Source organism: Dysgonomonas mossii, from assembly GCF_004569505.1.
In the GTDB taxonomy this organism is placed as follows: Bacteria; Bacteroidota; Bacteroidia; order Bacteroidales; family Dysgonomonadaceae; genus Dysgonomonas.
In genome coordinates this window covers 114,674-576,046 of sequence record NZ_SPPK01000001.1, presented here as the reverse complement: position 1 = coordinate 576,046, position 461,373 = coordinate 114,674, and the positions used below count along the sequence as shown (strand labels likewise).

At 37.9% G+C, this 461,373-nt stretch carries 404 protein-coding genes, 5 tRNA genes, 1 other RNA gene and 1 pseudogene (2 of these 411 only partly in view); 191 read left to right on the top strand and 220 right to left on the bottom strand.

Annotated elements, in window-relative coordinates:
- Positions 1-543 carry the 5' portion of a glycoside hydrolase family 25 protein gene (locus E4T88_RS02625; protein ID WP_135103919.1) on the bottom strand. It extends 195 nt beyond the left edge of the window, so the window shows 543 of its 738 coding nt (coding positions 1-543); the start codon lies at positions 541-543; the stop codon falls past the left edge of the window.
- Positions 544-667: 124 nt separating this feature from the next.
- Here E4T88_RS02625 and E4T88_RS02620 point away from each other — a divergent pair, with 124 nt between their 5' ends.
- Together E4T88_RS02620 and E4T88_RS02615 are read left to right on the top strand one after the other, a co-directional pair.
- Complete coding sequence (locus E4T88_RS02620; RefSeq protein ID WP_135103918.1) at positions 668-1,051, top strand: CD225/dispanin family protein; 384 nt, start codon at positions 668-670, stop codon at positions 1,049-1,051.
- Positions 1,052-1,114: 63 nt separating this feature from the next.
- Positions 1,115-1,528 (top strand): DUF2752 domain-containing protein, encoded by a 414-nt coding sequence (locus tag E4T88_RS02615; RefSeq protein WP_135103917.1) that lies wholly within the window; start codon positions 1,115-1,117, stop codon positions 1,526-1,528.
- Positions 1,529-1,558: 30 nt separating this feature from the next.
- On the opposite strand, the gene E4T88_RS02610 is transcribed toward E4T88_RS02615, so the two are convergent.
- The 13 genes from E4T88_RS02610 to kdsA form a co-directional block, all read right to left on the bottom strand.
- Positions 1,559-2,680 (bottom strand): aspartate aminotransferase family protein, encoded by a 1,122-nt coding sequence (locus tag E4T88_RS02610; protein WP_135103916.1) that lies wholly within the window; start codon positions 2,678-2,680, stop codon positions 1,559-1,561.
- Between the two features lie 10 nt (positions 2,681-2,690).
- Positions 2,691-4,043 carry a MutS-related protein gene (locus tag E4T88_RS02605; protein ID WP_135103915.1) on the bottom strand — a complete coding sequence of 451 codons (1,353 nt, stop codon included), beginning with the start codon at positions 4,041-4,043 and terminating at the stop codon, positions 2,691-2,693.
- A gap of 238 nt (positions 4,044-4,281) precedes the next feature.
- Entirely contained in the window at positions 4,282-5,412 is a 1,131-nt protein-coding gene (locus E4T88_RS02600) for a glycosyltransferase family 4 protein (protein WP_135103914.1), read from the bottom strand.
- A gap of 109 nt (positions 5,413-5,521) precedes the next feature.
- A complete protein-coding gene (argC, locus tag E4T88_RS02595; RefSeq protein WP_135103913.1) occupies positions 5,522-6,490 on the bottom strand; it encodes an N-acetyl-gamma-glutamyl-phosphate reductase in 969 nt (322 codons plus the stop codon).
- Between the two features lie 48 nt (positions 6,491-6,538).
- Positions 6,539-7,738 carry an argininosuccinate synthase gene (locus tag E4T88_RS02590; protein ID WP_135103912.1) on the bottom strand — a complete coding sequence of 400 codons (1,200 nt, stop codon included), beginning with the start codon at positions 7,736-7,738 and terminating at the stop codon, positions 6,539-6,541.
- Positions 7,735-8,337 carry a GNAT family N-acetyltransferase gene (locus E4T88_RS02585; protein ID WP_221411791.1) on the bottom strand — a complete coding sequence of 201 codons (603 nt, stop codon included), beginning with the start codon at positions 8,335-8,337 and terminating at the stop codon, positions 7,735-7,737. Before E4T88_RS02585 ends, E4T88_RS02590 begins: the two co-directional genes overlap by 4 nt.
- Positions 8,338-8,383: 46 nt before the next feature.
- Positions 8,384-8,839 (bottom strand): arginine repressor, encoded by a 456-nt coding sequence (locus E4T88_RS02580; protein WP_228093684.1) that lies wholly within the window; start codon positions 8,837-8,839, stop codon positions 8,384-8,386.
- 157 nt (positions 8,840-8,996) lie between these two features.
- A complete protein-coding gene (locus E4T88_RS02575; RefSeq protein ID WP_135103909.1) occupies positions 8,997-11,333 on the bottom strand; it encodes a glycoside hydrolase family 3 N-terminal domain-containing protein in 2,337 nt (778 codons plus the stop codon).
- A gap of 14 nt (positions 11,334-11,347) precedes the next feature.
- On the bottom strand, positions 11,348-12,088 hold the full coding sequence (locus tag E4T88_RS02570) for a biotin--[acetyl-CoA-carboxylase] ligase (RefSeq protein ID WP_135103908.1): 741 nt from the start codon (positions 12,086-12,088) through the stop codon (positions 11,348-11,350).
- Entirely contained in the window at positions 12,085-12,456 is a 372-nt protein-coding gene (locus E4T88_RS02565) for an MmcQ/YjbR family DNA-binding protein (protein ID WP_135103907.1), read from the bottom strand. The genes E4T88_RS02570 and E4T88_RS02565 overlap by 4 nt, the downstream gene beginning before the upstream one ends.
- A 75-nt stretch (positions 12,457-12,531) precedes the next feature.
- Positions 12,532-12,897 carry a YraN family protein gene (locus tag E4T88_RS02560; protein WP_135103906.1) on the bottom strand — a complete coding sequence of 122 codons (366 nt, stop codon included), beginning with the start codon at positions 12,895-12,897 and terminating at the stop codon, positions 12,532-12,534.
- 7 nt (positions 12,898-12,904) lie between these two features.
- Positions 12,905-13,615: a 2-phosphosulfolactate phosphatase gene (locus E4T88_RS02555; RefSeq protein ID WP_135103905.1), complete on the bottom strand. Its 711-nt coding sequence runs from the start codon at positions 13,613-13,615 to the stop codon at positions 12,905-12,907.
- Complete coding sequence (kdsA, locus tag E4T88_RS02550) at positions 13,616-14,410, bottom strand: 3-deoxy-8-phosphooctulonate synthase (RefSeq protein ID WP_135103904.1); 795 nt, start codon at positions 14,408-14,410, stop codon at positions 13,616-13,618.
- Positions 14,411-14,562: 152 nt separating this feature from the next.
- Here kdsA and E4T88_RS02545 point away from each other — a divergent pair, with 152 nt between their 5' ends.
- The 7 genes from E4T88_RS02545 (at position 14,563) to E4T88_RS02515 (ending at position 21,914) form a co-directional block, all read left to right on the top strand.
- The gene (locus E4T88_RS02545; RefSeq protein WP_135103903.1) at positions 14,563-15,894 is read left to right on the top strand and encodes a PhoH family protein; all 1,332 of its coding nucleotides are present in this window, start codon (positions 14,563-14,565) and stop codon (positions 15,892-15,894) included.
- 37 nt (positions 15,895-15,931) lie between these two features.
- The gene (locus tag E4T88_RS02540; protein WP_135103902.1) at positions 15,932-17,029 is read left to right on the top strand and encodes a sialidase family protein; all 1,098 of its coding nucleotides are present in this window, start codon (positions 15,932-15,934) and stop codon (positions 17,027-17,029) included.
- A gap of 267 nt (positions 17,030-17,296) precedes the next feature.
- Positions 17,297-18,139 (top strand): prephenate dehydratase, encoded by an 843-nt coding sequence (locus E4T88_RS02535; protein ID WP_135103901.1) that lies wholly within the window; start codon positions 17,297-17,299, stop codon positions 18,137-18,139.
- Between the two features lie 39 nt (positions 18,140-18,178).
- Positions 18,179-19,348 carry a pyridoxal phosphate-dependent aminotransferase gene (locus E4T88_RS02530; protein ID WP_135103900.1) on the top strand — a complete coding sequence of 390 codons (1,170 nt, stop codon included), beginning with the start codon at positions 18,179-18,181 and terminating at the stop codon, positions 19,346-19,348.
- A gap of 3 nt (positions 19,349-19,351) precedes the next feature.
- Entirely contained in the window at positions 19,352-19,888 is a 537-nt protein-coding gene (locus E4T88_RS02525) for a transposase (protein ID WP_135103899.1), read from the top strand.
- Between the two features lie 178 nt (positions 19,889-20,066).
- Entirely contained in the window at positions 20,067-21,128 is a 1,062-nt protein-coding gene (locus E4T88_RS02520) for a bifunctional 3-deoxy-7-phosphoheptulonate synthase/chorismate mutase type II (RefSeq protein WP_006842522.1), read from the top strand.
- Positions 21,129-21,134: 6 nt separating this feature from the next.
- Complete coding sequence (locus tag E4T88_RS02515; protein ID WP_006842521.1) at positions 21,135-21,914, top strand: prephenate dehydrogenase/arogenate dehydrogenase family protein; 780 nt, start codon at positions 21,135-21,137, stop codon at positions 21,912-21,914.
- A gap of 112 nt (positions 21,915-22,026) precedes the next feature.
- Here the strand turns inward: E4T88_RS02515 and E4T88_RS02510 are convergent, their stop codons facing one another.
- The 6 genes from E4T88_RS02510 to E4T88_RS02485 form a co-directional block, all read right to left on the bottom strand.
- The gene (locus E4T88_RS02510; protein ID WP_135103898.1) at positions 22,027-22,791 is read right to left on the bottom strand and encodes a carboxylesterase family protein; all 765 of its coding nucleotides are present in this window, start codon (positions 22,789-22,791) and stop codon (positions 22,027-22,029) included.
- A 95-nt stretch (positions 22,792-22,886) separates the two neighbouring features.
- A complete protein-coding gene (locus E4T88_RS02505; protein WP_135103897.1) occupies positions 22,887-24,248 on the bottom strand; it encodes a glucoamylase family protein in 1,362 nt (453 codons plus the stop codon).
- Positions 24,249-24,320: 72 nt separating this feature from the next.
- A complete protein-coding gene (gene bglX / locus E4T88_RS02500; protein ID WP_135103896.1) occupies positions 24,321-26,618 on the bottom strand; it encodes a beta-glucosidase BglX in 2,298 nt (765 codons plus the stop codon).
- Positions 26,619-26,726: 108 nt separating this feature from the next.
- Complete coding sequence (locus E4T88_RS02495; RefSeq protein WP_135103895.1) at positions 26,727-28,247, bottom strand: RagB/SusD family nutrient uptake outer membrane protein; 1,521 nt, start codon at positions 28,245-28,247, stop codon at positions 26,727-26,729.
- 19 nt (positions 28,248-28,266) lie between these two features.
- Positions 28,267-31,335 (bottom strand): SusC/RagA family TonB-linked outer membrane protein, encoded by a 3,069-nt coding sequence (locus E4T88_RS02490; RefSeq protein ID WP_135103894.1) that lies wholly within the window; start codon positions 31,333-31,335, stop codon positions 28,267-28,269.
- A 281-nt stretch (positions 31,336-31,616) separates the two neighbouring features.
- Entirely contained in the window at positions 31,617-34,433 is a 2,817-nt protein-coding gene (locus E4T88_RS02485; RefSeq protein ID WP_135103893.1) for a triple tyrosine motif-containing protein, read from the bottom strand.
- A gap of 176 nt (positions 34,434-34,609) precedes the next feature.
- On the opposite strand from E4T88_RS02485, the gene E4T88_RS02480 reads away from it, so the two are divergent.
- Positions 34,610-35,437, top strand: coding sequence for an ROK family protein (locus tag E4T88_RS02480; protein ID WP_135103892.1), 828 nt, complete (start codon positions 34,610-34,612; stop codon positions 35,435-35,437).
- Between the two features lie 82 nt (positions 35,438-35,519).
- Here the strand turns inward: E4T88_RS02480 and E4T88_RS02475 are convergent, their stop codons facing one another.
- The 4 genes from E4T88_RS02475 to E4T88_RS02460 all read right to left on the bottom strand — a co-directional run bounded on the left by E4T88_RS02475 (position 35,520) and on the right by E4T88_RS02460 (position 41,608).
- Complete coding sequence (locus E4T88_RS02475) at positions 35,520-36,692, bottom strand: TolC family protein (RefSeq protein ID WP_135103891.1); 1,173 nt, start codon at positions 36,690-36,692, stop codon at positions 35,520-35,522.
- A 17-nt stretch (positions 36,693-36,709) separates the two neighbouring features.
- Positions 36,710-39,808, bottom strand: a complete 3,099-nt coding sequence (locus E4T88_RS02470; RefSeq protein WP_135103890.1) for an efflux RND transporter permease subunit — start codon at positions 39,806-39,808, stop codon at positions 36,710-36,712.
- 17 nt (positions 39,809-39,825) lie between these two features.
- Positions 39,826-41,061 (bottom strand): efflux RND transporter periplasmic adaptor subunit, encoded by a 1,236-nt coding sequence (locus E4T88_RS02465; RefSeq protein WP_135103889.1) that lies wholly within the window; start codon positions 41,059-41,061, stop codon positions 39,826-39,828.
- A 91-nt stretch (positions 41,062-41,152) separates the two neighbouring features.
- Positions 41,153-41,608, bottom strand: coding sequence for a DUF6769 family protein (locus E4T88_RS02460; RefSeq protein WP_135103888.1), 456 nt, complete (start codon positions 41,606-41,608; stop codon positions 41,153-41,155).
- A gap of 186 nt (positions 41,609-41,794) precedes the next feature.
- On the opposite strand from E4T88_RS02460, the gene E4T88_RS02455 reads away from it, so the two are divergent.
- Positions 41,795-43,183 carry an aspartate ammonia-lyase gene (locus tag E4T88_RS02455; RefSeq protein WP_135103887.1) on the top strand — a complete coding sequence of 463 codons (1,389 nt, stop codon included), beginning with the start codon at positions 41,795-41,797 and terminating at the stop codon, positions 43,181-43,183.
- An 80-nt stretch (positions 43,184-43,263) separates the two neighbouring features.
- On the opposite strand, the gene fusA2 is transcribed toward E4T88_RS02455, so the two are convergent.
- Complete coding sequence (fusA2, locus tag E4T88_RS02450; RefSeq protein ID WP_135103886.1) at positions 43,264-45,423, bottom strand: elongation factor G2; 2,160 nt, start codon at positions 45,421-45,423, stop codon at positions 43,264-43,266.
- 182 nt (positions 45,424-45,605) lie between these two features.
- Here fusA2 and E4T88_RS02445 point away from each other — a divergent pair, with 182 nt between their 5' ends.
- The 3 genes from E4T88_RS02445 to E4T88_RS02435 all read left to right on the top strand — a co-directional run bounded on the left by E4T88_RS02445 (position 45,606) and on the right by E4T88_RS02435 (position 50,568).
- A complete protein-coding gene (locus E4T88_RS02445) occupies positions 45,606-46,226 on the top strand; it encodes a Crp/Fnr family transcriptional regulator (RefSeq protein WP_228093680.1) in 621 nt (206 codons plus the stop codon).
- A 73-nt stretch (positions 46,227-46,299) separates the two neighbouring features.
- Positions 46,300-46,884, top strand: a complete 585-nt coding sequence (locus tag E4T88_RS02440; protein WP_135103884.1) for a hypothetical protein — start codon at positions 46,300-46,302, stop codon at positions 46,882-46,884.
- Between the two features lie 174 nt (positions 46,885-47,058).
- A complete protein-coding gene (locus E4T88_RS02435) occupies positions 47,059-50,568 on the top strand; it encodes a bifunctional proline dehydrogenase/L-glutamate gamma-semialdehyde dehydrogenase (protein WP_135103883.1) in 3,510 nt (1,169 codons plus the stop codon).
- Between the two features lie 93 nt (positions 50,569-50,661).
- On the opposite strand, the gene E4T88_RS02430 is transcribed toward E4T88_RS02435, so the two are convergent.
- From E4T88_RS02430 to E4T88_RS02415, 4 genes are read right to left on the bottom strand one after another with little or no spacing between them, the layout of a single operon-like run.
- On the bottom strand, positions 50,662-51,501 hold the full coding sequence (locus E4T88_RS02430; RefSeq protein ID WP_135103882.1) for a hypothetical protein: 840 nt from the start codon (positions 51,499-51,501) through the stop codon (positions 50,662-50,664).
- Positions 51,502-51,505: 4 nt separating this feature from the next.
- Positions 51,506-51,991, bottom strand: coding sequence for a DUF6108 family protein (locus tag E4T88_RS02425; RefSeq protein WP_135103881.1), 486 nt, complete (start codon positions 51,989-51,991; stop codon positions 51,506-51,508).
- Between the two features lie 11 nt (positions 51,992-52,002).
- Entirely contained in the window at positions 52,003-52,431 is a 429-nt protein-coding gene (locus E4T88_RS02420) for a PG0215 family putative anti-sigma factor (RefSeq protein ID WP_135103880.1), read from the bottom strand.
- 1 nt (position 52,432) lies between these two features.
- Complete coding sequence (locus tag E4T88_RS02415; protein WP_135103879.1) at positions 52,433-52,939, bottom strand: GFO_1088 family ECF-type sigma factor; 507 nt, start codon at positions 52,937-52,939, stop codon at positions 52,433-52,435.
- 375 nt (positions 52,940-53,314) lie between these two features.
- Here E4T88_RS02415 and E4T88_RS02410 point away from each other — a divergent pair, with 375 nt between their 5' ends.
- From E4T88_RS02410 to E4T88_RS02375, 8 genes and pseudogenes are all read left to right on the top strand, one after another.
- Positions 53,315-53,935 carry a TetR/AcrR family transcriptional regulator gene (locus tag E4T88_RS02410; protein ID WP_135103878.1) on the top strand — a complete coding sequence of 207 codons (621 nt, stop codon included), beginning with the start codon at positions 53,315-53,317 and terminating at the stop codon, positions 53,933-53,935.
- A gap of 10 nt (positions 53,936-53,945) precedes the next feature.
- Positions 53,946-55,211: a TolC family protein gene (locus tag E4T88_RS02405; protein ID WP_228093678.1), complete on the top strand. Its 1,266-nt coding sequence runs from the start codon at positions 53,946-53,948 to the stop codon at positions 55,209-55,211.
- 57 nt (positions 55,212-55,268) lie between these two features.
- A complete protein-coding gene (locus E4T88_RS02400; RefSeq protein WP_135103876.1) occupies positions 55,269-56,168 on the top strand; it encodes an HlyD family secretion protein in 900 nt (299 codons plus the stop codon).
- 11 nt (positions 56,169-56,179) lie between these two features.
- A complete protein-coding gene (locus E4T88_RS02395) occupies positions 56,180-56,383 on the top strand; it encodes a winged helix-turn-helix domain-containing protein (RefSeq protein ID WP_006842497.1) in 204 nt (67 codons plus the stop codon).
- A 3-nt stretch (positions 56,384-56,386) separates the two neighbouring features.
- Positions 56,387-57,301, top strand: coding sequence for an ABC transporter ATP-binding protein (locus E4T88_RS02390; protein WP_135103875.1), 915 nt, complete (start codon positions 56,387-56,389; stop codon positions 57,299-57,301).
- 8 nt (positions 57,302-57,309) lie between these two features.
- A pseudogene (locus tag E4T88_RS02385) lies at positions 57,310-58,041 on the top strand (ABC transporter ATP-binding protein); the annotation flags it as partial.
- A gap of 4 nt (positions 58,042-58,045) precedes the next feature.
- Positions 58,046-59,152 carry an ABC transporter permease gene (locus tag E4T88_RS02380; RefSeq protein WP_167755429.1) on the top strand — a complete coding sequence of 369 codons (1,107 nt, stop codon included), beginning with the start codon at positions 58,046-58,048 and terminating at the stop codon, positions 59,150-59,152.
- Positions 59,153-59,157: 5 nt separating this feature from the next.
- Positions 59,158-60,270: an ABC transporter permease gene (locus E4T88_RS02375; RefSeq protein WP_135103872.1), complete on the top strand. Its 1,113-nt coding sequence runs from the start codon at positions 59,158-59,160 to the stop codon at positions 60,268-60,270.
- 74 nt (positions 60,271-60,344) lie between these two features.
- On the opposite strand, the gene xylE is transcribed toward E4T88_RS02375, so the two are convergent.
- From xylE to E4T88_RS02325, 10 genes are all read right to left on the bottom strand, one after another.
- Positions 60,345-61,901 carry a D-xylose transporter XylE gene (gene xylE / locus E4T88_RS02370; protein WP_135103871.1) on the bottom strand — a complete coding sequence of 519 codons (1,557 nt, stop codon included), beginning with the start codon at positions 61,899-61,901 and terminating at the stop codon, positions 60,345-60,347.
- Between the two features lie 172 nt (positions 61,902-62,073).
- On the bottom strand, positions 62,074-63,402 hold the full coding sequence (gene xylA / locus E4T88_RS02365; protein WP_135103870.1) for a xylose isomerase: 1,329 nt from the start codon (positions 63,400-63,402) through the stop codon (positions 62,074-62,076).
- A gap of 33 nt (positions 63,403-63,435) precedes the next feature.
- Entirely contained in the window at positions 63,436-64,917 is a 1,482-nt protein-coding gene (locus E4T88_RS02360; RefSeq protein ID WP_135103869.1) for a xylulokinase, read from the bottom strand.
- A 33-nt stretch (positions 64,918-64,950) separates the two neighbouring features.
- Positions 64,951-65,667: an NUDIX hydrolase gene (locus tag E4T88_RS02355; RefSeq protein ID WP_135103868.1), complete on the bottom strand. Its 717-nt coding sequence runs from the start codon at positions 65,665-65,667 to the stop codon at positions 64,951-64,953.
- Positions 65,668-65,937: 270 nt separating this feature from the next.
- Positions 65,938-68,436, bottom strand: coding sequence for a glycoside hydrolase family 2 TIM barrel-domain containing protein (locus E4T88_RS02350; RefSeq protein WP_135103867.1), 2,499 nt, complete (start codon positions 68,434-68,436; stop codon positions 65,938-65,940).
- A 123-nt stretch (positions 68,437-68,559) separates the two neighbouring features.
- Entirely contained in the window at positions 68,560-70,260 is a 1,701-nt protein-coding gene (locus tag E4T88_RS02345) for a cellulase family glycosylhydrolase (protein ID WP_135103866.1), read from the bottom strand.
- Between the two features lie 109 nt (positions 70,261-70,369).
- Positions 70,370-72,244 carry a hypothetical protein gene (locus tag E4T88_RS02340; RefSeq protein WP_228093671.1) on the bottom strand — a complete coding sequence of 625 codons (1,875 nt, stop codon included), beginning with the start codon at positions 72,242-72,244 and terminating at the stop codon, positions 70,370-70,372.
- Positions 72,245-72,263: 19 nt separating this feature from the next.
- Positions 72,264-73,880, bottom strand: a complete 1,617-nt coding sequence (locus tag E4T88_RS02335) for a RagB/SusD family nutrient uptake outer membrane protein (protein WP_135103865.1) — start codon at positions 73,878-73,880, stop codon at positions 72,264-72,266.
- Between the two features lie 21 nt (positions 73,881-73,901).
- Positions 73,902-77,069, bottom strand: a complete 3,168-nt coding sequence (locus E4T88_RS02330; RefSeq protein ID WP_135103864.1) for a SusC/RagA family TonB-linked outer membrane protein — start codon at positions 77,067-77,069, stop codon at positions 73,902-73,904.
- Positions 77,070-77,145: 76 nt separating this feature from the next.
- A complete protein-coding gene (locus tag E4T88_RS02325) occupies positions 77,146-79,980 on the bottom strand; it encodes a TIM-barrel domain-containing protein (RefSeq protein WP_135103863.1) in 2,835 nt (944 codons plus the stop codon).
- A 199-nt stretch (positions 79,981-80,179) separates the two neighbouring features.
- On the opposite strand from E4T88_RS02325, the gene E4T88_RS02320 reads away from it, so the two are divergent.
- The 6 genes from E4T88_RS02320 to E4T88_RS02295 all read left to right on the top strand — a co-directional run bounded on the left by E4T88_RS02320 (position 80,180) and on the right by E4T88_RS02295 (position 95,258).
- Positions 80,180-84,301, top strand: coding sequence for a hybrid sensor histidine kinase/response regulator transcription factor (locus E4T88_RS02320; RefSeq protein WP_228093669.1), 4,122 nt, complete (start codon positions 80,180-80,182; stop codon positions 84,299-84,301).
- A 95-nt stretch (positions 84,302-84,396) separates the two neighbouring features.
- Positions 84,397-86,580: a glycoside hydrolase family 3 C-terminal domain-containing protein gene (locus tag E4T88_RS02315; protein ID WP_135103862.1), complete on the top strand. Its 2,184-nt coding sequence runs from the start codon at positions 84,397-84,399 to the stop codon at positions 86,578-86,580.
- 14 nt (positions 86,581-86,594) lie between these two features.
- Positions 86,595-88,949, top strand: a complete 2,355-nt coding sequence (locus E4T88_RS02310; RefSeq protein ID WP_438503319.1) for a glycoside hydrolase family 31 protein — start codon at positions 86,595-86,597, stop codon at positions 88,947-88,949.
- Positions 88,950-88,952: 3 nt separating this feature from the next.
- Entirely contained in the window at positions 88,953-91,319 is a 2,367-nt protein-coding gene (locus tag E4T88_RS02305; RefSeq protein WP_135103861.1) for a glycoside hydrolase family 95 protein, read from the top strand.
- Positions 91,320-91,341: 22 nt separating this feature from the next.
- The gene (locus E4T88_RS02300) at positions 91,342-93,543 is read left to right on the top strand and encodes a beta-glucosidase (RefSeq protein ID WP_135103860.1); all 2,202 of its coding nucleotides are present in this window, start codon (positions 91,342-91,344) and stop codon (positions 93,541-93,543) included.
- Between the two features lie 122 nt (positions 93,544-93,665).
- Positions 93,666-95,258: a glycoside hydrolase family 43 protein gene (locus tag E4T88_RS02295; protein WP_135103859.1), complete on the top strand. Its 1,593-nt coding sequence runs from the start codon at positions 93,666-93,668 to the stop codon at positions 95,256-95,258.
- 147 nt (positions 95,259-95,405) lie between these two features.
- Here E4T88_RS02295 and E4T88_RS02290 read toward each other — a convergent pair whose 3' ends face one another.
- The gene (locus tag E4T88_RS02290) at positions 95,406-96,161 is read right to left on the bottom strand and encodes a creatininase family protein (RefSeq protein ID WP_135103858.1); all 756 of its coding nucleotides are present in this window, start codon (positions 96,159-96,161) and stop codon (positions 95,406-95,408) included.
- 69 nt (positions 96,162-96,230) lie between these two features.
- Between E4T88_RS02290 and E4T88_RS02285 the strand changes: the two genes are divergently transcribed.
- A complete protein-coding gene (locus E4T88_RS02285; RefSeq protein ID WP_135103857.1) occupies positions 96,231-96,830 on the top strand; it encodes a hypothetical protein in 600 nt (199 codons plus the stop codon).
- Between the two features lie 4 nt (positions 96,831-96,834).
- Here the strand turns inward: E4T88_RS02285 and E4T88_RS02280 are convergent, their stop codons facing one another.
- Entirely contained in the window at positions 96,835-97,269 is a 435-nt protein-coding gene (locus tag E4T88_RS02280) for a VOC family protein (protein ID WP_135103856.1), read from the bottom strand.
- Between the two features lie 100 nt (positions 97,270-97,369).
- Positions 97,370-99,886 carry an ATP-dependent Clp protease ATP-binding subunit gene (locus tag E4T88_RS02275; RefSeq protein WP_135103855.1) on the bottom strand — a complete coding sequence of 839 codons (2,517 nt, stop codon included), beginning with the start codon at positions 99,884-99,886 and terminating at the stop codon, positions 97,370-97,372.
- Positions 99,887-100,713: 827 nt separating this feature from the next.
- On the opposite strand from E4T88_RS02275, the gene E4T88_RS02270 reads away from it, so the two are divergent.
- Positions 100,714-101,316 (top strand): IMPACT family protein, encoded by a 603-nt coding sequence (locus tag E4T88_RS02270; protein ID WP_135103854.1) that lies wholly within the window; start codon positions 100,714-100,716, stop codon positions 101,314-101,316.
- Positions 101,317-101,349: 33 nt separating this feature from the next.
- On the opposite strand, the gene E4T88_RS02265 is transcribed toward E4T88_RS02270, so the two are convergent.
- From E4T88_RS02265 to asnB, 10 genes are all read right to left on the bottom strand, one after another.
- On the bottom strand, positions 101,350-101,829 hold the full coding sequence (locus E4T88_RS02265; protein WP_006842469.1) for a methylglyoxal synthase: 480 nt from the start codon (positions 101,827-101,829) through the stop codon (positions 101,350-101,352).
- Positions 101,830-101,971: 142 nt separating this feature from the next.
- Positions 101,972-102,733 carry a C40 family peptidase gene (locus E4T88_RS02260; protein ID WP_135103853.1) on the bottom strand — a complete coding sequence of 254 codons (762 nt, stop codon included), beginning with the start codon at positions 102,731-102,733 and terminating at the stop codon, positions 101,972-101,974.
- A gap of 94 nt (positions 102,734-102,827) precedes the next feature.
- Complete coding sequence (locus E4T88_RS02255; protein ID WP_135103852.1) at positions 102,828-103,373, bottom strand: C40 family peptidase; 546 nt, start codon at positions 103,371-103,373, stop codon at positions 102,828-102,830.
- A gap of 114 nt (positions 103,374-103,487) precedes the next feature.
- Entirely contained in the window at positions 103,488-103,982 is a 495-nt protein-coding gene (locus E4T88_RS02250; RefSeq protein ID WP_135103851.1) for a calycin-like domain-containing protein, read from the bottom strand.
- Positions 103,983-104,128: 146 nt separating this feature from the next.
- On the bottom strand, positions 104,129-105,556 hold the full coding sequence (locus tag E4T88_RS02245; protein ID WP_135103850.1) for a glutamate synthase subunit beta: 1,428 nt from the start codon (positions 105,554-105,556) through the stop codon (positions 104,129-104,131).
- Positions 105,557-105,573: 17 nt separating this feature from the next.
- A complete protein-coding gene (gltB, locus tag E4T88_RS02240; RefSeq protein WP_135103849.1) occupies positions 105,574-110,091 on the bottom strand; it encodes a glutamate synthase large subunit in 4,518 nt (1,505 codons plus the stop codon).
- A gap of 307 nt (positions 110,092-110,398) precedes the next feature.
- Positions 110,399-112,576 (bottom strand): glutamine synthetase III family protein, encoded by a 2,178-nt coding sequence (locus E4T88_RS02235; protein ID WP_135103848.1) that lies wholly within the window; start codon positions 112,574-112,576, stop codon positions 110,399-110,401.
- Between the two features lie 33 nt (positions 112,577-112,609).
- A complete protein-coding gene (locus E4T88_RS02230; RefSeq protein ID WP_135103847.1) occupies positions 112,610-113,842 on the bottom strand; it encodes an LL-diaminopimelate aminotransferase in 1,233 nt (410 codons plus the stop codon).
- A 47-nt stretch (positions 113,843-113,889) separates the two neighbouring features.
- Entirely contained in the window at positions 113,890-114,729 is an 840-nt protein-coding gene (dapF, locus tag E4T88_RS02225; RefSeq protein WP_135103846.1) for a diaminopimelate epimerase, read from the bottom strand.
- A 406-nt stretch (positions 114,730-115,135) separates the two neighbouring features.
- Positions 115,136-116,806 (bottom strand): asparagine synthase B, encoded by a 1,671-nt coding sequence (gene asnB / locus E4T88_RS02220; protein ID WP_135103845.1) that lies wholly within the window; start codon positions 116,804-116,806, stop codon positions 115,136-115,138.
- Positions 116,807-117,068: 262 nt separating this feature from the next.
- Between asnB and E4T88_RS02215 the strand changes: the two genes are divergently transcribed.
- The 16 genes from E4T88_RS02215 to E4T88_RS02140 all read left to right on the top strand — a co-directional run bounded on the left by E4T88_RS02215 (position 117,069) and on the right by E4T88_RS02140 (position 134,658).
- A complete protein-coding gene (locus E4T88_RS02215) occupies positions 117,069-117,569 on the top strand; it encodes a hypothetical protein (protein WP_135103844.1) in 501 nt (166 codons plus the stop codon).
- A 129-nt stretch (positions 117,570-117,698) separates the two neighbouring features.
- The gene (rplU, locus tag E4T88_RS02210) at positions 117,699-118,010 is read left to right on the top strand and encodes a 50S ribosomal protein L21 (protein WP_135103843.1); all 312 of its coding nucleotides are present in this window, start codon (positions 117,699-117,701) and stop codon (positions 118,008-118,010) included.
- Positions 118,011-118,030: 20 nt separating this feature from the next.
- Entirely contained in the window at positions 118,031-118,294 is a 264-nt protein-coding gene (gene rpmA / locus E4T88_RS02205; RefSeq protein WP_006842455.1) for a 50S ribosomal protein L27, read from the top strand.
- 213 nt (positions 118,295-118,507) lie between these two features.
- A complete protein-coding gene (gene fldA / locus E4T88_RS02200) occupies positions 118,508-119,008 on the top strand; it encodes a flavodoxin FldA (protein WP_135103842.1) in 501 nt (166 codons plus the stop codon).
- 14 nt (positions 119,009-119,022) lie between these two features.
- Positions 119,023-119,367 (top strand): DUF2023 family protein, encoded by a 345-nt coding sequence (locus E4T88_RS02195; protein WP_006842452.1) that lies wholly within the window; start codon positions 119,023-119,025, stop codon positions 119,365-119,367.
- Positions 119,368-119,717: 350 nt separating this feature from the next.
- The gene (pdxH, locus tag E4T88_RS02190; RefSeq protein ID WP_135103841.1) at positions 119,718-120,356 is read left to right on the top strand and encodes a pyridoxamine 5'-phosphate oxidase; all 639 of its coding nucleotides are present in this window, start codon (positions 119,718-119,720) and stop codon (positions 120,354-120,356) included.
- Positions 120,357-120,685: 329 nt separating this feature from the next.
- Positions 120,686-121,195: an ECF transporter S component gene (locus E4T88_RS02185; protein ID WP_135103840.1), complete on the top strand. Its 510-nt coding sequence runs from the start codon at positions 120,686-120,688 to the stop codon at positions 121,193-121,195.
- 9 nt (positions 121,196-121,204) lie between these two features.
- Positions 121,205-121,606 carry a phosphoribosyltransferase gene (locus tag E4T88_RS02180; protein WP_135103839.1) on the top strand — a complete coding sequence of 134 codons (402 nt, stop codon included), beginning with the start codon at positions 121,205-121,207 and terminating at the stop codon, positions 121,604-121,606.
- Between the two features lie 6 nt (positions 121,607-121,612).
- A complete protein-coding gene (locus tag E4T88_RS02175) occupies positions 121,613-123,514 on the top strand; it encodes a TonB-dependent receptor plug domain-containing protein (RefSeq protein ID WP_135103838.1) in 1,902 nt (633 codons plus the stop codon).
- A 29-nt stretch (positions 123,515-123,543) separates the two neighbouring features.
- Complete coding sequence (locus tag E4T88_RS02170; protein ID WP_135103837.1) at positions 123,544-124,482, top strand: DUF362 domain-containing protein; 939 nt, start codon at positions 123,544-123,546, stop codon at positions 124,480-124,482.
- 21 nt (positions 124,483-124,503) lie between these two features.
- Complete coding sequence (locus E4T88_RS02165; RefSeq protein WP_135103836.1) at positions 124,504-126,048, top strand: 4Fe-4S binding protein; 1,545 nt, start codon at positions 124,504-124,506, stop codon at positions 126,046-126,048.
- Positions 126,049-126,283: 235 nt separating this feature from the next.
- On the top strand, positions 126,284-128,950 hold the full coding sequence (locus E4T88_RS02160) for a 4-alpha-glucanotransferase (protein ID WP_135103835.1): 2,667 nt from the start codon (positions 126,284-126,286) through the stop codon (positions 128,948-128,950).
- A 22-nt stretch (positions 128,951-128,972) separates the two neighbouring features.
- Entirely contained in the window at positions 128,973-130,817 is a 1,845-nt protein-coding gene (locus E4T88_RS02155; RefSeq protein WP_135103834.1) for a glycoside hydrolase family 13 protein, read from the top strand.
- Between the two features lie 36 nt (positions 130,818-130,853).
- On the top strand, positions 130,854-131,879 hold the full coding sequence (locus E4T88_RS02150; RefSeq protein WP_135103833.1) for a LacI family DNA-binding transcriptional regulator: 1,026 nt from the start codon (positions 130,854-130,856) through the stop codon (positions 131,877-131,879).
- 34 nt (positions 131,880-131,913) lie between these two features.
- Positions 131,914-133,248 carry an SLC45 family MFS transporter gene (locus tag E4T88_RS02145; RefSeq protein WP_135103832.1) on the top strand — a complete coding sequence of 445 codons (1,335 nt, stop codon included), beginning with the start codon at positions 131,914-131,916 and terminating at the stop codon, positions 133,246-133,248.
- A gap of 39 nt (positions 133,249-133,287) precedes the next feature.
- Complete coding sequence (locus tag E4T88_RS02140) at positions 133,288-134,658, top strand: alpha-amylase family glycosyl hydrolase (RefSeq protein WP_135103831.1); 1,371 nt, start codon at positions 133,288-133,290, stop codon at positions 134,656-134,658.
- 244 nt (positions 134,659-134,902) lie between these two features.
- Here E4T88_RS02140 and porN read toward each other — a convergent pair whose 3' ends face one another.
- The 21 genes from porN to E4T88_RS02035 form a co-directional block, all read right to left on the bottom strand.
- Positions 134,903-135,775 (bottom strand): type IX secretion system ring subunit PorN/GldN, encoded by an 873-nt coding sequence (porN, locus tag E4T88_RS02135; protein WP_135103830.1) that lies wholly within the window; start codon positions 135,773-135,775, stop codon positions 134,903-134,905.
- 21 nt (positions 135,776-135,796) lie between these two features.
- A complete protein-coding gene (gene porM, locus E4T88_RS02130; protein WP_135103829.1) occupies positions 135,797-137,365 on the bottom strand; it encodes a type IX secretion system motor protein PorM/GldM in 1,569 nt (522 codons plus the stop codon).
- Positions 137,366-137,419: 54 nt separating this feature from the next.
- A complete protein-coding gene (gene porL / locus E4T88_RS02125) occupies positions 137,420-138,298 on the bottom strand; it encodes a type IX secretion system motor protein PorL/GldL (RefSeq protein ID WP_135103828.1) in 879 nt (292 codons plus the stop codon).
- A gap of 27 nt (positions 138,299-138,325) precedes the next feature.
- Positions 138,326-140,488, bottom strand: coding sequence for a T9SS ring complex lipoprotein PorK/GldK (gene porK / locus E4T88_RS02120; protein WP_135103827.1), 2,163 nt, complete (start codon positions 140,486-140,488; stop codon positions 138,326-138,328).
- Between the two features lie 185 nt (positions 140,489-140,673).
- On the bottom strand, positions 140,674-144,237 hold the full coding sequence (gene nifJ / locus E4T88_RS02115) for a pyruvate:ferredoxin (flavodoxin) oxidoreductase (protein ID WP_135103826.1): 3,564 nt from the start codon (positions 144,235-144,237) through the stop codon (positions 140,674-140,676).
- An 89-nt stretch (positions 144,238-144,326) separates the two neighbouring features.
- Positions 144,327-145,520, bottom strand: a complete 1,194-nt coding sequence (locus E4T88_RS02110; RefSeq protein ID WP_185146718.1) for an AAA family ATPase — start codon at positions 145,518-145,520, stop codon at positions 144,327-144,329.
- Between the two features lie 186 nt (positions 145,521-145,706).
- Entirely contained in the window at positions 145,707-146,519 is an 813-nt protein-coding gene (locus E4T88_RS02105; protein WP_135103824.1) for a transporter substrate-binding domain-containing protein, read from the bottom strand.
- Positions 146,520-146,526: 7 nt separating this feature from the next.
- Complete coding sequence (locus tag E4T88_RS02100; RefSeq protein WP_135103823.1) at positions 146,527-148,632, bottom strand: putative porin; 2,106 nt, start codon at positions 148,630-148,632, stop codon at positions 146,527-146,529.
- 97 nt (positions 148,633-148,729) lie between these two features.
- Positions 148,730-149,845 carry a bifunctional histidinol-phosphatase/imidazoleglycerol-phosphate dehydratase HisB gene (hisB, locus tag E4T88_RS02095; protein ID WP_135103822.1) on the bottom strand — a complete coding sequence of 372 codons (1,116 nt, stop codon included), beginning with the start codon at positions 149,843-149,845 and terminating at the stop codon, positions 148,730-148,732.
- A gap of 52 nt (positions 149,846-149,897) precedes the next feature.
- Positions 149,898-150,926 (bottom strand): histidinol-phosphate transaminase, encoded by a 1,029-nt coding sequence (gene hisC, locus E4T88_RS02090; RefSeq protein ID WP_135103821.1) that lies wholly within the window; start codon positions 150,924-150,926, stop codon positions 149,898-149,900.
- Positions 150,927-151,074: 148 nt separating this feature from the next.
- Complete coding sequence (locus tag E4T88_RS02085) at positions 151,075-151,653, bottom strand: DJ-1/PfpI family protein (RefSeq protein WP_135103820.1); 579 nt, start codon at positions 151,651-151,653, stop codon at positions 151,075-151,077.
- Positions 151,654-151,741: 88 nt separating this feature from the next.
- On the bottom strand, positions 151,742-152,197 hold the full coding sequence (locus tag E4T88_RS02080) for a cupin domain-containing protein (RefSeq protein WP_135103819.1): 456 nt from the start codon (positions 152,195-152,197) through the stop codon (positions 151,742-151,744).
- Positions 152,198-152,243: 46 nt separating this feature from the next.
- Complete coding sequence (locus tag E4T88_RS02075) at positions 152,244-152,675, bottom strand: GNAT family N-acetyltransferase (RefSeq protein ID WP_135103818.1); 432 nt, start codon at positions 152,673-152,675, stop codon at positions 152,244-152,246.
- Positions 152,672-153,022: a hypothetical protein gene (locus tag E4T88_RS02070; RefSeq protein ID WP_135103817.1), complete on the bottom strand. Its 351-nt coding sequence runs from the start codon at positions 153,020-153,022 to the stop codon at positions 152,672-152,674. Before E4T88_RS02070 ends, E4T88_RS02075 begins: the two co-directional genes overlap by 4 nt.
- Complete coding sequence (hisD, locus tag E4T88_RS02065; RefSeq protein ID WP_135103816.1) at positions 153,019-154,305, bottom strand: histidinol dehydrogenase; 1,287 nt, start codon at positions 154,303-154,305, stop codon at positions 153,019-153,021. The genes E4T88_RS02070 and hisD overlap by 4 nt, the downstream gene beginning before the upstream one ends.
- Before the next feature lie 3 nt (positions 154,306-154,308).
- The gene (locus tag E4T88_RS02060) at positions 154,309-154,836 is read right to left on the bottom strand and encodes a GNAT family N-acetyltransferase (protein ID WP_135103815.1); all 528 of its coding nucleotides are present in this window, start codon (positions 154,834-154,836) and stop codon (positions 154,309-154,311) included.
- Positions 154,833-155,687, bottom strand: coding sequence for an ATP phosphoribosyltransferase (gene hisG, locus E4T88_RS02055; RefSeq protein WP_135103814.1), 855 nt, complete (start codon positions 155,685-155,687; stop codon positions 154,833-154,835). The genes E4T88_RS02060 and hisG overlap by 4 nt, the downstream gene beginning before the upstream one ends.
- A gap of 227 nt (positions 155,688-155,914) precedes the next feature.
- The gene (locus tag E4T88_RS02050) at positions 155,915-156,403 is read right to left on the bottom strand and encodes a hypothetical protein (protein ID WP_135103813.1); all 489 of its coding nucleotides are present in this window, start codon (positions 156,401-156,403) and stop codon (positions 155,915-155,917) included.
- Between the two features lie 2 nt (positions 156,404-156,405).
- A complete protein-coding gene (locus E4T88_RS02045) occupies positions 156,406-156,771 on the bottom strand; it encodes a hypothetical protein (RefSeq protein ID WP_135103812.1) in 366 nt (121 codons plus the stop codon).
- A gap of 58 nt (positions 156,772-156,829) precedes the next feature.
- Positions 156,830-157,381, bottom strand: coding sequence for an RNA polymerase sigma factor (locus tag E4T88_RS02040; protein WP_135103811.1), 552 nt, complete (start codon positions 157,379-157,381; stop codon positions 156,830-156,832).
- Between the two features lie 33 nt (positions 157,382-157,414).
- Positions 157,415-158,449 (bottom strand): tetratricopeptide repeat protein, encoded by a 1,035-nt coding sequence (locus E4T88_RS02035; RefSeq protein ID WP_006842420.1) that lies wholly within the window; start codon positions 158,447-158,449, stop codon positions 157,415-157,417.
- 288 nt (positions 158,450-158,737) lie between these two features.
- On the opposite strand from E4T88_RS02035, the gene E4T88_RS02030 reads away from it, so the two are divergent.
- From E4T88_RS02030 to E4T88_RS02005, 6 genes are all read left to right on the top strand, one after another.
- Positions 158,738-161,005, top strand: a complete 2,268-nt coding sequence (locus E4T88_RS02030) for an aconitate hydratase (RefSeq protein ID WP_135103810.1) — start codon at positions 158,738-158,740, stop codon at positions 161,003-161,005.
- Between the two features lie 116 nt (positions 161,006-161,121).
- Positions 161,122-161,706: a DJ-1/PfpI family protein gene (locus E4T88_RS02025; protein WP_135103809.1), complete on the top strand. Its 585-nt coding sequence runs from the start codon at positions 161,122-161,124 to the stop codon at positions 161,704-161,706.
- 10 nt (positions 161,707-161,716) lie between these two features.
- Positions 161,717-162,154 (top strand): GNAT family N-acetyltransferase, encoded by a 438-nt coding sequence (locus tag E4T88_RS02020; RefSeq protein ID WP_135103808.1) that lies wholly within the window; start codon positions 161,717-161,719, stop codon positions 162,152-162,154.
- 84 nt (positions 162,155-162,238) lie between these two features.
- A complete protein-coding gene (locus E4T88_RS02015) occupies positions 162,239-163,597 on the top strand; it encodes a citrate synthase (protein WP_135103807.1) in 1,359 nt (452 codons plus the stop codon).
- A complete protein-coding gene (locus tag E4T88_RS02010) occupies positions 163,597-163,986 on the top strand; it encodes a DUF423 domain-containing protein (RefSeq protein WP_135103806.1) in 390 nt (129 codons plus the stop codon). The genes E4T88_RS02015 and E4T88_RS02010 overlap by 1 nt, the downstream gene beginning before the upstream one ends.
- A gap of 80 nt (positions 163,987-164,066) precedes the next feature.
- Complete coding sequence (locus tag E4T88_RS02005; protein WP_135103805.1) at positions 164,067-164,783, top strand: head GIN domain-containing protein; 717 nt, start codon at positions 164,067-164,069, stop codon at positions 164,781-164,783.
- Positions 164,784-164,875: 92 nt separating this feature from the next.
- Here E4T88_RS02005 and E4T88_RS02000 read toward each other — a convergent pair whose 3' ends face one another.
- Complete coding sequence (locus tag E4T88_RS02000) at positions 164,876-165,139, bottom strand: hypothetical protein (RefSeq protein ID WP_135103804.1); 264 nt, start codon at positions 165,137-165,139, stop codon at positions 164,876-164,878.
- Between the two features lie 342 nt (positions 165,140-165,481).
- Here E4T88_RS02000 and mce point away from each other — a divergent pair, with 342 nt between their 5' ends.
- The 7 genes from mce (at position 165,482) to E4T88_RS01970 (ending at position 170,603) form a co-directional block, all read left to right on the top strand.
- Complete coding sequence (gene mce, locus E4T88_RS01995; RefSeq protein WP_006842412.1) at positions 165,482-165,895, top strand: methylmalonyl-CoA epimerase; 414 nt, start codon at positions 165,482-165,484, stop codon at positions 165,893-165,895.
- A gap of 92 nt (positions 165,896-165,987) precedes the next feature.
- Positions 165,988-167,538, top strand: coding sequence for an acyl-CoA carboxylase subunit beta (locus E4T88_RS01990; protein WP_135103803.1), 1,551 nt, complete (start codon positions 165,988-165,990; stop codon positions 167,536-167,538).
- 20 nt (positions 167,539-167,558) lie between these two features.
- The gene (locus E4T88_RS17940; RefSeq protein WP_167755417.1) at positions 167,559-167,735 is read left to right on the top strand and encodes a hypothetical protein; all 177 of its coding nucleotides are present in this window, start codon (positions 167,559-167,561) and stop codon (positions 167,733-167,735) included.
- Positions 167,736-167,751: 16 nt separating this feature from the next.
- Positions 167,752-168,201 (top strand): biotin/lipoyl-containing protein, encoded by a 450-nt coding sequence (locus E4T88_RS01985; RefSeq protein ID WP_135103802.1) that lies wholly within the window; start codon positions 167,752-167,754, stop codon positions 168,199-168,201.
- Between the two features lie 517 nt (positions 168,202-168,718).
- On the top strand, positions 168,719-169,297 hold the full coding sequence (locus tag E4T88_RS01980; protein ID WP_135103801.1) for a YceD family protein: 579 nt from the start codon (positions 168,719-168,721) through the stop codon (positions 169,295-169,297).
- 62 nt (positions 169,298-169,359) lie between these two features.
- Complete coding sequence (rpmF, locus tag E4T88_RS01975; RefSeq protein WP_006842407.1) at positions 169,360-169,545, top strand: 50S ribosomal protein L32; 186 nt, start codon at positions 169,360-169,362, stop codon at positions 169,543-169,545.
- Positions 169,546-169,619: 74 nt separating this feature from the next.
- Entirely contained in the window at positions 169,620-170,603 is a 984-nt protein-coding gene (locus tag E4T88_RS01970) for a beta-ketoacyl-ACP synthase III (protein WP_135103800.1), read from the top strand.
- A gap of 72 nt (positions 170,604-170,675) precedes the next feature.
- Here E4T88_RS01970 and rbp read toward each other — a convergent pair whose 3' ends face one another.
- From rbp to E4T88_RS01955, 3 genes are all read right to left on the bottom strand, one after another.
- Positions 170,676-170,996, bottom strand: a complete 321-nt coding sequence (rbp, locus tag E4T88_RS01965) for an RNA-binding regulator (protein WP_006842405.1) — start codon at positions 170,994-170,996, stop codon at positions 170,676-170,678.
- Positions 170,997-171,247: 251 nt separating this feature from the next.
- Positions 171,248-172,189, bottom strand: a complete 942-nt coding sequence (gene ribF, locus E4T88_RS01960; protein WP_135103799.1) for a riboflavin biosynthesis protein RibF — start codon at positions 172,187-172,189, stop codon at positions 171,248-171,250.
- Between the two features lie 15 nt (positions 172,190-172,204).
- Positions 172,205-172,837 (bottom strand): HAD family hydrolase, encoded by a 633-nt coding sequence (locus tag E4T88_RS01955; protein WP_135103798.1) that lies wholly within the window; start codon positions 172,835-172,837, stop codon positions 172,205-172,207.
- A 322-nt stretch (positions 172,838-173,159) separates the two neighbouring features.
- On the opposite strand from E4T88_RS01955, the gene recO reads away from it, so the two are divergent.
- From recO to E4T88_RS01910, 9 genes are all read left to right on the top strand, one after another.
- Entirely contained in the window at positions 173,160-173,882 is a 723-nt protein-coding gene (gene recO, locus E4T88_RS01950) for a DNA repair protein RecO (RefSeq protein WP_135103797.1), read from the top strand.
- Positions 173,883-173,920: 38 nt separating this feature from the next.
- Complete coding sequence (locus E4T88_RS01945) at positions 173,921-175,714, top strand: MutS-related protein (protein ID WP_135103796.1); 1,794 nt, start codon at positions 173,921-173,923, stop codon at positions 175,712-175,714.
- A gap of 22 nt (positions 175,715-175,736) precedes the next feature.
- Entirely contained in the window at positions 175,737-177,002 is a 1,266-nt protein-coding gene (locus E4T88_RS01940) for a DUF2851 family protein (protein ID WP_135103795.1), read from the top strand.
- 7 nt (positions 177,003-177,009) lie between these two features.
- Positions 177,010-178,224 (top strand): DUF6051 family protein, encoded by a 1,215-nt coding sequence (locus tag E4T88_RS01935; RefSeq protein ID WP_135103794.1) that lies wholly within the window; start codon positions 177,010-177,012, stop codon positions 178,222-178,224.
- A 126-nt stretch (positions 178,225-178,350) separates the two neighbouring features.
- Positions 178,351-178,827, top strand: a complete 477-nt coding sequence (gene ybaK / locus E4T88_RS01930) for a Cys-tRNA(Pro) deacylase (RefSeq protein WP_135103793.1) — start codon at positions 178,351-178,353, stop codon at positions 178,825-178,827.
- Positions 178,828-179,029: 202 nt separating this feature from the next.
- Positions 179,030-179,260: a 4Fe-4S dicluster domain-containing protein gene (locus E4T88_RS01925; protein ID WP_006842397.1), complete on the top strand. Its 231-nt coding sequence runs from the start codon at positions 179,030-179,032 to the stop codon at positions 179,258-179,260.
- A 63-nt stretch (positions 179,261-179,323) separates the two neighbouring features.
- Positions 179,324-180,406, top strand: coding sequence for a 3-methyl-2-oxobutanoate dehydrogenase subunit VorB (locus E4T88_RS01920; RefSeq protein WP_006842396.1), 1,083 nt, complete (start codon positions 179,324-179,326; stop codon positions 180,404-180,406).
- 88 nt (positions 180,407-180,494) lie between these two features.
- Positions 180,495-181,253 carry a thiamine pyrophosphate-dependent enzyme gene (locus tag E4T88_RS01915; protein WP_006842395.1) on the top strand — a complete coding sequence of 253 codons (759 nt, stop codon included), beginning with the start codon at positions 180,495-180,497 and terminating at the stop codon, positions 181,251-181,253.
- A gap of 10 nt (positions 181,254-181,263) precedes the next feature.
- Positions 181,264-181,818 carry a 2-oxoacid:ferredoxin oxidoreductase subunit gamma family protein gene (locus E4T88_RS01910; protein ID WP_006842394.1) on the top strand — a complete coding sequence of 185 codons (555 nt, stop codon included), beginning with the start codon at positions 181,264-181,266 and terminating at the stop codon, positions 181,816-181,818.
- A gap of 98 nt (positions 181,819-181,916) precedes the next feature.
- On the opposite strand, the gene E4T88_RS01905 is transcribed toward E4T88_RS01910, so the two are convergent.
- Positions 181,917-182,501: an NAD(P)H-dependent oxidoreductase gene (locus E4T88_RS01905; protein WP_135103792.1), complete on the bottom strand. Its 585-nt coding sequence runs from the start codon at positions 182,499-182,501 to the stop codon at positions 181,917-181,919.
- 109 nt (positions 182,502-182,610) lie between these two features.
- Between E4T88_RS01905 and E4T88_RS01900 the strand changes: the two genes are divergently transcribed.
- Positions 182,611-183,507: a LysR family transcriptional regulator gene (locus E4T88_RS01900; protein ID WP_135103791.1), complete on the top strand. Its 897-nt coding sequence runs from the start codon at positions 182,611-182,613 to the stop codon at positions 183,505-183,507.
- Positions 183,508-183,556: 49 nt separating this feature from the next.
- Here E4T88_RS01900 and E4T88_RS01895 read toward each other — a convergent pair whose 3' ends face one another.
- Positions 183,557-185,449 carry a glycoside hydrolase family 35 protein gene (locus E4T88_RS01895; RefSeq protein ID WP_135103790.1) on the bottom strand — a complete coding sequence of 631 codons (1,893 nt, stop codon included), beginning with the start codon at positions 185,447-185,449 and terminating at the stop codon, positions 183,557-183,559.
- A gap of 130 nt (positions 185,450-185,579) precedes the next feature.
- Between E4T88_RS01895 and E4T88_RS01890 the strand changes: the two genes are divergently transcribed.
- Entirely contained in the window at positions 185,580-186,380 is an 801-nt protein-coding gene (locus E4T88_RS01890) for a threonine/serine exporter family protein (RefSeq protein ID WP_135103789.1), read from the top strand.
- A gap of 6 nt (positions 186,381-186,386) precedes the next feature.
- On the top strand, positions 186,387-186,896 hold the full coding sequence (locus E4T88_RS01885) for a threonine/serine exporter family protein (protein ID WP_006842391.1): 510 nt from the start codon (positions 186,387-186,389) through the stop codon (positions 186,894-186,896).
- A gap of 35 nt (positions 186,897-186,931) precedes the next feature.
- Here the strand turns inward: E4T88_RS01885 and E4T88_RS01880 are convergent, their stop codons facing one another.
- The 12 genes from E4T88_RS01880 to E4T88_RS01825 form a co-directional block, all read right to left on the bottom strand.
- On the bottom strand, positions 186,932-187,765 hold the full coding sequence (locus E4T88_RS01880; RefSeq protein ID WP_135103788.1) for a metal ABC transporter permease: 834 nt from the start codon (positions 187,763-187,765) through the stop codon (positions 186,932-186,934).
- Between the two features lie 137 nt (positions 187,766-187,902).
- Positions 187,903-191,595: a methionine synthase gene (metH, locus tag E4T88_RS01875; protein WP_135103787.1), complete on the bottom strand. Its 3,693-nt coding sequence runs from the start codon at positions 191,593-191,595 to the stop codon at positions 187,903-187,905.
- 4 nt (positions 191,596-191,599) lie between these two features.
- Positions 191,600-192,973: a DUF3329 domain-containing protein gene (locus tag E4T88_RS01870; RefSeq protein WP_135103786.1), complete on the bottom strand. Its 1,374-nt coding sequence runs from the start codon at positions 192,971-192,973 to the stop codon at positions 191,600-191,602.
- 11 nt (positions 192,974-192,984) lie between these two features.
- Complete coding sequence (gene smpB / locus E4T88_RS01865) at positions 192,985-193,437, bottom strand: SsrA-binding protein (RefSeq protein WP_006842387.1); 453 nt, start codon at positions 193,435-193,437, stop codon at positions 192,985-192,987.
- Positions 193,438-193,654: 217 nt separating this feature from the next.
- Positions 193,655-195,058 carry a chromosomal replication initiator protein DnaA gene (gene dnaA / locus E4T88_RS01860; RefSeq protein ID WP_135103785.1) on the bottom strand — a complete coding sequence of 468 codons (1,404 nt, stop codon included), beginning with the start codon at positions 195,056-195,058 and terminating at the stop codon, positions 193,655-193,657.
- A 322-nt stretch (positions 195,059-195,380) separates the two neighbouring features.
- Positions 195,381-196,268, bottom strand: coding sequence for an MlaD family protein (locus E4T88_RS01855; protein ID WP_135103784.1), 888 nt, complete (start codon positions 196,266-196,268; stop codon positions 195,381-195,383).
- A 38-nt stretch (positions 196,269-196,306) separates the two neighbouring features.
- Positions 196,307-197,476, bottom strand: a complete 1,170-nt coding sequence (locus E4T88_RS01850) for an N-acetylmuramoyl-L-alanine amidase family protein (RefSeq protein WP_135103783.1) — start codon at positions 197,474-197,476, stop codon at positions 196,307-196,309.
- A 24-nt stretch (positions 197,477-197,500) separates the two neighbouring features.
- Positions 197,501-198,508 (bottom strand): 2-hydroxyacid dehydrogenase, encoded by a 1,008-nt coding sequence (locus E4T88_RS01845; RefSeq protein ID WP_135103782.1) that lies wholly within the window; start codon positions 198,506-198,508, stop codon positions 197,501-197,503.
- A gap of 252 nt (positions 198,509-198,760) precedes the next feature.
- Complete coding sequence (gene rny / locus E4T88_RS01840; RefSeq protein ID WP_006842382.1) at positions 198,761-200,290, bottom strand: ribonuclease Y; 1,530 nt, start codon at positions 200,288-200,290, stop codon at positions 198,761-198,763.
- Between the two features lie 114 nt (positions 200,291-200,404).
- Positions 200,405-200,710 carry a cell division protein ZapA gene (locus E4T88_RS01835; protein ID WP_006842381.1) on the bottom strand — a complete coding sequence of 102 codons (306 nt, stop codon included), beginning with the start codon at positions 200,708-200,710 and terminating at the stop codon, positions 200,405-200,407.
- Between the two features lie 15 nt (positions 200,711-200,725).
- Positions 200,726-201,022 carry a coiled-coil domain-containing protein gene (locus E4T88_RS01830; protein ID WP_135103781.1) on the bottom strand — a complete coding sequence of 99 codons (297 nt, stop codon included), beginning with the start codon at positions 201,020-201,022 and terminating at the stop codon, positions 200,726-200,728.
- Between the two features lie 160 nt (positions 201,023-201,182).
- The gene (locus E4T88_RS01825) at positions 201,183-201,380 is read right to left on the bottom strand and encodes a winged helix-turn-helix domain-containing protein (protein ID WP_006842379.1); all 198 of its coding nucleotides are present in this window, start codon (positions 201,378-201,380) and stop codon (positions 201,183-201,185) included.
- A 170-nt stretch (positions 201,381-201,550) separates the two neighbouring features.
- Here E4T88_RS01825 and E4T88_RS01820 point away from each other — a divergent pair, with 170 nt between their 5' ends.
- A complete protein-coding gene (locus E4T88_RS01820) occupies positions 201,551-202,144 on the top strand; it encodes an RNA polymerase sigma factor (protein WP_260393649.1) in 594 nt (197 codons plus the stop codon).
- Positions 202,141-202,959, top strand: coding sequence for a hypothetical protein (locus E4T88_RS01815; protein ID WP_135103780.1), 819 nt, complete (start codon positions 202,141-202,143; stop codon positions 202,957-202,959). The genes E4T88_RS01820 and E4T88_RS01815 overlap by 4 nt, the downstream gene beginning before the upstream one ends.
- On the opposite strand, the gene trmD is transcribed toward E4T88_RS01815, so the two are convergent.
- The 5 genes from trmD to E4T88_RS01790 all read right to left on the bottom strand — a co-directional run bounded on the left by trmD (position 202,956) and on the right by E4T88_RS01790 (position 208,373).
- On the bottom strand, positions 202,956-203,639 hold the full coding sequence (gene trmD / locus E4T88_RS01810) for a tRNA (guanosine(37)-N1)-methyltransferase TrmD (RefSeq protein ID WP_135103779.1): 684 nt from the start codon (positions 203,637-203,639) through the stop codon (positions 202,956-202,958). The genes E4T88_RS01815 and trmD overlap by 4 nt on opposite strands.
- A 447-nt stretch (positions 203,640-204,086) precedes the next feature.
- Positions 204,087-204,998 (bottom strand): EamA family transporter, encoded by a 912-nt coding sequence (locus tag E4T88_RS01805; protein ID WP_135103778.1) that lies wholly within the window; start codon positions 204,996-204,998, stop codon positions 204,087-204,089.
- A 233-nt stretch (positions 204,999-205,231) separates the two neighbouring features.
- Positions 205,232-205,996 (bottom strand): SDR family oxidoreductase, encoded by a 765-nt coding sequence (locus E4T88_RS01800; RefSeq protein WP_135103777.1) that lies wholly within the window; start codon positions 205,994-205,996, stop codon positions 205,232-205,234.
- A gap of 6 nt (positions 205,997-206,002) precedes the next feature.
- Positions 206,003-207,283, bottom strand: a complete 1,281-nt coding sequence (locus tag E4T88_RS01795) for a DUF4468 domain-containing protein (RefSeq protein WP_135103776.1) — start codon at positions 207,281-207,283, stop codon at positions 206,003-206,005.
- 151 nt (positions 207,284-207,434) lie between these two features.
- On the bottom strand, positions 207,435-208,373 hold the full coding sequence (locus tag E4T88_RS01790; protein WP_135103775.1) for a glucosaminidase domain-containing protein: 939 nt from the start codon (positions 208,371-208,373) through the stop codon (positions 207,435-207,437).
- Positions 208,374-208,408: 35 nt separating this feature from the next.
- Between E4T88_RS01790 and cdd the strand changes: the two genes are divergently transcribed.
- Complete coding sequence (gene cdd, locus E4T88_RS01785) at positions 208,409-208,891, top strand: cytidine deaminase (protein WP_135103774.1); 483 nt, start codon at positions 208,409-208,411, stop codon at positions 208,889-208,891.
- Between the two features lies 1 nt (position 208,892).
- Here cdd and E4T88_RS01780 read toward each other — a convergent pair whose 3' ends face one another.
- The 12 genes from E4T88_RS01780 to E4T88_RS01725 all read right to left on the bottom strand — a co-directional run bounded on the left by E4T88_RS01780 (position 208,893) and on the right by E4T88_RS01725 (position 220,711).
- Entirely contained in the window at positions 208,893-209,591 is a 699-nt protein-coding gene (locus E4T88_RS01780; protein ID WP_135103773.1) for a M48 family metallopeptidase, read from the bottom strand.
- A 62-nt stretch (positions 209,592-209,653) separates the two neighbouring features.
- Complete coding sequence (locus E4T88_RS01775) at positions 209,654-210,412, bottom strand: uroporphyrinogen-III synthase (protein WP_135103772.1); 759 nt, start codon at positions 210,410-210,412, stop codon at positions 209,654-209,656.
- Positions 210,409-211,248: a DUF4271 domain-containing protein gene (locus E4T88_RS01770; RefSeq protein ID WP_135103771.1), complete on the bottom strand. Its 840-nt coding sequence runs from the start codon at positions 211,246-211,248 to the stop codon at positions 210,409-210,411. Before E4T88_RS01770 ends, E4T88_RS01775 begins: the two co-directional genes overlap by 4 nt.
- 99 nt (positions 211,249-211,347) lie before the next feature.
- Positions 211,348-212,616, bottom strand: a complete 1,269-nt coding sequence (gene metK, locus E4T88_RS01765) for a methionine adenosyltransferase (RefSeq protein ID WP_135103770.1) — start codon at positions 212,614-212,616, stop codon at positions 211,348-211,350.
- A 218-nt stretch (positions 212,617-212,834) separates the two neighbouring features.
- Entirely contained in the window at positions 212,835-214,487 is a 1,653-nt protein-coding gene (locus E4T88_RS01760; protein ID WP_135103769.1) for a tetratricopeptide repeat protein, read from the bottom strand.
- 55 nt (positions 214,488-214,542) lie between these two features.
- Complete coding sequence (locus tag E4T88_RS01755) at positions 214,543-215,526, bottom strand: PstS family phosphate ABC transporter substrate-binding protein (RefSeq protein WP_135103768.1); 984 nt, start codon at positions 215,524-215,526, stop codon at positions 214,543-214,545.
- Positions 215,527-215,547: 21 nt separating this feature from the next.
- Complete coding sequence (locus E4T88_RS01750) at positions 215,548-215,742, bottom strand: hypothetical protein (protein ID WP_228093666.1); 195 nt, start codon at positions 215,740-215,742, stop codon at positions 215,548-215,550.
- Positions 215,743-215,853: 111 nt separating this feature from the next.
- On the bottom strand, positions 215,854-216,690 hold the full coding sequence (locus E4T88_RS01745) for an energy transducer TonB (protein ID WP_135103766.1): 837 nt from the start codon (positions 216,688-216,690) through the stop codon (positions 215,854-215,856).
- Between the two features lie 24 nt (positions 216,691-216,714).
- Complete coding sequence (locus E4T88_RS01740) at positions 216,715-217,377, bottom strand: ExbD/TolR family protein (RefSeq protein WP_135103765.1); 663 nt, start codon at positions 217,375-217,377, stop codon at positions 216,715-216,717.
- 33 nt (positions 217,378-217,410) lie between these two features.
- On the bottom strand, positions 217,411-218,022 hold the full coding sequence (locus tag E4T88_RS01735) for an ExbD/TolR family protein (protein WP_135103764.1): 612 nt from the start codon (positions 218,020-218,022) through the stop codon (positions 217,411-217,413).
- A 71-nt stretch (positions 218,023-218,093) separates the two neighbouring features.
- Positions 218,094-218,915 (bottom strand): MotA/TolQ/ExbB proton channel family protein, encoded by an 822-nt coding sequence (locus E4T88_RS01730; RefSeq protein ID WP_135103763.1) that lies wholly within the window; start codon positions 218,913-218,915, stop codon positions 218,094-218,096.
- 410 nt (positions 218,916-219,325) lie between these two features.
- Entirely contained in the window at positions 219,326-220,711 is a 1,386-nt protein-coding gene (locus E4T88_RS01725; protein WP_135103762.1) for an aspartate kinase, read from the bottom strand.
- 195 nt (positions 220,712-220,906) lie between these two features.
- Here E4T88_RS01725 and E4T88_RS01720 point away from each other — a divergent pair, with 195 nt between their 5' ends.
- From E4T88_RS01720 to secG, 8 genes are all read left to right on the top strand, one after another.
- Entirely contained in the window at positions 220,907-223,354 is a 2,448-nt protein-coding gene (locus E4T88_RS01720; RefSeq protein ID WP_135103761.1) for a DUF5686 and carboxypeptidase regulatory-like domain-containing protein, read from the top strand.
- 107 nt (positions 223,355-223,461) lie between these two features.
- Positions 223,462-224,367 (top strand): 1,4-dihydroxy-2-naphthoate octaprenyltransferase, encoded by a 906-nt coding sequence (menA, locus tag E4T88_RS01715; RefSeq protein ID WP_135103760.1) that lies wholly within the window; start codon positions 223,462-223,464, stop codon positions 224,365-224,367.
- A complete protein-coding gene (locus tag E4T88_RS01710) occupies positions 224,367-224,867 on the top strand; it encodes a metallophosphoesterase family protein (RefSeq protein WP_135103759.1) in 501 nt (166 codons plus the stop codon). The genes menA and E4T88_RS01710 overlap by 1 nt, the downstream gene beginning before the upstream one ends.
- A 59-nt stretch (positions 224,868-224,926) precedes the next feature.
- Entirely contained in the window at positions 224,927-225,763 is an 837-nt protein-coding gene (locus E4T88_RS01705) for a 1-acyl-sn-glycerol-3-phosphate acyltransferase (protein WP_135103758.1), read from the top strand.
- A 127-nt stretch (positions 225,764-225,890) separates the two neighbouring features.
- Positions 225,891-227,177 (top strand): sigma 54-interacting transcriptional regulator, encoded by a 1,287-nt coding sequence (locus E4T88_RS01700; protein ID WP_135103757.1) that lies wholly within the window; start codon positions 225,891-225,893, stop codon positions 227,175-227,177.
- Positions 227,174-227,677 (top strand): LPS assembly lipoprotein LptE, encoded by a 504-nt coding sequence (gene lptE / locus E4T88_RS01695; RefSeq protein ID WP_135103756.1) that lies wholly within the window; start codon positions 227,174-227,176, stop codon positions 227,675-227,677. The genes E4T88_RS01700 and lptE overlap by 4 nt, the downstream gene beginning before the upstream one ends.
- Before the next feature lie 38 nt (positions 227,678-227,715).
- The gene (locus E4T88_RS01690; protein ID WP_135103755.1) at positions 227,716-228,495 is read left to right on the top strand and encodes a DUF8458 domain-containing protein; all 780 of its coding nucleotides are present in this window, start codon (positions 227,716-227,718) and stop codon (positions 228,493-228,495) included.
- Positions 228,492-228,875 (top strand): preprotein translocase subunit SecG, encoded by a 384-nt coding sequence (secG, locus tag E4T88_RS01685; RefSeq protein ID WP_135103754.1) that lies wholly within the window; start codon positions 228,492-228,494, stop codon positions 228,873-228,875. The genes E4T88_RS01690 and secG overlap by 4 nt, the downstream gene beginning before the upstream one ends.
- Before the next feature lie 281 nt (positions 228,876-229,156).
- On the opposite strand, the gene E4T88_RS01680 is transcribed toward secG, so the two are convergent.
- From E4T88_RS01680 to E4T88_RS01670, 3 genes are all read right to left on the bottom strand, one after another.
- Positions 229,157-229,582, bottom strand: a complete 426-nt coding sequence (locus E4T88_RS01680; RefSeq protein WP_006842350.1) for a DUF5606 family protein — start codon at positions 229,580-229,582, stop codon at positions 229,157-229,159.
- Positions 229,583-229,719: 137 nt separating this feature from the next.
- Positions 229,720-230,664, bottom strand: coding sequence for a bifunctional methionine sulfoxide reductase B/A protein (locus E4T88_RS01675; protein WP_135103753.1), 945 nt, complete (start codon positions 230,662-230,664; stop codon positions 229,720-229,722).
- Positions 230,661-230,999, bottom strand: a complete 339-nt coding sequence (locus E4T88_RS01670) for a hypothetical protein (RefSeq protein WP_135103752.1) — start codon at positions 230,997-230,999, stop codon at positions 230,661-230,663. Before E4T88_RS01670 ends, E4T88_RS01675 begins: the two co-directional genes overlap by 4 nt.
- Before the next feature lie 117 nt (positions 231,000-231,116).
- Between E4T88_RS01670 and E4T88_RS01665 the strand changes: the two genes are divergently transcribed.
- Positions 231,117-232,376, top strand: a complete 1,260-nt coding sequence (locus E4T88_RS01665) for a DNA recombination protein RmuC (protein WP_135103751.1) — start codon at positions 231,117-231,119, stop codon at positions 232,374-232,376.
- A 589-nt stretch (positions 232,377-232,965) separates the two neighbouring features.
- Here E4T88_RS01665 and E4T88_RS01660 read toward each other — a convergent pair.
- Both E4T88_RS01660 and E4T88_RS01655 read right to left on the bottom strand, forming a co-directional pair.
- Positions 232,966-233,511 (bottom strand): RsmD family RNA methyltransferase, encoded by a 546-nt coding sequence (locus E4T88_RS01660; protein WP_135103750.1) that lies wholly within the window; start codon positions 233,509-233,511, stop codon positions 232,966-232,968.
- Positions 233,508-234,317, bottom strand: a complete 810-nt coding sequence (locus E4T88_RS01655; RefSeq protein WP_135103749.1) for a DUF3822 family protein — start codon at positions 234,315-234,317, stop codon at positions 233,508-233,510. The genes E4T88_RS01660 and E4T88_RS01655 overlap by 4 nt, the downstream gene beginning before the upstream one ends.
- 83 nt (positions 234,318-234,400) lie before the next feature.
- Here E4T88_RS01655 and E4T88_RS01650 point away from each other — a divergent pair, with 83 nt between their 5' ends.
- Entirely contained in the window at positions 234,401-235,813 is a 1,413-nt protein-coding gene (locus tag E4T88_RS01650; RefSeq protein ID WP_135103748.1) for an ATP-dependent DNA helicase, read from the top strand.
- 20 nt (positions 235,814-235,833) lie between these two features.
- Here the strand turns inward: E4T88_RS01650 and E4T88_RS01645 are convergent, their stop codons facing one another.
- From E4T88_RS01645 to E4T88_RS01635, 3 genes are read right to left on the bottom strand one after another with little or no spacing between them, the layout of a single operon-like run.
- Positions 235,834-236,799 carry an alpha/beta hydrolase gene (locus tag E4T88_RS01645; RefSeq protein ID WP_135103747.1) on the bottom strand — a complete coding sequence of 322 codons (966 nt, stop codon included), beginning with the start codon at positions 236,797-236,799 and terminating at the stop codon, positions 235,834-235,836.
- An 11-nt stretch (positions 236,800-236,810) separates the two neighbouring features.
- Positions 236,811-237,818 (bottom strand): DNA polymerase III subunit delta, encoded by a 1,008-nt coding sequence (gene holA, locus E4T88_RS01640; RefSeq protein WP_135103746.1) that lies wholly within the window; start codon positions 237,816-237,818, stop codon positions 236,811-236,813.
- Entirely contained in the window at positions 237,812-238,591 is a 780-nt protein-coding gene (locus E4T88_RS01635; protein ID WP_135103745.1) for an AMP nucleosidase, read from the bottom strand. Before E4T88_RS01635 ends, holA begins: the two co-directional genes overlap by 7 nt.
- A gap of 78 nt (positions 238,592-238,669) precedes the next feature.
- Between E4T88_RS01635 and E4T88_RS01630 the strand changes: the two genes are divergently transcribed.
- Both E4T88_RS01630 and E4T88_RS01625 read left to right on the top strand, forming a co-directional pair.
- Positions 238,670-239,119 (top strand): type I restriction enzyme HsdR N-terminal domain-containing protein, encoded by a 450-nt coding sequence (locus tag E4T88_RS01630; protein ID WP_135103744.1) that lies wholly within the window; start codon positions 238,670-238,672, stop codon positions 239,117-239,119.
- 190 nt (positions 239,120-239,309) lie between these two features.
- Entirely contained in the window at positions 239,310-241,682 is a 2,373-nt protein-coding gene (locus E4T88_RS01625; RefSeq protein WP_135103743.1) for a DUF5686 family protein, read from the top strand.
- Positions 241,683-241,743: 61 nt separating this feature from the next.
- On the opposite strand, the gene E4T88_RS01620 is transcribed toward E4T88_RS01625, so the two are convergent.
- A tRNA-Asn gene (locus tag E4T88_RS01620) sits at positions 241,744-241,817 on the bottom strand.
- Between the two features lie 32 nt (positions 241,818-241,849).
- Positions 241,850-241,923, bottom strand: a tRNA-Asn gene (locus tag E4T88_RS01615).
- A gap of 83 nt (positions 241,924-242,006) precedes the next feature.
- Between E4T88_RS01615 and E4T88_RS01610 the strand changes: the two genes are divergently transcribed.
- Positions 242,007-242,993, top strand: a complete 987-nt coding sequence (locus E4T88_RS01610) for an adenosine kinase (RefSeq protein ID WP_135103742.1) — start codon at positions 242,007-242,009, stop codon at positions 242,991-242,993.
- A 68-nt stretch (positions 242,994-243,061) separates the two neighbouring features.
- On the opposite strand, the gene E4T88_RS01605 is transcribed toward E4T88_RS01610, so the two are convergent.
- Positions 243,062-244,171 (bottom strand): TlpA disulfide reductase family protein, encoded by a 1,110-nt coding sequence (locus E4T88_RS01605; RefSeq protein WP_135103741.1) that lies wholly within the window; start codon positions 244,169-244,171, stop codon positions 243,062-243,064.
- Positions 244,172-244,268: 97 nt separating this feature from the next.
- On the bottom strand, positions 244,269-245,354 hold the full coding sequence (locus E4T88_RS01600; protein WP_135103740.1) for a TlpA disulfide reductase family protein: 1,086 nt from the start codon (positions 245,352-245,354) through the stop codon (positions 244,269-244,271).
- A gap of 348 nt (positions 245,355-245,702) precedes the next feature.
- On the opposite strand from E4T88_RS01600, the gene E4T88_RS01595 reads away from it, so the two are divergent.
- The 3 genes from E4T88_RS01595 to groL all read left to right on the top strand — a co-directional run bounded on the left by E4T88_RS01595 (position 245,703) and on the right by groL (position 248,809).
- The gene (locus E4T88_RS01595) at positions 245,703-246,716 is read left to right on the top strand and encodes a L,D-transpeptidase (protein ID WP_135103739.1); all 1,014 of its coding nucleotides are present in this window, start codon (positions 245,703-245,705) and stop codon (positions 246,714-246,716) included.
- A gap of 163 nt (positions 246,717-246,879) precedes the next feature.
- Entirely contained in the window at positions 246,880-247,149 is a 270-nt protein-coding gene (locus tag E4T88_RS01590) for a co-chaperone GroES (RefSeq protein WP_006842334.1), read from the top strand.
- A gap of 28 nt (positions 247,150-247,177) precedes the next feature.
- Positions 247,178-248,809 carry a chaperonin GroEL gene (groL, locus tag E4T88_RS01585; RefSeq protein WP_135103738.1) on the top strand — a complete coding sequence of 544 codons (1,632 nt, stop codon included), beginning with the start codon at positions 247,178-247,180 and terminating at the stop codon, positions 248,807-248,809.
- A gap of 105 nt (positions 248,810-248,914) precedes the next feature.
- Here groL and E4T88_RS01580 read toward each other — a convergent pair whose 3' ends face one another.
- The 13 genes from E4T88_RS01580 to E4T88_RS01525 form a co-directional block, all read right to left on the bottom strand.
- On the bottom strand, positions 248,915-249,436 hold the full coding sequence (locus E4T88_RS01580) for a lipocalin family protein (protein ID WP_135103737.1): 522 nt from the start codon (positions 249,434-249,436) through the stop codon (positions 248,915-248,917).
- A gap of 66 nt (positions 249,437-249,502) precedes the next feature.
- On the bottom strand, positions 249,503-249,796 hold the full coding sequence (locus E4T88_RS01575; RefSeq protein WP_135103736.1) for a hypothetical protein: 294 nt from the start codon (positions 249,794-249,796) through the stop codon (positions 249,503-249,505).
- A 246-nt stretch (positions 249,797-250,042) separates the two neighbouring features.
- A complete protein-coding gene (locus E4T88_RS18215) occupies positions 250,043-250,465 on the bottom strand; it encodes a restriction endonuclease (RefSeq protein ID WP_260393672.1) in 423 nt (140 codons plus the stop codon).
- Positions 250,466-250,689: 224 nt separating this feature from the next.
- Positions 250,690-250,911, bottom strand: a complete 222-nt coding sequence (locus E4T88_RS18210; protein ID WP_228093665.1) for a winged helix-turn-helix domain-containing protein — start codon at positions 250,909-250,911, stop codon at positions 250,690-250,692.
- 329 nt (positions 250,912-251,240) lie between these two features.
- Positions 251,241-251,324 (bottom strand) — tRNA-Leu (locus E4T88_RS01565).
- 8 nt (positions 251,325-251,332) lie between these two features.
- A tRNA-Gly gene (locus tag E4T88_RS01560) sits at positions 251,333-251,405 on the bottom strand.
- Between the two features lie 105 nt (positions 251,406-251,510).
- Positions 251,511-251,996: a Rieske (2Fe-2S) protein gene (locus E4T88_RS01555; RefSeq protein WP_135103735.1), complete on the bottom strand. Its 486-nt coding sequence runs from the start codon at positions 251,994-251,996 to the stop codon at positions 251,511-251,513.
- A gap of 31 nt (positions 251,997-252,027) precedes the next feature.
- Entirely contained in the window at positions 252,028-252,963 is a 936-nt protein-coding gene (queG, locus tag E4T88_RS01550) for a tRNA epoxyqueuosine(34) reductase QueG (protein ID WP_135103734.1), read from the bottom strand.
- Between the two features lies 1 nt (position 252,964).
- The gene (locus tag E4T88_RS01545) at positions 252,965-253,555 is read right to left on the bottom strand and encodes a hypothetical protein (RefSeq protein WP_135103733.1); all 591 of its coding nucleotides are present in this window, start codon (positions 253,553-253,555) and stop codon (positions 252,965-252,967) included.
- A gap of 191 nt (positions 253,556-253,746) precedes the next feature.
- Entirely contained in the window at positions 253,747-254,652 is a 906-nt protein-coding gene (locus E4T88_RS01540) for a glycosyltransferase (protein WP_135103732.1), read from the bottom strand.
- A 1-nt stretch (position 254,653) separates the two neighbouring features.
- Entirely contained in the window at positions 254,654-257,179 is a 2,526-nt protein-coding gene (locus E4T88_RS01535) for a YfhO family protein (protein WP_135103731.1), read from the bottom strand.
- 1 nt (position 257,180) lies between these two features.
- The gene (locus E4T88_RS01530; RefSeq protein ID WP_135103730.1) at positions 257,181-258,104 is read right to left on the bottom strand and encodes a class I SAM-dependent methyltransferase; all 924 of its coding nucleotides are present in this window, start codon (positions 258,102-258,104) and stop codon (positions 257,181-257,183) included.
- Positions 258,105-258,109: 5 nt separating this feature from the next.
- A complete protein-coding gene (locus E4T88_RS01525; protein WP_135103729.1) occupies positions 258,110-258,769 on the bottom strand; it encodes an HAD family hydrolase in 660 nt (219 codons plus the stop codon).
- Between the two features lie 174 nt (positions 258,770-258,943).
- Between E4T88_RS01525 and E4T88_RS01520 the strand changes: the two genes are divergently transcribed.
- Complete coding sequence (locus E4T88_RS01520; RefSeq protein ID WP_135103728.1) at positions 258,944-259,546, top strand: nitroreductase family protein; 603 nt, start codon at positions 258,944-258,946, stop codon at positions 259,544-259,546.
- A gap of 85 nt (positions 259,547-259,631) precedes the next feature.
- On the opposite strand, the gene E4T88_RS01515 is transcribed toward E4T88_RS01520, so the two are convergent.
- The 6 genes from E4T88_RS01515 to E4T88_RS01490 all read right to left on the bottom strand — a co-directional run bounded on the left by E4T88_RS01515 (position 259,632) and on the right by E4T88_RS01490 (position 266,314).
- Positions 259,632-261,014: a tyrosine phenol-lyase gene (locus E4T88_RS01515; protein WP_135103727.1), complete on the bottom strand. Its 1,383-nt coding sequence runs from the start codon at positions 261,012-261,014 to the stop codon at positions 259,632-259,634.
- A 159-nt stretch (positions 261,015-261,173) separates the two neighbouring features.
- A complete protein-coding gene (locus E4T88_RS01510; RefSeq protein ID WP_135103726.1) occupies positions 261,174-261,785 on the bottom strand; it encodes a hypothetical protein in 612 nt (203 codons plus the stop codon).
- Positions 261,772-262,275 carry an RNA polymerase sigma factor gene (locus E4T88_RS01505; RefSeq protein ID WP_135103725.1) on the bottom strand — a complete coding sequence of 168 codons (504 nt, stop codon included), beginning with the start codon at positions 262,273-262,275 and terminating at the stop codon, positions 261,772-261,774. The genes E4T88_RS01510 and E4T88_RS01505 overlap by 14 nt, the downstream gene beginning before the upstream one ends.
- A gap of 129 nt (positions 262,276-262,404) precedes the next feature.
- A complete protein-coding gene (gene metG, locus E4T88_RS01500; RefSeq protein WP_135103724.1) occupies positions 262,405-264,447 on the bottom strand; it encodes a methionine--tRNA ligase in 2,043 nt (680 codons plus the stop codon).
- Positions 264,448-264,648: 201 nt separating this feature from the next.
- Positions 264,649-265,452, bottom strand: a complete 804-nt coding sequence (locus E4T88_RS01495; protein WP_228093663.1) for a LytR/AlgR family response regulator transcription factor — start codon at positions 265,450-265,452, stop codon at positions 264,649-264,651.
- Between the two features lie 40 nt (positions 265,453-265,492).
- Positions 265,493-266,314 carry a LiaF transmembrane domain-containing protein gene (locus E4T88_RS01490; RefSeq protein WP_135103722.1) on the bottom strand — a complete coding sequence of 274 codons (822 nt, stop codon included), beginning with the start codon at positions 266,312-266,314 and terminating at the stop codon, positions 265,493-265,495.
- Positions 266,315-266,594: 280 nt separating this feature from the next.
- Here E4T88_RS01490 and eco point away from each other — a divergent pair, with 280 nt between their 5' ends.
- The 11 genes from eco (at position 266,595) to E4T88_RS01435 (ending at position 286,859) form a co-directional block, all read left to right on the top strand.
- Positions 266,595-267,089, top strand: coding sequence for a serine protease inhibitor ecotin (gene eco, locus E4T88_RS01485; RefSeq protein ID WP_228093661.1), 495 nt, complete (start codon positions 266,595-266,597; stop codon positions 267,087-267,089).
- A gap of 173 nt (positions 267,090-267,262) precedes the next feature.
- The gene (gene serS, locus E4T88_RS01480) at positions 267,263-268,534 is read left to right on the top strand and encodes a serine--tRNA ligase (RefSeq protein ID WP_135103721.1); all 1,272 of its coding nucleotides are present in this window, start codon (positions 267,263-267,265) and stop codon (positions 268,532-268,534) included.
- A 99-nt stretch (positions 268,535-268,633) separates the two neighbouring features.
- Positions 268,634-269,152, top strand: a complete 519-nt coding sequence (locus E4T88_RS01475; protein ID WP_135103720.1) for an SPOR domain-containing protein — start codon at positions 268,634-268,636, stop codon at positions 269,150-269,152.
- A 167-nt stretch (positions 269,153-269,319) separates the two neighbouring features.
- A complete protein-coding gene (locus E4T88_RS17935; RefSeq protein ID WP_228093659.1) occupies positions 269,320-270,120 on the top strand; it encodes a hypothetical protein in 801 nt (266 codons plus the stop codon).
- A gap of 24 nt (positions 270,121-270,144) precedes the next feature.
- Complete coding sequence (locus E4T88_RS01465) at positions 270,145-270,903, top strand: MBL fold metallo-hydrolase (RefSeq protein WP_135103719.1); 759 nt, start codon at positions 270,145-270,147, stop codon at positions 270,901-270,903.
- Between the two features lie 542 nt (positions 270,904-271,445).
- On the top strand, positions 271,446-275,459 hold the full coding sequence (locus E4T88_RS01460; protein WP_135103718.1) for a hybrid sensor histidine kinase/response regulator transcription factor: 4,014 nt from the start codon (positions 271,446-271,448) through the stop codon (positions 275,457-275,459).
- A gap of 448 nt (positions 275,460-275,907) precedes the next feature.
- Positions 275,908-279,132 (top strand): SusC/RagA family TonB-linked outer membrane protein, encoded by a 3,225-nt coding sequence (locus E4T88_RS01455; protein ID WP_135103717.1) that lies wholly within the window; start codon positions 275,908-275,910, stop codon positions 279,130-279,132.
- 34 nt (positions 279,133-279,166) lie between these two features.
- Complete coding sequence (locus E4T88_RS01450) at positions 279,167-280,792, top strand: RagB/SusD family nutrient uptake outer membrane protein (RefSeq protein WP_135103716.1); 1,626 nt, start codon at positions 279,167-279,169, stop codon at positions 280,790-280,792.
- Positions 280,793-280,945: 153 nt separating this feature from the next.
- The gene (locus tag E4T88_RS01445) at positions 280,946-282,067 is read left to right on the top strand and encodes a basic secretory protein-like protein (RefSeq protein ID WP_135103715.1); all 1,122 of its coding nucleotides are present in this window, start codon (positions 280,946-280,948) and stop codon (positions 282,065-282,067) included.
- 1 nt (position 282,068) lies between these two features.
- Positions 282,069-284,396, top strand: a complete 2,328-nt coding sequence (locus E4T88_RS01440) for a GH92 family glycosyl hydrolase (protein WP_135103714.1) — start codon at positions 282,069-282,071, stop codon at positions 284,394-284,396.
- Positions 284,397-284,510: 114 nt separating this feature from the next.
- Positions 284,511-286,859, top strand: coding sequence for a GH92 family glycosyl hydrolase (locus tag E4T88_RS01435; RefSeq protein ID WP_135103713.1), 2,349 nt, complete (start codon positions 284,511-284,513; stop codon positions 286,857-286,859).
- Positions 286,860-286,931: 72 nt separating this feature from the next.
- Here E4T88_RS01435 and E4T88_RS01430 read toward each other — a convergent pair whose 3' ends face one another.
- From E4T88_RS01430 to E4T88_RS01410, 5 genes are all read right to left on the bottom strand, one after another.
- Positions 286,932-287,477, bottom strand: coding sequence for a DUF2179 domain-containing protein (locus tag E4T88_RS01430; protein ID WP_135103712.1), 546 nt, complete (start codon positions 287,475-287,477; stop codon positions 286,932-286,934).
- 129 nt (positions 287,478-287,606) lie between these two features.
- Positions 287,607-288,728 carry a lipid II:glycine glycyltransferase FemX gene (locus tag E4T88_RS01425; protein WP_135103711.1) on the bottom strand — a complete coding sequence of 374 codons (1,122 nt, stop codon included), beginning with the start codon at positions 288,726-288,728 and terminating at the stop codon, positions 287,607-287,609.
- Between the two features lie 296 nt (positions 288,729-289,024).
- On the bottom strand, positions 289,025-292,450 hold the full coding sequence (locus E4T88_RS01420; protein WP_135103710.1) for a DUF1080 domain-containing protein: 3,426 nt from the start codon (positions 292,448-292,450) through the stop codon (positions 289,025-289,027).
- Between the two features lie 38 nt (positions 292,451-292,488).
- Complete coding sequence (locus tag E4T88_RS01415; RefSeq protein ID WP_135103709.1) at positions 292,489-293,745, bottom strand: Gfo/Idh/MocA family oxidoreductase; 1,257 nt, start codon at positions 293,743-293,745, stop codon at positions 292,489-292,491.
- A 350-nt stretch (positions 293,746-294,095) separates the two neighbouring features.
- On the bottom strand, positions 294,096-295,109 hold the full coding sequence (locus tag E4T88_RS01410; protein ID WP_135103708.1) for a GlxA family transcriptional regulator: 1,014 nt from the start codon (positions 295,107-295,109) through the stop codon (positions 294,096-294,098).
- Positions 295,110-295,270: 161 nt separating this feature from the next.
- On the opposite strand from E4T88_RS01410, the gene gap (E4T88_RS01405) reads away from it, so the two are divergent.
- The 6 genes from gap (E4T88_RS01405) (at position 295,271) to E4T88_RS01380 (ending at position 302,740) form a co-directional block, all read left to right on the top strand.
- Positions 295,271-296,281: a type I glyceraldehyde-3-phosphate dehydrogenase gene (gene gap, locus E4T88_RS01405; RefSeq protein ID WP_135103707.1), complete on the top strand. Its 1,011-nt coding sequence runs from the start codon at positions 295,271-295,273 to the stop codon at positions 296,279-296,281.
- Positions 296,282-296,659: 378 nt separating this feature from the next.
- Complete coding sequence (gene lpdA / locus E4T88_RS01400) at positions 296,660-298,009, top strand: dihydrolipoyl dehydrogenase (protein ID WP_135103706.1); 1,350 nt, start codon at positions 296,660-296,662, stop codon at positions 298,007-298,009.
- Between the two features lie 4 nt (positions 298,010-298,013).
- Positions 298,014-298,784, top strand: coding sequence for a lipoate--protein ligase family protein (locus E4T88_RS01395; RefSeq protein ID WP_135103705.1), 771 nt, complete (start codon positions 298,014-298,016; stop codon positions 298,782-298,784).
- Positions 298,785-298,819: 35 nt separating this feature from the next.
- The gene (locus E4T88_RS01390) at positions 298,820-300,151 is read left to right on the top strand and encodes a dihydrolipoamide acetyltransferase family protein (protein WP_135103704.1); all 1,332 of its coding nucleotides are present in this window, start codon (positions 298,820-298,822) and stop codon (positions 300,149-300,151) included.
- Between the two features lie 25 nt (positions 300,152-300,176).
- Positions 300,177-302,207 carry an alpha-ketoacid dehydrogenase subunit alpha/beta gene (locus tag E4T88_RS01385; protein ID WP_135103703.1) on the top strand — a complete coding sequence of 677 codons (2,031 nt, stop codon included), beginning with the start codon at positions 300,177-300,179 and terminating at the stop codon, positions 302,205-302,207.
- 26 nt (positions 302,208-302,233) lie between these two features.
- Complete coding sequence (locus tag E4T88_RS01380) at positions 302,234-302,740, top strand: flavodoxin (RefSeq protein WP_135103702.1); 507 nt, start codon at positions 302,234-302,236, stop codon at positions 302,738-302,740.
- A 204-nt stretch (positions 302,741-302,944) separates the two neighbouring features.
- Here the strand turns inward: E4T88_RS01380 and E4T88_RS01375 are convergent, their stop codons facing one another.
- Positions 302,945-304,456: a P-loop ATPase, Sll1717 family gene (locus E4T88_RS01375; protein WP_135103701.1), complete on the bottom strand. Its 1,512-nt coding sequence runs from the start codon at positions 304,454-304,456 to the stop codon at positions 302,945-302,947.
- 437 nt (positions 304,457-304,893) lie between these two features.
- Positions 304,894-305,291: a transfer-messenger RNA gene (gene ssrA, locus E4T88_RS01370) on the bottom strand.
- Between the two features lie 306 nt (positions 305,292-305,597).
- Between ssrA and E4T88_RS01365 the strand changes: the two genes are divergently transcribed.
- A tRNA-Ser gene (locus tag E4T88_RS01365) sits at positions 305,598-305,685 on the top strand.
- A gap of 77 nt (positions 305,686-305,762) precedes the next feature.
- Here E4T88_RS01365 and E4T88_RS01360 read toward each other — a convergent pair.
- Complete coding sequence (locus E4T88_RS01360) at positions 305,763-306,155, bottom strand: hypothetical protein (RefSeq protein ID WP_135103700.1); 393 nt, start codon at positions 306,153-306,155, stop codon at positions 305,763-305,765.
- Positions 306,156-306,427: 272 nt separating this feature from the next.
- Here E4T88_RS01360 and E4T88_RS01355 point away from each other — a divergent pair, with 272 nt between their 5' ends.
- Positions 306,428-306,934, top strand: coding sequence for a thermonuclease family protein (locus E4T88_RS01355; RefSeq protein ID WP_135103699.1), 507 nt, complete (start codon positions 306,428-306,430; stop codon positions 306,932-306,934).
- A 2-nt stretch (positions 306,935-306,936) separates the two neighbouring features.
- On the opposite strand, the gene E4T88_RS01350 is transcribed toward E4T88_RS01355, so the two are convergent.
- From E4T88_RS01350 to atpD, 12 genes are all read right to left on the bottom strand, one after another.
- Positions 306,937-307,512 (bottom strand): flavin reductase family protein, encoded by a 576-nt coding sequence (locus E4T88_RS01350; protein WP_135103698.1) that lies wholly within the window; start codon positions 307,510-307,512, stop codon positions 306,937-306,939.
- Positions 307,509-307,970, bottom strand: coding sequence for an aspartate carbamoyltransferase regulatory subunit (locus tag E4T88_RS01345; RefSeq protein ID WP_006842286.1), 462 nt, complete (start codon positions 307,968-307,970; stop codon positions 307,509-307,511). Before E4T88_RS01345 ends, E4T88_RS01350 begins: the two co-directional genes overlap by 4 nt.
- A gap of 15 nt (positions 307,971-307,985) precedes the next feature.
- The gene (gene pyrB, locus E4T88_RS01340; protein WP_006842285.1) at positions 307,986-308,903 is read right to left on the bottom strand and encodes an aspartate carbamoyltransferase; all 918 of its coding nucleotides are present in this window, start codon (positions 308,901-308,903) and stop codon (positions 307,986-307,988) included.
- Between the two features lie 467 nt (positions 308,904-309,370).
- Positions 309,371-310,255 carry a F0F1 ATP synthase subunit gamma gene (locus tag E4T88_RS01335; RefSeq protein ID WP_135103697.1) on the bottom strand — a complete coding sequence of 295 codons (885 nt, stop codon included), beginning with the start codon at positions 310,253-310,255 and terminating at the stop codon, positions 309,371-309,373.
- 6 nt (positions 310,256-310,261) lie between these two features.
- On the bottom strand, positions 310,262-311,848 hold the full coding sequence (gene atpA / locus E4T88_RS01330) for a F0F1 ATP synthase subunit alpha (RefSeq protein ID WP_135103696.1): 1,587 nt from the start codon (positions 311,846-311,848) through the stop codon (positions 310,262-310,264).
- A 70-nt stretch (positions 311,849-311,918) separates the two neighbouring features.
- Positions 311,919-312,473 carry a F0F1 ATP synthase subunit delta gene (locus E4T88_RS01325; protein WP_006842282.1) on the bottom strand — a complete coding sequence of 185 codons (555 nt, stop codon included), beginning with the start codon at positions 312,471-312,473 and terminating at the stop codon, positions 311,919-311,921.
- Between the two features lie 9 nt (positions 312,474-312,482).
- Positions 312,483-312,983 carry a F0F1 ATP synthase subunit B gene (atpF, locus tag E4T88_RS01320; protein WP_006842281.1) on the bottom strand — a complete coding sequence of 167 codons (501 nt, stop codon included), beginning with the start codon at positions 312,981-312,983 and terminating at the stop codon, positions 312,483-312,485.
- Between the two features lie 14 nt (positions 312,984-312,997).
- Positions 312,998-313,249, bottom strand: a complete 252-nt coding sequence (atpE, locus tag E4T88_RS01315) for an ATP synthase F0 subunit C (RefSeq protein WP_006842280.1) — start codon at positions 313,247-313,249, stop codon at positions 312,998-313,000.
- Positions 313,250-313,294: 45 nt separating this feature from the next.
- On the bottom strand, positions 313,295-314,395 hold the full coding sequence (gene atpB, locus E4T88_RS01310) for a F0F1 ATP synthase subunit A (protein ID WP_135103695.1): 1,101 nt from the start codon (positions 314,393-314,395) through the stop codon (positions 313,295-313,297).
- 1 nt (position 314,396) lies between these two features.
- Positions 314,397-314,795: a hypothetical protein gene (locus E4T88_RS01305; RefSeq protein WP_135103694.1), complete on the bottom strand. Its 399-nt coding sequence runs from the start codon at positions 314,793-314,795 to the stop codon at positions 314,397-314,399.
- 4 nt (positions 314,796-314,799) lie between these two features.
- The gene (gene atpC / locus E4T88_RS01300) at positions 314,800-315,048 is read right to left on the bottom strand and encodes an ATP synthase F1 subunit epsilon (RefSeq protein WP_006842277.1); all 249 of its coding nucleotides are present in this window, start codon (positions 315,046-315,048) and stop codon (positions 314,800-314,802) included.
- 11 nt (positions 315,049-315,059) lie between these two features.
- Complete coding sequence (atpD, locus tag E4T88_RS01295; RefSeq protein ID WP_135103693.1) at positions 315,060-316,574, bottom strand: F0F1 ATP synthase subunit beta; 1,515 nt, start codon at positions 316,572-316,574, stop codon at positions 315,060-315,062.
- Between the two features lie 336 nt (positions 316,575-316,910).
- On the opposite strand from atpD, the gene E4T88_RS01290 reads away from it, so the two are divergent.
- Positions 316,911-317,069, top strand: a complete 159-nt coding sequence (locus tag E4T88_RS01290) for a hypothetical protein (RefSeq protein WP_228093657.1) — start codon at positions 316,911-316,913, stop codon at positions 317,067-317,069.
- 72 nt (positions 317,070-317,141) lie between these two features.
- Positions 317,142-318,335 carry a saccharopine dehydrogenase family protein gene (locus tag E4T88_RS01285; RefSeq protein WP_135103691.1) on the top strand — a complete coding sequence of 398 codons (1,194 nt, stop codon included), beginning with the start codon at positions 317,142-317,144 and terminating at the stop codon, positions 318,333-318,335.
- A 95-nt stretch (positions 318,336-318,430) separates the two neighbouring features.
- Here E4T88_RS01285 and E4T88_RS01280 read toward each other — a convergent pair whose 3' ends face one another.
- From E4T88_RS01280 to E4T88_RS01270, 3 genes are read right to left on the bottom strand one after another with little or no spacing between them, the layout of a single operon-like run.
- Positions 318,431-319,204 carry a TatD family hydrolase gene (locus E4T88_RS01280; RefSeq protein ID WP_135103690.1) on the bottom strand — a complete coding sequence of 258 codons (774 nt, stop codon included), beginning with the start codon at positions 319,202-319,204 and terminating at the stop codon, positions 318,431-318,433.
- Position 319,205: 1 nt separating this feature from the next.
- A complete protein-coding gene (locus tag E4T88_RS01275; RefSeq protein WP_135103689.1) occupies positions 319,206-319,913 on the bottom strand; it encodes a hypothetical protein in 708 nt (235 codons plus the stop codon).
- A gap of 17 nt (positions 319,914-319,930) precedes the next feature.
- Entirely contained in the window at positions 319,931-320,908 is a 978-nt protein-coding gene (locus E4T88_RS01270; protein WP_135103688.1) for a polyprenyl synthetase family protein, read from the bottom strand.
- A gap of 178 nt (positions 320,909-321,086) precedes the next feature.
- Between E4T88_RS01270 and E4T88_RS01265 the strand changes: the two genes are divergently transcribed.
- A complete protein-coding gene (locus E4T88_RS01265; RefSeq protein WP_135103687.1) occupies positions 321,087-322,079 on the top strand; it encodes a glycoside hydrolase family 43 protein in 993 nt (330 codons plus the stop codon).
- Positions 322,080-322,095: 16 nt separating this feature from the next.
- Positions 322,096-323,241 (top strand): aldose epimerase family protein, encoded by a 1,146-nt coding sequence (locus E4T88_RS01260; protein WP_135103686.1) that lies wholly within the window; start codon positions 322,096-322,098, stop codon positions 323,239-323,241.
- A 97-nt stretch (positions 323,242-323,338) separates the two neighbouring features.
- Here E4T88_RS01260 and E4T88_RS01255 read toward each other — a convergent pair whose 3' ends face one another.
- The 3 genes from E4T88_RS01255 to gdhA all read right to left on the bottom strand — a co-directional run bounded on the left by E4T88_RS01255 (position 323,339) and on the right by gdhA (position 326,223).
- Positions 323,339-323,881: a hypothetical protein gene (locus E4T88_RS01255; RefSeq protein WP_135103685.1), complete on the bottom strand. Its 543-nt coding sequence runs from the start codon at positions 323,879-323,881 to the stop codon at positions 323,339-323,341.
- Positions 323,882-323,893: 12 nt separating this feature from the next.
- On the bottom strand, positions 323,894-324,625 hold the full coding sequence (mtgA, locus tag E4T88_RS01250) for a monofunctional biosynthetic peptidoglycan transglycosylase (RefSeq protein WP_135103684.1): 732 nt from the start codon (positions 324,623-324,625) through the stop codon (positions 323,894-323,896).
- Positions 324,626-324,885: 260 nt separating this feature from the next.
- Positions 324,886-326,223 (bottom strand): NADP-specific glutamate dehydrogenase, encoded by a 1,338-nt coding sequence (gene gdhA, locus E4T88_RS01245; RefSeq protein ID WP_135103683.1) that lies wholly within the window; start codon positions 326,221-326,223, stop codon positions 324,886-324,888.
- 186 nt (positions 326,224-326,409) lie between these two features.
- Here gdhA and epsC point away from each other — a divergent pair, with 186 nt between their 5' ends.
- Both epsC and E4T88_RS01235 read left to right on the top strand, forming a co-directional pair.
- Positions 326,410-327,228: a serine O-acetyltransferase EpsC gene (gene epsC / locus E4T88_RS01240; protein ID WP_135103682.1), complete on the top strand. Its 819-nt coding sequence runs from the start codon at positions 326,410-326,412 to the stop codon at positions 327,226-327,228.
- 73 nt (positions 327,229-327,301) lie between these two features.
- The gene (locus tag E4T88_RS01235) at positions 327,302-327,754 is read left to right on the top strand and encodes a hypothetical protein (RefSeq protein ID WP_135103681.1); all 453 of its coding nucleotides are present in this window, start codon (positions 327,302-327,304) and stop codon (positions 327,752-327,754) included.
- A 5-nt stretch (positions 327,755-327,759) separates the two neighbouring features.
- Here the strand turns inward: E4T88_RS01235 and E4T88_RS01230 are convergent, their stop codons facing one another.
- From E4T88_RS01230 to purL, 5 genes are all read right to left on the bottom strand, one after another.
- Positions 327,760-328,473, bottom strand: coding sequence for a histidine phosphatase family protein (locus E4T88_RS01230; RefSeq protein ID WP_135103680.1), 714 nt, complete (start codon positions 328,471-328,473; stop codon positions 327,760-327,762).
- A 6-nt stretch (positions 328,474-328,479) separates the two neighbouring features.
- The gene (locus tag E4T88_RS01225) at positions 328,480-328,887 is read right to left on the bottom strand and encodes an acyl-CoA thioesterase (protein ID WP_135103679.1); all 408 of its coding nucleotides are present in this window, start codon (positions 328,885-328,887) and stop codon (positions 328,480-328,482) included.
- A 26-nt stretch (positions 328,888-328,913) separates the two neighbouring features.
- Positions 328,914-329,333 carry an acyl-CoA thioesterase gene (locus E4T88_RS01220; protein ID WP_135103678.1) on the bottom strand — a complete coding sequence of 140 codons (420 nt, stop codon included), beginning with the start codon at positions 329,331-329,333 and terminating at the stop codon, positions 328,914-328,916.
- A 66-nt stretch (positions 329,334-329,399) separates the two neighbouring features.
- Positions 329,400-330,437 carry a ChaN family lipoprotein gene (locus E4T88_RS01215; RefSeq protein ID WP_167755416.1) on the bottom strand — a complete coding sequence of 346 codons (1,038 nt, stop codon included), beginning with the start codon at positions 330,435-330,437 and terminating at the stop codon, positions 329,400-329,402.
- 258 nt (positions 330,438-330,695) lie between these two features.
- The gene (purL, locus tag E4T88_RS01210; RefSeq protein WP_135103676.1) at positions 330,696-334,385 is read right to left on the bottom strand and encodes a phosphoribosylformylglycinamidine synthase; all 3,690 of its coding nucleotides are present in this window, start codon (positions 334,383-334,385) and stop codon (positions 330,696-330,698) included.
- 553 nt (positions 334,386-334,938) lie between these two features.
- On the opposite strand from purL, the gene E4T88_RS01200 reads away from it, so the two are divergent.
- The 3 genes from E4T88_RS01200 to dprA are packed head-to-tail and all read left to right on the top strand — an operon-like array spanning position 334,939 to position 338,061.
- Entirely contained in the window at positions 334,939-336,258 is a 1,320-nt protein-coding gene (locus E4T88_RS01200; RefSeq protein WP_135103675.1) for a UDP-glucose dehydrogenase family protein, read from the top strand.
- Between the two features lie 5 nt (positions 336,259-336,263).
- Positions 336,264-336,935: an ABC transporter ATP-binding protein gene (locus E4T88_RS01195; RefSeq protein WP_135103674.1), complete on the top strand. Its 672-nt coding sequence runs from the start codon at positions 336,264-336,266 to the stop codon at positions 336,933-336,935.
- 4 nt (positions 336,936-336,939) lie between these two features.
- Positions 336,940-338,061 carry a DNA-processing protein DprA gene (gene dprA / locus E4T88_RS01190; protein ID WP_135103673.1) on the top strand — a complete coding sequence of 374 codons (1,122 nt, stop codon included), beginning with the start codon at positions 336,940-336,942 and terminating at the stop codon, positions 338,059-338,061.
- Here the strand turns inward: dprA and E4T88_RS01185 are convergent, their stop codons facing one another.
- From E4T88_RS01185 to E4T88_RS01170, 4 genes are read right to left on the bottom strand one after another with little or no spacing between them, the layout of a single operon-like run.
- Positions 338,062-339,015: a M28 family peptidase gene (locus E4T88_RS01185; protein WP_135103672.1), complete on the bottom strand. Its 954-nt coding sequence runs from the start codon at positions 339,013-339,015 to the stop codon at positions 338,062-338,064. It abuts the gene before it with no gap.
- Between the two features lie 3 nt (positions 339,016-339,018).
- Positions 339,019-340,020 (bottom strand): M28 family metallopeptidase, encoded by a 1,002-nt coding sequence (locus E4T88_RS01180; RefSeq protein WP_135103671.1) that lies wholly within the window; start codon positions 340,018-340,020, stop codon positions 339,019-339,021.
- A gap of 1 nt (position 340,021) precedes the next feature.
- Positions 340,022-340,438 carry a DUF1634 domain-containing protein gene (locus E4T88_RS01175; protein ID WP_006842252.1) on the bottom strand — a complete coding sequence of 139 codons (417 nt, stop codon included), beginning with the start codon at positions 340,436-340,438 and terminating at the stop codon, positions 340,022-340,024.
- A gap of 4 nt (positions 340,439-340,442) precedes the next feature.
- Complete coding sequence (locus E4T88_RS01170; protein WP_135103670.1) at positions 340,443-341,291, bottom strand: sulfite exporter TauE/SafE family protein; 849 nt, start codon at positions 341,289-341,291, stop codon at positions 340,443-340,445.
- Between the two features lie 172 nt (positions 341,292-341,463).
- Between E4T88_RS01170 and E4T88_RS01165 the strand changes: the two genes are divergently transcribed.
- Entirely contained in the window at positions 341,464-342,000 is a 537-nt protein-coding gene (locus E4T88_RS01165; protein ID WP_135103669.1) for a glutathione peroxidase, read from the top strand.
- 122 nt (positions 342,001-342,122) lie between these two features.
- On the opposite strand, the gene E4T88_RS01160 is transcribed toward E4T88_RS01165, so the two are convergent.
- From E4T88_RS01160 to folB, 5 genes are all read right to left on the bottom strand, one after another.
- Complete coding sequence (locus E4T88_RS01160) at positions 342,123-342,530, bottom strand: hypothetical protein (RefSeq protein WP_135103668.1); 408 nt, start codon at positions 342,528-342,530, stop codon at positions 342,123-342,125.
- Between the two features lie 35 nt (positions 342,531-342,565).
- A complete protein-coding gene (locus tag E4T88_RS01155) occupies positions 342,566-345,088 on the bottom strand; it encodes a T9SS type A sorting domain-containing protein (protein WP_135103667.1) in 2,523 nt (840 codons plus the stop codon).
- 228 nt (positions 345,089-345,316) lie between these two features.
- Positions 345,317-346,837 (bottom strand): DUF4301 family protein, encoded by a 1,521-nt coding sequence (locus E4T88_RS01150; protein WP_135103666.1) that lies wholly within the window; start codon positions 346,835-346,837, stop codon positions 345,317-345,319.
- Between the two features lie 54 nt (positions 346,838-346,891).
- Positions 346,892-347,419, bottom strand: coding sequence for an RNA methyltransferase (locus E4T88_RS01145; protein ID WP_135103665.1), 528 nt, complete (start codon positions 347,417-347,419; stop codon positions 346,892-346,894).
- Positions 347,420-347,423: 4 nt separating this feature from the next.
- Positions 347,424-347,777 carry a dihydroneopterin aldolase gene (gene folB / locus E4T88_RS01140; RefSeq protein WP_135103664.1) on the bottom strand — a complete coding sequence of 118 codons (354 nt, stop codon included), beginning with the start codon at positions 347,775-347,777 and terminating at the stop codon, positions 347,424-347,426.
- Between the two features lie 104 nt (positions 347,778-347,881).
- Between folB and E4T88_RS01135 the strand changes: the two genes are divergently transcribed.
- From E4T88_RS01135 to E4T88_RS01105, 7 genes are all read left to right on the top strand, one after another.
- Positions 347,882-348,262 (top strand): bactofilin family protein, encoded by a 381-nt coding sequence (locus E4T88_RS01135; RefSeq protein ID WP_228093655.1) that lies wholly within the window; start codon positions 347,882-347,884, stop codon positions 348,260-348,262.
- Positions 348,263-348,285: 23 nt separating this feature from the next.
- Positions 348,286-350,058, top strand: coding sequence for an aminopeptidase P family protein (locus E4T88_RS01130; protein ID WP_135103662.1), 1,773 nt, complete (start codon positions 348,286-348,288; stop codon positions 350,056-350,058).
- Positions 350,048-351,463, top strand: coding sequence for a TlpA disulfide reductase family protein (locus tag E4T88_RS01125; protein WP_135103661.1), 1,416 nt, complete (start codon positions 350,048-350,050; stop codon positions 351,461-351,463). Before E4T88_RS01130 ends, E4T88_RS01125 begins: the two co-directional genes overlap by 11 nt.
- A 6-nt stretch (positions 351,464-351,469) precedes the next feature.
- Positions 351,470-351,988 (top strand): gamma carbonic anhydrase family protein, encoded by a 519-nt coding sequence (locus E4T88_RS01120; RefSeq protein ID WP_135103660.1) that lies wholly within the window; start codon positions 351,470-351,472, stop codon positions 351,986-351,988.
- Between the two features lie 235 nt (positions 351,989-352,223).
- Positions 352,224-352,853, top strand: coding sequence for a nitroreductase family protein (locus E4T88_RS01115; RefSeq protein WP_135103659.1), 630 nt, complete (start codon positions 352,224-352,226; stop codon positions 352,851-352,853).
- A gap of 119 nt (positions 352,854-352,972) precedes the next feature.
- Positions 352,973-353,269 (top strand): hypothetical protein, encoded by a 297-nt coding sequence (locus tag E4T88_RS01110; RefSeq protein ID WP_135103658.1) that lies wholly within the window; start codon positions 352,973-352,975, stop codon positions 353,267-353,269.
- Between the two features lie 22 nt (positions 353,270-353,291).
- A complete protein-coding gene (locus E4T88_RS01105) occupies positions 353,292-354,221 on the top strand; it encodes a polyphosphate kinase 2 family protein (protein WP_135103657.1) in 930 nt (309 codons plus the stop codon).
- A 66-nt stretch (positions 354,222-354,287) separates the two neighbouring features.
- On the opposite strand, the gene corA is transcribed toward E4T88_RS01105, so the two are convergent.
- Together corA and rsmA are read right to left on the bottom strand one after the other, a co-directional pair.
- Positions 354,288-355,232 carry a magnesium/cobalt transporter CorA gene (gene corA, locus E4T88_RS01100; RefSeq protein WP_135103656.1) on the bottom strand — a complete coding sequence of 315 codons (945 nt, stop codon included), beginning with the start codon at positions 355,230-355,232 and terminating at the stop codon, positions 354,288-354,290.
- Between the two features lie 32 nt (positions 355,233-355,264).
- Positions 355,265-356,062 carry a 16S rRNA (adenine(1518)-N(6)/adenine(1519)-N(6))-dimethyltransferase RsmA gene (rsmA, locus tag E4T88_RS01095; RefSeq protein ID WP_135104453.1) on the bottom strand — a complete coding sequence of 266 codons (798 nt, stop codon included), beginning with the start codon at positions 356,060-356,062 and terminating at the stop codon, positions 355,265-355,267.
- 107 nt (positions 356,063-356,169) lie between these two features.
- On the opposite strand from rsmA, the gene E4T88_RS01090 reads away from it, so the two are divergent.
- Both E4T88_RS01090 and E4T88_RS01085 read left to right on the top strand, forming a co-directional pair.
- A complete protein-coding gene (locus tag E4T88_RS01090) occupies positions 356,170-357,183 on the top strand; it encodes a lysylphosphatidylglycerol synthase transmembrane domain-containing protein (RefSeq protein WP_135103655.1) in 1,014 nt (337 codons plus the stop codon).
- A gap of 310 nt (positions 357,184-357,493) precedes the next feature.
- Positions 357,494-358,948: an aminoacyl-histidine dipeptidase gene (locus E4T88_RS01085; RefSeq protein WP_135103654.1), complete on the top strand. Its 1,455-nt coding sequence runs from the start codon at positions 357,494-357,496 to the stop codon at positions 358,946-358,948.
- Positions 358,949-359,013: 65 nt separating this feature from the next.
- Here E4T88_RS01085 and E4T88_RS01080 read toward each other — a convergent pair whose 3' ends face one another.
- From E4T88_RS01080 to E4T88_RS01065, 4 genes are all read right to left on the bottom strand, one after another.
- Entirely contained in the window at positions 359,014-359,937 is a 924-nt protein-coding gene (locus E4T88_RS01080) for a hypothetical protein (RefSeq protein WP_135103653.1), read from the bottom strand.
- 169 nt (positions 359,938-360,106) lie between these two features.
- The gene (locus E4T88_RS01075; RefSeq protein ID WP_135103652.1) at positions 360,107-361,186 is read right to left on the bottom strand and encodes a family 10 glycosylhydrolase; all 1,080 of its coding nucleotides are present in this window, start codon (positions 361,184-361,186) and stop codon (positions 360,107-360,109) included.
- A 13-nt stretch (positions 361,187-361,199) separates the two neighbouring features.
- Positions 361,200-362,297, bottom strand: a complete 1,098-nt coding sequence (locus tag E4T88_RS01070) for a carbohydrate-binding family 9-like protein (protein ID WP_135103651.1) — start codon at positions 362,295-362,297, stop codon at positions 361,200-361,202.
- Between the two features lies 1 nt (position 362,298).
- On the bottom strand, positions 362,299-362,994 hold the full coding sequence (locus E4T88_RS01065; protein ID WP_135103650.1) for an SIR2 family NAD-dependent protein deacylase: 696 nt from the start codon (positions 362,992-362,994) through the stop codon (positions 362,299-362,301).
- A 171-nt stretch (positions 362,995-363,165) separates the two neighbouring features.
- Between E4T88_RS01065 and bamJ (E4T88_RS01060) the strand changes: the two genes are divergently transcribed.
- The 8 genes from bamJ (E4T88_RS01060) to E4T88_RS01025 all read left to right on the top strand — a co-directional run bounded on the left by bamJ (E4T88_RS01060) (position 363,166) and on the right by E4T88_RS01025 (position 370,058).
- Positions 363,166-363,753, top strand: a complete 588-nt coding sequence (gene bamJ, locus E4T88_RS01060) for a BamJ family beta-barrel-assembly machinery protein (protein WP_006842230.1) — start codon at positions 363,166-363,168, stop codon at positions 363,751-363,753.
- Positions 363,754-363,769: 16 nt separating this feature from the next.
- The gene (gene bamJ / locus E4T88_RS01055) at positions 363,770-364,789 is read left to right on the top strand and encodes a BamJ family beta-barrel-assembly machinery protein (protein ID WP_135103649.1); all 1,020 of its coding nucleotides are present in this window, start codon (positions 363,770-363,772) and stop codon (positions 364,787-364,789) included.
- A 142-nt stretch (positions 364,790-364,931) separates the two neighbouring features.
- Positions 364,932-365,396 (top strand): Lrp/AsnC family transcriptional regulator, encoded by a 465-nt coding sequence (locus tag E4T88_RS01050; RefSeq protein ID WP_006842228.1) that lies wholly within the window; start codon positions 364,932-364,934, stop codon positions 365,394-365,396.
- 161 nt (positions 365,397-365,557) lie between these two features.
- A complete protein-coding gene (locus tag E4T88_RS01045; RefSeq protein ID WP_135103648.1) occupies positions 365,558-366,181 on the top strand; it encodes a PASTA domain-containing protein in 624 nt (207 codons plus the stop codon).
- On the top strand, positions 366,181-367,248 hold the full coding sequence (locus E4T88_RS01040; RefSeq protein ID WP_135103647.1) for an RluA family pseudouridine synthase: 1,068 nt from the start codon (positions 366,181-366,183) through the stop codon (positions 367,246-367,248). The genes E4T88_RS01045 and E4T88_RS01040 overlap by 1 nt, the downstream gene beginning before the upstream one ends.
- A 24-nt stretch (positions 367,249-367,272) precedes the next feature.
- Positions 367,273-368,253, top strand: coding sequence for a D-alanine--D-alanine ligase (locus tag E4T88_RS01035; RefSeq protein WP_135103646.1), 981 nt, complete (start codon positions 367,273-367,275; stop codon positions 368,251-368,253).
- Between the two features lie 4 nt (positions 368,254-368,257).
- Positions 368,258-369,406: a hypothetical protein gene (locus E4T88_RS01030; RefSeq protein ID WP_135103645.1), complete on the top strand. Its 1,149-nt coding sequence runs from the start codon at positions 368,258-368,260 to the stop codon at positions 369,404-369,406.
- 76 nt (positions 369,407-369,482) lie between these two features.
- Entirely contained in the window at positions 369,483-370,058 is a 576-nt protein-coding gene (locus E4T88_RS01025; RefSeq protein WP_228093653.1) for a DUF4468 domain-containing protein, read from the top strand.
- Between the two features lie 72 nt (positions 370,059-370,130).
- On the opposite strand, the gene E4T88_RS01020 is transcribed toward E4T88_RS01025, so the two are convergent.
- From E4T88_RS01020 to E4T88_RS01005, 4 genes are all read right to left on the bottom strand, one after another.
- Positions 370,131-370,658 (bottom strand): hypothetical protein, encoded by a 528-nt coding sequence (locus tag E4T88_RS01020; RefSeq protein ID WP_135103643.1) that lies wholly within the window; start codon positions 370,656-370,658, stop codon positions 370,131-370,133.
- A gap of 250 nt (positions 370,659-370,908) precedes the next feature.
- Positions 370,909-371,670, bottom strand: coding sequence for a GNAT family N-acetyltransferase (locus tag E4T88_RS01015; protein ID WP_135103642.1), 762 nt, complete (start codon positions 371,668-371,670; stop codon positions 370,909-370,911).
- A gap of 547 nt (positions 371,671-372,217) precedes the next feature.
- Positions 372,218-373,108 carry an AraC family transcriptional regulator gene (locus tag E4T88_RS01010; RefSeq protein ID WP_135103641.1) on the bottom strand — a complete coding sequence of 297 codons (891 nt, stop codon included), beginning with the start codon at positions 373,106-373,108 and terminating at the stop codon, positions 372,218-372,220.
- Positions 373,109-373,117: 9 nt separating this feature from the next.
- Positions 373,118-373,393 (bottom strand): zinc ribbon domain-containing protein, encoded by a 276-nt coding sequence (locus E4T88_RS01005; RefSeq protein ID WP_135103640.1) that lies wholly within the window; start codon positions 373,391-373,393, stop codon positions 373,118-373,120.
- A 291-nt stretch (positions 373,394-373,684) separates the two neighbouring features.
- Here E4T88_RS01005 and E4T88_RS01000 point away from each other — a divergent pair, with 291 nt between their 5' ends.
- Positions 373,685-374,464, top strand: a complete 780-nt coding sequence (locus E4T88_RS01000) for a hypothetical protein (protein ID WP_135103639.1) — start codon at positions 373,685-373,687, stop codon at positions 374,462-374,464.
- Between the two features lie 123 nt (positions 374,465-374,587).
- On the opposite strand, the gene E4T88_RS00995 is transcribed toward E4T88_RS01000, so the two are convergent.
- The 6 genes from E4T88_RS00995 to E4T88_RS00970 all read right to left on the bottom strand — a co-directional run bounded on the left by E4T88_RS00995 (position 374,588) and on the right by E4T88_RS00970 (position 380,431).
- Complete coding sequence (locus E4T88_RS00995; RefSeq protein ID WP_135103638.1) at positions 374,588-375,682, bottom strand: glycosyltransferase family protein; 1,095 nt, start codon at positions 375,680-375,682, stop codon at positions 374,588-374,590.
- A 148-nt stretch (positions 375,683-375,830) separates the two neighbouring features.
- Entirely contained in the window at positions 375,831-376,418 is a 588-nt protein-coding gene (locus E4T88_RS00990; RefSeq protein ID WP_135103637.1) for an acyl carrier protein phosphodiesterase, read from the bottom strand.
- 150 nt (positions 376,419-376,568) lie between these two features.
- Entirely contained in the window at positions 376,569-377,837 is a 1,269-nt protein-coding gene (locus tag E4T88_RS00985; RefSeq protein WP_135103636.1) for an LVIVD repeat-containing protein, read from the bottom strand.
- Positions 377,838-377,868: 31 nt separating this feature from the next.
- Positions 377,869-379,191, bottom strand: coding sequence for a porin family protein (locus E4T88_RS00980; RefSeq protein WP_228093651.1), 1,323 nt, complete (start codon positions 379,189-379,191; stop codon positions 377,869-377,871).
- Positions 379,166-379,729 (bottom strand): RNA polymerase sigma factor, encoded by a 564-nt coding sequence (locus E4T88_RS00975; RefSeq protein WP_135103634.1) that lies wholly within the window; start codon positions 379,727-379,729, stop codon positions 379,166-379,168. Before E4T88_RS00975 ends, E4T88_RS00980 begins: the two co-directional genes overlap by 26 nt.
- A 144-nt stretch (positions 379,730-379,873) precedes the next feature.
- Positions 379,874-380,431 (bottom strand): hypothetical protein, encoded by a 558-nt coding sequence (locus tag E4T88_RS00970; protein WP_228093649.1) that lies wholly within the window; start codon positions 380,429-380,431, stop codon positions 379,874-379,876.
- A 280-nt stretch (positions 380,432-380,711) separates the two neighbouring features.
- On the opposite strand from E4T88_RS00970, the gene E4T88_RS00965 reads away from it, so the two are divergent.
- From E4T88_RS00965 to E4T88_RS00935, 7 genes are all read left to right on the top strand, one after another.
- Entirely contained in the window at positions 380,712-384,179 is a 3,468-nt protein-coding gene (locus E4T88_RS00965; RefSeq protein ID WP_135103632.1) for a protein O-mannosyl-transferase family, read from the top strand.
- 63 nt (positions 384,180-384,242) lie between these two features.
- Positions 384,243-384,854: a polysaccharide deacetylase family protein gene (locus E4T88_RS00960; protein WP_135103631.1), complete on the top strand. Its 612-nt coding sequence runs from the start codon at positions 384,243-384,245 to the stop codon at positions 384,852-384,854.
- A 192-nt stretch (positions 384,855-385,046) separates the two neighbouring features.
- A complete protein-coding gene (locus E4T88_RS00955; RefSeq protein ID WP_135103630.1) occupies positions 385,047-385,784 on the top strand; it encodes a NigD1/NigD2 family lipoprotein in 738 nt (245 codons plus the stop codon).
- Between the two features lie 247 nt (positions 385,785-386,031).
- Complete coding sequence (locus E4T88_RS00950) at positions 386,032-386,748, top strand: hypothetical protein (RefSeq protein ID WP_135103629.1); 717 nt, start codon at positions 386,032-386,034, stop codon at positions 386,746-386,748.
- 164 nt (positions 386,749-386,912) lie between these two features.
- Positions 386,913-388,022 (top strand): DNA replication/repair protein RecF, encoded by a 1,110-nt coding sequence (gene recF / locus E4T88_RS00945; RefSeq protein WP_135103628.1) that lies wholly within the window; start codon positions 386,913-386,915, stop codon positions 388,020-388,022.
- Complete coding sequence (locus E4T88_RS00940) at positions 388,019-388,312, top strand: DciA family protein (RefSeq protein WP_135103627.1); 294 nt, start codon at positions 388,019-388,021, stop codon at positions 388,310-388,312. The genes recF and E4T88_RS00940 overlap by 4 nt, the downstream gene beginning before the upstream one ends.
- Before the next feature lie 5 nt (positions 388,313-388,317).
- Complete coding sequence (locus E4T88_RS00935; protein ID WP_135103626.1) at positions 388,318-388,749, top strand: acyl-CoA thioesterase; 432 nt, start codon at positions 388,318-388,320, stop codon at positions 388,747-388,749.
- Between the two features lie 37 nt (positions 388,750-388,786).
- On the opposite strand, the gene E4T88_RS00930 is transcribed toward E4T88_RS00935, so the two are convergent.
- On the bottom strand, positions 388,787-389,791 hold the full coding sequence (locus E4T88_RS00930; protein ID WP_135103625.1) for a metallophosphoesterase family protein: 1,005 nt from the start codon (positions 389,789-389,791) through the stop codon (positions 388,787-388,789).
- 362 nt (positions 389,792-390,153) lie between these two features.
- On the opposite strand from E4T88_RS00930, the gene trpB reads away from it, so the two are divergent.
- The 11 genes from trpB to trpA all read left to right on the top strand — a co-directional run bounded on the left by trpB (position 390,154) and on the right by trpA (position 400,304).
- The gene (gene trpB / locus E4T88_RS00925) at positions 390,154-391,338 is read left to right on the top strand and encodes a tryptophan synthase subunit beta (protein ID WP_135103624.1); all 1,185 of its coding nucleotides are present in this window, start codon (positions 390,154-390,156) and stop codon (positions 391,336-391,338) included.
- 34 nt (positions 391,339-391,372) lie between these two features.
- The gene (locus tag E4T88_RS00920) at positions 391,373-392,779 is read left to right on the top strand and encodes an anthranilate synthase component I family protein (protein ID WP_135103623.1); all 1,407 of its coding nucleotides are present in this window, start codon (positions 391,373-391,375) and stop codon (positions 392,777-392,779) included.
- A 4-nt stretch (positions 392,780-392,783) separates the two neighbouring features.
- Positions 392,784-393,347 (top strand): cysteine hydrolase family protein, encoded by a 564-nt coding sequence (locus E4T88_RS00915; RefSeq protein WP_135103622.1) that lies wholly within the window; start codon positions 392,784-392,786, stop codon positions 393,345-393,347.
- Positions 393,344-393,910 carry an anthranilate synthase component II gene (locus E4T88_RS00910; RefSeq protein ID WP_135103621.1) on the top strand — a complete coding sequence of 189 codons (567 nt, stop codon included), beginning with the start codon at positions 393,344-393,346 and terminating at the stop codon, positions 393,908-393,910. Before E4T88_RS00915 ends, E4T88_RS00910 begins: the two co-directional genes overlap by 4 nt.
- Before the next feature lie 11 nt (positions 393,911-393,921).
- Complete coding sequence (locus E4T88_RS00905; RefSeq protein WP_185146724.1) at positions 393,922-395,286, top strand: TrpB-like pyridoxal phosphate-dependent enzyme; 1,365 nt, start codon at positions 393,922-393,924, stop codon at positions 395,284-395,286.
- 71 nt (positions 395,287-395,357) lie between these two features.
- The gene (trpD, locus tag E4T88_RS00900) at positions 395,358-396,356 is read left to right on the top strand and encodes an anthranilate phosphoribosyltransferase (protein ID WP_135103619.1); all 999 of its coding nucleotides are present in this window, start codon (positions 395,358-395,360) and stop codon (positions 396,354-396,356) included.
- Positions 396,357-396,376: 20 nt separating this feature from the next.
- Positions 396,377-396,949 (top strand): NAD(P)H-dependent oxidoreductase, encoded by a 573-nt coding sequence (locus E4T88_RS00895; protein ID WP_135103618.1) that lies wholly within the window; start codon positions 396,377-396,379, stop codon positions 396,947-396,949.
- Positions 396,949-398,127 carry an MFS transporter gene (locus tag E4T88_RS00890; protein WP_135103617.1) on the top strand — a complete coding sequence of 393 codons (1,179 nt, stop codon included), beginning with the start codon at positions 396,949-396,951 and terminating at the stop codon, positions 398,125-398,127. The genes E4T88_RS00895 and E4T88_RS00890 overlap by 1 nt, the downstream gene beginning before the upstream one ends.
- Positions 398,128-398,135: 8 nt before the next feature.
- Positions 398,136-398,918, top strand: coding sequence for an indole-3-glycerol phosphate synthase TrpC (gene trpC, locus E4T88_RS00885; protein WP_135103616.1), 783 nt, complete (start codon positions 398,136-398,138; stop codon positions 398,916-398,918).
- Positions 398,915-399,538, top strand: a complete 624-nt coding sequence (locus E4T88_RS00880) for a phosphoribosylanthranilate isomerase (RefSeq protein WP_135103615.1) — start codon at positions 398,915-398,917, stop codon at positions 399,536-399,538. Before trpC ends, E4T88_RS00880 begins: the two co-directional genes overlap by 4 nt.
- Positions 399,531-400,304, top strand: coding sequence for a tryptophan synthase subunit alpha (gene trpA / locus E4T88_RS00875; RefSeq protein WP_135103614.1), 774 nt, complete (start codon positions 399,531-399,533; stop codon positions 400,302-400,304). Before E4T88_RS00880 ends, trpA begins: the two co-directional genes overlap by 8 nt.
- 61 nt (positions 400,305-400,365) lie before the next feature.
- Here the strand turns inward: trpA and E4T88_RS00870 are convergent, their stop codons facing one another.
- Positions 400,366-401,559, bottom strand: coding sequence for an outer membrane beta-barrel protein (locus E4T88_RS00870; protein ID WP_135103613.1), 1,194 nt, complete (start codon positions 401,557-401,559; stop codon positions 400,366-400,368).
- A gap of 147 nt (positions 401,560-401,706) precedes the next feature.
- On the opposite strand from E4T88_RS00870, the gene E4T88_RS00865 reads away from it, so the two are divergent.
- From E4T88_RS00865 to mazG, 3 genes are all read left to right on the top strand, one after another.
- Positions 401,707-403,353 (top strand): phosphoethanolamine transferase family protein, encoded by a 1,647-nt coding sequence (locus E4T88_RS00865; RefSeq protein ID WP_135103612.1) that lies wholly within the window; start codon positions 401,707-401,709, stop codon positions 403,351-403,353.
- A 152-nt stretch (positions 403,354-403,505) separates the two neighbouring features.
- Positions 403,506-405,542 carry a protein-disulfide reductase DsbD family protein gene (locus E4T88_RS00860; RefSeq protein ID WP_135103611.1) on the top strand — a complete coding sequence of 679 codons (2,037 nt, stop codon included), beginning with the start codon at positions 403,506-403,508 and terminating at the stop codon, positions 405,540-405,542.
- 46 nt (positions 405,543-405,588) lie between these two features.
- Entirely contained in the window at positions 405,589-406,371 is a 783-nt protein-coding gene (gene mazG, locus E4T88_RS00855; RefSeq protein WP_135104452.1) for a nucleoside triphosphate pyrophosphohydrolase, read from the top strand.
- A gap of 88 nt (positions 406,372-406,459) precedes the next feature.
- Here mazG and E4T88_RS00850 read toward each other — a convergent pair whose 3' ends face one another.
- The 8 genes from E4T88_RS00850 to E4T88_RS00815 form a co-directional block, all read right to left on the bottom strand.
- The gene (locus E4T88_RS00850; RefSeq protein ID WP_135103610.1) at positions 406,460-406,921 is read right to left on the bottom strand and encodes a DUF4252 domain-containing protein; all 462 of its coding nucleotides are present in this window, start codon (positions 406,919-406,921) and stop codon (positions 406,460-406,462) included.
- Positions 406,918-407,478 carry a PG0215 family putative anti-sigma factor gene (locus tag E4T88_RS00845; protein WP_135103609.1) on the bottom strand — a complete coding sequence of 187 codons (561 nt, stop codon included), beginning with the start codon at positions 407,476-407,478 and terminating at the stop codon, positions 406,918-406,920. The genes E4T88_RS00850 and E4T88_RS00845 overlap by 4 nt, the downstream gene beginning before the upstream one ends.
- Entirely contained in the window at positions 407,475-407,972 is a 498-nt protein-coding gene (locus E4T88_RS00840; RefSeq protein WP_135103608.1) for a GFO_1088 family ECF-type sigma factor, read from the bottom strand. Before E4T88_RS00840 ends, E4T88_RS00845 begins: the two co-directional genes overlap by 4 nt.
- Before the next feature lies 1 nt (position 407,973).
- Positions 407,974-408,477 (bottom strand): DUF4252 domain-containing protein, encoded by a 504-nt coding sequence (locus tag E4T88_RS00835; protein WP_135103607.1) that lies wholly within the window; start codon positions 408,475-408,477, stop codon positions 407,974-407,976.
- Positions 408,478-408,527: 50 nt separating this feature from the next.
- On the bottom strand, positions 408,528-408,998 hold the full coding sequence (locus E4T88_RS00830; protein WP_135103606.1) for a DUF4252 domain-containing protein: 471 nt from the start codon (positions 408,996-408,998) through the stop codon (positions 408,528-408,530).
- 180 nt (positions 408,999-409,178) lie between these two features.
- Complete coding sequence (locus E4T88_RS00825; protein ID WP_135103605.1) at positions 409,179-410,000, bottom strand: META domain-containing protein; 822 nt, start codon at positions 409,998-410,000, stop codon at positions 409,179-409,181.
- Between the two features lie 412 nt (positions 410,001-410,412).
- The gene (locus tag E4T88_RS00820) at positions 410,413-410,952 is read right to left on the bottom strand and encodes a 1-acyl-sn-glycerol-3-phosphate acyltransferase (RefSeq protein WP_006842186.1); all 540 of its coding nucleotides are present in this window, start codon (positions 410,950-410,952) and stop codon (positions 410,413-410,415) included.
- Positions 410,952-411,233 (bottom strand): hypothetical protein, encoded by a 282-nt coding sequence (locus E4T88_RS00815; protein ID WP_135103604.1) that lies wholly within the window; start codon positions 411,231-411,233, stop codon positions 410,952-410,954. The genes E4T88_RS00820 and E4T88_RS00815 overlap by 1 nt, the downstream gene beginning before the upstream one ends.
- Before the next feature lie 152 nt (positions 411,234-411,385).
- Between E4T88_RS00815 and E4T88_RS00810 the strand changes: the two genes are divergently transcribed.
- Together E4T88_RS00810 and glgP are read left to right on the top strand one after the other, a co-directional pair.
- Positions 411,386-413,038, top strand: a complete 1,653-nt coding sequence (locus E4T88_RS00810) for a glycogen/starch synthase (RefSeq protein ID WP_135103603.1) — start codon at positions 411,386-411,388, stop codon at positions 413,036-413,038.
- Positions 413,039-413,182: 144 nt separating this feature from the next.
- Positions 413,183-415,768: an alpha-glucan family phosphorylase gene (gene glgP / locus E4T88_RS00805; RefSeq protein WP_135103602.1), complete on the top strand. Its 2,586-nt coding sequence runs from the start codon at positions 413,183-413,185 to the stop codon at positions 415,766-415,768.
- 83 nt (positions 415,769-415,851) lie between these two features.
- On the opposite strand, the gene E4T88_RS00800 is transcribed toward glgP, so the two are convergent.
- The 4 genes from E4T88_RS00800 to E4T88_RS00785 all read right to left on the bottom strand — a co-directional run bounded on the left by E4T88_RS00800 (position 415,852) and on the right by E4T88_RS00785 (position 419,880).
- The gene (locus tag E4T88_RS00800; protein WP_135103601.1) at positions 415,852-416,346 is read right to left on the bottom strand and encodes a hypothetical protein; all 495 of its coding nucleotides are present in this window, start codon (positions 416,344-416,346) and stop codon (positions 415,852-415,854) included.
- Between the two features lie 133 nt (positions 416,347-416,479).
- Entirely contained in the window at positions 416,480-417,484 is a 1,005-nt protein-coding gene (gap, locus tag E4T88_RS00795) for a type I glyceraldehyde-3-phosphate dehydrogenase (protein ID WP_006842178.1), read from the bottom strand.
- 267 nt (positions 417,485-417,751) lie between these two features.
- On the bottom strand, positions 417,752-418,624 hold the full coding sequence (gene rluF, locus E4T88_RS00790) for a 23S rRNA pseudouridine(2604) synthase RluF (RefSeq protein WP_135103600.1): 873 nt from the start codon (positions 418,622-418,624) through the stop codon (positions 417,752-417,754).
- Positions 418,625-418,866: 242 nt separating this feature from the next.
- Positions 418,867-419,880: an NAD-dependent epimerase/dehydratase family protein gene (locus E4T88_RS00785; protein ID WP_135103599.1), complete on the bottom strand. Its 1,014-nt coding sequence runs from the start codon at positions 419,878-419,880 to the stop codon at positions 418,867-418,869.
- A gap of 183 nt (positions 419,881-420,063) precedes the next feature.
- On the opposite strand from E4T88_RS00785, the gene rpmB reads away from it, so the two are divergent.
- The 7 genes from rpmB to E4T88_RS00750 all read left to right on the top strand — a co-directional run bounded on the left by rpmB (position 420,064) and on the right by E4T88_RS00750 (position 424,722).
- Complete coding sequence (gene rpmB / locus E4T88_RS00780; RefSeq protein WP_006842175.1) at positions 420,064-420,303, top strand: 50S ribosomal protein L28; 240 nt, start codon at positions 420,064-420,066, stop codon at positions 420,301-420,303.
- Positions 420,304-420,320: 17 nt separating this feature from the next.
- The gene (gene rpmG, locus E4T88_RS00775) at positions 420,321-420,509 is read left to right on the top strand and encodes a 50S ribosomal protein L33 (RefSeq protein ID WP_006842174.1); all 189 of its coding nucleotides are present in this window, start codon (positions 420,321-420,323) and stop codon (positions 420,507-420,509) included.
- 14 nt (positions 420,510-420,523) lie between these two features.
- Complete coding sequence (locus E4T88_RS00770; protein WP_135103598.1) at positions 420,524-420,685, top strand: DUF4295 domain-containing protein; 162 nt, start codon at positions 420,524-420,526, stop codon at positions 420,683-420,685.
- A 146-nt stretch (positions 420,686-420,831) separates the two neighbouring features.
- Positions 420,832-421,785, top strand: coding sequence for a signal recognition particle-docking protein FtsY (gene ftsY, locus E4T88_RS00765; protein WP_135103597.1), 954 nt, complete (start codon positions 420,832-420,834; stop codon positions 421,783-421,785).
- 3 nt (positions 421,786-421,788) lie between these two features.
- Positions 421,789-423,084, top strand: a complete 1,296-nt coding sequence (rimO, locus tag E4T88_RS00760; RefSeq protein ID WP_135103596.1) for a 30S ribosomal protein S12 methylthiotransferase RimO — start codon at positions 421,789-421,791, stop codon at positions 423,082-423,084.
- A 17-nt stretch (positions 423,085-423,101) separates the two neighbouring features.
- Positions 423,102-423,392 carry an HU family DNA-binding protein gene (locus E4T88_RS00755; protein ID WP_006842170.1) on the top strand — a complete coding sequence of 97 codons (291 nt, stop codon included), beginning with the start codon at positions 423,102-423,104 and terminating at the stop codon, positions 423,390-423,392.
- Positions 423,385-424,722, top strand: a complete 1,338-nt coding sequence (locus E4T88_RS00750; protein ID WP_135103595.1) for an HU family DNA-binding protein — start codon at positions 423,385-423,387, stop codon at positions 424,720-424,722. The genes E4T88_RS00755 and E4T88_RS00750 overlap by 8 nt, the downstream gene beginning before the upstream one ends.
- Here the strand turns inward: E4T88_RS00750 and E4T88_RS00745 are convergent.
- The 8 genes from E4T88_RS00745 to fucI form a co-directional block, all read right to left on the bottom strand.
- Positions 424,717-425,523: a LicD family protein gene (locus tag E4T88_RS00745; RefSeq protein WP_135103594.1), complete on the bottom strand. Its 807-nt coding sequence runs from the start codon at positions 425,521-425,523 to the stop codon at positions 424,717-424,719. The genes E4T88_RS00750 and E4T88_RS00745 overlap by 6 nt on opposite strands.
- Positions 425,523-426,524 carry a glycosyltransferase family 2 protein gene (locus E4T88_RS00740; protein WP_135103593.1) on the bottom strand — a complete coding sequence of 334 codons (1,002 nt, stop codon included), beginning with the start codon at positions 426,522-426,524 and terminating at the stop codon, positions 425,523-425,525. The genes E4T88_RS00745 and E4T88_RS00740 overlap by 1 nt, the downstream gene beginning before the upstream one ends.
- A gap of 184 nt (positions 426,525-426,708) precedes the next feature.
- On the bottom strand, positions 426,709-427,584 hold the full coding sequence (locus E4T88_RS00735; RefSeq protein ID WP_135103592.1) for an alpha-1,2-fucosyltransferase: 876 nt from the start codon (positions 427,582-427,584) through the stop codon (positions 426,709-426,711).
- 81 nt (positions 427,585-427,665) lie between these two features.
- Positions 427,666-428,454 carry a class I SAM-dependent methyltransferase gene (locus E4T88_RS00730; RefSeq protein WP_135103591.1) on the bottom strand — a complete coding sequence of 263 codons (789 nt, stop codon included), beginning with the start codon at positions 428,452-428,454 and terminating at the stop codon, positions 427,666-427,668.
- Between the two features lie 374 nt (positions 428,455-428,828).
- Complete coding sequence (gene fucP, locus E4T88_RS00725; RefSeq protein WP_135103590.1) at positions 428,829-430,169, bottom strand: L-fucose:H+ symporter permease; 1,341 nt, start codon at positions 430,167-430,169, stop codon at positions 428,829-428,831.
- A 22-nt stretch (positions 430,170-430,191) separates the two neighbouring features.
- Entirely contained in the window at positions 430,192-431,652 is a 1,461-nt protein-coding gene (locus tag E4T88_RS00720; RefSeq protein ID WP_135103589.1) for a rhamnulokinase, read from the bottom strand.
- A gap of 4 nt (positions 431,653-431,656) precedes the next feature.
- Positions 431,657-432,301, bottom strand: coding sequence for a class II aldolase/adducin family protein (locus tag E4T88_RS00715; RefSeq protein WP_135103588.1), 645 nt, complete (start codon positions 432,299-432,301; stop codon positions 431,657-431,659).
- A 29-nt stretch (positions 432,302-432,330) separates the two neighbouring features.
- The gene (gene fucI / locus E4T88_RS00710) at positions 432,331-434,118 is read right to left on the bottom strand and encodes an L-fucose isomerase (RefSeq protein ID WP_135103587.1); all 1,788 of its coding nucleotides are present in this window, start codon (positions 434,116-434,118) and stop codon (positions 432,331-432,333) included.
- Positions 434,119-434,763: 645 nt separating this feature from the next.
- Here fucI and E4T88_RS00705 point away from each other — a divergent pair.
- The 4 genes from E4T88_RS00705 (at position 434,764) to E4T88_RS00690 (ending at position 438,363) form a co-directional block, all read left to right on the top strand.
- Positions 434,764-435,135, top strand: coding sequence for a bactofilin family protein (locus tag E4T88_RS00705; protein ID WP_135103586.1), 372 nt, complete (start codon positions 434,764-434,766; stop codon positions 435,133-435,135).
- 52 nt (positions 435,136-435,187) lie between these two features.
- Entirely contained in the window at positions 435,188-436,210 is a 1,023-nt protein-coding gene (locus tag E4T88_RS00700; protein ID WP_135103585.1) for a ParM/StbA family protein, read from the top strand.
- A 36-nt stretch (positions 436,211-436,246) separates the two neighbouring features.
- Entirely contained in the window at positions 436,247-436,813 is a 567-nt protein-coding gene (locus E4T88_RS00695; protein WP_135103584.1) for a bactofilin family protein, read from the top strand.
- A 260-nt stretch (positions 436,814-437,073) separates the two neighbouring features.
- Positions 437,074-438,363, top strand: coding sequence for a site-specific integrase (locus tag E4T88_RS00690; protein WP_135103583.1), 1,290 nt, complete (start codon positions 437,074-437,076; stop codon positions 438,361-438,363).
- Between the two features lie 295 nt (positions 438,364-438,658).
- Here E4T88_RS00690 and E4T88_RS18205 read toward each other — a convergent pair whose 3' ends face one another.
- On the bottom strand, positions 438,659-439,384 hold the full coding sequence (locus E4T88_RS18205; protein WP_228093645.1) for a hypothetical protein: 726 nt from the start codon (positions 439,382-439,384) through the stop codon (positions 438,659-438,661).
- 66 nt (positions 439,385-439,450) lie between these two features.
- Positions 439,451-439,786 carry a hypothetical protein gene (locus tag E4T88_RS00680; RefSeq protein WP_135103582.1) on the bottom strand — a complete coding sequence of 112 codons (336 nt, stop codon included), beginning with the start codon at positions 439,784-439,786 and terminating at the stop codon, positions 439,451-439,453.
- A gap of 362 nt (positions 439,787-440,148) precedes the next feature.
- On the opposite strand from E4T88_RS00680, the gene E4T88_RS00675 reads away from it, so the two are divergent.
- The 17 genes from E4T88_RS00675 (at position 440,149) to E4T88_RS00595 (ending at position 459,575) form a co-directional block, all read left to right on the top strand.
- Positions 440,149-440,505 (top strand): hypothetical protein, encoded by a 357-nt coding sequence (locus E4T88_RS00675; RefSeq protein WP_135103581.1) that lies wholly within the window; start codon positions 440,149-440,151, stop codon positions 440,503-440,505.
- Positions 440,489-440,785 carry an HNH endonuclease signature motif containing protein gene (locus E4T88_RS00670; protein ID WP_135103580.1) on the top strand — a complete coding sequence of 99 codons (297 nt, stop codon included), beginning with the start codon at positions 440,489-440,491 and terminating at the stop codon, positions 440,783-440,785. Before E4T88_RS00675 ends, E4T88_RS00670 begins: the two co-directional genes overlap by 17 nt.
- 322 nt (positions 440,786-441,107) lie before the next feature.
- Positions 441,108-441,485 carry a phage terminase small subunit P27 family gene (locus E4T88_RS00665; RefSeq protein ID WP_135103579.1) on the top strand — a complete coding sequence of 126 codons (378 nt, stop codon included), beginning with the start codon at positions 441,108-441,110 and terminating at the stop codon, positions 441,483-441,485.
- Positions 441,482-443,095 carry a terminase large subunit gene (locus tag E4T88_RS00660; RefSeq protein WP_135103578.1) on the top strand — a complete coding sequence of 538 codons (1,614 nt, stop codon included), beginning with the start codon at positions 441,482-441,484 and terminating at the stop codon, positions 443,093-443,095. The genes E4T88_RS00665 and E4T88_RS00660 overlap by 4 nt, the downstream gene beginning before the upstream one ends.
- A 38-nt stretch (positions 443,096-443,133) precedes the next feature.
- On the top strand, positions 443,134-444,363 hold the full coding sequence (locus E4T88_RS00655) for a phage portal protein (protein ID WP_135103577.1): 1,230 nt from the start codon (positions 443,134-443,136) through the stop codon (positions 444,361-444,363).
- 47 nt (positions 444,364-444,410) lie between these two features.
- Positions 444,411-444,617 carry a hypothetical protein gene (locus E4T88_RS00650; protein WP_135103576.1) on the top strand — a complete coding sequence of 69 codons (207 nt, stop codon included), beginning with the start codon at positions 444,411-444,413 and terminating at the stop codon, positions 444,615-444,617.
- Between the two features lies 1 nt (position 444,618).
- The gene (locus E4T88_RS00645; protein WP_135103575.1) at positions 444,619-445,206 is read left to right on the top strand and encodes an HK97 family phage prohead protease; all 588 of its coding nucleotides are present in this window, start codon (positions 444,619-444,621) and stop codon (positions 445,204-445,206) included.
- A 4-nt stretch (positions 445,207-445,210) separates the two neighbouring features.
- Complete coding sequence (locus E4T88_RS00640; RefSeq protein WP_135103574.1) at positions 445,211-446,443, top strand: phage major capsid protein; 1,233 nt, start codon at positions 445,211-445,213, stop codon at positions 446,441-446,443.
- Between the two features lie 20 nt (positions 446,444-446,463).
- Positions 446,464-446,769, top strand: a complete 306-nt coding sequence (locus tag E4T88_RS00635; protein WP_135103573.1) for a head-tail connector protein — start codon at positions 446,464-446,466, stop codon at positions 446,767-446,769.
- Positions 446,766-447,098 (top strand): phage head closure protein, encoded by a 333-nt coding sequence (locus E4T88_RS00630; protein ID WP_135103572.1) that lies wholly within the window; start codon positions 446,766-446,768, stop codon positions 447,096-447,098. The genes E4T88_RS00635 and E4T88_RS00630 overlap by 4 nt, the downstream gene beginning before the upstream one ends.
- Positions 447,091-447,555: an HK97 gp10 family phage protein gene (locus tag E4T88_RS00625; protein ID WP_135103571.1), complete on the top strand. Its 465-nt coding sequence runs from the start codon at positions 447,091-447,093 to the stop codon at positions 447,553-447,555. Before E4T88_RS00630 ends, E4T88_RS00625 begins: the two co-directional genes overlap by 8 nt.
- Positions 447,555-447,935 carry a DUF3168 domain-containing protein gene (locus tag E4T88_RS00620; protein WP_135103570.1) on the top strand — a complete coding sequence of 127 codons (381 nt, stop codon included), beginning with the start codon at positions 447,555-447,557 and terminating at the stop codon, positions 447,933-447,935. The genes E4T88_RS00625 and E4T88_RS00620 overlap by 1 nt, the downstream gene beginning before the upstream one ends.
- Positions 447,936-447,947: 12 nt before the next feature.
- Positions 447,948-448,436 (top strand): hypothetical protein, encoded by a 489-nt coding sequence (locus tag E4T88_RS00615; RefSeq protein WP_135103569.1) that lies wholly within the window; start codon positions 447,948-447,950, stop codon positions 448,434-448,436.
- Positions 448,437-448,516: 80 nt separating this feature from the next.
- Positions 448,517-449,200: a hypothetical protein gene (locus E4T88_RS00610; RefSeq protein ID WP_135103567.1), complete on the top strand. Its 684-nt coding sequence runs from the start codon at positions 448,517-448,519 to the stop codon at positions 449,198-449,200.
- Between the two features lie 6 nt (positions 449,201-449,206).
- Positions 449,207-453,361, top strand: coding sequence for a tape measure protein (locus E4T88_RS00605; protein WP_135103565.1), 4,155 nt, complete (start codon positions 449,207-449,209; stop codon positions 453,359-453,361).
- A gap of 11 nt (positions 453,362-453,372) precedes the next feature.
- Positions 453,373-453,792 carry a hypothetical protein gene (locus tag E4T88_RS00600; protein ID WP_135103563.1) on the top strand — a complete coding sequence of 140 codons (420 nt, stop codon included), beginning with the start codon at positions 453,373-453,375 and terminating at the stop codon, positions 453,790-453,792.
- Entirely contained in the window at positions 453,789-459,575 is a 5,787-nt protein-coding gene (locus tag E4T88_RS00595) for a phage head spike fiber domain-containing protein (RefSeq protein ID WP_135103562.1), read from the top strand. Before E4T88_RS00600 ends, E4T88_RS00595 begins: the two co-directional genes overlap by 4 nt.
- A gap of 36 nt (positions 459,576-459,611) precedes the next feature.
- Here the strand turns inward: E4T88_RS00595 and E4T88_RS00590 are convergent, their stop codons facing one another.
- Entirely contained in the window at positions 459,612-460,568 is a 957-nt protein-coding gene (locus E4T88_RS00590; protein ID WP_135103560.1) for a hypothetical protein, read from the bottom strand.
- A 213-nt stretch (positions 460,569-460,781) separates the two neighbouring features.
- Between E4T88_RS00590 and E4T88_RS00585 the strand changes: the two genes are divergently transcribed.
- Together E4T88_RS00585 and E4T88_RS00580 are read left to right on the top strand one after the other, a co-directional pair.
- A complete protein-coding gene (locus E4T88_RS00585) occupies positions 460,782-461,066 on the top strand; it encodes a hypothetical protein (protein ID WP_135103558.1) in 285 nt (94 codons plus the stop codon).
- A gap of 4 nt (positions 461,067-461,070) precedes the next feature.
- Positions 461,071-461,373: the 5' portion of a phage holin family protein gene (locus E4T88_RS00580; protein ID WP_135103556.1), read on the top strand. Its footprint extends 123 nt past the window's final position; the window shows 303 of its 426 coding nt (coding positions 1-303); the start codon lies at positions 461,071-461,073; the stop codon falls past the right edge of the window.

Here is a 461,373-nt window from a genome sequence, read left to right as displayed (position 1 = left end):
GTAGTTCTTATAGAACTCATTTGTAGTGTAGATAAGCACCTTCCGTTGATAATGATTTTCCAGAATCTCTATAAACTTCGCAATTTCTGCGATAATATCTTCTTTACGATTTTCCTGCTGACAATTTCCGCCATACTCCAAGTCGATAATGGGCGGAAGGTCTATACTATCTTTAGGTACATAATGAATATAATTTCTGGCCTGTGCATCCCCATCTTTACAAAATGTAAAAAAATGATAAGCACCTACCGGTACATTATGATGAATGGCTAGTCTCCAGTTTTCCTGAAAAAGAGAATCTTTATGATTACCTCCTTCTGTAGCTTTTATAAAAGCAAATTGAACGGATTGCTTGTCTAATTTTCCCCAATCAATTGTTTGTTGATGATGAGAAACATCTATGCCTTGTACCGGATACTCTTCAAAAGAAGGGTAGTTCATTCGTATATATCCTTTGGTATAAGCAAAGTATAAGCCGGTTATAACAAGAGCTATAATCAATATCGCACCAAGGGAAGAATATATGATGAGTTTCTTTTTCATACAGATATTAAAGTTAACACGATAATATTATTTTTAGTGAAGATAATAATTACTATTTTCTTTTAATATGTAGAAATTATATTTATTTTTGATAAAAATTATTAATCTTAAAAATCAGATAGTTATGTCAGAATTTAATACAGAAAATCAAGATTACCAATCTTCTCCCTATCAGGCTAATAATTTAGATGATTTTGCTAAACCCGTTAAACCGGATAATAACTTGGTATTATCAATTGTAGGTACAGTACTAGGACTATGCTCTCCATGCTGTATAGGACTGATATTAGGTGTTATTGCAATCGTATTTTCTACACAAGTAGATTCAAAATATAATGCCGGAGAATATGAGGCAGCACAGGGAAATGCACAAAAGGCTAAGATTTTTGCTTTGATTGCCATCGGATTATTCGCTCTCAATTTAATCTATGGTATTATTATGTTTATCACAGGCGGAATGGATGCTGTACTTGAACAATACAAAGAGGTTCTAAAATATGCTGAATAAATAAATACTAAATAATTAATATATTTGGAAAGGTAATCGTAGCAATTACCTTTCTTTTTTTATATGAGAAAATATATAGGATATATCATTATTATAACTATTCCTTTAATCATAGCATTTGTCTATTACAATTATTATGCAACAACCGGGAATATATGGAGTAAACAGTGTAGTTTTCACGAGCTAACAGGACTTCAGTGCCCCGGATGTGGCGGTCAACGATCTTTTTACCATCTGCTACACGGAAATATATTGCAAGCATTACGGTATAATGCTCTATTAATAATTATACTCCCCTTCTTGCTATATATATATTTCCTCTTAGCTCAGGTTTACATATTAAAGAACAAGAACTATCTGAAATACTTTAACTTTTCGGGCAAGCTGGGATATATCTTTATCACCGTATTAGTCATATTCTTTATCCTACGGAATATACCCATATCTCCTTTTATTTACTTATCTCCTCCTCAATAAAAGAAAGAAAGTGGCTTTCGCCACTTTTCATTATATTACTTTCTTAAATCTTTCGAGGAATATATTTGCCTGATCAATAGTCAAACAAAGAGGAGGCAATAAGCGGAACACATGAGTTCCTGTAGCTCCTGTAAAGACTTTCTCTTCGAAAAGAAGCTTCGATCGTTTCTCTTTAATAGGTTCGTTAAATTCCATCCCAATCATCAATCCTCGTCCACGAACTTCTTTTATCTGAGGGATCTTTTTCAACTCTTGCATCAGGTATTCACCAACATTGTAAGCATTCTCGACCAGCTTCTCTTCTTTCATAATATCCAATACTGCAATAGCAGCAGCACAAGCCAAATGATTTCCACCAAAAGTAGTACCAAGCTGACCATATACAGCCTTAAACATCGGATTGATGAGCACGCCTGCCATAGGGAAACCATTACCGATACCTTTAGCTACAGTTATAATATCAGCTTGTATATCTGCATACTGGTGAGCGAAAAACTTACCACTACGCCCATATCCCGATTGTATTTCGTCCAAGATAAGGATAGTTCCTGTCTCGGTACAAATATCACGAAGCTGCTTTAAAAAGCTGTCCTCAGGCACTTGTATTCCTGCCACACCCTGAATACCTTCAATCAAAACAGATGAATACTCTTTAGTTGCAAGCTCTTTCTTTATAAATTCAATATCATTGAATGGAGCAAACACATAGTTCGGATTCATATTCACAGGAGCTGAATATGCCGGAATATCCGTAGCCGCAACTGTAGCTGATGTACGCCCATGAAACGCTTTGGCAAAGGCTAACACCTTTTTTCGTCCATTATGGAAGGAAGCCAACTTTATCGCATTTTCATTTGCTTCTGCACCCGAATTTATCAGAAATAAAAAATAATCGGGATAGCCACATTGTTCTCCAAGTTTTTGAGCAACCTCCTGTTGTAATTTGTTTATAACAGAGTTTGAATAAAACCCAAGCTTATTCAATTGATCTGTTAGCTTTTCTACATAGTACGGATGAGTATGTCCTACGGATATCACAGCATGCCCGCCATACAAATCCAAGTATTCATTTCCCTTGTCATCATATACATAGCATCCATTACCTTTCACTATGTTAATATCAAACAGTGGGAACACATCAAATAATTTCATTTTGTATATATTAATTAGTTATATTATTTATCAAATCTATCACACCCTCTTTATTTATTATATACATCCCAAGTCTTACATCCGAGACCCCCTCTTTCAATTTATAGGTATAAACCGGATGCCCGTCTTCTTCCTTTATATCAAAGTAACTGAACTGAATATTAGGTTTTGATTCCAACTCTCTCGCCGCTTCTACAATATGGGTTGATATAACAAAAAACGAGGTTCTAATTTTAGCAAAGGCAGAAACAACCGCTACTGTTCCATCGTAAGCATCTTTCACATTTGTTCCTCTGAACAGCTCGTCGAATAGAACCAATATTCTGTTATTTGCTTCCAGCCTATGAGCAACATCCTTGATCCTCATTACCTCTGCATAGAAATGGCTATAACCTGTACTCAGATTATCCGAAATATTTATAGTTGTACTCAATCCAGACAAAATACCTATTTTCATTTTACCGGCAGGAACAGGAAAACCTGCGTGTGCCAAGTATACAGCCACACCCAGCGCTTTTAGGAATGTTGACTTACCCGCCATATTAGGTCCCGATATGAATAATAGATTCGACTGGTTGTCAAAATGCACATCATTCGAGATAGCATTTTCTACAAAAGGATGGAATAATCCTTCCAAATCAAGTACAGTCTCTGTTTGAGGTAATATATCTGGGTATTGTAAATGATATTTAGCAGCCGCTTTTGCCACCGCAAACAAGGCATCATATTCATGTACAAGGTCTAGAAAGAAATGTATATGTTTCTTATCCGTATAGCGAAACATATAATCGAGCCTCATTATATCATAAGACTTGTATTTTTTCATATCCTTTATCTCTTTGTATGCCTCTTTTTGGAAAAGCTCCAGAACAATATCGTTATTCTTCACTAAGAATACAGGAGCATCATCCTCTTTAAGTTTGTCAGCCAAGATAATGGAAAATTCATATATATTCTTTAGGAGGTCTACAGTCGAAGTAACACCTTTTTCAGCAAGATAATATTCATTACTGCTTGTACTTATCTTGTCCGCAATCATTTTCTCTATAGCCGTAAACCAAGAAGGCATCCGTGTAGGATAATCGGGCTGCCGTAGATAGTATTCAGTAAAATCCAAAGCATCCTTATCAAGATTCAGACCATTCGGGAAATGTTTATGAAAAAAGGAAATCGTCTCCTTTCTTTCCGTGATCTGCTTATAGTCAGCCAAAGGATTTGCAAGATACTCGTATAACTTTTTCTTACCTCCAATGCACTGTGTATGATTAAATAAACCAACAACAGACAATCCTTCTTTGACTGTTTCAAAGATTTCAAGGTCCTTCTTCGTCTGACTATCTACTTCAAATTTCATATATTTCATGATTATAAGGTTTTATCGGTTCTATACAAAATAGATATACTGTAGAACCTTTTTCCATAAACCTTATAGTTTTTTAGTTTAAGAACTCTGACTTTCTATTAAAAGGTGGCAACCAACGGTCACAGGAGCGAAACGTACGTAAAAGTAACACTTATCAGTATGCTCTTTATTGTTACTTTATCCTTAAAAAACGTCTATAATAGATAATCTTATAAGCGGAATATAATCCTTATAATCCTTACAATTCTTTCATATAACCTACAATGGTCTTCATTGCCGTATCCCAATTCAATCGGGATTCGAAGTCATGGTAAGCCGACAGGGCCAACTCATTATAATAGCTTTTATCCTCGAATGTTTTATATATCTGTTGCGCATACTCTTTAGGTTCTACTTGGGGGCTTAGAATTATCCCATTCGTATCATTCACGATAGAAGGAATTCCTCCTGTTGCAGTCGATACACACGGAACAGCATACGACATAGCTTCAGAAAAAACAATCGGTGTACAGTCTGCCCGTGAGGGAATAAAAAGAAAATGGCTTTGCAAAATCAAATCTTCTACCTTTTTCATACCTTCGGGAGTGGCTTTACTTATACGCCCATGATTGATTATATAAGGTGGTAAGTTCTCTACCGGCAAATCATCGATACCTACAATATGTAATTCGGCTGGTTGACGTAGTTCTTCATTCAAATACCGAACAGCATCGATGGCAATATCACCACCTTTACGAAACCAGTCAACACCTAGGAAAAGAATCTTACAAACATCTGTACTTCTTTTTTTAAGTATATCTTTTATCTCCTCTAAAGATATTTTCTGAGTAGTAATATTTGCACCAAAAGGTACAATCCTTACTTTATCCCTATCCGCATTATAATCTTTGATTGCACTATCTGCAGCCCACTGAGAACTATAAATAGCCAAACTACTTGAGTCTAATGATAATTGCTCCATCTGATTTCCTTCTTTAATATACTGCTGACTAAGATTTGAAAAATAGTCATAGTAATTTATCATCGAAGCAAATGTAGCATCAGTATATATAACCTTATGCTTATTTGTTTTCAGATAAGACATAAGAGTTGAACTGTGAGAAAATAATATATCTGTAGCCGGATTCAGATGTGCTGATATCTGTTTTGCATAACTTTTTCCGAATTCGGGTGACCGGTCTGCACGATATATTTTGTTTCGCCCATATAACTTATTCTTTACCTTCAGCGAGAATGTCCAATCTTCTCGCAAACCTGTTATATAATCCACGTTGGAGTGTTTAGCCAGATTTGTTGCCATAAAATGCACAGTGCCCGACCAATGCTTTATGTCTATGGATGGAAAGTTTGTTATATAGGTTATGTTCATAACTCTTTCTTTTAAGTAAAGATAAAGATATTATTCAAAAGAATCTCTTTTTAGTTATAATAGGATATGCTTCGTTAAAAACTAAGCTTGACAAGAAAAATAATCTTAACTAAAAAGCAGATGCTTTCAAATTCAACCCTATAGTTTCTTCCAAACCAAAAATCAGATTCATATTATGCACTGCCTGACCCGAAGCTCCTTTTACTAAATTGTCGATACATGAAAGAATAAGCAGTTTATTACCATGTTTCTCAAGATGTAAAACACACTTGTTTGTGTTTACAACCTGTTTTAAATCGATATTCTTATCCGATATAATCGTAAACGGGCTATCCTTGTAATAATCTTTATACAATTTCTCCGCATCCTCTATTGTACCGTCGTAATTGAGATAGGTAGAGACAAAAATACCTCTTGTGAAGTTTCCACGCATAGGGATAAAATTAATATCTCCATTAAAATTTACCTGTAATTGATTTAGCGACTGTTTGATTTCCGTCAGATGCTGATGTTCGAAAGCTTTATAAACTGATATATTGTTTTCACGCCAACTGAAATGAGATGTAGCAGAAGGCTTTACCCCTGCCCCGGTAGATCCTGTGATAGCATTCACATGAATCTCAGAAGTCAGCTGATTTGCTTTTGCTAAAGGTAACAATCCTAGCTGTATAGCTGTTGCAAAACATCCCGGATTAGCCACATAGGAAGACCGCTTGATTTCTTCTTTATTCAACTCAGGAAGACCATAAATAAAATTATTTCCTACTGCTTTATGTCGATAATCTGTAGAAAGGTCAATTATTTTCAGGTGATCGGGGATATCATTCGCATCCAAGAACTTCTTAGTATCACCATGTGCTGTACAGAAGAATAAAACATCAATCTTGTCATAGGGTAATTGATCGGTGAAACTCATATCTGTTTCTCCCAAGAGGCCTCCATGTACATCTGTCAGCTTATTCCCTGCATTACTTGTACTATTTACGAATACAAGTTCTACCTGTGGATGATTGAGTAATATCCTTATCAGTTCTCCGGCAGTATAGCCTGCTCCACCTATTATTCCTGCTTTTATCATTTATTTTTATATTTACCACAGAGTGAACGGTGTGGTTGATCTTAAATATTATTTTCCGTTTTTCTTCTGCACACTATGATATATCTTATTTGTCATAGCATATATCTTGGTAAATCCTTTGGCATCGTCGGAAGTCCAAGCTTTGTTCATTTCGCCATATTCACCAAAGTCTGCTTTCATCAAGTCGAAATCACTTTCTACTCCTACAAGCGTATAATGATAAGGTTTCAGTTCTATGATAACACGACCTGAGACATTGCGCTGCGAACTTTCGAGCATAGCTTCTATATCACGCATCACAGGCTCTAGGTATTGCGCTTCATGTAAAAACATTCCATACCAATTACCTACCTGATCTTTCCAATATTGTTGCCACTTGGTTAGCGTATGTTTTTCCAGCATTTTATGAGCATTGATTATAACAATAGGTGCAGCGGCTTCAAAACCCACACGTCCCTTAATACCTATAATAGTATCACCTATATGCATATCGCGACCTATAGCATAAGCGGAAGCAATTTCTTCAATTTTCTGTATCGCCTTTACTTTATCAGTATATTTTTCACCGTTAACAGCAGCTATTTCACCTTCTTCAAAGTCAATAGTCAGCATTTCCGAGTCTTGTTTTTTCAATTGAGAAGGGTATGCTTCCTCTGGAAGAGTTTGATTCGATTTCAATGTTTCTTTTCCACCGATACTTGTACCCCAAAGTCCTTTGTTGATAGAATACTCCATTTTTGTGAAGTCTGCTTCATACCCATGCTCTTTCAAATAATTGATTTCATATTCACGAGTGAGCAGCAAGTCGCGTGTTGGAGTAATTATTTCGATACCGGGTGCAAGCACATCAAAAGTCAAGTCGAAACGAACCTGATCATTACCGGCACCAGTACTTCCATGAGCGACAGCGTCAGCACCTATTTCTTTTGCATAGTTAATAATAGCAATTGCCTGAAAAATACGCTCCGAACTAACAGATATAGGGTATGTACCATTACGCAACACATTGCCAAAGATCATATATTTGATGCTCTTCTCATAATACTCTTGTGTTATATCAAGACTAACATGTTTTGCAGCACCTAGTTTATAAGCCTTTTGCTCTATAACCTTAAGTTCGTCAGCAGTAAATCCACCCGTGTTTGCAATTGCTGTATATACCTCATATCCAAGATCAGCAGATAAATATTTAGCGCAAAACGATGTATCTAATCCCCCACTGAATGCTAAAACGACTTTCTTTTTCATTTCTTCAATTGCTTTTTTAGGTCTTTTATGATTGTTTTTATTTCTTTCTTGTCTTTCTGCTTCTCCGGATCGAAAAGCATCGCTGTACAAATACAGTATTTACGCTCGGTACGAGTAAGCACATCGTAATTTACACAACCTTGACAACCACGCCAGAAAGCATCATCATCCGTCAGCTGAGCAAATGACACAGGCACATAACCAAGTTCGGTATTTATTTTCATTACTGCTGCTCCCGAGGTCAAACCAAATACCTTTGCATCAGGAAACATCGCTCTGGCCAGCGAAAAAGCATGTTGCTTGATTTTTTTCGCTAAGCCATGTTGTCTGAATTTCTCAACAACAATAAGTCCCGAGTTAGCAACATATTGCTTGTTTCCCCACGATTCGATATAGCAAAAACCAGCAAACTCTTCCCCGATAAGGGCTATAATTGCTTTGCCTTCTTTTATTTTAAGTTCCAAATATTCAGGTGAACGTTTTGCAATCCCTGTACCACGAACTTTTGCAGCAGCTTCTATAGTATCTAATATTGTTTGCACATAGCCAAGATGCTCTTCTCCGGCTATTTGTATGGTGAGTTGTTGTTGCGCCTCCATTTTTTTGTCTAACACAAGTTCTTCTATATTGTTCATTTTAGTTGATCTATTCAATGTTTGGAATAAAGGTAGATAGTGAAGCTATCACTTCCTCTCTGCTCACATTTTCTTTTGGTATAATCAGTATTGTATCATCACCGGCCACTGTACCCAAAATGTACTTTGAAGCCTTATTGTCTATTTCACCTGCTATCGCCATTGCATATCCGGGGCGGGTTTTGATTATAGCCAGTTGTCCTGAGAATTCTATCCCGACAAAACCAAAGGATGAAAGCGGAGATTCTTCCGGAGTCGTAACCTTCGCTTCTGACAACTGATATGTATATGTCCCTTTCGATGTCGGCGCTTTAACGATTTTCAATTCTTTGATATCGCGCGACAGCGTAGCCTGAGTAAGCTCAAAGCCTTTTTCTGTAAGTATCTTAAGAAGCATATCCTGACTATTTATATCATTAGTCTGAAGCACTTCTTTTATTATTTTGTGTCTGAATCTTTTAGTCATACATGTATAAATATACAAACAAGATGCAAAAATATACATTATATTGCATATTTGAAATTTTTAATGTATAAAATATATAAATAAAAAAGACTGTAGCAATATACTACAGTCTTCATCAAATTTGATTTGCTATGCTTTATCTCTTACAAACTTATCTTTATAATGATATTTTCTCTTGTAATTTAATATTATCAGAAGAACTACCTACCATAAAAGTAAAGTCTCCGTTCGGCTCAACAACTCTATTCATTTTCTTATCTATAATAGAAAAGTCGTCCTTTGTCAGTAGAAGCTTAATCGTTTTGGTCTCACCTTTCTTCAAATTGACTCTTTCAAAGGTTTTCAACTGCATAATAGGCTGCACAACAGAAGCCCTATTATTTCTCAGGTATAACTGAACAACTTCGTCTCCATCAAGATTTCCGGAATTTCGAAGTTCTACAGTAACCTCAACTCCTGAATTGCTCTTATTAATCTTCAAATTACTGTATTCGAAGCTGGTAAAGCTAAGTCCATAGCCGAAACTATACAATGGCTTACTAGTCATCTCCACATAATCGTGACTTGCCGGGTTCCTGTGATTATAATATACAGGTAATTGTCCTACCGATTTAGCTACAGACATTGGTAGACGTCCCGCAGGGTTATATTCACCAAACAGAACATCAGCTATCGCATTGCCGCCTTCTTGCCCCGGATACCAAGCTGACAGTAGTGCATCTGCATTCTCTGCTGCCCAGTTCATATTCAGCGGACGACCTTGAATATACACCACGACAAAAGGTTTGCCGGTGGCTTTTATAGCCTTCAATAGCTCTAATTGTTTTCCCATAAGATCTAAACTAACTCTATCAAAGCCTTCGCCGCTCTCCATATCGCTTATGCTATGCTCATCAGCAACAGCAGCACCTGTTTCTATATATTTTGTTTTAAAATCACGTGCACTGGAACCTCCAACCACAACGACAGCCACATCTGATCTCAGGGCGGCTTGTACAGCCTTATCGATATCAGTGTTTAGGGTATCTCTGATAGCACAGCCTTTTACATATTCTATTTGCGACTGTTTAAGCTTAGATCTGATACCATCCAAAACAGTCTTAACATTGCTATCATCCTGTGGTGCAGTATAATCGCCTAACTGATTGTATACATTATCAGCATTAGGACCTATCACAGCAATTTTCTTTATTCTACTCTTATTAAGAGGTAAGACATTATTTTTGTTTTCGAGTAATACAATCGACTCTCTTGCTACTTGTCTTGCCAATGCCTTGTTTTCTTGTGTTCTAACAACCTGTTGTGCATTGTTTTCATCGACATATGGATTTTCGAAAAGTCCCATATCGAATTTCAATTTAAGTATTTTATATACAGCCGAGTCAATCTGAGTTTCACTAACCATGCCTTTTTTTACAGCGTCAGACAATGTAAAGAAAGCATTACCACCCAAGTCGCAATCAAGTCCTGACGTTAAGGATAATATAGCAGCTTCCTGTATTGTTGATACAACATAGTGACTTCCTCTCAATCCTTCGATACTACCCAAATCAGACACAGTAAAGCCTTTAAAACCCCAATCTTTGCATAGTACATCCTTTAGCAAATATTCGTTCGATGTACAAGGAATACCATCTACAGAGTTGTAAGCAGTCATCACAGACAAAGCCCCTGCTTTAACAGCTTTTTCGAATGGAGGTAAATAGTTTTCCTTCAAGTCGCGCATTCCCACACTATTGCTATTACCATTATGTCCACCATCGGGGATTCCATAAGCAACAAAATGCTTTAAAGTAGAAATCAAACTGTATGGTTTACTCAAATCTCCACTACCAAAACCTGTCACAAAGGCTTCTCCCATTTTAGAGATCAGTACAGGATCTTCTCCATACGTTTCTTCCACACGAGACCATCTGGCTTCCCTTGCCAAATCTAAGACGGGACCATATCCGATATGCGAACCCTGAGAACGTGCTTCTTTGGATATTACCGCACTCATTTGTTGGATAAGACTAGGGTTCCATGTTGCCGCTTGTCCTATTGCAGTGGGGAAAACAGTAGTACCAATCGCCATATGCCCATGAGGACACTCTTCAGCAAGGAAAATAGGAATACCCAAGCGTGTATTCTCCATTATATAGCGCTGTAAAGCATTACCCGCTTTAGCAGCCAACTTCGGACTCAATCCGTTTTCTAATGTTTTTTTAGTCCATGGGTCTGCCCTAAAAGTAGCCCAGAGCATACCTATATGACGCTGTTGAACATACTCTTCAAACTTTTTAGAGTGTGTCACCTGATCTCCGTTGCGTTCATACATCTCCCAACCAAGAGGACAAAGCAACTGACCTACTTTTTCCTCCAAAGTCATGTGACTGATAAGATCGACAGTACGCTCTTCGCTTGACAGCTTTGGATTTTTGTACTTATAGGCTTGTTGAGCACTTATTGTTTGAAATAGAAAGAGAGCAATAATGCTTAATTTAAAATAATTCATAAGTATATGTGTTCTTATATGATATATTTAACTTCTTTAAAGGCAAAATGTCTTTCTTCACCTTCTTTCGTTTTTAAAATAAGGAGTCCCGAAGAATCGACATCTTGTATTCGGGCAAGGAAATCCGATATTCCATCATTGTATAGATGATAACCATCTTTCCTGAAAAGAGACTCTTTATATTGTTTTATCAGAAAATCGGTCTTGCCAATCTTTATTTGCTGGTAGTACGCATTGATATTATCAACAACAGTCTTTAGTATTTCCTCAAGATTATAGTCTCTGTTAGTTATCTGTTTCAGAGATACAGGATTCGGAGCTTCGCTTCTGAAATTTTCCTGATTGATATTAATGCCAATACCCGCAACAGAATGACCTATATTATCTTCGAGAATAGTGTTTTCTAATAGGATACCACATATTTTCTTTTCATTCCAATAGATATCGTTAGGCCATTTTATAGATATACCCTCTGTATATTCTTGCAGACAATTTGCTACGGCTAGAGATACAATCTGTGATAGTATAAATTGCTCTCCCGCTTTTATAAAGCCAGGGAACAAGACAATACTAAAAAGAATATTTTTTCCCGCTTCCGACTCCCAGCCATTCCCTCGCTGACCTTTCCCTGCCGACTGAAAATCTGCCCAAACGACAGTACCTTCATCAACATTCTGTGTCTGGAGTAGTTCTTTTAAATAATTATTAGTCGAGTTAGTCTCGCTAATGTAAATTATCTCAGGCACAGTCGTCAACTATTTGGTAAGTTATTATATTCTGTTTGTTTTACTTTGGGTAGTTTCTTTATGACTTCTTCTACTGAGTGAAGAATCAATTCTTTAATAAGTTTATCAGGCACATCGCTATCAAGAACAACTGTATTCCAATATTTTTTATTAGAATGAAATCCGGGTTTTATTCCCGTATACTGTTCACGCAGCTCGATAGCTTTCTCCGGATCACACTTGAGGTTAAGCCAAAATTCTCCATCTTTACTATCCAACGCCATATAAGCATACATCTTATCCATGATCTTGTAAACTAAGACATCCTCCCCAAAAGGAAATGTCTCTGTCCCTCCTTTTATAGCAATACAGGCTTCGCGCGCTTCTTCTATATTCATTTTCTGATTTATTAGATCTTGTCCTTCAAATAAGATTTTCTTAAATTTATACAGATGATCGCAAATAATGAGGTATCAGTTTATAGGCGCAAAAAATGCATCATCTATATGGTCTATTTCGAACTTTTGTCCTGTCCAAATTGCTGCAATAACATCAAAGCGGGCCGGTAAATCTATATTAAATTCCTTCAAATAGAAATCGGCTGCCTCTACAATCCTTTTTATTTTCCGTTTCGATACTGCGTCTTCCGGATGTCCCCAATAATTACTACTTCTTGTCTTTACTTCTACAAAAATAATAAACTCTTCGTTTCGAGCAATAATATCTATTTCGTATTTCTCATAAGTCCAATTTTGCTCAATGATCTTGTACCCCTTTTGTTTAAGAAGATTAACTGCTGCCTCCTCACCTTTTTTTCCAAGATCATTATGCTCAGCCATAGACTACTTAAAGCTTTAAAACGTTATTTACATTATCATACAACGGAACGAGATTTACTGTATCCACAGTTAAGCAGTATTCAACAGAATCTTGCAAGTTATTTGCTTCAAGCCGCTTGATATGTTCGGTACGATTAATATAGCCTCTCAAATCAGACTTAGCCTCTTGCCACATCGATAAAGCAACCTGAGTGGCATCTGAAGCAGACGCATATCCTTTTGCCATCAACCTATCGGCTAAAGCTCCACCAAATAATGTATCTTCAATATTAAAACGATTATTCCACCCCGCACAGAGTATCATTACGTCTTTTTGCTTTTGTATGCAAAAATCAGTCAATGCACTTATATTCGAAAAAGCTCCGATAGTCAAAACATCTGCATTTGCAGCGGCTTCGATTGCCTGAGTTCCGTTTGTCGTTGTAAACACAATTTCTTTACCCTCTACTTTGTCCTCTGTATAGTCAAACGGTGAGTTTCCAAAGTCAGCAAAATCACAACGTTTCACATTCCGCTCTGCACCAACCAAGTATCCTTTAGCTTTATATTGTTGGGCTTCTTCGATAGAAGCTACCGGAATAATACACTTAGCTCCATTTTTCAGGGCAGCAAACATGGTTGTAGTAGCCCTGAATATATCAACCACTACTACAATATAGTTATTGCTATCGGCATAGTAAGGATACAAAGCAGGAGAAAAACAAACATCAACTTTCATCTATAGCGCAGCTTTTATTCTTACTAATTTCTCCATCAGTCCTTCAAGCTGGTCTAGCGGAAGCATATTAGCTCCGTCCGACAAAGCATTTGCTGTATCGAAGTGTGTTTCTATAAACAATCCATCCACACCTGTAGCTATACCTGCTTTACACATCGTTTCTATCAATTTTGGCTGCCCGCCTGTTACACCTGAAGCCTGATTCGGCTTTTGCAGGCAGTGTGTTGCATCCAATACGACAGGAAAACCAAATTCTTTCATTTCAGGTATTCCTCGAAAGTCTACCACAAGATCAGAATAGCCAAAAGATGTACCACGATCGGTAAGGATTACATTCTTATTTCCCGAATCCAATACTTTCTGCGCTGCAAACTGCATTCCATTCGGAGCCAGAAACTGACCTTTCTTTATGTTTACTATTTTACCTGTCTTGGCAGCTGCGATGAGCAAGTCAGTCTGACGGCAAAGAAATGCCGGAATCTGCAAAACATCAACATATTCTGCGGCCATTGCAGCCTCATGAGTCTCGTGAATATCCGTTACGGTAGGAATACCAAAGGTCTCACCTACCTTACGAAGTATCTTTAAAGCTTTCTCATCACCAATCCCGGTGAAAGAATCTACACGAGATCGATTTGCTTTCTTATAGGAACCCTTAAATACATAGGGAATATTTAGTCTATCTGTTATAGTTTTAACTTTTTCTGCAATACGAAGTGCCATTTCTTCTCCTTCGATAACACATGGTCCTGCTAGCAAGAAAAAATTATCATTTTTTAAGTTCTCTATATTCATTTTTTATTTGTTTGATTACTAGATAAAATAGTCTTCAAAGGTACAAACATTCTGCCATTTTCAGAAATTTTAGGTTTGTCATTGATATTATTTATTAGCAATATTAAAGGAATTAAGCTATTTTTATTGTTATATAAAAAAACATAATAATTATGGGAAAAGCCAAAAAGAAAAACTTTGTATTGGATACAAATGTAATACTACATGATTTCAGGTGCTTAGATAATTTTGAAGAAAATGACATATATATTCCCATTGTAGTTTTGGAAGAACTGGACAAGTTCAAAAAAGGGAATGATCAGATTAACTATAATGCCCGCGAATTTCTCCGCCAGCTCGATGCAATAACAGACGACAACTTATTTACGAAAGGAATATCTCTAGGCAACGGTTTAGGCAATCTCTTTATTGATACAAGTATAAAATCTCAAGAAAGGATAACTGAAATCTTTCCGGAGAGAATACCCGATCATCGTATATTATCATCTGTTCTTGACATCTCGGAGCGTGACAGCAAAACAAAAACCATACTGGTAACCAAAGATATAAACCTGCGAATGAAGGCTCGTGCAATCGGGCTTCTGGCAGAAGATTATATAAATGACAAAGTTCCTGATATCTTTTTATTTGAAAGACAGCACAAAACATTCAAGGATATGGAGTCTTCGGTTATCGATGAGCTGTATGCAAATCCAAACGGTGTTGATCTCGATCAGTTCAATCTGGAAACTTCGGTTAATGCCAATGAATGTTTCGTGATGAAGAATGGTAAAAAAAGTGTGCTTTCCAGATACAATCCGTTTACTAAAAAGATAAAGAAAATAGACAAGCAGATTTGTTACGGCATACAACCTCGAAATGCGGAACAAACATTTGCAATGGAGGTGCTGACCGATCCCGAAATAAAATTAGTAGCACTTACAGGAAAAGCTGGAACAGGAAAAACGTTACTCGCCTTAGCTTCAGCATTGAAACAAAGTGAAAACTTTGACCAGATACTCCTCGCCCGCCCGATCGTTGCATTAGGAAACAAAGAATTGGGATTCTTACCCGGTGACGAAAAACAAAAAATAGCGCCTTATATGCAGCCTCTTTTCGACAATTTATCTGTAATAAAAAATCACATTCCTTACGGTGGTGCTGAGTACAAGAATATAGAAGCGATGCAGGCAAGTAAGAAGCTGGAAATAGAAGCATTAGCTTATATCCGTGGACGAAGTTTATCAGAGATGATCTGTATTATCGATGAAGCTCAAAACCTGACACCTCACGAAATAAAAACCATTATAACCCGTGCAGGTGAAGGAACGAAAATGATTTTTGCTGGAGATTTACAACAGATCGACTCTCCTTATCTTGATGCTCAGTCAAATGGGTTGGCTTACATGATAGATAAAATGACAGGACAAGATATTTTCGCACATGTCAATCTGATAAAAGGAGAAAGAAGTAAACTATCGGAGATAGCTAGTATATTATTGTAATAACAATCTAAAAAAAATAACATTTCAAGAAATATAAATGGACAAATTCTATCTCAGAGCTTATAGTATACTCATCGTAACAATGAGTATACTCACCATCCCTTGTTTAGCCCAAAGTTCAGATAATCAGAAGTGGAAAGAAGGCATCCTAGTGGATGAATTCATTTATGATTATGCTGAATTCCCCTCGGTTCATGCAGCTACAATTGCTGAAACCCCGTCGGGTTTGATTACGGCATTTTTTGGCGGAAAATACGAGGGACACCCCGAAGTCAATATATATACTTCTCGTCATACTGCAACAGGATGGACTCCGCCTGTGAAGGTAGCGGATGGCATCGTGAGCGATACTTTGAGAAAGGCCTGCTATAACCCAGTCTTATTTCAATATCCCGATGGCGAATTGCTATTGTTTTATAAAATAGGAAAGAATGTGCAAGATTGGACAGGTTACTTAATCCGCTCATACGATGACGGACAAACATGGACAAAACCCGAAGCGCTACCGGAAGGATTTCTGGGCCCAATAAAGAATAAACCGATTCTGATTGGCAACAAACTAATTTGCGCATCGAGTACCGAGAATGACGGTTGGCAGGTTCACATGGAATTTACCGAAGACAGAGGAAAAACTTGGAGAAAAACATCTCCGATCAACAGCAAACCTTGGAATACTATTCAACCAAGTATATTAACATTAAACAATAATGTATTGCAAATCGTATGTCGCTCTCAGAACGAACATATCATATCCGCTTTTTCGAAAGATGAAGGAGAAACATGGAGCGATCCTATAGCTCTCTACTTACCCAATAACAACTCGGGGACGGATGCCGTAACACTCAAAGACGGACGCCAACTAATGGTCTACAATCATGTAGCAGCATCAGAGAGTGCATATAAGGATAAAGCTCGTACTCCGCTGAATGTCGCTCTATCTGGCGATGGGATTACCTGGAAAGCATCACTCATTCTCGAAGACTCGCCAATAAAGGAATATTCCTACCCATCGGTTATACAAGGGGAAGACGGTATGATACACATAGTATACACGTGGCGCAGAGAAAAAATTAAATATGTAAAAGTTGATCCGTCACTACTTAAAAGTGAAACAATCGTAAACGGAAAGTGGTAATAACAACTATAAATCCTCATTTTTACAATTTTCTGAATAAAAAAAGAATGAAATGCTTGCAATATTCAAAAAAATATTACTTTTGTAATCACATTTAAAACAACAAGCGTTAGAATGAATATTTTTTCTTATACATACTTTTTCTTTTTTTACTTTTACTTTAGAAAGTAGAACAGGATTTTGTATGAGAAATTTGGAGTGAATTAAAACAACAAGAATATATGGAATCCTGTCAAATATGACGGGATTTTTTTTTGATAACATTTTATGAAAAGAGTTGCGATACAAGGAGGATTAGGTGCATATCATGGGATAGCCGCAGAGAATTTTTTCGGAGAAGAAGTCGAAATTGTTCCATGCATTACTTTTCGTGATATTTTCACAACAATCAAAAAAGAACCGAATACGATCGGGATTATAGCCATAGAGAACACTATAGCTGGTAGCCTTCTGGGCAACTACGATCTGCTAAAAGAAAATAAACTCCCTATAGCAGGAGAATACAAACAACGCATCTCTCATTGTCTGGCGGCATTGCCCGGCCAAACAATTCATGATATAAAAGAAGTGGAATCGCATCCGATTGCACTCATGCAATGTACAGAATTCCTGGATACACTACCGGGTGTTAGGATTATAGAGCATGAAGATACGGCTTTGGCTGCAAAAGATGTAGCAGAGAAACATCTATCGACCACTGCTGCGATATGCAGCACCAAAGCGGCCGAAATTTATGGACTAAACATCTTAGCGAGGGGAATTGAGACAAATAAGCACAATTTTACTCGCTTTCTTATTATAGCCAATCCGTGGGTGGTAGACGAACTTCAAAAAGGAGAAGTATTGAATAAATCTTCAATTGTATTTACAACTCCACATAGCGAAGGCAGCTTATCGAAAGTTTTATCCGTATTTTCTTTCTACGGCATCAACTTGACTAAGATACAATCTCTACCAATAATAGGCAGAGAATGGGAATATCAGTTCTATGTAGACCTCACATTTTCTGATCTTACCCGATACAAGCAATCGCTACAGGCAATTCGCCCTTTAACGAGTGAACTAAAGCTTTTGGGAGAATATCCAAACGGAAAACAAAGCGAATTATAAAAAAACACGATTTAACAATAGCAAACTGCTAATAACAATATGAGAACAATAGTACCGGCAGACCGCCTTAATACAGTAAGTGAATACTACTTTTCGAAAAAACTAAGAGAAGTAGCCGAAATGAACGCAATGGGAAAAAATGTGATTAGTCTCGGAGTGGGAAGCCCGGATCTCCCTCCTTCCGAAGAAACCACAAAAGCCCTGTGTGAATCTGTAATAAAAAAAGATGTACATGGCTATCAACCACATGTGGGTATTGCCGAGTTGCGTAAGGCTTTTGCTGATTGGTATAAAAGAACTTATAATGTAAATCTGGACTTTGCAAATGAGATACAACCTTTGATAGGCTCGAAAGAAGGGATCTTACATATCTCTCTGGCTTTTCTCAATCCGGGAGACGGAGTATTAGTACCTAATCCGGGGTATCCGACATATAGCTCTGTGAGCAAGCTTGTTGGGGCAAATATTGTCTCTTACGACTTGGATGAGAATAACAATTGGCAACCGGATTTCGATGCTTTGGAAAAGCTAGACTTATCGAATGTAAAGCTAATGTGGATTAATTATCCTAACATGCCTACAGGAGCAAATGCTACGGTCGAATTATTTGAAAAAATAGTTGCTTTTGGAAAGAAACATGGCATAATCATAGCTCATGATAATCCTTACAGTCTTATTCTTAACGAAAAGCCGTTAAGCATACTACAAGTAGAAGGAGCGAAAGATATATGTATCGAACTCAATTCGATGAGTAAATCGCACAATATGCCCGGATGGAGAATTGGGACATTGGCTTCAAATGCACAATTTATACAATGGGTGCTAAAGGTTCTGACCAACATCGAGAGTGGAATACTAAAACCTATACAGTTGGCAGCCATTGCCGCTCTTAACAATTCGGACGAATGGCACAAAGAAAACAATATCAAATTATACGCTAATCGCCGTCAATATGCAGAAGCTATTATGAAAGAGTTAGGTTGCACTTTTGATAAAAAACAATCGGGAATGTTTCTTTGGGGAAAGATTCCGGCAGAATACAAAAGCAGCGAAGAATTGGCTGACAAAATTTTATACGAAGCGAATGTTTTCTTAACCCCGGGATTCATTTTCGGGAACAAAGGAGAAGGATATATACGTATCTCTTTGTGCTGCAATGAAGAGATGCTGAAAGAGGCCTTGGAAAGAATAAAGAAGGTAACAAATTAATATATGTCTTCTAAACTTCCTCAACGGAGGAGTATCCGATTGGCAAATTATGATTACAGTCAGATAGGATTATATTTCGTGACGATATGTTGCGAGAATAGAATTTGTCGCTTTGGTAAAATACAAAACACTGATATCGTATTGAATGAGGCCGGTAGGATGATAAATACAGAGTGGAACAATTTAAAGAAACGTTTCTCGAATATAGAATTACATAATTATATTATTATGCCAAATCATTTTCATGGAATAATAGAAATTACAGATGTAGGGATACCCCTTGTGGGTATCCGAAAGACGAATGGGCAACCACAAGGGATTGCCCCTACTCTGGGCAAAATATTGGGAGCTTTTAAATCAATAACGACCGTCAAATATACCCATGGGGTCACTCAATTAGGTTGGGAACCCTACGATCAAAGAATATGGCAGCGTAATTATTATGAACATATCATCAGAGATGAAAAATCACACCAGAATATATCTGATTATATAACAAACAATCCATATAACTGGGAAAATGACGAGTATTATATTTAATGTTTCAGATTGGAGAACAGATAATCAGGATCGCTTAAATTTATCTATTATAGAGTATTAAATTATAGACAATAAATAAAAGGTAACAGATAAAAACAGAATAAAAGTTGTCACCTTTGTCACTTTTGTCACTTTTTAGCTAAAATATAAAATAATCAAAAAACAAATTAAAATAAATATGAAACTAGACTCAATTTTACTTCCGGGAGTTGACCCGAAACGTCCTCTTGTAATAGCCGGTCCATGCAGTGCCGAGACCGAAGAACAAGTAATGAATACTGCAAAGCAACTAGCAGCAGACGGTATAAAAATCCTTCGTGCCGGAATATGGAAACCCCGCACTAAACCGGGTGGATTTGAAGGAGTTGGCAGCGAAGGACTTGCATGGCTCAAAAAAGTGAAACAAGAAACTGGAATGTACGTTTCTACTGAGGTTGCAACACAGAAACACGTTTATGAAGCTCTTAAATATGGTATCGACATGTTATGGATCGGTGCCCGTACAACAGCAAATCCATTCGCAGTTCAGGAAATAGCAGAAGCACTACAGGGTGTTGATATCCCGGTATTGGTAAAGAACCCTGTTAATCCCGATTTAGAGTTATGGATCGGTGCTCTTGAACGCCTCAGCAATGTAGGTCTGACCAAGATAGGAGCAATACACCGTGGATTTAGTTCATACGACAAGAAAATATACAGAAACCTGCCTCAATGGCATATACCGATCGAACTGAAACGTCGTTTTCCTGATCTGCCTGTTATTTGTGACCCAAGTCATATCGGAGGAAAACGTGACCTTATACAGCCGCTATGCCAGCAAGCAATGGACTTAAACTATGACGGATTGATTATAGAAACTCATTGCGACCCTGAAAATGCTTGGAGTGATGCTTCTCAACAGGTAACACCGGTGAGACTAAAAGAAATACTGACAGCACTTATTATTCGTGATGGTAAGCAATCGACAGAAGACCTTTCTGACCTTCGCAGACAAATAGACGAACTAGATGATCAGTTGCTGGAATTACTTGCAAAACGTATGCGCATATCATGCGAAATAGGTACATTCAAGAAAGAGCACAACCTAACTGTTGTTCAAACAGACCGTTATGACGAAATTCTACAGAAACGAATTGCTCAGGCTACATCTATGAGTATGAATCCTGACTTTATGCGTGTGGTTCTGGAAGCAATACACGAAGAATCTGTAAGACAACAGGTTGAGATATTAAACAAGTAACCGTATATGAAGATATTAATATTAGGAGCCGGAAAAATGGGCTCCTTCTTTACTGATGTATTAAGTTTCGATCACGAAGTTGCTATATTTGACATTGATCCCAAACGTCTACGATTTGTTTATAATGTAGTCAGAATGAGCAATCCGGAAGAGATAAGGGACTTCAAACCTGAAATTGTTATTAATGCAGCAACAGTGAAATATACGATTCAGGCATTTGAAATGGTACTGCCATATCTGGATGAAGATTGTATATTGTCGGATATTGCATCTGTAAAGACGGGACTAAAAGAGTTTTATAAAAAAACAGGCAGACCGTTTGCATCTACCCATCCTATGTTTGGCCCTACATTTGCCAACCTAACAGATCTTAGTACACAGAGTGCAATTGTAATTTCGGAATCGAACCATTGGGGAAAAATATTTTTCAAAGACTTGTATAACAGTCTTAAGTTGAACGTTTTCGAGTATACATTCGAAGAGCATGACGAAACGATTGCATATTCTCTTTCTATTCCGTTTGCGTCTACACTTGTATTTGCTTCGGTAATGAAGCATCAAGATGCTCCGGGAACAACCTTCAAGCGTCACATGAATATTGCAAAAGGGCTTCTGTCGGAAGATGATTATTTGTTGACCGAGATTCTCTTCAACCCTTATACTCCCGCTCAGGTGGAGAGTATACGAGGTGAATTAAAGCATCTTTTAGAAATAATCGAGAAAAAAGACAGTGCAGCGATGCTAAGTTTCCTCACAAAAGTAAGAGCGAATATAGCTGACAAATAAAATATAAAAAGAGACTGCAAAAGTCATACAATACTAATGCAGTCTCTACTCCTTATAACACCAATTACCAACCATAGTTAGCCTAACACCAAACAAACCTTGAATTCAGCTTTTATTTTTTATGTTTAAACAGCCATGAGGCAAGTCCTTCTTCTTTAAAGGCATTGTCCCAGCTATTATGATTAACTCCCTCATATTCGGCATATTCCGCATCACACCCCAATTCTTTGAGACGCTTATATATATTTCTCGAATTTTCTACAGGAACGACAGAGTCGGCACTCCCATGAAAAGCCCAAACAGCTGTATTGTGGGCATACAAAGGCAGCTTACTCAAATCTGCACCTCCACAAATCGGGAACGCCGCGGAGAAGGTATCAGGCAATCGCCACAACAATTCCAATGTACCCATACCCCCCATTGACAAACCTCCTACATATACTTGATTGGAGTCTACTTTCCCTGAGGTCAGCCAATTTTGCACCAAAGCAATCAGTGTACTCATTGGCTCTGTAATTCCCTCTGAAAGACCGAATTTCAATGTCATTTTATCATCAATCTGGTGACGAACGACATTGGCCCAATAACTATCGGCTGGACATTGAGGTGCTATGACGATAGCTGGATAAGCAGACTGAAAATTATCAATAAGGAACTGCTTACCATGAGTCAATTGCTTCTGATTATCATTACCTCGCTCTCCTGCTCCATGAAGAAATACGACCAATGGATATTGCTTCGACTCATCGTAGTTTTCAGGATACATTATCTGATATGGCAATGTATGCCCGTCAAACATGAATGAAGCATTCTTGAACTGAGCGAAACTAAATAAAGAACAAATTAGAAAAATGAAATATAAAACGCCTTTTTTCATAACCTTAATTTTAAAATAACTGACATTAAAGATAACGATAATACATCTTACTTCATGTGAGTTATGATGCTATTTCCTTTTGATTCTATTATTCTTTAATTCAATGAAGGAGATTCAAAACCTAGTTTCTTAAGCCCCTTTTGAACATCAGGGTGACTCATAAATAAATTCCAAAGCAACTGCGAACGATAGTTCTCGATCATCACGGCTATTGTACCTTGGTCTATTGCTAAATAACGCTGTGGATACCAGTTATCTGTTTCACTAAATGCGTCATAAAAACCATATTGCCCCCAAACCTTATCGCCCATGCTATATAGCTTGCGCATTACTTTCATTGATTCTTCGGGAGTATATACAATAGAAGATAAGGCTGCCGTAGGAGTTATTACACCGAGGTCTCCTTCTTCTGTTGGCTCGTGAGCACTATATCCTTTTACAGAATAACTAGCTGTCAAGCCCCAGGAATCTTCTCCATAACCTTTAAATCCTTTTGGGTTACGCAAGCAATACGCTCTATTTATCAGTGTATAATTTTTCATTTCCTGATAATAATCAGCATACTTATCTTTTAGCCCGGTAGGATTTAATCCTAAGAATGAATAATGAGCCCAGAATAAAGGGCCTGCTCCGCTATTGCTTTGATAACGCATATTTAGGTTATATCCTTCCAATTGATGAGGGGCAATAATCTTTCCATTTTCTGCCCAACCTTCATGATAGACCTCAGCCGGAGTACCATGAGTAGGAGAACATGCAGCCAGAACATAAGTAATGAGACATTCATTATATCCGCGGATAGGAAAATTCATTTCCCATGAATGGTTAGGGCTCCAATGCCAATACAATACATTTTGACCGTTACGATGCCAGTTCCAGTCGACATTTTTCCAAAGGTTGTCAATACGGACAGCTAAAGCTTTTTCTGCATCAGACCCATTTATATAATACTGATGAAGGGTCAACAAACCTTGTAAAAGGAATGAAGTCTCAACTAAGTCTCCTCCATTATCCTTATCACTAAATCCTTTTACTTCACCTGTCTCACCATTCCACCAATGTGGAAATACACCATGAAAAGAATCTGCATTTTCGAGGAAGTTTACAATCTTTGTAAACCGTTCTAAACCTTGTTCACGAGTTATATACCCTCTGTCTATTCCGGCAACAATAGCCATTATTCCAAAGCCACTACCTCCGGAAGTCACTACATTTTTATCATTTTGAGGATATACTCCATCTACATGAAAGCGTTCGCGAGCCATTCCACTCGTAGGTTCGGCTCCATCCCAAAAATAATTAAATGTCCTGCGCTGAACACTATCCAATAGAGCTTCATCTGTAATAGCAATTGGCTCTGTGGAGCTATCATCAGTATCTTTATTGGATTTATCCTTACAACTAATAGCCACTAGGACAAGCATTATAGAAATGAATGGTATATATATTTTTTTCATATTATCTGTTTTAATAATAAACAAGAAAAAGAGACTAAGATTACATAGTCTCTTTTTCAAGACTCAGAGCATTTAATTCAATGTAAATCTCGCAGATTTAACATCACTACTATTACCTCCTATCATCACATCAAAATCACCTTTTTCAAATACATATTCGAGGTTATAATTGTAGAATTTCAATAACTCAGGAGTTATCTTAAAACTAACATTTTTACTTTCCCCTGCTTTTATAAATGTTTTTTCAAAGCCCTTCAATTCTTTAACCGGACGTGTCACACTACCGACCAAGTCACGAATATAAAGTTGAACAACCTCAGCTCCATCATATTTTCCTGTATTTGTAACAGTAACTGAAGCGGTTAATTCTCCTTTTGCATCAAGTGTTGTAGAACTCAATTTAATGTGGCTATAACTAAATGTTGTATAGCTTAATCCGTATCCAAACGGATATAGCGGATCGTTACTTACATCTAAATAGTTGCTGCGGAATTTCTCAAACCACCGTCCTTCGTGCAATGGACGACCTGTATTTTTATGATTGTAGAATAACGGAATCTGCCCTACATTCTGTGGGAAAGTAGCTACAAGTTTTCCGCTTGGATTAACGTCTCCAAACAAAACATCTCCAATAGCGTGTGCAGCCTCTGAACCACCAAACCAAACATTAAGAATGGCAGGTACGTTTTCATTTTCCCAAGTCAAAGTCAATGGACGACCTGTAAACAATACCAAGACAACTGGTTTTCCAGTTTTCAATAATTCTCTTAACAATTCTTTCTGTACATCAGGTATACCAATTTCGGTACGAGAACTAGATTCTCCACTCATCTCAGACGATTCACCCAATGCTGCAACGATCACATCTGCATCCTTTGATATTTGCAATGCTTCTTGTAGCATTTCTTCATTACTGCGAGTTTCCTGATCTCTATGTAATGTACGACCAAACATAGTTGCATTTTGTTCATATTTTGCATCATTTATCAGATGGCTACCCTTTGCATACACAACCTTAGCATTGCTTCCGGCTACCTCCTGGATACCTTCAACTACAGTTGCGGGTTTAGTCAGGTCTACAGCAACACTCCATGTTCCGGGCATATTAGAGCGTGTGTTTGCCAGAGGACCAACCACTGCTATAGTTCCACCTTTTTTCAAAGGCAATGTATTATTTGCATTTTTAAGCAAAACAAAACTTTCTGAAGCTATCTTACGAGCAACAGCACGATTTTCAGCTGTGTATATTTCTTTTTTTGCACGATTTACATCGCAATATTTATATGGATCTGCAAATAATCCCAATTTATATTTAGCTTCCAACACACGGCGACAAGCCTGATCTATTTCGGCTTGCGTAACTTTTCCTTCTTTAAGAGACTTACCAACTGTAGCCAAGCCTTCACTTACCATATCCATATCGATTCCGGCCTTTAAGGCACGAGCCGAAACGGTTTGCAAATCACCAATTCCGTGATCTATCATTTCACTTATTCCGGTATAGTCTGTAACTACAAACCCGTTAAAGCCCCATTGCTTGCGTAACACATCTGTCATCAACCATTTGTTAGCTGTAGCCGGAACTCCGTCCACTTCATTAAACGAAGCCATTACGCTCCCCACACCTGCCTCTACGGCAGCCTGATAAGGGTACATATATTCATTAAACATACGTATACGACTCATATCTACCGTATTATAGTCGCGACCTGCTTCACCTGCACCATACAGCGCATAGTGTTTAACACAAGCCATAATATTGGAGTTAGACTTATACATGTTCTCTCCTACTCCCTGATATCCGCGAACCATCGCTTTTGCGATTTGTCCTCCAAGAAAAGGATCTTCTCCATTTCCTTCCGAGAAACGTCCCCAGCGAGGATCTCTCGAAATATCAACCATTGGGCTGAATGTCCAGCAAATACCATCGGCACTTGCTTCTATTGCAGCGATACGAGCAGATTGCTCTACAGCAGCCATATCCCATGTAGCAGCCATTCCTAAAGGAATTGGAAATACAGTTTCGTATCCATGAATTACGTCCATTCCAAATATTAAAGGAATTTTCAGACGACTCTGTTCTACTGCAATGCGTTGAACTTCTTTTATTTTTTCAACACCTTTTATATTGAATAACCCTCCAACTTGTCCTTTCTTAATTTTTTCAGCTATATTACTGCTTTTAGCCTGTCCGGTAGTTATATCTCCGGAACTAGGCAGATTAAGCTGTCCGATTTTCTCTTCCAGCGTCATCTTACTCATTAAATCATTGATAAACTTATCCATCTTTGGATCTTTCCCTTGTGCCAATATATTGCCCGAGATAGCAAAGAAGGCCAAGAAGACCAATAATAATTGTCTTACAGTCATTTTACCTTAAATTTCAGTTATACCTTAACTCTAATTATTTCTTGCCTAAAACTAGTAAGGGCTAATTGTCTAGCCCTTACCATTAAAAATGTGATAACCTAATAAACCTTATTGATAGTTGGGGTTTTGTTTCAAAACGCCATTTGATTTATCGATTTCCGATTGAGGAACCGGAAGTAATGCATGCTTATCTTGATAATTTGTTTTACCTGCTGCATGTAACACTTCTTTAGCAGTACCCCAACGTACTAAGTCATAAAAACGGTCTGGTTCTAAAGCTAATTCTACTCTTCTTTCACGCTGAATAGCTTTTCTCAATTCCACTTTATCTTCTGTAGTAACCTTTGGCAATATACTGGTGCTAGCTCCTCTCGCATGAGATCTTACCATTTCCAAATATTTCAAAGCATCTTCAGTCTGATCTAATTCATTTGCGGCTTCTGCAGCCATAAGAATAACATCCGGATAACGGATAATACGTATATTAACCCAGAATCCTTCTCTCGTATATTTAGCTCTCATCGCAGGATTTGTGTATGCTTTTTTATTAAAGTATGCACCCATTGCAGATGATTCAGGAGACTCGCCATATGGCTTGTTTGTATTTTCAGGAGTAATAGCTGCACCCGGTTTTCTGAAATACAGAAGAGTAGCATCTTTACGTGGATCTCCAGGCTCGAAAGCTGTACCTAACTCTTTTGTTGCCATATGCCAACCCCAGCCAAGATTCCATTGTCCTGCACCTCTCACGCCTTGCACCTGACAAAACTGGCTACCGATAGCCGTACTTGCAGGCATTGCCGCAGTAGCAGTACATTGCAGTTCAAAAATTGATTCGCCACAGTTCTCACCGGCATCAGTAAACACCTGATCAACAGATGTATTCAGATTATAGATTCCTGAATTGATAACTTCTTTAGATGCAGCAAGCATATTTCCCCAGTCGTTACGCATCATATACGTTCTGGCATGTAACGATTTGGCAGCACCCCATGTTAAACGTCCTGTATATTTAGCTTGCCAAGATTGAGGTAAATTTGCTTCAGCAAAAGTAAGGTCCGCATCAATTAATGCATAAATCTCAGCAGCAGAGCTTTTCGGGATATTAGCTTGTGATGCATCTTTTATTTTAAAGTCTATTTTAGGAACTTCACCCCATGCTCTCACCAAGTTGAAATAACAATAAGCTCTAAAGAATTTAGCTTCTGCTTCCAAGCTTCTAAGGTCACTATTATTCAATTTCTGTATAGTATCTATAGTAGAGTTACAGTCATGAATTATCGAATAATTATGATTCCAGTAAGTTCCTAATATACCATTAGATGCTGTGTATTCAAAATCATCCCAAAATCTGGCGTTATCCGGTCCATCATTCTCAGTACTTCCTTTTTCAGAATCTTCGGAACGGAACATGTGCACTGCAAATGCAGGAATTCCGGCAGTTATATTATAACTTCTCATTTTTGAGTAAACACCAAAGATTTTTGCTTCTACACCACCACTAGTATCGTCATCCTCAGTAAAACTTCCTTGAGGACTTTTGTCAAGAAAATCATTACAGCTGATAACCGATAATGCTAAAGCAGCAATTATAGCGGCATATATATATTTATTAAATATTCGTTTCATAATATATTGTTTTTATCTATTAAAATGTAAGATTTAAACCAAATGTATAAACCGCAGGCATTGGATACGGATTAGCATCGATACCGAATGCTGTTGCCGAACCTCCTATTTCTGGAGAATAGCCTGTATTATTTTTCCATGTTTTAGGATTTTGAGCATTTATATATACTCTCAAAGATCTCATTCTTAACTTCTTCAACATATCTGCTCCGAATGTATAACCCAATTGAATATTTCTGATACGGAAGAAACTACCGTCTTCGACGAAATAATCAGATGGATAATCTTTACCATTTATCGCACGCTTTCTATTCAAAATAGGTTCTGTGTTAGATGTGCCTTCTCCATGCCATCTACCCATCTTCGATTCCAAATAGTTAAACTGAGACCATTCAAAAATATTCCATGTGCGATAAATTTCATTACCATATACACCCATCATGTCAACAGACAAGTCAAAATTCTTGTATCCTACATTTACAGAAAGTCCGTAAGTGAAATCAGGAGTAGGATTACCAATCATTGTTCTGTCTGCAGTAGTAATTTCACCATCTCCATTTACATCTTTAAACTTAAGGTCTCCCGGTAATACTTTTGTTAATTTATTTGTAGGAGAGTTATCTATTTCTGTCTGATTTTGATATACACCGTCTACTTTATATCCATAGAAATAACCAATTGGATAACCGGCTTGTGTATAAGACATCATTGGAAGACCTGATGTTCCATCAGTAATAGTATATCCGTTCTGCACCAATGACAATACTTTATTCTTTATTGTTGTCAAGTTTCCACTTACACTATATCTCCAATCAGAACCAATTTTATCATTCCATGAAAGTGATAATTCAACACCTTTATTTTCCAAAGCTCCAAGGTTTCCTAAACCGGGTCTGGTACCTGTTATTCCTGGTACTTCAGCCAAAAGATCTTTAGTTTTCTTCTTGTAGTAAACACCTTCGAAATTTAGTCTATTCTTCAAGAAATAAGCTTCAAATCCAGCTTCCCAAGCTTCAATTTTTTCCCATCTCAAGTTTGGATTTGGAAGATATGCGATTTCATATCCCGGTATTATATTATCACCAAAAATAGCGTTAGAAGTGTTTAGAAGTACTGGTTCTGCAGGATAAACTCTATCCATATTTTGGTTTCCTAGAGTACCCCATGATCCTTTAAGCTTCAAGTAATCAAGAAAAGTGAAATCTTTCATAAAATCCTCTTCTGTTATTACCCAACCAGCACCTAAAGAGTAGAAATTTTGCCATTCGTTGCCAGTATAGAAGAATCCTGAAGATCCATCACGACGGAACGATCCGTTGAACAGGTATTTATTTTTATAATTATACAATCCCCTTGCCAAGAATGAAACAGTTGAGCGTTCCCATTGTGTACTTTCGGCAGATGCTGCATTTGCATCACCGATGCTTACAAACCATTTGTCAGGGTCATTCGCGATAGGAAGTCCGTTTCCTTCACCACGTTTTCCAGTAAGGCTGGATAAGTTGTTATAGTATGTTGTAAAACCAGCTGTAGCTGTGATATTATGATTGTTAAAGCTATTTGTATAAGTCAACAAATAATCACTTTGAACTTTTGTTTCATTTGTTTTTTGTTGCTGCACAGCAGTTTTCCCATCTCCCATAACCACAGGTTGTTGAGTATCAACATCGAATATAGTTCTCTTAGGTGTGTATAATCTGCTATCATAAGATTTGTAATCTAATGAATACATTACACGGAAATTGAAGTTCTTCAAGAAAGTAAGATCTCCATATACATTACCGGATGCTCTGTAATCAATTACTTTGTTCATATCCTTTTGTAACTCAACAATAGTCATCGGATTTGACACTTCATTTTTTTGGAAACTAGGCAATGTATTATACAAACCTTCTTTTTCATTATAAGGAGATCCGATAGGTGCTGCATATAAAGCTCTTTTCACAGCATCTGTATATAAGCTGGTAGAAGTATTAAGAGGGGTTGAACGAGCACCATTAAATTGGAATCCAACTTTAAATGCTTTAGTGATAGTGTAATCACTGCTCAGATTGATAGTAACCTTACTGAATTGTTCGTGTTTCAAAGTTCCTTCTTCTGAAGTATATCCAACACCCATATAAAACTTATTCCTTTCGCTAGAAGATGTTATACTAATATTGTTATTGGTAATAAATCCTGTTTGGAATATTTCATCTTGCCAATCTGTATCAGCAGTCCAGTTTGTATAATCGAAAGGACTTGCACCTTGGTTTGCTAACTGCTCTGAATAAAGTTCTTTAAACTGTGCAGCATTCGCCATTTTGATTTTATCTACTACCGATTTAAAACCAAAAGAAGTATTGATATTTACCAATGTCTGACCTTCTTTCGCTTTTTTAGTAGTAACAATAATAACACCATTTGCACCACGTACACCAAAGATAGCCAATGATGAAGGGTCTTTTAAGATTTCCATCGATTCAATGTCGGCAGCATTTAAGAAGCTAATGTTATCGTTAAATAATCCATCAACTACATATAGCGGCTTATATCCGTTAATTGAATTTGTTCCACGAATACGAATTTCGGGATCTTGTCCGGCAATACCTGTATTTACGACCTGTACCCCCGCTACTTTTCCTTGCAAAGAAGCTAATGGGTTTGCAGACGGACGGTTTGCTATATCCTCAGCTTTAATACTAGCTATGGACCCGGTCAAGTCTCTTTTCTTTGCTGTACCATAACCAATTACGACTGTTTCCGTTAGCATTTTGGCGTCATCTTCCAATACTACGTTTATCGCATTCTGGGCACCTACAGTAACTGATTGAGATTTCATTCCCAAATAAGAAAACACAAGAACATCTCCTTGTTTTGCAGAAAGAGAATACATACCATCTATATCTGTTATTGTTCCGTTTGTTGTACCTTGTACCAGAACACTAACTCCGATTAGAGGCTCATTCGCTTGATCCACAACCTTACCCGAGATTGTTTTGGTCTGCGCATAAATAGTCGTCACGCTTGCCAAAAGAAAACAAGTGAAGAAAAAAATTCTCCGCATGAGAGCAGCTGAACTTTTCATTTTTTTAGGTTTAATTTTCATAGTCTTACTTTTTATTTAAACACATATTTTCAAATAAAATCTACTATGAACGACAGAAAAGAAGAACTAAAAAGTGATCGTATTTTCCAGTAACGGCTAAGTTATGATTGTTCTTTCTGTGCGTATGATATTAGATTTGTGTCAAAATTAGAGTTTATAGACAGAGTGTTTCTAAAAGTTAATACACCGTGAATACACCCTCTCCTCTTTTAACAATACCACCACCTCACTTTTACCTCTCAAACAATCATAATAATATAACAAACAATAAATTACAATAGTTAATCTATATTGAGAAAAAACTCATTCAAGTTTTGGGAAGGAAGAATATTTAACTTTTTTCTTAGTCTATAACGACTATTTTCAACGGCTCTAATAGATAAATTCATTAAAGAAGCAATCTCCTTTGTTTCCAAATTTAGTTTCAAACAAGCACAAAGCCTAAGATCATTATTGGTTAACTGAGGGTATAGAGTTTTCATCTTTCTGAAAAAGCCTGTATGTTTTTCTTCAAATTTTAATAAAAATGTTTTCCAATCATCTTCCGTATTCATATTGCTATTGAGCAAGGCATTTATTTTTTGAGATAACGGAATCAATGCATTGTTTCTATTCTTTGAATAAAAATCATCTATGATATCTTTTACTTTCAAAATGAGTTCATTTTTCTGAATAATAAAAGATGTTTGAGTAAGAAGTTCGGCACTCTTTTGTTCCACTTCTTGCTGCAACTCCCCGGCCAACATTTTCAAGCGTCGGGTTTCTCTATGTCTGATCTTTTGAAGATGCAAGTTTCTATATCGTCTTAATATAAGCATCCAGATGATATACATAACAAAGAAAAAAGCAAGAATATAAAACATATACGCCCAAATAGTCTGATACCAAGGCGGCAATATTTCAAACTCATAAGATATAGATTCGGAATAATGTCCGAGATTATCTACCGTACGTACCATAAAGACATACTTACCCTCAGGTAGACGAGCATATTGAGCACCATTCACCTTTTGAGGTAGAGACCAGTCATTATCTACCCCCTGCAACATATACTGAAATGAAAAATTAGATGAAAATGCATTTTCTGCCGAAAAGCCAAAGGTTACAGTATTATAGTTATATGATATCTTAGCTAATTGAGCAAGATTCTTATATTCGTAATCACCATAACCATTTGTTGTTCCCAACATCCTTAAATATGGAAGAGGTAATTTATTTTGAAGGTCTTTTTTTACAACATGTTCTTTATTGTATATCATAAACCCATTATCCAAACAGACAAGGCTCAATGAATCATTCAGGATAGACACATTTTCGTATGCGTTTACCAATGATAAGTTCATTCCTAGGTTGTAGCTTTCGAGAATAGATGCCTCATAGCCATCATACGAGAATTTATAAATCGAAGCATCCGTAAGTGCCCAAAATAGATTTCCTCGAATATGTACAATTTGCTTTAGGTTCTTTACATTTTTAAAGCAATCATTCAGTATTGTATTCGGCACTATTTTATTTGAAATATCATCGTAGGTATAAAACTCATTATTTCCAAGCAAAACAATACGTCCCCCCACCTTAAACATTTTCATTTTGTATGGGAATCCATCTTTATTACTTCCTCCGTAATATGAGAATGTTTCAAAGCCCGAGAGATCGTCTCCGAGTTTACATCTATAAATCCCTCTATTAGCATGTTCTAACCAAATATTACCGATATGATCAATATCAGCATTAATTATCGGCTCTGATATCTGTTTCGGCACATAGACCTTATTTGTAGCGGGATCTACAATTTTTAGAGACTGATAGGTAGAAAGAAAAAGCAAGTCTTTCTCTTTATATTTTGCTTCCATGATGTTGTAGACACCCGTATGTATATCAAACACATCTGAAACCGAAAGGTTACTGTTTATCATTTTTAGACCTTTGTTGTGGCAACAGTATAGCTTTCCATTCACAACTTTTAATGTCCAGACTTGTCCTTGTGTTCCATTTATCAGTTTCATGTTAGACAGAGCTTCCGGCTTTTTAAGGTCTTCAGCAGCTATGTAGAACACACCCTGATTGGTAGCAACAAACAATTTATCATTCCACAGAGCACCACCATATACAGCACCAGTTTTCCCTCCTTTATCTATATAGCAGTCCATATTCTCTATATGCTGTATATAAGAGATACCTTTATCCAGAGCAGCCCAGACATTGCCTATATTATCTTCATAGAGGGATAGCACCGTATTATTCTGGAGGGTATTTATAGTAGATAGATGATCTAATATATTACCAGCTTCGTCAACCTGATAAATACCATCTAATATAGTTCCGAAAAAATAAACACCCTTCGAAGACAATATACCGCAATTAAGCTCTGCAGAACTTAATACAGACGATATGGCAGAGTTCCATTGTTTAAACGTGCTCCCATCATAAATATACATTCCTTTTGTGGATGTACCTATAAGATATTTATCTGTTGAATATGGCAATATAACCCTAACATCTGTATTCGTAAAGATTTCACTCCCTTCTATCTTTGTTAATGTAGCACCTTTCAGGCGATACAATGCTCCAAACATTTGCTGCACCAAGAATTCATTTCTCACCTTAGATAATAATAAGAAGCCTCCATCGAAAGGTACATGTTTCACTGTTTTATAGTCGTACATATAGATGGACGAAAAAGATTGGAAATAAACGCAATCTTCCGCAATCCATATCTTCCAGAAATCATCATTTTTAAAAAGAGCTTTATCCAGTTGATCACTTAAAGAAGTGTAGACTAATTTCCCTGAGATATCCCTATCCCATCGACCAAACTCCTCATAGCTTCCCGTAAAAATCGTTTGATGCGAAAGAACTGCCACCGAACGTGCTATTAGAGAATTAGGTATACGGTTTAGCTTCCATTCGACACCGTCGAACTCCAACAAGCCTATGTCGTTACCAAAATACATTATTCCTTTTTCGTCTTGCGCTATCGACCAGTTTTTATTATCGGCTCTATACATGTTCTTGGAGAGGTTGATAACATGTGGTTTATTTGCCGAAATTGAAATGAAAGCAAGGAAGGTTAGGAATAATAAAAAGATATATTTCATTAAATTATTCATTCAGGTTGAATTTACAAAGAGCTTTCTTATTTAAGACATCAAAAATACTACTTTTTTATGGATTTTGTTTTCAGATGGATGTCAATATAATGTCTTCAATCGTTTTGCCTTTAGAAGTTCATAAGTTATATTTGTATGCAATAAAAAATTAATATCAGAAAATCATGAAAATCGGGATAGACCTAGGAGGAACCAATGTTAGAATGGGTGTTGTTAACAATGGTGTCATTGTAAAGAAAATATCGGAACGATGCAAAGCAGACCAGCCTGAAGACGTCGTTATAAAGCAATTGACAGACATGCTTCATCAAATCATATCGCCCGAAATAGAAAGTATAGGCATAGGCGTACCGTCTGTAGTTGATGCACAAAAAGGCATCGTATATAATGTAATGAATATCCCCTCTTGGAAAGAAGTACATCTGAAAGAAATACTAGAAAAAGAATTTAATATCCCGGTCTTCGTAAATAATGACTGCAATTGTTTTGCTCTGGGTGAATATCATTTTGGAGAAGGAGCCGGATCGAAAGATTTAGTAGCTGTTGCTTTAGGAACAGGTGTTGGCTCAGGGATTATTATCAATGGCAAATTATACAATGGTGGAAATACAGGAGCCGGCGAGGTCGGATGTATTCCTTATCTGGAATATGACTATGAATCTTATTGCAGTAGTTCTTATTTCACACGCGTACATGGTATCAGCGGTAAGGACGCTTTTGAAAAGGCTAAAGCCAATGAAGACGTTGACTCCATCATTCTATGGAACCAGTTTGGACACCATGTAGGCGACCTGATGAAAGTAATTCTTTTTGCTTACGACCCTCGAGTGATTATTTTAGGCGGAAGTATAGCCAACGCTTACGAATATTTTGCTCCTGCCATGATGGATAGCCTTGATAGCTTTCCTTATCCCGAAACAGTAAAGAACCTGAAGATATATACATCTAAAGTAGACGATGTTGCTATACTGGGAGCATCAACCCTAAGCTAAATTAATAGCCATTATACAGAACGGAGTGAAGAATCTATAATTTATGATTCTTCACTCCGTCAAAAATAAAAAGAATGATATCTTATCTCTCCCACTGCTGTAACTCAGCTACAGCAAGCTGATAATCTCGTTCTGTTTCCAGATACTTATCCACTGTTTCATAATACACTGACAACTCTAATAGATAATTAATAAGGGATAATTGCCCCTTATCCAATGCCATTTTAAGCAAATCCTGACTACTGGTAACACTCAAAGCATCTTCATACTCTTTTAACAACAGAGATAATTTCTTTGCTTTATCATACTGATTCTTCAAGGTATTCCTGAACTGTAACTCAGAATCCTCATGCTGCATCTGCAATGCTACCGTTTGGGCTTTCTGATGCTTCACTGTATTTTTACCTTCCCACAAAGGAATGGATACTCCAACCGAAACTCCCTGAAATGTTGTACCCGATACTCTTTCGCTAGCATATCCGGCTGTTATCTTGGGCAGATTCAAAGCTCTTGTAAGCTGTTCCTGCTTTCTGCTCAACGCAACTTCTTGTTCCGCGACACGCAAAGAAGGATTATTAGCCTTTACTATTGCAAACCATTCTATAAAATTGAGAGGAAAAGTAAAATCTGAATAACGATTAAATTCTGTGATATCCAACCCTCCGTTCAATCGCTGCAACTCAGATTTGGATAAATTCAATTCAACTTCATTGATCTGCAACGCTTTCTCAGCATTTAGCAAGTTCAACTTTGTTTTATTACGCTCCAAAACATCGATATTTCCCTGATCAAAACTCTTCTGATACGCATCAGAAAGTTCTCTGGCTTGTTTCAGTCGATTCGATAATATCTTGTTCATCTTCGTTTGATAAACGAGTTCTACACAGATTAAGCGAGCCTGTTGCAAGATCTCCACTTTCTGTTGATCATAGATCATATCTACCTGTTGGTTTTTTCCATCAGACAATTGTGTCTTATAGCAATATGCTGTAGGAAAATCAAACGACTGGGTTACATTAAGGTCTACACGGTTACCTTCTCCGGAGGGACTTCCCCACAGATAACCGAATTCCACTTCGGGATTAGCTATGTTTATGCCTGTTTTATTCCCTATCTTATCTGCATTAGCTTTCTCGCGATACGCTTTCAGCGTTGTATTATTCATTTCTATCTCTTTCAATACATTATCGAACGAGACTTGAGCCTGTGCACTGAGAGCTAGCACCGACAAAAGAATATATATTATTGGTTTCATAAATTATATCTCTTTTATTAAACAATCTCTTCTTTTACAGCCTTTCTATTTTTCAGCATTCTGTATATAATCGGCACAATGTACATATTCAACATGGTTGAAGTTAGCAGTCCGCCCAAAATAACCTTAGCCATAGGGCTCTGAATTTCATTACCAGGCAAACTTCCTTGTACAGCCAGAGGTATCAAAGCCAGTCCCGAAGACAAAGCTGTCATCAAAATAGGATTCAAACGATCAAGCGATCCTTGCAATATACTCTTATTCACAGAATATCCTTTGTTTCCCAAATCGTTATAATGAGCCATCAGCAAAATTCCGTTTCGCGTAGCAATACCAAACAAGGATATAAATCCGATAATGGCCGGAATGCTGATCTCTCCGGATGTAAACAGAATAGCATACACTCCACCAATAAGAGCCAGAGGAAGATTAAGAAGAATTACAGCCGATTGTGTAACACTTCTAAACTGATTGAAAAGCAATAGAAAGATAATAAGAATCGCAAAAACAGAAGCGATCAGCAATATCTGCGATGCTGCCTGTTCACTTTCAAACTGTCCTCCATATTCAATATGATATCCTTCAGGCAACTGAATATTGTTATCCAAGTTATCCTGAATTTCATTTACAACACTTCGCAAATCTCGTCCGGCAACGTTTGCCGACACGACAATCTTACGTTGAGCATTCTCCCTATTGATTGTATTAGGACCCGTAGAGGAGGATATATCTGCAATATAAGCAAATGGTACTTTAAGCCCGTTAGCATCTATCATCAGATTTCTGATCTTCTCGGCTTGATCTTTATAGTTCTCGTCAACTTTTAGTGTCAAGTCAAAACTTTTACCTGCATCATAAACCTGAGAAACAACTTCACCTGAAAGCATTGTAGTTACAAACTCAGTAAATTCGGGTAAAGTGATACCATATTTTGCCAACAGTTCGCGCTTAGGGACAATCTTTAATTGGGGACGTTCTACCTGCTGCTCTACATTCAAGTCGGCAACACCGTCTATGCCCTCTATCTTCGACTTGATCTCATTTCCGAGAGAGAATAATTTATTCAGGTCTGTTCCAAAAATCTTTATGGCAATATTGGCTTTGGTGCCCGAAAGCATATGATCGATACGATGCGATATCGGTTGACCTATTTCCACACTAATTCCCGGTATGGCATTCAGCTTATTCCTGAGATCGGCTAACACCTCTTTTTGAGAACGATCTTTCAATACAAAAGGTGCTTCAATCTCAGATGTATTCACACCAAAAGAATGCTCATCCAATTCGGCTCGCCCGGTTTTACGTCCTACCGTTTGTATTTCAGGAACGCTAAGAATGGCCTGTTCTGCCATTGCTCCTACCTTATCTGATTCCTCTAATGATATTCCCGGCAAGGTATTTACAGTTACTGTAAAAGACCCTTCATTAAATGGCGGTAAAAAATTGCGCCCAAACGTGAAAGAAATAGCTATAGCCGAAATCAACAACAAACCTGTTATTCCCAATACTATCTTCTGTTTTGCTAATGCCCAATGCAAGCTTTTTTCATAGATAGCTTTAAGCCTTACTACAAATACAGATTCTTTTTCTCCCTTATCTTTCTTATTATTTGCAAGCAAATAGCTACACAAAACAGGAGTTACTGTAAGAGCTATAATTGTAGATGCAAAAAGAGCAACGATAAAAGCTATCCCCAGAGGAACAAGCATACGCCCTTCCATACCGCTAAGGAAAAATAAAGGAGTAAAACTTGCGACAATAATTAATGTTGAATTCAAAATCGGCATACGGACTTCTTTCGATGCTTCGAATACAATAGTAAGCACGCTTTGTTGTTCCTCCTTTGGCTTTTTACGATTCTCTCTCAAGTGCTTAAATACATTTTCAACATCTATGATAGCATCGTCTACCAACGAACCGATAGCAATAGCCATCCCCCCTAAACTCATCGTATTGATAGTTAGACCCATCAGATTTAGAGCAAGAATAGAAGTCAATAACGAAAGTGGTAAAGCCATTAAAGAAATGAAAGTCGTACGACCATTCATCAAAAACAAGAACAGCACAATGACCACAAAAATAGAGCCTTCATAAAGGGATTTCTGCACATTATTAATAGAGTTATTAATAAAACGTTCCTGCCGGAAAATATCTGTTGATATTTTCACATCCGTAGGAAGTCCCTTTTGCAGATCGGCTATAGAAGCATCCAGCTTTTCACTCAGCTCGATGGTATTCGTATTGGGTTGTTTAGTTATAGTAAGCAACACAGCAGACTTTGTTTTTTCGGAAGCGACACCTAATTTAGGTGTTTTTGCTCCTATCTTTACATCTGCTACATCGCTGATCAGAATAGGGCTTTCTCCAACTTTCTTTATAACAGCTTTGCCTATTTCTTTTACATCCGCACTTTGCAGAACACCTCTTACTATATATTCATTACCGTACTCATACAATACACCTCCCGATGCATTCTGATTCATATTACGCGTCACTTGTAGCACTTCATCTAGCGTAACACCGTAATGTTTCATACGCCCCGGATCGAGTAATATCTGATATTCTTTGATATCTCCACCTATAACTGTCACCTGTGCCACTCCTCCTGTAGATAGTAAGCGTGGACGAATCGTCCAATCGGCAATAGTACGAAGGTCTAATAAAGATGTAGAGTCAGCAGTAAGGCCGATAATCATCACCTCTCCCAGTATCGAAGATTGTGGTCCCAATGTGGGTTGCCCGATATTCTCGGGTAAAGCATCACCCAGAGTAGCTAGTTTTTCGGTTACTATCTGCCGAGCTTTATAAATATCTGTACCCCAATCGAACTCGACCCATACAACAGAGAAACCTGTAGTAGATGACGAACGTACCCGCCGGACATCTGTAGCACCATTCACTGCTGTTTCGATAGGAAAAGAGACCAAGCGTTCCACCTCTTCCGAAGCCATCCCATTCGCCTCTGTCATTATCACTACAGTAGGGGCATTGAGATCTGGAAATACATCTATCTCCATATTCTTAGCAGTATAAAGTCCGCCAACCAATAAGAGAACAGCACCGATAAGAACAATCAGACGATTGTTCAACGAAAATTGTATTATTTTATTCAGCATATCTATTCCTCCTCAATTTAATGTTCATGAGCATGAGGGATTGCTGATGATGTAGAAGCTAACTTGACGTGATATGCTCCTTTACTTACTACTTTGTCTCCCTTCTTCAGACCTGACAAGATTTCCACTTGATTACCGTCATTTGCTCCCAAAGTAACTTCTTGTTTGCTATAAGCATCATCGTGAGATTGCAAATAAACGAAATACAGGCCTTGTTCTTCGATTAAAGAAGATACAGGTATAGAAATAACATTGCTACGCGGTTGTCCTAAGAGATAGACTTCAACATAAGAACCGGAAATTATTTGACCGATATTATCAAATTCAAAATTGACCGGTACATAGTATTCTTGGCTAGACGAAGACTTTCCGTACGATACCAGCCTTCCGTTTAGGGCGGAAAGGGTATAAACCGTCTTATCGTAAGGCGTTTTGAAATTTGCGGATATTACAGACCCTAAATCTTTAAAATAACGTTCCGAAACATCAGCTCTTAGTTGCAGTCGTCTATTTTGCGTAACGGTCATTAAGGCTTGCCCTACTTCCACGTATTGACCTTCATTAACCAATTTAGTCTTTATAAATCCACTTATAGGAGTGGAGATTCCCACGCCCTTAGCTGTAGTTTTCTGCCCGATAGCATGATAAGCAACCTTAGCATTTTCGTAGTTCAGCTTGATCTCGTTATATTCTTTTTCGGCAATAAGCTTATTTCCGATCAAAGATTCAGCTCTCTGATATTCCTTCTGAGCAATCTCGTATGCAGACTTCGCTTTTGCTATAGGGTCTCCATCTACGATATTTTTAGAAGAAATACTTAGAAGCGATTCTCCACCACGTACGGCTAGTCCTTCATTCAACGAAGCCTTATTAAATGACACTATCCCATTGGCAGTTGCTGAGATTGTAACCTCGTCTCCCTGTGCAGATAAAATTTGTCCACTCGTTTTTATTACCTGATGAAATGCAGAAGGTTGAACATTCACGATTTCCAATCCTGCCTTTTTAGCTTGCTCAGGAGAAAATACGATTTCTTCTCCATGGGCTTCTTTATCATGAGAACCTTCGCCTTCGGCATGATCGAGGTCACACTCCTCTCCCTCTTCGTGAGAGTGAGCTCCTTCTTCTTCAGAATGATTATGTCCTGCGTGAGATTCTTTATTTTGTTCTGTATGAGTGTCTGCTTTTTGTTTAGAGTTGCACCCCCAAAGCGTCGCAAGTAAACAAGCGATATATATTATATATTTTTTCATTTTCTTATTTCTTAAACTTGAATAAACAAAACAATTATAGGCAGTTTTGGAAACTGTCACTATAAAAATCCAAACTTCTCTATTAGAGAAATTATGCTAAGAAATAAGATACAGGAGGTGCACGCAGGCTTTTTATGGAGCCTACAAAAGGTGGCGTATAGTTTACTAAATAAGGCTTTTGCCTGAAGCGTTCCCCAAATTGTGGAGCTTCTAAATAAAACTCATTCAGTGAGTATAATATATAGGCAAGAGAAAGACAGTTTGCACATGGCAATATGTCATCATGCGTATTATCTTGTTGACGAAGTATTAATTCCTGAAGATTACAATCTTCTGTATGCGCCTGATGATGACATCCTTTTTTGTGTTGTTCACAACAGTTATGGGTATCGTCTTGCTGATCGGAGCAATGATGTCGATGCATAATTTCCTCAAGAGAAAAACAGATAACACCATCATGATGCGAATGAGGCATAATAGCATGAGCTAACATAAACATGCTAGCCATCAGAGTTAGAGTCAAAGCGATCAATCTCATATGTCTCATACGACAAAGATACAAAACTTAGGTAAAGAAGCTCTCGTTTCTTTACACAAAAAAATAACGAATAACTTTAGAACTAATAAAATATGACATTTTAATAGAATAAATATTTTAATTAAGAATAAATATATAACTTAGTGAGCGATTGTTAACCGAATACCCATTTAATAACTTTCAAAATATCACATCATGAGTAGAATAGAAAATGACCTTATTAGCAGTCTGCCTGTTCCTGATAATGCTTATTATGGAATACACACTCAAAGGGCAATCAACAATTTTAACATTTCAGGAATAAAGTTATCACATTATCCTCAGTTCATTAAAGCTTTAGCCTATGTAAAATGGGCAGCAGCCGAAGCGAATTATGAACTTGGAGTCTTGGATAAAGACATTCACGATGCAATAATAGAAGCCTGTAAAAAAGTTATAGAAGGAGATTACAACAGCCAGTTTCCGAGTGATATGCTACAAGGAGGTGCAGGGACCTCAACCAATATGAATATCAACGAGGTAGTAGCAAATATTGCCTTAGAGATTATGGGGCGCAAAAAAGGTGAATATCAATACTGTTCTCCTTACGACCACGTAAATCTTTCTCAGTCGACAAACGATGCTTATCCGACAGGCGTAAAGCTAGGAATTCTCTTTTACAATGAAATGATAGAAGACACCTTGATTGAGCTAATAACAGCCCTCAAGCAAAAAGGACAGGAATTGAAGCATGTGATAACAATGGGGCGTACTCATCTGCAAGATGCCATACCAATGACATTGGGACAACAATTCGATGCATACGCTGCGACTCTAGAGAAAGAGAAGACTTCTCTGAGACAAAGCGTAAATTTGTGCCTCGAAATAAATATGGGAGCAACAGCTGTAGGTACAGGACTGAATGCTATTCCAGGTTATGACGCATTATGTGCTAAAAACCTGACGCGCCTCACTCGATTCAATTTTACTTCTGCAAAAAATCTGGTAGAAGCCACATCAAATACAGGTAGTTTCGTAGCCTATTCTTCTGCATTGAAAAAGCTAGCGACAAAGCTCTCCAAAATATGTAACGATCTTAGAATATTGGCATCAGGGCCACGCTGCGGAGTACACGAAATAAATCTACCACCGATGCAAGCAGGTTCTTCTATTATGCCCGGGAAAGTAAATCCGGTTATTCCTGAAGTTGTTTCTCAAACATGCTTCAGGGTACTGGCAAATGATTTTGCGGTTACAATGGCTGCTGAAGCAGGTCAGCTACAACTGAATGTTATGGAACCTATTATAACATATACTTTACTCGAATCGCAAAACTTGCTTAACAATGCAATGGTTTGCCTCAGGAAAAACTGTATCGAGGGTATTACTGCTAATGAAGAACATTGCAAAAATCTTGTTATGAACAGCATCGGACTCGTCACTGCATTGAATCCGTATATAGGCTATGAGAATAGCACGGCTATAGCAAAAGAAGCTTTGGAAACAGGAGCGAATGTGTATAATCTCGTACTGAAGAAGAATATATTATCTAAAGATGATTTGGATAGAATATTAAATCCAGAAAATATGACGGGTGTGAAATAACCCCTCCCTTTTGAAAATGGAAAAGGAGTGAAAATATTTTTTCCACTCCTTTTCTTATTTCGACAAAAAACTTATTTCTATTAATCTTCGTCTTTCTGGCTTTCTGCATATTCTTTCAGCAGCTTATCCTGAACATCTGAAGGTACGAGTTCATAGCTGGCAAACTTCATCGTAAATGAAGCACGGCCTCCTGTTAAGGAACTGAGTGAAATAGAATAATTAGACATTTCTTTCAAAGGAACTTTTGCCTTCAAGACTTCTATTCCTCGTTCGCTTTCCATTCCCATGATCATAGCTCGACGCCCTTGCAAGTCACTCATCACATCCCCCATTTTGTCCGAAGGGACAAATACAGATATATCATATATAGGCTCAAGAATTTTAGGTCCTGCATTTTTAAATGCTTCACTAAAGGCATTGCGACCAGCAAGCATAAATGATATTTCATTCGAATCTACCGGGTGCATTTTACCATCATATACAACTACACGAACGTCACGCGCATAAGAACCTGTTAGCGGTCCTTGTTCTAAGCGAGACATGATACCTTTGAGGATGGCAGGAAGGAAGCGAGCATCAATTGCACCCCCTACAATACTATTCACAAATACGAGTTTACCCCCCCAATCCAAATTATACGTTTGGGTATCACGTGCCTGCACTTTAAATTCCTGACCATTAAATCTATATACATCAGGTGCAGGCATACCTTCTGTATATGGCTCTACAACGAGATGCACCTCTCCAAATTGTCCGGCTCCTCCCGATTGTTTTTTATGACGGTAGTCTGCACGAGCTGCTTTGGTAATTGTTTCACGATAAGGAATCCTAGGTTCTGAGAAAACAATTGGAATCTTATCATTGTTTTCAATTCTCCATTTCAACGTTTTAAGATGAAACTCTCCTTGTCCTGATACGATCAACTGTTTTAGCTCTTTCGAATTTTCTATTAACCATGTAGGATCTTCTTCGCGCATACGCTGCAATACTTCATTCATTTTTTCAGTATCTTTTTCGTTTTCAGCTTTTATTGCACGACGATATTTAGGATCAGGATATTTTATAAAGTCGAATTTATTATCAACGCCTTTTGCATTCAATGTATTCCCCGTCCGAACATCTTTGAGCTTCACTGCCGCACCGATGTCGCCCGCTACAAGCTCTTCTATTTTTGTACGTTGTTGTCCTGCAGGAGCGAATATTTGCCCTATACGTTCTTTAGAGCCCCTATTTGTATTGATAAGATCATCACCTTCATGTACCTTTCCGCTCATTACTTTAAAGTATGACACTTCACCTACATGAGGTTCAACGGTTGTTTTAAAGAAAAACAAGCTGGTTGGAGCTTCCGAATCCGGTTTTATTTCTTCTCCTTCTGTATTTACCGGAGCGGGTAAATCGCGTACGTAAGGAACTACATTTCCTAAAAACTCCATTGTACGACGCACACACATATCTTTTTCGGCCGACACACAGAAAATCGGATATAAATCACGATGCACTAATCCCCAACGGATTCCCATACGCATTTCATCTTCGGTGAGTGTTCCCTGATCAAAGAATTTTTCCATCAGAGACTCTTCATTTTCTGCTGCGGCTTCTACTAACTTCTGCTTTAATTCTCTTGCTTTTTCCAGTTCTTCATCCGGAATATCAAGCACCTCAGGAGCTCCACCTTCCGGTTTCCATCTGAGCATTTTATATTTTAATATATCAATCACAGCATTAAAACCTTCGCCACAATTGATAGGGTATTGTATTTGTACTGCCTTTTCGCCATACTCAGCTTTGAGTTGAGCGACAACGTTATCAAAGTCAGCCTTAGGATGATCAAGTTGATTAACGATGAAAATAACAGGCTTTTGAAGTTTTTGAGTATATCTCAATTGATTTATAGTACCCACTTCCATGCCATACTGTGCATTAAGTACCATAAGTGCAGTGTCTGTTACATTGAGTGATGTAACAACATTTCCGACAAAATCATCAGATCCCGGACAATCAATAAAATTCAATTTTCGGTTCATCCATTCCACAGAGAAAATGCTGGAAAAAACGGAATATCCATATTCTTTTTCCACAGGGAAATAGTCCGAGACAGTATTTCCATCTTTAACACTTCCTCTGCGTTTAATGACGCCGGCTTCAAAGAGCATGGCTTCGGCGAGAGTGGTTTTGCCCGCTCCCGAACTACCAAGAATTGCGATGTTCTTGATTTCTTGTGTTTGGTAAGTTCTCATGGCTAAATGTTTTTTACATGGTTAATATTATTCCTTTTACCAAATTGCCTCCATTTTGAGGCGATGTTTTCCAAAATTAATGAAATGTTCTGATGAAATAGCAAAAAAACGTATGTTATTTAGTTATAAAAGTTAGCATATAATGAATTTCAACCAAAAGATTCAAAATAAATTATCTACGATTGCTTACCTTTGCTCATATTGAGATAGATGAATCGATGGATACCGAAGAAATAAAAAGCTATATCGAAACTATCATTTCCCTCTCAGGCGAAGAATGGGAAATATTGAGTACCCATATTGAATATAAAATTCTGAAAAAGAATGAATATCTCTTGCATGAGGGTGTGATCTGCAATTTTATAGCCTTCATTAATAAAGGCGTATTGATATACTGCAAAGAACTGGAGAATGGAAATGGGATGACCACAGATATGGCTTTTGAAGAAGAGTGGGTAACTGATAATTATAGCCGCCTCAAAAGACTCCCTTCTAATCTTAATATAAAAGCTATTGAGGATTGTGAACTCTGGATAATAAAAGAAAAAGATCTGCCTTATCTTTATCAAAAAATACCTTCTCTCGAACGTTTTGGGAGAATACTTACAGAACAAGCTTTTATAAAAATGACTCAAATGAGTATCGATCTACAAACTCTATCTGCAAAAGAAAGATATTTAAAGCTATTCCGTAATTATCCTGAAATATTTCAAAGAATTCCCCTGCATTATATTGCTAATTACCTTGGAATTGCACCTAAATCATTAAGCCGTATAAGAAATACGATTTTCAAGAAAGAGTAATTTGGTAACAAATGTGGAGTAATCAATTGCTTTTCTATCCGGATATTTGTCATAATTATTAAAATATCAGAATATGAAAAAGCAATTAATAGTATTCATTCTTTTTGGATTGGCAGTTAGTATATCTGCACAAGAAACAATACCCCTGAAAAACAAGCAAAGCCATGAAGTGAAGCAAGCTTTTGAAGCAGAAAGTTTATTTCCCATGTTTCTTACGGGAGGTTATCATTTTGCCTTAGGGTATAGATATGAAAGATGGAGAGTAAGAGTTAGCGTTATTAATGGTGGATCGTACAATGCTGAGAGAGCGGGGATAAACAATTCAGCTGACGACTTTAAAAGATATTACAAAACCGCTCCGGGTTTATTCTTAGGATATAATATATGGAAGAACCTCGATATATATACATTTATAGAGGCTCATAAGTTTGAAATTGAGCAAAAAGGTACAGGTGTTAAAAAGGATATGAGAAGCCTTGATTTTGGAGGCGGAATCGGTTACCAATTTTTTATATGGCGCAATCTTTATATACAACCGGCTGTACATATATATTTGAGAAAAGATAAAAGTCTTGATTTTGATCAGGTACAATACAATATTCCAAATATGGATATCTCACCTGTGCTCAGGATAGGATACAGAATATGGAGTAAATAATTTATCTATACAACCGTGCAGAAGGCTCTTAATTAAATAATTAAGAACCTTCTATTGTTTTAAAGTCTTCACTCTTAAAATTGTGATATTTTTTCACTTATCAGAGTCATTTTATCAAGCTTTTGATATAACTTTAGGTTTCTAAATAAAACCTTGTTAACAGCATATACACCTATGGAAAAAATCACGACTAAAGAAGTCCTTGAATGGGCAAAAGACTTTCTCGTAAGAGCAGAAAAAGAGTTAACCCCCGAGGAAGTCAAAGAACAAAAAAAGTTTGCTTCACTCATTCAAACCCCTTCTAATAAAACTGTCTTATCTAAAATGCTCGACGAATCGTCACAGATAAGAGATAAAAAACTTGTTGTTAAGCGAATGAAAGAGCTTATCAACGAATATGGCGTTCCTGATTTCTTTAGCTCATTCGATCGGCTCCAGCTAAAACTTTTTATGAACTTTGGCTCTCTGGCTCCGGGAATAGCAGTTCCTTTATTCAATAGAAGATTGCGTGAAGAGACTAATAAAATAATCATAGCGGAAGAACGCCCTACACTTACAGGACATTTATCAGGCAGATGGAATTCCAAAATAGGGCAGAATGTTAATTTATTAGGTGAAGTTGTTCTTGGCGATGGCGAAGCAAGGAACAGATACGAACATTACCTGGAAGCGTTGAAAGAACCGGATATAAATTACATTTCAATCAAGCTATCGGGTATATATGCTCAAATACATTCGCTGAGCTACGAGCAAAACAAAAAAGAGCTTTGCGAATTAGTCGCAACAATTTACCAGCAAGCAATAGATTATCCATATACAGATCAGGACGGAGTAACCCGACCTAAATTTGTGAATCTGGATATGGAAGAATATAAAGATACACACCTTACGCTCGATGTATTCGAAGAAGTATTGAGTATGCCTCAATTCAAGAATTACATGGCAGGTATTGTAATACAAGCCTATCTACCCGATGCGGGATTATTTCAGGAACGCTTATTGAAGTTTACGAAAAAGCGTGTGACCGAAGGAGGCTCTCCATTAAAAATGCGCTTGGTAAAAGGAGCAAACCTTCAGATGGAAAGTATTGTATCTTCACTAAAAGGCTGGCCTAACCCAATACTACCCACAAAGTTAGAAGTAGATGCCAACTATATGCACATTCTCGACATAGCCTTAGAGCCTGAAAATGCAAAAGCATTACATGTAGGTGTGGCATCGCACAATTTCTTTAGTATTGCTTATGCCTATCTGCTTAGTGAAAAGAACGGCGTTGGCGATTGTGTCACTTTCGAAATGCTAGAGGGAATGGCAAACAATCTTCCGCGAGTAATAAGAGGGCTCAATAAACAAATCATTCTGTACACCCCGGTAGTTAAAAAGGCTCACTTCCTTAATGCTATTTCCTATCTTGTTCGACGTCTGGATGAAAATACAGGAAAAGACAACTTCCTTAGCTATTCATTCAACTTGAAGCTTGATAGTCCTCAATGGAACTTCCTAACAAATCAGTTCCTCGAAGCATATAAGTTGAAAGATAGTATAGTTCCAAAATCATTCAGGACACAAAACAGGAAAGAAAAACCTATCCCTGTAGATATAAATGTATTCCATAACGAACCCGACACCGATCTTGACTTAGGTGCAAATAGAGAATGGGCATTAGAAGCACTGCGCAAATGGGGTACGCTTGTAGACGACAAAAACTTTGTTGTACCTGTTCAGATAGGAGATAAAGAAGTTATTACCGAACACAAAAAGAAGTACTATGATCGCAGCCGAAATGATCAGGTTTGTTTCTGCGAAGCAAATCTATCGTCACTCGATCAGATAAAAGAAATAATAAGTATTGCCGAAGAAGACAAATCGGGCTGGAGAAAAACGGATGTAAACAAACGAAATGAGATACTCCACCAAGTAGCCGAAAATTTAAGTGCGAAGCGAGGAGATCTTATCGGATGTATGGCAGCTATCACCGGAAAGACATTCGGAGAGGGAGACGTAGAAGTATCTGAAGCTATCGACTTCTGCCGCTTTTATCCGATTACGATGAAGCAGTTTGCAGGACTAAGTACTGTTGAGTACAAACCAAAGGGTATCATCTTGGTGATTCCACCTTGGAACTTCCCCCTTGCAATCCCTGTAGGTGGCGTTGCGGCTGCTTTAGCCGGAGGAAATACAGTCATCCTAAAGCCTGCTACAGTAGCACTACCAATAGCATGGGAGTTTGCAAAATGCTTCTGGAATGCGGGTGTACCTAAAGATGCGCTACAAGTTGTATGCAGTGCAGATCGCTCTTCGTTAGACTATCTTACTGCTCATCAATCCGTGAAACATATAATACTTACCGGAGGTACTGATACAGCATTCCGTCTATTGGAAAACAGCCCTAAGACTCCATTATCGGCAGAAACAGGCGGTAAGAATGCAATCATACTCACGGCGAATGGCGATCAGGATCATGCCATACAAAATGTGGTATCATCGGCATTTGGCAATGCAGGACAAAAATGCTCGGCATGTTCTCTATTCCTAGTAGACAAAACAATATACAACGACGAAAACTTCAAATCGAAACTTCGAGATGCTGTAACAAGCCTGCGTACAGGTAGTGTATGGGATACTATGAATATGGTAGGCCCAATGATAACTAACGACAACGATAAGTTGATGCATGCCATCAACAATCTCGAACCGGGCGAATCGTGGCTCGTAGCTCCGGAGTTTTTGGATGATAAGAAATATATACTCAAGCCTACTGTAAAATGGGGTGTTAAACCGGGTAGCTTTACTTTTAAGAATGAATTGTTTGCACCTCTATTATCTGTTGTATGCATAGACGGACTGAAAGAAGGAATAGAGTATGCTAATTCATCAGAGTATGGTCTTACTGCCGGATTGCAAAGTCTGGATGAAGCAGAGCACGATCTCTGGAAAAATAGCATTGAAGCCGGAAATCTATACATCAATAGAGGTATAACCGGAGCCATCGTAAACCGTCAACCATTTGGAGGAATGAAACGCTCTGCCTTTGGCGGAGGTATCAAAGCCGGAGGTCCTAATTATGTATCATGCTTTGTCGAATTCACAGAAAAAGATGTAACGGGAGGATCTGAATATAAATACAATATAGGTGATCTTCTGGCAGACATAAAAGAAAAGGCTCGCCTAAACTTTGCTTACGACAGTTATTCAAAAGCGTGGCTAAACGAATTCTCAAAAGCTAGAGATGTTAATCATCTTTATGGTGAAGAAAACATCTTCCGCTATTTACCTCTCAAGAGTATAGGTTTGCGCATACAAGAATCTGACTCTTTGTGCGATATCCTGTTAATCTTGTTAGCTTCCAACAGGTCGGGAACTCCTGTTGTAGTTAGCATTTCGGGTAGCGACGAAAAATTAGAGGCTATAGAAAAAGCGTCAAGTATGCTGTCAGGTGTCCACATCAAGATACAAAACGAAGAAAAGTTTGTAGAAGAAATAGATTCATACGAACGTGTCCGCACTTGTACTCCAGACCTTTCTGATGCAATCTATCGGAAAGCGGCAAAATTAGGAAAGCATATTGCATCCGACAAGCCTTTAATTGAAGGACGTATCGAACTGTTACACTATTTGAAAGAACAAAGTATTGCTTACGAATACCATCGTTACGGCAGCATCTTTGGTGAAGATAATAAATAAGTCCAATTTTTTTGAATGAAGAGAAGAGCCCCCGACCTAGGTTATTAGGTTAAAGGGCTCTTTTTTCATTGGGAATGACTAAACAATCAATCTCTATATACCTAGCATAACGCCGATGGTGTAAGTATTCAGATCAGGCCCTTTATCTTTCTCAAACATCGAGAATGGAGCATAGTAACCATATACACTAACATCCCTTATCCCAACTTGCAACCTCAATCTCATATCTATAGGACGTATATTCAGATCGCGCCCCATATTCACGACTTGCTTTTTATCGTTTTCATAATATTTAACTTGCGATTTGGAATAGTATTTGAAGAAGCCCACTACCCCGCCGGATATATGAAAATCTGATACCTGATATTCCAACAAGAGAGGAATAGTTATGTAATATGCCAATAGCTTTGTCGATTTATAATTAACACCCTCCGGAGCAGGAACAAAAGACGTAACGCCATTCACTTGAGTCAATGCTGCATTATCATCAAAATGATAACGAGACCATTCTGTTCCTATTCCACTGACAAATAACCAATTTGTTTTCCCTATCTGCTTATGAAAGTCGAAAAGGTTGACTGTGAAATTATGAGAGCTACTCATTTTCAATTTTCCAAAAGGAATATCTTTGTCACTATAGTTCATAAATCCCATACCGAATCCTGTCCAGTGAGAACTCAAGCTTTTTCGTTTATTCCACGAAAAGATAAAATTGTAGGTCGATCCATTGTAAAGAACACTGCTCTCGTTATCATCTTTGGGTATTAACTCCTGAGTTTCTGTCGTAGAAACAATAACGGTATCCCCTGTATTTCTATTTATCTCCTTGATGATCTGTACTGTTTTTACTATCGTATCCTGCAATACAATTTCATCGGCATTTGCGGATATTACAACAAAACAAAAAGCTAAGAACGCAACTATTTTTTTCATATTACTATTGTATTTTTAAACGTTTATCATTCACATAAATAAAAAGATCTTTCAGTTTTTTCAGCTCCGAATCGAGCCTTGCAGGTGGGAAGTTCCCTTTCAGATAAACGATTGTTATCTTATCAGGTTTATTCTTATACAAAATATATTCACCTGTTTTGCCCGATTTGTCTTTGCCTACATAATATGTCCCCGACTCCACTTTTCCATTTTTCTTAACTTCCGATACTATCACATTTTTGTCTATATCAAGTTTCAGGAGATTGAGAACATCTCTTTCTTTGGCTACATCATTATTCATTATAAGACTTTTATAAAAAGTAATATTACTGCCCTGTGAAAGTATGTCGGACGATAGTTGTACGAGCACTGATCCCTCTTGTTTGCCATATTTGTCAAATATGCTTTTTATATTCAGGTGATCTTGTGCTAAAGCAGACATAGATACAATCTGCAATAAACAATATAACATCAACACTTTATATTTCATAATTTTCTAATTTATTCAGTAAAAGAATCCAAAATCCCGATTTGGCTACTCACTACATCATTATCGACTTCTGATACAACGCGAATAGAATTGAGTGCAGCAACACTAACCTCTGCCTGATCCGTAACTTTCTTTCCATCAACATATACAAATGTTCCGCCCATATCATTACCAACCGATACTGAATTGAATGATCTGATGCCGATTATAAATAATATACTTGCGGCAACACTTATCCATACATAAAAAGGTATTTTCTTCTTTTTCTTTTCTACGGCAACCACTTTTCTTTCTTCTGAAAAATAATTGAACATAGGTGCATATACCTTATGCCGATCTTCGATCTCGGACTGACGAAAATAATTTCGTAAGATACTTTCCTCTTCCAGGGTAGTTTGCCCCTCAAAGTATTTTTCTAAAAGCAAATCTATATCACTCATCCTATTTTCGCATTACATTATTCATACTCAAAAATTTGTCTCTAACAGCCTTACGTGCCCTCGAAAGGTTTACCCTTACTGTACTTTCCTCAGAGCCTATAATTGCTGCGATTTCGCCCAATTCATATCCATCTACATCTCGCAATGTTATAATATGGCGTTGAGTTTCGGGCAAAGAATCGATAATATTCCTGATGATCAACACACTGTCTTGTTGTTCAGTAAATGTATATGGAGTTATCGAATTTCCGGCAATGGATATACCATCGAGCGAAATATTATGCCTCTCCGCCCTCAACTTATCAATACATATATTTTTCAACGTCTGCATTGCAAATCCACCAACATTAGGATGATTGCCCAACTGAGATCGCTGATTCCATAACCTCAAAAAGGTTTCCTGAACAGCATCCTCAGCATCTACCTCATTAGCCAGCATATTCTTTGCAACATTCTGCAGCTTGTTGCGTAGAGGTACAACATCCGATTTGAACTTTTCTAACTCCATGTATCTAGATAACGAACCACACTGAAATTTGTAACATAAAAAGTAACATTTTAATTATATCACCAAAAACGTCTCAATTATCATCTTGCCGAAAAACCAACATAAAAAACTTATATACAACAACGTACAACTAATTTAAAAATAAAAAGGTGACAAAAGTGACACTTATTTCACTCTTTTTACTTGTCACTTTTCTGTTACTTTTTTATAAGCTACTTACTTATATAAGACAAATTTATTTATAAAAACATTACAACAGACAAATTAAAAGAATTTGATTATAGTATTTAAAAATAATATTTAATCATTTGATTAAATCAATATTTTAATTTATGTTTGTAGCTCGATTAAGAAGTAAACAGAATACATCACAAAATGGAAAAAGATATTTCGACAGAAGAAAAAATAAAAAATGCAGCCCGAAAAGTATTTCATGAAAAAGGATATGGGCAAGCCCGAACTCGCGACATAGCAGAAGAAGCGGGAATAAACCTTGCCTTGCTCAATTATTATTTCAGGAGTAAGGAAAAGCTTTTTGATATAATTATGAAAGAAAGCTTACAAGAAATGTTTGGACTAATAGTAAATCTTGTAAACGCAGAAGATATTAATCTTTCAGATAAGATAGACATGATTGTCGCACGCTATATAGACTCTATCTCAAAGAATCCGAATTTACCCCTATTTGTACTAAGTGAAATACAAGCCAATCCTCACAAAATAATAGAAAATGTGGGGCTTAAAGGAAAATCTATCGCAAATAATTTCCTATTTAAACAGATACAAGAACAAATAGACAAAAAAGAGATAAAAGGAGTAACCCCGCTTCAGATTTTTATAAATATAGTATCCATGTCTATTTTCCCTATCGTAGGAAAGCCTTTATTAATGAACCTGCATGCTCCTTTCGGAGAAAAAGAGTATGAAATATTTATAGAAGAACGAAAAGCATTAATTCCACAATGGATAAAAATGATACTTCAAATAGATGAATAATAGAATCAATATGAAAAAATCATTAATCATCATCATATATTCGCTTTTCTTTTCTGCTATGGCTTTTGCTCAAAGCACACTTACCATAGAGCAATGTCAGCAAATGGCAAAAGAAAATTATCCGCTTATAAAACGGTACGGGTTGATTGAGCGGTCGAAAGAGTATAATCTCTCAAATGCCGGAAAAGGCTATTTACCTCAATTCTCATTATCGGCTAAAGCCTCTTATCAATCGGAAGTGACAAAAATTCCTATTGATATTCAGGGCATAGATATCAAAGGGCTGAGCAAAGATCAGTATTCTGCTACAATAGATGTTACCCAAACGATATGGGACGGAGGTGTAATAAGCAGCAAAAAAGATATCACAAAAGCATCATCCTATGCTGAGCAAAAACAGCTGGACGTTGATATGTATAAGATAGTCTATCAGGTAAACCAAATGTATTTTGGCATCTTGCTCCTCGATGCAAGATTGAAGCAGAACGCTCTTTTGCAAGAAGAGTTGCAACGAAATTTTGACCTGATATCAAGCTATATAACCAATGGAATAGCGAATCAATCAGACTTGGATGCGATAAAAGTGGAGCAACTGAAAACTGTACAAAATAAGGCGCAGATCGTTTCCAATAAAAAAGCATACTTGGACATGCTAGGTATTCTTATCGGGCAAAAGCTAAACGAAAACATCATCTTGCCAAAACCGAATGCGGACAATTTGACCATATCATCACAAGTAAAACGACCTGAGCTGGAGTTGTTCGACGCGCAATTAGTAAATCTAGAAACGCAGAAGAAAGTAATAAAAGCCGGTTACATGCCCAAATTGGTACTATTTCTCACAGGTGGGTATGGAAAACCTGCACTGAATATGCTCAATAATGATTTCTCGGCATATTACATCGGAGGAATACGCTTGTCTTGGAATTTTGGAAGCTTGTACACACAAAAAAACGACAGAAAGTTAATAGAAACCAATCAGGATAATATTGCAACTTCACGAGAAACATTTCTTTTCAATACAAGTTTGGAAACCTCTCAAGAACAAAACGAAATAAACAAGAATAAAGACTTGCTAAAATATGATGACGATATAGTTATCCTTCGCAACAATGTAAAGCGAGCAACTGAAGCAAAGGTTGCAAACGGAACATCAACCGTCATTGACCTCATGCGTGATGTAAATGCAGAAGATCTTGCAAAGCAAGACAGAATACAACATGAGATAGAATTGCTCCAAGCTATTTACAACTTAAAATATACAACAAACAATTGAACAAGAAGTAAGAAACAACGATATACTTTTCTCTCTACATCAAATGAAAAATAATATATGAAAACAACAAAAAATATAGTTTATGCAAGCATCATACTCTTGCTTACAGCTTGTGGAAAAGGAAATGGAGACTATGATGCATCCGGCGTTTTTGAGACTACTGAGGTAATTGTATCAGCCGAAGCAAACGGAAAGATTATGCAGCTCAATTTCATTGAAGGGCAACAAGTAGAACAAGGAAAGCCTCTCGGGTATATAGACACCGTACAATTATATCTAAAAAAGATGCAATTACTGACTAATACTAGTGCAGTAAAGAGCGGGCGTGTAGATATACCAAGACAGATAGCAGCTATAAAGCAACAAATTGCAACCCAGAAAAACGAGCAGAAACGATTCGAGAACTTGGTAAAGGCAAACGCTGCAAACCAAAAACAATTAGATGATATAAATGCACAGATACTTGTTCTTGAAAGGCAGTTAACTGCACAAACGGAATTATTAGAAAATTCGAACAAAAACATATCGGAACAAAGCTCGGGACTGGAAGTGCAGATAGCTCAAATAAATGATCAGATACAGAAATCTATTATCTGTAGCCCTATCAATGGGACTATCCTGTCTAAATATGCAGAACAAGGAGAACTTGCAACACAGGGAAGAGCTTTATTTAAAGTAGCAGACATCGAACACATGTTCCTTCGGGCATACATTACAGCAAGCCAATTGACACAAGTGAAAATAGGACAAGCCGTAAAAGTATATGCAGACTTTGGAGAGAAAGAAATGAAAGAATATTCAGGGACTATAACCTGGATATCGGACAATTCAGAGTTTACGCCTAAAACAATACAGACTCGTGACGAACGAGCCAACTTGGTATATGCCGTAAAAGTAGCTGTAAAGAACGATGGATACCTAAAGTATGGAATGTACGGAGAATTAAAATTGAATTAAAACACAAAGCTATGTTGAAAGAGCTGATAAATAGTGACACCAAACTTATTTGTGATACGCTTGCCGAAAAAGGGATGCTTACGATACATGATCTCGAGGTAATAACAGGCTATAGAGAAATGTATATTTATTTGGCTCTTGGATGGTTATCTAAAGAAAATAAGATTAACTATGTGGAGAAAGATGATGACTTGTACATTGAATTGAATGCATAAAATATGAAAGCTGTTTCAGTTCAAAATATAAAAAAAAGCTATAAATCTGTACAGGCTCTCAACGACATAAGCTTCGATGTAGAGCAAGGAGAGATATATGGCATTATAGGACCCGATGGTGCCGGCAAAACAAGCCTTTTCAGGATACTTACTACCTTGCTGCTTGCAGATAGTGGCAATGCCAGGGTAGATGGTTTGGACATTGTGAAAGACTATAAAGAAATACGGAACAGAATAGGCTATATGCCGGGAAGATTCTCGCTCTACCAGGATTTAAGCGTGGAAGAGAATTTAGAGTTTTTTGCTACGGTATTTAATACAACCATACAGGAAAATTATCACCTGATAAAAGATATATATCAACAAATAGAGCCTTTTAAAGATAGAAAAGCAGGAAAACTATCCGGCGGTATGAAACAAAAGCTGGCACTATGCTGTGCATTGATACATAAGCCTGCCGTGCTATTTCTGGACGAGCCTACTACAGGAGTAGACCCTGTGTCGCGAAAAGAATTTTGGGATATGCTTAAGAAGTTAAAGGAGCAAAATATTACCATACTTGTATCCACTCCATATATGGACGAGGCTAAGCTCTGTGATCGTATAGCTCTGATTCAAAACGGGTCTTTCCTCGATGTGGAAACACCACAGAATATAATAAACCGATATCCGGAAATATTATGGTCTGTAAAGTCTGATGATATGTATAAACTACTAAAAAACCTCAGAAGCCATAGTATGATAAAAACATGTTTTGCATTTGGGGAAGTACACCACATCACAGTAAATAAAGATTTTTCTATAAATAAACTGAATGAATATCTCGCAAACAGCGGACATACAGGCATTGACATACACGAGATAAAACCAAGCATAGAAGATTGTTACATGCTATTGGCTCAAAACGAAAAACAATGAACGAAACGGTTATACATACAGAAAAACTGACAAAGAAATTCGGAAATTTCACAGCTGTAGATAATATATCTTTTAGTGTAGAAAAAGGTGAAATATTTGGATTCTTAGGAGCTAATGGTGCAGGCAAAACCACAGCCATGCGTATGCTTTGCGGATTAAGCTATCCAAGTTCGGGGCAAGGCTTCGTTGCCGGATACGACATATCTAAGGAACAAGAAGCTGTAAAGAAGAGCATCGGCTATATGAGTCAAAAATTTTCCTTGTACGAAGACATGAAAGTATGGGAAAATATCAGGCTATTTGGAGGAATATACGGAATGAAAGAAAAAGCTATTGAAACTAAAACCGCCCAAACGCTCGACGAACTGGGCTTTGCCAAAGAACGGAATACATTGGTAAAGGAATTACCGTTGGGATGGAAACAAAAGCTTGCTTTCTCTGTGTCTATATTCCATGAACCCAAAATTGTATTTTTGGACGAACCCACAGGTGGAGTAGATCCCGCTACCCGCAGGCAATTTTGGGAACTGATATATCAGGCTGCCGACAGAGGAATTACCGTATTTGTTACAACCCACTATATGGACGAAGCGGAGTATTGCAATCGGATTTCAATTATGGTAGATGGCAAAATAGAAGCGTTGGATACGCCAAAGAATCTGCGCCACCGATTCAATGCAAAAAATATGGATGAAGTTTTCCAACAACTGGCACGAAAAGCAAAACGCTCTGATAATTGATATTATGAAACAATTTCTCTCTTTTGTAAAAAAAGAATTCTATCATATATTCCGCGATAAGCGCACTATGTTGATCTTGCTGGGAATGCCCATTGTGCAGATCATTATATTTGGCTTTGCTATAACCACAGAGCTCAAAAATACAGAGATTGCAGTATTCGACCTCTCGAAGGATATTTCAACACAGCGCATCATCGAACAGCTTGAAGCAAGCGAATACTTTACAGTCTCGCAAGTTTTGAACAGCCCCGATGATATTGAACAGGTTTTCAGGCAAGGAAAAGTAAATATGGTAGTTGTATTCGGAGAAAATTTCAACAACAACTTGTTACATACAGGAGAAGCTTCTATACAACTTATAGCCGATGCTACAGACCCCAATCAATCGCTTATGCAAACAGGGTATGCTACAAATATAATATCGTCATATCAACAAGAATTGATGCGTGAGTATAACGTTCCTTTCCGCATAATACCCGAAGTAAAAATGCTGTATAATCCTCAGTTAAAAGGCGCATACAATTTCGTACCGGGGGTTATGGGACTTATTCTCATGTTGATATGTGCCATGATGACATCTATAGCCATTGTACGCGAAAAAGAAATGGGCACAATGGAAGTATTGCTCGCTTCGCCGATAAAGCCTATTTATATCATTCTGGCTAAAGCAGTACCATATTTTACGCTATCGGTAGTGAATCTCACTTCAATATTGTTATTATCATATTTCGTCCTCAAAGTACCTGTAGCCGGAAGCTTGTTTTGGCTTGCTGCAATATCGTTCATATTTATTGCGGTAGCACTTTCGCTGGGGCTGTTTGTATCTACTATTGCAAATACGCAAGTAACAGCGATGCTGATTTCGGGAATGGGTTTTATGATGCCCGTCATGTTGTTATCAGGCATGATATATCCGATAGAAAGTATGCCTGAAGTACTACAATGGATATCAAATATTATTCCTGCTAAATGGTATATCGATGCCATAAAAAAACTAATGATACAGGGCGTAGGTGTTGATTTTATATTGAAAGATATGGCTATTCTCGTATCTATGTTCATATTACTGATTACAATAAGTTTGAAAAAGTTTAAAGTTAGATTAGGCTGATTATCATGATAAAATTTTTGATCGAAAAAGAGTTTAAACAGATTATGCGGAACTCATTTCTTCCGAGATTAATCATAGGCATGCCAATTATGATGATGCTCATTATGCCTTGGGCTGCCAATCAGGAGATAAAAAACATTAAGCTAAGTATTGTTGATAATGATCATAGCACTTATTCCGAAAGATTAGTCCGCAAGGCGACCTCATCCGGATATTTTCATCTTACGGATGTCTCTTTATCGGGTGATAAAGCTTTGCATAGTATCGAGTCGGGTAAAGCAGATGTTATACTCGAAATACAACCCGATTTTGAGAAAAACCTCGTGAAAACAGGAGTGGCTAATGTTATGATATCAGCAAACACGGTCAATGGAGTGAAAGGCTCACTAAGCTCTTCATATATGGGTGCTATACTATCCGATTTTTCATCGGATATCAGAGAAGAATGGTCTCCCAAAAGAGAGGGTGCAGCATTACCCCTTATCAACGTCGTCCCTCAGTACAAATTCAATCCTAATTTGGATTATAAAGTATTTATGGTTCCGGCATTGATGGTAATACTACTTACACTGCTAACCGGCTTCCTGCCGGCACTGAACATTGTAAGCGAAAAGGAAATGGGTACAATAGAGCAGATGAACGTAACTCCCGTAAATAAATTTACATTCATTTTAGCAAAGCTTATTCCGTACTGGGTTATCGGATTCACGGTGCTTACTATCTGTTTTGGGTTCGCAGCATTTGTCTATAATATATTACCCGTTGGCAGTCTGTTGACAATCTATCTTTTTTCGGGAATTTATATTCTGGTGGTATCCGGATTCGGACTGGTTATCTCCAACTATTCAAATACCATGCAGCAAGCTATGTTCGTGATGTTCTTCTTTATAATGATTCTGATATTGATGAGTGGTCTGTTTACTCCAATAAGCAGTATGCCCGAATGGGCTAAGATTGTTACGATCTTCAATCCTTTGAAGTATTTCATACAAGTGATGCGAATGGTTTATCTCAAGGGTAGTGTATTTATGGACTTAACCACACAGATGTTTGCATTACTGGGATTTGTAGTTTTTTTCAATACTTGGGCTATTATCAGTTATAAAAAGACAAACTAAAAAAGTAGTAGGAGGCTTATTATCTCAACAAACCTCCTACTTTATCAACCTATTTTAACATTCAAAATGTTATTCTATTTTTTCCATAATTTTTCCATATCTTCTAACGTCTTACCTTTTGTTTCAGGTAAACGTTTCCATACAAATAATGCAGCAATAACGGCAAGTGAGCCATATACCCAGTATGCAAATCCGTGATTGAACATAGTTACTAATGTATCGTTCTTGTCCATGATAGGGAATGTCCAAGAGATTAAGAAGTTTGATACCCATTGTGCAGCTACAGCAATAGACATCACACTCGAACGTACCGAGTTAGGGAATATCTCTGCGAGCATAACCCAACAAACAGGTCCCCATGACATAGCAAAACCGGCTGTATATGTAAGCATAAACACAAGTTTCAATGTACCGGGTAATCCTTGAGAAAAAGATGTTCCCAAGCCAAGCATAGATACTGCCATCACTAAAGCTCCTGTAATCAACAACGGCTTACGTCCGAATTTATCAACAGTCATAATAGCCAATACTGTAAACGACAGATTGATAATACCTACTATGATAGTTTGTAACAGAGCCGAGTCTGTACCCGATCCCATACTCTTAAATATTTCGGGAGCGTAATATAACACAACATTGATACCCACAAATTGCTGAAATGCAGATAACAATACACCTGTCATTATTATCAGGAATCCGTAAGATTTAACAGGAACATACAATGCTATTACAAAGCTGGCTATCATAGAGATTTCCAATGCACTTGAAACTCCGACCAACGATAGCGAAATAAGACCCACAACAAATAAGATGAGCCATGTCATCATAAAACGATAATATGGTTTTAAAGATGCTGTTTCTTCATTATCAAAACTTTGTCTTATCTCTACCATTTCCTGCTTAGCCATTGCGCTACCTACAAGCTTGGTAAGAATACCCTCTGCCTTTGCGGTGTGACCTTTCATCACAAGCCATCTTGGTGTTTCGGGTGCAATAAACAATAATAGGAAGAATATGACTGATGGAATAGCTAGCGAAGCAAACATCCATCTCCATCCTGTTGTATGAAGCCACTCTGTATCTCCTTGTTTTGCTATAAAATAATTTACAAAATATACTACCAGCATACCAAATATAATGGCAAACTGATTGAGTCCTACAAGGCTACCTCTCTTGCTGGGAGGTGCTATTTCTGCGATGTACATAGGAGAGACCATCGAAGCTATACCAACTCCTACACCACCGATTATACGATAAAAAACAAAATGATATACAAAAGAGTGATCTCCTGCACTAGGCATCTGGAAACCTATTTCGGGCCATGCAGACCCTATTGCTGCTAATAGAAATAAAATAGCCGCAGCAAACAATGCTTTTTTACGTCCAAAAGTCTGACTTACCCAACCTGCCATAGCCGCACCAAAGATACAGCCAATCAGAGCACTACTTATCACGAAGCCTTCCATTGCATTGGCCTCGTTCAATGATAATCCCATCGGCTCTATAAAAAAGTGACGGAGCGACTCTACCGTACCTGAGATAACTGCCGTGTCGTAACCGAACAGCAATCCACCCAGTGTGGCAATCAGTGTCAGTTTTAGCGTATATGATTTACTCGCTTCATTTTTCATTGGTCAATAATTATTTAAGGAACAAAGGGATTGTTTTAAAAGCAATTTATATTTTCTAGTTGTCATATCGAACGAAGTGAATTGAAAAATCTTCGTTACACTCAGAATGACAAAAGTGAGGAACTTTTGATAAGAATGCTATTACTTTTAAAAACAATCCCTAGTTATATGTTTAGATATACATATTTACAATAGCCTCATAAAGCTCTTGCTTACCGCTTATTTGCTTAGGTTCGCCAACTTTATGTGCAATTGTGCGTAGATCTTCAAGAGTTAACTTGCCATCTTCAAAAGCTTTACCTTCTCCACCATCGAATGAAGCATAACGCTCTTTACGTAATTTGTTGTAATCTGAGCTTTGAAGAATATCAGCAGCAACCAATAAGCCACGAGCAAACACATCCATACCTGAGATATGAGCAATAAACAAATCGTCCATATCTGTAGAATTACGACGTATTTTAGCATCGAAGTTCACACCACCATTTCCTAATCCGCCATAAGGTAACAATACCAACCATGCATGAGCAAAATCATAGATATCGAGAGGGAACTGGTCTGTATCCCAACCATTCTGATAATCTCCGCGGTTAGCATCGATACTACCCAATAGACCCGCATCAGCAGCAGCCTGCAATTCGTGTTCGAATGTGTGACCTGCAAGAGTAGCGTGGTTAACCTCAATATTCACTTTGAAATCTTTGTCTAAACCATAGTGACGAAGGAAGCCGATAACAGTTTCTGTATCGAAGTCATATTGATGTTTAGTAGGTTCCATTGGTTTAGGTTCGATAAGGAATGTACCTTTGAATCCTTGTTTGCGAGCATAGTCACGAGCCATTGTCAACATTTGAGCCAAGTGATCTTTTTCACGTTTCATGTCGGTATTCAACAAGCTCATATAACCTTCACGACCTCCCCAGAACACATAGTTAGATCCACCAAGAGCGATAGTAGCATCAATAGCATTCTTTATTTGAGTTCCCGCACTTGCAACTACATTAAAATCAGGGTTTGTTGCAGCACCATTCATATAACGTTCGTGGCTGAAAACATTTGCGGTACCCCAAAGAAGTTTTACTCCCGAAGCTGCTTGTTTTTCTTTTGCATAGTCTACTATTGTGTGCAAGTTCTTTTCATATTCTGTCCAAGAATTACCTGCATCTACCAAGTCTACATCATGGAAGCAATAATAGTTGATTCCCATTTTGGTCATGAATTCGAAAGCTGCATCCATTTTATATTTTGCACGGCTGATAGCATCGTCTCCGATATTCCATGGGTGATGAATAGTTGCTCCACCAAATGGATCGCCACCATTAGCACATAGTGTATGCCAATATGCCATTGCAAAACGAGTCCAATCTTTCATTGTCTTTCCCATTACCACTTTGTTTTCGTCATAAAAACGGAATGCTAACGGATTTTTACTTTCTTTTCCTTCAAATTTGATTTTTCCAATACCCGGAAAAAATTCTTTTGTTCCTTTTAAAATTTCCATGATTATAGTTTTTATTTTAAATGATTAATAATTTTATTTTTTAGTTACAAGATTACGCCATTGTTGATATGCCTCTCTATATTGATCTCTCTTATCTTTCTCAGGTTCTATGACTGCTAATTTTTCGAGAGAAGCAAAAGCTTCCTGAGGTGTGGCATAAAGCCCTATACCAATACCAGCTCCTTTAGCTGCTCCGGCAGCACCATCTGTATTATACAACTCGATAGTCACATCACTTACACTGGCTAACGTTTGCGAAAAAATCGGGCTTAGAAACATGTTCGCATATCCGGCTTTCACTGTAGAAATATTCATACCCATCTCGCGCATAATTTCCATACCATATTCGTAAGAGAACACAATACCTTCTTGTGCTGCACGAAGAATATCCTTCTTGTCATGGATGTTAAAATTGATTCCATGTATCGAGCAATTAACATCTTTATTTTCCAATACACGCTCAGCTCCATTTCCAAAAGGAATAATACTAATACCTTTCGCTCCAATAGGAGATTGAGCAGCCAGAGCGTTCATATCGCTGTACGATAAGCCTTCAAGAGCCAAATTTCGTTTCAGCCATGAGTTAAGAATACCTGTTCCGTTGATACAAAGCAGCACTCCAAGTCTGATTTGCTCGGGCGTATAATTAACATGCGCAAAAGTATTTACACGCGATAGTTTATCATAGTTCAGCTGATCCAACACTCCATATACAACACCCGATGTTCCAGCGGTAGAAGCTATTTCTCCCGGCTCAAACACATTGAGAGAAAGAGCATTGTTAGGCTGATCGCCTGCCCGATAAGAAACCGGGATACCTTCTTTTAATCCAAGTTCTTTGGCTGCTGAAGATGAAACATAGCCTTGTATACCAAAAATAGGTTTTATCTCAGGGAAAAAGCTATTCGGTATTCCATAGTGATTCAGTACATCTTCGGATAATGTATTTGTCTTAAAATCCCAGAAGATGCCTTCTGACATTCCCTCGATAGTAACAACGATATCATTTGTTAATTTCATCCCGATATAATCACCGGGTAGCATCAGTTTATCTATTTTTTCATAGATATGAGGTTCATTTTCTTTTACCCACGCTAGTTTAGATGCAGTAAAATTACCCGGAGAGTTGAGCAAATGACTCAGACATTTTTCCTCACCGATGGCTTTAAATGCCTTTTCGCCATAAGGTACAGCACGGCTGTCGCACCATATTATAGAGGGACGGAGTACATTTTTATCTTTATCTACGAGCACCAACCCATGCATTTGCCAGGTAATACCGATAGCTTGTATATCGTCTCCTTTGGCCCCCGACTTTTGCATCACAGATTGATGTGCTAGTTTCAGGTTTGCCCACCAGTCGGCAGGTTCTTGTTCTGCCCATCCCGATTTTACAGCTGTAATTTTCATTTCCTCTTTCGGAAAAAAGTCTGAAGCAACAATTTTACCTGTGCTGGCATTTACCAGACAAGCTTTTACCGAAGAGCTACCAATATCATATCCTAATAAATACATGATAGATGAGTGTTTTTATGTTTTTTAAATCGATTATATACTTGTTTTCAACTTATTATAAGCCTTTTTGTCAAATTTATAATAACGGGCTGCACGATGAGATACATCTTTTTGTTTCTCCTCCAAAGGAATAACATAACTCATAGCTGCTACCTTCTTATGGAAATTGCGTATATCAATTTTCTTATTATATATTGCTTCATACAGTTTATGCAACTGACTTATCGTAAACTTCTGAGGTAAGAGCTCAAAAACTATAACAGGATTGTATTCTATCCATCGGCAGATCTCTACGAGTGATTCTTTCACAATCTGATTATGGTCAAATGGCATTTGTGGTATTTTATCAATCGGACACCATTCTGTTTGCTTATATTTCGAAACATTATTCAATTTCCGATCCACCTTACAAAGAGATAAATACGCAACAGTAATCAGGCGATTGATATTTGGCTGATAAGCTGTGTCGAGCCACTTTCTATCATCCGGGTTATTGGATCTGCCCGGTGAAGCAAAACAACGAAATTGCTTTAACGACATCCTCTTTATCCCTGTAAGCTCAAATAAAACACGATTTGCAGCGTCATCAACATCTTCTTGGTCATATATAAGGCTTCCGGGAAGTTTCAGGTCTTTTTTCCTTCTTTTATCAGTATTACGCTGTACCAATAATATATTCAACTTGTCGTTCTCGAATCCGAACACAACGCAATCGACAGAGACATAAGTGTGAATGAAGTTTATTTTCATGGTAATCCGGCTATAAAACTTATTGTACTAAGTACAAATATATAACTTCATTTTAAAACACAGCAACAACACCACACTAATTTTTAGTTAAATATTTGTATTACAACCAATTACATATCATACACAATACAATAAGAATAAGGTAGATATTGTAATTTACACATTAATAAACACCTATTAATAAATACGTTACACGAAAATAAATTAACATATAAGCCCGAAAGCCTATATGTTAATTCCCACAATAAGATGTTTAAATAAAAAAGTATATTATTTGCTATTTATTTCTATAGAAGCTTGCTTCAAATTAGAAGAGGTCGCTTTTAATATTATCTTCCCTGCCTTTTTATGAGACTGCACAACAGCCAAAGCTTTTCCACTAAACAGTTTTCTTGAAGGCTTTTTCAAAGAATTCGGATCAGTAGGATCTCCATTATCAGTTCCGGCTATAAAACCATCTCCTTCTATCGTAAAGTTTATAAGATTATCAGCTACAGGAACAGGATTACCTTCTGCATCCAAAGCCTCAACCGTAATAAAAGATAAATCTTTCCCATCAGCTTTGATTGTCTGCCTATCTGCTGTAAGCTTTATGGAAATAGGATCACCTGTTGTTTTAACTTCCCTTGTCAGCACCTCTTTTCCATCTTTATAAGAAACAGCTTTCAGAGTACCTTTTTGGAAAGGAACACGCCAAAAGACATGATATACATCTTTTTCTTTGGCTTTCTTGCCTAGAGACAAACCGTTCAAAAACAATTCTACCTCATCAGCATTATTGAAATATGCCCATATATCTACAATTTGCCCCTCTTTCCAATTCCAATGCGGAAAGATGTGAAGAACATCCTTATTTGTCCATTCACTCTGATACATATAATATATGTCTTTAGGAAATCCAGCAAGGTCAATTACTCCGAAATAGGAACTGCGAGACGGCCACCAGAATGGAGTAGGCTCACCCAAATAGTCGAAACCAGTCCACAGATAGACACCCGAAATATGATCATAGTTTTTCACAAGTCTCCATGTATCTTCGTGAGTGCTCCCCCAAGGTACATGACAATTATCATATGATGAACAATGATGCACAGGACGTTCGAAAGGCTTATCCCATCTCTCGGGCCAAATGTTCATACTATCGGAAGGCATTTCGTAATATCCACGAGACATTAGACCTGATGTAGACTCTGTAATAATCAGCTTTTGATTCGGAAATTTCTCATGAAAATTCACCCAATTATTTTCATGATAATTGAAACCGATAATATCCATCGCACCCGATCGGAAGATATGATTAGATGGTTCTGTCTCATTATTTCCTGTTGTAATCGGTCGTGTAGGATCAAGCTTTTTGGCAATATCAGCCAACTTTATAGTCAAAAGGGAATTTACGTGAAGCTCTTTTGCGTCAATATCTTTTTTGTTTAATGTATTGGCAAAATTTAAGACCATGTTAGCCTGTTGCAAATCTAATGTATCGGCATTTATATGAGACCATTGTTCGAGAATTTCATTTCCTATACTCCACATGAAGATAGAAGGATGATTGCGATCACGAAGAATTAGATCGGTCAAATCCCGTTCGTGCCATTCGGGGAAATATTGAGAATAATCGTACGGTGATTTCTTTTTTCGCCACATATCGAAAGCTTCATCCATAACGATGAACCCCATTTTGTCGCACAAGTCAAGCAATTCTGGGGCAGGTGGATTATGAGAGGTACGGATACCATTACATCCCATCTCTTTCAGAATTTCGAGCTGACGTTCAATAGCCCTGGTATTAACAGCTGCTCCTAAGAATCCTAAATCGTGGTGATTACACACCCCTTTTATCTTTACAGATTCGCCATTCAGAAAGAATCCTTTATTCGGATCGAAAGAAAAATAGCGAATACCTAACGGAGTTTCATACTCATCTACAAGTTTCCCATTTTGCTCTATACGGGTTACTATTTTATAGAGATATGGATTGTCTATCGACCATAAGATTGGATTTGAGACTTTCAAACTTTGGTTCATAGAAATATTTTCTCCAACACCAACACTTTCTGAATTATTTATTCCAGCAATCTCTTTTCCATCTTTATCTATCAGGATAGAATATAGTTCAAATGTTTGACTAAGATCTGATGAATTTTTTATATTCGTTTCTATCTTAATCTCGGCATTATCTTTTGTTACTGTAGGTGTAGTTACATAAGTACCCCAAAGATCAACATGTAAAGCATTTGTAGTTACTAACATCACATTACGATAAATGCCCGATCCCGAATACCACCGTGAATTGGGCTGTTTCGAGTTGTCTACACGAACAGCAATAACATTCCTTTCTCCGACTTTAATATATGGAGTCAAGTCGTAACGAAACGAAATATATCCATTGGGACGCTCTCCCAAAAGATGTCCGTTTATCCACACTTTACTGTTCCAATAGATACCATCAAAATCGATATATACATTCTTTCCTTCATCGGATTTATCTACTACAAAGTCTTTACGATACCAACCTATACCACCCGGTAATGCTCCACCTCCGGGAGTAGCCGGATTCTTTAGTGAGAAATCTGCTTCTATACTCCAGTCGTGAGGAAGATCAAGAATTCGCCACTTTGCATCGTCATATTGAGCATTATATGCTATAGAATCATCTCCCAGATAGAATTTCCAACCTTCGGTAAAGTCTACATTTTCTCTTACTTTCTTTGACGAAGAACACGAAAAGAGAACTGTACAAATAAAAAGAAATAGATAATGTTTTTTCATGTCTGATATTATAATCCTTAAATTTAGAAATAAAGGTCGGAAGATACATATCCGACCTCTATCAATTTCAACCTTAAAAAACCCATAAAAACCAATAAAGATTTCACAATCTTTTTCTATACTTTATTTTCCTGCGCTAATAATAGCATTAATAGCATCTGTATGTACTTGCTCTCCGGTAGTTCTATTGAACAGACCAGATGCTTTATCACCCGTAGGACCATTATCCCAATAAACAGGAATCAGTCCATTCTGAACTGCCACTTTAGTTATATAATTCAGATAGTAATTACGAGCCTTTACATGCTTTGCATAATCGGCAGTACTCAACGATGCTCTTAATGTTGCAGCATATTCACCTAAGATTACAGGAATCCCCTTATCTACAAAACTTGTTTTAATTTTCCCAAATTGCGTATCAGCCCAATCTTCTTGTCCCCATGTGGAAACTCCGGCTCCTGAAAAATCTTTACCCCAGAGGAAAATTGTATTTTCTTCAGCTAGTGTAAAATCATAAGGGTCATAGTAATGAACTTCCGCCATGATACGATTGGCTGTAGGATCTGTAGGCATTTTCATATAGTTTACTGCATAGTCTATATTCGTATTGTATGACTGAACGATAAGGTTACGCCAAGTATTTTTTCCTCCGGTAGAACGCACTGCATTAATAAATGTCTGGTTGTATGACTGCTGCACTTCTATATTTTCTGCCGATGGTGTATTATAATTGGCATGAACTTCGTTTGTCCCTGCAAAAAGGAGGTGTTCGTCATAATCACGGAAATAAACAGCAATTTGTTCCCACAATGCCTTTTGCTTTTTATTTACTTCGACCTGTTTGTCGTAGGTTGGATTTTCTTCAAGCCAGCCACCATCCCAATGGATATTAATTATTGCATACATATTGTTATCAATACAATAGTCTACAACTTCTTTCACTCGAGCAAGTCTTGCATCCGATATTTTATATGTAGCCTGATCTTCGATATATGCATTCCACGCACATGGTATACGCACGGTATTAAATCCGGCTGCTTTTACTCCATCTATCAAAGCTTTAGACGCCTTTGGGTTGCCCCATGTTGTTTCTCCGGCAGTAGTTCCATCTGTAGCTTCGAGCGTATTGCCTAAATTCCACCCGAGTCCCATTTTTGCAGCAAGAGCCGGAGCGTCATTATTCATTCCTGTCTTATCAGCCGGAATATTCAGGCTTGTCGCTGCTTGAACAATTGTAACTGTTTCTGATAAATTACCGACTTTGAATACAATAGTACCTTCTCTTTCAAAAATATTCTTGTTAGGAGCAATAACAAAAACTTCGGAAACGTCCGAAACGGATTTTGTTGAGGATTTTGTAATCCAATCTCCATTTATTACTATTTCGTGAGAGCCTGATGTTTGTAGCTCGACAGTTATATTTTCTCCTTCTGATTTTACATCATATATATTCTTCTTTACAACAAGTAGATTTGTCAGAGCCTGTGTAACGGCTACTTCTTTTTTTATATTCCCGGCAGTTATTGTCAAGGTCGCATTACGAATATCTGTTGTGGTATTCGCCTGAGCTGACACAGTGAGTTTTATAGTCCCTGTTCCTTCTCCGGATGCAGGCAAAACAGTACACCAAGACTCAGAACTAGAAACAGTCCATTTTTGGTTTGTCTTTATATGTATGGTATTATCTCCACCATCTTTTGTGAAAGTCAGATTATCTGTTGAAACAATTAACTCCGGATCGGGTTTATCTTCGTCGCCGGAACAACTCCAGTTAGCTATACTCACACCTAGACATAACAATAATAAAATAATATACTTTTTCATACCTTTTTTATAATAGAAAATAAGCTATCAATAATGATCAGCCTAATTCCCTGTTTTAATAATAATAAGAATCTGGACAATATTTTTTATTATCCAGATCCTTAGATATTTATTTTATTGTTATTTTATCGACTTTAACAGTAACAGCACTTAAGTCGACAATATCGTTAGCCAAATCTTTCACATCAACAGTGAAAACCATCAGTCCATCAGATACTCCGGGAGCACACCATACAGTATACGTCCCATTTCCAGAAACATTCGTATCACCTGATCCCCCACCCCAGTATTGAGCAGACCAATCACCATCGGCAAAAGACAAAGCAGCTTTGTAACTTCCAATTGCTCCTGCTTTTAAGGTAACCCCACCAAGCGTGAAAGTAACAGAAATACTCTTATCAAAAATAAAATCCGAAGGCTTCACAGGAGGACTGGCTGCAGTACTTCCGTATGCATTATAAATTTCAATCCTTAGATTCCCGTTAGACTCAAGATCCCCATGAACTATCTTAGATTGATCAATAGTCATACTAGTACCCTCATCTTCTGATGCTGCTTTCATTAGTTCAAAATGATATACCATGTATTTAGCATCGGTATTGTCACGTCTACCTAACCATAAGCCTGATAATTCTCCTGATTCATCTTTTTCTGAACGAATAATTCTTAAAGCTTTATCCCCTGTTGTAGATAACATCTGTGACCCAGAAATAGCAAAACTTATGTCTGTATCAAAAATGATATTGTTATTAGCATCAGTCTTATATGTACCTTTTATTTCTTTAGCTGTGCCATCGGTAAGTATGTAGCTTCCGGTTTTCTCTCCTGTTTTTGTCATCGACAAAGAAATATTATCAATCATACTCTTATTGTATGGATAGCCTGCAACAGAATAGTCAGCCGAAGAACTCCAATTATTAAGGAATGTACCATCCAGACCAGTCCAGTTATATGGAGTATTAACAGACAACTTCCATTTCTTTGTAAATGTCGATGTTAAATCATCATTTGCATTTCCATTATACGGAGGTTCCGGATCTCCTGCAACCCAATTATCTTTATATTCCTTAGAAATATAGTTGAAACATGTGCCCGACGGAACAAGCATGATCTGCATAAAGTCTTCCGACAAATATAATATCCTGAATTCGGTAGCTGCCAATACTTCTCCATTTCTGCTAGTTACATTTACAGGATAAGCATCGGTAAAGGCAATAGTATGTTCATCTACATTAACCATATATGAACCATTGTAAGACCCTAAGCCATAAGCCTGTTGATCTACTTTAACATTTGCACCGCCAATCAGGTCGAATGTCATTGTTCCAAAGTCAGCTGCATCACACATCCATTTATTACCCGGCCAGTCTGCAAGCCAATACCATAAAGCATTACCATCGTCTCCGGCAAGAGGTGTGATAGCTTTTTTCCAATCCCATGCATCTGCATCAAGATAATTATCTCCTGAAGCTGTGTGAAGGGCATCCCAGTTATATGTACCTGTGAAGAAATACATCGGAGCTAAGAAATGACGACTAACACCTTCGGCATCAAGGTCTAGGTACCATGTTTTGGATTTACCTACTCCTCCCGAGATCATAGTCCACACATCGTCATTTACAAAGTCTGCATAAAAATCATCAACCGTAAAAGTAACAGGTTCTCCATATACAATTCCTCCGGGTGTTTCTACCCCGAATCTTACATTGTAAGTACCTGGGAAAGGCATTTTCAACGTCACTTTTTGTTTCTGGCTACGTCCCTGAGGATGATTCCATAGTGGAGTATAACCATTTCCCATCAAACTTGTCAGATAGATAATATTTGGGTTTGAAGCATCGTGTTCAATCTTGAAAGCTATACCTTCAACCAAATCTTCTGCTTTTACATTCTTACTTCCTAAACTATAATCATCAGGAGAGCAAGAAACAAACATCATCGCAAAAAGAGCGAATAATGTAAATATATTAATCAGTTTCTTCATAATTATTAGTTTTTGTTTGTTACCAACCTGCATTTTGAGTAAGAACATTCTTAGATAATGTAATCTGAGTATTCGGTATCTGCATGAAACCTCTTGTTTTCTTAATATTCTCAGCAGTGATTACAACTTCATCTTCTGCATTGCCACTCAATACTTTTTGTGACTGGGCGATAGTAGAAGCAGCAACATCAAGCCCCTGACGAAGTAAGTCCCAATAACGAAGGCCTTCGAATGCAAATTCGAAACGACGCTCTTCCAGAATGTTAGCCTGAGAGACTGTCTTAGTTGTAAGTCCTGCACGCTTACGCACTTGGTCATAATAATTTTGTGCATTATTTGACCCCAATTCGGCAGCCATTAATAGCACATCCGCATAGCGTATAATAATATAATCCTGATCTTGAGAAATCTGAAAGTCATTATCACCTCCGGTATCAGAAGTACCATCAGGCAAAGCTGTTGGCGTATATTTCTTATTTGAATATCCGGTATACTCGCGTTGGTCTTTCTTATCATACTTAGCTTCAATTCCTTCTTTAGCTATGTCAATTATTGATGCTGTCTTTCTTTGGTCGTTAGCAGCAAACGCATTCACTAATTTAGGATTTACAGTACACGCTCCCCAGCCCTTGCCATAAGGCGACCAGTTTGTATTACGCATTCCCAACATAACCAACCAACGGTTTCCATCTACCATACCGTTATAGTCGGATGTATTATTGAATTTTTCTGCAAAAATTACCTCTACATTTCCTGCTCCTGCATACCCCGATTTATCTAATTTATTATCGTCAGCATTCGGTATATAGCTTGCTGCAGGCCACATTTCTTTATATGTGGGCAATAGATCAAACTCTCCACTATCAACAATATCTTCCAATCCGGCTAATACCTCAGCCTTGGTTACACCCAAATCATCTTTAGCATAATAACCTGTATAGAATAAATATACACGAGCCAATAAAGCTTTTGCAGCAAAACTGGTTACACGACCGTCATTCTCACTAGCTTTAGCTTTAGGATAAGCATCGGCAGGAATATTAGCTGCAGCAAACTTCAAATCTTCAACGATCAGCTTGTATGTATCGGTAGGATCAGCCTGAGGTACATTATCGGTTGTTGGTGCAGTCAGAAGAGGAACACGCTCAAACAAACGAACAAGATCGAAATACAAAAGAGCTCTAATGAAGCGAGCTTCGCCTGCGATGCGGTTTACTGTTGCTGCCTGATCGCTCCAATCTGAAGCCTCCATCTTAGTCAATAACGTATTGCAACGAAAGATACCTGCATAATAGCTTATCCAAGTCTGGTTGAATATATTATTATCAGAAGGCGATTGTGTAATATCGAAGCGGTCTAAAGCCTGATAAGCACGTCCGTCAGTATTACCGGTTCCGCCAAAACAATTATCAGATAGAAGTTCTGAGGTAACATAATGCGCAACCCCTCCATCAGAAGTAGTACGCTGGTATCCGTCATAGCAACCGATCAATGCCATTTCCATATCTGCGACAGTCTTATAAAAACTGCCATCAGTCAGATTTGTTTTAGATTCTGTATCAAGATAACTATCAGAACAGGAGAATAGTCCCATACTTACAGCTACTGCTACTAATATATGTTTAAACTTATTCATAGTTTATATCTCGTTTAATGGTTAAAATTTAAGGTTCACACCGAATAAATAAGTCCTCGGGCGAGGATAATAACCTAAGTCTATTCCTGACACCCAGTCTGATGTACCATAACCGATCTCCGGATCCATTCCATCATATTTAGTAAATGTGAATGCATTTTGTACTGATGCATACAGACGACACTGGCTGATGCATTTCAGGTTGATTAGTTTCGCAAAATCATAACCAATACTTATATTGCTTATACGTAAGAAATCACCATCTTGCAGATACAGGTCAGAGAATTGCCAGTTTATATTTGTCTCTGTTACACGAGGAATTTTGTTTGAAGTACCTTCACCTGTCCAACGATTAAGGATTGCAGTTGTATAGTTGGCCTGTTTGTTGGTATGGTTACGATAGGATTGAACAATCTTATTGCCCATTACTCCATTCGCATTCAGATTGAAATCAAATCCTTTATATTCGAATCCGATATTAAATCCAAAAGAGAAATCAGGCATACCATTTCCCAAATCGGTTTTGTCTGTAGCGTCTATTTTTCCATTTTTATCGAGATCAACATACTTAACATCTCCCGGTTTTACGTCAGCCTGTAGAATACCATTACCGGCAGCTTTCCAAGCCTCGATATCTTCCTCACTTTGGAATACCCCAGCGGTTTTATAACCCCAGAAATAACCAATTGCATAACCATTTTGAGCTCTGTAAAACTCCTCTGAGTTATCATAAAGCATTCCTGTGAGACCATGAATTATGCCATCATCTGTTGGGATATTACCTACTTTATTCTTATTATAAGATCCGTTTACGCCTATATTATAGTTTACTTGACCGATATTATCTCTCCATGTTAAGCCAAGTTCAATGCCTGTGTTTTTTACATCACCACCATTTATATATGGAGCTCCGGCTCCCGCAGTAGCCAATATAGGAGCTACAACCAGCCAATCTTTTGTTTTCTTTGTGTAAAAATCAGCATTGATTCCTAATCTATTTTTTAACATATAGGCATCAAACCCAATATTGAGCTGTTCTGAAGTCTCCCACTTAACGTTTTGGTTAGACAAACGGCTTGGATAAGCACCGGCAACGTTTGTTTTGTTTGTTCCGAAATTGTAATATGCAGCGGGATCGCTACTTGTATAAGCTGTAGAAGTATTTATTGGTGCAAGATATTGATCATCACTAATATTTTGGTTACCAACCTGTCCCCAACTTAAACGAAGTTTCAGAAAATCTAAAGTTCGGCTCTCTACCATACTTTGCATAAAGTCTTCATTTGTAATCACCCATCCTGCAGAGAACGAAGGGAAGTATCCCCATCTGTTACCTTTTGCAAACTTGGATGAACCATCAGCTCGCAAAGTTGCATTGAACATGTACTTCTCTTTATAGTTGTAGCCAACACGTCCGAAATAAGACACACGACGATAATCGTGTTCAGGCCTACCTCCTACATTTCTTGTTTCTACAACATTGCCATCACTATCCAAATGGGCCTGTCCTGTTGTATTATCCAAGTATGCATGGGAGAAATCATTAAACTGAGATAATAGATTCCAGTTAGATCCAGAAAGGAATGTTCCCTGATAACGTGTTGCCTCCATACCGACTAAAGCATTGATGGCATGATCATCGGCCAAAGTAAAATCATAACCTGCTGTATTAGTCCAAGTCAGCGTATGACCTTTACTCATATTCTGTAATGTAGTCGTATGATCTTTATTATAAGTATATACAGAGAACTGGTAGAATGGCTCGAAACTGCGATATTCGGATGCATAATAATTAATACCGAATACTGATCTTAACTTAAGGTTTTTAACTGGTTCTAATTCTGCATATACATCAGCCATCAATTTTTGAGAATCATTCTTATTGTTAGAGTTAGTCATCATTAAACCGTATGGATTACTATCTCCATTATACCATGGAGAGTTGCTTGTATCATTATACGGACTGTCATAGATATTATTATCGCTATATACAGGTGACAAAGGAGATGTGGTAAAAGCTCCACGTAAAGTATTATTATATTGGTTTCCAACACTTATACCTCTATTTTTGATATAGTTAAAGTTTAAGTGCTGCCCCACCGTCAATATCTCCTTATATAACTTATGCTCTGTATTGATACGGAAACCATAACGTTCATAATTAGAGACATCTTTACCTCCAACGACACCTTCTTGAGACGTATAATTCAATGAAAGGGCATATCGAGAAGCCTCTGGACCACCATTCACATTCAACGAATAGTTTTCAGTTTTAGCATCATCTTTAAACATTTGGTTAATCCAGTTTGTATTGGCAAGAGTACCCATCGAATCAAAGTCAAACAAAGCCGATCCCGAATTTAATGCTTGCTCATTCATTATTGCCATATATTCATTGGCGTTGAGCATTTTGGCTTTACGTGCAACATTCTGCACCCCATAATATGCATCAAAAGAAACTTGTCCTTTTCCTTTCGATCCTTGTTTTGTAGTTACTAAAATAACACCATTTGCAGCCTGAGCACCATATATGGCAGCAGAAGCAGCATCTTTCAAAACATCGATAGATTGAATATCTGCGGCATTCAATACACTGATATCTCCTTCAATTCCATCGATAATATAAAGCGGCCCTGAATTTCCTACTGTACCAAGTCCACGTATAGTAACTTTCATATCTGCACCCGGTTGTCCGGACGTAGAAGAAATCTGTACTCCCGGAGCTTGCCCCTGAAGAGCCTGAAGAGGATTAGTAGTGTTTAATTTAGCTACCTCATCGCCTTTTACTTGTAACGTAGCACCTGTATTCAGCTTTTTCTTCTGAACACCATAACCTATGGCTACAACTTCATTCAACACATTGGCTTCTTCTTTCAACTCTACGTTGAATACTGTTTGTTGCCCAACTGCAAACGTTTTAGAAGTGAATCCAATATAGGACACTTCGATCGTCGCATTTTCTTTCACACTTAAGGTAAACTTTCCGTCAACATCAGTCAAGGTACCATTTGTTGTACCTTTTTCTACAACAGAGGCGCCAATAAGAGGTTCGCCATCTGAGGTTACGGTTCCCGATATTCCACGTACTGACTGTGCATAAAGCGCAGCAACTGAGAGTAAGCTGATAATAAGCATCAGATATACCCTCCGCAAACAAATGCAACTTGTTTGCCGAAAAAATCTAGTCATTTTCTCATTCATGGTTTTTTAATAGTATTAGTGAATCTGAACTAAAAGTGATTTATGTAATAACAATAATTCTGCTTTATTCTGCCCTTTTTACAGAGATCTTCTTTCCTGAGTATTTCACTTCAGATATTGTGTTTTTCTTTCCTTTGGTAATCCATTCTACTTTCAATATTCTATCTTTAGCCATACCCGCATATTCGCCTTTAATATCATCGACAGTAAGCTGCTGAGAGGCTTCATCATAACTGAACTTAATAGTCGAATATGCCCCATTCTCATAGTTGTAGTTTACCCCTTCGTCTTCGTATAAAGTAAACTCTCCGTTTTTACCTGTATATACTTTTATGGTGAGATCTGTTTGAGCTTCTTTGGTAGTCTGAATATCATTTCCCATAGGCAAAATAGAACCTTCTTGTACAAAGAGAGGCATACGTTCGTAGGGTGCAGATACTTTTATGCTTTTTCCTCCGGTAACATATTCTCCTGTATCATAGTTGTACCAATTTGTACCGGCAGGGAAATATACATCACGGGATGTTGCTTTGTATTGATATACCGGACAAACCATCAGGTTCGGCCCAAACATATATTGATCGCTTATATTATGAGTAGCTGCATCTTTTCCGAAATCCATTACCAAAGCACGCATAATAGTATAATCATTGAAGTATGTCATTCCGGCCAATGAATAGATGTATGGCATCATCTGATAACGAAGCTTGGTGTAATGAACCATGCTATTATATGCAGGATGTCCTTCAGGAGCAATATTGTAGATCTCACGATAAGGATATTGTCCATGACTACGGAATAGCGGACAGAATGCACCAAACTGGAACCAACGAGCATTCAGCTCTCTCCATTCTTTCATATCTTCTGAGCCTTCTTTCGCATTTTCATAACGTTTTTCGACACAGAAACCACCGATATCCATTGTCCAATAAGGAATACCCGACATAGCAAAATTAAGTCCGGCTGAAATCTGAGCTTTCATATCTTCCCAACGAGTACCAATATCGCCACTCCATGTAGCTGTAGAATAACGTTGTAGTCCGGCAAAGCCAGAACGGGTAAGCAAGAAGACACGGTTGTTAGGATTAGTAGAACGCTGACCTTCATAAATACCCTGTGCATTAACAAGAGCGTAAGCGTTAAAGTACTCAACTGATGGGCCTAAAGCTGTAGGAGTCATTAGCTCTTTACGGTACTGTATACTTGCATTTGATAAAATATCCGGCTCGGAAGCATCCATCCACCAAGCATCAATACCTTTAGAATATAGCTTTTCGTTCAACTGATCCCAAAATAGTTTGCGAGCACCTTCGCTGTAAGCATCATAAAATCCTCCAATGTAACCCGGGCTGATCCAATCGCGGATGCTATCTTTTACAGCACGGTTAAACATCCATCCTTTTTCGTCAAAAGCCTTGTAATTATCTGTCGTATAATAAAATTTAGGCCATACAGAAATCATAATATGTGCATCTTTTGCATGTACGCTATCCATCATTCCTTTTGCATCAGGGAAACGCTCGGTATCAAAATCATGGCTTCCCCATGCATCTTTCGGCCAATACGACCAATCTAATATTATGTTATCTAGGGGTATATTTCTCTTGCGGTATTCATCTACAACGCCAAGCAATTCTGTCTGAGTTTTGTATCTTTCGCGGCTTTGCCAGAATCCCATTGCCCATTTAGGCATAATTTGCGATTTTCCTGTAACAGTCCTATATCCTTTAATCACATCATCGGCACTGTTTCCACGAATAAAATAATAGTCGATCTGATCGCCCATCTCTGACCAAAGAGCCAACTTGTTTTGTTCTTCCTGAGATTTCGGGCTCAAAGCTTTAAGTCCTATATATGATATACCGCCATCGGGTTTCCAATCGAGTTTTATTTTACGTTTTTCACCGGCTTTCATATCCACTGTGAACTTATAGCTATTCGGATTCCATGCCGTACGCCATCTTTCAGGCACTATTACCTCATTATCTAATGATATAGTTGTATAACCTGCATAATAAAGTATAAAATGATATTTACCAGTTTCCTTTGCCTCTATATCTCCTTCCCAAGTGATGCGAGAATTGAAGAACGGAAAGTCTTGAGGAAACTTCTTTATTGTTTCCAGATTTTCGTAATCAATCTGTGATTCGGCTCTTTCTACAAAAACTTTATTTGGATCCGCATTTACCATATAAGTAGCGGTCAGCCCACCTTCTTTTCCTGTTTTGTCATATAGCTTAAATTGATCCAAGTCGAGATAATCACGAGAATCACCGAATTTAGTCAGTGAGTAGTTATCCCAAAGTATCCCATAGTTTTTGCTCGATAAAACAAACGGAACAGACACTTTTGTATTATATTGGAAAAGAACCTCATTCTTTCCCTTGTAGTTAAACTCATCAGCCTGATGTTGTCCAAGTCCATAAAAAGCCTCATCGGCAGGAGATTCAAAGACTTGCTGCATAGTATATGCTTTTGTTCCTTCGACTTCAATATCAGAAAATGATTTACCTCCTCCTTTATTTTCAGCTAGAAGCACATTACCATTTATATCAGAGAAAGTAACCTCTCCTGTAGTCAAAGATACCGTAGCAATGGTAGATGCTGTTTTAAGAACAACATTTCCGTTTTCCTCTTTAGCATCCCATCCTGTTGTTTGTGTTTTATCATATATGGTAATAAGACTTTTTTTGTCAGAAAACTTATAGCCGGGAGTAGCCGAAACATGGATTACATCATCATTGACAACTTGCAATCTGATGTTCTTTGTAGCTAAAGCATTGTCCGTTTTCAGGTTTACAATTATTCCGTCACTCGTTCTCTGATATGGTCCGCTTTTACAGCCGATGAATAGAGCCATCGACAATAAACCGACCAAAAGCAGTTGATTTTTTTTCATGGTTATTATGGTTTAAGTTTCATTGATACAAAAATATCCCTGAATATGCAGAGAGGCATTCTTAAATGTTTTTAATGCAACCGTTAAAGATTCTCTACAGGGGTTTAAATGTTTCCATTTAGGGATTAAAATGCTAACAAAACATTAGGAATCGCTTTATTTATATAAATTTGTATCCATCGAACCTGAATACCTAGCAATGAAAAAACCATTATACACCCTTCTATTCCTCTTATTCTCTTTTATCATAAAAGCTCAGCAATTTGAATTTTCTCATTTGAATAATACAAACGGCTTATCAAACAATCAAGTGGAAGCAATCTTGAAGGACAGCCGTGGTTTTATATGGTTTGGTACAAATATGGGGCTCAACAGGTACGACGGGATAAACTTTAAAACATATAAGAATATAAAGAATGATAGTAAAAGTCCATCGTACGACCGTTTTACAGGAATACAAGAAGATATAAAGGGAAACCTATGGTTGCAGTCGAGTGCAGGGGTTTATATGCTATATGACTGGAAATCGGAATCTTTTATAAACAATATAGATTCATTGCTAAGCGATATAGGGTTACCACCCGCACCAGCTATTATAGAAATTGACAAGAAGAAAGATTTATACATCTCATATCCGGGAAAGGGTATTCACAAATACGATGCAACTACTAACAAAATAACAATCTATAAGCAATCGAAGAATACAAATGATCTGGCTCTGTCTGATATCTCCGATATAAAAATAAAGGATAGCTACATTTGGGTTCTTCACAACGACGGACTTTTGGAGCGTGTAAACATGCAGACAAACAGAGTGGACATGCGAAATACATTCTTTAAAGACAACAACCAAAACTCTACAATACAGAAATCCTTATTTATAGATTCTGATAATGACATTTGGGTTTATCCAAGTATAGCGGATAAAGGCGTAGTATATCTAAATACAAAAAAAGGACAATGGACTTTACTGGACACCAATAGTAAGGTTGCATTATCGAGTAGCTTTGTCAGATGTGTGGGACAGGATATTAACGGACTGATATGGATAGGAACAGATCACGGTGGAATAAGCATTCTGGACAAAAAGAATCAAAAGATAACGGTTCTTAAAAATGATATATACAATCATAATTCCATCAGTCAGAACTCTATCATCAGTTTCTATAGTGAACCTAACGGAACAGTATGGGTAGGGACATACAAAAGTGGAGCATCTTATTATCATCCAAATCTTTTCAAATTTAGGAAATCACCTCTCTTTTATATGTTCAACAAAAATGCAGAAATATTCGACTGCAATAGTTTATACAAAGACAAGAGTAATAATCTTTGGATAGGGACAAATGGAACCGGTCTTATCAAATACGATCAAAGCACGGAGCAAGTAGAACGTTTTCGTAACAATCCTAACGATGCGGGAAGCATCTCGTCTGATATTATCACATCAATATACGAAGATCACACACAAACACTTTGGATTGGAACTTTCATGGGAGGGCTGAACTCCTTTGACGGTAAAAGTTTCAAGAAATTCCAATTGAATGAGACTAACTTAAACTCTCTTTCGAGCAAAAGTGTGTATAGCCTTACCGAAGACAACGACCATAATTTATGGATCGCAACTCTTGGGGGCGGTATAGATCAATTAAATCCAGCAAGGGATACGTTTACTCATCACAATATGAGTAACAGTAAAGATCTTTTATCCAATTATATTGTATCTATGTTTGTAGATACTCAAAATAATATATTTCTAAGTACCGACAGAGGAATATGCGTATTAGACGAAAGTAAAAAAGAAGTAAGAAAATACTTTCCGAACAACACATTTCTCGATTCCCTTACCAGTATTGTTATAAACAATCTGATTGTAGATTCAAGAGGTCTTTTATGGATTGCTACGGACAAAGGGATCAATGTATATTATCCTACAAAACAGCGATTTGAATACATTACAACCAACGAAGGGCTACCGGGTGATGAAGTTGTATCACTCATAGAAGATAATGATGGCAATATATGGGCAGGAACCCGAAACGGATTGGTATGTTTCTACTGTAAGTATGACAATCAGAAACTGACGTATACAATCGCATCTTTCGATGTTAACGACGGACTGCCGGGTTCGGTATTTAATACGAATGCTATATTTAAAGACAAAGACGGAATTATCTACATAGGCAGCACTAAAGGATATACATCTTTCGATCCAAGAAAAATAGTATTTAATAAAAATGTACCTAAACCGCATTTCACAGATCTTCTTATTACCAATCAGGTGATTAAACCGAATACAAAATACAATGGACGTGTTATTCTCGAAAAATCAATAACAGACCTCGATGAGATTGTTTTACATTACGGTGAAACCAATTTTACAATACAATTTTCATCCCTAAATTACATCCATCCCGAGAAGAATCGATATAAATACATGTTGGAAGGATTGGATAACAAATGGACTGAAACAAGCACCGGAATCGGCTCGGCATCATATTCCAACCTTAATGCCGGCACATACAAACTTATTGTTTACGCCAGCAATGACGATAATGTATGGAGCAGTGAGCCTATTGTTTTGACAATCGTAGTAAAACCCCCATTTTGGCTATCATGGTGGGCAACCATTATATACATACTCATCACGATCACGATCTTAAGGTTTTTCATAAAATATAAGTTGAATAAACAAAAAGAAGAATACGAACAGGCTCAAAAAATACTGGAAGCTCAGAAAATACATGAAGTAGACGAATTGAAATTCAAATTCTTTACCAATATAAGCCATGAATTCAAGACTCCGCTCACGCTCATTCTTACACCGTTGGAGAAACTTATGAAATCATCTATATCGGACGAGCAAAAAGCAACGATGAGCATCATGCACAAGAATGCTAAAAACTTGCTGAACATGGTGAACGAAATACTTGATTTCAGGAAGTTTGACCAAAACAAGATGACTCTGAATATTTCACGAGGGAATATTATAGAATTTACAAAAGAAATATGTCAGTCGTTCTCGGCATTGGCAGGAGAGAAATCAATAAAACTTACATTCACAACGTATCTGCAAGAACTGCAGATGGAGTTTGATAAAGAAAAGATGCATAAAATCATATCCAATCTGATTTCCAATGCATTCAAATATACAGAAGACGGACAGATAGATGTCAGTATTGGCATTTCCGAACTGTTACAAACAGATACACCAACCAAACAGCTATGCCTAAAAGTTTCTGATACAGGCGTTGGCATAGAGAAAGAATATCTCGAGAAAATATTTGAACGCTTCTTCAGAATAGAAAAAGCAGAAAAAAACAATCAATCGGGAACCGGAGTTGGACTCCATTTAGCCAGTGAATATGTAAAATTACATGGAGGCGAAATACAAGTGGAAAGTACAGAAGGAAAGGGTTCTACTTTTACAATATTACTGCCTATACAAAATTCGACATATAAGGAGTTAAGCAACCAAGACATTATACATTCGGGAGATATTTCTATTAGCGAAATAAAAGAAGGAGCCGAGCTCGATTTAAAGTCGGCGCAACGGGCACATCTTCCGCTTCTACTAATAGTTGATGACAATGAAGACTTTTGTGAATTTATCACCAGCTTGTTTATAGACGATTATCGCACCGTTATAGCAAACGATGGAGAAGAAGGATACAGCATTGTACTCGATCAACTACCGGATATTATATTATGCGATGTTATGATGCCAAAGATGGATGGCTATGAGTTTTGCAGGCATGTAAAAGGTGATATACGAACTTCACATATTCCGATCATACTACTTACGGCCAAATCGTCGGAAGAAAGCAAATATTCGGGTATTGAGGCAGGAGCAGACGATTATATCTCCAAGCCTTTCAACATTGACATGCTGAAACTAAAAATAGCGAAGATCATCGAGAGGCAAAAAAAGATACATAGCAACTTCAAGAAGAAAATAGATATCTCCCTGAGCGAAATAGAGATAACATCTATGGACGAAAAGTTTGTACAAAAAACAATCTCTATTGTGGAAGAAAACATTGGAAATCCTGAATTTCTTGTAGAAGACCTTTGCAAAGAGATGGGTATGAGCCGGGTCTATTTTTACAAAAAAATATTGGCTCTGACAGACAAGACCCCTTCTGAGTTTATCCGCTTTATTCGTTTAAAGAGAGCAGCTGATTTATTGGAAAAAAGCCAGATGTTTGTCAATGAAATTGCCTTTCAGGTAGGATTTAATGATCCCAAATATTTCCGCAAGTATTTTAAAGAGGAATTTGGTGTAACCCCTAATGAGTATAAAAAAAACGTATCGAAATGATCCAGTAAACATATTACCCCCCTTTATGAAACATACGGAATAGATTTTAAGCTAAAGATGTAATATTTTTGTATTGTACGGTTAAAATCTATTCCATGAAAAAACTATTACTTATTCTGCTATTTATTTTGTTTGCGAATACCGGGGTATTTGCACAATATGTCTATCCGTTCCAAAACACAAACTTAAGCGACGAAAAACGCCTCGACAATCTACTGTCTATAATGACAATTGACGAGAAAATAAATGCACTATCCACAAACTTAGGCGTTCCTCGCTTAGGAATTCGAAACACAGGACATTCTGAAGGATTGCACGGGATGGCACTGGGAGGCCCCGGTAACTGGGGTGGTTTCAAAATGGTAAATTATCAGCGTGTGCCCGATGTATATCCTACAACTACATTTCCTCAGGCCTATGGACTAGGTGAGACATGGGATACAGAACTGATAAAAAAAGTAGCTGACATAGAAGCCACAGAAATAAGATATTACACACAAAACGAAAGATATACAAAAGGAGGTTTGGTAATGCGTGCCCCCAATGCAGACTTAGCCCGGGACCCACGTTGGGGACGCACGGAGGAGAGTTTTGGAGAAGACCCTTTTCTGGTATCGGAGATGGCGGTAGCCTTTATAAAAGGACTACAAGGAGACAATCCCCGATACTGGAAATCGGCATCCTTAATGAAACATTTCCTTGCAAACAGTAATGAAGATGGGCGCGATTCGACATCCTCTAATTTTGATAATCGACTGTTTCACGAGTATTATTCATATCCTTTCCGAAAAGGTATAGAAAAGGGCGGCTCTCAGGCTTTCATGGCAGCTTATAATAGCTGGAACGGAATACCCATGACGATCCACCCTATTTTGAAAGACATTCGTAAAGACTGTAACTTTAAAGGAATAATCTGTACCGACGGAGGAGCTCTTGATCTGTTGATAAAAGCACATAAGACATTCCCAACCCACACAGAAGGCAGTGCAGCCATCGTAAAAGCCGGTGTAGGGCAATTTCTTGATAATTTCCGTCCATACATATACGAAGCCTTAGAAAAAGGAATGCTGACAGAAGCAGATATAGACAAGGCTATACGGGGAAATTTCTATATCGCATTGAAGTTAGGCCTGCTAGATGGAGATCAGACAAAACTACCTTATGCTCATATAGGAGTTACAGATACAGTTTCGGTGTGGAGAAATAAAGAAATACAAGATTTTGTACGTCTGGTTACTGCAAAATCTGTCGTGCTACTAAAAAATGAGAAAAAACTATTGCCTTTAAAGAAGGAAAACATTAAGAGGATTGCAATTATTGGTCCACGAGCCAACGAAGTATTACTAGACTGGTATAGCGGCACTCCGCCTTATACAGTTTCCATACTACAAGGTATAAAAAATGCAGTCGGTAACAATGTCGAAGTTATACACGAGCCTTCGAATGAAATGGACAAAGCCTATCTTGCCGCACAGAAAGCAGATATAGCCATAGTATGCGTTGGAAATCATGTATATGGCACCGATCCTAAATGGAAATACTCACCTGTACCGAGCGACGGACGTGAGGCTGTGGATCGCAAAGCTTTATCACTCGAACAAGAAGACTTAGTAAAGATTGTACACAAAGCGAACCCCAATACCGTAATGGTACTGGTCAGCAGCTTCCCTTTTGCTATAAACTGGTCGCAAGAAAATATACCGGCGATACTGCATATTACAAACAACAGTCAGGAACTCGGAAACGGTCTGGCTGACGTAATCTTCGGCGATTATAATCCTGCGGGCAGAACAAATCAGACTTGGGTAAAATCCATTGCCGACCTACCCCCGATGATGGATTATGATATACGGAACGGCCGCACATACATGTATGCAAAAGAAAAGTCGCTATACCCTTTCGGATATGGTCTTAGCTACACAAATTTCACCTACTCCGATATGGCTTTATCTTCTTCTACTCTTTCTAAAGGAAAAGATTTAAAAGTATCAGTAAATGTAAAAAATACAGGAGATGTGGATGGAGAAGAAGTAGCCCAACTATATGTATCGTTTCCTCAGTCAAAAGTTATACGACCAATCAAACAGCTAAAAGGCTTCGATCGCACGATGGTCAAAAAAGGAGAAAGTAAAACTTTTGAATTCACTCTAAGAGCCGAAGATCTAGCATATTGGGACAACGATAAAGACTCGTTTGTAATAGAACCCGGAACAGTGAATCTCTTGATAGGATCATCTTCGGAAGATATCAGGCTGACAAAAGAAATACAACTAAAATAACCAATCTAAGACCTATGAAAATACGAATTATTCTTTGCCTCATCATTTGCTTCAGCACGCAGCTTGCGGCTCAACAAAAACGCATATTAGGTGAACCTATCGACATGAGTATCGACTTTAAGGATTTTCACAATACATTTTTCTTTGCCGACAAAGTGGCTTCATTTAACGGAGCAGAAGGGAAAGGGAAAATCTCGTGGAAACGAACATCATTGTACACTCGTCAGGCTTTTAATGTAAATACAATCTTACCACAAGATTTAAAGATGTTAGATTTTCCGGGCGAAGCCTATGAGCAAAACCCCGAATTAGACTTCTCGGTAGATTTTGTGACACCACGCACATTGCGAATAAGAATGTTGACAACCCCTGTCCAACCTAAACCGTTCGACTCTCCTATGTTAGTCAAAGAACCGGGCAAAGACAGTTCCTGGAAATATTCTAAAACAGGGAATACGCATACTTACAAAAGCAATTACGGCAGTATAGAAATTGAAGAAAATCCATTCCGTATCACGTTGAAAGACGAAAAAGGAAAACGATTGACCGATACATGGCGTTGGTGCGACAATGATTCTTCGCAAGTAAAGGTTATCCCTTTCAACTTCATCAAACGGGGATTGGATAATAGCCGCGCAATAAACCCAGTATTTTCATTGTCTCCGGGAGAAAAAATATTTGGTTGCGGCGAATCTGTAACCAAGTTAGACAAGAGAGGTCAAAAGGTTAATCTATTCGTTACCGATCCGCAAGGCCCCGAAACAGATCAAATGTACAAGCCTGTTCCTTTCTTTATGAGTAATCGTGGTTACGGTATGTTTATGCACACATCAGCCCCTGTCACTTGCGATTTCGGGAATACCTATGTAGGTGCAAACAAGCTGTTCATGGGAGATGAAGCACTCGATCTGTTCATATTTATCGGCGAACCGAAAGACATACTGAATGAATATACCGAAATAGTAGGGAAGCCATCTATGCCTCCACTCTGGTCGTTTGGCACATGGATGAGCCGAATCACTTACTTTGAGCAAAGCGAGGGTTATGATGTCGCAGCCAAACTACGCTCATATAAAATCCCGTCCGATGTTATTCACTTCGATACAGGATGGTTCGAAACAGACTGGCAATGCGACTATAAATTTGCGCCATCGAGGTTTTCCAATCCTCAGAAAATGATTGACGATCTAAAGAAAGATGGATTCCATATCTCGCTGTGGCAACTGACTTATTTTACACCTAAAAATAAATTTTTCAATGAAATAATAGAGAAAAACTTGCATGTAAAAAACTCAAAAGGAGAAATGCCTTATGAAGATGCAGTTTTAGACTTTTCCAACCTTGAGACTGTAAAATGGTATCAGGACAAACTTGCAGGATTACTAAAAATGGGAGTTGGTGCAATAAAAGTAGACTTCGGAGAAGCCGCACCAATAGAAGGATTTTATGCATCAGGGCGTGGTGGATGGTACGAGCACAATCTGTATCCGCTGCGTTACAACAAAGCTGTTGCAGACATCACCAAAGAAGTCAACAATGAAAATATTATCTGGGCTCGCAGTGCTTGGGCAGGAAGCCAACGCTATCCTCTCCATTGGGGTGGCGATGCTGCGAATACAGATATCGGTATGGATGCAACATTACGCGGAGGCCTCTCATTCGGACTAAGCGGCTTTTCTTTCTGGAGTCACGATATAGGAGGATTTGTGGTTGCTGCTCCCGAGAATCTGTATCGACGTTGGTTACCTTTCGGATTTTTGACATCGCATAGCCGTGCACATGGAGCACCACCAAAAGAGCCTTGGCTATATAACGATAACTTTGTAAAAGCTTTTCGTGAATCGGCCGAAATGAAATACAAATTAATGCCGTACATTTATGCACAAGCTAAATTATGTACCGAAAAAGGGTTGCCTATGGTTCGGGCTTTGTTTGTGGAATATCCCGACGATCCCGGAGCATGGCTTGTAGAAGATCAGTATCTCTTTGGGACTGACATATTAGTAGCTCCGATGATGGAAGCCGGAACAGAACGAAATGTATATCTGCCCAAAGGCAACTGGATCGATTATCAAAGTGGAAAAACATATCAACAAGGATGGAATGTGGTAGAAGCCGGCAAAATCCCAGCTATCATTCTGGTGCGCGAGGGTGCTGTTATCCCGCACGCCCAACTTGCTCAATCTACAGATAAAATCAATTGGTCTGATATAGAACTAAAAGTTTATGGAGACAAAGAAAAAGCGACAGGATTCGTTTGTCTTCCGTCAGACAATAAACTAACAGATATTATTCTTACAAAATCGGGTAGTAATTATCAGCTGGAAAAAGGACAAATACAAGGTGTGCATTATAGGATAAACAAGTAAAAAATGAAGTTCTACAAACTATTTTTATTATTTTTTATTTTTTCATGGAGTGGACTTTCTGCTCAAAATAAACAAAACGAATGGCAATACTATTTCGATAAGCCGGCATCCATCTGGGAAGAATCAATCCCATTAGGAAATGGCAGAATAGGGATGATGCCTTGGGGTGGAATAGAAAAGGAACGAGTCGTATTAAATGAAATTTCTCTATGGTCGGGCAACAAGCAGGATGCTGATAATCCCGAAGCTTATAAATATCTGGGTGAAATAAGAAGACTTCTATTTGAGAAAAAGAATAAAGAGGCTCAGGAATTAATGTACAAAACCTTCACCTGCAAAGGCAAAGGAAGTGCAGGTTTGGAATATGGTAAATTTCAGATTTTTGCGAACCTGTATGTAGACTTTATATACCCTGACAAATCTGAAGCGACACAGTATAAAAGGGTGCTGGACATGAATAATGCTCTATCTACTGTTTCTTTCTCTAAAAATGATGTAGAATACAAACGAGAATACTTTACGTCTTTTTCTGATGACATCGGATTAGTAAAATATACAGCAAGTAAGCCGGAAGCATTAAGCCTAAAGATATCATTGCAACGTGATGAGAATTTTAAAACTTATGCGAGCGGCAACACTCTTTATATTTTTGGACAATTGGAAGCAGGAGAAAACCATTCGGGAATGAAATATCTGGGAATGGTGAAAGTGATAAACAAAGGAGGAGAATTATCAGCTACGGACAAGGAGATAGATATTAAGAATGCTAATGAAGTCACCCTATATGTTTCATTAGCGACCAACTACAACGGTACGAATCATGAAAAAACAGCTTCTGACCTCTTGAACAATGCCGGAGTCAATTACGAGAAACTAAAAAAGAAACATATTGCAAAATATCAGGTTCTTTTTAATCGTGTAGATCTCACTTTAGAAAAAAATAAGAATTCCTCACTAGCAATAGATAAGCGACTGGAAGCATTTGCAACAGACAAAACAGATTACGATCTGGCTGCCTTATATATGCAGTACGGTCGTTATCTATTAATATCGTCTACCCGAGAGGGAAGCCTCCCTCCTAACCTGCAAGGACTGTGGGCTCCACAAATAAACACCCCTTGGAATGCTGATTATCATTTGAATATCAATCTACAGATGAATCTTTGGGGAGCTGAAATGTTTAATCTTTCCGAGCTCCACAAACCTACTATCGAATTTGTGAAATCGTTGGTAGAGCCGGGAGAAAAAACAGCAAAAATATATTATAACAGCAATGGATGGGTCGTTCATATTTTGAGTAATGTATGGGGCTTCACTTCTCCCGGAGAACACCCTTCATGGGGAGCAACCAACACGGCCGGCGCATGGATGTGCCAGCATCTCTGGGAACACTACTTATACACTCAGGATAAAGAATATCTAAAATCGGTATATCCGACAATGAAAGGTGCGGCTTTATTCTTTGAGGACATGCTGATCGAAGACCCTAACAACGGTTATTTGGTTACGGCTCCGACTACTTCTCCTGAGAACGCTTACATAACACCATCGGGAGACGTGGTAAGTATCTGTACAGGCTCAGCGATGGACAATCAGATTATTCGCGAATTATTTACAAACGTAACGAATGCTGCAAAAATATTAGAGGTAGATAATGAATGGATCCAAGATATTTCAGCGAAAAAAGAACGACTAGCACCTACTTCAATCGGAAAATACGGACAGGTAATGGAATGGCTCGAAGATTATGAAGAGAGTGAAATCCACCATCGCCATGTATCACAACTGTATGGACTACATCCGGGAAATGAACTTTCCTATGAAAAGACTCCCGAACTGATGCAAGCGGCTAAAGTCACCCTGACAAGACGAGGAGATCAGTCTACAGGATGGTCTATGGCATGGAAAATTAATTTCTGGGCACGGCTCAAAGACGGAAACAAAGCTTATAAACTGATTGGCGACCTGTTGAAACCTGCTGAAAATAACTGGGGCACCTATCCAAATCTGTTCAGTGCACACCCTCCTATGCAAATAGATGGCAACTTTGGCGGATCAGCCGGAATAGGGGAAATGCTTCTGCAAAGCCATGAAGGTTTTATAGAACTACTGCCTGCTATACCCGACGGGTGGAAGAACGGAGAAGTGAGAGGCATGAAAGTAAGAGGGGGTGCAGAAATTTCCTTTAAATGGAAAGATAACAAGATCCAATATATACATATCACGGCAACTGCAAGCAATCAGTTTGTGATTAAACTACCTAGCGGAAAGCCTTTGATTGCAGGAACAAAGAACTATAAAATAGAAAGTAATAGATTATACCTGACATTGAATAAGGGAAATAAAATTGAAATTACGTTAAACAAATAAATATTAAACAATTACAGAAAACATGAAGAAACTATTTTTTTATGTATTATTCGGCTTACTCTTATTGCAAGCAAACGGACAAACAAAACAGATTCCGGTCTACCTTGACGATAGTAAACTTATGGAGGTCAGAATAGAAGATGCTCTATCAAGAATGACTTTGGAAGAAAAGATTGCAATGATACATGCTCAATCTAAATTTAGTACACCCGGAGTTCCTCGTCTAGGTATTCCTGAAATATGGATGAGCGACGGCCCTCATGGGGTACGTATGGAAATAGACTGGGATACATGGAACCATGCAGGATGGACAAACGACTCATGCACTGCTTTCCCTGCATTAACATGTTTAGCTGCGACATTCAACCCCGAGCTTTCTCTGAAATACGGAAATGCACTGGGAGAAGAAGCTCGTTTCAGAAAAAAAGAAATGATTCTTGGACCCGGTGTCAATATTTATCGCACGCCGATGAATGGCCGTAACTTTGAATATATGGGTGAAGACCCTTACTTAGCCTCTAAGATGGTTGTTCCTTTCGTTAAAGGGGTACAACAAAACGGAGTAGCTGCAACGATGAAACACTTTGCCCTAAATAACCAAGAACTATGGCGCGGGCATATCGATGTGGAAGTGAGCGACAGAGCGTTATATGAAATATACCTGCCTGCATTCAAAGCCGGAGTAGAAGAAGGCAAGGTATGGGCAATAATGGGTTCTTATAACAAATATAGAGGCCAGTATTGCAGCCATCACGAAAGACTTATCAATCAGATACTAAAAGGAGAATGGAATTATGACGGTGTGGTAGTTACAGATTGGGGAAGTGCCCACAACACACGTGAAGCAGCGTTGTACGGTCTTGATATAGAAATGGGAACTTGGACTAACGGGCTCACATGGGGTCAAAGTTTTGCTTACGACAATTACTATCTGGCAAAACCATATCTGAAGATGTTGGAAAAGGGCGAATTGCCGATGTCTACCCTCGATGATAAGGTTCGTAGAGTATTACGTCTAAACTTTAGAACAAATATGGACAGAAACCGTCCATACGGTAGTTTTGCGACACCCGAACATGCAGCTGTAAGCCGTGAAGTGGCTGAGCAAGGTATTGTATTGATGAAAAATACAAATAACTTTTTCCCGATAGCTAAAGACCGCTACAAGAAAATTGTTGTAATCGGAGAAAATGCAACCCGTTCTTTAACCGTAGGTGGAGGATCGTCTGAACTTAAAGTAAAGAAAGAAGTTTCTCCCCTCGAAGGATTGAAAATTAAATATGGCACTGATAAGGTATTCTACACAATGGGGTACGGTTCAGGACCTAGCGTATATGATCATTTTATTCCATCTCCGTACAACGCGGATTCATTGAAGCGAGAAGCTTTGGCTTTGGTTAAAGATGCAGACGTTGTTTTATTCTTCGGCGGGTTAAACAAGAACTATCAACAAGACTGCGAAGGCGGAGACCGTACTTCTTACGACCTGCCATTTGGTCAGAACGAACTGATCGAAGACTTGTTGAAAGTAAATAAGAACATGGGAATCTTTATCGTGAGTGGAAATGCCGTAGCTATGCCGTGGTTGGATAAAGTACCAGCTTTGATGCAGTCATGGTACCTTGGTTCGGAAGCAGGAAATGCGACAGCGAATGTAATTGCAGGTGACATCAATCCTTCCGGAAAGTTACCATTCAGTATTCCGAAGAAGTTAGAAGATAACGGTGCTATGTCTTTCGGTACAATTTCCTATCCGGGAGATAGCATCAAGCAGATATACAAAGAAGATATCTTGGTTGGTTACCGTTGGCACGATACAAAGAAAATTCCAGCATTATTTCCTTTCGGATATGGATTGTCATATACCACATTCGAGTATGGTAAAGCTTCTACAGACAAGAAAGAGTACACTAAAAATGACGAAATTAAAATAAGCCTAACTCTTACTAACAAAGGAAACGTTGACGGTGCAGAATCGGTACAGATATATGCATCACAGCAAAAACCTTCGATGGAACGCCCTGCTAAAGAATTGAAAGCGTTCAAAAAGGTTTTCTTAAAAGCCGGAGAGACTAAAAATGTAGAACTGTCAATACCTGTCAAAGACCTTGCTTTCTTCAATGACAAAGCACACGAATGGGTCGTAGAATCGGATAAGTTCACATTGCATTGTGCTGCATCATCTGCAGATGTAAAAAGCTCTGTAACAATAAATGTGAAGTAAAGTTATCTTTATATAGGAACCTGACAGAAATGGAAAGGTGACAAACAGAATCTTTGAAAAAAGTGTCACTTTTGTCACCTTTTTATTATATAAATTGAAAAACAATCATATAACAGAAGACCATGAAAAGCGTTTTTAGAGCATTCTTTCTCTTTTGCCTCACTACTTTGTTGATCAGTCAGGCTTTTTCGCAAACGGGATACAAAAATCCTATAATACCGGGGTTCAATCCCGATCCGAGTGTTTGCAGAGTAGGAGACGATTTCTATCTTGTAACTTCATCATTCGAATATTTTCCGGGGCTACCTATCTATCATAGCAAGGATCTGATAAACTGGAAACAAATAGGACATTGCCTAACAAGAGATTCGCAGTTGTCATTACACAAAGTTTCAGCATCTGGAGGACTATATGCTCCGTCTATACGTTACCACGATGGGCTATTTTATGTCATTTGTACAAACGTATCGGATAAAGGTAATTTTTATTGTACGGCTACCGATCCGGCAGGACCTTGGAGCGACCCTATCTGGGTAGATATAAAAAGCATAGACCCTGACATTTTCTGGGATGAAGATGGTAAAACATATTTTGTAACTCAAGGTGATGAGGGTATCCGAGTTACAGAAATCGATATTAAAACAGGTAAGGTATTATCTCCGGAACGTCTTGTTTGGGGCGGCATAGGAGGTCGTTTCCCTGAAGCTCCCCACATTTACAAAAAAGATGGTTTCTATTATCTTTTGCTGGGTGAAGGAGGAACAGAATATATGCACAGTGCCACGATAGGACGCAGCAAGAATATATTCGGTCCTTACGAATCATGTCCATTAAATCCGATACTGACTCATGCCAACCGAAGAGGGCAAAGCAATACTATACAGGGTGTAGGACATGCAGATCTTGTACAGGCAAAAGACGGCTCTTGGTGGATGGTATTTCTAGGATTCAGAGTAACGCATCAATGGGCATATTATCATGTACTTGGACGTGAAACATTCTTAGCTCCTGTAGACTGGCCTAAAGGTGGCTGGCCACAAGTGAACGGAAACGGAACTGTATCGCTAAATATGGACGTTCCTACACTCCCACTCCATCCGGTAGAAAAAGCAGCTATACGTACAAACTTTGATGCAGACAAACTTGGTTTCGAGTGGCAATATTTACGTAATCCTATCAGAGAAAATTATTCGTTGACAGAAAAGAAAGGATGGATAAGAATCACTACTTCTCCATATACATTAGACGAAACTGAGGCTATATCAATGATCTGCCGCCGACAAACAGAGCATGATTTCAGAGCTGAAACTCTTTTAGAGTTCAATTCATCAGCGAATAACGAGGAAGCGGGAATGACTTTGATACAAAATAATACGCATCACTACGACTTGTTATTGAAAAAATCGGGCAGCCAGTATATAGTGCAATTACGTGTAAAAGTGGGATCACTTTCTTACATTGCAGGAGAAAAACAAGTTAAAAGTAATAAGCTGAAATTAAAGATTGAAGGTACACCTTCGCAATACGCTTTTTATTGCGCAGAAGCCGATAGCGACAACTTCAATGAATTGGGAAGGCTAGACACCCGATACCTGAGTACTGAGGTTGCAGGTGGATTTACAGGGGTGATGATAGGGCTCTACACCTCTTCGAATGGGAAGCCAAGTAAAGCCAAAGCCTATTTTGACTGGTTCGATTACGATGCAAAAAGATAATATAAGATGAAGGTGGGATAATTGTTATTGTTCTATTTTTGTCATTCTGAGTGTAACGAAGAATCTCCACCTTCAATACACGAGAAGTTTCACTTCGTTCAACATGACAAAGAAAACAACAGCAATTATTCCTACCTATTTACTGTATCAATAAATACTCTCCTTCGCTACATCGATAAACAGTTCAGACAATTTCCGGCTGACAGCATCGGCATACTTCCTACCTTTCTCTGCTGTTGACTTTTTAGGGTTTCCAATCCCTGTATCATTAGAGACCTTCGCCCAATTTCTTGGTGTCCAGCCAGTGCCGTCTCTAAGAGATTCAGCACTAAAGGTTTTAGACGCTCCGTCTCCTGCAACAGATAGGTTCACCAACTCCGGATGGTAATGCATCATCATTGAGGTTTCCATTTCGCCGGCATGGTCGTCTTTTTCTTCAAAATATCCGCTCTGAGGAACAATGGCGAACAGATTACTTATCACAATCAAAAAATCAGGATATTGAACAACCAGATCTCGTATCATATTCTTAAAGCTATTTCCACCATGTCCGTTTACAATAACAAGTTTATGTATGCCTTGATAGTTCAGCGAAGAGACGATATCTGATAGTATGGCTTTTTGCGTCTCATAACCGGCATGCAAACAAAAAGGTAGTTCTCTTTGTCCCGGATTCTGCGAGCCAAGATGTATTACAGGCAATACCATCCCTTTCACTTTTTGTTTTTCGTATGCCTTAATGACCGCATCTACTGACAAATCGTGAGCCAGATAGCAATCTGTCATATAAGGTAAGTGATAATTATGAGGTTCGGTAGCACCCCATGGCTGCACTGCATAATCGTACTTTTCGTTCTTCGTGTCGTTGTATATCGCTGACAGCATATCAAATCGCGTGTTCATATCCTTACTTTTTTATTATTTGTAAAGATAACAATAGCTTTTTATCTTTGTTGGGTAAAAAACAAACAGATGAAAGAAAAGATCATAGAGCTGAGAAAAATACTTCCCATACCAATGGGTGAAGCCATACAAATGTTGAAAGATAATGATAATGATGTAGAAAAATGTGTCTACCTATTCAAAGCTAAATCGATAAAGGAAATCCAATCTCTTACCGGCTGTGACGAAGAAATGGCTAATAAGTATTATGAAGCAGAAAAGTACGATTTCAACAGAACAGTATCGGCTATTAGGGAAGATCTTTTCGACAAGAACTATACACTTATAGAGGGAGTAACTAAAGAGAATATCAGTTTGATATATCAATGGCTAAGACTTATTGAAGATAAAGACTTCGGGCTGTCATTAGACTTCTCGTATCTCAATATAGTATTGGATACATTGCTGTTGATCCCTCCATTGAAAGAGACCGCAGAAACAATCCGAAAGGCAAAAGATGCTAAGGATATCATTTTCGAAGGATATTCAGACACCGATAGCCTGGACGAGTTTGTTCGCCGCTACAAAAAGCTTGACGACAGCGAAGAATTTCAAAAAGCGGATCGTATAGTAAACTTAAAGCTCACTATTATAAGAGAAGAGTTGATACGACATGCTCGAAACTTATAATAAGTTACTCTGTTATAAGGAGCATATCATTTTCATCGAACTGCCAAGATTCAGCATAAGCAATCTCCCAATAATATCCGTCTAAGTCTCGGAAATATCCGCTATAACCTCCCCAAAAAACAGCTTGGGGATTTTTTATTACCTTACCGCCAATACTCTCTACATCGGCAAAGATAGCATCTACTTCTTCCTTCGATTTTGCATTGTATGCCAATGTAAATCCCGAGAATCCTGTGTTTAGATGAGGTGTAGCTGAACTGTCGATATCCTCCGCTAACATTTTCAGAGGGTAAAGCGCTAATTTTGTTCCGCCGTTATTAAAAAAGACAATTGCAGGATTGTCTTCTGTATTGGGTGTTGCAAAACCAAGCTTCTTATAAAACGCACAAGAGGCTTTTACATCTTTTACTCCCAGTGTAATAATATTTATCCGATTCATTATAGTAATTCTTTAATATATTCAAATATAAGATTATATATTGTATAAAAGAAGAGGAGTGGATATATCCACTCCCCTTTCAAAAAATATTTAAGAAAATTTATTTTGCTATTGCTTTCAATTTATCTTTTTCTTTATCTACTTCAAAAGTTATAGTCCCGTTTTCTGCTACTCCACCCGAAAGGATTAACTCAGCAATCTCATCTTCCACGTAGTTCTGAATAGCACGTTTCAACGGACGAGCACCAAATTGCACATCATACCCTTTATCAGTAAGGAAATCCTTCGCTTCCTGACTTAGCTCGATAGTATACCCTAGCTCCGACATACGTTTATAGAAACCTTTTAGTTCTATATCGATGATCTTCTCGATAGAAGACTTATCTAACTGATCGAATGTTATTATATCATCTACACGATTCAAGAACTCGGGAGAAAAAGACTTATTCAATGCCTTTTGAAGCACACCTCTGGAGAATTCTTTGTTGGCGGCAGATTGCTTATTAAAACCAATACCACCTCCAAAATCTTTCAATTGGCGTGTACCTACATTGGAGGTCATAATCAGTATCGTATTCTTGAAGTCTATCTTACGTCCCATACTGTCTGTCAAGTGACCTTCGTCCATCACCTGCAACAAGATATTATACACATCAGGATGTGCCTTTTCTATCTCATCAAGCAGTACTACAGAATAAGGTTTGCGACGTACTTTCTCACTCAACAATCCGCCTTCTTCGTATCCCACATATCCCGGAGGTGCTCCGACCAAACGCGATACATTAAATTTCTCCATGTATTCACTCATGTCTATACGGATAAGGGCATCGGCAGAGTCAAACAATTGTTCTGCAATCTTCTTAGCTAAGTGAGTCTTACCTACACCTGTAGGCCCAAGGAACATAAATGAACCAATCGGACGGTTAGGGTCTTTAAGACCTATACGGTTGCGCTGAATAGCTTTTACGATTTTACTTACAGCCTCATCTTGCCCAATTACAGCAGCTTTCAGGCTATCTTTCATACCTACAAGCTTCAAGCCTTCCGATTCACCAATACGTTGAACAGGAACTCCCGACATCATAGAAACTACCTCAGCCACCATTTCGGCATCTACTGTTTCCGGTTTCTCTTTCAACGATGCTTTCCAGTCTACTTCAGCCTTGTCAAGCTTAGCCATCAATTGACGTTGTGTATCTCGGAAACTCGCTGCCAACTCATATTTCTGTGCTTTTACAGCCTCACCTTTTTGCTCTATCACATTTTTGAGTTCGCTCTCGATTTCTTCAATTTCTACAGGCACCTGTATATTTGCAATATGCATACGTGAACCTGCTTCATCCAAAGCATCGATAGCTTTATCGGGGAAATTACGATCTGTAATATATCTATCGGTGAGTTTTACACAAGCCTCAAGTGCACCTTCAGTATATTTCACATTGTGATGCTCTTCGTAACGTTCTTTGATATTATGCAATATCTGTAACGTTTCTTCTGCGGTCGTAGGATCTACCATCACCTTTTGGAAACGGCGTTCTAAAGCTCCATCTTTTTCTATATTCTTACGATATTCATCGAGGGTAGTTGCACCAATACATTGTATTTCGCCTCTGGCCAAAGCCGGTTTCAACATATTTGCAGCATCCAGAGAGCCTGTAGCTCCACCCGCTCCTACTATCGTATGTATCTCGTCAATAAACAATATAATGTTAGGATTCTTTGATAGTTCGTTCAGAATAGCCTTTATTCGTTCTTCAAATTGTCCACGATATTTGGTTCCGGCTACAACCGAAGCCATATCAAGGGCAATAACACGCTTATCGAACAATACCCGAGATACTTTTTTCTGTACTATTCGTAATGCCAAACCTTCAACGATAGCAGACTTACCAACCCCCGGTTCTCCTATTAATATAGGATTGTTTTTCTTACGACGGCTGAGAATCTGAGCTAAACGTTCAATTTCTTTTTCACGGCCTACAATTGGGTCTAGCTTATTTTCCAAAGCCGACTTCGTCATGTCTATACCGAAATTATCGAGTACAGGCGTATCTGTAGCCTGACGAGGTTGTTGTGTGCCAACGTTCGAGTTTCCACTGCTTATTGGTTCATCATCCTCATCGTCATCATCTGTAAAGTCGGCGCCCATACGAGGCGACTGCTTTTTATTTTCATGCATTATATCACCCATACTTTTTATATAAGTGAAAGCTCCGTTATAATCCATATGATATTCTTCCAACAGCATCGCCGCTATATTGTCATGATCTTTAAGAATGGCAAGAAGTAAGTGCTCGGAGTCAGTTTCCTGACTTTTTGTAAGCCTGGCTTCAAGTATACTCATCTTTAAAATCTTTTCAGTACTTTTACTTAATACGACTTCACTGTTTGGATATGCATCTTCCTGCTGCTTTAATATATTATTATCAATACTATCTTTTAATTCAACCAAATCTATTCCAAAATCCTTTAATGCCTGTATGGCCAATCCTTCTGCATTACGAAGTATACCAAGCATCAAATGTTCGGGTGCCAGATAATTGGTTTGAAGACGTCCGGCCTCCTCACGGCTATACCCCATGATTTTGCGAACTCTCTGTGAAAAATTATTTTCCATAACCGTCTTATTTGATGTTCTTTGCGTATGTTGCAAATATAAGCTTTATTTCTAATAGCCTTTTAGATTAAAATAAAATACCTATTTATAATATTGAAACAAAAACTATGCCATAATGTTTTTTAGATACTTGCTAAATTTATTCTTTAAATGATAAATAAAATCTTGAAGTGGACAATCTTTTAATTACAACTTAACCTCTCTGTGTCAGCTTTGTAACAATTACAATCTAAATTTATGCTATAGAATTAGAGAGCTAATTAAGTATTTAATGAATAATAAGATCTATTTATCAATCAAGCATACTAATAACAAATATAAATATTTGTAAGGTTTTACTCATAAAAACCCGATGTTTAAATTCCATATAAATAGTTAATATCTCTTATGCGATTCTTCGAACCAAAGACTCAGATAGTTATAATTTAGACTAACTATTTACAGAAACAAATATATTACATTTTGATTCTAAAAACGAAACAATAAAATTATATTAATGTTAAAATTATATTTTTTATATCATTAAGTTTGTTTTATAAAAAATTATACATACTTTTGTAAAGTATTTTTCATGGTATTAGATTTATGGTTAGGAGTGAAGATTGGTTGTCGTGAGACAACCATTCCTATTTTATACCGGTTTCTAAAATATTTATCCTTGATTATCAATCAAAACGTCCCACTTTTAAGCATTACCTATCTTTCACCTCATTTTATACAATCTGAAATCTTTAGAGCATCAGATATCATTCTGCTCGGAAATTCTGTCATTAATTATTACTTTGTCTAAAGAATGCTTTATTTCATAATTTGTATCTTTGTAATCTATGGAAGATACTTTCAGAACAATAACGGAATTATCGAAAGCAATATACACTGACAAAAGGAGTAAATTTATTGCTTATGCCATTCCTGTGCAATCTGCAGAAGAAGCCAAAAATGAAATAGATAAACTTCGCAAAGAATACTATGATGCTCGACATGTTTGCTGGGCATATATGCTAGGAGCCGATCGGAAGGAATTCAGATCGAACGACGACGGAGAACCATCCGGAACAGCAGGTAAACCAATACTAGGGCAGATAAACTCGAATGATCTTACAAATATCTTAATTGCTGTAGTCCGTTACTTTGGCGGAATAAAACTAGGTACAAGCGGGCTCATAGTTGCCTACAGAGAAGCAGCGGCAGAAGCTATTAATGTGGCAGAAATTATAGAGAAAACAGTAGACTTGGAAATAGCATTCACTTTCGAGTATCCATATATGAATGATGTGATGCGACTGGTAAAAGATATGGAACCTAAAATTTTACATCAAGATTTCGATATGAACTGTAGCATGATACTACAGATAAGAAAAGCTCAATACGATGAATTGATAAGCAGACTAGAAAAAGTGGAAACCCTCCGATTCGCAGATAAAAAATAAGGTAAGCCTTTATAAGCTTACCTTTTTCTATTTTTAGTCTTTTTTCCTTCTGAAACTTGCATCAAATTTACTTCGATCAAAAATTTCATAACGAGGCAAAGTAGGCGTATAATCATCATCGTCCCACAATGTACTTGTGATCATAAGATCTGCACTATAGCGATTACAAGCAATTGGCACATTATGCACACGGCATTGGCGAAGCAACATCATTATATCGGCTTCATGGGGTTGTGGATTTAAATCATCTATCAAGAAAATAGCCAAATCCACCTCATGGCGCACTACCATGGCTGCAATCTCAGCATCACCACCCAATGGACCGGAGTTCATACGTGTAATATCTGCTTTTATACCTTTTTCTTCAAAAGCCTCTTTAATAAGAGTTCCTGTTGTTCCGGTGCAAACCAATTGATGTTTTGACAAGAAATCTGAATTATAATAACACCATTCTACCATATCCGCTTTGCGGTGATCATGTGCCACCAGGGCTATTGTTAGTCTCTTTCTCATATTTGTCGATAGTTATATGTAATCATTATTTCAAAGATACAATATTTATGTTGCATTTCTATAACGATACAATTAAACTTATAAAAACAACAAAGGAGACACTTGCGTATCCCCTCTATATTATTCTTTATTGTTATTTCTATCAGTTTCTTCCACCTTTACGCCATGCAGTACTATAATATCCTTCGCGCAAAGAGCTTACTATTACTCCTTTTTTTATCGACGCATGAATGAATTTACCATCGCCGATATATACTCCTACATGATTAATATATTTCTTTTTGAAAGTAGAAAAAAACACCATATCACCCGGTTCTAAATCCTCTTTATTGGTGATTGTTTCTTTTACATTCTTTGCTATTGTTGTACTAACTCTATCCAACTGCTGTCCAAACACAGTTTTATATATAATATTTGTAAAACCGGAACAGTCTACAGCTTTGCGGCTCATGCCACCTCTACGATAACGTGTACCGAGCCAATCTGCAACCTCACGATACAAATCTAAATTGTCAGGATTTTTAATCGATATTCCCAATTGAGAAGAAAGCTCTTGCATTTCTTTTTGTTCTATCATTCTGCGCCTCATTACTTCCATAGAGACTGCAGCACTTGCACCTGCATCAGCTAACAAAGCGTCTGAACTTGGCACATTATATTTAGAATTCTCAAATATTTTATCAAATACCGGTAAGGAAACCTTATCACCAGTATTTGTTGTTACAGACATATTTTGTGAAGACTGTACCACTTTCACCGATTTGGGAGTATGAGATACACTCGTTTTTGATTTCTTTTTCCCTGCTTTTGATTTCTTTGGTGTAACAGCAGAAACCGGCGTAAAAGCCATGGAGCACATTAACAAAAATGTTGATATTCCTAGTATCCGTTTCGAAATTGACATGCTGTTTTATTTTTTAGCCGAATAAAAATAGGAAATTCAGTCTAATAAAATAGGAACTTTGTAAAAGTTTTATAGAATTTTAAGTTCTAGTGAGCTATTTTTTTAATCTGCCGCCTTTCTTCCATGTGCGTTTATAATATTCCTCATCCAGATGGCTTACTATTACACCATTGGACGTAGAGGCATGAACAAAACGTCCATCTTTTAAATAAATACCGACGTGGCTTATTTTATTTCTACCCGAGGTGGCAAAGAAAACGAAGTCGCCCGCCTCTAAACCGCCTTTAGATACATTATGCATTTTCATTTTCGACTGATCTGTCGTAGAACGAGGTATTGATTTCCGATATACTTTCTGATAAATAAGATAAGCAAAACCAGAACAGTCTAGCCCTCTTCTCGATAACCCGGCATAACGATACGGAACCCCCAGCCACTGCGAAACTTCGGCATAAAGAGGCATATTACGATCATCATCTTTATCAATATTACTTAATCCAATACCCAGTTTAGAGGAAAGCTCAGCCACCTCACGAGGATCGTATAAAAGTTTGCCTTGTGGTTTTTGTGTACCACAGGAAGATAATAAGACAACCAGTAATATAAAAACAGAAACACATCTGCCAACTACTCTAAACATAACATTAATAAGTTCTTGACATAAAGATAGAAAATTATTAAAAACAAAAGCGATTTCTGTCTCCAGAAACCGCCTTCTAAATATAATAAAAAGATTAATTAACAAGATTCTATTTTATTTTGAACCTGAATATGCAATATTCATATCACCTAATTGCATGTCATTTCCACCCTGCTTAACATTGTTTACTTTAATGGTCATATTTAGCTTACCATCTTTTACTGTAGATGAAGAAATCGCAACAGTTGCGGTCATAAGACCTCCTAACAAATCAATGTTTTTTGATGTATCTGCGAGTTTATAAGTACTTCCATCCTTAGTTACAGTAATTTCATCGACAGGAATATCTCCTAAAGTTAATGTACCATATGAAAATTCCTTAAGTTTAAGATTTACCTTATTGTCGGAAATTCTTGTCAATTCTATTTTTTTATCTGCAATAGTTTCATCAATCTCCATCACAGGTATTTTCAATGTTAATGAGCCAGTATAAGTACCAGCTACTTCCTTAGCATAATCTACTTTATCATCGTCATCATCGCTACAAGCTGTAAAAGCAAGACTTAATGAAAAAACAAACATCAATAAGCAAATAAGTTTTTTGTTCATAATTAGGAATTTTAATTAATAATAGAGTTAATTTGTGTCATGTCTATATTTTGTTGACATAAAGGTAAGATTACTTATAGAGTCCTACCCTCATTTTTAACAAAAAAAGACATGCGTCCCTAACTTTAAACGATTATTAACAATGCCTATTTTGAACTCAAGAACTCATCAATATGTTGAGCTGTCTTGCGTCCCGATGCGATGCTTGTTACCACTAATGATTGACCGCTTACGCAATCTCCTGCTCCAAAGACCTTTGATACATTTGTAGCCCGATTCTTATCTGTCATTACATTACGGCGAACATCATCGGTTTTTATATCCAACTCTTGCAGTAAGCCTTCTTGTATAGGATGAACAAATCCAAGGGCAAGAAACACGAGATCTACTTTATGAATCTCAGACGGTCCAACTTCTTTCATTACATGGCGACCATTCTCGTCTTTCTCCCAAGCCACTTCTACAAGTTCCACGGCTGTCAGTTTACCATCCTCTCCAATAAAGCGTTTCGTATTTAACGCCCAACGACGCTCGCAACCCTCCATGTGAGAGGAAGAAGTCTTCAGCACTACCGGAAATGGATTAGGCCAAGGATTTTCTATTTCTTCCAGCTTTGCCGGTTTAGGTAATATTTCTATTTGCAATACATTCGCTGCGCCCTGACGATTTGCAGTACCGATACAGTCTGAACCCGTATCACCACCACCAATAACAAGCACATTCTTACCTTTGGCATCAATCACCTGATCAGCCGGAACAGATTCTTTTGCGATCAACTTATTCTGCGCTGTAAGGTATTCCATAGCATAGTAAACACCTTTCAGCTCACGCCCTTCGACAGGGAGATTACGAGGCACTTGCGAGCCTATAGCCACACATACAGCATCATAATCTTTCAAGATGTCTTTACCTTTCACATCTTTACCAATCTCTGTATTTACTACAAACTTCACACCCTCAGCCTCCATTAGCTTCAATCGGCGATCGATAATATTTTTATTCAGCTTAAAGTCAGGAATACCGAAACGAAGCAAACCTCCGACATGAGAGCTCTTCTCATACACTGTTACTTCATGTCCTTTCTGATTTAGCTGATTAGCAACAGCAAGACCTGAGGGACCGGAACCAATCACGGCTACTTTTTTACCTGTACGATGAGCCGGAACTTTAGGTTGAATAAATCCTTCCCCAAAAGCGTGCTCAAGAGCCGATGCTTCATTTTCGCGGATAGTTACAGGTGCACGGTGTATAGAGAGTACACACGATTTTTCACATGGTGCGGGACAAATACGTCCTGTAAATTCAGGAAAGTCATTTGTCTGCATCAATACTTCTGCTGCCAGCTTCCAGTTTCCCTTATATATATATTCTTGCCATTCAGGCATCTTATTTCCCAGTGGACATCCCCAGTGGCAAAAAGGAATACCACAGTCCATACAGCGTGACGCTTGTTCACGTCTATCTTCACTATTTAGTGTTTGTTCTACTTCACCAAAGTCGAGAATACGCTCCTGAGCAGGACGATATCCTGCGTCTTTTCTTTTTACTGTTAAAAATGCTTTTGGATTTCCCATGATTCGTACTCCTCCTTTTAATAATCAAATTCTACTTGTGCTATTTTTTTCTTAATAGCTTCCAATTTATCATCTTGCAACACTTTCTTATACTCGATTGGAGTCACTTTCATAAATTTCTCCACTTCGGTATTCCAGTTATCAAGAATATATTTAGCCAGAGGACTATTTGTATAGTTATAATGATTGGTTATCAACTGACGAAGTTCACGGCTATCGTAAGTATCTTCTATCAGTGTCAACTCTACCATTTGCATATTGCAATAGTAATCAAAATCTTCATCTATATTATATACATAAGCCACGCCGCCACTCATACCGGCAGCAAAGTTACGTCCTGTTTTGCCAAGCACTACAGTACGACCTCCTGTCATATATTCACAACAGTGGTCTCCTGCACCCTCAACAACTGCGACAGCGCCACTATTACGTACGCAGAAGCGCTCTCCTACTCGTCCGTTGATGTATATTTCGCCCGATGTAGCACCATATAGTAATGTATTACCGGCGATGATATTTTCCTCAGGCTTAAATGTAGATGTTGTTGGTGGCACGATGATAATCTTACCACCCGACAAACCCTTACCCACATAGTCATTTGCATCACCCTCCAACTTGAAGGTTACACCATGCGCAAGAAATGCACCAAAACTTTGTCCGGCCGAACCTGTGAATGTAAATTGTATAGTATCTTCTGGAAGACCCGCATTGCCATATTTCTTTGCAATCTCACCCGAAAGCATCGCTCCCACAGTACGGTTCGTATTCTTTATTGTTTTGGTCATTACCGTTGGCATAGCTTTATCGATAGCCATACGAGATGTAGTGATCAATGAAATATCGAGCGCATCATCCAACTTATGTTCCTGATCTTTTATACGATGAATCGCATTTTCTTTTGCTTCTACAGGAAAATACATCAAACGAGACAAATCTAGTTTTTCAACTTTCTTATTTGCATCACTCTTCATATATTTCAACAAATCGGCACGCCCTACTACTTCATCAAGTGATTTCACACCCAAGGCAGCCAAATGCTCACGTACTTCTTCTGCTAAGAAATTGAAATAGTTGATAAGGTACTCGCTGCGTCCCATAAACTTCTTCCTAAGCTCTTCGTTTTGTGTAGCAACACCTACAGGGCATGTATTTAAGTGACACTTACGCATCATTATACATCCCAATACAATCAATGCGCTTGTAGCAAATCCAAACTCTTCAGCCCCAAGCATCGCCGCAACAATGATGTCATGTCCGGTTTTTAGCTGACCGTCTGTTTGTAAATATACCTGACCGCGAAGCCCATTCAGTACTAACGTTTGTTGAACCTCCGCTAAACCAATTTCTAAAGGAAGACCTGCATGCTTAATCGAACTTGCAGGACTTGCACCCGTACCACCTTCACATCCACTGATAACGATACGATCTGCTTTAGCTTTGGCAACACCGGCAGCAATTGTTCCCACACCACTTTCAGATACTAATTTTACACTAATCTGAGCAGCAGGATTTACATTTTTGAGGTCAAATATCAATTGAGCCAAATCCTCGATTGAATATATATCATGATGAGGAGGAGGAGAAATCAGAGAGATTCCGGGAATTGAGTGACGGGTCTTAGCGATAATTTTATCTACCTTAAATCCCGGTAGCTGTCCCCCTTCTCCGGGTTTTGCACCTTGAGCTATTTTTATTTGTAATTCATCTGCATTAACCAAATACTCTGTTGTTACACCAAAGCGACCGGAAGCAACTTGCTTGATAGAAGAACGGGCATTGGTAGCAAAACGTTCAGGCAACTCACCCCCCTCTCCGGTATTGCTTTTTCCGCCGATAGCGTTCATTGCTACAGCCATTGCTTCATGAGCTTCACGACTGATAGAACCAAAAGACATGGCTCCTGTCACAAAGCGTTTTGTAATAGCTGACACAGGTTCTACTTCCGAAACATCAATCGGATTCTTAGAAGGATCAAAATCTAAGAAATCACGCAAAAATATCTTTTCCGTTTTTTTATCAATAGAGTCGGTATATTCTTTAAATTTCTTATAACTACCCAAACGTGTAGCCATCTGAAGATTCATTATCGTTTCAGGGTTCCATGCGTGATATTCACCATTGCGGCGCCATGCGTATATACCCTGACTTACTAATGACGGGTCGATAAAGTCACTCTCAAAAGCCTCATAAAAGGCCTCGATTGTATCGCTTGCTATATCATTGATATCAATACCTTCAATCTTAGATGTAGTCCCTTTAAAGTATTTATCGATAACGCCGGTACTGATACCCACAGCTTCGAATATCTGAGCGCCAATATAGCTTTTCAGTGTAGAGATACCCATTTTCGACATGGTCTTCAACAAGCCTTTATTTATAGACTTCACATAGTTCTTCATGGCTGTATGAAAATCTAAGTGAATATCTCCTTTTTTAACAAGATCTTCTATCACCGCTAATGCCAAATATGGATTCACGGCATTAGCTCCATAACCAAACAATAAAGCGAAGTGCATCACCTCACGTGGTTCTGCCGATTCTACCACTATATCTATTTGCATACGTTTGCGGCGTTCGATCAGATAATGATGAACTGCCGACACAGCCAATAATGAAGGAATGGCAGCATTATCCGGATTTACCCCTCTATCGCTAAGTACGATATAGTTACTACCTCTATCTACAGCTTTTTCTGCATTGCGACACATTTGTTCTATCGCTTTTTCCAGTCCGGCTCCACCTTGTTTCGGGTCGAACAGCATCGGAATGATTTCCGCCTTAAAGCCCTTATAACCAAGATGCACTAGCAAATCTAGCTCCCTGTTTGATAAGAAAGGATTCGATAGCCCAACCATCTTCGTATGCTCCGGCATTGGTTCGAGTATATTTTTATGGAGCGAACCAATATATCCGGCAAGAGACATCACCAATTCTTCACGAATAGGGTCGATAGGCGGGTTTGTTACCTGAGCAAATAATTGGCGGAAATATGTAAATAAACGCTGTGGCTTGTTAGATAAAACAGCTACAGGCGCATCATTCCCCATAGATGCAGTAGGCTCTTTACCTTCCACAGCCATTGGCGTCATTATCTTTTCTATATCTTCTTTGTAATATCCAAAAACCTTCAGTAGCTTATCGTAATTATCCACGCTATATTTTGGCGCGCGTCCCGAAGATATGTCATCTAATGAAATACGGTTCTTAGATAGCCATTCACGATACGGGTATGCTTTTGCAAGATTTTCCTTCAGCTCTGCATCATATTGTATTGTTCCTTTCTCGGTATCTACCATTAGTATTTTACCGGGACGAAGGCGACCTTTTTCTTTTATTTCAGAAGGTTCAAATGGCAATACCCCCATTTCAGAAGCAACGACCATAACGTCATTATGAGTTATCAAATAACGGGCAGGGCGCAGACCATTACGATCTAACAGTCCTCCGGCATAACGACCATCCGAGAACAATAGTGTAGCCGGCCCATCCCAAGGCTCCATAAACAAGCTATGGTATTCATAGAAAGCTTTCAAGTCGTCAGATATCGGATTCTGATCGTTCCACGATTCGGGAACCATCATTGCCATTGCATGAGGTAATGATTTCCCTGACATGACAAGGAATTCCAACACATTATCGAATGACGCACTATCACTCATAAATGGCTGAACAATTGGCCACAAGTCGTTGATATTCCCTAGCAAATCTGATTTCAATATGCTCTCACGGGCTTCCATCCACAGGCGATTGCCCTTTATCGTATTGATCTCACCATTATGAGCCACCATACGGAATGGGTGTGCCAAATCCCATGTAGGGAACGTATTGGTACTGAAACGTGAGTGTACCAAAGCAATAGCACTTGTAAGATGCGGATTCAGCAAATCGGGATAATAATGCCGAAGTTGCTCAGACGACAACATACCTTTATATATAAGGCGCTTTGTAGACAAACTGACAATATAGAAAGCTCGCTTAGTCTCTAATGAAAATATTTTAGAGTTGAATATTTCTTTTTCTATTTTCTTACGAAGTAAATAGAGTTTGTGCTCTAATTCATCCTGAGAAAGACCTTCTTCTCCGAGTACAAATATTTGTTTTATATGAGGCTCATTCGACTTTGCCATCTCTCCCAATATTTCACTATTGACAGGTACATCGCGAACAGCCAAAAGCTTCAAGCCTTCCTTATCGATATATTGCGTGAGAGTTATCATACACGATTCCATCTCAGCCTCACCCTTCGGCAAGAAGACCAATCCGGTTCCGTAGTGCCCTTTCTCGGGGACAGGTATCCCCTGTAGAAGTATAAACTCGTGCGGTATTTGTAACATAATACCGGCACCATCACCGGTTTTATTATCGGCGTTTTCTGCTCCACGGTGAGTCATGTTCTCCAATACACGGAGACCATTCTCAACGATAGCATGTGATTTTGCACCCTTCATATGCAACACCATACCTACCCCACACGCATCGTGTTCGTAGTTTGGGTCATATAGTCCGTGCTGTATTGCTGATCTTAAATCTTGCATAGTCAATAGTTGATATGTGAATGAAAGAATTTTCGGGTTCTATCCTAATTTATTTACAATGACAAATGTACGAATTTCGCTTTAATAAATTTTCTTTTTGATTTAAAAATGCACCTTTTTAATAAAAAATCTATATTTAATCGATTTTATTTAACAAAAGAACACAAAAAGAAGCAAATTAAAGACCCCGAAATAAATAATTCAGCTTGTTTTATTTCATATTTATACCCGCAAGGTCAAAGCCTGTATAAAAAAAAGAAATCCCGACTCGTTAGAGATCGGGACTTCTTTTCTTTATAATGTTTAATTATCGTATAAACAATAATTCTCTATATTTAGCCAATGGCCACATTTCATTATCAACAATCAATTCAAGCTTGTCGATATGATAGCGGATTTCGTCCAAATACGGAGCTACATTATCATGATAAGCAACAGCTTTCTCACGTTCACTCTCAATGTTATTAGCCGCTTTACGAGCATCTATCATTTCATGAACTTTTGCATTCACGGCATTTACATGCGTAGATACTTTTTCGATCAAACGGATTTGCTCTGCACCAAGAGTCTTGTAGTCATCAGAGATGTCTTTTAGCTTAGAAACATTTGTCAACAATATAGATTGGTATGAAATCGCTACAGGAATGATATGATTTAAAGCCAAATCACCTAATACACGCGATTCTATCTGGATTTTCTTTGTATACATTTCCCACTTCACTTCGTTACGAGCATGAAGCTCTACTTCAGATAAAATACCGGCAAATGTTTTGATGCTTTGTTTTGAAGTATAGCTATCATAGATAACAGGAACGCTTGTTTCGCAATCTAATTTACGTTTTTTAGCTTCTGCTTTCCATTCTTCGCTATATCCATTACCGTTGAAACGAATAGAACGAGATTCTTTGATATATTTCTTCAATACTTCGTAAAGAGCCTCTTCTTTCGATTTACCTTTACTGATTAGTGCATCAACTTCGTCTTTAAACACTCTTAGCTGTTCTGCAACAGAAGCATTCAAGGCTGTCATAGCAGAAGCACAGTTAGCAGAAGAACCCACAGCACGGAACTCGAAACGGTTTCCTGTGAATGCGAATGGAGAAGTACGGTTACGGTCTGTATTATCCAAAAGGATTTCAGGAATTTGACCTACACCTAAACTAATCTGTTTCTTGTTGTCAACAACGATAGCATCTTTTACAGAGCTCTTCTCAAACTTATCAAGAATGTCACTAACCTGAGTACCCAAGAATACTGATATGATAGCAGGAGGAGCTTCGTTTGCACCAAGACGGTGAGCATTTGTAGCTGAAGATATTGAAGCTTTCAACAGGCCGTTATTCTTATAAACAGCAGCCAGGATATTCACCACAAATGTTATAAAACGAAGGTTTTCAACTTTATCCTTACCCGGAGAAAGAAGGTTGATTCCTGTATTCGTAGCTAGAGACCAGTTGTTATGCTTACCCGAACCGTTGATTCCCTTGAATGGTTTTTCGTGGAATAGGATACGGAAAGAGTGCTTACGCGCCACCTTATCCATTACAGACATAACCAATAGGTTGTGGTCTACAGCAAGATTACATTCTTCATATATAGGAGCCAGCTCAAACTGATTTGGAGCTACTTCGTTGTGACGAGTTTTTACAGGAATGCCCAAAGCATACGATTCGTACTCAAGCTCTTTCATAAAACGCTGAACACGTTCAGGGATTGAACCAAAGTAGTGGTCTTCCAACTGCTGATTTTTTGCACTTTCGTGACTCATCAACGTTCTTCCTGTCAAAGCTAAGTCTGGACGAGCCATAAACAAGTCTTCGTCAACAAGGAAATATTCTTGTTCCCATCCAAGGTTAGATATTACCTTTGTTACATCTTCATTAAAATACTGAACGACACCTGTTGCAGCTTTATCTACCGCAGCAAGAGCTTTCAACAAAGGAGTCTTATAGTCAAGAGCCTCGCCTGTATATGAGATAAAGATAGTAGGAATACACAATGTTTCGCCTACAATAAATGCAGGAGATGATGGATCCCAAGCAGAATAACCACGTGCTTCGAATGTATTACGAAGACCTCCCGACGGAAAACTTGAAGCATCAGGCTCTTGCTGAGCAAGAAGCTTTCCTTCAAATTCTTCAATCAGTCCACCATTACCATCATGTTCAACAAAAGCATCATGCTTTTCGGCAGTACCGTCTGTCAACGGATGAAACCAGTGAGTATAGTGTGTTACACCATTTTCCAGAGCCCACATACGCATTCCGGCTGCAACATGCTCTGCCAGATTACGATTTACAGATTGTCCTTTTTCAATTGCATCATTAAGCGCTTTAAAAGTTTCTTTCGAAAGATATTTGGTCATAGCTTTACGATTGAACACCTTTTCCCCGTAATACTCTGAAGTTTTACTTTTAGGTTTCTCTACCTCAAGAGGCTTTCGCTCTGAGGCCAGTGCTACTGCTTTAAAACGTAACTTTGTCATAAATTTACTTTTATTGAGTTTATATAGGATTTATCAAATAGAAATCTTTTTTAATCGACCAACAGCCTCTTTGGTATTTTCTAAAGTACCAAATGCCGTTAACCTTAAATAACCTTCTCCACTAGGGCCAAAACCTACACCGGGAGTTCCTACAACATGCAGATCATTCAATAGATAATCGAAGAATCCCCACGATGTCATTCCTTTTGGAGTTTTCACCCAAATATAAGGAGAGTTCACACCACCATATACTTGCAATCCTTCGGAAGCGAGACCCTCACGAATGATCTTTGCATTATTCATATAATAGTCGATGATATCTTTTATCTGCTTTTTACCTTCGGCAGAAAAACAAGCCTCGGCTGCACGTTGAATAATATATGGAACACCGTTAAACTTAGTAGTATGGCGTCTGTTCCACAATTTATTATAAGAAATCTTTTCTCCGGTTTTGGTGTATCCCATCACAGTTTTAGGCACAACGGTATAAGCACAACGAGTACCTGTAAATCCGGCAGTTTTAGAAAAACTACGAAACTCGATAGCCACTTCTCGTGCTCCCTCTATCTCGTATATACTATGAGGAACATCGCTTTCAGTAATAAATTCTTTGTAAGCACCATCAAATAGGATAAGTACCTTATTTTGGAGAGCATAATCAACCCATACTTTCAATTGATCTTTCGTCAATGTAGTACCTGTAGGATTGTTAGGATAACACAAGTAAACGATGTCTACTTTCTCTGTCGGCAATGACGGAATAAAGTCATTCTCTGATGTACATGGAATATAAACAAGCTTATTCCATTTGCCATTTGCCTGCAATTCTCCTGCACGGCCAGCCATTACGTTTGTATCTACGTAGACAGGATAAACAGGATCTGTAACAGCAACAATATTATCAAGTCCAAGAATATCGCCGATATTACCGGTATCACTTTTAGAGCCATCGCTTACAAATATTTCGTCAGCAGAAATATCCAAGCCACGTGCTTTATAATCATTTTCTACAATTGTATTTACCAAAAAGTCGTACCCTTGTTCAGGTCCGTATCCTCTAAAAGTAGATGCATTCGCCATTTCATCTACAGCGGCATGCATTGCGTTTATTATCGCCGAAGGTAGAGGCTTTGTAACATCACCGATTCCCAAACGAATAACATTGGCTTCAGGATGGGCGGCCTTAAATTCATTTACTTTTTTTGCAATATCCGAGAACAAGTAACTTCCCGGTAGTTTAGTATAATTTTCGTTTATGAATGCCATTTTTATATATTAATAATTTCGGGTTCTTCTATTATATGGCCGCAGTATTAAAAAATCTCTCCTTCAAAAACTGTCACAGCCTCACCGGTCATATACACGTGATTATTTTGCTCATCCCATTCTATCTCGAGATCTCCGCCTATCAGGTGAATTGTTATTTTACGGTCGCAATATCCGTTCAGTATGGCAGCAACAGCCGCAGCACAGGCTCCTGTGCCACAAGCCAGAGTCTCTCCTGCTCCACGTTCCCACACACGCATATTCAACGTTTTACGATCAACGACTTCAATGAACTCAGTATTTGTTTTTCGAGGGAATATCGGATGTTTTTCAAACTTAGGTCCTATTACAGGCAAATCAAGCTCTTTTATTCCTGTTGTAAAAACAACCGCATGAGGGTTCCCCATGGATACGCAAGATATTTCCCATATTTTGCCATCGATATCCAACGGGAAATTAAGTACAGGCTCTTTATCCACCTTCACCGGAATTTGTTCAGGATCAAGGATCGGCTCACCCATATCCACTGTCACCTTCCGAGCTTTTTCGTCTCCCTCCAGTAAAGTTATATATTTAACGCCGGCTTTTGTTTCCAGCGCAATTTCCTTTTTTGTTGTCAATCCGTTGTCGTATACATATTTTCCTACGCAACGAGAAGCATTACCACACATCTCGGCTTCAGAACCATCGGAATTGAACATCTGCATTCTAAAATCTGAATTCTCCGATGGCAATATAAGCACTAAACCATCCGAGCCAATACCAAAATTACGATTGCTAAGGCGGATTGCTAATGCTGAAGGATTTTCTATCTCCTGAACAAATCCGTTCATATAGATATAATCATTGCCCGCGCCGTGCATTTTGGTGAATTTCAACTTCTTCATTCTCTATATTTCGTCTTTTTTTACTTTATCTTTTCAAGGGACAAATTTCATACAAATTATTCGTTTTTGCAAGAAATCCATAACATTTTTTCATCTTTAACAAAACAAAAAAATCTTTTTGTTTTATTTTCAACTTAAAAACAAAACATAAAGACATTATGAAGGTTTAATTGATTTACAAATGATAGGTTTATATTTAATATCACGTCTCTTTAATGCTCTTTACAAAAATTCTGCAACAAAATACTTCTCACACAACATCCTTTTCAACTATATGCCACTATTCCTCTCGAATCAAAACTTAATTTCGAAATAAAAACAATCACGATAATCAATTGTTTTTCATTTCTCTTATTTTACCGATAAGAATAAAACAAAAAGGAGGCAACCACCTCCTTAAAATATACTATTTATCATATGCTTCTGCATGAACAGCCTTCACCGCCCTACCTGACGGATCAACTCTATTCTTGAAAGACGCATCCCACTCCAGTGCCACAGCCGTACTACAGGCGACGGACGGAACGGACGGAACCGTATGAGCAGCCGAAGCTGATGGAAAATGCTCTTCAAACATTGTACGATACCAATACTCTTCCTTTGACATTGGAGGATTGATCGGAAAACGCTCCGAAGCATGCATCATCTGCTTATCCGAGACTTTCTTTTCAGCCATTTCCCTCAACGAGTCTATCCAATTATAGCCAACTCCGTCTGAAAATTGCTCTTTTTGCCTCCAAGCAACACTTTCAGGCAAATAATCCTGAAATGTTTTTCTTAATATATATTTTTCTATTTTACCATTACCACACATTTTATCCTGAGGATTTAAACGCATAGCAACATCCATAAATTCTTTATCGAGAAAAGGCACACGCCCCTCTACACCCCATGCAGCTAACGACTTATTCGCACGCAAGCAATCGTACAAATGCAATCGATCCAACTTCCGTACAGTTTCTTCATGAAAAGCTTTTGCATCGGGAGCTTTATGAAAATATAAGTAACCACCAAACAACTCGTCTGCACCTTCGCCGGAAAGCACCATTTTCACTCCCATCGATTTTATAAAACGAGCCAACAAATACATAGGGGTAGATGCACGAACGGTAGTAACATCATAGGTTTCGATATGATAAATCACATCACTGAGGGCATCAAGAGCCTCTTCGACCGTGAAATTTATTTCATGATGCACCGTTCCGATATATTCTGCCACTTTTTTTGAGGCCACCAAGTCCGGAGAATCTTTCAACCCAACAGCAAATGAATGCAGTTGAGGCCACCAAGCTTCGGTCTGGTTATCATCCTCTATCCTGCGAGCTGCATATCGTTTTGCGATAGCTGATATTATAGACGAATCCAATCCCCCTGAAAGTAAAACACCATAAGGAACATCCGACATCAATTGGCGATGCACAGCGCTCTCCAAAGCTACTCTCAACTCATTTTCATCAGACTCATTATCTTTTACATTGTCATACTCCATCCAGTCACGTTTATACCAACGCTTCAATTCATTCCCCTCGGCACTACACATATAATAACCGGGTAAGAACTCCTGCACGTTGGGACAAACACCTTCCAAAGCTTTTAATTCGCTTGCCACATAAAATTGTCCATGATCGTCATACCCCATATAAAGAGGAATTATACCCATATGGTCACGTCCAATAAGACAAATATCATTTTCAACATCATAAAGCGCAAAAGCAAAGATGCCATTTAAATCCTCAAATAGATCAACCCCTTTATCTTTATACAAAGCCAGGATTACTTCGCAGTCTGAGTGTGTAAGAAATTCGTAGTCGGGATAGCGACTTCTTATTTCTTTGTGATTGTAGATCTCACCATTGACAGCCAAAACCAAATTACCATCTTTACTATAAAGAGGTTGTTTACCAGAGTCTACTCCTACAATAGACAATCTTTCGTGAGCAAGAATAGATTTCTCACCACAATATATCCCCGACCAATCCGGACCGCGGTGACGGATTTTTTTTGCCATGCGAAGAACCTGCCCCCGCAAAACGCTTATATCTTGTATTAAATCAAAAGCTCCTACAAATCCACACATATATTTATCACCTGTTTTGTTTAAAATTTGAACAGTCTGGCAAATTTATATCATTTTATTCGTAAATAAAAAATAAATAAGACTTTTTGTTAATAAAAAACACTATTAAATCTCATTATGACAATAAAACTAAAAAACACAACAAACTAAACACTTTTGTTAATTTCGGTTTTAAAGTCTTATAAAAAGCGTGAGCTATATATAATTAAGTAAAATATGTATATATTTGCACCACAAATATTTGCATAACGAACACATTACAATGAAGAATTTCATCCTATCCTTTACAATTTTACTGACCGCCTGCACTTTGATGACATCATGCGGAGACAACGAGGAGGAAGCCGTAACCTTACAGGGCGAATGGCTAATGCGCGAGCAGACAATAAAAACATCCGATTCCAACTTCGACAATATGCTAAATACTGTTTTCAGTCTGGACTTAAAAGAAAATCAAACAACCAGAGCTTTTACTGAATTAAATGTAAAAACTACGATCAGAAAAAAAGGATCTTCGGGCTCTGACGGACTTATCAGTGAGTCTACCGACACATATGAAGCTAAAGGAGACTCTATATTTATACAAAGTTCATTGCATGGAGGCACAGCGGCTAGTAAATACCTTATAACGCCCAATACCCTCACTACTTACCGTAAAGTAACCTCACAAGACATTAGAAACATCGTTACCATTATGGGAGTAGACCCCGCAACAATCCCTAATGACTTGACAGGTGAATTAAAAATCAAAGAAATACGATAATCTTTTCCACAAATATTTTAATTTTTAGTAGAGATTGATTATCTTTGCCACCCGATTGCTAATAGGCTAACAAGAAACTGTATATAAAACGGTTCGCCTCAGGCACATAACCTGTAAATAACAAAACAGATGTACGTAATTGTAGACATTCAAGGACAACAAATGAAAGTTGAAAAAGACCAAAAGTTGTTTGTTCATAGAATCAATGCAGAAAATGGCTCAACAGTTGAGTTCGATAAAGTATTATTAGTTGACAACGGCGGCACAGTAACAATAGGCACACCGACTGTAGATGGCGCAAAAGTAGTTCTTGAGGTTGTTTCTCAAGCAAAAGGTGATAAAGTTCTTATTTTCCACAAGAAAAGAAGAAAAGGACACCGTAAACTAAACGGTCACCGTCAACAATTTTCAGAAGTTATAGTAAAAGAAATTATTGCTTAATCAGTTAAAAACAGAAGACAATGGCACACAAGAAAGGTGTAGGTAGTTCGAAAAACGGCCGTGAATCGGAAAGTAAACGATTGGGCGTTAAAGCATTTGGTGGAGAAGTTGTAAAAGCAGGAAACATCATAGTTCGTCAGAGAGGAACAACTCATCATCCGGGAGAAAATGTAGGTATTGGTAAAGACCATACATTATTTGCTCTTGTAGATGGTACAGTGGTTTTCCGCAAAAAAAGAAACGACAGATCATTTGTTTCTGTACTTCCTAAAGCAGAAGCTTAAGAAACAAGTTTAAAACATAGAGAAAGCAGCCTGATAATCAGGCTGCTTTTTTTGTTTATATAACTGATAATCTTACATCAACCGATGATTCCTACTTATAAATAGTGAAAAAGTGACATAAATATCATTATTACTTGGTATTGTATACATTTCTTGGTTGTCATTACTTTGTAAACAGAAAATTAGATATTTAATCATTTTAAATTTATCAGAATGTCAAAAATAGGAATATACTACGGCTCAACAACAGGCAATACACAAGAAGTAGCGGAAGAAATAGCAAAAAAACTGGAAGTAAGCAAGGCTGACTTACATGATGTATCAAAGGCTAACACAGACTTTTCAGCTTACGATGTAATATTATTCGGTTCTTCAACATTAGGATTGGGTGACCTTCAAGACGATTGGGAATACTATATCGACAAAGTAAAGGCTGCCGATCTGAATGGTAAAAAAGTAGCTCTGTTTGGATGTGGTGATTCATCTTCATATAGCGATACATTTGGCGACGCATTATCAAAAATATACAGTGTAATAAAGGGTAAAGGTTGCGAGCTAATCGGTAAGGTAAGCACAGAGGGATATACCTTCGACAGTTCTGAATCTGTTGTTGACGGCGAATTTCTTGGTTTGCTCATCGATAACGACAACGAGTCGAACCTTACAGATCAACGCATTGCAATTTGGACAGAAGACCTTAAAAAAGCAATTTAACAAAGTAAATCAATATGCGTGTTTTCTTTCACCTGATTTACGAATACAAAAAAGGGGTGCGCAGCTTGGTACTGTGTACACTACCCGGAGAATATGAAGATAAAGTCAGATGGAAATTGGGAAAAAACTCGATTAATTATAAAATAAGCCATCTGAAAAACGGTAATATAAATGTCTTTTTCGGCAAAGAGGAATGCCTCTTAGTAGCCAACGCAATATGTGGAGACAAACCGTTGAACTTATTAACACCTGAAGAAGATTTTATATTAGGAATATTATTAGGATATAGTGTCTGTGAACAATGCAACAGATACAGCAAGAGACAAAAGAAAAGTATTAATACACTTTGTTTGGCATAACTTTTCTATTGGATAGTTTTTTTAGTTGATCTAGATCCTCGCAGACGTGATGTCAGTGAGGATTTTTCATTTTTATACACAACTATTATCTTATTATACACAAGCTTTCCGCAAATAATATTTACGAATACTGAAGTAGAAAAAGTGACAAGATAAAGGGAAGTAAAATGTGTCACTTTTGTCACCTTTTAACAAAAAAAAAGATGATAAACAAAGAGCAAAATAAAAATGTAATAAATTGCATATCAAAACCTTAACAACCAAAAAGAAATAAAAAAACAACAAAAAGACTGCTTTTTTGTTATCTTATATATACAATAATAAACTCACTACTATTTTAACCATAATTTATGACAGATTTATTTAATATACGAAGAGATTTTACTTTAAAAACACTAGACGAGAGCGATGTCCTATCCGACCCAATGGATATGTTCGAACAATGGCTTAACGAAGCTATTATAGCGAAAGCACTTGAACCAAATGCGATGAATCTGGCAACAGCAACTCCCGATGGGAAACCATCTTCGCGTATGATACTACTCAAGCAGATTAAACCACAAGGATTCGTTTTTTTTACTAATTATGATAGCAAGAAAGCTTATCAAATTACACTAAACAAGTACTGTGCCTTAACTTTTGTTTGGAATGAATTGGAAAGACAAGTAAGAATAGAAGGTATTGTTGAAAAAACGTCAGATGCAGAATCAGACTCTTACTTCGAAGTCCGTCCGGCAAAGAGCAAGTTGGGAGCTTGGGCATCACCCCAAAGCCGTGCGATACCCGATAGAAAATACTTGGAAGGACTGATAAAAGAATATGAATCTAAGTTTAAAGACAAAGATATAGTCCGTCCTCAAAACTGGGGAGGATATATCGTTAAACCTTATCTTATCGAATTCTGGCAAGGACGCAGCAACAGACTGCACGACAGAATACAATATGTGCTTGAAGATGGAGTTTGGGAAGTTGAGCGTCTCGCGCCATAAGTTAAAATAGATATACTAAAATATCTATGCATTAAGCTTCGAGAAGAAAAAATATTTTATCAGATATTATAGAAGGTTTGATTATTAATTTCTATTTTTACGCTGATACTATAATCATTATGCCTAAAAGTGAAAAGATATTATAATATTTGTTCGTTTCAATAATTATTTTTAGTATTGTATTCGTTAACACCAATATAGAGAATGCCAGTAAGATAAAATAACACTCCTCATTATTTTACATAAACTTATATTTATTCCGGCTCAGGTATCCGGAAAAGGACAACGAATAAAATAAATAATTACATATACTTTAATTTACTATAATTATGGAAACAACAGTAAAACTTTATTCCTTAACTTACAAAGAGATTAAAACATATTTGTTTGCATTGTTATTCGTTGTCGGAAACATTGCACTTCCTCAGATATGCCATTTGATACCTGGTGGAGGCTTAACCTGGCTTCCTATATACTTTTTCACTCTGATAGCAGCGTACAAATACGGTCTACGGGTTGGTTTGTTAACTGCAATATTATCTCCACTTATTAATAGTGCTTTATTCGGTATGCCTCCGGTGGCTTTACTCCCTGCCATACTAATCAAGTCTACCTTATTAGCAGGGGCAGCAGCTTATGCAGCACATCGACTCGGAAAAATTTCTCTATTAGGAATAATTGCCGCTGTTTTGACATATCAGATAGCAGGCACATTGATAGAATGGGCTATCGTAAAAGATTTCTTTACAGCAGTACAAGATTTCCGTATTGGTATTCCGGGAATGTTAATACAAATATTCGGGGGGTACGCTTTACTGAAGGTTATCGCTAAAATATAAGATACAAAAATGTCTGACAACAAGTCTTTTTCGGAAGTATTAGAACGCTTCCGCGACATTGCTTTTTATGAAAGCTTCGATATGATTGTCGCTATCGCTAATGGAGGCATAATACCTGCTGCTATTCTCAATCAAAGACTAAATATCGATATCCATCTGTTAAAAATAAACCTACGCGACGCTTACCAAAAGCCCAAATATGAAAGTCCGCAATTGATAGCTCCCATCGACTTCGACTTCAAAGGCAAATCTATATTGCTGGTAGAAGACAGAGTGAAGACGGGCGCATCTCTGGCGTTGGCATGTAAGTTGCTCGAAGGTGCCAGACTAGTTAAAACATTCGCGGTAAACGGAAAAGCAGATTATGCCCTATATGATGAAGATTGCTTCAAGTTCCCGTGGCTATTATAAAAATGAATGAAGAAAACAATTAGTGCCATTGCTTCTGTTTTATTATTTGCCCAGCTTACTTATGCCATAGATAACAATCCGATTTCAGCACCTAAGGATTCTATCCAACTAGGAGATGTTATCGTTACCGGAACCCGTCCGGCGGTAAATATCAATAATCTCCCGATGAGTGTAAGCATAGTGGGAAGTAAACAAATCGAGAGTCGGTTTGAACAATCATTATTACCTATAATTACAGAAGAAGTCCCGGGTTTGTTCGTTACTTCACGAAGCATTATGGGCTACGGTGTTGCAGCAGGATCTGCCGGAGGTATGACAATACGTGGTATAGGCGGAAGCCCTACCACACAAATGCTGATGTTGATAGACGGACACCCACAATATATGGGATTGATGGGACATCCCCTAGCCGATTCGTATCAGTCATTAATGGTAGAACGAGTAGAAGTAGTGCGTGGACCAGCCTCCGTTTTGTACGGATCGAATGCAATGGGTGGGGTGATCAACATTATTACCAGAAAGCAACTGCAAAATGGAGTGAAGACAAACGTTAGAGCCATGTATGGCTCATACAACACACTCAGTACAGAGGCGAACAATGCTATTCGTTCGGGTAAGTTCAGCAGCTACGTATCTTTAAGTTACAACCGTTCGGACGGACAGCGAGAAAATATGGATTTTGAGCAATATAGTGGATATGCAAAAGTCGGTTATGATTTCACTCCAAACTGGAAAACTTTTATTGATCTTGACTTGACTAATTTCAAAGCCTCAAATCCCGGAGCGGTGAATAGTCCGGTCATCGATAATGATGCCGATATTACCCGTGGAGTAACATCCTTTTCTCTTGAAAATAACTACGAGAAAACATCAGGAGCTCTTAAACTCTATTACAACTTCGGCTCGCACAAGATCAATGACGGGTATCCGCCTACAGAAGAAGCCAAAGATTATAGGTTCAGATCGAACGATAAGATGGTAGGTATCACCCTCTACCAGAATTACAGCTTCTTTAAAGGAAACCAAACAACCGCAGGATTCGATTTTCAACATTTCGGAGGACATGCGTGGAACAAATTTCTGGATAACAGAGATGACGTAGACATAGCCAAGAAAAGCATAAATGAAGTTGCAGGATATATAAACTTCCAGCAAACACTGGCTTCTAAAGTAGTACTGAATGCGGGAATAAGAATAGATCATCATGCCATTACCGGTACAGAATACATTCCACAAGCCGGAGTGAGTTATATAGCTACAGAGAATACAATAATAAAAGGAATCGTAAGTAAAGGTTTTCGTAACCCTACTATACGCGAAATGTACATGTTCCCTCCTCAGAATCCCGACTTAAAAGCTGAGCGATTGATGAACTATGAAATATCAGCATCTCAAAAGCTACTTAACAGAGCATTAAATTTTGATCTGAGTCTGTATTATATAGACGGTAGTAACAGCATACAAACCGTGATAGTAAACAACAAGCCATTGAATGTAAATACAGGAAAAATAAAAAACTATGGACTGGAATTTGCAACTCAATATAGAATAGCCCCACATGTAAATCTGTCTGCAAACTACAGCTTCTTACATATGAAATATAAAGTTCTGGCATCTCCCGAACACAAGTTATATGCAGGGATAAACTATTCGTACAACAAATGGATGTTATCTACAGGTATTCAGTTTATAGATGGGCTATATACCGTGCTTGAGAACAAAGTGACAAATACAGAAGCAAAGAAAGAAACATTTACTCTATGGAATATCAGAGCAGCTTACAAGCCTATAAGCATGCTGGAAATATTTGCAAGAGGAGAAAACCTTCTGGCTCAGAAGTATGAAATAAATTCAGGATACCCCATGCCTAGAGCAACAGTGTTTGGTGGTGTCAATTTAAGATTTTAAAATAAGGTTTTATTAAATAAAGATTAACTATGGACAGACGAAATTTTCTAAGAGCAATAGCCATCACCGGTGCTGCAGCAACAATAAAGACAAGCGCAGGGATGGACGTACTGGCCCAAACGCTTGAAAACACTCAAACAGGTCAGCCGGTGGATATGGTAGCCGTAATGGGCGGAGAGCCTGACGCTATGTTTAAACGTGCTATCTCAGAATTGGGAGGTATGGGCAAATTTATAAAGAAAGGATATAAAGTTGTAGTTAAACCTAACATTGGATGGGACAAGGCTCCTGAGCTTGCCGGAAATACGAATCCAAAGCTTGTCAGTGAAATTGTTAGACAATGCTTTGCTGCCGGAGCTAAAGAAGTTACTGTATTTGATCACACCTGTGACGACTGGCTCAAATGCTACAAGAATAGCGGCATAGAAGCTGCTGCAAAAGCTGCCGGAGCAAAGGTTGTACCAGCTCATGAGGAGTCATACTACAAAAGTGTGTCGTTGCCTAACGGTGTTACCCTGAAAAACACAAAGATACATCAAGCCATCCTCGACTGCGATGCATGGATCAACGTGCCTGTACTCAAACATCATGGTGGAGCGAATCTCACTATCTCGATGAAAAACTATATGGGCATTGTATGGGATAGAAGAATATTTCATGCAAGCGGACTGCAACAATGCATTGCTGACATGTGTACATATTCTAAAAAACCGGTATTGAATGTAGTGGATGCATACCGTATCGTGAAAACCAACGGGCCTCAGGGAAGATCGGCCTCCGACGTGGTAACGACAAAGGGATTGTTCGTCTCACAAGATATTGTTGCAGTAGATACTGCCGCTACTAAATTCTTTGGTCAGGTACGTGAAATGCCACTCGACCATGTAGGTCACTTGGCTAACGGACAAAAGCTAAAACTGGGAACAATGGATATTGAAAAACTGAACATCAAGAGAATAAAAATATAATTAAACTATAACTATCATCAAATGCTTAAGTACTTGCGAGTAGGGATATCTATTGTGATATTCACTCTCATAACATTCTATTTTCTAGACTTTGCAGCCTTACTCCCCGAAAGTTTTCACGGGTTAGCCCAGATACAACTAGTTCCCGCAATACTCGGAGGTAGTTTGCTTATCCTTCTTTTTTTAGCTATCCTAACCTTACTTTTCGGGCGCATCTACTGCTCGTCTATATGCCCAATGGGAATATATCAAGATATTGTAAGCTGGTTTTCTAAACGACGCCTATTCTCAAAGAAAAAGAAACGCTACAATTACAGTAAAGCAAAAAACATTCTTCGCTGGAGTGTTCTCGGTGCGACAATTATTGCCTTCTTGGCCGGATTCCCTATCCTACTTGGATTAATAGATCCTTACAGTGCATGGGGAAGAATTATCTCGAATGCATTCCGCCCGGTCTATATGGGTGGCAACAATGTTTTAGAATCTATTTTTACAAGCTTTGGCAATTATACTTTCTATAAAGTCGAAATAGTCATGCTTAGCCTATTTTCTTTTGTTGTGGCATTGATTACATTCTTTACTATCGGCTTTTTTGCTTGGAGATATGGAAGAACATATTGTAACACCATCTGTCCGGTAGGCACAGTATTGGGTTTCTTAAGCAAGTTTTCCTTATTTAAAATCAGGATAGACGAAAGCTTGTGCAACAGCTGTGGTTCATGTGCTACGAAATGTAAAGCTTCGTGCATCGACAGCAAAAATCACGCTGTTGATTACTCTCGTTGTGTAGATTGTTTCAATTGTTTAAGCACTTGCTCAAAAAATGCACTTGCGTTTTCTCCATCTTTCAAGAAAAAACGTGGAACAAGAGCGGAAGCGGATAACAAAACAGATAAAAATAAAAGACAATTCCTTTTTGCCGGACTCACCACAGCGATAGCTGTTCCTGCTGCGTATGCCCAAAACAAAACTGCTGAGTTGACCGGTAACGGTAGGTACATCCGGAAGAATGCTATTTGCCCCCCGGGTGCGGTAAGTGCAGAACATTTACTAGAGCACTGTACAGCGTGTCATCTTTGCATCAGCCGATGCCCATCAAAAGTTATCAAACCTGCCTTTATGGAATATGGATTAGGGGGAATGATGCAACCTATGATGAACTACGATAAGGGTTTTTGCAATTACAATTGTGCTGTTTGCTCTGATGTTTGCCCAAGTCATGCTCTAAAATCGCTTACGATGGAAGAAAAACATATGACTCAAATTGGACGTGTGACTTTTCACGAAGATATATGTGTAGTTCATACCGAAGGGACAAATTGCGGAGCCTGTGCAGAGCATTGCCCTACTCAAGCCGTAACGATGATTCCGTACGAAGGTCACGAAGGTTTAACTATCCCATTCATCACCCCTGATATCTGCGTAGGTTGTGGTGGCTGTGAATATATTTGTCCAGTTCGCCCATACAGAGCTATATACGTGGAAGGGAACAAGGAGCACAAACAGCGTAAAGCTTTTAAGGAAGAAAAGAAAGAAGATGTTGTCATTGATGGCTTTGGTTTCTGATTCCAATTCGAAGAGATCGGAAAACATTTTCAACCTCAATAATAATCAACAGAAGCATTGAAAGCACAGAACTGATTCTGTGCTTTTTATGTTCTAATGCAATCGTTTGCAAATCATTTTTATAAAAAAAGAATCCTCTAAAGCTATAGTATGATGCTTTAATATGTAGTTTTGTTTAGCAGATATACTCTTTTGCATAAAAAGACCATTAATCTATAACCATAAAAACTGCAACATGAAAATAAAGTTACATATCGACTATCATACTGTCTGGGGACAAAACATCTATGTCTGCGGATCTTGCCCCGAGTTAGGCAACTGGGACGAGAAGAAGGCTCTGAAAATGACATGTACCTCTTCAAGTGAATGGATTGTTGATTTCGAAACAAATGATACATCTATAGAATATCGCTATATTGTAAAAGAAAATGAAATAGTTACTGCACAAGAGTGGGGAGATCCTCATACGTTATTACTGGATTCAAGTAAGACTTTTGATGTATTGGATTCATGGCGTGGAATTCCATCTCAAAGATATCTTTATACTTCAGGATTTTCGGAAAGCTTTTTCCATCATGACAATGCTTCAAAACTGAAATATTATAAAAAAGCTATTTTACTCAAGGTAAATTGCCCATATATAAAGAAAAATCAAACGATGGTTCTTTCCGGTTCGTCAAAAGCTTTAGGCGAATGGAACATCGAAAAGACGATACACCTTACTCCTGCTAATTTTGGAGAATGGCAAGTGGCAATCAATGCAACCCCTATAAAAACTCCCCAGGAGTATAAATTAGCTATATACGATAATTCAGAAAACAAGATAATCCATTGGGAAAAGGGCTCAAACAGAGTACTCTCTCCTATCGCGGAAAAGGAAGATACAGTAAGAGTAGAGGCACTTGACTATCGCCACGAATGGATGAGTTGGAAAGCTGCCGGAGTATCTATCCCTGTATTCTCGCTACGATCAAAAGATAGCTTTGGTATCGGTGAATTTTCTGACCTCAAAAAAATGGTTGATTGGTCTACCCTTACGGGACAGAAAATCATACAAATATTACCGATCAACGATACTACAATCACGCACACGTGGATCGATTCATACCCATATAATGCGATATCTATTTATGCTCTCCACCCTATCTATTTAGGCTTAAAGAGTTATCCACTCAAGGATGAGAAATTATATAAGAAATACGAAAGTGAGGCTAAAGAGCTAAATGCATTAAAAGAAATAGACTATGATAAGGTTTTAGCACTTAAGTCGTCATATATAAAAGATTTATTTAAAGAGATCGGAACATCAACCCTCAAAAGTAAAGACTATCTCACTTTCTATAAGCAAAATGAAGAATGGCTGTTCCCTTATGCTTGTTTTTCGTACTTCCGTGATGTGTACAAAACGGCAAACTTCTCTTTATGGAAAACCCAAAACTCTTTTGATAAAAAGAAGTTAACTGCATTTATAAAATCAAATAAAGAAGCAAAAGAAAGCGTAGAGATGCTTTGCTTTACTCAATATCTGCTACATATACAATTAAAAGAAGTAAAAGAGTATGCTCATCAACATGAAGTTGTATTAAAAGGTGATATACCTATCGGTATAAGCCGCAACAGCGTTGAAGCATGGGTAGAACCTCACCTTTTCAATCTGGATGTACAAACGGGTGCGCCACCTGATGATTTCTCGTTTTTCGGTCAAAACTGGGGATTCCCTACATACAATTGGGATGAAATGGCAAAAGACGGCTACCAATGGTGGGTAAAGCGCTTCCGCAAAATGGCCGATTATTTCGACGCATATCGGATTGACCATATATTAGGATTTTTCCGCATCTGGGAAATACCTCTATCATCGGTACAAGGTCTCTTAGGGTATTTTAGCCCAGCGATACCGATGACTGTGGAAGAAATACAATCGTGGGGTATGTGGTTTGATGAGTATAGAATGACCAGTCCTTATATTCACGAACATTTCCTAAATGATGTATTTGGAGAATATACTCAAGACGTTATTGATAGATATCTAACTCCGATTGCTTGGCAAACGTTCAAATTGAAAGACTCTTGCAATACTCAAGTGAAGATTAAAGCCTTATTTGAAAATAAGACCGATAATAAAAGCAATGTTATACGAAACGGACTGTACAGTTTATGTAATGAGGTCTTGTTTATTAAAGATAAACGTGAACCTTGGAAATATCATCCTCGTATTACTGCACAGTACACCCATTCGTATGCCGATCTGGACAACAATGCTAAACTCGCGTTCAACAGACTTTATGACGAATTCTTCTATCGTCGCCACTCCCAATTCTGGAGAGAGCAAGCTATGAGCAAATTGCCCAGCCTGATAGCTTCTACACGCATGCTTGTATGTGGAGAAGACCTTGGGATGGTTCCGGAGTCTGTTCCGTCTGTAATGAACGAGTTGCAAATACTCAGTCTGGAGATAGAGCGTATGCCTAAAGTTAAAGATATGGCTTTCAACTATCTGGGCAACTTGCCATATATGAGTGTTTGTACTACATCCACTCATGACATGGCTCCGATAAGAGCATGGTGGAACGAAAATAGAGAAACAACGCAGAAGTATTACAATCAAATATTATGGAAAAACGGAGCAGCTCCGCAAGACTGTAATTCTGAGTTATGCTCGCAGATTGTAACCAATCACTTAAATTCGCCTTCAATGCTTGCTATCCTCCCTCTTCAAGATTGGCTATCTATAGATGATAAGCTGAAAAGAGAGAACCCGGAAGAAGAACGTATAAACATTCCGGCGATTGCACAACATTATTGGAGATATCGTATGCACCTCAGTTTAGAGGAATTATTAGATGCAAAAGAATATAATGCACATGTAAAAGACATGGTAAAATCATCCGGAAGAGAATAAACCTATATATATAAATATACCGATGAAAAGAAACTGTTTAATTTTATTACTTCTTGTTTTTGTAAGTCAATCAATTCTAGCAATTGATATAAAGACTGTAGATCCGGCTTTCTGGTGGGCGGGAATGAAAAACCCCGAACTGCAAGTGCTGATTCACGGAAATAATATATCTAAATGTGATGTAAGTATTACTTCCAAAACGGCCAGAATAAAAGAAACTGTAAAGCTTGAAAATCCTAACTATCTTATTTTATATTTGGATCTTTCGAATGCCCAACCTGAAAAATTTGATATTATCTTACAGCAAGGTAAAGACAAGAAAGTTATTCCTTATGAAATTAAACAACGTAAAGCGGGTTCATCCGAAAGGGTTGGATTTAACTCCAGTGATGTTTTATATCTCATCATGCCGGATCGATTTGCGAACGGAGATCCTACAAATGATGTGATTCCGGGAATGCTTGAAACCAAAGTAGATAGAAATCAACAATATGCCCGCCATGGCGGAGACTTCAAAGGGGTAGCCGATAATCTGGATTATATACATGATTTAGGCGTGACAGCTATCTGGTTCAATCCAGTACTGGAAAATGATATGCCCGAAGGTTCTTATCATGGGTATGCAGCAACTGACTACTACAAAGTAGACCGTCGCTTTGGTTCGAACCAAGAATTTGTTGATCTTGTAGACAAGACTCATGCGAAGGGTATGAAAGTAGTTATGGATATGATATTTAATCACTGTGGCAGCGAACATTATCTATTTACAGATAAGCCATCCAGAGACTGGTTTAATTATCCGGATAAATACGTTCAAACATCTTATAAAACTACAACGCAACATGATCCTTATGCTTCAGCAGCAGACAAAAAACTAGCTATTGACGGATGGTTTGTTGAATCTATGCCGGACTTCAATCAACGTAACGAGCATGTAGCAAAGTATCTAATTCAAAACAGTATCTGGTGGATAGAATATAGTGGTATTGATGGCATCCGTCAAGATACCCACCCTTATGCCGACTACGATATGATGTCTCGCTGGTGTAAAGAAGTTACAGAAGAATATCCTGATTTCAATATTGTAGGTGAAACTTGGTTAAACAACAACGTTGCCATTGCTTTCTGGCAAAAAGACAGCAAACTGGCTGCACCAAGAAACTCTAACCTTCGCAGTGTAATGGACTTCCCTCTATTGTCTGTGATGGAAAAAGCTTTTGACGAAGAAACAACATGGGATTTGGGGCTATCTCGCATATACGAATATTTAGGACAAGATATTGTTTATGAAAACACTCATGACCTATTGATATTTCTTGACAATCATGATACCTCACGCTTTTTCAAGAATGAAAAACAAACATCAAATCTAAACAGATATAAACAAGCTATTGCTTTTCTATTAACGACTCGTGGCATACCTGAAATATATTACGGTACAGAAATATTAATGGCGGCAGACAAAAGTGAAGGTGATGGATATCTTCGTCGCGACTTCCCCGGTGGATGGCAAGGTGATGCAGTGAATATGTTTAAGACGAATGAAAGAACGGCTCAACAAAACGAGGCCTTCGATTACATGAAGAAGATATTAAACTGGCGCAAGGGGAATGAAATAATAGCAAAAGGGACTCTAAAGCATTTTGCACCAACCAATGGCGTTTACGTTTATGAGCGTAAGTATAATGGAAAATCGGTAGTTGTTATACTAAGTGGTTCGGATAGTGAAAAGACAATTAATCTGGCTACTTACAAAGAAATACTACCTAAAAGTCAGGCTAAAGATATTATCACTGAAAATATTATAAACTTGGATGGTGAGACGTTAACAATTAGACCAAGAAGTGTTTTTATATTAGAATTTTGATTACTTTTATAGAAAGTATCATCAAAATTCTAGTGCATGAAAAAAGGGCCTCTTACTATTAAAGATATTGCAAAGGATCTTAATATATCGCCCTCGACAGTATCGAGGGCGCTGAAAGATAATCCGGACATTAGCCCTGAAACACGGAGAATAGTACAGGATTATGCAAAAAAGCATAAGTATAAGCCAAATGCGTTGGCTTTAAGTCTCAGAACTCAACACAACAATATTATTGGAGTTATTGTACCTGAACTGGCTAATCACTTTTTTTCGGGTGTCCTTTCCGGAATGGAAACAGTGGCTGAGGAAAAAGATTACCATGTAATTGTTTGCCAATCGCTTGAAGACTATAAAAAGGAGGCAAGAAATGTGCAAACGCTAATAAAGGCACGAGTATGTGGGATTTTAATCTCTCAGTCGAAGACAACAACAAAATACGATCATTTTCAGGAACTAATAGACAATGATATTCCCGTTATCTTCTTCGATAGGATATGTACCGGAATCGATTCAGATAAAGTAGTAGTGGACGACTACAATGGAACACTTACTGCTGTAGATTATATGATAAAAACAGGCTGTAAGCGTATAGCCTTCTTTTCGGCTCCTTCGCATCTTGAGATTTCAAAAAATAGGAAAAATGGCTATTTGGACGCACTGAGAAAACATCAGATACCTGTTGATGAACAACTGATACGTACCGCAGACACAAAACAGCTCGGATATGAGAAAGCAATGGAAATCTTACAAGAGCCCAATCATCCTGATGCCTTCATGGCGATGAATGATTATACGGCTTCGGGAATATTGCTTGCTTGTAAAAAGTTGGGATTCAAGGTTCCTGAAGAAATATCTATCTGTGGATTTTCGAATTCTAATATATCTCAAGATACCGACCCAATGTTAACAACTATGGATCAACACCCTATAGAGGTCGGAATGGAGGCGATGAAACTAATTCTAGAAAAAATAGAAAACCCTGAGAATACCTCAAGGAAAAACAAAATAATAAAAACTTCATTAATTGTCAGGCAGACAACACGTAATTTGTCTGATGGCTAATAACAATAAGTTTATTTAGATAATCGGACAAACCATGAAACAAAAACCAAGTCTAACATTTTGGCAAATCTGGAACCTCAGTTTCGGATTCTTAGGAATACAAATCGGATATTCACTACAAAGTTCTCAAACAAGTCGTATCTTATCAGCTTTAGGTGCTGACCCTCATCATCTTCCATTATTCTGGCTGGCTGCCCCTATTGCCGGGCTCATTGTACAACCAATCATCGGGATGTCGAGTGACCGTACATGGACACGTCTAGGGCGTCGTATCCCGTTTATTTTGGGAGGAGCTATAGTTTCGGCAATTGCCATGTTCTTTATGCCAAATTCCGAGTTTGTAGCAGCTATTATGCCTCCTGTCTTTTTTGGAGCATTCATGCTGTTATTTATGGATTGTGCGTTTAATGTTTCTATGCAGCCATTCCGCTCTTTGGTTGGCGATATGGTGAATGACAAACAACGAAATCTAGGATATTCAACTCAAAGCTTCCTTACAAACATTGGAGCTGTAGTTGGTTCATTCCTACCATTTATACTTACTTGGATAGGTATTCAGAATATTCCCGGTGTGGGGGAAAGGGTTGCACCATCTGTTATCTGGTCTTTTTATATAGGAGGTTCAGCTCTTTTACTGACAGTGTTATGGACAAGTATTCGTGTCAAAGAATATGCTCCGAAAGAGTATGAAGAATATAATAATATAACAGAAGAAGAAAAACAAAAGAAATCTTTTATAGATGTACTCAAAGCCACCCCAAAAACGATGTTACAACTGGCTATAGTACAGTTTTTCTCATGGTTTGCACTCTTCATCATGTGGGTATATGCAATCGGCGGAATTGCAGAGAATGTGTGGCATACAACAGACCCTCTATCTGCGGCATATAACGAAGCCGGAAACTGGAACGGGGTATTAAGTGGTGTATACGGTATCTTTGCGGCAATCTTTGCTATTTTTATGGCTAAAATCGCTGATAAGCTCGGTCGAAAAAAAGTATACTCTTTTTCATTACTGCTTGGTGCTTTAGGGCTGATGTCTATGTATGTGTTTGAAGACAAATACCTATTACTTGTTTCTATGGTAGGTGTCGGTATTGCTTGGGCAAGTATACTGGCTATGCCTTACGCTATACTATCAGCCGTGTTACCGGCTAGCAAAATGGGGTTATACATGGGAATCTTTAATGCAACGATTACCATACCTCAGATCGTAGCAGGGCTGACAGGCGGGCTTATATTAAAACATGTGGTTGGCGGCAGCTCTATAATGATGTTGGTGGTTGCAGGGATAGCCATGCTTTTGGCTGCTATATCGGTATCCTTTGTCGAAGACTCACATAAAGAACTTAAAACCCGAATCTGCTAAATAATTAGAAAATATAATTATCTGAAAGAATAAATATTTATGAAAAATAAATTATTATTTGTAATCACATTAATAGCTCTTACCAGCTATGCGTGTAAACCAAAAACTCAAACAGAAAACACTCAAGAACAGCAAGAAGAGAAATGTACAGTCAAACACTTGGATTGGACTCGAAACGCTGTAATATATGAAGTTAACGTAAGACAGTATACCAAAGAGGGAACCTTTGCCGCTTTCGAACAACATCTTCCCCGACTCAAAGAGCTGGGTGTGGACGTGCTTTGGTTTATGCCTGTACATCCTATTTCGGAAAAGAATAGAAAAGGCACTCTCGGAAGTTACTATGCTGTAAGAGACTATAAAGAGATCAACCCTGAATTTGGAACAAAAGAAGATTTCAAAAAGCTGGTAGATAAAGCGCATGAAATGGGCTTTAAAGTAATACTGGACTGGGTTGCAAATCATACCGGTTGCGATAATGCCTGGACTACAGAACATCCCGATTGGTATATGAAAGATAGTCTTGGTAATATCAAAAGCCCGTATGACTGGACTGATACCTACGAACTGAATTATGACAATAAAGATATGAGAGCCGCAATGACAGATGCCCTCAAATACTGGATAAAGGATTTCAATATAGATGGATATCGCTGCGATATGGCTCATGAAGTACCTACCGATTTCTGGAACGATGTACGTAAAACTTTAGATAGCATCAAGCCTGTATTTATGCTTGCTGAATCCGAAAATTATGATTTATTGGAACACGCATTTGATGCAAACTACTCATGGGAGTTGATGCACATGATGGCTGATGTAAACAAAGGAACAAAGAGTGCAGAAGATATTACATCATATATTCAAAAGCTGGATACGATAATGTGCCCGGACGCTTATAAAATGCTCTTCTTAACAAACCATGATGAAAATTCATGGAATGGAACAGAGTTTGAACGCTACGGAAAAGGTGTTGAAGCGTTTGCAGTTCTTACCTACACGTTGAATGGAATGCCAATGATATATACAGGTCAGGAAGTAGGACTCAAAAAACGCTTGTCATTCTTCGAAAAAGATATGGTTCCTTCATGGGCTGAAAATAGCACAACACAGTTCTATAAAAAGCTTAATCAATTAAAACATACCCATCCTGCGTTACAAGCCGGACAGGGTGGCACATTCAAGAAATATAATACTTCTGCAAATAAGGAGCTGTTGATATATTCGAGAGAAAGAGCAGGACAAGAGATTGTTGTAATGCTCAACTTATCGAACAAAGATATCAATTATACTAGCAATGACGCCATAGGACGTGGCAGCTATACCGATTATTTTGCGGGAGTGAATGTTCCGGAATTACCCCAGTCTCTAAAAGCATGGGAGTATAAAGTATTTGTAAGACCAAAATAATCAGAATTACTTATATTTATTCACAAAGAAAGCTTAAGAGGAAACTTTTAAGCTTTTTTCTTGTATATAAGTATATAATACAAAAATTCTGTGGTACTTTTTACTCTGTGATAAAAAACAGATAAGAGCGAATGCAACAATGATTCCTTTTTGCAACTTAATTTGCACAAAAAGACTAGCAAAAGAAAAGGGGTATCCATACGGATCCCCCCCTTCAATTCGGCTATATAAAACTCATAATTCCTTAATTCTTCTGATGAGCTGTTGCTACAGCATCAAAACGGGATTGCACAAAGTCAAGTTCGCTTTCAATACGTTTGCGTTCTTTTGTAAGACTTTCAGGGGTCGTAAAATATTTAGCTAAGTCTCGCACCCCTACACGGTATATACACCCTCTATAATATCTGTTTCTGAAGATATCGTAAAAAGAGGCATTGCTTAGTACCGGAGTAATATTAGCTACAGCTACGGGAGATATGGCCCTGGCGAGATATACACTAATATCGTCAAACATTACCCAAAACATCGGATATTCTCTTCCTCTGTCGCAAATCACAGGGCAAATAGCTTCTACACGGACATCTCCTTTTCCTGTTGCAATATCATAATACCATTTTTCCTTTACAAGGTAACAAGTGATTTGCATATTTGCCAAATCTTCCCTTTTTATAGAAAGTGTATGATTGTTATTTACTGTATATCCAATGCGATTCTGATCCATCACCTCTTTTGCTGTATATTTACTATCATCATTGAAGTCGGGTTGATCTTCGAATTTATATGCGGCAATTGTATTATCTGATAAAAGATTAATCAGAAGAGAAAACAAATTAGCACGCTTTTCGGTTGAAACTGTTGGATAAAATAAGGATTCGTTGCCTTCTACATCATATACTTCCCTGTATATATCTCTAGTCCATGTAGCAGACGAGTAATCGTTCATCGAATTCTCCATAAGAAAAAGCTCTCTGGACGAAATCTCTGTAATCATATCTTCCGTGGACGATGTAGCAGGTGCTCCATTCATCATTCTGAATGCATTATTTGCTGAGTTTTGTGCAAAGAGTGAACTTGCCGAGAGCAGTCCACCCAACATTAATGAAACAATATATTTCATAGGATGTGTATTTTGTGTTAATTAATTAATTCTTACTTCCATTGGGTATAAATCTCTTTCTATACCATCGGGGCCCTTGGCTTTTATTCCTGATATTATTAAAATTGTACCTCTAGTCATTCTTCGCATTTGCTCTATCTGACGAGATGAGAAATTCGCACCATTTGACATTTCAGGAGTTACATTTCCCATAGCGTCCACAGACATTGTTCTGAAGCTCAAAATCTGAAATGGAATATTCAGAATACCATCATCGATAGAAGCTTTTATACCCTGTGTGCCCAGTAGTATAGATCTGGCTATAACTCCTTTTCTAAATACTTTCGGTGCACCGTTCTGATCTGTATATGGGATAAACGCTAATGGTTCCGGTAACGGACGGATCCTCAACTCTTTCCTTGCTATGAATTGTTGTGTACCATTCACCTTTGCAGATACAGAAATTATAAACTTCTGACCTATCTGAGATGGGGAAGGCACTGCAACCCAATCTTTGCCCGAAGGAGTTAATGTTCCCCCACTTACCACTGTAGCCTGTACGTCCTGACTGGCTACACCCGGCACAGCAATAGTCAACATATTCTGAACCCCGGCATATAGAACGTCCATCCAGAATGGCGCTACTGTGGCCATAGGTTCCATTACTGTATATTCCTGAGAGAAATTACGTCTTACAGGCAATCCACTCCTATCCATAAGCTCGATAAATCCATCGAATTTATATGTACCGGAAGCTCCTGTACCAACTTCATACAAACCATTTTTTTCGGATGGTAACTCTTTACCATTTACAACAATACGGGGTCGTTGTGTTGTATCTACCGCCGCCATTATAATATTGGCTTTGTAAGGTACACCTTTCATCACCATATTTGATTGCGGAACAACAAAGGCACTCAGTTCATTCACACGAATATCTTTCAAGTCGATATTTTTAGCAAGATCATTCAGAACTTCACCCTCGGCCTGCTTCACATTCATTTGCAATTCTGAAAGGAAAGTCAGCACAGCAATACTTGGCATACCGTCAAAAGACGAAGTTATCCAATCTTTATGATCCTTCTTCGCTCTTGCAGAAGGTTCTGTAGATAAAGTACTGCTTACAATCTTACGTTTGCTCTCGTCAGGAATCTGTGCCACCATAGCTTCCCGATACGTGTCTAATATTTTTTTCAGCTTCTTTCCCTGACCACCCACCGGTGAAATCATTACTTCGGAAGAAGCATCGAGATTATCTTTCGATTTCAAATTATTTATATCAGCATCGGCTCCATCTGTCTTTTTTGCAATTTCCAGTTTTAGATACTGCAAATAATCGAAAATAGAATCGGTCTTAGCCTTTACACTTTGTGCCCTATTATATGAGTCCTGAGTTTTGTCTCTGTTAGTCTCATAAGAAGCAGCTATATCTGCGTATATCTGTTTATTTCTTTCATCTGTGACAACAATAGATTCTTGAATATTATCGTTAATCATCACAAATCCATCCAATACCTCGGTAGAAACATTTAGAGCCAGCATCGCAATAAACACCAGATACATGAGATTAATCATCTTCTGCCTAGTCAATTGCCCTTTACTTAAAGCCATCTTATATTCTCTTCTTTAGGTTTCTAATTCTGTTTTTTTATTTCTCCGATTATCTTAGAATTTAGGTTGGTTTGGATTGTTATTCGTTGTCATAGCTTGTAATAAACGAGCATATACATTGTTCAAAGCCTCAATGTGTTTGGTCATTTTCGCAGACTCTTCTCTGAACATGTAACTATCACCAATAGCTCCATCATATAAATTCTTCATCCTAGCCAAACTGTCATTAATATATCTGATAGCCGACATTTGTTCAGTTATAGTCTGTAATTGTGCATTAAATACATCGTTCAAACCACTCACATTCTGATTTAATGTAGTCAGATTGTCTACAAAACCATTTGTTTCGGTGATTTGATTATATGCTTTCAATAGTTTTTGAGAAGCCTCATTCAACGAGTTAATTGTAGTGGAGAATTCTTCTAAATTCTGAGCTGTATCTGCTGCGCTCTGTCCATAATCTGCCGAACTTGTACGAGCAGCAGAAGGTTGTCCTGTAGGCGATGATGAAGATGTTCCACTGCCAGAAACAGTTGTTACTCCATTTCCACCCGAACCGCCAAGAACAACGACCGAAGAGCCGGAAACTCCGGAGGATTTTATAGAATCTCCGGATTTCCTTGCCTCTGCTAGTTTTATATTAGAAGGGGATTCGTCATATCCAACCCCACCACTTACTATTACTCCGGATAAAGCATTTGCTCCGACCTCATCACTCGATGGAGATGAGTAGTCGAACCCTGCGGCAATAAAAACAATAACTTCGACAATCATTCCGATCATCAGAACGATGTTCCCTGCCGGTACATGCATAATTTTAAACATTGCCCCCAGGATGACTACAGCAGCACCCCAACTATAAAGAATATTAAACACTGTCTGTCCTCTTCTACTTGCAATAAATCGCCTAAAACTATGCCACGCTTTTCCCATTTTGAGAGCTCTCTTAAAAATTATTTTTTAATAGAATTTACCCCTTTCATCAAAGCTCCATGTTCTTACACATCTGAAACCAATGAATGAACGGCCTTTATCTTGAAATTCAACAGAACGATCTCCGGATTTAACCGTAGAGTCTTTCCATGAACCTCCTTTTACAATTTTACGTTTCAACACTCTTGGGTCTGCAAGTACTGCTCTATAGCTGAAATCAGGATTAGCCTCATCAGCCATACGGTCTACAGATTCCGTAAATGTTGTAGTTGTCCATTCTGCCGCATTACCCGCCATATCGTAAAGTCCAAAACGATTAGGCAAGAAGCTTGCTACAGGGGACATTAAGTCTTTCAAATCTTTTGATGCTCTGAAGTTAGCATGAGCCAGCCCATCGGTTGTATGCGTTTTATCCGAATACCACGGATAAATCAACTCCGAACGTCCGTTTCTTGCAGCAAATTCCCATTCGGCTTCTGTAGGCAAACGATACCCTTCGAAACCGTCTAAGCTACACTTCTTTTCAGCCAAATAGCGATCTGTACGCCATGCACAATAAGCATCGGCTTGTTCCCACGATACACCTACCACAGGATGATTATTATAAGCCTTATCATTAAAATATTTGCCTACATATTGTTCACTCTTAGCATTAGCAAAATCTGTCATCCATGCCATCACATCAGGGTAAACATTTACAATATATGTATTTGTAAAATCAATCTTATCTCCGTGCGATGATCTTGCTAACGTTTCGCGAATAATATCACCTCTTTGATTTACATAAGCTGTATCCTTGGATATAACTATAGAACGTGCATCGCCTTCTTTTAGTTTTGCCAAAAACGCATTATAACTTTTTACGTCAAACCAGTCATATTTAAAATTCAAAGCAGTATTTATCAATCCGGATTTATCCGCAGCAAAAGGATTTCCTCCTATCACACTGTTTATAGCAGCCTGTTCGCGTTGAGTTGGATTTTTCCAAGGAATTGGCTTACTCCAGTTTAAACGCTGCCCAACAGCACTGTTCCGATCTTCAGGTCTTACTAAAACTTTAAACGTTGGGTCTCCTCCATACGCCGGATCTGCCAAACGTTCTCTTATAATAGAGTCACGCACCCAATATACAAACTCACGATACTGCTTATTTGTAACTTCGGTTTCATCCATCCAAAATGGGCTGACAGCAACAAGTTTACGAGGTACTTCATCTCCCCATAAAGGATCAATACCTGTCCCTAACTCTATATTACCTCCCGGAACAAGAACCATATTGTCACAGGCACGGGCTATATTGTAAGGTAAACGTAAACGAGTTTCAATAGCAGGGTCAATATATTTTGGATTTGTGAACTTATAGGTTACACCTAGCGTTGCCTGAGCTAGCCCATTATTACTTTTATCTCCTTTTTGTCCATCAAAGGTATCACTAAGTAAAACGACTCTTCCCTCTCCAAATATTTGCCAGTTACGAGTTAAATTAAAGCCTAAGTTCAAACCGCCGCTTCCACCAACGAAGGTACCCTGAAGATTCCCTCTATGAGCAAAGCGCTGATACAAACCTAAACCGACAAAAGGATTTATTTCAAATTTACGTTCCGGCTTATATCCATTTATAAGATTAAGAAAATTTAACTGCACATCTCCAGTTATACTCATATAACGTAAATGTTGCATATAATATTGTTCGTTTGGTTGATATTTTGTAGGATGCCAAACAGGCACTCCACTCTCATCAACAGCACTATACTCATAATCAACACCTTCAATCCAACCCATATAATCCCAGGCGGGATCTTTAGTTAACATTTTTAACCCTTCGCCATTCGTTCCATCTTTCCACCATCTATCGTAAGTTCCGCTCCAACCATCATTGAAGCCATGTATGCTTCCTCCTGATATTTGAGCTCGTAGAGTAATCAATGTACTCATTCTACGGCCAACGGAAAGTGTTGGAGCAAAGGTTAATCTACTAGAAAACGATGTCCTATTCCACGGAACACCATTATCATCCTCACCCACATATAATTGGGCACCACCTCCAATGGATATGAACCACACTGGATCTTTTAACAAATATTCATTCCTCGAAGGAACTGAATATTGCTCTGAGCTTTGACGTTGAGCATAAGAAACTATTGATACACAGACCAATAGCAGTGAAGTCAGTAAAGTTTTTTTGTTCATTTGTTTTGTAACAGTTATAGTAACGATATATCAAGTGTGGCAAAGATAATATTTTTTTTTAATATTTATTTATTTTCTTATCAAATAATAACTTAACTCAATAAACGATTGGATTTTGCGTGTTTTTAAAAACATAAAAGGGAAGCCTTTCCAGGCTCCCCTCTCATCGATAATATTTATTAATTTTACAGTTCTTTTGTCTCGTCAAATTTGCCAAAACTGCTATTAGCTAAACGCTGATAACTATTATATCTCCACATCGCATTGTTCTGTGCTGCTTCATATAGTTCAGAAGCTTCAGAAGGATTTGATTTTTGTAGAGATGTATAGCGAACCTCGTTACCTAAGAACGCTTGGAATTTAGACCAGTCAGGCTCTTTGCTATCCATTGTAAATGGATTTTTGCCTTCCTCTTCCAACATCGGGTTGTAGCGCCATAGATGCCAGTATCCGCAAGCAACTGCTGCTTTCTCTTCATCCTGTGCATGTCCCATTCCTTTTCTCAGACCATGGCTGATACAAGGAGAGTATGCAATAACTAATGATGGGCCTTTATATTCTTCAGCTTCTTTGATCGCTTTCAGACATTGTCCTTGGTTAGCACCCATAGCAATCTGTGCTACATATACATAACCGTATGTAGTAGCTATCATACCAAGGTCTTTCTTGCGAATCTTCTTTCCTGCTGCAGCAAATTTAGCAACCGCTGCTATCGGAGTAGATTTAGAAGACTGGCCTCCTGTATTAGAGTACACCTCTGTATCCAATACCAGAATATTGATATCTTCGCCTGTAGCCAATACATGATCCAATCCACCGAAACCTATATCATATGCCCAACCGTCACCACCAAATATCCAGATAGAACGCTTGATTAGATATTGTTTCAATGAATATATCTCTTTGCAGTAGTCACATTTATCTTTCTCTACTTCCAGTAATGGTAACATTGCAGCTGTAAGTTCTTTTGTCTTGTCAGCCTCATCTTTATTTTCTACCCATTCTTTGTATAGAGCTTTTATTTCAGGTGAACATTTATCGCAATCCTGAGCTTGATTCATCAGTTTTTCGAGTCTGTTGCGCATAGTAATATTAGCCAAGGCAAAACCAAGACCATATTCTGCATTATCTTCGAATAGTGAATTAGCCCATGCCGGTCCTTTACCTTCTTCATTCTTACGGTATGGAGTAGATGGAGCTGAACCACCATATATTGATGTACAACCTGTAGCGTTGGCAATTAACATACGATCGCCAAACAACTGAGTTACAAGTTTGATATATGGAGTTTCTCCACAACCAGAACATGCACCCGAGAACTCAAACAGCGGAGTTGCAAATTGAGAGTTCTTCACATTCAATTTAGTATCAACAAGGTGAGCCTTGCTTGTTACATTCTTGACCATGAAATCCCAATTGTCTTGCTCAGGGAATTGTGATCCGATCTCAACCATTGTAAGAGCAGAGTTTCCTTTCTTACCCGGACAGATATCAGCACAGTTACCGCAACCAAGGCAGTCTAGCACATCCACTTGAATACGGAAGCCCATACCATCAAATTGTTTACCCTGTGCTTTCAACAAAGTAACATCGCCTGGAACTTGAGCCTGCTCTTCTGCGTCCAAAACAAACGGACGTATAGTAGCATGAGGACAAACATAAGCACACTGGTTACACTGTATACAGTTTTCGGCATCCCATACAGGTACAAAAGCAGCAACACCGCGTTTTTCATACTCTGTAGTACCATGATCCCATGTACCATCTTCGCGACCTACGAAAACAGATACAGGAAGATCGTAACCACGTTGTGCATTTATTGGACGAACTACGTTTTTGATAAACTCAGGAGCATCATCTTCTTCAGCTTTACCAATTACGATATTTGCCCATTCTGCCGGAACCTCAACTTTTTCGAGTTCGATACCACGATCAACCGCAGCATAATTCTTATTGATAACGTCTTCACCTTTACGTCCGTATGATTTCACAATGAATTTCTTCATTTGTTCTACAGCCAAATCGTAAGGGATTACATTCGAAATCTTAAAGAATGCTGATTGAAGGATTGTATTTGTACGGCCTCCAAGACCAATTTCTGTTGCAATCTGAGTTGCGTTGATGATATAGAAATTGATATTGTTGACTGCAAGATATTTTTTCACATTATCAGGAAGGTAGTTCCCTACTTCTTCTTTGCTCCATACAGAGTTGAGAAGGAATGTTCCGTTTTTCTTCAATCCTTTAGTTACATCATACAAATGCAAATAAGCAGGAACGTGACATGCTACAAAGTTTGGAGTATTTACCAAATATGTAGAACGGATAGGATTATCACCAAAGCGAAGATGCGATGCTGTAAATCCTCCTGATTTTTTAGAGTCGTATGCAAAATAAGCCTGACAATATTTATTGGTATTGTCACCGATAATCTTAACTGTATTTTTGTTTGCACCTACTGTACCATCCGATCCTAAACCATAGAATTTAGCTTCATAAGTAGTATCATCTACAGAAACTTCTTCTTTAAGAGGTAATGATTTGAATGTAACATCATCTACGATACCGATTGTAAAATCGTTCTTAGGTAGGTTCATCGCCAGATTTTCGTACACAGACATAATCTGAGCAGGAGTAGTATCTTTAGAAGAAAGTCCATAAATACCGCCAACAATTGTAGGGGCATCAGCTTTACCGAAGAAACAGTCTTTTACATCCATATACAATGGCTGTCCAAGAGCTCCCGGTTCTTTTGTACGGTCAAGTACAGCTATTCTTGTTGCAGTTTTAGGAACTGCAGAAAGGAAAGCTTCAGCTTTGAATGGACGATAAAGGTGAACTGCTACTAAGCCGACTTTCTCTCCTTTGGCATTCAAGAAGTCTACAGTTTCTTTAATTGCTTCTGTTACCGAACCCATAGCTATAATCACACGGTCAGCATCTTCAGCTCCGTAATAATCAAACAAGCCGTATTTGCGTCCTGTAATCTTATTGATTTCTTCTAAATATTTTTCAACAATAGCAGGTACTGCATCATAGAATTTATTAGCAGCTTCACGCGATTGGAAATAAATATCATCATTCTGGGCAGTACCGCGAGTTACAGGATTTTCTGGATTCAATGCTCTATCACGGAATCCTTTAAGAGCCTCTTGGTTAACAAGAGGAATTAAGTCATCCTGACTCATTTCTTCCACTTTCTGTATTTCGTGAGATGTACGGAATCCATCAAAAATGTTCATAAAAGGAATACGAGACTCGAGAGTTGCCAAGTGAGGAACAGCAGACAAGTCCATAACTTCTTGTACCGAGCCCGAGAAGAACATAGCAAACCCGGTCTGACGAGCTGCCATGACATCCTGATGGTCTCCAAAGATAGACAAAGCCTGTGCCGCCAAAGCACGTGCCGATACGTGGAAAACGCTAGGGAGTAACTCTCCTGCTATTTTGTACATATTAGGGATCATCAACAACAATCCCTGCGATGCCGTATAAGTAGTTGTTAGAGCTCCAGCCTGTAATGATCCGTGAACTGCACCAGCAGCACCAGCCTCCGACTGCATTTCCTGCACTCTGAGGATTTCGCCGAATATATTTTTGCGTCCGGCTGCTGCCCATTCATCAACATACTCTGCCATAGTTGATGATGGTGTGATTGGATATATCGAAGCCACTTCGCTGAACATATAAGAAATATGTGCTGCGGCCTGATTTCCATCACATGTAATGAATTTTTTTTGTTTAGCCATACTTTTTAATAGTTGATTATCTTTTTTTAGTTTACATTTTTTTGATTTGGCTAAGTTGACAACTTTTAAATTATCAGCTCCTTATTCTTTTAATATAAAAAACCAAACAGCCATAAAGGAATAATATTCCTATCACCCCTCTCTAGATTCGCTATTACGTAAATCATCTCCGGTTTATGTTTGCCTCTGGTTTTTTGACCATCTATCTTAAATTTATATTTCTTGTCATCATTTTCGACAATAAACATTCCGCTTTTAGCTCCTTTCTTCAATTTGCTATCGCTGTGATGTACCTGATTGTAGAAAAATGTTTCACGCAGCTCCTGATCATTTACATCTGATATTTTCAGAGGGAAAATCAGATTCGTATTATGCATATAGACCATATCGGGTTTCTTGGGAAACTCTTCTCCTTCTCTATAAAGCATATTTATCAGTCTGGCACTACGCAAATATTCCAGATAATTAGTCACTGTAGCTCTGGATATCTCACAGTCGGTACTCAATTGGCTGATATTGGGTTTGCCCGGTGCAGACAAAGACAATAGATACAGCAATTTTCTTAATTTGGGCAAATAAGACATTTCTATTTGTTTGATAGACAACACATCTACCTCCAACATCATATTTACCGTTTTGAGTAAATTTTCCGAAAAATTTCTTTTTTCAAGAAAAAACGGATAATAACCGTGATGTATATAACCCCATAGATGTTCTAAAGGGTTGATCTCTGAGAATATATCCTCAGCTATTTCACGGTGATTATTTATTATGTCATCCAAACCATAAGGTTTGAAATTCTTTCCAAATTGAATATTTAAGAATTCCCGATAGGAAAAACCTCTCAGATTATATACATCTACAATAGATGCCAGTTCTGCATCTTCTCCGAGCTTGTTTACAGTAGAACCTGTAAATACGATCTTCAGTTGAGGAAGGCATTCGTAACATTCTCTCAATTCTTTAGACCACCCCGGATACTTATATACCTGATCGAGTAGAAGCGTCTTACCTCCTTTTTCTACAAACTCTTTTGCAAAACTAAAGATTGTTCTGACTGTAAAATAAAACTGATTCATATTGATATATAAACAGTCTCGTTTGTCTAGCTCAAAGAACTCTTTAGCATATTGCAGAAGGAATGTAGTTTTCCCGACACCTCTCGCCCCCTTGATTCCAATCAAACGGCGCGACCAGTCAATCTGTTGCATTAACAGCCTGGGAGTTGCATCTTCGAAAAGATGTTCAACTAAATACTTATGTGTCCGAAAAAAAGATTCCACTCGATACTCCTTAAAACCCCGACGAAGGTAACTTTTTTTTATGTCATTGCAAAGTCCACTTAGCAATTTTAATCATTTTTCTTGAAACAGCATATAAAAATGCAGAAAAATTTTATATTCGCATGGTGTATTTTTCAATGATGAATAACAAACTCTATTAGTTCTACTAAAATAGCGCTAAAAAACTCAATTATAGTATTTTTTGTATATTTTATTATATGCTTCCGTCCCCTTTATACGGCTGATCCAAACATTCAGAGAATCAAGCAAGACAGGAGAGCTTTTCCTCACAGCCCAGGCCTCTAAATGAGTAAACCCTACAAAAGTAGAATAATCTATTTCGGGCGATGTTTTGGCAATATTAGCTGCTACCTTTTCGTCACAAACTGCAAAATCGATATCTCCTGATGCTACCATCATAGCCAACTGCTCAGAACCATAGGCCGGATCTTCCTTTATATATATTGTGTCCCCTATTTCATGCGCCAAGTTTTGTATCCGAAGGATAACCGGAGACTTAGCAGGAACATAAAGCGTTTTCTTCGCCAAGTCTAAATGACTTCTAATCGGCTCTATATTATCATTATACTTTTTTTTACGTTGAATCAACACCTGTCTGTTCTGAGCAATGGCTTCTGTGAAATTTACAGAGTCGCGCAACTCTGAAGTAACAGGTATATTCCTAGCCACAATATCGTACTTTCCGGTTCTCAATCCATCCATACTTTTATCTATACTGGATTCTAGCTGGATATCTATTTTTAAAGGAATATTCTTCTGTAATAATTCAATAAGATCGTGATTGAAGCCTGCAATCGTATCCCCTAAAACAAAATAACCAACAGAGTTATAGTCTGTAACTACGCGAAGTACTCCTTCGTGCTGAATTTGAGGGTAGTCACGAAAATCATTACCTGTAGTATTATTCCGTATAAAAATCCAAACAATAATCAGAATAATAACAATTATGGGAACCGATAAGAAAGCCTTATTCTTCATAATTTTACTAATTATTGAATTGCCATGAAATTCCTAATTTTAAAACCCGAGGGTTTACCGGATAACGATATAAAGAGAATGATTCCGCACCAAACATCCCTTCTGCTACATTATACATCATAACAAAAAAGCGAGTATATTTTAGATGAAGGTTCAGATAAGCACTTACAACAGGAAACTCTCCGAGTTTCATATCTTGTTGATTATAGAACTGCATAGTCAAAGGTTCATAGCCCGGCATATGATATTTTGCATGAATATAAGCATCTGCCCCCAACTGTAGAGTTAATACTTTAGCCAGTTTAGTAGTCAGGTATATATTCGAGTACAAACTCCATTGAGGTAAAGGCAAAGCTTCTTCACTCTTGGTGTATTGATATACAGCCTGATTATCCCAGTGAAAAATCCCGGATCTGAAATTCTGATCGAGGCGTAAAGCTATCACTTGTATCCCTTCATTACTTTGAGCTATTCTCTTTTCCTGATTATAATATATCAAACCTGTTATATTTTCAACACCTCCACTTATCCGAGTCTGAGAAAATGACAGTTCTGGAAAAACAATCTCGCCGCCTATATAAACACGACGGGTATCTTTCAAACCCATATCCTTCCAGTTCCAATACTTAGATGAAAAATTGTTCTGAAAAAAACTTGGGCTTATATTCTTTATATAAGCATTGGCTTTTACCGAAAAGTCTTTATTTCTGAAGTTCAATCGAGTAGTAATTTCTCCTTCAAGCCTGTAATCACTATTATGTAAATCTTTTTCGGCTGTAGCCCTATATCTTAAAAACTTCCCCTTCTCCTTCGTTAATACTCCTCCTACAAGCAATGAATATTCACTTTCCTTCATCGATGCACCGGGAAGACCATACATAGTCCCTGATTCCTCGATACCTAAAAAAGGCATGGAATATTTACGCAGATCATGCTCAATGAAGGCTGTTAAACCAAATTTCGTCCATTTTCGGAAGCCTTCATTCATCGCCAACGCCAATGTATTCTTGAAAGAATAATATGACATATAGTCATCAATATTCGCCTCATACTTCGGATCCGAAAGAGTAGTCCAGCCCTTCTCCCCATTCCAAAGCTGTGGGGTATATACATTCGCGATATTACTATAGTTTGAATTAAATCTGCGACGTTGATCTGTATAGTGCGTTGTAAAGATCACACTTGCTAACGAAACATAGTCCTTCTTTTTCCGTGTTCCCATCACGCTGTCATTTACAGGATATGTTTCTGTATCATCACCCAGATCATATCTGTTAGTTACATACAGATTACGACCTCTGAGTCTGTTCCAAGTATCCTGCATTCGTGTAGGAATATCCAACGAACTCCCTTTGAAGTTTCCATTATTGACTACATTGGGATGGTCAGGGTTTGAAATATACAATGTATCGGATATCCCTCCATTCTCAATAATAGTAAAATTATTATTTTGGAAGTAAGCATGCATTTTATACTTATCACCTATATAACTGGCATATAAGTCATAACTTACTCCTTTATTTGACAAAGAGTTGTAAAATCCACGAGAATATATATAGTCAAAATCAAAACCGACATTCAGCTTTTTACCCATATTCATGGATATCTCTCCCTGAAAACGATTTTCAGCGCTTTCACCTCCACCCCCACTTTGATATTTAATCTCAGAGTAAGGCACTTTTGTATTATAGAATATCTGATCCTCCGGCCCTTTTCGCCATGCACGCACCGGATCTTGAAAAATAAAACGGGAAGGTTCCGGACGTTCAAAAAATATTTTAGATTGTAAAGGAGAGCCTACATTACCCAAATAGCCAATAGCTACACCTTTTCCATCCACTAACATACTTTTATGAAAATCTATTACAGCCGAATCGCGAGGAATAAATATACGTTCTCCCAAACGTGGTGTTATTTTCCACACATATATATTAGGAACTTCAACTTTTACTGTATCTATTTTTCGTCCACTCGGAGGCAATTTACCAAGACTTGCAGATATAGAATCCGCTTTCTCCACTATTGCGGGAGACTGTAAAGCTTTCTTGTTTTGTGCTTCCGCAACAAGAGAAGCGAAAAGAAATAAGAAAAGAAATACTGTATATTTTTTCATTGGTGCAAACTTACACAAAAAATGAAAAATGAGTAGTTAATGTACCTTTAAAAACAGGCTCTTGCTTTATTTATTGCATCAATTTCACATTAAATAGTCAAATCACCCCTTTGGTAGAAGGTAGTTCGTAATTGAAGATATCTCTCTTTTTCGCCATCTTCAAAGCTCTGGCCAACGCCTTAAAAATACCTTCTATTTTGTGATGCTCATTCGCGCCTTCTGCCTTTATATTGAGGTTCATTTTCGCCGAGTCGCTTAAAGATTTAAAAAAGTGTAGGAACATTTCGGTAGGCATATCTCCTACTTTCTCACGATGAAACTCTGCATCCCAAACCAACCAAGCCCGACCTCCAAAGTCAAGCGCAACGGAACACAAACAATCATCCATAGGCAAGCTATAGCCATAACGTTCTATACCTCTTTTATCTCCTAATGCCTTATATATCGCTTCACCTAAAGCAATAGCGGTATCTTCTATTGTATGATGCTCATCTACATGCAGATCTCCTTTTACCTGTATGGTAAGATCCATCCCCGAATGTTTTCCTATTTGCTCAAGCATATGATCGAAAAAGCCTAAACCTGTAGATATCTGACAATGCCCTTTTCCGTCCAGATTGAGTGCAATATATATATCTGTTTCTTTGGTCGTTCTTTTTACCTCTGCTTTGCGCTCTCCGGCAAACAAAAACTCAGAGATGACATCCCAATCGGTAGTTTGAAGTACACATATATCCTTTAGCTCATCAGGTAAAACAAATTCATCTTGCATAAAGATAGCTTTACAACCTAGATTTTTTGCTAGCTCAACATCTGTTTGCCTGTCTCCAATCACAAAGGAACGTTCAAGATCGTAATCCCCTGTCATATATTTGCCTAACATACCTGTACGAGGTTTTCGTGTTGGGGCATTATCTTCAGGGAAACTTTTATCAATAAGGATATCATCAAATACGATCCCTTCTCCTTCCAGCGTCTTAAGCATTTTGTTATGTGCCGGCCAGAATGTATCCTCGGGAAAAGATGGAGTACCCAATCCATCTTGATTAGTAACCATCACAAATTCAAAATCGAGATTCTTTCCGATAAAATAAAGGTTACGAAAAACCTTTGGATAAAACTCAAGTTTATCGAGGCTATCCAGTTGATAATCTATCGGTGGTTCTATAACCAATGTCCCATCACGGTCTATAAATAGAGCTTTCTTTTTCATTATAATATATTGGATATGCTTTTAGATCGGATTTCCCTCTCTATTGATATGTTTATAACGTTCGCAAAGTTTTAATTAACATCTCATTTTCTTTATCAGTACCTACCGTTATACGCAAACATCCGGCGCACAAAGAGACCGAATTCCTGTTGCGAACAATTACACCTTTATCTGCTAATTGCTTGTACAGGCTATTGGCATCCTCAACCTTTACCAATATAAAATTGGCATCCGTGGGATATATTTTCTCTACAAAAGGTAATTTTGGCAACTCATTTATTAGATAATTTCGTCCTTTGAGCAAGGTAGCAATCCACTGCTTCCTTAATTCGAGTTTGTCTAATTCATCTCCAACAAAATTTTGAGTCAAGATATTTACATTATATGGATACTTAACTTTATTGAACAATTTGATTATTTCAGCCGAAGCAAAAGCCATACCTAGACGTACAGCAGCCAATCCCCATGCTTTAGAAAATGTTTGCAGAATTATCAGATTAGGATATTTCTCAAGGTCATTCAGCCATGTCGCTTCAGAAGCAAAGTCAATATAAGCCTCATCAACGACTACAATACCCGCAAAAGAATCTAATACCTTTTTTATTTCTTCCCTGCTCAACAAGTTTCCTGTAGGGTTGTTAGGAGAGCATAAAAATATCAACTTTGTATTACGATCTGTTTTTTCAAGCAGTTTCTGAGCATCCAGATCGAAGTTTTCGTTCAGCAATACTTTCCGATACTCTACATCGTTCACCTCTGCGCAAACCTGATACATCCCGTAAGTAGGATCAACGGCAACAATATTATCAATGCGAGGTTCGCAGAAGATACGAATAACCAGATCGATAGGCTCATCACTGCCATTGCCTAAGAAGATATTTTCGGGAGCTATATTTTTTACCTTAGCTATTTTTTGTTTCAAAGACCACTGTAAAGGATCGGGATAACGATTATACTTATCATTCAGAGGATTTTCATTGGCATCTAAAAAGACTGATGCTTCTCCTTTAAATTCATCTCTAGCCGATGAATAAGGCTTCATATTCCATACATTTTTGCGCACAAGCTGCTGTAAATTCATTCCTTTAAACTGTTTAGTTTAGATGTCTTTTTATCTTATTTATTTAACTTAACTACGCAGCAAGCACTGCCATATATCAGAGCTAAGAAAGTGCCCAAAAGAGAAGAACACACTTTTGAGCACTCCTATTCTCTTATACTTGTATATTTTACAATTCAATTTTAACCCCAAGAAGTTTATAAAACTCTTTTAATATAGCCGGATGTCCGGGCCATGCAGGGGAGGTAGTCAGATTACCGTCTGTAATAGCTTCGGTAGCGGGAATATCTTTGTAATTACCGCCAGCCAACTTAACTTCAGGCCCTACAGCTACATAACAGGTAAGCGTCTTTCCTTTAACCACATCTGCGGCAGTAAGCACCTGTATACCGTGGCAAATAGCTGCAACAGGCAGATTTTTTTCGAAGAAATACTTTGTATATTCTATTACTTTAGGATCGAGACGAATATATTCAGGAGCTCGACCACCTGTAATATACAATCCTGCGTAATCTTCAATTTTTACATTATCAAAAGTCTTATTCAATGTGAAGTTATGACCTCTCAGCTCTGCATAAGTCTGAAATCCTACAAAATCATGTATTGCCGTAGCAACCTGTTCTCCGGCTTTCTTCCCCGGACATACTACATCTACATGGAATCCTACACTTACCAGTGCCTGATAAGGAACCATCAATTCGTAATCCTCAACAAAATCGCCCGCTAGCATCAATATTCTTTTATTCATGATAAAACAGATTTTATAATTAGACAATCAATTAATTCCAATAAATATAAATAATATTTTAACAAAAGGCTCTATGAGTTAAAGTTATTTATATATTAGGCTGATATGTAGTCACAACAAATACGATCAGAGGCTCGTCCCCCGTATTGATTATAGAGTGATAATTATTATCTCCCTGAATAGATGTTACGTTCCCTTTTTTCAAGTTGAACTTTCGGGTAATTTTGTCCAATCCTTCACGTTCTATATATTCACCTTCGCCATGAACCAATACATATAATTCTTGTTCTTTCTTTGTACCATGCTCATGAAATCCAGCCTGATCACCCTTATTCAACAAAACCATGTAAGTACCAATACGGTTATTCACCAACTCTCCTTTCTCAAATATAGACAGCATGTACACAACGCCATTACCATCGTACATCGGGTCTCTCTTTTCTATATCTATAACTGTACGTTGAGGTTTTCCAAAAGGAGTTAATGTAATATCTACATATTTTGATACTGTTTCCAGTACTTGTTTTTTTTCGTTTTCCATCATTATTCAATTTATATATGTCTTTATACGAATATTTTTCTTGGTATGTTTAGAGTATTTTCTGCATTTCAAAATGGGGGATACCAACTTCTTCAAACTCGTCACCAACTATACCATAGTTATATTTCAGGTAGAATCCTATAGCAACCTTTCTGGCATGCAATACAATCTTATCAAATCCGTTTTCTTTTGCAGACTCTTCTGCGAACAAGAGCAACTTTGCACCTATTCCTTTTTTCTGAGTAGAATCCTCTACTGCCATTTGACGCAATTGAACTATATTTTTATCTATTGGTGTAAGAATACAACATCCTACAATCTGCCCTTCATTTTCGCAGACACAGAGCATATCCTCTTTCTCCTTTTCGAGATATTCAGCAGAAAATGTAAGTCCTAGAGGCGCTCTCAATATCTTATAACGAAGAGCAACCATCTTATCGTAGTCTGATGTACCATATTTTATAATTCTGGCCTGAATCATTTTTCTAACAGTTTATTTAGTTCTGTCGACATGTAAGCACCTAAGCGATATGTACCATTTCCGTCCCTTAATAATGCTCCGTTCCGTTGTATAGAGATAGTATCTTTACTTCGAATAAATACAAACTGATCTTTCGGAATAAAGTCTACAGCTTCCTTCTGTGCCGAGCCTATGATATCAACTAATCTGGCTATTTGAGCCTTGTTTCGTATTTCAACTCTCTCCCCAAAATATTTTTCGTAAATTACCTTGTCGGCATTTACATATTGAGCCTTATTGATTGTTTTCTCAAAAGCCGAACAGCTTACCAATAGTACGATTGTAACTAATAAACTAAGTGATTTCATTTTTCTTTGTCCTTTAGCCGTAAAGTTACTGCATTTTTATGAGCAAACAATTGTTCGTTCTCTGCCATTACTTCAATCGTTTTGCCAAGATTGTAAATGCCATCTTTTGTAATCTTCTGGAAAGTTATCTTTTTCACAAAGCTATCCAAATTAACACCGCTATAAGCCTTAGCATAACCATTAGTAGGCAACGTATGATTTGTTCCTGAAGCATAGTCTCCGGCACTCTCCGGCGTATAATTTCCAAGAAAAACAGAGCCTGCATTTACTATTTCGTCTGCAATATCTGCATAGTCTGCCGTTTCTATAATAAGGTGTTCGGGCGCATATTCGTTGGTTATATCTATAATTTCCCTATTATCCTTTAATAGGATCAGCTTACTGTTTTCTAATGCCTTTTCAGCAATCTCTCGACGAGGAAGTTCAAACAATTGTCGCTCTATCTCGTGCAGAACTTCAGAGATAAGAGATTCGCTGGTTGTTGTTAATATCACCTGACTATCTGCTCCATGCTCTGCCTGCGACAATAAATCGGCAGCAACAAATGCAGGTATGGATGTCTCATCTGCAATCACTTGTACCTCGGATGGCCCTGCCGGCATATCTATCGCTACATCTCTGAGGCTTACAAGCTGTTTCGCAGCCATCACATACTGGTTTCCGGGTCCGAATATTTTATAGACTTTAGGTACAGATTCCGTGCCGTAAGCCATGGCGCCAATAGCCTGTATTCCTCCCGCCTTAAATACTTTATCCACACCGGCTTCTTTTGCTGCATACAATATAGCCGGATGTATATTACCTTCTTTATTGGGTGGTGTACAAAGGATAATCTCTTTACAACCTGCAATTTTAGCCGGAATGGCAAGCATCAAGACAGTAGAAAACAAAGGAGCTGTCCCCCCCGGAATATAAAGCCCTACTTTTTCGATAGCAACGGCCTTTTGCCAACAAGTGACACCTTTGCTTGTCTCTATTTTTTTAGTCTCAAATATCTGACTACGATGAAATACCTCTATATTCTCTTTTGCTTGTCTGATAGCTTTCTTTAATTCTTGAGAAACTAAATTCTCCGCTTCTGCTATTTCTTCTGCCGAAACTGCCAGAGAGAGAAGCTTCACTTTATCGAATTTTTCTTCATATTCAAAGACAGCCTGATCTCCTCTTTCTTTTATATCATCAAGTACAGAACTAACTGTGCTGTTCAATGCTGAAGTATCGAAAACAGGACGTGCCAGTATCTCTGCCCACTGGCTGCGTAAAGGATATTTTATTATCTGCATAATTTACTTCTTATATTCTTTCCTCAACAAGCTGTAAACAGCTATGTCAGTAAACACATTATCTACCAACAATTCTCCATCACGCTCTATACCCTCCATCTGAAAGCCAAGCTTTTCAGGAATACGGCGACTCTTATCATTACCTACAGCAACCTTTATCTGAATACGATTCATATCCAGTTCACCAAAAGCATGTTCTATAAGTTTGGCAACCGATTGTATCATGATGCCTTTACCTTGAGCATATTGTGACAACCAGTATCCTATTTCTGTCTTCTTATTATCTGAATCTGTGTCTTTAAAACCAATCAGCCCTACAAACTGATCCTTATAGTATATAGTAAATTGTTTGCCGGCTGTCTGCAATACATATCTCACATAGTTCTCCGTATCTTCCGCTTCTTTTGTAGCATCTACAAACGGCAACCATTCACGCATATATTCTCGTTCGTTGTTGAGCGTATTGAATATCTTAAAGATATCATCTACAGACAAAGGATATAATACAATATCTTCTGAGACTTCTATCATAAGATCATTTTTTCTATAGGTAATACAATAATGCCTTCAGCACCACATGCTTTTAGTTTGGTGATAACCTCCCAAAAACGTTTATCCTCAATAACCGACTGAACAGAACACCAACCCTTTGTAGCTAGTGGGGTAACTGTAGGGCTTCTCATCCCCGGCAAGATATCAAATATTTCTTCAAGCTTATCTTCGGGTGCATTCAGAAGTACATATTTTTTCCCTTCTGCACTCTGAACAGCTTCTATCCTGAATATTAGTTCGTCAAGGATATCCTTTTTCTCCTGTGGTAAGTTTTTTGTTGCTATCAATAAAGCTTGCGATTGCATAACAACCTCAACCTCTTTCAGACGATTACTTACCAATGTCCCACCGGAACTCACTATATCAAAAATAGCATCCGAGAGACCTATACTAGGCGAAATCTCTACCGATCCTGTAATAATATGAATCTCTGATTTAATACCCTGCTCTGCTAAATACTGATTTAAGATATGAGGATAAGATGTTGCTATCTTCTTCCCTTCAAACCATTGCACACCCTCGTATTTTTCATCCTTTGGAATAGCCAGCGATAAGCGACATTTACTAAACCCTAAGCCTTTTACGACATCCGCAGCCTCGGCTTTTTCCTTATATTCATTTTCTCCTACCACACCGATATCGGCAACCCCCGTAGCTACAGCTTGTGGGATATCGTCGTCACGCAGAAAGAGAATCTCTACGGGAAAATCCTTTGCAGGAATAAGCAGCGTGCGCTTAATATTATTCAGTTTTATACCGGCTTCTTGTAAAAGCGCCATCGTTTCCTCAAATAGCCGACCTTTCGACTGAACAGCAATTCTTAATACCATGATATATTAATTTTATATTATTTTCCAGCAATAAAAAAAAGAGCTTACCTCTATCAGGCAAGCTCTTCTATATTTTGGCAAACACCACATCAATATACTTACTTACCCAACGGGAGTAACACTATAATGATGATGATGAAATTTATTGCTCATAATTTTATTTTTACAAAAGCAAAAGTATACATTATTTGCAATAAACCAAACTTTATGTCATTATTTTTTCACTTTTAATCAGAATCTCCACCAGAATTGAATCTTTCCCTGTGGCGCTTCAATTCGTCTTCTTTGAATCGAATATCAACTGATCTGTACTTTTCCAACTTCTCAGCCGACAGTACTTTTGCAAACTTCTTATAATATTCGATTTGTAACTGAGAATCTCTTTGTTCCGATTCCAGATTCAATTGAACAATTCTTTTATAATCTGCATCCGTTTTGTCTTTTTTACGCTTCAGTTCGCGGGTCTCTCTTCGTGCCTCACGGTTAGCTTCATATTTTTTCATTGAAAACTCTGCTTCCAACGGCAAAAATGCTTTAGCTTCCGCATCTGTTAAGTTTAGTTCTTTTTTTAAATACTCTGCTTTCTTTTGGTTGAATGCTTGTATATCGAACCGTCCTCCACCTTGTCTCTGTCTATTCTGGGCTGCAACTGAAAACGTAAAACAGAACAGCAACAAGAAAACCAGAATACTTTTCAACTTCATATCGGTATTCATTATTAATAGTTATATAACATTTCCTTAAATTGAGATTTCCTTACCTCATCCTGCAAAAAAAGATAGTAATCCTCTTCGTCCTGAGGGCTGGTATATGCAATAGTTTCTTCGGTCATATCCGTCTTTTGATTGGCATATTGTTTATCCGAAGGCATATTATTTTTGTCAAAAACACCAACTGTGAACAAAATACCAACAATTGCTGCCGCAGCTGCTGTCCAAGGCAATACCTTCTTCCACAACGGAACAATCTTTGCCTTTGGTTCTTCTTTAGAAGGCAGTTGATCCATTATCCTGTTATTAAAATTCTCGAAGTAATTTTCGGGAACTTTAAAAGGTTTTTTGCTTTTGTCAAAATTATCCAACATGATTGTTTAATCTTTAGATTCCTTATCTGTATTATAGACTATTATTTAGATAAAAGGTTTAATTCTCTGTTGTTAAAAATTCCTCTATTTTTTTTACCGCATGATGATAAGACGCTTTTAGTGCCCCCACAGAGGTTTCTAAAATTTCGGACATATCTTCATATTTCATTTCATCAAAATATTTCATATTGAAAACAATACGCTGCTTCTCAGGCAAAAGAAGAATTGCCTTCTGTAGTTTCAGTTGAGCTTCGTCTCCGTCAAAGTACTCATCACCTTCGAGCTTACCCAATAAGAATGTATCTGCATCATCTATCGAAACATTGTTCAGAGATCGCTGCTTATTGAGAAATGTAATAGCTTCATTAACAGCTATACGATAAAGCCAGGTAGACAGCTTGGAGTCTCCCCGGAAATTTTCGATACTTGTCCATACTTTTATAAATGTATTTTGCAAGACATCATCCGTATCATCATGACTCAATACGATTTTTCGTATCTGCCAATACAAAGGCTCACTATACTCCTTCACCAGCTCGGCAAATGCCGCCTGTTGAGTTTTGGGCTCGTGAAGCCTCTCTATAAGTTGTTCTTCTGCCTCCCGTGACATTTACTATAAATCTTCCAAATATCAATTACTCTATTATTCTAAATCCGAATCATCACCAAAATCGGCTTCTTCATCGGCTTCACCCTGACCATGCTCGAACCATTCGATAAAATTATCAACTTGCGTCTTGTTTTTATCCCACCATGTAAGCGATTCGGGGAAATAAGCAACACTCACATAGCGGCAATAAGTATCAAAATGTCCCGAACCTAAGATTTCTTCATAGGTAGGAACAAAGAAAAACCACAACAATCCACTTTGAGAGTCATTCTGCATTTGCGCTATAGTAAAGAATATAAGCTTCGAAGCCTCTACAAAATAAGAATATTCAGAAGCACTATCCGTGCCTTGCGGTTTCTTCAATTGTATATTCTTATACAGCCATTCACGGTCTATGCCATCTTCAGGAGTCAGCCTTACTGAACCGGGTTCTAGTTTGGCATTCAATATATCCAACATCTCACTGAAAGCATCTTTCGATCTTTCGGTATTGGGCTCCAACAATAAAAAGAAATGGAATGCATAAAAACTCTGCACCCACTGATCCAAGTCGTTCAAAGCATAAGCATACAACAAGAATGCACTCGAGTGCGTTGCATCTATTTCTATCGCTTTACGCAAGTGATGCGCAGCCATTTTATTGTCCTTGCTATTGAAGTAGCAGAGACCTAAGTTGAAGTGAAGCAAATACTCATCTCCACATCTGACAACGGCATCGTTCAACGTTTTAATCGCATCGCTCATCTTATCCATATTAGCCAGTGCCGTACCCTTTACAATATAGGCATCCATAAGTAAAGGCTGAAAGTTGGCATTAATAACTTTTGAGCTTAAGCTTACGGCACGCTCATAATTATTAAGCTTCAAATAAGACAAAGACATTTCGTAAACAGCAGACATTGACGAAGGATTTACCTTCAATGCCTCTTCATAAGAAGATATGGCTTCTTTATAACGCCCTTTATCATGAAGGCTAACCCCTTCTCTAATGAGTTTTTCGGAGGAAGACTGAGCCTTTATAGATAATGTTGCGAATAATAGAATTAATATAAAGATGATATTCTTCATGCCATAAAATTGTTTAGAGCTACAAAAATAAGAAAATCCTGCTAAAATAAGCCTTTAACTAAAATTCTTAGACTTTTTTAAAAGACCGAGGTTTAATATACAGCTATTTCATATTATCTAAAAACAACGATTTTATCCACATCTTACATTTATATATAGATATTCAATTTTAGCTTACTTTATCTATGCGTAATATAATCTTTCTATATAAAAGACGTCACATAATAGAACATTTTTATTATTTTTGTTATTCTAGGTATTTGGACATAACTAAAAAAACAATGATCGATGAAAAGTAATACGTTTGACATAGAAATGATTCGTAAATTCTATGAATCTTACCCCAAAAAAGTTGATGAAGCAAAGAAGATTCTTAAGCGACCATTAACCCTTAGCGAGAAAATCCTATACGCTCACCTATCAACAGATGAGCCTTTAAAAAACTATGTCCGTGCCACCGATTATGTAAACTTTTCACCCGATAGGGTTGCTATGCAGGATGCTACAGCTCAAATGGCTTTATTACAACTGATGAACTCAGGGCGAACAAAAGTGGCTGTACCTTCCACCGTACACTGCGACCACCTGATACAAGCTCATAAATCGGCAAAAGAAGACCTGAACACGGCCGAAGTAACAAACAAAGAAGTATATGACTTTCTGAGTGCCGTATCAAATAAATTCGGCATCGGCTTTTGGAAGCCGGGAGCCGGCATCATACACCAAGTAGTACTCGAGAACTATGCCTTCCCGGGAGGAATGATGATAGGGACGGACTCTCATACACCTAATGCCGGAGGGCTGGGCATGATAGCCATAGGCGTGGGTGGTGCCGATGCGGTAGACGTTATGGCGGGAATGCCTTGGGAACTAAAAATGCCTAAACTGATCGGTGTAAAACTCACAGGAAAACTATCCGGGTGGGCTTCGCCAAAAGATGTAATATTGAAATTGGCAGGAATACTTACCGTAAAAGGAGGCACGAATGCTATTATAGAATATTTCGGAGATGGAACAAGCTCGCTATCTGCTACGGGAAAAGCAACGATATGTAATATGGGAGCAGAAGTAGGTGCAACCACATCCATCTTCCCTTACGACAAAAAATCATCTGATTACCTAAAAGCAACAGAACGCACCGATGTGTCTGAACTTGCAGATAAAGTAATCGAGTATCTTCAACCGGATACAGAAACAGTAAACAATCCGAAAGAATATTTCGATCAGGTGATAGAAATAGACTTATCGACACTCGAACCATACGTAAATGGCCCATTCACTCCCGACGCAGCTCATCCGATTTCGGAATTTGCAAAAGTAGTGAAAGAAAAAGGCTATCCTCAAAAAATGGAAGTGGGCTTGATAGGGTCGTGTACAAACTCATCGTATGAAGACTTATCACGAGCCGTATCGATTGTAAAAGACGCAAAACAAAAGCATGTAGAAGTTAAAGCACAATTCATTATCAACCCCGGATCGGAACAAGTACGTTATACAGCCGAAAGAGACGGCATACTTCCTGCCTTCGAAGAAGTGGGCGCTACCATAATGGCAAATGCCTGTGGCCCATGTATAGGACAATGGAAACGTGAAAGCAAAGACCCTGAGCGTGCGAATTCTATCGTTACCTCTTTTAACAGGAACTTTGCAAAAAGAAACGACGGGAACCCAAATACACACGCATTTGTTACATCTCCTGAGATTGTTGCAGCATTGAGCATTGCCGGCGATCTTTGTTTCAACCCTATGACTGACACCTTAGTAAATAGTGAGGGGGAGAAAGTAAAATTGGAAGAGCCAAAAGGATATGAATTACCTCCGTTAGGATATGAATTGAAAGAATCCGGATTTTTAGCACCTATTGCAGATGGATCGGATATCGAAATCAGCATAGCAAAAGATTCACAACGACTTCAAGAATTAGCGCCATTTGCGGCATGGAATGGCAAAGACATCATAGAACAACCGCTTCTTATTAAGGTAAAAGGAAAATGTACGACAGACCATATTTCGATGGCTGGTCCGTGGCTTCGATTCAGAGGACATCTGGATAACATCTCCGACAATATGCTCATTGGGGCAGTAAACGCTTTCAATGATAAAACAAATGCAGTACTTGATCAGGAAGCGAACGAATACATACCAGTTCCAAAACTAGCCCGTAAGTTTAAAGCCGAGGGGTTAGGGTCAGTTGTTGTTGCCGAAGAAAATTATGGAGAAGGATCTTCTCGTGAACATGCTGCGATGGAACCTCGTTTCTTGAATGTAAAAGCTATACTTGTTAAGTCTTTCGCTCGTATACACGAAACAAATCTAAAAAAGCAAGGGATGCTGGCGCTTACCTTTGTGGATAAGAATGACTATGAAAAAATAAAGGAAGACGACAAAATCAGCATAATCGGTCTCACCGAGTTTAAACCCGGAAAAAACCTGACTGTTGAACTAACACACAAGAATGGGACAAAAGAATCTTTTGAGGTTGCCCATACATATAATGAGGTGCAGATAGCTTGGTTTAAAGCCGGTAGTGCCCTGAACTATATGAAACAAAAATAATTTTATTTATCTCATTATAAAGTTACACCTATAGTAAAAGGTGACATTACGAAAACATCATTAACCTGTTACTTTTGTCACCTTTGTCACCTTTTACATAGAAACACAATGTAGCAATGATCATAAACGTTGTACTATTTCACAACTTTGAAACCCTTGACGTATTTGGCCCTGTGGAAGTTTTTGGCAAAGCAGACGGATGGGAAATCAAATATTATTCTCTGAATGGCGGTTTGATTTCGAATCAAGACAATATACACATCGCGACAGAAAAACTTCATCAGTTTATCTCCGATCAGGTATTGTTTCTTCCCGGAGGAATGGGTGCAAGGGATGAAATAAACAACTCCGGCTTTATTGATACAATAAAACATCTGGCGGCCAAAAGCCAATTCGTTATCACTGTCTGCACAGGAAGTGCACTACTCGCAAAGACGGGGCTATTGGACGGAAGAAAAGCAACGTCAAACAAACGGTCTTTCGGTTGGGTAAAACAAAGCTCCGAGCAAGTCACTTGGATAAAACAAGCCCGATGGGTAGTAGATGGCAAATACTATACATCTTCAGGTATTAGCGCAGGAATAGATATGGCTTTAGGCTTTATAGCAGACATAAAGGGACTAGAGAAAGCTATAGAAATAGCAAAAAGAATAGAATACAACTGGCAAGAAGATAAAACCGTTGATAACTTCACTGATTAAAGATCAAAATATGGTAACAATAAAAAAGATTGAAGAGAATGATTTCGAAGAATTAGTTGCTCTTTTTCTTGAATTTGCAACATTCCAGAACCAACCGGAAAAGATGAAAAATTCGGTAGAAAAGATGATATCCGAGAAAGACTTCCTTCATGGTTTTACAGCCAGAGATGAAGATGATAGGATTATAGGATATGCTACTTTTTTCTTTGCATATTACACATGGGTGGGTAAATCCTTATATATGGATGATCTTTACATAAAAGAACAATATAGAGGGAAGGGAATCGGCACGCTACTCATCAATACTGTTATCAAACATGCCGAGAAAGAGAAGTGCGACAGGTTAAGGTGGCAAGTTTCTGAATGGAACAAGCCAGCGATATCCTTTTACAAAAGTTTAGGAGCAAAAATAGACGAAACAGAAAAAAATTGCGACATAATATTCTAAATATATTTATATTATTCAAGAACCTATTTGAATAATTTTTTGTTCCTAATAAGTACCATTGACAAACAATTAAAACCAGATATTATGGATAGATTAAAAGATAGTGAAACAATAAAAAAAATATCAAAAACAGTAGAAACAACATGCAACATTGACAATGAACTTTTCAAAACTTTCAATGTAAAACGTGGACTTAGAAATGAAGACCATACAGGGGTTGTTGTTGGTCTCACAAAGGTAGGTGACGTCGTCGGGTACGAACGTGATGCTGAGGGAAATCTGACACCGATACCGGGAAGACTGATATACAGGGGAATTAGCCTTGAAGATATAGTAAAAGGAGCTCAAAAAGAAGACCGACTAGGATTTGAAGAAGTCGTTTATCTTATTCTATCGGGTAATCTGCCAAGCAAAGTAGAGCTAAAAGAGTTTTCGGGTGTAATAAGCAGAACTATGGATTTGAATCCTAAAATCGTAATGCATATATTAGACTTGGTAGGAAAAGACATCATGAACTATTTATCAAGGTGCGTGCTCGAACTATACACTTTCGATGAGAATCCAGACGATACGACTCCCGAAAATCTAATCAAGCAATCCGTCAATCTGATTGCAACATTCCCTACCATAGTAGCCTATGCACATAATGCCATACGACATGGACAAGGTAAGTCGTTACATATAAGACACCCTCAGCCAGACGTTTCTCTTGCCGAGAATTTCCTTTACATGATGAAAGGACGCCACTACACTCCACTGGATGTAAAGATACTAGATCTTGCCATGATGGTACACGCCGACCACGGTGGAGGGAACAACTCTACATTTACGGTACGCGTAACCAGCTCGACAGGAACCGATACATATTCTACTATTGCCGCAGGCATAGGCTCACTGAAAGGGCCTCTTCATGGAGGAGCAAACCTGAAGGTTATAGACATGATACAAACTATCAAGAGTGAGGTTAAAGACTGGACCAGCGTTGAAGAAATAGACAACTACCTTTGTAAGATATTGAACAAAGAAGCTTATGACCGCACCGGACTTATTTACGGTATCGGGCACGCTATATATACCATATCAGATCCTCGCACTGTTCTACTGAAAGAAATGGCTCGGGATTTGGCAATCGAGAAAGGTCGTGAAGCTGAGTATAATTTCTACACCTTATTAGAAGAGCGGGCGATCTTCAACTTCATGGAAACAAAAGGGAAAAATGTAAACAAACAGGTATGTGCCAATGTGGACTTTTACTCCGGTTTTGTATACGATATGATTGGTCTTCCGCAGGAAATTTACACCCCTTTATTTGCTATGGCTCGTATTGTAGGATGGACAGCACACCGCATCGAAGAACTAAACTTTAAGCAAAAACGAATTATCCGTCCTGCATATAAAAATGCAGCTGACGTTCGTGAATACATACCTATAGATAAAAGATAATGAAGCAACTCGTATTAATTGCAGCAAGTGTATACGGTACTATATCTGTTATACTTGGAGCTTTTGGAGCACATGCCTTCAAGGCGATGCTAACTCCCGATAAGCTAGCGAGCTTCGACACAGGGGTGCGTTATCAGATGTATCATGCGATTATATTGCTGGTAATAGGCCTGACTCTATCTTTCACATCCTCACTCGAGAAGTGGGCTGCTATCTCTATCATTGTGGGTGTATTCTTATTTTCGTTTAGTATTTATTTTCTAGCCTTCTCCGAATATTGGAATGTGAACTTAAAATTTTTAGGTCCTATTACCCCTATCGGAGGTATGTTTATGATTGCAGGATGGGTGATGCTGGTTGTATTTTTCATTAAAAATAAAATTATTTAATTTTTTTTGATTTTTTCTGTAACCAAAAACATAGTTATGCCGTCATATCTATAAGTTAACAATTTTAAATTATTATAGAAATGAAATCTATTTTATACACAATCAGCATTAGTTTATTAATATTTGTTGCCCAGTCTTGTAATTTCAATTCGGTAAGAGGTAACGGAACAATAGTAGAAAACGAAGTTAGTATATCTGACTATAAAGCCATTGAGTTTGGTGGGGGCGGTGAACTCATTTATGAACAAAAGCCGGACACAGCACCGTATGTACGCGTAGAAACTGATGAAAATATTTATCCGTTGTTGATAATAAAAACAGATGGAGATGTACTCTCTTTCAAGAGCAAAGAAAACATCAACCCTACAACATACAAAATATATACTAATTCGAAAGACCTGACAAGCCTAAGCATCAGCGGTTCTATGAAAGCTCACTTAAAAGGCAAGTTAGAAACTTCAAAATTAGACATATCAGTATCAGGGAGTGGCAACATCATTATAGACAGCCTTATATGTCACTCTTTGTCAACAAGAGTATCAGGATCGGGCGATGTAAATGCAAAAGGTAAAGTAACAAACATAGACTCCAGAATATCAGGTAGCGGTAAAGTAATAGCTACTGATCTAGTTGCCGACTCTGTTAAATGTTCGGTATCAGGTAGCGGAGACTTTTTTGTATATGCCAACAAATATCTGGACGTAAGCATTTCTGGCAGTGGTAGCGTTAAATACAAAGGCAACCCGCAAATAGATCAGTCAATATCCGGAAGCGGTAAGATTTCGAGACAAGAATAAGAAAACTAAAGCAATAAAAACAAAAAAGATTATCCCGGTCGGGATAATCTTTTTGTATTATAATACAATAGCAATTGTATAAAACTAAACAACTATAATCCTATTTGAGTTTTTATAAAGTTATTCGCTTCATCTTCACTCTGGAAATATATAAGCCCTTTAAACTCAAACGGGAAGTTATCGAAAGGCAAAGAGAATCGCTTCTTTTCACACGTTACAGAAAAGTCCTCATAATTGGTCGTCGTAAAATTTACAACTTCGTCAGGAGAGTCAATCTTAAACACCTTTATAGACAATTTTTTGGGGTCAACTCTATATAATATATCCCCTACCTTCAAAACATCTCTAAGTCTCATAGCAATATCATTTTAAAAGATGGAACAATAGGTCATATTATAACAACCATCTATAACACATTGTTCACAAAATTATCTATTTGATATAAAAGAGATATGAGTATAGGGAATATATGATTAATATTAATAACATAGCAATTAGTACTAAATATGGATATATTGGTACCTCACACAAGCTCAAGGAGTACAATATCAACACAAACAGTAACATATTTCCAAAAATGCACAGTTTCTTGTTTTTTGTGCACAATGTAAGTTTTTTTATAATTTTAATTTCGTTGTCTTATATTTTAATAGTACCTTTGGGGCGAACTAAATAATAACTTTTTATTCAAATATAACATGGATATTTCGCACATTGAACATCTAGGTATTGCTGTGAAAAGCATCGAAGAACAACTTCCTTATTATGAAGGAGTTTTAGGCTTAAAATGCTACAGCATAGAGGTTGTTGAAGATCAAAAAGTAAAGACCGCTTTTTTTAAAGTAGGCCAAACAAAAATCGAACTGCTTGAACCGACAAGTCCAGACAGCACAATTGCTAAATTTATTGAGAAAAAAGGAGAAGGAATTCACCACATTGCATGGTGTGTTCAAGACGGCGTAGCAAACGCTTTAGCTGAAGTAGAAGCTAAAGGAGTTCAACTAATAGACAAAGCCCCTCGCCGTGGTGCTGAAGGTCTTGATATCGCATTCCTTCACCCGAAATCAACAGGAAGCGTTCTTACAGAACTTTGTGAGACTCCAAAAAAATAAATAAGAAGATGACTTTACTCATTAAACCCACAATGAAGTAAAGTCATTTTTGCATTATCCTATAATTTAATTAGAATCTAAAATATTAAAACATGGGCCAACTTGAAAAAGTAAAAGAGCTGATAGAGCTCCGCGCAAAGGCACGCCTCGGTGGAGGAGAAAAGAGAATAGAAGCTCAACATGCAAAAGGCAAGTATACTGCACGCGAACGCTTAGCCATCTTATTGGATGAAGGCAGTTTCGAAGAATTTGACATGTTCGTTGAACACCGCAGTACAAACTTCGGAATGGACAAACAAAAATTCCTTGGAGACGGAGTCGTAACAGGCTGTGGTACGATCGAAGGTCGTCTTGTTTATGTCTTCGCTCAAGACTTTACTGTTATAGGAGGATCACTTTCCGAAACTATGGCATTAAAGATCTGTAAAGTAATGGATATGGCAATGAAAGTAGGTGCTCCGGTAATCGGCATCAACGACTCGGGAGGTGCACGTATACAAGAAGGAGTTAACGCTCTTGCAGGCTATTCAGAAATTTTCCAACGCAATATCTTAGCTTCAGGTGTAATACCTCAAATATCAGGAATCTTCGGTCCATGTGCCGGTGGTGCAGTATATTCACCAGCTTTGACAGACTTTGTCTTGATGACAGAAGGCACATCTTATATGTTCCTTACAGGACCTAAAGTTGTGAAAACTGTAACCGGAGAAGATGTAACACAAGAAGAACTTGGTGGAGCAAGCGTACACACTACTAAATCCGGTGTTGCTCATTTCTCTGTAGCGAACGAAGATGATGGATTATCTTTGATCCGCCACTTATATAGCTTCCTTCCTCAAAACAATATGGAAGAAGCTCCTCGCAAAGAATGTACAGACCCAGCTGCCAGAATGGAAGATTTACTAAATGAAATCATCCCTGACAATCCGAATAAACCATACGATATGTTTGAAGTAATCGGTGCAGTTGTCGACAATGGCGAATTCCTTGAAGTACATGGAAACTATGCTAAGAACATAATAATTGGTTTTGCCCGCATGAATGGTCAATCTGTTGGTATCGTGGCTAACCAACCTAAATACCTTGCCGGAGTACTAGACATCAACGCTTCACGCAAAGCAGCTCGTTTTGTACGTTTCTGCGATGCCTTCAATATTCCCTTGGTAACATTGGTAGACGTACCTGGGTTCCTTCCTGGAACAGGTCAAGAATACGGCGGTGTAATTACTCATGGAGCAAAACTTCTTTATGCATATGGAGAAGCTACAGTACCTAAAGTAACAGTTACTCTACGTAAGTCTTACGGAGGTTCACACATCGTAATGAGCTGTAAACAACTTCGTGGCGACATCAACTATGCATGGCCTACTGCCGAAATCGCAGTTATGGGTGCTGATGGAGCAGCAGAAGTACTTTACGCGAAAGAAATCAAAGAATCTGAGAATCCCGCTGAAGCACTTGCTGCAAAGAAAGCAGAATACAACAAATTATTCTGTAATCCTTTCAACGCTGCACGCTATGGATATATCGATGACGTAATAGAACCGAGAAATACTCGTTTCCGCGTTATCCGTGCTTTGGAACAACTGAGAACTAAAAAGCAAGTCAATCCTTCTAAGAAGCATGACAACCTGCCTCTATAATCTCTAAACGAATTAGTATTATGAGTAATAATAATATACCGTCAGAAGTATTAGCAGCTATAGCCTTAGCTATATATGATGTGCAAAACCAGCACGACATAGAAAGCAATGTGCTAACGATCAAACATGTGTCGAAAGATTATCTACCATGGGCTGACAAAAGTAAAGCTATGCTTCAAATGCCAGTAAGAAAATAAAATTTGATAAATTATTATGAAACAGTTCATATATAGAATAAACGGACAGGAATACATAGTAGCCGTAAACAAGATGGATAACGGTCTTGCTGAAGTTGCAGTAAACGGAAGCAACTATAAAGTAGAATTGGTAAACAACGAGGAAGAAATCACTCTTGTTACTCGTCCGGCTTCGAAAGCACCGGCAGCTACTGCCACAGCAGCAGCACCTAAAGCTACAACTTCGGCACCAACTAAACCAGCAAGTGGTGGTGCAGGCAGTGTAAAATCTCCGCTTCCGGGCATCATCATTGACGTATTAGTTAATGAAGGTGACGAAGTGAAGAAAGGACAAACTGTAGTTATGCTTGAGGCTATGAAAATGGAGAATGCGATCCAAGCAACTCAGGACGGAAAAGTTACCGGTATACATGTATCTAAAGGAGACTCTGTACTAGAAGGAGTTGCTCTGATTACAATCGGATAAAAAACAACTATCTATAAAGTAGCGCCGCATAAATTAATTTTTATGCGGCGCTCTCTTTTTATCTCACCTTACGCTAATGAATATTTTCCTATCTCCTATAACTCTATAGCACAATTAAACTAAACAACTATTTATCAACAATTTACATAGCATCTACCTTGTTAAAAAACAAAAAAAAGAAAATTTATATGCAACGTTTTTATATCCCCACCATCTATATACTAAATGAGCACTAGAACAATACTTAAAAAACAAAGCTACACTACATAATTAAAACTATATATTCTTTATTTTTAAAGGTATATTAAAAGAGAAAACAAACAACATTACTACGCTAATTAAGAGAAAGCTACATAAATTAATTTTTATGTAGCTTTTTTATATACAAATTCAAAATCATATCATTTACATTTGAATCCCCTCACCCACTTTGTTTCAAGATTAGACTTAAAATATTTATTTATTCCAAAAAAACTTTATACCTTTGCGCCGTTCTTTTGAGTTTTAAATACAATACGTGGGAAAGTTTAGCTTATATAATATCCCTTTGAGAAGTTTAACCGAAGGGAAACATGAATTCAAGTATGACTTGGATAATAAGTACTTTGCTCTTATTGATGACGGCACGGCCGATATAAAAAGGGGCAACTTAAAAGTAGTAGTATCTTTAAAAAAGACCAGTACTATTTTTGAGCTCAATTTTGATATTACCGGTTTTGTTTTAGTTCCATGCGACAGATGTTTAGACGACATCAACATGAATGTGGAAACAAAAAATAAGCTTGTCGTTAAATTCGGTAAAGAATACTCTGAAGAAAGTGATGAGATTGTTATCATCCCTGAAGATGATGGAGAAATTAATATCGCATGGTTTTTGTATGAATTTATCGTACTCAGTTTACCGGCAAAACGAATACATCCTCCGGGCACATGCAATAAAACAATGTCTTCTAAGTTAAATAAGCATCGGGCTAAAAGTTCTTCCGATGAAGATTCGGACGAAGACGACTTGGATGATATCGAAATTGAGGACGACTCATCCCTTACAGATTCTCGTTGGGACGCATTGAAAGATGTCTCTATTGACGAGGATTAAATAAGAACAGGAATTTGATTTTTTAATTCAGATATATAGAAATAACTAAATAAAACAAAAAGATGGCACATCCGAAACGAAGACAGTCAAAGTCTAGAACAGCTAAAAGAAGAACTCATGACAAAGCAGTAGCTCCAACATTAGCTGTATGCTCTAATTGCGGCTCTTGGCATGTATTCCACACAGTTTGCCCTGAGTGCGGATACTACAGAGGTAAATTGGCAATAGAAAAAGGAGCGGCGGTTTAATATCTTAAACCAAGACTTTAAGCCCTAATATTAGGGCATTTTTTTTATAAATACTCACAAAACCAAAAAATACAATGATTCGAGCTGCAATTACCGGTATAGGAGCATATGTCCCTGAGGATATTCTCACCAACAGTGATATTGAAAAATTGGTGGATACTACAGACGAATGGATCATGACCCGTGTCGGAATCAAAGAACGTCGTGTACTCAAAGGCGAAGGCAAAGGAACTTCTGTTATGGGAGCCGAAGCTGTGAAAGAATTATTGAAGAAAACAAATACCAAACCAGAAGAGGTTGAGGTAATCATTTTTGCCACTACTACACCTGACTATGTATTTCCATCAACGGCTGCGATGACAGCTGAAGCTTGTGGAATAAAAAATGCTTTAGGGTTTGATATCCAAGCTGCATGTTCAGGCTTTATATATGCATTAGAGGTTGGCTCTAACTTTATCAAATCAGGCAAGTACAAAAAAGTAATTGTAGCTGCAGGAGATAAAATGACATCTATAGCCAACTATAAAGATCGTGCTACATGTCCTCTATTTGGAGATGCTGCAGGTGCTGTAATGCTGGAGCCTACCGAAGAAGAGTTTGGCATTATGGATAGTATTCTTCATCTCGATGGAATTGGAATAACTCATCTCCACCAATATGGAGGGGGTTCGGCTTATCCGGCTTCACACGAGACCGTAGATAAAGACATGCACTATGTATATCAAGAAGGACAAGTAGTATTCAAACATGCCGTATCTAAAATGGCTGATGTTTCTGTAGAGATAATGGAACGTAATAATCTATCAAACGAATCGGTAGACTGGTTAGTTCCTCATCAGGCAAACATTCGCATTATCGAGGCTGTAGGAAATCGTATGGGACTTTCGCCAAACAAGGTTATGGTAAACATACAAAAGTATGGTAATACAAGTGCTGCCACAATTCCTGTCTGCATACACGAATGGGAATCTCAGCTTAAGAAAGGAGACAACCTCATCCTTACAGCATTTGGCGGAGGATTTACATGGGGAGCTTTATACTTAAAATGGGCATATTGATTATCGCCTGTCAATTAATAAAAACAAAAAAGGTGCCAAATGGCACCTTTTATTGTTTATGTAGAATACTAATTAATATTCACGTCTTCTAAAACCACCGTTTCCACCTCTGTTGTTATCGAAGTTTCTGCGTGGGCGGTCTCCACCTTCTGTACGAGGACGAGCTTCTGAAACAGAAATAGTTCTTCCGTCATATTCAGCACCATTTAATTCTTCAATAGCTTTTTGTCCGGCTGCATTGTCTTCAAGTTCAACAAATCCATAACCTTTAGAACGGCCTGTAGCCTTGTCCATAATAACTTTTGCTGAGGAAATTTCACCGTATTCGTTGAATAAATCTCTCAAATCATTGTCGTTGATGCTGTAGCTCAACCCTGCAATAAAAATGTTCATTGTAAAAAAATAAAATTTAAAATTTAATACTTTGCAGAAGAAGTAAATAAGAATAAAAAGCTAAAATAAACTAGACAAGAAAGGTTACCAAGAAGGGAAGTGACTTGCGAAGAAAAATTTAAACCATACTGTTAAGAACTCTAATGCTCCACAAATATAAAAATAAAAATCAGTTATTTAACTCTTTATCTATTATTTTTTTGTTATAAGTTAATATTTTAGGATTATATAACTGAGATATGGTTTAGAGACTAGGTATTAAGCCCTTTATAATTTTCAATAACTTTTATTACAGTCTCTTTATCTCTACTAATCTGATCCTTTAAAGTCGCAATATCTGAGAATTTTTCGTCAGGACGCACAAAATCAAGAAATTCTGCCGTGAGGGTTTTATTATACAGATCTCCGTCAAAATCGAAGAGATTAACCTCTATGCTTATATTATCTCCATTATGCAGTGTAGGGCGCTTGCCAATGTAAAGCATACCATCATATTTAATACCTTCGACATGTACATAGACTGCATATATACCAAATGCAGGAACGACCTTGTAAGTCTCCCATATCTGTATATTGGCAGTTGGGAAACCTATCGTCCTGCCTACTTTAAATCCTTCTACAATCTTTCCTGAGATGGTGTAGTTATATGATAATAACTTCCCCGCTTTACGGATGTATCCTTCTGCCAGAAGCTTACGTATACGTGACGAACTAACATGTTCGAGCCCGGGTAAAGCTTTCGCTTCTATGACCTGCATTTTTATTTCACTGCCATAGCGTTCGTAGTCTGAAAAGCCATCTTCTCTATTGTGACCAAAACGATGATCGTAGCCTATGATGAGAGAATCAACATTCAGTTTTTCTTTCAGGATATCCTGCATGAATCTCTTCGCAGACATTTGTGATATCTCAACCGTAAAGTCGAGACAAATACAATAATCGATTCCGGTAGTAGCCAAACGCTCTATCTTTTCGTCATAGCCACAAAGTAAAGACGGCTGATAGTCTTTTTGCAACACCTTTCGCGGATGTACAGGAAAAGTTATGACGGCAGAGGGTAAACCTCGCTTGGCGGCTTCTTCTTTCACCTGATCAATAAGATACCGATGTCCGGTATGTACACCATCGAAAAAGCCAATAGTAGCCACTAATGACGGAAGTTCTATCTTGTTTGTCTTATCCACTAACTGCATATCCTAAGTATTAACTTATAATAGGTTTCTATCAGTAAACACTTTTCTTAGGTCTTCTGTTTGATCGACCAGACAAGTTTCAAAGCCAATCTCTTTACCTATTTCTATATTCGCTTTGCCATCATCCAGAAACAGAGTCTCGGACGAAATCATTCCCGAATCGGCAAGTATAAAGTCAAATATCTCCCTGTCGGGTTTTGCATGCCCTATCTCAAAAGAAAGATAGCATTTATCAAAATATGCCTGAATAGGCAAACCTTCGGGTGAGAAAGCCTCACTTGAAGCCCATTTAATTACAGACGGATTTGTATTGCTTAATAAATATACTTTATACTTTTTGCGAAGCTCTTTCAAAAGTTCAAATTTGTATGGAGGAATCCCCGCTAAAAAGCCTAACCAACCATTATCGATATCTTCGGCAGCAATATTATCATTACCGCATAACTTGCGGAATTCTTTATAAAAACCTTCAGGACTTATTTTACCTTCTTCGTACTCCAGAAATATTCCTTCTTGACGAAACTCACCTAAATAATCTTCAATATTAGGGAAGCCAATAGCCGTAAAACGGTTCAACGCTTCCTGTTTATTTAGGCTTATAATAACTCCTCCCAGATCAAAAAGTATATTTTTTATTTTTTGAGACATAACGTTATATTTATTATATGCGAAGTTAGTCAATTATTTTTACATGGCTGAGATAATTGATGCATGTTTAATAAATAACCTCCATAGATCAGAAATTGCAAAAAGTGACAAAAGTGACAGTATTTTATTTGTTTTTCGATGTTACTTTTACCCTTTACAATATTATCACACATCGAACGGCTCTTTATAATTAAGATAATAATTGAAGATAAAGCTCAACGAGTTTATTACTTTTTTACTATCCCCTTTTATCTTCTTTGTAGAGATAACGAATCTCACTCGGATAAAAAATAGTATTTTTGTCAAGCTAAACATTATCGAAGTGCTTTATAAGACAAGAGGACTGGTACTGAATACCATAAACTACAACGACAAGTATTTGCTTGCTCAGTTATTTACCGAATCTTTCGGGCGGGTAACGTATATGGTGTCCAAAGCAAGAGGTAAGGGATCAAAAGTTCCCAAATCTTTATTTTCGCCTTTAGCGATACTCGACATGGAAGTTGAGCATCAAAGCAATAGAGACATTCAAAGAATCAGAGAAGCCCGCTCCGATTTTTATTTATATGAGATAGCCGGAGATATGGGAAAAACGTCAATGACTTTTTTCCTTTCCGAGTTTTTGTCAAGGGTCTTAAAAGATGCCGACACCAGCCAATTGCTATTCGACTTTCTTGAACAGTCGGTCCAGATACTCGAGATGACGGATAAAAGCATAGCTAATTTCCATTTGGTATTTATGCTCAAACTGAGCCACTTTATGGGATTTTATCCTAACCTTGAAGAATACAGGGAAAATAATTTGTTTGATATGATAAACGGCGAGTTTGTTCATTATCAACCTTTGCATAATCATTATCTTAACAGGTATGACAGTAAAGCTTTATCTATGCTGGCACGTATTACGTACGAAAATATGCATCATTTTGTTTTCTCTCGGCAAGATCGGGTTAACATCATAAATAGAATATTGGAATACTACCGTTTGCATCTGTACGACTTTCCGGCACTGAAGTCACTCGATGTCTTACACGAATTGTTTTAGCATACGATTAATTATAATAAAATCTATAACTTTAGCGAATGACACTAGAAGAAGTACAAGAATCATATAAGGATCTTATAAAAAGAGAAGACGAAAAGCTGACTAAACTAAAAAGTGCTATTTTTCAGATCGGAACTTTGCGGTTAGTTACTATCTTGGGATGTATCCTCCTTTGCTGGGTAATGTGGGGACATACTGTTGCCGTTGTTTCTATTATTTTTATAACAGTCGTCATCTTTCTCTATCTGCTAAAATATCACAACAAACTATTTCTCAAAAAAAGATATTGTGAATTATTGATTAAGAATGCCGAAGGTGAGCTGAAAGGTATCGATTATGATTTTTCAGCTTTCGATGGAGCACCTGAAAAGGCTAATGGCAGCCATAGCTATAGTGTAGATCTCGACTTATTTGGAAATCACTCATTCTTTCAGTCTATAAACCGTACTGTTACTTCTTGTGGCAAGAACAAACTAGCAGACTCCCTGCTAAAGCCCTTTGAGAAAAAAGATGATATTATTGCACATCAAGAAGCCGTAAAAGAATTGAGTCGTAACCCACGGCTACTCAACCACCTGAGAGCAACAGGACAGATGAGCGAAACCGAGGGACTGGATATAGATCACTTCTCCCGTCAATTTATGCAAACTCGCTTATTATCTGAAAGCTATTGGCGATACTTTGTATATATCGCACCGGTTCTATTTGGCCTATCTATTGTCCTAAGTTCCTTAGGATTGATGCCTATTGCAATACTAGGATCTTGTTGGACTATTTTCTTTATAGCAAGCCTTACTCCGATGAAAGACATTCGGCTGAAGATGAGCTTTTTTGAGAAGAAAATAGAGACCCTACAAACATACTCAAGCCTATTTGAAATAATAGAGACCGAAGAGTTTAAATCACCATTATTAATCGAATTACAAAATAAAATTAAAGAAGGGGAACTTGCCTCACTAGCTATCCATCAGCTAAAATCATATAGCAACAACCTCGATCAGTCATCCAATGTCTTGGGGTTGCTTCTTCTCAATCCCATTTTCTTCTGGAATATTATTTATTCAATAAAGATTGAAAAGTGGATAAGCCGCCATCAAGAAAATATCGGAAGCTGGTTAAAAGTTTTGGCAGAGTTTGACAGTCTGGTGTCTTTTGCTGTATATACTTACAACCATCCCGATTATATTTATCCCGAGGCATCTGAAACATATATATTGGAAGGTAAAAACCTTGGTCACCCGATGCTCAATCGGAAGGTGTGCGTAAGCAACGATGTAACAATAGAAAGCCATCCCTTTTTCCTTGTAGTTACAGGAGCAAACATGGCAGGAAAAAGTACATACTTGCGAACCGTAGGCATAAACCTCATGCTGGCTTGCGCTGGTGCTCCGGTGTGTGCCTCTTCATTGAAATTCTATCCATACAAGCTTGTTACCAATCTTCGCACCTCCGATTCGCTTACAGACAACGAATCTTACTTTTTTGCAGAACTTAAGCGTCTCAAAATGATAATCGACCGTCTACAATCGGGCGAACCATTGTTTATTATCCTCGACGAGATACTGAAAGGCACCAACTCGGAAGATAAGCAAAAAGGCTCTATAGCTTTGATGAAACAATTGGTGTCACTAAGGACAAATGGTATCATTGCTACGCACGATTTATTGTTGGGCGACCTTGAAAAAGAGTTTCCCGATGCTATAAAGAATTACCGCTTTGAGGCGGATATTAAAGATGATCATCTCTCATTTACCTACAAAATCAGAGAAGGAGTAGCTCAAAATATGAACGCAAGCTTTCTGATGAAAAAAATGGGTATTACCGGATTATGATCAATAACCTAACACTTAACTTATGGAAGACATTTTACACTACATCTGGAAATTCAAACTCTATCAGAAAGAACTCAAAACGACTGATGGTCGTCAGATAGAAGTTTTAGACGTAGGCTTGCCAAATACGAATGAGGGTCCCGACTATTTTAATGCTAAAATAAAAATAGATGGTGAACTATGGGCAGGAAATATAGAAATACATACAAGCTCAGATCAATGGAAAGCACATAACCATCATAAAAACAAAAGCTATAATTCGGTGATACTTCATGTAGTAGAGAAGGCTAATTGTGAAGTATTTAATGAACTGGGACAATCTGTTATCCAATGCGAGATAACGTATCCGCAGCATATAAAAGAGAACTATGATTTTCTGATTCATTCCAATACGGATATTCCGTGCCGCAACTATATAGGAAACGTTCCGCCTTTCCACCTCAACTCGTGGATGAATACGTTACTGATAGAGCGTCTCGAAAGAAAAGCAAACCATATAGAAAGCTTGCTTAAGAGTTTCCAGAACTCGTGGGAAGATGCTTTTTATGTGCTGCTTACCAGAAATTTTGGATTTGGTCTCAACTCCGACTCTTTTGAGCGATTAGCGCTTAGTCTGCCATTGAGGTGCATTCAAAAACAAGGAGACAATATTATTCAAATAGAAGCTCTTTTATTCGGACAGGCAGGTATGCTTGATAATGTGAAAGTTCAAGACGATTACTTCTCTTTGTTGAAAAAAGAATATGAGTTTCTGAAAAATAAATATGATCTGAAACCGTTAGATTCATATATATTCAAAAGTATGAGATCACGGCCTACGGCTTTTCCTCAGATAAGAATTGCCCAACTGGCTTCTTTGTTGCATAGTTCACATGGATTATTTTCTAAAATTACAGCTTGTGATGATATCGGACGTATCCGGCTGATGTTTCATGTCAATGTCTCTGAGTATTGGCAAACCCATTACGCATTTGGAGTAACATCGGAACGCAAGTCTAAATATCTAGGTGATTCGTCTCTCGACATTTTACTGATCAATACCGTAGCTCCGATATTATTTATATATGGGAAAAGTATAGACAATGAAACCCTTTGCGAACGGGCTCTAAAGTTTTTGGAAATGCTAAAACCTGAACAAAATAGTATAACCAAGCTTTTTGCAAAATTGAAAATGCCATTAAACAGTGCAGCCGACTCACAGGCTATGATTCAACTGAAGAGAGAATATTGCGAACTTCGCAAATGTTTGTTTTGTAGAATAGGACATCAATTACTGGTAGAAAAATAAAAATAAAATGAAGTACATAGACCTTTTTAATCATCTAAAGAAGATCGAAAACTATACAGATAGTGAGATCGAGATAGATCAAAATTTGGTAATGCGTAACTTTACCTTCGACTCCAATTATCGTTTTATCCTTCCCGGAGGATTGGGCAATAACGATGATTATGAATTTATACCGAGTGTACCTGAAGATTATGAACCCGATGTGATTCAGGAAATGTTGAACAAGAGAGACGCTGAAATATTAGAGAATATCAAGTTCAGATATCACATGATAATGCCTAAAAAAGAAACGAAAGCGAAAGGCATTATACTCATGTTTCACGGCTTTAATGAGAAAACCTGGTATAAATATTTACCGTGGGCTAAGCATATAGTCGACAAAACGGGTAAATCAATAGTTATGTTCCCTATAGCATTTCATATGAATCGTGCTCCTGCGGTTTGGAGTAGTACGCGTGAAATGTACAGAGTAAGCGAGCAACGAAAAATGCGCCACCCCGATGTTATCTGTTCCAGTTTATCCAATGTAGCCATCAGTACACGTTTGCATAATAAGCCTCAACGTTTTATTTGGTCGGGGTTGCAAACTTACTATGATGTAATCGACTTTGTAGAGAATTTCAAGGAAGGACTACATCCCGCTATAGATAAGGATGCTTCTATCGATTTCTTTTCATATTCTATAGGTACATTCCTAGGCGAAATACTGATGATGAGTAACAAAGACGGGCATTTCTCTAACTCCAAGTATGCTACTTTTTGTGGAGGAGCAGTATTCAACAGGCTATCACCCGTCTCAAAATTTATACTCGACAGTGAAGCCAATGTAAGTCTTTATTCCTATGTCGTAGAACATCTGGATAGCCACATGAAGCGCGACGAAGTGCTTCGTCATTATATGCATACACATCCGGAAGGCAACAACTTCAGAAGCATGCTGAATTATAGAGTACTGACAGAATGCCGAGAGGAAGTATTCAGGAAAATGAGCCATCAATTCTATGCTATAACATTGGCAAAAGATGAAGTTGTTCCGGCCTATGAAGTGATAAATACACTGCAAGGTTCACGCAGGGATATCCCGATCAATATCGAAATTCTGGATTATCCATACAAATATATACATGAAGATCCATTCCCTGCACTACCAAAAATCGCAGATGAAGTAGACGAGCAATTCAGATTTACGTTTGACAAAATCAGTGCTTTTCTCCAATCTTAGTGCTGTATTTTTTCTTTCTGAACTTAATATATGAGAAAGCAATAAGGGCAATTAATATGAGTACAAAACATACTTTGTAAACATCTATCGCGTTTAGTTGTTTTATTTGCAGAAAAATAAGTAGAAATGAAGATTGATAAAACAAACGCCGTCCGGCTTTTGGATAAAGAGAAAATAGAATATAAGCTTATTCCATATCAGGTCGACGAGTCCGATCTTAGTGCCATACATGTCGCCGAACAGTTACACGAGCCCGTTGAGCAGGTTTTTAAAACACTGGTACTGAAAGGAGATAAGTCCGGTTATTTTGTTTGTATTATACCCGGAGCTGAAGAGCTCGATTTGAAAGCAGCTGCTAAAATCTCAGGAAATAAGAGTTGTGATATGATACCGATGAAAGAGCTTCTTAATATCACAGGATATATAAGAGGCGCTTGTTCTCCTATTGGTATGAAAAAATTGTTTCCGACCTATATCGATAAATCTTATGAAGTGTTCGAATATATTTACATAAGTGCCGGAAAAAGAGGTTTACAAATTCAGTTAAATCCGCTGGATTTAATACAAATAGTAAGCATAACAACCGGTAGCCTCACTAAATAAAGATTAAACATCTCTAAAGACATGGATTATCAGATCTTGTATGATAAAATGCTATCTCAATATGTTTTAAGACATCTTTTTTTTAACATCTTTATTCATAAAAAAAAGGAATATAATAAGAATAACCTCTACCTTTGCGTGGGGATCAAATGAGAACTTTATTATAGTTAGCGATTACTAAAAAAATTATTATAAAGAAAAAATGGCCAAAATAAAAGGAACAGTAGTTGTAAACGAAGAACGTTGTAAGGGCTGTGACCTCTGTGTGGTTTCATGTCCTTGTGATGTTTTAGAACTTCAACCTCGTGAAGTTAACAGCCGGGGTTATCACTACGTTTACATGAAAAATCCAGATGCTTGTATAGGTTGTGCCAATTGTGGTTATGTATGTCCTGACGGATGTCTCACAGTCTACAAGAAAAAATTTGAATAAATGATGACGAATCAATACAGCTTTTTCGCTTAGTAGATTCGTTTTTTTAATTAACCAAAAATTATGTCAGAAGAAATAGTTTTAATGAAAGGCAATGAAGCCATAGCTCATGCTGCAATTAGATATGGGACAGACGGATATTTTGGCTATCCTATTACTCCTCAATCGGAGATAATGGAAACGTTGATGGCCGAAGCACCGTGGAATACTACCGGTATGGTTGTACTTCAGGCTGAAAGCGAAATAGCATCTATAAATATGGTTTACGGGGGAGCCGGATGTGGCAAAGCCGTGATGACCTCATCTTCAAGTCCGGGTATGAGTTTAATGCTCGAAGGGGTGTCTTATCTTGCCGGAGCCGAATTGCCTTGTTTGTTAGTGAATGTTATGCGTGGAGGACCCGGATTGGGTACAATACAGCCATCGCAAGCCGATTATTTCCAAACTGTAAAAGGAGGAGGGCATGGCGATTATAACCTGATAACTCTTGCTCCTGCATCGGTACAAGAAATGGTGGACTTTGTTGCATTGGGATTCGATCTCGCATTCAAATATCAAACACCGGCTATGATACTTACCGATGGTGTTATCGGGCAAATGATGGAAAAGGTAAAACTTCCGGAATTTAAACGCAGAAGAACCGAAAAAGAGATACGCGAACAATGTCCTTGGGCTACCCTAGGAAAACCAGCTGATAGAAAACCGAATGTAATAACTTCGCTGGAACTTGATCCGTATAAGATGGAGATAAATAACCTCCGTTTTCAAGCTAAGTTTAAGAAGATAGAGAAAGATGTTTGTTTGCATCAGGAGGTAAACTGCGAAGATGCAGATTATATACTTGTTGCTTTCGGGTCTGCTGCCCGTATATGCCAAAAAGCAATGGAGATAGCACGTGCTCAAGGAATAAAGGTGGGTCTTATACGTCCAATAACTTTGTGGCCGTTCCCATCGAAGGAGATTGACAAATATTCAACAAAGGTAAAAGGAATGCTTACAGTGGAAATGAACGCCGGACAGATGGTTGAGGATGTTCGTTTGGCTGTAAACGGTAAAGTAAAGGTTGAACATTACGGACGTTTGGGTGGAATTGTTCCTACTCCAAGCGAAGTAGTAGACGCCTTGCAGAATAAATTTGACTGTTGAAAAACGATATTAAGATAGGCAAGTGTTTATCGCATTTGCGAGAATAGTAAGTAGGTCTGAGACCTTAAAATTCAAAGTTTAAACAATTATGAGTACAAATATTATAGATCCGGCTAACCTAGTATATGCCAAGCCTGCGTTGATGAACGATGTGGACATGCATTACTGCCCGGGTTGTTCACATGGTGTAGTTCATAAGTTGATAGCTGAGGTTATTGATGATATGGAATTGCGTGATAAAACAATCGGTATAGCTCCGGTTGGTTGTGCTGTGTTTGCATACAACTATTTGGATATCGACTGGCAGGAAGCTGCACACGGACGTGCTCCGGCACTGGCTACAGCAGCAAAACGACTGAATCCCGATAAAATGGTATTTACATATCAGGGAGACGGAGACTTAGCTGCCATTGGTACTGGTGAAACGATACATGCGGCAAATAGAGGTGAAAATATTGCTATAATCTTTATTAATAACGGAATCTATGGCATGACCGGAGGACAAATGGCTCCAACAACCCTTAGCCAAATGATAACATCAACATCTCCTAACGGACGCGATACTCACGAGAGTGGATACCCTCTCAAGATTCTCGATTTGTTAGCTCAGTTACAAGGTGTTTGTCTGGCTACTCGTCAGAGCGTTCATACGGCAGCCTCTGTAAAGAAAGCAAAACGCATGATACGCAAAGCGTTCGAAAACTCGATGGAGAATAAAGGAACATCTATTGTAGAAATTGTATCTACATGTAATGCAGGATGGAAAATGTCTCCTCAGGCAGCTAACGATTGGATGGTAGAAAATATGTTTCCTGCATATCCATTAGGCGATTTGAAAAATATTTAAACAAAGAAACATGACACAAGAAATAATTATAGCAGGTTTTGGAGGACAAGGTGTATTATCGATGGGTAAAATCCTTGCTTATTCAGGTCTGATGGAAGATAAAGAAGTTTCATGGTTCCCTTCTTACGGACCGGAGCAACGTGGAGGTACAGCTAACGTGACTGTAATATTGAGCGACAGCCCCATCAGCTCGCCGATAGTGAATGAGTTTGATATTGCGATTATTTTAAATCAGCCGTCATTGGACAAATTCGAATCGCATGTAAAACCGGGAGGAATATTAATTTATGACCCGAACGGATTTCAACATCCACCAACACGTAAGGATATCAATATCTATAAAGTTGAAGCTGTGGATACAGCTATATTGATGAAAAATACGAAAGCATTCAATATGATTGTTCTAGGTGGATTATTGAAAGTAAGCCCAATGGTAAAACTCGAAAACGTTATGAAAGGATTGAAAAAATCTTTACCGGAACGTCACCATGGTTTACTGCCAATGAATGAGCAGGCAATAATGAAAGGTATGGAAATAATACAAGAAGTTCAAAAATCTGAATAAGATTCCGTTTCTTTGAAAATAAAAAAGGATAGTAAAAAAAATTACTATCCTTTTTCTATATAAGTACCGTTAATTAATCTTAGGGCAGAAAATAACATTTAGAATACATCATTCAAATGTCTTACATAATTTTCTTGAGATTGTTTTATATTGGGGTTCTTCATCACGTCATAGAAGTGAAAACTCTTTACAGGATCCATTCCAACAAAAGCATTCATCCGATGAAATCCGAACATAACACCTTCGTCAACACTATGTTGCTTAAAAAACTCACCTTCGATAGTAAATGCCTCTAAAGGAGCATTCCATGTCGTAGTAAGCATATACTTACGTCCTTGCAATGAACCTCCCGTACCATAATTGCGGGTGGGATTAGCCGAGCGCCTACCATCGCTAAAATAAATCCCTTTTTGATGACCTTCGGTAAAGACCTCGTCAATGTATCGTTTAAAATCATTCGGAATCTGAAACCACCAAATAGGGGTATGGTATACAATAACATCTGCCCATACAAACTTTTCAACTTCATCAGATAGATTATATTCATCATTGATATCAGTATATTTCACATCATAATCTTTATCTTTAAAGTAATCTACAGTCCAATCTGACAATGTCTTATTAAATTCTCCGCCCGAATGGGCAAATTTAGGAGCTCCATTTATTACAAATATTTTCTTCATGCTTATTCTTACGTTTTAATATTTAGTATTACAAAAATAAAGCCTTTTTATTAATCAGTAAAATAATATAAATTATATATTTGTATTATAATTATAATAACAAAATAAAGTGGTAAATTTTGAATGGTTTCGAACCTTTAAAGCAATATATGAAAGCGGTTCCCTCACATCAGCAGCGAATAAGTTATATATATCACAACCCGGAGTAAGTCTGCATCTGAATTCTTTAGAGGCACATATCGGAAATAAATTGTTTGACAGAGGAACACGGAAGATGCTACCCACCGAACATGGCAACATGCTCTATAACTCAATTGTGGATGCCGTAAAAAAACTGGAGGAAGCAGAAAAACATTTTTACAGGAATGCTGATTCAGGCAAATCAAGTATTAGTATTGGCATGTGTTTTGAAACATTCCAACACGTACTGGAGCCTTTTATAAGTGAACTTCCATTTAACCTCATATCAAAATTCGGTATATATCAGGATATGTTGAATGATCTGGATAAAGGTTTACTGGATTTTGTGATATCACCCCAAAAAGATGAATCATTTAATATACAGTATATTCCATTTTCGAAAGAAAAAATTACATTAATAGCGGGATCGAAAAGCAATATTACGGAATTCTATAAGGTGATGCAAAAACCTGAAAAAGCAGAAGATTGGTTAAATAAACAAACATGGTTTGGCACAACGGGAGATATGGAACATTTGCGAAATTTTTGGCTACATAATTTCAAAAAAAGGCCGGACTTTAAACCGAATTATATTGTACCCAATATAAGCTCTATTATACGTTGTATCTCAGGCAAAGAAGGATTTGCCATTATACCGGACTTTTTAGCAAAAAAGGAATTAGAAGATGGTAATATCCAACTGGTATGGGAAGGGTATACGCCTCTCGAGAACATATTATATTTTGCCCAACGCAAGAAGACAATCTATAAGAAAGAGCTAGATATACTACAGGAGATTTTTATGACGCAAATGTCTATTGAGTAAAAAAGTAAGAAAGGGTGATTTCTCACCCTTTCATTCTATAGTAGTTACCTTATTGAGGCAGCTTAAGATTTGTCAACACAGGAACTTTTGTTGTTCTTACTTCTGCGTGATGCTTATCATGCTGTTGTTCAAAAATTACAATCTCATTTTGTCCTTTTTTTAGCCATACACCGGGAACATATAACGTTTGTTGAGGACCTACATTCCAATAACGCCCGATGTTCTTACCATTTATAAAGACAATACCTTTCCCCCAATCTTCCATATCGAGGAATGTATCCCCAGTTTCTGTAAGATTGAATGTACCTTTATATAAAGCCGGAGCACCCAGAAGACGTTTAGCAGCTGATTCTGTATTACTATATACACTTGATTGTTGCATCTTACTAAAATCAGGAGCTTCATCCATCGGTATCTGATACATTTGCCAATCACCTTCTATCTCCATTCCGTTTATTACAACAGGGCTGATGATTCCTTTTGTGTTATGAACAATCTCAGATCCGTAATTGATACGTCCCATATTCTCTACTAAGATTTCTAACGTAGAATTGAATGGAATGTCAACATCTATAGAATCTTGATTAAAATATCGGTTAAGTTCCCCTACCTTTTCATCATTTGCATATATAATAGCATAATCGCGCAAACCATTTATCTTCAGTGTACCGCTTATTGGCTGATTGAAGTGCTTTTTATATAAAACATATCCATAACCTTGATTCAACTGCTCGAAAGTCATAGGTTTATTATTTTCCACTACTTTTGAGTTCAATCCGTCTAATGTAGCTATCTTGTCAAGTTTAATAGACGGAATCTCTATCACAGGTATAGCAGCGGGAACCTTAGGCAAAGAGTAATTGACATATTTTTTAATTACATTACGAAGCGAGTCATATTTTGGCGTTACCCATCCTGCTTCGCTTATAGGTGCATCGTAATCGTAGCTAGTGAGATCGGGCTGAATATCATGTTTCTTATCATAGTTAGCACCACTGGTAAAACCAAAATTAGTTCCGCCATGCACCATGTAATAGTTGATAGACACATTATTTTGTAAATACTTTTCTGTTTGACGGGCTATACTTGTAGCACTTATCTGAGGATGAGGTTCAAGCCAGTGAGCAAGCCATCCGGGATAAAACTCTGCAACCATATAAGGTCCTTGTCCTCCATTATACTTATCTACGGCTTTCTTTAAATTCTCTATATTACTTTCCCCATTTGCTGTTGGTAAAGCCCCTGGAACAGCGCCTCCTTCAAACAACCAACTTCCATCCGAAGTAAAAGATGGAACATCGAAACCTGCATCTTTTAATTGCTGAACGATTTTTGCATTGTATCGGCGATGCTCTTCTAATGGAATATCTTTACGTTGGGAGACATAAGATCCGAACTCATTTTCTGCCTGCACCATAACAATAGAGCCACCTTTAGTTATTTGCAAGTTTCCAACTTCCTTATACAATCTGTTTATATATAACTGGGTATACTTTAGAAATTGCTCGTTATCACGTCTCAATTCCAAACCCTCTACATTCTGAAGCCACCAAGGATAACCTCCAAATTCCCACTCAGCACATACATACGGACCGGGACGAAGTATCACCATCAATCCTTCTTCACCTGCTATTTTTATATATTCCGCAAGATTCTTATCTCCTGTAAAATCCCACTTACCAGGTTCGGGTTCATGTATATTCCAGAATACATAAGTAGCCACAGCATTCAGTCCCATTGCTTTCAGCATCTGCATACGATGACGCCAATATTGATGAGGAATACGCGGATAATGCATTTCGCCTGAAATTATTCTTATCGGTTTTCCGTCATATACAAAATCTCCATTCTTAATCTCAAACGTATGTTTCTTCTGAGCAAAAGAACTGATGGAAAAAACGAATAATAATATAAAAAAGGTTGAACAAATCTTTTTAAACATGGTTTTCTTTTTAAATTACTAATTTAAAGCTATATATTATTATAAATTAAATTCACGTTTATAAACTCAATTATAAGTGTTTACTACATTAAATATTCTTTAATATCTTTGTCGTAAAATTAAGGTTGGAATGTTAGAGTATAAAGATACAACAGAAAAAGTAAAAATACCAGCGCAACGCTTAGCCGATCTCATTTTAGATATAGGTACTTATCTACTTGCATCGGGAGCGCACTGCGGAAGACTCAATAGTAATCTGGGGAGAATGGCTTCGACATGGGAGTTTGATCTGCATATAGATCCTACGTTCAAAGGACTGTTAATTACAGTAAAAGATATGAACGACCCAGCAAATACAGTCACCAGATTTAAGAATTCGCCCCCTCACAATGTCCACCTTGCTGTTTTGACTGAAATATCACATTTGTCGTGGAAAGTAAAAGAAGAGAAACTTTCCATCACTGAAGCTGAAAATGAATTTGCTGCAATCAAAGCTAAACCATATTATAAAGATATATATGTTGCTATAGCTGTCGGACTTTCATGCGCAGGCCTATGCCTTTTCTCATTAGGAGATTCGATGAACGCTATGGTTACTTTTATTGCCGCTTTTTTAGGTTATTTTGTCCGTGTTGCCTTCTCTAAGAAGAATTTCAACTCTATGATTTGTATCTCGATAGCAGCTTTTGTTACCACTCTGATTACAGGGCTTGGAAGACTATATGGAATCGGAGCACACCCCGAAGCTGCCATGGCTACAGGTGTATTATATCTTATACCCGGAGTCCCTCTTATAAATTGTGTTATAGACCTGATAGAAGGCTACCTCTCGTCTGCAATCAACAGAGCCTTATTCGGAGGATTTATTTTGCTTTGTATTGCCGCAGGAATGACCTTATGTATTACACTAATGGGTATCAATAATTTTTAGAAAAAAATGGAAGAACTTACTATTATAAATATACTACGCGACTTTGGCATTGCATTCATCGTCGGCTTCTGTTGGGCTATATTATTTGGTTCACCTAAACGTTTGTTATGGGTAGCCGGCCTGCTGGGAGGAATGGGACATTGTATTCGTTTTATTTTGGTTCAGCTCGATTTCGGGTTAATAACCGCAACTCTGGCAGGGTCTGTACTAATAGGACTGATAGGTATTTTTGCTGCGCATAAGGTAGACAGTCCACCTGTTGTATTTACAATGCCGGCCTGTATTACGATGATACCGGGTATGTTTGCTTATAAAACGATGCTTGCCGGAATAAAGGTTACAGATCTAACAATTGTAGAACAGAATCCTCGCATACTCATAGAGATGTCACACAATCTTATGTTGACAATGTCTCTTTTATTCACCTTGGCAATAGGAATATGTATCAGCGCACTGCTTTTCCGAAAATCGAGTGTAAAAAATATATCGCTGAAAGATATAATAGGAAAAGGCTGATACTCTAGTTTACTTTATTATCTATCTCAGTTCCCCTATAAAGAACCGATTAATTGTTTCTTATGTATTAATTTGACGATCCATCGGGATATAAGGAATACTATTATCTGAGTAAAAATAATAAAAACACCAGATGGTACATCCAAAACAGCAGAAAGGAATAATCCGACCAAACAACCCAAGAACCCTATAAGAATAGACAGCAAAATCATCTTCACAAAATTAGAAGTGAATAGATTAGCTGTCATCTGAGGAACCGTCAATATAGACATAAGTAAAACAATTCCAACCAAACGGATAGACAAAACGATTGTTATTGCTATACCCATCATCATCGCATACTTAATCAGATTGACAGAGAGATTGCGTGTCTTTGCAAAATCAGGATCGAATGCTGCAAAAAGTATTTGTCGCCCAAAAAGCAGGAAAACAATGATAAGCACCAATGATAAAACAGCCAGATACACAATATCTGGTTTTGTTATAGTTAAAATATTCCCAAAGAGATAATCAGAAAGGTTAGGTGCAAACCCAGGCTTAAGATAGATAAAAATAATACCAACAGCCATCCCTAAAGACCAGAATGAACCAATAGCAGAATCTTCTCTAACTCCCTGCCTTGAAGAAAGCCACTCAATACCAAACGCCGACAGTATAGAAAAAATCATTGCAGACAGAATTGGATTCCATCCAAAATAGAAGCCCATTCCAATACCGCCGAGCGAAGCATGTGTTATCCCTCCACTAATAAAAACTAATCTGCGGATAACAACATACGATCCTATAATTCCACATGCAATAGAGGCAAAAAAACTACCTAGAAGAGCATTCTGAAAAAAGCTATAGGATAGAAGATCAAAAAATTCCATTGTGATAATATTATTTTTTTCTGAATCAGACATTTCTAGAATGAGAAATAATCATCATTTCTATTTTCCAGAAAAGTGACAAAAGTAACACTTTATTGAAGATTTCTTATTTACCTGTTTTGTCACTTATTTTATATTTATATCAGATTCGCACTTAAAAATTTGCGAACAACCTCTGCGTCCTCTCCTCTTCTTTCAACATAGGATTCCATCTGATCATCGAGAATATTTCCAATATTAAAATATTTAGATTTAGGATGAGATATGATTATTCCACTTACCGAAGCATTGGGTAACATAACGCCATTTTCGGTAAGTTCTACTCCTATTTCTTTCGATTGTAGCAGGTCATTATTCAACAAAAAATTAATAGATTGATCGGGAATAGACGGATAGCCTACTGCCGGACGAATACCCTGATATTTAAGAGTAAACATATCATTTACAGAAATATTTTCATCGGCAGCAAAGCCCCAATACTCTCTTCTTATTTTTGCATGCAACCACTCGGTTGTGGCTTCTGCCAATCGGTCTAAAACTGATTTTAGTAATAGAACCTTGTATTCGTCACCCTGCTGCTCGAATTCGCTCATCAATTCATTCGAGCCGACTCCGGCAGTTACTGTAAAACCTCCTACATAGTCCTTCTTCCCTGATGATTTAGGTGCAACAAAATCGCAAAGAGACAAATATTCTCCTCTGTCATTCTTTTTTTGCTGACGCAGCATCGGAAAACAGACGTCATTGATGTAGAGACTTTCATTTTCGCTATATGCCTCAAAAACACCAAAAACAGCATTTATATACTCTACTTTCTCAAATATCAATTGGTCTAACAAAGCCTTAGCATCTTTATAAAGCTGCATGCCTTCGGCTGCTTTTTCTCGTTCCTGCTCGGGAAAAGAATTCAACCATGTTGTACCACACGAAGAACAATCATCAATATGCTGCACAGATGCATAACGAGCCGATAAATTCCAAGAATGGAAGAAGAACTTCCAGTCGATATACGGAACTATCTCATCCACCGGAATACGCTTCAAAACCTGTCGCCCTTTTACTATGGGCTCCGGTGTTGTATATCCAGACCAGTCTACTGGCATTCCTTTATCTAAAACATCAGCCAAAGGTAACAGGTCAGCCTTCTTATCTCCGGCATTATCTCTTAATTGAGAATATTCCTGTTTTACTTCGTTTATATAATTTTCTTTTGTATTCGGATTTATTAATTTACTTACAGCAGCAGGAGCCTGGGATGCATCTTTTACATACACTACCGACCCATTATTGTACTTAGGATCTATCTTTATTGCAGTATGCAGCTTAGATGTTGTTGCACCGCCAATCATTAATGGAATAGAAAATCCTGCCTTTTCCATTTCATGGGCAACAATGCTCATTTCTTCCAGCGATGGCGTAATCAGTCCGCTTAGACAAAGAATATCCGGCTGCTCTTCTTTTACTTTTTGGATAATAACCTCAGGAGGAGTCATAACCCCTAAGTCTATAACTTCATAATTATTACATGCAAGAATTATAGCTACGATGTTTTTACCGATATCATGTACATCGCCTTTCACAGTCGCAATAACAAGCTTTCCGGCTTTATTACTCCCTGCCGAAGATGATTTCTGCGCTTCCAATGTTGGTTGAAGAATGGCCACAGCACGTTTCATTGTGCGAGCTGTTTTAACCACTTGCGGCAAGAACATCTTACCCGAGCCAAACAGGTCTCCGACCTTGTTCATACCGTCCATGAGAGGCTTATCAATTATATCCACAGCCTTAGGATATACTTTGAGAGCTTCTTCCAAGTCTTCTTCCAAGTGATCGCTAATACCCTTTATTAATGAGTACTGAATACGTTCTTCAAGCGGGAATGATCTCCACTCTTCCACTTTTTGTTCAGTCTGTCCGGTCTTTTCATTTTTAATGCGTTCCGCATATTCGATAAGTTCGTCAGTAGCTTCCGGTCTACGGTTAAAGATCACATCTTCTACCAGATTTTTAAGTTCGAGTGGAATATCATCATACACCACTGATTGTCCCGGATTAACAATTCCCATATCCATACCCCTCTGAATAGCATAATAGAGGAATACGGCATGCATCGTTTCACGAACATAGTCGTTGCCTCGGAAAGAGAAAGATAAATTACTTACCCCTCCACTAATTTTTGCATGCGGAAGGTTTTTCTTTATCCATGTAATAGTTTCTAGGAAATCAACAGCATAATTACGGTGTTCTTCTATGCCGGTAGCTATAGCCAAAATATTAGGGTCGAATATTATATCAAGCGGATCGAATCCGTCATTTATCAACAACTTGTATGCTCTCTCACAGATTTCGATTCTACGGGAGAATGTATCAGCTTGTCCTGTTTCATCAAAAGCCATTATAATAACTGCTGCTCCATATTGTCGGACAAGACGAGCGTGACGAAGAAATTCTTCCTCCCCTCCTTTCAGCGATATTGAATTTACAATAGCCTTCCCTTGTACACATTTCAGACCGGCTTCCAACACTTCCCACTTAGAGGAGTCGATCATCACAGGAATACGAGAAACATCAGGATCGGAGGCCATCAGGTTGAGGAAAGTAGTCATTTCTTTTACTCCATCAAGCAACCCTTCATCCATATTCACATCGAGTACCTGTGCTCCATCTTCTACTTGCTTATGAGCAATAGTTAGAGCCTCTTCATATTTCTCTTCCTTTATCAGGCGAAGAAACTTGCGAGAACCTGCAACATTGAGACGTTCTCCTATATTGATAAAATTAATTTCAGGCTTAGCCTCTAGCAACTCCAAACCTGAGAGCCACATATATTTTGGCTTCTCAGCTGGTTTGTGAGGTTTTGAATCCTTCACCAAATCAGCATATTTTGCAATATGCTCGGGTGTCGTACCACAACAACCACCAATAATATTTACTAATCCTTCTCCGATGAATTCGCTGATTTGCTCAGCCATTATATCAGGTGTCTGGTCATATTCTCCAAACTGGTTTGGCAATCCGGCATTTGGATACGCTGATATAAAACTTGGAGCCATTCGAGCCAATTCTTTTAAGAATGGCTTCATATCCGATGCTCCAAAAGAGCAATTAAGCCCGACCGAAAGATAGTCTATATGATTGACCGATGCCAAAAATCCTCCTATTGTTTGCCCTGATAATGTACGTCCTGCTTTATCTGATAAAGTCACAGATATCATTATCGGCAACTCAATATTTCTTTCTTTGCGAACCTCTTCGGCTGCGAATAAGGCAGCCTTTGCATTTAGTGTATCAAATATCGTTTCTATAAGCAATAGATCGACACCGCCATCCGCAAGCCCCTCTATCTGTTCCTTATAAGCAGAAGACAAGTCGTCAAAAGTAACAGCACGATAGATCGGATTTTCAACCTTAGGACTCATTGATGCTGTTTTATTGGTTGGCCCAATAGAACCCGCAACAAAACGAGGTTTATCGGGATTGAGGTTTGTATAATCTATAGCAGCTTTTTTTGCTATTTTCGCTGCCTCTCTGTTTATTTCTTTCGCCAGATGCGACATGTTATAGTCCTCTAAGGATATAGCTGTTGCATTGAATGTATTTGTTTCAATAATATCAGCTCCCGCATCCAGATACTTTCGATGAATTTCTTCTATTATATCGGGACGTGTGAGATTTAGCAGATCATTATTCCCTTTTTGTAATATTGCGCTATCACAAAAGCGCTCGCCCCTGAAATCCTCTTCTTTCAGTTTATACTGCTGAATAAGGCTCCCCATAGCACCATCAAGGATAAGTATCCTCTCTTTCAATATATCTTGTATATTTTGCATCAATTTATTTATTTTCTAAATCAAAAATTTTAACTGAGTTTACACCCATATAATTTCCATACGCATTCTGCATCCACACAATCGAATCTAAAGGAATATCTCCCGTTTTAGGGCGTACCAATATCGATTCAGATGCATTAAAACGTCCATATATTATAATATCTTTTATTCCTTTTTGTTTTTCAGCAAGCACAATCCGATTTCTTTCTGCCCATATTCCATGTATTCGTTTAAAGTCTTCGAGACTTAGCCAATATGAATAAATAAACACTAAAGAAGCAACTCCAATGATTGAGTATAAAGACTTCTTTATCACAGAAATGGAAAAATCAAGATTGGCATATAACAATCCTGTAGCAATAAACAGGAATATCAGTATAGCAAACCACACCCGAGTAGGAAAAGTTGGAGCACCAGTCATAGCCAACGTTCCCACACCTGCTGTAAAGGCAAATAACAAGGACAAAAACAGTATCTTCTTATTACTATCTTTCTTTTTGAATTTGAAATATAGAAATAAAAAGATTACATATATAACTGTTGGAATAAGTGCATACCAAGTAGACATTTTCAAAATGCTTGTAAACCTATAAACATAAAACATGTATATAGGTTCAGTGCCTCCCGAATTCAGGTTGCTAAGTTCTCCTGCATTTCTTATATAATTACCCGGCGCTAACAGCATAAAAGCACACCCTACAATAGCTCCTATAAGCCCTAATATCATCCATTTGTGTAGCGTTTGCTTTTCTTTTTTCGCTAACATAATTAAGCATATAACAAAGAAAATCATCGCCACAGCCATATTCTCATTTGTCCATCCGGCGATAATACCAAGCAAAAACATTGCACAGGCTTTTATCCAACTATCGTTAGACTTTCCTGCAAGATAAGCAGAGCAATAGAAAGATAGAAACAACAGGATGAGTAAGGTTCCCCACATATAATTTGCACTCCCCGTAATCCAAAAAACATTTTCGATCAATGCAGGTGTAAGAAACCATATCAACAGATTTATTCCAACAAAAAGTGACAAATTACTCTTGTTTCCCTTATTTGCTATATAATAGATTGTTACAACTAATACTATATACCCAATGCTATTGATGATATCACCCCAGAAAACACCTGCAGCAAGCATAAACTGAGCTATCGCATGAACAACTGAACGTCCTCCCCACTTGAAGTAATGAACATATTGATACGGAATAATGTCAGAGAAACCGACTCTATTGCCTTCGGCTGTCATACTGTATGTCCAATCATCGAGGGTAATAGGGAAATAATGATTCAGTCCATAAATACCGAAGAACAGTAATATGGAAGCCAGAACAATGTATTTTTGTTCGAATAAAATCCTTTTAAATCCCTGCAACATTACCTATACAATTAATGCTTCATAGCACGATCCATAGCGCGCTTATCGTCTTTCTCGCGTAGCGACTGACGTTTATCATATTGTTTTTTACCTCGTGCTACAGCTATATTTACCTTAGCTAAACCCCGTTCATTTAAGAAAATACGGGTAGGTACGATCGTATATCCTGTTTCTTTTACCAATCGCTGTATTTTTTTCAGCTCTTTCTTATTCAACAAAAGTTTGCGATCACTACGTGCAGCATGATTGTTATACGAACCATAAAAATATTCTGCAATGTACATATTACGTACCCACAGCTCATTCTTTTCGAACATACAAAATGTATCCACCAGACTGGCTTTACCAAGGCGAATAGATTTTATTTCTGTTCCTGTAAGCACAATGCCAGCAGTATATGTTTCGATAAATTCATAATCAAAACTTGCACGTTTATTTTTTATATTTATGTTTGATTGATTCATAATTATATAAGCATTCTTATCCAAACTTACAAAAATACTAAATATTAGGCTTAAGTATCTATTTCAACCTGAATATTCTTAGTTGATGCATTCAGAACAAGATAATCTTAAGCGTTGATTATGAAAAAAAGAAGATTTTTGATATTGTAAAGTTAGTCCGCAGACACATGATTTTGCTAAAAAAAGGTGGTGAAGAAAAAAGGTTGAATTCTCAAATTCAACCTTTTAATTTCTTTTCTATTTCAGCAACTTCCTCTCGGAATGTTTTATCTACTTCCATTTGCTCTCGTACAGTTCTACATGCGTGGAGTACCGTCGCATGGTTTTTCTTACCTATCAAAGAGCCAATCTGAGCAAGAGACATTTCCGTATAGCTCTTAGAGAGATACATCGCTACCTGTCTTGCTTGCACAATCTGACGTTTTCTTGATGCTGTATGAATAAGTTCGCTCTTGATATTGTAGAAATCACAAACAGCAGATTCTATTGTATTAATTGTGATTTTCTTTGCTTCTATCTTCTTTATTGCCTGACCAATAACTCGTCTGGCCAAAGGCAAGTCGATCTCTTTGTTATACACCAAAGAGTGAGCCATTATAGAGACAATAATACCTTCTAAGTCTCGAGCATTATCTGTTACATTTTCAGCTATATAATCTACTACATCCTCAGGAATAGACAATCCATCGTGTAATATCTTATTCTGAAGGATTTTCAATCTTAACATCTTGTCCGGATTATCAACTTTAGTAGTTAATCCCCATCTAAAGCGAGTCAGCAATCGTTCTTCAACACCGTGTAGCTCCGAAGGAGACTTGTCGCAAGTGAGAATAAGCTGCTTATTGTTCTGATGTAAATGATTGAATATATGAAATAATGTATTCTGCGTTTTCTCTATTCCGGCTAATTCGTGGATATCATCTATGATAAGGACATCTATGCCCTGATAGAAATTAATAAAATCATTGGTCGTATTGTATCGTCCCGCATCTGCATATTGTACTTTAAACAAATGAGCAGATACATACAATACACGTTTCTCCGGATATTGTTCCTTAATGCTATTTCCTATTGCATGACACAAATGTGTTTTACCCACACCTGATGTTCCATGAACAAACAAAGGATTGAAGGCTGTCTTCCCTGGATTTCTTGTTATAGTTTCCCCTGCGGTACGAGCCAGCTTGTTACTTTCCCCTTCAAAAAAGTTATCGAATGTATATTTATTATTCAGTTGCGAATCAAAATCATCCGCTACTACTTTTTGGAATGGATTAGGGACTTTGTTTGTATTCTTTCCTAGTACAATCTTATCTGTAGAAGATTTTGCATCGCCACGATAGTCTACTAATGTATTTGTAGTATTTTCCATAAGTATGCGATATTGCAATATCGTATCGCTGCCTATTTCTCTATATAATGTGGCTTTGAGCAAATCAATGAACTTGTCTTCTAAATATTCGTAAAAGAATTGGCTGGGAACTTGTATCGTAAACACCCTGTTTTCGTACGAGAGTGGGACAATAGGCAGAAACCATGTCTTGAAAGCGGCCTCAGTTACATTATCCTGAAAAACCTTCAAACAATTTGACCATAATTTCTGAGCTGACACTTGTTCCATTTACGTTATTTAATATGAATTTGAATATTTATTAATTGCTTCCGAATGTAAATTTCTAAAATATTTTCAATAAAAAAAAGTGGGTATAAATTTGGAATTCCTTACAAGCAAGCATCTCACTTAATATCAACTACTTATAGAGCTTTAACCCAATCAGAGGGGAAGTACCTTCAAAAGCCTATCTAAATCAAGACCTTAGTAGCCAATAATGAAATGTAACAAAATTTTAACAATTCCGAAATATCTCTCAGAAAGCATTCGTGTTACACCTTTACAAAAAATAATGTTTTTTGCTTATTTAGAATAATTCTAAACAATGACCTTAAAACACCTTGACATTAATATAACGGGAAGGGTTTTCTTTTACGTCTTTAAGAAGCAGAGATGCGTTACTCATGGTATTGACAATACTATCATAGAGTTGTCTATCATTCAGCAACAGACCAATAGATCCATCTTTCGAATTCATTTTTGCTGAAAGATTTTCTAAGCTTTTCACGGTTGCATCAACAGACTTATAAGTAGAAGCCAAATCAATTTGGTTAAATTGTTTCGACATAGTAGCAAAATCGGTTGAGGCCTGACTAAGGTTTCCGGTAATTGTAGGCACATCTTTATTTAATGCTGCCATCATTACATTCAGCTGTTTTGTTGTTTTAGCTAAATCTCCTGTTATTTGATTCACATCAGACAAAGATTGAGATAAAGCAGGATTATTGACCAGCACATTTATACCGGTCAAAATAGAATCTATCTTCGGCATGAGATTCTGTATTTGAGGGATCATCCCCCCTGCAGCATCCAGCATGCCTTTATTTCGAATGCCAATTATAGTGTCCGAAGGGGAAATAAACTCTGTCTTATTATCGCTTTCTTTAACAATTATTGTGGCAGAGCCCAACATAGATACATCTAATATCATTTTACTACCTTTAGGTAGTTGCACTCCTTTGTTCATATCCAAATAAGTAATGATACGATTTCCGTGTTCTGTATCCAACTTCATAGAAGATACCAAACCGATCGGATAACCGTTTAGAGTTACCGGTGTAGCCTGTGTTAATCCGGCAACATCGTCAAAAACTACCATATACGAATTAGATGGCCTGAACAAGTTAATTCCTTTCAAGAAACTGATTCCGTAATACAATATAAATATTGCAATTACAAAAGCCATGCCTATTTTTACTTCTTTAGATATTTTACCCATAATGTATCTCTATTGTATGTTAGTTAATCCGGTGCTTATTACTTTATACGCTTCCCATTCTTCATTCTTATAACAAATGCATCTTTAAATTTCAACCTTACCTGATTCTGTATCTTTGTTATTTCATTAAAATTGGTAGTTGAACCGTATGTATATCTATACACACTACCATCTTTATAAAAAGACACGGGAGACAATCCCTTCAGAGCCGGTGAATTTCCAGATAACTTGCGAGGCGATACAAGAAACTGCACTCTATATTCTATTTGATCTTTTTCTATTTTTTTATTTGATGACGCAGTATTGTTTCTTACTTTTTCAGAAACTGACACTTGAGATATCCTGTCTTCATTCTGATCATTCTTAACGGTTATCGTTTCTTCTTCTACATCATCAAAACTAATATCTTCTACTTCTGTAGATCCTACAACTAATTTCCCTTGTTTTTTATCAAAGTCACGTTTGTATTTTCTAAAACCGGAGTATATAGCTGTAGCCATCGACTGTTGTCCTGACTTTGTTGATAAAAACTGTGCCTCCGATTGATTATTTATAAAACCTAGCTCAATCAACACACTCGGAGCACTTGTTTTTCTTAACACCAAAAATCCGGCCTGACGAACCCCTCTATCCACTCGCTTTGCTACATTCCTAAAATCAGACTGAACAAAAGAAGCAAATTGTAGACTTTGCTCCATAAAGGTGTTCGTCATGAATTCAAAAATAATATACGATTCGGGCGAATTAGGATCAAAGCCCTCATATTTGGTTTTGTAATTATCTTCTAATAATATCACAGAGTTTTCCCGCTTGGCAACTTGTAGGTTTTCTTCACTACGAGCCAACCCCAAAATATAAGTATCAGCACCCGATACTGAAGTTGACTTTGCTGCTGTAGAGTTGGTATGAACCGAGATAAATAAATTAGCTTTAGCCTTATTTGCTATATCAGCTCTTTTATCAAGATCTACAAAAACATCTGATTTTCGAGTATATACAACTTTTACATCTTTATGATTTCGCTCTATCAATTGACCTAAAGCTAAGACAACTCCAAGATTTATATCTTTCTCTTTATATCCACCTCTGGTTGCCCCGGTATCTTTTCCTCCGTGCCCGGCATCAATTACTACAACAAATCTTGAGTCTATTGCATAAGTTACATTTGCAATAAAGAGCAAAATAAGAAGACTCAAAACTTTGTTCATAAGGAAATTAATCGATGTATAAAGTTACGCTTTATAAACTACTTGGTTTTTAAGTTCTTTGCCTGCAAAGAAATCAGAAATACTATTCATTGTAGTATTTGCGATATTCTCCATCGCCTCCTGAGTAAAGAATGCCTGATGCGAAGTTACTATCACATTGTTAAAAGACAAAAGTCGAGCCAATACATCATCTGTCATCACAGCATCAGAGTGGTCTTCGTAGAAGTATGCTCCTTCTTCTTCATATACATCTAATCCGGCATAGCCAATCTTTCGGCTTAACAATCCATCAATCAGATGTCTTGTATGAATCAACTTTCCTCTACCTGTATTAACAATCATCACGCCGTCTTTCATTTTGTTGATAGATTCATCGCAGATGAGATACTCTGTTTCCTTTGTCAACGGGCAATGCAAGGTAATTATATCAGAATTGGCATACAACTCATCCAAAGTAACATATTTAATACCTTCTGCTTCGGCAAAAGCATTATCAGGATACAGATCATAAGCCAGCACATTCATTCCTAAACCTTTGAACAAACCTATAGCTACCTTACCAATCTTGCCTGTACCGATCACACCAACAGTCTTTCCGTACATATCAAAACCTTCGAATCCGACAAGAGAAAAGTTTCCGTCGCGTGTTCGTAAAAAAGCACGATGAACTTTGCGGTTAAGACAAAGCATCAAAGCCAAAGTATGTTCAGCAATAGCATGCGGAGAATAATCGGGTACACGTACCACCTTTACTCCATGCTTTTCAGCAGCCAAAATATCTACATTATTGAAACCGGCACAACGTAATGCTATCAGATTAATTCCATATGATTTCAATTTTGCTACAACGTCTGAATCAACGACAGCATTAACAAAAATACATACAGCATCTGCACCGTTAGCCAGCACAACATTATTTATATCGAGATGTTCTTTGTGATATGTTAGTTCGAATCCATATTTCTCATTTACTCTATCAAAAGTAACTCTGTCATATGGTTTTGCATCAAAAACTGCGATTTTGTACGCCATGATTTTATTTTTTTATTTCTTATAACACTAAGTCACAAAAGTAAACAAAATAACTTTTATCCTCAAAACTATCATTGAGCTATTTGTTTTACAGTATTACATTTAAAATATTTTTCACATATACCTCACTCATTAGTCAATCCTGCTATACAATCAGAAAGTATATATAACTAGCCCTCCACCCCGTAACACTATAAAAACAACAAAGGGAGCGAAAAAGCTCCCTTCATTTATAATCTTAAGTCTAATTTATTATTTAGCATAACTTACTGCACGGGTTTCACGAATGACAGTGATTTTCACTTGTCCCGGATAAGTCATCTCATCCTGAATACGTTTAGCGATATCTGCAGACAGTTTTTCAGTTTCCACATCATCAATCTTATCTGCTCCAACTATAACTCTCAACTCACGACCAGCCTGAATAGCATAAGTTTTCAATACGCCCGGATACGAAAGAGCTAATTGCTCCAGATCATTCAAACGTTTGATATAAGCCTCAACAATTTCACGACGAGCACCAGGACGAGCACCAGATATAGCATCACAAACTTGCACGATAGGTGCCAATAAGCTTGTCATTTCCACTTCATCGTGGTGAGATCCTATCGCGTTACAAACGTCGGCTTTTTCTTTATATTTTTCAGCCAACTTCATACCAAGCAAAGCGTGTGGAAGTTCCGGTTCATCATCTGGAACTTTACCTATATCGTGTAACAATCCGGCTCTTTTTGCTTTTTTCACATTCAATCCTAGCTCGGATGCCATAATCGCACAAAGATTAGCAGTTTCACGAGCATGCTGCAACAGGTTCTGTCCATAAGATGAACGATACTTCATCTTACCAACTAAGCGTATCAACTCTGGGTGCAAACCATGTATACCTAAGTCAATAGTTGTACGTTTTCCTGTTTCTATTATTTCTTCTTCGATTTGCTTTCTCACTTTGGCTACAACCTCCTCAATACGTGCCGGGTGAATACGTCCGTCTGCAACCAACTGATGCAAAGCTAAACGTGCAACCTCACGTCTCACAGGATCAAATCCTGAAAGAACAATTGCTTCCGGAGTATCATCAACTACGATTTCAATCCCTGTAGCCGCCTCTAATGCACGAATATTACGTCCTTCACGTCCGATTATACGACCTTTTATTTCGTCAGATTCTATATGGAATACTGTTATGGCATTTTCAATTGCAGTCTCTGTTGCCACACGCTGAATAGATTGGATAACAATCTTCTTAGCTTCTTTATTAGCTGTCATTTTAGCCTCTTCCATTATCTCACTGATATAAGACTGAGCATGAGACTGAGCCTCATCTTTCAAAGCTTCTACCAGTTTTTCCTTCACTTCTTCTGCCGACAATCCCGACAACGCCTCAAGCCTTTCCACCTCTTGTTTGTGAAGCTTATCCAGATCTTGCTTTTTCTTATCTATCACCTCTAATTGAGCCTCTAGATTAGTTTTGATTGTATCTACCTCGCTACGCTTGCGTTGAAGCTCTTCCTGCTTCTGGGTCAAACTTAATTCTCGTTGCTTAATCTTAGCCTCAGCAGCTTGCAGTTTCGAGTTCCTACTATTCACTTGCTTTTCAAATTCAGACTTCATCTGTAAAGCCTGCTCTTTTACTTCAAGTAGTTTATTTTTCTTGATCACCTCTGCTTCTTGTTCCGCCTCTTTTACTTGACGTTTGAATTTTGAATTCGCCATAAAATTCAAAACCACCCAAGTCAGTATTGCTCCAACAAGAAAGGTAATTCCATACAATAATATATCCATATTCTATTTTTCTTTGATAAAAACTTATATTCAATAAACAAAAAAACACCAACCCAAATATGAAACTTATCTCATATCTGAAATTAGTGCTTTATATATCATCAATTTAAAACTTTACTTTACCTGCGCTTTCAAATATTCATCCAGTTCATTTGTCAAACTTTGGATTCTATGCTCGAAAGTTTCGGCTCGCAGTTGATGTTCAACTTTCTCTGCCACTGCCTGAATTGATGTCATTGCCATATAGTCGACATCCCTCAACGGCTGAGTAGAAACTCCTGTAAAATAATTTTTATATTGTACTAACTTATAATCTATTTCGTCTGCAGCTCTACGATAAACTTCCTCATCTCTACGTTTTATACGAAGAGGGTATCTCATATCAGCCACTCGTAGATTAATAATTAAATGCTCATCCATAACATCATTTTTCTTTTACGCTTTCAGCATGGTGATACATTTATCTACATCTCGCACTAATTTCGACAACCGTTTTTTAGCATTCATCCTCTCCTCTGGGTCTGCTGATGAAAAAGATTTTGCAAACTTCAAATTGTCATATTTAGCATTTAACGCATCCAACTTTAATGATAATGCTTCTATCGCTGTTTCTTTTTGCTTCAATTCCTGCTTCATCTGTGCATTTTCCTCTTTAAGCATATCACAGAGATACATTAACTGCCTCATTCTTATCTCAAACTCGGCAAGAAGTTTTTCATCATTTTCAGTCATATAATAGCCAAAATGCTACACAAAAATAGATAATACCAACGAATTAACAAAATTATTACGCTCCTTAATTATTGAAAAATACATTATACCGAAAAAAAACAAAGAGGGGCACTTACTATATGTAATAAGCACCCCTCTTTTGTAAGCTTGTTTAGGTCTTTCAAAGCAAAACGACTTGTAAGTCGTCCTTTAATTCGTTAAACGCAATTTTCCCTTCTCTGGCTAGCCAGCCAAGAGCTGCATACATGTCTTTTTCTGTAAGTTTGCAGGCTTTCTTGATTTCCTTTAAAGATTTACTACCTTCCGCATCAAGATAAGTCCAAATGATTCCTGCATTTGTTCCAATTTTTTCTTTCATAATGGGTGTAAGTTAAAAAATTAAACTCATCATTAATTATCACTTACAAAAATACATAAAATTAACTACCCCAACAATTTAATATTACATTTATTAGCAAATAGATAATATTATGACAAAGTAGTTAAAGGGATCATTTATTTGGATTTTAACCAAATTCTTGTAGTTTTGTGATAAAAATAATTGCCTTGCGTTTTTTTAGTCTGCATAAGAGAAAGGAGTATAGTGACGAAGAACTTTTGTCACTGTTTAAAGATACGAGTAAAGCTGAATATTTCCAACAGCTTTACGAACGCTACATACCTCTCATCTATGGGTTGTGCCTGAAGTATCTGCAAAACACCGAACAATCGCAAGACGCTGTAATAGATATATTTGAGAACCTCTCTCAGAAAATACAGGGCTATGAAATAAAGATTTTTAAGAACTGGCTGTATAGTGTTGTTAAAAATCACTGTTTTCACATTTTAAAAGAAAATAAAAGAGAAATTATAGTAAATTTCGACTCTCAACTTATGGAATCTGAACCTATTTTGGATCTATTAAGCGAGAATGCGAATGAAGAAAAAGAAGATGCGTTGAACAAATGCTTGGAGCAGCTGCCCGAGCCTCAGCGCATATCAGTGGAGAAGTTCTTCTACGAAGACAAATCCTATGCTGAGATCGTGGATGAAACAGGATTTCATCTGAAGAGTGTAAAAAGTTATATCCAAAACGGAAAAAGGAATTTAAAAATCTGCATTGAGAAAAACCTGAAAGAATGAATTTTTTAGATTACATAAAAGGACAAAGGAAAGGCGTTGATGCTCATCGGATCGAAAAAGATTCGATGAAAGATCCGTTTATGTATGAGGCTATAGAAGGTTTCGACAGTATCGACGATGATCACTTGGCAAGTATCAACAATATACACGAACGCCTGAATGCCAAAACAAAAACAATCAAGAAACATCATCCTATATGGCAAAGTGTAGCAGCGGCGGCTGTTGTGATTTTTGCTATAGCCGGATATATGATTATCGGATACCATGAGTCTAACGACCTACAGGCACAAGATAAAGGCATGAGCTCTATTATCAACATATACGTACCTGAAGAATACTATGTAGAGAATATAGTTGTAATAGCAAAACACAATACCGAAGCAACCAAAACATATAAACCCAACATAAGCAAGTTCAGACTAGACAAAGAGGAATCTATCAATACCGCAGCTCTGACTGTATTATCCCAACAAGAGGATGATGGCATGGTAGAGGTTTATGCGCCCGAGAACTTCAAAGACGAAGCAAATACTTCTCTTACTATAAAGAAAGGGAAACCTGAACCAATAGGTGGATATAACAGATACAATACCTACTTAAAAACGGCAATGCGCCGACCTACCGATGATTCGTGCAAAGACAGAAAAGGAAAAGTAGCCATTGAATTCTCAGTTGACGAACAAGGACGCCCATATCTATTTGAAGTAAAACAAAGTCTTTGCGGAACTTGTGACAATGAAGCCATTCGCCTGATACAAAACGGAGCCAAATGGACTACTGGTACTGAGCGCGTTATGGTGAGGGTAATATTCTAATCTTTCTTTTCGAGCAAATCAGGACGCAAACGTTCGGTGCGCTCCATAGCTTGCTGCAAGCGCCATTCATCCACCTTAGCCTGATGACCCGACAACAAAATATCAGGTACACGCCAACCCTTATATTCTGCCGGACGTGTATAAACAGGCGGGGCAAGTAAATTATCCTGAAAAGAATCTGACAAAGCCGATTGCTCATCCCCTATTGCGCCGGGTAAAAGCCGTACAATAGCATCAGTCATAACAGCAGCAGCCAATTCTCCTCCTGTAAGGACATAATCACCTATAGATATTTCACGGGTTATCAGATGTTCGCGCACGCGATAGTCGATACCTTTGTAATGCCCACACAGGATAATAATATTGTTATACGACGACATTTGGTTTGCTATTTTCTGATCAAAGACTTCTCCATCGGGTGATGTATAGATCACTTCATCGTACACTCGTTGTTCCTTTAATGCTGAAATAGCATTATCGATCGGTTCTATCTGCATCACCATGCCGGCTTCGCCCCCGAAAGGATAATCATCCACACGTCGGTGTTTATTTGTTGTATAATCACGAAGATTGTGAACAACTATTTCTACTAAGCTTTTGTCTTGAGCTCTCTTAAGAATAGAACAATCCAAAAGACCTGTAAACATTTCAGGCAAAACACTTATTATATCTATGCGCATACTTATAGTAAAATGAATTGCAAAGGTAGAGTTTTCTTTCAATTAATAAATAAGAGCCCGGGATATAAGTAAAAAAGTGACAAATGCACAAAACAGCACAATACAAATAATCAATACATTACGAATAAAAGGTGACAAAAGTGACACTTTTTAAGTTGTTTTTATTTGTCACTTTTTCTTCTTTCGAAGAAGTCAATAATAATTAATACTATACGTTGTTCTTACATGCTTTAGGAACGACGCAAGAAACTCCGTATTACTATTTTTACTCTGTGATTAAAAAGAATAGATGAGAACGAATGCGAGAATAATTCCTTTTCATGACCTAATAAATCAAAGAGCGTTTATAATAGATAATCTTTTTCATATAAATTATAAACTCTCATTATTAATTTTCTTCCTATAGTGTAGCTCAATAAAGCCACTTCTATCAAGTCACTATTACACTCAATTGCTTATTCCTTTTGTTCTAATATTTGTAGCTACTATAGCCGACAAAATTAGGGCTACTCCGAGCCAGCGAAGTGCATCTACCGATTCTTGCAATATAAATGCCGAAGATGATATCGCGACAGGCAACTCGACAGCATTAAGGATTGCACCTATCGAGACACCCACACGGGGCATACCCATAGAAAAGAAAAGAGGAGGAACTACCGTACCCAACAGAGCCAATGCCAGCCCCCAAAAAACAAGCCCACCGAAATACACACCATTAAAGAAGAACAATGGAGGAAAAATTATCCATGTAATAACGCATGATCCGGTAATCATCAAAGCGCTCTTTTTCAGTACGGGCAGATCGTTACCTACACGTCCGCTTGTCATCAAGAAAATAGCATAACTAGTAGCCGCCAGCAAGCCGAAAACGACTCCTTTGAAATTGAGCACAATCTCCTGACTGAATATTCCACCGGCAAGCAGAGTCCCTATCAAAACAATGCCAAGTAGCAGCAATTGCTTACGTCCGGGTTTCTTCCTGAAAACCACAGCCTCTATAAGCATACTTATCCACAGATACTGCATCAGCAATATAATAGCGACCGATGCAGGCAATAGTTTCACACATTGGTAATAGAATATACCAACCAGCCCCGTAAAGGTTCCGGCAATGACTATTTTCCACCATTTAGTATTAGGTTGAGTATTATCAATCGTTTCTTTTTTATCACCTTTCTTTACCGATTTGGTAATAAAATACAATAGCCATAAAATGACCATTCCTGAGAAAGATTGCGTTCCAGTGATTTCGCCGAGTGTGTAACCTTCGGCATATGCAAATTTTACGATAGTGGAAAGTAGTCCGAAGCTTGCTGCTCCAATAAACACTAACAATCCACCTTTTATTCTTTGATCCATTATTTATGTTAAGTTCTAAATCATTATACCTCACAGGTAAGCACAAAAAAAGGAATACCCTTTTTCGGATACCCCCTCCATTTGCATTTTCGTTCGCATACAACAAACTCAAGAATTATTATATACGCTTTGGTACTGCAAAATTACAATATTTATTTCTTCATGCAATACACATCGGAAAGTTTATATATTTCTTTACAACAAGAAACTGCTCCTTTTATGCTCTGCTCTTGCTACTTCTCCTTTTTATGGAACATATTCCCTGTAGCCTGTGCCGTAGGCATCACCAGCATATCCTGAATATCCACATGCGGAGGTTGCGATATGGCAAAATAAACAGATTCAGCAATATCGTCAGCAACCAAATTCTCATAACCGGTATATACCTGATCGGCACGCCCTTTGTCTCCTTTGAAGCGAACTAACGAGAATTCCGTTTCCACAGCTCCTGGACAAATCTGAGTCACCCGAATATTATAAGGCAGCAGATCCATACGCATACCTTGATGCAATGCATTCACGGCATACTTAGTCGCACAATATACAGCACCATTCGGATAAACAGCCTTTCCGGCAATAGACCCTATATTGATTATATGCCCCGAGCAACGCTCTACCATAACGGGAGTAACCACCCGAGTAACATACAACAAACCTTTGACATTTGTATCTATCATTCTTTCCCAGTCATCAACTTCGCCTTTGTAAATTGGGTCTAGCCCTACAGCAAGCCCCGCATTATTGACAAGGACATCAATATTTTTCCACTTTTCGGCAAGGTTGCCCAAAGCAGCCTCTACCTCATCGTATTTTCTTACATCAAAGCATAGAGGGAGGACCGTAGAACCATAGTTTATGCTTATTTCTCTATCCAGTTCTTCTAATTTATCCTTTCTTCGTCCGGTAATAATAAGGTTATACCCTTCCTTGCCCAGCCGCAAAGCAATTGCCTTGCCCAAACCGGACGTAGCACCGGTTATTAATGCTATTTTTTTCATCTGAGTTTATTTAATCCAAACATTCAATATTTCACCGATATACATTTTATGATATCCGCTTTTACTCCAATCTTTGTTAGGTAAAGATTTATCAACTACAGCTTCCGGTGTAATTGGCTGCACTACTATTTTCTTACATTCAAAGATCATCCAGGCTTCAGCAAATGCTGTAGCACCTGATGGAGTTTTGATCGGTGTCAATCCCGATCCTTTTATTTTATCTGTAGTACGCCCACTTACCGAACCGCAATATCGCAAAGCATCTTTATACGCTTCAGTGTAAAACGATATTGTATAGGTCTCACCTTTATCCATTGTTTGTACCGAGTAGCGTGAAGGATTGAGGAAACAGAATGATACAGGCTTTTCCCAGAATGTACCAAGTCCACCCCACGAGGCAGTCATCACATTCATTTGATCGGCAGTACCCGAAGTGATCAATATCCAATCTCCTAACAGCTTGATAATATTGCCCGGTATTTTATCGGGCGTTATCTGCCTGAATCCTTCCATCGCAGCAACCCCTCCAGCGGCAATCGTTTGCGGGGCATTATTAGATGTTATCGGAATCGATGCCGCAACCTGAACAGGATCAGGTATAGATTGAGCGGCAGCGGCTAAAGGCACTTCTACCGAACTGTCTTTCTGTGGTACTGCAGGAGCTGAATATGTTTTCGCCTCTGCTTGCAATGAGGTTGTTGCACCTGTTGTATTAATACCGTTCAGATAAATGTCTATAGATTTGTATATGCCGTTTACAGAATCTACAGTATGTATTCTGAATTTATCATAATAGCGATTTAGTTTATCTCCTTTTTTGTTGAGAGCTATTTTGTCGGATATCATCTCCTCTGCCGGAAGCAGTTTCTTACTATCAGAATAGCTATATTTTATATTCCTCAACGTTACTTCGCATGCCCCATCTTTCGTTTCCAAGATCAACTGATAAATCATCTTAGCCCGATCAAGCACAAGAGAACTTCGCTTAAACTCAAGATATTTCTCTCCAAAACATGCGATCATTTTATCGTCAGCCTTACTTAGCAGAACCCGATTATTCAAATCTTTCTCATCAGTCTGTGCATTATCATAGTTGTTTATTGCCCATTTTTCCATCAATGAAAAAAGCTGTTCGTCGGAGATTTGCCCCTTTACAGGTATCTTCTTCGAAAAAACAATCTTACCGTCCACTTCGGGGACAGCTCCTACTAGATATTTCGGGTTGTCTTGTGCACTCACTACCAACGAGAAAACTGCACATAAAAAAAACAGAAGACTATTTTTCATTTTATCAGAGTTATTATGTTATATACCATAAAAGTAGTATAATTTCAGAAACAAGACAATAGAATATTAAAACAAAAAAAATGGTATCGACCGATTACTGTCAATACCATTTTAGTCTATATTTATTATTTTCTTTAGTGTATTATAAAATTTATCTTAGTTTTAAGACATCTCCTTCGGTAGGGACATATTCAAAATCTTTTTTGTTCATTTTGTACAAGTTTTTCACCTTGATACCATACAGCTGAGAAATACTATACATAGACTCTCCCACCTGAACTTCGTGCTCATAATACGGTTTATCGGCTTTCGATTTTTTCTTCTCAAAATAGACCAAATCACCTGCCTTCAAAGGGAAGCCTTCGGGTACTTCATTGTATTTATACAAGTCTTTTGGCTTAAAATCAAATTCGCCCGCAATACCCTCGTACGTATCACCCGCTTCTGCTATCACATAAACCAGATTGTGTGTTTTATATGGAATATGACGATACTCTTTATTTCTTACCTGAGTTTCTTCTATTTCTCTTATTTTCTCCTTAGAGAATCCTCTTTTATCGTGTTGGTAAAGCTCATAATCTTCAATTAGCTTTATCAGTTTGTTCGCATAAGCTTTATCGGTTGCATATCCTGCTTGCTGCAATCCTTTTGCCCATCCTCTATAATCAGTAATTTCTAAAGCAAACAGACTTTTATATCGAGGTTTATCGGCTAGAAATCTCGAATGATCTTCAAATGAATCTTCAGCTCTTTTATATTTTCTGAAACAATCATTCGGGGTATCATCTGCTTGATAGACTTTTCCTCCTGTCCAATCGTTGTGACACTTAATACCAAAGTGATTATTCGAATTTTTAGTCAAAGCACTTTTACCCGCACCTGATTCTAACAACCCCTGAGCGAGCGTTATACTTGCCGGAATTTTATATTTTCTCATGTGATCTACAGCTATGCCTTTGTAAGTCTCGATATAGTCATCGTATATCTTGTATCGTTTTGCCTGAGAATAGGCAGATGTAGTAGACAGAAAAACAAGTACAGAAAGGATAATAAATTTGAGAGATATATCCGAGCTATTTGCTTTTTTCATATATTTAGAAGTATTTTATTTGTAACAGTAATAAAATGGAAAATTTTAATTTAATAACAAAGATACTCGTTTACACCTTTGAAGAGGCTACCGAAAGTATAAAAAAACTTATAATAGAGGCTAAAGCGGCTGCGGAAAAAGCATATGCGCCCTACTCAGGCTTTCATGTAGGAGCGGCAGTTCTTCTTTCCAATGGAAAAATTGTTACGGGCAGCAATCAGGAAAATGCGGCTTACCCTTCAGGGTTATGTGCCGAACGGGTTGCTGTGTTTTATGCAAATGCACAATATCCGGAGGCTTCGATTGAAGCAATTGCGGTTGCCGCTTGTCATGACGGAGCCTTTACAGCAAACCCTTGTAGCCCGTGTGGCGGTTGCAGGCAAGTTTTGTTAGAAACGGAGAATAGACATAGTTCCCCAATGAGAGTAATATTGTACGGTGAAAGTAAAATCTATGAATTAAAATCTGCCAAAGCACTTCTTCCTGTAGGATTTGGGAAGGAATCGCTAGACGACTAATTTATAACATTGTTTTATGGTCTTTTAAAACCCTTGTCAACTCTTTTGCTTTATCATCCGATACTTTATCCAGCAATTGCCAAAAACGTTCTCCATGATTCATTTCTACCGTATGGCATAGTTCGTGCAAGATTACAAAATCCACAAGGTATTCAGGTAAGAGCATACAGTAAAACGACAGGTTTATTGTCTTCTTTGATGAACAGCTTCCCCATCGGGTACGACTCTTATTAATCTTTAGTTCGGTATATTTAAAACCGTACCTTTCTGCAAATGATTTTACTTTTGCCGGAAATAGCCTGTTTGCCTCATAGCGAAGGGCTTTTTCTACAAAGCCTTTTATTGTCGATTGAACTGTTGAATCATTGTAATTTATATCAGCCGGACATGAGATGGATAATATCCCTTCTTTCAGACTCATATAATAATTCTTGGTCGATATTCCGGTAATCAACTTCAAGGTAAAGCTAAAGGTGTTAAATTCTATATCGGGAGTAAATAAAATACCGGTAGTCTTTTTTTCAACTAACGACATCAGACGAGGCTTCATATCACGAATAGTCTTCTCGACAAAGGACATACTTACTGATGGTGGATATGTAAGTTGTAGATAACCATCTTTTTTTCGAACGATTATCCTTTTGGCTCTTGCATTCTTAACAAGCCTTATTTCCCCCAGATCTTTATCTACAATAACCATCAGAAATGATATAAAAAAAGCTTAACCCAAAAGTTAAGCTTTATATTTTATTTGCTTCAAACCTATTTGGCTTTATGATTTTCCTTTATAAACGCTTCTAATGCAGCCGTCATAGATGGCATACCGGGAAGCGGAGCTTCACAATCGAGCCTCAAGCCCGCATCGCGAACAGCTTTTGCTGTAGCGGTACCAAAACAGCCGATAGCTCTCTCTCCTTGTTCAAAATTAGGCATATTCTTAAATAAAGAAACAATACCGGCCGGAGTAAAAAATATCATCATATCGTAAGATAATATCTCAGACTCGGTTATTTCATTACTCACAGTTCTGTACATCACAGATTTTGTATAATCAACTTTTTTCTCGTCCAATACTGCCGTAAGGTCTTCTGTATGTACATCCGAGACAGGTACAATAAATTTTTCTTTGTTGTGTTTTGTTAAAGCTGTTGCCAGACCATCCATCTTACCTGTTGCACTAAAGAATATCTTGCGCTTTCTGTAAACAATATATTTTTGCAGATACAAAGCGACTGCTTCCGATATACAAAAATATTTCATTGTTTCGGGCATTGTTACTCTAAGTTCCTCACAGAGAGAGAAGAAATGATCTATTGCAATCCTTGCTGTAAAAACGACTGCTGTATAATCTTGTATATTAATACGCTGTTGCCTAAACTCTTTTACATCAATGCCATCTACACGAATAAACGGACGAAAATCCATTTGCACATGATATTTCTCGGCAATATCAAAGTAAGGCGATTTCTCTGTTGTCGGAGCAGGTTGAGAGATTAATATCTTCTTTACTTTCAAGGTCATAATAGTGTGTTAAATACGTCGGTTCTATATAATTGAATCAATCCTATCGCTAAATACACATAAGGTAATATTTCAAAGGTGCAAAGGTAGGCAATCAAATACAAAAAGTTAAATTTTTGACCAATAAAAAAGACTATTATTTGATAAAAAAGTGTTATTTGAACAATTAAGAAGAGTATTAATATAAGTATTAATATCTCAGTATGATAAAAATTAGAATAAATCAAGAGTAACGTAGGCAGAAAATATAGTATCCCCAGCACCTCGATAGACACCATATGCATTCTTCGCCACGAATTCATTGCTTTCTTCTGATTAAAGATATAACCTATCAGTTTGTAAATAAAATCTTTGATTCCAAAAAACAAAGCTATGGCAACGATAAATGTGACAATAGTCAGAAAAGCTTTACTATTACTTTGCACAGAAGATTCATACTCTACAAAAACATCATAAATACATATTGCAGATAAAACAGCAGACTGAAAAATAAGGAAATAGCTATATATCATTTCCCTCGATGTAGTCTGACTATGTATTCTTGAGGCCTTTACAGGAGTAAACAGGAAGGAGATACTCTCTTTCAAGAAAGATAACCCGCCACTATATATATATGTAAAAAGAAATAAGCATAAAAGCAACAGGCAGAAAATCCCATCTACTTGTTCCAGATTGAAAGGCAGAAGATCGCCGGAATATCTTACAACATCTCCAATGCTATCTTGATGAGCAGAATATAATTGTTTGTTAGTCATATTCACAATCTCACCTTCTACAGGATTTAATGAAAAACGATGAATATAGACAGTATCCTGCAATAAGACACTATCTTTCATTACACCTATGTATGGTACTGTATCGTTAATCAAAGCTCTTATATACTTGAAAGCACATACTTGCTCTATTGCAGAACAAGTATGTGCTATATTATTATATTACAGATTAAACTCTTTTTTTATCACATCTACGTAGTCTAACTTTTCCCATGTAAACAACTCTACTTCGCGAGTTATTCCCTGAGGATTGTAGCGTGATTGAAAATGTTTAGTTACGGTTTCCGGCTCACGCCCCATATGCCCATAAGCAGCAGTTTCAGCATAGATAGGATTGCGTAATTTCAGGCGTTGCTCTATTGCTTTTGGTCGCATGTCGAACAGCTCCTCTACCTTAACGGCTATCTCACCATCCGAAAGATTTACGGTACCCTTGCCATATGTATTTACATAAATATTCATAGGTTTGGCAACACCAATTGCATACGATACCTGAACAAGTATTTCGGAAGACACACCGGCAGCAACAAGGTTTTTTGCAATATGACGAGCCGCATAGGCAGCCGAACGGTCTACTTTTGAAGGATCTTTACCCGAAAAAGCACCACCGCCATGCGCACCCTTACCTCCGTAAGTATCAACTATGATTTTACGTCCTGTCAGGCCGGTATCTCCATGAGGCCCTCCTATAACAAAACGTCCGGTAGGGTTTACATGATAAGTAATATCAGTTGTAAAGAGCTTCGTAATATCATCTCTGAACTTATACTTCTCCTTCACACGAGGTATAAGGATATTGATCACATCTTCTTTTATTTTAGCCTGCATTGCCTCGTCGTCAGCAAAATCATCATGCTGAGTAGAAATAACGATTGTATCTATTCTCAAAGGCGTGCCGTTGTCATCATACTCGATCGTTACCTGCGATTTGGCATCAGGACGAAGGTATGGCATCAAATGCAATTCATTTTTGCGTATAACGGCTAATTCTCTCAACAATGCATGAGACAAGTCTAGTGCTAATGGCATATAATTGTCTGTTTCGTTTGTTGCGTAGCCAAACATCATACCCTGATCTCCCGCTCCCTGATCCATCGGATCGGATTTGCCATCAACACCTCTGTTGATATCATCGGATTGCTCATGTATGGCAGACAGCACCCCGCAAGATTGAGCCTCAAACTGGTATTCACTTTTAGTATACCCTATACGCTCGATCACTTTACGTGCCGTTTCGGGAATATCGATATATGCTTTTGATTTTACTTCTCCTGCCAAAACCACCTGTCCGGTAGTTACCAATGTTTCGCATGCGACCTTCGAATCAGCATCATAGGCCAAGAATTCGTCCAATAAGGAGTCTGATATCTGATCTGCCACTTTATCAGGGTGACCTTCTGATACAGATTCAGATGTAAATAAATAACTCATAAATATTGTTTTATTGTAATAAAAACAGGAAGATATGTATTATAATGCAGTGCAGAAAATGGTTTAGCATTTTTTCATGTGGTTGCAATCAATACAAATCTATCCACTTAATTGAGTGCAAAGATACATCTTTTTCTCAATTTAAAATTATTCTATATAAAAAAACAGCCTGCATCAAAATTGATACAGGCTGTTTCTCATATTTTATATCTATTTATTTACTTGCCATTAGCAAATTCAAATAAAGCTTTACCATTTGCATTTTCAGGATCTAGTTCAAGAACCTTTTCTGCATATAATTTTACATTTGCTTTATCATCAGCCTTTTTGCTTTTCTCAAACTGTAAATAATAATAGTAGCTCAAATAGCTATATGCTTCTATCAATATTTTGCTGCTTGGTTCCGGATCAGCCAACAGCACTTTAATTGTTTCTTCATAGAATGGTTTTGCCAATCCTTGCTCCGAGTCCGGGTCCATCTGATAGTTTGTACGTGCTCTCTGATAGAATCCTAAATAACTATCCGGCTTACGTTCTGCAACTACAGCAAAAGCTGCATCTGCTTGTTTGTATAGCGCAATAGATTGTTCTTTTACTTGCTCCGGAGTTAAAGATTTATCAGATTCAACTTTAGATGCTGCAGATAGATAGTAGCTACCTAATTGATAATAATCAGTTGCTTCTGCCCTTTCTCCAAGCATCTGGATGTATTCTTTGTAATAATTAGCCGCTTCAGCGTACATCTGATCTTTGGCAGAAGCTGTAGCGATCTCTTTAAACAAGCTTACTTTGCTAGGATCTAATTTTATAGCTTTCTGATATTGCTCTATAGCCTTAGCTTTATTGCCTGTTTCAGATAGTATATTTCCATAAGCCATATAGTCTGAAACCAAATATTTCACTGTATCAACCTCAGATCTAGGTATACTGAAGAACTTGTCTCCTGCAGCTAAACCGTCCTGATAGTTTTTTGTTTCATTTTCGATATACATCAACAAACGATTCAACACGAAGCTGTTTGGTTCGCGTTTCAAACCTTCATTAATCAGATTCTTTGCACCTGAATATCCTTGTGTAAAGTACTCTGATGCAGCATAACGAGTAATATCATCTACGGTGTAATCGCCACCCTTAAAGAATTCTTTGTATGCAGCAATAGCATCCGGATAAAAACCGTCTCTGTAATACAAGTCAGCAAGATCTTTGTAAGCAATCTTATATTCAGGTTTGATTTCTATCGCTTTTTTCAACAAATCGGCTGCTGTGTTACGATTAATATATTCATATACCTTAGCACCTTTCATATAAGCCAATACACAGTTAGGATCAAAGTTGATAGCCTGATCGTACTGACCTGCTGCTCCGCCCGGATTGTTTTCTTTGGCTAACATATCTCCTTCGAGAATGTATGAATATGGTGATTTCTTATCTGCCTTCTTAGCTTCAGCAATCATCAAAGTGGCTTTGTCTTTCATGCCATTATCAAAATATGCTTTTGCTATTGCTAAAAGAACAGTTACATTCTTTTTATTCTTTTTTTGAACTTCTTTTAATTGATCTTCTGCAACCTTAGGGTTTGACTTTAATTGCAATTTAGCCAATCCTACAGCACCAAGACCTAGTTCAGTAGTTGCTGCCGCACTTTGCTCAAACTGAGACTTAGCTTCAGTCAAGTTATTTTCCAGAATTGCAATTTCTCCCAGATAATAATGAGATTCTTCAGGATTCTGCCCTACGTTTTTAGTAAAATATTCTTTCGCTAGTTTGGTTTCACCAAGGCTCAGATAATCTGCTCCCGGGCTATTTTGCGCAAATGCCGACAAGCTTATCGCTAAGCTCAAAAATGCGCTCACTAAATACTTCATTTTCATCTTCTATACTATTTTTATTAATATTTATTTATATGTGACAGATATCAGGCCTATCCTAAAATGTTGGGTTTGCTCTTACCAGTCTGGTAGGTACATTTGCGGGATAAAGCCCGGCCTTGAGTATAATACGTTGTCCTTTCTCTCCTGCAGCAAAGGTAACAAAACCTGAAGGTAATCCACCTTTGACATCTGAGATTATAATAAAAATATCTCTCGTTAGCGGGTATTTTTTTAAGACTAAATATGCGGCAAATGGTTTAAAACTGTTTTCCTCAGTGGCTTTATCTTCTGAGCTTACCGACATAACATTTATACTATTAATAAAGCTTAAATTTTTAGGATCGGATGGATTGCTAATCCAATTGACACCGATAATACCTATCGCATTAGGAACAGCAGCAACATAATCTATCACTTGCTGATTGGGTGTACGTTCTTGCAGGTTGACATTTTTAACGCTGTCTGCCGATCTCGCTTTCACATTCTGACTGAGAGGCTCGCCTCCACAGATCGAATCTTTTATAAATCTGACAGTACTGGAATTAGGGCTATCGAATACGACCGATATTTCACCCAGTTTAGATTTCGGATTTATCTCCTTCCAATCCTTAATCTTACCTGTCATTATTTTTTTAATATCAGACACTGTAATCAAAGTGTCCATATTTTCTTTGTTTACAATAAGGGCAATACCATCAATAGCAAGCCGCTGTGTACGTGGTGCTTGTTTGCGTTCTTTTATAATTTGTGTTTCGTTGGCAGTAAGTTGTCGTGTAGCAATTATTACACGCAAGCTATCTTTCATAAATAAATTAAATGCTTCATTTTCACTGGTAAATATGGGAATAACCAGAGCTTCGTGATTTAAAGCTCCAAAAACATCAACCTGTTCTTGTATTACAGGAGCAAAGCATTCATCAACAGCTATCTCAGCTATACCACTTGTGGGCGTATCTGTTCGTGTTATCTTTCTCTGGTCGCTACAAGAAAAGAGAAAGATAAAAGCAAAAATACATACAATAAGACTAAGATTTTTCATAACAAAAAACAGATAATTCGTTTAAAATTGTTTCCACGCACGGTATCCTCTAAATATGCCATACAAAAACAACAGCACACCCATGGCCACACGAAGCAAGATATGTACATTATCGAAAATAGGGGTAAATACCATCAAAACTGACACACATAGATAAAACAATACCATAAATATACCAAATATTGCTTTTCCCGATATTTTTTTTCCTTCTTTCATACCTTTTTTTATTGGAAAAAGAAGAGAAGATGTGTCTTTCATACTCCAACTTCTCTTCTTTACTAAGTCTTATTTACAATTTTTTATAAAAATCTCAATAAATATTCACTTTTACTGTTTCAAACGGAATACGATAGGGAGAGTAAAGTACACAGGTACATTCAATCCATTTTGTTTTCCCGGTATCCATTTCGGCATCGATTTAACCACACGTACAGCTTCTTTATCGCACGATGGGTCGATACCACGAATTACGTTTACATCTTCAATTGCTCCTGTTTTAGAAACAACGAAACGTACTGTTACACGTCCTTGAATACCTGATTCTTGAGCCACTACCGGATATTTGAGATTGGAAGCAATATACTTTTGCATTTCCATCTCGCCTCCCGGGAAAGTTGGCATCTGTTCTACAGTAACGAAAGGTTTTTCAACGGCAGGTTTTTCTTCTACTATCACCTTGTGTTCTCTCAACTCAGCGATATCGACACCTGTTTTATCATTTGTACCTTTCACGTCAGCCACCGAAATTTGGATTTTAGTTTCCTGGATTTCATCCTGTGACTTCATTTCCTGATCTTCACGCACCTCGTCGTCTTTTGCAATCTTAGGAGGCACAAACTTCACTGTTGTTTTCAACGGTGGAGGCGGCGGAGCTGTTTCTTGTTTAATCTTATTCTCTTCCGGAATTTCTTGATCTACCGGAATATTAGATAACTCGAAAGTATCCTCCATTGGCCCTGTATTGCTTTGAGTAAGGCTCTTTACTACTGATACCAGACTCGGTAAAGCCGACACAAATATTGCAAGCGCAAGGATTACTAAAAACGCAACGATATGTCTCTTCGATGATGATTGACGTAGCTTGTAAGCTCCATAGTTTTTATTCTTACCTTCAAAAACTACATCACACCATTCGGAGGAATTCAATTTTATATCTTTTCCCATAATTTTACTCCTTTCTTAATGTGATTAATTTTTTGGTGGTGCAGCACTAGCGCCATAAGCCCCTTTACTTTTCAGGTTCTCAAGCAAGAATTGGTCACCCTCGGTCATATCCACAATTGCATATTTTGCAATACTGCAAATTTGCATTTCATCAAGAGCATCAACAAGATTTTTATAACTAGCTTCGGATGTTGGTTTAATAACCACTACTTGTCCATCCTTATCTTCTTTTATTGTTTTCGATCTTGTTTTAAATTCTTCCTCTGACATTTTATTTTTCTTCTCAAACTTCTCCTGTCTCAATTCCCTCATTTTTGCTACAATAGGGGCATTGCGTTCCAGTAAAACTTTACGAAGTCCTTCAGGGGAATAATCAGTTTCTTTCAAGGTAGTATAGTCACTATAGTTAGGCATACCTGTATAGTAATATACTTTATTGTCTTCTCCTAGAATCAAAGTAATAGCTTTAGACTCCTTGACCTTCACTTCATCCTCTTCAGTAAGTTTCTGATCTGTAGGCATCGCAATATCCATGATTTGCGGTTTACTCAATGTTGTACAGAACATGAAGAATGTAATCAAGAGCATGTTCATATCCACCATCGGAGTAAAGTCTACTCTCAGGGTCTGTTTCTTGGGTTTACCTTTTTTCTCTTCTCCACCACCGGACTGTTGTACTTCTGCCATAATTTTTTCTTTTTTTAATGTTTAAATCATGTTTTATACGCCTTCCGGCATTCCCCTTAGAGATGTTATGAGGCTATAACGGTTTTCTTTCATCTTCACAAGACTTTTCAATACCTTATCCACCAATGGATAAGCTGTTGACTGGTCTGCTTTGATAGCAATACCCATATCATCGCCTCCAATTTCGCGTGCATGTTGTACCCAACGTGAAAACTGATCGTTTACACTATCAGATGGCACACCCCATTTCTTTATCTCACTATCTTGAGTGCTCAATGGCATATCAAGGAAAGCAGCCATTCTGTTCATAGGCACACCAATGTGTGTTTGTTCTATGAAAGATCTAATCTGCTTATCGGTGAATGTAATACCATAATCTTGCCCCATCTTTTCCAATACCGCCTTTTTATTTTCTGGTTTGTCTATATTCAAGAATACCTTTCCTTGTGGATCTATCAATATATTCAACACATTATATTCAGGCACTTTCACCTCAGATACTGACTGTGGAGTCATTACCTGTACCGGCTCTTTTGGTAAGAAGGTAGCAGTAAGCATAAAGAATGTGAGCAAGAGTACAGTAACGTCACTCATCGCCGTCATGTCGATGAATGTGCTCTGTTTTTTTACTTTTGTCTTTCCCATTTTCTTACTTTTACTTATTAGAGTGGAATCTTATATGAATTCCACAAATTGTTCTGAAAAAAAATTGTTAATTATTTAGATAGACCTCCGTGAAGAGTAGTATAAGTTTGACCGATAGCAAAACCTACTTCATCAACAGCGTTAGTTATATCTTCAACTTTTCCAGAGAAATAAGAATAAGAAATGATAGATGCAGCACCAGTACCGATACCCATAGCTGTATTGTAAAGTGCTTCAGAGATACCTACTGCAAGAGCTGTAGAGTCTGGAGCTCCTTCTTGACCCATCGCACCAAACGAACGAATCATACCAAGTACAGTTCCGAATAGTCCCATCAAAGTACCTAGAGTAGAGATAGTAGCGATAACTGATAAGTTTTGTTGTAGATATGGAAGTTCAAGAGTTGTAGCTTCTTCCAATTCTTTTTGAATCATTGCTGCTTTTTCGTCATTGTTCTTGTCAGCAATTTTCTCAACATCTGCATATCTGATTAATCCTGCTTTTAATATATTAGCCACAGATCCTTTTTGTTCGTCACATAGCTTTGTTGCACCTGCGATGTCACCAGCTTCTAATTTAGCTTTAGCATTCATCACAAATTTAGCTGTGTTTCCTTTTCCACTAGCTCTGTTCAATGCAAAGAATCTCTCTACAGAAAGAGTAAGTGTTGTTAGTAACAGCGTGATAACGATAGGAATTACCCATCCTCCTTGGAATAATGCACCTAGTGAATTGCCTGGTAGTGGATGACCTTTTTCGTCAAAGTTAGCCTTATCCCCGGCAACTAGGTAGAAGAATAGGTGAGCTACAATCGCACATCCAATAACGACTATCATAGCTGAAACGCCTTTAGATCTTGGTTTTTGTTTTGGTTGTTGTTTTTTAGTTTCCATAATGATAATAAATAATTTAAGTTTAGTGAATCAATTTTTAAATTTATATCTTTTAATTTTCAATAGTCTCCTTATTTTAAAACAATAAAATTACACAGGGTCAATTATTATAGGATGCAAATATACTATTATTTTGATTTTTTAAGTATTTCGCATCTAACATTGCACTTTTATTCACACTTCTAATCAAATGTAACGGTGAAATCAGTTTTTTATTTTCCAATAAAAGCAACTTTTGTAATAGAGAATGTTCAAGCAAATTCAAAGGTCTATATATCTGTAATTGTGGATATTCTTTTTTATTTAAGTGCCCCACAAGGTATTAAACGATCACTCTAGTTTCAGCAAACAAAAATAGAACTAAAAATCAATTCACACAATAAAAAAAATATAAAAAAACCCTTATTAACCTATTTCTCTATACACAATTCATCATTCAGTGCAATTACCGCGTCTTTATAAAATTCTCTTTTTATTACAAACTGCATATTCACCTGCCGTAGAGATTGAGCAAAACTCTCAACATTGATTCCTTTTTGAAACAGGGCTTTCGAGGCTCTATACAAGAATCCGGGCAATGCAATATTGGTACCCATTACACATACTAAAGCTACACGCTCTACAATAACCTGATAGAATGTCGCCTCCAGGTCTGTTATCATTTCGCGTGATTTATAATTGTCCCAAACCACCATTGTAATAGAGTTTGCATTTGTAGATTTGAGAATATAACTCACATTATATTTAGCAAATATCTGCATGATTCTCAAGTCAAATCCAACCTCTCCAACCATCATTGGATCATGAATTTCTACAGCTAACACCTTATCTGTACCTGAAACGATCTCTATCTTCGGTATTTCCGACACATATTCTTTTGTTATCAATGTACCCGGATGTTCCGGTTCAAAGGTATTTTTGATACGGATATCGATATTTGCAAGTTCCAAAGGTTTAGACGCTTTCGGATGAATAGCCTCCATACCAATATCAGCCAACTGATCGGCAACAATAAAATTTGTTCGTCCTACAGGAACCACCTTATCAACACCTACTATATTCGGATCAGCGCTCGACAAGTGATATTCTTTATGGATAATAGCCTCGTCGGCATTTACCTCTACGGCAATTTTGCTAAAAGTAACCTCTGTATAACCTCTATCAAATGCACGCATAATACCCTCAGTACCTTTCGTATAGCCGGTAGCGACACAAACATCCTTACTAAAATCAACACCTTTGAATGCTCTATGAATACGCTCATCTATTGTAAGAGGCAGAGAGTCATTAAATCCGCATAGATCGATAAACCGAGCAGAAATACCATTGTTATTCAAAATATTTACAGTATTCCACGCTGAATGCGCCTCTCCTATCGAAGCTAAAATTTCGCGTGCGGCTAAACAGATATCTTCGGCATTTACGTATCCTGAAGCCAAAACTTTGCTCAAACTATGAAGCATTGTTTTAGCCTGTTTGAGGCGAAAGGTAATAAATTCTCTTGCTTCTAATAGATTCAGGCCGATTTCTTCAAAACCCTTATTTATAAGCAAAAGCCTTTGACACAGACTATCTAAACCGATGCTATAATCTGCATTTTCGAGAAATTGAACATATACTCCGGGCTCTCCTGTTTTTTTATGTTCCAATAGCCAGTTAGTGACATTATTATATGCGGATACAACAAATATCCGATTGTACATTTCTTCCGGCTTTCTCTTTCCTACAATGACGTTCTCCAGCACATCTTTAAACTGCGACATGGAGGTTCCGCCAATTTTCTCAACTGTAAGCATTTTAATCTTTAATATTTTGAAAAAAATTTAGCGCAAAAATAATAAAATAATCTTATTTCACAGGGGAATATAGAATAATGTCACTCCTTTGTAACATTAAATCGAATAAAAACAGGAAATAAGTAAAGAATAAATCGATATTTCCGATATATTTGTAGAGAATGTTAAAAAGTGTCCCTAAATAATAAACTAATAATGAGATTATATATTGCCTTGGTTTTATCCTTTTTTTGCTTCACTCATTTGCACGCACAAAACTTTAAAGGAAAAATTACAGACACAAACGGCGAACCGTTATATGGAAGCACAGTATATATAAAAGGTGTAAATCAAGGGTTGGTATGTAACGAAACAGGAAGCTACCAAACGACTATAGCCAACGGAGAATACGAAGTTGAATATAAATGTTTGGGGTTTAAACCCGAAGTGCAAATAATCAAGATCAGTACAGATAAAGTAACTACATTAGATATAGTACTATATGAAACACCTTTCAACCTGAAAGAAATTACTATATCAAATCAGGAAGACCCTGCCTACCCTATTATGCGGAAAGCAATAGAAAAAGCACCATTATATGCCGCTTCAGTAAGAGAGTACATTGCCGAAGCCTACATAAAGGTAAATGCTGAACTGCTTAAAGTTTCGTCGTTGATGGACAGAATGGCAAAAAGAGAAGAAGGGGTTAAACTATCAGATTTTAAAGAGTTGCTATTTACACAAGAATCCTTCAACGAAATACGTTTTACAGCACCCAATAAGTACGAACAAACAGTAAAAGCATTCTCAAGCAGTATTCCCGACAATATAGATTCGAAAGATGCGATGGGAATATTAAGTACTTCCTTGTACAATCCGAAGATTGGTTCATACATTTCGCCGTTGCATCCCCAAGCATTTTCTTATTACAAATTCAGATACGAAGGGTTTATAGAAGAGAATGGATTAACAATAAATAAAATCAAAATAGAACCAAAGCTAAAAGACCCAGCCCTTTTTGAAGGCTACATATATATAGCAGATTATACATGGCATATATATTCTGCGGAACTTCGTTCTAATCCATACGGAGCAAGACAAGCATATACAATCTCGTTTCAGAAATTAGCACCGAATGTGTATCTGCCTATTACTTATTTGATAGCATCTGATATTGACATCTTCGGCATTAAAGCTACAATGAACTACTACACATCACTAACCTATAGTAATATTAAAACGAATGAATCGGTAATAAGTGGTACAAAAAGCAAAAAAGAGAAAAGAACCTTTGAAATCGCACGTCAAGACTCCTTATATATAGTAAAATCTGATAGTTTAGCATCCAAGCGTGATACGGCATATTGGACCAATGTAAGAACGATACCTTTGGGAGAACGGGAAATAAAAACATTAATTAAAAGGGATTCCATACAGCAACATCTCGATTCGGCGAGAGAGAAGCACCGTAATCCAAAGCTGACATTTTCAAATATAATGAACGGAGGGCAGATAGGAAGTGACTCCAGCAAAGTAAAAATTAAATTCAACGGGCTACTCGAAGGTAGTATCTATGAGTATAATTTTGTAGATGGGCTATGGATGGGGCAATCATTCAGGTTAACGAGTAATATCGGAAAACACAACAAGCTCGAAATAACACCTTATATATATTATACCTTATCTAGGAAAAGATTGGTAGGTGGAGGTAATATAAATCTCACTTATGCACCTTTAAGATTAGGAAACCTTACTATATCTATAGGAAGCACAAGTGAAGATTTCAATCCACTAGGTATCCACCGCTTCAATAACTTTTCTAATTCACTAATAAGAGGTAAGAATTATAACTACTTCTATCAGAAAGATTTTATTTCCGCAACGAATAGTATAGATATTTCGAACGGATTATCTGTATCTGTAGGACTGGAGATAGATAGGCGTCATGGATTATCGAATAATACGGATTACACCTGGGGTAAGAAAAGTAAAATCACGCCTAATATATACCCTGACGACAGGTTTGACAAAACAGCATTCAACTTAGGTATAGAATACACCCCTTACGCTTATTACTCGATAAAAGATGGAGCGAAAAAATATGAGAAATACGCCTCTCCTACATTCTATATTAATTATGAGCAGGCATTCTCCGGATGGCAAACCAACAATGCTCAATATCAAAAATTATCGGGAGGCATAAAACAAAATATAAAGTTAAGTGAGTTTAGCAACTTCAACTACCAACTCGAAGGAGGTCGCTTTCTGGGCGAAAGAGACAAAATACACTTTGTGGATTATCAACATTTCAACACATCGAATGTAACAGTGAACCTAAAGTCTCCCTTTGTATCCTTTATGCTGTTAGACAATTATGTTGCTTCAACAAACAGATATTGGGTCAGAACCAATTTCAACTACGAAAGCAAGTATATATTAATTAAGCGACTGCCATTTCTTCAAGGAAAAATGTTTACAGAAAGCCTACATCTAAAAAACCTATACACCGCCGACATGAAATATAGTGAGATGGGCTACTCACTAAACTTCACAAAGCTCCTTAATGTAGGAATATTTGCGTCATTCAAGAAAACAAAATATCAGGATTTCGGAATAAGAGTATTGTTCGATTTAGACAATATAAAGAAAACTATAAACAGGTAAAAGTAAGCGTAACGTCATCTTTCTATTTTTAGGTAATATTAGAATTTGACAGGATAATAATATTTTTCTCATCAGACTAAAATACATACCTTTGCACAAATTTAATTATGGCATCTGTAAAATCTTGGGTATCGGCTCTGCGTCCACGCACACTATTCTTGGCGGGAGCTACAGCACTATGTGGCAGCGGGATCGCATATAGCACAGGAAAATTCAGCATATTTGTATTTATTCTGACCATTTTGGTAGCGAATGTATTACAACTGCTATCCAATATGGCAAACGACCTTGGTGATTACCAACAAGGCACAGATATCACAGGCGAAAGAATAGGACCTCAACGAACAGTTCAAAGCGGAGCCATTACTCCCGAAGAGATGGCTAAAGCTATAAAAATAGCTATAGCATGTGCTATTGTGATCGGAATATTGCTTGTTTACGTTGCTCTTCAGTTTATGGCGTGGCAATATATTTTACTCTTTCTAGGCTTGGGACTGGGTAGTATTGTCGCCGCAATAAAATATACAGCCGGAAAAAATCCTTATGGATACAAGGGGTTGGGAGATATTTTCTCTTTCATCTTTTTTGGACTTGTATCGGTAGTTGGAACATATTTTTTACATACCCACACCATAGATTTCAAGCCGTGGCTACCTGCTATAGCTTTGGGTTTGCTAACAGCTGCCGTACTCAATCTTAACAATATGCGCGACATAGATAATGATAGAAAATCGGGGAAAATAACAATCCCTGTACGGATAGGAATCAAGAATGCTAAGATATACCACGCCCTATTAATTATAGGAGCGTTCGTTTCCCTTACGGCATATTCTATATTATATAGTACCCACTGGTATCAATATATCTACCTATTAAGTTTTCTTGTATTTTTTAAATTGTTAATTAACATTATCAAAATAAAAGAGAATCGTCTACTCGACCCATACTTGAAATATACTTCGATGGGAACATTTATCCTATCTGTTTGTTTTTGTATTTGTATCAATCTATAATGAAAAAGATAGGATTACTTTCTGACACCCATAACTGGTGGGATGAGAAGTTTGCAAAATATTTTTCCGACTGTGACGAAATATGGCATGCGGGAGATATAGGTTCAATGGAGTTGGCTTTAAAGTTCGAAGCTTTGGGCAAACCCTTTCGGGCAGTTTACGGGAATATCGATGATAGTCGTGTACGTGCAGCATACCCGGAAACGTTACGCTTCGCGCTCGAAGGTGTAGATGTGTTTATGATTCATATCGGAGGCTCTCCGGGTAGATATGAACGAAAAGTACAATCAATATTACTTATGAATCCGCCCAAATTATTTATAACCGGGCACTCACATATACTGAAAGTCATATTCGATAAAAAAATAAACGGATTATTCATCAATCCGGGTGCAGCAGGCAAATACGGAATACATAAAGTCAGAACCCTTCTTAAGTTTAACTTGAGTGAAGGCAATATCTCAGACTTGGATATCATCGAACTTCATGACGAATCTTAATTAATACTTGTCTAATATTTCAATTTTAACGAAATTTGCAACAGTAAAAAAACAGCAGCATGAAGGAAAAATTACTGAGCTATGATGATGTTCGCAAAATGAGCCCTATTTTGCGTGGTCCATTTGGAAATATACTTATAAAATTTGCTATGTGGCTGACCGGAATGAATAAGGTCAACCGCATCTACGATACTTCGAAGCAATACGAAGGCCCTGAATTTTGCAAACATTTATTACAAGACGTTGGTGTCAATATAGTAGTCGAAAACATAGAAGTGCTTAACCAATACGAAGAAGCTTCGTTTATCACTGTCTCGAACCATGCATACGGTCACATAGATGGTATTGCCGCCATTGCCACAATCGCATCGGTTCGCCCCGACTATAAAATGATGGTAAATTTCATTCTCGGTATGATAGACACAATGTCTCCCAACTTCATTGCTGTTAATCCTTTCCAAAGCGGAAAAATGGCAAGTAAGTCAAGCCTCGAAGGAATAAAACAATCCATCGAACATATCAAAAGCGGACATCCATTGGGATTCTTCCCTGCCGGTGCTGTCTCTAAGACAAAAGTAAGAAACTTCAGAATGGAGGTTGAAGACCGTGAATGGCAAGAACCAGTGCTAAAGCTGATAAAAAAATCGAAAGTACCTGTGATACCAATGTACTTTAGCGGTAAAAATTCTTGGTTCTTTAACTTTCTTGATCTTGTAAATTGGAGACTCCGTTCATTGAGGTTAGGACATGAAGTGTATAATAAAAAGAGTAAAACTATATACTTACGATTGGGTGAGCCAATACTACCGGAAGAACAGGCAAAACATACAGATATAAAGGAATTCGGAGAGTTTTTGAAAGCTAAAACATACGCTTTAGCTAAATCTACAGATTAAACTCATCACCTTTAGAAATCTTCACTAAAAAAGACTGACAAAACTGAAATTAATATGTAATTTTGTCAGGTTTCGTTAAACTTCACATATAAACTTTTGTTTATTTGTGACTTATCTATCTAATAAAATGGCAAGACCAGATATACAACAGGTAAAACAACGCTTCGGCATCATAGGGAACACACCCGATCTTAACCGAGCTATAGACATAGCGCTTCAGGTAGCACCTACCGATATGTCTGTACTAGTGACAGGAGAGAGCGGAGTGGGAAAAGAAAGTTTTCCGCAGATTATCCATCAGTTCAGCCATCGTAAACATGGAACTTATATTGCGGTCAACTGTGGGTCTATCCCCGAAGGCACTATAGATTCAGAACTTTTCGGACACGAAAAAGGATCCTTTACCGGAGCTACAGGCGAACGAAAAGGGTATTTCGAAGTAGCGAATGGAGGGACACTATTCCTCGACGAAGTAGGAGAATTACCCCTTTCTACACAGGCTCGTTTACTTCGGGTACTCGAGACTGGTGAATTTATAAAAGTAGGATCATCAAAAGTAGAGAAAACAGATGTACGTGTTGTTGCGGCTACAAATCTGGACATGATAACAGCTACACGAAACGGACGTTTTCGTGAAGACTTGTATTACCGCTTAAACACTGTCCCCATTCGGATACCTGCACTAAGAGACAGGAAAGACGACATTCCTCTACTCTTTAGAAAGTTTGCAAGCGACTGTGCTGAAAAATACAACATGCCGTCTATTGTTTTAACCGAATCGGCAAAACAAATGCTCAAAGACTACTATTGGCCGGGGAATATTCGCCAGCTAAAGAACATCACCGAACAGATATCAATTATAGAACAGGCAAGAGAAATAACTCCGGATATACTAAAACTTTATCTTCCGGCAAACGAGGTTGGCTTAATTCCCATACACACTTCTGCGGGACATAATGATCCTAAAAACTTTAGTAATGAGCGAGAAATACTCTATCAGGTACTTTTTGATATGAAAAAAGACATGAACGAGCTAAAAAAAATTGTTCATGATATTGTTGCCGGAAATCTAAAAGCCTCAGATGCTGTATCTGCATCCACAATCAGCAAAAGCGATAACACTTTACCCACTATGGTAGTAAGTGCAGCTGACAAAGGAGCAACTACACCTCTTACTATAAAAAATGATCCTCATACTATTACCCCTACCAGAAATGATATTGCTGACGTAGATATAATAGAAGCTCCCGAATATGAAGAGGAAACACTTTCGCTACAGGATGTAGAAAAAGACATGATCATAAAAGCGTTGGATCGTCATAACGGAAAGCGTAAGAATGCGGCTCAAGACCTGAAAATATCGGAACGTACACTATACAGAAAAATAAAAGAATATAATCTGGAAAATTTATGAAAAAAATCGGTCTGTTGATCCTAGTGTTAATCATGATGACAGCTTGTACAATTTCATACAAGTTTAACGGTTCGAACATTAACTATTCCGAAACACCCACTTTAGAGATTCGCGACTTCCAAAACCAGTCGCCTAACGTATATCCTATGTTAGCTCAAATGTTTAATGAGGAGATGAAAGATGTGTTTATACGCGGAACCAAACTACAGTTTACCAGTGTAGCGCCGTCAATGGAAATAGAAGGCGAGATTGTACGTTGGGATCTGACACCTCTGGCTGTGCAGGAAAACAATCTGGCTTCGCAGACTCGACTTACGATGGCGGTTAAATTCCGATTTAGAAACAATGTGAGACCGGAAGAGGATAAAGAGGAGACAATCTCGGCATATCGAGATTTTGAGAGTAGCAAAATGCTTACCGATGTACAAGATAAACTCGGAGAAGAACTCACAAAAGAGATAGTAGACCAGATATTTAATGCAACCATGTCGAATTGGTAGTAAACAATAATCTTAAATATTGCTATAAGATCTTAAACATGGATATTCAGAAGCTTAATGAATTTATTATTCAAAAAAACTCTCCATCCAAATCCGATATCGGAAGTCTGGAGAGAATTGCTTTCGAATACCCTTTTTTTCAAGTTGCCATTTTCATATATCTAAAAGCTGTGTATGTATACGAACCTGAAAGATATAAAACAGAACTGGAAAGGCTCAGTATTACAATAGCTGACAGAAGAGCTCTATTCTATTATATATTCAGTGAAGAATATCAACAATTCTTTGTAGAAACAGGTAAAAAAGAAATTGCTGAAGATAAGACGAACATTCTATTAAATGCTTTTTTTGAGTCTCGAGGCGAAACAATCAGCGATGACATGCAACTGGAGTATAGTATATCCCATTCGAGCATAGCCACAACCGATTATTTTTCATACATACAGTATCAGCCTCAGGAAGAAGAGAACAAAAAAGAGAGTAACCTGCAACTCAAGCATCAAGATATTATAGATACCTTCATTACTAAATCGGAAGAAGATGGCATCCACATCCAAATAGAGAAAGAAGATGAGTCGCTCCGAGATCATACTTATGAACTAAAAGACAGCAATGAAGATCAGGATGAATTAAATGAAGACTTGTTTTTCACCGAGACCCTTGCCAAAATATATATAAAGCAGCAGAAGTATGAGAAAGCATACAAAATAATTAAACATTTAAGTTTGAATTATCCAAAAAAAAATATTTACTTTGCAGACCAATTGAGTTTTCTCGAAAAATTGATTATAAATTCAAAATCTAAAGATAAAAAATGATCGCACTTATTACCATATTAATTGTGATAGCAGCTATAGCCTTGGTACTTATAGTTCTTGTTCAAAACTCAAAAGGCGGAGGCCTTTCATCAGGATTTTCATCTTCAAATGCAATCATGGGAGTTCGTAAAACCACAGACTTCTTAGAGAAAGCAACTTGGGGATTGGCTGGTTTCATCATGATAATGAGTATTGTTTGTGTTATGATCAGACCTAAAGGTGGTTTAGGAACAGCAAAACCGGATATAAGCATACCAACTACTCCTGCTACAGGAACACCTGATATGTCTACTACTTTACCTCTTAATCAAGGTCAAGGTGCAGCAAGTACAACTACTCCGGCTCCTACCCAACAGCCTACAACACCTCCTACTGAATAAGGAAAATATAAAAATCATATAATATAAGGAAGCTTATCTGTAATCAGATAAGCTTTTTTTTGTATACCTACACATAGGAAATAGAAAGAGGCTTATCTATAAAATATAAGACAATAGTCGCAACCATCTTTGGAGAAATAAAGAGCCCACAAAATAAGAATCCCTCCAAACTTCTCCATTTTCGGGGAGGCCTTTGAAGGGGTTCTTATTATAAAACGTAGACCTCAGAAATACATAAAGAATACCTTAAGGTCTGAAAACATTATTAGCGACAGCAAATACTACTCGTTATCTTCCGTATTCTCTTCGCTGCTGTTATCTTCTTGTTCGAAGTCGAAACCAGACTCGATAATTATATTATACCAGTTTATTATTTTCTTGATATCTGTCGGGTAAACACGATCCTTATCAAACTCAGGTAATACCTCTTCGAAGTATCTCTTTAATTCTTCAGGCTTTGAGTTTGCACTGATTGATACTTTAGCCCCATTTTCTTTCTCTTTGATAGAAGCAAGAATGCTTTTTAAAGGCACATCATCAGTTTCTGTGTATATAGAGATATCTCCCAATGATACTACTTTATCACGTGGATGAATAGGAATCTTTTTGTTATCTGCGAGAGACTCTACAATAACCATATTCTTACTGTTCGATACAAGTTTGTAAAGTCCGGGTTTTCCAGAAATAGATAAGATTGTTTTAAGCATAAAAAAATAATTTAATTAAAATACTTTTCTGATTTTTAGTTAAGCCACAAAAATAATATGAATACATTAAATATAATAATTTAATGTATTCAAATTAACAATATATTTATTAACCTATTAATTAATAGGCAATCCAACTATTCAAATATCTTTTTATATACATGGCAATAAGGAGTTGTTCCTTTGTGCTCGTAATATTGCTGATGATAATCTTCTGCTTTCCAGAATGTAGATAAAGGTTTTAGCATTGTTGCAACCTTATAACCTTTTTTTTGTAGAATCGATATATATTTTTCAGCAATATTTTTTTCATTCTCATCGGCATAAAATATGCAAGACAGATACTGAGGCCCAATATCCGGACCTTGCCCATTTGTTTGAGTAAAATCATGCGTTTCGAAAAACAGCTTGACAAGATCTTCATACGATGTTTTCGAAGTATCATAATCTACTTCAGTTGTTTCTAAATGTCCGGTATTTTTCTGACAAACTTGTTCGTAACTAGGATGATCTACATGCCCACCCATAAAGCCTACAGCGGTATGTGCCACGCCTTTGGCTTTCATGAAATAATACTCTGTGCCCCAAAAACAACCGGAGGCAAAATAAGCTTTCTTAATCATTTTATTCTCTTGAGGTATAAATTTTAGTGATATCGAGTTTACACAGTGCCTTGTCTCTTTTGCCGTGAAGCCTTCGTTGAGGAATACATGTCCTAAATGAGCACCACAGTTTGTACATATTATTTCAGTTCGTCTTCCATCGGCATCAGGAACACGTTTTACAGCACCCTTTATTTCATCATCAAAAGAAGGCCACCCACAATGAGAATCAAATTTATCAAATGAATTATACAGAGGGGCATTACATCTTCTACACACATACACTCCAGCCTGCTTATTATTCACATATTCTCCTGTATAAGGAGCTTCTGTGCCTTTATGTATTATTACCCTTTCTTCTTCGGGTGTCAGTTTATTGTATTTCATATTACCTTGTTCTATTTTATTTTGACTCTGTACGCATGATACTCCCCCTACGATCACGGTACATAATAAATATATGAATAATCTAAGTTTCATACCGTTTTTTTATAATAATTTTTAAAAGTAAAAGGTCTTCTCTTTTTCAGATATTCAATATTATACATATTGCTATACGCCTCGCGTTCGTACGAAATATTTACATAAGCATCAAACATATTCCTATATTGTATCAAGCGAACGATCCACTCTATCAAATAGCTTATATAAAAGAATATGACGAGCATTTCAGCCATTTGTCGTGTATGTATACACTCATGGTTTATTTCGGCATCAGTCAGCCTACCATAATCCTTACGAGCAATGATTATTCCAAACAGGTTGATTGCTCCGAAGTTCCCCGGAGGAAAATGTTTACTGTATAATATTTTCATTCCTTCATTTACCAGACAAAAATATCTTTGAACAAAGATGTTCACAAGTTTTTTGAGGCAAATTTTGTTAAAGGGAATCTTTTAAATAACTTTCCGTTTCTTTTAAAACAAATCAATATGGAATTAGTTTATGCCGGCGTAATATTGATCCTGGCTGCAATTGTCATTTATTTAATCCAAAGAAACAATAAGCAGAGAGAATCTGAACTAAAGGAAGAAGTTGTTCGCTTAACTCGCGACAAGGAATCTTTACAAATGGCTCAATTAGAGCATGTGAAAGAGATTGCAGAAAATAAAGCTTTACTACAGTCCAGAGAAGAACAATTGCGCATTCAGCAAGAAGAGTTATTGAATACCCGGACTCAGCTAAATAAAGATTTTCAAATATTAGCGACACAAATATTGGAAGAAAAAACCCTTCGCTTCACCGATGTGAACAAGGCGAATATGGAGGCTATACTGAAACCCCTGAACGAAAAACTGGTTGAGTTTAAAGTAAAAGTAGAAGAAACGTACGATAAAGAATCGAAGCAGCGTTTTTCGCTCGAAGAACGCATCAAAGATCTGGTTGCTCTGAATAATCAGATAAGCGAAGATGCTAACAACTTAACGAAAGCGCTGAAAGGCAGCAATAAGATACAGGGTAACTGGGGCGAAATGATTCTGGAATCTATATTAGAAAAATCGGGACTCAAAAAAGGAGAAGAATATTTCACTCAGGAATTTATTACCGACGAAAATGGAACACGCATTCAGAACACGCAAAATAAATATATGCAGCCTGATGTTACAGTTGTTTATCCGGGCGGGCGAAAAATTATCATAGACTCGAAAGTATCCCTAAGTGCCTATATAAAGTATGTGGAAGCCGAAGTAGATGCAGTAAAAATCTCTGCCGAAAAAGAACATATTACTTCTGTAAGGCAACACATTGATGAACTGAGCCAAAAAGCATATCAGGACTATGTAGAATCTCTCGACTTTGTGATGATGTTCATCCCTAACGAACCGGCTTATATATTAGCGATGCAGCTCGATTCCACTTTGTGGGATTATGCATATCGCAAACGTATCTTATTGATAAGTCCTACAAACTTGGTAGCCTCATTAAAAGTAGTAGCCGACCTGTGGAAACGTGAATACCAAAGCCGCAATGCCATAGAGATAGCCAAACGAGGAGCTGCCTTATACGATAAGTTTGCGGGCTTTGTAGAAACGCTTCAAGATGTAGGAAAAAACATAGAACGTTCTCAGAAAGCATACGATAAAGCTCTTTCTCAATTGAAAGAAGGCAATGGAAATCTCATACGACAGGCAGAAATGCTTAAAGATCTAGGAGTTAAAGCTCAAAAAGAACTACCGGACAGCATCGAATAAGTTAAATAGAGTTAAACGAATAAAGAAAAACAGTGAAACATGTTTTACAACATAAAAATTCACTTATCTTTGTACTGTGTTTTTCATGGTATTAGATTTAAGGTTAACAATGAAGATTGGTTGTCGTGATGACAGCCTTTTCTTTTTTATATACTATCCGTTCTATAGATATATAATTTAAACCTCCTTTCTCGTCACTAAATTTTTCATCGAGTATAAATTCAGGAAATAAATCTCCCCCAAAACACACAGACAAACAACACATAAAGAGAACATTACAAAAAAAATCATCCCCTATCCTATCAGATTAAGAGGAAACGATATTTACAAATAAAGTCTTTATAAAAAAAATTGAGGCATTGATAGAATCCTTATTATCGGGGTAAAATCTGCTAAGTTATTGTTTTATATAACGTTAATTATACGTTATAATATACATTTATTGTAATATAGAAAAAAATGATTAAAAAAAACTATATAATATGTTTTACAACATGAAAAATACACTATCTTTGTACTGTGTTTTTCATGGTATTAGATTTAAGGTTAACAATGAAGATTGGTTGTCGAGATGACAACCTTTTCTTTTTTATATAGAACCATTCCTAAATACGCTGAAATTCACACTTCCATATACTCGTTGATCTTCGAATAACGGATAATTAGAGAAATTATAATCCTTAGAATGTTCAAGAATAAATATTCCCCCCGGCTTTATCAATTCTTTTTCAAATACAAGCTTAGGCACATCTTCAAAATGCTTTAAATCATAAGGAGGATCGGCAAAAATAAAATCAAACTGCTCTTTACAATGCACCAAATAACTGAATACATCCATCTTGGAGAGCATTAGCTCCGATTGTATTTGTAATTCCGCTTTTGTTTTTTCGATGAATGAAGCATGAGCAAAGTTTTTCTCTACACATACAACACGTGGACACCCTCGCGAAACCAATTCGAAACTAATACTACCTGTACCTCCAAAAAGGTCTAATGCTGTAGTTTCTTCCCAGTCTATAGAGTTGTTCAGGACGTTGAATATATTTTCTTTTGCAAAATCTGTTGTAGGACGTGCTTTGAAACTTTTGGGAGGATCAAATCTACGCCCTTTATATTTCCCACTGATAATTCTCATAATGATAATGTTAGTAAGTCTAATGGAGCTTTTTGAGCGTCTTCATTCCACAAGAAAATCTCACTTGGAATATTCTGTTGCTCAATGTTTTTTATATATTGTTGCAGAAGTTTCACCAATTGCAGATCGGGATTACCGACTATAAAGAGATAATCATCCAGTTGACTGAATCTGCATTGCTCCCAAAGTTTAAGAATATAATATAGCTGATTTGTTATTTGTTCATTCGTATATGTTAAGCTATGAACCAACTTTGGCCCGGTAAAACAAATAATATCAAGGAAATTATCGTGAAAGTTTAAATACATTCTCGAAGCATTCCCTTTAAGCTTATTTTTATCTTCAAAGTAATTGATAAGCAAATTAGTATGATGAAAAAAGTGCGGAGCCCAAAGGCTTCTGGATAGAAAGTCAAAAATATCTTTATCCAAATTAAACAATGTAGTCACATCCTGGTTTTTGATAAAACCCGTAGATAGATGGCTTGCTTTCTCAACATGTGTAAAATTATACAAATGCTCTTTATCCTTAAGATCAAAATATCGGGCAGGAATCAGATCATAGCTTGAAGAAACGAAAATTACATTCGCCTGCTTAAACTCCTGCGTAAGAAAATTAAAATCAAAAATGATCCGTTGAATATTTGCCAGAAGGTTATCGCTCATCGAAAAGGATGTTTCACGCAGACAATAGTTCTCTTTTGTCTCAGGATCTGAAATAGAGAACATAAAGCTATAGGGCGTTATACGTATCGATAACACATATCTATCTGATTGTCCGAGGTCTATACTTTCGGGTAAAAACATATTTTGGTATTTCTATACACAAAGTTAGAAAAAGATATTTTTATCTGCTATTTTTGATCTTCAATTCACCATTTCCTTCCGCTATGATCAATGATTTCTTCCGCAGTAAAATAATAGAGAATTTCCCATTCGAACCTACAAACCAACAAAATGAAGCCTTAGAGAGGATCGTAAACTTCTTATTTTTGCAAAAAGAAGAGACTTTGTTTTTGTTGCGGGGATATGCAGGAACGGGAAAGTCATCCTTGCTGGGAGCCTTAGTGAAAACAATGACTGAGTTTAAGCAAAAAACAGTATTACTAGCACCTACAGGACGAGCAGCAAAAGTATTTTCATCCTATGCCAGCCATCCGGCTTTTACCATTCACAAGAAAATATACCGACAACAGAAGTATGCAGGAGACTTCGGAAGCTTTGGACTGATGGACAATCTACACAAAGACACTCTTTTCATTGTAGATGAAGCTTCTATGATCAGCAATAGTGGAATGGATGCATCCTTCTTTGGTACAGGGCATCTGCTTGATGATCTGATTCATTATGTCTATTCAGGCGAAAACTGCCGCTTACTGCTTATTGGCGACTCGGCACAGTTGCCACCCGTTATGGAAGAGGACAGCCCTGCCCTGCAAACGGCGGTACTCGAAGGTTACGGACTCGATGTTTATGAGGCTATGCTCTCGCAGATCGTGCGGCAAGCTGAAAGTTCCGGCATCCTTTATAATGCCACCAATATACGTAATCTGTTGAGCAAGGGGGAAACGGGAGCATATCCTAAGCTCCTACTCGATAATTTTGAGGACATTGTACGTATCAACGGAGAAGATCTTATCGATGAAATATCCGCATCTTATGATAGAGAAGGGCTAGACAATACGATGATTGTTTCCCGCTCCAATAAGCGATGCAACATCTACAATCAGGGGGTGCGCAACAGGATTCTGTACAGAGAGGAAGAATTATCGGCGGGAGATATGCTGATGATCACCAAAAATAATTATTATTGGACAGAAAACATAGAAGGAATAGATTTCTTAGCGAATGGTGAAATAGTAGAAGTGCTTCGTGTTCGCCGTGAACAAGAATTGTATGGATTCCGCTTTTGTGATGTCTTGGTTAGGAGCCTCGATTATGATATAGAGTTCGAAATCAAGATACTTATGGATACGCTTTACTCTGATGTTTCGGGTTTACCTCGTGAGCGTGCAGAAGAGTTATTCCTAAATATATTAGAAGATTACTCTGATATATCTACAAAGGCTGGGAAAATGAAAAAGCTCAAAACCGACCCTTTTTATAATGCGGTACAAGTAAAATTCGCTTATGCTGTCACTTGCCACAAGGCACAGGGGGGTGAATGGAGTACCGTTTTTCTTGACTTAGGCTATATTTCGGAAGAACATTTAGGGATAAATTTTTATCGTTGGCTCTATACGGCAATTACCCGAGCCGGGAAGAAACTGTATTTAGTAAATCTTCCCGACGAGTTTGTATAAAATGAAATAAGATCAAAAAGCTACCCTCCAAAGTTCGCTTTTATATAATCAATTAAGTCGAAATCTTTTTTCAGTTCGGGTTTACCGATTTCCACCTCACCTGTATTTATTATTAGGTTGCCTTTACCTATAATCAATTTATCAATAAATGAGCAGACCTCATCTATATTTTCTTTCATCGGTCGTTCGGCTATTTCATGTGCAGCATTTTCTACTTTGTAGAAATAATATGGAGTATTTAATTCTTGAAGCTGTTTTGCAATATGCTTCGATCCATACAGCCCAACCTGAAGCATTTCAGTCTTATCAAATGGAACATTCCTGTCGGCATCTCCGTGAAACATCTGTATAGGCGAGGGTGCTGTTTGCCATTTCAAATCTCCACTTGTACTGAAGATAGCTCCGGCAAAAGCAATTGTCCCTGCATAATTAAACCCTTGAGGGAGTTTCTCTGCAAGCTTACTGTTATTGCATATTGCATATTCTCCGTGCAGAACGGCAACAGCTCCGGCGCTCGAACCATTTGTAATAATCTCATCTTTTTGGATATTCCAATCATCAGCATGATTATAAACAAAGGTCGTTGCATCAAAAAGATCTTCTACAGCCATCGTTATACTATTGGTCAACAATGCTGCAAAACGCATCGGATCTATCTGCGAGCCATCACCTATATTTTTCATTCCGAGCCGATAATCGATAGACACAACCTGATATCCTCTTTCTACCAGCTTGCGAAAATAATCCACATACTGTTCTCCATCACGTTCACCGGCAGCAAAACCACCTCCGAACATAAAAACAATACAAGGAGTAACCTTTGCAGCTACTGCTTCATCATCTTTAAGATAGTATCTATCCAGCTTCAACGAGTTACCATCTTTTACAGAATATACGTACGTCTGCTTGTCAATATATCCATCAGCAAACAATGAAATAGAGACAAATAGCGAAAAAAGCAATGATGTTATTATTCTCTTTCCCATAATGTACAAATTCAGTGAGTTATTTTATATAGTAATTCTTTCAGTAATTCCCCGTCAGGGGCAGAATTGTTATCAACACCTTTCGATTTGGCATCGTATATACGTAAGAGACCAATAATTTCCATGCACTTAAACGCATTATAATTCTTCAAGGCAATAACGTAGTCTTTAGCCTGATAGGGATTTCTAAGTCCAAGTTCGGTTGCAAGCCCTTGCTCTGTTTTATTTTTTGCCCAATAACAAATCATCAGGTTGCTGAAAAAGTTAAAGAGTACCGACATGGTCATAATCATCGGATTGTTCTTCGGATTCTTCTCGAAATAGTCGGCAATCTGATTTACCTTGAATATGTTTTTATTTATGATCGCATTTAGCAATTCAAAATTATTGAAATCTTTACTGATACCTATATTTTCTTCAATAAGGTCTGCCGTAATACGCATCTGCCCGGGCGGTATAGCTATTAACAGCTTTGCGATCTCATTCGTAAGCTTACTCAGATCATTCCCCAGATAATCAGACAGCATCTGTGCAGATTTCTGATCGATGCTCAAACCTTTTGATAATATATAGGAAGTAATAAATGCCGGAATCTTATACTCCGGTATTTTTTTCGACTCAAAAATGGCTCCGTTTTTGTCTATCTCGGCATATAGCTTCTTGCGTTTATCTAGAGAGCCCCCTTTATAATTGAGAACAAGTATAGTAGATTTTAGCGGGTTCTTTACATATACTTCCAACTCCTCTATCTTGCTTAGATTTTGAGCTTCTTTGATTACAATGAGTTGATGATCTGACATCATCGGATAACTGCGAGCCATCGTTATTACAGCTGTAACATTCGTTTCCATCCCATACAGTATACTCTGATTGAAATCGCGTTCCTCTTCAGGCAAAACGGTTTCGGTCAGCATATTTGTAAGCTCATCTATATAGTAAGGCTCATCACCCATAAAAAGATATACGGGTCTGTACTTTCGTGCTTTAATCTCTGTAACTATCTGCTCAAATGTTACCATGTTTCGAAGCGTAGGTGTTTTACTGTTTCTCCGTTATTAATCAAAGTCATTAGCGATTCGATACCCACTATGACATGCTCCTCTACAAAATTCTTTGTGACAACGTTATCACTTTTCTCCGTTTTTACACCATCAGAAATCATTGGCTGATCCGACACTAAGAGTAATGCCCCTGTGGGTATCTGATTTGCAAAGCCGCAAGTAAACAGTGTTGCAGTTTCCATATCTACAGCCATAGTTCGTATCTGAAGAAGATATTCCTTAAACTTATCATCATGTTCCCAGACACGTCTATTAGTGGTGTATACCGTTCCTGTCCAGTAATCCTTATTATGGTTACGTATCGTAGAAGATACCGATCTCAAAAGGCTGAAAGCAGGTAAAGACGGCACTTCGGGTGGAAGATAATCATTCGATGTTCCTTCTCCTCTGATAGCCGCTATCGGTAATATATAATCCCCTAAATTATTATGCTTTTTCAGCCCTCCACACTTTCCAAGAAAAAGTACAGCTTCGGGCTCTACTGCACTCAACAGATCCATTATAGTAGCAGCATTGGCGCTACCCATTCCAAAATTTATAATTGTAATTCCTTCTGCCGAGGCATTTGGCATATTACCATCCAATCCTAAAATAGGGACATTAAAGTGATGAGCAAAAACTTCTACGTATTTGGCAAAGTTGGTTAATAATATATATTTTGTAAATTGCTCGAGTGGTCTTTTCGTATAGCGTGGCAGCCAATTTGCGACAATTTCTTGTTTTGTTTTCATATAAATTCTACTTTTGTTCGTCTAATAAACAAGCACTATCCCTTATTATTTGATATGCGGATTTAACAAAGGTAGCAAATGTTAGAGTTAAATTTACCGTCCTTCGATATAAATGTAAAAAAGATAGGTGGAAAACTCTCTATCTTAGACCCTTTACGGCGTAAGTTTGTAGCATTGACACCCGAAGAGTGGGTCAGGCAACACTTTGTGAACTTTTTGTTAAGAGAAAAAGGCTATCCCGCAGCCCTAATTGCGAACGAAATTCAGATAGATCTTAACAAGATGAAAAAACGCTGCGATTCGGTAGTGTATAATCGTGATTTATCCCCCCTGATGATTATAGAATATAAGGCGCCGGATGTAGATATCACACAACAAGTCTTTGATCAGATTGTAAGGTATAACATTGTATTGAAAGTTAAGTATCTGATCGTGTCCAATGGCCTGAATCATTATTGCTGCATAATGGACTATGATAAACAGTCCTTCAATTATCTATCGGATATACCTAACTACACTGATTTATAATAAACACCAAACTACATTTTAAATCAATACTACTAGTTTTAAAGCAAGTCATACTCTTCTCTTATTGTCACAAAAATGTGATAAAATGTTATAATTTCTCTTGTTGAATAAGATTGACAATAAGCAAAGTTCTTTGATTCTACAATAATATTAATTTTGAAGGGTGATAGTTTATTATGGAAATCAAAGGATGAAGCTTACCCTTGCTTTAGTTGTTTTTGTGTTATTTTTATACCCATGTGAGGTCTTTTCCCAATACCTTAAAGGTTTTGTCAAAAATTCCTCAGGAGTCGCTGTCCCATATACTTCTATCTATATAGAAGAAGAAAAAAAGGGGTTGGTGACCAACAATGAGGGATTATTCCAGATCAATCTTCTACCGGGAAACTACACTTTTGTTTATAAACAGATAGGATATAAAGCGCAGAAACAGTCTATTTCTATTCAAAAGGATAAAGCGTGTGAAGTAGAGATTACACTCATACCATATCCATTCTATGAATATCAAAATACCGATAGGAAAATAGAACTGACAGGAAACGATATACTAAACAAAGTAACAAGAAAAGCGGCATCTTATACATCGTATGACGCTGGTGCCTATATCAAAGGGAACTTAACATTAACCAGAATAACAGAGCTCACAAATACAGTCTTAAAGAAAATAGAGAATGTAAATGTCTCCGATCTCGAGAATAAGATCATACATCAGGAAATCAATTGTGCAGTAAAATATACAGCACCCGATAGCTACAAAATTAAGGTAAACGGATACACCGGAAATATCGCTGATGCGATGAATACAAGAGGAGCGATAGGCCTTCTCAGTGAATCTTTATTCTCCGATTGGTTCAATGGCAGTATTTCTCCTTTAGGGAGGAGAGTATCGTCTTATTATAAATTCAAATATAAAGGCTATTACTTGGAAGATGGCAAAGTCATCAACAAGATAGAGGTTGTTCCACGATACGATGATTACAAATTACTGAACGGCGACTTGTACATTACAGATGACGGTAATATAACCTGTGCTAAGTTGTATAGAAAATTCCAAGGTCTGGAAACTGTTAATCAAATCACATATCAGACAATTGATGGCCACCCTAACCTTCCGATTACATATCAAACTGATATAAGCATCAATATATTAGGAAATAAGGGAAACGTTACATATCTGACATCTCTAAAATATAAGAAGATAGATAATGGCGGAGACGCAATAGGTGTTATAAGCAGAGGAGATGAACGACCAAAAATCAATGACAAAATAACATTTAACAAAGATACTTATACTCAAGATTCCACATTTTGGGATAGCATAAGAATGTTTCCTGTAAATACAGAACGATTGGAAATTCTCGATCACTTTAGGTTAAAAGAAAGAATAGCGTCTAAGCCTTGGTATGGAAAGGCGTTGCTGGGAGATTATTTTTTAGGAAATGACTCTAGCAAGTGGTCGTTGAGATATGGTGGTGTGAAAATGATATTCAGAGATTATAACTATGTGGATGGTTTCTGGCTCGGAAATCGCTTTTATCTAAAATCGCAAATAGACAAAGATCAACAGCTCGAAATCAGCCCTTACATATACTATACGACAGCAAGACATCGGCTTATAGGAGGAAGCGACTTTACGTATAATTACTTGCCCGAAAGAGCAGGAAAGCTAAAGTTCTCCATCGGCTCCCATACTGCCGATTTCAATAGCTTAAGCATAACGCGATATAATAACTATTTCAGCTCTTTGTTTCTAGGTAAAAACTACAATTCTTTCTATCAGAAAGATTATGTCTCAGTAAATAATGATATAGATCTGACAAAGAAGCTAAAGCTAACAGTCGGGCTTGGAGTTGAAAGACGGGCAGGATTAGATAACAATACAGATTTTACGATTATAGAAAGAGACAATATCACACCGAATATAAACCCCGATAAGCGTTTCGACAGAACATATTATTCTGTAGGACTATCTTATGTTCCGTTTGCAAATTATACAATCCAGAATAATGAATCACCCCTTGTTTTTCATCTTCAGTATGAAGAGGGCTTCTCTTCTTGGCAAACGAACAATTCACAATATCGAAAAATAAAAGGCGGAGCTGTGCAAAATATCCGATTGAATTATTTCGATAAACTAGACTATAAGTTTGAAGCAGGAGCTTTTGTCGGTCCTAGAAAAAATTTGCACTTTGCCGATTACCAGTTTTATGGTGCGCCCGACCTTGTTTTCAACTTGGGCTCGTTGTTCGACTCATTTCTTTTGCTCGATAATTATGAATTGCAGGCAAACCATTACTGGGTTACACTCTCATTCAATTATGCTAGTCAATATTTTTTACTCAAACGCCTCTCGTTTCTACAAGGAAAACCATTTTTTGAAGGACTACACTTTAAGACATTGTATACTCCCGACATAAAGTTCTATTCAGAGATCGGCTATTCAATAAATATTACAAGACTGTTTGGGATGGGCGTATTTTCTTCTTTCAACAACTTCGATTACAAAACAGCAGGAGTCAGATTCTCTTTAAATCTTCAGTCTCTTCTGCTATTGAAAGATTAATGATTTTGAGGTATCTATATAAAAAAAACAAAAGAGTTACATTTTCATGTAACTCTTTTTGCTCTTCCTCTTGGACTTGAACCAAGGACCCTCTGATTAACAGTCAGATGCTCTAACCGACTGAGCTAAGGAAGAATGTACTTTTGGAAGAAATCTTGTTTATTTTGCTCTTCCTCTTGGACTTGAACCAAGGACCCTCTGATTAACAGTCAGATGCTCTAACCGACTGAGCTAAGGAAGAGTGTTTGTTTCTCTCAAAAGTGACGCAAAAATAGACCTTATTTCTGAATTATGCAATATCTTTGCAAAAAAAAACGAAGAAGAATGGCAAAAGTATTAGGAATGGGCAATGCCTTAGTGGATGTTTTGGCAATTATAGAAGACGATAAGATGTTAGAACTGCTTGAACTACCGAAAGGTAGCATGCAGCTTATAGATGACAAGAAGTTTGAAATATTATCGGGTGAAATAAATAAATTAAAAAAGAATATTATATCAGGCGGTTCTGCATCGAATACAATTGTAGGTTTATCCCGTTTGGGAATAGAAACCGGCTTTCTGGGAAAGGTAGGAAAAGACTTTTATGGAAACTTCTTTAAAGAAGACTTAAATAAATACAAGATCAAATCTCACCTGACCGAGGTTGATGAACCTTCGGGTGTTGCATCTACGTTCATCTCTAAGGACGGAGAGCGTACTTTTGGTACATACTTAGGTGCTGCTGCCCTATTGGATGCAGAAGAGCTTAAAACAGCCGATTTTGAAGGTTACAAGTATTTCTACATTGAGGGGTATCTGGTGCAAAGCCATGCACTGATCCGTAGAGCAATCGAATTAGCCAAAGAAGCAGAAGCAAAAGTTGTACTCGACCTTGCCAGTTATAATGTAGTGGAAGCAAACCGTCAATTTCTTCTAGACATTATCCCTACGTACACAGACATCGTCTTTGCGAACGAAGAGGAAGCAAGAGCCCTATTGAATGTAGAAGCCGAAGAAGCCGTCTCTTTATTAGCTAAACAAACAGATATAGCTATAGTGAAAGTTGGAGACAAAGGATCGTGGATACAACAAGGAGACGAAAAGATATTTGTTCCCGCATACAAAGTAAACTGTGTAGATACAACGGGAGCAGGAGACCTATATGCAGCCGGATTTATATATGGACTGATACAAAACTATTCACTTTTTATCAGTGGGCAAATAGGAACTCTACTAGCCGCATACGTAATTCAAAAGATAGGGGCTAAAGTGGGCGACAACGAGTGGAATGATATAGATGACGAGATAGAAAAAATAAAGACAGTATTATAAGATACTATTGAGTAACAAAAAAGCCTGTTTTTGCAAACAGGCTTTTTTATTTATGATCGGCTCTTTTATTATTTCAAGAGTTCCTCTATCTTTTTAGTTGCTTCTTCAGCATTCAGACCTCTGGCTAATATTTTACCATCTTTGTCTAACAACATCAAGTGAGGAATAGAAGACACACCATAAATTGCAGCACCTTCACTATCCCAGAATTTAAGGTCTGAAATTTGAGGCCATGTAATATTCAGGTTCTTGATTCCTTTCACCCAGTCTTCATTTGTTTTGTCTAAAGAAATACCTACGATCTCAACCCCTTTGGCACTGTATTGCTTATAAAGTTCTACAAGTTTTGGCATTTCGGCACGACATGGAGGACACCATGAAGCCCAAAAATCGACCAAGACATATTTTCCTTTACCTGCAAAATCTGCTAATGCTATATCTTTTCCTTCCGGAGTTTTACCTTTTATATCGGTAAATGTTTTCCCTACAGACGTTGCATCAAGAGCTTTGGCTACTTTCTCTACCTTTTGTATTCTGGCTATAGACTTATATTCAGGTTTAATAGACGGAATAAGCTCATTAAGCTGTTCGGCAGAGAAGCGATAAAAGTTGCGAGATAAGAAATAAACTCCAAGTTGGTTTTGTATATTTTCCTTTACAAAGTCGAAAGTCTCTTTTGTCCAAACATTATATTTGTCTTCATACTGTTTTTCAAGTTCAGCTTTATTGGCTGTATTCGTTGAATCATCCCTCAACTTGGAAGAGATAGACATCATTTCATTTTCTATAGCCTGGCTCTTTGTATTAAACGCTTGGCAAGCATTATTCAAAGGAGTACCTTTTACTGTAGAAATGCTATCCAGAGAAACTTCTATCTGTCCGGGTTCCACTATCACCAAAACAGGTCTGTTCATATTGTCAGGTGCATCATCCAATGAGATGAAATGTATTTTTGCACCGTCTTTGGCTAGTCCTTTGAAAACAAATTCTCCGTCAACAACATCTACTGTGTCAACAGCCACAAGGTCTTTCCAATTCTCATCTAAAGTCTTTAGATATACTTGTTGTCCGTCATACGTACCATTCGGTAATTTACCTTTAATGGTAAAAGCATCTTTCTCTACACAAGATGTAGCAAGTATCGCAATTGCTGCAAGAAACAAAATTATTTTCTTCATTCTAAATCAAAATAGTGGTTAATAAATAGTATATCTTAATTTTTTAAGAGTTACGTTTAAAACAAAGACAAAACTCTTATTGTTTATGACTTAAAGATTATTTTAGGATTTCAGCTATTTTATCTTCCAATTCTTTTCCCCTTAAATCGGTGGCTATAACAACGCCATTTTGATCTATAAGTAATGTATGCGGGATGCTTTGCACTCCGTATAATTGCGATGCCATTGTTGTTGCATCTGCCAATTGCACCCAGGTCATTTTATAGTTTTGGACAGCTGCAGTCCATTTGTTTTTATCATCATCAACTGATATACCAACTATTTCAAGACCTTTAGATTTGTATGCATTATAAGTTTTTATAAGATTTGGTATTTCCTGAATACATGGCTGACACCATGAAGCCCAGAAATCGATCAAGACTAATTTATTTTTGCCTACATAGTCAGACAAGGATACCATCTGTCCACTTTGATCTATCAATTGAGCATCACTGTATGGATTACCTACTTCAGGTTTCACTCTGTCCAATTCTTTTACCAATGCCTTGATCTCATCTCTGTTTCGGAATGTACTATCGCTGGCTGCTATCAATTCTTTTAGCTGATCTTTGCTAAATGATTTCGCTGATGAATAAAATAAAAACTCACCGGCTTTATTCGAAATATTTGCCTTAGCAAAATTGAAAGTCGACATCTGCAATTGTTTTTGCAAAGTATCTACTTCGGCTCTTATTGCAGGGTTGTTCGCATCCTGAGGCGTAATTTTAGATATCTTATCGGTAAGAGTGTTCATTACCTTGTGTATATTATTAAACTCGTCATTCTTGGGTGTTCCTCCAAGAGTTACGTTTGTTTTATCAAATGTAATTTTGATATTACCCGGTTCTAATATCAGTGTTCCTATCGGTGTATCATTATCTGCATTCTCAAGTTTGCCTACAGATACAAATCCCATCATAGGCTCATCAGCTGTTCCTTTAAAACTGAATTTTCCATCAGATATCGTTGCGGAGTCGATTACTGTTGCCTTCTGAGAGTTGATACTATCTATTTTTTGTAAATATGCAACTTTGGTGTCGAATGAATTATCCGAAAACTTTCCTTCTATGGAATAAGAATTACCCTGACAAGAAACGAATAAGATTGCAAGGGTTGATAAAAAGAGAAATATGATTTTTTTCATTAATAAGAGGTATTAAGTAAATATCAAGCAAAGATAAGTAAATAGTTCATAATCTTGCTTATTTAACACTTAATACTTAAAAGCGAAATATGTGATACTGCAACTTTTAGCTTTCTTTTATTTTGTATTTTGACCGATTAAAATTATCTCATAAAGAGATGGTTCGATATAAAAACAGTGACACTCTAAATTCTGCAAATAAGTGTTACCTTTGTTACTTTTTGTTTTACGTGTAGATATAAACATCGAACAATCAGGCATTTTTATTGTTTGTATCATATGTGACAAAAATGAAATGTCGGTATTTAAATTATATCATATAAACTTCAAGAAACATTTTACGTTTTGATGAAAGCGACAACAATTTCTTTATTTTTCGTTTGTTTATTTATATTTAATTCTTGTTCCGAAAAAGCCGGACAAGACTCATTTCTCAGCCAATTACGTCAGGATTCTCTCTTGATGAAGAATGCTCAAAAAATGCAGAGGATAAAAGCCAAAGATATTACCATAGAGAAGGATTTTCTTTACGACCAATACACTCTGCAAGACACATACCCATATCGTGACACAACACGGCAGTTCCAATGGGAGAAGATCAAACAAGGCTTGGCTATTCTCGAAAATTTCCAACAAGAATTCTTTGCTTGGGGGATTTTACAGAACTATCGGAATAACAATGGAGAAGCACCTCTTGTAAAGAAATATAAAAGGAATGAATACAAACGCATTGCCGACACATTAGGGGTAGAACGATTTCAAGGGATTCCTCTCTTTCTTCCTACGGATACTGTTACAGGAGAACGTTATGGCAGAGACGGTGCCTTAGTAAAACTATTCAAAGACAATGTCGGGAGTTTTAGAAAAATAACCACAACAGACTCCAAAGAGTTATGGCTTGTTCCTCAGAAATATGTAAAACCAATTCATGATACCGTACAATTTAAACATGCAATATTTGTAGATCGCAACAATGAGAATATTGTCACTCTCGAGAAAGTAGATAAAAAATGGATTGTAAGAAGTATGAATCCCGCCACAACAGGTTTGCATAAGCCGCCATATCAGCAAGAAACCCCACTGGGGCTATTTGTTCTTCAGGAGAAGAAAGTAAAGATGTTTTTCCTTGTCGATGGCACAACGGAAACAGGAGGCTTTGCTCCTTATGCCAATCGCTTTACAAATGGTGGATATATACACGGTATTCCGGTGAATGCACCAAGTACCACATTCATTGAATACAGCCCTTCACTAGGCACTACACCCCGTTCACACATGTGTGTGCGCAATGCGACATCGCACGCAAAATTTGTATATGACTGGGCGCCGACAGAAGAAACCATCATCTTTGTTATAGAATAATCTCTATTTTAATAAAACACATTAGCGAAAATGACTACTTGTCAGTTTGTCATTTCTATGATTCTGCTGTTTTGACAGAAATATATTTTGGCACGCATTTCGCTAATATCTAAACAGAATACATAAAATAAATTAATATATAACTATTAAAAATTTAAGAATCATGAGTATTAAACCATTAGCAGACAGAGTGCTTGTTAAGCCGGCTGCAGCCGAAGAAAAAAGCGTGGGAGGTATCATTATTCCGGATACAGCTAAAGAAAAACCTCTAAAAGGTGAAGTTATTGCAGTAGGCAACGGAACAAAAGACGAAGATATGATAGTAAAACCAAAAGATCAGGTTCTTTATGGCAAATACGCCGGAACAGAAGTAGAGCTTGACGGTGAAGTTTTTCTTATTATGCGTCAATCTGATATTCTTGCAATTATTTAATACTAACAGTTTTAATTAACATAACATTATGGCTAAAGAGATTAAGTTTAACATAGATGCTCGCGACGAGCTAAAAAAAGGTGTTGATGCATTAGCTAATGCAGTAAAAGTAACCCTTGGACCAAAAGGTCGCAACGTAATCATCGAAAAGAAATTTGGTGCACCTCACATCACAAAAGACGGTGTAACAGTAGCAAAAGAAATAGAACTGGAAGAAGCATTCCAGAATATGGGAGCTCAACTTGTAAAAGAAGTAGCTTCTAAAACAAACGACGATGCGGGTGATGGTACTACTACTGCCACAGTATTGGCACAATCTATCGTTAGCGTTGGTCTTAAGAACGTTACGGCTGGAGCAAATCCAATGGATTTGAAACGTGGTATCGATAAAGCTGTAGCAAAAGTAGTAGAAAACATCAAGTCTCAGGCTGTAGCTGTAGGTGATGACCTACAGAAGATAGAGCACGTAGCTAAGATATCAGCTAACGGCGACGAAACGATAGGTAAGCTGATCGCTGAAGCTATGGGCAAAGTAAAGAAAGAAGGAGTTATAACTGTTGAAGAAGCAAAAGGTACAGAAACTTATGTGGATGTAGTAGAAGGTATGCAGTTTGACAGAGGTTATATCTCTCCATACTTTGTAACTGATACAGAGAAAATGGAAGCTGATCTTGAAAACCCATATATCTTGATTCACGACAAGAAGATTTCAGTATTGAAAGACATTCTTCCTATTCTTGAATCTGCTCTTAAATCAGGTCGCTCATTGCTAATCATTGCAGAAGATATCGACTCAGAAGCATTGACTACACTGGTAGTTAACCGTCTTCGCGCAGGCTTGAAGATTGCTGCGGTTAAAGCTCCCGGATTTGGTGATCGTCGTAAAGAAATGCTTGAAGATATCGCTATCCTTACAGGTGGTATCGTAATCTCAGAAGAGAGAGGCATCAAACTTGAGGCTGCTACTATCGACATGCTTGGTACTGCTGATAAGGTAACTATCAATAAAGATAATACCACTATCGTAAACGGTGCAGGCGAGAAAGATGCTATTGCTGCTCGTGTATCTCAGATCAGAGCACAAATGGAAAAAACAACATCAGACTACGATAAAGAAAAACTACAAGAACGTCTTGCTAAATTGGCAGGTGGTGTAGCTGTTCTTTATGTAGGAGCTCCGTCAGAGGTAGAAATGAAAGAAAAGAAAGACCGTGTTGACGATGCTCTTTCTGCAACTCGTGCAGCTATCGAAGAAGGTACAGTTCCCGGAGGTGGTGTAGCTTACATTCGTGCTATTAGCACTCTAGAAGACCTAAAAGGTGAAAATGAAGACGAAACTACCGGTATCGAAATCGTTAAGCGTGCTATCGAAGAGCCTCTTCGTCAGATTGTAGCTAACAGCGGTAAAGAAGGTGCTGTTGTAGTACAGAAAGTACGTGAAGGAAAAGCTGATTTCGGTTACAACGCTCGTGCAGATGTTTACGAGAATCTGAATGCAGCCGGAGTTATCGACCCAGCTAAAGTAGTTCGTGTAGCTCTTGAAAACGCAGCTTCTATTGCAGGTATGTTCTTAACTACAGAGTGCATCATCGCTGACAAGAAAGAAGAAAACCCTGCTCCAATGCCTCCAATGGGTGGCGGAATGGGCGGAATGATGTAATTAATCATTCGATTGCCTCAACCGACAAAGGTTGACAGGACTTATATAAAAAAGAACCGATGGATCAAGATCCATCGGTTCTTTTTTATATGCTGTTTTCTATGCTCAATCGTGATTTACCCAAACCAACTTATCAATATCAAGGTCTAGCTTTTTAGCCAAATCAAGATAGTTGTTTTTTACATCATCAGGGATAGTTTTAGTTCGTGAAAGAATCCACATATATTTTTTGTTTTTACCCACAACAAGCGCATATTTATAATCCTTATCCAAAGCGATTATATTATACGAAGCATAAAACGGCCTGAAGAAAGAAACCTTTAGCCTGCCTTCATCTTTAGGACCGATAAATTTAGCTATTCCTTTTGCCGATTTCCAAGTATCCTTGATGTAATCGTGCCCTTGATTTAGCACACCGACCGTTTGGTTTTCATTCAAGGTATATTCAGCAGTGGTGTTATCTAAGTTTCGTTCAAACCGAAAATCGAACCGAGCTATCTCGTACCACCGCCCCATATACTTTTCAACTTCAAAATTTTTGACTGCTGTTGCATTTTTAGGAATACCAGTACACGATGCAAATAAACTAATCATAATGATTGCAATAAACGGAAATTTGAGATTCATAATTCATACTTATAACTTACCTATAAAAACAACAGATATACAATAATTGTTTTTGAAAGAGAAATGTTAATCAAGCATTTTTATCCACGCAACGACTTCGCTATCTTTCCCTCCGCAACCATAACGAAAAACAGCTATCATAGTTCCATCTGCAGCTATGCCATAGCACTTCTCACTGCTCGGTATTTCAACCTGTGCCCCAAGATATTTCTTATTGTCGTCTAGAATCTTACCTGTTTCTCCGTTTGGCAATCGACTTTCAAGATTAATATAATCTCCATTTAGCTCATTTAAAGAATCGATTATTTCAAGCTCAGGTATACCAAGCGTTTTTAGTCTTGAAATTATTTTCTTGTGCATAAGATATATTTCTATTAATTATTGAACTGTAAAAACTAAAAGAACTTAAGTGAATACTAATAATTCACATTTATATATAAAAGCTTTGCTTGTCAGATTTAGTACAATACAGGTTCTAACACTGAGTTAGCATTAGTGAAATTATCAGGACTTTTTAACCATAGTGATTTCGTACAACAATAAGGTATCTCGGCTTACGAAAAGAAGAACTAATAGAAACTTATAGTTTATTGATTTTTTTTGATATTAGATTTTCAAAAACCATTCTTCTTTTATCTCAACAGCTTCAATGAGCTGAATATCTACGCCTAATTTTAACTCCTTCAACTTATCACAAAGAAACTCGCCATCAATTAAATCAATTGGAGGAGCTCCATCTCTTGTGGCTTCTTTGATAGCTTCTCTTGTAAAATGTCCGGTCGTAATAAAAAGTCCTTTGTCTGCACGCCCTTGCATTGCACCTCTGAAATCCCTTATCTGACTTGGAGAAACAGATCCTTTATATCTTTTACATTGGAAAATAACATGAAAACTTAGTAAACCACTCATTCTCATAATACCTTTCCCATCAATGCCTCCATCTCCTGATTTTCCCGTCACTTCCACTTGAACAAATCCACTTTCACGAAGTAATCTTTGAGTAAGTCGCTCAAATGCAGATGGAGTAATATTATATAGAACTGTTAATAATTTATCTTTCCATCTTTCAGAACTATTAACCTCTAATGTGACCTCTTGTTCTACTTCTTGATTTTGTATATCTTTAGATATTGATTTTTCTTGCTCTCTTACTTTTCTAACAATTTCAGTATAATTGAGATTCTTTATATCTATATCTGATTTTGATAAAGCCCATACTCCACGAGCAGAATTCTCTATTAATCCGAATTTTTTCAGATATGTCTACTCCATGCAAGCCTATAATCAACTTCACTTCTTCCATCTTCTCCATGAGAAACCTGCAAAACATCATCAGATAGGTTTGCTATTTCATAAACCTTATTATTAATTTCCTCAATAGATCCTGAGCCACCTAATTCAACAAGAGCTTTTACAGTTGGTATAATCAATTCATCAAAAGATGGTAAATTGGTGTTTTTCCTTTTTCGAGCCATATCATAAATTATTATTGTACTCAAAGAAAGTGAATATTTTGAATTTAACCATACGGACAAGACAAAAATGTTAAATTCGCATTTAAGTAGATAATATTTAGATGGATATAAAATTGAAAGATGACCTTGAAAGATTATCTGTCATAACAATAGAAATAATACTAACTAGAATAAAAAGCATGCCTAAAACTAGGAATAAATATTTAATTATTTTCTCCTTCATAATTAATAATCTAGATCTCAAAAACAACAAAACATCTAAGTACACCTTTAAGACCCCCAATAAAAAAAAGACCCCTATTAATCAATCGATTAATAGGAGCCCTCAGTACTCGGAGCGGGACTTGAACCCGCACAACCGTAATGGTCACAAGATTTTAAGTCTTGCGTGTCTACCATTCCACCATCCGAGCAGCCTATGAGCGAAAGACGGGATTCGAACCCGCGACCCCGACCTTGGCAAGGTCGTGCTCTACCAACTGAGCTACTTTCGCAATTACTGCTATATTCAAGGCTATAATTCCAACATTTTGGAAGCCTTTTCCGTTTAGCGAGTGCAAATGTAAAAAATGTTTTCCTTTCTACAAAGTTTATCAGGATTAATTTCTACGTGTAATTTGAAAAATTCCATCTCCTGTATTAGAAAATCGAGCATAGTAAGTCTGAAGATTATCTTTAGCCGGTCCCGACTTTACATTTCCTACACCATTAAATATCTCAAAGACACTACCGCAATGAGAGCACTTTACAGTCCCATCACTCTGTGGCACAACTTTTATCGGTCGTTGTTTTTCGTAAGGGCAACAAAGATCGTATGCATACAATTGATAGACACTGCTAGTTATAGGTACAGCACTACAAACAATAAGCAGCCCTGAGTATCCAATCATATCCGTTGCCAGCCTTGGCTGAGTAAATGTCACAATATTCCCGGGTGTTCGCAGATTCTTGTCCGGAGATTTTATTAAGTTGACTTCAAATCTTACGGGTTCAATAGGAATAGTATTCAAACTTTCATCACTTCCGCAAGAGAAAGTTACAAACACTAACACAACTATCAACACTATATATTTTATCTTTTTCATCTTCTTATAAAACGTTATCAACGACTTAATATTATTTCAAATTCTGCCTCAGTGCTTCCAGATTTCTTTTCAACCCTGTAAATTTAGCACGCTTCACCGCCGAACCCTTAAATATCTTCTGGTAGTCTTCAACCGACAGATTATCAAGGCGGTCAAAAGACAAGTCTAAAAAAGACTGAGAGGGGTTAAACTCTGCCGTCTGATGCGGTCGTGAATATCTGTTCCAAGGACAAACTTGCTGGCAAATATCACAACCATAAAAACGATTATTCATCTTCGGAATCACTTGTTCATCAATCTCGCCACGATTTTCGATCGTCTGATACGAAATACACTTACTCGCATTCACCACTCTAGGCTTTACTATAGCCGATGTAGGGCATGCATCCAAGCAGCGAGTACAGTTTCCACACGATAAATTCAATGGAGTGTCGTATGTCAGCTCAAGATTGATGATCAATTCGCCCAGAAAGAAATAAGAACCCTTCTTCGGGATGATCAGCAATGAATTTTTTCCGATAAATCCCAACCCGGCTTTGGCTGCCCAATAACGCTCTAAGATTGGAGCTGTATCAACAAAAGCCCGTCCTTCGGCCGCCGGCTCTAAGCTCTTAATGTAATCTAGCAGCATTTGCAACTTACTCTTCACCACATCGTGATAGTCTTTGCCATAGGCGTAATAAGCAAATTGAGGGTTTTCTTGCGGTTGCTTTGTTTCGGGATAATAGTTTAATGCGACACTGATTACCGAACAGGAACCTTCAACCAATAAAGTAGGGTTGCATCGTTTCTCTGTATTCCTAGCCATATAATCCATATCTGCATGATATGAATGACTAAGCCAGTCTTTAAAATGCTGTTGTTCCTCGACCTCTATCGGCTCAGCCTTACAAATCCCGCAAGCATCAAAACCCAGACTATATGCATAATCTTTTATTTGCAGGGAGATATCTTTGTTTGCCAACATTTTACTTTTGGTATCTATCAACTCGCTTCAGCCCAAGATATTCATCCACAGTAGGGTCAACGTAGATTTCCTCTTTTGTATTCTTATTTCTGAACATAACAAAGTCATGATCTTTAAACCATCCGTTCTGCGCATTCTTGTACATATTGTTTCCAAAGAGGTACAGCTTGCCTTTCTTCGGCTTAGCCTCCCACTCCTTATCCATTCCAAACCTCTTGATAAGGTAAGTACCTACGGCAGATGTAAAGGCAGCATAACCGGTATAATTAGCCTCTGTGGCAACAAAAAGCTTCTGCGGATCACTCTCCTGAGCATCAGAAGAAAAGTCCAATACTTTTGTAGTTATCTCCTGAGATAAGTCGATAATCTGCTCAATACTTATAGTAGCATCTAATGCCTCATCATTGGGTAGACTCTGATTGATGAATGTTGCCAAATCACCTTCTTTTATATCATAAGACTTACGGCTTCCGCCATCTTCATATTTTACAGCCATGCGGTAAATGTTTCCTCTAAACAAAAAGAGTAATACGATAACAACCACAATAGCGGCAACAACTTTCAATAAATTACTATTAGTCTTCTTTTTCATATTTTAATCACCAAAAAGTGACAACGTCACATAAAACGAAAAACCTACAGAACAATACATTACAAGCAAAAGGTGACAAAAGTGACACTTTTCAGAGTACTTTTATTTGTTACCTTTTTTGCCATGCATCATCCTCTTTAATAGATAAAAGTACAATTATTTTATTATATATGAGGTCTATACAGAAAAATCTACTTCCCCAGCAGCCCTTTACTTACATACCATCTGAATTGTATCAGCTTCCAGCCCTTGTCGGGAGAGAGCCTCAACATATAAGTAAAAAACAAGACAATAGAGCCCGCCCATTTTTTACATTCAGCAAAGATTCTGTTTTGGTAGGCATTCGGAGATATCGATTTAGTACGAATACGTTCGCTTTTTCCGATAGAATAAGTTAGTTCCCTGAAGTGAGATTCTGTAAGTTTCTTTTCGGGTATATAATGATGAATACCCATTTGTGGGAGGTAATAAAATTTCTCACCACCTCTTGTCAGCCTGTCATAAAGGTCTTTCTCTTCAGCACCGATCAGCCCTGTTCCCTTGCGTCCCAATTCTACATTAAACAGTCCATATTTATCAAATACTTCTTTTCTGAATGCAGAATTTCCTCCTCCGGGATATTTACCGTTGCTGAAAGGTTTTATCTTATCACCTTCGTACAGGGCTCCACCAATAAGCTGTTCGGTATAATGAGACAACCACTTCGGTTTCTCCACCTCATATACAGGCACTATAGGTCCGCCACATGCCGATACGGTGGGGTGAGATTCAAAGAATGATTTTATAGACGAAAGATACGATTCGAATGCAGTAGCATCATCATCTACAAAAACAAGGATATCGCCCCTACTCTCCTGCACACCTCTGTTGCGTGCATACGAAAGTCCCTGTTGCGTTTCAAGAAAATATCGGAAATTAACTCCCGGATAATCGTATCGAAACTGCTTACAAATACTTTCTGTAGAATCTGTACTGTTATTATTCACCATAACTATTTCATAGTCGTGATATGGAATATTCTGCTGCGAAATACTTTTCAACGCATTGTACAGATATTTCTCCCTATTGTATGTACAGAAAATAACAGATAGCTTCATTTTATTTTTCCTTTCTCTTCAAAACAAAAGGTCTTATAATTATGCCGATCAACAACAAAACAAGTACTGCCGAAGAGGCTGTTGCCACATGGCGGCTGTTATAATATCCCTGAGGCTCGAACTTAAAAACAATTTCATGTTCTCCTGCCGGAACACGCATTGCCCGCAATGTCCAATCAGCACGGAAGTGAGGAACTTCCTTTCCATCAACATAAGCCTGCCAACCATTCGAGAAATAAATCTCGGAAAGTACGGCTAGTTGCTCTGAGACAGCTTTGGTTTTGTAAGTCAACACATCCGGCTTATATGATACCAATTCTATTGTAGCTGTAGAGTCGGGGGTAATTTTTAATCCCGACAATTCGCTTTCGAAACGCTTATCTACAACGGCTGTTGTGTGCGGATCTAAAGTATTGATTGCAGCTATTTCTTCGTCAGCATTATTTACCAACTTGTATTCATTTACAAACCAAGCGTTGCCCATTGCATTCGGATTTACCAATGGCGGTTGCTCAGGATGATATATTACGTATTTTGCATTCAACATATTCAGTGCTTTCGTTTTATTAAACGATGCCATGATTGTATCTATATTTTGTGAACTGAATGTACCGATGATCTGATTAACTTCACCATCCAGACGATTATCGATCAATTCCTGATAACGTTTCAGCTTGGCTGCATGATAGCCTCCAATAGATTTATGATAATAAGAAGTCGTTGTTTCGGCAAACGGATTATTCAGATTCAAAACCCTGTAGGAAGGATGCTGATCTTTCAAGATAGCCTGATCGGCTACCGACGGAGAAAACGTTTCTGTTTTGTAGGTACTTTTAGCCACAAAATTATTCTCATTCAAATAGCGTTTATCAATTCCCCACAAATCAATCAAGACTAAAACGGCAAGTCCCAGCGAACCATATATTGTCATTTTCTTTGTATCAACCTTCGTCCGAAGAGAGAAATACAAAATTGCTGCGCCCAATAAAACAAATACCAAAGAGCGTAAAGCATCGGACGACATCAGGTCTTGACGATCGGTCAGCAATGCATTATAATACCATTCAGGAACCTGTGCTTTCCATTGTGCATCTGCACCCGAAGTGAAATTGAAGAATGCTCCCGGCGCTATCCAAAGGATAAGACAAAGACCACCAACTACGCCTAACGATATATAAAGTGCTTTTTTTAGTTTCTTTTTATCTATTTCTCCCGAGAAGAATTCTTTTATTCCCCACACGGCAACCATAACAATAGTGAGTGCAGGCACTACCAAAGCTGTAGACACCGCCCTGAATTTACTATAGAGCGGGAAGTGATAGAAAAACCAATCGTTGAACCATTCCAGATTTTTACCCCAAGCCAGCAATATGAAAAAGATAGTAGCCACGAGCAACCCCCATTTTACATTGCTTCTTATAATAATCATACCCAACAGGAACAAGAAACAAACGATTGCTCCGAGATATACAGTCCCCTGAGTAAAAGGCTGGTCGCCCCAATACTGAGGAATGCGTGACACCTGATTGGCAAATTCGGCAGGAATTTCTCCCGATTGCACCTTCTGTGTCAATACTTTTATACTCTGAGCATCTTTATCATAAGGTTTCGATTCTCCCCCGTAAAGATTAGGAACAAGGAATGTGAATGTTTCGGCTTTACCATAACTCCACCCAAAAGCATAATCTTTGTCAAGTCCTGTCGATTGCTTTTCTGACTCGGACTTCGGCGAAGTCAGTTCAGACTTTCCACGGGTACTTTCTCGTGCCATTTCCATATTACCGTATATATTCCCCAGATTAGCCAATACAGCCAAAGCCACAGCGATAATCATGGCGCCGCACGACATAAGGAATGACTTATAATTCTTTTTTGAGAGCACCTCAACCGCATATGTAATGAAGAGTATAACACTGAGTAAACCGGTATAATAAGTTACCTGCAAGTGATTACTTTTTATTTGTAATGCCAGCCCCAAACCGACTAACACACTACCAAGCAGGATTTTATTCTTAAACAACGACATAAAGCCTGCCACTATCAGCGGCATATATGCCAGCGCCCATGCTTTAGTCACGTGCCCGGCGTTGAGTATAACAATATTGTAAGATGACAGCGAATATGCAACAGCCCCCAATATAGCAACTGCCGGACTGAATCCCATCAAGCAAAATAAGATATAGGCCATCAGCATACCTGCAAAAACAGGTCCTGCCGTGGTGTTACCCAATGCTTTTACAGGAGCCTCGAGATAGTCAAGAAAATTTGGACTGCCTCCATGCACACCTATCTGATACGCAGGCATACCGGAGAACATCGAGCCTGTCCATGCCGAAGTCTTACCCTCATTATAGTAATAGTCACTAATTTCCTTTGCTGAACCCTGATATTGTGTTACATCGTGCTGCGACAACACTTTACCTTGCAACATAGGGCTAAAATATGCCATTGTTATAAATAAAAATGCAACCACTGCAATAATATGTGGCAACAACATCTTCACCAAAGACTGCTCTTTTTTTATCATCTTATTTTGTGTTTGTTATTTTCTTCTTTAATATATAAATCAACGAACTACTGCCATTTTTATTCCTCAAGGTACGTAAGAAATAAACTCCACCCCGAATCAACCCTCGCAAACTGGCAAACGAATGTCCCATATTTTTCTCACTCAGCATAGATATATAGAAAGCATCGAAATACATCGGCTTGATTTCTATAATTTCGAACTGATGCCTGTTTGCTATGCGCTGAAAATCGGAAGAAGAGAAATGCCATAGGTGGCGGGGCACATCGTAGGCAGCCCAATATTCTTTATAGTATCTTGCATCAAACGATTCTTTATTGGGCAAGGCTATAACGAGAGTACCGTCATCTTTCAATATTTTTTGGAGATAGTCCAGTACACTGTTCAGATGTTCGAGATGCTCCAGCACATGCCACATCGTAATCACATCTTTTGTCTGGCACGGAATCTCGTAAAGATATTCGGAGTCCTGACAATCTATGCCGAATTTTTGTTTTGCATACTTTCTGGCCGATGCCGATTTCTCGATACCTGTTACAATCCATTTCAGTTCTTTCATCCGATTTAGAAAGTAACCGGTTCCTGAACCTATATCAAGCAACATCCCTTTTTTACTGCCCGCATACTTGGTAACCAGCTTCGACTTCGACTTCAATGCTATCTTGCGAGCCAGATGGTACAGACTGTTTATTATCCCCCGGTTTGTATCCGAGTGTGAAATATATTCAGGTGCTTCGTAATATTTTCCGATTTCATTTTCGACAGGAAAATCCTGAGTAAAAGCAAAACCACATCCATTACATTTATTGATTTCAAAGACTTCCTGTGTTGTAAGATAATCTTTACAGGATAGAAAAGGGTCAATTCCACGACTTCCGCAGACAGGACAAATTACAGTATAAACTTTCTTTATAGAGCTCTCCATTTTCTTTATAATACAAATTGCGTTCTATCTACTTCGTCAAAATTTTTAATTATTTGGCAATCCGACCAGTCTGTATAATCGTCATCATTTGAGTTTACGACAATTATTTTTCCGGCTTTTGCATTTCGTGCAGATTGCAATCCGGCTACAGCATCTTCGAATATAATGACATCCTCAGGTTGTTTGCCGATAATAGCCAAAGCATTCTGATATATCTGAGGATCGGGTTTTCCTTTTATCTTTCCGTTGTTATAAACAACCTTATCGTATTCGAACCATCGTGTAAGAGGAAGATGCTCGAAATAAAAATCGAGATTCTCTTTCCCTGAGGCAGTGGCGATGGTAAATGGTATCTTTTTATCTTTCAGGAAATCCAGGAAATCAGAAGCGCCGGGAGCTAATTGCATATCTGTTTGCAAACATAAGTCCTGATACAGTCCTTCTTTCTCAAGCACATATTTTTGAATCTCAACGTCAGACAAGGGCTTATTAAATAATTCAATAAACAAATCTTTATTGTTTTTACCATGCATCTTCTTAAACTTGTCCTCATCGGATAAAAACAAACCATGTTTAGTCAGAAATATATCCCATGCTTTATTATGCAGCTTAGTATCCCAAAATAATGTTCCGTTAAAATCAAATATTACTCCCGAAAAATGCATTATACCATTTGTTAAGAATTCAGCAACAAATGTACGAAATACTTAGATATATAGATATTTGAAGAGATAACTATTATTATTTTTATACAATTCATCAAAACATTTGCTTTAACTTTGACGTTAGAGTAACAAAGCTAACTATAGTATTTAGACACTAATTAAATAAAGTAAACAATGAAAAAGAATCTTAAAGAAGCAATAGAAGGTCGTAGAACATATTACGCTATCAATGACAAGAGCCCTATTTCAGATGATCAGATAAAAGAAATTATAGATTTCGCAGTTTTGCATGTTCCATCATCATTCAACTCGCAATCAACAAGAGTAGTTCTCCTGTTGAATGACAATCACAAAAAACTGTGGGATATCGTAAAATCAGTATTGAAGAAGCTTGTTTCACCTGAAGCTTTTCCGGCTACAGAAGCTAAGATAGACGGTGCGTTTGCTGCAGGTCATGGAACAATTCTTTTCTATGAAGATACAGACGTTGTAAAAGGTTTGCAAGATGCATTCCCGGCATACAGCGAAAACTTCCCAGTGTGGTCTCAGCACACATCGGCAATGCACCAGTTTGCAATCTGGACAATGCTCGAAGAAGCAGGACTAGGCGCATCACTGCAACATTACAATCCGATAATTGATGAAGAAGTAGCAAAAGCATTCAACATCAGCCCTAAATGGAAACTGATAGCTCAAATGCCGTTTGGCACACCAACAAGCGAAGCAGGACCAAAGGAATTCCAACCGCTAGAAAGCAGAGTCGTAGTATTTAAATAAAAGGATAAATTCATTCTTTATCAAACAGAAGGAGCAGTAAAAACTGCTCCTTTTGTTTATATAGCTTAAGATCAAAATCTGTTTATTATAATTCCTCAAATCGCCCTTGGAAGAAACGAAGGAATTTAGGCTCGTACACCATCCTCAAGCCCCGGGCTTTATCCCGATCTTTAAACATCTCTATTATACTCCAAGCTGCTACATCGAAATGAGCCTGTGTATATACACGACGAGGAACAGTCAATCTTACTAATTCCAGCTCCGGATAATAGTGATCTCCTGTCTGTTTATTTCTTCCTGCCGATACAATTCCCCGCTCCATACCTCTCACTCCTGATTCTACATAAATATCCGCAGCCAGTTTCTGCGCAGGAAATTGATCTTGAGGTATATGTGAGTAAAATTTCTTCGCATCAATAAATACACCGTGCCCGCCGATAGGCAACACAATCGGGATACCTGCTTCATGCAACAGATTACCGAAATATTCGACCTGACGAACACGTGAGGCTATCATATCATCCTGTACAGCTTCGATCAACCCCTGAGCCATCGCTTCCATATCTCTTCCGGCAAGACCTCCGTATGTTGGCATTCCTTCGTATACAACGATCAGGCTTCGTAAATCATCGTAAAGATCGGGATCGTTACACATAACCAATCCTCCGATATTTACATACAGGTCTTTTTTGGCACTGACTGTCGCAGCGTCGCTATAGGAGCAAAATTCACGATTTATATCCTCTACACTGCGATTTTTGTACCCCTCTTCGCGCTGTTGGATAAAATACGCATTCTCTATATTGCGTGTAGCATCCAATACAACCTTAATGCGATGCTTGTGAGACAGTTCCGATACGGCCTTCATGTTCGCCATACTTACAGGCTGCCCTCCTGCCATATTTACAGGAGCACCAACAGTGATATAGGCTATATTTTTTGCGCCTTTTTCGTTAATCAGCCTCTCATATTTTTCGAGGTCTATGTTTCCCTTAAAAGGATGTGTGGACTGACTTTTGTGCGCCTCATCGATAATCACATCCACAAATGTTCCTCCCGCGATCTCCTGATGCTGACGTGTAGTCGTAAAATACATATTACCTGCTACATACTGTCCAGGAGTAATCATACATTTGCTTAGTAAGTTTTCAGCTCCACGACCTTGATGAGTAGGCAGAATATATTTGTAACCGTAATACTTTTTACAAACTTCTTCCAAATAGTAAAAACTACGACTACCGGCATAGGCCTCATCTCCGATCATCATTCTCGACCATTGCATATCACTCATCGCATTCGTTCCGCTATCCGTCAACAAATCGATATAGACATCATCGGCATGGAGTAAAAAAGTATTCCATCCGGCTTCTTTCATACATTTCAAACGATGCTCCCTTGTTGTGGTTTTCAGGGGTTCTACTACTTTGATGCGATAGGGCTCTGCCCATGGTTTCTTTGAGAATGCCATATTCGTAGATTTTTGGTTAAAAGATTATTTATAGAAAAGGAAATAAAGCAAGGTTAACTAACTATTTGACAAACTAAACAGCACTACACTACAAATATAAAATAAAAACATCAAAAAGAAAATAGAATCCACCCTTATTTACTTACAAAATAACAGACATCAATCTTGTTCGCAAAGTTGATCATACATTTTTTTAAGACTCTTCAATATTTTCTTTTTATATAGACTTATATTCCTCATAGCCAATAAAGAAGAGAAAGAACCACTAATAAATACAATAAGAAAAGCAGGAAAGAACTCTTGATTCGTAACAACATCAAGAAAAGATCTGTTTATTGAATATACGAAAAAAGACAGATAGCATGGTAAAATCATCAAGATCGCAAAAAAGTAACGAACCGGATACATCTTTTGCGATTTGGATATCTCATTTATCCGATACCTCAACCAATCTCTGAGAGGAAGACTCATCGTATTATAATTTATCTTATAGTGCGATCGGATGCCCGATACAACAAAGACAGCAACTACAAAGCATAGCACTATATTGTTTATTAGATAATAGGTATCATCCGCTCTTTTTATTCCGGCATATACCAGTAACACAAAAAGTGTAATTCCTACCGATATGGAAATATAATCGATAAAAGAATGTCTTCTCATCACTTTGACAACCTTCTTTTCTAGCAGCTTTTTGAGGTCTTCAGCAGACTGAGCCTCTATATTAGAGCTTCCTTTGTGCCATATATCTTGTAAATTATCCCTTTTCATAACCCATCTTAATTAAGTTGTCCTTCAAAACATTTTTTGCTCGGTTTATCCTAGTGCCGACATTGGATTTACTGATCCCTATGATTTCTGAGATTTCTTCATAGCTTTTCTCCTCCAAATAAAGTAGTATGATAGATTTGTCGATATCATTCAAATCATAAATAGCTGTCAACAGCATACTCATATCTTCATCTACAGCCCATTGCTTAGCCATATCAACATAAGCCTCATCGGGCAATTCTTCGCGGTACTGCATCCGGGAATCTTTTCTAATGCGTGATATAGAAGTATTGATAGATATTGAGTATATCCACGATACAACATTCTCTCTATTTCGTAAAGATGCGTATGCCTTCCACATCTGATAAACAATTTCCTGAAAATTATCTTTCCGTTCATCTTCATGCCTAAAGTAGATAAGACTCACCTTATGCAGAATGGATTGATATTTTTCAAGCATTTGTAGAAAGTTCTCTCTCAGATCATCCATATCATTATTGTCCTTTTACTATATAGTAGAAGTTACTTGAATTTTATTACAAGAAAACTATTTTTTTATAAATAAAAAAGCCGATAAACCTCTTAAGGAATATCGGCTTATAGAAAAATATATTATTCTTTATCCTATCTGACAACCCGGTTCTACATCTTTAGAAGGTGTGATAAGCGATAAATTACCGCCCCCATCTTCTACAGAAAGAATCATTCCTTGCGACTCTATCCCTTTTAGTTTCCGTGGTTCGAGATTTGCAATAAAACACACCTGTTTACCTACTAACTCTTCAGGCTTGTACCAAGCTGCTATTCCCGAAATAATGGTACGTTTACCCATGCCATCATCAATTAAGAATTGCAACAATTTATCAGCTTTAGGTACTTTTACACACTCCAAAACTTTTCCTACACGAAGATCGAGCTTCGAAAAATCATCAAAAGCAACGTTTGGTTTCTGCGGAGCAATTTTTACTTCCACGGCCTGTTGATTTGCTTTTTTAGTATCCAAAAGTTTCTGGATTTGTTTTTCTATCGTTTCATCTTCTATTTTAGAGAACAGCAATTCTGACTGATTCAACGGATGTCCTACAGGCAGCAGATCAATGCGTCCTAGTTGATCCCATGTCAGGTTATCAACATTAATAAACCGACGTATCTTTTTTACGCTGAATGGCAAGAACGGCTCGAAAGCAATTGCGAGATTGGCAGTAATCTGTAGAGATATATTCAATATTGTTTCTACACGTGCCATATCCGTTTTAACGACTTTCCAAGGCTCTGTATCTGCCAGATATTTGTTACCGATACGTGCCAGGTTCATGGCTTCTTTAAGCGCATCGCGGAAACGGTATGTATCGAGATAAGATTCGACTACAGCCTTTACATCTGCAAACTCTTTAAGGGTTTCCTTATCATAGTCTGTCAGTTCATTCAACTGCGGAACTTTATTATCAAAATATTTTTGGGTAAGTACTAATGCACGATTGATAAAGTTCCCCAAAATAGCAACAAGCTCATTGTTGTTGCGAGCCTGAAAATCTTTCCACATAAAGTCATTATCCTTCGTTTCGGGAGCATTAGCCGTGAGTACATAACGAAGTATATCTTGTTGTCCCGGAAAATCTTCGAGATATTCGTGCAACCACACAGCCCAGTTTCGTGAAGTAGATATTTTATCTCCCTCCAGATTCAGGAATTCATTTGCCGGAACATTTTCAGGTAAAATGAAAGAACCCTCAGCCTTCAACATGGCAGGGAAAACAATACAGTGGAAAACAATATTATCTTTCCCGATAAAGTGTACCAATTTCGTATCTTCCGATTTCCACCATTTCTCCCAGCTATCCGGCAGCAATTCTATTGTATTAGAAATATATCCGATAGGAGCATCGAACCACACATAAAGCACTTTTCCTTTTGCATCGGGCAGTGGAATAGGCACACCCCAATCGAGGTCTCGGCTTACGGCACGAGGTTGTAACCCCATATCCAGCCATGACTTACACTGTCCGTAAACATTCGATTTCCACTCTTTATGATCTTCGAGTATCCACTGACGAAGCCACGACTCGTGCTTGTCAAGAGGAAGATACCAGTGTTTCGTTTCACGCATCACAGGAGTAGAACCTGATATTGTAGAGCGAGGATTTTTCAGATCGGTAGGACTAAGCGATGTTCCGCACGACTCACACTGGTCTCCGTAAGCATTCGGATTGCCACAGTGAGGGCATTCGCCCATAATATAACGGTCGGCGAGAAACATCTGAGCTTCCGCATCATAATATTGTTCACTTGTTTTTTCTTCAAACGCTCCCTTATTATGCAACGTAAGGAAAAAGTCAGAAGCTGTCTTTTTATGAATATCAGAGCTTGTACGGGAATAAATATCGAAAGCTATTCCGAAATCTTCAAAAGATTTCTTGATAATTCCATGATACTTATCAACAATATCCTGAGGTGTAACTCCCTCTTTCTTTGCTCGGATGGTGATAGGTACACCATGCTCATCAGAACCACCTATATGTATTACATCTTCACCTTTAAGCCTAAGGTAGCGCACGTAAATATCGGCAGGAATATAAACTCCGGCAAGATGTCCGATATGTACAGGACCATTGGCATAAGGAAGGGCCGATGTAACAAGGGTTCTGTTGTATTTCTTGGTCATATATAGTAAGTTATTTTATATTTAGTTCCCGTAAGATGCATTTTCGTGGTGCAAAGATAGGAACTTAGAGACAAAAAATACAGTCCTTTATGATTTTTGTTTGGGGTTTTGTTTTATGATCAAAAACTCCGCTTTACTCTTTTTACTCTGTGGTAAAAAAAGAAGCGGAGATTACTTTCATTAAAATTGAAACTCTTAACCTTACAAACCGAGCGTTTGCTTTAAGAGCCTATACCCATTCATACTAATCCTCACCTGTGAACCATCTTTGAGCTTTAGCAATTGACTTTGTTTATTATACAATTCTATTTGCGCTATAAAATCGACATTCACGATACTGGAGCGATGTACACGCACAAATTTAGTAGAAGGCAAGAGGCTTTCGAAAGACTTCATCGTTTGCTCTTTGAGAAATTTACCTTTATCCGAGTATATCATTACATAATCTCCCTCTGCCTGTATATAAATTATATTGGAGACAGGGATTACCTCTATTCTTTGCCCATTTTTTACAGCGACACGCTCCAATTCTTCATTTGGTTTTATTTCTTCTGTCACGTGATTCTCTATATTATCATCTTCTGCAATAGGAAACTCATCCGTATTTTCATCTGAACTCTGTACATTAGACTTATATATATTATTGTAAAAAAGTATTGCAGACACATATACCAGCAAGCTTAAAACAATCCGAGTTGTAGAGATCGGCAACAAGCCAATCCATTCCTCTTGAGGGAAAAGTGTATACAGAGCCAAAAGATCTGCTCCCAACCAGAAAAACACAAATAATATAGCCAATGCCGTATAATTAACAACCTGTTGCTTAAAAGGCAAAGTAGCAAAGCGAGTATATTTTACAATCTCATACAATAAAAATAAAAGTATAGACAAAACAATCCCCGAGACACAAGCGTCAGCCCACAATACAGGCAAGGGAACCATCGCCAAAGGCTTCATACAGCCATATATAATAGCAGTAGTCAGCAATGCTATAAAAATGTACATTATGATTATCAAGCGACTCTTCATCCTAACGGCTATCTGTTTAATTTCGGATTTCTATATTGCCAAATATACTATTTGCCTCCATTATAACCCGTGCGCCATTTTCATTCTCCAAAGATTCGTCTTTATACAAACGTCGGTCTTGGAAAGCACCTAAAACAGTAGAACTATCCACCTTTAATGTCCATTCTGACGGGATATATACAACCAAGCTGCCAAATATCGCATTCAACTCTAAGTATGCTATATTTTCACCCAACTGAGCCTTACGCAAATCTAAGATCAACTCCCCGAAAATTACATTTGCTTCTCCTCCTTTAAAGTTTTGAGATAATATGATCTGCTCAGAGCCTCCGAAAATCATATTCTTTTCGAAAAAATCGGATTTATTATGTATTGCCTGAGCAGACTCGTGCCACTCATCAGTCTCTGCATTATAGACTTTATTCCATCGCTCACCTTTTTTATTATCAGAAGATCTCAACCAGTTTAATACTAAAACAGTACCCACTGTTATCGGTATTATTGGCCAGTATGTTCTGAAATCGATATCAAGATCAATGAAAATAGTGGGAAATGCAGAACTCAATTTGGGATAGATAAAAAATAATCCAAAACCAATTGCCAAAAGTCCCTGCCCTAGTTTTCGTTTTACAACAAGAGACCATACCCCAATTCCGATCAATAACATCTGCCACGATATAAATATTGGTCTTAATACATCGGGAAGAATTCCCATATTAAAGAATAAGAAAAAGCCTCCGACTAGAATTAGCAAAACGGCAAAACCGATACCGTCTTTATTTGATTTATCTCTTCTAGCTCTTTTAAAAAAATGTCTATCTTCTAAATTTCGTCTCATAATAAACTTATTTAATGTTATGATGTAAAATTAATCCGACCGGCATATATAAACAAGTAATAATCGATGAACGAATTCTATTTCCCGACAAACGAAAGATAAAAACTTGCAAACAAAAGAATCGAATATGAACCTTTACTACAAGCACTTGTTATATTCGAATATAAAAGTAAAGATTTAACACCAAACAAGTATCTTAAACCTTTATCTTTTTACTTAGTCATAATAATTGCAAAACAATATTAGAAACAAATTAAATATAAACAATTAAAACAATAACATGATGAAACGAACTACACTCGCAGCATTAACACTGCTTATGATGAGTCTGTGCTTATCTTTTGCTTCGGTAGCAAATGCACAAAGCAAACAAGAAAGAGCCAAAATACTAGAACCCTATCCGGCAGCAAAAGAAGGAATGGTGAGACATGTGATTTATCTAAGCAAAAAGTCGGATGAATCTAAATTCAAGATAGAAATAGTTCCCGGAAAAGTAATGAGCGTGGATTGCAATGTGCATACCCTGATGGGTAAATTGGAAGAGAAAGATTTACAGGGATGGGGATATACTTATTACGAATTCACATCGGATGGAAAAACAGCCTCTACAATGATGGCATGTAATAAGCCGAACGAAAACAGATTTGTATCAAGTCAATCTCTGATTGTTAGATACAATAGCAAACTACCTATAGTGGTATATGCTCCGAAAGGTTATGAGATTAAATATCGAGTTTGGAAAGCCGGCAAAGACCAAAACTCTGAAATAAAATAAGATTGTTGATAATCGTCAAAACAGAGAGACAAGTCGATTTCGGCCTGTCTCTTTTTTATAAAGGTCGTTATCGTCTTTTGTTACTTCCTAAAACAAATAAAACTTGTATAGGTATATAAATAACATTTTCTTAAAATATTTATAACTTTGCAACATAAACAAAAATCAGACTTATGTTGACGCTGAAAACAATTAGTGAGAATCCTGAGCTAGTGATTAAAAAGCTGGCTAAAAAACATTTCGATGGAAAAGAAATAATCGAAAAGGTATTGGAAATAGACCAGACAAGAAAGAGAACACAAACCTCTTTAGATTCTTGTTTGTCAGAATCCAATAATCTATCGAAACACATAGGACAACTAATGAAAGAAGGCAATAAGGCCGAAGCTGAGATTGCAAAAAACAGGGTAGCTGAAATAAAAGGACAAAGTAAAGTTCTCGAAGATACACTTCGCCAAGCAGAACAAGATCTGCAAGAATTGCTTGTTCTTATCCCTAACCTTCCATCGGACGAAGTACCTGAAGGAAGAGTAGCCGAAGACAATGTTGTTGAAAAAACCGGAGGTATCATACCTGAACTGGGAGAAGATGCGCTTCCACATTGGGACTTGGCTAAAAAATATGATCTTATCGATTTCGAACTTGGCGTAAAGATTACAGGAGCGGGATTTCCGGTATATAAAGGGAAAGGAGCACGCTTACAACGTGCATTAATAAACTATTTCCTTGACAAAGCTCGTGAATCCGGATATCTGGAAGTACAGCCACCTTATGTAGTAAATGCTGCTTCGGGTTATGGTACAGGTCAGTTGCCGGATAAGGAAGGACAAATGTATCATGCTACGTTGGATGATTTGTATCTGATACCTACAGCCGAAGTTCCTGTAACAAATATATATCGGGACGTTATTCTCGAAGAAAAAGACCTGCCGATTATGAATACGGCATATTCTGCTTGTTTCCGTCGCGAAGCAGGTTCGTACGGGAAAGATGTTCGTGGATTGAATCGTTTACACCAGTTCGACAAAGTTGAAATTGTTCGTATCGACAAACCTGAGCACTCTTACGACTCTTTGAAGGAAATGGTTGCGCATGTTCAGTCACTCGTTGATGAGCTTGAATTGCCTTGGCGCATACTTCGTCTATGTGGAGGGGATATGAGTTTCACTTCTGCCCTTACATTTGACTTTGAGGTATTCTCGGCAGCACAAAAACGTTGGCTCGAAGTAAGCTCGGTATCCAATTTCGAAAGCTATCAGGCAAACCGTCTGAAATGTCGCTATCGGGATGCAGACAAAAAGATACAGCTGGCTCATACTCTGAACGGCAGCGCATTAGCTTTACCCCGCATTGTTGCAGCATTGTTAGAAAACAATCAGACCGATGCAGGTATTCGCATACCGAAAGTATTGGTGCCATATACTGGTTTTGAATTTATTAATTAAAGTGAAAATCATACTATTTGCCACAAAAAAGCGTTATACTAAATGGTAATGTATTATTTTTGCGTCAAATGCTAAATCTAACATATTAAAATAAAGGATATGAATAAAAAATTAATTGGAATTGGATTAGCTCTGGCTTTCCTTATTGCATTTGGGTCTTGTAAACCTAAACAAAGTGCATATAAGTCGGTATATGAAGCTGCGAAAGAAAGAGAAATGGAAGAGAACTCAGTATCTTCAACTCCTGTTTCGAAACCAGCGACTACGACTCCTAGCTACAGTAGCGAAACCGTTAGAAAAGAAAAAGTTACCCCGGTATACGAAAGTGATGCTAATGGGTTGAAAGCTTACAGTGTAGTTGTTGCTGCAATGGCAATGAAACCGGGAGCTGAATCTTTGAAAGAAAGATTTGGAAACGACGGTTACAATATAATATTGGTTCGCAACGATCAGGGAATGTACCGTGTAATTATAGCAAGTTACGACTCAAAGGAACAAGCTGTAGCTAAAAAGAATGAAATCCTCGAAAAATACCATGCAATGGGAGATGTATCTGCTCTAAAAAGCAAATACGGAATTCCATTCAACGATTGGTGGATATTACAGCGAGAATATTAAACGAACATAAAAGGAGAGCCTAACTGCTCTCCTTTTTTTATGTCCATAGCTAAAGCAAATGCCATCTAAACACCTTTACTTTTAACTTTTAGTGTATTAATTAAACGTCTTTTTTTATATCTTTGCATAGTAATATCGATATCGTTTTACTAAACAAACATCTAAGAATGAAGATAATCTACACAACTTTACTACTATCAATTATTATGTTTGTATCCTCTTGTGGATCACAGGAAAAATCTATTGCTAAATTTTATCGGGAGGCAAACAATCAGATGAAAGGAGAAAGCTTCTTAATCGAAGAAAGCAAAAATACTTCGGGTAAAGAAACGAAAAGCAGTAGCGAATCAATAAACTATACGGCTGAATCGGCTTATATGGCTCAGGTAAAAGCTACCTATGAACATTATAAAGTAAATCATGATGATTCGGAGTATGCAAATGGAGATGTATATCTGGAAGCTGCAAAACGCAGACAGGCTCTTATCGATCAATGTCCTGATTGTCCGAAAAAGACCTCTGTTGTAGTACCAATAACATCACCCGCTAATTCTCAATCGCAAGCAGGACAAACAAGCGAGACATCGGTTGGAGAACCTGAAAGCTCAGTTTTTTTTGCGCACTTACTCGATACAGACAAGAAAATACTCAAAACGGAAGAATTATCTTACTTAAATAAAGAAGATAAAGCAAAGCTTAAAAAATATAGTGTAGTAATAGCTTCACTAACGAATAAATATAACGGATCAGAGCACCTAAAAAAAACGTTAGGGGCGAAAGAGTCTTTAATCGTAGTAAAAAACACTTCCGGTATATATTATGTTATTATCGGAACGTATGACTCGGAACAAGAAGCTTTGAATAAAATAAAGACTGTGGAAGAACAGTATAATGCAAGAAAGTCTTCTGCACAATTATTGAAAACATACAGAATACCATTAACAGATTTATGGATTCTACGAAAATAATGTAAACAAAGATATTTGATAAGGATGAAGATAAAGTTCTTAGGAACAGGAACATCCACAGGAGTCCCTGAAATTGGCTGCAAATGTGAGGTATGCACCTCTAATAACATAAAAGACAGACGCCTGCGAGCGTCTGTTTTATTGAATATAGGTGATAAGCGAATTCTTATCGATTGTGGTCCTGATTTCCGGGAGCAAATTATTCATGAGGAATTTTCGCACATTCATGGAGTACTACTCACTCACGAACATTATGATCATGTGGGCGGATTAGATGATTTACGTCCTTTCTGTAGATTCGACGATGTAGATATATACTCAAACGCCATTACCTTAGATGCACTAAAAAGAAGAATCCCCTACTCTTTCAGGGAGCACCGCTACCCCGGAGTTCCCACGTTCAGGCTTCACGAAGTTAGTCATGAAGCGTCTTTTTGTATAGGGGATATTGAGATACAACCTATAAAAATCATGCACCACATGCTGCCTATTTTAGGTTACCGAATCAACAACTTCGCTTATCTCACTGATGTAAAGCATATACCTGAAGAAGAATATTATAAATTAAAAAAATTGGATACCTTAGTTATTAGTTCTCTACGTATCGACAAGCATATATCTCATTTAAATCTAATAGAAGCTTTGGAAGAGATAAAGAAAATATCTCCTAAAAAAGCTTATCTGACACACATGTCTCACCAAATGGGATTACATGATAAGGTACAGGCCATATTGCCGCCAAATGTATACTTGTCGTACGACGGGCTTGAAATCAATATATAATACAAGGTTATACAACGAATATTAATAGTATCATAGACCCCGTTAGATTTATTTTTATTCTTGAACAGAATATTACTTAACGAGGACATTAAAAATACACAAGGATATATCGATATATATATATTAAAAACTTTTTATTTGACAGTCATCTATTTTAAAGATTTTATTATATTTAGAAAATATTTAGGCCTAACGTGTAAAATAAATACTGAAGAAAAACATTGGAATTATTTATATCAGTAATGCATGCACAATCAAATGAATACCGAGTTAATATTACTACAATACAATTAAAGAGTTTTATGTCAACCGTTTTTATATTCAGAATATTATAAAAGTTTAAATCTCGAACGATTTAACTATATTTTTACAATATTATCTCTTATTTTTGTAAAATTAAATGCTCTAAATTCTTTGTTCTTCAAATACTCTGTTAGGCTATATAAATATAAGATAATTTAGTTCCTCTAACTCATGAAGAAACATATTCATGGATACCTTGTTATTCGTGTAATGCACTAAAACCACCATACAATTCGAGAATGAAACAATCAACCACCTTATTTCTTATTTGCTGGTTATCTGTATTTTCAATTCTGAGTTCATATGCTGCATATGGGGCTCACAGAGTCGGAAACCTTGACCTGTCAAATAACGCTGTATTATGTATGTACCAAGATCAAAATGGATATATGTGGTTTGGTACATATGATGGCCTTAATCTATACAATGGAAAAAACCTTTATGTGTATCGGTTCGAACTAGACAACGAATATTCACTTTGCAGCAATATCATACATAAAATTTCGCAAGCAGATGCTGACCATCTGTGGATATCCACATTTCTTGGACTTAACAGATTCTCGTTAAAAGACAGGCGAGTAACAGAGTCGCATCCCGAATGTCCCGAAGCAAAGCTGTTAGCCGCAGACAGTCAGGGAAATACATGGGTTATATGCAAACGAGGATATATTTCCTATTATTCATCATCTTCCGACTTGAAAAGGTTCCAAGATATTCATCTCCCTGAGGCTGACACTGAAAGTATAAAAGATATCTTCTTTACTAAGAATGATAAACTTTATTTGATTACAAACAATGGGAAACTTCTGAATATTGAATATTCTAAGAAGCAAGATTCGGATATAAAACTAAAAACTCATGAAATAACAATGCATGATAAAAATATAGATTATGCATCTTATGAGAACAATAAGATTTACTTCGTTGATAAAGATCAAAAGCTGTACCTATATGACATAATTGCTTCAAAAAAAATAGTATTATCAGATATATCGCAACTCACAGCCAAAAATGGGGGTATAGCAAGAATAACATCGTTCAAATATGACGTATATATCGCGTTCAAAAACAATGGCGTAGTAAAATTGAATATAGAAGACAACTATAGGCCGGAAGTTATAACCAGCGGGATCGGTGTTTTTTGCTTATTAAAGGATAATAAACAAGATATACTATGGCTTGGAACAGATGGCAAAGGTGTAGAAATGTTCTATCAGAATCACGATATGTTTGGGAATATACTGCTCGAACATTTACCATTCGACAGCCAAAAACCTGTTCGTTCGATATATACTGACGAACACAACAATCTTTGGGTAGGTACAAAAGGTGACGGTATTTTTTTGATTAAGAATTACGATAAGTTGAATAATGTAAAAATCCCATCATCGGAAATAATCCATTACACAACAACCGAAGGGCTAGTCAGCAACCTTGTATTCTGTTTTTTACGAAGCAAGAAGAAAGACATAATCTGGTTAGGGACAGAAGGCCCGGGACTTTCTTATTATTCATACAAAGACAATAAAATAAAGACAGCGATAAATAAGACTCCGAACACAATAGGTAAAGTTCATTCAATATGTGAAGTGAATGATTCCACATTATGGATGGCCACAGCCGGAAATGGCTTATTGGAGGTTGTTGTTGACAATCAGGCTCCAACAGTTGAAGTTAAATCGATAAATGCCTTCTTTCCGAAGAAAAACGATAAGACATGCAACGAGTTCCATTCTATGACTTATGACGGAAAATCAACATTATTTATAGGGAATAGAGGTGGTTATGGAGTAACTCGGTTTAACATCACGAACAAACAATACGAATTTATTCCGATCAATAAAGCGGAAAGTACTGCTATTGGTGATGTCTTAAGCGTTTATCAGAGTAAAGACTCTGTATTTTATTTCGGAGCTAGCTCAGGCCTAACTCAAATGCAGTTTTTTAAAAACGGAAATCATACAATCAAGCAATTTGACAGAAAAAGTGGCATTATAAATGATATGATACACGGAATACTGGAAGATAAAGAAGGCTGCATATGGCTAAGTACAAATAAAGGACTGGCTAAGTATAATCCGCATAACGACTTTTTCCACAACTATACATTTCCTGATCTAAAAGTTTTTGAGTTTTCTGATGATGCCTACTGGCATTGCCCATATACAGGGCGACTTTTCTTTGGTGGCATAAACGGACTCACATGGCTAGAGCCCGGATATAGTTTTGAGAATAGCTATAGACCTGATCTTTATTTCTTTGGATTAAAAATATCAGGAGAAGATCGTCCCTTGTCAAATTACATTAACAACAGCACTAAATATCTCGAAATCCCTGCTAATGTTGCAGCTTTTACACTCTCATTTATAGCGGTAGACTATATCGATGGAGAAAACTACGAATATTCTTATATGCTGGAAGACTACAACAATGAATGGACAGATTTACAAAAGTCAAATGAGATAACATTCACCAATCTGCCTTCGGGAGAGTATGTTTTGAAAGTTAGATATAAGAACGATGTGTTCAATTCCGATGAAAGATTCTACACCCTCCATATCAAGAAATTACCTCCTTGGTATTTCACCACATGGGCAATAGTTGGATATGCATGCTTATTCTTACTTGTTTGCGCATATATCATTTATATGATTCGCAAAAAAATAATAAACAAGCAAATACAACTAGCGAATAAAATAGAAGAAGAACAAAAAGAGAAGTTGATAGAAGCTAAACTAGACTTCTTTACAAATGTTACTCATGAGTTTTGTACTCCGCTAACTCTTATAAATGGGGTGACTGATCGTATAGAGAAAACCCCAAATATGGATAATAACTTCCATAAGTATATCGAGATTTTACGTAACAATGTCGATAATCTGAACGAGCTTATCCAAGAAATACTCGATTTCAGAAAATTAGAAGAATCCAAATACAACCTCCATATAATAAAGAATGCTCCTGTTGCCGAACAAATAAGGAAACAGTCTGAGTCATTCTTTTCTATTGCCGAGCAAAATAAAATACGATTCAACCTGCAAGTCTCGGATAAGCTACTTTGGAATACAGATATAATATGTTTCAATAGAATATACACCAACCTTGTATCCAATGCATTTAAATACACAAAAGAAGGTGGAGAAGTCAAAGTTACCTTAATGACAGATAACGATACCTTAACCCTAAAAGTATACAACACTGGGAAGGGAATTGAGGCTTCTAAAATTCCGATTATATTTGACCGCTATAGCATCCTTGAAGAAATAGGGAGTGACAACCAATACTCTCGTACATCGTCACGGAATGGAATAGGGCTGTCTATTTGCCAAAGCCTTGTTGAACTATTACAAGGAAGCATAAAAGTAGAAAGTGAAGTAAATAAATATGCAGAATTTATTGTGGAGCTACCTCAACTGGAACTAAAAGAAGTACCTGTTGCTACTCTTCAAGAATCGGTAAATGTTCTACCGGATGACAACTCAGGCAAGAGTTCTAAACCAATAATACTCGTTGTAGATGACAATGAGGATATAATATGGCTCATTAATGATATTTTATCAGACGAATATATTATCAAAGGAGCTAACAATGCAAACGAAGCGCTTAAACAAATAGAAAGCCAAATGCCGGAACTGATCATCACTGATATCATGATGCCTGAAGTGAGCGGTCTGGAACTGATAAACCAAATAAAATCGGACAAAATAACCAGACACATTCCTTTGGTTATCATTTCAGCAAAGATTAGTGACGCAGATCAATCTGAAGGACTAGATGTTGGGGCAGATGCATATCTTACAAAACCATTTTCCCCACTCTTTTTACGCTCTGTGATAAATCGTCTCCTAAATACGAAGAAGAAACTAAAAGACTATTACTATTCACCCGAAAGTGCACTTGAATATTCGGATGGACAAGTAATACATCAGGAAGATAAAGAGTTTATGGAGTCCGTTATTTCGATAATAGACAGTAATATCGAAGAGGAGAATCTTAGACCGGAGTTAATAGCAGAAAAGCTTGGTACAAATACACGAAATCTGTACAGAAGATTCAAGAAAATTACATCACTTACACCGAGTGATTTTATAAAAGATTATAGATTTACTTGTGCTGCGAAATTATTAATCACAACAAACCTCACCATTCAAGAAATTATATATAAGGTGGGGATAAATAACAAATCCTACTTCTATAGAGAGTTCTCAAAAAAATACAATATGACCCCTAAGGAATATAGGCAGCAAAAATAACAAGACAGACTGAATAGTATCCTAAAAAACCAAAAAGGTATCCTCGTTTACACCGTGTAAATAAGGATACCTTTTTCAGCTTTTAAGATAAAGAAATAAACATACATAAATATTAACATTGCATGTTCCTTATTGGAATAAACATTAAAATAGCTCAGAGGAATTCTTAGAGACATTATACAAAATAAGAATTGCCCATGGAAAACAGAAAGACATAAAACATCAATTATCAACCTAGAAATTTTAAAGACTTACAGATAGGTAAAAGGTTTATAAAACAACTTTCAGGTATATCAAGACAAAGGAAAATACATTACACTCCCTATAATATTAACCTCTAAAACCTAGAATTTATGTAACATTCATTAAAACCAACTCATTTTAAATTCAAAACAGAGACGAATGTCTCAAATAACTAATTACAAGTTAACTTAATAAAAATCATATTATGAGAAAAAAATCTGCAAGTAATACTTCTAAAAGTTACTACAAGGATTATGTCAGAAAGGCACTTTTTCTATTTCTTTCTCTCATGATCTTTCAGTACTCATCTGCTTCAGCTCCTGCAGCCGTAAAGGATGCAAATGAAAGCAAAAGCATTGAACAGAGTAACATCACTGTGAAAGGCACAATAAAAGATGAAACCGGCGAGCCATTAAGCGGCGTAAGCATTGTTGTCAAAGGTACTACAACAGGAACAATATCTGATTTGGACGGTGCATATACTATTACTGCTCCAAATTCTAATTCGACTCTTGTATTTTCTTTTATAGGATTCCATACACAACAAATAGTTGTTGGTGGAAAAACCAGCATCGACGTGGTATTAGTAGAAGATGCTAAAGCCTTGGAAGAAGTAGTAGTAGTAGGTTACGGTACAATGCGTAAATCGGATGTAACCGGATCTATATCTACTGCTAAAGGTAGCGATATCGTAAAAAATCAATCATTTAATGCCCTTGAAGGATTAAAAGGTAAAGCTGCCGGTGTAAACATTTTCTCTAATACCGGACAACCCGGAGGAGAAGTACGTGTTATCATCCGCGGTATCTCTACCATTAATGCTTCTGCTAGTCCATTATATGTAGTTGACGGAGTGGTTATGTCAAACTTCCAATATCTTAATCCAAATGACATTGAGTCTATCGAAGTATTGAAAGATGCATCTTCAGCCGCTATTTATGGTGCACGTGGAGCAAATGGTGTTATCCTAGTAACAACTAAACGTGGTGGCAATACAGGAAAACGTGCTCGTATTTCTTACGATGGTTCACTATCCGTTAGCACAATGTCCAGATATATGGATGTTATGAATTCTAGCGAATGGATGGCTGCATTTAAGCAAGGTTTGGAAAATGCCAATGCTTGGCAAGGTAAAAACTTCACTACAGACCTTTCTCAAATCTTCACAGACACACGCTTGTTCAATTCGGACGGTACTCCTATATATGATACAGATTGGCAGAAAGAAGCAAGCAGAACAGCTTTTTCACACAATCATCAGTTAAGTATTCAACGTGGAGACGAAAACTCTTCTGTAGGTGCATTCTTAAACTATACCGACCAACAAGGTATCATGCGTAATTCTTATTTCAAACGTTTGAATGCAAAATTAGCTTATGACGATAAACCAACTACATGGTTGTCAACAGGGATCAATTTATTAGTGAACCATACTTGGGGTAACAGAACTTCGGACAACCCATACGGTCAAGGAGCTTTACGTACAATGATAGAACAGTTACCATTCTTGCCAGTTGAGTTGGATGGAGTATATACTCAAACCAATATCATTAAAACAAACTCTATTCTCAATGATAAAAATAATCCTGACAGTGGAAAGCAAGGATTTAGCCCTGAAGGTGTTGGTAACCCGGTTGAGTTGCTTGAGCGCATCCAAGCTATGCAATACAAAACGCAAATATTTGGTAATGCAGCTTTAACTTTCCATCTTGCAAAAGGTCTTGATTTAAAAACACAGCTTGGTATTGACTATCAGAACAACCGTAATACCAATTACACACCGTTCACTCCACGTCCACTAATCAATCAAAGTTCTACAGGTTCTGCTTCTGCAAACAACTCTAATACATTGTATTGGCAAGAAGAAACATACCTGACTTACAATAAGACATTAGGAAAGCATTATATCAATGCGATGGCAGGTATGTCGTGGCAAGAACGTAACTATACATATTTTAGTGCTTCAGGAAGTAAGTTCTCGGATGACTTTTATGGTTACTACAACTTAGGTAAAGGTGAAGATCGCCCTTCAGTAGGTAACGATCACGATAAATGGACAATGAACTCTTACTTCGTACGTGGTGCATACTCTTATGACAATAAGTATATGGCTACTGTTACAGGTCGTTACGATGGAGCTTCTAAATTCGGGGAAAACAATAAATATGCTTTCTTCCCGTCAATCGGTTTGGGATGGATGGCTTCTAATGAAAATTTCTTGAAAGACAATCAGATCATAAGTAAACTGAAACCGCATGCATCATTTGGTGTAACAGGTAACTCTGAAATAGGTACCTATGCATCATTAGCTACTATCGGACAATCAACTACTATTATAGGTAACGGCTTGCAAACTGTATCTTATATGAGCAGAATGCCTAATCCGGATCTGAAATGGGAAAAAACGAATCAGTTAGATTTTGGTATTGATCTTGGTTTGTTCAACAACAGACTGAACTTAGAAGCATCATATTACCACAAATACACTACCGACCTATTGCTTAGTCGCCCTATACCTTTATCAACAGGATACTCTTCTATTACAACAAACGTAGGAGAAGTTTCTAACCGTGGTTTGGACTTATTGATCAATGCATACCCGATTGACACTCGTGACTTCCAATGGAATACAACTCTAAACGTGAACTACAATAAAAACCGTGTAGAAAAACTAGACCCAAGTTCGTCTGTGGATCCGATTACAGGCAAACGCCAAATCCTTCTTGATGGTTTTGTTGGTTATGACATGTTAATCCGCGAAGGTGAAGAACTTTCTACTTTCTACGGTTACAAACGTGCCGGTATCTATGATGGAGTTCCTTCTAACTGGGATGCTGAAACAATGAATATACCTTCAACTATTGGTGAAAAAGTTACATATAAACAACGTCAGATTCTTGGTAATGGTTTACCTGATTGGACCGGATCATTCATCAATACATTCAGATATAAAGGATTTGACCTAACATTAGATCTACAATTCCAATGGGGTGTGGATGTTATGCAAGAGTTCTTCCACTCTACAGAGGCTCGTTTCTTAACTAGTGGTCTTACTCGTCTTTACAAAGATGCATGGCACCCAACGCTGAATCCTACAGGTACAGCACAAGCTATTCGCTTGAACAACTTTGGTCAAGGTGCAAACAATCAAGCTGACGATACTTGGGTTGCTGATGGTTCTTACCTACGCGTAAACCTAATCCAATTTGGTTATACATTCAATCCTAAAATTATCAACAAAGTGGGTCTTTCTTCATTACGCTTATATGCTAGTGTGAACAACGCTTTCCTACTTACATCATCTGACTATTTAGGATATGATCCTGACAACTCTTCTCGTTTAGGTGACAACAAGTGGGGAACCAACCGCCAGTTCTTTACATATCCACGTCCAAGAACATTCACGTTTGGTCTTAATGTAGCATTCTAATTTATAGTAATAAAAACAATAAATTCATAATCATATGAAATTGCATAAAATATACATATCCATCTTTTGCATGATTACATTATCATTAGTAATGAGTTCATGTGATGGCTTCTTGAAAGAAGAGCCGCTGGATGAAAAAACTGCAGGTCAGTTCTGGAAAACAGAATCTGATGCTAAAACAGCTGTAAATGCACTTTACTTCGGTGGAGTTCCATATTTGAATAATATTGATGTTGACGGTGGTTGGACACCTAAAGCCACTATGTGGGGCGGTATCATGTCCGGCTTGTTTGTTGACAAACGTAAAGATAGAACGTTTACGACTGCTTCCGAAGGAGGTAACTTTAATATTGAAGCATTCGATGCTACAGCAAGAAAGCTTTGGTCTGAGTTCTATATTGGTATTTCGCGTGCAAACTTTGTTATTGCCAATATTCCGACAATGACTAACGTATTAAGTGAAGCGCAAATCAATAACTTTGTTGCACAAGGTAAGTTCTTCAGAGCATACGCTTATTATTATCTGGTAAAAGAATTTGGTGATGTTCCTTATGTAGACAAGCCTTATACATCTTTGGATGGTATATATGTAGAACGTACTCCTGCTGTAGATGTATACAAACACATCGAAGAAGATTTGCTTAGCATTATCTCCGGAGATGTATTAGCAAACAAAGCATTTTATGCTAATAGTTGTTATGTAACTAAACCAATGGCACAAACGCTTCTAGCTCAAGTATACTTACAATGGGCAGGTGCTCCTCTCAATGGCGGAAACGAATATTATACTAAAGCAGCTAACATGGCCCTTGAAGTTGTGAATGGTGGACAACACGCTCTTATACAACCAGAAGGAAGTAGTGATGACCTTAATTCTGCTTACAACGTCATTAAAACAACAAAATCTTCGAATGAAATTATCTATGCCAAAGAATACAACCAAACCAGTTACAATGTAGGTAACTCTTATGCTTGTCGTTCAATCGGAACAGATGCTTTCCAATGGGGTATTTTCAAACCGGGTGGAGACGTTTTGTATAATGCATACTTGCCTTGCGATATGTTGATCAATAGTTATGCCCCTGGTGATATCCGCGGACATGAAAAACAATTTTTCTTCAAAGAATATACTTACAAGATAGGTGAAAATACTATAACAAGTACATTAAATAATGTTGGAAACTGGGCTTGGCTTGATGAAAATGCTCTAAAAACAGGTAAAGATGGCGACTACAACATGCCTACATTCCGTTATGCTGAAGTATTGTTAATTGCGGCTGAAGGTCTTGCACGTACAGGAAAAGAAGGTGAGGCTAGAACTTATCTTAACCAAGTACGTAAACGTGCCGGATTAGCAGATGAAACTGCTGCTGGCGATGCGTTGATACAGTCTATCTTAACTGAGCGTTTCCATGAATTCCCATTAGAGTTCAAGATATGGGATGATATTCGTCGTACTCGTTTGTACCCGGAAGCTGATGGTAACCAATCAGGTAAGCTAAAATGGGTAGCACTTGCAACGGCAAAAATCCAAAACAAACCTGACGGAAGTACTAAAGTTGGCGCAATTCCTGAATATGCTCTATTATGGCCTATTCCATTAAGTGAAATGCAAGCTAACCCTTCCCTGCAAGGACATCAGAATCCAGGATGGAATTAAAATAAAGATTCTTACAAATAGTGAATCTTATTTGAAACCTATATAAAATTAATAACCTGCAATTCCCATTGCAATAAAGGAATTGCAGGTTGTTTAACTATAAATTACGAAAACAAGTATCTCTTTATTTCTCAAAACAATTGACAGAATATAATGAAAAAGCTAATATTATCTGTTCTACTTGTTCCTTTTTTAACATGTCAAAGCCAATCATTATCAACGAATCCGAAAGAACTGTTGGATAATGACCTTACAACATCTTACACAGGAAAAAGGCAACTGAATCAAATTGTATTTGATACAGAATATACCACGCCTGTGTTAAGCTATAAAATATACTCTACAGGGGAGCTCCCTGCTTATGATCCTACCAACTGGACTATAAAAGGATCGAATGATAGAAAAAAATGGACAATAGTAGATGAGAGAAAAGATCAGATTTTCTGCTCACGTTTTCAGGAGATATTATGTGTAGTACAAAAGCCTGCAACATACAAATATTATATGCTGGAGGCCAAGACGTCCAACAATGACACGCTGAAGATTGCTGAAGTTGTATTATCAAATAAAAACCTAAAAGCTGGTTGGGAAAACTTTAAATATCCCAAAGTAGTATTTGAGTCTCTCGATCCCGATACTGAAGGTAATAAGATATATCATCAGCTAGTGCAGAATCCTGACGAGTATGTAAAATACCATACCCAAAAGGTTGCCGAAATATTGTATTATACAGCTAATGATCCAATGGTAGATGTACAGGAAATAGACTATACACTGAAAGATTACAACGGAGTTTCGGCTAAAGGAGGCAGTTCTCCCAATATAAATATAGTGTATAGTACACAGCATATAGAAAAGTCGGCTAAAGAATCATTACATAAATTAGATTTCGAAACACGTGGCGTTCTTTATCACGAATTGACGCATGGTTACCAGTTTGAACCAAAAGGCATTGGAAACTATAGCAATAATAAAACTTTCTGGGCATGTATCGAAGGCATCGCCGATGCAGTGAGAGCCGAAGCAGGACTGTTTGATATGAGTACACGCAAACCCGGAGGCAACTGGATGGATGGTTACCGCACCACAGGATTTTTTATACAGTGGCTCACCACTAAAGACCCGGATGCAATCCGTAAATTTCACCTTACAGTAAGAGATATGGATGTATGGAGTTTTGATGGCGCTATCAAGAAAATTTTTGGTCCCGAAGCGAGCATCGAAGGCATGTGGAATGAATATCAGGAATATTTAATTAATAACGCTAAAAAATAATATGCAATTCAACAAAATTGTCCTCACTTTTTCTTTATACATTCTGTGTGGTATGGTATCCGGACAAGAGAAGACATCGTATGTCAACCCCATGATTGGCACTGTAAAGATGGGACATACGTTCCCGGGAGCCTGCGTTCCTCATGGCATTGTACAGTTAAGCCCGGACACGGATACTATACCTCATAGTATAAACGGTGTATATCAGAAAGACACATATAAATATTGTGCCGGATATCAGCACGACGACAAAACCATTGTAGGGTTTAGTCATACACACCTTAGTGGGACAGGACATTCCGACTTAGGAGATATTTTAATCGTACCTGTAACAGGACCACTCAAATTTAATCCCGGCACAGCCGACAAACCCGATTCAGGCTATCGCTCACGCTATTCGCATGATACAGAAAAGGCACGTCCCGGATACTATGAAGTTGTCCTCGACGACTATAAAGTAAAAGCACAGTTAACAGCAACAGAGCGTGTTGGCGTACATAAATACACATATCCCGAAGGTGAGGTTCAGAAAATATTATTGGATCTTACACACGGAATCTATAATTATGACGGAAAAGTTCTTTGGGCAAGCCTGAGAGTTGAAAACGACACGCTGATTACAGGCTATCGCATCACGAATGGTTGGGCTAGAGAAAACTATACCTACTTTGCGATCTCTTTATCTAAGCCAATAAAAAAATATGGATATGTAGATAAAGAAAAACCTAAATACTCAGGATTCTGGAGAAAGTTTGACTTACAGAATAATTTTCCTGAAATAGCCGGACGAAAAATTGTTACTCATCTCGAATTCGATAATAATGCTTCGGCTCCTCTTGTTATAAAAGTAGCTTTGTCGGCAGTGAGTACGCAAGGAGCAATAAAAAATCTTGAGGCTGAAACGAAAGGAAAATCTTTCGACCAGATAGCCGCAGAAGCAACAGCAAAATGGAACAAAGAATTGAACGTAGTAGATATAACAGGAGACATTGATAAGAAAACAATGTTCTACACATCATTGTATCACACGATGATCAATCCTTCAGTATATATGGACGTGGATGGGCAGTATAGAGGTATAGACCATAACATACATCAGGTTAAAGGCTTTACTAATTATACTATCTTTTCTGTATGGGATACCTTTAGGGCCCTCCACCCATTATTCAATCTTATCAATAGAGAGCGAAGCACCGACATTGTAAAATCGATGATCGCTCACTACGAACAAAGCGTTCACAAAGCATTACCTGTTTGGTCTCATATGGGCAACGAAAACTGGTGCATGATCGGCTATCACTCTGTATCTGTTTTAGCAGATGCTTTGGATAAGGGTTTGAACATAGACAAAGACAAAGCGCTGGAAGCGATGATAAGCAGTTCTAACCTCGATTATTATGATGGTACAGGATATTACAAAAAGCTAGGCTATGTCCCTGTTGACAAAAATGGAAGTGGCTCGTCCATCACACTTGAATATTCGTACGATGATTGGACAATATACAATACAGCTAAAAAGATAGGTAACCAATCTGTAGTAGATGCTTATCAGAAAAGGGCTTTGAATTACAGAAACGTATTCGATCATCAAATAGGTTTTGTACGTGCTCGTTTAAGCAACGGTGAGTGGAAAACATCATACAACCTGCTGAGCACGCATGGAGAAGGTTTTATAGAAGGCAATTCATGGAACTATTCATTCTTTGTTCCGCATGATGTAAAAGGGCTTATCAAAGAAATGGGTGGCGACAAACAGTTTATACAACGCCTCGACTCACTTTTCACCATGCACTTACCTGATGAGTTTTTCGCAGAAACAGAAGATGTTACCCGCGAAGGCGTTATGGGTAATTATGTACATGGAAATGAACCAAGTCACCACATAGCATATTTATATGCTTGGACTTCACAGCCTTGGAAAACACAGTACTGGGTACGGGAAATTATGAATCGTATGTATCGCAATAGCATCGATGGTCTTTGTGGCAATGATGACTGCGGACAGATGTCAGCTTGGTATATATTCTCAGCGATGGGATTCTATCCTGTTTGTCCGGGTACAAACCAATATATTCTGGGAACTCCTTATTTTCCTTACATGAAGGTAAACTTAGGAGAAGGACGATACCTGGAAATAAAAGCAGATAAAGTAAGTGATAAAATGCGCTATGTAAAATCGGTAAAGCTAAACGGCAAACCGTATACAAAAGCTTATATCAATTATGATGATATCAAAAATGGAGCAGAGCTTACATTCGAAATGTCATCAACTCCAAACAAAAAAAGGCTGTTCAATGAAGACGAAAAGCCATATTCTCTTTCTAAATAACTTGTTACGCTAAGATAAGAGTCATCTATTTATTCCGTTTGCTAGGTCTGGAGTTTGGGACAATACATATCCAAACTCCATAGTAAACAAACTCTCAACTTTATTACGAAGATTATGAATAAACTGTTTCGGGCCGCTGCCATTCTTATTATACATCTCACAGTCTTATCATGTAGTCAGAAGACACCAACAGAAGACATGGCTGTAAATATGACTTTAAATACCTATGTCAATCCTTTTGTTGGAACATCCGGATTTGGTAACGTATACCCGGGAGCTCAGATTCCCTTTGGAGGGATACAAATAAGTCCCGACACCGATTGTGACTATTACGATGCTGCAGCGGGCTATAAATATAACCATATGACAATAATGGGATTCAGCCTTACACATCTTAGTGGTACAGGAATCCCTGATCTTGGAGACTTCTTATTTATCCCCGGTACAGGCACAAAGAAATATACTGCGGGCACACACGAGAACCCCGACGAAGGATACCGATCACGATATAGCCATGATAAGGAATGGGCATCACCCAATTATTATGCTGTAGACCTGTTGGACTATGATGTGAAAGCAGAAATGACTTCCGGTATCCGATCCGGAATATTCAAATTCACATTTCCCAAAACAGATAGTGCTTTTGTGATGATAGATATGGATCATGTACAATGGTTTAAAACAGCATGGTCACAATTTAGAATAGAAAATGATTCAACCATCTGCGGATTTAAGCTGGTTAATGGATGGGGACCCGAACGCTATGTTTATTTTGTAGCACAGTTTTCCAAACCATTCAAACACTCAGGAATCATGCAAGACGGCAAGCCCGTAATCTATGATACAAAACGCTTCCGTAGCGATAAAGTAGCCTATGGTACTAAAATTATGGGATGGCTTGACTTTGATGCTGCGCAAGGAGCTGAGGTAGAAGTAAAAGTTGCGATCTCTTCCACCGGCACATCAGGTGCTTATGCCAATCTGAAAGAACTCGACAATCTGAACTTTGACAGCCTCAGAAAGAAGGGGGAAATACTTTGGGCTAAAGAACTAAATAAGTATAAAGTAAAAGGAACTAAAGAGCAACTGGAAACATTCTATACCTCTGTATATCATGCCTCGCTACATCCTTTCATATATGAAGATATAGATGGTAAATACAGGGCGCACGATTCGAATATCCGTAATACCGATAGCAAGTTTACCAACTATACCGTGTTCTCATTATGGGATACATACCGGGCTCAACACCCTCTTTTGAACCTGACGAACCCTGACAGAAATGCAAACATGATTAACTCCATGCTGGCTCATTATGACCAGAGTGTAGAGCACATGTTGCCTATCTGGTCTTTCTATGGGAATGAGACGTGGTGTATGATAGGCTATCATGGGGTTTCGGTTATTGCCGATGCTATAGTAAAAGACATCAAGGGCTTTGACTACGAGCGTGCGTATGAAGCAATGAAAACGACAGCAATGAACCCACATTATGATTGTTTACCGGAATACACCGCTATGGGTTGGGTACCTTTCGACAAAGAGCGTGAGTCTGTTTCGAAGACATTAGAATATGCTTATGACGATTATTGCGTCGCTATGGCTGCCAAGAAATTAGGAAAGGAAGAAGACTATAAATATTTCCTCAATCGTTCTCTATCTTACCAAAACCTGATAGATCCGGAAAGCAAGTTTATGAGAGGACGCGACTCTCATGGCAACTGGCGAACACCATTCGATGCGATAGCCTATACAGGCCCGGGATCTGTTCATGGATGGGGAGATATTACCGAAGGGTTTACCTATCAATATACATGGTATGTACCACAGGATGTACAAGGATATATAAACGAGATGGGTAGTGATGTTTTTGAACAACGTCTCGACTCTATGTTCACAATGGAACTGCCTGATGATATCCCGGGAGCGCATGACATTCAAGGACGAATTGGTGCATACTGGCATGGCAATGAACCTTGTCACCAGATAATATATCTCTACAACTATATCAAACAACCTTGGAAGGCACAGGAAAAGATACGCTATGTACTCGATACGTTCTATGGTAATAAGCCTGATGCCCTAAGCGGGAATGATGATTGCGGACAAATGTCGGCATGGTACATATTCAACTGCATGGGATTCTATCCTACATGTCCGTCAAGCAATATCTATGCGATAGGTTCTCCGGGACTGGAGGCTGTAGAACTTACATTGGCAAATGGAAAGAAGATATCTATGACCACCGAGAATTACAGTAAGCAAAACGTCTATATACAGGCTATGTTCCTCAATGGAAAAGAATATAACAAGACATATATTACTTACGACGATATAAAGAACGGAGCTGATATCAAGTTTGTATTGGGTAGCAACCCGAACAAATCATGGGGAACTTCGGATGAATCTGTAGCACCGTCGTTATCTAAGCCGAAGGAGACACTTCGCTATATAAAGAATTAGACTTGTAATGGAGTCTTAGTTTTCACTACATTACTAAGCCTGTCGATTATCTTATCGGCAGGTTTTTTTATATTACTTCCTTGCAAAGTTTTTCAATGTAAATATCCCCTCTTTCTTATACCTGATATCTTCAACCAAATAGAAAACTTTCGAATCAAAATCAGATATTATACCTATAACTTCATTCAATGATTTACGTCCTATGACGATCTCCACAATATGAACCTGAGATATAGCTCCTTCTCCTTTTACAAAGGTGGCTCCGATATCCTTGCTGTTCAGCACTTTTATAAGTTCCAAAGCTTCTTTCTTGGTGTATACACGCAGCAGCTGATACCCAAAGGCAATCCTGTTCTCAACCAAGATACCGACATAGTTGCCAGCGGCATAACCGGCAGCATAAGCAACATAAGCGACCAGACTATTGGCTTGGGAGAAGATCTGAGAAATAATAACAACCCAGATAAAGACTTCAAAAAAGCCCACAATCGGTGCTTTATATTTTTCACCTTTCGATACAAAGATTATACGCAATGTACCTAGCGTTACATCACATATACGGCCAAAGAAAATCATCACAGGCAACAACCAAGGATAAGTCTCAAAAATGGTAAACATAATAATCCTTTTTTATTTTTTGAATAAATATAAAGATACAAAATAAGACCCCTCACATCTGAAACAATAGGAGAAGAAACTAATCTATGTTAGATATCTTTACCCTTAAATAAGGATAATTAGAGAATATCAAGACAAGTAGTAGCCTTGTGCATTCATCTCGCTGATCAAAAGATAGCGGTAGTTTTCTTCATCCAGCAGATAGTCCCAACAACCCAGATGATGAAATAGTTCCCCGCCAAATCCGGTCTTGAACTGATAGAGTCCATACATGGGATGCGAATGATCAGGTCCCGGCGAAACGCCAAACATATCGTACTCGGTACAACCATATTCCTTCGCTATTTTTATAGCTTCCCACTGGAGTGCGTAAGTCGGCATATAGTTTCTCTTGCGAGAAGATGAAGCTCCATATAGGTATGTCCCTCTATGCCCCGACATAACAAGGAATATAGCAGCCAAAGGTTCTCCTTCGTGTTCTGCCAATAGGAGTTCAACCCGAGCCGGAGATGCAGTATCATCTGCTTTTGCAGTCAACACAGAGGAGAAATACTCTATATCATTTATATATAGTCCGTTTCGTAAAGCTGTCTCTTTATACAGATCGTACCAGATAGATATCTTATCCAACCCTACCCGATTGACACGAATACCTTTTTTCTGGGCCAGACGTATATTGTAACGTGTCTTGGGCTTCATTTGCATCAGAATTTCATCTTCCGACAGACTCAGATCTAAATATATAGTAGTAGATGGTAAAATATCAGAATTGCTCTTCCTCAGATTCCACTCTACAGTACCATAGTTTAGCTGAAACTCCTGATATTTTTTTTCGGGAGGCCCAATCCATACTCCTTGGTCATCATAGTTGCTCTCGTCGCACCAGTGCGATTGCCAGTTGAGATCGTAGCGGATAGCGATACAACTCTTAGGCAGATGAGAACGTATTATTTCAGACAACTCCTCTAAAAAACGCCCCTGAAATTCTTCAGACGGCTCTATCTCGGGACCATAAGGCACATAAGCCATGCTATATTCCGAGTTTAAAGGCTTTTGTAGTACCAGTACATCAGCATTGGTATATGAGTGTCCCCCTACATTTGTGTATATATCTCTGTTCTTTACCTTAAAGTCGAAAGCTTTGGTACCCAATCCCTGATGACTCTTCACCTCAGACCAAAAGGCTGTTTGTTGTACAATCGGTGTATCGTTTATGTCTCTTATTTCTTTTTCAAATACTTCAATTACCATGATTTTCACAAAATAGCTGCAAAGATAGGCATAATAAAAATGTAAAACCAACCAAGATACAAAAGGTGACAATTCCATAAAAACACATTACACTATATTACAGCCACTTAACCCCTAAAAGGTGACAAAAGTGACACTTTTAGCAGCTCTTTTGACCTGTCACTCTCCCCTATCTTCTTTCAGACCTAAAAGCCTTTATATAAGATAATTTGGAAAAACTTAAATACAAAAGAGACTGCCTGAGAGATGATGAAAACTCTACTCAGACAGTCTCTTATTTTATCCTTCTAAAAAGCCTATTTCAGTTCTTTAATCCTTATATTTCTAAACTTAACCGGCGAACCATGCCCCAAGAAGCCTATATGCCCCTTCGGATTGAACAAACCGGGATGCTGATGCCCATCTGCTGTTCCGTTCTTGGTTGCTTCTTTGATATCTCCATCGAGAATAACCTCTCCGTTGAGCGTTACCTTTATATGATTACCATTCGCGATTATCTCCTCTTCGTTCCATTCGCCCATCGGTTTGAACTTAGCACGTTTTGCCCCTATTATGCCATACACAGAACCATGTACTTGCAATGGTGTGATATCTTTATAAACAGGATTATCATGATCTAAGATCTGGATTTCCATGCCATCATACGCAGCATCCACACCCATCGGTGTACGGATACCTACCCCGTTGTTAGCCGCAGGAGTAAGCTGAAACTCGAAACGATATATAAAGTTTGCAAACTCATCTTTTGTATAAAGATTTCCGCCACGACCACCTTTCGGATCGAGGGCTATACAGCCATCCTGCAATTGGTAATCGGTTGTATTTCCTGTCCATTGGTGCATATTTGTACCATCAAACAAAATTTTGAATCCTTCCTTTTTCTCGTCTGCCGATAGCTCAAAAGGTTTAGACCTCTCCAATTCTTTGACATATATATTACGATAATATACTTTGCTGCCATGAGCTTGCAGTTCTATCTGCTCGATAGGCGAAATCGGCTGGCTACGATCCCAGTAGTTTTCAAGAATCACATTATCTACGACCAATACTCCATTCAATTTTACAGTAACACGGTCTCCTACCATTTTAATATAAAACGTGTTCCATTCTCCCAATTTATTATCGGCGAGAGTCAATGGGTCTTTTGGATTTTTCTCATTATTATATAATCCGCCCGATCCTACTTGTGCTCCTACATTTACACGTGATACATCCCATATCTGCACTTGAGGAACTCCCCGCAAATAAATTCCGGCGTCTGCCTCAGGCCCCGCAGGATCTAGGTTCCAATCAACATACATTTCAAAGTCGCCATACTGTTTCACAGTGCAAAGGTTATCTCCTCCTTTTCCGTCGAAGACAAGGATTCCATTTTCAGCTTTCCAATGTTTTGCCGCTACCTTATCGGCTGCTTGTTGCTTTTTAGCCAGCACAGCCGGTTTCATTTTTGCACGGGCTATCGGATTTTCTACAATTCCTTTCCATCCATCTAAGTCTTTTCCGTTGAAAATAGAAACAAAGCCTTCTTCTTTCGGCATTTCATTCAGATGCTTGCGGATAGCCTGTTTCTGGTAATCAGCGTCAGCATTGCTCAATACATCTATTACCTTGTTCAACAGTTCCTCTACCACCTTACCTGTATAATTTTTATTGCCTAAAGCTATTTTAGCCACAGCATCTGCTGCAGCCTGTTGCAAAGGCTTACTATCCAAATATTGTCCGGCACATAGCAAAGCCAGATAAGAACCTGTATTACCCAACTGAGACAAAATACTATTCTTTTGGCCATCAGTGCGTGCTATTTCCAAAGCATCGGTAAGAAGCAAACGCCTGTTTTCTCCTGTAAGCTTAGGATTAGCGACTAATTGGATATATCGGTTAATTGCCCTGTCGAAATACAGGATATCCGCTCTGTTTTTGCAAATAGCAAGTAACTCAGCCGCAGCATCGATATCTTTCCAATCTGATAATGCTTGAAAAGCGGCATCCTTTGCCACTCCGCTTTCTTTGTTGAAACGATCGACAATAAAGCTCAATGCTTTTTCATCGCCCGTCTTTGATAGCACAGGATAATATAAATACTGTTTATCGTTACTCACCTGCCCCATACGAGCCATGATAACATCATATTGTTTTTCATTTGAATATGACTGGAGAGCACCTGCAATCGCCTGCTGAACATAAGGAACATTTTCTGAAGAAGCAGACTCAAGAAGAGCATACAATTGGTTTAGGTTTTCTGCCGAAACCACATCTTTGAGAGCTGTATATGCAGCAGTCTGCACATCCGGCGATGTAGAATTGATTTGTTCAAGCACTGTAGCTATATTAGCCGAAGATTTGCGCTCAGCCAACAACTGTAATCCGGCTACTTTTCCGGCTGCGTTTGCTCCTGCTATTACAGGAACAACGGCAGAAGCAATATCTCCATTTGTAGCAGACAATGCGTCTTTGGCTATTGCTACCGTTTTAGGGTCGGCATCGTTCAATAAATAAGCAAGAGCTGCTATCGCCTTCGGATCTGTGGTCTTAGCCAGTATATTTGCTGCCGATTTTTTCATATCAGCGCTACCTGCCGTCAAAAAACCAATTGCAGGTTCAATGATCAAAGGCTTTATTTCGTTTCGTTTATTCTGCGATTCAGATTCCTCCCCGAGCCAGTTGAGAATATCCAACTGTGCATCAGGTTTTGTCTTTTTCAATGATTTAATCAGCTCCGCATACATTTTGCTATCTGCATAGTTAGAAGCGTATGTCAACGCAGCATATCTGTAATTACGATTGCCGTCTTTGAGTGCACTCTGCAGTTGCTGCAAGACATTTGCAGGCTTCGCCTCCATCAGTATTTGTAATGTTGCTGAACGGGTCTGTGTTTGCCCTGCTTTTTCTGCTTTTTTCATCAGATCTGAGGCTGCTTTTTCTGCCTCTTTTTTATCTCCCTGAGTGAGTACACGTTTAATGAGGGCAATATAAGCTTCGTTAGCACCACTTTTACCCATTGTATAATTGTCTTTTTCGGCTGCAAGAGCTAAATCCTGCAAAGAAGCCTTTGATCCAAGCTGGCTTAATGCATACAATACAGTTTTCTTCTTGTCTGTATCATTGGTATCCAATAAACGCCTTAGTGAATTTTCGGCATCGGTTACTTTCAGTTTAGCTAATGCCAGAATAATACTTTCCGAAGACTTATCGTCGGCAGAAGCACTTAAAGCATTCAATAACGCTTTTTGTGACGACGGCGTGTTGATCGCCGATAAAGCTGCGGCAGCAGGACCACAGAGAGACTCATCAGCAAGATATGTAGCAAGCTTAGCAACAGCCTCATCCTTACCTATCAGTTCTAGTTGTCTGATAATAAAAGCTTTGATCTCACGATCACTTACCATATCAAGGGCTTTGATATAAGCGCCGGACACCACTTGTCTTTTATCTCCCATCCCTTCGGCAGAAACATAGTGAGAAAGTCCGCTTAAAGCAAATTCTACTTGCGAATTAGCTCCTTTACCTAAAGGATTCATCATCTTCACCAACAGCAAAACACCTTCTTCTCCTGTAGAAGCCAAATCTTTTATCTGGGCATAATATTGTTCAGTTTGCTGAGCCGGCATTTGTGCCAAAACATCAGCAACAATGGTTTTAGCGGTTCTGTTTGTCGGATATTGTGCAAATATCATCACTGAACAAAACAGAAATACGCCTAATAATGAGTATATTTTTTTCATGATTATATTGTTATCTTGTTTGTTTTTGATAGTACAGGTTAAATATTCCAAGGGGCACGCATTGGTTGGTCAAGCAAACGGTTAGCCGCATCATCATTCACAAACTCAAGTTTTACGGGATCAAAATGCAGCGTGCGATTTAGCCTCAACGCTACAATTCCCATATTTACTATTGTAGACGAGCGGAAGCCATTCTGCTCGTTAAGGGCAAACTGTTTACGCGTTTTCACACTTTCGATGAAATCTGTAACCTGTTCTTCGGGCTCGGGATAGGCAGCTAGTTTCTTTTCCCAATAAGGTATATCACAAACAAAATTTTTATAAACATTACCGTTTGGCCCTGATATATACGGCGTGTTAGGATCTCCATAATCATCACCCCACAGTACGATCTGGCAACCATCATCGTAAGTATATGTGATAGAACGCCATGTACCTATTGCATCGGGATGTTGTTGTGGCGCATCCACTTCCACTTTCATCGGGCTGGTATGATCTTTGCCAAGGAAATATTGTACAGGATCTATATAATGCTGGCCCATATCTCCCAAACCGCCTCCGTCGTAATCCCAATACCCACGGAACGTTTGGTGTACACGATGACTATTATAAGGCTTGTACGGTGCCGGGCCAAGCCACATATCATAATCAAGCTCGGCAGGAATAGCCTCCGGCTGAAGGTTTTCTTTTCCTACCCAGTAGAATTTCCAGTCGAAGCCTGTATGCCTGCTGATCGTAACCTTTAATGGCCAACCCAGCATACCGCTCTGCACCAACTTCTTTAGCGGGCGAACCGGTGTTCCCAATCCATAAAAATTATCAGTGAAACGAAACCATGTATTCAAACGAAACTTCGAACCATATTGCTTAACAGCCTCCATCACACGCTTTCCTTCTCCTATGGTACGGGTCATGGGTTTCTCGCACCAAATATCTTTTCCGGCCTTGGCCGCCTCCACAGACATTATACCATGCCAATGGGGAGGTGTTGCTATATGAACAATGTCAACATTTTTGTCTAATATCAAATCGCGGAAATCGTGATATGCTGCAATATTATCAGTTACAAGGTGTTTCCCCAACTCCAGATGCTTTTTATCCACATCACATACAGCAACCAACCTTGTGCCTGCGTAATTCACATGACCACGCCCCATGCTGCCTGTTCCTATAATCCCCTTAGTCAACTGATCGCTGGGAGCAATGTAGCCTCTACCCATCACATGACGAGGAATAATAGTAAGAGCTGCTGCGCTTCCTAAAATTTTAAAAAAGTCTCTCCTATTTGTTTTCATGATATAAAATAAATTGATAATATTTCGATTTTAAGAATAACCGGGCTAAATATCATTATGTCATATTCACCCGATGACAGGCACAAAAAACAGATGGAATTCACCACATGTACTACAAAGATAACGAAGTATAGCAAAAATAATAATTAAAATCAGAATTATATAGGCAAAATTTACAACCGAAAGTTTGTATGAAAGAATAGTACATTTTCTTCATTTGCCAATTCTCTAAAACGACATACTAAAGACTAAAACAGGATGCTATAATTAACGCTATGGTGCATCCTTTCTAAAATAAAAATCCCTATAAACTTTCTGTTCATAGGGATTCAATAAATCTCCAATATCGGTTACACGGCAACGTCTGCCCAAGAAGATCGGAAGCTTTTCCGATATTGAGCCGGAGTAATCTCCATAAAGCTTATAAACTGACGGCGAAGATTTTCACCTGTCTTTAGTCCACAATTATCGGCTATTTCGTCAAGAGATAATTGTGTTTCGATAAGATGTTGACTGGCATTTTCCACACGCAGCTTATTGATAAACTTCGCTGGGGTTACACGCAGTTCGCGCACAAAGACACGAGCAAAATTACGAGGGCTCATTGCCGCATATTCTGCCATTTTTTCTACCGTGATGTCTTCTCTCAGGTGTTCAAGTATCCATTCGCAAACCCTTCGGATAGTTGGGTTACCGATCAATTTAGAATCTAAATATGAGCTGAATTGTGCCTGATTGCCGGGGCGTTTGAGATACAAGACCAACCAGCGGGCAATATGCAAGGCAAACGACTGTCCCAGATCTTCTTCGATGAGAGCCAAAGCCAAATCCATACCGGAGGTAATCCCTGCCGCTGTATAAATATTTCCATCCTTAATAAAAATACGGGCTATCTGCACATTTACTAAAGGATACATCTGTTCCAACGCTTCATTTCTCGACCAATGGGCAGTTGCTTTCTTCCCATCCAGCAATCCTGCTTCGGCAAGAATAAAAGCACCCGAACAGACCGAACATATCCGACGGGTCGTTTTTGCCTGATCTTTGATCCATTCTATCATCTCATCCTTCAGGTTATCCTCAAGATGGCGAGCCAATCCTGTTACAATAAGCGTGTCAATCGGATAATCTATTTCGGTATAACATCCTTCACTTAATATTGATAAACCCGAAGATGTATCGATCTGCCTTCCCTTACCCATAGATACGACATGTGCCTGATACGTGAAATCAATATCCTTATCTACCATATCAAACTGTTCGATTGCTTTAGTAAATACCTCCAATGGGCCAACCATAGTCAGCAGGGTGGAGTTGGGAGGAACCAGAAACACAATATGCCTTATTTTTAACTGTTTACTCATCTGTTTTTTATTTTAGAATCTAAAAATAAGTATTATTTAGTAAAATCAATCCGACTTGGCAGGATTTGTATATTTTTTGTCATTTCAGACAAAGATATTATAATGTATCTTTGTAGTACTAAAAAGAACAAGATATTTTATCATTTAAAAACCAATTCATTATGAAAGCAATTAAAGTAGGTATTAATGGTTTTGGACGTATCGGACGTTTGGTGTTTAGAGCTGCTCAAAGCAGAAGTGATATACAAATAGTTGGTATCAACGATTTGATGGATGTTGAATATATAGCTTATATGCTCAAATATGATAGCATCCACGGACAATTTGATGGATCAATTGAGACTAAAGACGGCAAACTTGTTGTCAATGGAAATACAATCCGCATCTCAGCAGAAAAAGATCCTGCTAATCTGAAATGGAATGAGGTTGAAGCCGAATATATAGTAGAATCTACAGGGTTATTCCTTACGAAGGAGAAAGCTCAAGCACATATTGCAGCAGGTGCAAAATATGTAATTATGTCGGGTCCATCTAAGGATGATACACCAATGTTTGTTCCGGGTGTAAATGACGACAAGTATGTGAAAGGCACTCAGTTCATATCTAACGCATCATGTACCACTAACTGTCTGGCATTGGTAGCCAAAGTACTGAACGATAAGTTCGGCATAGAAGAAGCGTTGATGAGTACTATACACTCAACCACTGCCACTCAAAAAACAGTAGACGGACCATCGTTGAAAGACTGGAGAGGAGGACGTGCAGCTTCGGGTAATATTATCCCTTCAACTACAGGAGCCGCAAAGGCTGTAGGCAAAGTGATCCCTGAACTCAACGGAAAATTAACCGGTATGTCTTTCCGCGTACCAACTCTTGATGTGTCTGTTGTCGACCTGACTGCACGTTTGTCTAAACCGACTTCTTACGAAGAAATTTGTAAAGCAATGAAAGAGGCTTCGGAAGGATCATTAAAGGGTTATTTGGCATATACCGCCGACGAAGTTGTATCGTCTGACATGATAGGTAATCCGAACACTGCTATTTTTGACGAAAAAGCGGGGATTATGCTTAACCCTACATTTGTAAAAGTAGTAGCGTGGTACGATAACGAATGGGGATTCTCTTGTAAAGTATTGGATTCAATCGCTGCAATGAAAAAAGTAAACGGATAACAGTACATACAGCTGACAGATAATATGAGGCTATTCTATATAGAATAGCCTCTTTTTCTTTTATTATTTTAGGTTGATTTTATAAAGCTCGAAGAACATTCTCAAAAAATACAATTTTGGATATTTATTCTTTTATTTGAAAAGAGTAAAAAAATATTAAAAAGAAAGAATTAAACACATTTAATCTATACCCCTACAATCCTAAAACTAAGTACAGATACCATTTTTTTCTTATAAAAACATCTCATATTGATTATCTATAAGAGTAATAGTTAAAATCGATAAAACTTATCTTGTTCTCATTTGTTTATAGGGTGATGTGTAATATACACATTACAAAACGAACTTTTTTGACAACTAACAATCAATAGATAGACTATGGAATTTGATATCGCAATTATCGGTGGAGGTCCGGCAGGGTATAATGCAGCCGAAATAGCTGCATCGAACGGATTAAAAACTGTCCTTTTTGAAAAGAAATACATCGGAGGTGTATGTCTCAACGAAGGATGTATCCCCACAAAAACACTTTTATATTCAGCCAAAACACTGGATAGCATAAAAAATGCAAGCAAATACGGAATTACATTAGACAACGCCCCTTCTTTCGATGTATCAAAAATAATTGACAGAAAGGATAAAGTCGTAAAAAAATTAACGGCGGGAGTCAGCTTTAAATTATCATCATACGGTGTTACTGTAGTTAAAGATACAGCAACCATCACCGGGGAGAAGGATAATAAGATCAACATTTCGAGTGGTAAGGAATCCTATTCAGTAAAATATTTGCTATTATGCACAGGATCCGAAACTGTTATACCTCCGATAAAGGGGTTGTCTGAAGTAAATTACTGGACATCGAAAGAAGCCTTAGAGCTTGATGACTTACCAAAATCACTCGCAATCATTGGAGGCGGTGTCATTGGTATCGAATTCGCTTCTTTCTTTAATAGCATGGGTGTAGAAGTGAATGTTATAGAAATGATGCCTGAAATACTTGGAGTAATGGATAAAGAAACATCAGCCATGCTTCGCAGCGATTATGCAAAGAGAGGAATTAAATTCCATCTGAACACCAAAGTTACAGAAGTTACCAAGAAAGGTGTAATTGTAGAGAAAAATGGAAAGACTCAAACAATTGAATCTGAAAAGATACTGGTAAGTGTGGGACGTAGAGCTATTACCACAGGATTCGGACTGGAGACTTTAAACGTGGAGCTTCTCAAAAACGGAGTGAAGGTTAATGAGTATATGCAAACCAGCCATCCTCGTGTATATGCCGCAGGAGATATTACCGGCTTTTCGTTGCTTGCTCATACAGCCATCAGAGAAGGAGAAGTAGCTATCAGTCATATTCTTGGCGAGGATGACAAAATGAGTTATAAGGCTATCCCAAGTGTAGTATATACAAATCCCGAGATAGCAGGAGTAGGAAAAACAGAGGAAGAGCTGACTGCAAAGAATGAACCTTTCCGTGTGCTCAAACTACCCATGGCCTATTCAGGGCGATTCATTGCAGAAAATGAAACAGGAAGCGGGCTATGTAAAATCATAGTAGACAATAGCGATCGCATTATAGGATGCCATATGTTGGGTAATCCGGCATCTGAATTAATTCTGTTGGCCGGAATTGCGATAGAAAATGGCAGCACTGTAGAAGAGTTCCGTAAACATGTCTATCCGCATCCAACTGTAGCTGAAATTATACACGAGACTTTATTCTCTTAACAAAATGCTTTGTATTAACAATACACATACCGACGCATGGTTCAACATGGCCAGCGAAGAATATCTTCTGAAAAATTTCTCAGAAGAATTTTTCATGTTATACCAGAATGAACCGTCAGTAGTTATAGGCAAGTACCAAAATGTATTGGCCGAGGTTAATCTCGACTTTATACAAAGGAATAATATCAAAGTAGCACGACGCTCATCGGGTGGTGGAACTGTATTTCATGATCTGGGTAATCTGAACCTTACTTTTATAGAAAACAATAAAGGCATAGGCTTTCACCGGTTCACAGAAAGAATAGTTTTGCTTTTATCCACTTTGGGCATCCATGCTGAGGTAGACACACGCTTGGCAATAAACATTGATGGACTCAAAATATCGGGCAGTGCGCAATGTGTACACAAAGACAGGGTTATGTTTCATGCTACACTGCTTTTTTCATCCGATCTCAACAGGCTCACTACTACGCTTGAAAGTGATCCGAAACAACTGGAAAACAAAGTCGATAAGCGGATTTATGTCAAGTCGGTAAAAAGTCCTGTTACGAACATTCTGAACCATATAGATAAGCCATTAAATATAAATCGTTTCAAAGATTATATCATGGCTTATTTCATGAATGAGAAAGAGGGAAATTCTATTTATCAATTCACGAGTGAAGATGTTTTAAATATAAAGAAACTGGTGAATGAGAAATATGGAACAGATGAATGGAATTATGACGGGAAGAAACCCAAGGTCTCGGAACAAGCATTTCAATCTATAATTTAAAAGAAATTACTATAAAATATAATACAATATAAACCATGGCAAAATTTGAAATTAAAATGCCCAAATTGGGCGAAAGTATAACCGAAGGGACTATCATTTCGTGGTCGATCAAAGTTGGGGATACAATCAATGAAGATGACATTTTGTTTGAAGTAAATACAGCAAAAGTCAGTGCGGAAATTCCATCTCCTGTATCAGGTAAAATTCTTGAAATATTATTCAAAGAAGGAGATACTGTATCAGTCGGTACTGTTGTAGCTATCGTTGAACTGGAAGGTGAAGAAGGCGAAGAAGAAGTAAGTACTGAAAGTGCAAAACAAGAAGAACCGACACCTGCTCCTGCTCCTACTAAGGCTGAAGAAAAAGCAACTCCGGCCGCACCTGCTAAAGTATCGGAAGAAAAAGTAAGTAAAGGCACAGCAGACAGATGGTATTCTCCTGTTGTCCTACAGAAAGCAAAAGACGCAGGAATCAGTCAAAGTGAACTTGATTCTGTACCCGGAACAGGTTACGAAGGACGCCTCAGCAAACGTGATATTGAGCTATACATAGACAATAAGAAAAAAGGAGTATCAACAACACCGGCACCGGCAGCAAAAGCGTCTACACCGGCAGTTCCCGCACCATCACAAGAAAGCGCACCAAAGGCAGCGCCTGTACAAGTTGCAGATGGGGATCAGGTGATTCCGATGGATGCCATACGTCGTATTATAGCCGACCGAATGGTTGCTTCTAAAAAGATATCTCCGCATGTAACCAATGTGATAGAAGTAGATGTAACCAAACTAGTAAACTGGCGTGAACAAAACAAGGATACTTTCAAGAAACGCGAAGGTGTAAGCCTCACATATATGTCGCCGATAGTTGAAGCAACAGCAAAAGCATTGAAGGATTTCCCTCGCATCAACTCTTCTGTGGACGGGTATAACATTATAGAGAAAAAACGTATCAACATTGGTGTTGCTGTTTCTCTGAATGATGGAAACCTGATTGTTCCTGTAATAAAAGATGCGGATAAGTTAAGTTTAAGTGGTTTGGCTGTATCAGTGAATAATATGGCAAACAAGGCTCGTGCCAATAAATTGTCGCCGGATGAAATTCAAGGAGGAACATTCACTATTACCAACTTTGGTTCATTCAAGAGCTTGTTTGGTACTCCGATTATCAACCAGCCGGAAGTAGCAATACTTGGTGTAGGCATCATTGAGAAGAAACCTGTAGTAGTAGAGACTCCCGAAGGAGATGTTATCGCTATCAGACACAAGATGTACCTTTCATTATCGTACGACCACCGTGTGGTAGACGGTATGCTGGGAGGAAACTTCTTGTACCGCATAGCTGAATATTTGGAAAACTGGAATGCCTAACCTAACTCAAAACAGAAAAACAGATATGAAAAAATATGATATAAAAACAACAGATAAAGAAACTCTAAAAAACTGGTATCACCTGATGACATTAGGACGGGCTATCGACGAAAAAGCCCCGGCCTATTTGCTACAATCTCTCGGATGGTCTTACCATGCTCCATATGCAGGACACGATGGAATCCAGCTTGCAGTGGGGCAGGCATTTACTAAAGGCGAAGATTTCATGTTCCCTTATTATCGTGATATGCTAACCGTTCTTTCTGCAGGTCTTACTGCAGAAGAACTGATACTGAACGGTATTTCGAAAGCAACTGATCCGGCTAGTGGCGGACGTCACATGTCGAACCACTTTGCCAAACCAGAATGGCACATAGAGAACGTATCTTCTGCCACAGGTAATCACGATTTACATGCTGTAGGAGTAGCCCGTGCCATAAAATATTATGAGAAAAAAGGTGTCGCTATTACGTCACATGGAGAATCTGCCATGTCGGAAGGCTATGTATTTGAAGCAATAAACGGAGCATCGAAAGAAGAACTGCCTGTTATATTTGTCATACAGGATAACGGTTACGGGATATCGGTTCCTAAAAAAGATCAGACAGCAAACAGAAAGGCTGTAGATAACTATTCAGGTATAAAAAACCTGAGAATAATGTATTGCAACGGTAAGGATGTTTTCGACTCTATGAATGCAATGGCCGAAGCTCGCGAATATGCTATTGCAAATCAGAAGCCGGTATTGATGCACGCCAATTGCGTACGCATCGGCTCACACTCCAACTCGGATAAGCATACTCTGTATCGTGATGAAAACGAATTGAAATATGTAAAAGAAGCCGATCCTTTACATAAATTCCGTCGGATGCTGTTGCGTTACAAACGCTTTACAGAAGAAGAATTGCAAGCCATAGAAGCCGAAGTAAAGAAAGAAGTGAGTGCTGCTAACAAAAAAGCTTTAGCTGCTCCTGATCCCGATCCTAAATCTATTTTCGATTTCGTTATACCAGAACCATATAAACCTGAAAAGTATGTGGATGGAACCCATAATGAAGAGGGCGAAAAGAAAAATCTGGTAACGGCTATTAACGAAACACTCAAAGCGGAGTTTAGACACAATCCCGACACTTTCTTGTGGGGGCAAGATGTGGCAAACAAAGACAAAGGGGGAGTGTTCAACGTTTCGAAAGGCATGCAACAAGAGTTTGGAGAAAAACGTATTTTCAACGCTCCTATTGCAGAAGACTTTATCGTGGGAACAGCAAATGGTATGAGCCGTTTCGATCCGAAAATACGAGTTGTTATAGAAGGTGCTGAGTTTGCCGATTATTTTTGGCCGGCAATGGAACAATTTGTAGAATGTACGCACGATTACTGGCGCAGCAACGGTCAGTTTTCACCGAATATCACTTTACGACTTGCATCGGGTGGATATATCGGAGGCGGAATATACCACTCTCAGAATATTGAAGCGGCATTGGCAACATTGCCGGGATGCAGAATCGTTTATCCTTCTTTTGCAGACGATGCAGCAGGTCTGTTGCGTACAAGTTTACGTTCGGAAGGATTAACCGTATTTCTAGAGCCAAAAGCTTTATATAACTCTGTAGATGCAGCAACAGTTGTACCTGAAGATTTTGAAGTACCTTTTGGCAAAGCTCGTGTTCGCCGTCCCGGAAAGGATCTAAGCCTTTTCACGTATGGAAACACAACATTACTCAGCCTCTCTGTGGCAGAACGTTTGGCTAAAGAAGATTGGGATGTCGAAGTAATCGACTTGCGATCTTTAGTTCCATTGGATAAAGAGACTATCTTCGAATCGGTAAAGAAAACAAGTAAAGCACTTATTGTACATGAAGACAAAGTATTTGCAGGTCTTGGTGGAGAAATTGCAGCGATAATTGGTTCAGAAATTTTCCAATATCTGGATGCGCCGGTACAACGTGTAGGTTCTACTTTCACGCCTGTAGGCTTCAATCCGATACTAGAAAAAGCTGTGCTTCCGAATGTGGATAAAATCTATGAAGCTGCTAAGAAATTACTTGAATTTTAACAATAACAAAAAACACTATATATGCAATGAAGAAAATAGGATTGTTTTACGGAACAACTACAACCAAGACAGCCTCTATTGCTAAAAAGATAAAAGAGGCTTTTGGTAGTGAAAATGTTGACCTTGTCTCAGTTGAAGATGCATGGAAAAAGGATTTTGAAAGTTATGACAATATTATTGTAGGAGTAGCAACATGGTTTGATGGAGAGCTACCCAATCATTGGGATGAAGTAAGACCCGAACTGGAGGCTTTGAATCTGAAGGGCAAGAAAGTTGCCATTTTTGGACTTGGGGATCAGGTGAGGTACCCGGAAAACTTTGTTGACGGAATAGGTATTTTAGCTGAGACATTCGAGTCGGTTGGTGCTAAAATAGTTGGCTTTACATCTATCGATGGTTATAATTTTGAAATGTCACGTGCCATTCGAGATCACAAGTTCGTTGGATTAGCCATAGATAAAGAAAACCAGTCGAAATTAACAAACGATCGAATAAAAAGCTGGGTAGAACAACTGAAAAAAGAATTTGATTAAATAGCAAATTGCTTTATTATAAGAAAGGAACTTAATCGAGGATTTCCCTAAACGATTAAGTTCCTTTTTAATTATAATCTATTGAGATAATCTTTAGATTTACAATATTTAAATCATAACGAAAAATTCATATCCGTAATGATGCAAATATAATTGTATGCTCGAATTCTATCCTAACTCCAACTGTTTAATTATAGATTACAATTATAACGAAGTTGTCGAAGCCCCTTGTGTAATATCTAAATAGGGCCTATAAATAAATGGTATTATATATCTAGGAGTAGAAGTTACACCTTTAACTCCTAAAAAGCCAATTCGTCCTAATTTTTGAGCAATAACAAGGGCGTCTTCCTTTGATATATTCCATTTCGACATTAAAGTTTGAATGGTATGTTCTGCTTTTCCACCCCGTAAAGCTTCTATATACTCTTTAAGCTCTGAATATTCTGAATAAATTGTTTGTTCTAATCTTTGTTTACTAACATTATCAAAAGCTTCTTTGAATGACTGTCTAGAAATGATGATTTCTTTATCTAATTCATTTATACCATTTTCTAGTCTTTTTAATTGAATTTTTTTAGCATGATTAAAAAGTTGAATTAATTCTCTTGGGGTATTAACACCATTACCATCTCTAGTCCTCGACAAAATCCAATCTAATGTACTCGGCTTTTTTTGTCCAACATCTATTTGGTCAGGAAATAATCTATAAAAAAGATGCTCTTGCTTGGAGAAATCTGAAAGAACTACATTTTTATCAATATTTAAACTATCAATTAAATCTTTATTATCCAAAATCCTTCTGATTAAGAGATTTAATAGTGATTCTTTTGTCCATTCAAGATTTTGAAATTTAGTTATATGACTTGCTTCTCTAAACCCATCTTGAGTAATTCTCTGCCATATGTCATCTCTTAAGAAAATTTTCAATTTAATTTCTGAAAATTTAAATAAGTCAAGATAAACTTTAAATAAAGCACGCAAAGCATTTGTTTCTAATTCTTCACTTTCAATAAATGCAACATCTAATCGGTCAATAATAACCCAAAGCTTAATATTGTTCTCTTTAAGAGATTTTGCCAATAAATCATACGCATATTCAATAGGAATTAACCCTTTATCAAAATCACTTTTTGAAGGCTCGCCAAATGAAATAGAGAACTTCTGACCAGAATACATTCCTGTTAAAGGGTCAAATTCAGCGGTTGTACTTATTTCTTTTCCATTGGTGAACGATCGAGCATAATCTAAACAAGCTTTAAGGAAACTGGCCAATTTATTTTGGGCTGGGACTAAATTACAATCTATGAGAATTTGTTTAATTTGTTTAACTTCTTTAGCATATTTATCATTAATTCCATAATCATTAAAAATGTTTACAGTTATTACTAAGAAATATAATTTCCATAACCTTACAAATTCAGTCTCACTGGTTGGAGGATCATTCGTCAGATTTGAGAAAGCAGTGTTTCCTGTTGGATTCTCTCCTGCCGTTAATAATATCCCTTCGTCAAATAATACACTCTCATCATTAGTTAAATTTGTATAAATAGCACTTTTCCCTGCTCCTTTTGACCCATAAATAATATCATTCGTCCCATTTCTTAAGGATTTCCATGAGTCTGTCTCCAAAAAGTAATCTCGCAATTTTTCAACTTCTTGTTCTGCAATACTTTCTCCGAAAGTTATTTTTTCTAATAATTCTCTTTTACTCATGTCATAGGTTTTAATCCTTATATTGTTTATATTAAATGATTTTCTACTTATTCTATCTCCCCATACTCCTCAATCTTCTCCTCACAAATCCTTTTTGTGATATCCCCAAGCAATTCCACATTTGGAATAAAGACGTCAATATCCTCCTTGGTGATTACAAAATCAGGATTGTAACATCCATTTATATTAACTGAAGTAAATATGATTTTATATTTAACCCTTTCTACAAAAAAGAAAAAGTGCTAGACCTTAAAGATATATAAAAAAAGTAAAAATTGAGATTAACTTTTGTCTTTTAATTATATGAATGAAACTTGAAAACTGATATTTATTTTTTGTAGACTACAGAGTAGCTCTGATGTGATGTTCTGGTATAGCCTTAAAAAGAGAAATCCGTATAAACAGAATTTACACGGATTTGTTTTTTTTTACTAAAATAGTGGAGCTGGAGGGACTTGAACCCTCGTCCAAACAAGGAACTAATTTGCTTTCTACATGCTTATCTTCGCTTAAGTTTTCGTGAATGAGCAAGACCGAAGCCACCAACTCAAACCTTAGCTTTTTTATTTCAGATAAGGGCCAAAGCCTCTCCTATCCTATCTCCGATTTGTCTGCACCACCTGATCGGCACGCTTCGAAGCCACAGCTTCCGGGTGATGTCTTGTCCTTACACCTGTGCAAGGATTAAGCTAGAATCTACTATACTTCGATTAAGCAGCAAGAGCGTAATTGTTATTGCCAGTTAAATTTGTGACGTCTGAGATTATAGTGCCAGCCGACTACGCACTGCATGCTTACAAACCACTTCATCTCGCTGTCAAAGCCAGTCAGCCCCATTGGTTTATTCGCGTCGATATATAACGCTTTAATATCAAACTTTAGATATCGAGTAACAAACGAGTAACAAAAAATGGTAAAAGTTTGTCTAAACAATATCTGATACAAAGATAATCCTTTTTTAGGATATACAACATATCAAGCCAAAGCTATTACAATTTCACGTATTGTAAATAAAAGGTATACCACTTTAAACACTTCAAAGTCCTCTAAAATCATCTCCCCTAAACGACTAATAATTTCTCTCTTCTTGTCAATTCAAAAATATCCTTTATCTTTGCACACGCTACAACCGGAGGACAAAGGAGAGGTGCTCGAGTGGTTGAAGAGGCACGCCTGGAAAGCGTGTATACCCCTAAAGGGTATCGAGAGTTCGAATCTCTTCCTCTCCGCTTAAAACAATGATTATCAAGAATAAAAAAGGACTAAAATAAAATTCAGTCCTTTTTCTATTTTTATAGATTCCTATTTACTTGGATGCTGAATCATCTTTTTCAAGCTCAAGATTAACTGTTGTATTATCCCATTTGTTCATTTGTCCTGTTCCTAAATCTACAATAAAACCAGGCCAGAATAGGATATTCCATAGAGAGGTCGTATTGAAAGTAGACTCTAAAATAAAAGGCAATGTCTTATATCCTTCTTTTTTAGCCAAAAGTTGCTTGTCGCTCATTTTCTTTTTAACGGAGATAGTCGCAGTTTTGTCACTTCCTATTTCTGCTAATTTCACATTATTACTTGCATCATAAATTTTTGTACCCTCAATCCCCGAAAACGTTATGCTTTGCTTAGATGGAGTAAATATTGTAGCACAAGACGAAAATAAAAAGACAACAGATGCGAATACAACTAATTTTTTCATAATATGTAATTTTATATTGATAGATTTAGACAAATCTATGAAATCATTTTTATTTTTCGTTTATTTCTGCCTATATATTTTAACAAATCTGAGAACTTATTTTATAAGGCTTATTCATTGAATTATTTATCTATCTACTCGCTTATCGATAAAAACAATAAAGACAATATATTAGAAATAATTATTTCTTTCTGTCTCTTTTTAGTTAATTTAGATCTCTACTTCATAATATGCTAATCCTATTTAAAGATAAAAATGAACTTTTATAACGAATGAGAAAATTTATATTCATACTATTACTCTTTATCTCCTGTAACCCGCCTTCCACTGAACCCGCCGAAACAATAAAAGGAAAGGTAGTCAGTGTTGCAGATGGAGATACAATGACCATCCTGACAGATAGCAAGGAACGAATAAAAGTGCGACTCTATGGGATTGATGCTCCCGAAAAAGGACAAGACTTCAGCAGCAAAGCCAGAATCCACTTAAACGAGCTATGCTACGGGAAAACCGTAAAAGTTGAGAAAAAAGGTATCGATCAATATGATAGAGTTTTAGGTATCGTTTATCTCGACGAGTTGAATTTAAATCGAGAGATGGTCAAAGAAGGTTTAGCATGGTACTACAATCATTATGTTGAAGACCCGGTACTCGAAGAATTGGAGAAAACTGCCCGACAACAGAAGTTGAATATCTGGAGTTTGAAAAACCCCACACCTCCCTATGAATATAGAAAAAAGCAAAGATCCGAAAAGTCAGATAGAGAAGCGAGGAACTGAGTTTACAGTTCCTCTTTCTTTTTTCTGACAGTCCAGCCGAAGCCTCCAATCTTTTCTCCTAAGCCATAGTACTGACCATGAGAATATGCAATCGGTTTTGCGCTTTCGAGACTAAATTTTCCGGTTTCCGGATCAATGTACTTTTCATCAGCTTTTACATTTACCACATCCGCGATAAACATATCATGCGAACCTAAACTGAGTATCTCCCGCACTCTACACTCGATGTTTAACGGAGATTCTTCGATGATGGGAACCTGAACAATTGATGCCTTCCCCGGAGTAAGTTTCATTTCGTCAAATTTACTGAAATCCTTACCCGATCTCACTCCACACCAGTCGGTTGCAAAAGCCAAATCTTCTGTTGTTATATTTATTACAAACTCCATATCCCGTTTTATAATTTCATACGAATGCCTTTCGGGTCTTACCGATATATAGCACATCGGGGGATTGGTACAGATAGTACCCAGCCAACTCAAAGTAATAATATTATATTCTTCGGGAGTACTGCCACAACTTATCATGGCAGCAGGCAAAGGATATATCAGTGTTCCCGGCTTCCAGTCTTGCTTCATTTCAGAATAATCTCGTCTTTCTGAATTTTAATGTTACAATAGTGACAGCGGAGCTCTGTATTGTTACAATCAATAACCTCAAAACGTGTAGTCATAGGCTCATTGTTTGTAATACACTTCGGGTTGTTACACTTTACAATTCCATTGATTACTTTAGGTAAAACCACCCTCTTCTTTTCTACAACCTCGTAATCCTTAATGATATTGAGAACTACATTCGGTGCTATGATCGCAATCTTATTGATCACACTTTCTTCAAAATATTTACCTGTGATCTTGATAATTCCCTTCGAAGCCATCTTCTTACTTTCCAGATTATTTCCGATTGTAATAGGATTATCCAGCTTTTCGAGCTCCAACAATGATACTACTTTAAACACTACACTGGGAGGAATATGATCTATGGCTGTTCCGTTGCATAATGCTGCTACCTGCATTGCTTTTCTACGTTCGTTCATATCTTGATATTTTATTTATTCTACTTCTATTCCCAACGCATCACATATCACAGCCTCACGGGTAAACATTCCGTTCTTAGCCTGTTCGAAGTAATAAGCCTTAGGGCTATCATCCACATCCTGCTGTATCTCGTTTACACGAGGCAGGGGATGCAATATTTTCAGATTATCTTTTGCTCCTGCCAACATATCATTTTTGAGAATGTACACATTCTTTACCTTTTCATATTCCATCAGGTCGGTAAAACGTTCTCTCTGTACACGTGTCATATACAGGATATCCGCTTTGTCTATCACCTCTGAATCAAAATCTGTGTGTTCAGAATACTTTATTCCATGTTCATCACAGAAGGCTTTATACGGATCGGGAAGATGCAGTTCTTCGGGTGCAACGAATATAAAGGTTGGATTAAAGTGTGACATTCCAATGATCAGGGAGTGCACAGTACGACCATATTTCAGGTCACCAACGATCGTTATTGTCAGATTATCGAGAGTACCTTGTGTCTTAAATATAGAATAGATATCAAGCATTGTCTGCGTAGGGTGCTGATTGGCTCCATCTCCGGCATTAATGATAGGTATAGAAGAAATCTCCGAAGCATAACGTGCAGCCCCTTCCAAATGGTGTCGCATGATTATAATATCGGCATAGTTGTTTACCATCAGTATGGTATCTTTCAGCGTCTCTCCTTTCGATGAGCTGGTAGTAGCCGCATCAGAAAAGCCTATGATGCGCCCGCCCAAGCGGTTTACTGCAGTCTCAAAACTAAGGCGTGTCCGTGTCGACGGCTCAAAAAAAAGTGTAGCACACACTTTGCCTTCCAATAACCTACGATTAGGTTGCTCGTCAAATTTTTTAGTCAGATTAAGTATTCTCAGAATATCTTCTTTCGAATAATCTGTAATTGAAACCAAGCTTTTATTGCACATAACTATTTATATTTTGTAAGAGTAAAATTCATATTCAACAAAAAGATAACAGAAAAAAGTGACACATTCCACTAAAGCACAAACAACTCATAAACAACACCATACACACCAAAAGGTGACAAAAGTGACAGTTTTACAGCTGCTTTTTATTGTTACTTTTCTATTATCTGTCAACTACCGCAAAGATCTCTATATAAGACAATTTATTTCAAAAAAAATCCCCGAAAAAGAATACTTCTTCGAGGATACTATCTATATCAATAATAATTCATTGGAAATACAGGAACCACTGTCGTGAAAATAATACTGTTGCATATAAGCTATTTTTTCCATCATAATTCTCTATATATTACAACAAAGGTAGTCACTTTTTTTGAGATACAATTTTTTACGAATCAAAAAAACGAAAAAAATAAACCCCAAACTATAAAAGTCCGGGGCTATATTTTATAAAGAATTTTCTCCTATCACTGCAATGCCGAAGCACCACCGATAATATCCAACAATTCGTTTGTAACAGCTTGTTGACGCGACTTGTTGTATTGAATAGTCAGATCCTGCACCAATTCGTCCGCATTGTCTGATGCTATTTGCATAGCAATCATACGTGCAGCATGTTCCGAAGCATTAGCATCGAGCAAGGCAGCATATAAGCGTGAATAAAGCACGGTAGGAATTAAAGAATCGAGAATTTCCTCCTTCGAAGGCTCCAAGATATAGTCTGCAAACATATTTTCGTCTTGCTGACCTTCGGGCTTAGCGCTTTCCAAATCGAAAGGAAGGAATTGTGTCTTCTTTAGTTTCTGCGATCCGGTAGATATGAAATGATGATAAATTAAGATCACTTCATCTATTTCTCCATCAATATATTTCTTTATCAGTTCTTTGGCAAGATCCTGTACGGCTAAGAAGGTAGGCTTATCAGCCATATCCCTGTAATCGCCTTGCGCCGCTATTCCTTGTTTCTTCAGGGCGTCGGCCAATTTTTTACCGATAGGATATACCAAGATATTCCCTGCTCCTATCTCTTCTTTCTTTTTAGCGTAAACGGTACTAAACTCTTTTATTACATTCGAGTTGTATGCACCACAAAGCGAAGAGTTGGAAGCAAAACCAACTATAGCGACTCTCTTTGTTTCTCTTTTTTGGATAAAAGGAGACTCATAGCTTGTATCAGAAGACAGAAGATTAGTCAGAATGACATCCAACTTCTGCTGATAAGGCAAGAAGTTGCTGATTGCATTTTGCGCCTTGTGCAACTTAGATGAAGCTATCATCTTCATTGCAGAAGTAATCTTCTTGGTACTTTTTACAGAGCCAATTCTATTTTTTATTTCCTTAAGAGATGCCATAATTCATTATTTTTTGTACTGAGAAGCAATATCCGCGGCTACTTTCCTGATTTTAGTTTCCACATCTTCGTTGATGACTCCTTTTTTCAGGACATCCAGCACATCAGCTTGATATTGCATTTCCAATGTTCTCAGAAATTCGGTTTCGAACTCATGTATTTTATCTTCCGGCACTTGACGAAGCAAGCCATTTGTTCCGCAATACAGTATGGCGATCTGTTTTTCAACAGGCACCGGCGCATACTGAGGCTGAACCAGCAATACAGTATTCTTCTTACCTTTATCGATAGTCATTGCCGTAACAGGGTCCATATCGCCACCAAACTGGGTAAATGCTTCCAGTTCACGATACTGAGCCTGGTCAATCTTCAATGTTCCGGCAACTTTCTTCATCGCTTTCACCTGAGCCGAACCTCCCACACGAGATACAGATATACCCACATCGATGGCAGGACGCATACCCGCATTGAAGAGGTCTATATCGAGGAATATTTGTCCGTCGGTAATAGAAATAACGTTGGTAGGAATATAAGCAGATACGTCACCGGCCTGAGTTTCGATAATAGGAAGGGCAGTAAGAGAACCTCCCGCTTTCACCTTTCCTTTAAGGCTTGCCGGTAGGTCGTTCATCTGTTCGGCAACCTCCTGTTGGTTGATAATTTTAGCCGCACGCTCCAACAAACGTGAGTGCAAGTAGAAGATATCACCCGGATAGGCTTCACGTCCCGGTGGACGACGAAGAATCAAGGATACTTCACGATATGCAACCGCCTGTTTCGACAAATCATCATATACCACAAGGGCATGACGTCCTGTGTCGCGGAAATATTCTCCGATAGCTGCACCTGCAAACGCAGCAAAGTACTGAACTGCTGCCGGCTCGGCTGCTGTAGCCGAAACTACAACCGTATAGTCAAGTGCACCTTTTTCTTTTAGTGTTTCTACTATATTGGCAACTGTAGAGGCTTTCTGACCGATAGCTACATAAATACAGTATACAGGGTCTCCGGCATCATAATTGCTTCTTTGATTGATAATGGTGTCTATCGCAATTGCAGTTTTACCTGTCTGGCGGTCACCGATAATAAGCTCACGTTGCCCCCGTCCGATGGGAATCATAGCATCTACAGATTTCAATCCGGTCTGTAGAGGCTGGGTTACAGGCTGACGGTATATTACCCCCGGAGCTTTACGTTCCAGTGGCATTTCCAGCAGTTCGCCGGCAATCGGGCCTTTTCCGTCCAAAGGCTCGCCCAGAGGATTGATTACACGCCCTAACATGCCTTCACCCACATTGATGGATGCAATACGGCCTGTACGTTTTACGGTAAATCCTTCCTTGATCTGGTCTGACGGGCCTAACAATACAGCACCGACATTGTCTTCTTCCAAGTTCATCACAACAGCCATAATACCGTTGTCGAACTCAAGAAGTTCGTTTGCCTCTGCATTTTTAAGTCCGTATATGCGAACAACACCATCTCCTACATAGAGAACTGTACCCACCTCCTCGAACTGTACGCGGCTACTGATATTCTCTAGCTGCATTTTCAGCACATCGGAGACTTCGCTTGCTTTTATATTTTCAGACATATTTTATTCAAATTATAAGTTACTATAAAGCTATACGTGGATAGCTCTTTTCAAATAGGTAGAGTATCTATTATCCAATCTTACTGTTTTCGGCGACAAACTTTTGCTTGATACGCTTCAACTGACTTTTTACGCTGGCATCCAACCGGTACGTGTCGATATACAGAATAAAGCCACCTTCGATATCCGGATCTACACTTGTTTCAAAATCAAGCGTCCCCGGTTTAATCTTCTGTAGTAAGCTTTTCATCTTCTGTTTTGTAGCATCATCCACAGGGGTAGCAGTAACAAGCTTCCCGGTATTGATGTGCTTGGCTTCACAATACAAATCGATGTAACTGAGCGCAATATTTCGAAGATACATTTCACGTCTTTTTTTCACTACCAACTCGGCAAAACGAATATACTCGTTACTCGGTTTTGCGCCCACAGCAGCCTTTACCAGCGCAAGCTTATCTTCGGCATTCAACGTAGGATTATCCATTGCCATACGCAAACGGGGTTCGCGGACAAATGACGATGCTACCTTTTTCATTTCGGCAAACAATACATCCTCCGCTTTCTGATCCACTGCATATAGCAACAGAGCTTTAGCATATCGCTTAGAAATCATCCCTTCATTCATAACAGTTGATTAAGATTTAGATACCATAGCTTCATCCACTAGGCGATCAATCATTGACATTTGTTCTTTAGGGTCTTTCAAAGTATCTCGAAGAACTTTTTCGGCAACATCCACAGATAGTTCAGCTACCTGACGACGAATGTCGCGTATAGCCTGATCTTTTTCCATTTGGATCTGCTTTCTTATTTCTTCCATTTCCTTTGCCCCGGCTATCTTGGCTTGCTCACGTGCTTCGTTTATAATACGATCGCGTGTATCAGCCGCCTCTTTCAAGATCTTCACCTGTTCTGCCTTAGCTGATGAAAGTATCTCATCACTTTTTTCTTTTATCGAAGCCAATTGCTCATTGGCTTTCTGGGCTGCGTCCAACGAATCTTGTATATAGTTTTTGCGCTCTTCCACCATTTTGGTTATCACAGGGAAACCAAATTTGGCCAGAACAAAGAAAACTACTATAAAAGATAGGAGCATCCAAAAAAGAAGGCCTGATTCAGGTAATAGTAAATTCATATCTATTTACTAATTTATAGAATAAATCCGCAAACTACAACAGCAAACAAAGCTACCCCTTCTACTAGAGCTGCGGCGATAATCATAGATGTACGAATATCTCCTGCTGCATCCGGCTGACGGGCTATCCCTTCCATAGCAGAACTACCGATTTTACCAATACCGATACCTGCTCCGATTACAGCTAATCCTGCACCCAGTGCAGCACCAAAACCTGTTAAGCTTGTTGCAGCTTCTGCTGCTTGTAATAAAGTTGATAGTAACATAATTCTTTAGTTTAAAATTATTTAATTGTTAATTTACTTTTAATATTAATGTTTCTCTGCATGATGATGTGGCTCTATCTGTGCCAATCCGATAAATACAGCCGACAGCATAGTAAACACATAAGCCTGAATATATGCGACTAATATTTCTACCAGACTGATAAATATAGTCAGCAATACAGATACAACAGTCATCGAACTATTGATCACCGCTCCTAGATTTGCCGTAACGAATATCAAGCAGGTAAGACCGAGTACAATCGAGTGCCCTGCTAGAATATTAGCAAAAAGACGAATCATCAACGCAAAAGGCTTGGTAAATACCCCCACCAGTTCTATCGCTGGCATGATAGGTATCGGCACCTTGAGCCAGGTAGGCACATCAGGCCAGAATACTTCTTTCCAGTATTCTTTCGATCCGAAAAGGTTTACAGTGAAGAATGTAAACACGGCAAGCACTAAAGTGACTGCAATATTACCTGTCACATTTGCACCTCCCGGAAAGAGAGGTATCAATCCCAATAGGTTGTTGAACAAGATGAAGAAGAAAACAGTAAGCAGATAGGGAGAAAACTTTCTATAATTTTTTCCTACACACGGCTTAATAATATCGTCCTGCACACTCATTATAAACATTTCCATAAATCCGACAAAGCCTTTCGGAGCTTTCTTCTCTCCCGTCTTGGCTTGTCTTCTGTACCATTTGGATACGCTAAGGATTATGATTATAAGAAGTGTAGAACTGATTATCAAACTGGTTGCATTCTTCGTCAAGGAAATATCCCAAGGACGTATTTCTTCACCCGAAGCGTTTTTTTCTACAATCTTACCTCTGTATTTACCTTCTTGTGCGATATAAAAACCTTCGTATGCCTCATGCCCATGATGGAACTCAGATGACATAAAAACATGCCAGCCTGAAGTCTCTCCTTTCACGATGATTGGCAACGGTATGGAAATATGTGTATCGCCAAACGAAGTTAAATGCCACTCGTATGCATCAGCAAGGTGATCGAGAATAAGTTCTTTAACATTCAATTCTTTTTCGGGCTGAGCCTCATGTGCATTTTCTGCTGCCAGAGGTTGAAAGCCCATTACAGTAAGTAAAAGAACCGAAGTTAAAATGTATTTTAAATAGTGTTTCATACTATTGTTGTTTTTTCTTTAACCGTTTTTCTATCCTTAGAAACAAATATGCCTCGAAGGCTAGAAAAAGAAGATAGAAAATCATAAAAATAAGGACGAAGCTTTTAATATTTTCTTTTATTACCACGGCATAGGTTGCGATGAAGATAAGCGAGGCGAATACCTTAACTACTTTAGTCAGCATGTATACATTTAGCATTTGTCTTTGTGTCGCTTTGCGACTCGATGAGTCTGCATACAAGACAACCAATGATTCCAGTATTATAAAGAAAGCCAGAATACCTTCGTACCATTTGGGATAAAACTCAGGAAACTGATAGTTGAGCAAAGCCTGTATAAGAGCTCCTGTAACAATCCCAAACAGGGTAATAGAAAGAATTAATTTTACTTTTACATCCATCCCTTTAAGATACACAGATTGTCACAACCCCATTATTCACTTCCACCATGCCACCGCCTACTTCGAGAGATTTTTCCACACCGTTTTCGGTATAGGTAATAACCCCCTTTTGCAAGGCCGAGATCAAAGGAGCATGGTCGGGATAAACCCCGAAGCTGCCTTGAATCCCCGGAATTACAACCGAAGCGACCATTCCGGAGAATAGCTTAGCCTCAGGTGAGATAATATTTAGTTGAAGTTCTGATTTTTTCATATGTAAATTCTTTATCCTGCAACTTGCGCAAGAATCTTCTCGCCTTTTGCCATTGCATCTTCTATTGTACCCACGTTCAAGAATGCTTGTTCAGGAAGGTGATCAACTTCACCGTCCAGAATTTTTTGGAAGCCCTTGATTGTATCCTGAATATCAACAATTACCCCCGGAACACCTGTAAATTGTTCTGCAACATTAAACGGTTGAGACAAAAATCGTTGAATACGTCTCGCACGGTTTACAGTCTGCTTGTCGGTATCCGAAAGCTCTTCCATCCCGAGAATTGCAATAATATCCTGAAGCTCTTTGTTGCGCTGCAATATTTGCTTCACACGTTGAGCTGTATCGTAATGTTCCTGACCTACAACGTTAGGGTCTAAGCTTCGAGAACTGGAACCTAGAGGGTCTACCGCCGGATAAATTCCCATTTCGGTAATCTTACGATCGAGCACCGTTGTGGCATCCAAGTGAGAGAATGTTGTTGCCGGAGCCGGGTCTGTTAAGTCGTCGGCAGGCACATACACGGCTTGCACCGAAGTGATAGATCCATTCTGTGTAGAAGTAATACGCTCCTGCATGGCACCCATCTCTGTTGCCAATGTAGGTTGATATCCTACGGCAGACGGCATACGTCCCAACAAGGCCGACACCTCAGATCCTGCCTGAGTAAAACGGAATATATTATCGATAAAGAATAAGATATCTTTAGGACCTTCAGCTTTCGAGTCACGGAAAGACTCGGCTATAGTCAACCCCGAAAGGGCTACATCGGCACGGGCTCCCGGCGGTTCGTTCATCTGACCGAAAACAAGCGAGATCTGTGACTTCTGAAGTTCGTCGTAGTCAACCTTCGACAAATCCCAGTTACCTTCTTCCATGCTTTTCTTGAACTCTTCTCCATAGCGGATAACGTTTGATTCTATCATTTCCCTCAGCAGGTCGTTACCTTCACGGGTACGCTCTCCTACTCCGGCAAATACAGAATATCCATTATGTTTTTTTGCAATATTGTTGATAAGTTCCATAATCAATACAGTCTTACCCACACCGGCTCCGCCAAATAGACCCACCTTACCTCCTTTTGCGTATGGAGCTAATAAGTCCACAACTTTGATTCCGGTAAATAACACCTCGCGCGTTGTTTGCAGTTCTTCAAACTTAGGTGGTTCTCTATGGATAGGCGCACCATCTTGATTGCTCAAAGGCTTCATACCGTCAATAGAGTTACCTACAACGTTCATCAGACGTCCTTTTACATGGTCACCGATAGGCATTCGAATGGGTGATCCCAGAGGAATCGCTTCAAGCCCACGGCTTAATCCGTCTGTACTGTCCATAGCTACGGCACGCACTGTGTCTTCGCCTATGTGTTGCTTTACTTCGAGAATCAAAGAGCGACCATCAGGTCTTTTAACTTCAAGGGCATCATTGATCTGCGGCAGGTTTAGGGATGGATTGGCTGTATCAAAAAATACATCCACCACCGGCCCGATAACCTGGGATATGTGCCCGACTAATTGTGACATAAGCTTTTGTATTTATTATTGTTTATTTCTAATTTCTTTTGCTTCAACAAATAAAGCCTTATTAACTAAATAAGGTAAGAAGAACTATAATCCTATAATCCTATAAATATTTCAAAAACCTCCTTATCTACAGGGATTTTGTGTGAATTAATAAAAGCTTGAGGTATCTATGCGAAATCAATATGGTACCAGACCCCTCTATCAATTGCCGAAGACAAATATAAGCAATATTAATATTTAATAGTATTTTTGTTGGCAGATTTTATAAGTAAACTTATTTTTTTTAAACCTAATTTAACCATAAATAATAAAGTCTTGAACAAATGCCAGCGATATATGCAGAGCATTGATACAATAGAGCCAAGAGGCTATGATATCCAGTATGGTTTTAGAACAAAGAAAGAGTTTATAGATATTCTTAACCGAAATATTGACATTTATAAAGAAGAATATGATCGTTTTCAAGAAAAGAAATATCCTAATGATTATTTTTAGAATATCTTTGAACTTTGAAATAGACAAATTACAGGTTGTACAAAATAATTATCAATAAATAAAAATAGAGACATGGGAAAAGTATTAATTATCGGAGCCGGAGGAGTCGGAACCGTAGTTGCACATAAGGTCGCACAAAACATGGATGTGTTTACCGAAATAATGCTTGCCAGCCGTACAAAATCGAAATGTGATGCTATTGCTGCGGCCATAGGCGGCAACAAGATACAAACAGCACAGGTAGATGCTGACAACGTGGAAGATCTGAAAAGACTATTCAATTCCTTTAAACCTGAACTTGTGATCAATGTGGCATTACCTTATCAGGATCTTACCATTATGGACGCATGTCTGGCATGTGGGGTAAACTATCTTGATACTGCTAATTACGAGCCGAAGGAGGAAGCTAAATTCGAATATAAATGGCAATGGGCATATCAGGATAAATTTAAAGAAGCCGGACTTACTGCAATATTAGGTTGTGGTTTTGATCCCGGTGTAACCAGTGTATTTACTGCTTATGCGGCTAAACATCATTTCGATGAAATACATTATCTTGACATTGTAGACTGTAATGCCGGAGATCATGGAAAAGCTTTTGCGACAAACTTCAACCCGGAAATCAATATTCGCGAAGTAACCCAAAAAGGCAAATACTGGGAAAACGGAGAATGGGTAGAAACTGAGCCACACGAAATACACAAGCCATTGAATTATCCTGAAATTGGGCCAAAAGAATCGTATGTTATCTATCATGAGGAACTGGAATCTCTGGTAAAGAATTACCCTACCCTCAAAAGAGCTCGCTTTTGGATGACATTCGGACAAGAGTATCTTACTCACCTTCGTGTAATTCAAAATATCGGTATGTCACGTATCGACCCTATTATTTACAATGGTGTTGAGATTGTCCCAATCCAATTCCTGAAAGCCGTGTTACCTGATCCGGGCGAACTTGGAGAAAACTATAAAGGGCAGACTTCTATCGGATGCCGCATAAAAGGAATCAAAGATGGAAAAGAACGCACCTACTATGTATACAACAACTGTTCGCACGAAGATGCTTACAAAGAAACAGGCACACAGGGCGTAAGCTATACCACAGGAGTTCCGGCTACCATAGGTGGTATCATGTTTATGAAAGGCTTATGGCGCAAACCGGGTGTATTCAATGTTGAAGAATTTAATCCCGATCCGTTTATGGAGCAACTAAACAAACAAGGTTTGCCTTGGCACGAATTGTTTGATATAGATTTGGAAATGTAATAACAACGATATTAAATTTACAGCCCTACAAAGATTAATTTCTCGGTAGGGCTGTTTTACTTTACACCAAAAGGTTGACTTATATCAAGAGGTAATTATTTAAGAGCAAAAAGCTTCTCTGCATTTTCTGTTGTTATTTGTCCAACCTCTTCGGCTGGCAAGCCATATATTTCGGCTAGCTTAGTTACAACATTCAATGTATAAGAAGACTCATTCCTTTTTCCTCTGTAAGGAACGGGAGCCAAATAAGGTGAATCTGTTTCAATGATTATAGTTGACAAGTCCGTTTCTTTAAGAACGGTTGGCAATGTAGAGTTCTTAAATGTGACAACGCCGTTGATACCCAACATAAAATTCTTCAACGAAAGAATCCCGTCAAGCTCTTCTACCGTTCCTCCAAAACTATGAAATACTCCTCTTAAGTGCTGTTCGCCGAGATTCTTAATGCAGGATATACATTCGGCTATTGCATCCCTTGAATGTATCGCTACAGGTAAATCATATTCGATACTCCAACGCAGTTGTTCTTCAAAAACCAGTCTCTGTTGCTCCTCAAAGGTTTTATCCCAATAAAGATCAATCCCGATTTCTCCTATTGCAATATATGTGCGTTTAGAAAGCTCTTTTCGGATAATATCTAACTCCTCTTTCCAGTTTGCACCTACACTGGTAGGATGCAACCCCATCATTGGTATACAGTAGCCAGTATATCGATCAGATATATTGTGCAAGCGATCTATAGAAGAAGCATCGATGTTAGGTAGCAATATTTTCTCTACTCCGGCTTGCTTTGCCCGTTTAATAACATCATCTATATCGTTGTCAAATTCTTCAGAATAAATATGTGAGTGCGTATCAATAATTCTCATTTCAATCTGTCTGGTTCTCAAATTTTTCTTTTTCTTCTTTTCTCAAATAATATACAACTCCGTACTCCTTACACCTCTCCAAGCGTTCTTTTGGCGGCAAACCGGCAAAGGCTTTCTCTATCTGGTTCCATACCAAAGTCAAAGTAGCGTCTATATCTTCGCGTTGCTGACTTAAGCTTTCCAGCTGGCGGGAGGTTGTATTTTGATATGTTTTTTGTGCAAAATATGCATCTTTAAATAACGAAAATGCTACGTTCACCCGGGCAATTGTAGGATTGTAGATCGGCGTTCCTCCTTGTGAGATACGTGTCTGCTCACCTTTTATTATATTTTCACCCCAAAAGAGTAACGAATCGTTGCTGGTAAGATCGGGCACAGTAAAATCGCTCGGATCAATCCCGTATAGTTGTTTCACTTCTTTTTTTATCTCATTGCGGATAACACTGAAGTTAAAAACTTGTATAAAATGTGATATATACAATCTTGCGTTTTTTACTAATCGCTGAAATTTACGATTAGCGGTAGCCTGTACTTCGAGGCTATCACGATATCTCACCTGAGCTGTTTCAAAGTTGCGTAGTAAATGTTGTAGTTTGTAAATATCCAGAGTAATTACATTCTGACTAAAAAATGTATTGCTCTTTTCTATTGCCGTTTTCAAAGCCCTTATCCGAGCATTATCAGTATTGGGTAAGCGTCTGTAAGGCATAGTTGTAATGTTTTGTGTTATGAAATTCTTGTCATGAGGCTTTCGGCTAATTTATAAAGCTCTTTTTTCCGTGAGGCATCTATACTTACTTTGTCCAGACATGTCACCGCCTGCTTATAGTAATCATTTATTAGATCTTCTGACTTCTGTTTCAAATTCAGTTTATTATATATGGCTGTCACAGCTTTTATTTTCTCCGCAGCATCATAATTCTCTTTATTAACCCAGCTAATCAGAGCATCTTTCACTTCTTCGCTCAATAGAGCATTGATAAACAAGAAGGTTTTCTTATTGCAAAGGATATCTCCTCCTATTTTCTTCCCAAAGTTGGAACTATCTCCGTAAACATCAAGCAGGTCGTCCATAAGCTGAAAACCGAGTCCTACATGAATACCATAATTATATAAATTTTCAGCATCCTCAGCCGAGGCCCCGGCAACGATAGCACCTTCCTTTAGTGAGCAAGCCAAGAGCACGGCAGTCTTCAAACGTATCATCTCCAAATATTCAGCGATAGTTACATCCATACGTTGTTCAAACTCCATATCGTATTGCTGCCCGCAACATATTTCGGTTGCAGTAGTAGAAAATAAATCTAAAACAGGCTTTAAATATTGGGAATCTATCTTTGCTATCTCCTTATATGCCTCTATCAACATGGCATCGCCTGATAATACAGCAGTATTGTCATTCCATTTGATGTGCACCGTTGGATTTCCCCTACGTATATCGGCTCTATCCATCAAATCATCGTGAAGCAATGTGAAATTATGAAATATCTCTATACCCAAAGCAATTGGGATCACACGTTCCACATCTTCTTTATACAGGTTGTAAGACATCAAGGCTAATGCCGGACGAACACGCTTCCCTCCTAAAGAAAGAATATAAGATATTGGCTCGAAAAGAGACTTAGGAGCAGAACTGTATTCTATCTTTTTTATCTCTGTATTTACTATACTCAATATCTCATCAAAAGTATATAAAGAAGCCATGATTTCGTCTGGATTTTAGAGGTTGGACACCGTGATTTTTCGTGCGATAAATTTTGCTTATCTTGATCTCAACAAAGATAACTTTTTAGCTAGAAAAATCAAAATATTATAAAAACTGAATCTATCTAATCAAAAAAGTCCTATTTTTATGGTTCGGTAATAAAAAATGTATTATTAAATGAAAAACAATTATTTACTTATTTTTGCATGTCTCTCTATCATGCAGGCTTGTACGCCCAAGCAAGCCAACCCTGAACAAAAAGTCACTGCAGGAAACCCAATTATCGAAGGATGGTATGCCGACCCTGAAGGCATAATCTTTGATGACAAATATTGGGTATACCCGACTTATTCTGCACCATATGACGAGCAAGTCTTTATGGATGCCTTTTCATCGCCAGACCTTGTAAACTGGACTAAACACGAACGGATAATCGACACTGCATCTGTAAAATGGGTTAAACGAGCCATGTGGGCTCCGGCAATTCTCAAAAAAGACAACAAGTATTTTCTTTTCTTTGGAGGGAATGATATACAAAGTGATAACGAGTACGGCGGCATTGGTGTAGCTGTTGCCGACAAACCGGAAGGACCATTCAAGGACTACCTTGGCAAACCTCTGATCGACAAGTTTTACAATGGAGCACAACCTATCGATCAGTTTGTGTTTAAGGATAAAGATGGTAGCTACTATATCTATTATGGTGGCTGGAAACATTGTAATGTAGCCAAATTGAATGATGACTTCACAGGCTTAGTTCCATTCGAAGATGGAACAATCTATAAAGAAGTAACACCCGAAAACTATGTTGAAGGTCCATTTATGTTTATACATAACAATAAATATTACTTTATGTGGTCGGAAGGCGGATGGACAGGCCCTGACTATAGCGTAGCTTACGCCATCGCAGACAGTCCGTTCGGACCATTCAAACGCATAGGTAAGATTCTGCAGCAAGATCCGAAAGTAGCTACAGGTGCAGGACACCACTCTGTGATACATGAACCGAAATCGGACAAATGGTATATCGTATATCATCGTCGCCCTCTTACGGAGACAGACGGAAACCACAGAGTTACCTGTATCGATGAAATGCAGTTTGACGAAAACGGATATATAAAACCTGTGGTTATCACCAACGAAGGAGTAAAAGCAAATCCTCTTAAATAATAATTAAATCTAAGTTATGAAGAAAACGTGTTTAGCTGTATTAACAGTATTACTGTTGGCTGTTAGTTGTACAGAAAAAGTTCCCGTAAGCAAATTGACCGAGTCGGGACTCGACAAAAAGAATTTTGAAACAGAAGTAAATGGTAAAAAAGTAGACCTGTTTGTCTTGAAAAATACAAACGGAATGGAAGTATGTATCACCAATTACGGAGGACGCATTGTTTCTGTACTCGTGCCGGACAAGGATAGTAATAAAAAAGATGTTGTAATCGGCTTCGATTCTATACAAGATTATATTAATGTACCCGGAAATAATTACGGAGCGGCAATAGGTCGCTACGGAAACAGAATCGGAAACGGAACTTTCGAACTTGACGGTGTAAAATATGACTTGCCTAAAAACAACTTTGGTCACACGCTACATGGCGGCGACAAAGGTTTTCATACTGTAGTATTCGATGCCAATCAAATAGATGATAAAACAATCGAACTGACTTATCTTTCGAAAGATGGTGAGGAAGGTTTTCCGGGAAACTTAAAAACCAAAATCACTTATACATTGAAAGATGACAACGCTATTGACATCAAGTACGAAGCTGAAACAGATAAACCAACAGTGGTAAATCTGACAAACCATACATATTTCAATATGGATGGTGATCCGGACTCAAAAAATACGGATTGGTTACTCATGCTGAATGCTGACAAATATACTCCGGTAGACTCTACATTTATGACTACAGGCGAGATACTTCCTGTAGAAGGAACAGATATGGATTTCCGCACACCGACTGCTATTGGTGCAAGAATAGACAATTACGACTTTGTTCAGTTGAAAAACGGCAAAGGGTATGACCACAACTGGGTATTAAATACAGGTGGAGACATCAATAAAGTAGCAGCCACACTAGAATCGCCTAAAACAGGGATCGTATTAGAGACATATACTACCGAACCGGGGCTGCAATTCTATGCGGGCAACTTTATGGATGGTAAAGACAAAGGGAAAAAAGGCAAAGCGAATCAATACCGTGCTGCTGTTTGTCTAGAAACTCAAAAATATCCTGATACACCGAACAAAAAAGACTGGCCTTCGGCAACTCTACGCCCGGGTGAGAAATATACAAGTGAAACAATCTATAAATTCTCTGTAAAGAAATAAGAGATTGAGCTTAAAGAACAAGAAAAGAGAAAGATTGAATCTTTCTCTTTTTTTATATTAATCAGCTCATTGCTGTTGATATACAATTAATTTCTCATCAATATTTTGTAGGCGTATAGTCGATGAGCTTCTCGAGCCTCTTTATATATACATGCAAGAAGTATAGCGGTATTAATCCGAACACACAAAAAGAGCAGTCGATTAATCTCCACCAAAGAGGAAGTCCTCGTATTGCGCCACAAATTAAAGCTAAGGGAATAACTCCTGCACAAGCTATCATTGCAAAATATACAATCCAAATATTTCGTACAGGTTTGACGTAAAGACCTATAAAAGCCACAGCTATAACAAGGTGTGAGAATGCCATCCAGTCTGTACCATAAGAAAAAAACGGGTAATTATGATTTGTGTCAATCACGCCATTCGTTACTGTAGCAATCCATCCTGTAAATCCTGTATACACATCAGGAGACACATCCAAAGATATACCAAGCAGACCGCATATAATTTTCAGCTCCGTCTCTATCGGAAATGCTGTTATCCCCCAAAAGAATAAAGCAAATATATAGAAGAGAACTAATACCCTAATTTTTAGGATCAATTTCTTCTCTTGTATTTGTATAGCTTCGTTTGCTTTCATAGGGCAGGTTCTTTACTTCTTATTTTTCTTGACGCTTTTTTTTACTTCTTTCTTCTCCTCTTTGTCAAATTCTACAGGCTTTACTTTCCACATCAGGTCTAATATTTTAGCCTGACGCCTTTGTATATAAGCAGATGGTTTTGCCGAATTAAATCGGATAGGATTAGGAAGCGTTGCTGCTATCAGCGCCGATTCGCCCGCAGTAAGAGCTTTTGCCGATTTCCTGAAATTCACCTGAGCGACAGCCTCAGCACCATATATATTTTTACCCATCTCGATAGAATTGAGATAGACCTCCATAATACGTTCTTTACCCCAAATATGTTCTATAAGGAATGTGTAATATACTTCCAGCCCTTTGCGAATATATGAATGACCCGACCAAAGAAAAACATTCTTCGCTGTTTGCTGACTGATTGTACTTGCACCCCTCTGTCGTTTTCCTTTTTCAGCCTCATTCAAAGCCTTTTCTATCTGATCGAAATCGAATCCTGAGTGGTCGAGGAATAAGTTATCTTCGGAAGCGACTACGGCAAGTGGCAGGTAACCTGAAATCTTATCTATCGAAACCCATTTGTGATGACAAACGACAGCTTCTCCCGAGAACAATTGCCCCATATTGTTCCACACCATCAACGGAGTATAGTATACAGGAACAAATTTGAATAAAACGACTTGAAATATACTGAATAGAAAAAGAAATATTACAATTCTTTTAACCCATTTCAACAGTTTCTTTACCATATACGAAATTTAGTATAAATGCCTCACTTTGAACTGCAAAGTAAGTAAAAATTCAATAATTAAGGAAGTAATTAAGAATATATTTTTTTATGCAGTTCGGGCTTACAGTAACAAGTGAGACAGATAAATTTCGGCAGTTTAATTCCGAACGATATCTAAAACCTTTCAGGATAATACAGTTTCCAACTACAAATTAAAAAGCCTCTTAAATTACATGAATTTAAAAGGCTCTTCAAACGATTGATTTACAAAATCAGTTATTATATAACTCCTTGTGCTATCATTGCCCGGGCTACTTTCATAAATCCGGCAACGTTGGCTCCTTTCACATAATTAATATATTCACCGTTGTCTTTTCCAAATTTGAGACATTGTCCATGTATATTTTTCATAATACCATGCAAACGTTGGTCAACTTCTTCGGCACCCCATTGTATATGCATTGCATTCTGACTCATTTCTAAACCCGATGTAGCAACGCCGCCTGCATTCACAGCCTTACCCGGAGCAAAGAGCGCATGCTGCTCGATGAAAAAGTCTACAGCTTCTGCCGTACAACCCATATTAGATACTTCGGCTACACAAGTCACACCATTAGCTACCAAAGCCTGAGCATCCTGAAGATTCAGCTCATTTTGTATAGCACAAGGTAAAGCGATATCCACTTTTTCACCCCAAGGTTTTTTGCCTGCATGGAATACTGCATTCGGAAATTTCTCTGCATAAGGTGCTACAATGTCATTACCCGAGTCGCGCAACTCAAGCATATATTCTATCTTTTCACCACTCACTCCGTCTGCATCATATATATAACCGTCAGGTCCGGAGATAGTCACCACTTTTGCACCCAGCTCAGTAGCTTTGAGTGTTGCACCCCACGCTACATTGCCAAAACCCGAAACAGCAACAGTCTTGCCTTTAATGTCTATATTTTTTGCTTTAAGCATTTCATTCACAAAATAGAGAGCGCCAAATCCTGTTGCCTCAGGACGTACCAATGAACCTCCATATTCCAATCCTTTTCCGGTAAAAGTACCGGTATTTTCACGAGCCAGCTTTTTGTACATACCATACATATAGCCTATCTCACGAGTACCCACACCTATATCTCCGGCAGGAACATCTGTATCAGGGCCAATATTGCGCCAAAGCTCAAGGATAAAAGCCTGACAGAAACGCATAATTTCGGCATTTGACTTTCCTCTCGGACTAAAGTCTGATCCTCCTTTACCTCCACCCATCGGCAAAGTAGTAAGTGCATTCTTAAACGTCTGCTCAAACCCTAAGAATTTGAGTGAAGAAAGATTTACCGAAGCGTGAAATCTTAGACCTCCTTTATAAGGGCCAATTGCATTATTGAATTGTACCCGATAGCCGATATTCACCTGAATATCGCCACGGTCGTCTACCCAAGGCACCTTAAATGTGAATATGCGGTCTGGCTCTACCAGACGTTCTATAATCCGGTTCTTTTCAAATTCGGGGTGTTGATTATAAACATCTTCGATGGATACAAGCACCTCTTTTACTGCTTGCAAGAATTCGGATTCTCCTGGATGTCTTGCCTCTAAAGATGATAAAATGTCATTAATATTCATAATATAAAGGATTATGTCGGTTATTTTACTATACAAAAATATAAATAAAGAAGCTATTTATATCAATTTATTTTTAAAAAATTCATCTATAATAGCATGATTTATAACATATAATAATTTAACATTATCAAATTTCCAGAGATATTGTTTTAATTCTTATTTTTGTTTTCCACAACACTGAAAATCATGACTAATATTTACGAAATAGCGAATAAATTAAGAGCAGAATCAAAACATTTACCAATTAACAGAATAGAACTGGAAGATGCTTTGAACACATTGATACACCGTGTACTATTCCCAATTTGCGATCAGGAGAAATCGAGAGAGAAAAAGCTGTATTACTTTTACTCCATTATGGTGGAGAATATTTCGGCTTTGCTGGATAGGGCTCAAGCAGAAGAAACAGTCGGAAAATTCATTTCTCATCTGCCGGAACTACAAGACCAACTATATGACGAAGCGGAAGTATATTACAAAAACGATCCGGCAGCAAAATCGATAGAAGAGGTAATCTTAACTTATCCCGGTTTTTTTGCGCAGGTAGTTTACCGTATATCGCATGAGTTCTACAAGATGAAAACGCCGATTATCCCTCGCTTATTTTCAGAATATGCACACTCGAAAGTGGGGATAGACATTAACCCCGGAGCAGAGATAGGAAAAGCTTTTTATATAGACCATGGCACAGGGATCGTTATCGGTGAAACAACAATCATCGGCGATAATGTAAAAATATATCAAGGCGTTACTCTCGGAGCTTTATTTGTGACTAAAGGATTGGCGAACGAAAAAAGGCATCCGACCATCGAAAACAATGTGGTTATATATGCAGGAGCTACAATTTTGGGAGGTAATACCGTTGTAGGACACGACTCTACCATCGGAGGTAACGCTTGGCTGACAAAGAGTGTGGTACCATATTCATTAGTACAGCAAAATGCAGAAATCAGGATACACAATACCCTAAAAACAGGTGAACATTTTCTGGATTTTAATATATAATAATCTTAATAAGAAAGAATAGAATATTTTTCGTACTTTCGTATAAAATAACTTTGTAGCTGAAAAAAAGCCAATGGAAGAAGTTCATAAAAGTCCGTCATCACTGATCAAAAGCACTTTTGTAGAGGCAATAGATACCCTATCAAAAGATTATCAAGGCAGCTCACTCACCGATGTATTTATTACTGTAGATAAAGAAAGTGGTGAAGTTGCATTCTATGATGATGAAGAGAACAAAGTCGCTGAAATCGTTATTTTCGACTGGGTAGATAAAGTTGAAGAGTTGAGCGACGATAAGGTTATTTCTATTCTACGAGAAGTTACAGAAGACTTGGATAAAGAAGAAATGTTTTCATCTTTAGATTTATACAAGCCTTTCTCTGTAAATTATGCCGACGACAATCTTGAGGTAATAGAAGAATTGTTGCTGATAAACGAAGATTCGACAATCAAGTTAGATAACGACCTGATGGAAAAGTTTGATCGTGAATTCGACGACTTTCTTAACAAGTTATTGAATGAGTAGAAGTTTTACACCTCTACTCCTATCATCAGTTTCCCTTTTTCTACATAACTCATATCAGCCATCGACTCTACTGTAAATTCACCATTCTGATAAGTGACTTTACATACCGCTGCATTATCCAATGGCTTGGTAAATAATCTGTCGCCGCCCAAACTGAGAAGCATTGACAATATACTCATTCCGTGTGATATAACAAGGACATTACCATCTCCTTTTCGCATCTCCTTTTCGGCAATCTCTTTCAAACTAGCCTGAGTACGTTGTTCTACCTGAGAAAAATTTTCCGCCATGCCCAGCCTATCAATTTTCTTTATGGCATTCAACACATCTCTGTAATTGATTTTCTTTGCTAATATATCTTTATACATTGCATCTACAGATGTGTAATGCAGATAAAGAGCCGCACTATTCCACATCGTATGATTGAAATCGGCTTCGAAACCACCAAAGCACGCCTCACGCAGTCCGGACAGTTCATATACAGGTATATCTTTTTGCCCTTTGGCTTCCAGGATAACCTCTACGGTTTGTCTTGTCCTGCGAAGATCACTACAATATGCAGTTCTAAATACCACATCATTGAGACCATGTCCCAAATAACGTGCTACATCAATCCCCTCATCAGTAAGAGGAGAATCACACCACCCTTGAACTCTATCAAGAGTATTCATCAACGTTTTGCCGTGACGGGCAACATATAATGTTATTTTTGAATTCATTTTTTCTTATTCCCAATTTATATAATCAGCAAAAGCCTTGTCAAACATATCCGGCTTTGCCACTTTACCATTCATCAAACAAACTACCTCTATAACAGCATCAGCACACAAAGTGTTGTCACCCACACGGATAATTTGTTGATGAAAAAGATACCGAAGACCTTTGCGCATGATCTTAACACTACACACAAATTCTTCCGATCCCCGTAAAGAATTCCTATAGCTAATATTTACATTACGCACCACAGGTAGTATATTCGCTTCGGTGAGATCACGCAAACGAAGTCCACACTTCTCCATCAACTCGTGACGTGTAGCCTCAAAATAATGCAAATAAATAGCATTATTAACCACACCTTGCGAATCGCATTCATAGTCGCGAACTTTCATTTTGTTTTCAAACGTGAGTGCCATAAGCGTATCAGCTAATATTGCGTTATCTACTGTACAATATATTTACCCAAAATCTTATCAAAAATTTGAGGCTTTCCTACTTTACCATTCACCATACAGGCAATCTCAAACCGAGCTGTAGAACAAACCTTGTTATCCCTTAAACGAACTATTTTCTGATTGAAAATATATCGTATTCCTTCCCTTTCGATAGAATCAACGGTACAAATAAAGTCGTTGCTACCACGCAAAGAGTGCTTGTAGCGTATATATACACTCACTACTACTGCATCTATACCTTGCTGATGCAGCTCATAAAAATTAAGATTATGCTCTTCCAAAAATTCATGGCGCACAACTTCATAGTAATGTTGGTAATTCGCATTATTGACAATACCTTGTGCATCGCATTCATAGTCGCGCACCTTCATTGCCTGTTCGAATAAGGAATCTTTTATATTTGCCATTATTAATCTTATATTTCTCAATACAAAGTTAATATTATTCTCTTGGCATTAAAAATCACGATGCTGCTATTTCTGTATTACATCCGAGTATCGTTTCTTAACATCTACATATTCACTTATTTGCTTAATATATTCGTCGACATCTTTTGCCGTACGCCAATCGGGATCGGGCATGTGCTTTTTGATTTCTGCCCAATCTTTATTCTCAAAGTATAAAGAATCTATAGTACAGCCCTGCAAGTTTCTGAATGGACTTATAAATATATAGCCATCAAAGAAATCTTCCATGCGAAAATCATTGTAACACATACTGAAAAAGCTATTATCGGGCAGTTTGCCTAATGGCGTATCCTTCAGATCAAACCCGACACGCTTATCATTATTCATAGCCATAATGGCTTCAATCGCACCATCTGCAGGAGATACCCAATTAACTTTTGATTTGTCTTTAGCTTGGAAAGGAAAGTGCAACATTATATTAAATATTTTTTGAGGATATTTCCGATAAAGCCTATTTCCGACAAAACCGGTGTCATAATCGCAAAAATTATCGTTATTCATTTTTAGTATCGGCAAATAATACTTCGAAAAAACATGTACCGATCCCATATAGACAAGAGCCTTTTCCTGCTTAGCAATTATTTCTTTTTCTATAATCTTAGTTCTGAAATCATCCGGAGTTCCCAGATAAAACACCTTACTCATATTTTCAGGAGTTCGGGGGAAACTATATCTAGTCCAATCATACTGATAACTGAGATTAACGATCCTGAACTTCTTCTTGTCGGCAGGCAATGTCTTATTAAACTCCCAAACCTTTCTATATATATCTGTATACTCTTTATATGCCCACCCTACATTATAGTAAAACATCATATCCCGGGCAAGTTGCTCATTATACTCTTCTGCATTCATTAAAGAATCTAATTTGTTTTGCATCTCAAAAGCTCCAAATTCCATGCAAAGATTCGTCACTCCGTTTTCATACAGTCCGGGGATTAAATCTTTCACAAAGTCCAAATGATCTTTGATAGCATGATCTTCGCCTAGCAAAACCAGATCATAACGCTGAAACTTAGAGACAAGATACTGCGAAGGATCCATTCCTTTTTTTTGGATATAATTATATTCTGAATTATATAAGGTCTGGCTCTTCAAGAATGAAGAAAAAAGAACAAAAGCGAAAAGAAAGAGGCATTTGTTTTTCATGACATATACTGAATTAGTTTAAGTAAAACTAGTCATTTAATATACACATCATAACCAAGAGGATATAAATAATAATTCTTTATCTTCGCAAACGATTGCAAAAAACAAAGGCTGCTACTTCCGTAACAGCCTCTATCAATTTATTTTATAAGTTTACTTCTTTACGGTTTTCACCCACTCTCTTGCATTTACAAATGCTTCTATCCAAGGAGTAAAATCATCTCTACGATGTTCGAATGGCAGATATGCACATTGCCAAGGGAACAAAGAGCGTTCAAGGTGAGGCATAATAGCCAAGTGACGTCCATCCTTAGATACAACACCTGCAATATCATAGTCAGAACCATTAGGGTTGCCCGGATATTCGCTGTAAATATATTTAGCTATAACATTGTATTCCGATTCAGCCTTTGGCATCGAGAAACGTCCTTCACCATGCGCGACCCATATACCAAGCTTACTGCCCGATAGAGAACCAAACATTACCGATTCGTTTTGTGGAACTTCTACGCTCACATAAGTAGATTCAAACTTATGAGAAGCATTATGTTCCATCTTAGGTTTCACATCATGGTCTGGATATACCAGCCCAAGCTCCATCATCAACTGACAACCGTTGCACACACCAAGACTCAATGTATCTTCACGTTGGTAATACTTGCGAAGAGTTTCTTTCGCTTTTTCGTTGTACATGAAACTTCCTGCCCAACCTTTAGCCGAACCAAGTACGTCCGAATTAGAGAAGCCACCGCAGAATACAATCAGATTGATATCCTCAAGCGTTTCTCTACCAGAAGCTAAGTCTGTCATATGTACGTCCTTCACATCAAACCCTGCAAGATACAAGGAATATGCCATCTCACGTTCTCCATTAGTTCCTTTCTCTCTGATAATGGCAGCTTTTAGTCCGGTAGGTTTCACCCTGTCAGGATCGATACCAAACTGAGCAAATTTGCCTGTAAAAGATGGATTATAGTTAAACTGTAATGGCTGATTTTTATAGTTTTGGAAACGCTCTGCAGCTAGCTTCTCTCCGCTTTGCTTTTTATCCAGCAAGTATGAAGATTCGAACCATACGTCACGCAGCTCGTCTATATCAAATTCTTGAACAAACGCATCTTTCTGAATTACCAGTTTTCTCTCCTCTATTGGTCTGGCAATAATAGCAAAACCAATACCATAATCATCAAGGATTTTTTCTACCAGATGATGATGTTTTACCTGAATAAGAATACCCGGATTTTCGGAGAACAATACTTTTATTATATCTGCATGATGCAGCTTATCTAAGCGAGATTCAAGACCTCCCTGAGGATTTGCAAAACACATTTCAAGCATTGCTGTAACAAGACCTCCGGCTGAGATATCATGTCCTGCAAGTATCAATCCCCTGTCTATTAACTCCTGAACAGCGTTAAATGCATTTTTGAAATATTCAGTATCCTGAACGGTTGGCACTTCCTCTCCCAGCTTATTCATAGTCTGAGCAAAAGCCGAACCTCCAAGCTTGAAGGTATCGAAAGAGAAATCTATATAATAAAGGTATGTTCCTTTTATATATGCCAATACAGGAGAAACAATCTTGCGTATATTTTTTACTTCACCTGCTGCTGAAATGATCACAGTACCCGGTGAATACACTTTTTCGTCTCCGTATTTCTGAGTCATCGAAAGAGAGTCCTTACCTGTAGGAATATTTACTCCCAGTTCGCAAGCAAACTCAGAGCATGCTTCTACAGCTTTGTATAAGCGTGCATCTTCTCCCGGATTTTTGCAAGGCCACATCCAGTTAGCACTCAAAGAAATACCCTTCAACCCATCTTCGATAGGTGCAAAAATTATATTTGTAAGCGATTCGGCAATAGCAAGCACCGAACCTGCCGCCGGGTCTACCATCGCAGCCTGAGGCGCATGTCCTATAGATGTTGCAATTCCTGCTTTTCCTTTATAATCTAAAGCCACAGCCCCAAGGTCACTCAGTGGCAACTGAATTTCTCCTTGCGTTTGCTGGCGGGCAACTTTACCTGTCACCGAACGGTCAACCTTGTTTGTCAACCAGTCTTTACAAGCAACAGCCTCTAACTGTAGCACGTTCTTTATATAGTCTTCAAGTCTTGAGAGATCATATTCCGGGTTCGTATATTCTTCTTCAAGGGTATCGTCGCGCATTATTGTCTTAGGCGCTTTACCAAAAAAGTCTTCCAGCTTCAAGTCTATCGGACGTTTTCCGTCAGCCTGTTCAAACACCAACTTCATATCGTTAGTAGTTTCACCTACTACGTACATCGGTGAACGCTCACGCTGAGCGATTCGTTCTATTTTGTCTACAGCTTCTTCGGGGATAAGCAAGCCCATACGTTCCTGACTTTCATTTCCTACAATCTCTTTCGAAGACAAAGTAGGGTCTCCCACTGGCAGCTTAGAAACATCTATCTTTCCTCCGGTCGCTTCTATCAGTTCCGATAAGCAATTCAAATGTCCCCCTGCTCCATGATCGTGAATAGACACGATCGGATTTTCTTTCGATTCTGCTAAAGCACGAATAACATTAGCTGCACGCTTTTGCATTTCGGGATTTGCACGCTGTACGGCATTCAGTTCTATTCCGCTTGAGTACTGACCTGTATCAACAGACGAAACAGCTCCACCACCCATACCGATACGGTAATTATCACCTCCCAGTATTACTACCTTTTCTCCGGGTTTAGGTTCACCTTTGAGCGCATCGCGCTTGTTGGCGTAGCCTACCCCTCCGGCTAGCATAATCACTTTATCGAAAGCAAATTTCTTTCTGTTTTCTTCATGCTCGAATGTAAGTAATGACCCACAAATGAGCGGTTGACCAAATTTATTACCGAAATCAGAAGCTCCGTTAGATGCTTTTATCAATATCTCCTCCGGGGTCTGATATAACCAAGGTCTTTCTTCAATTGCTTCCTCCCATGCTTTTCCTTTTTTGGTTCTTGGGTAAGAAGTCATGTAAACAGCTGTTCCTGCAATAGGCAAGGATGCTTTACCACCACCCAGACGATCACGTATTTCACCACCCGAACCGGTAGCAGCACCATTGAACGGCTCTACGGTTGTAGGGAAATTATGCGTCTCGGCTTTCAGTGAGATAACCGATTTGATCGGTGTTACCTCAAAATAACTTGGCTTGTCACCTTCTGTAGGAGCAAACTGTTCTATTTGAGGCCCCATATTGAAGGCTACATTATCTTTATATGCTGAAACTAATTTGTTCGGATTGGTTTGAGATGTCTTTTTTATCAGTTTAAATAAAGAACTTTCTTTTTCTTCACCATCAATGATAAATGTTCCATTAAATATTTTGTGGCGGCAATGCTCTGAATTCACCTGAGAGAATCCAAAAACCTCGCTATCTGTCAACTTACGCCCCAATCGTTGGCTTACACTGTTCAGATATTCAACCTCATCTTCGCTTAAGGCTAAACCTTCCTGCTGGTTATATGCTTCGATATCATCTATTTCTATAATAGGTTCCGGCGTCTTATCTATTGTAAAAATACGCTGATTAAGCCCATTGTATATACGTTGGAGCATAGAATCATGCTCTGCATCAGTACTTGCGACAGAAAAAAATTCTTCGATACGCACGATTCCCTCTATTCCCATATTCTGGGTAATTTCCACAGCATTTGTGCTCCATGGGGTTATCATCTCGCGGCGGGGACCAACAAAAAAGCCTGAAACTTCATCAGAATCAAGCATAGTTGCACCACTGAATGCCCATGTCAGGCGTTGGATAAAATCATCGTTGAGGGTGGAGCTTGTTTGAACAGCAATAATGTTCCCGGAAGGGGTTTGAAAGAAAGAAACCATATTTTTATTTCAAGTTAATGATTGACTTATAATAGGCATACAAAGGTAATGAAAACTGACAATATATAGAAAGAAAAAGGAAAAATAGCAAACGCCTTTTATTACAGCTTTATAATATACATATTAAACCTTTGCAGTAAAGCGAAGGCTTAATGATAGAACTTTAAAACGAAGACGGTTCTATGCAAACTTAACGTTTAACTTCGGAGAAAAATGGGCTATTAAAGACGATTATCGCTTGATATTTGGGTTTGGATCTATACGTCGGTAAGATATTATGGGATTAATAGCAGGGACTGATAGTCCGTACAGGAAAGATATTACTCGGAATAGAACACAACAATTATCAGTTTGCTCTCAATTACCTTCATGATTTATATAATATTGTATATGACCAATATCTTTTATACAACAGAACCCTAAAGCTGAGTGTTACATATTTCTTTTAACAGACAGAGCCAAATATAGATTTAAGATAAAAGATTAATACTATATTTGTATTTCAAAATTAAGCACTACAAATATTTAGTTATTTATAATATTTAATTCAGGCATGAAAATCGCGATTGTTGGTACAGGTTATGTAGGTCTCGTCACGGGAACCTGCTTTGCTGAAATGGGAACAGAAGTTTTTTGTATTGATATCGATCAGAACAAGATAGATAAACTAAAGAATGGTATCATTCCTATTTTCGAGCCGGGACTTGACGAAATGGTAGAACGCAATCATAAAGCGGGACGCCTAAATTTCACGACCGAGCTTAGCTCTATCCTCAACGAGGTTGATATTGTATTCTCAGCAGTAGGCACACCTCCCGATGAAGATGGGAGTGCAGACCTGAAATATGTGCTTGATGTAGCACGTACTATTGGACAAGAACTAAACAAATATATGGTTATTGTAACCAAAAGTACAGTACCTGTAGGCACAGCCAAGCTGATAAAGAAAACCATTCAGGACGAATTAGACAAAAGAGGTTTAACGGATCTAAAATTCGATGTGGCTTCAAATCCTGAATTCTTGAAAGAAGGTGCAGCCATTACAGATTTTATGCAACCCGACCGTGTTGTAGTTGGTGTTGAGTCTGACCAAGCCAAGCAATTGATGGAAAGATTATACAAACCTTTCACATTGAACAACTACCGCATTATATATACCGATATTCCTTCGGCCGAGATGATAAAATATGCAGCGAATGCTATGTTGGCTACCCGAATCAGCTTTATGAACGATATTGCTAATATGTGCGAAATTGTAGGAGCTGACATCAATATGGTACGAAAAGGAATCGGAGCAGATGTGCGCATCGGTTCTAAGTTTTTATATGCCGGATGCGGATATGGTGGAAGCTGCTTTCCGAAAGATGTAAAAGCACTTATCCATACAGCTCAAAATCTAGGCTATGAAATGAAAATCCTTGAGGCGGTTGAAGAAGTGAATGAGTTCCAGAAGAAAATTCTCTTCGAGAAACTAATGAAATACTATGATAACGATATAAAAGGAAAAACTATTGCCGTATGGGGACTAGCATTTAAACCAAAAACGGATGATATGCGTGAAGCTCCATCGCTGGTTATCATTGATAAGATTTTAGAAGCAGGAGGAAAAGTTAAGGCTTATGACCCTGTTGCAATGGAAGAGGCCAAACGAATTCTAGGCGACAGCATTACATACGCAAAAGATATCTATGATGCTACATTAGAAGCGGATGCGATATTAATGGTTACCGAATGGAACGAGTTCCGCTTGCCTACATGGGAAGTAATAAAGAAAACCATGAAGAAACCTGTCGTTTTTGATGGAAGAAACATATACAACAAACAAGAGATGAACGAAATAGGATTTGACTATTTCGGTATTGGTATAAAATAAAACAAATGATTACTGTAGAAGGAATAACTAAAAGTTTTGGCTCGCTTAAAGTTCTCAAAGGCATAGATCTTCATGTAGAAAAAGGGGAGATAATATCGATTGTAGGTGCTAGTGGAGCCGGAAAGACGACCCTTCTGCAAATTATAGGGACACTGGATAAGGCTGACAGTGGTACAGTATACATTAATGGACAAAAACTGAACTCACTAAGAGATAGCCAACTGTCTGATTTCAGAAACAAAAACATTGGATTTGTATTTCAGTTCCATCAGCTTTTACCCGAATTTACAGCGTTGGAAAATGTAATGATACCTGCACTGATAGGAAAAGTTAAGGATTCTCAGGCAAAGCAAAAAGCAAAAGAATTACTCGACATGCTGGGCTTAGCCGATAGACTTGGACATAAACCAAATGAACTATCGGGAGGCGAAAAGCAACGTGTTGCTGTAGCACGTGCCTTAATTAATAATCCCGCGATTATCTTGGCTGATGAGCCGTCGGGTAGCCTCGATACAGAGAATAAAGAAGAACTACATCAATTATTTTTTAAGCTTCGCGATACATTAGGACAAACATTCATTATAGTAACTCACGACGAAAATCTGGCTTCTATAACAGACAGAACCGTACATATGAAAGATGGTCAGATCTTTGACCCTTTAAAAGAATCTATTTAAAGAAATGAACCTTTCCTCTGATAAACGCATTTATCAGATTGCCCTCACCCTCATTCCGGGAGTGGGTGATATTACTGCTCGCAATCTTTTACAGATTATGGGTGACGAGGAAGCTATATTCAAAACAAATAGAAAAACTCTGATCGCAAAAACAGGAATCTCTCATAAGCTGGTTGATGGCATACTTAATCCGGAGGTTCTTATAAAAGCAGAAAAAGAACTCTCTTTTATAGAGAAGAACAAACTTAAAACTTACTTCATCAATCAGACGGACTACCCTAAACGACTGAAAGAGTGCGCAGATGCTCCTGTCTTATTTTATTTTGAGGGAGATATCGATTTCAACACAGAGAAGGTAATAAGCATAGTAGGGACAAGAAACTCCACAAATTATGGTAATACTTTTTGTGATACTTTTCTGGAAGAAATTGCACACTTGCTACCTAATACCCTAATTGTTAGCGGACTTGCTTACGGAATAGATATTAATGCACATAGAGCCGCTCTGAAACATAATTTGCCGACAATCGGGATACTAGCTCATGGCTTAGATAGAATATACCCGCATGTACACAAGCAAATAGCCAGAGAAATGGTCGCTAAAGGAGGGTTACTTTCTGAATTCCCAAGCAATACAGAACCCGACCGATACAATTTTGTAAAAAGAAACCGGATAGTAGCAGGCATTGCCGATGCTGTTATTGTTGTTGAGTCTGACGTAAAAGGGGGTTCGTTGATTACGGCGGAAATTGCCAATTCATATTGTAAAGATGTGTTTGCCGTTCCGGGAAAAATGACTGATAAATATTCTCAAGGGTGCAATAAGCTTATCTCATCACACAAAGCCGATTTGTTCCGATCAACAGAATATTTCCTGCAACAAATGGGTTGGGATAACGAATCACCCAAAAAGAAGAAAGCCCCTATCCAACAAAGTCTTTTCACCATATTGTCAGATGATGAGCAAGCCATCGTTAATAAATTATCAGAAAAAGAATCTATACATATCGATCAATTAGCCAGGGAGCTTGATGTTCCCGCATACTCACTGTTTTCTACATTACTGGAGATGGAAATGAAAGGAATAATAAGAACCCTCCCGGGAAACTTATATACGATATCCTAACTAGAAGTCCTTTAGATTAGCCATATTCCACAAATTAAGATAGGTGGCTTTAGTTATATCTACGACTTTCTCATAATTAATTTTATCGGCATGATCGGTAGGCTTATGGTAATCTTCATGCAAATCGGTATTGTAAAATATAACAGGTATCTTCCTCATCGAAAAAGGAATATGATCGCTTCCTCCCGGAGAATCATCCATAGAGCGAAAATCGGGAACCAGATTCAAATTATATGCAGCAATATCGTTCTGCAACCATTCTTTAAACACAGGTTTCTCAGGAGAGAAAAAACATGCTACATAATTATAATCAGCCTCCGTCTTATTCCTACCAATCATATCGCAATTGATATAGCCTCTTATTTTAGGAGCTGTGAGTAAAGGAAAAGTTATGTTCTTGGAGTAATCTTCGACAAAATAAGATGAACCCAATAAGCCCAATTCCTCTCCATCCCACAAAGAAAAAATTACAGTGCGTAATGGTTTTTCGCCCGAAGCCAAAAAGGCTTCTGCTATCTGCAAAATCGCCGATGTCCCCGAAGCATTATCATCAGCTCCATTGTATATACTATCATTGGTTTTGTTTGCTTTTACACCTATATGATCGTAATGTGCACCAACTATCACAACCTCATCCTGATACTTTCCGGGGATATATCCCAATACGTTACGCATCTTTAGAGAAGGATAGCGATCACTTTCGAAAGGTTGATAATAAGTATCTCTCCAAGGCTTAACACCTACTTTTTGAAGTGTACTTTTTATATATTCTGAAGCCTTCAAACCACCCGATTCGCCGGCTTTACGCCCCTCTAAACTATCACTAGCCAAAACCCCTATATACTCCTTTGCCTTTTGCAAAGTTATTTCTGCCAGACCTTTTTCTTTAGGTGTTTGTGCAAATAAAGAAAATGGCATAAAAAAGAGTGCGACAAGGATAAGTTTCAGCCTCATAATTTAATATGTTTTTAAGTTTGCTAAATTCCAGAGGTTAAGATAAGCAGCTTTCGTTATTTCGACAAGTTTATCCCAATTTATTTTATCGGCAAGATCGCTCGGTTGATGATAATCGGGATGTCCGTCTGTATGATACCAAATCACAGAAACATCTCTTTTTGCGAATGAAGCATTGTCACTACCGCCAATAGGCTTATCCCAAGGGCGATAATTAGGTTCCAAGCCTAGTCCGTATGTCTTAATATCACTCTTCAGCCATTCACCAAACTGAGGGTGTGCTTCGGTATAGAAATACACAACATACTTTGGTTTCTGCTCATCATTGTTACGTCCAATCATATCAAAATTAACATATCCTTTAATATCTGATGCGAAAGGGCATGTTTGCATAAAATACTCCGAGCCTAACAGTCCCAGCTCTTCAGCATCCCATAGTGCAAAAATAATTGTACGTTCGGGCTTTTCTCCACTCGCAAGAAATGCTTTCGCTATTTGCAATACAGCAGAAACTCCCGAAGCATTATCATCGGCTCCATTATATATCTTATCCCCATCAAGGACTTCATCCATACCTAAGTGATCGTAATGAGCACCCATTACAACATATTCATTCTTATTTTTACCTTCAATATACCCCAATACATTCCTTAACTCTAACTTACGATGTGCCGGAAGTTGACTATACTTCTGAATAGAATCAGGATGAACCGAAAAACGCACTCTTTTTTGTCTCTCGGGACTATATGCTTCAAAAGGCTGGAAATAAGAATCCTCATTCAGAGGTTTAAGCCCCATATCTTGCAATACAGACTTCACATATTCTCCGGCAACACGTCCACCATGCCTACCGGCCTCTCTGCCTTCTACTGCATCGCTTGCCAGAAAGCCAATATATGCTTTTGCGCTTTCTTTATTAATTGTTGCAAAACCTTTCTCTTTCGTTGACTGAGAAAATAAAGAAATAGATATAAATAATAAAAAAGGAAATATTGTCTTCTTCATATCAGTGTAATCCTAAAACCATATTGGCTACAATAATTAATAATACGACGATGGTTATCGCCACGTACATATAATCTTTCTCAATAAGAAAACCTATCACCGAAAATGCTACACGCAAAATAGGCGTGGCAATGAGCACACAAACACCTAATTGTATGATGGCTGCACCATCAAACTCTAATACTCGAGGAATAATCGTTGACAACTCACGTAGATATTGAGAGACTCCCGGAAAGGGCTGATCATCTGGTGTAGGTTTATAATGCTCGATAGGCAAACCGTGATTTTGGAATAAATAGATCAAACCTCCAAATACGGTAATACCACAAGCTAACATAACTCCATATCGCAGCAACTTGCCAATAAGAAGCTCCATGTCTCTTTCTTCCCAAAACTCTTTAGAAAAAACTTTCTTCATCTTATTACATTTTACCGGTTAAAGCATTATAAATCATAGAAACAGCCAAGAAGAAAATGACAACACTAAATAGCAGTCTTAAATTTCTTACATTTGCTTTAGGTAGTATTTTAGAGCCAAAGAATGCCCCCAAAAGGACTCCCACAACAATAGGCATAGCTAATCCCGGATCGATATATCCTCGTTGAAAGTATATCACAGCACTGGCTGCAGCTGTTACACCAACCATGAAATTACTGGTTGTTGTAGATACCTTGAAAGGTATTTTCATTGCCGTATCCATAGCCAATACCTTCAGTGATCCTGAGCCAATACCAAGCAGCCCTGATAAAACACCCGCAACCGTCATCAGAGAATACCCTCCAATTACATTATGAACATTATATTTTTCTACCTTCCCATCTTTGGTTGGGTAAGAACCATTTAGTTTCAACTTTTCGCCCAACTTATCGCCCGGAGCAGAGTAATCGATGCCATCTTCTTTCTTTGACACAGAACGTATCGCAGAAAAAATAAGAACAACACCTAAAATTATAGCGATATACATCTTATCAAGATACATAGCTACAATTGCACCTGCAACAGCTCCCGTTGTCGTTGCTATTTCGAGAAACATACCAATGCGCACGTTGGTTATCCCTTCTTTTATATATGCCGCGGCCGCTCCTGAAGATGTGGCAATAGATGTAACCAATGCAGCTCCTACTGCATATCTTATATCTACACCAAATCCAAGGGTTAAGATAGGGATTACAATCACACCTCCCCCTAAACCTGTAAGCGAACCTATAAATCCGGCAAAACATGCCCCGATAAATAAAACCAGGGAAAATATCTCTAAATTAAAATCCATATTATTTTGTTTTGACGCCGTAAAGGTAATCTTTTTAGAAAAGATACAACGAAACACAGCTTCAAATACTATTAAATATAATGAAGATGCAGCACATCTATTCTATATTTATTAACAAAACATTCTGCATATACTAGTTGTTTTAATTACAGTCACTAAATAATAATACAATATGAAACATTTAATTTTAACAACTCTATTCAGTATAATTTCTACAGTTATGATAGCGCAAGTATCCTTATATGATTTTAAAGTGAAAGATATTGACGGTAACAATTTTGACCTTTCGAGCCTAAAAGGTAAAAAGGTTTTGGTGGTAAATGTTGCGTCTAAATGTGGGCTTACTCCTCAATATAACAAGTTACAAGACCTTTACGAAAAATATAAAGACAAGAACTTTGTCGTAATAGGTTTTCCTGCTAATAATTTTAATGGTCAAGAGCCCGGTACAAATGAAGAAATAAAAACATTCTGTACACTCAACTATAATGTATCGTTCCCTATGATGAGCAAAATAGACGTAGTAGGGGACAAAAAAGCACCACTCTACAAATGGCTGACAGAAAAATCACAGAACGGGAAAATGGATGCAGAGGTACAATGGAATTTTCAGAAATTTATGATTGATGAGAATGGTCAACTTGTAGATTTTGTCGCTCCACGAGAAGATCCTTTTTGTGATAAAATCATAAATTGGATAGAAAAGTAATTTTTATTGATATAAACATACAAAAGTCCCATTTATCTTACGACGAATGGGACTTTCATGCTATTAGTATAGGAGAATATTGATTAACACTCTCCTATTTTATCTTTATAGACTTGTATGCATTAAAGATTATTTCTTCTTTTTGAAGTCGTAACTCCTCTATAAGCGAAATAAATAACTAACGCAAATAGAATTATAGGAAGTGTAATATCTCCTATCGGAGCTGCTTCTCCTACTTGACCCGGGTCTGTTACTTCACCTCCTTGTCCGGGCAAGTCTGGATCTGTCCCCCAGTCTGTAAGAGCTCTTGTACCACCTACTTTATTTAGTGTTGTAGCCATCGAAGAATTATCTGTCCTGCTTGCAATTGATAAATTCTCAATCTTTGATAAGGTTACGGCAGAAGGAGACTTGCTGGATATTACTTGCGCATCCATCGCATCCGTCTCTGCAGCATTTATTGAAATCATTGGTATAGAGAGCCCAAAGCATGTTATCAAAAACACAAATATCACTAGTTTTGTTTTCATTTGTTATATTTTTCGTACGTCTGTGTTCTAAAAAGCTAGTTGTGTAAGTTCACAACTTTTGTTGTAAAAGTTCTGTTTCCTGCTATTTTTACTATGTATGTTCCTAAGTTTAATGTTTTAGAATATTCCATTGATGGATAGTCATTTTTACCTACTCTGGTTTTTCCCATCAATCGTCCTTGCATATCATAAATCAACACATCGCTATTCACATCTTTCTCATTCAAGCCGGAAATATGCAATACCGGTTCATTGTAATAGCAGGTTATTTCGGTAGTTTCGTCTTCTAGAATATCTTTAGTTTCGAAAAAGCGTAATATAAATCGATTTTCATCTACACTTTTCAGATCAGACGGCCCAGAAGAATAATTGTAAGATGTACCAGGTGTCAATTTCACTGTTTTATTATTCTGGTAACGGTCTATCAACCAAACATCCTGAACAGATGTAACATTCTCCAAGTTGTAAAAATTCAAAGACATTGTCTGTTGTGTAGCCGGAGGAGTTACATACAATGCTAACTCTTTAATATTTAGCGGAACTACATTCCCTAACATATTTACACCGTCACTCGATTTTGTGTAGATAAAAGTAGAACCTTCTTCAGGATATATCTTATCACTTTCATTTGGTACAGTAATCGACTTAGAGAAATTCTTCGGCGTATCCAGATTGTCATCACTTGTCATTTTTGCGTTATCACGCAGTACTATTGCAGTTCTATCTGCGGCCTTATCGGTAGAGCTGGCAACTTCAACCACAAAGAAGTCTGATAATAAATTAGATGTAGCACCACTTTTCAAATATCGTGTTGTTCCAAATGTTCTTAAAGCAGGGCTTAATGAAATATCAAAACTTTTGTTAGCCTGTACAATAAACATTTGCATAGGGGCAATTAAGAATTGTAGAGGATCTACAATATTCCGGCCTAGATCAGCCGGATCAGCCGATCCACCGGTTACAGTAACTCCATCTGTACTGATATAATCATAGCTAACCTGCATATGATATAGCTTATCACTATTGTCATATCTGATCAAACCATTATTTACAATCCAATATTTAGACCTCAACACATTTTTTGTAGTTTCATTTTTAGCAGATGTATTTACATCTTGCCCAAAGTATTGCGACACATCCAAAACGCCGGCACTTAAATCTGTGCCAAGTGAAGTCCCTTTGATATCATATCCTAATAACGGATTCAAACTGATTGGCGCCATGAACGGATTTCCTAAGAAGTTAAGTCCTTGCTCCAGAGTCACTGTTACAGCATCCGTTTTAAACTTTTCAGTTTCGAGCAATTCGATCCTATCTCTTCCAAAATCAGGCCAATCACCTAAACCCTTCCAACCTCCTGATTTTGTACCTGCCAAATCCGGTGAAAAGCGAGCAAAGCCCATTAAATAATCGGTAGATTCAGGATTAGGAACTCCACCGGTAATTGTATTACCACTTATTTTAGTGAAGTGATATCTCATCAGTCGGCGATTGAATTCAAAACCTCCTCTTGCTCTATTGGCAGATTTGACGTTCAAAGCAGCCCATCTATCGTCAACATTCTTACTTCCGTAATCCGTCACATCCATACTCATAAAGTACCCGTATCCGGCTTTCATCTTGTATAGAGGATCTAGAATCGTTCCTTGATTAGAAGTCAGACTATTTTTGTTTGGCTTCATAAATACATGATAAAACAAATAGTCTGTACCCATTTCTTCAAATGGTGGAGTAAACCCTGTCAAGTAATTCCATACTTTCCCGTTTACTGTCTTACGGAGTGTATTAGCTCCGGTAGCAGCCTCATGAGTCGAAGAATTTATAGCTCCATCATCCTCACTGGTACCATTATATTTGTAATATGTTAAATTTACCTGACTATATCCGGGAAGGTCTGAACCGGTATCACTTACGATAAGTGCCTGCCCCAGATTCATTTTTTGCGTAATCGTAGCATCATAGCCTCCCTCTACAACAAATCTATTACCTCCCAAAACATTAGAACCATTGAGTGGTGATAATAATTTATTCACGACAACGGCAGCAGATGTATCAACAGCCACAAATCCTACCAATCGAGGATCAGCAGCATTAATATCTGTTACTGTTTTATCAACATGCAATGTCGGGAAAGCTATATAATTGTATTTTTTTTGAGAACCTTTGTTAGCAAAAAGACTTGGAGACCTTTTAATCGTTTGTTTATTATCCTTACCAACAAAAGCTACCACACCGCTGCTCGTATTGGGGTCTTTAAACAGATGCGCATACTCACCGCCAACATCAGCACCATTACCTTGAACTCCGGGATCTTTTCCATTAATAAAATCCCCGGTCAACTCTGTACGGCCATTCTGAATTATGCCTGAACCATCAGCAAACTCAGCAGAACCTTTAACATACAAAGTTGTTGACTTAGACTGCGTTCCATCAGTCTCACTTCCGTACTTAACGTACATTTTACCCTTCGAGTAAAACACGACATCTGGCGAAGTAGATTGCCCTTTTATAAGTAAAGGCAAGAAGAGTAGTACAACTAATCCTAATCGAAATTTCATTATTGTAGTTTTAATAAAGTCAGTAATAGTCTAATAAAAGTCTGTAACGGTCAAGCAGTTATGCTCGATCCTAGCTTTAGGAAAAGCTATATTGTAATAATGTAAAAATTCTTATTCCCGAGCAAAGATAATCCTTTTTTCTTTAAATAAAAACTTTGGCTATATTTTTTTAAGAATTACATACACAATCTTTTACATTTGAAAAAACAGAATAAATGACAAAAAAAATCACAAATGGCAATCTCTTAACAAATCATTTACGGTTTTTACAGGATTGAAAGTTTCGACCGGAACTTCAACAAATATTGTGTTCCAATCAGACATCGCACCATTCCATAAGCCGGGAAGTTCTAAAGCTTTAAGTTCCTTTCCGCTTTTTGATTTGATTGATATAAATCCGGTATTATAGTCTACATAGTCTTTCAGATTGAAATGATTACCTCTGTAGTCTTTAATCCCACAAACTAAATCAACAGGATTGAAGTGAGTCCCTTTTTTAAACATCTCCTGTTTCGCAGGATCGGACATATCAATTTGCGAGCTTTCCAAGATTTGAGGAGAGATAGTCCCATCTGAATTTACGGCTAGAAAAGGTCCACCTCCCGGCTCTCCTACATTTTTCACCATACCACATACACGACAAGGGCGATCGAGTTTTCTTTTCAGATAAAGTACAAGCTCTGCATCTTCCAGCAATTTTGTATCGGGATTTTTTATATTTAATTCTTTTTGTAGAAAATAAAGAATTTCTATTAGTTGATCATGTGTATATTTCCCGCTATCGAGAAGTTTCAAATAATCAAATATTTTTCTCTGAGTATCAACCAATACACCCGCCAGTATCTTTTTATATTTGGTCTCTGTCTGCTTATACTTATCGGGGACAGTATTATCTATATTTTTTATAAAAACGATATCCGCATTTAAGTCGTTCAGATTTTCTATCAGTGCGCCATGTCCTCCCGGACGAAATAATAACTTTCCATTTTCCCTGAAAGGCTCATTATCGGCATCCACCGCAATTGTATCTGTACTCGATTTTTGTTCGCTGAACGTAACGGCATATTTTACATGCAGTTCGTTTTCAAACTTTTGTTTTCTTACCTTTATCAGGTCGTCAAACAATATTCTATGCTCAGGCGATACAGTAAAGTGAATATTCACTTCTTCTTTATCATTCTTTGCATAAAGATACCCCTCCATCAAATGCTCTTCGACCGGAGTACGGGATGTATCACTATATTTATGAAACTTAAGAAGTCCCTTTGGCAGATTTCCATAGTTAAGCCCTTTTGGCTTCAGCAAATTCTCAACAATTGATTTATATTTTCCTTCCGAAAGCAAAGCTGCAAGCGATTGCCCTTCATTTTTCAGACACATGGCATCCAGATCGTTATAAAACGCAAACTTCTCTATCTCTCCAAAAAATTTCTTTTCAAAGCCTGAAGTCGGTACTGAATAAGGCGCATCCAAAAACTCGAACAAGTCTTTGAACATCCTACTTGCGGCACCCGAGGCAGGAACAAATTTAACAATTTGTTTTCCCGATGACGCTTTGTACTCATCCCAATCGGTCAGATATTCTTTTTCCTGTTCAGGCGATATCACCTTAATACCTTTTTCTACTGACGCAGCAGCAGCAATACCCAAGAAAGGAAATCCTTGTTTAAAGTTATCCAATTGTTTGTTCAGTTGGTCTTCGGTAATACCTTTTTCTGCGAGATGGTTTTTATCTGATTCGGTTATCATAGCATAGTGTGTTATATACGTCTTATATGCAAAACTAGGAAAAATATTGGTAACTTACTTCAATTGTTTAGAAAATTCCCATATTACCATCCCGGCAGCCACCGAAACATTAAGGGAATGCTTTGTTCCATATTGAGGGATTTCAACACAACAGTCGCAACGGCTCACAACATCCTGCTGTACACCCTTTACCTCATTCCCTAAAACAACAGCATATTTCTTTTTAGAATCCAGTTGCAATTCATCCAGCATTATGCTATTTTGAGCTTGCTCCACAGCACAAAGGGTGTAGCCATTTTTCTTCAGCTCTTCTACAGCCTGATCTGTATCTGAGTAATATACCCATGCAACCGAATTTTCAGCTCCCAAGGCTGTTTTATGAATCTCCACATTGGGTGGAGTTGCGGTAATTCCGCATAGATAAACAGCCTCAACAAGAAATGCATCCGAAGTGCGAAACACAGATCCGATATTATTAAGACTTCTTACGTTATCCAATACAATGATAAGCGGAATTTTAGGTTCAGACTTAAACTCTTCGACCGAAAGCCTATTCAACTCTGTTATTTTTTTTACTCTCATCCGCTTAATCTATTAAAACAACACTGGCACAATCCAACTGAGCTCCCATCGGTGGATTTCGTTTCGAAAGCTTAATTTCCACATGTTCTATTTTTTTATACTTCTGCTTCAAGCATCGAACGATCCGATATGCAACATGCTCTAATAACTTCGACGGAATTTGCATTTGCTCCTTCACATCATTGTATATATCTGCATAGCTGACCGTATCTTCCAACGAATCGGATTGAGCAGCATCTGTTAGGTTTACTTCTAATTTCAGATTGATCACAAACTCATTTCCAACCGTGGTTTCATGAGGCTGTACGCCGTGATAAGCATAAAAAACAACATTCTCAAGCAAAATAAAACTTTTCATAAAGAGTCAAAATAAAACGGCACAAAGCTAAGTTTTTTATCTATATTTGTTCGTTATTGAGTTTACAAAGATATAAAACCTTGTGAAAACAGAGAATGAAAATTATGAGTAAATCAAGAGAAACAACACCTTACACAACATCCGGCACACACAACATTTTGGCGTCGGGCACACAACTAAAAGGAGATATATCTTCGGAGGAAGATTTCCGTATCGACGGCGCAATAGAAGGCAATATCCAGTGTCGTGGTAAAATTATCGTAGGTCAGAGCGGCTGCGTTATCGGCAATATAAATTGTTCGAATATAGACTTATTCGGCAAAGTAAAAGGAAACATTATATGTTCCGAAAATATTGTTCTGAAGGCGAGTTCCCTTCTTACCGGCGAGATTAAAACACGTACGATTGAGATAGAGCCCGGAGCCAATTTTGAAGGAACCTGTTCGATGCTTAACAATAGCGTAACCGGTTCTTTGGATGAGTAAGATAATACCAAAACAATATAGTTATGAATATAAATAAAAGACTTGCCGCACTACGCGAATTTATGGGAGAAAAAGGCTTACATGCTTTTATCATCCCCAGCACCGACTCCCATCTAAGTGAATACCCGGCTTCGCACTGGGCTTCGCGCGAATGGATCAGTGGATTCACAGGGTCGGCCGGAACAGTTGTAGTCACTCGCGAAAAAGCAGGGCTGTGGACAGACTCCCGCTATTTTCTGCAAGGGGCAAAAGAACTGGAAGGAGCTGATATCGAATTATTCAAAGAAGGACTTCCTTCTACCCCAAGTATAGAAGAGTGGCTAACCACCGAACTGGGAAAAGGAGAATACGTTGGTATAGATGGCACTGTGTATGCAGCTAAAGAAGCCATGAACCTTACCCACAAATTAAACATGAAAGGATTGCACCTTATCAGTGATTACGATCCGTTCAGCAAAATATGGAACGACAGACCCGAAATACCTACGAATACAATCTTCGTACTACCTGAAAAATATGCGGGCGAAGCGGCACATAAAAAAATAGCACGTATTTGCGATGTTGTAGAGAAAAATGGAGCAGAATCTTTGCTTGTGGCATCATTAGATACAATTGCCTGGATTTTCAATATCAGAGGTAACGACGTAAAGTGCAACCCTGTAGCTGTTAGTTACGCCTATGTTTCGAAAGAAGAAACAGTATTGTTTATCAATCCTAAAAAACTAACATCGGAAATTTCCGATTACTTGAAAGCAGAAGGGGTTACAATTGCCGAATACGATAAAGTATTTGATTATGTATCGAAACTAAAGACACCTGTTTGTTTGGATGCGAACAAAGTAACCTTCAAGCTATATAATACGATACCCGACGGATGCCGCATCATCGATATGCCATCTCCGGCAGACCTGATGAAGAGTATCAAAAACGATACAGAAGTACAAGGTATCCGCAATGCGATGGAACGCGATGGTGTTGCATTGGTACACTTCTTTATGTGGCTCGAAAAAGCAGTACCCGGAGGAAATGTGACGGAAATTATGATACCCGAAAAACTGGTGGAATACAGAAGTCAACAGAAAAACTTTGTAGGAGAAAGCTTTGATACAATCTCGGGCTATGGTCCGAACGGGGCAATCGTTCACTATCATGTAAGCAATGAAAGCTCACTACCGGTTAAACCCGAAGGTTTGCTGCTTGTAGACTCCGGTGCTCAGTATTTCGACGGCACGACTGATATAACCCGTACACTGGCAGTAGGCCCGCTTACCGACCAGATGAAAAAGGACTACACCATGGTACTGAAAGGACATATCAATCTGGCAACAGCAATATATCCTCAAGGTACAAGAGGAAGCCAGTTAGATATCTTGGCTCGTAAGGCGTTGTGGGATGAAGGACTAAACTACCTGCACGGAACAGGGCATGGTATCGGACATTTCCTCAATGTACACGAAGGCCCTCAAAACATAAGAATGAATGAGAACTCTACAACTCTGCAACCAGGAATGGTAACATCTAATGAACCGGGACTGTACAGAGCAGGACAATACGGTATCCGTATCGAAAACCTCATTCGTACGAAGCATGAAATGACTACCGAATTCGGAGATTTCTATTCTTTCGAAACGCTGACTCTTTGTCCTATAGATACCACACCTATAATAAAAGAAATGTTGACAGAGAAAGAAATCATCTGGCTTAACGAATATCACAAATTTGTATACGATCGTCTTTCTCCACTATTGACTGAAGACGAAAAACAATGGTTAAAAGAAAAAACTCATGAGATTTAAAATAACTGTTATATTATTGAGCCTCCTTTTCACGTTTGAGATGGAGGCTCAAACTATTAAAAGTCCCGACAATAAGTTCAACTTAGAAGTGACTTATCCGGGACAGAGTGGCAAGAAACTGTATCTGGGACAATATTGGCGGGGTGCGACATACGCAAAAGACTCCGTTGTACTTTCTGCGGCAGGTAAAGGTGTATTTACAGCGAAAGAAAAGTATCCCGAAGGACAATATTTTCTTTACATAGCACCTGACTTCAGAACAGACATGCTCTTTGGCAGCGAACAGAGCAAAATGCAGATAACAATCAACAAGGATAATTTCTTAAAAAGCACTGTAACAGGAAACGATGACACGCGCCTACTGTGGAGCTACCTCAACAAGGTAGCAGAAAACGATGCTCTGAGAGAGACACTCGAAGATCAGCTATCGGCATCAGATCTTACTCCGCAAAAAAGAGCCGGCATAGAAAAGGAAATAGCAACCGAAGAGCAAATAGCGCAGACCTATGTAAACAATCTTATCAAAGAAAATAAAACGAATTGGTTTGGAACTTTCCTAAAGGGTATGACTCCGATCACGTTACCTTACACTGACCCTAAGAATGATAAAGAGTTTGCAGAAAACAACAAGTACGGAAAAGTACATTATTTTGATAATATAAACCTTACCGACCCTCGTCTGTGGCGAACAAATTATTTGACCAGCTATATAGAATCATATATGACTCAGTGGGTAAATCCTACGCCCGATTCTTTAGCGATAGCAGCAACTAAGCTTGTGAGCAGAACAAAAGAGAATGAAGTGTGTTTTAAAGAAATGTTGTCTTATCTGATAAATACAACCACTTCGAGCGACAGAATGGGCGATGAGAATATCTGGGCAAAGCTTTGCGAAGATTACGTCTTCGGCAAAAACCTGGCGTGGATAGATAGTGCTCAGGTGTCGGGATTGCAGTATATGTATGAGCATATCAAAAACAATCGCATAGGCATGAGAGCCCGCAATATAAAACTGACAACAATAGACGGTAAGACAATTGAGACAAACGACATAAAAGCCGAATACCTGATATTGTATTTCTATGGTCACGACTGTAATCACTGTATAGAAGAAACACCTCGCATATACAATGAGGTATATACCAAATACAAAGACAAAGGATTGCAGGTAGTAGCCATCGACATAAAGGGAAGCGACAAAAAAGAATGGGATAAGTTTGTAAAGAATAATAAGATGACCGGCTGGATCAACGCCGCCGACCCGAATAATATATCACAATACTGGCTGAACTATGATACATCATACATTCCGTCGGTGTTTGTGCTGGATAAAAACAAAAAAATAGTTGCAAAGAAAATAGATTCTAAAGGACTGGAACAGTTCTTCGATTATTATACAAAATAAAAGATAATGGCATTAATAAAAGAAGTCAGAGGGTTTACACCTGAGATTGGAGAAAATACATACATGGCCGAAAACGCTACAATAATCGGCGATGTGGTAATAGGTAAAGATTGTAGCATTTGGTTTAACACCGTATTGCGTGGCGACGTAAACTCTATACGCATCGGAAACAGGGTAAACATACAAGATGGCAGTGTGTTACACACTTTGTACCAAAAGTCTGTAGTAGAAATAGGCGACGATGTATCCATTGGTCATAACGTGGTGGTGCATGGCGCAAAAATAGAAAACGGTGCACTGATAGGTATGGGAGCCATTGTTCTCGATCATGCAGTGATAGGCGAAGGTGCGATTATTGCAGCAGGATCGGTGGTACTGAGCGGTACACAGGTAGAGCCGGGAAGTATCTATGCAGGTGTACCAGCCAAGTTTGTAAAAAAAGTAGATTCGGAACAAGCGAAAGAAATGAACCAGAAAATAGCAAAAAATTACCTGATGTATTCGGGTTGGTTTAAAGAAGAATAAAACCGATTAAGGAAAATACTTATAATTAAATATGGGCAGAGGAATTTCAAACCCTGAGAGATACGCTACAGGAAGCAATCGATCAGTCGGAAAATGAAATTCCTCTGCCTAAAATAAAATACAAACAAAATTCACTAAGTATAGATAAAAGGAATCGTGCGGTAAGATTAGACTTTTAAGATCATAAAAGAAAACGAGCACGACTCCCCCAGACTATTTAAACTAAAACAATAATATGAGCTTAATAGAAGATCTTAAATGGCGACATGCATGTAAAGGGATGAATGGAGCCAAAGTTCCACAAGATGTAGTAGAAAGAATACTTGAAGCAATCAACCTCACCCCCACTTCTCTGGGGATGCAGGCATTTAAAGTATTTGTTATAGAAAACAAAGAGCTAAAAGAAAAGATATACAATGAAGCATGCGAGCAACAGCCAATTACAGGATGTTCGCACCTATTGGTATTTGCTTCATATACACAAATTACAGAAAAGTACCTTGACGACTATTTCGATTTGATAAACAAAAAAAGGAATCCGAGCAAAGAGTGGTGCGATAAATATAGAAAAAAGATAGAATTCTTTATTGAGAAAAATGGCAGTAATGTAAAGAACTGGCTATCTCAACAAACTTACATCGCACTGGGAGTGGCGTGTACAGTTGCAGCCAACGAACGCATTGAGACACTTCCTATCGAGGGCTTTGACAGGGATGCATTGAACCGTATCCTCGACTTACCAATACAGAACCTTTCTGCGACATTTATTCTTCCTTTGGGATATAAAGATGAAAACCTCGACTGGCTCCAGAATCAACCCAAAGTAAGAAAAGACCTTAGCGACCTGATTGAAGTCATCAAATAATTTTCTGTGAGAATAATTATCTTTTTATATACAGATACTAAACAAAAAGCGGGGAAATAAGGTTACAAATAGAAACAGGGTAAAAACTGTCACTTTTGTCACTTTTTACATTATTGGAAATGACAGAAAAGAAATATAGTAATCTGGTTAATGTTATCATAGGAATATTACTGATAATACTAAATTCATGCTGGATATATTTCCAACTCAGATTACTATATAATTATAACTTTGGCAACATCCTCTATCTTTACAAGATACCGGAATGGATACTGGTTTTGAATACAATTTGCGGACTGATTGGAGTTTTACTTGCAGTCAGGCTAATCAAAGACAAGATAAGCGCATGGACAGTAATACCCGCCAACTTCGGGCTTTTCTGCATCTGCATTTTGATTGAAAGTTTCCTAGCATAATAGAACTATAAATTAAATAGTTATGAAAAAAGAAATTCTGAAAAGGATAATTGCAAAACCCGGAGAAAAGCATAAAGTATCCAACTTCAAAACAGATTACACCGCCGGATTATCAAAACAGAAAGGGGAAAAGCTTCTTGAAGAAAGTATAGATAAACTGTCGAAACTGCAAGATAAACTTTATGCACAAGACCGCTATTCTGTGCTGATCATATTTCAAGCAATGGATGCTGCGGGAAAAGATGGCACAATCAAGCATGTGATGTCGGGTATCAACCCGCAAGGCTGTCAGGTTTTTGCCTTCAAGCAGCCGTCGGCAGAGGAACTCGACCACGACTATCTGTGGCGCATCTACAAGTGCTTACCCGAGCGCGGAAGAATCGGTATATTCAACAGGTCTCATTACGAAGATGTACTCGTAGCAAAGGTTCATCCAGCGATTGTATTAAACGGAAAATTACCCAATATCACAAAGACGGAAGATATCGATGATAAGTTTTGGGAAAAACGTTACAGGCAGATAAACGACTTTGAAAGGCATCTGACTGAAAATGGAACAATCGTATTGAAGTTCTTTCTCAATGTTTCGCACGGTGAACAGGAGAAACGCTTTCTTGCCAGATTGAATGATGAGTCTAAGAATTGGAAATTTTCGGCAGCAGATCTCAAAGAGCGTGGATACTGGGACAACTATATGGAGGCATATTCAGATATGCTGACACATACATCGACCGACGAAGCTCCTTGGCACGTTATTCCGGCAGACAACAAGTGGTTTATGCGCTATATTATTGGTCAAATCATCAGTGACAGAATAGAAGAACTAGACCTTCACTATCCCGAACTGACAGACGAAGCCAAGATAGAGATAGAGAATGCCAAGAAATCAATGGTAAAACCACAGGAAGAAAAGCCTAAGATAAATAAAGACAAGAAAAACAAGAAAAAATAAAAAAGAAGGCAGCGCTGATTATCTCAACGCTGCCTTTATTTAAGTAATCAATTTACATTTAGACAATTACAACCACTTCTGTCGTCTGAAATAAAAGAGAATAACAGCAACAGCAGCTATCATCAGTCCGATAGAAAATTCGTAGCCGTATTTCCATTCCAGTTCAGGCATTTCTCCAAAGTTCATCCCATAAATACTTGCAATAAGTGTAGGCGGCATAAATATAACGGAGATCACGGTAAACATTTTGATGATCTTATTTTGCTCGATATTAACAAACCCGAGGAATGTATCTTGTAAGTAGTCGAGCCTGTCGAAGCTAAAGCGGATATGTTCGAGCAGTGAGTTTATGTCCTTTATCAGAATCGTAATTCTGGCATGCAGCTCTCTTGGCATCAGTTCACTTTTGAGCATACTCGATACGGCCCGCTGCTTGTCGATAATATTCTCCCTCAGCATCATGGTCTTTTCCTGCAAGTCTTTGATTTCCATCAAAAGCTCTTCGTCAGCCTCTTTTATACTGATGCTATTAGACAATGACGTAATCTGCTGGGTCATGCGTTCGATCATGTCGGCATCGAGTTCTACTCGTGTCTCCAAAATAGCTACAAATACATGATAACCGGTAGGATACATCTTAGGATTAGCCGAGATTTTCTTTATTGTCTCGTGGAAGGACGATAAGTCCTCACTGCGGACGGTGATAAGGATATTGTTCTTTATGATAAAAGAAACCGGCTCTCTTTCGAAAGTTCCAAGTAAGAAGTTGGAATTCACAACCAATGAGTCTGCCGTCTCCATATAACGGGACGACATCTCGATCTCTACCATCTCCTCTTCTTCCTGGATATATATTTTCAGATAATCTTCTAACTCGCTTTCTATCTCCTCATCTACATTATTAAGGTCGATCCATAGAAAATCCTTAATAGGGGTGGCTTTCAAAAATTCAATGCTACGGCTCATTCGTATGACATTGTCTTTGTGATAGAATAATTTTACTTCTGACATGAGCTATTCTTTTTTAAGTGTTAGGACTTCCTTTACTTCTCACTACTTCTCCCGGGCAGAAAAGCTGAGACTATATTTGTCAACTTTTCGAAATCTGCAACCGAGAGGCGCTCGGGTCGTTCGTCAAAGATAGGGTCGGCATACGCTTCGCAATCTTTTCCTAACAGAGGCTTCATAGAGTTTCTAAGGGTCTTTCGACGCTGATTAAATCCTGTTTTCACAACAGTTTTAAACAATCTTTCATCACAGTCCAGATGTTCCCTCTTATTGCGAACCAGCTTAACCACGGCGGATTTTACCCTCGGCGGAGGATCGAATACCTTTTCGCTGACCGTAAATAGATATTCTATATCGTACCATGCTTGTAGCAGAACGCTTAATATGCCGTATGTCTTGCCTCCCGGCTTAGCGGCTATACGTTCGGCAACTTCTTTCTGGAGCATTCCTGAGCAACACGGAACTTTGTCTTTATACTCAAGAACTTTAAAAAATATCTGGGACGAAATATTATAAGGATAATTCCCTATCACACAAAATTTGTCCGGATAAATAGCCGACAAATCAAGTGTGAGAAAATCGCCTTCTACTATACGCCCATGCAAAGCAGGATAATGCTCGTTAAGATATGGCACAGAATCGCGGTCGAGCTCAACAACGGTTAAGTCTTTCTCCTTTTCGATAAGAAATTGAGTCAGCACACCCATTCCCGGACCAACCTCAATTACCGGCACATCGGTAAAATCATCCAATGTATCGGCAATCCGACGTGCAATATCCAGATCTTTGAGAAAGTGCTGTCCTAAGAATTTCTTCGGCTTAACTGCCCCCATACTTATAATTATCATTATATTTGCAGCGGCAAAGGTAGCATTTATTACTGAAAATCGTTCGTATTAAAAGACCTTTATTCTGAAACCGCTACATTTAAATTTGGGGAATGGAAGAAACAGATGAAGTTGTAACACAAAAGAAAAGCTCTTTATTAAACAATCTTATAAAAGTCGTATTACCCCTAGGATTAGGAATTGCGATCATATATTATCTTATTAGTAAAATTGACCCGAGTCAACTTTGGGAAATATTGAAAGATGCCAATTGGGGGATACTGTTATTCTCTCTATTATTCGGGCTTCTAGGAAATACAATCAGAGGATACCGTTGGGCTCTGTTTATTACTCCATTGGGCTATTCTCCCAAAATATCGAACCTCAATTATGCAATCTATGGCGGTTATGCCGTTAACTTTGCTTTGCCACGTGCGGGCGAGATATGGAGATGCGGTGTAATAGCCAAGGAAGACAACATCCCTTTCTCCAAATTATTCGGAACGATGATTCTCGATCGGATATTTGACACAATTACCGTTGCTATAATATCTTTGGTGGCCTTTTTGTTCAACATGCAATTCTTTTTGACACAACTGGAACAAAACCAAACAACGTTCAATACTATATCCAGTATATTCAAATCCCCTTTATTATACTTAGCTATCGGCGCTGCAATAATAACCACATACATTGTCTTTAGGTTTTTCAAAGAAAATGTTATTGTACGTAAGATAAAAGGATTCCTGTCAAGTATCGCAAGTGACTTGAAAGCAATTTGGAAAATGAATACCAAAGGGCGTGTATTCTTATACACAATAGGCATCTGGGGTTCTTATTTTTGTTATTTCTACATTACATTCTTCGCTTTCGATTTTACAGCCGACTTGGGAATCACCGCCGGACTCATCGCTTTCGCTTTGAGTAGTATAAGCATGGGAGTACCATCTAACGGAGGACTAGGCCCTTGGCAAATAGCAGTAATAGCATCGTTAAGCCTGTATGGGGTAGACAAACTACATGCAACGGCTTTTGCTACAGGCGTGTTTGCTGTGCAATCTATCTGGGTGATTATTTGCGGGCTGTTCGGCATTGCCATGCTGGCTTTGAAAAAGCAAAAGAAATAATTCTTTCATCATTTCCACATCTACACTTTTATATTTTAGATTTATCTAATAATATAAGAGCTTTGAGCTTTGTACTCTCGTTCCATAGAGAAGCAATCCCCGGTAAATTAAAGAAGAAAAGGTTACAATAAAACACATGTAAAAAAGTGTCACTTTTGTCACCTTTTGAATAAAAAAGCACGAAAAGAATAAGAATAACAAAAAGTTATAAAAAAGAGTTTACCGTCTACTCTTTTCATTATATATGTAAAAGACTTCATCGAAAATTCTTATCTTTGTTACTATTCGTAATTTTAAAACATAACATATTATGTCTAAAGAAATACTTAAACTAAAACCGCAACAGTTGTGGAAACACTTCTACGACCTAACCCAGATTCCTCGCCCTACAGGACAGATGAAGGAGGTGACAAAATTTGTCATTGATTTCGGTAAATCACTGGGACTAGAAGTAAAACAAGACAAAACAGGCAACATTGTTATTACCAAGCCTGCTACCAAAGGAATGGAAAAAGCTCCGGTAGTGATACTTCAGTCGCACTTGGATATGGTTCCTCAGAAGAACTCGAATGTAAAGCATGACTTCACGAAAGACCCTATAGAAACTCAAATAGATGGCAGCCGAGTAAAGGCTAAATCTACCACATTGGGAGCAGACAACGGAATCGGAGCTGCCGCCATGATGGCTGTCCTCGAAGACACGACACTGAAACATGGAAAAATAGAAGCCTTGTTTACAGTAGACGAAGAGGTAGGCATGGTTGGTGCAAGCGGATTGAAGAAAGGATTTCTTTCAGGAAACGTATTGCTGAATCTGGATACCGAAGAGATCGGCGAGCTATGCGTAGGTTGCGCCGGAGGTGCAGACGTTAATGCCGACTGGGAATTTAAAGATGCAGAAGTACCAGCAGGTGATATTGCTTATAAAATATCGCTTACAGGCCTTAGAGGAGGTCACTCGGGAACTGAAATACACATGGGGAGAGCGAATGCCAACAAGCTTATGTTTTACTTCCTCAAAGAAGCAGTAAGCAATTATGAGGTGCGTTTGTCTGCCATCGATGGCGGTTCACTAAGAAATGCGATCCCTCGTGAGGCTGTTGCTATCGTTACTCTACTCGAAGAAGATGAGAAGGACTTCCTAAAACTGGTAAAAGAGTACGAAAAGATATTTAAAGAAGAATATAAAGCTGTAGAAGCAAACCTTTCATTCAAAGCAGCAAAAACAGACTTACCGAAAACGCTTATCCCAGAAGAAATACAAGACAGCGTTATCAATGCTGTTATTGGTTGCCAAAATGGAGTAATCAGCATGCTAACTGACTTTGAAGGCATTGTAGAAACTTCTACAAACTTAGCCTCTGTTAAGTCTGAAGCAGGTCGTATTTCTGCGAAAATGCTGGCTCGTAGCTCTTCCGAAACACGCAAAGATGAAATTTGCTCAAGCCTCGAAAGTGTATTTGCCCTTGCAGGTGCAAAAGTATCTATCGAAAATGGTTATCCGGGATGGCAGCCGAATGCTCAATCGGATACGCTAAATATGATGGCTAAATTATACAAAGATATGTATAACGAAGATGCCCATGTAGTAGTGGTACATGCAGGATTAGAATGTGGTATCATTTTGGGTAGCACACCGGGATTAGACATTGTATCGTTTGGCCCTACGATCTTAAATGCACACTCTCCTGATGAGTTTGTAGAAATAGATACAGTAAGCAAATTCTATGATTATCTGGTTAAAACCCTAGAGAACATAAAATAAAAGAAGAAACGGCGGGATGTTTAATAATACCCGCCGTTTTACTTTTCTAATCTATCATTTATATATCAATCGAAAGGTATTATTCCTCCATCCGTCAGGTCTACTAATGACACTTTAAATGTTGTAGACGTTGCAGCCTTGCCTAATGCTCCTTTGAAAGTTATACGTTTACCTCCTTCGATATCCCCTTTGTATATCTCCCTTTCGCCTAGAACAGTATCACCGGTAGCAATCTGTTTTACAAATACCAGCTTCACAGTAACATCTTTACCTGCTGTTGCATGCCTATCTGCAATTATTTTGTGTTCTCTAAATTTATCAACATTAGTATTACATAGGTCACCCCATCCCCAAGATGCTTCTGAGCTACGAGTAGGAATACCTTCTGCTATGGATATTCCGGAATAAAAAGGAGTAATCACACAGCCAATTGTAGTTGTACCCTCAGGCAAAGAACATGTATTGGCATCGGTCACTTCAACGGTCACCTCAGACCACATCGGCTGTAAAGTTACCTGTATTGGCACATCCGAGTTATTCGCAGCTACCGAGAAGTCAACCTTTTCGTAATATATATATCTACTACCCATATTCCCCATTATCCATGTAGGAGGATTCTCAAAATAGTCGGTATAGAAATTATTACCCTTTACATCAATTGCTCCTTCTGTTGGAGGAGAACTCATACCTCCGGTCGGATAAGAGATAAAAGCAATATAATAGTTACCTTCAGGGAGCTCCTCAGTTAGCTGCCCAACCATTTCTTTAAACTTCCACCCTTTCACTCCTTTGCCACTCTCTTTCTCGTAAATGATATAAAAGAGTTGATTGTTATAGGTGTCAGCTTTCAATGATTTAACATCTACACTAAAGTTAGATACATCAAACGTAACCTTATAGGTTTTACTTGTTGTGGGTACTTCTTCCGGGTCATTGCTACAAGACGCAAACAGAATAGTTGCGCATAGAAAAAATAGTAGTTTTTTCATTACGATAATAGTTTTGTTAAGTTTATATATTCATTATTAAATGCAATAATAATGAGGCGTAAAGATATACAATATAATTTATTCTAGATAATTTATAAAAGAAAAGAGAGCAAGACAATACGCCTTACTCTCTATAGCTTTTAAATTATATTTTCTTATTTGATGCCTTTCACTTTTTCTCGGGCTTCTGCTTATACTTAGACAATATAGCCAATATTTCGTCAGAAACATTTCCGAAAATAGAGACACCCGAAGCTCCGTTTTCCAAAGCATATTTTATTCCGGCTTCGATCTCTTCATTGTTTTTAAAGTCGGGTATATACAATCCGGCATAGAGAGGGAAACGACCGTCTATACCTCTCAATCCCTGCTTAACGGCATCACCGATCCATGGTACATCTTCTTTATAGAAACCATGATAGATCATCGGGTAAACAGCATCCAAAGGCCAGTTTGTCCAGTCCTGCCTTACCAAACGCTTCGCGACGTCGGGAGTCGGAAACACGGCAGCAGTAAGCGGCTTATGATGCGCTTTTGCCACATCTCCAATCTTATTCACAATTGCCGTTACAGCATCATATCTGAAAGATTTCCACGAGAGATTCTCCTGAGGATACTGAATACTGTCTATGTCTTTATGATATTTTTCTTTAAACTTAGCCTTACATACATCGCAATAGCAAAAATCGTATTCGGGCAATTCTTGTGTTTGAACAATACCATAAACATCCCACAGATTAACAGCCAATATCACATCACTGAAACGAACATAATCCATGTGGATGCCATCAACATAATCTTTAGACAATGCATTCTCTACCTCTTTGGTCAGAAACTCCGCAACCTCGGGACGAGAAGGACACATCCATCTGTAATAATCTACATACGGCGGATGATCAGCACAAGATTCACCCTTTCTGTTTACAGCAGCCCATTCAGGGTGAGCCTTCAACGCATCTCCCCTATTCATTATCCACATCCAACGATGAGCTTCCAATCCCTGAGCTTTTGCCGCCCTATAATGCTTCTCACTATCGGCTTCGAAGAAAATGCCCGCAATGCCCGCATCATGATATTTTTTATACCTCACGGCTAGTTCCTCTTCCGTATCAGAATCCTGAGGATTAATCCACACCCAATGTTTGTAAGTATTTTCGGCCTGCTTATTACCAATATTGCTTGTACAATTCGAGAACAAAAAAGGCAATAGTAATAAGGTCAACCAGTAAATTTTAAAATGGTTTCGCATAGTTTTTTATTTTTTATTTAGTTATTAATCCTTCTTCATTAAGATAAATCTTCTTACCCGAAGTATCTTTAATAGAGACTTCGAATCTCCTGCCGGTAGAAGACAGTTCGATTTTGTTTCTTTTATTATCAATATCGAATTCCGGCTTATCCATTTTCAGCTCTGCAAAGGAAGTTGCGTAACGCTGATGCGCACGCCTATAGTCTTGCTGCTTATAGTACACAAGCCATAAATATTGTCTTTGCTTTTCAGTATATGGCAATACAAACTGAGGTTGTTTTTCCCCTGCTTTGTTTTTCGAAAAGAATAAATAACCCCATCTTTCGGGTCTATGCATATCGATAACACCTTGGGGAGACCATACCCAGTTATTTTCAGGTAATACCTTCCCCGCACTATCTTTTCTTTTCACATACTTACCATTTACAATATCTGTTTCCCATTGCACTCTTGAGAAATTAATGCGCCATACGTCTTTATCTTTAGGAACATTTATAGCATTCCCCAAGGTAAGAGCCCTGAAAGGGATTGCCATCTCTACCGTCCATCCCGTATCTGTATCATTAGGGTTATTAATAGTGCCCTGCACTTTTACGGCATGTTGCATTCCCTGAGTATCCCAACTGAAGAGTGCTGCGCCTCCACTCCGATAAGGTTTATGCATAAACAGGTCGAAAATATTATTATATGCATTGACCTCTATTTCAAAGTAGTTGTGAGCAGTATTTAATGGATCGATAAACACTTCGAAGTCATTGTCAAAAAACACAATCTCATCGCGCTTGGTCAAGGTAGCCCATACATGCGGATCTTTTAACTCAGCCGCTATATAAAGATATGATTCGTCCCAAAGCATTTTCACACGAGTATCGTAATATGGTTTAGGCTTGGCATCGCCCTCTATATCTTGAAAACGATCAGACCAAGGAGTATTCAGCCACACTTCATCATTAATATCGCCATCAATTGTCGGAGCTTTGGATGCATAAGGTACTACGTAGTTTGCCGGAATAGTAAATAGGTTTTCATATCCCTTAAAGTGATTCTGGGCATAACAAAAATTAAAAACAAGAAGAAAAGAAATAGAACAAAATAATTTTATATAATTCATTTTACTGATTTTGAAATTTAAGGATATCACGAAGTTCAGCCACACCCTCAGAAGCACCCTTCTTTATAAAGTGTATTCCGGGCTGATGCACATTCACTTCTTTCGGGTCGATCAGATAGACAGGTACACCCGCATGCACATAATTAAGCAAGCCAGCGGCAGGATATACGTTCATAGAAGTACCTATCACAACAAAGATATCGGCCGTTTGTACAATTTTCATTGCTTTTTCTATCATGGGCACAGCCTCTCCAAACCAAACAATGTGAGGGCGAAGCTGTGAGCCTTTTTCACACTTATCTCCAAGGTGAATCTCACAATTATCAGGAGTCAAGGTATAAATCAACGAAGGATCGACCGTCGAACGCACTTTACTCAATTCCCCATGAAGATGTAAAACATTTGTGCTGCCTGCTCTCTCATGCAGTTCATCTACATTCTGTGTTATAATGGACACTTTATAATCTTTTTCTATCTCCACTAATCCTACGTGTCCTTTATTGGGCTTAGCCTCAAAAGCAGCCTTGCGTCGGGCATTATAAAAATCAAGTACCAGTTGAGGGTTTCGGCTGAATCCTTCAGGAGTGGCAACATCTTCGATAGAGTATCGCTCCCACAGTCCGCCGGAGTCTCTAAAAGTGGCAATGCCACTCTCCGCACTCATCCCTGCGCCGGTTAATACAACAATATGTCTCATAAACTATTAAAAAAATGTAAGTAGCATATACAAATATAGTTTTTTCAGGGGTAAATTTTATTAAAGTCCCATGAAAAGAATTACTTTTGTTGGCAAATTTAAATAAACATTCAGTCATATCATGAAATAATACTTCTTTGACATACAAGACTGATATAAAACGAAAAGAATATGGATAAAATTAGTTACGCTCTAGGTTTAAGCATCGGAAATAACTTCCTTAGCTCAGGTATCAACAAAGTTGATTTCGACTCTTTCCTTAAAGGAATGAAGGATGTAATCAACGGAGGAGACACTGACATGGATTATGAAGAAGCTAAACAAGTGATTAACGACTATTTCACCAAATTACAAGACGAGAAATTGGAAATTAACCTCAAAGCAGGTGAAGAATTTCTATCTATCAACAAAAACAAAGCAGGTGTAGTAACTCTTCCGAGTGGACTACAATACGAAATACTTAAAAAAGGTGATGGCCCTAAACCGGCTCTTACAGATCAAGTTAAGTGTCATTATCACGGTACGCTTATCGATGGCACAGTGTTCGATAGTTCTGTAAAACGCGGACAGCCTGCCACATTTGGTGTTAATCAGGTAATACCGGGATGGGTAGAAGCCCTTCAATTAATGCCTGTAGGTTCGAAATGGAAATTATTTATCCCTTCTGATCTTGCTTATGGCAAAGCAGGAGCAGGACAATCGATCGAACCTAATTCAACTTTAATTTTCGAAGTGGAAATTTTAGATATTGTCAAATAATAATTCAGTTTAAAAAATGAAAAAAATTCAAGTTGTGGCTCTTTCGGCTATCGTAGCTTTCGGAGCATTATTTACATCTTGTGGTGGAAATGTTTCTACAAACGTTCCATTAAAGACCGATCTCGATACTATTTCTTACGCTTTTGGTGCTAGCCTTTACGAGCAAGGATTGTCTATGCATCTACAACAACTAGGTATCATAGGCGATACTACAAGCATCAAAGCCGGATATCTTAGCAAAATAAGCGCAGAAACTGATGCTCAGAAAAAGACAGCATTAGAAAAAGAGATGAAAGCTAAAATGGATTCTGTAGTAAAATCAAACGCAAGAAACATCTCTGAGTTCTTAAACGGACTAAAAGAATCTTTAAATGCACCTGAATCAAAAGCTGCTTATATGGCCGGAGTATCAGTTGGAGGTCAGATATCAAAACAAATGATGCCTGGTATCATACAACAAATATATGGTCCTAATTCGAAAGAAAAACTAAACAGCGATGCATTCCTTGCTGCAATGGCTACAGCTATGAAACAAGGTAAATTTGCAGTTGCTGAACCATCTACAGTATTCAATGCAAAAATGCAGGAAGCTCAGGCTAAAGCTCAAGCAAGAGAAGAAGAAGAATTGAAGAAAGCAAATGCAGGAGTAATTGCTGAAGGTGAAAAATTCCTTGCTGAAAACAAAACAAAAGAAGGTGTTGTTGCTCTGCCTAGCGGATTGCAATACAAAGTTGTAAAAGAAGGAACAGGAGCAAAACCAGCTGCAGCAGATATGGTAAAAGTGAACTACAAAGGCACACTTCTAGACGGTACTGTATTTGACAGCAACGAAGGTAAAGAGCCAATCACATTCAACGCTAACCGCGTTATCAAAGGATGGACTGAAGCTTTACAGTTGATGCCTGTAGGATCTAAATGGATTCTTTATATCCCTTACGATCTTGCTTACGGTGCACAAGGTAGCGGAGACAGAATCAAACCTTTTTCAACTCTTATTTTCGAAGTTGAATTGCTTGAGATCAATCCGAAACAATAATCTGACATTGTCAGAAAATAAGTTAAAACAACGGATTTAAATAATAATTTGGCACAAGTTCAGTAAATTATTGAGCAAAAAGCATACAGATTGTAAAAAATATCATATATTTGAGATATAATAACGATAAAACGCTCATATTATGCAAAAAATTGACAAACTTGATAAAAAGATTCTAGAGATTATATCCCAGAATGCAAGAATTCCATTTAAGGATGTAGCTCTTGAATGTGGTGTTTCACGTGCCGCAATCCATCAGCGTGTACAACGCATGATCGAGATGGATGTAATCGTAGGTTCCGGATATTTTGTTAATCCTAAAGTTCTTGGTTACAACACTTGTACATATATAGGAGTAAAACTCGAAAGAGGCTCAATGTATAAAACAGTAATTCCTGAATTGGATAAGATTCCTGAAATTGTAGAATCTCATTTTACAACGGGCCCATACACCATTCTGATCAAGTTGTATGCAAAGGATAACGAGCACTTGATGGACTTGCTGAACAACAAAATCCAAGACATTCCGGGAGTTGTAGCTACAGAAACTATGATTTCTTTGAGTCAGGGAGTAAAACGCCAGATTCCGATATCTAAATCCGAATAATCGAAACTTATTATATACTATTATAGATGAGAAGGATAATTGAAGCGAAATCAATTATCCTTCTCATTTATCTTATTATAACTTAAATAAGTAAGGTAAAACAAATGAAAGAAGTATTTTTTTAATATTTTTGTACCGTCGTTTGATAAGGATAGCCATACATGAAGAAAGAGAATATCATATTTAGGTTATTAAAAAATATCTATGTGAAGAATGTACTGATGATGATCGGGGCCTTTGTAGGACTGGTTATAATCGTATTGTTTCTTCTCAATTTTTATACCAAGCATAATGAGTCCATCACTGTTCCTACCGTAAAAGGACTGCAAGTACAAGATGCAGCAGGAATACTGGAGTCATCGGATTTGAGATACGAGATCAGTGATTCCATTTTCCAGGCGGAAGGTGCTCCCGGATCTATTATCGAACAGATCCCGAAAGAGCAATCGAAAGTTAAAAAAGGACGTACCGTATTTTTAGTTATAAAAGCTAAAGGTGTGCAACTGGTATCTGTTCCCGAGCTAAAAGACTATTCGAGAAGGCAAGCCGAAGCTCAGTTAGCGTCTTTAGGCTTTAACAAAGTAACCATACAGGAAGTACCTGCCGCTTATAAAGGGTTAGTTATATCTATTTCGTATAGAGGAAAACAGCTAACACCGAATCAGAAAATACCAAAAGGATCTCCGCTGGTAATGACCGTAGGAGCCGGAGGTGATATAAGTGAGGGAGACAGTATAACTGAACAATCTGACTCACAAGACATCGAAAAATCTTTTTTTGAATAATGATCGACGATTCATTTGATGAAATAGATGACCTTTCGGAAGACGAACTTGTAGAAGATCAGAATTCCGAGTTATTTGAACACTATCGCTTTGTAGCCGATAAAGGTCAGGGTATGATACGCGTTGATAAATATCTGGCTATGCATATAGTTGGAGTTTCGCGCAACCGCATACAACAAGCAGCCGAAGCAGACTGCATATTAGTAAATAATATTCCGGTAAAATCCAACTACAGAATCAAGCCGCTCGACGTCATATCGGTGGTTATGAATCGCCCTCCACGGGAATTGGAAATTATACCCGAGGACATCCCATTAGATGTAGTATATGAAGATGAAGACCTAATGGTGATAAACAAACCTCCGGGTCTTGTCGTGCATCCGGGATTTGGCAATTATCAGGGCACAATGGTAAATGCTATCGCATACCGATTGAAAGATACGCCGGAATACGATTCGAAAGATCCTCGATTGGGTATTGTGCACCGGATCGACAAAGACACATCGGGACTTATACTTGTGGCTAAAAACGCTTATGCAAAAACGCATTTGTCAGCCCAATTTTTCAATAAGACAACAAAAAGACAATATATAGCCTTAGTATGGGGTAATATCAGTGACGACGAAGGACGCATAGAGGCCAATATTGGTCGCAGCCTAAAAAATCGTATGCTGATGACTGTATTCCCCGAAGCAGACTACGGCAAACATGCCGTTACGCACTATAAAGTATTGGAACGACTGGGCTACGTCACACTCATTCAGTGTAGGCTAGAAACAGGGCGTACCCACCAGATACGCGTACACATGAAGCACATCGGGTATACCTTATTTAACGACGAACGGTATGGCGGAAATGAAATATTAAAGGGAACTAATTTTGCTAAATATAAACAGTTTGTACAAAATTGCTTTAATATCTGCCCAAGACAGGCGCTTCATGCTCAGACATTAGGGTTTGTACATCCGCGAACAGGTCAAGAATTGATGTTCGAAGCACCACTACCCGACGACATGGCTCAGCTGGTGGAGAAATGGCGTGGATATATAGCATATAGAGACATTTAATAAATATATAATCATTCGTATAAAATGAAACGTAATATAGCCATTGTATGGGGAGGCTATTCCTCCGAAGTTATCGTCTCAGCAAAAAGCATGGCTGGTGTTTATTCTTTTTTGGACAAGGAAAAATACAATCTGTATAAAGTAAAGATCGTTAAAGAAGGGTGGACTGTTGAAATCAATGGAGAAACACTTCCTGTTGACAAAAACGACTTTACCTTTCACACACCGGGAAAAGAAAAGATTAAAATAGACTTTGCGTTTATCATCATACACGGAACGCCCGGAGAAGACGGTCACTTGCAAGCGTACTTTGATATGCTTGACATCCCCTACTCCACATGCGGCATGATGGCATCGTCACTAACAATGAATAAGTTTGTGTGCAACAATTTTCTTCGAAACTTTGGGATAAGAGTTGCCGATTCATTATATTTGAATAAGGATTCTAAGTACGATATAAATAGTATCACCGAAAAATTGGGCTTACCCATGTTTGTAAAGCCGAATACAGGTGGTTCAAGTTTTGCAACAACTAAAGTAAAGTCCGTTGATCAACTACAAAAAGCAATTGACGTGGCATTCGGCGAAACACCGGATGTGATTATCGAAAGCTTTATCAAGGGAACAGAAGTTACATGCGGCTGTTACAAAACAAAAAATAAAGAGGTTGTTTTTCCTTTAACAGAAGTAGTTACATCAAATGATTTTTTTGACTATGATGCTAAATACGAAGGACAGGTTGAAGAAATAACTCCGGCAAGGATATCACAGGAAATAACAGAAGAGATACAACGATTAACTCGTAAAATATATGATTTGGTAGGAGCGAAAGGCATTATCAGAGTTGATTTTATCATTTCAGATAATAAGCCGTACTTATTAGAAGTAAATACCGTTCCGGGCATGACTCAGACCAGCTTTATCCCTCAACAGATAGCTGCTGCGGGCTTAAATATTACTGAAGTCTTAACAGAGATTATAGAAAACGAATTTAATGTAAATTGATACCATGAGTAGCAAATTTGACGATATAGCGCCTCTCTACGACCACGAGGTGAAGCAAGCCATTCAGGACATACTGGTTGACCCCGGTTTTCAGCACGCAGTAAAATATATTATGCCCGAAATAGATTGGGCTGAGTTTTCTGCTGAAATGTCTAAATACGCAACAAAAAAAGAATTTCAAAGCCGTATGATATACCCTGTGATAAAAGCATTGGGTATGAGAGTATCATCGAGCATGAAGCTCGACAACTGGGAGAGTATCGACCGGTCGGTAGAGCACCTTTTCTTATCAAACCACAGAGATATTGTACTCGATGCGGGGTTACTAAATATTCTGCGCCACGAGAAAGGCTTCGAAACCACAGAAATAGCAATAGGAGACAATCTGCTTATCCATCCTTGGATAGACAAGCTTGTGCGCCTCAACAAGAGTTTTATTGTAAGACGTGGACTATCTATAAAAGAAAGATTGATAGCGTCAAAACATATGTCTGAATATATACACTATGCCATTTCTGAGAAAAAAGAATCGGTATGGATTGCTCAACGTGAAGGACGAGCTAAAAACTCGGACGACCGCACCCAAGACAGTTTATTAAAAATGCTAGCTCTATATCCCGAAGACAAATCTTTTATCGAAAGTCTTAAGGAGCTGAACCTTATTCCGCTATCCATATCATACGAATACGACCCTTGCGATTACCTGAAAGCAAAAGAGTTTCAACAGAAGAGAGACAATCCTGATTTCAAAAAAACTCAGCGGGACGATCTTCTAAACATGGAAATCGGCATTTTAGGTAAGAAAGGCAATGTAGTATTCCGCTTTGGCAACTGCATAAATGATGAGTTGGATAAAATCACCGAGCCCGACAAACGATTGCAACCCGAAATTGCAGCCCAGATAATAGATAAGGAAATACACCGCAATTATGAAATATTTCCGTGCAACTACATAGCCTTTGATCTGTTCTATAAAGAAACAAGGTTTGAGGACAAATATACATCCGAGCAACTGGAAGAGTTTAAAGACTATCTGGATAAGCAAATAAAGAAAATAGACCTCGATTATATCGACTACGACTTTGTATGGGATAAAATGCTGGAAATGTATTCGAATACATTGAAGAACTATCTGACTACAATAGAGTCTTGATTACAGGATAATTCCGATCAAGGGTTTAAGTTAAAAATATATTCATATATTTGTATAAATCAAAAAAGATAAAATGATGAAAAAGTTTTTGATTTATATCGTATGTAGTCTCATTTCTGCCGCATGTTTTGCTCAAGTAATAAAGCAAGGTCAGAAATTTACGTCTATCCCTGTATTTGAAGGGAAAGTGACGTTTATAAAGGAAATTCCGGCAAAACCGAACTTATCCATAGAAGATAATTATAAGATACTAAAAGATTGGGCCGGAACAAAGTACGGGAAAGACCCTTTTATATCCAGTATACGATATGGTTATCAGAATCACGAATTTATAGCAAAATCGAGGATAGAATTATTACTACCTGCCGACTCGAAAGGAGTGCGTGAAAAAATGATTATGCGTTACCGTGTAAACGGGTTCTTATTTCAGGATAAATGTGTACTGGAAATTACAGACATCTCTTATCTGTATGAAAATTCAGGAAAAGGCAATCTCCTTACGCGTATAATCAGAGCAGAAGACTTTATTACGAACGATGCAATAAAAGCAAGTGATGGCTTCCAAGAGTTGAAAGTGAATACAAGTAAAAGCACTTTGTATTTTCTGAACGAGCTTAACGAGGATTTTGAAAATATATACAAGTCTCAATAAAGATTTACAACAATACACAAAGAGGGCTATTCTGTCGAATAGCCCTCTTTTGTAATTCACTAAATCAGTATTTTATTTCTTTGCCCAGTATGAAAATCTTCCCGACAATACTATTTCTAATTTTACATCGGAAGATGTTTTCTCGGTTGGGGTAAATGTCGCTTTCGTTGAGAGCTTCTTATCTTTAATCATTTTATCAAATACCTTTTGGAAGTAGGTGGAGTTGCCTGTATAAAGATTGGTATGAGTAACAGGAATATCCCCAAAGTCATTCTTAAGACCATTGATTTCTAAACTAAAGTTTTTCAGAACAGTATTATCTGGAAGACCTGTTATCTTCACAACTGTATTAGCTCCATTTACATGGAATTCGCCGGTTGAAACAGGAGAGCCATAACCAGTTGCACCCTTTAACATATCATCAAGGGTAGCCGAAACTTCACTTGTAGTTATTGACGAATTTGCCGGACCAGATTCCAGTACAACAGATTGTTTACAATCACCATTAAAAAACACTTGTTCTTTTTTATCATCACTACCACAAGAGGTTAAGGCAAAAACCGTAGTTATTGTAAATAAAATAAATGCTAATTTTCTCATAATTTAATTGCTGTTTTAGTTTTATTGGTTTGTTTAGGCACTGTGTATTCTAAAATTTCTGTTAATGATGACACAAAAATAATGCTTTTTTTGAAAATAGAACAAATATATTTTATACAGAGGAAAGCCTCCTCCATTTTCTCCCTCATGCTTTTACATTAACACATCCCCTTTGAGAACTGATAATCTTAACTTTACAATTAGAAGTAAGACAAATATCATAATTAGGCAGAAAACAACGAATATATAATCAACCTCTTACCGTTTCAATCAACTTATTTAACTTATCTGCAGTCAATATTTCGTTTGTATAAAATTTGCCATCCACAAACAGGCTATAAGTTGTTACAGGCGAAAAATGATTCTGAGCAACTTCCTTTGTTTCTATCCGACGACACCTTACAGGATAGATTGAAGCTTGCATAATAGGCTCTAACAGTTTTATGTAAGGAACGGTAAAAGGACATTGCTCTGTATAAAAAATATCGATACCTCTTACACTGTCCCCCATCCCAGACTTTGCTGATTGCTTAAAAGAAGGCGTTGTTGTTGTTTGATCGAAGTTTTTTACCATCAATTCAAAATAAGGGTCACAAGTATCACATACCTCATATCCATTATGAAGCATAAAAGCTTTGTCCGACAAGAAAGGTTTCTTCTTATTTCCAACGATCAACACCACACCTTTGTAACCCTGTGAGCGAGCGTCCTTTTCACACTCTGCCAACAAACGTTTTCCGTATCCTTTCCCCTTAAACGAGCCGGATACCCAAAAACAATTGATAAAAATATAGCCTTCCGCATCGACAGGAACCCAAGCATTCTCTGCAGGGATATACTCTATAAAAGCCTTCCCTTTTACATCGAACTTTATAAATCTCAAGCCTTCCTCAAACCGTTTACTCAACCACTCTTTCTTAGCTTCAACTCCTTTGGCTGTAGACTTACTACTAATTGCACAGCAAATATGTTCTGTTAATAGATTTTCTTCTGTAAGCTTGATTATATTCATATTTTTCAAAAATAAAGGTTCTAACTCCCTTTGTTGTAAAAGTAATAATTATAAAAATAGCTGGCAATCGAGTCTTCTGTCTATAATCTTATTTTCTAGTCGATTATTTGATCTGCACTATAAAAGAGGCGATAAGTATAGCCGAATTTGTAAATATGAAACAGTACTTTTTGTAAATATGAAACAGTATATTTTTCGATTCTCCATACCTTTACATATCCAAAGGCATTGGGGTGAACGCAATCTGAATGATGTTCATTATTCGATTTATTAATCACTAGTCGTACTGACATTCTGAGAGGAACTCCTGCTTATTGCGGACTTCCGGTTACCAATGGATTTTAACAGTGATTTTTTTTGTTTATTCGACTTCCTTCCTTAACTTTCTTCGGTCATCGACCGTTGATTCTTCTACAGAAGAACTATAAATTGTAAAGTGAATCAAAACTCATCATTCTGAGAGCAAGTACCTCCCCCTTGGGGAGGTTCGGGATGGAGAGTGTTATTGAATTTTAATTTGGTTAGTTCATACCTCCTAAAGTAGCAATTACAAAAATAGTGGCTGGTCAAGATTTTCCAGCTTAGAAATGGGGATGTATATTTCGGTCAGTACATCATCCTCCGAAACATTGTTCGGACTATTCAGATATTTCTCAAAAGCATATCCCCCTCGCAATTTATAGCCACTTTGCGGTAACCACCTGAGGTAGATATTATAATACATATCCAACAATCCGCTATATGAACCTTTAAGTGTAAAAATAGCATACATTCCCCCACTTATCTTTTGTAAACCGAAAGCTCCCTGAGGTCTCACTTCTCTATCTACGGTAAAACAAGCATAGAATCTACAATTTTGAGGATGTGTTATGGTTGGATTATCGAAACTGAGTCCTATAAACTCAGTTTTATCATTCACCAGATTGTTCTCTTTTGCAAACTGTCCCAGTTTCTTCCATGCGATTGTATATGATTCCGCAGCACCGTAGCTATCTATTATACGAATATATACAACCTGTTTGGAGGGGATTTTCCTTATTTCAGGAACAAGGGAGATGGTCACTCTTTCAGCTTTTCTAAAAAAATTGGACGCATCTTCTTCCTGCATACGAAAGGCTGAAGGAGAAATACCAAAATGCTTCTTGAATGCTTTTGACAAAGCATACTTTGTTCCATAGCCGGTTTTCACGGCGATTTCGCTCAACGTATGCTTTGTCATCTGCAAGTGTTCTGCAATATATTCTAAGCGAAGGCGATTGATATACTCACCTATATTTTCACCAATTATAGCTTTAAATATACGATGAAAATGATATTCGGAGATATTAGCTATCTCAGACAACCTTTTTATATCAGGTACTTCAAAAAGATGACGATCGATATAGTCAACTACATTGTTTACCGCTTTATCGTATTCGCTTTGGGTAGTTTCCTTCATTAATAGTAATTATGCCTGCGCCCAACGCTTCAGCTTTGGAAAATACATTTTCATTTGTTCTATAGCTTGTTCTTTTGTCATCTTTTGCTCCGAGTCTTTATTAAATTCATCTACAAACTGAGCACAATGCACAATCATTTCGTCCATCGTAAAGTCTTCTGTAAACTTACCATCAGTAAAGCAATAGCGACAATAATCTTCGTTCTTACTGTTGTCGGCATTATTTCCGAAATCTTCATTCACATTAAGAGGCATACCGCAACTTTGGCAAAATTTCTGATCCATAATAGTTCTTGTTTTATTAATAATTAATTGGCACTACAAATAACGGAAATATGATAAAATGAAGGGTTATCCAATCTTGCTTATTTGGCTTTTTAATATACAAACGCAGATAGCTCACTTATACACAGAATGCAAACAACAAATTAGAAATAAGACATTTACACAGCATAACAAAAGAAACCCCTCGTTAATTAACGTTAAACAAGCCTCTGCCGATTAATCTTTCTGATATTAATCGAATCAAAGATACAAAGAGATAAAAAAAGTATTCACCTTTTAATACATATAGTCATGAAAAAGTTTCTATTAGCATTCGCTTTATTGATCGGTGTAGCATCATTCTACAATACATCAGAAGCTCAAAATATAAATATTAGTATCAATATAGGGCGTCAACCTGCTTGGGGACCCGTGGGATATGATTATGTAGACTATTACTACATGCCTGATATTAACTGTTACTTCAATGTCAATTCAGGACTATTCTTCTATTTTGACAGAGGAAGATGGATCTCGGCTCGTTATTTACCGTATGCTTATCGCAATTACGACTTATACGGAATGCACAAAGTAGTTTTGGTAAATGTAGCAAACCCTTGGAGATACAACCACATACACTGTAGAGACTATAGTCGTTATAAAGGACACCACTCTCAAGTGATCATCCGTGATAGCCGCGATAATCGCTACAGAGACAGCCGCAACAATAGAGTAGCATGGTATTCGGGCAACAAACACAACAACTATAGGGGTAACGAATATAAATACAACGGAAGAGATAATGACAGATATAATTATAATAAAAAAGACAATAACCGCAAAGATTATAATTACAATGGACGTGAACAAAGTCGCAACAACGACAGAAACTTAAACAGTGGAAGAAACAATAATAAAGAACAAAAATACGATAATAGACAAGCTGAAAGAACTAATAATAATAACATTAGCAGCAGACCGTCTTCCAGCAGAGAGACCAGGAAAGAGTCGAATGTAAAACGTTCATCTTCTGAAGAAAGAGGAAACTACAGACTGGCATCGAACAGAGAAAGAGCAACCAGAAGCAGATAAATTAGGCATATAGGTTTTTATAGTGAGTAGTAAATAAAGAGAGCGAGGGTAATTCAGAGTCGAATTATCCTCGCTTTATTATAATATTTCTTATAGCTAAGGAAAGATCTGCTATAAATACTTTTACTTCCAAAAATCAAGATATTTCTTAGTGACAGTAAGGAAGTCATGATTTTTTTCTACAAACTCACGGCTCTTTCTTGAAATTTCGGGAATTTGTTTTTTATTCAATACTACCCACTCCAGTTTCTCAAAGACATCATCTTCGGTAGGGTGCACATTTATTATTGGCCTATTATCATATTCGCCGTATAAGTCGTAAATATAAGGCTCTCCCCCTCCTATCAGCACTTTACCTTGTGCCATAGCCAGCAATGCATTCATGGCAGGAGTATGCGAATACAGTTGATCGAGCACAACATGTGCCTCCGACATCAACTTTTGATATACATCATAGCTTACCGATTCTACACGAGTAACAATCACTTTATCGGGATATTTGTCTTTTACCCTGGCCAATGCCCGCTCCATTACATCAGTCCCTTTAAACTTCTCTCTTACCTTGTTGATACCAATAAAGAAATTTACTTTTTCGGGTTCGTCTGCTATGGGCTGAAACTCTATTACGGAGGTATTTAAGGGCAGAGGGATATATCTTACTTTATCTTTAAAAAATGGCTCATAAGCGACATAATACTCATACAGGCAAGCAACTATTCCATCGGATGTATTTGCCATCATTACGTTAGAGTCTTCGAGAGGGGTATCTATCCATTTGTCGATAAACCGTTGGTTAAAGTCCACATTTATAGGTTTACCGTCAACAAAAAACTCGGAATAATCAAATATTTCGTTGCCAAGACATGCCTTTACCCAATAAGAATCGTCGCCAAAAGCTCCTAAGAAAACCTTCTTGTTATTCTTTTTCAGTTTCTTATACAAGTAATTATTTACCTTTACATTCTGGGTAGTAAAGCATGGATTTATCAGCTGAACAACATCATAGCCCTTAAACTTTTTAAATTTTCCAAGAACGGATATCAGACTCGTCAAAGTATCTACTACGCCCGAACTTTTGCGAGACAAGTCAATATCTCTCGGATAGTTCTTAAAACCGTCTCCGTCTGACGCAACTACAACTTCGTGCCCCATACTTCTCAGACCTTCGGCAAGAGTAAGATGTACCCGGCTATATTCTCCTATCAAAAGTATTTTCATATATTATAGTATTTGCAAAATATTAAGTGTATATCCAATTTAACTCCCTAATCTTGTTTAGTTTGTATTTTGTGTATAAAGATAATAGAATTTAGATTGATCAGTAATATGAATCCACCCCGTACTATAATCATTCAGACTCTCGAGATTATATATCTTCACCCGATATATCCTCTACGTATGCCTTCAATTGAGGGAAAAACAATTTATAACTCCCCTGTATGTCTTTATAATGCTTCTCGAAGTCGGCAAATACAGGTGCATCATCATCAAGATAGTTTGCTCTGTTTTTCAGCCTTTCGAAGCTTCGTTCTATCAGCCATCTGTGGCGATAATTATAAAGCCAATCTTCTTTCTTCATATACATATACATTGAGCAAAACTTAGAAGGAAGATGCTTTACACTTTGCTCTATCTGCGTATAACATTTCTGAGCAAACGCCTCCCAGCCTTCCCCGGGCTCGCTACTATCGTCGAGAGCTAAGAAATGATCGTAAGAGACATCTAAAAAGGGACCGGCATATCTGCCAGCCGATTCCTTGAAGATAGTCATCGTATCCAAGGGTATGGGATGCCTGTCGGTAAAAGTATCTATCTGCCTGTGTATATGTATACCACGTTGTATCCCTTCGGGGTATTGTTCTATCTGTTTACCTTTTACCATATCGGCAATCATATTCCCCACTAATATTTCAGGATCTCCGAAAGAAAGGTAAGCATGTGCAAGGTAATTCATTATGTCTCTAGTTTTCTGGACACAAAGATATGCTTTTTTAGTTATATGAGAATATTCCCTCTATTTACCTTAAACAGTTCGGCATATTCCTATCCATAAAAAAGCACCAGCTATAAAAAACTGATGCTCCAACAAAATTAAAAATTTGATTTACTTTTCTATAGCGATCTTACTCAATTCTTTTACATTTTGAAGGTCTGAATAATCATACTGATACAGCCCCTTATCAGTAGCCATCAGCAGCAGATTTTCATAAGAAATGACATCAAAACCAGCCATACCTTTATAATGCTTCAATTGATTTGACATTAATTTCAAAGGATCGTCCGTTTTAAATATTTTTAATCCGTCATCACACAGAAACAAAGTACCGTTATTTAGAGCTAACCCTTTAGGGTTTGTCATTGGATATGATATTATTTTATTAGGATTTTTCACATCACTAATATCAATTATAACTAATTCGTTAGTATTTGCTTCATTACTATTTCCTGTGCCAACTGTCACATAAACAAAATTCCCGTCTATAGCAATAGGGAAACCATCACCTACAAGCTCTATAAAAGATTGCTTTTGAGGATATAGTGGATAGTTTTTGACTGAACAGATGAGTATTCCTCGATATGTTGCTATAAGTAAGTTATCATTATAACGAATAATAGACCTCATGCTGTAGCCAAAAGGCAACTCATGAATTAGGTTAATTGTTTTGTTATCAGCTAATGTGAAAACTTTCACACTGCCATTTAAAACAACATACAAGTAATCTTTATAAAAAGCAATCTTCGAAGCAGAAGGACTTACTTCTGATTCTATTTTGTTGTTTGATAGCACCGAATCATTAATAGGAGATGGCCATGGAAATTTTAAACCTAACATTTTTCTTTCCACAACTTTCCATCCAACTACGATATTTTTATTCGTATTTTGGGTATAGCACATATCATGATCATAGCCAAAATTATTTTGCGCTTCAGGCAATGCATATGTAAAGGCCTGTTCTATGCGTCCCTTCAATTCAGGCTTTGCCGGATTTGTGAGATCAAACCACACCAGATCCACATAAGCATCGGCATAAAGGACATCATTGCGAATAGCCAAATCCACATTTCCCAACAACTCTATATATCCTATATTCTTTGGATTAGACGGATTTCTGTTATCTATAATATGAATTCCTTTTTCAGGCTCAGAAATATACAAATAGCCTTTATAGAAAGAAATTTTACCCTGCTTCTTGATTTCCACAGGAGTAGTTTTTACTTTTACAGAGTTACGAAAATCAGCAGCTTTCATAAATATGGGTTCGTTGATCTTATATGTAACCACCTCATATCCATCTCCAGACTCATCCTTATCTCTACAACCAATTAGCAGTGATATCAAAACAAAAAAGAACATGTAAAATAACTTTTGCATTGTACTTTTATTTAAGGTTAATATGTAAATTCTAAAACGAATATCTCAAACCTCCACTTAGTCCAAAGACATGAGAGTTTTCTGAACGTATGCTAAACGGCTGATTATTGTCAAAGAAATAAGAATAGCGGGGTTCGAAGTATATTCCCCAATCACTATAAAATTTATATGTTACGCCCACAGAAGCATTTAAAGACCATTGAAGCCCCCGAATACTCTGATGGGTAGAATAATTTAAAGAATTAGACTCTTCTCGCTGTATAACGCTCTGCGAATAATTCATTCGCAAGCCTTTTTCTACCATCCCTCCGGCAGATACATATATATTCCAATTCGGGTTATTCCAAAGATACACAACAGCATTGAGTGGAATACCTAAATAATGTAATTCTTGCTTGGCAGTGTGATAAGATGTTCCACTCCTCCTAAATTTAGAAGACAAGTAAGTATATACCAACCCGGTCTCGAAACCTATCCTATCAGTCAGATCTTTACGAACTGTAACACCAAATGATAACGGAACAGAGTGACTAACATTTGTAAAGTCGTTGTAATCCAAAAACTCCTTTCCGTATGAATTGTGTCCTCCATCAGAAAGTGCACCGCTCTCACTCGAAGGAAGGGAATTCATCATAGAATAATAACCATTCTTATCCGGTCCCCCTCCTCCAAATGAAGCGCTTCCTCCCGAAGAGAAAGAAGCGGCTAATAACCATTTGTCTTGTCTCTTCGATTTTTCAATCAGGATTCTAGTTGGTTCATTACTTTTCTTTACATCTTTATAAACACGAGAAGGAACAGAATCTTTCTTTACTTCAGGTAAATCGGATTCGCTATCAGGCTCCGCAACTCCGAGAGAATTGCCAATTTGAGCAAGCTGCACAGTATCTATCATTAACAGAGAATTTTCAACAGATTTCGTTGTGCCGGACGAACTGTCATCTATCGATACTGCTTCACTTACTTGTTGCGAAATCAACCGGACGCTTCCTGAAGATTTCTTAGTTATTTTTATTTTATTTTCTTCTTTTACGACATTATCCTTGCCATTTACGGCAATATTATTTTTTTCTACCGATGTCGCTATTTTATCAGGTGTTGCACCACTGCCTATTTGAGTAATATAGTCCTGTTCTTTGAGTGGCAACATCAACAATACTAGCAAAATGACGGCAACAGCAACCCCGGCAATAGTCCACCACATCGTACGCCTGTTGCTCACAGGTCTGATGTGCTGCTCTATTGCATTCCAGCTATCTTCATCGACAGGCATGCGGTGATCTTCGAGCCGCTGCTTTATCAATTTACTGAAATCGTCAAGCTGATCTTTATATTTTTTTTCGTTCTGCTGCATTTTCATGCATAATTAAAGATTCCACATTTTTTTGTAAAATTTTCCTGGCCCTTATAAACTGAGACCGGGATGTACTTTCGTTTATACCAAGCATATCCGCTATCTCACTATGCGAATATCCCTCGATTACAAACAGGTTGAAAACAGTGCGATAACCGTTAGGCAGTTTAGCCACACAAGCCAATATCTCATTCGCAGAGAGTTGTTCCAATGCCGAAACATCACCGCTTTCCATCGCTTCGTCATACTCATTTATATCTGAAGTCACACGAAGTATATCGTTGCGGCGCAAATGCTCAAGAGCAGTTGTTACAAAAACCCGACGCATCCAACCATTAAAAGAGCCCGTTCCGGAGTAGGTATGTATTTTGGTAAATACCTTTACAAACCCATCCTGCATTAAATCTTTGGCTGTCTCCCTATCATTAACATACCGCATGCAAACAGACATCATGGCAGGAGCATGTAACTCATAAAGTTGTTTACGAGCCCATGACTCACCACGTTTACATCCGGTGATTAATTGCAGTTCGTCCATTCGTTTTTCTCTCTACTAAATAAGATGCGAGTTAAATTCAAAAAGTTGCATCGAGTATAAAAATAAACTTTTTTATTTATCTATTTAACAAAAAAGCCTCACCAGATAGAGAGTGAAGCTTTTACAAACGCATATATTATTAATTTATTTTTCTGCACTCATATCAGGATTATCTGTTACACCATAGCAAGTTTTGCCATCTGTAGATAATACAAAGTTTTTCACAACGTCTGTTTTTTCTTTAGCCTCATTGGTTACTGTATACTTACATTCTACAACGACAGCCAAAACCTGATCGGTCTTTTGTCCTTCGTACAATCGAGTAGGTTCGGGTTTTACAGCTTTCAGTGAGTCAATTATTTGCTGTGTCTTTGTCAATTGCACAGTATAAGCATCAGTTACAACTTTCGACGATGTGCCTATTCTCACAAGATCTTGCTGATAGCTCGCCAATTCTTTCTCCGCTTGTTCGATTCGTGCTTTCAGTTCCTTTTCAGCCTTCATGTTAAGGAAGTTGATGCTGTCGCCTACCGTTACTTTCTTTAACTCCTTCGCTTCATTTACCTTAACTTCTATTTTCGAAGTTTGTCCTTCAGTAGACTCGATATAGCTTGATATAGCTCCATCGTATTTACCTGAGCACGATACCATAAAGAAACTTACGGCCAAAGCCAAGAACAGGAAATAATATTTTCTCATCATAGTTTTATTTATTGTTTCATTTTTGAGTCTTAGTTTGTTTAGCAAATGTAGAAAAAAATAAGAACACATACCCGCATATTATTTAAAGAAATGTGACTCATCATCTAACCCCTTGTTTCAAAGAGAAAGGAAAACCCTCTATTTTAAGAAGTTTTTGAATTTAGCAACTAAAAACCAAGCAATAAAAAATAATACTTTCAGTGATTTAACTATCTTTGCACCCAAATGTATAAAAAACAACTGTTTAATCAAGCAGCATATCATTCAATAACTGTTCATTATGAAGAAATATAACCTGATAAACAATATTTTTGGTTGGTTTAGTTTTGCCGTAGCCGCTATTGTTTACCTGATGACAATTGAACCTACAGCCAGTTTTTGGGATTGTGGCGAGTTTATTACTTCAGCCTATAAATTGGAAGTTGGACACCCACCCGGTGCGCCATTCTTTATGCTCACAGGGAAGTTCTTTTCGTTATTTGCTTCCGATCCCAGCCAAGTTGCTGCAATGATAAATAGTATGTCTGCACTATTAAGTGCACTCACCATTCTATTTTTGTTTTGGACTATTACACATCTTGCTAAAAAGCTCATATATACCCATACCGACAAAGAAATGACTATGGGGCAACTTATAGCCATTATCGGAAGCGGATTGGTTGGAGCTCTTACTTATACATTTACCGACACATTCTGGTTTTCGGCTGTCGAGGGTGAAGTGTATGCATACTCGTCTATGTTTACAGCTCTTGTATTCTGGTTAATCCTGAAATGGGAAAACCGTGCCGATCAGCCGGGAGCAGACAAGTGGCTTGTGATTATAGCCTATGCGATGGGATTATCTATCGGTGTCCACTTGCTTAACTTGCTTTGTATCCCTGCCATTGTTTTGGTATATTACTTCAAAAAAGCGAAACACGCTGATGTAAAAGGCATATTGCTTGCGTTGGCAGGCTCACTGTTGCTTATTGTAATTCTTATGTATGGTATTATCCCGGGATTTACAAAAGTAGGAGCATGGTTCGAAATGCTATTTGTCAATAGCCTAGGATTCTCATATAATACAGGTGCGTTATCATATATTCTACTGACAGTAATTTCTATTGTTTGGGCAATATATGAAACTCTTTCGTCGAAGGGAAGTATCAAAAGAGCCAAGATCGCTACATTTATTGCTTTAGCTCTAAGCGGTGTTGTATTTATAGGCTCTAGTGTAGTACTGTGGATCGTTTTGATTGCTGCACTCGCTGGCTTCTTATTCTTTTATAAAGGAATCAACGCTCGTTTTCTGAATACAACCGTTCTGTGTTTACTTGTTATACTGGTAGGTTATTCATCGTTTGCTTTAATACCTATCCGTTCGATAGCGAATACTCCGATGGATCAGAACTCGCCCGAAAATGTATTTACGCTGGCAAGTTACCTCAACCGTGAACAGTATGGTGACAGACCGCTATTCTATGGCAGAACGTATGCTTCAACCGAGAAGAAAGACCCTTCTACAGGCAGAATGGCAGCACCTGAAAGCGAAAAGAAAACATATGATAAGATAGTAAAGAAGTCACCTGACCAAAAAGATGAATACGTAGTAACAGGTACTATCCCTACATACGCTACAACGAACAATATGCTGTTGCCTCGTATGTATTCTACCGAAGACAGACATGTTTTGGGTTATCAGATCTGGGCAAACATCAAAGACCCATCTGTACCTCCGACAATGTTTGAGAACATGAAATTCTTCTTTAGCTACCAGCTAGACTTTATGTACTTCCGTTACTTCATGTGGAATTTCTCAGGCCGTCAGAATGATATCCAGTCGGTAGGAAATATAAGCAACGGTAACTGGATTACAGGTATCAGCTTTATTGACGAATTACTAGGACGTGGACCACAGGGAAACCTTCCTCCGGATATTACAGAGAACAAAGGGCATAATAAATATTACATGTTGCCGCTCATACTGGGTATTCTTGGCATTGTTTTCCTATTGACCAAAGGACGTAAAGGTGAGCAACAGTTCCTTGTAACGTTTATGCTATTCTTTATGACAGGTATAGCTATTATCATATACCTGAACCAGCAACCATTCGAACCACGTGAGCGTGACTATGCTTATGCCGGGTCGTTCTATGCCTTCTGTATATGGATAGGGTTTGGTGTTGCCTTTATATGGAAAACATTAAGCAAATGGGTGCCAAGCACAGTAGCAGCCGGAATCTCCACAGCTTTATCTCTGTTTATACCGATACAAATGGCAGGGCAAAACTGGGATGATCACGACCGCTCTGACAGATATACAATGCGTGACTTTGGGATGAACTACCTCAGAGGATGCGAGCCGAATAGTATCTTATTCTCAATGGGAGACAACGATACATTCCCATTGTGGTATGCTCAGGAAGTAGAAGGTTTCCGCACCGATGTGCGTGTATGTAACCTCAGCTATCTGCAAACAGACTGGTATGTAGACCAAATGCGCCGTCAGGCATACGATTCGTCGCCACTACCTATCAATTGGGAATCAGACCGCTATCAAGGGTCTAAAGGACAATCCGCTTACGTTCTTTCTCGAAAAGATATCGAAAGCATTATTACCCGTGAGCTCAAAAACTCTCAGGACGGAGCATGGCTGGGAAGAATCAACTTCAACGACTATTATGATACATCAGCATATAAAGATACCATGCAAGTAAGCGAGGTATTGGATATACTGAAAACCAAAGACAACTATGCCCCTCGTAATCCATTCGGCATCGACAAGGGCGTTGTAATACCAAGTAGTGTATTGAAAATGTCTGTGAATGAATCGAAAGTAGACTGGAAGAAAATGGGTGCAAGCCCTCAATCTCAGTTTATATTGAACCTTGGAGACAACAAGGGCGGTATCTACAGACAGGAAATGATGATATTGGAAATGTTGAACAATATCAACAATGACGACTGGAAACGTGGCATCTACTATGCGATGACTATCGGCGAACCACCTTTGAAACTTGAGAAACAATCGATCAAGGAAGGTATTATATGCCGTATCATTCCGGGTGTAGCAGACAGTACAGGAGTAAATACCGATGTGATGTTCGACAATATGGTCAACAAGTACAAATGGGGAGGTATCGAAAATCCGAAAGTATATCTGGATGAAAACAACCTGAGAATGTGCCGTACGTTCCGTGTATTGTTTGGCGAACTCATCTCTGCCTTGTTAGAAAAAGGCGACAATGAGAAAGCACTTCAAGCACTTGATGCATGTATAACAAAAATACCGGGCAACACAGTTCCACGCGGTGGAGAATCTGTTATGTTTGCTGAAGCATATTACCAACTCGGACATGCTGACAAGGCTCAAAAGATAATAGACGAAATCATGTACAGATCAAACGGCTCTTTGGAATGGTACGCCAGCATGAAACAAACAGACATGATCACATGTAGTTCTGATATACGGGATTATATAAATACCGAAATTCAGATCTTGGATATCTATCAACGCTACGACAGAGCTAAATATAAAGTGCTCCTCAACAAATTGATGAGCCTATCTGAGCTATACCTTAGCAATGGTGTAAGTTTCAGTGAAAGCAGACACCCTCTCGATTTTCTTATGCGAGTAACAATGAGAGGCTTCTACCTGTCGGGTGAAGATACTATAGCGGAAAAAGAAGAACATGCAATGGCCGAACATATCGCCGGTCTGATGCAGAAATATAATCCTCGTCTTTTGCAAAAATACAGATCTAACTAGAATAAATAAACAAACAGATAATCGTGAATATTTACGATTATCTGTTTGTTTATTATATCGATTATGCTAATAGAACAACCCCCTAAGATATACCGGATGCTGTTTCCGGGAGCATTGTGGCGTAAACCTGTAGAAGGACAAAAAACAGTCTATCTCACATTCGATGATGGACCGATACCCGACATTACCCCGTGGGTATTAGATCTTTTGGACAAATATGAAATTAAAGCTACATTTTTCTGTGTAGGAGACAATGTTCGCAAACATCCCGATATCTATAAAATGGTATTGGATAGAGGACATCGTGTAGGGAATCATACTTTCAACCATGTGCAAGGTATACGAAAATTCTCAAAAAGATACCTTGAAAATACCCGACTGGCTTCCGAATATATAGATTCGGAACTATTCCGTCCGCCACATGGACATATGCGAGTACCTCAATTCTTTACCCTGAGACGCTATTATAAAATTGTGATGTGGGATGTTGTTACCAGAGATTACAGTAAACTGATGACTCCTGAAAAGGTATTCGAAAACGTAAAAAGATATACCCGTGATGGTTCTGTGATCGTTTTTCACGACTCGCTAAAAGCCGAGAAGAACATGAAATATGCCTTACCCCAAAGTATAGAATGGCTAAAAGAACAAGGGTACACGTTTAAACTTCTGTAAAAAAGACATCCTATTATTCATAGCATATCCTAAGCTATCAGATAGGGTCAACCAATTAACTACAGGCTATATTATCCCGTATTGTTAATAGATGAGATATTTATTAATATATTTTAATTATAGCATGCTGCAACTTTTCTGACACCTAACTCATCATATATTATAGAATCAATAATTAATGATGTTAGAACTATGAAAGCGTTGAAACTTTTTTTAATGACTATTGGGATCATCGGCATGACTATCGTTTTTCAGTCTTGTTTGGATGATGATGACAACACAAGCTGGAGGTATCCAAATGCACTTGTAACTGTGAAGCCGACTGACGGAAATTCTTTTTTCTTACAGCTGGACGAAAAGACAACATTGCTGCCTACCAATATGACAACTTCGCCTTACGGCAACAGAGAAGTCAGGGCACTTGTCAACTACGACGAAGTAGACAAACCTAGCCAAGGATACACGAAAGCTATACATATAAACTGGATAGACAGTATCCTTACAAAGCAAACCGTTCCAAACCTAGGTGCTGAAAACGATGCAAAATACGGAACAGATCCTATCGAAATAGTGAACGACTGGGTAACTATTGCCGAAGACGGCTATCTTACTCTCAGATTCAGAACTTTGTTCGGCGATGCAAGTAAGACGCATTACGTAAACCTGTTAGTAAACACAAATCCTTCAAACCCTTATGAACTGGAATTCAGACATAATGCGAGTGGAGATACCTATGGACGTGAAGCTGATGGGCTAGTAGCATTTAATATCAACAACTTGCCGGATACAGAAGGTAAGACAGTGAAGTTAAAATTGAAATGGAAATCATTCAGCGGTAACAAGTCTACCGAGTTTGATTTCACTACACGTAAAGCAACTCCTAAGAGCTCAGCAATTACAGCTCAAAGAAGTGTTTCGAATATAAAATAACTTCTTGTTATAAACAAAACTCTAAAAAGCGGGTTCATCATCATAAACGGTCGGAAAAATCCGACCGTTTTTTATTTATCACTTACCGTTCTTTTATCCACAAATTGTTCTGGCAACTGTAGGGGCGATCCCTTGTGGTCGCCCGAATATAAACGGGCAGAGACAAGCCACTGCTCCTACCTCTTTCGTGCTTATTCATCACTTTTCTAAATAATTATCTATTATAAACAATATTATTATAACAGATATGGCAAAGTACACAGAAAGACTGGCAGAAAAGATTGTCTCGCTGATAGAAGAAGACACCTTTTCGATCACAGAGATTTGCAAACACCTGAAAATAACCCGCAAATCATTCTATGAATGGCGAGACAAGAAACCCGAATTTAGAAGAGCAATAGAAGCGGCAATTGAAAGTAGGGATGAGACGCTGGCAATCACAGCCCGTCGATCGTTAAAGAAAAAGCTGGAAGGTTATACCCTCACCGAGATACGTACTACCTATGTGCCTGACAAAGAGAATCCCGACAAACTAGTACTGAAAACCCGGGTAGTCAGACAAAAAGAATATGCACCCGACACACACGCTATCAGGCTGGTATTGTTGCACAACGAAACAAAGGAAGAAGAGAACAAAGAGCACAGCCAACCCTTAACGATAATCGTACAAGACCCCAAAACGAGAGATAGTTTGAATGAGCTGCGTGAGAAGCTAATGAATAATAATGTACCAGTCGAAAAGAAAATAGAAAAGGAAGAGTTTATTTCTGAACCGACCGAACAAATATCCGATTCAGCTAGTTTGCCCGATACGCACATTGAGAAAGAGAAAGAAACAATAACTCAAGAGAAGGAAGAATCGGAATATGTCTTTATCAGAGATTATTGCCTCCCTCCGCCGCATTTATATCGAAAAGTGAAAAGGAGCGAAGTAAAAGAAGGTGACATAATAAGACCGGACTGAAAAGTGTCACTTTTGTCACCTTTTTCATAGTAAACAAATAAGAACAAACACGTTACACTGATACCGTTTTATTACCTTTGATGTTTAGATGTAACTATTGGATTAAAAACTTTAGTAACCCTCACAAAAAATCGTATTTTTGTATTCTATTAATTCTACAGAGCATGATATTAGAGCGGTTGTCCATACTCAACTATAAAAATATAGAGCAGGCAGAACTCAGTCTGTCTCCCAAGATCAATTGCTTCTTGGGTAGTAACGGTATGGGTAAAACAAACCTGTTGGATGCCATCTATTATCTCTCGTTCTGCAAAAGCCACAACAACCCCATCGACAGCCAAAATATAAGGCACGATGCCGATTTTGCCGTTATACAGGGATGGTATGTTTTGGGCGACAAGCAAGAAGAGTTCTTTTGCAGTCTCAGACGGAAACAGAAGAAACAATTCAAGCGGAACAAAAAAGAATACGAACGTCTATCCGATCATATCGGCTTTCTGCCTCTTATCATGGTTTCACCTTCCGACACCGAACTTATAAATGGAGGAAGTGACGAGCGAAGAAAATTTATGGATATGTTCCTTTCGCAGTTCGACAAGGAATATCTGCATTCTCTCATACGCTACAATAAAGCATTGCAACAGCGTAATGCACTCCTGAAAACGGATTCGTATATCGACGAAACCTTGTTCGACCTTTGGGACGAGCAATTGATAGAAGAAGGAAAGGTTATCTATTCGAAACGAAAAGATTTTATCGAGAAATTCATTCCTATCTTTCAACGTTTCTATGATTTTATCTGTTTATCAAATGAGAAAGTAGAGCTACGGTACGAATCACATTTCGACGATGCAGACTTTGCTCGTTCGCTGAAACAAAAGCGGGAACGAGATCGCATATTAGGGTACACGAGTATCGGTGTGCACAAAGATGACTTGGATATGCAGATGGATGGATATTCGATAAAACGAGTAGGGTCGCAAGGTCAGAACAAGACATACGTTGTTGCGTTGAAGCTTGCCCAATTCGATTTTCTACGAAAGGCAACCGAAACAACTCCCGTGCTGTTGCTCGACGATATATTCGACAAACTGGATTCGACACGTGTAGAGCAAATAGTGAAGCTTGTATTGGATAAAGACTTTGGGCAGATATTCGTTACCGATACAAACCGTGAACATCTCGACGAAATACTGTCACATACAAACAGCAGTTATCACCTCTACGAAGTAAGCGGTGGCGAAGTCGTACAAAAGAATAATAAAGCCGTATGAGAAAACGAAATACAGAAAGTATAGGTGAAGTACTCAGACAGTTTTTTGAAGAGAATCAATTCTTCAAAAGAAAGTTTGCCGAGAGCAGGGCTGTTACAGGCTGGTCGAAGCTTTTGGGGTCTATGATTTCATCTTATACAACAAATATTTACCTGCGGAATGGGGTATTGTATGTCTCGCTCAGCTCATCGGTATTACGTTCCGAGCTCATGATGGCTAAAGATAAATTAATAACAAAATTGAATGAACATGCAGGCATGCCTGTTGTAAACGATATAGTATTCAGATAAGACGAATGGAAATAAAACCAGAAACATTTAAAGCTACACTCCCGGTTCAAATCCGGTTCAACGATATAGACGCACTAGGACATATAAACAACAATATATACTTCAGTTTTTTTGATTTAGGAAAAACCAATTATTTTGAAGTAATCAAGCCTGCTTCGGTCAGTTGGATTGAGGGAATGATTGTACTGGCGCATATCGACGTGGATTTCTTTTCCCCGATTTATTACAAAGAAAAGATTGTTGTTGATACCAAGATTACAAAACTGGGCGACAAAAGCGGCGTATTTCTTCAGCAAATACGAAGTGTAAAAAACGATGAAGTAAAATGCCGTTGCGAATCCGTTTTCGTGACTTATGATGCAGATACACAATCATCGATGCGCATACCCGACGTATGGCGTTCAGTCATTTCCAAATATGAAGGAGTAGAATTGTAAAGAGACTGTTTTTTTTGACAGCCTCTCTACATTTATTCTATTGTTTTACTTCTGCTTTTTTGGCAAATGTATCAGGGTAAGTTACAGGGTATAATTTGTCACCACCCAGCAGTCGGATATAAGTAGAGAAAGTTCGTTTGCCTTCTTCGAGTTCTATGACACGGCATCCGTTCTTACCTAGGTTGTTGTACTCGGTATTGCCTCCCGAATAACGTCCATAAGCGAGGTATATGTTATAGTATTCTCCTATATAATCGTTGTCGTGGTCGTGCCCTACAAAAGTACCCATCACATCTCCGGCTTCGCGCATGGCTGCAAACATTCCGGTGTTCATCTTTCCGTGGCATTCTTTCTCATCACGGCTTCCTATCAGCTGGTCGTATTTCTCAGCTTTCATCATAGAGTACTCAACCAACGGGATATGGAAAAAGGCAAGGGCAGGGTAAGGCACTCCGGCATTTTGTTTGGTGTATGCTGCACTTTGAGCTCTATACCACTCTACCTGATTGAATGCAAGCCAGTCATAAGTACCAACCTCTTTGATAGGGGTATAAGCTCCCGAATCGAAAAAGTAAAGAACCGACTTTACCTTATCTTCCGAAGCTCCCTTCACCTCGAGGATATAGTTTCCTACTCCGTTCAAAGACTTGTCTCCTGCCTGAGCAAGACAGTATGGTTTGAGGGTTACGAAATCCATGAGTTCCTGACGAGATGTTTCGTGTTCGTCATCATGGTTTCCGAATACGTAGGCCCAAGGTATCTTCCTTTTTATCACAAGGTTGAAGATATCATCAAGCCCCTCTTTTACAGGCTTCGCATAAATGACATCACCTGTGAATACAACTAAGTCCGGTTTTTCGGCATCAAGCACTTCACTGATTAGCTTTAAGGCAACTGCCGATTCGGGAACATTCTTCTTATAGTGGATATCGGTAAACTGGATGATCTTAAATTTACCATTGTTATTAAAGCTTAGAGACTTGTGTTGGGCATTCACTGAGATAGAGAATAGGATAAGGAGGAAGAGAATAAAATTACGCATATTTTTCATGTTTAAATATTTATTATGTACGAATAGAATTCGGTGGTTGATACTGTCTAAACAAAGATATAAGCTTTCATAGTGATAAGCAAAGGGTGGATTAAAATTTAAACAATTCTTAATCAAATCAAAAAATATATGTCAAGCATTTGTTCGTTTCATTTTTTTTATATCTTTGCAAGAACAAAAAGAAAGTATAATGAATCTTCTATTAACAAATACATATTGGTGGTGGCACTCTCAACTCAAAAAGTCGTGAGCCAAATCGGTGTGTATTTACAAATAGAAAATTTTTAAAATACAAAGCCTATCGTAACTCACGATAGGCTTTTTTTATGACAATAAAATAAACACTATATAAGATGGAAAAATTCGCAGTTGATACAAATGGCTTTTATGGAGAATTTGGGGGAGCATATATCCCTGAGATTTTATATGACAATGTGGAAACATTAAAGAACTCATATCTGAACATCATAAACGACCCCAGCTTTCAGAAAGAATATAACGACCTGCTAAGAGATTATGCAGGACGCCCATCACCTCTCTATTTAGCAAATAGGCTTTCCCAAAAATACGGATGCAAGATATATCTCAAGCGCGAAGATCTTAACCATACAGGCTCCCACAAGATAAACAATGCTTTGGGACAAATCCTTATAGCCCGCCGTATGGGTAAGACACGCATACTTGCCGAAACAGGAGCAGGACAACATGGTGTAGCCACTGCTACAGTATGTGCTCTGATGAATATGGAGTGCATTGTATATATGGGAGCAACAGATGTTGCCCGTCAAAAGCTCAATGTACAGAAGATGGAAATGTTGGGAGCTACAGTAGTTCCTGTAACCAGTGGAAACATGACATTGAAAGATGCGACGAATGAAGCTATCCGTGACTGGTGTAGTCATCCATCCGATACTTATTATGTGATTGGTTCTACCATAGGGCCTCATCCTTATCCCGACATGGTGGCACGTCTGCAATCTGTAATAAGCGAAGAGATCCGTAAGCAACTCTTAGAAAAAGAAGGTCGAGAAACACCCGATTATCTGATCGCTTGTGTAGGGGGAGGAAGCAATGCCGCCGGAACAATTTATCACTTTATAGATGAGCCCCAAACAAAGATCGTACTTGCCGAAGCTGCCGGAAAAGGGATAGACTCAGGTGAGTCGGCTGCAACAATCCACTTAGGCAGATTAGGTATCATACATGGGTGTAAAACACTACTCATGCAATCGGAAGACGGGCAGATAGAAGAGCCTTACTCCATATCAGCCGGACTGGATTATCCGGGGATTGGACCGATGCACGCACACCTTGCTCAGATCGGTCGCTCTGAAGTACTTGCCGTGACAGACGACGAAGCGATGGATGCTGCTTTTGAACTCACCAAACTGGAAGGAATAATACCTGCCATAGAATCGGCTCATGCCTTGGGTGCTCTCAACAAAAAGCAATTCAATGCCAACGATGTAGTTGTACTTTGCCTATCCGGGCGTGGAGACAAAGACATGGAAACCTATATAAACTATCGCAACCGCTAAACAAAGAATAGATTAACAATATCAGCTAAATAGTATGAAATACAATATACAGGTAAAGACAAAAAATCTTCTGGCAGATTTACAGACTCCTGTCGGAATTTATCTAAAGGTAAGAGATGTGTATCCAGAGTCTGCCTTACTAGAAAGTTCCGATTATCACGGAGGAGAAAACAGCTATTCTTTTATAGGTATAAGTCCTATTGCTAGATTCAGAGTAGATAATGATGAAATAACCACGACTTATCCCGACAATACAACACATCAGGAAACCTTGTTAGGACACGAAAAGCTTACAGATAAGTTCAATGCTTTTATCAAGCAGTTTGATGTACAAGGAGAAAACAAGACAAATATAAACGGGTTCTTTGGATATACTTCTTACGATGCCATTCGCTATTTTGAGGCTGTTGATCCGGTGAATACAAAACTAAGAAATGCGGATGTCCCTGAATTTTACTACATATTGTACCGTTTCATATTAGTTATTAATCACCTCAAGAATGAACTTACTATCGTAGAAAACATAGTGGAAGGCACTCAGGAAAAGACTCCTGAACTTGAAGCGATTTTGACTAATAATAATATCCCCTCTTATAATTTTGAAGCGATCGGAGACGAGCAATCGATGATCACCGATGAAGAGCATCAGGAAATGATAAAGAAAGGAATCGCACATTGCAAACGTGGTGATGTATTTCAGATTGTTCTTTCTCGCTGCTTCACTCAAAAATTTGCAGGAGACGATTTTAAAGTATATCGTTCTTTACGCTCTATCAACCCTTCACCATACCTCTTCTATTTCGACTTTGGTTCGTACCGCATATTCGGTTCATCACCCGAAACTCATTGCAAGGTAACAAAAGACAAAGCTTATATAGACCCCATTGCCGGTACATATTTCCGCACCGGAGACGATGAGAAAGACCGTATCCTTTCAGAGAACTTACTGAACGACGAAAAAGAAAATGCAGAGCATGTCATGCTTGTCGATTTGGCGAGGAATGATCTCAGCCGCAACTGTCACGACGTGCAAGTAGAGTTTTACAAAAATGTTCAATTCTATTCGCATGTGATTCACCTCGTTTCTCGTGTAAGTGGGACTGTAGATAGAGACAATAACAGTATATCTGTTTTTGCCGATACATTTCCGGCCGGAACACTCTCGGGTGCGCCCAAAGTGCGAGCGATGCAACTGATACGTCATATCGAAAAACAAATGCGCGGGGTATACGGCGGCTGTATTGGCTATATAGGTTTTAACGGAGACCTTAATCAGGCTATTACGATACGTACATTCTTGAGTCGTAATAACACACTATATTATCAGGCAGGAGGAGGAATCGTATCTAAATCGAATCCCGAGACAGAGGTAATGGAAGTAAAAAACAAACTGGGGGCTTTAGCCAAAGCTATTCGGTTTGCCGAAGAATTAAAAAATTAAATCGATGAAAGCATTATTAATAATAGATATCCAAAACGATTATTTTGAAAGAGGAATGATGCCCTTATCCAATTCTGAAGAAGCTGCAAGAAATGCAAAAAAGCTCTTGACAGATTTCAGACAAAAGGAACTTCCCATAATCATCGTTCAACATATAGCGTCCAGACCCGAAGCAGGATTTTTCTTACCCAATACATATGGAGCAGAAATACATGAAAGTGTAAAGCCATTAAATACCGAAAAGATTGTGGTCAAACATTTTCCCAATAGCTTCAGGGAAACTGATCTCGATAGCTATTTGAATAAATCAGGCATCAAGGATCTTGTTATTTGTGGTATGATGACTCACATGTGCATTGATGCAACAACACGGGCTGCAACAGATTTAGGGTACAATTGTACTATTATTGGAGATGCCTGTGCTACACGAGACTTGGAGATATTCGGCAAAAAGACGGATGCCAAAGATGTTCAAAACTCATTTTTGTCTGCACTGAATTATTTTTACGCAAAGGTAACCACCACTGAACAATATTTGAACGATAACTTATTAAAACTAGAGGTATGAAAATTCTGATATTCGACAACTACGATTCATTTACATACAATCTTGTTCATCTGGTAAAGGAGCTAGGCTATACAGATGTGGATGTTTTCAGGAATGACAAAATAGCACTTGAAGATGTTGCTAAATATGATAAAATTATTCTTTCTCCAGGTCCCGGTATCCCTTCCGAAGCCGGATTACTATTACCCCTGATAAAAGAATATGCAGGCAAAAAACCAATATTGGGTGTTTGCCTTGGACATCAGGCAATAGGCGAGGCTTTTGGTGCTCAGTTGAAAAACCTAGAAGATGTGTATCATGGAGTAGCAACCCGGATTAACATCACACAGCCCGATTATATATTTGATACGCTAGGGAGGGAATTAGAAGTCGGGCGCTATCATTCATGGATAGTAGACAATAACAAACTTCCAGACTGTATTGAAATAACAGCAACAGACAATAACGGGCAGATAATGGCGCTAAAGCATAAGGAGTTTGATGTGCATGGAGTACAATTCCATCCCGAGTCTGTTTTAACTCCTGCCGGAGAAACAATAGTAAAAAACTTTCTGAACCAATAATTAATACTAATATAATGAAAAAGAAAATCTTATTAAGCGAGAACGACATTCCTAGATGCTGGTATAACATTGTGGCGGACATGAAAAACAAACCTCTCCCGCCGCTTCATCCGGCAACCAAAAAGCCATTAGAGGTAAGTGATCTGGAACCAATATTTGCGACAGAGCTAGCCAAACAGGAACTAAATGATACCGACCGTTGGATAGAAATCCCCGAACCGATACGGGAACTATATAAAAATTACCGTCCTACACCGTTGGTACGAGCATACGGTCTAGAAAAAGCGTTGGACACACCGGCTCATATTTATTTCAAAAATGAAAGTGTCAGCCCTGTAGGTTCGCACAAACTAAACTCGGCAATAGCTCAGGCATATTACTGTAAAGAGCAAGGGATAACAAACATCACAACCGAAACCGGAGCCGGACAATGGGGTGCCGCCTTATCGTATGCAGCAAGCCACTTCGACCTGAATCTGGCTGTGTATATGGTTAAGATCAGTTACCACCAGAAACCTTACCGCCGATCTATTATGCAGGCATATGGAGCCGAAGTTATAGCTTCACCTAGTATGAGCACGAAAGCCGGACGTAAAATAATTACAGAAAACCCGACTTATCAGGGAAGCCTCGGAACAGCCATTTCGGAGGCGATAGAACTGGCATTGAATACACCGAATTGTAGATATACATTAGGCAGTGTTCTGAATCATGTATCTCTGCATCAAACAATCATTGGGTTGGAAGCAGAAAAACAAATGGAAATAGCCGGAGAATATCCCGATATAGTAATAGGCTGTTTTGGCGGCGGATCGAATTTTTCCGGTATCACATTCCCGTTTTTGCGCCATAAACTGACCGAAGGAAAAGAAGTACGCCTGATTGCGGCAGAGCCGGCATCATGCCCTAAACTGACCCGAGGTAAATTCGAATATGACTTTGGTGACGAAGCCGGATATACACCACTGCTACCGATGTACACACTGGGGCACAATTTTGCACCGGCAAATATCCATGCGGGTGGCCTTCGGTACCATGGTGCAGGAACTATTGTCAGCCAGTTGAAAAAAGACGGATATATAGAAGCTGTAGATGTAAAGCAACTCGATACATTCGAAGCAGCTATCTTGTTTGCTAAAGCGGAAGGTATAATTCCGGCTCCTGAATCATCACATGCTATACACACAGCTATCCAGGAAGCATTGAAAGCAAAAGAGGAAGGAAGGCAAAAAACAATTCTATTTAATCTATCCGGCCACGGGCTTATCGATATGGCTGCCTATGATCGTTATTTTGATGGAGAATTATCGAACCATGAGCTAGGCGACGAAGAGATTGCGAAAACAACAAATACACTAGAACATCTGGTTCCGTAAAATAAACTCTTAGCTGATAGCCGTTAGCAAATATAATAACGGCTAAAAGCTATAAGTTAACAGCTAAAGATATGAAACAAATATTAAACAGACTCTTTGAGCATCAATATCTCAACAGATGTGAAGCAAAGGAAATATTGACAAAGATGGCTGCCGGAGACTATAATGATTCGCAAATCGCAGCATTCATCAGCGTCTTTCTTATGCGCAGTATCAGTGTTGATGAGTTTCTCGGATTTGCAGATGCACTTTTAGATCTGCGAGCCAATGTAGATGCGCTGGCGGCTTACAACCCTATCGACATAGTAGGTACAGGCGGAGATAATAAGAATACATTCAACATTTCAACGCTGTCTTGCTTCGTTGTTGCCGCATCAGGATACAAGGTTGCCAAACATGGTAATTACGGGGCAACCTCAGTCAGTGGAGCATCCAATGTAATGGAACAGCACGGTGTGAAATTCACATCCGATGTGAGCAAGCTGGAAGCATCTTTGGACAAAACCAATATCGCTTACTTACATGCCCCACTGTTCAACAACGCGCTTAAGGTGGTTGCACCCGTACGGAAGGCACTCGGGGTTCGTACTTTCTTCAATATGCTCGGGCCGGTGGTTAACCCTATAAAACCAAAGCGCACGGTGTTAGGTGTTTTCAATCTGAAAATGGCACGTCTGTATTTTTATATGTATCAACAAACGGATGTGGATTATTCGATTGTACATAGTTTAGACGGATATGATGAAATATCATTAACGGGAGATTTCAAAATAATCAATAAATTTGAAGAAAAAATATACAGCCCCGAACTAATTGGTTTTGAACGTTGCAAAGAAGCCGACCTGGACGGTGGCGCAACGCCGGAAGATGCCGCTAAGATTTTTGATAATATCATATGCAATACTGCGACTAAAGCACAAAAAAATGCGGTAATTGCAAACGCTGCTACAGCAATTCAGACAATTGATCCGAATATGTCTTTCGAAGATAGTATTGCACAAGCGCGGGAAACAATAGAAAGCGGAAGGCTAAAAGATACATTTTTGAGATTCTTGGAGTTAAACACTTAATATATCAACGATACTCTGATATGAAAAAGGTTTTAATAATTAACGGACATCCCGACAAAGAAAGCTTTTGCTTTGGGCTACATCAGCAATATAAAAAGGGTAGCTTGGCGAAAGGCAATGAAGTAAAAGAAATTATCCTCGCTGAAATGACCTTCAATCCCATACTGATGTATGGCTATCGCAAAAGAACGGAACTTGAACCCGATCTGTTAGAAGCTTGGGACAAGTTGCAATGGGCAGAACATATTGTTTGGATTTACCCTACATGGTGGGCATCCCCTCCTGCTCTTTTGAAAGGATTTATAGAAAGGTTATTCCTTCCGGGATTCACTTTTGAATATCAGGAAAAGTCTCCGTTTCCGAAAAAGCTATTGATGGGAAAAACATCTGAAATCATCAGCACGATGGATGCTCCTGTTTTTTATTACAAATGGATAGTGAAAGATATCGGAGGAAAGATGATAAGAAAAAATATCGGCGCATTTTGTGGTATTAAAAATATCAGAACAACTTATCTGGCAACAATAAAAGGATCAACTCCCGAACAAAGGGAAAAATGGTTAAACAAAATAGAGCTATTAGCTCGTAAATAATGGATATAAGAACCAATACAATATCGAAAGAACGTATACGACTAGCTATTTTCTGTCTGTATTTTTGTTCGGGCATGTGCTTTTCCAGCTGGGCTAGCCGAATTCCCGATATAAAGAATTCGTTGGGACTGGGTGATGCAGCATGGGGTACTATCCTGTTAATGATCCCTATCGGACAAATATGCGGAATGACCATATCAGGCTTACTCATATCCAGAGTGGGAAGTAAACGTATTCTACCCTTAGCTCTTACAGGCTACGTCTTAGCGTTACTGCTTATAGGGCTTTCTGGTTCTGAATATGCCTTGATCATGAGTCTTATATTTTTCGGCTTTTGCGGCAACTTCTGCAATATATCGGTCAATACTCAGGCTGTAACGCTTGAGGCTACTTATAATAAACCGATCATGGCCTCCTTTCATGGAGGGTGGAGCCTGGCAGGGCTAGCGGGTGCTTCTGTAGGGCTGTTAATGGCATCGCTAAAGTTCAAACCTATCTATCATTTTTGCATCATCGGAACACTTGTTCTTATAGCTGTCTATCTCAATATGCGCTATCTTCAGGCTGATCTTAAAAAGCAAAAAGACCCGTCGGATGTTGCAGCCAGAAAGAAGAATAAGCCGGAGAAGTTTCTGTTCTTACTGGGCATTGTGGCATTTTGTGGCATGGCTGCCGAGGGTGCTATGGCCGACTGGAGCGGGCTTTATCTGATAGATGTAGTAGGGACTCCCGTACATATGGCTCCTATCGGACTAGCAGCATATATGATAACCATGGCATCAGGGCGATTTGTTATCGACAAAGCCACTCAGAAATGGGGTTCGCAACGTGTTGTTCAAGTAGGAGGTATCCTTATAGCAACAGGACTGTTCGCTGCTGTAGCTTTTCCGCATTTCATAACTACTATCATAGCCTTTATGATTATCGGATTGGGTACGGCGGGTATTGTACCCACTGTGTATAGTATTGCCGGACAGAAAACAAAGATATCAACAAGTATAGCACTGACATTAGTATCCAGTGTAAGTTTCCTCGGCTTTTTGATGGGACCTCCTCTAATTGGCTATATTGCAAGTGCAACCAACTTGCGATATTCTTATGCACTGATAGGTATGTTTGGTATTTGCATTGTAGCATTAGCCTCTGTTATTAACGTTTTGAAGAAAGAAAAACAATAAAATAAGATATGACTAATATTTTAGATAAGATAATTGCAAACAAACGGTTGGAAGTAGAAAGACATAAAAAAGACACTCCTATCAACGAGTTAGAAAAAAGATTATCGACAATCACTACTCCCGCCTCTTTTAAAGAAGCTATCAAGAATTCAAGAACAGGGATTATTGCGGAATTTAAGCGTCGCTCACCGTCTCGTGACTGGATTTTTAAAGATGCAAAGATTGAAGACGTAATTCCTCTATACTCCCAAAACGGAGCCAGTGCAATATCTGTACTTACCGACATGGATTTCTTTGGAGGGGAATTAGCTGATCTGGAATTAGCCGGAAGTCTTACAAAAACGCCATTATTACGTAAAGATTTCGTAGTAGATGAATATCAATTGTATCAGGCTAAAATATCCGGAGCCAGTGCGGTATTGCTGATTGCCTCAGCTCTGACGATAGAAGAAACCAAACAACTGGCGAAAAAAGCAAAGGAACTAAACCTTGATGTTTTATTAGAGATTCACAATGAACAGGAACTTCATCATATCAATGATAAGGTAGACGTTGTAGGAGTCAACAACCGCAATCTGGGAACCTTTGTTACAGATATACAAATCTCCTTTGATCTGGCGAATAAGATACCTGACGACTTTATTAAGATATCCGAAAGTGGTATCTCCCAACCCCAGACGGTCATCGATCTGCAACAGGCAGGATATAAAGGATTCTTGATGGGAGAGAACTTTATGAAAACAAGCAATCCGGGGAAAGCATTGGAAGACTTTATAAACCAATTAGCATGAAGATCAAAGTCTGCGGGATGAAATATCCTGAGAATATACAGGAGTTAAATAAATTACCTATTGATTATATGGGTATGATATTCTATGAGAAATCACCCCGCTACATCGATTATCAACTATGGCAAAACGTAAGAGATATACATTCTAGTAATATCAAAAGAGTAGGCGTATTTGTGAATTCAAAGATAGATTTCATCGTTGAAATGATTGACAAATATAAGTTAGACTTAATCCAATTGCACGGAAACGAATCTCCAAACTTTTGTAGCGAGTTAAATAAGTTTATCCCTATAATTAAAGCTTTCAGTATTTCCGAGTCTTCTGACTTTGAACAGACGAAAGCATACGAGGGGCTTCCGGGATATTTCTTATTCGATACCAAAACCCCACAATATGGAGGCTCGGGAAAAAAATTCGATTGGGCAATACTAGATACTTATGATGGAGATACTCCTTTTTTCCTTAGTGGAGGAATATCGGTTGAAGATGTTGAGCAAATAAAAGCAATAAAGCACCCTCGGCTATATGGAGTAGACCTTAATAGCAAATTTGAAATAGAACCAGGGTTAAAAGACATACAACTACTTGATCAATTTATAAAACAACTAAGAAATGAATAGAATAAAGCAACTGTTTGAAAAAAAACAAAAGAATATATTATCCATCTATTTTACTGCCGGATTTCCGCAATTGAATGACACCGGCAATGTTATTCGCGAATTAGAAGCAAATGGTATCGACCTGATAGAAATAGGTATTCCATTTTCAGACCCGATGGCCGATGGCCCAACTATTCAGGAAAGTGGAACAATTGCTCTTCGCAATGGCATGACATTAAAGGTCTTGTTCGAACAGTTGAAAGACATCCGTAGCGATGTGGCTATACCTCTCATCCTGATGGGTTATCTCAATCCGATTATGCAATATGATTTTGAGACCTTTTGCAAACAATGCAAAGAAACAGGTATAGACGGAGCTATCATTCCCGATCTTCCATTCAATGACTATATATCTCAATATAAACCAATAGCAGATAGATACGATATAAAAATAGTCATGCTCATCACCCCTGAAACATCAGATGAGCGTATTCGCCTGATAGATGAACATACCGATGGCTTTATCTACATGGTTTCGTCAGCATCTACTACTGGTGCACAGAGTAGCTTTGATGATAAAAAGCAAGCTTATTTCCGCAAAATAAATGGAATGAATCTTCGCAATCCCCGTTTGATCGGATTCGGTATATCCAACAAAGCTACATTAGAAGCCGCACAAGAGAATGCAAGCGGAGCGATTATAGGAAGTAAATTTATCACATTACTAAAAGAAAGTACCAATATAAAAGAGGCAGTAAAAGCTCTAAAAGAAGCGTTGAGTAAATAAAAAAATCCTTTACTTATAGGACTATGTATAAGTAAAGGATTTTTTATTTTGTATTATCCCATTAGAAGGTATATCCTAAAACTATGTTATAGGATTTGAATTTATCAGATCCATTTTTCTGAGCAGTGTCCACAGTACCGTTCTGTTGTATAGACGCTTGAAGTAAAAGATTATGTTTCTTATTTAGAGCATAGCTTACACCTGCATTTATGAAATAACCAAAGTAAGAATTTCGGAGGCTATACAAATATTTTTTCTCTGGTGAATTCTGATAAGAATACTTAACATTATCAGCAAAGATGCGTGTGTATGCTAACCCTCCACCTATTAGTGGACGAATCTTTTTCAATGGTAATTTATATTCTAACCCAACTTTACCGGTTCCATATATTACATTCATATCAAAATTTAATTTATATCCGGAAAATACAACTTCATTAGAACCATCAATTCTTGAAAACGAGACTTCTAATTGAACTGCAAAAGATTGACTCCAACGAGGATTAAACACATTGCCTTTTAATCCTATAGTAGGTTGTATACCTCCAAACTTGTATTTTCGATCTTTATCATTAATCAGTGTATATGTGCCCCATTGTAATCCTCCAAAAACAGTTAATTGAAGAACACTCGGATTCTTATCAGGGTGTTGATTTTCAAATATTATACATTCTTCGCCGGTAGAACAAGTCTCATCATGATACAACTTTGCTATATTTATAAATGACTTCTGTTTAAAATCAATATTACTTAACCGACTTGTTATTGTAGGGTAGTCTTTAAAGTATCTTTTCAGTGTATTCTTATATTTTACATCTTTAATAAGACGTAGGCTATTAACATCTATAAAATCTTCTTTTTTTGTAATCTCAATTAAATCCCCATCTTTATCAAACAAATAATATACTTTACCATCCGATCTTAAATAATAGAGATCCATCATACCTTGAACCAAATATTCAAGAAAAAATTTCTGGGGAATACTATCTATTGTCACTTCACGCGTAACATAGTATTTTCCTTCATCTGAGAACTTATAACCCGCAATATCACCGGGATAATATATTTTTTCGGCTTGCTCAGATTTGAATGTACATCGTGTTGCATTTATGGCATCAGTCCTAAAATCGATCAAGCCATATATTGTATCGTTGTCATTGGTGATAACATAGCCTTTTTTATAATTACTTTGGGCTTTAAGAGATGCGAATAATACAAAAAAAATAAAAGAGCACAGAAATAATTTTCTTTTCATAAATTCAGTTTTTCATAGTGTGAGATGTTAATACAAAAAGCGAATGTATTAAAAATTTAAACAAAAAAGAACATTTTTTAATATAAATTCCATAGCAAAAAATAATACCTTTGCTCATCAACTTACGCACGACTTTTTACCTCGTTAATGACTAAGATTAAAGAATATACAAAGTGGATAGGAAAACTTATATACAAATATAAATTTACTATACTGGCTCTAATATATATTGGTCTGATAGCCTTTTTGCCTATCAATTTAGCTCCAAGTATTCCGATGGCCATACATGTTGTTTCATTTGTATTCATCTTGAATATTTTAGCCAAGACCAAATACACATTTATAATTACATTTATACTCGCATTTATACTTACGTTCAATGCCTATTTCGCATTTGTCTTAGGAAGCGATATTTCGCTAGATATGATGGCCTCGATATTCGAGACGCATACGACAGAGGCCGCAAGTATGCTGAAAGGTGGAGTGGTGATCGGAGCTCTGACAGCATTAGCTGCTACAACTCTGTTTCTGTGGTTATCAGAAAAGGAACTAAAGGAAGCTAGACTCTCTATAAAATGGTCTTTAATCGGATTGTTAATTTATCTCTTCTTATTCCTACCGTTTGTTTGTTATAAACGCATCGCTTACGAATATCAAGAAGACCTGTTTACAGAATTCCCTATTCGGGTAGGGCAAGATAAAGTAAATATGTATGCACCTATTCTCTATGGCAATATAGCAACAATTATAGCTTACCAAGAAGAGATGGCGCAACTACGAAAGTTCTCTGATCAGAGCAGTAAAAAGCTTCCCGAAGGAATACTACTCAGCGATACAGTACAAAAACCCGAAAAAATATATCTTGTTATCGGAGAGAGTGCCTATCGCAAACATCTTTCTCTGTACGGTTATCCGATAAAAACAACTCCGTTTTTGGATAGCTTGGCACAGACTATACCCTCCCCTATAAATTACTATGATGGTATTGCGGCAGCAGCTTTTACACGGAATGCTTTACGTATAGCCTTGTCTTTTGCATCGCCAACAGATATGACCCCGTTTTATCAAGAGAAAACACTTATAAACCTAGCCAATGATGCGGGATATGAAACTTATTGGTTGTCTAATCAAGGAGCATCGGGGATTCAAGATTCTTATTTAGGTTATTTAGCTGCCGGAACAAACAAAGCGGTATTTACTAAAGGAGGGTATCTGGCTAATGACGATTTCGATCTTATCCCGATACTAAAAGAAGAGTATAAACCAGGTAAAAAACAGTTCTTTATTATACATCTGGTAGGAAGCCATAATAACTATTCGGATAGATATGATAATATAGATGCCGAAGCAATACCAAGCTCAGGCTCTGCTCTGCAAACAGACTACGACCGTTCTATACATCATACCGACAGGGTAATGCGTGAAATATATAAGGTTATGCAGCAAGACTCCACAGCTGTCTTCTTTCACTTTTCGGATCATGGAGAGATACTAGGTAAAGGACACGGCCCTTGGAAAAATGGTATTGCCCAATATGATATCCCACTTATAACCATACAGAAGAACGAAAGGAGGATTAATTTCGTAATGGATAAATACATTGATCCTGTAACCAAGCTGATCAACAATTCGAGCACAATATATGTACTGGCTGAGATGATGGGATATATTATACCACAGAAGTACGTAGACAAATCTATTGAGGACGGACGCTATGTGCGCCATAGCGATCAAAGCTATTCTTCATATTCTGAAATAAAAGAAGAACCCGAATACATCAAGTTTAAGTATTAATTAATAAAAAATAAAGACTATTACGATAAGTAAATATTGATAAATATAAATAAGTAAATTAATCATAAAAGCAATTAGGCTATCTATCTATATAGAGTCTTTTTACTAACTTTGGACTTCTTATTTTAAAATAATTCGTATAGATACTTTCTATGAAAAAAATATCATTCTTATTTTTCCTGTCAATTGTTCTGTCAGTATCGCTTTATGCGCAACAACCTGCGTCGTGGACAACCAAGCTTGTTGATAAAGGAAACGGAGAAGTTGAATTAACAACAACCTTTCGAATAGATCCTACATGGCATATTTTTGACATAACTATTCCTGAAAATGGACCGATGCCCACAACGATATCAATCGATAAGCTGAAGGGTGCAACTAAAATCGGTAATCTGAAAGCAGTCAACTCCAAGTTGAAGAAAAAATATGACGACATATTTCAGATGGAGTATGGCTATTATGAGAATCAGGCTACTTTTGTTCAAACACTTAAAATAACCGACAAAGCAGCTTTTGCTCTCGAAGGTGATTTTCGTGGACAGGTATGTAGCGAGATTGACGGGCAGTGTATTCCAATAAAAATTGATCTGGACTTCAAATCAAAAGATTTACCCGCTACAGTTGTTGCTGCTAAAGCAGGCGAATCCGATAGCGCATCTGAAGGATTATCAGCTGAACAAGTTCTGGCTGACAGCTTATCTTCATCGGTATCAAGTACTACAGCAAACGTTAGCAGCGAAGAACTTTGGACACCTGTAATAAGCGAACTGAAAGCTTATGGTGCTGCGGGAGATACCTCCGACATGTCACTTCTTTGGATTTTCCTCGGAGGTTTTGGCGGTGGACTTATCGCCCTACTTACACCTTGTGTATGGCCGATGCTACCTATGACCGTGAGCTTTTTCCTTAAACGAAATAAGAAGAACAAAGGCAAAGCGATAAAAGATGCTATTACCTACGGAGTGGGAATTATCATTATATATGTCACCCTCGGTTTATTAATAACCGGAATATTTGGAGCCAGCGCTCTGAATGATTTAGCTACAAGCGCCATATTTAACCTGATATTCTTTGCATTGTTGGTTGTATTTGCTATATCATTCTTCGGTGCATTCGAGATGGTTTTACCATCTTCATGGACGAACAAAATGGATCAAAAAGCCGATTCTACTACAGGTATTATCAGTATTTTCTTCATGGCTTTTACACTGGCACTCGTTTCATTCTCTTGCACCGGGCCTATCATAGGCACATTATTGGTACAGGCTGCCGGGTCGGGTAGCATAATAGCTCCCGCAATCGGGATGTTCGGTTTTGCTGTTGCATTAGCTATTCCATTTTCATTATTTGCAATATTCCCTTCTTGGCTCGAAAGTATGCCGAAGTCGGGCGGATGGTTGAACTCTGTAAAAGTCGTATTAGGATTCTTAGAACTCGCGCTTGCCCTGAAATTCTTATCAGTAGCCGACCTTGCATACAAATGGGGTATATTAGACCGTGAAGTATTTCTAGTATTATGGATTGTGATATTCGTTCTGCTTGGAGTCTATTTGTTAGGTAAATTGAAACTACCGCACGACAGCGACCTGAAATATGTTTCTATTCCACGTTTGCTTATGGCTATTGTATCATTTGCTTTTGCCGTGTATATGATTCCAGGCTTGTGGGGTGCTCCTCTCAAAGCGATTAGTGCATTTGCACCGCCATTATATACTCAGGACTTTAGCCTATACAATGGTGTTGTTCATGCCAAGTTTGAAGACTATGAGGCTGGGATGAAATATGCTCAGGAGAAAAACAAACCTGTTATTATAGACTTTTCGGGCTATGGCTGTGTAAACTGCCGCAAGATGGAAGCTTCTGTTTGGACAGATCCTCGTGTAAAACAGTTGCTTGACGAAGAGTATGTACTTATCACCTTGATGGTAGACGACAAAACCAAATTGAATGAGGTGATGGAAGTTCAGGAAAATGGTAAGACTACAAAATTGAGAACAATAGGTGACAAATGGAGTTATCTGCAACGACATAAATTTGCGACAAACTCTCAGCCTTATTATGTTCTTTTAGACCATGCCGGAAAACCAATAGGACCATCATACGCATACGATGAAGATGTAAATAAATACATCGAATTCCTGAAAAAAGGATTGGATAATTTCAAAAAGAAAAAAGAAGAAGTAAAATAAAATGAAAGCAGGCAGCAGCCTGCTTTCTCTAAATTTATACACGATGATGCATACAAGAGAACAAAAAATGGAAGCCTTTGGACGTTTGCTCGACATTATGGATGAGTTGCGGGTAAAGTGTCCATGGGATGCAAAACAGACAAATGAGAGCTTGCGTACCAATACGATAGAAGAGGTTTATGAACTTTGTGAAGCCATTATTCAGAATAGTGATGAGGCTATCAAAAAAGAGCTTGGAGATGTTTTGCTACATGTTGTATTTTATGCAAAAATCGGCGAAGAGAAAGGAACATTCGATGTAGCGGATGTATGTCATTCTTTGTGTGACAAATTAATATATCGTCATCCTCATGTATTCGGAGATGATGCTGCGAAAACAGCCGGAGAGGTTGAAAAATCGTGGGAACAACTAAAACTAAAAGAAAAGGGAGGAAACAAAACCATCCTTGAAGGTGTTCCGGCATCATTACCATCTATTGCAAAGGCTCACCGTATACAAGATAAAGCTCGCAACGCAGGATTCGATTGGGAGAACAGAGAAGACGTTTGGGATAAAGTTTCTGAGGAGCTTCAAGAGTTGAAAAACGAAATATCAAAAATGGATGAAGATAAAACAGAAGCTGAATTCGGAGATATGTTTTTTAGCCTCATTAATGCAGCTCGTTTGTATAAAGTGAACCCGGATAATGCTCTGGAACGTACCAATCAGAAGTTTATACGCCGCTTCAATTACATAGAACAAGAAGCAAAAAAGCAGAATAAGAATTTAAAAGATATGACCTTAGCCGAAATGGATGCTTTATGGAATCAGGCTAAAGAGATGGAATAATCTGCATAAAAGGATTTAACTATCTGATATAAATAAAAAAGACGCATTTCATAAAATGCGTCTTTTTTGATAGTATATCTTTATATTTTTATTTATCCATTACTTTTTTGATATCTTCCATCGTAAAACTACCTACGATACGAATAATAGTACATTCGGTATTTTGACTTATAATCATTACCAAGTCTTTGAATTTGTTGTTACCGTCTTTCTGTGCATAAAAATTGATTATCTGATCGCTCTCTCTTACAGACATCAGAGATTCGAATGCCTTATTCTTCTTCAAAGACTCAGCTTCAAGCATCATCTGTTTGACAGAGTTTTTGTTTTCGCTAGTGTATATTTCGAGTTGTTCCAGCTTATTCGCCAAACCTTTTACATTCATACCTCCGGTATCCATATTAGGAACCATAGACAGAAGAGCTTTAGAAATGTATACAGTTGTAATATCCTTGTTGTTAGAGAATCTTTCAAACATTTTATCTTGTGCCTGAACAGCTATAAGACTGAGCATAAACACAAATGCTGTTAGTAATCCTTTTAATTTCATGATTCTTTATCTTTTTTTCTGTTGAAAGTTTTATTTAATATTTCGTTTGTTTTATCCAGATTTGTTGATAATAAAGCCAGTTGATCCATGCCTTTATTGAACTTCGACGATAACAAGACTAGTGCTTCTTGAGCTTCCTTTATCTTTTGTTCGTCTGCCTTGTCGATAGTCTTATCAATGGTCTGAGCTATAGGTGCCGTTGTTTCCTTCTCCTGTTTATTGAAATATATGCCTGCTGTAATTAATATAGCTATACCCGCGGCGATGCTTCCTGTCCACCTCAGTATATATTTCTTCTTTGATGCAGGTTTTAGTTCTACCTTTACTGTTTCTTTTGCTGCTAGTTCATCTATCAGAGTGCCTAGTTTCGCTTGTAAATGAAGAGGAACATCAATAGGCTCGGATTTGTATAAGTCGAGAAATAAATCCCTTTCTTTTAGCAATTCTTCCGCAACATCTTCACCCTGAAAATAACTTAGCAATAGCTTTTCTTCTTCTATTGTAGTCTCTCCATTGTAAAAAGCTTCGACTAATTTTTTTATTTCGCTTGTCTTCATCTTTGTTCTATTTTAGAGTATTGCTCTCTTATCGTTTTCCTTGCTCTGGATAGTATAACCCGTATATTTCCGGAGCTTATTCCAGTAATGTTTTCTATTTCTTCATCGGTATATCCATCCCAGTGCTTCATCATTATCACCTGCCGTTGCTGATCGGGTAGCTTATTTATCAGATCTTTTACATATGCAGCGTCATCCTGTATTTCTAATTGCTTAGACAGAGATGAGCTCTCGGGTATTTCGGTATCATATGACGTATGATAGTCATTCTTTGCTTTTCTCAGATAATCGAGACAAGTGTTACGAACGATGATAATGGCAAAGCCTTCTGTATTTTCAATCTGCTCCAATTCGTCTTTCTTGTTCCAGAGCTTGATGAACGTTTCTTGCACTATGTCTTCTGCATTGGCTGTATCCTGTACTATTCGGTATGCTATTCGGTATAACTTCTGATGATATGGTAGAAACACTTTTTTAAAAGTTTCTGCATCCATCTCATTTGTTTTTATTTTGTTCTTTAAGTATTTCCGTCAGATCCGATTCGGTAAGGTTGCCGGACATCTTTACAATCACAGCATCTTCATTATCTAATACCAGAATGTATACACCGGTAAATAAGTCACCTTCTTTGTGCGAGATAATTTTCACATTGTCGTCGGCTTCATTCACAGATAGTAGGGTTGCATATCCATTTCCATCTTTGAAACTTTGAATACCTTCCAGGAATTTAGTTTTTACCTCAGGACTATATTTTTCAATAGCAAGAACTTCTATAGAGTCTATCTTTTGCATGAATGCCGGCATTTTGGAAACCATTTGCCCGGTTGAATCAGCAGTCATGGCTGCCTTCATAGACATATCGAGCATAGAGCGATCTACTAATTGTCGTTGTACACCTTCTTGTTTCGAAAACTCAGACATAAAACTATTCAAATCTTGAGCATAAGTGAATTGTACTGCAACGAAGGTCAAGACTAAAGAAAAAATATACTTTTTCATAATGTTCTGTTTTTTTATTTATAATTGTGTTTACGTAATTTTAATAGATGCTATTTGTCGTATTTCTGAACTAATTGGGTCAGATCCTCTTCTTTTATTTTACCCGAAAACTTCACTATAGTCGGGTCGTTTGCACTCATACAAAGTATAACCATGTCGCTTATTGTATTGTTTTTCTTTTTCATCATAATGCGTACATTATCATCTTTGTCTTTAGCCATGAGCAGCGTTTCGTAACCGTCCCCATCTTTTAATTTCTCCATTTGGTCGGTTAGATTTTGCTTTACAGCAGAGTTACAGCTTGATAGGTCATATACTTCCATCGAATGTATTCCTCTGGCAACCGGCATATCACCCACTCCTCCAAATGCTTTTCCTAAAGTCATCATAAAAGGTCCGATTTTAACGGTTTCAATGTTTTCTACTTTAGATAAGTTATCCATCAACTTGTTTAAACTTTGGCCGTATGCTATCTGGCCCAACGCAATAGTTAATACCAGACAAATTAAATACTTTTTCATAAATGTTTTTATATTTGAGTCGTTATAAATTTGTTAGATGGCGCTTTCATCCACTTTCTATTACTAAGACGAAACAACCCAAAAATTTGTTACAGTGAAAATGCAAAAAAAGTATTGAAGTAAAAAAAGAGCTGTATTCTACTTAAATACAGCTCCATATTATCTTGTTTTTATCGTTATTTATTTATCGCCTGTGTCTTTTGTAAATTCCAGTACAACTTTGCCTTCGCTCAAAAAGGTGAGTTTATCTCCTGTTAAAGCTGCTTGTAGAGGTGTAGACAATTTAGAAAGAAATAGAGATTCACCTTTTAAGCTCGGACATGCCATTTTGGTAGACATGGCAGGACCGAATTTAATCGTATTTTCTTCTAAAGTGAAAGTACTGCGATAGGTATTACATCCTGCATTACCAAAAACTTTACCGTCTGTTGTTATTTCCATCGAGGCTGGTTTGTCGGGGAATAATACTGCCATGTCTTCTCCTACGATAGAACTCAAAGTCCATTTTCCTGATATATTATCAACATTTACAATATTTGTTACTTCCGAAGTGGCTGTTTTTTGAGACTTTTCGAACTCTAATAATACATTTTTTCCTTCCGAAAATGTGAGTTGCCCTTCTTTTGACAGAGAAACCACAAGATTAGGAGTTGATAAAGCTGCTAAAAACTCAGATTCCTTATTCGCATGCATACATGCCATCATGGTAGATGCTAATTGAGGCGCAGAAAATATATTTTTTTCACTCAATGTAAAGCCTCCTGTATAACGATTACAACCTCCACTACCGGATAGCAGGTTTTTCGAAAAATCAAAATTTATATTCGGAAGTTCTCCCGAAAATGCTGTTTGTGCAGGCTCTCCCTTGAGTGTTTTCAAAACCCAAGGACCACCTTCTAGTTGAGCTTTTTCGATAGGTTTTACAGAATTACAACTTTGAATAACGAAAGCTAAAGTAAGAAGTGTAACAAAAAAGGTTGCTGATTTTAAAAAGTGTTTCATAATGTTTCTCTTTTAATTTTGTCAATATTTATGTAGTTTTTTCTTTATGATTAATATTCTATATTGAATTATCCTCCGGAATTATACATATAAAACAATGTATATACGTATATTCATTTCTATTGTAAATTATCTTTTAGACGGAAATAGAGTCGGTTCGTTGCATGCGCACCTGTTTTATAAATCGCCAAGACTCCGTTTTCACAATATAAATTTAAGGTCATGTATATAAATAAACAGATATTTAAGGTGTTATGTTCAACCGTTTATTGGGTCGTGATTTTTGATTATATTTCACTCAAACATAAATTAAAAATGAGATTAAGAAACAAGAACAAACAAAAAACTCTGACTTAAATGTTTAAGCCAGAGTTTTAAAAATAATAAATATTTTTTTTTGTTATCCTTTTTCTTATATCGAGAAGTGTTCGGGACGACGAGCTACTACATCTTTGTAAAGAGCTTTTATTTTGGCAATATCTCCTTCTACATCACCTGTAGGCATTATTATCTGCTTGAAGTTTGCCTCCTTCTTGCCATAGTCAAGAGCTGCAATTACAATAGGCACATCGGCTTCCATCGCTATAAAATAAAAGCCTTTTTTCCACTCGGAGTTGGCTTTTCTTGTAGCTTCAGGTGTTATGGCTAGTTGAAAATTTTCTCTTTTAGAATATATTTCTGCCATCTGCTCTGTTAGTGATGACTTTCTGGAACGGTCTACAGGGATTCCTCCCAACAATTTGAATAATAGATTCATGGGAAAGAAAAACCATTCTTTTTTGATCAGGAAGGATGCTTTTCGTCCCATCGCTTTATAAACAATCAGTCCCAATGGTAGATCCCAGTTACTGGTATGTGGGGCAACACATATAACACATTTGTCTGGTAAATTATTCAGACCTGTAATCTTCCAACCTATAAGGCGGAGGATAAAATTACATATACTTTTCATTAACCTAAAGATTCTATTTCTTTGGCAATAGAGTTGATCTGCTCTTTGAAATCAGCTTTAACCTTTTTGTAATAAGCTTTTACTCTGCCTTTAACTTCTTTTCCCTCGTTTACATTCACTCTCTTCAGAAATTCTTCCTGAGTTTCTACTATTCGAGTTATTACTTTATCTGCAGCTGCCTGGTCAGCATCTATTACAAATACTTTGTAAAATACACAGTCAGTATATAATAAATCTATTGATTCGTTTATACTTTTTTTAAGCTTTCTTCTACTACTCACAGTCAAAATATATTTATATGTTTATTATCTTTGTTACCTTTGCGGTTTCTAAAAGCGAGGGCAAAGTTACTAAAAAAAGAGAACGATAGCCCTTATTTGCTTTTATTTAATTCTATTTATTCATAAACGTAAGACACGAATTAGCATCATTTATGGCAAAGCGACTCAATAATCCTGATTATATTTTTGAAACAAGCTGGGAGGTATGTAACAAGGTTGGAGGCATTTATACCGTGCTGTCGACCAAAGCAAAAACAATGCAGGAAAAGTATAAAGACAGAACAATCTTCATCGGTCCTGATATCTGGAAAGAGACTACAAGCCCTTGGTTTCAAGAAGACAACAAGTTGTTTGCCGAATGGGTAAAGACAATTTCGATATACGATAGGTTGAAGGTAAGAGTCGGGAGATGGCTCGTTCCGGGTGAACCGATTGTAATACTTGTTGATTTTGAAAGCCTCTTTGCTCATAAAGATGAGATATATAGCTACATGTGGCACAAATTTGGGGTAGACTCTCTGCATGCGTACGGCGATTACGACGAAGCGTGTATGTTTGCCTATGCTACAGGTGCGATAATCGAAAGTTTCTACAGATATTATAATCTTGACAAAAAGAAAGTCATAGCACACTTCAACGAGTGGATGCTCGGGATAGGTGCACTCTATGTAAAAGATTGTTTGCCAAAAGTGGGCACATTGTTTACTACCCATGCTACATCCATCGGTCGCTCTATAGCAGGGAATGGCAAACCATTATACAACTATTTGTTTGCATACGATAGCGATCAGATGGCTCGTGAATTAAATATGCAAGCGAAGCATTCTGTGGAGAAAACGGCTGCTCAGGAAGTAGATTGTTTTACTACAGTGAGCGACATAACCGCTAAAGAATGTAAGCAATTACTTCACCGTGAACCTTTGGTAACACCAAATGGTTTCGAGAAAGGCTTTATACCTGTTGGCGAAGAACACGAAGCCAAGCGTCTTGCAGCAAGAAAAAAACTAATCAATGTTACCGAAAAGTTATTAGGGTATGATATACAAGAAGATGCGCTTCTGGTGGTAACAAGCGGACGTTATGAATACAGAAACAAGGGACTTGATGTATTTATCGACGCAATGAATAGGTTGGAGCACATTAAGCAACTCGAAAAAGATGTGATTGCATTCATTATGGTTCCGGCGTGGATAGACACTCCCCGTACAGACCTGCAAGAAAGATTGAGCAAAAAGGAAACCCCTGATACATCATTAACCTTTCCACATATTACTCACTGGCTGAAAAACATGAATAATGACTCTATCCTGAATCAAATTTCGTATTTGCGACTACAGAACAGAAAGGAAGATAGAGTAAAAATTATCTTTGTTCCTTCATATCTGAATGGGAATGATGGTATTTTTAATATTCCTTACTATGACTTGTTGATAGGAATGGATGTATCTGTTTTCCCTTCATATTATGAGCCGTGGGGATATACGCCACACGAAAGTATCGCTTTTTCAGTTCCTACTATTACTACATCTTTAGCCGGATTTGGCTTGTGGATGCGCAAAGAAGGGGATGAAAAAGGAATGGATGACGGAGCAGAGGTAGTAACGAGAGACGATTATAATTTTATAGAAGTTTCGGAAGATATTTGTAACAGGGTGTTTGAAATGACGACCAAAAGTGCAGAACAAGAACGTATCCTGCGTAAGGCTGCACTCGATAGAGCTGCATTGGCAGATTGGGCTCATTTCTTCAAATATTATGAAGAAGCCTACGATATAGCATTAGCTAAAGCTTCTGAAAGAAAGTAAATTAAACTTTGCAAACGTTTGCAGCTTTTATAAAAGTTATAATTAGGTAATATAACGATAAAGGTTGCTAAATATGTTATATTTGTACTTTTACAATTATACATAACAACATCAGATAATCACAAGTTTAAATATATAACATCTATGAGAATTAAAGCAAGTTATTCGAATAATCCTACATGGAGAAGTGCGCATACACAAGTGAACTTACCAAAAGAATTATTACCGCTTGAAAAAATTTCACGTAATTTATGGTGGATATGGAACAATGAAGCTACTGATCTTTTCGCCGAATTTGATCCGGAACTATGGAAAGATTCAGACAATAATCCGGTTCTATTGCTTCATAAATTATCTAATGAAAGAATAGAAGAGATTCTTAAAGACGCTACCTTAATGAATAAAGTAGATAACGTTATTAAGAAGTTCGAAAAATATATGTCTCAAAAATTTGATACATCAAAACCGTCTGTTGCATATTTTAGTATGGAATATGGTTTTACTCATGTATTAAAGATATATTCGGGAGGCTTAGGAGTCTTGGCCGGAGACTATCTGAAAGAAGCAAGTGACAGTCATGTAGATCTTACAGGAGTGGGCTTCCTTTATCGTTACGGATATTTCTCCCAGTCTATTTCTCCTGACGGTCAACAGGTAGCAAACTATGAGCCTCAAAACTTCGGAGACCTTCCTCTCGAGCCCGTGCTGAATGAGGATGGCAATCAGATGATTTTGGCTGTTCCGTACCCGGATAGAGATATATACGCAAATATATGGAAAGTGAATGTAGGGCGTATAAGCCTATACTTACTCGATACGGATATCGACCTGAATAGCGAGTATGACAAACCAATTACTCACCAATTATATGGTGGAGATTGGGAAAATCGTCTGAAACAAGAATATTTACTTGGTATCGGAGGTATCTTATTGCTTAACAAATTAGGTATCAAAAAGGAAATCTATCATTGCAACGAAGGTCATGCTGCTCTTATTAATGTACAGCGTTTGCTCGATCTTATCGAAGGTGAAGGTCTTACATTTAATCAAGCGTTAGAGGTTGTCCGTGCTTCAGGTTTGTATACTGTGCATACTCCTGTTCCTGCAGGACACGACTATTTTGACGAAGGTCTTCTTGGTAAATATTTAGGGAACTATCCTGCACGGTTAGGTATCTCTTGGCAAGACTTTGTAGACATGGGACGTGAGCATCCGGGAAGTGGTGAAAAATTCAGCATGAGTGTATTTGCACTGAATACCTGCCTTGAGGCTAATGGAGTTAGTTACCTGCATGGTATTGTTTCCCGTCAGATGTTCCAGCCTGTTTGGCCGGCTTATTTCCCTGAAGAGTTGCACGTAGGACATGTAACAAACGGTGTTCATATGCCGACTTGGACAGCAAAAGAAATGAAGTTGTTGTATGAAAAAACATTTGACAAGAGTTTCTATGATGATCAGTCCAATCACGAAATCTGGGATAATATATATAGTGTAAAAGATGAAGAGCTATGGAATGTTCGTTCTATCTTGAAAAAACGTCTTATCAGCTATGTACAGGAGCAAATGAAAGAAGGCTGGATAAAGAGTCAGAAGGCTCCTTCAGCGATTTTCAATATTGTAGATAAAATCAACCCCGACGCATTACTCGTTGGATTTGGTCGTCGTTTTGCTACTTACAAGCGTGCCCATTTGCTATTTACAGACCTTGACCGTTTGGCAAAGCTGGTAAATAATGAAAAATATCCGATCCAGTTCTTATACACAGGTAAGGCTCACCCTGCAGATGGAGCAGGACAAGGCTTGATCAAACAGATTGTAGAAATATCACGCCGTCCTGAATTCCTTGGTAAGATAATCTTCCTTGAAAATTATGATATGCGTTTAGCAAAACGTTTGATTTCAGGAGTAGATATCTGGTTGAATACACCGACACGTCCACTTGAGGCTTCAGGTACATCAGGCGAAAAGGCCGAAATGAACGGAGTTCTTAACTTCTCTGTACTTGACGGATGGTGGTACGAAGGTTACAAAAAAGAAGCCGGCTGGTGCCTTACTGATAAACGTACTTATTCCAATCAGGCTTATCAGGATGAATTAGATGCAGCTGAGATCTATTCTACTTTCGAGAATGAGATATTACCTCTTTACTATGCACGTAACTCTAAAGGATATTCGCCTGAGTGGATACAGTTTATAAAGAACTCGATCGCTAATATTGCGCCAGAATATACAACGAAGCGAATGATTGATGATTACATCAAGAACTTTTATAAGCCTGAAAGAGAACGCATCAAACTGGTTACAGCGAATAACTATGCTAAGGCGAAAGAATTGGCAGCATGGAAAGAAGATACTGCCGCGAATTGGGACAAGCTTGTAGTAGAGAAGATTACTTTCAATGGTCAGAATATAAAAGACGGAACTCCGCTTGCATCAAACAATTTTACTGAAGGTGAAAAGATTAAAGTGGAAGTTGTTATTGACAAGAGAGATATGAAAGGCGATTTGGGCATAGACTGTGTGCTTACCGAATATGATGCCGATAAGAAAACAGACAAGTTTATCTCTTCTCAAGACTTTAAGCTTGTTAAGGCAGAGGGTTCGAAATTATATTTTGAATTGGATTCAATAGCCAAGATTCCGGGACTATGCAACTTTGCTTACCGTGTATATCCGAAGCATGCGGATATGGCACATCGTCAGGATTTTGCTTTTGTTCGTTGGATCTAATATAAATAATATTAATACAAAGCCCACTCCAAATGGAGTGGGCTTTGTTTATCTATAAAGAATCTTTCAAAATCATTTACACATCATTGTTCTTTTATTGTATATTCCCACAATAAAGTTTTAAATGTAGCTACTTGCCAAAAATCAGAAAAACTTTCATACCCCGGCTGGGTAGCTATCGCATCCCCTCCAATAATAGAAACACACAGATTTCCTAGTGAATCATAGACATTGCTATTAAAATCAAACATAGAATCTTTTAACTTGGAAGAACTTCCTGTAATAAACTCTCCATATCTGATTTCATAGTAATCTTCTCCTTTGTAAGCAAGCTGTTCAATAAAGCCTCCAAGATTTTTAGCTGACCCACCATTGGTGGCATAGCGCACATCAACTTCTTTTTTAACAGTTTCTTTCTTTTCTTTTAACCAACTAAGCGTATTAACAGGATTATTCTCGCTTGGATTAGTATATTCAACCAAGGCCATTTCAGCATCATTATTATTATCACTACATCCGGTTACAGGCAAAAAAAGTATTATTGCAGCAAAAAATAGGAATAAGGTTATGTTTTTCATATTAAAGATATATTTAGTTTATATACTATTAGATGCAAAAACAAACAAAAAAGTTGCATTAAAGAATTGAAAGCAAACAAAAAGCCTCTCACTAATTAAAGTAAGAGGCTTCTTCTATATATGATAACTTGTATTATCCGTTTACTTTAGCCATAGCTGCGATAAGATCAAGACATTTGTTAGAATATCCCCACTCATTGTCATACCAGCTAACTACTTTAACGAAAGTTGGGCTCAATTGGATACCAGCTTTTGCATCGAAGATTGAAGTACGAGCATCGCCAAGGAAGTCTGAAGAAACTACTTCTTCGTCTGTATATCCAAGAACACCTTTCAATTCGCCTTCTGATGCATCTTTCATAGCTTTGCAGATATCGTCGTAAGATACTTCTTTAGAAAGACGAGCAGTAAGGTCAACTACAGAAACATCCAATGTAGGAACACGGAATGCCATACCTGTAAGTTTTCCGTTTAGTTCAGGAATAACTTTACCTACAGCTTTAGCAGCACCGGTAGAAGAAGGAATGATGTTACCAGCAGCAGCACGTCCACCTCTCCAGTCTTTAGCTGAAGGTCCGTCTACTGTTTTTTGAGTTGCAGTAGTAGCGTGTACTGTAGTCATCAAAGCTTCAACGATACCAAATTTGTCGTGCAATACTTTAGCGATAGGAGCAAGACAGTTTGTAGTACAAGAAGCGTTAGAAACGAATTGAGTTCCTTTTACATATTTATCTGTGTTAACTCCACAAACGAACATAGGGGTATCGTCTTTTGAAGGAGCTGACATTACTACATATTTTGCACCAGCGTCGATGTGACCTTGAGCTTTTGACTTTTCAAGGAAAAGACCAGTAGATTCAACAACATATTCAGCACCTACTTCGTTCCATTTCAAATCTGCAGGATTCTTTTCAGCAGTTACACGGATAGCGTTTCCGTTAACAACCAATTTACCGTCTTTAACTTCCACTGTTCCGTCAAATCTACCGTGCATAGTATCGTAACGCAACATATAAGACATATATTCTACGTCGATAAGGTCGTTGATACCTACAATCTGAATGTCATTTCTTTTTTGTGCAGCACGGAAAACAAGACGTCCAATACGTCCAAAACCGTTAATACCTACTTTAATCATTTTGTTTTAATTTTTATAGTTAAAAAATCGAGTATATCCAACTTAAAAGCTTTTGAGAAGATGTGAAATTATGTTATAAAACATGCTTTCTAAAAAGCTGTACAAAGTTAATATTTTTTTCCTTATCAAATAATTTTGTTTATTATTTTTAAGGGCTATAAGGCTGTTTGTTGTGGTGACAATCACCTTTTTAGCCTTTTTGTAAAGTCGAGTTATCTTTTTCACACATTTCTTTTGACTAAAAAAAGACCCTCTGCCACCCTCTTTTTATTTTCGGGTTTTCTTCCTTACACTTGATTTTCCATTTCTCATACCACTACCACCTTCTCTGTATCCTGCCTGCATCTTTTTCTCTTTGTATGATGAATTAGCAGACTTGCCTTTAGTTTGAGGAGTCTTTGTTTCTTGTGGTTTTGTTTTCTTTTTCGGCGCACTCTCAGTTTTTACAGAAGAAGCTGTTTTCTTACGTAGTATTTCCAATTCTTCTTTTGTAATATTACGCCATTGACCAACTTTTATGTTACCCAACTTTATATGCATTATTCGTATGCGCTCGAGCCTCACTACATTATATCCGAGATATTCGCACATACGCCGTATTTGGCGGTTCAGTCCCTGTCGCAATATAATATTAAACGAATGAGTCCCCGTTTTAACCACTTCACATTTACGAGTAACAACTCCTAAAATTGGCACTCCGCCTTGCATCTTTTTAACGAAATCCTCATTTATAAGCTTATCCACAGTTACATGGTATTCTTTTTCATGATTATTGTCGACGCGCAGCATCTTATTCACCATATCTCCTTCATTGGTCAGGATTATAAGACCTTGCGAATCTTTATCAAGCCTGCCTATCGGAAATATTCGTTCGTCATGTCCCACGGCATCAATAATATTATTGGGCTCATCCAAATCTGTCGTACTTACAATTCCGATCGGCTTATTGTAAGCAATAAAGACAGGCTCAGTATTACAAGTAACTGTCTCTCCATAGACTTTCACTTCTTGCCCGGCCAGCACCTGACTTCCGATAGAAGCTCTTTTTCCATTAATTGTAACACTTCCCTGTTCTATCAGTTTATCAGCCTCTCGTCGCGAACAATAACCGCTATCGCTGATATATTTATTTATACGCATTTACTTTATTTAAGATGTTTTTGTTAGAAACAATTTGAGATATTTCTTCGAAGTTACAAGGCCGACGATAGAAGAATCAAAAAAATTAGTGGCACATATTTTACGAATATAGATAAACTAAGATGTGCCGGATGAAAAGTAGGTAACCCCACTTTACACATTAAATATTTTCAGGTCTACTTATCTTTTTTCAACACGAACCTCTATGTAAAGTTACACATTTTTAGCGATAAACGCTAATTCTACAACCATCCATTTTCTTTATACCAACTCACAGATTCTTCAAGCCCATCCTTCAAGTTGTATTTAGCAGTAAAACCTAGATCGTTTACAAGAGGGGTTATATCACACTTCCAATTGCGCTGTTTCATTATTATATATTTATCCCTATTCAAGGTCGAAGGCTTCTTTGTTATCCTAGAAATACTTTCAGCCACAATAGAAACAGCCTTCAATATCCACAAAGGAACTTTAAGGCTCAACACGCGTTTCTTTTCTATAACTTGCTTTACCAACTGCGTATACTCCTTGTCTGTATATACATCTCCGTCGGCTACAAAATAAGCTTTATTCTTGAGTTCCGTCTTCAGCGCAAGAAATACGGCATCCACCAAATCTTTCACATATATGAAAGTCAGGTGTTGTGGCTTAAAACCGGCACCCACATCAAGACCGGATTTGACAGTCTTTATCATCAGGAAATAATCTTTCTCCCGAGGTCCATATACACCTGTAGGACGTAATATTATATAAGGGAAATCGTCCATCGAGCGCAGATAACACTCTGCTTTCAGCTTACTCTTCCCGTATGCCGTATTAGGATTCGGCGTATCGGTTATCTTAATAGGAGTATAATTTTGTTCATCTCCTACACCAAAAGCACTGAGACTGCTCATCAAGACAAATTTACCGGGAACAGCTTCTACTTCTCGCAATGCATCGATAAGGTTGGCTGTATATCGAAAATTTATTTTATCAAAATCTTCGGCATCTAAACATTTAGTGACTCCGGCATTGTGTACGACATAATCAAACTTGCCATATTTCTTTTTAAAGTCAGATAGCTGTTCTTTCAATTTATTTTTATCCCCAAAGTTCAGGTCTAAAAATTGAATACGATCATCCTTCAGATACTCACGACTGCTGCTTTTACGCACGCCTGCCCAAGTTTCACACCCTTCCTCCAAAGCCTTCTCGACAAGAAAACTCCCTATAAAGCCACTGGCTCCTGTAATCAAAATACGTTTGGTACTCATATCGAGAACAAATTTACAACAATCTGCGTATTCCTTACATTTTCAAAATCAATTAATTTATTTATTGCGTTTAGTGTAACTTTAACCTTTTAAATATTTGTAGGTTTGAAAAATATAACTAAATTTGCAACCCGATTTTGCACGATAAAACTAAAAAATAAACATATAATAAATACAATAGCAATGTCCAAGATTTGTCAAATTACAGGAAAGAAAGCTATGGTTGGCAATAATGTTTCTCACTCAAACAGAAAGACTAAGAGAAAATTTAATGTCAATCTTTTCAGAAAAAAATTCTACTGGGTAGAAGAAGATTGTTGGATCAGCCTGAATGTTTCTGCTGCCGGTCTTCGTACAATCAATAAAATTGGATTGGATGCTGCGCTTAAAAGAGCGGCTGAAGATGGTTTTTTGAACGCATAAATTAGGAGGATCAAGAAATGGCTAAGAAAGCAAAAGGAAATAGAATCCAAGTGATACTTGAGTGCACAGAGCACAAAGCAAGTGGTATGCCAGGCACATCACGTTACATCACTACAAAGAATAGAAAAAATACTACTGAAAGATTAGAATTGAAGAAATACAATCCTGTTCTTAAGAAAGTTACTGTACATAAAGAAATAAAGTAAAAACAATATAAACCATGGCAAAGAAAGCAGTAGCAGGTTACCGCGACGCTTCAACGAAAGACGGTCGTAACTATGCAAAAGTAATCAAAATGGTAAAATCTCCTAAAACAGGAGCTTACACATTTAAAGAAGAAATGGTTCCGAATGAATCAGTAAAAGACTATTTCACGAAATAATCTTGTTAAAAATATCTAAAAAACCTCCTTCATTTTCATGTGGGGAGGTTTTTTATTATCCATTTCGTAGCTTTGTATAGCAGGAAATAAGCCTGTTTTAACATTAAACAAGTATGCGATAATTACTTGATAATAAAGAGTAAACTATGGGACTATTCGATTTCTTTTCGAAGCAAAAAAAAGAAACTCTAGATAAAGGTTTAGAGAAAACCAAAGAATCTATGTTTTCTAAACTGTCACGTGTTGTAGCCGGCAAATCGAAGGTAGACGATGACGTATTAGATGATTTGGAAGAAGTACTCATTACTTCGGATGTAGGAGTGAATACTACATTAAAAATCATAGAAAGAATAGAGAAAAGAGTTGCAAAGGATAAATATATCAACACAGATGAACTAAATTCAATTCTTCGGGAGGAAATTGCTCATCTGTTGACAGAAAACAATACCACAGATACAGAAGGCTTCTCTACACCCGAAAAATACAAGCCTTATGTGATAATGGTTGTCGGAGTAAATGGTGTTGGGAAAACAACGACAATCGGGAAATTAGCAAATCAGCTTAAGAAAGCAGGCAAATCAGTTTATTTAGGAGCTGCGGATACATTCCGTGCTGCTGCTGTAGAACAATTGGTTATTTGGGGAGAAAGAGTTGGCGTACCTGTAATAAAACAGGCAATGGGCTCCGATCCTGCATCAGTTGCTTTCGACACGCTGAGCTCTGCTAAAGCAAACAATGCGGATGTTGTAATTATAGATACTGCCGGACGCTTGCACAACAAGGTTGGCCTGATGAACGAACTTACCAAAATCAAAAAGGTAATGGAAAAGATTGTTCCCGAGGCTCCCCATGAAGTTCTGCTTGTGCTTGACGGCTCAACAGGACAAAATGCATTTGAACAAGCCACTCAGTTTACAGCCGCTACCGATGTTACGGCTTTAGCTATCACAAAACTGGATGGTACGGCAAAAGGAGGTGTAGTCATCGGCATTTCCGATCAATTTAAAATTCCGGTAAAATATATTGGATTAGGAGAAGGAATCGAAGACTTGCAAGTTTTCACACGCAAGGAATTTGTCGACAGTCTTTTTGGAGCATAAAGAATGAAAAAAAATAGAATCGATGTTATAACACTGGGTTGTTCTAAAAACCTGGTGGATTCAGAGTTGTTGATGAAACAGCTTTTAGCAAATGGATATACAGTAAAGCACGACCCCGATAAACCGGAAGGAGAGATTGCTGTAATCAATACTTGCGGATTTATAGGGGATGCAAAAGAAGAATCCATAAATATGATTCTCGAATTTGCAGAAGCAAAAAAAGCAAGAAAACTTAGTAAGCTTTTTGTGATGGGATGCCTCACCGAAAGGTACATGGACGAGCTGAAGGCCGAAATCCCGGAGGTAGACAATTTCTATGGTAAGTTTAACTGGAAAATGCTTATCTCTGATTTGGGAAAATCATTCAAACAAGATATAGCTTTAGAACGTAGCATAACAACTCCGAAACATTATGCTTATTTGAAAATATCGGAAGGATGTAACAGAACTTGCTCTTACTGCTCAATTCCTATCATGACGGGCAAACATCAATCTCGTCCGATAGAAGAAATAGAAGAAGAAGTTAGGAATCTGGTAGCTACGGGTGTAAAAGAGTTTCAGGTGATAGCGCAAGACCTGTCATTCTATGGATACGACAATTATAAGCAAGCCAAACTCCCCGAATTGATCGAACGTATTGCAAAAATAGAAGGGGTGGAATGGATACGCCTCCACTATGCATATCCGGCAAACTTCCCTTACGATCTGCTAAGAGTGATGCGAGAAAACGATAATGTGTGCAAATATCTGGATATAGCTCTACAACATGTTAGCGATAATATGCTTACTAAAATGCGACGCAACATATCCAAGCAAGCAACATACGATCTGATGAAGCGTATCCGAGAAGAAGTACCGGGTATACATCTGCGTACAACATTAATGGTAGGTCATCCGGGCGAAACAAAGAAAGACTTTGAAGAACTATTGCAGTTCGTTAACGATATGCGCTTCGAGCGAATGGGAGCTTTCCCTTATTCACATGAAGATGGCACATACGCATACGATAATTACAAGGACAGCATATCAGACGCTACAAAGCAAGAACGAATGGACTTGCTGATGTCGGCTCAAGAAAAAATAGCCTTCGAGACGAATGAGGAGAAAATAGGCAAAACACTGAAAGTGGTTGTAGATAAAGAGGAGAGCGACTATTATGTAGGTCGTACCGAGTACGATTCACCGGAAGTTGATCCCGAGGTCTTGATAAAGAAAAATAAAATGCTTAATATTGGGGAATTTTACAATGTTAAGATAACTGACACACAATCTTTTGATCTGTACGGAGAAGTTATTTAACCTTAATAGGAATATCTATGACGAACCAGGAATTAATAGCCGCACTGGCAAAACGTTTGAGCTGGACACAGCGTCAGACATCAGAAGTGTTGGAAGCCACAGTTTCTATCATCAATTCAAACCTAGAAGAAAACAACTCTGTTAATATTCAGGGATTTGGATTGTTTGAAACAAAGAAGAAGGCTGAGCGTATTTCTGTTAATCCTGTTTCGAAACAGCGTTTTCTGGTTCCTCCTAAAATTACTTTATCTTTCCGCCCCGGACAAACCATAAAAGAGAACCTCAAAAAACTTGAAATAAATGAATGAACGTCTTAGTCTACAGGATTTGATTGATCTTCTGGCTAAGAAACAGGAGATTACAAAAAAAGAAGCCGAAGTATTTCTGCGTGAGTTAATAGCCGTTATATCAGAAACGATAGAAAGCAACGAGTCTGTAAAAATAAAAGACTTTGGAACTTTTAAACTGGTAAAAGTAAATGCACGTAAAAGCGTAGACGTAAATACCGGCGAAGCTATCGAAATAGCAGCTCATTACAAATTGAGCTTCACTCCTGACAAGTTACTAAAGGAAGCTATAAACCGTCCTTTCGCCCACTTCGAGAGCGTCGTTTTAGAAGAAGGTGTTTCTTTTGATAATATAGAAAAAGACGAAACAGTAAATATAGAAGAGGCTGATGAGGAAGAAGATGTTTCTGTAGATGAAGAAACAAATGAGGCCTCACCTACCCCAACAGCAGATCCACAGCAAGTAGAGAATGAAGACTTCACGCCTGAATTAGTGAGTGAAGACACCACTATAATAGAGACAGAAAACACTTCCCCTAATACAGAGGAAGAGCAACTAGAGGAAATAAATAACCGGGAAGAAGAAGCACGACAATCTGATAATGAAGCAATAGCTCCAAGTGAAACTGAAAATATACCTGAACCAATAACTGATGAGGTCTCTGAAGAAAGAATACTAGAGTATAAGCAGAGGATTGAAGAGGCTAAATTAGCTGCTAAAGAAAAAGATCTGGAATACGAAAGGCTCGTGAAAGAGACGAGACAGGCTACTAAGAGAAGAAAGAAATTCGTTTCCTTAGGATTCTTCATATTCCTTATTATTGCAGCATTCCTGATCGGGGGATTGTATTTCCAAGAAATTGCCAGATTCCTGACCGAAGGCCCCATAGGAAACGGTAATACAGCCATGGTTGCTGACAACCAAAATATTGACGAACAAAAAACAGATACTCTTGCCGTATCCTCCGACTCTATAGCTAAAGCGAAAGAACAAGATTCAATTGCCATTGCAACGGAGAAAACCTTGCCGAGCGAAAACTCGATAAAGCCCCAGACTCAAAAGACAGAGCAACCAACAGCCACAAAAGGAAATACACCTCTGGCAATCATAACGATAGAACCGGGTAATACCTTACGTAATATTTCACTAAAGTATTATGGACACAAATCGTTCTGCGTATATATCTACGAGGAGAATAAAGATAAGATAAAGAATATCAACAGCATACCTTTAGGAACTAAACTAACCATCCCTTCTCCATCAAAGTATGGAATAAATCTTCAGGATCAAGCATCTCTAGACAAGGCAAAAGCGAAAGAAAGAGAGCTCTTCAAGACGATGGGACTATAAATATTCAACTTTAAGAAAGTGAGTTGCCCGCTTCTCTTTGGGAGGAATGGTAATATAATCGCCATATTGCTTTTTCAGATATGTTTCAGGTTCCTTAGGTGCTGAAAACTCTTTCCCTTCGAATATAACTTTTCCTACCGGAAACATATACCCTGCATTGTGATTCGTCGAGTTTCCTATTCCATAGCTATGTAGTATATTATCAGGTTTTGTAATAGAACAAATCCCTCTGGCTGTATATTTCAACAATACTCCTATAGGGTATAACAACAAAGACGTTGCGTATTCATAAAAGTATGTCAGTGAGAAGAATGGTCTCCCTCGCTTTAGACGCCTAAAAGCTCTTCCATAGAAAAAGTCAACAATATTCTTCATCCACCGATAGCTTCTTTCCTCAGGAAAGATATCGATAAATAGACCTTTCTCCTTATAGCTTGCCATATCCTCCTCTTCGGAATAAACAATAGAATGTCTGTCTCTCACCTTAGAGAACAACAACCTATAACTTTTCTCTTTGGGAGTTTGCAGATACAGATTGTCCGGCAACTCATTAGGCAGTATTTTCAATAACTTCTGATAGTCGGGAAAAAGCAATTCGATATCAATATCGTCATCCCAGGGAATAAACCCTCCATGCCGGATAGCGCCAAGCAAAGTACCGCCGCTTATCCAATATGGGATATTATGCTTGTCACATATATTGGCTACAATAGATAATATATCCAGCATCTTCAGCTGTAGCGTCCTTAATTCAGAACCATCAGGATTGTATATTTCTCTAAGTTCTTCTGTATCTGTCATTATTTTTTTCTTAAGAAAAAGATCAATTTTATTAGTCGGCTCAATATAGCGGGATTGTATTTAGCAAAAGGAGGGAATAAAACTTTCCCATACTTCTTTTGCGAAATGCACAGCACTGCCCAGCGACACCAAAGAAAAGCAACCAGTGCCGGCTGTAAATAAATATGCTTTATTTCATTTTGTCGAATCAGCTTCGTAAACCAATTGGCTATATCCTCAAATCGGTCAACAGGGACATCCAACTTATTCCCCAAAGCATACAATTGAAAAGTTACTTTATGACAGTATAGCTCCAATTCGGTAGGAGTTAAATCAAGTCGGCTCAACTCTCTTTTTATAAGCTCATCTTTCAGTTCGTGCTGTACTTCACTATTTAAAACCGATACGTTGCTGTCGTGCCACCTGTACTGGAGCAGTTCATCATCAATATTTGCAACCTTGCCGAGCTTGGCTATCCTGCACCACAAATCATAGTCTTCCACATGCTTATACGCCTCATCGTACTTATTCTGTTTCAGCACTTCGGTGCGAATCATCATACTCGGATGAATAAAAGAAGGGGAAAACATCAGGTTGATCTGAAGATAATCATCACTAGTCTGATTATGAATATTTCCGGTCTTCTTCCCACTATTATCAATCACCGTAGCGGCAGTGCCACACATCAGTACTTGAGGATGTGAATCGAGGAACTCAACTTGACGCTTCAATCTATCGGGGTGACAAATATCATCGGCATCCATGCGAGCTATATATTGTCCTCCGCAATAATCAATACCCTTATTTAACGTTTTTATCAATTTCAGATTGACAGGATTCTTTATATAAAAAATCCGTTCGTCATCATAGTCAATAATAATAGACTCGCTGCGATCGGTAGACCCGTCATTTATAAGTATCAGCTCCCAATCTTCGAAGCTCTGCGATACAATACTGTCTAATGCCTGAGACAAATATTGATCGGCATTATAAACTGGCATTAATATCGATACTTTTGGCATAATCGGCTATTTTAATAAAAACTGTCACTTTTTGTAAAACACTCATTCTAAACAGCATAATCTTACAATTATGTTAAAAGGTGACAAAAGTGACACTTTATTGTATGTTTTTATACTGTTACCTTTTTCCCTCCTGAAAGGCTCAACCGTATATAATAAGATAATCTTGACACTAAAATATATATCAGATTTTGCTCCACCCTTGAGGATAAAAACAACCTAACAATTCATTTTTTTGCTCATCCAAAAACCATCGCTTGGGAGCAATTATATTTTTCTCTTCATTGTTGTTAAGCCACGCACTCCACCAACTAAAGCTGCTGTTGGCTATAATATTATGTTTACACAAGCTCATCAGCTGCATGTCTATATAGCTGTCTTTTCCTTTATTCCAATCTATAAAAGTAACAGGAAATTCTTTAAAGTTAAGATTATCCTTTATCCAATCAAAATCCTCTGAGAAAACATAAAATTCAGGATTCTTTACATGCGCAGATATATAGTTGATGGCATTCTCGTAATAGTCTTTTTCAAGGATAGCAAAGTTCGATTGTGAATTCTTATTCAGATAATCCCCTCTGCGTATATGAACGGCAATAGACTGATTTTCTGAAACCTGCCCTGCGATATCTTTATTTTTTCCGGTTAATGGATATTTGAAGGAAAAATCCTTCCGTAAAAGCTCAGATATATTATTGAAGTATGATTCATTCTGAAAATAGCCGGACATTATCACGTCGCCCGTCAAAGCTTCAAAAGCCGGTTGGTATAAGATTGCATATGTATCAGTAAACACTCCAAATCTCTGAAAAAAAGATCTGTGCTTTTGAATAAAGGGTCTCGCTTTAGTTACAGCTTTTGCTTTCAGAGACGAGGTTTCTACTACATCTTCTATATTAAATATACCCAGTTCGTAGGGACGTACCGTAGCTTGCGTTTTTTTAGAAAATGTATATAGATCAACAGACAGAGTCGTATTTAAACGAATAGCCAACGACTTGGCAGCCGCATACTGAAACATCTGATTCCCCAATCCACCCGATAATAATACTGCAACCATTGAGTTTCCATTCGTTTTACAAGTATCTGCAAAGGTATTAAAATGCTCCGACAATATGCCTGCATTCTTATTATTGTTAAATCATTTCGTGCTCTTTTCCGATAATTCTTTTTGCTTTACATATTCGCTCAGTAATATAGGGTGAGGCTGAAACTTGCTTTTCAGCTTAGACAAGCCCATATAACTCAAAGCACGTAATACTGTCCATATTTCGGCCGAAGTAGAGCGAGGAGGAATTATTTTAGCAACCATCTCTCTATCCCAAGGACGGGTAAAAAACGATAAATAATAATCATCTTGCGGATTAACAATAATATCAATCTCTCCTTCCCATTCATAGCGATTTATCATAATATCACCATCAGTAAGCCACAGGAGTTTATACGGGAGCGATTGATAAGGCAAGTAATTCAGAAAAAGCTCTCCATAATTATTAAGATAGTTTCCTTCCATTTTACTTTTCTCATACATCACCAGCTTACCGTCAATATCGAGTATAACCCACTTATGTGATTTTTTAGGAAACAAAAATTCACCCAAAAGACTGGGTGTTTCAATATATCCACGGGATGCTACGCGGGATTGCTCTTTGACAAACAGTTCGGGATTTTCGGCATGTTCCAGTACCTGATTGCAAATAACATAATCGAACTCCTTATCTTTGAATGGCAGATTTTCGCCATCAGCATTTACGAAAGATTGATGAGGAAAAATCTTCACATCTCCGCACCGATGATAATTTGTATCTACAAACTTTTCGGCAATAACATTGGAGCGAAACGAGGGATTATGCCCCGGTCCCACCTCCAGCACTTTATCAGACTTCTTAATATTTAAGTCATTTCTGTCATAAGGAGTTCTTACTTTCATCTTTAAACGCTATTATTTGATTCCTTTCCGAAAACTAATTTTCCGGGTTATTATAAACTTAAGGTAAATAAAAATATCAGTTGTAATGCTAAAGGAATCTTATATAAAGCTATAAGAACTATCATCAAATACATGAAAACAGTCGATCCTTATTTACGTTTTTCAATACTTATCTCCAACCCGTTGTGATTTTGACAAAGGTAAATAAAAGCATTCAACAACAAATACATGAAATAAAATTTATCAGTCGATTTCTATTAATAAATTGATTCCCCAAAACATATTAAATGAATGAGAAAGGGACTACTCCATAGAAGATAGTCCCTTATTTAATTAAAGTAATATATAAAAACGAAAAGAGTGTTTTATTCGATTTAAGCTTTTATCCGGCTACCTACATATCCAAAAAACGATATATATAAGAAGCAGATCAGCGGTATAATAAATCCGACATTCATACTTTCGGCACCCAATATCCCCATCAACGATGGGGCGATGGCTCCCCCCACAACTGTTAGAACCAAAATGGATGATGCTGTTTTTGTCTTATCACCCAGATCTCTTAAACCCAGCGCAAAAATAGATGGGAACATGATAGACATAAATAAGTAACAGCTGATCAGAGCGATTATTCCAAACCGATTATGATTCATGATAACAAAAAACATCAGTAATGTATTTATAGCAGCACACAAACCAAGCAGAGATCCCGGCTTCATCTTCTGCATAATCATACTTCCCGAAAATCTTCCGACTGCAAATAATGACATTCCGCCTAAGCCAAGTAACAAACCGGCCTGTATTTCGGTCAGTTGCAACTCTTTTACTTCTATTGCGTAATTTATAAAAAAGCTACCAATACCCGTCTGCGCTGCTACATACAAAAATTGAGCAACGACCGCCAACACAAAATGTCTTTGTTTTATCAATGGCAGATCCGGCGTTACGGTATTATTATTTAGGATTGGCGTATCTTTATGATTATCCGATTTTATTTCAGGCAATTTTGCAAACAAGAAAAACACCAACACCAGAACTACCACACAACCCAATCCTACGTATGGAAACATCAAAACGGAATTGCTGGTATGATCTCCAACCGCTTCTACAATATTTGCAACCGCGTCATTAGCACCAAGAAAAACTTTTTTAATAGCATCAACAAATAATTCGATCGTCGACCGATCCGACTCATTTTTAAATATAAGAACAGAGCCTACAAGGGGCCCTAAAATCCAACCGATAGCATTAAAAGTTTGAGCCAGATTGATACGGCTTGCTGAAGTTTCGGGCGAACCTAAAACAATAGTATACGGATTGGCTACTGTCTCAAGGCAAGTAAGTCCGCAAAACAAGATTAAGAGTCCTAAAAGAAAAGCCCAAAAAGTATTTATCTCTACGGCAGGAACAAACCAGAAAGCACCCAATGCAAAAAGAGCTAATCCGACAACGACTCCGCTTTTATAACCAAATTTACGAGCAATTAATCCCGCAGGAATAGCCATCAGAAAATATGCCCCATAAGCCGAAGCCTGAACAGCTCCCGACTGCGCCTTTGATAAATGTAGCGAGTCTTGAAAGTGCTTGTTTAGCACATCCAGTAGACTATGGGCAAATCCCCACAAAAAGAACAAAGAGGTTATCAGAATAAAAGGGAACAAATAGTTTTGTCCATCTTTTCCGATAAATAAAAGCTTTTCTGATTTGGTCTTCATATTGGTCTTAAATTTGTTGTTTTTACGTTATCAAATGCTCCATTCTAGTAGCAAACAACTCCCACTCTCTCGAATTCTGAGGATAATAGGTTTTAAAGTTAAAGCTGTTTTTTACAATCTGATGTCCCTCCCTTATATTTTTTATTTTTTTATCTGTTACTGCTTGCTGAATAATATTTCCGATTGCTGTAGCCTCTGTTAACCCGGTTACAACCTCTACATTCAGAGCATCTGCAATAAATTGATTTAACTGTTCGTTGCGGCTTCCCCCTCCTACTACTGAAAGATATTTAATCGTTCTGCCAGAACACTGCTCCAATTTCTTCATTACAAAATGATATTTCAATGCCAGTGATTCGAGAACACAGCGAACCAACTCGCCTTTGGTGTGAGGTATATATTGATCCGTCCGCTTGCAATACGATTGTATGGCATCTTTCATAGATGAGGGAATGGTAAAATCAGGATCGTCGCTATTGATAAGGCTTCCGAAAGGTTTACACTTTTCACATTCCGACAATAGGTATTGGTAAGAACATTCTTCATCACTCTTCTCCCATTCGGCTATTAATTGTTGAAGTATCCACAATCCCGAAATATTACGCATAAACAGAATCTTTCCAACCCCACCTTCGTTCGTAAATTCGTTATCCATAGCCTCCTGCGTCAGAATCGGTTTGTCCGTTTGTATCCCCAGCAGAGACCATGTACCCGAACTAAGAAAAGCCCATTCTTCTCCATCGAACGGAATAGCAGCAATCGCACTCGCCGTATCATGCGACCCTACGGCAAATACTTTAGTATTTGGGGCATTCGTTTCTTGTGCAATATCATCGGTAAGATTTCCGACAAGAGAACAAGGCTCAATAATATTTTTGAAAAGATATAAAGGAAGATTCAACTTATCGAATAGTGACTTTTCCCACGTTCTTGTTTTAGCATTTACCAGCTGCGAAGTGGAGGCTATTGTATATTCATTATACATATTACCTGTAAGATAAAAATTTATCAGATCGGGAATAAACAATAAACCATCGCCAATAGCAAGTGTCTGAGCATTCTGCTCTTTCATGCTCAGCAATTGAAAAACGGTATTGATCTCCATTTGCTGAATACCTGTGATAGCATACATGTCTCTTTTAGAAATGATAGCCTCCGCTTTTTGAGAAACACCTTGTGTACGGCTATCCCTATAACATACGGGATTGGACAATAATCTTCCCGCTCTGTCTATTAACCCAAAATCAACACCCCATGTATCAACAGCAAGCCCCTGTAAATCATATCCCTTCTTTACGGCAAGATAAATACTATGTTTTACATTTTGGAATAACGACAAGAAGTCCCAGCACAATGTATTTCCCAATTTTACAGGAACATTTCCAAAGCGGTAGATCTCATCTAGGCAAATACGTCCGTCCACTATTGTTCCTACAATAGCCCGTCCACTTCCTGACCCTAAATCCAGAGCCAAATATGCCATGTTGTTATTTTTGTATTTTTCCTAAAATATAAACTTCCAAATCGCGAATTTCATCATCGCTCAAGATATCATAATTTCCTTCACCTGCACGCACAATAATGCGACATGCAAGTTCGAGGAAAACCGCTTTCTGAAAAGCATCATCAAAGTCTTTGCCACACACAGCCTGCCCATGTTTACTCATCAACACGCAATCATGATCAGTCAGGGCATGTGTTACAGCATCGGCCAACTCCTTCGATCCGGGACGATAATATGGTATAACTGCAATTTCTTTGCCACAGTAGCAAGGAACTTCGGCAACTACATTAAAGCTTTTCGGCTTGTTTTTCATACAAGATACAATTGTCGCAAACTCTGACTGAAAATGCAACACCACATTCATATCTTTACGCTGACGTAAAACCCCGAGGTGAAAAACACTTTCCATCGATGGCTTAGGACCATCGACACGCATACCGGTAGAGATATTACAGATAGCGACATTTTCTTTGGCAATACGTGGCAACCACGAACCTGTACCCGAAACCAAAGCTAAATCTTTATTTACTCTCCACGACAAATTACCACTGCTACAAAGCTGTAGACGTTCTTGTCCTACACGATGGGCAGCTTCTATAAACCGTTCTATATATTCCGCGTTTATCATACTGTTTTTATTATCGAAGGTACAAAAAACTATTTATAAAGAGGACCATAAATCTGACAAGCTCGATAATCGGCTCCTTCTTTATCCATCCCGAAAGCAGACCATGCGGCGGGGCGATAAATATCATCCGAAGATACATTATGCATGCAAACAGGGATACGAAGCATAGAAGCCAACGTTATGAGATCGGCTCCGATATGTCCACTGCTGATAGAACCATGATTGGCTCCCCAGTTGTTCATCACGGAATATACATCTTTAAAATTAGGATCATCGGTCAGGCGAGGAACAAACCATGTGGTAGGCCATCCTTTATCTGTACGCTCATCTAAAATTTTATGCACATCCGGATCTAGATCTACAGTCCACCCTTCGGCTATTTGCAAGACCGGGCCCAGTCCTTTTATAAGGTTTAGGCGAACCATGGTACATGGCATTCCACCACGAGTAAGAAATTTAGAAGAAAAACCTCCTCCACGGAAATACTCACGGTTGGCAGGCATCCATGTAGTAGCATCTAAACACGACTTGGCTTCGGCTTGTGAAATATCCCAAAAAGGTTTCATTACAGGTTTCCCTGCCTCATCGCTTTGGCGACCACTCCCATCCAGAGACGCAGCACCGGAATTTATGAGATGAATCATACCACCCGAAGCTAAACCTTCTAACTTTTTCCCTGTCACTCGTTCTACAGCCTCAGGACTCCAATAAGTACGCACATCCGCAAAGATCTGAGCGGTATTTGTCAAAAGATAACCAAACATCATTGCCGTACCATTCAGCGAATCATTTTCTGTAGCTAATATATATGGTGCGCGAATACCTGTCCAATCGAAAGAGGAATTGAGGATAGCTTCTGTAAAATCGCCGTTAGGATAGAAATCTGTCCATTGGCGTTGTCCCTGAAAGCCTGCGGCAAGAGCATTATGCCCTAAGGCCTCTTCTCCGAATCCCATTTCTTTCAGTTTAGGATTGCCTATCATCAGATCACGAACAATCAATGTCATTTTCACAATGAATTCCCAATCCTTATCATTTGCCGCACGATCTTTTTTCAAATCGTCCCGGTTTATCGTATCTTGCCCTTCTTTACAGTAGGTCTTCGCCCAAGCTAAGGCTTTTTCATATTCTTCTTTATCATATATCCCTTCTGTCATGCGGCGAATAATTTCTACCTCGTCTACACTCTCGCAACGCATACCTAAATAATCTTCAAAAAAATCGGTGTTAACTACCGAACCGGCAATACCCATACACACCGAACCGATGGAAAGATAAGATTTACCTCGCATAGTTGCTACAGCCAATGCAGCTTTAGCAAAACGTAACAACTTCTGTCTTACATCGCCAGGTATTTCGGTAGTACCTCCATCCTGAACATCATGTCCATAGATACCAAAGGCAGGTAATCCTTTCTGTGCATGTCCGGCAAGAACTGCAGCCAGATAGACTGCTCCGGGACGTTCCGTACCATTAAATCCCCAAACAGCTTTAATTGTATGCGGCTCCATATCCATCGTTTCGCTACCGTAACACCAGCACGGAGTAACAGAAATAGTTATCCCCACTCCCTCTCTACGAAACTTCTCGGCACAGGCTGCACTCTCTGCTACACGACCAATTGTGGAATCTGCAATAACACACTGAACAGGCGACCCGTCGGGATAGCGTAAAGTAGAGGTTAACAAGTCTACCACACTTTTTGCCATATTCATTGTTTGGTTCTCAAGAGACTCTCGCACCCCGCCCATGCGTCCATCGATAGTAGGACGAATACCGATTTTAGGCCATTCACCTTGAAATCTTTTCCCAGCCATATATTTTAGATATTAATGGTTAATTACTATATTTTGGTTTTATATTCAATAAATAAACAGGAGATTGTGTTTTCTTTGATTGAATTAGATTTTTAATTGTTACAAGCTTACCACCGGTTTCCATGTCCTTACTATTATAAATAGGGGTGGTGATACTATAATTATATCTTAAGGAATTAAATTCAAAGACATTGAATCTAACATTAAAGAAATATCAGATAAAAAGTTAATTAGAATGAGCTTTTTTCTATTCGGCCAGCATCCACTCTATTACAACGACTTACAACTCCAAATATATATTTTAGATATTCAACAAGCTTTCATTTTTCCGATGAATGAATAGTACTATTTCGACATCAGACAGTTTTTATTTCGTTTTTTAGACTCTATTTCCAGCCCTTATTATATTAATTGGCACAAATCAACAAGCATATACAGTTAATTATCAGATCATTTACCACAACAAAATCATATCCTTTATACATTTCAAAGAGAATTAATTGCATATGAAAATAAATTTTATATACAATTCTTAATGATTAATATTACTTTTCATATATATTTGTAAACAACAATTCGTTTTTAAGGAATTGCCCGGATTTCTGTACAAATGTGACTATATAAATATTGTTAACGTAATTGACTATGGCTAAAAAGGAGGATTTTAGGCAAGACTCGTTTGATCTTTCCTCTCAAACGCCTACAATAATTTGTAAAAGTTTTGTGCTCTATGGATCTGTAGAAGAAACGCATCACATACGCGTGGAAGGGACTATAGTAGGAGATATAAAACAGGCTCATACTGTTGTAATTGGTACAACAGGTATAGTTCGAGGAAATATTCATGCAAAAAATCTAGTTGTATTCGGTCGTATCGAAGGTAATATATGCGTAACCGAATCTATCTCCATAAAAAGTACGGGTAGAATAGTGGGAAAACTTAATGCGCAAATATTCACATTAGAGCATGGCGCAACATACGAAGGACTCATCGCTATGAAACCTCTTCTTTCATAAAATAAAGTTTATTTATCCCCATAATTATTAACGAATCTAATATTTTATCGCTATGGTTTATGAAATCCAATCTTTTCCCAGCTTAGTTGAAAATAATAATACAAATCTGTCACAAACAGCGAAGGATTTGCTTCACGGCTTGAAAATTCAACATAATAATAAATGGTATATCTGTGGAGACCTTGCCCTGAATGAAGGTCAATCTCCTCATAAGTTAATAAACTCATCACCGGATGATATAGACTATCAGATATTAGCTAAAGCAGCTATGTTGTTAGTAGAAAATCAAGTGGAGCAACCGATAACAATCACCACAGGTTTTCCTTATTCTACTTATTATATTTATAAAGACAAAGCCATAGAATTTTTCCAACGCACTCATATGCTCGATTATGACATTTCAACACACAATGCGGGGAATAAGAAAAGAGTAATATTAGAAGTACAGAAGGTTGAAGTGATTCCTGAAATTGTAGGATGTACAATCGGAATACGTAAAGGTGAACCTCAGGTTTCGGGAAATTTCTTTGTATTCAGTTGTGGGTTTGGAACATTTGAATCTATCCTCAGTACAGATTCGGGTATTATTGAACAAACAATGATCAGTACGCATGGAATTCGTTATGCTGTAAATCTGATGATAAATGAACTGAAGAGCAAATATTATTTGGAGCTTAGAAATACACATCAAATTGATGAAGCATTCAAACGTGGATATATTTTCTTGAATCGTCAAAATATTGATTTAAGAGAAATACGTAAAAGTGTTATTCAAACATATTATCAAGAAGTGATATCCCCAAACTTACGCAGTGTTATTAATGACTCCAACCTGGTTAAAGCCAACCGTATATATATGTGTGGAGGTGCTATGTATTATGAAGAGCTTATCGATTGCTTTAAGGAGGAATTCGGCAAATTCACAGAAATAACAGTTTTAGATAATCCGGAAACATTAGCAAGTAAAGGTTATGCAATTAACTCGTTACGCGTAGGACATGGCAAATTCAAATCATCTGTAGGTATAGATATAGGAAATGCCACTACTGTAGTAGCTAACTTTTCGGGAGAATAAATAATAGTATAGAATATTACTTTATAAAGATCAGGAATGTTTCTCTTTAAGCGAAAAATTGATGAGATCGAACCTCAACCTGTCAGAATCGTAGAATTGGGACGAGACGTAATTGTATTAGGCTCACTATACCTAACCGAAGGACAAGAGAAAAATTTCTATGTAGAAGACACTCTGAATGTTGATATTAATGCTCACATTACCGGTAGTGTAACGACCACAGGTTGCATCATTGACGGCAAAGTAACAGGTAATATCATTTGTGCAGAGAGTTTAGAACTTGGCCCGACAGCGGTTATAGAAGGTACAATCACAGCCAAGGCAGCTGTCATAAATGCGGGTTGCGTTGTTAATGGTGAAGTTGTATTAGATCCTCTACTGGAAGTTCCTATATTAAATATAAAGATTGCAGAAGCAAAAAACTATCTTGAAAAAGAAGGAACAACGATCTCTGTAGATCCTTTCTCCAAAATAGAAGAAGAAATTCCCCAAAAGGATTCAAGAGCTTTCAACAACCCACCAAATAAAGAGCAAAAAAGCCCGATAATCCAAGACAGAAAAATTGAAACAAAGCCCCTGGATGAAAGTGATAATTGGTGGTAACGCTTATAATCATAAAACAAAAGCTTGTAAAGAATTCTTTACAAGCTTTATTTTTAAATAAAATGTGACCCCGGAGGGATTACATATATACAATAAATATGCGTGAGTGTGCATATCAATATACTATGTATGAATACATTTAATAAATTAAAAGAAAATAGAAGCGCAAATATTTGCATATCTTTGTAAAATATAACCGCCCTGACAACCTCCCCCAATAAAAGATATATTATATTTGTTCTGCGATAAAAATAATAACTATGGTGTCAGTAAGATTCAATTTAAAGTATAAAGATAAAACTATTTCTCCTATATTCATGTGTGTGTACTATGGCGCATTTAGAAAAGCGATCAATAATACGACTGGAGAAGAGTATCGAAAAACTGTGTACTTGAAATATTATATAAGTGAGTCCGTAAAGGTTGAATTTTGGGAAAAATCCAAATGCAGAGTACGAGTGACGAATAAATACCCTGAAAATAGAGAAATAAACATTTTATTACAAAAGATTGAAGATAAGACAAAAGAAATAGTGCGTGATTTACGAATTAAGGGTGTAGAATTAAATAATGATTCAATAAAAGAGAAACTAGATGAAGTGTTTAAGGCATATAAAGATCAGACGAATAAATCAAACTCTAAAGATCTTATATCATTTATAGAATTTTTTATTGAAACGTCCAATAAGAAGCCGGGAACCAAAAAAAATTACAAAACAACCTTAAAAGCTTTAAGGGAATATGAAGAGAAAAAGAAAACTAAATTACTATTCGATAAAGTAGATATTGACTTTCATAATAGCTTTATACAGTTTCTTCAAGATAAGAAATTTGCACCGAATACTATAGGCACAAGAATAAGAGATATAAAAACATTTATGAACGAGTCCTATGAGAGAGGACTCCATAATAATTTAGACTTCAAAAAGAAGCTATTTACAAAACCGAAAGAGGATACTAAGGCTATTTACCTAACGGAGAAAGAACTAGATAAATTATATAAACATGATCTATCGAGAGATAGCCGACTTGAAAATGTGCGTGATTGGTTTTTAATAGCATCATATACCGGTCTCCGTTTTTCAGACTTCTCTCGCCTTACAAGAGATAATATTCAAAAAGAAAATATAGAGATATTAACACAAAAGACTCTCACTCCTGTAGTAATTCCATTACACACTTATGTCAAAGCAATATTAGAGAAGTATGACTATAATTTACCGAAAGTAATATCTAACCAGAAGTTTAATAAATATATAAAAGAAGTATGTATTGCGGCAAAGATAGACGACGTCGTTCTGGTTAATGAAACAAAAGGTGTTTTAAGGACTTCGAAGACCGAGAAAAAAGCCGACCTGGTATCAGCACATACCGCCCGCCGATCTTTCGCTACCAATGCATTTTTAGCAGGCGTACCACCCATTCAGATAATGAAGATAACGGGGCATAAAACGGAGAAAGCATTCATGACATATATAAAGATATCAGAGAGTGAGAATGCAAAGAAACTACAACTACATCCATTCTTTAATAGAATGATAGCAAAATAAAAAAAAGCGAGTGTTTTTAGCTCGCTTTTTTATTTATGAAATAGATTTGATTAGACCTTGTTTTATTTAAACAAAAACCTTAATAATAGTGGGTAAGACAGGTAGATCCTTTATTTTATTCAATATAACATATTCAGCATCTTGATAGTTCATGAAATAACATAGTCTTAAAAAATCTCTATAATTATCTGGCTTGTTCACGAAAATATAATTATTACCATCACCCGAAATTGTTAAATAGTTGCCTGTAAACAGATCCTGTACCATGTATTTTTCCATATTAGTATTTTATTTATTATTTAAAGTTACTTTGTTCGTAATATTTAAAGAAATAGTAAAAGCAAGCCTTTTGCCATTTTGTGAGCTCTCTTTGTTCGCCAATAGTCAGGCTAAGAGAAGACTTATCAATCCCCAAATGAGCGCATAAATCCTTTTGTTTGAGGTTAAGCTTTTCCATTTTTTTGACTATGGATTCAATGTTAATAGCCTCGATATCCCGCCTGTCAAAGTCAACAGCTGAGATCGTAAGTTTATACTTTTCAGGTATTTCGCCTTTAAACATATCTCTAACTCTTTCCTCTAACTCTTTTTTAGAAAGAAACGTATCATTGATAGCCTCTTTTTGCTCTACTCTTACAATGATTCTACTATTTGTTACGGATATAACTTCAACTATTATCCGTGCAAACTTTTTATATTGCAATGCAAACTCTTTAAGCCTGGCTTTTCTTTCGTCGTCTATTGGTAATAAATCTATACCTCTCATATTCCTGGTTGTACTTTTAATCTGATATAAAGACTCTGTAAAGATATCAATTGTTTTTATATTGCTATCTTTATTTAAAGCGATTAAGTCGGTAACTCTATGTAGATTATATTGATTTACGCATGAGATATTGCCATTGTCTTTCTGGAAATTATACCAATAACCATCAAAATCAAGATACCTAACATTTATAGACTCATCGCTATTTATTTGATATGAATATGATTTACCTTGTATTAATTCACTAGCATTCATAATTATAAGCATTAAAAGTTAATTTACTAATTACTGGAAGTAAGGAGGGGATTGCTCCCCTACCTTTTAAAGTTTGATTAATCGCAAGTTTGTTAAATCAAAGATTGCAATTTGTTCGTTTTCAATTCCTAGTCTTATAGCCTCTCGTTCGTCTTCTAAAATCTTTACACTGTCAAAATAAAATAAATTGTTATCCTCGTTTAGCCATCCGCCAACTACATTGCCGTGTCTTTTGGCGTGTTCGATAACGATCTCTAAACCATCAACGCCGAAACAATTTTGAGTTTCTTTGTAGGCAATCGAAAAGCCTTTTTCAACTTTTAAGAGTGTTGATAACTCGATTGTAAATCCGTCTGGATTCTCTTTTGCGATATCCATTATCGCATCGATTAAATATTTCATAGAACGTTTGATTTTTAAGCAGTCTTACCTGCGATTAGTAATTCATTAACTACACTACAAAGATAAATAAAAGTTTGCTTTGTGCAAACTTTTATTTAATTAATTTAATGTAAATATGCATTTTTGGCAGTTAGAATATTAAACTTTGTTATTTAGAAAGTATTCTAAATAAATTGACACTCTATTTAGAATACTTTCTAAATAATAATATTATATTTGTCTGTATAAAAGTTTGACTATGAAGGAGGATAGAGTGACTGTTAGATTAGATCAAGGTATACGTGATGAGCTAAAGGAGTTATGCCTTACACATGAAGTGAGTTTTTCGACTATGGTTAGAATATTGTTAAAGAGATCATTAAATGAAATCAAACGTACAGTTGTACCCGACACGGAGAAGACGTCATAGTGAAAAGCCATACTCATCAAGAGTAGCGGGTATTATAGCAAAGAACTATGACTCATTAAATAAGGATTTGAATAAAGGTAAATACGGAAGGTTTAGTTCTATGTCATTTGAAGATATATTCCATGAGGCTATTCTGTATGTTATCCAAGATAGAAAAGCTTTTGATCTATCGGAACAAGAACTATTAAAACATTTCAAATACAGATATAGAATGGTTCAATATCAGATAATACAGGAGTCAAAGCTTGAAAGATTGGTAGATGTTACGCCAGATAATATCATGAGTGCAAGATATGCCGACAATATATAAGCCACAGAGGCGACAAGAGAATAAGGGTAACAGCTATGACTCTGATAGGCGCAAGATCTATAATTCAGAGAAGTGGAGACGCCTAAGAGCATGGAAATTAACATGTGATCCGCTGTGTGAGGAGTGCTTAAAAGTGGGTAAGATTGTCAAAGCTGAAGATATCCATCATAAGGTATCATTCATGAGTACAGAGGACATTCAAGAAAGGATACGTTTAGCTTACGATTTCGATAACCTTCAAAGCTTATGTAAGAAGTGTCACCAAAAGAAACATAATTAAAGAATATATATTGTTCATATTATATTTGAAATTCATATTTATTTTCGTTAGGGTTCGTCGTGAGACGAGCCCTTTCGTTTTTAGTTATGTTTATCTCCTCCCTACCGAATTTATCAAATTAATATTTCAATAGCAACTATTTTTAAGAATATGGTTGCATTTGCAACCATGTGGTAGGGGTATGGGTCTTTTTTTTGAAGGAATCGACCTCCGAAACCTCACCCCAAACGACTTCACACACACGGTATTTTTTTGAAAATTTGGAATTGTTAAAATATTATGTCAGACAAAATAAAGGTTTAACTAAAAAACATGTTGTGTTATGGCTGTAAAATTTAGAATACCCAAAAACGTAAGTCCCGAAACTTCCAAGTTCATAAGAGATGTTTTAAAGGAGTTGAATAATAAAGGGACTATACAGGACATAGATCTGGGAGCATTAAATATGCTGACGGTTAGTTATGAGATGTATTTTCAAGCAGGAGCAAAATTATTAAAGGATGGCCCCCTGACTAAAAATAAATATGGGGATATAATTCCACATCCGGCGCAAACTATAGCTACAAAAAACTATGCACAAGTAATGAAGATCATGACAGAATACGGATTGACTATAAAATCTCGTACAAGCATGAAAACAGTAAGTACGGAAGGACAAGAAAAAAGTTCATTGGATAAGTTCTTTGATGGTAAGAAATGAGTTATATAAAATATGCACAAGATGTATTATCCGGGGAAATAGTCGCAGGCGAATATATTAAATTAGCCTGCGAACGTTTCTTTGAGCTCATGGAGAAAGACGAATATGAGTTCAGGGAAGACAAGGTGCATGAAGTTTTAAGATTCTTTCAACATTTAACTCACTTCAAAGGAAAACATTCAGGCAAACCTTTTATTCTTGAACCCTGGCAGGAGTTTATTATAGCCAGTATATACGGATTTTATATAAAAGAGGATGGGAGCAGGTTAGTGCAAACAGCCTATGTAGAGGTTTCCAGAAAAAACGGAAAGTCAGCAATAGGTGCGGGAATAGGGCTAAACGGACTAATAAATGATGACGAAAACGGAGCTGAGGTGTATTTTGCTGCTAACTCGAAAGATCAGGTAAAAATATCAGCCTGGCCCTTATGTTCTAATTTCGCAGAAAAACTAGATCCAAAAGGAAAGCACTTAACCGTATTACGTGACACAATAAAGTTTGACAAGACTCTTTCCTGGTTAAAGGTTCTAGCCTCAGACTCCACAAAACTAGATGGTCCGAACCCTTCAACATTTATTTTGGATGAGTATCATGCCGCTAAAAATAATAGTATGAAAGCTGTTTTGGAATCGGGGCAAGGTATGCGTGATAATCCTTTAGCATTAATTATCACGACAGCCGGATTCGATAAGCTAGGCCCTTGTTACCAATTACGAACTACAGGTACGGAAATATTAAAGAAGTTGAAAGACGACGATTCTTTTTTTGTAGCAATATACAGTCTGGATCATGGGGATGATTGGAAAGACGAGAAAGTATGGTTGAAGAGCAATCCAAATTTGGGTATAACAGTTAAGCCAAATTACATAAAAAAGGAAATCACAAAAGCAATAAATACTCCATCGGATGAGGTAAACGTAAAAACAAAGAATCTAAACATCTGGTGTGATGCGGAGACTGTATGGATACCGGAACATTATATTCTGAATGCGAGTAAAGATGTGAAATTAGAAGACTTTAAAGGGATGGAAGCATATGGGGGCGTTGACTTATCTTCTACAAGCGACTTGACATCATCGGCATTTCTTATACCCACACAAGACGCTTTTTATGTAAAAATACATTACTATCTACCACAAGCAGCATTACAGGAGAAGAGATTTAAAGAATTATACTCCGACTGGAAAAGACGAGGATTAATAACTATAACGCCTGGTAATGTTGTAGACTATGATTACATACTTAACGATATAATGGATGTCAACAAAATGCTATATCTGAAAGCTATCGGTTATGACTCATGGAATGCAACACAATTTGTAATAAATGCAACTGACTGCGGGTTGCCTATGGAACCTGTAAGTCAAACAATAGGAAACTTTAACCGCCCGACGAAAGAAATGGAACGCTTAATACTAAAGGGTTCCATGATCGTAGACAATAATGAGATAAATCGTCATTGTTTTCGAAACGTAGTTATGGCTAGAGACAGAAATGGAAACACAAAGCCATCTAAGCAGTTTGAAGAAAAGAAAATAGACGGTGTTATCTCTTCACTTATGGCTTTGGGGGTATATCTAAATTCTCCGAGATATTCAGCTACATTCTAATTGTCAGACAAAAAAAAGGTTTAATCAAAAAGAATAGTATGAAAATATTCGGAATTGAAATACGTAAGGCACTAAAAAGAGAAATAAGCGAGGTTACTGCCTCCGGATATACAGGGAACTCTTTATTCCTGGGTAGCAGGGAGAATGCCATGTTGTTAAGCACAGTGTATCGTTGTGTCGATGTGATATCGGATGCTGTGGCACAGCTGCCGCTCGAAACATTTAGCATAGATTCAGACGGATTCAAGCGTCCATATATCGATCATCCTGTATATTCTTTGTTGAATGAGGAACCAAACGAAGATATGACGAGGTTTACTTTCTTTAAAACGATGGTAGCCTCAGTTATACTAAGAGGTAATGCGTATGCTTATATAGAGAGAGATAGCAGGGGTAACGCTATACAATTGATATACCTTCAAACACATCAAGTAAATATAGTCTGGATACTGGATAACTCCGGAATAAAGAGAAAAAGATATCAAGTTGTAGGATTTAAGGAGCTTGTTGAACCTAAAGACATGTTGCATTTCTTAAATTTCTCGTATGATGGCATTGTGGGCGTCTCAACGTTGACTCATGCTAGACAAACGCTAGGCATTGCGACGGATTCGGAGGCTCATGCAGCGGGATTTTTTAAAGGAGGGGGTAACGCAGCAGGTATTTTGACAATAGATGGAGCTCGCGTAAATGCAGAACAAAAGAATCAAAACTATGAAGAGTGGAAAAGACGTACTGACCCAACAACCGGATCTCCTAATGGTATTGTTATTCTGGAAGGAAATATGAAGTATCAAACGTTAACCATAAATCCGAAAGATGCGCAATTATTAGAATCGAGGCAGTTTAATGTTGTGGATATATGCAGATTCTTCTCGGTTTCCCCGGTTAAAGCTTTTGATTTAAGGGAGGCGAACTATTCAACGGTAGAAGCCACACAGTTAGCATTCTTGACAGATACAGCTGCACCGATTCTAACGAAAATAGAATTGGAGTTAAATAGAAAATTATTTAAAAAATCGGAAAAAGGAAGGGTAAAATCTGAATTCAATACTTCAGGTTTCCTACGGGCCGACAAATCAGCACAAGGAACTTACCTAAACCAGATGTTCCAAATCGGAGCTATGACGCCAAATGAGATTAGAAGAGAAAATAATCTCCCTAAAGTTGAATATGGGGATAATGCTTTTGTGCAGGTAAATATTCAGCCTTTAGAGAAAGCAATAAAAACAAATCCATCTGAAGTAGAGAAAAATATAAAGAAATAGGGATTTGTCAGACAAAAAAAAGGTTTAGTAATAAAACCCTTATTGAAATGAAAATAAGTAAAGTCGAAAAGATGATGCTAGCAATGGTTGATATTGATAAATATACAACATTTCATTGCATAAGTCATGGGGTATTTCAGGAAAGAAACGATGTAATAACAGAAATGTGCCCATACTGTAAAGGCAGGTGCTCTAAAGTGCAAAATGTAGCTGAATTGAAAGAAAAATACTCAAAAGAACTAGGTATAAACTGATATGGAAGATAATAAAAGAGAAGTAAGAAGTACGAGTTATCAGGTTGTTTCCGATGAGGAAAAACGTACCGTTGAGGGTTACGCTCTACTCTTCGATACTCCGAGTACAGGGCTTGGATTTGTAGAAGTGATTGAGCGGGGTGCGTTGGATGGAGTGATTGAAAAAAGTGACGTTATAGCTTATCTCAATCATTACGAGAATAGAGGGATATTAGCCCGCTGTAAGCAGGGAAAAGGGTCTATGGATCTTTCTGTTGATGAAATAGGGCTAAAATATAGATTCGAAGCCCCCAAAACTGCACTAGGTGATGAGTTGCTTGAAAATCTTAGACGTGGGGAGATAGATACAAGCTCATTTGCGTTTACAGCAGCTAAAGATCGATGGGAAAAGCTATCTGATGGAACATGGAAGAGATCTATAAGCAAGATAGAAAAAATATACGATGTGTCTCCGGTATACAATGCTGCATATTCTGCTACATCGGTATATCTGAGAGGCAAAGATCAAGCTGAGGAAGAATTACGCCATCAACAGGAACAAGCCATGAAAGAATACTGGCAAAACTTAGAAAATCAATTAAATATTTAAAATCATGGGTAAAGAAAAGAGTACAACCGATTTAAAAGACGAAAGATCAGGTCTAATAACAAGAGGTAAATCACTTGTTGCACAAGCAAAAGCAGAATCTAGAGGATTTACAGATGTAGAGCAAAGAGAATATAACGAGATCCAAATGGATATTCGTTCTATCGACATGGACTTGCGTGAAAAAGAATTAGAAAACAGAGCCGCCGGAACTCCTCACGAACAGCCGACTAATGAAAAATTCTCTCTAAGGAGAGCGATCCTAGCCCAGGTTGACAAAACAGAGCAAAGAGGTTCGGAAGCTAGTGTAATGGAAGAGGCTAAAAGCCTTCATTGTAGAGCAGGATTGCAGACTCCTAGGGGGATAATTGTTCCTTTAGAAATGAGGGCGGCATATACAGCCGGAACTGAGTCTCCAAAAAGGGTTGTTGTCGACAACGAACAACAGGAACTATTACTCCCACTGGAATCAAATCTAGTATTAGCACAAGCAGGAGTACGTATGCTTACAGGATTAGTCGGCGATATATCCTGGCCGTCCCATTCAGGAGTTAATGTATACTGGGAGGGCGAAAATGATGAAGCTCAAGATGGGGCCGGTACTTTTTCGGCAGGCACTGTATTTAAGCCTAACAGGCTAACAGCAGTAGTGGATATTTCTAAACAGCTTTTAATTCAAGAGAATCGCTCAATAGAGGGTATAGTACGTAGCCTATTAGCGCAAGCTTTAGCCCAAAAAGTGGAAGCCACAGCTCTTAGTAAAGCAGCTGCAACGGCAAATGTTCCTAATGGATTGTTTCAAGGAGATGTTCAATCTCTTGGTGCGATGAGTTGGCCGAATGTAGTGCAATTGGAAACAGAAGCTGATCTGAAAAATGCATTATTTGGGAATCTGGCATATATACTTCATCCTTCATTGGTTGGAGCTGCAAAAACCAAAGTAAAAGACACATCGGGTGCAGGAGGTTTCATTTTTGGAAATGAAGGTGTTGGTATGCTGAATGGATACCGTGCTCTTAGGACAAATAATATGCCTAAAGAACTAGGAGATAACGAAGACGAATTTGGAGCTGTTTTCGGAAACTGGGCTCACTTCTTCCTAGGTCAATGGGGAGCATTGGATATAATCACAGATCCTTACACACAAGCAGGTAAAGCAATGGTACGTATCATTGTTAACTCCTATTGGAATATGGGTAAGATCCGGGGCGAGTCATTCTCTGTAGCGTCCATGAAGTAATAATCATTACAAGCTTTGATATGTCGTATATAGACCTTAAAACCGCAAAAAAGCATCTGATAATTGAAGACGACTTTACAGATGATGATGAGTATATCGCTATGCTTATCGAAGTTGCCGAAAAAACAGTATCGGAAGAAATTTGCGAGGACTTAAAGGATTTAGAAGACGAGGGAGGTAAAATCCCCCCTCCTCTTCTCTATGCGATATGTTTACAAATAGGCGATTATTATGCGCATAGGGAAACGATAAACTTCGGCCCATCGATGAATCTGATACCTGTTTACAAACGTCTTATAGGATTATACAGAAATTACTCAAAATGAGAGCGGGATTATTACGGGATATACTGGAGTTTCAGGAATGTGAAAACATAAAGTCTCCATCGGGTGCTGTCAGTAAAGGTAATTGGGTGAAAAAACTGACAGCGAGAGCATCAAAAAGGCGTCTAACGGCCATTGTAGACAAAGATGGAGTGAACGCATCCGAAAAATTTATAGGTAACATTCTTGTCTTTCAGGTAAGGTATAACCCGAAAATAAACACCAAACAACGTGTAATATATAACGGCGAAAAGTACTCGATACAGCTACTTGACAGACCTGTATATGATCTAAATACATATTTCATCACTTTAAGAAAGATAAATGATTGAAGTAAAAGTAATAGATAGGGAAGCTATCACGTATCTGGTTAATGGCCTGGAAGACTTTGAGAAGGATAAGGCCATTAAAGACGGCTTAAAAGCGGGTGGTAACGTAATACAGTCGGGTGGGAAAAGACGGCTTAGATCGGCAATGAAAAAGCCCGGAGGTGTAACCGGTAATCTACTGAGAAGTTTCCATGTGAGACCGAAACGATTTAAACTTGGAGTATTAGTCGGATTTCGGAGGAGCAATAAGAACATGGTTATAGGAGGGGGCAATCATGCACATCTTGTGGATATGGGTACAGGTAAACGATACTGGAAGACAAGAGGGCGAAAATATGTAGGGGTAATGCCTGCAAATAGATTCTGGAGTGATACGGAATCACAAGACGGAAATCAGGCTATTAACGAAGTGTATTCAGGAGTCGAGAGAGCAGTTGATAAAATAAAAAATAGAAGATAATGGGGCCGGCTGAAAGTAAATTTAAAGCAACGACTATCATGCGATCTCTATTGCTTGAAGATGATAGAATCACAGAAATGCTCTCTGATAAAATATTCCCTTTGGTAGCTGAGGATAACACGGAGGGAGATTTCGTAATATATAGAAGAGACGAATACTCAAGAGAATATGATAAGATGTCTATTTCTTCTCAGATATGTAGAGTTTTCTTCAATGTAATATCAGAGGACTATGACAGATCGCAACATCTTGCATTTCTATTAGATGATAGACTGTCGGGCTATTGGGAAGATCACGAACTAAATATAAAACTAGTAGACTCAGAAGAGGAGTTTGAAGCGGGAAAATATATACAAGTATTACTTTTTGAAATTGAATAAAATTAATTAATTATGGCAACAACACCAGTAAAACATGACGCAAATACGGATATAGTTAGAGGTCAGCTATTCTTGTTCCTTAACAATCTTCCTTTGGCATTTGCAAAATCAGCATCTATGCAACTTGCCGTTGCTGAAATAGACGCATCTAACAAAATGATGGGAGATTGGGATGTACCTTTCCCTGGAAATAAAAGTTTTACACTATCCAGTGAATCTCTTTTATCAAAGGCAGAGGGACAGCTAAGCTATGCAGCTATGTTGGATATGGTAATTAGTGGAGAACCAGTTGATTTCTACTTTGGAGAAGCAAAGAAGACCGAAGCCACAACCACAGGTGGAAAGTATGAACCGGATTTAACTAAAAAGCACTATACAGGAAAAGCTATGTTTACCCAACTAGACCTACAATCCAGTAACGGGGAGTTAGCATCATGCAGCGCATCCCTTAAAGGAGTGGGAGCACTTACACCTGTAGAGGGAGTTCCTGCCGGAGGATAAGTGAAAATATTGTTTGAACGGGGCGGTCTGTCTTTGGATGGCCCGCCTTTTTTGTATCCGAGAAAAAATAATTATAAAGTATGATTGGTTTTAGAAAATTGACAGGACGGTTAATAGGGTTCTTTCTTCTGTTATTTAGAGGAAAGAAAAGAGTAAGACTATCCGTCAAAGCAATGATAAGATGGGAGCAGCTAAATGATAAGCCGTTCTCTTCACTCAATTACAGCAACGAGAACGATATAATATCACTGCTGTATGTTTGCGGAACTATGAATACGACATTAGATCAATATAAAGCAGCTGTCAATAAGAAAGAGCTGCTATTCTGTATATCAGATTTCGCCAAACAAATATCGATTTCCTCGCAATTCAAACAAAAAACAAAACCTGCAAAAGGCAATACCACGCCTAAAGAGGACAATACACAACAAAGTAATGAAGTGTATGTAAAAGATATAGTATCGGTTATTATTATGCGAGGATTGGATGTGAATTACGCCCTTAATGAAATGGATATATGCGATCTATCGATATTCATAGATGCATACGAGAATATAACGAGGGAGAAACTAGAAACCGAAAGACTATGGACGTATATTTCTATATCCCCACATCTGAGCAAGTCGATACCGTCTCCGAGAAACCTTGTAGCATTCTCATGGGAGCAAGAAGACATGAAACTATCTGCCGAAAAAGCACTGGAAGAGGGAAAAGAAGATTTTGAAAGATTTATGAATAGCGGAGATTCACTATTAAAACAATAATCGAGCATGAAAAAGTTGTCATTTAGCATAGCGATAAATTTACTAACCGAGCAATTTAAAAAAGGTACAGACTCGGTAAAAGGCTATCTCCGATCTATACAGATGCAGATAATAACGTTTGCAGCTGCTTTAGGTCTTGGAGGTGCGGGGTTGATGGGTTTGATATCCCGCCTGAAAGATGTAGCCAGGGAGACAAGCCGGGCGTTAACATCATTGCGAAACGTATCTGCTAGCACAAGCCAATATGCTGACAATCTAAGATTCTTAAATAACCTTGCTAAGCAATACGGTATCGAGATAAATACACTCGTATCGAACTATGCAAAATTTAAGGCCGCCGGAGACTCAGTTGGGATGTCTCTTTTAAATCAAAGAAAAATATTTGAATCGGTATCTAGGGCCTCTGTAGCATACGGGATGAGTGCAGAGGATACAAATCTAACATTCTTAGCCATTACCCAGATGATGAGTAAGGGCAAGATATCATCTGAGGAGTTAAGACGACAGCTAGGTGAACGACTACCTATAGCAATGGCAGCAATGGCAAAGGCGGCGGGCGTTCCTATCAACAAGCTTGACGACCTATTGAAAAAAGGGAAGTTGTTAAGTGCCGATGTGCTGCCTAAGTTTGCCGATGCCCTTAATGAAATGATCCCGAATGTAAATACAGATAACATCGAGACATCATTGAATAGATTAAGTAATGTCTTCAATAAATTCACAGCGGCTACAGGTTTCGGGGAAAAATACAAAGTAGCAATCGATGGTCTTTCGGGCCTTGTAGAGAAAGCGACTAATAATATAAGAAATATAATTGTAGGGATAGTTGCAGCAATTGTATTTGTTGTCATGGCGGGGTTAACCAAAATATGGCAGGGATATCAGCTAACGGGCGATCAGATAATAGCAAGCTCACAGGCGGCAAATGCGAAAATGGCAGCCGCAACGGCAGCCAGAGTAGAGGCTGAGATAGCACTTGAAAAAGCAAAGTCGGCCGCATTCTTTGCAACCGACAAACAGAGGTTACAGGCATCGAAGGACGTCGCAAAAGCGGAAACTACACTAAGATCGAGAGTAGCAGCTGAGGCAAAGGCAATAGAGGCAGCTAAACTTGCGGATGCAAAAGCATCTGCAATCAAGACAAGTGGTTTTTGGGCAACTACCGGAGCGATGATTAAAGGTACTTTCCAAAAGGTAGGTGCTGCCCTAAAATCAATGTGGAATGCTTATGCTCCGGCAATTGTAATATCTGCAATTGTTGCGATTATTGGGTATTTTAAAAACATGTATGACGAGGCTAATCGAATAAAAAATATATTCCATGAGTACAAAAAAGAAGCTGAAAGTGTCGGGAATACGCAGGAAGTGAAAATGCTTCAAGCGCAGTTGGCTATAATGAATGACAAAACAAGAAGCCAAAAAGAAATAAATGCAGCTCAAGCGACATTACAAAAAATGCTGGGAAAAGAAAAACTTTCCCAAGAAGATATAAACAAAGAGGTTGCCAAACGGATAGAATTACTCAAAGAAGCTGCACGTGCAGACTATTTTGCAAATAAGGCGGTTGAGGTAGAAAATAAGATACAAGGTAAAGCTAGTGATGTGGGAATATCTGATGAAGAATTAACCATTCTTGCTAGATACAAAGGTTCTTCTACTAAAAACGGTCAAGAAAATTATTGGGAACGTTTAAACAAAGCAGCTGGAATTACTAGTAAAAATGTAACGTTTGACCAAGTAGGCAGACGAAAAAAAATAATGGAAGCGGTGAATGAAACCGTAGAAGATTTAAAAGTTCTTGATGATGCAAATAAAAGACTCGAAAACGCTGCAACCAGAGGTAATGAACTAACCACTACTACCCCCACAGGTAATCCTGACAGCAAAACTGCCGATAAGATAGCAGAAGCCAAGCGTAAACTCGATGAGGCTGATCGACAACGCCAGATAGATAAAATAGCATTCGATAACGAGATGGCTCAAAGATCTATCGATAATAAAGAGGATGGGTTTATAAAAGAGTTTGCTCAGCTGGCGCAAAACCATGAAAAAGAAATTCAAGAGATAAAGGATTTTGAGAAGAATAAGGAGAAGGCCCAGCGAGAAGAGATTAAAAATAAATATATAGTTAAGAATGGAAATGCCAAACCAAGCGAGTTCGATCCATACTTCTCTACTCTACAAAAAAATGGGTTTAAGGATAAAAACGGTGTATCTGTTTTGCCGGAAGGGTTACGCCCTGAAGATATCGCCAATCAGGTAAAACAACTGACAGATGCAGCCGACGCCGCATATACAGCCGGAGAAAGAAAATTAAACAGAGATTTAGTGACATTCAGGGATGAGGAAAGGTTACGTTTTGCTTCTGATTTGGATAAGCAACTCTATGAAGTTAGTAAATATTATGCGGAGCGTCGCCGTATTGCCTTAGAGAATAAGAAGGATATAACCCTGATTAATGAAAATGAGGAGAAAGAGACAAGAGCAGTAGTATTGCAATCGTTAGGAAAACAGCTTGAATTTGAGATGCAATATAACCAGAAAGCGATGGATCTGGTTAATGATCGGTACGCTTTTGAGTCTGATAAAAGAATAGCCTCCATTAAACAGCAGATAGCCGATCAACAAAAAATAGTAGATAAAGACCAAAAACTTGCAAATCTACTTCCTGGTAATGAGGAACTAGCTAATAATCTGAAAGAATCTAAGTTACAACTTGCTTTATTTAATAAAGAACTCGATCGTACAAAAACGCAAAAGTTTGCAGAGCTCGCAAATACGGCTGCTGAGATTGCATCAGAATTGAGGGGCGCATTAGGTGACTTTGGTGTAAAACTATCAGATGATACAAATAAAGCTCTCGATGGGTTTGAATCGATATTAAAAGGTGCGGGAGATTTAGCTGAAGGGATAGCCACAAAAAACCCTGCTAAGATAATATCAGGAGCCATAGAGCAGACAAAAGGGTATTTTAATGCCATATCCGGAATAATGGGATCGGCGGACTATTCAGGGTATGACAAGTTGAAAGCCAAATATGAGAACCTGTTGGAGATATGGAACGAGCTCATAGATAAAAAAAGACAATACCTTACACAATCTACAGCGAATGAGGTTAACAGGGTAGAGAAAGAGACGTTAAGCTTGATAAATAAACAGGCCGATGCCATCAAAAAACTAGCTCAAGCCAGACTTGATGCGGGTAAAAGTGCGGGAAGTCACTCCCTCTGGTATCGGATGTGGAAGGGTTCGTATAAGTTTGATGGAAAAAACTGGCAGGATGTAGCCGGGAGTATATCCAAAGAGCTAGGCGTATCATTCAAAGGTATGGGTGATATGTTGAACATGTCAGCTGACCAACTGCAATGGATTAAAGGAAATTACTCCGGGCTTTGGGCTGTCATGGATGGCGATTTCAGAGGTTATCTTGAACAGCTAATCACATACGGAGATCAGGCGAAAGAAGTTATAGCACAAGCTAACGAGGTGGCTACGGGAGTATCGTTTGACAGTCTAAAAGATTCCTTCTTAAACACATTATCCGATATGGATAGTAACGCAAAGGATTTTGCAGACGATTTTGCGGGATATCTACAAAAGGCAATATTAAAAGCTCAATTGGATGATATTATTAATAATGATTTAAAGGATTGGTATTCTTCTTTTGCGAAATACAGTAAGAGTGATGGAATAGACACTAAAGAATATGATATATTAAAGAAAGAATGGGATCAAATAGTAAATAATGCCCTATCGGAAAGGGACAAATTAAAAGATTTATTCGGATGGCAATCCGGTAGTTTTTCGCAAGACTCATCTCGTGGTAGTTATGAGTCAATAACACAGGATCAGGCGGGAGCTATTGATGGTAGGTTGACAGGACTACTGGAGGTGGGATTAGACCTGAAGGGGCTAGGGGAAAGAATGGAGTCTCTTTTATCGGGGATATCCCTAAAAACAAGTAATACGTTTGTTCAGAATGCTTCAATAAATGCAGAGCTTGTGAAACAAACGGAACTACTAAATGAAATAAACCAGACTCAAAGAGGTAGCTATTTCTTTCTGGAAGAGCTAAAGGATGGTATTTCAAAATTAAATGGTGTTACCGCCGACAAATTATCATCAATAGAAAAAAATACAAAGGAGTTGAAAAGGAATTAAAGAGATAAATTATGTATACAGGAGAAGCTTATATTAACGATGCGGACGTGTGGACTACCTACAGTGCGTATTTTATAGAAAATTCGTATAGTAATCTGCTTAAAGATGGGGATATGAAAGAGGACGCTTCTAATGATGCCAGGAGCCAACCGGGGAAGCAAGTGTTCAGTTCAAATCCACAACCTAAAGATAGAGATGTTGAAGTGACATTGCTGTTTAAATGCGCCTCAAGAGATGAATACTTAACAAAATATGAAAATCTACTACTAGTACTAAAAAATGAGATAAGACTTAAAATAGTCCCTCTGAAAAAAGTATACGTATTGAAGCGTGTTAGTTATCTATCTCTCGATCCGTATAATGCAGGATCAGCAGCTAAATTGGTAATTAAATTCAATGAACCAAACCCCGCAAATCGTATAAAGCTATGATAAGTAAATTAGAGAACTACAGATATAACCTTTCGTTAATCGGTATTACGATAGATGAAGTTTTGTTGTTGAACCTGTATCAAAATCTACCTATTGATGTTCAGACAAGGGCAAAGGTCATATTATTGCCTATCGCAGCAAAGGAGGGCGTTGTATATGGTATGGATAATATAACAGGCGATCTGGTTCCCTTCAACTTCTCCCGCTCATCATCCGCTACACTATTTGACAAGGATAAGAATATGGAGCTTGTAGGTAACAACATCCCACGTATAGACTATGGAAACTATACGGAGGGTGTTAAGCTTCTTGTGGAAAAGGAAAGTACAAATCTATTAGTAGATAGTGCTTTGGCAACATCACTGAATGGTGTATACAATACTGGACTAGGTGTAGCAACGTTGAATTGGTTCAATTATATTGTTACTGGAAGGACAGTACCCCACTTAGATGGTACGGATGCTTATATTTACAAACGAGGCCCTGTTACATCCGGACTTTCTTATGCTATATCTGCATTCGTGAAAATGTCTGACGGCACAATTCCCAACTTTAATAGTTCTGAGAGCACAAGAAATGGGGCATTGTTAATTGATGCATTACCGATGTACCCTACAGCTGCCAATCTGCTTATTAAGGATAATATATATAGAGTTTATGGTTCCAAAGCTGCAACCCGGACAATAACAGGAAATAATGGTATTGTGAAGTATCGTGGAAATTACGGAGCTGACATAATCACATCAGGCTATCAATTAGAACAAAGTGATACCGCCACCTCTTATATTCCTACAACTACAACGACTGCCACACGTGCCGCCGATAAGCTGACATACACCTTACCTGCATCATCTGGGATATATCTAAAGACCAATAAGCAAAATACGTTGTTGAATAAGCCCAAAGGCGTATGGAATATTCACGACGATTTGAACAATGAAGGAATAGAGGCCTTAGCTATTTTCTATGAAGATATCATTATCGGATTTGACGAAGAAACAGCTGTAGAGGAATTCATTATTCCGATTAGGGATAAGAACCAGGTTGTGAAAGCACGATATGCCCTAAAAGATACAGACATAGAGAAAAACACCTTAATGGGCGAGCATTATATCGAGATATCTTTTGCGTTAGATATTTTCTTTAAGTTCGTGCGTTCGGATTATATTATCTGGGAGGGTGAAAAGTATATTATCAAGGAGGATTATACACCCGATGAGGTAAATAAATGTAATTATAAATACACCCTTCGTTTCGACCACTGGACGACTTTGTTACAGGACGATACGTTCTATTACATGAATCAAGGCCTTGAAGAGGCGGAGTGGTCTTTGATGAGTAATGCGGCTACTCATTTTCAGCTGATAGCCGATAATGCAAATCGTTATTTCGGCATTAACTCATTTAACGTCGGTACTATCGAATTTACGGAATTGAAATACCTTCGATTCGATAAGGTATCGATCTGGGATGCAGCGACACAGATAGCAGAGGAATACGGGGGAGAATGGTATCTGACAGGAACCACATTACATTTGGTAAAGAAATTCTCATACGGCTCGGAGATCGATTTTGAGAGCGAAGTATCTGTTGAAAAGATGGATCGTTCGGAAGGTGAAAACTCCGAGAAATATACACGCATTCTTGCTTTTGGTTCTACACGTAATATTCCGGCTAATTATAGAGAGACAATACCGGGAGAGGCTGTAGATGCCATCTATCAAAAGCGTTTGCGTATTCCCGCATCAAAGGGCAAGTTTATTGATGCAAAGCCAAACATGTCAGCTGAAGAGATAAAATCGGCTGTTGTTATTTTTGATGAAGTTTATCCGAAAAGGATAGGTACTATCGGAACTGTAGGCACTATTCCATATCAAGATACTGATACGGATACTGGAGTAGTTACCAACTGGAATGCTTATAAGTTTAAAGACACCGGTATTGTTTTTAGTGAAGATTATTTGTTACCGGGTGTAGAGCTGATGTTAGTATTCCAATCCGGGAATCTTAACGGAATGGATTTCGCTGTCAAATTTCACAAGAATGGTTTTTCAGAAAGTGATAATTCTCAATATTTCGAAATTGTCCGCAATGAGGATTACGGTAAAGCCTTACCCAATGATATACTCAAGCCTCAAAACGGAGATACATATATCCTTTACGGCTTCAATATACAGCTCGTTTCCGATCAATATATACCGGAAGGAGAACAGGAGTTATACGACACTGCTGTAGAATGGCAGCAAGATATGTTGAAGGATAAATCAGTCTTCGAGTGTCCGACTATGATACAGCATTTTGCCGATAATGAGATGGATCTGGAGATTGGGCAAAAAGTGAAACTCATACACGATCAATTTGAAGATGGTTTTCGATCATCACGCATACAGGGATACGAAAAACATCTTTTAAACAAATATCAGGCTACTTATACCGTAGGTGATAATGCTACCGCTTCATGGGCTAAAAGTGTCGATAACTCGATAAAAGAGCTACAAATTGCAGGTATTACCTATCAGGAAACAGGTAAGAACGGAGTTTATCTTATCACTCAATTCGATAATACGCCGGCGAGTGACTTTAATGCTTATTCTGCAAAGGCATCTGATGCCCGCTACCTGAATAAACAGACAGGCGGGACCGTACAGGGTGACGTCCTTTTTCAGAAGAAAATAAAAGCGAAAGAAGCTATCTCCGATCAGTTCGGCAATGAGACATTTATGCCTGGCATGTTGGGTAACGGTTTTCGTTTCTGGATCGAGAACGGTTTATCATTTGGGCAAATAGATTACCTGACAGTAACAAGGGAGATGCTTATAAGCATCCTCACTGTAGCTGAGGTTAAGAGCGTCGATGGAGGTATACTTATTTCTTCTGCTAATATGGTAACTAGTAGCGTTGAAGATATAACAACAGGTTATAAATGCTACTTCGATAACGACGAAGGAAATATACCCAATAAGTTTATTGTAGGCGATCAAGCGATGTGTCGCCGATTTAACGGCGCAAACGTAAAATACTACTGGCGTCTGGTTACTGAGGTAGGTACGGACTACATCCTGTTGTCAAAGACAGATAAAGACGGCAGCGGGATACCTGAAGCTAAAGATAATATAGTTCAGTTCGGTAACAGAACAGACACACAGCGTCAGTTTGCAGTTTATTCAGTTGCTTATGGAGATGCAGGTACTTTCTACTATTACGGAGTAAACTCTTATGATTTGACAGGGAAGGCAAAAACATACTTTTCGAAATCCGGAGCCAGAATAGAGGGCGACTCTATCGTATTTTCTTCATCGGGTAAATCAGCAGCTACCGCCATATCAGAAGTTGACACAAAAGCGGGGAATGCACAAACAAGTGCGAATACTGCAAATGCAGGGTTATTGTCAAAGGTTGCCTACTCAGAGTATAATGCGCAAATGCAGATCCTGGATACCCGGATATCATCTAAGGTAAGCCAGACTGATTTTAATAGCTTGGATGGTCGTGTGGCTTCTACCGAAAGCAGCATCACACAACAGGCGGGGCAAATATCAAGTGTTGTTGAAAAAGTGGATAATATTCAGATAGGGGGTCGAAATTTAATTCCAAATACCAATCAAGGTATTACAGGATGGGGACGTACTGTGCAGACGGGAACTGTTACCTATACAGAGGTTCAACAACTAGGAGTAAGAGCTGTAAAAGCAACTACATCAGGGTTTACATCAGGATATCATGTTCTTAATCGCAGCATAAATAGATCTTTATTGCAAAACCAAAAGCAATACACTCTATCTCTTGATGTGTTCTGTGAGTTTTCTGCTACAGCTTCATTCTTAATACTCGCTCCAAATGGAACTAACCAACTTATAAACTTCGGAAGCAAGGCAATAACAGCTAACACATGGATACATATTGAACTGACAGCTACATCTACTACTAATACAGCTACAGATCAGTCATTGTATATAACAGGGTTCAATCAAAATGCCTCAGTCTCTTTCGCTAATATAAAATTAGAGGAAGGAAATAAAGCTACTTCCTGGACAGAAGCTCCCGAAGACACCCAATCGCAAATAGAAAGCAAAAATCGTACATACTATCAAGATGCCCAACCTACAACTCCGAGTGGCGGCTTCTCGGTCGGTGACATCTGGCAGAAGGTGACTTATACAGATACATCAGGCGTTGTGAACATGGATTCATCGAAAAATGTATGTCGATTTGAATATCGCTGGAATGGCACAACGTGGGTACAGATCAATTCTAATATATCAGCCTCATATGTAACTCAGACAAACGATTCTATATCGTCACTTGTGACTAAGACGGGAATCAACAGTTTAGGAACAGGAGAAACATTAAAGTCATTGATAGATCAGACGCCGGATAAAATAACTCTTGCCGTATCAGCCATACAGATAGGAGGAAGAAATTTAAAGCGAAACTCAAAAACATTGACGGGTTTATTTAGGACAATAGGACAGGTGGTTAATGCTACACCTAATGCGGAATGGATGCGATTTTCTATAGTAGATTTTACAGGTGAGATATTGCAAAGTGGAAGTGTTTCTGTACAACCAGGAGTAGAATATACTCAATCCGTATTATTCCGTACAGATGCTACCAGTGTGGATCTAAATTTCTCATGGTGGAATGCAACCAATGGTCACAGGCTTCGACAGGCAATCATAGAAAAGATAGGGACGAATTTATATCGCGCCTATTCGACATTCAAGACGGTTACAAATGATACAACTATTCGTTGTTTAGACATTTATCCAATATCTAAATCAGGAGGTACATATATTGAATTTGCATATCATAAGTTTGAGTTGGGCAACAAACCCACAGATTGGACGGAGGCACCAGAAGACACCCAATCACAAATAGATGGTAAGACTACATTGGCTGAGGTTGCAAGTTCTTTGAGTATTGCAGCCAATAAAATAACGTTATCTTCTAAAACCATAGAACTGAAAGGAGAAACAATTGCAAGTGCTATTAAAGCCGGGCAACTAAATGTGGGTAATGGAAAGTTTAAGGTAGATCCTAACGGCGATTTTACATCAAAGAATGCTAATATTGAGGGTGCGTTGAGGGTATCGGGAAATAATCAGATTACCGTTGCGGATGCAAACGGTAATACACGTGTTACCATCAAACCGACAGACATAACCTCTATTGCAAATATAGGGGGGATTGAAACTTCAGAGCTTGTAAATACAGGCGGTGCGGCCGCTAGTAGATCAATACAAAATGAGACAAATGTATGGTATGGGCGTACATTTACTCTTGCAGCCGGAAAAGTATATGATCTGGTTATTCCTGCAATAAGCATATCGGCAACTATAAATACAATCGGAAGTCCTACAACAGTATATGCCAGAACAGTAATAAGGCTGCGAAATACAACAACGTATGCCTCATACGAGATAGCATCAATAGAAGCTTCGCCTAGAGATTTTGGGGGAACTGTATTTCAATCAGTTAGACTGAATGGTGTAGTTGCGGGTAATTGGCGTATCGAGATTGAGATGATGGCTATAACGGATGCCTACTTTACGGGTACTGCATCTTTTACAATGAATTCAAATGTTGTAATACAGGTAATACCGCTAAGTCAATTTACTGAGATGGGATTAAATGGATTTATGACGGCAATAAGCAGTAATAAGTACCTTCATATCACAACCGATGGTGTGTTTTTAAGGATGGGATCGAATATACTTCGTATAACGGAAGGAAGCGGAATACAGAAATCAAATAATGGTGGAGCTTCTTGGATAAGCATATAAAAAAAAAGCTCCATTTTTAAGGAGCTTTTTTTTATTTTAATCTGTCGGAGCAGGTGCATAGTACCAATAACGCCAACCTATATTCTCGCCCCATCGCTTGCTACCATCTTTAAAATATGGATAGCTTTTTATTTCCATAAGAGCTGATTTATAGGCATCGAAAACACCTCCGTCAGATGCCATGAAAAGATCTTCATTATTGACAATCCAGAAGAATTTAACACGGAAAGACATCTGATCTGTTTCGTCTAATAACGTATAAACCCTTTCAACCTCTTTTATTGCATCGGTATTCGACACTTTAAGCGTATCAGGCGCACCAACAACATATATACAAAATGTAACATTCATACCTTCCTCGATATTAGACACATCGTCAAGGCTTAATTTTATACCGAAAACAGAACGTTGCATGTTTATTGCGGGATCATCGGCATTGTTTCCGTTATACTCTACAACCTCTCCATAATATCTATCGAGATTAGGTATCTTATAGTCTAAAGGCTCTAACTGAGAAGAGTCACTTTCTTTTGTTGACTTCTTATTAGATCCTGCGATGGTAGTTGTACTTTGATTTAGCAGCGTCATAGCCCTTGTATCGTCAAGCGTGAATGTATTTGTCAACTGAACGCCAGCTGTACCGCCAAGTGAGAAAGGCTTGAGATATCCGTTTCCGTCCTTGCCTACCTTTGTTTTACCATCAACTACTACAGATGAGACGATCTTATATTCGGCATCTTTGGGAAGTTCAAGTTTGATTTTACTGAAATCATCGAAAAGGCCATAAGCGTAAGGGCTATATTGTACCAAGCTACCTGCTTTGATTCCTTTATAAATCTGAACACCTATCAGGTTGCTTGTGCCTGTAGGTGCACTATTGGTATTGAACTTGTACGTAATCGTTCTTTCTTTCGACACCGGTACGGGATCATTGCCATCGTTGCACGCAAAAATGAGCGGCAAACACAGCAAAATAAATAATAACTTCTTCATAATCAGATACAGTTTAAGTTTTAACAAATATATAAATTATTCTATTTAGTTGCATGAAAAACTAAATAAAAAAGAAATGTGTGTTTATTTTTTTTACCTCCAAACAATAGAGAGATAAAGGTATAGTAAGAGTGTGTAATATCAGATTTATGAAAAAATACGATTTGTCAGACAAAATAAAGGTTTAATATAAAACAATTAAATTATATCATTATGCTAAAGCTAGTAAGTGCATCAGTAACAAAAGAGTCAACTTTGACCGTAGGAGGTTATGAATATCGTGTGATCTATACGATTGTTAACGGAGTGATAACCTCGATTTCATGCTCGATTCGACAAGAAGTGAGCTCTGTACTAAATGAGGTTGGTAAAATCAGTAAGGAAAACGGACAAGTAAACTTATTCCTTCGGGATACTGAGGACTATATCGCCCATGCCGAACAGTTCAAAGCAATTGTCAGCGAGATAGAAAAAGAACTACAACCAATAGAGGGATAATGCTATGGATAACAACTATACAGATGGGTTCCTTATTGGATTGCTTGAGTTTTTTATTTGGGCTAAATGGCTTCTGGCATTAGCTTTTCTTTTGACAATGGCAGATTTGAAATTTGGCATATCGGCCGCTAAATATCGCAACGAAATAGTTAAGCGATCGAGAGCCGTAAGGCGGACACTCGATAAGATAACAAACTATTGTCTTTGGATTATACTCGCATATACTTTCGGTCAGGCATTCGGGCAACCGTTCGGCATTGATCTATTACCTCTTATTATCCTCCTTGTAATTTACGGAGTTGAGCTT

What these genes read in the sequence shown, in the direction of transcription:
- E4T88_RS02620 (WP_135103918.1), top strand. Translation starts at nt 668, where the DNA reads ATGTCAGAATTTAATACAGAAAATCAAGATTACCAATCTTCTCCCTAT.
- E4T88_RS02615 (WP_135103917.1), top strand. Translation starts at nt 1,115, where the DNA reads ATGAGAAAATATATAGGATATATCATTATTATAACTATTCCTTTAATC.
- E4T88_RS02610 (WP_135103916.1), bottom strand. Translation starts at nt 2,680, where the DNA reads ATGAAATTATTTGATGTGTTCCCACTGTTTGATATTAACATAGTGAAA.
- E4T88_RS02605 (WP_135103915.1), bottom strand. Translation starts at nt 4,043, where the DNA reads ATGAAATATATGAAATTTGAAGTAGATAGTCAGACGAAGAAGGACCTT.
- E4T88_RS02600 (WP_135103914.1), bottom strand. Translation starts at nt 5,412, where the DNA reads ATGAACATAACCTATATAACAAACTTTCCATCCATAGACATAAAGCAT.
- argC (WP_135103913.1), bottom strand. Translation starts at nt 6,490, where the DNA reads ATGATAAAAGCAGGAATAATAGGTGGAGCAGGCTATACTGCCGGAGAA.
- E4T88_RS02590 (WP_135103912.1), bottom strand. Translation starts at nt 7,738, where the DNA reads ATGAAAAAGAAAGTCGTTTTAGCATTCAGTGGGGGATTAGATACATCG.
- E4T88_RS02585 (WP_221411791.1), bottom strand. Translation starts at nt 8,337, where the DNA reads ATGGAGGCGCAACAACAACTCACCATACAAATAGCCGGAGAAGAGCAT.
- E4T88_RS02580 (WP_228093684.1), bottom strand. Translation starts at nt 8,839, where the DNA reads ATGACTAAAAGATTCAGACACAAAATAATAAAAGAAGTGCTTCAGACT.
- E4T88_RS02575 (WP_135103909.1), bottom strand. Translation starts at nt 11,333, where the DNA reads ATGAATTATTTTAAATTAAGCATTATTGCTCTCTTTCTATTTCAAACA.
- E4T88_RS02565 (WP_135103907.1), bottom strand. Translation starts at nt 12,456, where the DNA reads ATGAATATAGAAGAAGCGCGCGAAGCCTGTATTGCTATAAAAGGAGGG.
- E4T88_RS02560 (WP_135103906.1), bottom strand. Translation starts at nt 12,897, where the DNA reads ATGGCTGAGCATAATGATCTTGGAAAAAAAGGTGAGGAGGCAGCAGTT.
- E4T88_RS02555 (WP_135103905.1), bottom strand. Translation starts at nt 13,615, where the DNA reads ATGAAAGTTGATGTTTGTTTTTCTCCTGCTTTGTATCCTTACTATGCC.
- kdsA (WP_135103904.1), bottom strand. Translation starts at nt 14,410, where the DNA reads ATGAATATAGAGAACTTAAAAAATGATAATTTTTTCTTGCTAGCAGGA.
- E4T88_RS02545 (WP_135103903.1), top strand. Translation starts at nt 14,563, where the DNA reads ATGGGAAAAGCCAAAAAGAAAAACTTTGTATTGGATACAAATGTAATA.
- E4T88_RS02540 (WP_135103902.1), top strand. Translation starts at nt 15,932, where the DNA reads ATGGACAAATTCTATCTCAGAGCTTATAGTATACTCATCGTAACAATG.
- E4T88_RS02535 (WP_135103901.1), top strand. Translation starts at nt 17,297, where the DNA reads ATGAAAAGAGTTGCGATACAAGGAGGATTAGGTGCATATCATGGGATA.
- E4T88_RS02530 (WP_135103900.1), top strand. Translation starts at nt 18,179, where the DNA reads ATGAGAACAATAGTACCGGCAGACCGCCTTAATACAGTAAGTGAATAC.
- E4T88_RS02525 (WP_135103899.1), top strand. Translation starts at nt 19,352, where the DNA reads ATGTCTTCTAAACTTCCTCAACGGAGGAGTATCCGATTGGCAAATTAT.
- E4T88_RS02520 (WP_006842522.1), top strand. Translation starts at nt 20,067, where the DNA reads ATGAAACTAGACTCAATTTTACTTCCGGGAGTTGACCCGAAACGTCCT.
- E4T88_RS02515 (WP_006842521.1), top strand. Translation starts at nt 21,135, where the DNA reads ATGAAGATATTAATATTAGGAGCCGGAAAAATGGGCTCCTTCTTTACT.
- E4T88_RS02510 (WP_135103898.1), bottom strand. Translation starts at nt 22,791, where the DNA reads ATGAAAAAAGGCGTTTTATATTTCATTTTTCTAATTTGTTCTTTATTT.
- E4T88_RS02505 (WP_135103897.1), bottom strand. Translation starts at nt 24,248, where the DNA reads ATGAAAAAAATATATATACCATTCATTTCTATAATGCTTGTCCTAGTG.
- bglX (WP_135103896.1), bottom strand. Translation starts at nt 26,618, where the DNA reads ATGACTGTAAGACAATTATTATTGGTCTTCTTGGCCTTCTTTGCTATC.
- E4T88_RS02495 (WP_135103895.1), bottom strand. Translation starts at nt 28,247, where the DNA reads ATGAAACGAATATTTAATAAATATATATATGCCGCTATAATTGCTGCT.
- E4T88_RS02490 (WP_135103894.1), bottom strand. Translation starts at nt 31,335, where the DNA reads ATGAAAATTAAACCTAAAAAAATGAAAAGTTCAGCTGCTCTCATGCGG.
- E4T88_RS02485 (WP_135103893.1), bottom strand. Translation starts at nt 34,433, where the DNA reads ATGAAATATATCTTTTTATTATTCCTAACCTTCCTTGCTTTCATTTCA.
- E4T88_RS02480 (WP_135103892.1), top strand. Translation starts at nt 34,610, where the DNA reads ATGAAAATCGGGATAGACCTAGGAGGAACCAATGTTAGAATGGGTGTT.
- E4T88_RS02475 (WP_135103891.1), bottom strand. Translation starts at nt 36,692, where the DNA reads ATGAAACCAATAATATATATTCTTTTGTCGGTGCTAGCTCTCAGTGCA.
- E4T88_RS02470 (WP_135103890.1), bottom strand. Translation starts at nt 39,808, where the DNA reads ATGCTGAATAAAATAATACAATTTTCGTTGAACAATCGTCTGATTGTT.
- E4T88_RS02465 (WP_135103889.1), bottom strand. Translation starts at nt 41,061, where the DNA reads ATGAAAAAATATATAATATATATCGCTTGTTTACTTGCGACGCTTTGG.
- E4T88_RS02460 (WP_135103888.1), bottom strand. Translation starts at nt 41,608, where the DNA reads ATGAGACATATGAGATTGATCGCTTTGACTCTAACTCTGATGGCTAGC.
- E4T88_RS02455 (WP_135103887.1), top strand. Translation starts at nt 41,795, where the DNA reads ATGAGTAGAATAGAAAATGACCTTATTAGCAGTCTGCCTGTTCCTGAT.
- fusA2 (WP_135103886.1), bottom strand. Translation starts at nt 45,423, where the DNA reads ATGAGAACTTACCAAACACAAGAAATCAAGAACATCGCAATTCTTGGT.
- E4T88_RS02440 (WP_135103884.1), top strand. Translation starts at nt 46,300, where the DNA reads ATGAAAAAGCAATTAATAGTATTCATTCTTTTTGGATTGGCAGTTAGT.
- E4T88_RS02435 (WP_135103883.1), top strand. Translation starts at nt 47,059, where the DNA reads ATGGAAAAAATCACGACTAAAGAAGTCCTTGAATGGGCAAAAGACTTT.
- E4T88_RS02430 (WP_135103882.1), bottom strand. Translation starts at nt 51,501, where the DNA reads ATGAAAAAAATAGTTGCGTTCTTAGCTTTTTGTTTTGTTGTAATATCC.
- E4T88_RS02425 (WP_135103881.1), bottom strand. Translation starts at nt 51,991, where the DNA reads ATGAAATATAAAGTGTTGATGTTATATTGTTTATTGCAGATTGTATCT.
- E4T88_RS02420 (WP_135103880.1), bottom strand. Translation starts at nt 52,431, where the DNA reads ATGAGTGATATAGATTTGCTTTTAGAAAAATACTTTGAGGGGCAAACT.
- E4T88_RS02415 (WP_135103879.1), bottom strand. Translation starts at nt 52,939, where the DNA reads ATGGAGTTAGAAAAGTTCAAATCGGATGTTGTACCTCTACGCAACAAG.
- E4T88_RS02410 (WP_135103878.1), top strand. Translation starts at nt 53,315, where the DNA reads ATGGAAAAAGATATTTCGACAGAAGAAAAAATAAAAAATGCAGCCCGA.
- E4T88_RS02405 (WP_228093678.1), top strand. Translation starts at nt 53,946, where the DNA reads ATGAAAAAATCATTAATCATCATCATATATTCGCTTTTCTTTTCTGCT.
- E4T88_RS02400 (WP_135103876.1), top strand. Translation starts at nt 55,269, where the DNA reads ATGAAAACAACAAAAAATATAGTTTATGCAAGCATCATACTCTTGCTT.
- E4T88_RS02395 (WP_006842497.1), top strand. Translation starts at nt 56,180, where the DNA reads ATGTTGAAAGAGCTGATAAATAGTGACACCAAACTTATTTGTGATACG.
- E4T88_RS02390 (WP_135103875.1), top strand. Translation starts at nt 56,387, where the DNA reads ATGAAAGCTGTTTCAGTTCAAAATATAAAAAAAAGCTATAAATCTGTA.
- E4T88_RS02380 (WP_167755429.1), top strand. Translation starts at nt 58,046, where the DNA reads ATGAAACAATTTCTCTCTTTTGTAAAAAAAGAATTCTATCATATATTC.
- E4T88_RS02375 (WP_135103872.1), top strand. Translation starts at nt 59,158, where the DNA reads ATGATAAAATTTTTGATCGAAAAAGAGTTTAAACAGATTATGCGGAAC.
- xylE (WP_135103871.1), bottom strand. Translation starts at nt 61,901, where the DNA reads ATGAAAAATGAAGCGAGTAAATCATATACGCTAAAACTGACACTGATT.
- xylA (WP_135103870.1), bottom strand. Translation starts at nt 63,402, where the DNA reads ATGGAAATTTTAAAAGGAACAAAAGAATTTTTTCCGGGTATTGGAAAA.
- E4T88_RS02360 (WP_135103869.1), bottom strand. Translation starts at nt 64,917, where the DNA reads ATGTATTTATTAGGATATGATATTGGTAGCTCTTCGGTAAAAGCTTGT.
- E4T88_RS02355 (WP_135103868.1), bottom strand. Translation starts at nt 65,667, where the DNA reads ATGAAAATAAACTTCATTCACACTTATGTCTCTGTCGATTGCGTTGTG.
- E4T88_RS02350 (WP_135103867.1), bottom strand. Translation starts at nt 68,436, where the DNA reads ATGAAAAAACATTATCTATTTCTTTTTATTTGTACAGTTCTCTTTTCG.
- E4T88_RS02345 (WP_135103866.1), bottom strand. Translation starts at nt 70,260, where the DNA reads ATGAAAAAGTATATTATTTTATTATTGTTATGTCTAGGTGTGAGTATA.
- E4T88_RS02340 (WP_228093671.1), bottom strand. Translation starts at nt 72,244, where the DNA reads ATGAAGAAACTGATTAATATATTTACATTATTCGCTCTTTTTGCGATG.
- E4T88_RS02335 (WP_135103865.1), bottom strand. Translation starts at nt 73,880, where the DNA reads ATGAATAAGTTTAAACATATATTAGTAGCAGTAGCTGTAAGTATGGGA.
- E4T88_RS02330 (WP_135103864.1), bottom strand. Translation starts at nt 77,069, where the DNA reads ATGACTAGATTTTTTCGGCAAACAAGTTGCATTTGTTTGCGGAGGGTA.
- E4T88_RS02325 (WP_135103863.1), bottom strand. Translation starts at nt 79,980, where the DNA reads ATGAAAAAAAATCAACTGCTTTTGGTCGGTTTATTGTCGATGGCTCTA.
- E4T88_RS02320 (WP_228093669.1), top strand. Translation starts at nt 80,180, where the DNA reads ATGAAAAAACCATTATACACCCTTCTATTCCTCTTATTCTCTTTTATC.
- E4T88_RS02315 (WP_135103862.1), top strand. Translation starts at nt 84,397, where the DNA reads ATGAAAAAACTATTACTTATTCTGCTATTTATTTTGTTTGCGAATACC.
- E4T88_RS02310 (WP_438503319.1), top strand. Translation starts at nt 86,595, where the DNA reads ATGAAAATACGAATTATTCTTTGCCTCATCATTTGCTTCAGCACGCAG.
- E4T88_RS02305 (WP_135103861.1), top strand. Translation starts at nt 88,953, where the DNA reads ATGAAGTTCTACAAACTATTTTTATTATTTTTTATTTTTTCATGGAGT.
- E4T88_RS02300 (WP_135103860.1), top strand. Translation starts at nt 91,342, where the DNA reads ATGAAGAAACTATTTTTTTATGTATTATTCGGCTTACTCTTATTGCAA.
- E4T88_RS02295 (WP_135103859.1), top strand. Translation starts at nt 93,666, where the DNA reads ATGAAAAGCGTTTTTAGAGCATTCTTTCTCTTTTGCCTCACTACTTTG.
- E4T88_RS02290 (WP_135103858.1), bottom strand. Translation starts at nt 96,161, where the DNA reads ATGAACACGCGATTTGATATGCTGTCAGCGATATACAACGACACGAAG.
- E4T88_RS02285 (WP_135103857.1), top strand. Translation starts at nt 96,231, where the DNA reads ATGAAAGAAAAGATCATAGAGCTGAGAAAAATACTTCCCATACCAATG.
- E4T88_RS02280 (WP_135103856.1), bottom strand. Translation starts at nt 97,269, where the DNA reads ATGAATCGGATAAATATTATTACACTGGGAGTAAAAGATGTAAAAGCC.
- E4T88_RS02275 (WP_135103855.1), bottom strand. Translation starts at nt 99,886, where the DNA reads ATGGAAAATAATTTTTCACAGAGAGTTCGCAAAATCATGGGGTATAGC.
- E4T88_RS02270 (WP_135103854.1), top strand. Translation starts at nt 100,714, where the DNA reads ATGGAAGATACTTTCAGAACAATAACGGAATTATCGAAAGCAATATAC.
- E4T88_RS02265 (WP_006842469.1), bottom strand. Translation starts at nt 101,829, where the DNA reads ATGAGAAAGAGACTAACAATAGCCCTGGTGGCACATGATCACCGCAAA.
- E4T88_RS02260 (WP_135103853.1), bottom strand. Translation starts at nt 102,733, where the DNA reads ATGTCAATTTCGAAACGGATACTAGGAATATCAACATTTTTGTTAATG.
- E4T88_RS02255 (WP_135103852.1), bottom strand. Translation starts at nt 103,373, where the DNA reads ATGTTTAGAGTAGTTGGCAGATGTGTTTCTGTTTTTATATTACTGGTT.
- E4T88_RS02250 (WP_135103851.1), bottom strand. Translation starts at nt 103,982, where the DNA reads ATGAACAAAAAACTTATTTGCTTATTGATGTTTGTTTTTTCATTAAGT.
- E4T88_RS02245 (WP_135103850.1), bottom strand. Translation starts at nt 105,556, where the DNA reads ATGGGAAATCCAAAAGCATTTTTAACAGTAAAAAGAAAAGACGCAGGA.
- gltB (WP_135103849.1), bottom strand. Translation starts at nt 110,091, where the DNA reads ATGCAAGATTTAAGATCAGCAATACAGCACGGACTATATGACCCAAAC.
- E4T88_RS02235 (WP_135103848.1), bottom strand. Translation starts at nt 112,576, where the DNA reads ATGACAAAGTTACGTTTTAAAGCAGTAGCACTGGCCTCAGAGCGAAAG.
- E4T88_RS02230 (WP_135103847.1), bottom strand. Translation starts at nt 113,842, where the DNA reads ATGGCATTCATAAACGAAAATTATACTAAACTACCGGGAAGTTACTTG.
- dapF (WP_135103846.1), bottom strand. Translation starts at nt 114,729, where the DNA reads ATGAAGAAGTTGAAATTCACCAAAATGCACGGCGCGGGCAATGATTAT.
- asnB (WP_135103845.1), bottom strand. Translation starts at nt 116,806, where the DNA reads ATGTGTGGATTTGTAGGAGCTTTTGATTTAATACAAGATATAAGCGTT.
- E4T88_RS02215 (WP_135103844.1), top strand. Translation starts at nt 117,069, where the DNA reads ATGAAGAATTTCATCCTATCCTTTACAATTTTACTGACCGCCTGCACT.
- rplU (WP_135103843.1), top strand. Translation starts at nt 117,699, where the DNA reads ATGTACGTAATTGTAGACATTCAAGGACAACAAATGAAAGTTGAAAAA.
- rpmA (WP_006842455.1), top strand. Translation starts at nt 118,031, where the DNA reads ATGGCACACAAGAAAGGTGTAGGTAGTTCGAAAAACGGCCGTGAATCG.
- fldA (WP_135103842.1), top strand. Translation starts at nt 118,508, where the DNA reads ATGTCAAAAATAGGAATATACTACGGCTCAACAACAGGCAATACACAA.
- E4T88_RS02195 (WP_006842452.1), top strand. Translation starts at nt 119,023, where the DNA reads ATGCGTGTTTTCTTTCACCTGATTTACGAATACAAAAAAGGGGTGCGC.
- pdxH (WP_135103841.1), top strand. Translation starts at nt 119,718, where the DNA reads ATGACAGATTTATTTAATATACGAAGAGATTTTACTTTAAAAACACTA.
- E4T88_RS02185 (WP_135103840.1), top strand. Translation starts at nt 120,686, where the DNA reads ATGGAAACAACAGTAAAACTTTATTCCTTAACTTACAAAGAGATTAAA.
- E4T88_RS02180 (WP_135103839.1), top strand. Translation starts at nt 121,205, where the DNA reads ATGTCTGACAACAAGTCTTTTTCGGAAGTATTAGAACGCTTCCGCGAC.
- E4T88_RS02175 (WP_135103838.1), top strand. Translation starts at nt 121,613, where the DNA reads ATGAAGAAAACAATTAGTGCCATTGCTTCTGTTTTATTATTTGCCCAG.
- E4T88_RS02170 (WP_135103837.1), top strand. Translation starts at nt 123,544, where the DNA reads ATGGACAGACGAAATTTTCTAAGAGCAATAGCCATCACCGGTGCTGCA.
- E4T88_RS02165 (WP_135103836.1), top strand. Translation starts at nt 124,504, where the DNA reads ATGCTTAAGTACTTGCGAGTAGGGATATCTATTGTGATATTCACTCTC.
- E4T88_RS02160 (WP_135103835.1), top strand. Translation starts at nt 126,284, where the DNA reads ATGAAAATAAAGTTACATATCGACTATCATACTGTCTGGGGACAAAAC.
- E4T88_RS02155 (WP_135103834.1), top strand. Translation starts at nt 128,973, where the DNA reads ATGAAAAGAAACTGTTTAATTTTATTACTTCTTGTTTTTGTAAGTCAA.
- E4T88_RS02150 (WP_135103833.1), top strand. Translation starts at nt 130,854, where the DNA reads ATGAAAAAAGGGCCTCTTACTATTAAAGATATTGCAAAGGATCTTAAT.
- E4T88_RS02145 (WP_135103832.1), top strand. Translation starts at nt 131,914, where the DNA reads ATGAAACAAAAACCAAGTCTAACATTTTGGCAAATCTGGAACCTCAGT.
- E4T88_RS02140 (WP_135103831.1), top strand. Translation starts at nt 133,288, where the DNA reads ATGAAAAATAAATTATTATTTGTAATCACATTAATAGCTCTTACCAGC.
- porN (WP_135103830.1), bottom strand. Translation starts at nt 135,775, where the DNA reads ATGAAATATATTGTTTCATTAATGTTGGGTGGACTGCTCTCGGCAAGT.
- porM (WP_135103829.1), bottom strand. Translation starts at nt 137,365, where the DNA reads ATGGCTTTAAGTAAAGGGCAATTGACTAGGCAGAAGATGATTAATCTC.
- porL (WP_135103828.1), bottom strand. Translation starts at nt 138,298, where the DNA reads ATGGGAAAAGCGTGGCATAGTTTTAGGCGATTTATTGCAAGTAGAAGA.
- porK (WP_135103827.1), bottom strand. Translation starts at nt 140,488, where the DNA reads ATGAACAAAAAAACTTTACTGACTTCACTGCTATTGGTCTGTGTATCA.
- nifJ (WP_135103826.1), bottom strand. Translation starts at nt 144,237, where the DNA reads ATGGCTAAACAAAAAAAATTCATTACATGTGATGGAAATCAGGCCGCA.
- E4T88_RS02105 (WP_135103824.1), bottom strand. Translation starts at nt 146,519, where the DNA reads ATGAAGAATAAGGCTTTCTTATCGGTTCCCATAATTGTTATTATTCTG.
- E4T88_RS02100 (WP_135103823.1), bottom strand. Translation starts at nt 148,632, where the DNA reads ATGAAAAAATATACAGTATTTCTTTTCTTATTTCTTTTCGCTTCTCTT.
- hisB (WP_135103822.1), bottom strand. Translation starts at nt 149,845, where the DNA reads ATGAAAAAGAAAGCTCTATTTATAGACCGTGATGGGACATTGGTTATA.
- hisC (WP_135103821.1), bottom strand. Translation starts at nt 150,926, where the DNA reads ATGAATTTACAGCAGCTTGTGCGCAAAAATGTATGGAATATGAAGCCT.
- E4T88_RS02085 (WP_135103820.1), bottom strand. Translation starts at nt 151,653, where the DNA reads ATGAATAAAAGAATATTGATGCTAGCGGGCGATTTTGTTGAGGATTAC.
- E4T88_RS02080 (WP_135103819.1), bottom strand. Translation starts at nt 152,197, where the DNA reads ATGATGGAAAACGAAAAAAAACAAGTACTGGAAACAGTATCAAAATAT.
- E4T88_RS02075 (WP_135103818.1), bottom strand. Translation starts at nt 152,675, where the DNA reads ATGATTCAGGCCAGAATTATAAAATATGGTACATCAGACTACGATAAG.
- E4T88_RS02070 (WP_135103817.1), bottom strand. Translation starts at nt 153,022, where the DNA reads ATGAAATCACTTAGTTTATTAGTTACAATCGTACTATTGGTAAGCTGT.
- hisD (WP_135103816.1), bottom strand. Translation starts at nt 154,305, where the DNA reads ATGCAGATAATAAAATATCCTTTACGCAGCCAGTGGGCAGAGATACTG.
- E4T88_RS02060 (WP_135103815.1), bottom strand. Translation starts at nt 154,836, where the DNA reads ATGATAGAAGTCTCAGAAGATATTGTATTATATCCTTTGTCTGTAGAT.
- hisG (WP_135103814.1), bottom strand. Translation starts at nt 155,687, where the DNA reads ATGGTATTAAGAATTGCTGTTCAGTCGAAAGGTCGGCTATTTGAGGAA.
- E4T88_RS02050 (WP_135103813.1), bottom strand. Translation starts at nt 156,403, where the DNA reads ATGAATACCGATATGAAGTTGAAAAGTATTCTGGTTTTCTTGTTGCTG.
- E4T88_RS02045 (WP_135103812.1), bottom strand. Translation starts at nt 156,771, where the DNA reads ATGTTGGATAATTTTGACAAAAGCAAAAAACCTTTTAAAGTTCCCGAA.
- E4T88_RS02040 (WP_135103811.1), bottom strand. Translation starts at nt 157,381, where the DNA reads ATGTCACGGGAGGCAGAAGAACAACTTATAGAGAGGCTTCACGAGCCC.
- E4T88_RS02035 (WP_006842420.1), bottom strand. Translation starts at nt 158,449, where the DNA reads ATGAAGAATATCATCTTTATATTAATTCTATTATTCGCAACATTATCT.
- E4T88_RS02030 (WP_135103810.1), top strand. Translation starts at nt 158,738, where the DNA reads ATGAAAAGTAATACGTTTGACATAGAAATGATTCGTAAATTCTATGAA.
- E4T88_RS02025 (WP_135103809.1), top strand. Translation starts at nt 161,122, where the DNA reads ATGATCATAAACGTTGTACTATTTCACAACTTTGAAACCCTTGACGTA.
- E4T88_RS02020 (WP_135103808.1), top strand. Translation starts at nt 161,717, where the DNA reads ATGGTAACAATAAAAAAGATTGAAGAGAATGATTTCGAAGAATTAGTT.
- E4T88_RS02015 (WP_135103807.1), top strand. Translation starts at nt 162,239, where the DNA reads ATGGATAGATTAAAAGATAGTGAAACAATAAAAAAAATATCAAAAACA.
- E4T88_RS02010 (WP_135103806.1), top strand. Translation starts at nt 163,597, where the DNA reads ATGAAGCAACTCGTATTAATTGCAGCAAGTGTATACGGTACTATATCT.
- E4T88_RS02005 (WP_135103805.1), top strand. Translation starts at nt 164,067, where the DNA reads ATGAAATCTATTTTATACACAATCAGCATTAGTTTATTAATATTTGTT.
- E4T88_RS02000 (WP_135103804.1), bottom strand. Translation starts at nt 165,139, where the DNA reads ATGAGACTTAGAGATGTTTTGAAGGTAGGGGATATATTATATAGAGTT.
- mce (WP_006842412.1), top strand. Translation starts at nt 165,482, where the DNA reads ATGGATATTTCGCACATTGAACATCTAGGTATTGCTGTGAAAAGCATC.
- E4T88_RS01990 (WP_135103803.1), top strand. Translation starts at nt 165,988, where the DNA reads ATGGGCCAACTTGAAAAAGTAAAAGAGCTGATAGAGCTCCGCGCAAAG.
- E4T88_RS17940 (WP_167755417.1), top strand. Translation starts at nt 167,559, where the DNA reads ATGAGTAATAATAATATACCGTCAGAAGTATTAGCAGCTATAGCCTTA.
- E4T88_RS01985 (WP_135103802.1), top strand. Translation starts at nt 167,752, where the DNA reads ATGAAACAGTTCATATATAGAATAAACGGACAGGAATACATAGTAGCC.
- rpmF (WP_006842407.1), top strand. Translation starts at nt 169,360, where the DNA reads ATGGCACATCCGAAACGAAGACAGTCAAAGTCTAGAACAGCTAAAAGA.
- E4T88_RS01970 (WP_135103800.1), top strand. Translation starts at nt 169,620, where the DNA reads ATGATTCGAGCTGCAATTACCGGTATAGGAGCATATGTCCCTGAGGAT.
- rbp (WP_006842405.1), bottom strand. Translation starts at nt 170,996, where the DNA reads ATGAACATTTTTATTGCAGGGTTGAGCTACAGCATCAACGACAATGAT.
- ribF (WP_135103799.1), bottom strand. Translation starts at nt 172,189, where the DNA reads ATGCAGTTAGTGGATAAGACAAACAAGATAGAACTTCCGTCATTAGTG.
- E4T88_RS01955 (WP_135103798.1), bottom strand. Translation starts at nt 172,837, where the DNA reads ATGTCTCAAAAAATAAAAAATATACTTTTTGATCTGGGAGGAGTTATT.
- E4T88_RS01945 (WP_135103796.1), top strand. Translation starts at nt 173,921, where the DNA reads ATGACACTAGAAGAAGTACAAGAATCATATAAGGATCTTATAAAAAGA.
- E4T88_RS01940 (WP_135103795.1), top strand. Translation starts at nt 175,737, where the DNA reads ATGGAAGACATTTTACACTACATCTGGAAATTCAAACTCTATCAGAAA.
- E4T88_RS01935 (WP_135103794.1), top strand. Translation starts at nt 177,010, where the DNA reads ATGAAGTACATAGACCTTTTTAATCATCTAAAGAAGATCGAAAACTAT.
- ybaK (WP_135103793.1), top strand. Translation starts at nt 178,351, where the DNA reads ATGAAGATTGATAAAACAAACGCCGTCCGGCTTTTGGATAAAGAGAAA.
- E4T88_RS01925 (WP_006842397.1), top strand. Translation starts at nt 179,030, where the DNA reads ATGGCCAAAATAAAAGGAACAGTAGTTGTAAACGAAGAACGTTGTAAG.
- E4T88_RS01920 (WP_006842396.1), top strand. Translation starts at nt 179,324, where the DNA reads ATGTCAGAAGAAATAGTTTTAATGAAAGGCAATGAAGCCATAGCTCAT.
- E4T88_RS01915 (WP_006842395.1), top strand. Translation starts at nt 180,495, where the DNA reads ATGAGTACAAATATTATAGATCCGGCTAACCTAGTATATGCCAAGCCT.
- E4T88_RS01910 (WP_006842394.1), top strand. Translation starts at nt 181,264, where the DNA reads ATGACACAAGAAATAATTATAGCAGGTTTTGGAGGACAAGGTGTATTA.
- E4T88_RS01905 (WP_135103792.1), bottom strand. Translation starts at nt 182,501, where the DNA reads ATGAAGAAAATATTTGTAATAAATGGAGCTCCTAAATTTGCCCATTCG.
- E4T88_RS01895 (WP_135103790.1), bottom strand. Translation starts at nt 185,449, where the DNA reads ATGTTTAAAAAGATTTGTTCAACCTTTTTTATATTATTATTCGTTTTT.
- E4T88_RS01890 (WP_135103789.1), top strand. Translation starts at nt 185,580, where the DNA reads ATGTTAGAGTATAAAGATACAACAGAAAAAGTAAAAATACCAGCGCAA.
- E4T88_RS01885 (WP_006842391.1), top strand. Translation starts at nt 186,387, where the DNA reads ATGGAAGAACTTACTATTATAAATATACTACGCGACTTTGGCATTGCA.
- E4T88_RS01880 (WP_135103788.1), bottom strand. Translation starts at nt 187,765, where the DNA reads ATGGAATTTTTTGATCTTCTATCCTATAGCTTTTTTCAGAATGCTCTT.
- metH (WP_135103787.1), bottom strand. Translation starts at nt 191,595, where the DNA reads ATGCAAAATATACAAGATATATTGAAAGAGAGGATACTTATCCTTGAT.
- E4T88_RS01870 (WP_135103786.1), bottom strand. Translation starts at nt 192,973, where the DNA reads ATGTTGCAGGGATTTAAAAGGATTTTATTCGAACAAAAATACATTGTT.
- smpB (WP_006842387.1), bottom strand. Translation starts at nt 193,437, where the DNA reads ATGAATCAATCAAACATAAATATAAAAAATAAACGTGCAAGTTTTGAT.
- dnaA (WP_135103785.1), bottom strand. Translation starts at nt 195,058, where the DNA reads ATGGAACAAGTGTCAGCTCAGAAATTATGGTCAAATTGTTTGAAGGTT.
- E4T88_RS01855 (WP_135103784.1), bottom strand. Translation starts at nt 196,268, where the DNA reads ATGGGTAAAATATCTAAAGAAGTAAAAATAGGCATGGCTTTTGTAATT.
- E4T88_RS01850 (WP_135103783.1), bottom strand. Translation starts at nt 197,476, where the DNA reads ATGAACAAAGTTTTGAGTCTTCTTATTTTGCTCTTTATTGCAAATGTA.
- E4T88_RS01845 (WP_135103782.1), bottom strand. Translation starts at nt 198,508, where the DNA reads ATGGCGTACAAAATCGCAGTTTTTGATGCAAAACCATATGACAGAGTT.
- rny (WP_006842382.1), bottom strand. Translation starts at nt 200,290, where the DNA reads ATGGATATATTATTGTATGGAATTACCTTTCTTGTTGGAGCAATACTG.
- E4T88_RS01835 (WP_006842381.1), bottom strand. Translation starts at nt 200,710, where the DNA reads ATGGATGAGCATTTAATTATTAATCTACGAGTGGCTGATATGAGATAC.
- E4T88_RS01830 (WP_135103781.1), bottom strand. Translation starts at nt 201,022, where the DNA reads ATGACTGAAAATGATGAAAAACTTCTTGCCGAGTTTGAGATAAGAATG.
- E4T88_RS01825 (WP_006842379.1), bottom strand. Translation starts at nt 201,380, where the DNA reads ATGAAAGAAAAAATTGGAACAAATGCAGGAATCATTTGGACTTATCTT.
- E4T88_RS01815 (WP_135103780.1), top strand. Translation starts at nt 202,141, where the DNA reads ATGAATTTTTTAGATTACATAAAAGGACAAAGGAAAGGCGTTGATGCT.
- trmD (WP_135103779.1), bottom strand. Translation starts at nt 203,639, where the DNA reads ATGCGCATAGATATAATAAGTGTTTTGCCTGAAATGTTTACAGGTCTT.
- E4T88_RS01805 (WP_135103778.1), bottom strand. Translation starts at nt 204,998, where the DNA reads ATGGATCAAAGAATAAAAGGTGGATTGTTAGTGTTTATTGGAGCAGCA.
- E4T88_RS01800 (WP_135103777.1), bottom strand. Translation starts at nt 205,996, where the DNA reads ATGAAAAAAATAGCATTAATAACCGGTGCTACGTCCGGTTTGGGCAAG.
- E4T88_RS01795 (WP_135103776.1), bottom strand. Translation starts at nt 207,283, where the DNA reads ATGAAAAATAGTCTTCTGTTTTTTTTATGTGCAGTTTTCTCGTTGGTA.
- E4T88_RS01790 (WP_135103775.1), bottom strand. Translation starts at nt 208,373, where the DNA reads ATGAAAAAAGCAAATAGCTCGGATATATCTCTCAAATTTATTATCCTT.
- cdd (WP_135103774.1), top strand. Translation starts at nt 208,409, where the DNA reads ATGGAAAATTTTAATTTAATAACAAAGATACTCGTTTACACCTTTGAA.
- E4T88_RS01780 (WP_135103773.1), bottom strand. Translation starts at nt 209,591, where the DNA reads ATGGTTATTGTAGATAAAGATCTGGGGGAAATAAGGCTTGTTAAGAAT.
- E4T88_RS01775 (WP_135103772.1), bottom strand. Translation starts at nt 210,412, where the DNA reads ATGACCTTGAAAGTAAAGAAGATATTAATCTCTCAACCTGCTCCGACA.
- E4T88_RS01770 (WP_135103771.1), bottom strand. Translation starts at nt 211,248, where the DNA reads ATGAAAGATAGTGTCTTATTGCAGGATACTGTCTATATTCATCGTTTT.
- metK (WP_135103770.1), bottom strand. Translation starts at nt 212,616, where the DNA reads ATGAGTTATTTATTTACATCTGAATCTGTATCAGAAGGTCACCCTGAT.
- E4T88_RS01760 (WP_135103769.1), bottom strand. Translation starts at nt 214,487, where the DNA reads ATGAAAATGAAGTATTTAGTGAGCGCATTTTTGAGCTTAGCGATAAGC.
- E4T88_RS01755 (WP_135103768.1), bottom strand. Translation starts at nt 215,526, where the DNA reads ATGAAAAATCTTAGTCTTATTGTATGTATTTTTGCTTTTATCTTTCTC.
- E4T88_RS01750 (WP_228093666.1), bottom strand. Translation starts at nt 215,742, where the DNA reads ATGAAAGAAGGAAAAAAAATATCGGGAAAAGCAATATTTGGTATATTT.
- E4T88_RS01745 (WP_135103766.1), bottom strand. Translation starts at nt 216,690, where the DNA reads ATGGGAAAAGATATAAAATTGAATTCCTCCGAATGGTGTGATGTAGTT.
- E4T88_RS01740 (WP_135103765.1), bottom strand. Translation starts at nt 217,377, where the DNA reads ATGGCAGAAGTACAACAGTCCGGTGGTGGAGAAGAGAAAAAAGGTAAA.
- E4T88_RS01735 (WP_135103764.1), bottom strand. Translation starts at nt 218,022, where the DNA reads ATGGGAAAGACAAAAGTAAAAAAACAGAGCACATTCATCGACATGACG.
- E4T88_RS01730 (WP_135103763.1), bottom strand. Translation starts at nt 218,915, where the DNA reads ATGGAAACTAAAAAACAACAACCAAAACAAAAACCAAGATCTAAAGGC.
- E4T88_RS01725 (WP_135103762.1), bottom strand. Translation starts at nt 220,711, where the DNA reads ATGCTTACAGTTGAGAAAATTGGCGGAACCTCCATGTCGCAGTTTAAA.
- E4T88_RS01720 (WP_135103761.1), top strand. Translation starts at nt 220,907, where the DNA reads ATGAGATTATATATTGCCTTGGTTTTATCCTTTTTTTGCTTCACTCAT.
- menA (WP_135103760.1), top strand. Translation starts at nt 223,462, where the DNA reads ATGGCATCTGTAAAATCTTGGGTATCGGCTCTGCGTCCACGCACACTA.
- E4T88_RS01710 (WP_135103759.1), top strand. Translation starts at nt 224,367, where the DNA reads ATGAAAAAGATAGGATTACTTTCTGACACCCATAACTGGTGGGATGAG.
- E4T88_RS01705 (WP_135103758.1), top strand. Translation starts at nt 224,927, where the DNA reads ATGAAGGAAAAATTACTGAGCTATGATGATGTTCGCAAAATGAGCCCT.
- E4T88_RS01700 (WP_135103757.1), top strand. Translation starts at nt 225,891, where the DNA reads ATGGCAAGACCAGATATACAACAGGTAAAACAACGCTTCGGCATCATA.
- lptE (WP_135103756.1), top strand. Translation starts at nt 227,174, where the DNA reads ATGAAAAAAATCGGTCTGTTGATCCTAGTGTTAATCATGATGACAGCT.
- E4T88_RS01690 (WP_135103755.1), top strand. Translation starts at nt 227,716, where the DNA reads ATGGATATTCAGAAGCTTAATGAATTTATTATTCAAAAAAACTCTCCA.
- secG (WP_135103754.1), top strand. Translation starts at nt 228,492, where the DNA reads ATGATCGCACTTATTACCATATTAATTGTGATAGCAGCTATAGCCTTG.
- E4T88_RS01680 (WP_006842350.1), bottom strand. Translation starts at nt 229,582, where the DNA reads ATGCTTAAAACAATCTTATCTATTTCTGGAAAACCCGGACTTTACAAA.
- E4T88_RS01675 (WP_135103753.1), bottom strand. Translation starts at nt 230,664, where the DNA reads ATGAAACTTAGATTATTCATATATTTATTATGTACCGTGATCGTAGGG.
- E4T88_RS01670 (WP_135103752.1), bottom strand. Translation starts at nt 230,999, where the DNA reads ATGAAAATATTATACAGTAAACATTTTCCTCCGGGGAACTTCGGAGCA.
- E4T88_RS01665 (WP_135103751.1), top strand. Translation starts at nt 231,117, where the DNA reads ATGGAATTAGTTTATGCCGGCGTAATATTGATCCTGGCTGCAATTGTC.
- E4T88_RS01660 (WP_135103750.1), bottom strand. Translation starts at nt 233,511, where the DNA reads ATGAGAATTATCAGTGGGAAATATAAAGGGCGTAGATTTGATCCTCCC.
- E4T88_RS01655 (WP_135103749.1), bottom strand. Translation starts at nt 234,317, where the DNA reads ATGTTTTTACCCGAAAGTATAGACCTCGGACAATCAGATAGATATGTG.
- E4T88_RS01650 (WP_135103748.1), top strand. Translation starts at nt 234,401, where the DNA reads ATGATCAATGATTTCTTCCGCAGTAAAATAATAGAGAATTTCCCATTC.
- E4T88_RS01645 (WP_135103747.1), bottom strand. Translation starts at nt 236,799, where the DNA reads ATGGGAAAGAGAATAATAACATCATTGCTTTTTTCGCTATTTGTCTCT.
- holA (WP_135103746.1), bottom strand. Translation starts at nt 237,818, where the DNA reads ATGGTAACATTTGAGCAGATAGTTACAGAGATTAAAGCACGAAAGTAC.
- E4T88_RS01635 (WP_135103745.1), bottom strand. Translation starts at nt 238,591, where the DNA reads ATGAAAACAAAACAAGAAATTGTCGCAAATTGGCTGCCACGCTATACG.
- E4T88_RS01630 (WP_135103744.1), top strand. Translation starts at nt 238,670, where the DNA reads ATGTTAGAGTTAAATTTACCGTCCTTCGATATAAATGTAAAAAAGATA.
- E4T88_RS01625 (WP_135103743.1), top strand. Translation starts at nt 239,310, where the DNA reads ATGAAGCTTACCCTTGCTTTAGTTGTTTTTGTGTTATTTTTATACCCA.
- E4T88_RS01610 (WP_135103742.1), top strand. Translation starts at nt 242,007, where the DNA reads ATGGCAAAAGTATTAGGAATGGGCAATGCCTTAGTGGATGTTTTGGCA.
- E4T88_RS01605 (WP_135103741.1), bottom strand. Translation starts at nt 244,171, where the DNA reads ATGAAGAAAATAATTTTGTTTCTTGCAGCAATTGCGATACTTGCTACA.
- E4T88_RS01600 (WP_135103740.1), bottom strand. Translation starts at nt 245,354, where the DNA reads ATGAAAAAAATCATATTTCTCTTTTTATCAACCCTTGCAATCTTATTC.
- E4T88_RS01595 (WP_135103739.1), top strand. Translation starts at nt 245,703, where the DNA reads ATGAAAGCGACAACAATTTCTTTATTTTTCGTTTGTTTATTTATATTT.
- E4T88_RS01590 (WP_006842334.1), top strand. Translation starts at nt 246,880, where the DNA reads ATGAGTATTAAACCATTAGCAGACAGAGTGCTTGTTAAGCCGGCTGCA.
- groL (WP_135103738.1), top strand. Translation starts at nt 247,178, where the DNA reads ATGGCTAAAGAGATTAAGTTTAACATAGATGCTCGCGACGAGCTAAAA.
- E4T88_RS01580 (WP_135103737.1), bottom strand. Translation starts at nt 249,436, where the DNA reads ATGAATCTCAAATTTCCGTTTATTGCAATCATTATGATTAGTTTATTT.
- E4T88_RS01575 (WP_135103736.1), bottom strand. Translation starts at nt 249,796, where the DNA reads ATGCACAAGAAAATAATTTCAAGACTAAAAACGCTTGGTATACCTGAG.
- E4T88_RS18210 (WP_228093665.1), bottom strand. Translation starts at nt 250,911, where the DNA reads ATGGCTCGAAAAAGGAAAAACACCAATTTACCATCTTTTGATGAATTG.
- E4T88_RS01555 (WP_135103735.1), bottom strand. Translation starts at nt 251,996, where the DNA reads ATGAAAAAGATAAAATATATAGTGTTGATAGTTGTGTTAGTGTTTGTA.
- queG (WP_135103734.1), bottom strand. Translation starts at nt 252,963, where the DNA reads ATGTTGGCAAACAAAGATATCTCCCTGCAAATAAAAGATTATGCATAT.
- E4T88_RS01545 (WP_135103733.1), bottom strand. Translation starts at nt 253,555, where the DNA reads ATGAAAAAGAAGACTAATAGTAATTTATTGAAAGTTGTTGCCGCTATT.
- E4T88_RS01540 (WP_135103732.1), bottom strand. Translation starts at nt 254,652, where the DNA reads ATGAAGCTATCTGTTATTTTCTGTACATACAATAGGGAGAAATATCTG.
- E4T88_RS01535 (WP_135103731.1), bottom strand. Translation starts at nt 257,179, where the DNA reads ATGATAAAAAAAGAGCAGTCTTTGGTGAAGATGTTGTTGCCACATATT.
- E4T88_RS01530 (WP_135103730.1), bottom strand. Translation starts at nt 258,104, where the DNA reads ATGGAGAGCTCTATAAAGAAAGTTTATACTGTAATTTGTCCTGTCTGC.
- E4T88_RS01525 (WP_135103729.1), bottom strand. Translation starts at nt 258,769, where the DNA reads ATGCATTTTTCGGGAGTAATATTTGATTTTAACGGAACATTATTTTGG.
- E4T88_RS01520 (WP_135103728.1), top strand. Translation starts at nt 258,944, where the DNA reads ATGAAAAAGAATCTTAAAGAAGCAATAGAAGGTCGTAGAACATATTAC.
- E4T88_RS01515 (WP_135103727.1), bottom strand. Translation starts at nt 261,014, where the DNA reads ATGGCATTCTCAAAGAAACCATGGGCAGAGCCCTATCGCATCAAAGTA.
- E4T88_RS01510 (WP_135103726.1), bottom strand. Translation starts at nt 261,785, where the DNA reads ATGAAAAGGGATAATTTACAAGATATATGGCACAAAGGAAGCTCTAAT.
- E4T88_RS01505 (WP_135103725.1), bottom strand. Translation starts at nt 262,275, where the DNA reads ATGGATGATCTGAGAGAGAACTTTCTACAAATGCTTGAAAAATATCAA.
- metG (WP_135103724.1), bottom strand. Translation starts at nt 264,447, where the DNA reads ATGACCAAGAAATACAACAGAACCCTTGTTACATCGGCCCTTCCTTAT.
- E4T88_RS01495 (WP_228093663.1), bottom strand. Translation starts at nt 265,452, where the DNA reads ATGTACATTTTTATAGCATTGCTGACTACTGCTATTATATATGGCTGT.
- E4T88_RS01490 (WP_135103722.1), bottom strand. Translation starts at nt 266,314, where the DNA reads ATGAGACGAAATTTAGAAGATAGACATTTTTTTAAAAGAGCTAGAAGA.
- eco (WP_228093661.1), top strand. Translation starts at nt 266,595, where the DNA reads ATGATGAAACGAACTACACTCGCAGCATTAACACTGCTTATGATGAGT.
- serS (WP_135103721.1), top strand. Translation starts at nt 267,263, where the DNA reads ATGTTGACGCTGAAAACAATTAGTGAGAATCCTGAGCTAGTGATTAAA.
- E4T88_RS01475 (WP_135103720.1), top strand. Translation starts at nt 268,634, where the DNA reads ATGAATAAAAAATTAATTGGAATTGGATTAGCTCTGGCTTTCCTTATT.
- E4T88_RS17935 (WP_228093659.1), top strand. Translation starts at nt 269,320, where the DNA reads ATGAAGATAATCTACACAACTTTACTACTATCAATTATTATGTTTGTA.
- E4T88_RS01465 (WP_135103719.1), top strand. Translation starts at nt 270,145, where the DNA reads ATGAAGATAAAGTTCTTAGGAACAGGAACATCCACAGGAGTCCCTGAA.
- E4T88_RS01460 (WP_135103718.1), top strand. Translation starts at nt 271,446, where the DNA reads ATGAAACAATCAACCACCTTATTTCTTATTTGCTGGTTATCTGTATTT.
- E4T88_RS01455 (WP_135103717.1), top strand. Translation starts at nt 275,908, where the DNA reads ATGAGAAAAAAATCTGCAAGTAATACTTCTAAAAGTTACTACAAGGAT.
- E4T88_RS01450 (WP_135103716.1), top strand. Translation starts at nt 279,167, where the DNA reads ATGAAATTGCATAAAATATACATATCCATCTTTTGCATGATTACATTA.
- E4T88_RS01445 (WP_135103715.1), top strand. Translation starts at nt 280,946, where the DNA reads ATGAAAAAGCTAATATTATCTGTTCTACTTGTTCCTTTTTTAACATGT.
- E4T88_RS01440 (WP_135103714.1), top strand. Translation starts at nt 282,069, where the DNA reads ATGCAATTCAACAAAATTGTCCTCACTTTTTCTTTATACATTCTGTGT.
- E4T88_RS01435 (WP_135103713.1), top strand. Translation starts at nt 284,511, where the DNA reads ATGAATAAACTGTTTCGGGCCGCTGCCATTCTTATTATACATCTCACA.
- E4T88_RS01430 (WP_135103712.1), bottom strand. Translation starts at nt 287,477, where the DNA reads ATGTTTACCATTTTTGAGACTTATCCTTGGTTGTTGCCTGTGATGATT.
- E4T88_RS01425 (WP_135103711.1), bottom strand. Translation starts at nt 288,728, where the DNA reads ATGGTAATTGAAGTATTTGAAAAAGAAATAAGAGACATAAACGATACA.
- E4T88_RS01420 (WP_135103710.1), bottom strand. Translation starts at nt 292,450, where the DNA reads ATGAAAAAAATATACTCATTATTAGGCGTATTTCTGTTTTGTTCAGTG.
- E4T88_RS01415 (WP_135103709.1), bottom strand. Translation starts at nt 293,745, where the DNA reads ATGAAAACAAATAGGAGAGACTTTTTTAAAATTTTAGGAAGCGCAGCA.
- E4T88_RS01410 (WP_135103708.1), bottom strand. Translation starts at nt 295,109, where the DNA reads ATGAGTAAACAGTTAAAAATAAGGCATATTGTGTTTCTGGTTCCTCCC.
- gap (WP_135103707.1), top strand. Translation starts at nt 295,271, where the DNA reads ATGAAAGCAATTAAAGTAGGTATTAATGGTTTTGGACGTATCGGACGT.
- lpdA (WP_135103706.1), top strand. Translation starts at nt 296,660, where the DNA reads ATGGAATTTGATATCGCAATTATCGGTGGAGGTCCGGCAGGGTATAAT.
- E4T88_RS01395 (WP_135103705.1), top strand. Translation starts at nt 298,014, where the DNA reads ATGCTTTGTATTAACAATACACATACCGACGCATGGTTCAACATGGCC.
- E4T88_RS01390 (WP_135103704.1), top strand. Translation starts at nt 298,820, where the DNA reads ATGGCAAAATTTGAAATTAAAATGCCCAAATTGGGCGAAAGTATAACC.
- E4T88_RS01385 (WP_135103703.1), top strand. Translation starts at nt 300,177, where the DNA reads ATGAAAAAATATGATATAAAAACAACAGATAAAGAAACTCTAAAAAAC.
- E4T88_RS01380 (WP_135103702.1), top strand. Translation starts at nt 302,234, where the DNA reads ATGAAGAAAATAGGATTGTTTTACGGAACAACTACAACCAAGACAGCC.
- E4T88_RS01375 (WP_135103701.1), bottom strand. Translation starts at nt 304,456, where the DNA reads ATGAGTAAAAGAGAATTATTAGAAAAAATAACTTTCGGAGAAAGTATT.
- E4T88_RS01360 (WP_135103700.1), bottom strand. Translation starts at nt 306,155, where the DNA reads ATGAAAAAATTAGTTGTATTCGCATCTGTTGTCTTTTTATTTTCGTCT.
- E4T88_RS01355 (WP_135103699.1), top strand. Translation starts at nt 306,428, where the DNA reads ATGAGAAAATTTATATTCATACTATTACTCTTTATCTCCTGTAACCCG.
- E4T88_RS01350 (WP_135103698.1), bottom strand. Translation starts at nt 307,512, where the DNA reads ATGAAGCAAGACTGGAAGCCGGGAACACTGATATATCCTTTGCCTGCT.
- E4T88_RS01345 (WP_006842286.1), bottom strand. Translation starts at nt 307,970, where the DNA reads ATGAACGAACGTAGAAAAGCAATGCAGGTAGCAGCATTATGCAACGGA.
- pyrB (WP_006842285.1), bottom strand. Translation starts at nt 308,903, where the DNA reads ATGTGCAATAAAAGCTTGGTTTCAATTACAGATTATTCGAAAGAAGAT.
- E4T88_RS01335 (WP_135103697.1), bottom strand. Translation starts at nt 310,255, where the DNA reads ATGGCATCTCTTAAGGAAATAAAAAATAGAATTGGCTCTGTAAAAAGT.
- atpA (WP_135103696.1), bottom strand. Translation starts at nt 311,848, where the DNA reads ATGTCTGAAAATATAAAAGCAAGCGAAGTCTCCGATGTGCTGAAAATG.
- E4T88_RS01325 (WP_006842282.1), bottom strand. Translation starts at nt 312,473, where the DNA reads ATGAATGAAGGGATGATTTCTAAGCGATATGCTAAAGCTCTGTTGCTA.
- atpF (WP_006842281.1), bottom strand. Translation starts at nt 312,983, where the DNA reads ATGAATTTACTATTACCTGAATCAGGCCTTCTTTTTTGGATGCTCCTA.
- atpE (WP_006842280.1), bottom strand. Translation starts at nt 313,249, where the DNA reads ATGTTACTATCAACTTTATTACAAGCAGCAGAAGCTGCAACAAGCTTA.
- atpB (WP_135103695.1), bottom strand. Translation starts at nt 314,395, where the DNA reads ATGAAACACTATTTAAAATACATTTTAACTTCGGTTCTTTTACTTACT.
- E4T88_RS01305 (WP_135103694.1), bottom strand. Translation starts at nt 314,795, where the DNA reads ATGGATGTAAAAGTAAAATTAATTCTTTCTATTACCCTGTTTGGGATT.
- atpC (WP_006842277.1), bottom strand. Translation starts at nt 315,048, where the DNA reads ATGAAAAAATCAGAACTTCAACTAAATATTATCTCACCTGAGGCTAAG.
- atpD (WP_135103693.1), bottom strand. Translation starts at nt 316,574, where the DNA reads ATGTCACAATTAGTCGGGCACATATCCCAGGTTATCGGGCCGGTGGTG.
- E4T88_RS01290 (WP_228093657.1), top strand. Translation starts at nt 316,911, where the DNA reads ATGCAGAGCATTGATACAATAGAGCCAAGAGGCTATGATATCCAGTAT.
- E4T88_RS01285 (WP_135103691.1), top strand. Translation starts at nt 317,142, where the DNA reads ATGGGAAAAGTATTAATTATCGGAGCCGGAGGAGTCGGAACCGTAGTT.
- E4T88_RS01280 (WP_135103690.1), bottom strand. Translation starts at nt 319,204, where the DNA reads ATGAGAATTATTGATACGCACTCACATATTTATTCTGAAGAATTTGAC.
- E4T88_RS01275 (WP_135103689.1), bottom strand. Translation starts at nt 319,913, where the DNA reads ATGCCTTACAGACGCTTACCCAATACTGATAATGCTCGGATAAGGGCT.
- E4T88_RS01270 (WP_135103688.1), bottom strand. Translation starts at nt 320,908, where the DNA reads ATGGCTTCTTTATATACTTTTGATGAGATATTGAGTATAGTAAATACA.
- E4T88_RS01265 (WP_135103687.1), top strand. Translation starts at nt 321,087, where the DNA reads ATGAAAAACAATTATTTACTTATTTTTGCATGTCTCTCTATCATGCAG.
- E4T88_RS01260 (WP_135103686.1), top strand. Translation starts at nt 322,096, where the DNA reads ATGAAGAAAACGTGTTTAGCTGTATTAACAGTATTACTGTTGGCTGTT.
- E4T88_RS01255 (WP_135103685.1), bottom strand. Translation starts at nt 323,881, where the DNA reads ATGAAAGCAAACGAAGCTATACAAATACAAGAGAAGAAATTGATCCTA.
- mtgA (WP_135103684.1), bottom strand. Translation starts at nt 324,625, where the DNA reads ATGGTAAAGAAACTGTTGAAATGGGTTAAAAGAATTGTAATATTTCTT.
- gdhA (WP_135103683.1), bottom strand. Translation starts at nt 326,223, where the DNA reads ATGAATATTAATGACATTTTATCATCTTTAGAGGCAAGACATCCAGGA.
- epsC (WP_135103682.1), top strand. Translation starts at nt 326,410, where the DNA reads ATGACTAATATTTACGAAATAGCGAATAAATTAAGAGCAGAATCAAAA.
- E4T88_RS01235 (WP_135103681.1), top strand. Translation starts at nt 327,302, where the DNA reads ATGGAAGAAGTTCATAAAAGTCCGTCATCACTGATCAAAAGCACTTTT.
- E4T88_RS01230 (WP_135103680.1), bottom strand. Translation starts at nt 328,473, where the DNA reads ATGAATTCAAAAATAACATTATATGTTGCCCGTCACGGCAAAACGTTG.
- E4T88_RS01225 (WP_135103679.1), bottom strand. Translation starts at nt 328,887, where the DNA reads ATGGCACTCACGTTTGAAAACAAAATGAAAGTTCGCGACTATGAATGC.
- E4T88_RS01220 (WP_135103678.1), bottom strand. Translation starts at nt 329,333, where the DNA reads ATGGCAAATATAAAAGATTCCTTATTCGAACAGGCAATGAAGGTGCGC.
- E4T88_RS01215 (WP_167755416.1), bottom strand. Translation starts at nt 330,437, where the DNA reads ATGGATCCTTCGCAGTATCTTGTCTCTAAGTTTCAGCGTTATGATCTG.
- purL (WP_135103676.1), bottom strand. Translation starts at nt 334,385, where the DNA reads ATGGTTTCTTTCTTTCAAACCCCTTCCGGGAACATTATTGCTGTTCAA.
- E4T88_RS01200 (WP_135103675.1), top strand. Translation starts at nt 334,939, where the DNA reads ATGAAAATCGCGATTGTTGGTACAGGTTATGTAGGTCTCGTCACGGGA.
- E4T88_RS01195 (WP_135103674.1), top strand. Translation starts at nt 336,264, where the DNA reads ATGATTACTGTAGAAGGAATAACTAAAAGTTTTGGCTCGCTTAAAGTT.
- dprA (WP_135103673.1), top strand. Translation starts at nt 336,940, where the DNA reads ATGAACCTTTCCTCTGATAAACGCATTTATCAGATTGCCCTCACCCTC.
- E4T88_RS01185 (WP_135103672.1), bottom strand. Translation starts at nt 339,015, where the DNA reads ATGAGGCTGAAACTTATCCTTGTCGCACTCTTTTTTATGCCATTTTCT.
- E4T88_RS01180 (WP_135103671.1), bottom strand. Translation starts at nt 340,020, where the DNA reads ATGAAGAAGACAATATTTCCTTTTTTATTATTTATATCTATTTCTTTA.
- E4T88_RS01175 (WP_006842252.1), bottom strand. Translation starts at nt 340,438, where the DNA reads ATGAAGAAAGTTTTTTCTAAAGAGTTTTGGGAAGAAAGAGACATGGAG.
- E4T88_RS01170 (WP_135103670.1), bottom strand. Translation starts at nt 341,291, where the DNA reads ATGGATTTTAATTTAGAGATATTTTCCCTGGTTTTATTTATCGGGGCA.
- E4T88_RS01165 (WP_135103669.1), top strand. Translation starts at nt 341,464, where the DNA reads ATGAAACATTTAATTTTAACAACTCTATTCAGTATAATTTCTACAGTT.
- E4T88_RS01160 (WP_135103668.1), bottom strand. Translation starts at nt 342,530, where the DNA reads ATGAAAACAAAACTAGTGATATTTGTGTTTTTGATAACATGCTTTGGG.
- E4T88_RS01155 (WP_135103667.1), bottom strand. Translation starts at nt 345,088, where the DNA reads ATGAAATTTCGATTAGGATTAGTTGTACTACTCTTCTTGCCTTTACTT.
- E4T88_RS01150 (WP_135103666.1), bottom strand. Translation starts at nt 346,837, where the DNA reads ATGATAACCGAATCAGATAAAAACCATCTCGCAGAAAAAGGTATTACC.
- E4T88_RS01145 (WP_135103665.1), bottom strand. Translation starts at nt 347,419, where the DNA reads ATGAGAGTAAAAAAAATAACAGAGTTGAATAGGCTTTCGGTCGAAGAG.
- folB (WP_135103664.1), bottom strand. Translation starts at nt 347,777, where the DNA reads ATGAAAAGTTTTATTTTGCTTGAGAATGTTGTTTTTTATGCTTATCAC.
- E4T88_RS01135 (WP_228093655.1), top strand. Translation starts at nt 347,882, where the DNA reads ATGAGTAAATCAAGAGAAACAACACCTTACACAACATCCGGCACACAC.
- E4T88_RS01130 (WP_135103662.1), top strand. Translation starts at nt 348,286, where the DNA reads ATGAATATAAATAAAAGACTTGCCGCACTACGCGAATTTATGGGAGAA.
- E4T88_RS01125 (WP_135103661.1), top strand. Translation starts at nt 350,048, where the DNA reads ATGAGATTTAAAATAACTGTTATATTATTGAGCCTCCTTTTCACGTTT.
- E4T88_RS01120 (WP_135103660.1), top strand. Translation starts at nt 351,470, where the DNA reads ATGGCATTAATAAAAGAAGTCAGAGGGTTTACACCTGAGATTGGAGAA.
- E4T88_RS01115 (WP_135103659.1), top strand. Translation starts at nt 352,224, where the DNA reads ATGAGCTTAATAGAAGATCTTAAATGGCGACATGCATGTAAAGGGATG.
- E4T88_RS01110 (WP_135103658.1), top strand. Translation starts at nt 352,973, where the DNA reads ATGACAGAAAAGAAATATAGTAATCTGGTTAATGTTATCATAGGAATA.
- E4T88_RS01105 (WP_135103657.1), top strand. Translation starts at nt 353,292, where the DNA reads ATGAAAAAAGAAATTCTGAAAAGGATAATTGCAAAACCCGGAGAAAAG.
- corA (WP_135103656.1), bottom strand. Translation starts at nt 355,232, where the DNA reads ATGTCAGAAGTAAAATTATTCTATCACAAAGACAATGTCATACGAATG.
- rsmA (WP_135104453.1), bottom strand. Translation starts at nt 356,062, where the DNA reads ATGGGGGCAGTTAAGCCGAAGAAATTCTTAGGACAGCACTTTCTCAAA.
- E4T88_RS01090 (WP_135103655.1), top strand. Translation starts at nt 356,170, where the DNA reads ATGGAAGAAACAGATGAAGTTGTAACACAAAAGAAAAGCTCTTTATTA.
- E4T88_RS01085 (WP_135103654.1), top strand. Translation starts at nt 357,494, where the DNA reads ATGTCTAAAGAAATACTTAAACTAAAACCGCAACAGTTGTGGAAACAC.
- E4T88_RS01080 (WP_135103653.1), bottom strand. Translation starts at nt 359,937, where the DNA reads ATGAAAAAACTACTATTTTTTCTATGCGCAACTATTCTGTTTGCGTCT.
- E4T88_RS01075 (WP_135103652.1), bottom strand. Translation starts at nt 361,186, where the DNA reads ATGCGAAACCATTTTAAAATTTACTGGTTGACCTTATTACTATTGCCT.
- E4T88_RS01070 (WP_135103651.1), bottom strand. Translation starts at nt 362,297, where the DNA reads ATGAATTATATAAAATTATTTTGTTCTATTTCTTTTCTTCTTGTTTTT.
- E4T88_RS01065 (WP_135103650.1), bottom strand. Translation starts at nt 362,994, where the DNA reads ATGAGACATATTGTTGTATTAACCGGCGCAGGGATGAGTGCGGAGAGT.
- bamJ (WP_006842230.1), top strand. Translation starts at nt 363,166, where the DNA reads ATGGATAAAATTAGTTACGCTCTAGGTTTAAGCATCGGAAATAACTTC.
- bamJ (WP_135103649.1), top strand. Translation starts at nt 363,770, where the DNA reads ATGAAAAAAATTCAAGTTGTGGCTCTTTCGGCTATCGTAGCTTTCGGA.
- E4T88_RS01050 (WP_006842228.1), top strand. Translation starts at nt 364,932, where the DNA reads ATGCAAAAAATTGACAAACTTGATAAAAAGATTCTAGAGATTATATCC.
- E4T88_RS01045 (WP_135103648.1), top strand. Translation starts at nt 365,558, where the DNA reads ATGAAGAAAGAGAATATCATATTTAGGTTATTAAAAAATATCTATGTG.
- E4T88_RS01040 (WP_135103647.1), top strand. Translation starts at nt 366,181, where the DNA reads ATGATCGACGATTCATTTGATGAAATAGATGACCTTTCGGAAGACGAA.
- E4T88_RS01035 (WP_135103646.1), top strand. Translation starts at nt 367,273, where the DNA reads ATGAAACGTAATATAGCCATTGTATGGGGAGGCTATTCCTCCGAAGTT.
- E4T88_RS01030 (WP_135103645.1), top strand. Translation starts at nt 368,258, where the DNA reads ATGAGTAGCAAATTTGACGATATAGCGCCTCTCTACGACCACGAGGTG.
- E4T88_RS01025 (WP_228093653.1), top strand. Translation starts at nt 369,483, where the DNA reads ATGAAAAAGTTTTTGATTTATATCGTATGTAGTCTCATTTCTGCCGCA.
- E4T88_RS01020 (WP_135103643.1), bottom strand. Translation starts at nt 370,658, where the DNA reads ATGAGAAAATTAGCATTTATTTTATTTACAATAACTACGGTTTTTGCC.
- E4T88_RS01015 (WP_135103642.1), bottom strand. Translation starts at nt 371,670, where the DNA reads ATGAATATAATCAAGCTTACAGAAGAAAATCTATTAACAGAACATATT.
- E4T88_RS01010 (WP_135103641.1), bottom strand. Translation starts at nt 373,108, where the DNA reads ATGAAGGAAACTACCCAAAGCGAATACGATAAAGCGGTAAACAATGTA.
- E4T88_RS01005 (WP_135103640.1), bottom strand. Translation starts at nt 373,393, where the DNA reads ATGGATCAGAAATTTTGCCAAAGTTGCGGTATGCCTCTTAATGTGAAT.
- E4T88_RS01000 (WP_135103639.1), top strand. Translation starts at nt 373,685, where the DNA reads ATGAAAAAGTTTCTATTAGCATTCGCTTTATTGATCGGTGTAGCATCA.
- E4T88_RS00995 (WP_135103638.1), bottom strand. Translation starts at nt 375,682, where the DNA reads ATGAAAATACTTTTGATAGGAGAATATAGCCGGGTACATCTTACTCTT.
- E4T88_RS00990 (WP_135103637.1), bottom strand. Translation starts at nt 376,418, where the DNA reads ATGAATTACCTTGCACATGCTTACCTTTCTTTCGGAGATCCTGAAATA.
- E4T88_RS00985 (WP_135103636.1), bottom strand. Translation starts at nt 377,837, where the DNA reads ATGCAAAAGTTATTTTACATGTTCTTTTTTGTTTTGATATCACTGCTA.
- E4T88_RS00980 (WP_228093651.1), bottom strand. Translation starts at nt 379,191, where the DNA reads ATGCAGCAGAACGAAAAAAAATATAAAGATCAGCTTGACGATTTCAGT.
- E4T88_RS00975 (WP_135103634.1), bottom strand. Translation starts at nt 379,729, where the DNA reads ATGGACGAACTGCAATTAATCACCGGATGTAAACGTGGTGAGTCATGG.
- E4T88_RS00970 (WP_228093649.1), bottom strand. Translation starts at nt 380,431, where the DNA reads ATGATGAGAAAATATTATTTCCTGTTCTTGGCTTTGGCCGTAAGTTTC.
- E4T88_RS00965 (WP_135103632.1), top strand. Translation starts at nt 380,712, where the DNA reads ATGAAGAAATATAACCTGATAAACAATATTTTTGGTTGGTTTAGTTTT.
- E4T88_RS00960 (WP_135103631.1), top strand. Translation starts at nt 384,243, where the DNA reads ATGCTAATAGAACAACCCCCTAAGATATACCGGATGCTGTTTCCGGGA.
- E4T88_RS00955 (WP_135103630.1), top strand. Translation starts at nt 385,047, where the DNA reads ATGAAAGCGTTGAAACTTTTTTTAATGACTATTGGGATCATCGGCATG.
- E4T88_RS00950 (WP_135103629.1), top strand. Translation starts at nt 386,032, where the DNA reads ATGGCAAAGTACACAGAAAGACTGGCAGAAAAGATTGTCTCGCTGATA.
- recF (WP_135103628.1), top strand. Translation starts at nt 386,913, where the DNA reads ATGATATTAGAGCGGTTGTCCATACTCAACTATAAAAATATAGAGCAG.
- E4T88_RS00940 (WP_135103627.1), top strand. Translation starts at nt 388,019, where the DNA reads ATGAGAAAACGAAATACAGAAAGTATAGGTGAAGTACTCAGACAGTTT.
- E4T88_RS00935 (WP_135103626.1), top strand. Translation starts at nt 388,318, where the DNA reads ATGGAAATAAAACCAGAAACATTTAAAGCTACACTCCCGGTTCAAATC.
- E4T88_RS00930 (WP_135103625.1), bottom strand. Translation starts at nt 389,791, where the DNA reads ATGCGTAATTTTATTCTCTTCCTCCTTATCCTATTCTCTATCTCAGTG.
- trpB (WP_135103624.1), top strand. Translation starts at nt 390,154, where the DNA reads ATGGAAAAATTCGCAGTTGATACAAATGGCTTTTATGGAGAATTTGGG.
- E4T88_RS00920 (WP_135103623.1), top strand. Translation starts at nt 391,373, where the DNA reads ATGAAATACAATATACAGGTAAAGACAAAAAATCTTCTGGCAGATTTA.
- E4T88_RS00915 (WP_135103622.1), top strand. Translation starts at nt 392,784, where the DNA reads ATGAAAGCATTATTAATAATAGATATCCAAAACGATTATTTTGAAAGA.
- E4T88_RS00910 (WP_135103621.1), top strand. Translation starts at nt 393,344, where the DNA reads ATGAAAATTCTGATATTCGACAACTACGATTCATTTACATACAATCTT.
- trpD (WP_135103619.1), top strand. Translation starts at nt 395,358, where the DNA reads ATGAAACAAATATTAAACAGACTCTTTGAGCATCAATATCTCAACAGA.
- E4T88_RS00895 (WP_135103618.1), top strand. Translation starts at nt 396,377, where the DNA reads ATGAAAAAGGTTTTAATAATTAACGGACATCCCGACAAAGAAAGCTTT.
- E4T88_RS00890 (WP_135103617.1), top strand. Translation starts at nt 396,949, where the DNA reads ATGGATATAAGAACCAATACAATATCGAAAGAACGTATACGACTAGCT.
- trpC (WP_135103616.1), top strand. Translation starts at nt 398,136, where the DNA reads ATGACTAATATTTTAGATAAGATAATTGCAAACAAACGGTTGGAAGTA.
- E4T88_RS00880 (WP_135103615.1), top strand. Translation starts at nt 398,915, where the DNA reads ATGAAGATCAAAGTCTGCGGGATGAAATATCCTGAGAATATACAGGAG.
- trpA (WP_135103614.1), top strand. Translation starts at nt 399,531, where the DNA reads ATGAATAGAATAAAGCAACTGTTTGAAAAAAAACAAAAGAATATATTA.
- E4T88_RS00870 (WP_135103613.1), bottom strand. Translation starts at nt 401,559, where the DNA reads ATGAAAAGAAAATTATTTCTGTGCTCTTTTATTTTTTTTGTATTATTC.
- E4T88_RS00865 (WP_135103612.1), top strand. Translation starts at nt 401,707, where the DNA reads ATGACTAAGATTAAAGAATATACAAAGTGGATAGGAAAACTTATATAC.
- E4T88_RS00860 (WP_135103611.1), top strand. Translation starts at nt 403,506, where the DNA reads ATGAAAAAAATATCATTCTTATTTTTCCTGTCAATTGTTCTGTCAGTA.
- mazG (WP_135104452.1), top strand. Translation starts at nt 405,589, where the DNA reads ATGCATACAAGAGAACAAAAAATGGAAGCCTTTGGACGTTTGCTCGAC.
- E4T88_RS00850 (WP_135103610.1), bottom strand. Translation starts at nt 406,921, where the DNA reads ATGAAATTAAAAGGATTACTAACAGCATTTGTGTTTATGCTCAGTCTT.
- E4T88_RS00845 (WP_135103609.1), bottom strand. Translation starts at nt 407,478, where the DNA reads ATGAAGACAAGCGAAATAAAAAAATTAGTCGAAGCTTTTTACAATGGA.
- E4T88_RS00840 (WP_135103608.1), bottom strand. Translation starts at nt 407,972, where the DNA reads ATGGATGCAGAAACTTTTAAAAAAGTGTTTCTACCATATCATCAGAAG.
- E4T88_RS00835 (WP_135103607.1), bottom strand. Translation starts at nt 408,477, where the DNA reads ATGAAAAAGTATATTTTTTCTTTAGTCTTGACCTTCGTTGCAGTACAA.
- E4T88_RS00830 (WP_135103606.1), bottom strand. Translation starts at nt 408,998, where the DNA reads ATGAAAAAGTATTTAATTTGTCTGGTATTAACTATTGCGTTGGGCCAG.
- E4T88_RS00825 (WP_135103605.1), bottom strand. Translation starts at nt 410,000, where the DNA reads ATGAAACACTTTTTAAAATCAGCAACCTTTTTTGTTACACTTCTTACT.
- E4T88_RS00820 (WP_006842186.1), bottom strand. Translation starts at nt 410,952, where the DNA reads ATGAAAAGTATATGTAATTTTATCCTCCGCCTTATAGGTTGGAAGATT.
- E4T88_RS00810 (WP_135103603.1), top strand. Translation starts at nt 411,386, where the DNA reads ATGGCAAAGCGACTCAATAATCCTGATTATATTTTTGAAACAAGCTGG.
- glgP (WP_135103602.1), top strand. Translation starts at nt 413,183, where the DNA reads ATGAGAATTAAAGCAAGTTATTCGAATAATCCTACATGGAGAAGTGCG.
- E4T88_RS00800 (WP_135103601.1), bottom strand. Translation starts at nt 416,346, where the DNA reads ATGAAAAACATAACCTTATTCCTATTTTTTGCTGCAATAATACTTTTT.
- gap (WP_006842178.1), bottom strand. Translation starts at nt 417,484, where the DNA reads ATGATTAAAGTAGGTATTAACGGTTTTGGACGTATTGGACGTCTTGTT.
- rluF (WP_135103600.1), bottom strand. Translation starts at nt 418,624, where the DNA reads ATGCGTATAAATAAATATATCAGCGATAGCGGTTATTGTTCGCGACGA.
- E4T88_RS00785 (WP_135103599.1), bottom strand. Translation starts at nt 419,880, where the DNA reads ATGAGTACCAAACGTATTTTGATTACAGGAGCCAGTGGCTTTATAGGG.
- rpmB (WP_006842175.1), top strand. Translation starts at nt 420,064, where the DNA reads ATGTCCAAGATTTGTCAAATTACAGGAAAGAAAGCTATGGTTGGCAAT.
- rpmG (WP_006842174.1), top strand. Translation starts at nt 420,321, where the DNA reads ATGGCTAAGAAAGCAAAAGGAAATAGAATCCAAGTGATACTTGAGTGC.
- E4T88_RS00770 (WP_135103598.1), top strand. Translation starts at nt 420,524, where the DNA reads ATGGCAAAGAAAGCAGTAGCAGGTTACCGCGACGCTTCAACGAAAGAC.
- ftsY (WP_135103597.1), top strand. Translation starts at nt 420,832, where the DNA reads ATGGGACTATTCGATTTCTTTTCGAAGCAAAAAAAAGAAACTCTAGAT.
- rimO (WP_135103596.1), top strand. Translation starts at nt 421,789, where the DNA reads ATGAAAAAAAATAGAATCGATGTTATAACACTGGGTTGTTCTAAAAAC.
- E4T88_RS00755 (WP_006842170.1), top strand. Translation starts at nt 423,102, where the DNA reads ATGACGAACCAGGAATTAATAGCCGCACTGGCAAAACGTTTGAGCTGG.
- E4T88_RS00750 (WP_135103595.1), top strand. Translation starts at nt 423,385, where the DNA reads ATGAATGAACGTCTTAGTCTACAGGATTTGATTGATCTTCTGGCTAAG.
- E4T88_RS00745 (WP_135103594.1), bottom strand. Translation starts at nt 425,523, where the DNA reads ATGACAGATACAGAAGAACTTAGAGAAATATACAATCCTGATGGTTCT.
- E4T88_RS00740 (WP_135103593.1), bottom strand. Translation starts at nt 426,524, where the DNA reads ATGCCAAAAGTATCGATATTAATGCCAGTTTATAATGCCGATCAATAT.
- E4T88_RS00735 (WP_135103592.1), bottom strand. Translation starts at nt 427,584, where the DNA reads ATGGTTGCAGTATTATTATCGGGTGGATTGGGGAATCAGATGTTTCAG.
- E4T88_RS00730 (WP_135103591.1), bottom strand. Translation starts at nt 428,454, where the DNA reads ATGAAAGTAAGAACTCCTTATGACAGAAATGACTTAAATATTAAGAAG.
- fucP (WP_135103590.1), bottom strand. Translation starts at nt 430,169, where the DNA reads ATGAAGACCAAATCAGAAAAGCTTTTATTTATCGGAAAAGATGGACAA.
- E4T88_RS00720 (WP_135103589.1), bottom strand. Translation starts at nt 431,652, where the DNA reads ATGGCATATTTGGCTCTGGATTTAGGGTCAGGAAGTGGACGGGCTATT.
- E4T88_RS00715 (WP_135103588.1), bottom strand. Translation starts at nt 432,301, where the DNA reads ATGATAAACGCGGAATATATAGAACGGTTTATAGAAGCTGCCCATCGT.
- fucI (WP_135103587.1), bottom strand. Translation starts at nt 434,118, where the DNA reads ATGGCTGGGAAAAGATTTCAAGGTGAATGGCCTAAAATCGGTATTCGT.
- E4T88_RS00705 (WP_135103586.1), top strand. Translation starts at nt 434,764, where the DNA reads ATGGCTAAAAAGGAGGATTTTAGGCAAGACTCGTTTGATCTTTCCTCT.
- E4T88_RS00700 (WP_135103585.1), top strand. Translation starts at nt 435,188, where the DNA reads ATGGTTTATGAAATCCAATCTTTTCCCAGCTTAGTTGAAAATAATAAT.
- E4T88_RS00695 (WP_135103584.1), top strand. Translation starts at nt 436,247, where the DNA reads ATGTTTCTCTTTAAGCGAAAAATTGATGAGATCGAACCTCAACCTGTC.
- E4T88_RS00690 (WP_135103583.1), top strand. Translation starts at nt 437,074, where the DNA reads ATGGTGTCAGTAAGATTCAATTTAAAGTATAAAGATAAAACTATTTCT.
- E4T88_RS18205 (WP_228093645.1), bottom strand. Translation starts at nt 439,384, where the DNA reads ATGAATGCTAGTGAATTAATACAAGGTAAATCATATTCATATCAAATA.
- E4T88_RS00680 (WP_135103582.1), bottom strand. Translation starts at nt 439,786, where the DNA reads ATGAAATATTTAATCGATGCGATAATGGATATCGCAAAAGAGAATCCA.
- E4T88_RS00675 (WP_135103581.1), top strand. Translation starts at nt 440,149, where the DNA reads ATGAAATCAAACGTACAGTTGTACCCGACACGGAGAAGACGTCATAGT.
- E4T88_RS00670 (WP_135103580.1), top strand. Translation starts at nt 440,489, where the DNA reads ATGCCGACAATATATAAGCCACAGAGGCGACAAGAGAATAAGGGTAAC.
- E4T88_RS00665 (WP_135103579.1), top strand. Translation starts at nt 441,108, where the DNA reads ATGGCTGTAAAATTTAGAATACCCAAAAACGTAAGTCCCGAAACTTCC.
- E4T88_RS00660 (WP_135103578.1), top strand. Translation starts at nt 441,482, where the DNA reads ATGAGTTATATAAAATATGCACAAGATGTATTATCCGGGGAAATAGTC.
- E4T88_RS00655 (WP_135103577.1), top strand. Translation starts at nt 443,134, where the DNA reads ATGAAAATATTCGGAATTGAAATACGTAAGGCACTAAAAAGAGAAATA.
- E4T88_RS00650 (WP_135103576.1), top strand. Translation starts at nt 444,411, where the DNA reads ATGAAAATAAGTAAAGTCGAAAAGATGATGCTAGCAATGGTTGATATT.
- E4T88_RS00645 (WP_135103575.1), top strand. Translation starts at nt 444,619, where the DNA reads ATGGAAGATAATAAAAGAGAAGTAAGAAGTACGAGTTATCAGGTTGTT.
- E4T88_RS00640 (WP_135103574.1), top strand. Translation starts at nt 445,211, where the DNA reads ATGGGTAAAGAAAAGAGTACAACCGATTTAAAAGACGAAAGATCAGGT.
- E4T88_RS00635 (WP_135103573.1), top strand. Translation starts at nt 446,464, where the DNA reads ATGTCGTATATAGACCTTAAAACCGCAAAAAAGCATCTGATAATTGAA.
- E4T88_RS00630 (WP_135103572.1), top strand. Translation starts at nt 446,766, where the DNA reads ATGAGAGCGGGATTATTACGGGATATACTGGAGTTTCAGGAATGTGAA.
- E4T88_RS00625 (WP_135103571.1), top strand. Translation starts at nt 447,091, where the DNA reads ATGATTGAAGTAAAAGTAATAGATAGGGAAGCTATCACGTATCTGGTT.
- E4T88_RS00620 (WP_135103570.1), top strand. Translation starts at nt 447,555, where the DNA reads ATGGGGCCGGCTGAAAGTAAATTTAAAGCAACGACTATCATGCGATCT.
- E4T88_RS00615 (WP_135103569.1), top strand. Translation starts at nt 447,948, where the DNA reads ATGGCAACAACACCAGTAAAACATGACGCAAATACGGATATAGTTAGA.
- E4T88_RS00610 (WP_135103567.1), top strand. Translation starts at nt 448,517, where the DNA reads ATGATTGGTTTTAGAAAATTGACAGGACGGTTAATAGGGTTCTTTCTT.
- E4T88_RS00605 (WP_135103565.1), top strand. Translation starts at nt 449,207, where the DNA reads ATGAAAAAGTTGTCATTTAGCATAGCGATAAATTTACTAACCGAGCAA.
- E4T88_RS00600 (WP_135103563.1), top strand. Translation starts at nt 453,373, where the DNA reads ATGTATACAGGAGAAGCTTATATTAACGATGCGGACGTGTGGACTACC.
- E4T88_RS00595 (WP_135103562.1), top strand. Translation starts at nt 453,789, where the DNA reads ATGATAAGTAAATTAGAGAACTACAGATATAACCTTTCGTTAATCGGT.
- E4T88_RS00590 (WP_135103560.1), bottom strand. Translation starts at nt 460,568, where the DNA reads ATGAAGAAGTTATTATTTATTTTGCTGTGTTTGCCGCTCATTTTTGCG.
- E4T88_RS00585 (WP_135103558.1), top strand. Translation starts at nt 460,782, where the DNA reads ATGCTAAAGCTAGTAAGTGCATCAGTAACAAAAGAGTCAACTTTGACC.